This is a genomic window from Streptomyces sp. CA-111067 (assembly GCF_050956065.1).
Taxonomy (GTDB): Bacteria; Actinomycetota; Actinomycetes; order Streptomycetales; family Streptomycetaceae; genus Actinacidiphila.
Window position 1 is genome coordinate 1,850,998 of record NZ_CP192103.1, and the last position, 459,777, is coordinate 2,310,774.

The window sequence follows — 459,777 nt, forward strand, 5'->3', positions numbered from 1 at the left end:
GTCCGCCCCTTGGACACCCCCGGCCGGAGGTCAGCCGGAGCGGAGGGCGGCGGACAGGGCGGCGGCCGCTGACGCGGGGTCGGGGGACTCGGTGAGGGCGCGGACCACCACCACGCGGGTGGCGCCCGCGGCGAGGACCTCGGGGAGGTTCGCCGCGTCGATCCCGCCGATCGCGAACCACGGCCGCTCGGCGCCGAGCCCGGCGGTGTGACGCACCAGGTCGAGGCCCGGCGCCGGGCGTCCCGGCTTGGTGGGGGTCGGCCACACCGGCCCGGTGCAGAAGTAGTCCACGCCGGGCTCGGCCGCCGCCGCGGCGGCCTCCGCCTCCGCGTGGCAGGACCGTCCGATGAGCACCCGCTCCCCCAGCAGCGCCCGCGCCGCGGGCACCGGCAGATCCCCCTGCCCGAGGTGCAGCACGTCAGCGCCCGCCGCGTGCGCCACATCGGCCCGGTCGTTGACCGCGAGCAGCGCCCCGTGCCGCCGGCACGCGTCCGCCAGCACAGCCAGTGCCGCGAGCTCCTCGCGGGCCTCGATGCCCTTCTGCCGGAGCTGGATCACGTCGACCCCGCCGCCGAGCACGGCGTCCGCGAACTCCGCGAGATCACCGCGCTGCGCCCTGGCGTCGGTGCACAGGTAGAGCCGGGCGTCGGCGAGCCGCTCACGAACGGTGCTGGTCATACGGTCGGCTCCCCTGGGGCGTCGCGCCGCGCGCACCGGACCGGCGCGCGCGGCGGAATCGTACGGGCTACACGGCGAGCGCCTGCGCGCGGCGCTTCACCTCGGTCCCGCGATTCTCGCGCAGCGCCTGGGCGGGCGTGCCGGGGAGGGTGGAGTCGGCGGTGAACAGCCACTCCAGCGCCTCCTCGTCGGAGAAGCCGTCGTCCTTCAGGACGGTCAGCGTGCCGGCCAGGCCCTTGGTGATCGCGCCGTCGCCGACGAAGTCCGCCGGGACCATCAGCACCTTGTTCTCCCCGCGGCGGACCGCGAGCAGGCTGCCCTCCTTGATGAGCGGCCGGATCCGGGTGATGTCGAGTCCGAGCCGCTCGGCGACCTCGGGCAGCGTGAGCCACGAGGGGACGAGAGCGTCAATCTTTGCGTCAACAGACGAGAAAACAGTCACAGGAACAGCGTGCCACTCCGCACCGACAACCGCTGCCGCCAGTGGCGCGAATCGCGATCCCCGCGGGTCAGCGCGGCGCGGACTTCAGCGCGGACTTCAGCGGCACCGAGGGGTCCGCGGCGAGCGCGGGGTCGAGGACGGCCGACCGGGTGATGAGCTTGCGCGCCTGGGCCAGGTCGCGCGGCCGGCCGACGGCCAGCAGCGCCACCAGCACGCCGTCCCGCAGCCAGCACACCGACCAGGCCGGGCCGGCCGGGTCGCCGCGCGGCAGCATCGTGTCGGCGTCGCCGTGGTGCCCGGCGTACTGCACGAACCGGCCGAACTGCTCGGACCAGAAGTACGGCACCGGGTCGTACACCTGGTCGTCGCCGGCCAGGTTCGCCGCGGCGGTGCGCGGGCCCTGCATCGCGTTGTCCCAGTGGTGGACCAGCAGCCGCACCCCGTAGCGGGCCGACGGGAAGGACGCGCAGTCGCCGACCGCGAGGACGCCGGGGGCGGTGGTCCGCAGCCGGCCGTCGGCGCGCACGGCGCCGTCCGGGTCGAGCGCGACGGTGGAGCCGGCCAGCCAGCCGGTCGCGGGCCGCACCCCGATGCCGACGACGGTCGCGTCGGCGGGCAGCCTGCTGCCGTCGGCGAGGACCACCGCGCCCGGTTCGAGGGCGGCGACCGCGCTGCCGGTGCGCAGCTCGACGCCGGCCTCGGCGTACCAGGTCCGCATGTGCGCGGTGACGGAGGCGGGCAGCACTCCGGCCAGCGGCCGGTCGGCGGCCTCGACGACGGTGACTGCGCAGCCCGCCTGCCGCGCGGCCGTCGCGAACTCCGCGCCGATCCAGCCCGCGCCGACCACCACGATCCGCTGCCGGGCCGCCAGCACGGGACGCAGCGCGGCGGCGTCGTCCAGGGTGCGCAGCAGGTGGACGCCGGGGAGGCCGGCGCTGCCCGGGAGCGCGACCGGGTGGGCGCCGGTGGCCAGTACGAGCTCGTCGTACGGCAGCGGGCCGGCGTCGGTGATCAGCTCCCGTCCCTCCGCGCGCAGCGCCTCGGCCCGGACGCCGAGCCGCAGGTCGACGCCGAGCGCGTCGAAGTCGACGTCGAAGCGGACGTCGAGGGGTTCGCTGCCCAGGGCGCCGAGCAGGACGGCCTTGGACAGCGGCGGGCGGTCGTACGGCGGGTGCGGCTCGTCGCCGAGCAGCGTGACCGATCCGCGCCACCCCTGCTCGCGCAGCGCGACCGCCGTCTGCACCCCGGCCATCCCGGCCCCGACGATGACCACAGCGCTCCGCTCGCTCATCCGCTCACGGTAACCCGCCCCCCAGGCGAACCCGCCCAGGTGGGGCGCGCCGCCGCTTTCTGTCGTCACACCGGCAGGCGAACGGGGGCGTGGCCCCGGCGGACGGCGGCAGGGATAGAGTGGCCGGCGCAAGCGAACACTCGCGGGAGCCCGGCGGACCGGGCTGAGAGGGCGGCTGAGCGGGCCGCCGACCGTAGGAACCTGATCCGGGTCATGCCGGCGAAGGGAGGAGCCGCAGTTCCATGCACACCCGAAATTTCGACGCCCTCATCATCGGCGGCGGCATCATCGGTCTGGTCACCGCCTGGCGCGCCGCCCAACGCGGAGTGCGCACAGCCCTCGCCGACCCCGAACCCGGCGGCGGAGCCGCCCGGGTGGCGGCGGGCATGCTGGCCGCGGTCACCGAGTTGCAGTACGGCGAGCAGACCCTGCTGGAGCTGAACTCCGCGTCGGCCGCCCGCTATCCCGACTTCGTCGCCGAACTCACCGACCTCACCGGTCTCGACACCGGTTACCGCCCCTGCGGCACCCTCACCGTCGCCCTGGACGCCGACGACCGCGCGCACCTGCGCGATCTGCACGCGTTCCAGACGTCGTTGGGCCTGCGCACCCAGTGGCTCAGCGGCCGCGAGTGCCGCCGCCTCGAACCGCTGCTCGCGCCCGGCGTCCGCGGCGGCCTGCGGGTGGACGGCGACCACCAGGTGGACCCGCGGCGGCTGGCCGGCGCGCTGCTGCGGGCAGCCGAGCTGGCCGGGGTGGTCTTCCTGCGGTCCGCCGTGGCCCGGGTCACCGTCACCGCCGGCCGGGCCACCGGAGCGCTGCTCGCGGACGGCCGCGAGATCGCCGCCGCCTCGACGGTACTGGCCGCCGGCAGCGAGAGCGGCCGGATCGCGGGCGTTCCGGAGGACGTGGCTCCGCCGGTCCGCCCGGTGAAGGGCCAGATCCTGCGGCTGCGGATCCCGCCCACGCACGCGCCGTTCCTGTCCCGTACGGTCCGCGCGGTGGTCCGCGGCAGCCACGTCTACCTGGTGCCGCGGGAGAACGGCGAGCTGGTGCTCGGCGCCACCAGCGAGGAGTTCGGCTGGGACACCACGGTCACCGCCGGCGGGGTCTACGAACTGCTCAGGGACGCGCACGAGTTGGTGCCCGGCATCACCGAACTCCCGCTCACCGAGATGCTCGCCGGGCTGCGCCCCGGCTCCCCCGACAACGCCCCGCTGCTCGGACCGACCGCGCTGGACGGCCTGTTGCTGGCCACCGGCCACCACCGCAACGGCGTGCTGCTCACCCCCGTGACCGGTGACGTGATGGCCGAGGTGCTGACCTCCGGCGAACTCCCTGACTACGCGCGGCCGTTCGCCGCGAGCCGGTTCGACCGTCCGGCCGCAGCCGCCCGATTGGAGCAGACCGTATGAGCGCCGCCGAGGGGTCGATGACGGTTCTCGTCAACGGTGAACGACGCTCCCTGGAACCGCCGTTGGCGCTGGACGCGCTGGTGGCGACGCTCACCTCGGCGCCGTCCGGGGTGGCCGTCGCGCTCAACGACACGGTGGTGCCCCGGACGCGTTGGGGCGGCACCGCGCTCGCCGACGGCGACCGGGTGGAGATCCTGACCGCGGTACAGGGGGGTTGACGTGCCGGACACCGAACACGTGGACACCGGCGTGGCCGCCGACCCGCTGCGGATCGCCGGCACCGACTTCACGTCCCGGCTCATCATGGGCACCGGAGGCGCGCCCAGCCTGGAGGTCCTGGAGCAGGCGCTGGTCGCCTCCGGCACCGAGCTGACCACCGTGGCGATGCGGCGGCTGGACCCCGCCGCGAAGGGGTCGGTGCTCTCGGTGCTGCGGCGGCACGGGATCCGGGTGCTGCCCAACACCGCGGGCTGCTTCACCGCGGGCGAGGCGGTGCTCACCGCGCGGCTGGCCCGCGAGGCGCTCGGCACGGACTGGGTGAAGCTCGAAGTCATCGCCGACGAGCGGACGCTGCTGCCCGACGCCGTCGAACTGCTCGACGCGGCCGAGACGTTGGTGGACGACGGCTTCACGGTGCTGCCGTACACCAATGACGATCCGGTGCTCGCGCGCAGGCTGGAGGACGTCGGGTGTGCGGCGATCATGCCGCTCGGGTCGCCGATCGGCTCGGGGCTCGGGATTCGCAACCCGCACAACTTCCAGCTGATCACCGAGCGGGCGCGGGTGCCGGTGATCCTGGACGCGGGCGCCGGGACGGCGTCCGACGCGGCCCAGGCGATGGAGCTCGGCTGCGCCGCCGTGATGCTGGCCTCCGCGGTGACCCGCGCCCAGCACCCGCCGACGATGGCCCTGGCGATGCGGCACGCGGTGGCCGCCGGCCGGCTGGCCCACCAGGCCGGCCGCATCCCCCGCCGCCACTACGCCCTGGCCTCCTCCCCCATCTGACCGGCTCCGCCGTTGTGAATTCAAAAACCCCGGGTTCTTATGGAACCGGAATTAAAGAATCCACAACCGGGCAGTTCGGAAACTGCCTGAGATTTCCCTCTTCGTCCTCTAGGTATTCGGCCCCGGGAATGTGAGGATTGGCTTGCCCCGGGCCGGACAGGACCGCCTGTGTATACGGAGCAGCGGGCAAGATGAATTCGACGTGAACGAAAAGTAAATCAGCTTCGGACATCGCAGACTGATCCCAGTGAGGAACCCATGGCAATGCCCCCTGCCCGGAAAACGCTCCTCGGCGGCCTGGTCGTCGCCTCACTCGCCACCGGAGCGCTCACCGCCCTGCCCGTCCAGGCGGTCACCGGCCCGGAGACCGCCGACCAGTCGCTCGCGTTCACCGCGCGCCTGGAGATCGGTGACGGCGAACGGGCCTGCTCCGGCGTGCTGGTCGAGTCGCAGTGGCTGCTCACCTCCGCCGCCTGCATCTCTCCGGACGGGCCCCCCGCGGCGGGCGCGCCAGCCGAGGCGATCCAGGCCACCATCGGCCGTACCGACCTCACCACCACCGCCGGGGCGGTGCGCGATGTCGTGCAGCTGGTGCCGTACGCCGGCCGGGACGTGGTCCTGGCGCGCCTGGACCAGGCCGTCCACGGCATCGCGCCGGCCGCCATCGCCGCGCAGCCGCCGGCGACCGGCAGCACCGTCACCGTGGCCGGCTACGGCCGCACCACGAGCGAGTGGGTTCCGCTGAAGCTGCACACGGGGACCTTCACGGCCGGTTCCCCGAGCGGCGCCGACCTGCCGCTGAGCGGCCAGAACGGCGCCACCATATGCGCCGGCGACGCCGGCGGCCCAGCGCTGGCCACCACCGGCGGGAAGACCGAACTCGTCGGCATCGGCTCCCGCTCCTGGCAGGGCGGCTGCTTCGGTACCGACCCGGCCCAGACGAACACCGACGCTCTCGACAGCCGGGTGGACGACCTGGCCGGCTGGGTGTCCGCCCATGTGGCCCGCTGGGGGCTCAAGTCGGAGGCCAACGGCAAGTACGTGTCCGCGGAGTTCGGCTACACCGGCGGCACGCAGGGGGAGTTGCGGGCCCGCACGGACGCGCCCGCGGGTTCGTGGGAGCAGTTCAGCCTGGTCTCCGGCGGCAGCGACGGGTCGGTGAGCCTGCGCTCGCAGAACGACGATCTGTACGTGAGCGTGGAGACCGAGGAGGACAGCACCCACCTGGGGATGCTGCGGGCCCGGTCCGCCACCGCGTACGGCTGGGAGAAGTTCCTCCTCCAGCGCCAGAGCAACGGCAACTACGCGCTGAAGTCCGTGCACAACGGCGAGTACGTGTCCACCGAGCTCAACTACACGGGCGTGGACGCGGACCTGCTGCGGGCCCGCAGCGACAAGGTCAGCGGCAGCTGGGAGCGGTTCACGTTCACCCGCACCGACGACTTCCCGACCGCCGCCCGCGACACCGTCCAACCGGGCCCCCTCCCCACGTCCTAGCCGCCGGACAGCGGTCACGGTTTGGCTTCGGAACGCCACAGCCCCGCCACAGTCCGGCCGCGTTCCACCGGATGGCTCAGCAACGGATCGTAGAATCGGCCATCGTGGACACCACCGTGCAGGACCCGCTCGTCGGGCAGACGCTCGACGGCCGCTACCGGGTCGAGGGGCGAATCGCGGTCGGCGGGATGGCCACGGTCTACCGGGCCGTGGACACCCGCCTCGACCGCGTGCTCGCGCTGAAGGTGATGCACCCGGGTCTGGCCGCCGACACCGGCTTCGTCGAGCGCTTCATCCGCGAGGCCAAGGCCGTCGCGCGGCTGTCGCACACCAACGTGGTCGGCGTCTTCGACCAGGGCGCCGACGGCCGTTACGTCTACCTGGCCATGGAGTACGTGGCCGGCTGCACCCTGCGTGACGTGCTCCGCGAGCGCGGCGCGCTGCAGCCCCGTGCGGCGCTGGACATCCTGGAGCCGGTGCTCGCCGCGCTCGGCGCCGCCCACCGCGCGGGCCTGATCCACCGCGACATGAAGCCGGAGAACGTGCTGATCGGCGACGACGGCCGGGTCAAGGTCGCCGACTTCGGCCTGGTCAGGGCCGTGGACACGCAGACCAGCGCCACGACGCCGGGCGCCCTGCTCGGCACCGTCTCGTACCTCGCGCCCGAGCAGATCGGCAACGGCCCGGTCGATCAGCGGACGGACGTCTACGCGTGCGGCGTCGTGCTCTACGAGATGCTGACCGGCCGCAAGCCGCATGCGGGCGACACCCCGATGAAGGTGATGTTCCAGCTGGTGAACGAGGACGTGCCGGCGCCGTCCGCGGCCGTCCCGGGGCTGCCGCCGCAGCTGGACGCGCTGGTGGCGCGGGCCACTGCCCGCGACCCGCACGGCCGCCCGGCCGACGCCGTGGAGCTGCTCGCCGAGGTGCGCACGTCACGGGCGACGCTCACCCCTGAGCAGCTGGACGGCCGGACGCCGGCGGACGCCGTGCCGCCGAGCGCTGACGACGGCCCCGTACCTGACTTCGCGCCCGACCTGGTGGGCCCGGTGAGCCCGATCGGCTCCGAGGAGCCGACCAGCGTCGTACCCGTGCCCGTGTCCGTGTCCGTACCTGTGCCGCCCGCCTCCGCGCCGGACGAGCTGAACCGCACGTCCCGGCTGATGCTCCCGCCGCCGGTGCCCGACGAGCCGCCCGCAGGCCCGCCCGGGCCGCGGCGCCGCAGGGGCCGGGACGGTCGCGGTCGGCGCGGCCCGCTGGCCGTCCTGGTGGCGCTGCTGCTGGTCCTCGGGGTCGGCGCGGGCGTCTGGTACATCAGCGACGGCCAGTTCACCCACGTCCCCGGCGTGCTCGCGCTCTCCCAGTCGGAAGCGCAGAAGAAGCTGACGTCGGCCGGGCTCGACAGCAAGGTCAGGCAGAGCTTCTCGCTGAACGTGCCGCGCGGCCGGGTGATCTCCACCGACCCGGCGCCCGGCAAACGCGTCCGCAACAACGGCTCGGTCACCCTGAACGTGTCCAAGGGCCCGCAGGTGGTGCACGTACCGGACGTGAAGGGCCGCACGGAGGCCGCCGCCCGCCAGGCCCTCAAGGCCGCGGGCCTCACCGCGGGCCCGGTACGCCAGGTCTTCAGCGACGACGTGCCCCGCGGCCAGGTGGTCTCCACCGACCCGGCGCCCGGCACGCAGCGCTCCCCCGACTCCCCCGTCACGATCACCGTCTCGCGCGGCGCCCCGGTGGACGTGCCCGACGTGATCGGCAAGTCGGTCACCGACGCCCAGCAGGAACTGGAGGACGCCGGCCTCAAGGTCGTCCTCGCCCCCGACAAGGTCTTCTCCGACGAGGCCGACGCCGACACCGTGGCCCTGGAATCCCCCGCCAAGGACTCCCAGGCCGCCGCGGGCGACACGGTCACGATCACCGTCTCCAAGGGCCAGCAGAAGTTCCCCGTCCCCGACGTGACCGGAAAACACAAGGACGAGGCCAAGCAAACCCTGGAGGACGCGGGCTTCGACGTCCGCGTGATCAGCGTCTTCTTCGGCGACACGGTATTCAGCCAGTCCCCCGGCGCCAACAGCCAGGCCCCCAAGGGCGCCACCATCACCATCTGGGTCCGCTGACCCCGCGAAACGCGGAAGACCCGGGACCGCGAACCGGGACCGGAGGGCTTCGCGGTCAGAGTTCGGGGCCGTCGCCGGGGGATTCCTGGTAGGAGTAGCGCTGTTCTGACCAGGGGTCGCCGAGGTTGTGGTAGCCGCGTTCTTCCCAGAAGCCGCGGCGGTCGGCGGTCATGTACTCGATGCCGCGGACCCACTTGGGGCCCTTCCAGGCGTAGAGGGTGGGGACGATCATCCGGACCGGGAAGCCGTGCTCGGCGGTGAGGGGTTCGGCGCCGCGGTGGGTGGCGAATATCGACTGGGGGTCGAGGAAATCGTCGAGCCGGAGATTCGAGCTGAATCCGTATTCGGCCCACACCATCACGTGCGTGACGTCGTCCGCGGGCGGCGCCAGTTTCAGTACGGTCTCGGTGGCGACCCCGCCCCATTCCATGCCGAGCATGGAGAACTTCGTCACGCAGTGGAAGTCCGCGACCACCGTCGTATACGGCAGCGCGGAGAACTCCTGGTGGTTCCAGCAGGTCTTGCCGCCGTCCGCGGTGGCGCCGAAGACCCGGAACTCCCAGCGGTCGGACTTGAACCGCGGCACCGGCCCGTAGTGCGTGACGGGCCAGCCGCGCTGGACTCGCTGCCCCGGCGGCAGCTCCCCCTCGCGACGCCCGGACTCACCCATACCTCCATGGTGACAGACCGGGCGCGATACCTCCGACCGGGGCTGATCCGGCCCGGGGGCGCGGGCCCGGCTTAGCCCGCACTTACTGGATCAGATCAGCGCGCGGTGCGAGGATGCGGCAACCAGTCGTACCGAACGGGAAGGACGGCGTTGCCATGCAGGGCGACCCCGAGGTCATCGAGTTCCTCAACGAACAGCTGACCGCCGAGCTCACCGCGATCAACCAATACTTCCTGCACGCGAAAATGCAGGAGAACTTCGGCTGGACGAAGCTCGCGAAGTACACGCGCTCCGAGTCGTTCGACGAGATGAAGCACGCGGAGATTCTGACCGACCGCATCCTGTTCCTGGACGGCCTGCCGAACTACCAGCGGCTGTTCCACGTCAGGGTCGGGCAGACGGTCACCGAGATGTTCCAGGTGGACCGGCAGGTGGAGGTCGAGGCGATCGACCGGCTGCGGCGCGGGATCGAGGTCATGCGGGCCAAGGCGGACATCACCTCGGCCAAGATCTTCGAGGACATCCTCGCCGACGAGGAGCACCACATCGACTACCTGGACACGCAGCTGGCCCTGGTCGAGAAGCTGGGCGAGCCGCTCTACATCGCGCAGCTCATCGAGCAGCCCGACTCGTAGCCGGAGGCTCCGGGGGGCTCAGGCCGCTTCGGCCGCGGGCGGCACAACGACCGCCGGGAGGGCCGACGGCACCACCGCGGGAGGCACCACCGCGGGAGGCACCACCTCCGGCACCAGCCTCGGCGCCGCGCCCCGCCCCAGCAAGCTCTGGATCCGCTTCACGCACGACCCGCAGTCCGTGCCGGCCTTGCAGGCCGACGCGATCTGCCGGGGCGTGCAGCGGCCGTCGTCGGCGTGCTGCTTGACCTGCTGCTCGGTGATGCCGAAGCAGGAGCAGACGTACACGCGGTCACCGCCAGTTCGGGGCTCGGCCAAGTGGCTCGACGACTAGATCAGGTAATCCTTACCTTACCCAACCGGATCCCCGGAATAAAGTGGCGAAGGGCGCGGATCAGTGTGATCCGCGCCCCTCTCACGTCCGGAGCCACGTCCGGAGCCGCGCCAGGCGCCGAAGCGCCCGCCCCGCCCCCGCCGCTACCGCCGGTACATCTCCGCCACCAGAAACGCCAGGTCCAGCGACTGGCTCCGGTTCAGCCGCGGATCGCACGCCGTCTCGTACCGCTGGTGCAGGTCGTCCACGAAGATCTCGTCGCCGCCCCCGACGCACTCGGTCACGTCGTCGCCGGTCAGCTCCACGTGGATGCCGCCGGGGTGGGTGCCGAGCGCGTGGTGCACCTCGAAGAAGCCCTTGACCTCGTCGAGCACGTCGTCGAAGCGCCGGGTCTTGTGGCCGGAGGCCGCCTCGAAGGTGTTGCCGTGCATCGGGTCGGAGACCCAGGCGACCTGCGCGCCGGACGCGGTGACCTTCTCCACCAGGGTCGGCAGCTTGTCCCGCACCTTGTCCGCGCCCATCCGTACGATGAACGTCAGCCGGCCCGGCTCCCGCTTCGGGTCGAGCCGCTCGATGTACGCGAGCGCCTCCTCCGGGGTGGTGCCGGGGCCGAGCTTCACGCCGATCGGGTTGCGGATCCGGGACGCGAACTCGATGTGCGCCCCGTCCATCTGCCGGGTGCGCTCGCCGATCCACACCATGTGGCCCGACACGTCGTACAGGTCGCCGGTACGGGAGTCGGTACGGGTCAGCGCGGTCTCGTAGTCGAGCAGCAGCGCCTCGTGCGAGGAGAACAGCTCGACGGTGCGGAACTCGGCCGGGTCGATGCCGCAGGCCGCCATGAAGTTCAGCGCGTTGTCGATCTCCCGGGCCAGCGCCTCGTAGCGCTGGCCGGACGGCGAGGACTTCACGAAGTCCTGGTTCCAGGCGTGCACCTGGCGCAGGTCGGCGTAGCCGCCGGTGGTGAAGGCCCGCACCAGGTTCAGGGTGGACGCCGACGCGTGGTACATCCGCCGCAGCCGGTCCGGGTCGGGGATCCGGGCCTCGGGGGTGAACTCGAAGCCGTTGACCGAGTCGCCGCGGTAGGTCGGCAGCGTGACGCCGCCGCGGGTCTCGGTCGGCTTGGAGCGCGGCTTGCTGTACTGCCCGGCGATCCGGCCGATCTTGACCACCGGCACCGAGGCCGCGTACGTCAGCACCGCTCCCATCTGGAGCAGCGTCTTGAGCTTGTTGCGGATCTGGTCGGCGCCGACCGCGTCGAACGCCTCGGCGCAGTCACCGCCCTGGAGCACGAACGCCTCGCCCTTGGCCACCGCGGCCAGCTGGGAACGCAGCTGGTCGCACTCTCCGGCGAACACGAGCGGCGGATACGAGGCGAGGTCGGCGATCACATCGCGCAGAGCCTCGGAGTCGGGCCACTCGGGCTGCTGCGCCGCGGGAAGAGAGTGCCAGGTGTTGTCACCGGCGTGGATATCTGCGTTCACGGTCACGCGCCCAACATTACGGGGTCGTGTCGGCTCGCTTTCACCTCTCTCATTGGATGAGACTGCTCGTGTGCGCGCACGGATCCGGCGCGCCCGAGACACGGGGGGCAGAAGGTTGACAGCAAGGCATCGCAGGAGGCGGTCGACGATCGGCTGGACCGCGGCGGCCGCCGTTCTGGCCACCGTCGCCACGTACGGCACGATCGCCCTCGCCTCCCCGCCCCGGGCCGCCGCGCAGCAGGCCGGACCGCACGCGCTCCAGGACGACTTCGCCTCCGCCGCGCGGGAGTTCGACGTCCCGCAGAGCGTGCTGATGGCGGTCTCGTACCGGCAGACCCTGTGGGATTCGCACGGCGGCCTGCCGAGCACCACCGGCAGCTACAACGTGATGGGTCTCACCCAGGTCGACCCGGGTGATCTGGCCGGCAACTCCGACCCGGCCGGCCCGGCCGCCGACGGGCTGAACCAGAGCGGCGACCCGGCCCGCATGAAGAGCTTTGCCCCGGACAAGAGCCTGCTGACGAGCGCCGGCTCGGTCAACACCGCCGATCCGCGGCTGCACACCCTCGACCAGGCCGCCAAGCTGATCCACCAGCCCGCGGCGGCGCTGCGCACCGACCGGGCGCAGAGCGTGCGGGGCGCGGCGGCGCTGCTGGCCGGCTACGAGAAGGCCGCGGCCGGCTCGCTGCCTGCCGACGCCGGCCGCTGGTACGCGGCCGTCGCCCGCTACAGCCAGTCGCCGGACACCGGCGGCGCCCAGCAGTTCGCCGACCGGGTCTACGAGTCGATCAGCAGCGGCGAGAGCCGCACCACCGACGACGGCCAGCAGGTCGTCCTGCCGGCCTCCCCCGGCGTGCACCCGGTCAAGACCGCGAAGACCCCGCTGGCCGCCGGCTCGGCCGGCACCCGCGCGGCCACCCCGGCCGCGACCCCGAAACCGGAGTGCCCGACCTCGCTGCGCTGCAACTTCGTGCCGGCCGCGCACAAGCAGAACAGCTCGGACAAGGCCGACTACGGCAACTACGACATCACCAACCGCCCGCTGCCCGGCCAGACCGGCGACGGCCAGAAGATCACCTCGATCGTCATCCACGACACCGAGGGCGACTACGGCAGCGCGCTGACCACCTTCCAGAACCCCAAGGCCGAGGCCAGCACCAACTACCTGATCAGGGCGTCGGACGGGCTGGTCACCCAGGTCGTGCAGGACAAGGACACCGCCTGGCACGCGGGCAACAAGTCGGTCAACATGCACTCGATCGGCATCGAGCACGAGGGCTACGCGATCAAGTCGGGCCACTGGTACACCGAGCCGCAGTACGAGTCCTCGGCGCTGCTGGTCCGCTATCTGACGGCGCTGTACGGCATCCCGCGGGACCGCGAGCACATCTTCGGCCACGACGAGGTGCCCGGACCGCTGAACTCCTACGTGGCGGGCATGCACTGGGACCCGGGCCCGTTCTGGGACTGGAACCGCTACATGGCGCTGCTGAACGCCTCCACGGGCTGGGGCGGCGCGGGCGCGCCGCTGCGCTCCGGCCAGGTGATCAGGATCGTGCCGCCGTTCACCTCCGCCAACCAGCCGGCCGTCACCTACGGCGGCAAGCCGGTGGCCGCGCAGCCCGCCGACTTCGTCTACCTCTACACGCAGCCGTCCACCAGTTCGGCCAGGCTCGGCGACCCGTATCTGCACGGCGGCTCGGCCGGTACGTCCGACGGCCCCGACTGGGGCGACAAGGCGGTGGCGGGCACCCGTTACGTGGTGGCGCAGCAGTCGGGCGACTGGACGGCGATCTGGTACGGCGGCAAGAAGGGCTGGTTCTACGATCCGGGCGGCCGGATGGCGGCGGCGGTGGACACCACGGGGCAGAACGTGGTGACCCCGGTGGCCGGCCGCGGCACGATCGCGGTCTTCGGCCGGGCCTACCCGGAGACGGCGGCCTACGCGGGCACGAAGGTGCCGGTGCAGGCCGACAACGACAAGGCGCTGACCAGCTACACCATCTCGGCCGGCCAGAAGTACGTACCGGCCGGGCCCGCGGTGGCCGGCGACTACTTCTACGCGCAGAACATCGACAACAGCGCGCCCGGCGACCACACGCTGGTCACCGGCAGCGTGAAGTTCTACCCGATCCGCTTCAACCACCGGATGGCCTGGGTCAGGTCCACCGACGTGCAGCTGACCCCGTCCACCGCGCGGCTGCCGGCGACCAGCCGCTACAACGTGATCGGCCGGGACTCGTCGGGCACGGCCTGGCAGTACCAGGGCACCACCAACCCGTCGGCGCCGTTCCTGAGCCGGTTCAAGATCGACACCGGCTGGCAGGCGTACAACACGGCCACCCCGACGAGCGTGCTGCGGGCCGACGGCACCGGTGACGTGCTGGCCAGGGACACCAAGGGCTCGCTCTGGTACTACCAGGGCAGCGGCAACCCGGTGAAGCCGTTCAAGGCGCGGGTGAAGGTCAGCACCGACGACGGCGCCTGGGGCAAGTACACCTGGCTGGCCGGGGTCGGGGACGTCAACGGCGACGGGCACGCCGACCTGATCGCCCGGGACAGCAAGGGCAACCTGTGGCTGTACAAGGGCACCGGCACCCACACGGTGCTGGCGTTCCGGGCGTCCATCGGCACCGGCTGGAACATGCACACCGCGCTGGCCGGCGTCGGCGACATCACCGGGGACGGCAAGCCGGACCTGGTCGCCCGGGACACCACCGGCAAGCTGTGGCTGTACCAGGGCACCGGCTCCGGCACCGCGCCGTGGGCGTCCCGGGTGCAGATCGGCACCGGCTGGAACGCCTACAACTCGCTGGTCGGCGTCGGCGACATCAGCGGCGACGGCCGCCCCGACCTGCTCGCCCGGACCAGCGCGGGCAGCCTCTACCTCTACAAGGGCACCGGCTCGGCCACCGCCCCCTGGTCGGCCAAGGCCCAGGTCGGCAGCGGCTGGAGCATGTACGGGCTGCTGCTGTGAGCGGCACCCGTCGCGGTGGCGGGACCGCTGGCAGCAACCGGACAGCGGACCGCGGCGACCACGTGAACGCGCGGCAGCATTGCGGTAGGGTCGGCGGCATGAACGCGCCGCAGAACCAGCCGACGAACCGGAACTGGTGGTGGACCGCTCCTCCGGCGGCCCACTGATCGCGCGTATCAGATCTCGCGAAGGCCGCCCCTGGGGGCGGCCTTCGGCGTTCACCGGCCGGCCGCCCCTTCCCCAGCCCCTCAGCTCCGGAAGGACCACCGCCGTGACCCTGACCCCAGCTCCAGCGCAGCCGGCCGCCGCCCAGCTCGTCGAGCGGCTGCTCGACCCGCAGTGCCCGCCGTTCGCCCTGCTGCACCGCCGCACGCCCGGCCACCCCGAGGGGCTGGTGGAGGTGCTGGTCGGCCCGGTCGGGCCCGCCGACCTGCTCACCGACATCCCGCTGCCGACCGGGGCGCCGGCCGGCGGCCGGCCGGTCACCGACGCGCTGGCCCTGGTCCCGTTCCGGCAGATCCGCGAGCGCGGCTTCGACGTACGCGACGACGGCACCCCGCTGGCCGTGCTGCGGCCCGACGAGTCGTACGAACTCCCGCTGGCCGAGCTGCTGGACGCGCTGCCCGACCGCGAGGTGCGGGTCGAGGGCGGCGCGTTCGACGTGGACGACGACCGCTACGCGGGCATCGTCGAGCGGGTCATCGAGGACGAGATCGGCCGCGGCGAGGGCGCCAACTTCGTGATCCGCCGCACCTTCCGCGGCTCGGTGCCCGACTACGGGCCGGACGCCGGACTCGCGCTCTTCGGGCGGCTGCTGCGCGGCGAGCGCGGCGCCTACTGGACGTATGTGGTGCACACCCCGGAGCGGACGCTGGTCGGCGCGAGCCCGGAGGTGCATGTGCGGATGTCCGGGGGCACGGTGGTGATGAACCCGATCAGCGGCACGTACCGCTACCCGCCGCAGGGGCCGTCGGCGGACGGCCTGCTGGAGTTCCTGCACGACTCGAAGGAGGTCGAGGAGCTGACGATGGTGGTGGACGAGGAACTGAAGATGATGTGCACGGTCGGCGGCCTCGGCGGGGTGGTGGTCGGCCCGCGGCTGAAGGAGATGGCGCACCTGGCGCACACCGAGTACGAGCTGCGCGGGCGCTCGGCGATGGACGTGCGGGACGTGCTGCGGGAGACGATGTTCGCCGCCACGGTGACCGGGTCGCCGGTGCAGAACGCCTGCCGGGTGATCGAGCGGTACGAGCCCGGCGGGCGCGGCTACTACGCGGGCGCGCTGGCGCTGATCGGCCGGGACTCGGGCGGGGCGCAGACACTGGACTCGCCGATCCTGATCCGCACCGCGGACATCGCGCCCGACGGCGAGCTGAAGGTGCCGGTCGGGGCGACGCTGGTGCGGCACTCCGAGCCGCGCGCGGAGGTCGCCGAGACGCACGCGAAGGCGGCCGGGGTGCTCACCGCGCTCGGGGTGCTGCCGGCCCGGGCGCGTGCCTCCGCGGAGCCCCGGCCGCGGCTGGCCGACGACATCAGGGTGCGGGCCGCGCTGGACGCCCGGCGGGCGAACCTGGCGCCGTTCTGGCTGCGGATGCAGACCGAGCACCCGCGGCCGACCGGGCACGCGCTGGTGGTCGACGGGGAGGACACGTTCACCGCGATGCTGGCGCACGTGCTGCGGTCGGCCGCGCTGGAGGTGACGGTGCGGCGCTACGACGATCCCGGGCTGCGGGAGGCCGCGCTCGGCCACCGGGGCCCCGTGGTGCTCGGCCCCGGCCCCGGCAACCCGGCGGACGCGGCGGACCCCAAGATGCGGTTCCTGCGCGGGCTGGCCGCCGAGCTGGTCGCCGGGCACCGGCACGGGCTGCTCGGGGTGTGCCTCGGCCATGAGCTGCTGGCCGCGGAGCTGGGCCTGGACCTGGTGCGCAAGGCGAATCCGGCGCAGGGCGCGCAGGAGCGGATCGACTTCTTCGGCCGGCCGGAGACGGTGGGCTTCTACAACACGTTCACCGCGCGCTGCGATGCCGCTGCCGCGGAGGAACTGGCCATGCACCAGGTCGAGTTGAGCCGCGACCCGGCGACCGGCGACGTCTTCGCCCTGCGCGGCCCCGGCTTCGCCGGCGTGCAGTTCCACCCGGAGTCCGTCCTGACCCTGAACGGCCCGGCGCTGGTGGCGGAGGCGCTCTCCGCGGTCGTGAAGTCCGCCTGACGCGCGTCCCGGTGTTCGGCGCCCGACCTGTGACGTCTGGCGCCGAAAACCGGGGTGGCCGGGGGCCGTTCGGCCGGTCAGCCGAAGAAGACGCTGACCTCCTCGTAGAGGGTGGGGTCGACCGTCTTGATGCGGGCGGTCGCGTCCTCGATCGGGACGCGGACGATGTCGGTGGAGCGGAGGGCGACCATCTTGCCGTAGTCGTGGTCGCGGACCGCCTCGATCGCGTGCAGGCCGAACCGGGTGGCCAGCCAGCGGTCGTACGCGCTGGGCGTGCCGCCGCGCTGGACATGGCCGAGAACCGTCGTCCTCGCCTCCTTGCCCGTGCGCTTCTCGATCTGCTTCGCCAGCCACTCCCCGATCCCGGACAGCCGGACGTGCCCGAACGAGTCGAGCGTGCCGTCCTTGAGCACCATGTCGCCGTCCTTGGGCATCGCCCCCTCGGCGACCACCACTATCGGCGCGTAGCGGACCTTGAAGCGGCTCTCCACCCAGGCGCACACCTGGTCCAGGTCGAAGCGCTGCTCGGGTATCAGGATCACGTTGGCCCCGCCGGCCAGCCCGGAGTGGAGCGCGATCCAGCCCGCGTGCCGGCCCATCACCTCCACCACCAGGACCCGCATATGGGACTCGGCCGTGGTGTGCAGCCGGTCGATCGCCTCGGTGGCGATGTTGACCGCCGTGTCGAAGCCGAAGGTGTAGTCGGTCGCTGACAGGTCGTTGTCGATGGTCTTGGGTACGCCGATGACGTTGACGCCGTGCTCTTGGTAAAGGGTGGAGGCCACCCCGAGGGTGTCCTCGCCGCCGATGACGATGAGCGCGTCCACGCCCTCCGCCGCCAGGTTCTCCTGGACCCTGCGCGCGCCGCCCTCGACCTTGAGCGGATTGGTGCGCGAGGAGCCGAGTATGGTGCCGCCGCGCGGCAGGATGCCGCGGACGGCCGGAATGTCGAGCGGTACGGTGTCCCCTTCCAGGGGACCTCGCCAACCGTCCCTGAAGCCGGTGAAGTCGAACCCGTACTCCTGGACGCCCTTACGAACGATGCCGCGAATGACTGCGTTGAGACCGGGGCAGTCCCCGCCGCCGGTCAGAACTCCAACCCGCATGGACTCTTCCCTTCGTCGCACCAGCTGTGCCGGATGTGACAAACACCGGCCAAGCTAGCGTGACTTGAGTCACATGTCGCCGTCCAGATCGCTGTCAAGGCCACGTTCGATCGCGTACCGGACAAGCTCGACGCGATTGTGCAGCTGGAGTTTGCCGAGCGTGTTCTGCACGTGGTTCTGCACGGTCCGGTGCGAGATCACCAGCCGCTGGGCGATCTGCTTGTAGCTCAGCCCCTTGGCGACCAGCCGCAGCACCTCGGTCTCCCGCTCGGTGAGCTGGGGCGCGGCGGGCTCCCCCGCGGCGGCCTGCGGCGGGACGGTCGCCAGCCTGCGGTACTCGCCGAGCACCAGGCCGGCCAGGCCCGGGGTGAAGACCGGGTCGCCGCCGGCGGTCCTGCGGACCGCGTCCACCAGTTCGTCCCGGCCGGCCGACTTCAGCAGGTAGCCGGTGGCACCGGACTTCACCGCCTCCAGCACGTCGGCGTGCTCACCGCTCGCGGACAGCACCAGGACCCGGACCGCCGGGTCGCCGGCCACCACGTCCTTGCAGACCTGGACCCCGGACGCGCCGGGCAGGTTGAGATCGAGGACCAGCACCTGCGGGCGGGCGGCGCGGGCCCGGCGGATCGCCTCGGGTCCGTCGCCGGCGGTGGCCACCACCTTGAAGCCCGCCTCGGCCAGGTCGCGGGCGACGGCCTCCCGCCACATCGGGTGGTCGTCCACGACCATCACGGATACGGGCGCGTCGGCGGCGCCGGAGTCTTCGGCCGTGCCCACGGTCATCGGGAGCTCCCTGTGTTCGTCGCGTCGGTGAGTTCGTCGGTGCGGGCGTCGGCTCGCGGGGCCGTCATCAGAGGTTCGGAGGCGGGTTCGGCCTGCGCGGGGTGTACGGGGGCGGCTTCGTCCGCCGCGGCCCCCCTGGGCAGCCGGAGCTCGACCTCGGTGCCCTGCCCCGGCACCGACACCAGTTCCGCGCCGCCGCCCAGATCGCGCAGCCGGCCCCGGATCGACTGGGCCACCCCGAGCCGCCCCTCGGTCTCCGCCGCGGCCAGCCGCCCGGCCGCGATCCCCGGCCCGTCGTCCCGCACGGTGACCAGCACGGTGTCCGGCTCGTCCTCCACCAGGATCCAGGCGTGCGCCTGCTCGCCGGCGTGGTTGCGTACGTTGTCCAGGGCCGCGCCGACCGCCGCCGTCAGCTCCGCGGCCTGGTGCGGGTCGAGCAGTACCGGGGTGCCGGGCGCGGACAGTGTCACGCCCGCGCCGGAGAACGGGGCCAGCAGCACCCGCAGGTCGTGCGGGCCCGCCGCGTGCGGGTCGTCGGCGGCGCGCGGCTCGGGCAGCGGGCCGCCGGTGATCAGGGTGCGCAGCGCGGCCTCCTGCTCGCCGGCCATCCTGCCCAGTTCCGCGGCCTCGCCGCCGGCCTGGTTGCCGCGCCGCTGCACCATGGCGAGCACCTGGAGCACCCCGTCGTGGATGTCCCGGGCCAGCCGTTCGCGCTCCCGGGTGGCGGCCTCGATCTGGAGGGCGCGGGCGAGGGTGCGCTCACTGGCCCGGGCGACCTCGACGACGTAGCCGATGGCGATGCTGGCGATCCACACCAGCACCAGGTTGTGCAGGGTGTCCCGGCTGGGGGTGCCGCGCTCGACGATGTCGGTGACCGCCACCAGCGAGGACGCCAGCGCCGCCCAGCGCCAGCCGCCCTTGACGGCGAAGGCCAGCACCGAGCCCGCGGTCCATATCGACGGCAGGGTGAAGGCACCGGCCTGGATCCGGGACGCCTCGTCCACGAAGCGGGTCAGCAGGACCCCGGTGAGCGCCACGGTGAGGTCGACCGCGAGGAACGCCTTCGTGCAGCGTTCGGCGTTCCTGACCCGGCCGACGGTGGCCAGGGTCCACACCGCGAGCACCGCCATATAGGCCCCGCCGGGCAGCGGATGGCGCAGGTGGCCGTAGGCGTGGAAGTACAGCGCGATGGCGTAACCGCAGGTCAGCACCCGGTAGGCGACCAGGGCCCGCCACAATGGCTGCTCCACCGACAGCATCCTGACGGCCATGGGTCCCGCCCCCCTTTGTCCCGCTGCGCCGCCCGGCCCGGTCAGGTGCCGGAGGGCTGCTCCCGTTTCCGCTGCTGATTCTGCCCGTCCTCGGGGCCGTCCGACCCGTCCTGGGCCTTGTCCTGCGGTCCGTCCGGCTCTTCCGCGGGTTCGCCGGCCGCCGGATCAGCCGCCGGATCAGCCGGCGGCTCGCCCGCGCGCTTGGCGGCCTCGGCGATCTGCCGCTTGGCCGCGGTGGCGTAGATGTCGACGTACTCCTGGCCGGACAGCTTCATGATCTCGTACATCACCTCGTCGGTGATCGAGCGCAGGATGAAGCGGTCGCCCTCCATGCCGTGGTACCGCTCGAAGTCCAGCGGCCGGCCGATCCGGATGCCGGGGCGGATCGACAGCTTCGGCATCACCTTGCCGACCGGCTGCACCTTCTCGGTGTCGATCATCGCCACCGGGATCACCGGCGCCCCGCTGGCCAGCGCCACCCGGGCCAGGCCGCCGGGCTTGCCCCGGTAGAGCCGGCCGTCGGGCGAGCGGGTGCCCTCGGGGTAGATGCCGAACAGCTCACCGCGGGCCAGCACCGCCACCCCGCTGTTGACCGCCGCCGCACCGGCCCCGCGGGCGCCCGAGCGGTCCACCGGGAGCTGGCCGACGCCCTTGAAGAAGGCCGCCGTCAGCTTTCCCTTGACTCCGGGCGAGGTGAAATATTCCTCCTTCGCGATGAAGGTGACCTTCCGGTCGAGCACCGCGGGCAGGAAGAACGAGTCGGAGAACGAGAGGTGGTTGCTCGCCAGGATCGCCGGGCCGTCGTCCGGGATGTTCTCCAGGCCCTCCACCCAGGGGCGGAAGGCGGCCTTGAGCGGCGAGCCAATGGCGATCTTCATCGCGCCGTAGAACAACCTCGGACCTCCTGCTAGCCGTCGGACCGACCTTAACGCCCCCGGGGGCGTGTCTCTCCCCTCGCGCGCCGTCCCGGTCCCGCCCGGACTGGGCCGGATGGGGCTTACCGCTTGGTATCGGGTCCGCGTACGCTGAACACCCGACCTCCGTGTACCCCGTGTACCCGCGTACGCGCCCTCGAACAGGAGAACCACGGTGCCGCTCATGCCCGGAGCCGAGCCGTACCGCCATGACGGCGGCGAGATCGGCGTACTGCTCTGCCACGGATTCACCGGCACGCCCCAGTCGCTGCGCCCCTGGGCCGAGTACCTGGCCGACCGCGGGCTGACCGTGTCGCTGCCGCTGCTGCCCGGGCACGGCACCCGCTGGCAGGACATGCAGGCGACCGGCTGGCAGGACTGGTACGCCACGGTGGACCGGGAGCTGAGAGAGCTCTCCGAGCACTGTTCGCAGGTCTTCGTCTGCGGCCTGTCGATGGGCGGCACGCTGGCACTGTGGCTGGCGGCGAAGCACGGCTCCGCGATCAGCGGGCTCGTGCTGGTCAACCCGTCGGTCAAGGCCGACAGCCTGCAACTGAAGGCGGTGCCGGTGCTGCGGCACCTGGTGCCGTCGGTGGCGGGCATCGCCAGCGACATCGCGCTGGAGGGCGGCAAGGAGGTCGGCTACGACCGCACCCCGCTGAACGCCGTCCACTCGTACAGCAAGTTCTGGCCCATGGTGCGGGCCGGGCTGCCCCGGGTCACCCAGCCGCTGCTGCTGCTGCACAGCCGGGTCGACCACGTGGTGCACCCGTCGAACTCGGCGATCGTGCTGGCCAAGGTGTCGTCCACCGACGTCACCGAGCGGGTCCTCGAGCGCAGCTACCACGTGGCCACGCTCGACCACGACGCCGAGCGGATCTTCACGGAGTCGTACGACTTCATCCAGCGGCTGTCCGCCCCGGCGGCGGAGCCCGCGGTCGGGGAGGGGACGGCAGGTGGCTGACCGGGAGGACGAGGACGCCGCGCCGCAGGACGAGGAGCCGGCCCGCCCGCCGCTCGACGAGGAGGCCGCCTGGGCGGCGCTCGTCGCCGGCTACGACGACGACCCGGAGCCCGGCACCGGCCTGTGGCCCGAGGCGGAGGACATCACCCCCAAGCCCGCGGGCGCCGACCGGGCGAAGGACCCGGCCGACCTGCCCGAGGGCGAGGACCGCGGCCCGGTGAACACCACACTGCTCCCGGCCAACCGCAGCATCGTGATCCACCCGGTGATCAAGGGTCCGCGCGACTACCAGCCGCCGGACGACGAGGACGACGACCACTTCGTCCCGCCGGAGCCGCCGCCGCTGCCTGAGGCTGACGTGACGACGAAGTTCGCGTGGATCGCGGTGCTCGGGGGGCCGCTGCTGCTGCTGTGCTTCGTGCTTTTTCAGCTGGAGATGACGTGGTGGGCGCTTCTTGTCGGCGTCGGCGGCTTCCTTGGCGGCTTCGCCACTCTGGTTGCGCGTATGCGCCCGGACGAAGACGACGAGGACCGCCCCGGCGGCGGCGCGGTGGTGTAGGTCGTCCTCAATCGCCGGACGGGCTGGTTGTGTCCTCAAGCGCCGGACGGGCTGAATTTTTCAGCCCGTCCGGCGTTTGAGGACAAAAGGGCGGGCGGGTGGGAGAAGTCAGCGCGCGGGGACGCGCAAGGCCGCCAGCACCGGTAGGTGGTCGCTCGCCGCGCGGAGGTCGGCGCCCGTGACGCCGGGGAGAGCGAGAGGGACGCCGCACCCCAGCACCTCGACACCTGCGGTGGCAAACACCGCGTCGATCCGCTGCCGCGGACTCCGCGCCTCGGACGTGAACTCCCCGCCCCACGGCTTGACGGCCCAGCCGTCCTGAAGCGCTCCGGCCAGGCGGCCGAACGACGGCCCCTCCGGCCGCTCGTTCAGATCCGCCCCGGCCACCCCGTACGGCTCCCCCATCGCGTCGACCCGCTCAAGCAGCAACCCGGCCTGCTGCGACCGCTCCCGGCCGGACAGACTGAGGTGCGCGCTGAGCACCGAGAGCCGCGCGCCGCCGACCCGTACCACCGCCGTGGCGAACCCCCGCTGGTGCAACCCGGGGGTGTGCGGCAGCAGTACGTCCTCCGTGCGCTCCACATGGACCCGCAGCGACGACATGATCATCGGTCCCGCGGCGGTCGCCCCGCCGGTGACGTGCACGAGTTCGGTCGCGCGGGCCAGCCGGGCGACGGCCTTGCGCCAGCGGAAGAACCGCGGCGCCTCCTGGACCAGGACGAGATCGGGGGCGCAGGCACGGATCACCCGGGCCAGCGCCGCCGTATCGTCCCGCATCGAGCGGATGTTGTAGCTGAGCACGCGGATGACCGCCGAGCCAGGCTCGGTGGCGGAGCTCGGCAGATCGTCCACTGTCATGGTGTCAGCCCTGTCGTGCCAGGTCGGCGGCTCCCACCAGCCCTGCCTTGCCGCCGAGTCGGGCGGCGAGCACCTGGGCGTGCGGCCGCCACTCCCCGCCGATCAGCCAGCGCCGGAAGGACTTGCGGATCGGGTCGAGGACCAACTCGCCCTCGTCCGCCACTCCGCCGCCGACGATGAACGCGGACGGGTCGAAGAGCGACGCCAGGTCGGCGAGGCCCGCACCGGCCCAGCGGGCCAGTTCGCGGAAGGAGTCCACGGCGACCGGGTCGCCCTGCCGGGCCGCGGCGCTGATGTGCCGGCCCTCGACGCCTTCCACCGTCCCGTCGCCGAGCGCGAGCAGAGCCTCCGCGTTCTCCGGGGTGGCGTTGGCCCGCTGCTTGGCGTAGCGGACCAGGGCCCGGCCGGAGGCGTACTGCTCCCAGCAGCCCTGGCTGCCGCAGCCGCACAGCAGCCCGTCGGGCACCACCCGGATGTGCCCGAACTCCGCGGCCACGCCGAACCGGCCGCGGCGCAGCTTGTTCCCGATGATGATGCCGCCGCCGAGTCCGGTGCCGAGCGTGATGCAGATCACATCGGAATGACCCTGTCCGGCACCGAAGCGGTACTCGCCCCAGGCCGCCGCGTTGGCATCGTTCTCCACCACGACGGGCAGTCCTACGCGCTGTTCGACCTTGTCCTTGAGCGCCTCGTGCCGCCAGTTGATGTTGGGCGCGAAGAGCACGGTGGCACGCTTGTCGTCGACGTAGCCGGCGGCGCCGATGCCGACGGCCTCGATCGTGTGACCTGTGCTGACCTGCCGCACCGCCTCCACGATCGCGTCCACGATGCCTTCGGGAGTCGGCGGCGTCGGCACCTTGACGGTCTCAAGGATCGAGCCTTCCTCGTCGACCACCCCGGCCGCGATTTTGGTGCCGCCGATGTCGACGCCGATGGTGAGTCCCATGTGTCCCTCAGTTTTCGGTCGATCCCCGCCGCTAAGAGAACCGTACCGGAGGAGGGGTCAATCGAGGTCGATGTGTTCAGCGGTTGAACGCGGGGGCTCCTCGCCGGGGCGGCGGCCGGAGGTCCAGCGGGCCTCCTGGCCGGCCACCGCGGACCGATATGCCGCCAGGAGTTCGGCTCCGGCCGCCGACAGGTGGTCGAACAGGTCGGGATTGCGGTCCTTGATGGGTTCGACAACAGAACGCACCTGGGAGATGACGCCCTGGGCCGCCAGTTGCACCGCGGGATTGTTCAGCCCGGCCAGCCGGTCGCCCACGGCCTCGGCGAGCCTGCGCAGCTCGTCGGTCGCGCTGCCCGCGCCCTGGCCCGTCTGGGCCCGCCTGCGGGCGTGCTCGGCCGCGATGTCCTCAGCGCTGGCCTTCGCCCACGCGTCGGCGTCGGGACGGTCGGTGGCTTCGCTCATGATCGGCTCCAAATGGGGCGCTCCGGGCTGAATGCGTCGGCTTCCCTCGACGGTACCTGAACGCCCGGCGGCGCGGACCGGTCAGCGCGGCCACAGATCGGGGTCCGGGGTGAACCGCACCCGCAGCACCCCGTCACGCAGCGCGGCGCCGGAGACCGTGCAGCGGCGCAGGGCCGACGGCAGCGGCACGATCCGGCGGAACCCGCCCGCGTCCACGACGAGTTCGTCGCCGCGGCGCACCAGATCGAGGCCGTCCCGGCCGGCTCCCGGCAGCGGCAGCGACCACTCGAACCAGCCCTCGTCGCGCAGCAGGTCCCGTACGACCCAGGGGTCGGGCCGGGTCGAACCTGCGACACCGGGTTGAGGAGAGCCGTGCTCTGTCCCCACCGCGAGCGCGGCCAGTTCGGCCGGTTCCTGCGGCGGCCGGCCGAGGTGCGGCAGTTCGCGCAGCGGTACGCCGTCGGCGGCGCACTGGTCGGCGAGCGCTTTCAGCTGCTCCTGCTGCCGGCCGGAGAGCCCGGCGAGGAACGGGTCGGCGGAGCCGGTGGGCAGCAGTCGGTTGGCGGCGACCCCGGCCAGCCGGTGGCCGAACAGCGCGAGGCCGGCGCGCGCGGTGCGCAGCGTCGCCTGGGCCTGCTCGCCCGGTTCCAGTACGACGGCCACCGACGTGCCGGCGTCCTCGATCACGGCCTGCGCGGCGGCCAGCCGCTGGTCGGCGCGGGCCGCGGCCTCGTAGGCCCACTCGGCGGGCATCGGCACCCCGGCGAGCTGGGCGAGCACCGGGCGCAGCGCGCGGGCGGCCTGCCGGTCGGCGGGCAGCAACCGGCGCAGGTAGCGGCGCAGTTGCTCGGGCAGCGCGAGCAGCGTGAGGGCGTCGCGGACCGGCGGCAGATCGACGACGACCAGGTCCCACGGCGGCGGGTTGCCGTCGCCGCCCTCGTCCTCGCCGTACGCCTGGCGGACCGAGCCCAGCAGCGCGAGGGCGTCGGCGCCGGGCAGGACGGTCAGCTCCTCGGGGTCCATCGGTGCGGCGCCGAGGAAGGCCAGCAGCCCGCCGATCCGGCCCTGGAACTCCAGCGCGCCGCCCTGGAAGGTCTCGGCGGGGTCGATGCCGCCGATCCACAGCCCGGGCTCGACCTGGACGGAGCCGGAGCCGGGACCCGCGGGCTCGTCGGGGCCGGCCGGGGCGCGCACCAGCGCCGTCGCGGCGGCCCGGTCGCGGGTCAGCAGCAGCGTCGGGGTGCCGTCACGTGCCGCGCGGGCCGCCGTGGCGGTCGCGACGGTGGTGCGGCCCGCGCCGGCGGCGCCGGTGACCAGCAGGGTGCGGACGGCGCCGGCGGCGGGCACTCAGGCCAGCTCGTCGGGCTCGGCGACGTGCTCGGCCGCGCCCTTGGCGGGCGCCTGCCCGGCGGGGGCCTGCGCCGGTGCGGCCTCGACCCGCTTCTTCAGGCCGGCCAGCGCCCGGTCGATGATGACCTTCTCGGCCTTGCGCTTGATCATGCCGAGCATCGGGATCTTCACGTCCACCGTGAGCTGGTACGTGACCTCGGTACGGGCGCCGCCGTCGAGCGGGGCGAGCGCGTAGGAGCCGTCCAGGGTGCGCAGCATCTGCGACTTGACCAGCGACCACTGCACCTCGTTGGCGCTGATCCAGGTGTACGCCAGGGTGTGGTCGTCCTTGATCGCGCCGGCGTCGAGCAGCAGCCGCACCTGCTCGGCGCGGCCGGCCTCGTCACGGGCCAGCACCTCGGCCTCCTTGACCTCTCCGGTCCACTCCGGGTAGCGGTCGAAGTCGGCGATGACGCCCATGACGGCGGCTGGGGCCGCCTCGATCGTGATGCTGGACCTCGTGTGTTCCGACATCGCCGTGGTCCTCCGGGGCTGCTCGGTGAGGGCTCTACTGGGGGTGGAAAGGGGTGGGTGTGCTGTTGGCGCGGGGCGCTGCTGAAGGCTATCGCGCCGGGCGGTGCCGACGATCACCACTCCAGCGCCCACGGCGTGCGGGTGTGGTTGAAGTGGCCGACGTTGACGCACTCGGTGCGGCCGATCCTGGTCCTGGCCACCAGCGGCTGGTGGACGTGCCCGAAGAGCGAGTATTTCGGCTGTACGGCGCGGATCGCTTCGAGCAGCGCCTCGCTGCCGCGCTCGAAGCGCCGGGCCTTGGTGTCGTAGCAGAGCTCGGGGATCGCCGGCGGGATGTGCGAGCAGAGCACGTCGACCGGGCCGAGCGCGGCGACCTTCTCCGCGTACGCCTGGTCGTCCACCTCGTACGGGGTGCGCATCTGGGTGCGCAGGCCGCCGCCGACGAAGCCGAAGACCCGGCCGCCGATCTCGGCGGTGCCGCCGTCCAGCACGGTGGTGCCGGGCCCGGCGTACTCCGCCCACAGCGCGGGCACGTCCACGTTGCCGTAGGTGGCGTAGGTCGGGGTCGGGAAGGCGGCGAAGAGCTCCGTGTACTGCTTGCGCACCGCGGTCTCGATCGCGTCGCGGCGGTCGATGCCGGCCCACAGCTCGCGGTCGAGCGCGCGGGCCTCGTCGAAGCGGCGGGCGGTGCGCAGCTCGACCATCCGGTCGGCGCTCTCGGTGCCGAACAGGTCGGGGAAGATGCCGCGGGAGTGGTCCGCGTAGTCCAGGAACAGCACCAGGTCGCCGAGGCAGACCAGCGCGTCCGCGCCGTCTCCCGCCCTGGCCAGCGCGTCGGCCGCGCCGTGGACATCGCTCACCACATGCACCCGCATGTCGCGATTTTATCGCCCGCCACCTTGTAGCGGGTTACCTGCGCGCCGCGCACCCGCTGGTCTACTGTTCCCGGCAGCGGTCAACCTGATCCACCCGGTGTGTGATGCTGAAAACATCTGTACTGCCCCCCTATCGCCGGAGCTTTACTGATGGGTAACGTCCAGGCCGTCCATCACTTTTCCCTCCGGGTGCGCCGTGGCACCGATGAGGAGTAGCTGCCTTGCGTGAGTTCAGCCTGCCGGCTCTGTACGAGGTCCCCGCAGACGGCAATCTGACGGACCTGATCCGCCGTAACGCCACCGCGCACGCGGAGACTCCGGTCATCGCCCGCAAGGATTCCGCCGGCCGCTGGGTCGACCTGACGGCGGTGGAGTTCTACGCCGAGGTTCGCGCCGCGGCCAAGGGCCTGATCGCCTCGGGCGTGCAGCCCGGCGACCGGGTGGCGCTGATGTCCAGGACCCGCTACGAGTGGACGCTGCTGGACTTCGCGGTCTGGAGCGCGGGCGCGGTCACCGTGCCGGTGTACGAGACCTCGTCGGCCTCCCAGGTGGAGTGGATCCTCGGCGACTCCGGCGCGGTGGCCGTGGTGGTGGAGTCGGCCGGCCACGAGGACACGGTGGAGTCGGTACGCGAACGCCTGCCGCAGCTCAAGCACGTCTGGCGGATCGACACCGGCGCGGTGGACGCGCTGCGGGCGGCCGGCACCGACGTCTCGGACGCGGCGGCCGAGGAGCGCGCGGGCAGCGCCGGCGCCGACTCGCCGGCCACCATCGTCTACACCTCGGGGACCACCGGCCGGCCCAAGGGCTGCGTGCTCAGCCACCGCAGCTTCTTCGCCGAGTGCGGCAACGTGGTGGCGCGGCTGCGGCCGATGTTCCGCACCGGCGACTCCTCGGTGCTGCTCTTCCTGCCGCTCGCGCACGTCTTCGGCCGGCTGGTCGAGGTGGCCGCGGTGATGGCGCCGATCCGGCTCGGCCACGTGCCGGACGTCAAGCACCTCACCGACGACCTGCAGTCGTTCCGGCCGACGATGGTGCTCGGGGTGCCGCGGGTCTTCGAGAAGGTCTACAACTCGGCGCGGGCCACCGCGCAGGCGGGCGGCAAGGGCAAGGTCTTCGACCGGGCCGCGGACACCGCGATCGCGTACAGCCGGGCACTTGACACTCCGTCGGGCCCCTCGGTGAAACTGCGCTTCACCCACAAGGTGTTCGACCGGCTGGTCTACAGCAAGCTGCGCGCGGTGCTCGGCGGCCGGGCCACCCACGCGATCTCCGGCGGCGCGCCGCTGGGCGAGCGGCTCGGCCACTTCTACCGGGGCATCGGCTTCACGGTGCTGGAGGGCTACGGCCTGACCGAGTCGTGCGCGGCCACCGCGTTCAACCCGTGGGACCGGGCCAAGATCGGCAGCGTCGGGCAGCCGCTGCCCGGCTCCACGGTACGGATCGCCGACGACGGCGAGGTGCTGCTGCACGGCGAGCACCTGTTCACCGGGTACTGGCACAACGAGCGGGCCGGCGAGGAGGCCGTCACCGACGGCTGGTTCCACACGGGTGATCTCGGGGCGCTCGACGAGGAGGGCTATCTGTCGATCACCGGCCGCAAGAAGGAGATCATCGTGACCGCGGGCGGCAAGAACGTCGCTCCCGCGGTGATCGAGGACCGGATCCGGGCGGACGCGCTGATCGCGGAGTGCATGGTGGTCGGCGAGGGGCGCCCGTTCGTGGCGGCGCTCATCACGCTCGACGAGGAGTTCCTCCCCCTGTGGGCGGAACGCACCGGCCGCGCCGGCCGCTCGGTGGCCGATCTCGCCGCCGACCCCGAGCTGCTTGCCGCCGTCCAGGCGGCGGTGGACGAGGGCAACGCGGCGGTCTCCCAGGCGGAGTCGGTCCGCAAGTTCCGCATCCTCCCGGGCCAGTTCACGGAGGAGAGCGGCCACTTGACGCCGTCGCTCAAGCTCAAGCGGGGTGTCGTTCTGACGGATTACGCGACCGAGATCGAAGCGCTCTACGCTCGCTGACCGGAACCCCCACCGCCGTCGGGGCTGGGCACTATCCCGGCCCGCCGGCCCGGTGGCGGCTTGTCGCGCCCACGCGGCGCCGGCCGCAAATGACACAGCCTCGCGCCCTGAGGGGCTGCCCCTTGCCGCGCGCTTCTCTCTGCAGGTGCATCGTGGCTGTTCGCGCAGTTCCCCGCGCCCCTTCGGGGCGCGTCCCAGCCGGGAGCTCGCGGCGAGCCGGTTGTGTTTAGGGGCGCGGGGAACTGCGCCACCAGCCGGGAGGGCGGCGCGCTCGGCCGCCGGGGCGAGTGGGTGGTTGGAGTCGGGTCCGGCCACCGGCCGGTGGGAGTTGCCGTGCCCGCCTAAGCCTCGGCCGCAGGCCGGTAGGTGGAGACCTGCGTGCCCGTCGGGCTCGTTGTCGTGGACACGAGAGTCAGCGCGCGGCGGGCGCCGTCCGACGGGAAGATCGTCTTGCCGCCGCCGAGCAGCACCGGCATCGAGATCAGCCGCAGCTCGTCCACCAGCCCCTCACTGATCAGCATCCGCGCCACCGTGGGGCTGCCCATCACCAGGAGGTCGCCGCCGCCCGCGGCGTGGAGTTCGCGGATCCGGGGCAGCGCCTCGGCCCCGGGGATCCGGGTGGTGTTCGTCCAGCCGAGCTGGTCCTCGGCGAGCGTGCCGGTCACCACGTATTTGGTGATCGCGTTCATCCGGTCGGCGAACGGGTCGCCGGCCCGCTCCGGCCAGGCCGCGGCCATGCCCTGCCAGGTGCGGCGGCCGAAGAGCAGCGCGTCCGCCGTGGCCAGCGCGTCGCTGAAGGCGCCGCCGACCACCTCGGGGTCGAAGAACGGGTGCGACCAGCCGCCGTGCGCGAAGCCGCCGTCGGTGTCCTCCTCGGCGCCGCCGGGCGCCTGCACGACGCCGTCGAGGCTGATGAACTCGCTGATGACGATCCGCATGGGACTCACTCCTGTTGCTCGCTCGGGCCCGCCCCCGCGGGCTCCGCGGTGGTTACGCGAGGGAAGACGCCCGGGCGGCCCGGAACTCATCGGTCACCGTCAGAGCAGGTCGCGCAGCCGCTCGGCGAGCAGGTCCCAGCGCCAGGACTCCTCGACCCAGCGGCGGCCGCGCTCACCCATCCGGCGGCGCAGTTCGGGGTCGCGGAGCAGCGTCAGGACCCGGTCGGCGGCCTGGTCGGGCGAGCCGCCGGGCACCACCCAGCCGGTCTCGCCGTCCAGCACGGCGTCGGGCGCGCCGCCGGAGTCGCCGGCCACCACCGGCAGCCCGGTCGCGGACGCCTCCAGGTAGACGATGCCGAGGCCCTCGACGTCGAGCCCGCCGCGCCGGGTCCTGCACGGCATGGCGAAGACGTCGCCGGCCCCGAAGTGCGCGGGCAGCTCCTCCCACGGCACCGCCCCGGTGAACTGGACGGCCGCGGCCACCCCGGTCCGTACGGCGAGCTTCTCCAGCTCGCCGCGGTACGGCCCGCCGCCGACGATCAGCAGCACCGCGTCCGGCATCTCGCGCAGGATCCTCGGCATGGCCTGGATCAGCGTGTCCTGCCCCTTGCGCGGCACCAGCCGGGACACGCAGACCACCACCGGGCGGTCGGTCAGGCCGAGCCTGGCCCGTACCACCGCGCCGCCCGAGGACGGGTGGAAGGTCTTCTCGTCCACGCCGGGCGGCAGTTGGACCATCCGGCCGGCGGCGCGGTCGGTCAGCGCGGCGGCGATCCTGGTCCTGGTGTATTCACCCAGAAAGGTGAGCGTGTCGGTGCCCTCGCCGATCCTGCGCAGCAGTTGGCGGCTGCCGGGCAGCTGCGCCCAGGCGGCCTCGTGGCCGTGCGTGGTGCCCACCAGCCGCCGGGCGCCGGCCTTGCGCAGCGCGGGGGCCATCAGGCCGAGCGGGGCGGCGGCCCCGAACCACACCGAGGAGCAGCCGTGTTCGCGCAGCAGCCGCTGGGCGGTGCGGGTCACCCGCGGGGTCGGCAGCAGCATCGTCGTACGGTCGCGCACGACGATGAACGGCTGCTCGGCGTCGAAGCGGGCGACCGCGGCGGTGTCCTTCCAGGTGGAGGTGAAGACCACCACCTGCCCCGGGTCGAACCGCAGCGCCATGCTGTGCACGAAGGACTGGATGCCGCCCGGCCGGGGCGGGAAGTCGTTGGTGACGATCAGCGTCTTGTCCATCGCGGCAGACAGTACCCGTTCCCGGGCCACGGCCCTGAGCCGGCTTTCACCCGGCTGGCGCGTCCCTTCCGGCCGCCGGCGGCCGGGCGCCGCAAGATGAACTATGTGACATATGCCGACATCAGTGGACGAAACCGGCTGATCGCCGCCTGGGTCGCCACCCGGGGCGCGCTGCTGCTGTTCGCGTTCGGGGTGCTGCGCTTCCCCGGGCAGAACGCCGTGCATGACGTCTCCGCCGTCTACCAGGTCTGGTATCCGGTGCTGCGGTCGGGCGCGTTCCCGCTGAACGACGTGACGTGGCAGTACCCGCCGGGAGCCGCGGCGGTGCTGCTCGCGCCGGGCCTGCTGCCGTTCCTCGGCTATGCCGCCGCCTTCTTCTGCCTGGCCTTCCTGGCCGACGCGCTGGTCTTCTGCGTGCTGCTGTACGACGCGGAGGCGCATGGCGGGGGCCGGCTGACCGGGGTGTGGGTGTGGGTCGCCGGGGTGGCGGTGCTCGGGCCGATCGTCTACGGCCGGTACGACGTGATGGTGACCGCGGTAGGTGTGGCCGCGCTGCTGCTGCTCCGCCGGCGGCCGGCGACCGCGGGGGTGCTCGCCGGAGTGGGCACGCTGCTGAAGGTGTGGCCGCTGCTGCTGCTGATCGGCGCGCCCCGGGGCCGTTCCGCGCGGCGCGCCTGGCTGACGGCGGCCGGTACCTGCGTGGCGCTGTCGGCGCTGTTCTGGGCCACCATGCCGGGGGCGTTCTCCTTCCTGACCTACCAGCGCGACCGCGGCACCGAGGTCGAGTCGCTGGGCGCGATGGTCTTCCACGTCGGGCGGCACCTGGGCTGGCACGGGCGGGCCGACACGCACTACGGCTCGGTGGAGTTCCTGGGCCGGCACGTGCACCTGGTCAGCGCGGCGGCGCTGGCCCTGAGCGTGCTCGCGTTCGGCTGGCTGCTGCTGTGGCGGCTGCGGGCCCGTACGTTCACCGTCGCGACGCCGTACGACGCGGCGTTCACCGCGCTGCTGGTGTTCACCACCACCAGCCGGGTGATCAGCCCGCAGTACATGGTGTGGCTGATCGGGATCGGCGCGGTGTGCATGAGCCTGCGCGGCAGCACGCAGCGGCTGCCGGTGGCGCTGACGCTGGCGGCCACGTTCTTCACCACGCTGGAGTTCCCGGTGTTCTTCCCGCACGTGGTGGCCAGCGACAAGTGGGGGGTCGCGCTGCTGCTCGCCCGGAACGGGCTGCTGGTGGCGGCCTCGCTGATCGCCTGCCGGCGGCTGTGGCTGACCGCGGTGCCGGCCCGTTCCGCCCGGGCGGCGCTGCCGGATCCGGACGAGGACCCGGTGCTGGTGTCCCGCTGACGGCTCGCTCCCGCCGGCGGCTCAGGTCCGCGCGGGCGCGGGTTGCCAGGCGTGGGCCGCGGCGATCCGCTCGGCCGGGGTCGGGTGGGTGCCGAACAGCAGGTGCAGGGCGCGCGGCGGGTCCGGCTCGCCGACGTTGGCGACCGTCAGCCGGTGCTGCATCGCGACGAACTGGGCCGGGTCGGCGGTGAGGTCGAGCGCGTGCCGGTCGGCCCGGCGCTCGACGCGGCGGCTGACCGCGCAGCCCAGCGGGCCCGCCACCGCGCCGCCCACGGACGCGACGGCCGCCAGCAGCCAGGCCGACCGCGGATCGGCGAAGCGGTCGGCTCCCGCAAGGTCGAGCAGCGGCTGCCAGTTGACGACGGCGGCCAGTACGCAGACGCCGGCGGCGGCTCCCAGCGCGCCCAGCGCGGTGCCGCGGGGCACGTCACGGTGCACGACGTGGCCGAGCTCGTGGGCCACGACGAGCTCCACCTCGCGGGGTTCCGCGGTGGTCAGGAGGGTGTCGTAGACGACGATCCTGCGGGTGCGGCCGAAGCCGGAGACGTACGCGTTGAGCGCGGTGGTGCGGCGGGAGGCGTCGGCGACCAGCACGTCGCGGACGGCGACGCCGGCCTGGGCGGCGAGCGCGAGCAGCGCGTCGCGCCGCGGGCCGGGAGGCATGGGGGTGAAGCGGTTGAAGACCGGTTCGAAGAGGAGGGGCGCCGCCCAGGAGAGCACGACGGTCACGGCTGCCGCGCCGAGGGCGGCCCAGGCCCACCAGCGGGTGGTGGCGCCGGCGAGGGCGTAGAGGGCGAACAGGGCGCCGAGGATCAGCGGGACGGAGATCAGCAGGCCGCGCAGGAGGTCGGCGGCCCAGCCCGCCCAGCCCTGGGTGACGAGGCCGAACTCCCGCTTGACGACTCGGGCGCGGGCGGCGAAGGGGAGGGTGGCGATTTGCGGCAGCACGACGAGGCTCACCCCGGCGGCGACCACCCGCCCGGCCCAGCTCCCGCCGGCGCCCCCGACGAGCCCGCTCCCCGCGGAGGTGAGCCCGAGCGCGAGCACCACCCCCAACGAGACGCCCCGCCCGGCGAGCGAGACCCAGACGGTCCGCCGCCGCAGCTCCCGCCCCCGCTCGATCTCTTCCGCCGTGAACAAGCTCTCCCGGCTCACGCGTCCACTCCGATCCCCGGCCGTCGGCCGGACCACTCCCGCACTGCCCCGCCGGTCCCGGCGGTGACGCGCGCCACCGCCGTGGCTGGCCGCGCAGTTCCCCGTGCCCCTGAAAAACCCGGCCCAGCCGGGGCAATGGGGCTGCGCCCCGGCTGGACGTGCCCCGAAGGGGCGCGGGGAACTGCGCGGCCAGCCACGACGGGGCCGCACTTCGCCACCGGCCCGAGGGGGCAGTTGAGGGCGCATCCGGACCACCGGACGGTGGTGGGCTGGTCGCGCAGTTCCCCGCGCCCCTGGGGTGGCCGGGGGTCACGAGAGCTCGCTCTCGACGTACGCGCGCCAGCGGGTGGTGAACGTGGGGAGGGACACGCCCAGGGTCGCGCGGAGTGTTGCGTCGAGCGACGTCGATTTCGCCACCGCGCGGTAGAACGCCGTGAGTTTCTCGGGGCTCCACTGGTCCGCGATCATCCGGCACGCCAGCCAGCCGCCCTCGTACGCCTGCGCCAGCGTCGGCGATGTCGGGGTGAAGGACGTCTTCGTCGGGAGGGCGGTCGGGGGGTGGCCCGAGGTCACGTCCTTCGTCAGCTCCGGGGCGATCTCCGGGGCCGTGCGGCCGGAGTCGCGGTAGGCGACCCAGTCGGCGATGCCCTCCGAGAGCCACAGCGGGGTGTTCGCCGTGGTCGCCGTGCGGGTCGCCACGTGGGTGGTCTCGTGGGTCAGCACCACCTGCCTGCCGAACGCGGACAGCCCGCTGAAAGCGGCCGGGTTGATGATCACCCGGTCGGCGGGCGCGTTCCGCGCGCCGCCCAGCTCGCCGGTGGTGACCGCGGCGATGTTCCGGTACGCGGCGGGCGCGGCGCCGAGCAGCGCGGCCATCTGGTCCAGTGACTGCGGCGCCTCGACCACCACCGTGCCGGGCCAGCCGCTCCCCCAGGCGTGCCGCACCTGCGGCACCGCCACGTCCGCGTCGGAGGCGTACCCCCGCAGCACCGCCTGCGAGCCGAGCCCGAGCACCAGGCTGTGCGTCCCGCGCACGACCTTCACCGGGCCCTGGTCCCACAGCTGTACAGCGCTGGGGTGACCGCTCACCGCGCCGTCGTCGTCCGCGGCCACGTACCAGTGCCCGGAGCGCCGGGAAAGCGTCAGATAGGCCGTGGAGACGACCGGCTCGGTGTCGTACCCGGCCAGCCGGTAGCTCAGCCGCACCTCCGCCGCGGTGCGCGGCGAACCGTCGGCGGCCGGCGGCAGCGGGAAGGCGCCGGTGCGCACCAGCCGGTAGGACCAGGCGGCCAGCGGCACCTGCGCCAGGTTGCCGAACACCGCCTTCTGCGCGGCGGCGAACCGGGTCGCCCGCGGGTCGACCCCGGCGAGGAACGCGGCCTGGTCGTGGTGCAGTACGGCCGCCGCGCGCTGGTCGAGCAGCGCCCGCACGCCCGCGTCGGTCGCGGTGCCGGCCGCCGCGGGCTGGTGGTGCGGCGACCCGCCGCAGCCGGCCAGTGCGGCCGTCAGCACGCCGAACGCGAGCAGCAGGGCCGCCGCCCGGCGGCGGGCGGCGCCCCTGAAGCGTCCAGCGCACCCCACGGCCATGCGCCGATCGTACGGCCAGCGGGGCGCGACCCGGGGCGGGCCCCGAGCCGGGACCTACGGGCGGGTCACCGCCGTGATCGGCATCATGCCGACCGGGTCGTAGCGGACCCGGGCGCCCGGGTAGGGCGCGTGCACCACCTGGCCGCCGCCCACGTACATGCCGACGTGGCTGGCGTCACTGCGGTAGATCACCAGGTCGCCGGGGCGGGCCTGGTCGAGCGGCACCCGGGTGCCGGCGTTCATCTGCTCCTGGGAGGTGCGCGGCAGCGAGATCCCGGCCTTCGCGTAGGCGTACTGCATCAGCCCGGAGCAGTCGAAGGCGTTGGGGCCGGCCGCGCCCCACACATAGGGCGCGCCGATCATCTGCCGGACGGCGGCGACGGCGAGCGAGGCCCGCCCCGAGGCCGCCGGCAGGTCGGCCGCGCCGGCCGGGACCTCGGCGGCGCCGCGGTCCCGGGAGGCCCGCTCGGTCATACCGGGCCGGTAGCCGGCCCGCTGGGCCGCCGGCATCGCGTCGAGCAGCCGCCGCGCCTGGCCGAGCGACTGCTGCACGGTGGTCTTGCGCTGCTTGAGTACGGTCCTGGCGTGGTCGAGTTCGGCGAGCTTGCCGGCCGCCTCGGTGCGCTGCTGCACCAGGACGCGTTCGGCGTCCTGGAGTACGTGCAGCTGCGCGGTCTGCCGGCCGCCGAGCCGCTGCGCGGTCGAGGCGCGGTCGAGATAGCTGCCGGGGTCGTCGGACAGCAGCAGCGCCAGCGACGGGTCGATGCCGCCGTCGCGGTACTGCTGGGAGGCCAGCGCGCCGAGCTCGTCGCGCAGCCGGTTGACCTTCTGCTGGCCCTGGGCGGCCCGGTCCTGAAGGGTGCTCAGGTCGTCGCGCAGCTGCTTGGCGTGCTCCTGGGCCGCGTCGTACTTCTCGGTGGCCTGCTCCGCCTGCGTGTAGAGCCCGTCGAGCCGGGTGGCGGCGTCCGGGCCGCCCGAAGGGTCGGCCGCGGCGATCTGGGCGGTGCCGGACAGCGCCGCGGTGGCCGCCGCCGCTGACAGCACGGTGACCCGGGTGGTGCGGGCGGCGAGGCCCGGCAGCGAGGAGCGTCGATGGGTTGGCACGGGAGCTGACAGTAGTCAGCGCGGCACAGGCAGTTCAAAGAAGCCGCGGCCCGTACGCCTGAACGGACCGCCTGCGCCGCAGGTCACGCGCTCGGCGCGGGATCCTCGGGAACCTGTTCATCACCCGAACGCCGTATGCGGCGCCCCCGGGTTGCCGAACGCGCGGCCGGACTCGCGGGCCCGGGCCTCGGGCCGCAAACCTCGGGCCGCGGACCTCGGAGCAGGGGTCAGATCCGGACGCCGAACTCGAACGTCATGTCCGACATCGCCTCGTACCGCACCGACGCACCGGGCTTCGGCGCGTGCAGCACCATGCCGTTGCCGGCGTAGAAGCCGACGTGGTGGTAGTCGCCGTAGAAGATGATCAGGTCGCCGACCCGCAGCTGCGACTGGGAGTAGATCCGGGTGCCCGCGTTCGCCTGCTCCTGCGAGGTGCGCGGTATCGAGACACCGGCCTGGTTGTACGCCCACTGGGTCAGGCCCGAGCAGTCGAACGAGCCGGGGCCGGTGGCGCCGTAGACGTACGGCATGCCGACCCGGGTCTGCGCGGCGGAGAAGGCCGCCTTGGCGCGCGCGCTGGCGGCCGGGGTGTCGCCGAGGTCGGGGCGGCTGGTGGAGCGGTTGGCGCGGGCCTCGTCCTGGGCGACCTGCGCGCGCTGCTGCGCGGTCAGCGAGTTGAGGATCTGCCGGGCCTGGGCGAGCTTGTCCTTGGCCTCGTTCTTGCGCTTGGACAGCTCGGTGCGGGTGCTCTGCAGCTCGGTGAGCTTGCTGGTGGCCTCGGAGCGCTGCTGGTCCAGGGTGCGCTTGGCGTCCTGGAGCTGCGTCAGCGAGTTCATCTGCATCGCGCTGAGCTGGTCCATGGAGCTTGCCTGGTCCAGGTAGTTGTCCGGGTTGGACGAGAAGAAGAGCTGCAGCGACGGGTCGATTCCACCGCTGCGGTACTGGGACGCGGCGATCGTGCCGAGGTTGTCCCGGAGTTCGTTCAGGTGCTGCTGGGACCTGGCCACCTGGTCCTGAAGGGTGCCGGTCTCCTTCTGAAGATCCTTGAGCTTCTCGTTGGCCCCGTCGTACTTCTCGGTGGCCTGCTCCGCCTGCGTGTAGAGCGAGTCGACCTTGGCCTTGGCGTCCTTGACCGTCTGGGCGGGGGCCGCGTGCGCGGCCTGCGACGAGAGGGCGACGGCAGCGGCGGCGGTGGCGGTCAGCACGGTGACACGTGTGCGGTTTGCCGGCTTGGAACGACGGTGGGACGCCACGAAGGCGAGCTCCTTCTTCCTTGAGCCGCCTACCGGTTGGCCGGCCGGCGGCCCCCGACGCGCCATCCGGGTTGGATGATCGACTGCGCGGAGGTTCGACGCCTGACCATAGTGACCCATCTGTGATCGGTTCAAATCCTTGTAGGCAAAATCTCGACCGCTTCGCACATTCTTTACGAGCCTTGTACGCGCGGTGATGATCGACCACGCAGAGTTGATGTTGGTGAGCAAGCCGACAAGCGTCTGACCTGGACGTGAACTCCCGGCGGTGATATTGACGTTGGGCCGGGAAGGCCGCCCCGCGCAGGACGGGTCAGCCCCGGGCGGGAGGGGTCAGCCGCGGGCGAGGCGGCGCAGCAGCAGCGTGGACGCGACCGGGCGGGCGCCGACCTTCGCGACGCCGTCGGCGATCTCCCGGTCGGCCGACACGACCACGATCTGCCGGCCCGGCGGCTCGGCCCGCACCAGCCGGCGGATCAACTCGTCCGCGGTCTCACCGGCCTTGCTGAACAGCACCCGCACCCCGCGCGGTGGCGCGAGCAGGACCGGCATGTCGAGGTCGGCGCCGTCGAAGACGCAGGTGATCTCGGCGCCGCTCTGCGCGGCGAGCACCGCGAGGCCGCCGAGCAGCCGCAGCCGCTGCTTCTCCAGCGGGAGCGAGGGGTAGCCGGTCTTGGTGACGTTGTAGCCGTCCACCACCAAGTGCGCCTGGGGCAGGGCGAGTAGCTGGTCGAGCAGGGCGGGGTCGGACGCGGACAGCGCCCGGGTGGCGATGTCGTGCGCGCTCAGCGCGCCGGGCGCCACCGCGTCCACGGTGTCGGCCGGCCGTACCGCCATGGTGTCCCGCGGCGGCAGCGCCAGTTCGCGGCGCAGCCCCGAGGCGGCGTCGAGCACGGTGTCCAGCAGCAGCCGCAGCCGTACGTCCTCCACGCTGCGTCCCTCGCGGACCGCGCGGCGGCCGGCCTCGACCACCGCCTCGGACTCCGCGAGCCTGGTACGCAGCCGGCGCGCCTCGCTCTCCACGGCGGCCTTCTCGTGCGCGGCGGCCGAGCGCACCTCGTCCAGCTCCGCCTGCGACTTGCGCTGGGCGGCCTCGGCGCGCTTGACGTCGCTGAGCGCGCTGCGGAGCTTGCGGTGCAGGCCGTCGCTCTCCTTGCGCACCGCGTCCAGCTCGCCGCGGGCCCTGGCGGCCTCGCTGCGCAGCTGAGCATGCAGCGCGTCGACCTCGGCGCGCAGCCGGGACAGCTCGCGCAGGGTGTCCTCGTCGGCCCGTTCGGCGTCGGCGCGCTGCGCCTCCTCGCCGGCCGTGGCCACCAGCTTGGCCCAGCCGGCCGGCCGCAGCAGATAGGCGGCGGCGGCCACGTCCAGCGGGTCGGCGGCGGGCGGCGGGGTGCCGCCCTCCAGCGCGCCGGCCAGCTCCGGCTGCGCCTCGCGCAGCCGGCCGGCCACCTTGTGCCGGAATCCGGAGTCACCTTCGAGCGCGGCGGCCAGCGCGGTGGCCGCGTACTTCACCCGGCGGGAGGGGGTGAAGCGGGCGTAGGGGCGCAGCGACACCGGCAGCTCGGCGAAGGTGAAGCCGCCGAACGCGTCGGCCGCGATGGCCACCACCCGGTGGCGTACGCCTTCGGGCAGCGGCCGGTCCAGTACGGGTTCCTCGCCGGACGGGGCGGCGTCGGCGTCGGTCTCCTGCGCTGCCTGCGGCGGACCGGCGTCGGCCTCGGGCTCCCGCGCTGCCTGCGGCGGGCCGGGTTCTGCGGGTGCCTGCGGCGGGGTCGGCGCGGCGGGCGGGGCAGGTGGTGCGGGAGGTGGAGGCGGTGCGGACGGTTCTTCGGAGTCGGGCGGCGCGGATGGCTGATCCTGGCCGGAGGCCACCTCATCCGCCTCGGCACGCGGAACGCCGCCGATACCGTCCACCAGTCACTCCCGTCCGGTTCCTCGGCGCCCTCCCGGCCCCCTTCGATCCCTCCGGCCGCCGCCTGCTGCTTCCATTGTCCCCTCCGGCGGGGCCAACTCTGCGCGGAACCGTTCGGCTGCGTCCCGGCTTGTGTCCCGGTCACCCTACGGCCTCGGAGGTACGGCGCGCTGCGGCGAGGCGACCTTTGTCCGTTACGACTGCTACGTCATCATCGGTCCATGGTCATCCCGGTGTACGACAAGAACCCCGTCCGCCGCGCACCGGTCGTCACCTACACGCTGATCGGACTGTGCACCGCCGTCTTCATGCTCGGCCCGCTGGCCGGCTTCGCCGGCACCTACGGCTCGGGGCAGCGGCTGGCGTGCGAGCAGGCGGTCTACTTCGACCACTGGGGTGTGATCCCGGCCGAGCTCTTCCACGGGCAGCTGCCGCTGGACCGGCTCGGCCTGCCGGCCGGCTGCACCCCGCACCCCTACGGCAAGGTGCCGGTGCTCTCCGTCTTCACCGCGATGTTCCTGCACGCGAGCTGGCTGCACCTGATCGGCAACATGCTCTTCCTCTACGTGTTCGGCGACAACGTGGAGAACCGGATGGGAAGGGTCAGGTTCGCGCTCTTCTACCTGGTGGCCGGATTCCTCGCCACGTACGGCTTCGCGTTCGCCAACCCGGACGACACGCAGAGCCTGGTGGGGGCGTCGGGGGCGATCTCCGGGGCGCTCGGGGCGTACCTCTACCTCTATCCCAGGGCGCGGGTGACCAGCCTGTTCCCGTTCCTGTTCTTCATCCCGCTGCGGTTTCCCGCCTGGGTGGTGCTGGGGTTCTGGTTCGTGCTCCAGTGGCTCGCGGCGCAGACCGCGCAGAACGGCCCCGGGGTGGCCTACCTGGCGCACGTGGTCGGGTTCGCCTTCGGGTTCCTGTGCGCATGGGTGTGCTACCGGCCGCGTCGTAAGCTGAGCCTGGCAGTCAGGTCAGCCCAAGGGACCCAAGGAGACATCCAGCCGTGATCACCGCGATCGTGCTCATCAAGACCTCTGTCGACAGGATTCCGGAGATCGCGGAGTCGATCGCCGCGCTGGAGCACGTCAGCGAGGTGTACTCGGTGACCGGGACGTACGACCTGGTGGCGATGGTGCGGGTCGCTCGTCACGACGACCTCGCGGATGTGATCCCCGGCCGGATCAGCAAGATCCCCGGCGTCGAGGTGACCGACACGCACGTCGCCTTCCGTACGTACTCCCAACACGACCTGGAAGCCGCGTTCGCGATCGGCCTCGACGCCTGACCCCAAACGGCCTGACGCCGAACGCCGGGCAGGCTGAGTTTTTCTACGCGGCCGGGACGCAGCGGCCGTTCTCGGTGCGGTAGGTCCAGGCGGCGCCGTCGCGGATGAGGGTGCGCGCTGCCGACAGGAAGCGGTCGATGTGCTCGTCGGGGGTGCCCGCTCCGAAGCTCACCCGGATCGCGTTCAGGGAGCGCTCGCCGGGGGCGGCCTCGGGAGCGCCGCACTCGCCCGGCTCGTCGTCCTCCGCGCCGAGCAGCGTCCGCACCAGCGGGTGCGCGCAGAACAGGCCGTCGCGGACGCCGATCCCGTACTCGGCGGAGAGCGCCGCCGCGAAGTGCGAGCTGTTCCAGCCCTGCACGACGAAGGACAGCACGCCCACCTGGGGCGCGTCCGCGCCGAACAGCGACAGCACGTGCACCTCGGGCAGTTCGGCCAGGCCCGCCCGCAGCCGGGCCAGCAACTGCTGCTCGCGGGCGACCAGCTGGTCGAACCCGGTCTCGGTGAGCGCCTTGCAGGCCGCCGCGATGGCGTACCCGCCGATGACGTTGGGCGAACCGGCCTCGTGCCGGGCCTCGGTGCTGTGCCACTCGACGTCCAGCCCGCCGTCGGCGCGCCGGGCGACCTTCCGGCTGGCGCCGCCGCCCGCGAGGTAGGGCTCGGCGTCCCGCAGCCAGTCGGCGCGGCCGGCCAGCACGCCGGAGCCGAAGGGCGCGTAGAGCTTGTGGCCGGAGAACGCGACCCAGTCCACGTCGAGCGCGGTGACGTCCACCGGGTGGTGCGGGGCGAGCTGGGCGGCGTCCAGGACGATCCGGGCGCCGTGCCGGTGCGCGGCGGCGGCCAGTTCGCGTACCGGCCAGATCTCGCCGGTGACGTTGGACGCGCCGGTGACGCACACCAGCTTGGGTCCCTTGGGGGCGCCGTGCAGGGCCACGTCCAGGGCGGCGACCGCCTGTTCGGGGGTGCGCGGCGCCGGCAGACAGGTCACGACGGCGTCCTGCGCGCGGTCCCAGGGCAGCAGCGAGGCGTGGTGCTCGGTCTCGAAGACGAACACGTGGGTGCCGGCCGGGATGACGGCGGCCAGCAGGTTCAGCGAGTCGGTGGTGGACCGGGTGAAGATCAGCTGGTCCTCGGGGCGGCAGCCGAGGAACTCCGCCACCGTGGCCCGGCTCTGCTCGAACAGGTCGGTGGACAGCTGCGAGAGGTAGCCGGCGCCGCGGTGCACGCTGCCGTAGTAGGGGGCGTACGCGGCCACGTCGTCCCAGACCCGCTGGAGGGCGGGGGCGCTGGCGGCGTAGTCGAGGGCGGCGTAGGTCACCTCGCCGCCGGTGACCAGCGGCACCAGCACGTCCCTGCCGAGGACCGGCAGAACAGGCGAAGGGGTACAAATCTCACGATCGACGGCAGAGGTGGTCACAGTCACGGCGAACTCCCGGGGGAAAGCAGGCGTCAGCGCACTCGGACCGGACCGCAGGGGGCTGCGGAGCCGGGCGGCGCTTGGTACATCGGGCGGAATTGCAGATACGGAACGCAGAACCGGGGCCGACAGGCCCTATCGCATTCGCTTGCGCATGAGAGAACTCCCCAAGTCCGGCTTGCTATGAGCCTCGCTGCTCACAGCCTGGTCATCACCCGGGGCACCCCGCCTCGGACGGAGGGTTGCCGGACAGCGAGCCGGGGCCTTTGCGCTGTCACTCGTGACCTGAAAAGCATTCTGCCATATGCCGGAACGCGCACAAGATGCTGTCCGGACATTGGGACGGCATCTTGTGCGCGCGGCACGGATCGTCAGGCGTTGGTGGCGGCCACCCAGCGGTCGAGCACGGCCGCCGCGGCGCCCGAGTCGATCGACTCCGCGGCCGTCACCATGCCCGCCGCGATCTGCTCCTCCAGCGATCCGCCGGCCGGGTTGAGCGCGACCAGGGCGGCCGCGGAGTTCAGCAGCACCGCGTCCCTGACCGGCCCGGTCTCGCCGGCCAGCACCCGGCGGGCGACCTTTGCGTTGTAGGCCGGGTCGGCGCCGCGCAGCGCCTCAACCGGCACGATCGGCAGGCCGACGTCCCGCGGGTCGAAGGACACCTGCTCGACCTTGCCGCCACCGACCACCCACACCTGCGAGGTGGCCGTCGTGGTCAGCTCGTCCAGGCCGTCGTCACCGCGGAAGACCAGCGCGGACGAGCCGCGCTCGGCCAGCACGCCGGCCATGATCGGCGCGGCCCGCAGGTTGGCGACCCCGGTGGCCTGGGCGCGTACCCGGGCCGGGTTGGTCAGCGGGCCGAGGAAGTTGAACGTGGTCGCCACGCCCAGCTCCCTGCGGGCCGCCGCCACATGGCGCAGGGCCGGGTGGAACCTGGCGGCGAAGCAGAACGTGATGCCCGCTTCCGCCGCGACCTCCACGACCCGCTCCGGGGTCAGCTCCAGGTTGACGCCGAGGAGTCCGAGGACGTCGGAGGCGCCGCTCGCGGAGGACGCGGCGCGGTTGCCGTGCTTGACGACCTTCGTGCCGGTGCCGGCCACCACTATGGCGGACATCGTGGAGATGTTGACGGTCCTGGCGCGGTCGCCGCCGGTGCCGACGATGTCCACGGACGGGCCGGGGACCTCGATGGTGATGGCGTGCGCGTACATGGCCCTGACCATGCCGGCGACTTCCTGCACGGTCTCGCCCTTGGCGCGCAGGGCGACCGCGAACCCGGCGATCTGCACGTCGGTGGCTTCGCCGTTCATGATGGCGTTCATCGCCCAGTCGGTGTCGTCCTCGGCGAGGTCCTGGCGGGCGATCAGGGTGGTCAGTATGTCGGGCCAGGAACGCGGAGCCGTGCGGTCGCCTCCGGCGGGGTTCACAACGCTCATGGTCACGCTCCTGAAAAGGGGCCTCTGCTGGGCCCGCCCAGCCTATCCACGCAAGGCGCAGGGCAAGCCTTACCGCCCGCACTGCGGACACCCCCGCCCGAGGTTCACCTTCGACTGCGGCACCGTCGTGGCTCGTCGCGCAGTTCCCCGCGCCCCTGGTGATGCCGGGGCACAACGCACCGGGCCGGTGGCCGCCCCCGGCTGGGGCGGGCCACCGGCCCGGTTGAAGCGTCGAGCTAAGCGGAACGGCTAGTGATGGCCGTGGCCGCTGGTGATCTCCTCGTATTCCTCCACCGTCGGCTTCGGAATCTGGCTCTGCTCGCCGTAGAAACCGCGGGAGAGCTTCGCGCGCACCTTGTCGATCGGGTTGACCTTGCGGTGCACCCCGTTCTCGTCGACCTCGGGGCCGAGCTCGAACGGCTGCGGCTGGACGTGGGCGGTGAGGATGTGCCGCTGCTCCTGCGAGAGCGGCTCGTGCACCTCGATGAACTCGCCGTGCGGCAGCCGCTTGATGATGCCGCTCTCCCGGCCGTGCAGCACCTTGTCGCGGTCCCGTCGCTGGAGCCCCATGCAGATCCTTCTGGTCGCGAAGAACGCCAGCGCCGGCAGGACGAAGAAGCTCACCCTGACGAACCAGGTGATCGCGTTGATCGACAGATGGAAGTGCGTCGCCCAGATGTCGTTGCCGCCACCGATCAGCAGCACGAAGTAGAGCACCAGCCAGGCCACACCGAGTCCCGTCCGCACCGGACGGTTCCGCGGCCGGTCCAGCAGGTGGTGCTCCCGTTTGTCGCCGGTCACCCACGACTCGATGAACGGGTACACCGCGATCGAGATCAGCACCAGCGGGAAGATCATCAGTGGCACGAACACGCCGAGCGCCAGGGTGTGGCCCCAGCCTCTGATCTCCCAGCCCGGCATCACACGGATCAGGCCCTCGGAGAAGCCCATGTACCAGTCGGGCTGCGCGCCGGTGGACACCTGGTCCGGCCGGTAGGGGCCCATCTCCCAGATCGGGTTGATGGTGGCGATCGCGGCGATGGCGGCGATGATGCCGAAGACCAGGAAGAAGAAGCCGCCCGCCTTGGCCGTGTAGATCGGCAGCAGCGGCGCGCCGACGACGTTCTTCTCGGTCTTGCCGGCACCCGGGAACTGGGTGTGCTTGTGGTAGAAGATCAGGATCAGGTGCGCGGTCAGCAGGCCGGCCATGATCCCTGGGAACAGCAGGATGTGCACCGAGTAGAACAGCGACACGAAGCTGTGGCCCGGGAACTCGCCGCCGAACATGAACATCGACAGATACGTGCCGACCACCGGCGTGGAGAGCACCGCGCCCTCGGTGAACCTGACGCCCGTACCGGACAGCAGGTCGTCGGGCAGCGAGTAGCCGGTGAAGCCCTCGAACATGCCGATGAACAGCAGCGTCCAGCCGAACAGCCAGTTGAGCTCACGCGGCTTGCGGAACCCGCCGGTGAAGAACACCCGCATCATGTGGGTGATCATGCCGGCGATGAAGATCAGTGCCGACCAGTGGTGGATCTGCCGGATCAGCAGACCGCCGCGCACCTCGAAGCTGATGTGCAGCGTGGACGAGTACGCCTCGGACATCCGCACGCCGTTGAGCGGCGTGTAGGCGCCGTGGTAGACGACCTCGTTCATGCTCGGGTGGAAGAACAGCGTCAGGTACACACCCGTGAGGATGAGGATCGTGAAGCTGTAGAGGCAGATCTCCCCGAGCATGAACGACCAGTGGTCGGGGAAGATCTTGCGCATGTTGGACTTGCTGAGCTTGTAGAGCCCGACCCGGGGGTCCACCCACTCCGCGGCGCGCTGGCCCATGGAGGCCTTGCCGCGACGGGGCTGGTCCTCGGTGGTCTCGGTCGTCTCGGTCGTAGTACTCATCAGCGCTCCCAGAATGCCGGGCCGACGGGCACCGAGAAGTCGCCGAGGGCGACGAGGTTGCCCTCACCGTTGACGCTGATCCGAAGTTGGGGCAGCGGGTGCCCCGCCGGGCCGAAGATCACCCGGGCGCCGTCGGACAGGTCGAAGGTGGACTGGTGACACGGGCACAGGACGTGGTGCGTCTGCTGCTCGTAAAGACTGATCGGACAGCCGACGTGGGTGCAGATCTTGGAGAAGGCCACGATGCCCTGGTGTCCCCAGTCGGCCTCGCGCTTGTCCTTGATGTCCTCCGGCTTCAGCCGGACGATCATCAGGGCGGCCTTGGCGATCTGCTCCTGGAAGTCCTCGTCCGACTCCTCAAGGCCGTCGGGCGAGGCGAAGGTCAGCGAGCCGACCTCCACGTCCTCGGGCCGCAACGGCTTCATGGTGTTCATGTTGATCAGCTGCTTGCCCTTGGCCCAGGCGGTGTGCTGGAGCTTGTCCTCCGGCAGCGGGCCCAGGTCGCGCAGGATGACCACGGCCGAGAGCGGCACCAGGGTCAGCGCGCCGTACAGGGTGTTGCGGACCAGCTTGCGGCGGCCGAAGCCGCTCTCCTTGACGCCCTGGATCCACTGCGCCTCGATGTTGGCGCGCAGTTCGGCGTCGGCGTCCGCCCGGTGCCGCTCGTCGGTGATCTCCTCGTCGGACATCAGGGTGCGGGCCCAGTGGACCGCGCCCGCGCCGATGCCGAGCAGTGCCACCGACAGCGAGATGCCGAGCGAGAAGTTCAGCGCGCTGACGTGGCCGATCGGGAAGATGTAGACGATCCGGTTGACCGGGAAGATCACGAAGCACGTGATGAACGAGATGGTGCCGAGCATCGACAGCGTGAACAGCCCGGCCACGACACGCTCGGAGTGCTTCGCGGCACGCTCGTCGATGTCCTGGCGTCGGTACTCGTGGGGGTGCAGCCCGGGGTTGGCGAACGGGTCCTGTGGGACCGTTACGTCAGTGCCGTGCTCTCCGGCCTCGGCCGGCAGGTTCTCTGACACGTCGTTGTGGGATCCAGTCTCGCTCATGACTTCTTGGCCTTGGTCGTGCGGGCCGCGATCCAGACGGCGACGCCGAGCAGCGTGCCGAGGCCGAAGACCCAGGCGAACAGGCCCTCGGACACCGGGCCGATGGCACCGAGGGTGAATCCCCCGGGGTTGTCGCTGTTGGCGCTGTCCACCTCGTTGAGGTAGGCGATGATGTCGGCCTTGTTCTCCTGCGGCATGGTGCTGTCAGGGAAGGACGGCATGTTCTGCGGGCCGGTCAGCATGGCCTCGTAGATGTGCTTGGGGTCCACGCCCTTCAGAGTGGGCGCCGACTTGCCCTCCGTCAGCGCGCCGCCCTTGCCGATGAAGTTGTGGCACTGGGAGCAGTTGGTGCGGAACAGCTCGCCGCCGCGGCCGATGTCCGCGCCGCTCGGGCTGTACTGGTCCTTGGTCGGAGCCGCGGGGCCCGGGCCGAGGGAGGCGATGAACGCGGCGAGCTGGTTGATCTCGCCCTGCGTGTAGATCACCTTGTGCTTGGGGACCTGGGCGCCGGGCTGCTGGGCGGGCATCCGGCCGGTGCCGACCTGGAAGTCCACGGCGGCGGAGCCGACGCCGACCAGGCTCGGACCGTCGGAGCTGCCCTGCCCGGACATGCCGTGGCAGCTGGCGCAGCCGACCGAGAACAGCTTCTTGCCCTCGTTGATCTGCAGCGACTGGTTGGAGTCGTCGGCCTGCGCCTTCGGTGCCGGCGCGAGCGCGGCGTACAGCCCCCCGGTGGCCGTGAGCGCGAGGAGTAGGACGACAAGCGCTGCCAGCGGATGGCGCCGTCGTGCGGAGAGCTTTTTCACGGATTACCCCGGTGTCAGGATCTCTTGCGTCGATGCTTCTGGAATGTGGTGTGGTGCGCGACCGGCTACTTGATCAGGTAGATCGTGGCGAAGAGGCCGATCCACACGACATCGACGAAGTGCCAGTAGTAGGACACGACGATGGCGGCGGTGGCCTGCTGGTGGGTGAACCGCTTGGCCGCGTACGTTCGGCCGAGGACCAGCAGGAACGCGATCAGGCCCGCTGTCACGTGCAGTCCGTGGAATCCGGTCGTCAGGTAGAACACCGAACCGTAGGGGTCCGAACTGAGCGAGATCCCGTCCTTCTTGACCAGGTTCGTGTACTCGAAGATCTGCCCGCCGACGAAGATCGCGCCCATCACGAAGGTCACGATGAACCATGAGCGCAGCTTCTTGACATCGCCACGCTCGGCGGCGAAGACGCCCATCTGGCAGGTGAACGAGGAGAGCACCAGGATCGTGGTGTTCGTCGCCGAAAACGGGACGTTCAGCGCATCGGCATGTTCCTTCCAGAAGTCCGCACCCGTGACCGACCGGAGCGTGAAGTACATCGCGAAGAGGGCCGCGAAGAACATCAGCTCGGAACTCAGCCAGATGATGGTTCCGACGCTGGTGAGGTTCGGCCGGTTGACCGACGGGTGCGCGTGCCCGGTTTCTACTGCTGTTGCTGTCGCCACGTCCGACATTATGTCGGTCGCTTATCTGGCGCTCACTCCGGGGGGTCCCCTTCGGTGTGTCAAGGCCCCAGTGGGACCCGCACGGCCTAGTCCGGGCGTCCCCCGAACGAGGGATGACGGTCCGTCGGAGCGCTCCGGGAGGGTCGGCGGCGGCGGGCCCGGATGATCTCGCGGGCCCGGAACCCTCCTCGGAAAGCGGCTGGCGGGAGTAGCATCCGACGCACTTGAGAACGCCTTCACGAGGAGGAGCCACGATGCAGGCGATCGCCACGGTGCTGGTCTACAGCGACGACGCGAACACCCGGGAGCAGGTCCGGCTCGCGGCCGGCCGCCGGCCGGCCGCGGACCTGCCGACGGTGGAGTACGTGGAGTGCGCGACGCTGCCCGCGGTCATCACCGAGCTGGAGAAGGGCGGCATCGACGTCTGCGTACTGGACGGCGAGGCGGCGCCGGCCGGCGGGATGGGCGTGTGCCGGCAGATCAAGGACGAGATCTACCACTGCCCGCCGGTGCTGGTGCTGATCGGCCGCCCCCAGGACGCCTGGCTGGCGACCTGGAGCCGGGCCGACGCGGCGGTCACCAACCCCGTCGACCCGGTGGCGCTCAGCGACACCCTGGCGGTCCTGCTGCGCCGCACGGTGACCCCGGCGGGCACGGCGGTCGCCGGCCGCTGACGGGCCCGCTCACGCGGCCTCCGGGTCAGGCGGCCTCGGGGCGCAGCCTGGCCGGGTCCGACGGGTGGGCGGCGTTCGCCGAGGAGCCGGCGGAGGCGTTGGCCGCGGCGGCCTGGCCGGCCTCGGCGCCCAGGGCGCTGCCCTTCTTCCACTGGCTCCAGCTGAGGTTCCAGTCGCCGAAGCCGTTGTCGAACGGCGTCATCGTGTCGCCGAGGCTGTGGGTGACCGTGACGATGTCGCCCTGCCGCACGTGCTCGAAGAACCACTGCGCGTTCTCCATGCTCATGCCGGTGCAGCCGTGGCTGACGTTGGCGTACCCCTGCGAGCCCTCGGACCACGGGGCGGCGTGCACGTATTCGCCACTCCATGTCACCCGGGTGGCCCAGTAGACCGGCAGGTCGTACGAGTCGGAGCTGCCGGCCGCGATGCCGATGCTCCCGCTCGTCATCCGGACGTACTGCTCCTTGCCCAGCACCACCTTGATGCCGTTGCGGGTGGAGAAGCCCGGCTTGCCGGTGGTGACCGGCATGGTGCGGACCACCTTGCCGTTGTCCTTGAAGGTCATCTCGTGGGTGCCGGCGTCGGTCAGCGCCTCGATCCGGTCGCCGGTGTGCAGCGTCAGCGGCTTGTCGGTGCCGCCGTACAGGCCGTCCTTGACCCGGACGCCGTTCAGGGTGCTGCGCACGTCGATCCTGGCGTCGGCCGGCCAGTAGGTGCTCGGCCGGTAGTGCAGGGTGCGGTCGTCGACCCAGTACCAGGAGCCGGCCGCGGCGGCCGGGGTGGCCGTCACATGCAGGTTGGACTCCACGATCGCCCGGCCGGCCGCGTCCTTGACCGGCACGCTCAGCTCTGCGGTGACCGGCTGGCCGACGCCGTAGGTGCCGGCGTCCGGGCCGAAGGCGACCCGCAGGCCCGCGTCGGCCGGGGTGGTGTCGAAGCCGAGGGTCTTGCGGCCGGGGTGGCCGTCGGAGTCCTCGGTGCTGACCCGGACCGTGTAGTGCGCCCCTGCGGACAGCGGAGCGGTGGAGTGCCAGCTAAGCCCGTCGGCGCTGAGTTCGCCCCTCACGAAGCGTCCTGCGGCGTCGGTGGCGGTGACATCCGTGATCCGGGTCCCGTCGTGTTTGACGGTGACGGACAGCGGCTTGGACGGATCGGCCTTGCCGCCGCCCGCCACCCCGTAGGCGACCTTGGCCGCGGCGTCGTAGGGCGTGGCGGCGAGCGGGTTGCCACCGCCGCCGCAGGCGGTGAGCCCCACCGCGAGGGGCGCCACGACAAGTGCGCAGCACAGCGCCGTACGGCGACGGCGACGAGATATCTGGCTCATGTCGTTCACGCTATGAACCCGGGCCGCATTCCGCTCGGTGGGTGCGTGCAAACGGGCAACGGCCCAGCGTGCGGGGGCCCGCGAGCACGGCGAAGGCCGGCCGGGACGCCTTCTCGGCGTCCCGGCCGGCCCGGGGTACTGCGGTTGCCGGCGGTCTTGCTCCGCCGACGGCCTTACTGCGTGCGGTTCTCACCGCGGTAGTACTCGAACACCCAGCCGTACACGCCGAACAGGATCACCGGCAGCGAGAAGAACATCAGCCACCAGCCGAAGATGATCCCGAGGAACCCCAGCGAGGCGCCGACGCCGAGCATCAGCGGCTGCCAGCTGTGCGGGCTGAAGAAGCCCAGCTCGCCCGCGTCGTCGGAGACCTCGGCGTCCTCGTTGTCCTGCGCTCCGGTGTCGGCCCTGCGGGCGGTGAACGCCAGGTAGAAGCCGATCATCAGGGCCAGGCCGAACGCCACGAACAGCGCCGTGGTGCCGGTGGGCTCCTTGGACCAGTAGCCGTAGACGATGGCCGAGGCCAGGATGAAGACGGCCAGGCCGATGAACATCTTGCCTTGGACTCTCACTGGCCAAGCCCCTTGCTCTCATCGCCCGACAGGTCGCCGCTGACGCCGGACAGCGCCTGGTCGGGGGCCTTGTTGACGAGTGCGTCGATCGCCGAGATCTCCGGGTGGTGCAGGTCGAACGCCGGGGATTCGGAGCGGATCCGCGGCAGCGAGGTGAAGTTGTGCCGCGGCGGCGGGCAGGAGGTCGCCCACTCCAGCGAACGGCCGTAGCCCCACGGGTCGTCGACCTCGACCTTCTCCCCGTACTTGGCCGTCTTCCAGACGTTGTAGAGGAACGGCAGGATCGACAGGCCGAGCAGGAACGAACTGATGGTGGAGACCGTGTTCAAGGTGGTGAACCCGTCCGCCGCCAGGTAGTCCGCGTAGCGGCGCGGCATGCCCTCGGCGCCCAGCCAGTGCTGGACGAGGAAGGTGCCGTGGAAGCCGAAGAACAGCGTCCAGAAGGTGATCTTGCCGAGCCGCTCGTCCAGCATCTTGCCGGTCATCTTGGGCCACCAGAAGTGGAAGCCCGCGAACATCGCGAACACCACCGTGCCGAAGACGACGTAGTGGAAGTGCGCGACCACGAAGTACGAGTCCGAGACGTGGAAGTCCAGCGGTGGCGCGGCCAGGATGACACCGGTCAGACCGCCGAAGGCGAAGGTGATCAGGAAGCCGATGGACCACAGCATCGGGGTCTCGAAACTCAGTGACCCCTTCCACATCGTGCCGATCCAGTTGAAGAACTTCACACCGGTGGGCACCGCGATCAGGAACGTCATGAACGAGAAGAACGGCAGCAGCACACCGCCGGTGACGTACATGTGGTGCGCCCACACCGTCACCGAGAGGCCGGCGATGGAGATCGTCGCGGCGACCAGGCCGATGTAGCCGAACATCGGCTTGCGGCTGAAGACCGGGATGACCTCGGAGATGATGCCGAAGAACGGCAGCGCGATGATGTACACCTCTGGATGGCCGAAGAACCAGAAGAGGTGCTGCCACAGCAGAGCGCCGCCGTTGGCCGCGTCGAAGACGTGCGCCCCGAACTTCCGGTCGGCTTCCAGTGCGAGCAGCGCGGCGGCCAGCACCGGGAAGGCGAGCAGTACCAGAACGGCGGTCAGCAGCACGTTCCAGCAGAAGATCGGCATCCGGAACATCGTCATGCCGGGCGCGCGCATGCAGATGATCGTGGTGATGAAGTTGACCGCGCCGAGGATCGTGCCGAAGCCGGACAGCGCCAGACCCATGATCCACATGTCGGCGCCGACGCCCGGCGAGTGCACCGCGTCGGACAGCGGGGAGTACGCGAACCAGCCGAAGTCGGCCGCGCCCTGCGGGGTGACGAAGCCGCCCACCGCGATCAGCGAGCCGAACAGGTAGAGCCAGTAGGCGAACATGTTCAGCCGCGGGAACGCCACGTCGGGCGCGCCGATCTGCAGCGGCATGATCCAGTTCGTGAAGCCGGCGAACAGCGGCGTCGCGAACATCAGCAGCATCACGGTGCCGTGCATCGTGAACGCCTGGTTGAACTGCTCGTTGGACAGGTACTGGTTGCCCGGCCTGGCGAGCTCGGCGCGCATCATCAGCGCCAGCACGCCACCGATCAGGAAGAACGCGAACGACGTGATCAGGTACATCGACCCGATCGTCTTGTGGTCGGTCGTGCTCATCCACTGGACGACCGCGGAGCCGGGGCTCTTCTTGCGGCCTGCCGGGGTGGGGGCCGCATACGAGTCGCCGGCCGGAGCCGCGCCCTGCGGTTCGTTGAGAATGCTCATGTGGTCTTGGGCTCCGAGTTCTTCGCGTTGCCCGTGGTGGCGATGCCGGCCGGGATGTACCCCGTCTGGCCCTCGGCCGCCAGGTCCTTAAGGTGCTGCTGGTACTGCTCGGGCGAGACGATCTTCACGTTGAAGAGCATCCGTGAGTGGTCGGCGCCGCACAGTTCGGCGCACTTGCCCCTGAAGGTGCCCTCCTTGGTGGGGGTCACCTCGAAGACGTTGGTGTGGCCGGGGATGACGTCCATCTTCTCCAGGAACGGGATGACCCAGAAGGAGTGGATGACGTCACGCGAGGTGAGCACGAAGCGCACGGTCTCGCCCTTGGGGAGCCACAGCGTCGGGCCGGGGTTGCCGGTGTCCGGGTTCTTGCTCGCCGGGGTGCCGACGTCGTAGACACCTTCCGCGCCCTTGGGGTACAGCAGCTTGTTCGCCGGGATCTCGGAGAGCTGCGACGGCACGCCCGTGGGCGTGCTCGGATCGCCGTCCACGTCCTCGACGTAGTTGAAGCCCCAGCTCCACTGGAAGCCCACCACGTTGATCACATGCTGGGGGTGCTTGCTGGTGTCGAGGAGCTTCGACTCGTCCCTGGCCGTGAAGTAGAACAGCACGGCGATGATGATGATCGGGACGAACGTGTAGAGCGCCTCGATGGGCATGTTGTAACGCGTCTGCGGCGGAACCTCGACCTTCGTCCGGCTGCGCCGGTGGAAGATCACGCTCCACAGGATCAGGCCCCATACAAGAGCACCGGTCGCCAGCGCGGCGGCCCACGAGCCCTGCCAGAGGGAGAGGATCCGCGGGCCTTGCTCGGTGACCGGGCTCGGCATGCCGAGCCGCGGGTAGTCCTTGTAGGAACAACCCGTGGCCGTAGCCAGGACCAGGCCCGCCGCGAGCACCCGCGGCAGCCATCGCCGCACCTGGCGCCGCGACGAGGGGGTACCTCCCACGCCTTGGGGGCTGTGGGGGAGGTCGGAGCCGTTGGGACTCACGTAGCGCCTTCCCGAGAGTCTTTGCCCGCGCTGTCGAGTGTTCCGTCCGTCTGCCGGTCGGTCCGGCCCGTGCGCAGGCTCAATAGGTGTGGATGTTTATGCGGACCAAACCCTACTGGACGCTATTTGGGGTCGCGCGGGGAGGGGGTCCAACGCGCCGGGGCTCACCCCGAAGGGGTGGAATCCCGCCCTCTGGCGGGCATCTGACACTGCGCCTGACGCCCGCTGTAGCGTGGCCGGCGTGTCCTATTTCGATACGGCCTCGGCCGCTCCGCTGCACCCGGTGGCCCGTGAGGCGCTGATCGCGGCGCTCGACGAGGGCTGGGCCGACCCCGCCAGGCTCTACCGCGAGGGGCGGCGGGCCCGGCTGCTGCTCGACGCGGCCAGGGAGGCCGCCGCGGAGGCGGTCGGCTGCCGCCCGGACGAGCTGGTGTTCACCCCATCGGGTACCCGCGCGCTGCACGCGGGGGTGGCCGGGGCGATGGCCGGGCGGCGCAGGACCGGCCGGCACGTGGTGCTCTCGGCGGTGGAGCATTCGGCGGTACTGCACGCGGCGGCGGCCCACGACCCGACCGAGGTCGGCGTCGACCGCGCCGGGCGGGTCGCCGCCGCGGACTTCACCTCGGCGCTGCGCGCGGACACCGCGCTGGCCTGCCTGCAGTCGGCCAACCACGAGGTGGGTACGGTGCAGCCGGTCGCCGAAGTGGCGGCGGCCTGCCGGGCGGCGGGGGTGCCGCTGCTGGTGGACGCGGCGCAGTCGCTGCCGTGGGGGCCGGTGGCCGGCGACTGGTCGCTGCTGGCGGGCAGCGCGCACAAGTGGGGCGGGCCGGCCGGGGTGGGGCTGCTGGTGGTCCGCAAGGGCACGCGGTTCGCGCCGCAGGGACCGGCCGACGAACGGGAGTCGGGCCGCGCGCCGGGCTTCGAGAACCTGCCGGGGATCGTCGCGGCGGCGGCCTCGCTGCGCGCGGTGCACACGGAGGCGGCGGCGCGGGCGGCGCGCTCGTCCGAACTGGTGGAGCGGATCAGGGCGCGGGTGCCGCTGCTGGTGCCGGACACCGAGGTGGTCGGCCACCCGGAGCTGCGGCTGCCGCACCTGGTGACGTTCTCCTGCCTGTACGTGGACGGCGAGGCGCTGCTGACCGGTCTCGACCGGGCCGGCTTCTCGGTGTCGTCCGGTTCCTCCTGCACGTCGAGCACTCTGACGCCGAGCCATGTGCTCAAGGCGATGGGGGTGCTGTCGGAGGGCAACGTCCGGGTGTCGCTGTCGGCGGACACCACGCCGCAGGACGTGGACCGCTTCCTCGACGTGCTCCCGCGGGTGGTGGCGGAGGTCCGCGAGACCCTGGGCGCGCCCAGCGGGCCTGCCGCGTCCGGGAGTTCGGCGGCGGACGACGGCCTGGTGGTGGACTCGCTGGGCAAGCGGTGCCCGATCCCGGTGATCGAGCTGGCGAAGGTGATCGGAAGCGTGCCGGTGGGCGGGCTGGTCACCGTGCTGTCCGACGACGAGGCCGCCCGCCTGGACATCCCGGCCTGGTGCGCGATGCGCGAACAGGACTACGAGGGCGAGCGCCCCTCCCCCGCCGGCGGCACGGCCTACATGGTCCGCCGCCGGACGTGACCGCGCCCCCGCACGGGGCGCGGCCGGCCGGGGCTCGCCGCTAGGCGGGGAGGTGGTGGCGGACTTCCTCAGCGGCGGCGTCGCCGTACGCCTTGCTGAAGCGCTGCATGAAGTTGCCGCGGCGCAGCTCGTACTCCTGGGTGCCGACCGTCTCGATGACCAGGGTCGCCAGCATGCAGCCGACCTGCGCCGCCCGCTCCAGGCTCACGCCCCAGGCCAGGCCGGACAGGAAGCCGGCCCGGAAGCCGTCGCCGACGCCCGTGGGGTCGGCCTTGCGCTGCTCCTCGGCGCAGCCGACCACGATCGGCTCCTCGCCCTTGCGGTCGATCCGCACACCGTGCGCGCCGAGCGTGGTGACCCGGGTGCCGACGCGGTCCAGGATCTCGCTCTCGGTCCAGCCGGTCTTCGCCTCGATGAGGCCCTTCTCGTACTCGTTGTTGAAGAGGTAGGCCGCGCCGTCGACCAGCACCCGGATGTCGTCGCCCTCCATCCGGGCGATCTGCTGCGAGAAGTCCGCGGCGAACGGGATGCCGCGGGTCCTGCACTCCTCGGTGTGCCGGATCATCGCCTCGGGGTCGTCCGCGCCGATCGACACCAGGTCCAGGCCGCCGACCCGCTCGGCCACCGCCTGGAGCTCGATCAGCCGGGCATCGCTCATGGCCCCGGTGTAGAACGAGCCGATCTGGTTGTGGTCGGCGTCGGTGGTGCAGATGAAGCGCGCGGTGTGCAGCACCTCGGAGATCAGCACCGATGACGTGTCCACGCCGTGCCGGTCCAGCCAGGCGCGGTACTCCGCGAAGTCGCTGCCCGCGGCGCCGACCAGGATCGGCCGGGTGCCGAGCTGCCCCATGCCGAAGCAGATGTTCGCGCCGACCCCGCCGCGCCGCACGTCGAGCGCGTCCACGAGGAAGGACAGCGACACCGTGTGCAGCTGGTCGGCGACCAGCTGGTCGGAGAAGCGGCCGGGGAAGGTCATCAGGTGGTCGGTGGCGATGGATCCGGTGACGGCGATACGCACGGCGGCGGGCTCCTGTGAACGGGACGGCGGGAAGGGCGGGCGTCCGGCTGGGTACGGTGAGCAGCCGCCTACGCTACCGCGCGGGCGACGACGGCGGGACACGCCGAAACTACCCGATAGTAGGTCTTACCCCTCCGGCGACCTGTGCCTAGGGTCGGAGTATGAGGCCAACGACGTCCCCAGCTCTTCACCCGTCCCCGTCCGCCGAGCCGGAATCGCTCGAGCAGCTGATCGGCGACTGCCGGCAGATGGCCGCGCACTGGAAGACCCCGCCGGGCAAGGCGCAGGCCGGCCCCGCTCCGGCGGCCCCGGCCGGCCCCGGCGGCATCAGCGTGCCGGCCGCGTCCGCCCATGTGGTGGCGGGTATGGCGGAGTTCGGCGACTGACTCCCCGCCGGCGGTTCCGCCGGAGATTCCCCCGGACGGCGGAACCGGCCGGCGGTCCGCCGCGTCACATCTGCACCTGACGGTCAACAGCCGAAGGAGCACGTGGTGACCAGCGAGCGGCACGAAGACGACGACCATGACGACGTCCGGTACGACCTGGGCCGGACGGCGGACGATCCCGGCCCGCGGCGGCCGGCCCGCAGGCCGCGGGCAGCGGTGCTGGCGGTGGCCGCCGCGGTGCTGCTGGCCGGTGGCGGCGGCGCCTACTGGGCGGTGTCGTCGGGCGGCGACGGCGGGCACCACACGGCCGCGCCGCTGAAGCTGGAGGGCTCGTACGTCCCGGCGGACAGCGCGGGCCGGCTGCCGGGGAGCAACGACTCCGGCAGCAGTTCGAGCAGCTCGGCGACGCCCGGTGACCCGGTCGTGCCGGGCGGCGACTACGTGCTGACCGGCACCCTGCCGAAGGACGGCCCGGACTCCTCGGCGGTCTACCGGCCGAAGAGCGCCCCCGGCAAGGCGGATGTGGAGCACCTGGCGAAGCTGCTCGGGGTGACCGGCGAGGTCACCTCGGCCGACGGCTGGTGGCGGATCGGCGACCGCGGACCGAGTCTGATGGTCAACCAGAAACTGCCCGGCGCCTGGTCGTACAGCAGGGGCGGCCCGCAGACCTTCGCCCCCGACCAGAGCAAGCCGGTCACCGAGCAGCGGGCGAAGTCCGCGGCGGCGCCGCTGCTCGACGGGCTCGGCCTGTCCGGGGCCAGGACGGACGCGGCGCAGACCATCGGCGCGATGCGGCTGGTGCTGGCGAACCCGGTGGTGGGCGGGCTGCCCACGACGGGCTGGAGCACGTCGCTGGAGGTCGGCCCCGACGGCTCGGTCTCGGTGGCGCACGGCCAGCTCGCGACGCTCGACAAGGGTGACACCTACCCGGTGGTGAGCGCGGCCCAGGCGTTCAAGGAGCTGGACTCGACGGGCCGTGTGATGCACCCCGGCGACAGCACGGGTGTCTGCGTACGGCCGCTTCCGGTGCCGGCGCCCGCGCCCTCCAACCGTGCGCAGCCGCAGGCCAAGCCCGGTGCGACGAACGAGCCCGGCCCGCAGAGCACCCCGAACCCCGGCACCACCGGGTCCGCCGCCGGCAGCGGCGGGGTCAAGGACGGGGTCAACGGCGGGGTCAACGGCGGGGTCGTCCCGCCGACGCCCGCGCAGCCGCCGTCGAGCACCCCGCCCGCCCCGCCCCAGCAGGGCACGACGCTGCCGCGGCCGATCCCGTGCCTGCCGGGCGACCAGCACCCCATGCAGGTGCGCGGCGCCGAGTTCGGGCTGTCGGCGCAGTTCACCGAGGGCGGGCAGACGCTGGTCCCGGCCTGGCTGTTCCAGGTGGCGCAGCCCGGCGCCGCGGCGACCAGGACCGTCGCCGAGCCGGCCGTCGAGCCGTCGTTCATCGAGCAGCCCACGCCGGCCCCGACGGTCACGCCGACCCCGGTGGACCCGGGCGGCCCGCAGCAGCCGGGCGCGCCCAAGAGCACCGGCTACGAGAAGCTGACCGCCTACCGGGCCGGCGGCGGCAACACGCTGACCCTCACCTACTACGGCGGGGTGTGCAGTACGTACAAGGCCTCCGCGCAGGAGACCGGCGCCGAGGTGGAGGTGGGGGTCGTCGGCACGGTGAAGAACCCGGGCGCGATGTGCCCCGACCTGGCCAGGAGCTACAGCACCACCGTGCACCTGAAGGCGCCGCTGGGTGACCGCGAGGTGGTGGACGTGTCGGACGGCCGGCCGCTGAAGCAGGCCGGCTGACCCGCTCCCCCGGGCCGACGCGAAGGCCGTCGCGAACGCGTCGCCAAGGCCGGACCAGCACGAAGCGGCGGCACCCGCACCGGGTGCCGCCGCTCACGCGTGTGTCGCGGGACTCAGTGGAAGGAGTCGCCGCAGGCGCAGGAGCCGGTCGCGTTCGGGTTGTCGATCGTGAAGCCCTGCTTCTCGATGGTGTCGACGAAGTCGATGGAGGCGCCGCCCAGGTACGGGGCGCTCATCCGGTCGGTGACGACCTTGACGCCGCCGAAGTCCTTGAGCACGTCGCCGTCGAGCGAGCGCTCGTCGAAGAAGAGCTGGTAGCGCAGGCCCGAGCAGCCGCCGGGCTGGACCGCGACCCGCAGTGCCAGGTCCTCGCGGCCCTCCTGCTCCAGCAGGCTCTTCACCTTGCCGGCGGCAGCCTCGGACAGGAGGATGCCGTCCGTGGTGGTGCTGCTCTCGTCCTGAACCGTCATGTGCTTGTCTCCCGGGTTGTACGGACTGCTGGCTATCGACTGCTAACGGGCGCCCTCTCGGATTCATTCCGGGTTCCGCTGCGGCTGTGCCCCCGTCCATGCTCGCACACCGCCGCCCGAAGGCGAATGCGTCACATTGACGAAACTGGTGTCGTCAATCTGACGCGAACGGGCTATGATCGATAGCGTCAAGTAGACGAAAAGCCCGCGCTGCACATGCACCTGCGCCGCAAAGAAAGGGCTACGGGCCCGTGACCACCACAGAAACGCTGGACGTACAGCCGACCCCGCTCGCACTGCTGCTGCTGGGCCGCGAGTCCGACCCGCGCAGCGAACGCGGTGTGGACTGCCCCGGAGACCTGCCGGCGCCCTCCGACCCCGGCCTGGTGGAGCGCGCCCGCGCCGCCAAGGCCAGGCTCGGCAGCAAGGTCTTCATCCTCGGCCACCACTACCAGCGCGACGAGGTGATCGAGTTCGCCGACGTGACCGGCGACTCCTTCAAGCTGGCGCGGGACGCGGCGGACCGCCCGGAGGCGGAGTACATCGTCTTCTGCGGCGTGCACTTCATGGCCGAGTCCGCCGACATCCTCACCTCGGAGCGGCAGCAGGTGATCCTGCCCGACCTGGCGGCCGGCTGCTCGATGGCGGACATGGCCAGCGCCGAGCAGGTCGCCGAGTGCTGGGACGTACTGGCCGACGCGGGCGTGGCCGACAGCACCGTCCCCGTGTCGTACATGAACTCCTCGGCGGACATCAAGGCGTTCACCGGCCGGCACGGCGGCACGATCTGCACCTCGTCCAACGCGCGGCGGGCGCTGGAGTGGGCGTTCGGCCAGGGCGAGAAGGTGCTCTTCCTCCCCGACCAGCACCTGGGCCGCAACACCGCCGTGCTCGAACTCGGCATACCGCTGGAGGAGTGCGTCGTCTACAACCCGCACAAGCCGAACGGCGGCCTCACCGCCGAGCAGCTGCGGGCCGCGAAGATGATCCTTTGGCGCGGGCACTGCTCGGTGCACGGCCGCTTCTCGCTGGACTCGGTGCAGGACGTGCGGGAGCGCATCCCCGGCGTCAACGTGCTGGTGCACCCCGAGTGCAAGCACGAGGTCGTCACGGCCGCCGACCACGTCGGCTCGACCGAGTACATCATCAAGAAGCTGGAGTCGGCCCCGGCCGGTTCGGCGTGGGCGATCGGCACCGAACTGAACCTGGTGCGGCGGCTCGCCAAGGCGCACCCGGACAAGCAGATCGTCTTCCTCGACAAGACCGTCTGCTTCTGCTCGACGATGAACCGGATCGACATGCCGCACCTGGTGTGGACCCTGGAGTCGCTGGCCGACGGCAAGCTCGTCAACCGCATCCAGGTGGACGCCGAGACCGAGCACTTCGCGAAGCTGGCACTTGAGCAGATGCTCGCGCTGCCGTAACGGGCGGCCCGGCGGCGTCGGATGATGGAACGGTGATACTGCGACCAGTACGTGACGACGAGGAGGACGCCGACGTCGTACGGGCCATCGCGACCGCCGCTTTCGGCGCACCGCGCAGTCTGTACGGCGGGACGGGCGGCGCCGACGGGACCGGCTCTCCGGAGGCCGAGGGCCGGCGTGCGGACGAGGACCGGTTTGCGGACGGGGAACGGCCCGGTCAGGCGGCCAGGCGGCGCGGGCGGATCCGGCATCTGGCCAGGACCGACCCCGGCGGCTGCTGGCTGATCGAGGACGAGACGGCGGGCCCGGTCGGCGCGGTGCTCTCGTCCCGGCGGGAGGGCACCTGGGGCCTGTCGCTGCTCGCGGTGACCCCGGACGCGCAGGGCAAGGAGGTCGGAAAGGCGCTGCTGGCAAGGGCGTTGGTGCACGGCAGGGCCTGCCTGCGCGGGATCGTCTGCGCGCCCCGGCACCCCGTCGCCGTCCGCACGCTGCGCAGAGCGGGCTTCACGCTGCACCCCGCGATGCGGCTCACCGGTGTGGCCGACCCGGCGCGGCTGCCCGCACTCGACGGCGCGGTGCACGAGGGCACCGAGCGGCACCGGGACCTGATGGACTCGGTGGACCGCCGCACCCGGGGCGGCGCGCACGGCGCCGACCACGAGGAACTGCTGCGCCACCACACCCTGTTCGTGGTGGACGACCTGGCCGGCAGCGGCTACTGCTACGCCCGGGCCGGCCGGGTGGAGGCGCTCGCCGCCACCTCCCGCAGGCTGGCCGGCCGGCTGCTGACCGCCGCGCTGGCCGCGACACCGGCGGGCGAGCAGGTCACCGTCAACCACCTGACGGCGTCCGCCGAGTGGGCGGTGGACGTCGGCATCACGGCGGGGCTGCAGATCGGCAACGACGGCTTCGTGTGCCTGCGCGGGATGCGGCCGCCCGAACTGTGGCTGCCGTCCACGTCGTTGCTCTGACGGCGGGGTGGCCGCTCCCCCGGCCCGGTTCAGCGCTGCGGTCTGACGAGCCCCGACTCGTAGGCGGCGACGACGAGTTGGGCGCGGTCGCGGGTCGCGAGCTTGGCCATCATGTGGTTGATGTGCGTCTTGACGGTGAGCGGGCTGACGCCGAGGCGCTGCGCGATGGCGTCGTTGGACAGCCCGCCGGCCACCTCGACCAGCACCTGCCGCTCCCGGACGGTCAGCGTGTCAAGACCGGCGACCGTACGCGGCCCCGACCCGTCGCCGCCCTCGGCCTGCTGCTGCGCGACGAACCGGGCGATCAGGCTCTTGGTCGCCGCAGGCGAGAGCAGCGCGTCCCCGGCGGCCACCGTCCTGATGGCGCCCAGCAGTTCGTCCGGCTCCGCGCCCTTGCCGAGGAACCCGGCGGCCCCGGCGAGGATGGCCTGCGCCACGTACTCGTCGGCCTCGAAGGTGGTCAGCACGAGGACGGCGACGCCGGTCAGCGCGGGATCGGCGGTGATCTCCCGGGTGGCCGAGATCCCGTCGGTACCCGGCATCCGGATATCCATCAGCACGACATCCGGCCGCGCCACCCGAGCGAGCGCGACAGCCTCAGCCCCGTCCTTGGCCTCTCCGACAACAGCCATCCCGCCCTCGGACTCGACGAGAACGCGCAACGCGCCGCGCATGAGCGCCTGATCATCGGCGAGCAGCACCCGGACGGCTGCGCCTGGCTCAACGGCGGAATCAACGGCAACCTGACTCGGCGCGCCCGCGGCCCCGGCGGCGGACCGGCCCGGCAATCCGGCCGGGCCGGCGGCCCAGTCAGCGGAGGGCCGCCCCGCCGAGGCCGCGGACCCGGCAGCCGAACGGCCCGGCGAAGCAGCCGGGCCCCCGGCACGGCCGGCCGCCGGCCGGCCGTGCGAGGTGGTCGCCCCGGTCGCCGGCCGGTCGTGCGCTGCCGGAGCTCCTGTCGGTCCCGGCGGGGTCATCCGGCGGCCTCGTCCAGGTGGGCGGGCGCAGTGCTGGTGGCGGGCTGGGTCGGGAGGGGGAGGCGGACCCAGACGCGGTAGCCGCCGCCGGGGCGGGCGCCGGTGCGGCAGACGCCGCCCAGGGCTGCGGCGCGCTCGTGCATGCCGAGCAGGCCGTGGCCGCCGGCCGGGCGGGCGGGGCGGCGGGGTTCCGGCCCGGCACGGTCCTGCGCGGGCAGCAGGACCTCCTCCACGTCCGTGGACGGGTCAGAGACGCCGTCGTCGTCCACCACGACCTCCAGCGCGCCCGGATCCCGCCGGATCCGTACCGCCGCCCCCGCGCCGGGCCCCGCGTGCTTCTGCACGTTGGTCAGCGACTCCTGGATCACCCGGTACGCGGTCAGGTCCACGCTCGCGGGCAGCGGCGCGGCCGGCCCGGTCCACTCCCGGTCCTGCTCCCCCGCGCCGCCGCGCGCCTCGACGGTGACCCGCAGCCCGGCCCGGCGGAAGTCGTCGACCAACTGGTCGAGCACGCCGAGCCCCGGCGCCGGCTCCATCGGCGCCGCCGGCTCGCCCGACTGGCGCAGCAGGCCGACCGTGGCCCGCAGCTCGTCGAGCGCGGACCTGCTCGCCTCCCGGACGTGCGCCAGCGCCTGTTTCGCCTGGTCGGGCCGGTTGTCCATGACGTGCGCCGCGACCCCGGCCTGCACATTGACCAGGGCTATGTGGTGGGCGACGACATCGTGCAGCTCGCGGGCGATCCGCATCCGCTCCTCCGCGACCCGCCGCCGGGCCTCCTGCTCACGATTCTGCTCGGCCCGCGCCGCGCGCTCCTCGATGGCGGCGACATACGCGCGTCCGCTGCGGGCGGCGTCACCGGCGGCGGCGGCCATCCCGGTCCAGGCGAAGACGGCGAAGTTGGCCTGCCGGTACCAGTGCCCGGGGCCGGTGGCCATGGCGATCGCGGTCAGCCCGACGCAGGCGAGCAGCCCGATCACCCACGTGGTGGCCCGGTCGGTGCGGGCCGCCACCGTACAGAGCGCGACGGCCGCGGCCAGGATCACCGGCATCCGCTCGTCCACCGGGCGCAGCGCGATGAACGTCGCGGACAGCGCGTAGGTGAACGCGAGCACCGCCCAGGGCGCCCGCCGCCGCCAGATCAGCGACCCGCAGGCGAGCGCCGCGAACGCCGTGTCCGCGGCCCCCAGCCGGTAGGTGTGCGCCCCGGCGACGGTCCCCAGCAGGATCAGCCCGAGCGCCCCGACCGCCACCCCGGCGTCCGCGGTCCCCTGGTGCGTCCGCAGCCACCGCGAGGGACCGCTGAGCACGTTGGCAGCGGGGAGCAGCACCTGACCTCCCCTTTTCAGGGCTCGTTCGACGGCCGGGCCCCCACCAAGGCCAGTGGCCGCCCGCGGGGCGGCATACCGGGGGACGTGGGGACGTGGCTTGCGCGCCGCGGGCGGCTAGCCCGGGATCAGGCCATCGTCGCGGAGCATCGCCTTCACCTCGGCGAGCGTGGCGTCCTCGGACGGCAGGATCAGCTCGGACGGCTCCAGGGAGTCGTCGGGGAGCGGGGTGCCGAGCGAGCGGACCGCGGCGAGCAGGGCGCCCAGCGTGTGCCGGAAGCCCTCCTCGTCGCCCGCCTCGATCGCGATGAGCAACCGGTCGTCCAGCTTGTTGAGCTCGGTGAAGTGGACGTCGTCCAGGTTCACCTGGCCCTCGCCCATGATCCGCGCGATCATGCCGGCCTCCTACTGCTTGTCGAACCGCGGAGTGTCCTGCGGCGGCGCGGACTGCCCGCTGCCCTGCTGGCCGCCCTCGATGGCCGGCGTGGAGCTGCCGCCCGCAAGTTCCGCCTTCATCCGCTGGAGCTCCAGCTCCACGTCACTGCCGCCGGACAGCCGGTCGAGCTCGGCCTGCAGGTCGTCCTTGGCCAGACCGCTCGGGTCGTCGAGCGCACCGGACGCCATCAGCTCGTCCAGCGCGCCGGCCCGGGCGCGCAGCTGCTCGGTCTTGTCCTCCGCGCGCTGGATCGCCATGCCGACGTCGCCCATCTCCTCGGAGATGCCGGAGAAGGCCTCGCCGATCTGGGTCTGCGCCTGGGCGGCGGTGTACGTGGCCTTGATGGTCTCCTTCTTCGTACGGAAGGCGTCCACCTTGGCCTGCAGCCGCTGGGAGGCGAGCGTGAGCTTCTCCTCCTCGCCCTGGAGCTGGGTGTGCTGCGTCTCCAGGTCCACGACCTGCTGCTGGAGGGCGGCCCTGCGGGACAGCGCCTCGCGGGCCAGATCCTCCCGGCCGAGCGCGAGCGCCTTGCGGCCCTGGTCCTCGTAAGTGGTCGACTTCTTCTGCAATTCCGTGAGCTGTAGCTCAAGGCGCTTGCGGGAGGTGGCGACGTCGGCCACACCCCGTCGTACCTTCTGCAGCAGCTCCAGCTGCTTCTGGTACGAGTAGTCCAGCGTCTCGCGCGGGTCCTCGGCCCTGTCCAGGGCCTTGTTGGCCTTCGCGCGGAAGATCAATCCCATCCGCTTCATGACACCGCTCATGGGCCTCGCGCGCCCCCTTCTCCGGCAACTGCTCCAGCATGCCTCAGCACCTCTACAGACCCCAGCCTACGGGCCCTGGTTCCATTACCGCACTGTTCGGGCGCGGATACGGTCATCCCCAAGGACGATCACGGTTCGGTGTCCTCCGGCACAGGGAGTAGGTGAGGGACTGGGGGACGGGCCGATAACCACGTAACCTGGAGTCGTGTTCCGACGTCGTTCCCAAGATGAGCAGGTCTCGACCACCTCTTCGGTGCTCGAAGACGACCAGCAGCGCGACCCGCAGGCTCCCAAGGGTCGCCCCACCCCCAAGCGCAGCGAGGCGCAGCAGCAGCGCCGCAAGGCGGTGACCGCGCCGACCGACCGCAAGGCGGCCACCCGCCAGGCCCGCGGCGCCCGCCGGGTCGACCTCGCCAAGCAGCGCGAGGCGCTCGCGGGGGGTGACGAGCGCTACCTGCCCGCTCGCGACCGGGGACCGGTGCGCAAGTACACCCGCGACTACGTGGACTCCCGGTACCGGGTGGCGGAGTTCTTCCTGCCGCTCGCGGTACTGATCCTGGTGGCCAGCCTGGTGGCGAGCCTGCAGGACCTGTCGCTGCTGCTCTGGCTGATCGTGATCGTGCTGATCGTGGTCGACTCGGTGATCACCGGTATCTCGCTGAAGCGGCAGCTCGCCAGCCGCTTCGCCGGTGAGAACACCAAGGGCGCGATGGCCTACGGCCTGATGCGTACTCTGCAGATGCGCCGGCTGCGGCTGCCCAAGCCGCAGGTCAAGCGCGGCAGCAAGCTCTGAACGGCGGTTACCCGGGCGATCACCCGGCCCCGCCCGGCAGCGGGTACCCGCCGGCGGGCGGCTACCCGGTGCAGCCGGGCTACCAGCCGGGAACCGACTACCACCAGCACCCGCTGTCCGGCGCCCCACTCGGCGCGCAGCAGCCCGGTGCCATGCCGCCCGGTGCCGTGCCGCCCGGCTCCGGCGGTTTCAGCGGCGGCGCCGAGAGCTGGCTCGACAAGCTGGGCGGACTGCGGAACACCGTCCGGCAGGAGCTGGTCGCCCGGCAGCTGGACGAGCAGATCGGCGCGCACTTCCCGCAGCCGGCCGGGGCGCACGCCCGCCGCCGGCTCCGGGTGCTGGACATCGGCGCCGGCCAGGGCACCCAGGCGCTGCGGCTGGCCAGGGCGGGCCACCTGGTCACCGGCCTTGAGGCCGACCCCGCGATGCTCAGCACGCTGCGCGCCGCCGTCACCGCCGAGCCGGCCGAGGTGCGCGAGCGGTTCGTCGTGCTGCGCGGCGACGGCCGGGAGACCGGCCGGCACTTCGGGCCCGCCTGCTTCGACGTCGTGCTGTGCCACGGCGTGCTGATGTACGTCCCCGACCCCGAGCCGATGCTCGCCGCCCTGGCCCGGGTGCTGACGCCGGGCGGCCTGCTGTCGCTGCTGGTGCGCAACGGTGACGCGCTCGCGCTGCGTCCCGCGCTGCTCGGCGACTGGCCGGCGGCGCTGGCCGCGTTCGGCTCCGACTCGTACACCAACCGGCTGGGCCTGAACACCCGCGCGGACCGGCGCGGGGCGCTCACCGCGATCCTGGCGGGCATCGGGGTGCCGCTGCACGACTGGTACGGGGTGCGGGTCTTCACCGACACCGCCTCCGACACCGCGCGGGCCCCGCGCGACCCCCGGGAGCTGGAGCAGCTGCTCCAGGCGGAGGACCTGGCCGGCCGGACGGACCCGTACCGGGCGGTGGCGGCGCTGCTGCACCTGTGCGGCGTGCGCAAGTAGTTCCGGCTCTCGCGCCCGTGCGGTGTGTGCGGGTGGCCGTGCCCCCCATCTGGCCCCTCGGGCCGGGCCCGGGACGGTCGCAAAAGCGACAATCAGCCCATGAGTGCATCGCGTAACCCCACGCTTCGTACCAGCCGTACCAGCCGTACCAGTCCCGCGCGGGGCGGCCGGCCCGTCCGCCGTACCGGCAGGCTGCTGCTCCCGTGTGCCGCCGCCTGCGTGACGGCGCTGGTCGCGTCCGGTTGCAGCTCCGGCTCCTCGACGGCCTCCCCCGGCAGCGCGCCGGCCGCGAGCGCCGCGGCGGCGGCCGCCACCTCCGGGGGCAGCAACGATCTGCAGACCGACTACCAGAACACCGTCAAGGCGGTGCTCCCGTCGGTCGTGCAGATCAACACCAAGCAGGATCTGGGCTCCGGCGTCGTCTACGACGACAAGGGCGACATCGTCACCAACGCGCACGTCGTCGGCAGCGAGAAGAACTTCCAGGTGTCGCTCGCCACCGGCGGCAAGACGCTCGCGGCGACCCTGGTGGCCGCCTACCCGGCCGGCGACCTCGCGGTGATCCGGCTGACCTCGCCGCCGGACGGCCTGAAGCCGGCCGCGTTCGGCGACTCGGGGAAGGTGTCGGTCGGCCAGATCGTGCTGGCGATGGGCAACCCGCTGGGGCTCTCCAGCAGCGTCACGCAGGGCATCGTCTCGGCGACCGGCCGCACGGTCAGCGAGGGCGACTCGCAGAGCGGCGGCCCCGGCGCGACCATCGCCGACATGGTGCAGACGTCGGCCGCGATCAACCCCGGCAACAGCGGCGGCGCGCTGGTGAACCTCGACGACGAGGTGATCGGCATCCCGACGCTCGCCGCCACCGACCCGCAGCTGGGCAGCGGCGCGGCGCCCGGCATCGGCTTCGCGATCCCCGCCTCGACGGTGAAGCGGATCGCCGACCAGATCATCAAGGACGGCAAGGTCACCAACTCCGGCAGGGCCGGGCTCGGCGTCACCGTCCGCGAGGTGGTCGACCTGCAGAACCAGCCGGCCGGCGTGGCGATCGTCGCCGTGACGGCGGGCGGCCCGGCGGCCAAGGCGGGGCTCAAGGCGGGCGACGTGATCACGAAGGTCGGCTCGACGCCGATCACGAACGTGCAGTCGCTGACGGAGGCGCTGGCGGCGGACAAGCCGGGGCAGAAGGTGCCGGTGGGGTACCTGCGGGACGGTACGCAGAAGACGGCTCAGGTCACGCTCGGGTCGATCTAGGCGGCCCGCCGGGCCCGCCGCCGTGCAGGGACGAACGGGCCGGCGGGCCGGGGTGTGCGGCCGGGGTCAGTCCTGTGCGGCGTCGGCGTCGGCCGGGGTGTCCTTCGCGGCCGGGGTGTCCTTGGCGTCCTTGGTGTCCTGGCTGGCGTCCTGGCCGTCCTGCTGGTCGGCGTGCAGGCTCATCGGGCCGTAGATCCTGGTGTCACCGTCGGACAGCACGACCTGGTCGGCGCCGCCCTCCAGCAGTTCCTTCCAGACCTCGCCGATCCAGGACTCGGCGTCGCCCTGGGTGGTGAACTCCTCCGGCTGCACCGCGGGCGACACCTCGGTGCCGTCGGCCTTCTCGAACCGCCACGTCCACGCCATGTATGTCTCCTCGGTCCAGTCGGATCAGTCAGTGCGATCAAAGTGCGATCAGTGTGATCGGAACGGTCGGTACGGCCGTGCGGGGGAACCCTGACCGGCAGCGTATCGGCGTACCCGGCTCGCGGCACACACCGCATGGCGGCCCCGGCGCGCCCGGCCGGGCCGGACGCGAGACGATCGTGGCGTGGAACTGACTCTGCTCGGCACCGGCGGCCCCGAGGGTCTGCCGGTGCCCGACTGCCCCTGCGCGGCGTGCGCGCTCGCCGTGGGCGCGGGCGCCCGCGCCGCGACCTCCGTCCTGGTGGACGGGCTGATGCTGATCGATCTGACGCCCGGGGTGGCGCTCGCGGCGGCGCGGGCCGGGCACACGCTGGGCGGGCTGCGGCTGGTCGTGCTGTCGCACCCGCACGACGGTCCCGCGGTGGAGATCCCGGCCGGGCTGCCGGCCCCGGCGCGGCTGCCCGAGGGCCAGCGGCTCTCGCTGATGACCGGGCACCGGGTGCGGGCGGTGGCCACGGACGCGCCGGGCACGGGGTACGCGGTCGAGTCGCCCAACGGGTTGCGGCTGCTGTACCTGCCGCCCGGGTGCGCGGCGGCGGGCCTGCCCGAGAACGGGGAGGCGCCGTACCACCTGGTGCTGCTCGACGTGGTCGGCCGGCCCGACGCGCTGGCCCGGCTGCGGGCGGCGGGCCTGGTCACCGGAACGACGGACGTGGTCGCGGTGCACCTGGACCACGGCGCCCCGCCGCCGCCCGAGGTGCACCGGCGGCTCGCCGCGCTCGGCGCGCGGGCGGTGCCCGACGGCACGACGCTGACCGTCGGCGACTACCACGAGGTGCCGGACGTGCCGCGGCGGACGCTCGTGCTCGGCGGGGCGCGGTCGGGCAAGTCCGTGGAGGCCGAGCGACGGCTCGCCGCGTTCCCCGAGGTGGTCTACGTGGCGACCGGCGGCACCCGGGCCGGCGACCCGGAGTGGGCGGAACGAGTCACCCGCCACCGGGAGCGGCGCCCGGCGGGCTGGCGCACGGAGGAGACGTGCGACCTGGTCCCGCTGCTCGCCGACGCGGCGGGCCCGCCGCTGCTGATCGACTGCCTCGCGCTGTGGCTCACCGACGTGATGGACAAGGCGGGCGCGTGGACGGCGGAGGACTGGCCGGGGGCCGCCCGCGCGGAAGTCCGCGCCCGCGCCGACGAGTTGACCGCGGCCTGGCGCGCGACCCGCCGCACAGCGGTGGCGGTCTCGAACGAGGTCGGCTCCGGGGTGGTCCCCGCGACCCCCTCGGGCCGCCGCTTCCGCGACGAACTGGGCCGCTTGAACGCTGCGCTGGCAGCAGAGTCCGAACAGGTCCTCCTGACAGTGGCCGGCCTCCCCCACCCCCTCCGCCCCACATAGCCCGCGCCGTTCCGCCCAGTTCCCCCGCCCCTGACGGGGCCCGACCGGACGAGTACGGCACTCCCCCGCTGGGGCCGGCGGTGACGTGCAGCCACATCGCGGCTTGTCGCGCACTTCCCCGCGCCCCCTCAAAGCCGTGCCCGGCCGGGGCCAATCGCCCAGCCGAGCCCCAAAGGGGCGCGGGGAACTGCGCCACCAGCCACCCACCGGCCGGTGGCCCGGGAACAACCGCACTGCCCCGCTGGGGCCGGCGGTGACGTGCAGGCACATCGTGGCTTCTCGCGCAGTTCCCCGCGCCCCCTGAAAAGCCGTGCCGGGCCGGGGCCAATCGCCCAGGCGACCCCCGAAGGGGCGCGGGGAACTGCGCCACCAGCCACCCACCGGCCGGTGGCCCGGGAAGGACGGGCGCGGTGGTGGCGGGGCAGGGGGTACCGGGAGGGCGCCCGGGGGCGGGGGTTGGGGCGGTGAACCTCAGCGGGAGCGGGGCGGTACTGTTCGGCACGTGAGCGCCATCGAACTCGACGACTTCGGCTCCCTCGTGGAGCGCCCCGACGCCGGGATCCGGCGGGACTCGCAGGACCGGTGGGCCCGGGTGATCGCACCCACAGGCGCGCTCGGGAAGCCCGCCGAGCTGGCCGACTGGCTGGCCGCCGTGCAGGGCGTGGTCCCGGCCCGCCCGATCACCCGCCCCCGCGTCCTCGTCTTCGCCGGCGACCACGGTGTCGCCTCCCTCGACGTCTCGGCCCGCCCCGCCGGCACCGCCGCCGATCTGGTCCGCGCCGTCATCGACGGCACCGCCCCGCTCAGCGTCCTCGCCCGCAGCTACGACACCCACGTCCGCCTCATCGACATGTCGCTCGACTGCGACCCGTCCGACCTCCCCGCGAACGTCACCGCGCACCGCGTGCGCCGCGGCTCCGGCCGGATCGACATCGAGGACGCGCTGACGGCCGAGGAAGCGCAGCAGGCGTTCCGTACCGGCATGACCCTCGCCGACGAGGAGGCCGACTCCGGTACGGACCTCGTCCTGCTCGGCGACCTGAGCGTCGGCGGTACGACCCCGGCCGCCGTCCTCATCGCGGCCCTGTGCGGCACCGACGCCTCCGTCGTCACCGGGCGCGGCTCGGGCATCGACGACCTGGGCTGGATGCGGAAGTGCGCGGCGATCCGGGACTCGCTCCGGCGGGCCCGTCCGGTGCTCGGCGACCAGCTCGAACTGCTCGCCACGGTCGGCGGCGCCGACTTCGCCGCGATCACCGGGTTCCTGCTCCAGGCGTCGGTGCGCAAGCTTCCGGTCGTCCTGGACGGGGTGGTCAGCGCGGCCTGCGCGCTGGTCGCGCAGCGGGTGGCGTTCCGCGCGCCGGACTGGTGGCTGGCGGGGCACGCGAGCGGGGAGCCTGGGCAGTCCAAGGCGTTGGAGCGGATCTCGCTCGACCCGCTGCTCGATCATGGCGTGCACCTCGGCGGCGGCATGGGGTCACTGCTCGCTCTCCCTCTGCTGCGGGCGGCGGCGTCCTTCGCGGCGGAGCTCCCGGAGCTCCCCTCCCCGGCCGAGAAGCCCGAGCCCGAGCCCGAGGCCGCTGCCGCGGCCGAAACCCCGGAGCCTGCGGGCGACCCGCAGCCGTAGCCCCGGCCCAGCCCCGGTTTTCAAGGGGCGCGGGGAACTGCACGGCCAGCCCCCACCCACCGGTGGCGGCTGGCCGCCCATCATCCCTCACCGGCAGGTGGTTTCGTCCTAGTATCTGCCGCTATGGGAACGTCCAGCGCGGGTACCAGGGGCCACGACCCAGCCCTCGCCCCGGGCAGCGGACAAAGCACCGGGCCCACCGGGTCCAACCCGCCGACCCGGGCCGCCGCGTTCACCGTCTGGTATCTGCGGGCCGTCGCGTTCCTGAACTTCCTCGGGGCCGTCTGGGTCTCCTTCGGGCAGGACATCCGGCGGCACAACGCGCAGGACTACTTCACCCCGTACCTGCTCACCGCCGGCTTCACGTCCGGCGCCATCGCCCTCTTCCTCGCGATCACCATGCGGCGCCGCAAACGCGCCGCCTGGATCCTCAACCTCGTCCTGTGCGGGCTGTTCTTCGCCGCGCTCGCGCTCAGCATGGTGTGGCCGGACATCCACCGGCACGCGCAGAACTGGGTCTCGCTCGCGCTGACCACCCTCTTCCTGGCCGCGCTGCTGATCGGCCGCCGGGAGTTCCGGGCCAAGGGCGACCGCACCAACCCGTGGCACGCGGCCCTCACCGCCGCCGTCGGCCTCGTACTGGCCGCACTGATCGGCACCGCCCTGGTCACCGTCACCAACTCCGAGCACGGCGCGGGCTTCGGCGACAGCTTCGGCTACGCGCTGATGCGGCTGATCTCCCTCGTGCCGAACGACAGCGCGTTCATGACGATCTCCACGCCGGGCTGGGTGGACGTCATCATCAACGTGATGAGCACGCTGCTCTTCCTGCTCGTGCTGTTCGTGGCGTTCCGGTCGCCGCGCGGGCAGACGCTGCTGAGCCCGGAGGACGAGGCGCGGCTGCGCGTGCTGCTCGACAAGTTCGGCGACCGCGACTCGCTCGGCTACTTCGCGCTGCGCCGCGACAAGAGCGTCATCTGGTCGCCGAGCGGCAAGTCCGCGGTCGCCTACCGGGTGCTCGGCGGGGTGTCGCTGGCCTCCGGCGACCCGATCGGCGACCCGGAGGCGTGGCCCGGCGCCATCGACGCCTGGCTGGACGAGGCCACCGCGCACGCCTGGGTGCCGGCCGTGATGGGCGCGAGCGAGGAAGCCGGCACGGTCTACGCCCGGCACGGCCTGGACGCGCTGGAACTCGGTGACGAGGCGATCGTCGAGACCGACGACTTCACACTGGACGGCCGCGCGATGCGGACCGTCCGGCAGGCGTACAACCGGGTGAAACGCTCCGGCTGCACGGTACGGATCCGGCGGCACGCCGACATCCCGGCCGACGAACTGGACGCCCTGCTCGAACAGGCCGACGACTGGCGGGACGGCGGCACCGAGCGCGGCTTCTCGATGGCGCTCGGCCGGCTCGGCGACCCGGCGGACGGCCAGTGCGTGATGGTGGAGTGCGCGGACGGCGAAGGGCAGCCGCGGGCGCTGCTCAGCTTCGTGCCGTGGGGGCGCGGCGGCCTGTCGCTGGACCTGATGCGGCGGGACCGCGGCGCGGACAACGGGCTGATCGAGTTCATGGTGATCGAGCTGATCCAGCGCGCGCAGGAGGTGGGGGTCGAGCAGATCTCGCTGAACTTCGCGATGTTCAGGTCGGTCTTCGAGCGCGGCTCGCGGCTCGGCGCCGGGCCCGTGCTGCGGCTGTGGCACTCGCTGCTCACGTTCTTCTCCCGGTGGTGGCAGATCGAGTCGCTGTACCGGGCGAACGCGAAGTTCCGGCCGATCTGGGAGCCGCGGTACGTGCTCTTCGGCAAGTCGGGCGAGCTGCCGAGGATCGGCATCGCCGCCGCCCGCGCCGAGGGCTTCCTCGGGGTGCCGCGGCTGCCGTCCCCGCTGCGCCGCAGGGCGCGGTGAGCGCGCTGGACGGGCGGCCGGCCCGGTCCCGGTGGTGGTCGGGCGGCGCCCGCGCGCTGTGGGGCCCGGTACGGGACTTCGGGCGGGCCGAACTGGGCGCGCCGGTCGGCGAGGTGTGGCGGCGGCTGCGGACCGGCGGGGTGCTCGCCGTCCCGCTGACCCTCACCGCGTGCGTGGGCATCGTGGCGCTACAGGTCCTCCAGCACTTGCGGGGCGCGAGCGACTGGGTGGACCGGCTCGGCGGGGTCTACGCGACGCTGCCGTGGTGGCAGGCGCTGCTGCGGACGCCGCTCTCGCTGTTCGTGCCCGATCCGTCGCTGCCGATCTGGGGGCTGATGCTCCAGGTCGTGGTGGTGTTCGGCATCGCCGAGACGACGCTTGGCGCCCGCCGCACGCTGGGCGTCGCCCTGCTGGCCACCCTCGCGGGCACGGCGTTCGCCCGCTACTCGCTGTGGACGGGCCCGGGCGGATTCCTCGGCCTGCCGACGTCCGACTTGCTGGTCCGGGACACGGGCCCGTCGGCGGCGGTGGTCGCGCTCGGCCTGTACGTGGCATGCCGGTACCGGGCCTGGTGGACGGCGGCGGCGATCGTCGCCGCGATGGTCATCGAGGTCGTGACGATCACGAACCTGGCAGGCTTCGAGCACCTGGCGGGCGCGGCCGCGATCCTCCTCCTGACAGCCTTCGAGACGTGGACCGGCCTCGCCCCGCCGACCCCGGCCCGCCCGGGGGCCGATACCCTCACGCGATGACCGAGGCGGGTGAGGAGACGCGGGAGAACAAGCACGTGACGCCCGAGGCCCCGGCGCCCCCAGCCGAACCCCTGGCGACTCCTGCCCCCGAGGCCACGGCTGCCACCGATACGCCCGAGGCCGCGGCGGACGCCGGCGAAACGGCGCCGGTTCGGGGCGAAGCCGCCCCCGACGCCACGGACGCGCCCGAAGCCCCGGCCGGCGTGGGCGAAGCCGTCCCGGCCTCCGCTCCCGGCGAGGGTCCCGCCGTCTTCGACGGGCTGCGCTTCGCCTTCGGCACGCTCACCGTCATCCCCGTGACCGTGCGCCGGTGGGACCGGGCCGCCGCCGCTGCCGGGATGGCCGCCGCCCCGCTCGTCGGGCTGGTCGTCGGGGGCGGCGCGGCGGCCGGGGGCGGTCTGCTCACCTCGCTCGGGGCGAGTCCGCTGCTCGCGGCGATCGGCGCCGTCGCCGTGCCCGCCGTCCTCACTCGCGGGCTGCACCTCGACGGGCTGGCCGACACCGCCGACGGGCTCGGCAGTGGCAAACCCGCCGACGAGGCGCTGCGGATCATGAAGCAGTCGGACATCGGGCCGTTCGGCGTCCTCACCCTGATCCTGGTCCTCCTCGCGCAGACCGCCGCGCTCGCCGCCTGCTACGCCGACAGCTGGACCTACGGCTGCGTGGCGGCCGTGCTGGCCGCGTTCACCGGCCGTACCGCCATGACCCTGGCCTGCCGCCCCGCCGTCCCCGCGGCCCGTCCCGGCGGCCTGGGCGCGGCCGTCGCGGGCTCAGTCCGCACCGGCACCGCGTGCGCGCTCGCCGTCCTCGCGGTGGCCGCCGGCTGCGCCGCGGGCCTGCCTTTCGGCGGCCTGACCGCCGGCCGCGGCGCCGCCGCGGCCTGCCTGGCGCTGCTCTGCGCCGAGGCGCTGCTGCGCCACTGCGTACGCCGTTTCCGCGGTACAACGGGTGACGTCTTCGGCGCGCTCTGTGAAACGGCGACGACCGCGACACTGGTCGTGCTTTCCCTGCGCTGAGCAGACGGCTCAACGGACAGCCGATCAGACCGCCGATCGGACGGCGAATCCGGAAGATGTCCGTCAATATAGCGTATCCGATTAAACTCCACCGACGGCCGAGCGCCCGCCCGACCCACTGTCCGGAATGCGGAAATCCGGAGCTGCTGTGCGGGTGCCACTTTTGCCCCGCATACCCGCGCACCGGCCGGCGGCCCGGCCCGGGATAATGTGGTAAGCGGCGGCGCCGACCCGGATATCGGACCTGAATGTCCGGCATTTCACTTCAGGTGCCCGGATGGCCGGTGATGTCCCAAGTGCGCTGCCCCGCGCGGGCGTCCACCCCGCCGGCCACCCCGGACCCCGCCCCCTTCGACGCGATCCCGCCACTTCGCCGAAATGGCCCGCTATCCCCGGATAACGATATACCAGTGGTCCGTATGCTGGATTTCCTGAGCCGCTCACTTCCGCGCCGGTAGCCAACTTGTTCGACCCGCTGCCGCTGGCTAGAGTCGGGCGCCATGACCGCAGATATTGCATTGATACGCAGCAGTTTCAAGGCCGTCGAGCCGCACGGTTCGCAGGTGACCGGGTATTTCTACGACCACCTGTTCACCAATCACCCCGGTGTCCGCCCGCTGTTCGCCCCGCACATCGACGAGCAGCGCGACCGGCTGTGGGCCGCGCTGGGCGCGCTGGTCGCCAACATCGAGAACACCGAGACGCTGACGACCATGCTGCAGAACCTCGGCCGGCGGCACGTGGGCTACGGCGCCCTGGCCGAGCACTACCCGGCCGTCGGCGCCAGCCTGATCGCCACCCTCAAGCACTACGCGGGCAACGACTGGACGCCCGAGGTCGAGGAGTCCTGGGTCGCGGTCTACGGCGTGATCAGCGAGACCATGATCGCGGCCGGCGAGACGGCCTCCCGCTGACGCGACCGCAGCCGACAGCGGCTCGTCGCGACGAGCCGCCGCCCGGTTCCCAACTGTCCGGAGGTCACCCCTGATGTCAACCGCCGGTGGGTCGTCGTGAGCGACACCCAGGCGTTGCGAGACTCCTTCGCCCTGGTCGGCAAGTCCGGGGACGAGGTGCCGCGGTACTTCTACTCGTATCTGTTCCTGATCGCGCCGCAGGTCCGGCCGATGTTCCCGGTGTCCATGGGGACACAGCGGGACCGGCTGGTCGCGGCGCTCGGCCGGATCGTCGCGGACGCCGACGACCCGGAGCGGCTCGTCCCCTACGTGCAGCAACTGGGCCGCGACCACCGCAAGTTCCAGGTGGTGGCGCAGCACTACGAGGCGGTCGGGCAGGCGCTGCTCGCCACGCTCGGCTACTTCCTGGGCGAGGCGTGGACGCCGGAGCTGCAGCGCGGCTGGACCGAGGCGTACGGGCTGGTCTCGCAGACCATGTTCCAGGCGGCCGAGGCCGACAGCACGGTCAACCCGGCGTGGTGGAACGCCGAGGTGGTGCGGCACGAGCAGCGCTCGTTCGACCTCGCGGTCGTCACGCTGCGGCTGGAGCAGCCGATGGCGTACGCCGCCGGGCAGTCGGTGATGGTGGAGACGCCGATGCTGCCGAGCACCTGGCGGTCGTTCACCCCGGCCAACGCGGTGCGCGGCGACGGCACGATCGAGCTGCACGTGCGGTCGCTCGACGGGGGCCTGGTCAGCTCGGCCATGGTCTACCGGCTGCGGCGCGGCGACGTGCTGCGGCTGGCGGCGCCGGTCGGCAACCGGCTGACGCTGCGGCGCTCGCAGGGCCGGGACCTGGTACTGGTCGCCGGGGGCACCGGGCTGGCACCGCTGCGCGCGCTGGTCGAGGAGATCGCCTGGCACGGTCCGCCACGCAGGGTGGACCTGATCTTCGGCGCCCGCGACTCGTACGGGCTGTACGACATGCCCGCGCTGAACCAACTGGCCCAGGCCAACCCGTGGTTCCACGTCACGCCCGTGGTCGGGGCGGACGCCGGCACCTTCGAGAACCGGAGTCTGGCCGGGCCCGTCCTGCGCACCGCCGTGTGGCGCGGACGCTCCGTGTACGTCTGCGGCTCGCCGGCGATGGTCTCCGCGACGGTCCGCGACCTGGCGGCCGGAGGCATCCCCCACGACCTGCTGCACTTCGAAGACGCTCGGTGATCGGAGACACGTGAACGAGACACGAGCACCCCGCCCCGAGGAGCGCCGGGTGACGCCCGAGACGCTGCGGTCGATGCGGTTCCCGCGGGCGCCGCTGACCCGGCGCGGCTACCTCGAGGAGCCGGTGGACGACGTGCTGCGCCGCTGCGCGGCGGCGCTGACGGTACTGGCCGAGGAGAACGACCGGCTGCGCACGGACATGCAGCGGCACCGGGACTGGATCCGGGCGAACAACATCGGCGACGGCAGCAGCCCGACCGGCGTGCCGACGGTTGACGCGGTGCTCCAGCAGGCCCGCGCGCAGCAGTCCGCCGAGCAGACGGTCTTCGCGGCCCGCGAGCAGGCCCGCACGCTGCTCCAGGCGGCGAGGGAGCAGGCCGAGGCGGTCCTGCAGCAGATCCGCGCCCACGACGGCTCCACCCCGAGCAGCGACCAGGAGGAGACCGAGCGCCTGATCTCCTACCTCCGCCAACTGGCCCAGTCACTGACCGTGACAGCCGACCAGTACGCCACCAAACGCCCGGAGCCCACGGGAACCCCGCACGGGCGCTGATCCCCTTCTTTTTGGCTCCCTCGCCTTCGGGGCGCTTCAGTCCCTTGGGGGTCCCCCCGGACGGAGTCTGGGGGAGGTCGATCATGCTCCCCCCTTCAGGACCTCCGCGTTCCCCCAGACTCCGTCCGGGGGGACCCCCACCTTTCGGCAGGGCCCGCCCCTTCGACTCGGGAGCCGTCCTCGGTTCACCGTCAGGCGCATCGCTCGCCCATGGGTGATTGCGCCTCAAGTAGCTCATCAGGCTCTCGGGCGTAGGCTCTTGGCCGGGGCGGATGCCCCTGGTCCGCCCCGTTGATGTGGCGGATTACGATGCGTGGGGCCCCGCCGGGCCATCCACCGGCCCGTACACAGGACCTCGACCGAATAGGACCTCTGCCACCGTGACTGCAGTGACACTCAGTACCTCCTCCGCCGCAACGTTGCGCGCGGACGCAATCGTCGTGGGGGTGACCAAGGGGGCCAAGGGTCCCCGGGTCGCCCCGGGGGCGGAATCGGTTGACTCGGCGTTCGACGGCAAGCTCGCCGCCACGCTGGAGACGGTTGGCGCCTCGGGTGCCGAGGGCGAGGTGACGAAGCTGCCGGCCGCCGCCGGGCTGAAGGCTCCCCTGGTGGTCGCGGTGGGTCTGGGTGACGCTCCCGAGGAGGGCGACAGCTTCGACCCGGAGGCGCTGCGCAGGGCCGCCGGAGTGGCCGCCCGCTCGCTGGCCGGGGTGAAGAAGGCGTCGTTCGCGCTGCCCGCGCAGGGCGCCGCCGAGGTCGAGGCGATCGCCACCGGCGCGCTGCTGGGCGCGTACGCGTTCACCACGTACCAGGCGCAGGCCGACGGCGCCAAGGGCTCGCTCGCCGAGGCCGCGCTGACCGGTGCGAAGCCGCGCGACAAGGCGCACAAGGCCGCGGTGGAGCGCGCGGTCGCGGTGGCCGCGGAGGTCAACCGGGCCCGCGACCTGATCAACACCCCGCCCAACGACCTGAACCCGAAGGCGTTCGCGGCCACCGTGCAGGCCGCCGCCAAGGAGTTCGGCCTGAAGGTCGAGGTGCTCGACGAGAAGGCGCTGCTCAAGGGCGGCTACGGCGGCATCATGGGCGTCGGCCAGGGCTCGGCGACGCCGCCGCGGCTGGTCCGGGTGGCGTACACGCACGCCAAGGCGACCCGCACGCTGGCCTTCGTCGGCAAGGGCATCACCTACGACTCGGGCGGCATCTCGCTGAAGCCGCCGGGGCACAACGAGACGATGAAGTGCGACATGAGCGGCGCCGCCGCGGTGTTCGGCGCGGTCGTCGCCTCCGCGAAGCTCGGCCTGCCGGTCAACGTGACCGGCTGGCTCGCGCTGGCCGAGAACATGCCGGGCGGCGGCGCGACCCGCCCCGGCGACGTGCTGAAGATGTACAGCGGCACCACCGTCGAGGTGCTGAACACCGACGCCGAGGGCCGGCTGGTGCTGGCCGACGCGATCGCCCGCGCCTCGGAGGAGTCGCCGGACGCGATCGTGGACGTGGCGACGCTGACCGGTGCGATGGTGCTGGCGCTGGGCTCCGAGCGGTTCGGGATCATGTCGAACAACGACGAGTTCCGCGGCCGGGTGCACGCCGCCGCGCTGGCCGAGGGCGAGGACTCCTGGCCGATGCCGCTGCCCGAGCAGCTGCGCAAGACGTTCGACTCGCCGACCGCCGACATCGCCAACATGGGCAGCCGCCCCGGCGGCGGCCTGGTGGCCGGCCTGTTCCTGCGCGAGTTCGTCGGCGAGGGCATCACCTGGGCGCACCTGGACATCGCGGGCCCCGCGTTCCACGAGGGCGCCCCCTTCGGCTACACCCCGAAGGGCGGCACCGGCTCCGCGGTCCGCACCCTGGTCGCCCTGGCCCGCCGCACCGCGGAGGGCGAGCTCTTCTGATCGGGTGAGATGTGTCACGTGCGGTCCCGGGCGATGCGCCCGGGGCCGTACTCGTGTGATCGGCGGCCGGGGCCGATGGCCCGTCGGGCGCCAACAAGTGCGAAGATGTGGAACGGCACGACAGGGCCCCGTTTAAGACAAAGCGGCCGAACCTAAGCCGCCGACCGGTCATCGTGGACCGGCTCCGGCGTACCCATGCATGGAGGACGTGACGTGGCGAACGACGCCAGCACTGTTTTCGACCTAGTGATCCTCGGCGGTGGCAGTGGCGGTTACGCTGCCGCTCTGCGTGCCGCGCAGCTTGGACTTGACGTCGCCCTGATCGAGAAGAACAAGCTCGGGGGCACCTGTCTGCACAACGGTTGCATCCCCACCAAGGCGCTGCTGCACGCCGGGGAGATCGCCGACCAGGCTCGCGAGAGCGAGCAGTTCGGTGTGCGCACCACTTTCGAGGGCATCGACATCGCGGCCGTCCACAAGTACAAGGACGACGTGATCTCCGGCCTCTACAAGGGCCTCCAGGGCCTGGTGGCCTCCCGGAAGGTGACCTACATCGAGGGCGAGGGCCGGCTGTCGTCGCCCACCTCGGTGGATGTGAACGGCCAGCGGATCCAGGGGCGGCACATCCTGCTCGCGACCGGCTCCGTACCGCGTTCGCTGCCGGGCCTGGACATCGACGGCAACCGGATCATCTCCTCCGACCACGCGCTGACCCTGGACCGGGTGCCGGCCTCGGCGATCGTGCTGGGCGGCGGCGTGATCGGCGTGGAGTTCGCCTCGGTGTGGAAGTCCTTCGGCACCGACGTGACCATCGTCGAGGGCCTGCCGCACCTGGTGCCGGTGGAGGACGAGAACAGCTCCAAGCTGCTGGAGCGGGCCTTCCGCAAGCGCGGCATCAAGTTCAACGTCGGCACCTTCTTCCAGAGCGCCGAGTACACCGACAGCGGCGTGAAGGTCACCCTGGCCGACGGCAAGACCTTCGAGGCCGAGCTGCTGCTGGTCGCGATCGGCCGCGGCCCGGTCTCGCAGAACCTGGGGTACGAGGAGCAGGGCGTCGCGATGGACCGCGGCTTCGTCCTGGTCGACGAGTACATGCGCACCAACGTGCCGACCATCTCCGCCGTCGGCGACCTGGTGCCGACCCTCCAGCTGGCGCACGTCGGCTTCGCCGAGGGCATCCTCGTCGCGGAGCGGCTGGCCGGCCTGAAGGCCGTGCCGGTGGACTACGACGGTGTGCCGCGGGTGACGTACTGCCACCCCGAGGTCGCCTCCGTGGGCATCACCGAGGCCAAGGCCAAGGAGGTCTACGGTGCCGACAAGGTCGTCACGCTGAAGTACAACCTGGCCGGCAACGGCAAGAGCAAGATCCTCAAGACCGCCGGCGAGGTCAAGCTGGTCCAGGTCCGCGACGGGGCCGTGGTGGGCGTCCACATGGTCGGCGACCGGATGGGCGAGCAGGTCGGCGAGGCCCAGCTCATCTACAACTGGGAGGCGCTGCCCGCCGAGGTGGCGCAGCTCATCCACGCGCACCCGACGCAGAGCGAGGCGCTCGGCGAGGCCCACCTCGCGCTCGCGGGCAAGCCGCTGCACTCGCACGACTGACCCTCCACGCCACCCCATCCGCACAGATCGTTAGGAGTAACCGCAACCATGGCGGTTTCCGTAACCCTGCCGGCGCTCGGCGAGAGCGTGACCGAGGGCACCGTCACCCGCTGGCTGAAGGCCGAGGGTGAGCACGTCGAGGCCGACGAGCCGCTGCTCGAGGTCTCGACGGACAAGGTCGACACCGAGATCCCCTCCCCCGCGTCCGGCACCCTCGCGTCGATCAAGGTCGCCGAGGACGAGACGGTCGAGGTCGGTGCCGAGCTGGCCGTCATCGACGACGGCAGCGGCGGCGCGCCCGCCGCAGAGCAGAGCCAGGCCCCCGCCCCGGCGCAGGAGCAGGCGCCGGCGCAGCCCGAGCAGCCGGCCGCCGCGACCCCGTCCACCGAGGCGCAGGCCCCGGCTCCGGCGCCGACCGCGCAGGCCGCCGAGGGCGGCAGCAGCGCCGAGGGCACCGATGTGGTGCTGCCCGCGCTCGGTGAGAGCGTCACCGAGGGCACCGTCACCCGCTGGCTGAAGTCGGTCGGCGACAGCATCGAGGCCGACGAGCCGCTGCTTGAGGTGTCCACCGACAAGGTCGACACCGAGATCCCGTCGCCGGTGTCCGGCACCGTGCTGGAGATCCTGGTCCAGGAGGACGAGACGGCGGAGGTCGGCGCGAAGCTGGCCGTCGTCGGCGCGGCGGGCGCGGCCCCGGCGCAGCAGCAGGCACCGGCCGCCCCGGCTCCGGCGCAGGAGTCCGCTCCGGCCCCGGCTGCTCCGCAGCAGCAGGCGCCGGCACCGCAGGCGCCGACCGCTCCGGCCCCGCAGACGCAGGAGACCCCGGCGCCCGCGCCGGTCCCGTCGGCTCCCGCGCCCGCTCCCACCCCGGCGCCCGCGCCCGCCCCGCAGCAGGCCCCGGCCGCCCCGGCCGCGGCCTCCTCCGGTGACGACGGCGCCTACGTCACCCCGCTGGTCCGCAAGCTCGCCGCCGAGAGCGGCGTGGACCTCGGCTCGGTGCGCGGCACCGGCGTCGGCGGCCGGATCCGCAAGCAGGACGTGATCACCGCCGCGGAGGCCGCCAAGGCCGCCGCCGCTTCGGCCGCCGCCAAGCCCGCGGCGGCACCGAAGGCCGCAGCGCAGGCGTCCCCGCTGCGCGGCCAGACCGTCAAGATGACCCGGATGCGCAAGGTCATCGGCGACAACATGATGAAGGCGCTGCACTCGCAGGCGCAGCTCACCACCGTGCTCGAGGTGGACGTCACCCGGCTCATGCGGCTGCGCGCGCAGGCCAAGGAGTCCTTCCTGGCCCGCGAGGGCGTGAAGCTGTCGCCGATGCCGTTCTACGTCAAGGCCGCCGCCCAGGCGCTCAAGGCGAACCCGGTGGTCAACGCGCGGATCAACGAGGACGAGGGCACGATCACCTACTTCGACTCCGAGAACATCGGGATCGCGGTGGACTCCGAGAAGGGTCTGATGACCCCGGTCATCAAGGGTGCGGGCGACCTGAACATCGCCGGTATCGCCAAGAAGACCGCGGAGCTGGCGGGCAACGTCCGGGCCAGCAAGATCACCCCGGACGACCTGGCCGGCGCGACCTTCACGATCAGCAACACCGGCTCGCGCGGCGCGCTGTTCGACACGGTCATCGTGCCGCCGAACCAGGCGGCCATCCTGGGCATCGGCGCCACCGTCAAGCGCCCGGTGGTCGTGGAGACCCCCGACGGGACGGTCATCGGGGTCCGCGACATGACGTACCTGTCGCTGTCGTACGACCACCGGCTGGTGGACGGCGCCGACGCGGCGCGCTACCTGGTGGCGGTCAAGGAGATCCTGGAGGCGGGCGAGTTCGAGGTCGAACTCGGCCTGTAGAACCGCCTGCGGCTGCCTGTACGGCACAGACGGCGCCCCCGTTCGGTACGACGAACGGGGGCGCCGTCGTATCGTCTATGTCACGCAATCTGTGAAGGAGTGCCCCATGGCCCCTCCCGGCCGGCAACTGGTCGTCCACAGCCTGCGTGAGCAGATCCGCGAGCACATCCTCGAAGGCATCGTCAGCGGCCGGTGGAAGCCCGGTGAGCGGATCGTGGAGCGCCGGATCGCGGTGGAGCTCCAGGTCAGCCAGACGCCGGTACGCGAGGCGCTGCGCGAGCTGGAGACGCTGCGGCTGATCGAGTCGGCGCCGAACAAGGGCGTACGGGTGCGGGGGCTGACCGCGGCCGACCTCAAGGAGAGCTACCCGGTGCGGGCCGGCCTGGAGCAGGTGGCCGCCGAGCTGGCGGCCGAGCGGCTGGCGGTGGACGCGTCGGCGCTCGACCGCGAGGTGGCGGCGTTGCGGGAGGCGGACGCGGAGCTGGACGGCGAGGCCCAGGTGCGGCACACGGTGGCGTTCCACCACGAGCTGGTGCGGGCGGCGGGCAACGCGGTGCTGCTGCACGCGTGGGAGTCGCTGGGGATCGAGGTCTGGACCACCCTCTCGATCCGCTGGCTCTCCCCCGCCCCGCGCGCGTACGCCGCCGAGCACCAGGACCTGATCGACGCGTTCACCCGCCGCGACCCGCAGATCTGCACGCTGATCAAGTCCCACGTCCTGAGCTGCGCCCCCCAGGTCTGACGCCCCGGCCGGGGTTTTGAAGGCGGGGCGCGGGCGGCACCGCGTGCCCTCAAGGCTGGCACCCCGTGCCGACTTTGAATTACGGGTCCGCGACCCGTTGATCGATCATCGATCGACGGCGTATCGTCGAACCGGCGAGTGCCCCTGTCGTGCCACCCCGCACTCCCACCCCTCCCTCCGTTCGGAAGGCGGCACCCATGCCCGACGACGACGTACGCCGACCCCGGCCGAGTCAGCTCGATCAGATCCCGGACCGCGACCCGGAGGAGACCGCCGAATGGCGGGCCTCCCTCGCGGCCGTCACCGAAGCGGCCGGGCCACACCGCGCCGCGTATCTGATGCGCCGCACCCTGGAGGGTGCCGGCGACGCCGTCGCGCTGCCCTCCCTGCTCGAGACCGAGTACATCAACACCATCCCGACCGCCGCCGAGCCCGCCTACCCGGGCGACGAGGCCATGGAGCGCCGGATCACCGCCTGGAACCGCTGGAACGCGGCGGCCATGGTGACCCGCGGCTCCCGGCAGGGCCTCGGCGGCCACATCGCCACCTTCGCCTCGGCGGCCTGGCTCTACGAGACCGGCTTCCAGCACTTCTTCCGCGGCAAGGAGGGCCCGGGCAGCGGCGACCAGCTCTACCTGCAGGGCCACGCCTCGCCCGGCATCTACGCCCGCGCGTTCCTGGACGGGCGGCTGAACGAGGGCCAGCTCGACCGCTTCCGCCAGGAGGCGAACGGCGACGGCCTGCCCTCGTACCCGCACCCGCGCCGGCTGCCCTGGCTGTGGGAGTTCCCCACCGTCTCGATGGGCCTCGGCCCGCTCTCGGCGATCTACCAGGCGCGGTTCAACCGCTACCTGGAGCACCGCGGCATCAAGGACACCTCCGACTCCCGGGTGTGGGCGTTCCTCGGTGACGGCGAGATGGACGAGCCCGAGTCCACCGCCGCCCTGGCGCTGGCCGGCCGCGAGGGCCTGGACAACCTGACCTTCGTCATCAACTGCAACCTGCAGCGGCTGGACGGCCCGGTCCGCCCCAACTTCAAGATCGTGCAGGAGCTGGAGGCGCAGTTCCGCGCCGCCGGCTGGAACGTGGTCAAGTCGCTGTGGGGCGCGGCCTGGGACGAGGTGCTGGCCAAGGACTTCGACGGCGCGCTGCTCAAGCGGCTGCGCGAGGTCCCGGACGCCCAGTTCCAGACCTACGCCACCCGCGACGCCGGCTACGTGCGCGAGCACTTCTTCGGCGCGGACCCGGCGCTGCGCACGATCGGCGCCGGCCTGTCCGACGCCAAGCTGACCGAGCTCTTCCAGTCCTCCCGGGCCGGGCACGAGCCGCGCAAGGTGTACGCGGCCTACCGCGCCGCGGTGGAGCACAAGGGCGCGCCGACGGTGATCCTGGCGCAGACGGTCAAGGGCTACACGCTCGGCGCCGGCTTCGAGTCCCGCAACGCCAACCACCAGATGAAGAAGCTGACCGGCGAGCAGTTCCGCACCATGCGCGACCTGCTGGAGCTGCCGATCCCGGACAGCGCGCTGGACGGCGGCCTGGTCCCGTACTGGCACCCGGGCGAGGACTCCCCCGAGCTCCGCTACCTGCGCGAGCGCCGCGCGGCCCTCGGCGGCCCCGCCCCGGCCCGCAAGGTCGCGGTCAAGCCGCTGCCGCTGCCCCCGGACAAGGCGTACAAACCGCTGGAGCAGGGCTCGGGCACCCAGGAGATCGCCACCACCATGGCGTTCGTCCGGCTGGTCAAGGACCTGATGCGGGAGAAGGAGACCGGCCGCCGCTGGGTGCCGGTCGTCCCCGACGAGGCCCGCACGTTCGGCATGGAGTCGCTGTTCCCGTCGGCCGGGCTGTACTCGCCCAAGGGCCAGACGTACGACCCGGTGGACCGCGACCAGCTGCTGTACTACAAGGAGGCGAAGAACGGCCAGATCCTCAACGAGGGGATCACCGAGGCCGGTTCGCTCGCCGACTTCACGGCCGCGGCCACGTCGTACGCCACGCACGGCGAGCCGATGATCCCGTTCTACATCTTCTACTCGATGTTCGGCTGGCAGCGCACCGCCGACCAGTTCTGGGCGCTGGCCGACCAGCTCGGCCGCGGCTTCGTGATCGGCGCCACCGCGGGCAAGACCACGATGACCGGCGAGGGCCTGCAGCACGCCGACGGCCACTCGCACCTGATCGCCTCCACCAACCCGGCGGCCGTCTCCTACGACCCGGCGTTCGCGTACGAGGTCGCGGTGATCGTCCGCGAGGGCCTGCGGCGGATGTACGGCCCCGAGGCCGAGGACGTCTTCTACTACCTGACGGTCTACAACGAGCCGAAGGTGCAGCCCGCCATGCCGGAAGGCGTGGAGGAGGGCATCCTCAAGGGCCTGTACCGCTACCAGCGGGCGGCCGACCCGGTGCCCGGCGCCCCGCAGCTCCAGCTGCTGGCCTCCGGCACCGCGATCCACTGGGCGCTGGACGCCCAGCGGCTGCTGGCGGACGACTGGGGGGTGGCGGCCGACGTCTGGTCCGCGCCGTCCTGGACCGAGCTGCGCCGGGAGGCGCTGGAGTGCGACGCGGCGCTGCTGCGCGGCGAGGAGCGGGTGCCGTACGTGACCCGCGCGCTGGAGGGCGCGGCCGGCCCGGTGGTCGCGGTCAGCGACTGGATGCGGGCGGTGCCCGACCAGATAGCCCAGTGGGTCGAGCAGGACTGGACGTCGGTGGGCACGGACGGCTTCGGCCTGTCCGACACGCGTGACGCGGCCCGCCGGCACTTCGGGGTGGACCCGCAGTCGCTGGTCGTCGCGGCGCTGGCCGCGCTCGCGAAGCGGGGCGAGATCGAGCCGCGCGTCGTCAAGGAGGCGGCGGGGCGGTACGGGCTGTAGGTCGCGCGGCGGGCTGCGGGTCCGGGCGGCGGCGGTACGGGCCGTAGGGCCCGGCGGCAGCCGTACGGCGCTGCGGCCCGCGCGGCCGGAGTACGGGCGGGGGCCCGGTGGTGGGGCGGTCAGGCGCCCCGCCGCCGGGCCCCCGCCGCGCTGGGCGGCGAACCGGAGCGGGACCTTCCGGCGGGGGCGTCCCGCTCCCGGTGGACGGGGTCCGGGCCCGCTCCCGGCCGCCGGTGCGGTCGCGCTCCCACCGCAAGCACAAGAATCGGCCACGCGTGCGGCACCAGATGTCCCGGAAGGGATTGCGGGCATGTACAGGCACCGGTTACGTTCCCCCGGATGCCTGCCAACCCCAGCCCGCTCACGGCTCCCACCGCCGACGACTTCCGTGCCTGGCACCAGGTGCAGTCGGCCGCTCTCGCGCACGACAGGCCCGGCGAGCCGGTGCCGTCGCTGTCGGCGGTGCGGGCCAGGCTGAGCACGTACACCGACGGCAGCCGGCTGGTGCTGTGGCTGGTACGCGGCCAGGCCGGCGACCCGGTGGCCACGGCGCTGCTGCGGTTATTCGACGACCCGGCCCGCGCCGCCGAGCTCGTCCTGACCGTCCACCCGGCGCACCGCCGGATGGGCACCGGTTCGCGCCTGCTGGCCACGGCCGTCGAGGCCGCGACCGCAGCGGGCTGCGGCACCGTCGCCACCGAGGTCACGGCCGGCACGTCCGGCGAGGGCTTCGTCCGCACCCGGGACTTCGCCCCGGCGCTGCGGCTCACCTGGCAGCGGCTGGTCCTCGACGACATCCCCGAGCATGTCCGCAAGCTGCCCCAAGTCCCGCACCCCGGCTACCGGCTGACGGCCTGGGAGGGCGTGGCGCCCGACCCGTTCGCCCAGTCGCTGGCCACGGCCAGGTCCGGCATGGACGACACGCCGCGCGGCGACCTGGCCGTACGCGGCACGACCTGGGACGTGGCCAGGGTCCGCGAGATCGCCGAGCTGGCGGCCGGGCGCGGCGAGGGCGAGCAGCTGCTGACGGTGGCGGCGATCGACGACACGGACGGCACGGTGGCCGGCTACACCAAGCTGGTGCTGCCGGGGCCCGGCGGGACGGGCCAGGGCGCCCGGGTGGCCCAGCAGTACGACACCGCCGTGCTGCCCGCGCACCGCGGCCACGGCCTCGGGCTGTGGATGAAGGCGGAGATGCTGCGCCTGGTGCTGGCCGGCCACCCCGGGCTGGCCGAGATCCACACCGACATCGCCGACGACAACCGGCACATGCTCGCCGTCAACACCGCGCTCGGCTTCCGTCCGCTGCGCCGGTCCATCGCCTACCAACTGCGGCTGACCGCGCGCTGAGCGGCCCACCGGGCGCCGCCGCGGCGGATAACCGGACGTGGGCCCGGTGGGCTCGTCGGGGAGGCCGTCTCGGGCCGCCGCGCGAGCGGAACCGGCCTCTGTGCGCCGCGCCCCGGCCCGGCGTACGCGAGCCGGTCCCGAACGTCGTACGCTGACCACCCCTCTCGCCGTACTCCGGCGCGACGGGCCGACGGCCGTGACGACACGGACCCGCCGGGGGTACTCCGCGTGCGGGCGGGCGCGGCAACCGGGAAGCTGGACGGGTGATGGACGAGACGGAGTTCTGGGAGATCGTCGACAGTACGCGCACTGCCGCGGACGGCGACCCGGACGAGCATGCCGACCTGCTGGTCGAACGGCTGGCCACGCTGGACCCGGACTCCGTACTGGACTTCGCCCGGCACTTCGAGACCCGCTTCATCCGGGCCTTCCGCTGGGACCTGTGGGCGGCCGCGGACATCATGCTGGGCGGCGCGGACGACGAGTCGTTCGACTACTTCCGCTGCTGGCTGATCGGCCAGGGCAGGCACGTCTTCGAGGGCGCCCTGCACTCGCCCGACGACCTGGCGTTCCTGGTGACCGACTTCGACCCGGAGGCCGACGGCGAGGCCGAGGACCTGGGCTACGCGGCGGACGAGGCATACGAGCAGCTGACCGCCGTCCGCCTCCCGGACCTGGCCCTCCCGCAGCCCGACCAGCCCGAGGGCGAGCCCCTGGACCTGGACGACGAACGCGCGATGGCGGAACGCTTTCCCCAGTTGTGGTCGAGGTTCGGCTGACGGCCGGGGCCGCCGGTCCCACGGCGGCCAGTGGCCCGCGCCCGGCGCGGGCGGCGACGTACATGCGGGCCGCCGGGGCAAGATGAGCCCATGCGGATTGCTGTCAGCGGCGCCTCAGGACTCATCGGCTCGGCCCTCGTCGAGTCGCTCGGCAAGGACGGCCACGAGACCGTACGGCTGGTGCGCCGGGCGCCCGCCTCCGCCGAGGAGGTCCGGTGGGACCCGGTGCGCGGCACCGTGGACGTCCAGGGCCTGGCCGGCTGCGAGGCCGTCGTCCACCTCGCCGGGGCCGGAATCGCCGACCGCCGCTGGACCGACGCCCGGAAGCGCGAGCTGCGCGACAGCCGCGTCCTCGGCACCTCGGCCATCGCCCGCGCCGCCGCCGCGATGGACACCCCGCCCCGGGTCCTGCTGTGCGGCTCGGCGATCGGCTACTACGGCGACACCGGCGACTCGTGGGTCGACGAGGACAGCCCGCTGGGCGACGGCTTCCTCGCCGAGCTCTGCCGGGACTGGGAGGCCGCGGCCGACCCCGCGCGGGAGGCCGGCATCCGTACCGTCCACGCCCGTACCGGCCTGGTGGTCTCCGGCGAGGGCGGCGCGTGGGGGCGGCTGTTCCCGATCTTCAAGGCCGGCCTCGGCGGCCGGATCGGCAGCGGCCGCCAGTTCTGGAGCTTCATCGCGCTGCACGACGAGCTCGCCGCGATGCGGCACATCCTGACGACGGACTCGCTGTCCGGCCCGGTCAACCTGACCGCGCCCGACCCGCTCACCAACCGCGAGGTGACCGCCGCGATGGGCCGGGTGCTGCACCGTCCGACGGTGGCGGCCGTACCGGCGTTCGCGCTGCGCGCGGCGCTCGGGGAGTTCGCCGGAGATGTGCTGGGCAGTCAGCGGGTGCGCCCGAAGCGGCTGTTGGAGTCGGGCTTCGCGTACGCGTTCCCGGAGATCGACCAGGCGATCGGGGCGGCGCTGCGTACGCGGTGAGGCGGGGCGGCGAGGGCGTTGACGGGGGGCCGCGAGCGCGGGCGCGTTGACGGGAGCGGGGCCGGGGGCGGGCGGGACGCGGACCGGGGTGGCCCGGAAACGGCCGGAACAGGGCGGTTGGCCCGGCATCAGTTGCCTTTGATGAGGGCATGACCTTTACCAGCGTTCAGCGCCGTGCACGGGAGTGTGGCGCCGGCGCCAGCGGGGAACGGACCCGACCCCGGGGAGGGGCATCGTGCTCTCACCAGCCCGCCGGACAGACATGGCCGCGACCAGCCGGGAGGCGGCGCGAGCCGTCCCCGTCGCCGATGTGATCGTCATAGGAGCCGGGCTCTCCGGCCTGGCGGCGGCCCGGCAACTCCTCGCCGGGGGCCTGTCGGTCACCGTGCTGGAGGGCGCGGACCGGGTGGGCGGCGGGATGGTCACCGACGTGGTGGACGGGTTCCGGCTCGACCACGGGCCGCAGTTGCTCAACACGTCGTATCCGGAACTGCACCGCACGCCCGGGCTGCGCGGGGTGCCGCTGGCCCCGTTGGCGCCGGGTGCGCTGGTGCGGATCGGCGGCCGGGGCTACCGGGTCGGCGATCCGCGCGGCGCGCGGGCCGCGTTCAGCCCGGCGCGCACCCCGATCGGCTCCGCGCTCGACCGGGCCCGGCTCGGCACGACGCTCAACCGCCTCGCCGGAACGTCCACTTCGCGGCTGACGGCCCGCCCGGAGAGCACGGCGGCGCAGGCGCTCAGCGGTCGCGGTTTCGCGCCGCGCACGGTGGAGGGGTTCCTGCGGCCGCTGCTGGCCGCTCTGCTCTGCGACCCCGAGCTCCAGACGTCCAGCCGGGTCGCGGACCTGGTGCTGCGCGGGTTCGCCACCGGCCGCACCTGCCTGCCGTCCGGCGGCGCCTCGACGTTGCCCGAGCGGCTGGCGGCGGCGCTGCCGCCCGGCGCGATACGGCTCGGCACCCGGGCGGTGCGGGTCGCGGTCAACTCGGTGCTCACCGCCGACGGCGCCGAACTCCCCTGCCGGGCGGTGCTGGTGGCCACCGGCGCGCGGGAGGCGGGCCGGCTGCTGCCCGGCCTGCGGGTGCCGGGCTTCCACCAGGTGACGGTGTTCCACCACGCGGCCCCCGCGCCCCCGTTGCGCGACCCGGTCCTGGTGCTGGACGCCGACCGCCTGGGCCCGGTCTCGCACAGCTTCCCCGCGAGCACGATCGACCCCGGCCGCGCGCCGACCGGCCGCACACTGATCACCTCGGTCGTCCTGGGCCCACCCCCCGACGGCGAGGCCCCCGGCGACAAGAGCGTCCGCGCCCACCTGGCCGAGCTGTACGAGACGTCCACCGACGCCTGGCACCTCCTGGCCACCCACACCGACCCCGAAGCCGTCCCGACCATGCCCGCCCCCCACGACCTCCGCCGCCCCGTCCGCGTCCTGAACGGCCTCTACGTCTGCGGCGCCCACCGCGACACCAGCACCCCCCAAGGCGCCCTCCTCTCCGCCCGCCGCGCCGCCCAGAGCATCCTCCGCGACGCGGCGCTGCGGCCCCCGAGGGCAGCGGCGTAGGGCCTCCGGCCGGGGGCGTACGTGAGGCGCAGTGGGCGGCGGGGCAGCACCGCAACGGGCCGGGTGGCCGGGAGGCGTTGCGGGAGCGTGGGTGAGATGGGCGGGACCAGCCGTGCGCGTCAACCACCGGAGTCAGCGTCCGGCGAAGGTGCACCCCGCGCCCCCTTTTTTGGGCTCCCTCGCCTTCGGGGCGCTTCAGCCCCTTGGGGGTCCCCCCGGACGGAGTCTGGGGGAGGTCGATCGTGCTCGATTCCTTCGTTCCTCAGGAACCTCCGCGCGTTCTCCCTTTCGGCAGCGTCCGCCCCTTCGACTCGGGAGCCGTCCTCGGTTCACCGTCCAGCGCATCGCTCGCCCAAACCGGCTCGCGCACAGCGTGAAGCTCGCGCAGCACGCTCGCGCCCGGCGCCAAGCTCGCGCCCCGCCTGCGTCGCCGCGCCGCCCCCGCCGCATCATGGAGCGCATGAACGGGTACTGGGACCCGCTGCCCACCGCGCGGCGGGTGGTCGAGGGGCTTGGCGAGTCGGGCGGGCGGATCTTCGCCGGGGTGTGGGAGGAGCGGAACTGGCGGAACGTTCCGGGGCCGTTCTATGCCGGGGAGACCGACAGCCTCGCCGTGGGGCGGCTCGGTGCGCCGGGGCACATCTCGTATGACGACGGGCACGGCGGCGGGTTCGGCGCCGAGTTCATCTACCGGCAACCGGTGAACGCGCACGAGACCGAAGCGGTGGTCGAGGGCTGCCGGATCGAGACGTACTCGGGCTACAACTGGGACGGCGACGACCACTGGACGCCGGCTGCCGTCCGCGACTGGTGGCGGGGCCGGGCCCGGGTCCGGGAGTGGGCCGTCGCGACGGCCGCCGACTGGGGCGGGAGCAGCCACCCCGAGTGGGGCGAGAACGGCCACCCGCGCCACCTCCCGCACTACCACGACGCCGCGCAAGGCCAGCGCGACTTCGTCGCGTACATCGACGACGGCCTGGAGTCCTACCTGCGCGGCTACCTCTTCTGGCTCGACCAGCGGCGCGAGCCGGCGCCCGGCGAGGCGCTTCCCCGCCTCTAGGCGGCCGGGGGACGCTCCTCGGGGGCGCGCCCGCCCCATGTGCCCCGCTCAGAAGGGCAGTTCGCGGTCCGCATAAGCGTGCATCGGCTCGTCGTCCGACGGCTTCGTCCGCAGGCCGTAGTCGTGCAGGCCGAGCCGTTCGGCAACCGCCCTGGACCCGGCGTTGTGCGCGTGGATCCAGGCGACCACGGGGATCTCGGGGTCGTGCTCCCCGGCGACGCGCATGGCGGCACGGGACAGCTCGGTGGCGTAACCGCTCCCCCAATGCGCCCGCACCAACCGGTAGTACAGGTTCCAGAACCCGGGGGCATGCCGCTGCGCGCCGCCGACGCCGATCAGCTCGCCGGTCTCCCGGTCCCGGGCCATCCAGTAGCTGACGCCGCCCAACTCCCAGTGCCTGGTGCACCGGTCGATCCACGCCTGGGTGATCCCCGGCCGGCTGTGCCGCCCCTCGGGCAGGTGATGCCAGACCTCGGGATCAGCGTTGAGCGTGTACAACGCGTCCAGATCCTGCGCCCCGACCCCCCGCAGCTCCAACCGCTCGGTCACCACCAGATACGGCTCACGATCGTCACCCATCCCGCGATCGTATCGACCACCGAACAGCGGGGGCGGCCGGGGGCCGAGGTGAAGCGTGGCGGGCAGCCGGGAGCGCCGGTGCGCGTCAACTGCCGGGGTCAGCGTCCGGCGAAAACGCACCCCGCGCCCCCTCCGGGAAGCACCCGGGCCAGCACCCCGCCGGGGCACCCGGCCGGCCCGGGGCAACGCCGACAGCGGCCCCCTCAAAGCCCCAGCGCCGACGCCCTGTCGAAGAAGGAACGGGCTGCCGGGGCATCCCGGTAAGGCTCCAGGCGGCGGCCGAAATCGCGGACGTATTCCGCCGCGCGCAGCGAGCGCATTTCGGAGGCCTGGTGGAGCACCTCCACCCCCAGCGCGCAGGCCGCGTCGATGTCGCCCAGGCCCAGGCGGGCGGTTGCCAGGACCGTGCGGCAGAAGAGGCGGCTGCGGGCGTAGCCGGGGGCGCGGAGTTGGAGGGAGCGTTCGGCGTGCTGGGCGGCGGTGCGGTATTGCTGGAGGTCGCGGTGGCAGTGCGCGAACTCGTCGGCGAGCTGGGCCTCGTCGAAGAACCGCGCCCAGTGCGGGACCTCGTCGCCGGATCGGGCGGCCGCGAGCGAGCGTTCGGCCCGGGCCAGGGCCGCCGTGCACGCGCGGGTCTCGCTGAGCACGCCGTGGCCGCGCGCCTCGGCCGCGTGCAGCAGGGCCTGGACGGTGGCGGGCGCGCCGGTGCCGACGCCCTGCTGGGCCACCCGGGCCAGTTGGACGGCCTCGCGGCCGTGGCCGAGGTAGACCGCCTGGCGGCTCATCGTCACCAGGACGTACCCGCCGTAGACCCGGTCCCCCGCCGCCTGCGCGAGCCGCAGCGCCTGGACGAAGTAGCGCTGCGCGAGCCCGTGAGCGCCGATGTCGTACGAGGTCCACCCCGCCAGCAGCGTCAGGTCGGCGACGGCGCCGAACAGCCGCCGCCCCTGCGCCTCCCCGAAGCTGCCGCGCAGCATGGGCTCGGCCTCGTGCTCCAGGTAGCGGACCAGGGCGAGCCGGGCGTGGCCGCCGCCGTACGCGTTGTCGAGGGTGCGGAACAGGTCGCCGACCGCCCGCAGCGCCGCGATGTCCCCGGCCACGACCCGGTGCCGACCGGGCCCCGACCGTACCGACGGCATCGCCGGGAGGGCCGGCAGCACCGGCGGCCGGGCGGGCGTCCCCGCCCTGCCCCGGGTCTGCGCGGGCACCCGCGCCCGCTCCCCCTCCACCACCTCCTCGACGGCGCCGCCGCCGCTCACCACCGTGTCGTCCGCCCGCCCGATCAGCCAGTCCCGGCTGGGCACGACGAGCCCCGCCGGCGTGAAGGCGATCTTGCGCAGCTCCGGCTGGTTGCCGGTGTCCTTGCGCCACAGGCCGCTGACGATCTCCACCGCCTCGGCCGGCGAGGCGGCGTACTCCAGGCCCGCGTAGACCGGCGCGCACGCGTCAAGGCCGAGGTCCGTCGCGGACAGCCGGCGGCCGAGCCGCTGGGTGAACACCTCGGCGATCAGCGCGGGCGTGGTGCCGCGCGGCTGCTGGCCGCGCAGCCAGCGGGTCACGGACGTCTTGTCGTACCGCAGGTCGAGGCCGTGCTCGGTGCCGAGCTGGTCGACCCGGCGGGCGAGCCCCGCGTTGGAGAAGCCGGCCTCGGCGATCAGCGCGGCGAGCCGGCCGTTGGGGTTGCCCGGCCGCTCGGACGGGGCCGGCGAACCCGGCTCCGCCGGTGGGACGGGTGACGTGGGCAGGCCGGCGGCCCCGGCGTCATCCGGGGCGTCGGTCCCCCGCGGGGTGTCGGTCCCCAGTGGGACGTCGCGCTCCTCCGGGGTGTCGCCCTCCCGGCCCTCCGCCTCCAGGCGCGGTGGCGGCTCGGGGTGGGTCGTCGGACGCGTCGGCTGGGTCGGAAGGTTCGGGCTGCGCTGCGTGGAACGGTCCGTCATCGGCTGTGCGGTCCACTTCCTCTGGAGATCTCCGGATCGGCGCCGAATGTAACGGTCCGTCGTCGGCCGATGACCGTAAGACCCGGATATTCGCCCAGATGGACGACATAGCTCCTCAATTACCGGCAAAATATCCGGGTGCACCCGGGTCGACGTGCTATGGCCGCGCACCCAGCACCGGCACCGGGCCGCCCCGGCCCCCACCGGGCCCCGCCCAGGCCCCCCACCACCGCGCCCGCCGTCCCGCACCGCCCCCGCCGTACAGTTGCAGGTGCCGTACACGAAGCGCGCCGGCGAAGCACGTCGGCGGGCACCTTGGAGGAGTCGTCGTGAGTGACGTCGGGAGCGAGCTGCACTTCGTTCACCTGGGGTTCGGGGCCGAGGCCGTCGAGTACCACGAGGCGTGGCAGGAGCAGCGCGCGGTGCACGCGGCGCGGTTCGCGGACGAGGTCGGCGACACCTGCCTGCTGCTCGAACATCCGCCGGTCTACACCGCGGGCCGCCGCACCGAGGACAGCGAGCGCCCGCTCGACGGCACCCCCGTGGTGGACGTGGACCGCGGCGGCAAGATCACCTGGCACGGCCCCGGCCAGCTGGTCGGCTACCCGATCGTCAAGCTGCCGCGGCCGGTGGACGTGGTCGCCCACGTGCGCCGGCTGGAGGAGGCGCTGATCCGGGTCTGCGCGGAGTTCGGCCTGGAGACCAGCCGGGTGGAGGGCCGCAGCGGGGTGTGGGTGCTCGGCGACCCCGTCGAGCGGCGTGCGAACGGTCTGACGCTGGACTTCGACCCGCGGCTGAGCGGCGGCGCGGCGCAGGACGACGAGTTCGACCCGCGGATGAACGGCCCGGAATACGCCCCCTCCAACGCCGGCCAGCGCGGCGAGGACCGGAAGATCGCGGCGATCGGCATCCGGGTCGCCAAGGGCGTGACCATGCACGGCTTCGCGCTGAACTGCAACCCGGACAACACCTGGTTCGACCGGATCGTGCCGTGCGGCATCCGCGACGCGGGCGTCGCCTCGCTGTCCGGCGAGCTCGGGCGCGAGGTCACCGTCGCCGAGGTACTGCCGGTGGTCGAGAAGCACCTGGCGGACGTGCTCGGCGCCGCCGTGCCGCTCCCCCGCGCGGTCTGAGGGCCGGAACCCGCCGGCCCGCGGAGGAGCACAAGGGGCAGGCCGGCGGGAATACGGGAATGCTCCCCCCAGGCCGTTGGTTGCTTGGATGCGGGACCGTATGAATCACGGGCGTACGCTGGTGTTCGCCGAAGAATCGAAGCTTTAGGGAGCCGGTCGTGTCCGCAGTCGCACCCGACGGACGCAAGATGCTGCGCCTGGAAGTCCGCAACAGCCAGACCCCCATCGAGCGCAAGCCCGACTGGATCAAGACGCGGGCGAAGATGGGCCCCGAGTACACCCAGATGCAGAAACTCGTGAAGAGCGAGGGACTGCACACGGTGTGCCAGGAGGCCGGCTGTCCCAACATCTACGAGTGCTGGGAGGACCGCGAGGCGACCTTCCTCATCGGCGGCGACCAGTGCACCCGGCGCTGCGACTTCTGCCAGATCGACACCGGCAGGCCGCAGCCGCTCGACCGCGACGAGCCGCGCCGGGTCGGCGAGTCCGTGGTCACCATGGACCTCAACTACGCCACCATCACCGGCGTCGCCCGCGACGACCTGGAGGACGGCGGCGCCTGGCTGTACGCCGAGACCGTCCGGCAGATCCACGCGATGACCGCGGACCGCGCCGGCGGCGCCACCAAGGTCGAGCTGCTGATCCCGGACTTCAACGCCGAGCCCGCCCAGCTCGCCGAGGTCTTCGGCTCCCGTCCCGAGGTGCTCGCGCACAACGTCGAGACCGTGCCGCGGATCTTCAAGCGGATCCGGCCCGGCTTCCGTTACGAGCGCTCCCTCGACGTGATCACCAGGGCCCGCGAGGCGGGCCTGGTCACCAAGTCCAACCTGATCCTCGGCATGGGCGAGGAGCGCGCGGAGATCAGCCAGGCGCTGCACGACCTGCACGACGCGGGCTGCGAGCTGATCACCATCACGCAGTACCTGCGGCCGTCCGTGCGGCACCACCCGGTGGAGCGCTGGGTGAAGCCGGCGGAGTTCGTGGAGCTGAAGGAGGAGGCCGAGGAGATCGGCTACGCGGGCGTGATGTCCGGACCGCTGGTGCGTTCGTCGTACCGGGCCGGGCGGCTCTTCCAGCAGGCGGTCGACCGGCGGCTGCGGCAGGACGGCGAGGTCCCGGCGGCCGGCTGACGCCGCCGTCCCGGGTCCGGGCGGCTGTGGCGCGGTGCCCGCCGGGTCCGGCCGCCCCCGTCCGGCCGGGTGTGGCGCCGCGCGCTGTCGTGGCTTTCATGCGAGATTGACCGAGTCGTCACCGGCTGGTAACACATTGTGGCGAAGCTGGTTCCGATTCTGCTCGCGCACGTTCCCCGCACGTCCGCTCATCCCCGCACGCCCCCGCTCTGCACGCCCCGCTTCTCCCCCGCGTTCGTCAGTCGCTCCGAGAGGGACGCCATGCCGTCCGAGTCCGTACGTCTGCGTATCCGTCCGATCGCCGCTTCCGCCGCCCGCCCCGCCTCCTCGCGCCCCGCCCAGGTGGCCGGCGCGCTGCGGGCCGTCGAGTCGTTCCTGCTGCGCGGCGGCCAGCAGACCGCCCGCAGGAACGCCTGGGCCGCCGTGGTGGCCGACCGGCAGCGCGCCAGGGACCGCAGGGAGGCGGAGCGCGTGGTGGCCGCGCTGACCAGCGGCACCGGACGCGCCGGCGCGGACGCCGTACGGGACTGAGCGCGGCACCGTACGGCACCGGCCCCGGCACCGCACGGGGCTGAGCCCGTCTCCCCGCCCCGGGCATCGTCCCGGCACCGGGCCCGGCGGTGACGGGGGCCGTACCAGCCACGTATCCTTTGCCATATGGCGAGGAAGGAAACACCTGAGAACCCTGGGCGACTGAAGCAGATCGCTCAGACCTACAAGATGACCAGGCAGGCCGACTCCACGATCGGGCTTGTCATCGCGGCTGTGGGAATCGTCACCTTCGGTGTCATCCTCGCCCTCGGCTTCTTGATCGGTCACCCCATCTACGCGGGCATCCTGGGCGCCCTGCTCGCCTTCCTGGCGATGGCGGTCGTCTTCGGCCGGCGCGCCGAGCGCGCCGCGTTCTCGCAGTTGGAGGGCAAGCCGGGCGCGGCGGCGGCGGTACTGCAGAACGTCGGGCGCGGCTGGACGGTCACCCCGGCCGTCGCGATGAACAAGAACCAGGACGTCGTGCACCGCGCGATCGGCAAGGCCGGCGTCGTACTGGTCGGCGAGGGCAACCCGAACCGGGTCAAGGGCCTGCTGGCGTCCGAGAAGCGCAAGGTCTCCCGGGTGGTCTACGACGTGCCGGTGCACACGTACATCGTCGGCGACGGCCCGGACGAGCTGCCGATCAAGAAGGTGCGCGCCACCCTGCTGAAGCTGCCGCGGGTGCTGGCCGGGCCCAAGACCACCGAGGTCAACGACCGCCTCAAGGCGCTCGGCGACCTGATGAGCAACATGCCGATCCCGAAGGGGCCGATGCCCAAGGGGATGCGGATGCCGCGGGGCCGCTAGGCGCCCGGCGAATATACGGGAACGAGGAGGGGCCCGGGGACATCGTCCCCGGGCCCCTCCTTCCGCGTGCGGCTAGATCCGGACCTGTACGGCGTTGGCGGCCTTGTCGTGCAGGCCGCGGGTGTCGCGGTCCCAGACGACGGCGGGGATGACGATCAGCAGCAGCACCGTACGGATCAGCACCGCGAGCGGGCTCAGCCGTCCCCCGTCCAGCCGTACGACCCGCAGCCGCATCAGCCGCTTGCCCGGGGTGCTGCCGACCAGTGAGATGGTCAGCAGGCTGACCACGCCGAAGACGGCCAGTGCCCACGTATTGGACGAGTTGTAGTCACGGTGCGCGATCAGGCCGTATGCGATCAGCACGCACAGAATCCAGTCGATGAAAATCGCGATCACCCGGCGTCCCACCGGGGCGACCGATCCCGGCCCCTCTTCCGGCAGGCCGAGGCGCTCACCGCGGTAGCCGAGTTCGCCGCCCATCTGCTCCACGGCGGCGCGGGGGCCCGACAGCCACGATCCGATTGCGTCCCTGTTGTCCACCCGTCCACGGTAACCCCCCGTGCGGAGCAGTCGTACAGTGCGGTGGCCGCCCTCCCGGCGTCGCGGTTAACGTCTGCGAAACAAATGGGTCATGCTGAAGAAATCCCCGATCCCTATGGTCGGGGCAGTGTGCGCCACCGCACTGGCCGCACCCCGGATTGCCAACCCGTCCCCCGACCTCCGGGGCCGGGCCTAGGAGGAGTTGGATGTTCCAGAACGCCGACGACGTCAACAGGTTCATCGCCGATGAGGACGTCAAGTTCGTCGATGTCCGGTTCTGCGACCTGCCCGGCGTGATGCAGCACTTCACGGTCCCGGTCTCGACGTTCGACCCGACCGAGGAGCTGGCCTTCGACGGCTCGTCCATCCGCGGCTTCCAGGCCATCCACGAGTCGGACATGGCGCTCCGCGCGGACCTGTCCACGGCCCGGGTGGACCCGTTCCGCAAGGACAAGACGCTCAACATCAACTTCTTCATCCACGACCCGATCACCGGCGAGCAGTACAGCCGCGACCCGCGGAACGTGGCCAAGAAGGCCGAGGCGTACCTGGCCTCCACCGGCATCGCCGACACCGCGTACTTCGGCCCGGAGGCGGAGTTCTACGTCTTCGACAGCGTGCGCTTCCAGACCTCGGCGAACGAGTCCTTCTACCACATCGACTCCGAGGCCGCCGCGTGGAACACCGGCTCCCTGGAGGACAACCGCGGCTACAAGGTCCGCTACAAGGGCGGCTACTTCCCGGCCCCGCCCGTCGACCACTTCGCCGACCTGCGCGCCGAGATCTCGCTCCAGCTCGAAGCGTCCGGCCTGACCGTCGAGCGGCAGCACCACGAGGTCGGCACGGCCGGCCAGGCGGAGATCAACTACCGCTTCAACACGCTGCTCGCCGCCGCCGACGACCTGATGCTCTTCAAGTACATCGTGAAGAACGTCGCCTGGCGGAACAACAAGACCGCGACCTTCATGCCCAAGCCGATCTTCGGTGACAACGGCTCCGGCATGCACGTCCACCAGTCGCTGTGGCAGGGCGGCACCCCGCTGTTCTACGACGAGCAGGGCTACGCGGGCCTGTCCGACACCGCCCGCTACTACATCGGCGGCATCCTCAAGCACGCCCCGTCGCTGCTGGCGTTCACCAACCCGACGGTGAACTCCTACCACCGGCTGGTCCCCGGCTTCGAGGCCCCGGTCAACCTGGTGTACTCGCAGCGCAACCGCTCGGCGGCGATGCGCATCCCGATCACCGGCTCCAACCCGAAGGCCAAGCGCGTCGAGTTCCGCGCCCCGGACCCGTCCTCCAACCCGTACCTGGCCTTCTCGGCCCTGCTGATGGCCGGCCTGGACGGCGTGAAGAACAAGATCGAGCCCGCCGAGCCGATCGACAAGGACCTCTACGAGCTGGCCCCGGAGGAGCACGCGAGCGTCCCCCAGGTCCCCACCTCCCTCCCGGCGGTCCTCAGCGCCCTGGAGGCCGACAACGAGTACCTCCAGTCCGGCGGCGTCTTCACCTCCGACCTGATCGAGACGTGGATCGACTACAAGCGGACGAACGAGATCGCCCCGATCCAACTCCGCCCGCACCCGCACGAGTTCGAGCTGTACTTCGACATCTAGACCGGGGCCGCCGCCGGCGTGCGGCGATCACCGCTGGATGCCCGTTGAGCCACGAAGAGCCCCGTCACTCCTCTCACGGAGAGTGACGGGGCTCTCGTGTGCGGCGCGGTAGGATCGGCTGATCATGGAACCAGGGGCGCGGGTCGGGATGGTGTCGGTTCCGTCGGGGCGGGTGGCGCTGTCGGACCGGCGGACGCGGCGGAGCTGGGCGGTCGATCTCGCGCCCTACGAGCTTGCCGCGCTTCCGGTGACCCAGGCGCTGTACGCGCAGGTCACCGGCCGGCAGCCGAGTACGGCGCGGGGGGATCGGCTGCCCGTCGAGAGCGTGTCGTGGTGGGAAGCGGTCCGGTTCTGCAACGCCCTGTCCCTGCTCGACGGGTGCACGCCCGCCTACCGCCTGGGTGCCGACGGCGAGGAGATCGAGTGGGACGCCGGCGCCGACGGGTACCGGCTGCCGACCGAGGCCGAGTGGGAGCACGCCTGCCGGGCCGGTACGGAGGGCCCGCGCTACGGGCCGCTGGACGAGGTCGCGTGGTATCGCGGCAACTCCGATGAGCGCCTCCGCGAGGTGGGCGGCAAGCGCCCCAACGCGTGGGGCCTGTACGACATGATCGGCAACGTCTGGGACTGGTGCTGGGACGTCTACGACGCCGAGGTCTACGACACGTACCGGGTGCTGCGCGGCGGCGGCTGGTTCGACGAGCACTGGAGCTGCCGGGCGTCGGCGCGCCGCCGCAGCCATCCGACCTTCCAGGTCGACGACGTCGGCTTCCGGGTGGCGCGTTCCGTCACGCGCGGTTGACGGGTCCGCCGCGGGCGCCGGCCGGGTGGACTGAGGGGCCACCGGGGGCCGGTTCCGGAGCTGCCACGGGGAATTCGGGTGCGATCTCCCGGCAGCGGTCGGTACCGTGCCGGCCATGGACGTGACGTTCACGAAGGGGTCCGGGCGCCGCTATCTGCTGACCGTCGTCCGGGAGCACGGTCCGGAGCTGGCCCCGCGGCAGGGGCCGGGCTACGACGACTACCTGCCGCATGACGCCGTGCACTTCCTGGTCGAGGCCGAAGCGGGCCTGTCCGGCGGTGTGTTCGGCCGGATCGCGGCCGGACAGAGCAACCTCTTCTGGGCGGCCGACCCCGCGATCAGGAAGCGGCAGGCCCGCCGGGAGGCGAGGCGGCGGCCGACCGCGGCGGAGCACGCCGACATGGCCCGATCCGAGCAACTGGCGTCCCTGTGCGAGCCGTTGTGGCAGCTGCGAGCGGGCCACCGCTCGGGCCTCCCCGACTGGTTCGGCGCATTGGACCCGGGCATCACCGAATCGCCCCTGGTCGAGCGCATCCTGACCCGCCTGGACGACTTCGCCACCCACTGGCACCCCCTCCCGGAGAGCGCCGGCATCAAGTTGCCCTGGCCGTCGCCCACGCGTTCCCCACTCCCGGCGTAGTACGACGGGCCGGGTGGTGTGGTCCTTTCGGATGAAGGCCGGCCGCGACGCCCGCGGGTTCACTTACTTGAACGGGCCAGGGTCTCCGTACGCCCTCGGGAGCGTCGGCCAGCCCCGCACCGCGGGGTTGACCCTGAAGACCGGCCCGACCTAGCCTCACCCGTAGCCCGGGTTCACGTCGCAGACCATCGTTCACGTACGTAACCAACAATACCCAGGTCCCCCACACGGCGCGGCGGCACCTGTCCGTCCGCTCCGCCCTCCTTCCAGCAACGGGAAGGCACCCCCCATGAACGAGCTCCCCAGCCGCCGCCAGCTGCTCGGCACCGCGGCCGGCGCCGCCCTCGCCACGTTCGCCGTCGGCGGCACCGCCTCCGCCGGCACGCCGGCCGCCGGCAGCGACGCCGCAGCGGCGACGTACACCCCGCCCGCCCTCCGCACCTGGCTCAGCCTCAACTCCGGCTGGCGCTTCCACAAGGGCGACGTCACCAACGCGCAGGCGCCCGCCTTCGACGACAGCTCGTGGACCGCGCTCAGCGTGCCGCACACCTGGAACGCGGCCGACGGCGCGGACGGCGGCGGCAACTACTACCGGGGCGTCGGCTGGTACCGCAGGCGCATCACCGTCCCGGCGGAGCTGGCCGGGAAGATGCTCTTCCTCCAGTTCGCCGGCGCCAACCAGGTCGCCGACGTGTGGATCGACGGCACCCACCTCGGCCAGCACCAAGGCGGCTACTCCCGCTTCCGGTTCGGCGCCACGGCCAACCTCAGGCCGGGCCGGGAGAGCGTCCTCGCGGTCAAGGTGACCAACGCCGACAACCCCGACATCGCACCGCTGAGCGCCGACTACACCTTCCAGGGCGGCATTTACCGCAACGTCAGCCTGTACGCGGTCGACAAGCTCGCCGTGCGGCTGCTCGACTACGCAGGACCGGGCGTCTACCTGCGCCAGCGCAGCGTCACCGCGGCGTCCGCCACCGTGGACGTCCGGGCGACGGTCTTCAACAACAACGCCACCAGCCGCTCCCTGGTGGTGCGGGCCGTCGTCACCGGCGCCGACGGCACGATCGTGGCCGACCGCAGCAGCGCGCCGCAGACCATCGGGGCCAACGCGGGCCTGGACGTCGTGCAGACGCTCACCATCGCCAACCCCCGCCGCTGGAACGGCCTGACCGACCCCTACCAGTACAGCGCCACCGTCGAGATCAGGGACGCCGCCGCCGGCACGGTCACCGACGTGGTCACCGAACCGCTGGGATTGCGCAGTTTCAGCCTCGACCCCGCCACCGGGTTCTCGCTCAACGGCAGCCACCTGGGCCTGCACGGCGTCAACCTGCACCAGGACCGCGCCGTCGAGGGCTGGGCGGTCAGCGACGCCGACCACACCCAGGACTTCGCGCTCATCAAGGAAGTCGGCGCCACCACCGTCCGGATGGCCCACTACCAGCACGACCAGAAGGACTACAACCTCGCGGACGCCCTCGGCGTGGTGGTGTGGGCCGAGATCCCCCTGGTCAACGGCACGACGAACTCGGCGGCGTTCACCGCCAGTACGCAGAACCAACTGCGCGAGCTCATCCGGCAGAACTACAACCACCCCTCGATCGCGTTCTGGAGCATCGGCAACGAGCAGGGCAAGGACGACACCCCCACCAACACCCTGCTGGCGAGCCTCGCCGCGCTGGTCGCGAGCGAGGACCCGGACCGGATCAGCACGTACGCCAACAACCTCGGCAACGACGCCACGGTGGCGAGCCACGCGGACACCACCGCGTACAACAAGTACTTCGGCTGGTACGGGGGTTCGTACAACGACCTGGGCCCGTGGGCCGACAGCCTGCACAAGGCCGAGCCGCAACGCACCTTCGCCGTCTCGGAGTACGGCGCCGGCGCGAACCCGGCGCAGCACGCGCTGAACCCGTCGCAGCCGAGCACCGGCGGCAGCTTCCACCCCGAGGAGTACCAGTCGCTCCTGCACGAGGCGTCCTGGAAGCAGCTCGCCGCGCGGCCGTTCGTGTGGGGCAGTTTCGTCTGGAACATGTTCGACTTCGCCTCCGACGGGCGCAACGAGGGCGGCCAGCCCGGTATCAATGACAAGGGCCTGGTCACCCGCGACCGCGCGACCCGCAAGGACTCCTTCTACTGGTACAAGGCCAACTGGTCGGCTGAGCCGACCCTCTACCTCACCAGCCGGCGCTGGACCGCGCGCACCGACGCGGCGACCGAGGTGAAGGTGTACTCCAACGCGGCGCAGGTCACGGCGACGCTGAACGGCACGTCGCTCGGCGCGAAGAGCAGTTCCGACCACATCTTCAAGTGGACCGGCGTGACCCTCCGCAAGGGAGCGAACACCGTCACCGTCACGGCCTCCATCGGTGGCACCACCCACACGGACACGGTCACGTGGACGCTCGCATAGGCGGCTTGGCGGTGCGGTAGGCGCGGGCCCACGGGGCGGAGCGGGGCGGGGCGGTCAGATCGTTGCGTCCGGCCGTCCCGCTCTTCGGGTTAACCCCCGGGACGTCTACCGGCCTGCCGGATGGGCGTGGGGGCGCCGGGCGACGAGAGTGCAGGGGAAGCCGCAACCGCGGATCGAACCGATCGAACGGTCCGTACCGGCCGCACCGGCCGTACCCGTGCGGAACACCCCGTACGGACCGCATCCCGCACCGACCAGGGAGTCGCCTTGCCCAGCCGCCGTGCCGTCCTGCTGTCCACCGCCACCGCCGCCGGCGCCCTGCTGGCCCTCCCCGGGCGCGCCGGGGCCGCCGCGCCCACGCCGGCCGGGACGGGCAGCCCGCCCGCCAAGGGCAAGGGCAAGGGCAAGGACAAGGTGACGCTCCGGCTGCCGCCGCCGAGCGGGCCGTACGAGGTCGGCACCGTATCGCTGCGGCTGGTGGACGGCTCCCGGCCCGACCCGTGGGTGGACCGGCCCTACCGCGAGCTCATGGTCAGCGTCCGCTACCCGGCCCGGGCCGCCGCCCGCTACCCGCGCGCCCCGCACATGCTGCCGGGAGAGGCCGCCGCCTTCGACGGCCTGAACAGCTTCGGCGGGGTGCCGGCCGGCGCCGTCGACTGGGCCGCGACCCGTACTCACGCGCACGAGGGCGCGCCGGCGGTCGGCGGACCGCACCCGGTGGTGCTGTACTCGCCGGGCGCCGGCGATCCCCGGGCGCTGGGCAGCACGCTGTGCGACGACCTCGCCTCGCGCGGGTACGCGGTGGTGACGGTGGACCACACGTACGACGCGGGCGCCGTCGAGTTCCCCGGCGGGCGGGTCGAAACCACCGTGCTGCCCGCCGAGTTGGCCAAGGTAGACCCTGACCCCGAGCACCCGGATACGGCGAAAATCGCGGCGCTGCTGGAGAAGGTCCTCACCGTCCGGGTCGCCGATGTCCGCTTCGTACTCGACCGGTTGCCGGATGCGCTGCCGTATGCGCTGCGGGGCGCGCTCGACTTCGGCCGGACCGGCATGTTCGGCCAGTCCGCGGGCGGCTTCACGGCGCTGGCGGCGATGTACGACGACCCGCGCGTCCTGGCCGGGGCCGACCTCGACGGCGTGACGGCGTACGTCCAGAACGACCCCGACCGCGGTTATCTGTCGCCGGTGGCCGCCAACGGCCTTGACCGGCCGTTCCTGTTGATCGGTGAGGAGGGCAACACCCGGCGTACGGTGCCCTCGTGGGACGCGCTGTGGCGACACAGCCGCGGCCCCCGGTTCGGCCTGTCGCTATGCGGCGCCGCCCACGCCACGTACACGGACGCGGAGGTGCTGATGCCCCAACTCGCCCGCGAGCTGGGCCTGTCGGCCGACGCCGTCGCCGGTCTCATCGGCACGATCGCCCCCGCCGACGCGATCACCACCACCCGCGGGGTCCTGACCGCCTTCTTCGACCGCACTCTGCGCGGGCGCGACGACCACGGGTTGCTGCGGCACCCGGGCTTCCGCTACCCGAAGGCGGTGGCCTTCAACTGACCACCGCTGCCCCGCCGTTCGCTAGCCGAGCGCGAGCATCGCCTCCGCGACCTCGCCGGTCGCCGCCTCGGGGATCGCGTTGGCTGCCTGTTCCAGGACGAGCAGTCGGGCGCCGGGGATCTCGCGGGCGACTGCCTCGCCGTTGCCTACTGGGAAGAAGCGGTCGCGGCGGCCGTGGACGACCAGCGTGGGGACGTTGATCTCGGGCAGTCGCTCGCGCCAGCGGGGCGTGCAGTCGAGCTTGGAGAACACCAGGCCCAGCTGGTTGGCCAGTTGGACCGGGGCCGCGGTGCCGGGCGTGCGGTCCCAGATGCGCGCGGCGACCGCGCGCGCCGCGACGGGGTCGTCGCCGCGGATCTCCGCGCCCGCCGCGGCGAACTCCGCCACCGCCTCCTGGTCGGCCCAATCGGGCATCGGACGCGCGAACAGCCGGCCCATCGTCGCCTGGTCGTGGTCGGGGAGGTCGTCGTCGGGCGGGCCGGGGGCGACCGCGCGGGTGCCGACCAGGGTGAGCGCCGAGAACGCGGCCGGATGGTCGAGCGCGGCGACCTGGGCGACCATCCCGCCGACGCCGATCCCGGCGAGGTGCGCGGGCCCCGCGCCGAGCGCGCCCGCGAGGGCCGCCGCGTCGGCGGCGAGGTCGCGCAGGGTGTAGGCGGGCGCCTCCGGGTCCCCCGCCGTCGACTCCCCGCTGTCGCGCAGGTCGTACCGCACCACGCGGCGCCCTCCGGCAGCGATCCGCTGGCACAGCGCGTCGGACCAGGAGAGCATGGTCGTCCCGCCCGCGAGCAGGACGAGCGGCGCGCCCTCGGCGCCGAACGACTCGATGCCCAACGCGATCCCGTTGACGTTGACGGTGGTCATCGGACCACCCGAAGCCGTCGCGCGGCGCGGCGGCCGTGGCGGCCGTCGGACTTGTGCGGGGCGTCCCCGCCCGGGCCGGGGCCGGTGACGAGGCCGTCGAGCGCGACGGAGAGGCCAGCAATGAGTCGAGTCATGCCAGGGAAGACCTGATCCGCCCCCCGAACTCATCGCTCGCCGCAAGCCCGGTCAGAAACCCGTCAGCGAAGGCCGGCGCGCCAAGGAACACGAGCCCAAGCCCTGCCTGTCGTGCGGCCGCGCACGAGGCGCCCCCCGGGCCCGGCCGACGACGTCGGCGCTCGGCCCCGGCGCGGCAGCGGCGCCAAGGAGAATCGGCGTCGCGAGCAGCCCCGACCAGCCTCGGCGAGCCAACCGTCGGCCTCCCGGTCGACCACCCCGCCCGCGCACGTGCCGCCCCCACCGGCTCACCGAGTCCGGCTGACGTAGCCGGGGCGCGAACCCGGAGTCGTCGCAGCGGCCACGAAGACCGGCATCGCCGGTAACCCCCCGGCCAGTCTCAACACGCACCTGCTGCCCGCCAGCCGACCATCAACCTCCCGGCGGCCCACCGCACCGCCCCCACCGGCCCCGGTGGGGTGGCCCGGCCGGTTCCCGGCCCGCGGGCCCGGTGGGGGCTGGTGGCGCAGTTCCCCGCGCCCCTTTGGGGCTCGCCCGGCCGATTGTCCCCGGCCAGGCACGGCTTTCAGGGGCGCGAGGAGCTGCGCGACCAGCCTGATGCCCGCGCTCTGGTCCCGCGCGCCCCGGCCGGGTGCTGCGCGAACCCGCGGCAAGCGGCCGCCGAAGGGCGCATCACCGCGGACAACCGCAGGCGCTCTTGCCAGCGGCTGCGACACCGCCTCTAATGTGAGATGGACATGACAGCGTAACTCTCACGCCGGCCCACCCCCCGCCCCCGCCGGGCCGCGGACAGGATCCGCCGGGTGGGCCACGCCCCTGGAGGGAGACCCCGGTGCGCAGAACCGCTAGGTGGTGCGTCCTGCTCGTGCTCGTCACGACGCTGACCGCCGGGGCCGCCGGGGCCACCGCCTCAGCCGCGCCCCCGTCACCCCACGCCGCCCGCCCCGCCGCCGCCACCCCCGTCTGCGCCCTCTCCTGCGACACCCTCGACCCCTCCCGCGCCGGCGCGGAGACCTTCCCGGTGCCGACCGTCACCGTCAACGGCCGCCAGCTCCAATTGCACGTCGACGACATCGACGGGATGGCCTGGGCCAGCGTCGACAACGCTGTCGTGAACGACTCCGTCTGGCTCGACCGCTCCTGGGACGGCGGCGCCACCTGGGACGGGCTGCTCGGCAAGGCCGCCGTCCCGGCCTCGTGGACCGGCACCCGCACCCTGATGTACAACCTCTACGACCCGGCCGGCCACCGCCGCGGACTGCTGCGGGCCTGCGCCGACGCGCAGGGCGTGGCCTGCACCTCCTGGGCCAGGACGGCCGTCTGCGCGACCGCCTGCGACGGTGCGGGGACGGCCGCGGGCGACTCCCAGCCGGTGCCGCCGGCCACGCTGAACGGGCGCACCTTCGCGCTGCACACCGACAGTTCGGGAATGGCCTGGGCGACGGCGGCCGGCGGCACCGCGGGCGACGAGGTGTGGCTCGACCGGTCCTGGAACGGCGGGGCGAGCTGGCCGGACGGCTCATCGCTCGGCCGCACCAGCGTGCCGTCCGGCGCGACCGGCACCCGCACCGCCCGGTTCAACACCTCTGATCCGCTGGGCAAGTTGTACGGCGGCGCGGTCCGCGCGTGCGGCCGGGCGGTGGAGGGCGCGAACGGCAGCTGTACGGCCTGGGCCCGGCCGGCCACCAGCAGGGCCGCCGCGGCGGCCGACGCGCTGATGTACTCCTACGACCCGAACACCGCCTACTGGCCGTCGAGTTGGTGGAACTCGGCGGTGGCGCTGAGCACCGTCGTGGACTACATGCGCGAGACCGGCGACACCCGCTACGCCTGGGTCGTCGGCCGCACCTTCCAGGTGGACAAGGCCGCTTTCCCGGCCGGCGCGCGCAGTTCGGACCCGATCGACGGCGACTTCATCAGCCGGGCCACCGACGACTCCGAGTGGTGGGCACTGGCCTGGATCGACGCGTACGACCTCACCCACGACGCCACGTACCTCAACGAGGCGGTGACGATCGCGAGTTACGTCAACGGCTTGTGGGACACCGGCACGTGCGGTGGCGGCGTGTGGTGGGACCGGGAGCGTACCTACAAGAACGCGGTGACCAACGCCCTCTGGGTGCGGCTCACGGCGGCGCTGCACAACCGGATCGCCGGCGACACCCAGTGGCTCGGCCGGGCGACCACGGCGTGGACCTGGTTCCAGCACAGCGGCCTGATCAACGCCTCCGGGCTCGTGAACGACGGCCTGACCGGCTCGTGCGCCAACAACGGCCAGACGGTGTGGAGTTACAACCAGGGACTGACGATCGGCGCGGCCGTCGAGGTCTGGCGGGCCACCGGCGACAGCGCCGCGCTCAGCACCGCCCGGCGGCTGGCCGACGCCGCCACGGTCTCGCCCGCGCTGGTGTCCGGCGGGGTGCTGACCGAGTCCTGCGACACCGTGGACGCGAGCTGCGACGACAACGCCAAGCAGTTCAAGGGCGTCTTCATGCGCTACCTCGATGATCTCAACTCCGCGACCGGCGGCGCCTATGCCGCCTTCGCCCGCACCCAGGCCGACAGCGTCTGGAACGCCGACCGGGACAGCCTCGTACGGCTCGGCGAGCGGTGGGCGGGCGCCGATCCGGCCGCGCATCCCAACGTCCGGGACTGGCGCACCCAGGCGTCGGCGCTCAGCGCGCTGCTGGCGGCACCGTGACGGGGCCGGCACCCGCGCTCACCTCCCCATTGGTCCAGACCTATTGACATCGCGGCGCCGCGTCTGCCTTCATATCTGGTGGTACAGCCAGCACACAGTCTGTCCGGCCGCCTACCGGCCACTCCGGGCGGACGACACCCCCCACCACCTGTCGCATGGCTCCAGCCTCCTCCCCCTTCGCGGTGAGAGCCCGGGTACGGCCCGTTATGGGAGCGCTCTCACAGGCTCTCCGCGAGCTCTCGCGGGCTCGCACGGCCACGGAGGCGGGCTGCCAACCGAAAGGAACCCGTTCATGACGCGCCGACCGCACCACAACCGGAAACGTTCTCGGGCCCGCGCCGCGAGGGCCGTCTCGACCCTCGGCGGCGTCCTCGCCGCCGTCGCTCTCGCCCTCGTCCCCGGCCTCACCGCGCAGGCCACGGCCGCGCCGGCGAGCCCCGCCGCCGTCACCAACTGCCAGCCGCAGGGCTCGGTCAGCCTGGCCGGCGGCGAGTACACCCTGCAGAACAACGAGTGGAACTCCAGCGCGCCGCAGTGCGTCACCGCCACCACCGGCACCGCGTGGTCGGTGAGCACCGCGAACTTCAACCTCAGCGGCGGCGCCCCCGCCACGTACCCGTCGATCTACAAGGGCTGCCACTGGGGCGCGTGCACCACGAACAGCAATCTGCCGATCCAGGTCAGCAAGCTCGCGAGCGCCACCTCGTCCTGGTCCACCGTGCAGCCGGCCAGCGGCGCGTACGACGTGGCCTACGACCTGTGGACCAACTCCGCGCCGACCACCGGCGGGCAGCCGAACGACAGCGAGATCATGATCTGGCTCAACAGCCGTGGCGGGGTTGCCCCGTTCGGCTCCAAGACGGCCACCGCGACCATCGCGGGCCTGAGTTGGGACGTGTACACCGGCCGGCAGGCGGCCTGGAACATCGTCTCCTATGTGCTGCGCGGCGGCGGCACCTCGGTCAGCAACCTCGACGTCAAGGCGATGATCAACGACTCCGTCAGCCGCGGCACGACGGGCGCGAACGCGTATCTCATCGACGCCGAGGCGGGCTTCGAGATCTGGCAGGGCGGCCAGGGCCTGGCCACCAACTCCTTCTCGTTCAACGCCACTGCGGGCACCGGCACCGGCACCGGGACCGGCCACACCGGCCAGATCACCGGCTTCGGCGGCAAGTGCGTGGACGTGCAAGCGGCCGGCACCGCGAACGGCACCGCGATCCAGCTCTACGACTGCAACGGCACCGGCGCCCAGCAGTGGACCGTCGGCACCGGCGGCACCCTGCAAGCCCTCGGCAAGTGCATGGACGTCACCGGCGCCGGCACCGCCGACGGAACGCCGGTCCAGCTCTACGACTGCAACGGCTCGGGCGCCCAGCAGTGGGTCGCCGGCGCGAACAACTCGCTGCGCAACCCGGCTTCGGGGCGCTGCCTGGACGCGTCGGGCAACAGCTCCGCCAACGGCACCCGGCTGCAGCTCTGGGACTGCGCGGGAAGCGCCAACCAGTCCTGGACGCTGCCTGCTTGAGGGCCGCCCGTCCGACCGCACCACCCCCCACAAGTAGCACAACCGCACGATCTCACACCCCCCCACAAACAGGAGATTGCTGTGCGATCAACCCTGCTCAAGGTCCCACGTACCGCGGCGGCGCTGCTCCTGGTGACCGCCGCGACCGTGGCCGGCCTCCAGGTCCATCCGGCGCACGCGGCCGGCGAGCCCTACCGCGACCCCACCCTGCCGGTGGCGACCCGGGTGAACGACCTGCTCTCGCGGATGACGCTGGACGAGAAGATCGGCCAGATGACCCAGGGCGAACGGGCCTCGGTCAGCAACGCCGACCTCACCAGTTACAGCCTCGGCTCCGTCCTGTCCGGCGGCGGCTCGGCACCCTCGCCCAACAACGCCACGTCCTGGGCGAACATGTACGACGGCTTCCAGCAGGCCGCGCTGCAGAACCGGCTCGGCATCCCGATGATCTACGGCGTGGACGCGGTGCACGGCGACAACAACGTGTACGGCGCGACGATCTTCCCGCACAACATCGGCCTGGGCGCCACCCGCGACCCGGCGCTGGTGCAGCAGATCGGCCGGGCCACCGCGGAGGAGGTCTCGGGCACCGGCGTGGACTGGGACTTCTCGCCGTGCCTGTGCGTGGCGCGCAACGACCGGTGGGGCCGCACGTACGAGTCCTTCGGTGAGAAGCCCGAGGTGCCGACCTCGATGGCCACCTACATCACCGGCCTGCAGGGCAGCACCCTCGACGCGCCCGGCTCGATCCTGGCCACCGCCAAGCACTACATCGCCGACGGCGGCACCGACAACGGCGTGAACACCGGCAACGCCACGCTCAGCGAGGCCGATCTGCGGGCGATCCACCTGCCGCCGTTCCAGGAGGCCGTCCGCCGCGGCGTCGGCTCGGTGATGATCTCCTACAACAGCTGGAACGGGGTCAGGGACCACGGCAACCACTACCTGATCACCGACCTGCTCAAGGGCGAACTCGGCTTCTCCGGCTTCGTCGTCTCCGACTGGAACGGCATCGACGACATCGACGGCCAGCCCGGGTTCTCCGCGACCGACGTCAGTACGGCGGTCAACGCCGGGATCGACATGGTCATGGTGCCGACCGACTGGAAGCAGTTCATCAGCACCCTGCGCGGCGAGGTGAACAACGGCCACGTGCCGATGTCGCGGATCGACGACGCCAACCGGCGGATCCTCACCAAGAAGTTCGAACTCGGCCTGTTCGAGAAGCCGTTGACCGACCGCAGCTTCACCCCGACGGTCGGCAGCGCCGCGCACCGGGCCATCGCCCGGCAGGCGGTGCGCGAGTCGCAGGTGCTGCTGAAGAACAGCGGGAACGTCCTGCCGCTGGCCAAGACCGGCAACAAGATCTTCGTGGCCGGCAAGAGCGCCGACAACATCGGCTACCAGTCCGGCGGTTGGACGATCTCCTGGCAGGGCGGCAGCGGCAACACCACTCCGGGTACGACGATCCTGCAGGGCATCAGGTCCGAGGCAGGCTCCGGCAGCACCGTCACGTACAACGCCAACGGCTCCGGCATCGACAGCTCCTACAAGGCGGCCGTCGCGGTGATCGGCGAGACACCGTACGCCGAGGGCTCCGGCGACCGGCCGGGCTCGATGGGCCTGGACAGCACCGACCTGGCGACCCTGAACACCCTCAAGGCGTCCGGGGTGCCCGTGGTCGTCGTGCTCGTCTCCGGGCGCCCGCTGGACATCGCGGCCCAACTGCCCGGCTGGAGCGCGCTGCTGGAGTCCTGGCTGCCGGGCACCGAGGGCAACGGCGTGTCCGATGTGCTCTTCGGCGACTACGCGCCGACCGGCAAGCTGCCCAGCACCTGGATGCAGTCGGCCGGCCAGCAGCCGATCAACGACGGGGACGGCAAGACGCCCCTGTTCCCGTTCGGCTACGGGCTCACCTACGGCTCGTCGCCCGGCACCAACGCCTACGCGGTGACGCAGGCGGAGGCATACACCTCGCAGTCGGGCACGCAGACCGAGGCCACCACGGACACCGGCGGCGGTCAGGACGTCGGCTACATCGCGCCCGGTGACTGGCTGGCCTACGGGAACGTGGACTTCGGCTCGCCCGGCGCGGTCTCGGTGACCACCCGGCTGGCCTCCGCCGCCACCGGGACCGGCACCGTCCAGTACCGGCTGGACAGCACCACGGGGCCGGTCATCGCCGCCGTTCCCGTGTCCGGCACCGGCGGCTGGCAGAACTGGACCAGTACCACGACCAGTCTGACCGGGACGGCGACGGGCAAGCACACGCTCTACGCCACCTTCACCGCGAACGGCGGCGCGGACTTCGTCAACCTCAACTGGCTCCAGTTCAACCGGTAGCCGCCCACCGCGCCGACCGGTAGCAGCGCCACCGCTCCGGGCGGTGGCCGCCAACTGCCGCGTGCGGCCCCGGTGTCCCGCCCCCACGGCCGGGGCACCGGGGCCGAACGCGCCGACCCGGACCGGGTCACACCGTCCGGTACTCGGCGTGCACCAGCTCCAGAAGTTCGCTGACCGAGGTGTCCTTCGACGCGCGGTCGAAGGTGATCTCGCCGTGCTGGAGCAGGTTCACCCGGTCGCAGATGTCCACGACCTGGGCGTAGTTGTGGGCGATCAGGATGATCGCGATGTCACCGCGCTCCTTGAGCCGGCTCAGCAGCCGGAGGATCTGGCCGCCCTCCTTGGCGCCCATGGCGGCCAGCGGCTCGTCCAGCAGCAGGAGTCTGGTGGTCTCCGAGTACACCGACCTGGCCACCGCGATCGCCTGCCGCTGCCCGCCGGAGAGCCGGCCGACCTCGGTGTCGACCGAGGGGATGGTGATGCCGATGGAGTCCAGCGCCTCGCGGGCGCGGCGGCGCATCTCCGCCCGCTTGAGGAACGGCAGCGGGCGGTGGGTCAGTTCGCGGTTGAGGAAGAGGTTGAGGTACACGGGCAGGTCGTTGATCATCGCCAGGTCCTGGAAGACGGTCTCGACGCCCAGCGACCTGGCGTGGACGACCGACCGCAGCACCGTCCGCTGCCCCTCGAACAGCAGCACGCCCTCGTCGGGCCGGTGGAAACCGGTCAGCGTCTTGATGAGGGTGGACTTTCCGGCCCCGTTGTCGCCGATCAGCCCGAGGATCTCGCCGCGCCGCACGTGCAGGTTGATGTCGGTGAGCGCCTGCACCGCGCCGAACCTCTTGCTGATGTGCTCGACCCGGATCACGTCGGGCGCGGAGTCGAGCGGGTCGGCTCCGGCAGCGGCGGGGGCGCCCTTTCCGTGCGTGGTCATCGGCCGACCCTTCCGCGCAGCTTGCCGAGATAGACGTTCAGCAGCATGGCGGCGATGATCGCGATGCCGAGCACGACGTCGAAGGCGTTGGCGTTGACGCCGGTGAGGTTGAACCCGTCGTAGACGATGCCGAGCAGCAGGGCGCCGAGCAGCGCGCCCAGGATGGTGCCCGACCCGCCGAGCAGCGCGGTTCCGCCGATCACCGCCGAGGCGACGGCCAGGAACATCGTCTCGTTGCCGCCGTTGGTCGGGTCGAACGAGCCGACCCTGATGCCGTCCAGGATGCCGCCGAGCCCGGCCAGGCCGCTGCACAGCGCGAAGTTCACGATCTTGATCCGGTTGATCCGGATGCCCGACTCGGCCGAGCCGGTCGGATTGCTGCCCACCGCCTGGGTGTTGACACCGAACCTGGTGGTGGTCAGCAGCGCCTGCATCACCGCCACGATCACCAGCGCCCAGATCAGCTCCGACCAGCGGGACAGCCCGAACGCGTGCGCCACCCAGCCGCTGGCGGGCGCCGCCTCCGGCTGGGCGTCCGACGCGATCAGCGACATGCCTTCGAGGAAGAAGGCCATGCCGAGGGTGACGATGAACGAGGCCAGGTTGAACACCGTGTGGATGAGCCCGTTGACCACCCCGACCAGCGAACTGACCAGCACCGCGCAGATGATGGCGAGCAGCAGCGGCATCCCGTCGTCGGTGAACGAGGTCAGGATGAACGGCGTCAGGGTGAACACGAATCCGGCCGACAGGTCGATCTGGCCGCAGATCAGCAGCATCACCTCGCCGGCGCCGATGATGATCCACGGCGCCACGAACTGGGCGATGGTGTGGTAGTTCTCGGTGCTGGTGAAGCCGGAGCCGGTGGCCGCGAAGTAGATCCCGGCGGCGACGCACACCACCAGGATGCTCAGCTCCCTGCGGCGTATCAGCCCGCGGCCGACGACGGCCGCGAGGTCCTTTCCTGGCATGTCCGTCCTCACAGGGTGACGGCCGTGGCCGGCGGCAACGGGATGGCGGAGGGCATCGTGATCAGCTTCTTGCTCTTCCCGCCTTCGAAGCGGCTGTCGGCGGTGGCGTAGAGCCCGGCGTTGGCCTTGGTGACGAAGGTGAGCCCGGTGTCGGTGCTCGGCGGCACCACGAGCGTGCCGGACAGCCGGTACAGGTAGAGGTAGAGCACCGGCAGGAAGCCCTGGAGGTAGGCCGACTGGTCGATGGTGAAGTCCAGGGCGCCGGACTTCACCCCGTTGACGGTGTCGGTGAGGGTGTCGTAGCCGCCGGCGTGCACCTTGCCCGTCAGCCCGCGGCGGGTGATCAGCTGGGCGATGCCCGCGGTGCTGCCCGCGTCCACCGCGTACAGGCCCTTGGCGCCGCTGTGCCCGCTGTACGCGGCGGTCATCGCGTTCAGCTCGCCGGCCTGCGCGGCACCGGTGTTGACCGAGGTCACCTGCACCGAGGGCGCGGACTCCTTGAGTGCGGCCTTGAGGCCGTCGAGCCTGGGCTGCACGTTGTTGCCGCCCGGCTGGGAGATGCCGACCAGGATCTGGCCGGAGGTCACGTCCTGCGCGATGCGCTTCCCCATCTGGTAGCCGGACTGGTAGAGGTCCTGGCCGACGTAGGTGAGCGGGTAGTTGCCGGGGGCGGTGGCGTTGTAGGCGACCACCGGGATGCCCTTGGCGAGCGCGCGCTTGGTCGGTGCGACGAAGGCGTTGTTGTCGGTCAGCGCGATGGCGATGCCGGCGGCGCCGCCGTTGATGGCGGTGTCCATGGCGCTGACCATCTGGGAGACGCCGCCGGTCTCGGAGCCCGTCCACTGCGGGGTGGGCAGTCCGAGCGCGGCGGCGGCGTCGGCCAGGCCGTAACGGGTCGGGGTGAAGAAGGAGTTGGTGGTGACGTGGTTGACGAAGACGAACTTCCACTTCGGGGTGGCGGGGAAGTCGCCGACGCTGCCGCCGGCCGACTTCGTTCCGGAGTCATTGCTCTTGGTGCAGGCCGACAGCAGCGCGCTGGCCGCGACCAGCCCGCCTCCGGCACCGGCCCAGCTCAGAGCCCTGCGTCTGGACATCCCTTCGTCCGGTGCGGCCGGCTCACCGGCCGGCCCTGCCGCGGTGCCGTCGTGGAGAGCGCTCATGGTGTGGCTCCGTATCTCTCGCGCTATGTGGTTGCCGGGGGCTGTCGAGTGGTGAGTGTTAGCGCTAACAGCACGTTCCCGACGGCGCATTTCTGCCTGCCGGCGGGCACTCGGCTCTGCTGTTAGCGCTAACGCCGCAGCCGCGAACAGCACCCGTCCCGGCCGTGGAGGTATGGCCAGATCCTCCCCGCGCCCCGGGGTCGCGTCAAGGGATCTGTCCGAGACGGCGAGGATTCGGCCGGGGCCGACAGGTCGCGATAGCGCTCACAGGAAATCGGCCGGCCGTCTTGACAGTGCCTCAGACGGCCTCCACTGTGTGACTGCTCCCGGCGGGGTCACGTGCAACTCCTGTGACGACATCGCCTCTTTGGGAGCCGCGCTCAGTGTTAGCGCTCACTTTCCCAGGAGGTCCGCAGATGAGAGAGCCTGTCTTCTACCATCGGCGCCGGCATGCCCGGGTGCTGACGAGCCTGATCGTGGTGGCGACGGCGGTGCTGTTCGGTGCCGCGTCGGCCTCGCAGGCCGCACTGGCATCGTCAGCCCCGGCATCGGCACCGCAGGCACCAGCTCCGGCATCGGCATCGGCATCGGCCCCGGCTTCGCCGCGGGCGGCGCAGGCCGTGGGTGCCGCGCCCACCGACGGCTACGCGGTGGCCGATGACGGCGCGCTGAGCACCGTCGACCTGTCCGGGGCGTGGTCGTTCACGCCGGTGTCGCCGGCCGCTCCGGCCACCTCGATCCAGGTGCCGGGCGGCGGCTGGGTGAAGCAGGGCTTCACCTCCACCACCGAGGCCGTCTACGCGCGGTCGATCACGATCCCGGCGTCCGCGGCGGGCAACGCGGTGATCCTCGCGCTCGGCGCGGTGAACTTCCAGGCGACGCTGAAGATCGGCTCCACGACGGTCGGCACCACCACGACCTCGTTCAAGCCGACGAGTTTCGATCTGACGCCGTACGTCTCGGCGGGCAACACCTACACGATCTCGCTCGACATCAAGGGCCGGGACGCGCTGAAGGGCAGCAACGGCCTGTATCTGGTGCCGGAGGCGGCGAGTTGGACGAAGGACATCCCGGAGGGCATCTACCGCTCGGTGTACCTGCGGGTGTATCCGAGCGCGTACGTCAGCAACACGTTCGTACAGACCTCGGTCGCCGACAGCACGGTGACCTACCAGGTGACGGTGAAGAACGTCAGCGGGGCCTCCCGGACGGTGGCGCTGAACGGCGGCTTCTCCTCCTGGAACGGTTCCTCGTTCCCCTACCCGGGCGTGCCGGCGAAGTCGGTGACGGTGGCGGCGCACTCGTCCTCGACGGTGACGATCGGCCCGCTGCCGTGGACGGCGGGGCCGGCCTCGTACTGGTGGCCCAACGTGCCGTACTCGCCGGGCTACAAGGCGCGCCTGCACATCCTGACGGTGACGGCGAGCAGCGGATCGCAGACGCAGTCCGTCAACACCCTTTTCGGGTTCCGGCAGTTCACCCAGCCGGCGAACCAGACCCACTACTACCTCAACGGCGTACCCATCAACCTGCGGGGTGACGACCTCCAGGGCGCGGACTACGACGGGATCGACAACGGCGGAGTCGGCGACGCGTACGACACGCTGCCCGGCTTCCTGCCCCCGGCGAACGGCAACGGCGGCTGGCCGGCGGCGGTCGACAACTACCAGCACCTGAACTACAACGTGGTCCGCCTGCACCAGGAGACCGCGTCGCCGTACATGCTCGACGTGCTGGACGAGATGGGCATGATGGTGATCGACGAGTCCGCGATCCGCGGGTCCAACGGTGCCGAGGACTTCGTCAACGGCAGGGCGAACATGGTCGGCGAGGTGCAGAACCTGGCCATGCGGGACCGCAACCACGCGTCGGTGATCGAGTGGAGCCAGTCCAACGAGGGGGTCATCTCCAGCACGGATTCACAGCAGTTCGAAGAGGACCTGTTCCACGCGATCCGCGCGATCGACCCGACCCGGCCGATCATCGTGGACGGCGAGAACCCCTCGCAGTACCCGGACATGACGCCGGCCAACGGCTACACCCAGTTCGACGGCATCCCGCACTACCTCGACGGGTTCAGCACCTACGGCACCAACCTCCCGTCCAGCACGGCGTATCCGAACGGTGAGGGCGAGTACGTCTGGCCGGCCGGCAGCACCCGCAAGGGCTTCACCTACTTCGCCACCTCGACGGTCGGCAAGCGCGGGAAGGGCGGGGCCGACCTGCGCCCGTACACGCTGCTGTCGGGCTGGGCGGGCTTCGTGCCGGGCGTGTCCACCACGGACTTCACCACCGAGGAGGGCCGGGCCCCGCTCTACGGCGCGAACAACCTGCCGAGCCCGTGGACGAACCCGCAGATCACCCTGATCCAGGCGGCGTTCAACCCGCTGCTCGCGGCCGACCTGCCCTACTGGAACGCGAACGGCGCCTCGGACGACGCCGGCGACTACCCGGTGCCGGGCGGTGGCGTCTCGCTGCAGTACGGGCAGGCGGTGTCCCGGACGGTCACCGTCTTCAACGACATGCTCTCTGGCACGTCGGTGCAGTTCTCGTGGTCGGCGCACACCGGCTCGCCGACCGGACCGGTCATCGGCTCCGGCAGCTCGACGCTCGACGTGCCGCTGGCCGGGCGCACCTCGACCACGGTGTCGTTCACCGCGCCGACCAGCGGCTCCGCGGTGTACCTCACGCTTCAGACCGCGAAGAACGGCACGACCCTCTTCTCCGACGCCCGCGAGATGTTCTCGCTCGGTTCGAGCAAGACCGTCGTCGGGGTCGGCTCGGGCCGCTGCATGGACGTCTACGGCGGCGGCACGGTGAACGGCTCCCCCGTCGACATCTGGGACTGCAACGGGCAGGCCAACCAGCAGTGGTCGGTGAAGTCCGACGGCACGATCGTCGGCGTGCAGTCCGGGCTCTGCCTGGACGCGTACGGGCAGGGCACCACCAACGGGACGGTGGTGACCATGTGGTCGTGCAACGGCCAGGCCAACCAGAAATGGACGCCGAAGCCCGACGGCACCATCGTCGGCGTGCAGTCCGGGCTGTGCCTGGACGTGAGCGGCGCCGCGACCGCCAACGGCACGGCCGTGCAGCTCTACTCCTGCAACGGAGGCAGCAACCAGGAGTGGACGTAGGGACGTCCGCGCCACTGCGTGGTCTTCTTGCGGTGGTCCTTGACGCGCTTGTCTGTGAGCGCTAACAATATGGGCGTCGAGGATGGAGGACCATGTCGCAGACCGCACAGAGCGCCGAGCCGCGCCGGGCGCCCACCATGGCGGACGTCGCGCAGCGTGCCGGGGTGTCGCACCAGACCGTTTCGCGGGTGCTGAGCAACCACCCCCACGTCAGGGACTCCACGCGTACCGACGTGCTGCGAGCCATCGACGAGCTGGGCTACCGGCGCAACTCCTCGGCCAGGGCGCTGGTGACCCGGCGGACCCTCACGCTCGGCGTGGTGGCCTGCAACCCGACGCTGTTCGGGCCGGCCAGCACGCTGTTCGGCCTGGAGGAGGCGGCCCGCGACGAGGGCTACATGGTGTCCGCCGTGACGCTGCGGCGCTACTCGGCCACCGCGCTGAAGGAGGCCATCGACCACCTCAGCGACTGGGGGGTGGAGGGCATCGTGGTGATAGTCCCGCACCGCGCCGCGGTGGCCGCGCTGGCCGAACTGCGGCTGCCGTTCCCGGTGGTCACGGTCGAGGGCGGGCACTCGCTGCCGCTGCCGAGCGTGTCCGTGGACCAGGATCTGGGCGCGCGGCTGGCGACCGGCCACCTGCTGGGCGCCGGCCACCGCACGGTCTGGCACGTGGCCGGGCCGCAGGACTGGCTGGAGGCCGAGGCGCGGGTGGCCGGCTGGCGGGCGACGCTGGAGGAGGCCGGCGCGGAGGTGCCGCCGCCGCTGGTGGGCGACTGGACCCCGCTGTCGGGATACCGGGCCGGGCAGGAGCTGGCCGGGCGGGTCGCGGCGGGCGGGGCCCGGCGCGGGCGGCCTGATGTCAGCGCGGTGTTCGTGGCCAACGACCAGATGGCGCTGGGCGTGCTGCGGGCCTTCCGGGAGGCCGGCCTCTCGGTGCCCGGGCAGGTCGCGATCGCCGGGTTCGACGACATTCCCGAGGCCGAGTTCTTCGCGCCGCCGCTGACCACGGTCCGGCAGGACTTCGCCGCGGTCGGGCAGGCGAGCATCCGGCTGCTGGTCAGCCGGCTGGAGTCCGGGACGGACGCCGAGCCCGAACGCGTCGTCGTGGAACCGCGGTTGATCGTGCGCGGCAGCACGACACCGTCCTGAGCACGCTGCCGTCCCGGATGGCCGCGACACCGCAGAACGCCACCGCCGCCCGTGCTTCGCGGCCGGTGCCTTCCCCTCTGGAGACGACCATGACGACGACGGGACGACGATGACGACCGGTCTGCCCGCTGTGACGGTGGGCATCGACTTCGGGACCCTCTCCGGCCGCGCACTGGTCGTATCGGTGGCGGACGGCGCCGAGTTGGGCGGCGCCGTGCACGAGTACGAGCACGGCGTCGTCGAGCACGCGCTGCCCGGTGGTCGGACGCTGCCGCCGGACTGGGCGCTGCAGATCCCGCAGGACTGGCGGGACGTTCTGCGGTTCGCGGTGCCGCGGGCGCTGGCGGCGGCGGGAGTTCGGGCCGAGCAGGTGGTCGGTGTCGCGACCGACTTCACCGCGTGCACGGTGCTGCCCACGACGTGGGACGGCACGCCGCTGAGCGAGCTCGCCGCCTACGGCGACCGGCCGCACGCGTATCCGAAGCTGTGGCGGCACCACGCGGCGCAGCCGGAGGCGGATCTGATCGTGGCCCGGGCTCGGGAGTCGGGGCAGCCGTGGCTGTCCCGGTACGGGGGGCGGATCTCCAGCGAGTGGCAGTACGCGAAGGCGTTGCAGGTGCTGCGCGAGGACCCGGAGGTCTACGCGGCCGCCGACCGCTGGATCGAGGCGGCGGACTGGATCGTCTGGCAGCTGACCGGTGCCGAGAGCCGCAATCCGTGCACGGCGGGCTACAAGGGCATGCTCCAGGACGGGAGTTACCCCGACCGGGACTATCTCGCCTCGCTGCACCCCGACTTCGCCGACCTCACCGCGAAGACCGGTCACCCGCTGTCCCAACTGGGCACTGCAGCAGGCACGTTGACGGCCGCGGCGGCGGAGCTGACCGGGCTGCGGGCGGGCACTCCGGTGGCCGTCGGCAACGTGGACGCGCATGTCACCAGCGCCGCCGCGCGGGCGCTGGACCCCGGGCACATGCTGGCGATCATGGGCACGTCCACCTGCCACATCATGAACTCCGACGTGCCGGCCGAGGTGCCGGGCATGTGCGGGGTGGTGCGCGACGGCGTCGTGCCCGGCCTGTGGGGTTACGAGGCCGGGCAGTCGGGCGTCGGCGACATCTTCGCGTGGGCGGTGCGTACCGCCCTGCCGCACGAGTACGCCGCCGAGGCCCGCCGCCGCGGGATCTCCCCGCACCAGCTGCTGACCGAGAAGGCGGCCGGCCAACCGGTGGGCGGCCACGGCCTGGTGGCGCTCGACTGGCACAGCGGCAACCGCTCGGTGCTCGTGGACCACCACCTGTCAGGCGCGATCGTCGGCCTGACCCTGGACACCCGGCCGGAGGACGTCTACCGCGCCCTGATCGAGGCGACCGCCTTCGGCACCCGCACGATCATCGAGGCATTCGAGCAGGCCGGGGTGCCGGTCGCGGAGTTCACCGCGGCCGGCGGGCTGCTGAAGAACGCCTTCCTGATGCAGACCTACAGCGACGTGCTGAACCGGCCGGTGAACGTGCTGGCCTCCGAGCAGGGGCCCGCGCTGGGCGCGGCGATCCACGCGGCGGTGGCGGCCGGCGCGTACCCCGACATCCGTACCGCCTCGGCGGCGATGGGCCGGCTGCGGCGCGCCGCCTACTCCCCCGATCCCGCCAGGGCCGCCGCCTACGACGCCCTGTATGCCGAATACCGCACCCTGCACGACTACTTCGGGCGCGGTGCGAACGAGGTCATGCACCGGCTGCGCGCTCTGCGAGCGCCGGGGGCCGCGGCGTCGCTCGAAGCCCCGGGAACCCCGGGCGGCGGCTCATGACCTGAGTGCCCGGCCCCGTTTTGTTAGCGCTCACCTATCGGATCGAGGTATCCCTGCCATGAGCAGCAACTCCGTGCCCTGGACGGCCGCCGGCGCGGTCGCCTCGCTGCGGTACCAGGTGGCCGACCTCCACCAGGAGCTGGTCCGCTACGGCCTGGTGGTGTGGACCGCCGGGAACGTCTCCGGGCGGGTGCCGGGCCACGACCTGTTCGTGATCAAGCCCAGCGGCGTCGAGTACGAGCGGCTGTCGGCCGGCAGCATGATCGTCTGCGACCTGGACGGCACGGTGGTGGACGGCGACCTCGCGCCGTCGTCGGACACCGCGGCGCACGCGTACGTGTACCGGCACATGCCGGAGGTCGGGGGCGTGGTGCACACCCACTCGACGTACGCCTGCGCGTGGGCGGCCCGCGGCGAGCCGGTGCCGTGCGTGCTGACGGCGATGGCGGACGAGTTCGGCGCGGAGATCCCGGTGGGGCCGTTCGCGCTGATCGGGGACGACTCGATCGGGCGCGGCATCGTCGACACCCTCAAGGGGCACCGGTCACCGGCGGTGCTGATGAGGAGCCACGGGGCCTTCACGATCGGGAAGGATCCGCGGGCGGCGGTCAAGGCGGCCGTGATGTGCGAGGACGTCGCCCGTACCGTGCACATCTCGCGCCAGCTCGGGACGCCGCTGCCCATCGGGCGGGCGGACGTCGACCGGCTCTACGGCCGCTACCAGAACGTGTACGGCCAGCGGTCCTCGGACCGGCAGCCGTCCGCCCCCTCCACTTCTTCCACGCCGCCCGCGCCGTCAGCACCGTCCGCCGAAGGAGCCTGAAAACCATGACATCGTCGGGGACGTCGCCGGCCGGGCGCGAAGTGTGGTTCCTCACCGGCAGCCAGGGGCTCTACGGCGAGGAGACGCTCGCCCAGGTGGCCGAGCAGTCCCGGGTGATCGCCGAACGGCTGGCCGCCGCGCCCGGTTCGCCGGTGCGGGTGGTGTGGAAGCCGGTGCTGACGGACGCGGGCGCGATCACGCGGGCCGTGCTCGACGCGAACTCCTCGGCGTCCTGCGTGGGGCTGATCGCGTGGATGCACACGTTCTCGCCGGCGAAGATGTGGATCGCGGGTCTCGACCTGCTGCGCCGGCCGCTGCTGCACCTGCACACGCAGGCGCACGTCCAACTGCCGTGGTCGACCATCGACATGGACTTCATGAACCTCAACCAGGCCGCGCACGGCGACCGGGAGTTCGGCTACATCCAGTCCCGGATCGGGGTGGCCCGCAAGACGGTTGCCGGCCACGTCTCCGACCCGGCGGTCATCTCCCGCGTCCACGACTGGATGCGGGCCGCGCTCGGCTTCCACGCCCTGCGCACTCTGAAGGTGGCCAGGTTCGGGGACAACATGCGCGATGTCGCCGTCACCGAGGGGGACAAGGTCGAGGCGCAGCTGCGCTTCGGGGTGTCGGTGAACACGTACGGCGTCAACGACCTGGTGGCGGTGGTGGATTCGGCCCCCGACGCGGCCGTCACCGAACTGGTCAAGGAGTACGCCGGCGCGTACCGGCTGGCACCGGAGCTGGCCGCCGGCGGCGAGCGGCACGAGTCGCTGCGCTACGCGGCCCGCATCGAGATGGGCCTGCGCACGTTCCTCGCCGAGGGCGGGTTCGCCGCGTTCACCACCAACTTCGAAGACCTGGGCGGTTTGCGGCAGTTGCCGGGTCTTGCGGTGCAGCGGCTGATGTCCGACGGCTACGGCTTCGGCGGCGAGGGCGACTGGAAGACGTCGGCGCTCGTGCGCGCGCTCAAGGTGATGGGCGACGGCCGGCCGGGCGGAACGTCCTTCATGGAGGACTACACGTACCACCTGCAACCGGGCAGCGAACTCATCCTGGGCGCCCACATGTTGGAGGTCTGCCCCTCGATCGCGTCCGGCCGCCCCTCCTGCGAGATCCACCCACTGGGCATCGGCGGCCGCGAGGACCCGGTCCGGCTGGTCTTCGACGCGAACCTCGGCCCCGCGGTGGTGGTCGGCCTCGCCGACCTCGGCGACCGCTTCCGGCTGGTCGCCAACGAGATCGACGTCGTCCCCCCGCTCGAACCGCTGCCCCGGCTCCCGGTGGCCCGCGCGGTCTGGAGACCGGTCCCGAACCTGCGCACCTCCACCGAAGCCTGGCTGACAGCCGGCGGCCCCCACCACACGGCGCTGACGTCAGCGGTCGGCACCGAGGAACTCACCGACCTCGCCGAGATGCTCGGCACGGAACTCCTGACGATCGACACGGACACCACGGTCCGCCGCCTGACCCAGGAGATCCGCTGGAACCAGGCCTACTACCGCCTGGCCCGCGGCCTGTAGCCGACCCTGGAGCCGGTGCGCTGGTGGCGAACTCGGTGGGCGGGTGAGGGGCGGGGTGGTTGGGTGGGGTGATGGAGATCTTGGTACTGGGCGGGACGGCTTGGCTGGGGCGGGAAGTGTCGCGGCAGGCGATCGAGCGCGGGCATGAGGTGACGTGCCTGGCGCGCGGGGAGAGCGGTGGTGTCGCCGAGGGGGCGCGGCTGGTCGGGGCGGATCGGGGGGAGGCCGGGGCGTACGGGGGGCTGCTCGACCGCGAGTGGGACGCCGTCGTCGAGGTGTCGTGGCAGCCGGGCTTCGTGCGGGAGGCGCTCGACGCCCTGGGTGACCGGGCGCGGCACTGGATCTACGTCTCCTCCGTCAGCGCGTACGCGACGCATGTCGTGCCGGGCGCGGACGAGTCCACGGCGCTGCTGCCGCCGGCCGAGGAGAGCACGGTCGACGCCTCGGCGTACGGCGAGGCGAAGGTCGCCTGCGAGCAGGCATCGACGGCCGCGGTCGGCGACCGCCTGCTCATCGCGCGCGCCGGCCTGATCGGCGGACCCGGGGACAGCAGCGGACGGGCCGGCTACTGGGTGGCCCGGGCCGCCCGCGAGCCGGAGGCGCCGATGCTGGTCCCCGCCGTGTCGGCCGCGCCGACCCAGGTCATCGACGTACGGGACCTCGCCGGCTGGCTGCTGGACGCGGCGGAGGCGGGGCGCACCGGGATCTTCGACGCGGTCGGGCCGGTCGTGACGTTCGGCGAGTGGATCGAGATGTCGCGCTCCGCCGGCGGCCACACCGGCCCGGTGGTCGAGGCGGACGCGGCGTGGCTGCTCGAGAACGGTGTCGCCGAGTGGGCGGGGCCCGAGTCGCTGCCGATGTGGGTGAACGGGGCGGACTGGGCCGGCCACTCGGCCAGGCCCGGCGCGGCGGCACTCGCGGCGGGGCTGCGGCACCGGTCCCGACAGGACTTCCTGGCGGACACGCTCCGCTGGGAGCGCGCCGAGGGACTGGCCCGGCCGCGCCGGGCCGGGCTCAGCGCGGAACGTGAGCGGGAGTTGCTCGCGGCGCTGGGCTGAGGTTGACGCTGACGCTGAGGCGGGGCGCTCGGGACGAGCGGGCACCCGCGGGTGCGGGCCGGCGCGGGCGGGTCATCGCCGGCGCCGGCCCGCTTGCGTGCTAATCCCGACGGGGGCGGATCATCGCCGGCGCCGGCCCGCTTGCGTGCTCATCGCCGTCGCCGGTCCGCATTAGTGCTACTCGCGATCGCCGGTCCGCATTCATGCCGGCCGGCCTCCGGTAACAGGCCGATCCCGTAAAACCCCGTGCTTCTCCGGACCCCCGGCATCCCCGGTCGAACTCCCCTTTTCCTGCGGTCGGAAAAGAAAGCCGACGAGAAAAGCCGCGGGCCTGGCGAACGCCCGTACGAATGGCCGGTCCACCTCCTGGGGATTCTTCTGCCGCTGCTCATTCGTCGCCGCCCACCGCACGGATTGGTGCGGATTCTCTTCGTATCCCGCGGCGCGCACAATCCACTCCGGTGGCGGACACGAACCGTCCTGAACTGCGAGAACGCGCGAAGCAGCGGAACCAGCGGTCGAGGTGACGACCCCTCAGCCGCGCGTGGGCCCTTGACTGCGGACCGTGATAAGACTTCACTCCGACCGGGCCGCGATTTCCCCTCTGCCGCAGATCGCCGCCGACCGGAGTGGTTTTTCCCCGTTCCGGAGATCGATCGCACCGGCCTGCCCGGGCGGACAATCCGCAGGGAAATCCGACCGGCCCCCACTCGAATGAGCGTAGGAGTGATCATGCCTGCACAGAACCCCGAGGCCGCGTCAGAGTCCGGCATGGACCGCCGCGGGCTGATGAAGGGCGCCGCCCAGCTCGGTGCCGCCGGAATCGCCGGCGGACTCGTGCTGAACGCCACCAGTGCCTCGGCCGCCGCGCCGGCCCAGGCCGCCCCGGCTCAGGCCGCCGCGAGGACCGGGGAGGCCGCCCGGCTGCCGCACGAGCCGCTGGTCGTCCGGGTGACCGACGCCGCCACCGGCGAGATGGACGTCTTCCACGGCGACCAGCACCGCCAGGTCACCGACCGCGAGCTCGCGGCGGCGCTGCTGCGCCACGCCCGGTGACATCAGCCGGCAACACCCCGGCCCGAGCCGCCACCCCGCGCCCGGCCCGAACCACCACCCCGGCCCCGGCCCGCACCCCGGTCCGCGCCACAGCCCCCGCAGGGGCACCCGCACCCTCCCCCCACCCCAGAACCAGTGAGGCCCGCTGAATGTCCTCCCACCGCGAAGCACCGGAGATCTCCAAGGACCCGGTCGCCGACAGCACGGACGTCTACGCGTTCGTCAGCCCGGACAAGGCCGGCACCGTCACCCTGATCGCCAACTACATCCCGCTGCAGAACCCGGCGGGCGGCCCGAACTTCTACGAGTTCGGCGACGACGTCCTCTACGAGATCCACGTCGACAACACCGGCGACGGCTGCGCCGACGTCACCTACCAGTTCCGCTTCACCACCCGGATGCGGACGCCGAACAGCTTCCTCTACAACACCGGGCCGATCCTCACGCTCGACTCGCCCAACTGGAACCGCTACCAGACCTACACCCTGACCCGGGTGGACGCCCGCGGCCGCAGTACGGTGCTGGGCCGCGACCTGGCCTGCCCGCCGTGCAACATCGGCCCGCTGTCCACCCCGGACTACGCCAAGCTCGCGCAGCAGGCGGTGCACCCGATCGGCAAGAGCGGCAGCGGCGGCAAGGTCTTCGCCGGCCAGCGCGCCGAGGGCTTCTACGTGGACCTGGGGTCGATCTTCGACCTCGGCAACCTGCGGCCGTTCCAGAACCTGCACAACCAGTTCGGCATGAGCGTGTTCAGCCAGCCCGCGGACGGCGTGAACACCACCAAGGAGCTGAACGTCCACACGCTGGCCGTCCAGGTGCCGGTGTCCGACCTGACCAGCCACGGCTGGCACGGCAAGGACGTCACCGACCCGCGTGCCACCATCGGCGTGTGGACGACGGCCAGCCGCCGGCAGGCCAAGGTGATCGAGAAGGGCCGCGGCGAGGACCTGGAGACCGGCCCGTTCGTGCAGGTGTCCCGGCTGGGGAACCCGCTGTTCAACGAGGTGCTGGTGCCGCTGGGCGCCAAGGACAAGTGGAACGCGCTGCCGCCCAGCGGCGACAAGAACTTCGCCGACAAGGTGGCGCACCCGGAGCTGGCGAAGCTGCTGCCGACGCTCTACCCGGGGGTGTTCCCGAAGCTGGACGCGTACAACAAGTCGGGCAAGCCGCGCGCGGACCTGCTGGCGATCCTGCTCACCGGCATCCCCAAGGGGGTGGTGCCGGGCTTCCAGAACAACATCGGCACCACCCAGGCCGACATGCTGCGGCTGAACACCGCGGTGCCGCCGGCGGACAAGCCGAACATCCTCGGCCTGATCGGCGGCGACCCGGCCGGCTTCCCCAACGGCCGCCGGGTGTTCGACGACGTCGTCACCGTCGAGCTGCGCGCCATCGCCGGTGCCACGCTGCCGCTGGTGGACAAGACGTACACCCCGGACGGCGCGGCCTCGCTCGTCACCGACGGGCTGACCCCGGCCGACGTGACCAACCCGTACCTGGACCACTTCCCCTACCTGGGCGTGCCGTACGACGGCTACCACCACCCGGCGTCCTGACCCGTCCCGGCCCGTCCTGATCCACCCCGACCGGCTGACCGCCGGCGGCGGCGCCCCCGCGCCGCCGCCGGCTCCGCGAGCCAAGGGAGCAAAGGGAGCCACGCCATGCAAGCCCACGACCACAGCCAGGGCAACGTCCCCCACCACCACCACACCGAAGCGCCCTCCCTCGAAGGCAGCGTCGTCCTCGACATCGGCGCGAGCACCGGCGCCGTCGTCATCCACACCGCCGCCGAGCACGAGGGCCGGGAGATCGAGGTCAGCCCGACCGCCGACCCGGGCCGCCGCACCCACGCCGCGGTCCGCCCCCGCCATCTGACCGACCGCACCATCCACTGCCTGGTCATCGCCCCGCTGGAGGCGGCCGAGTACACCGTCTGGCGGGACGCGGACACCCCGCACGGCACGGTGACGGTCACCGGCGGCGCGGTCAGCGAGTACCACTGGTCCTGAGCCCGTCTGGTCCTGAGCCCGGCCTGGGGCCGGGGCGCGGCGGCCGCCGGGCTCGCCCGATCGGCCGGGGCCGGGGCAGACTGGTGGCATGCCTGAACTGCCGGAGGTCGAGTCGCTGACCCGGTTCCTGGGCGACCACCTGGTCGGCAGGACCGTGGAGCGGGTGTATCCCGTGGCGGTGCACGCCCTCAAGACGTACGACCCGCCGGTCACCGCGCTGGAGGGGCGGGCGTTCGACGAGGTCGGGCGGCACGGGAAGTTCCTCGACCTGCGGGCCGGGGACGTCCATCTGGTGATCCACCTGGCCAGGGCCGGGTGGGTGCGGTGGAGCGAGAAGCTGCCCGACGTGCCGCCGCGGCCGGGCAAGGGGCCGCTGGCGCTGCGGGTGCGGCTGGCCGAACCGGCCGGCACCGGGTTCGACGTGACCGAGGCCGGCACGCAGAAGCACCTGGCCGTGTACGTCGTCCGGGACCCGCAGGACGTGCCGGGGGTCGCCCGCCTCGGGCCCGATCCGCTCGGCGGCACGGTCACGCTCGACGACTTCGCCGGGCTGCTGGCCGCCGAGCGCCGGCAGATCAAGGGCGTGCTGCGCGACCAGACCGTGCTGGCCGGGATCGGCAACGCGTACTCCGACGAGATCCTGCACGCCGCGAAGATGTCCCCGTTCAAGATGGCCGCCAAGCTGTCCGCGGACGAGGTGGCCCGGCTGTACGAGGCGATGGGGACGACCCTGGAGGACGCGGTGCAGCGCTCGCTGGGGCTGCCGCTGCGCGACCTGAAGGCCGAGAAGAAGAGCGGGCTGCGGGTGCACGGCCGCAAGGGCGAGCCGTGCCCGGTCTGCGGCGACACGATCCGCGAGGTCTCGTATCGCGACTCCTCGCTCCAGTACTGCCCCACCTGCCAGACCGGCGGCAAGCCGCTCGCCGACCGCCGGATGTCCCGGCTGCTCAAGTAGCCCCGCCGGCCGGTCGCCGGCCGATGTGCGGCCGGCCCGCGGAGCCCTTACCTCATCACGCTGGCCCGCGCCCACTGTGCTGATTCCGTTCAGCCGTACGGGGGACTTTCGGCGTTCAACCCCGTCAGCGGCCAATCCGGAACACCTCCAGCCCCGAACCTGTCGCGGGAGTGTCCGCGACAGATGTGGACACCGTGAGAGATGGGGCGTGATGGGCGTAGAGCGCATCGACACCCGGCTGCTGGAAGAACTGACCGAGCAGTCACAGGATCTGAACAGCGACGCCGTACGGATCACCAACGAGGCGCTGGGCGACTTCACCGAGGTCACCCGGGAGCAGCAGGCGCGGCAGACCCGCCGCTGGTGGCAGCGTGGCAGCACGGTGGCGGGGGCGGCGGGCGCAGCGGCGCTGCTGACCCAGCTCCGGGCCACCGCGGCCACATCGAGCGACGACATCATGGCGCTGCAGACCGCCGCCTCGATCGAGAACCTGGCGGTGAGCGTCTACCAGACCGCCGCCGGCCTGCCGTTCATCAAGGACGGCAACAAGACGATCGCGGCGTTCATCGCCAAGACCACCACCCAGCACCAGGCGCACGCCAAGGCGTTCAACGGTGCGGCCACCCAGGCCGGCGGCAAGGCGCAGACCGCGCCCGACCCGAAGTACGCGGCCGTGGTGAAGACCACGCTGCCGACGATCAAGACCCCGGCCGACGTCGTCAAGCTGGCGATCACGCTCGAGGACGTCGCCGCGCAGACGTACACCAAGAACGTCGGCCAGGTCAGCAGCGCGGAGCTGCGCAAGCTGTTCGCGTCCGTCGCCCCCGTCGAGGCCCAGCACCGCGCCACGCTGCTGGCCGTGCAGGCGCTGCTCGCCAACAACCTCGGCGACCTGATCGCCATCCCGACGGATGTGGCCAAGCTGCCCGCCGCCGCCGGCAGCGTCGGCTTCCCCGACGCCTTCTACCCGACCAAGAACGCGTCGCCGATCTCTGAGGGGGCCGTGAAGTGACCACCTCACACGACGCCTGGGAACTGCCGATCAGCGAGCAGCAGCTCGCCCGTCTGACCCGGGACATGGACGAGGCCCACCGCGAGACGCTGCCGGCGATGCGGGCCAGCGCGGTGGACCTGGGCGACGACCTCAGGGCCAAGGGGCGGCGTGCCGCCAAGGACGAGGCGCCCGACCCGACCCGGCGCCGGCTGCTGCTCGGCGCCGGCGGACTGGCCGCCGCGCTCGCGCTCGCCGCCTGCTCCAAGGACGACAAGAACACTTCGGCGTCCTCGTCGACCGGCGCGCCCGGCAGCTCGCCGACCGCCTCCTCCTCCGGTTCGAGCAAGTACACCGGCGACCTGCAGGTCGTCGCGCTCGCCACCGCGCTGGAGAACCAGGCCGTCGGCGCCTACCAGGCGACGCTGGACGCGGCGACCGCCGGCAAGCTCGGTACGGTGCCGCCGGCCGTGGCCACCTTCGTCAAGACGGCGATGGCCCAGCACGCCGACCACGCCAAGGCGTGGAACGCGGTGCTGACCGGCGCCGGCAAGCCGGCCATCACCGATGTGCCGCTGTCGAACCAGCCCGCCACCCTCAAGGCGCTCGGCGCCGCGAAGGACGTCGGTGCCGTCGCCAAGCTCGCCCTCCAGCTGGAGGACCAGGCCGCGCAGACGTACCTGTTCGCCACGTACAACGTGAAGAGCCCGGCCGGTATCGAGACCGCCGCCACCATCGCGCCGGTCGAGGCGATGCACGCGGCGATCCTCAACTTCGTGCTGGGCCAGTACCCGGTCCCGGACGACTTCCTGCCGGTCGACAAGGCGGCCAGCCCCAGCCTGCTCACGGTCTGAGACCCGGCGCGGCGACCTCCGGCCGGACGGCCGGGCAGTCGGGCAGTCGGAACAGAGTCGGAACAGGGGCGGCCGCCCGCGCGCGGACCGGTCGCCCCTTCCCGTACCAGGCTCCCGTCGGCCCCTCCCGTACCGGGCCCTGTCGGCCCTTCCCGTACCGGGCGCCGGCCGCCCGTATCCCCCTATCCACCGCTACAGAAAAGAATGGACCCGTTGTGATCGCCACTCGCGTATCGGGGCACCGCCGTCCCCGCCTGGCCCGTACCCGACTGGCCGCGGCCGCGGGTTCCTGCGCCGTGCTCGCCCTGGCCGGCTGCTCGTCGAACTCCGACTCCGGTGGTTCCGGAGGAAGTTCGAGCACCCCGGCGAGCACCACTTCCGCGTCGGGCGCCGCCGGCGGCGCCACGACGATCGTGATCAAGAACTTCAAGTTCAGCCCGGCCTCGCTGACCGTGGCCCCCGGCACGGTCGTGAAGGTGATGAACCAGGACTCGACCGCGCACACCGCCACCGCGAGCAGCGACAAGGCGTTCGACACCGGCACGATCGCGCCCGGCAAGTCGGCGACCTTCACCGCGCCCTCGAAGTCCGGCAGCTACCCCTACATCTGCACCATCCACCAGTTCATGAAGGGCACCCTCACCGTCAGTTGACCGAGGGACGTCAGTCGAGGCGCCGTACGAGAGGAGTCCGCCAGCATGCCGAGAGCCGATTTCCGGCCGATCAGCGGCCGGGTACCACGAGCGGTGGCCCGGGTCGTCGCCGCGGCCGCGCTGGCGGTGGACGCCTACGTCCATGCCAAGCTCGCCGACCAGTACGACCCGATCACCTCGCACATCAGCCAGGGCGACCTGTTCCGGGTCGAGGCGGGCCTCGCCTCGCTGGCCGCGCTGCTCGTCCTGGTCTGGCGCCGCCCGCTCGGTGACGCCTTCGCCTGGCTGGTCGCGGCCGGCGGCCTGTTCGCGCTGATGCTCTACCGGTACGTGGACGTCGGGAAGTTCGGGCCGCTGCCCAACATGTACGAGCCGATCTGGTCCAACGACAAGAAGCTCACCGCGGGCGCGCAGATCGTCGCCATCGTCGCGTTGAGCCTGCTGCTGCTCACCCGGTCACGGCCCAGACGCCGTACCGACGAGCCGGCTCACGAGCACGGCAAGGGCGACGGTCCGCGGGTCGTCTGACGCCGCTGGGGCCGTTGGAGCCGTTGGGGTCGCTGGGGTCGAGCGCCGCTGCTCAGGCGCGGTCGATGTGCACGTTCGTGGACTTCACCCGGGCGGTGGCCTGGTCGCCGACCTCAAGGCCCAGTTCCTCCACGGCCTCGCGGGTGACCAGGGACACCAGCCGGTGCGGCCCCGCCTGGATCTCCACCTGCGCGGCCACGTCACCGAGCTTGACCGCCGTCACGATGCCGGGGAACGCGTTGCGCACCGAGGTGTGCGGCGGCTCGTCCTCGGCGCCGGCCGTGCCGTTCTGCGCGAGCTCCACCGAGAACGCGGCCAGGTCCCGGCCGTCGATCAGCCGGTGCCCCGCGTCGTCGCGGTGGGTGGCGACCCGTCCGCCGTCCGCCCAGCGCCGGGCGGTGTCGGGGCTTACGCCAAGCAGGCGGGCGGCCTGTCCGATCGTGTACGACTGCATGCGGCCACGATAGGCCCCGGCGGGCGCGGCTCGGCGGCGGCACGGCCGTTCCGCGCGCGTGGGCGGTTGCACGGGGCCGGTCGCCGCCGGTCACCATCAGTACACATCGCGCACGTAGCGCCGCTCGGCGGTCAGTTGCTTGACGTACGCCGCCGCCGCGTCCCGGTCGAGGCCGCCGTGCGCCGAGACGACGTCCCGCAGCGCGCGGTCCACATCCTTGGCCATCCGGGAGGCGTCACCGCAGACGTAGAAGTGGGCGCCGTCCTGGAGCCAGGACCACAACTGGGCGCCGTGCTCGCGCATCCGGTCCTGGACGTAGACCTTGGCGCGCTGGTCGCGGGAGAAGGCGGTGTCGAGGCGGGTGAGGGTGCCGGCGGCGAGCAGCGCGGTCAGTTCGTCCTCGTAGTAGAAGTCGGTGGCGCGGTGCTGCTCGCCGAAGAACAGCCAGTTGCGGGCGCGGTGGCCGCGGGCGGCGCGGTCCTCCAGGAAGCCGACGAAGGGCGCGACGCCGGTGCCGGGGCCGACCATGATCATGGGGGTGGCGGGGTCGGCGGGCGGCCGGAAGTGCGGGGCGGGCTGGACGTAGACGGGGATGTGCGGGGCGGTGGTCGGCGCGTCCGCCAGGAACGGGGAGCAGACGCCGCCGCGCGAGCGGCCCCGCGGGCTGTCGTAGCGGACGACCGAGACCGTCAGCGATATGCGGTGCGGATCGGAGAGCGGGCTCGACGAGATCGAGTACAGCCGGGGCCCCAGCCGCCTGAGCACCTCGGCCCACTCCTCGGGCGCGGCCCGCACCGGGTACTCCTCGATCACGTCCACCGCCTGCCGGCCCCACGACCAGCGCGCCAACTCGTCCTTGTTGTCCGGGCGCAGCAGCTTGCGCAGCAGCCGGTCGCCGGTCCGGTCGGCGACGAAGCGCAGCAGGGCCGGGGTGATCCGGGTGATGTCCAGGTGGCGGAGCAGGGCCTCGTGGAACGGGAGTTCGCCGACACCGGTGACGGTGAAGGGAGTTGCCGGGGCCAGGCCGGTGACCGCGAGCCATTCGGTCACCAGGGCGGCGGAGTTGACCGGATGCACGCCGAGCGCGTCGCCCGCCTGGTAGAGCAGCGGGACGGGGCTGTCCCGGGTGTCGAAGGTGAACCGCCGTACCTCCTTGGCCGCGCCGGGCTTGCCCAGCAGCCGGTTGCCGGCGAGCCGGGCGGGAACGGGAGCGTCGGCCTTGCGTGCGGCGGGCACGGCGACGGCCGGCGGAGAGGCGGTCGGCGCGACGGCGACCGGGGCCGCGACCACCGGGGCGGCCGGCACGCCGTGCGCGAAGGCGGCCGGGGCCGCGGCCCCCGCATCGGACGTCTCGCGCGACAGCGCACCGAGCACCTGGTCGAGCCACGCATGCGCCGAATCCCCGTAGTCCGGCTCGCAGTCGGTGCGCGGCGCCAGCCGTACGGCGCCGAGCTCGTCGAGCCGCTCGTCCAGCCGGCGGCCGTGGCCGCAGAAGTCGTCGTAGGAGGAGTCGCCGAGGGCGAGTACGGCGTACCGGACGCCGTCGAGCCGGGGCGCGCCGGGGGCGGTGAGGTCGTCCCAGAAGCCGGAGCCGTTGTCGGGGGCGTCGCCGTCGCCGAACGTGCTGGTGATCAGCAGCAGGTCGGCGGTGGCCGGCAGGGCGGCGGGGGCGGTGTCGGCCATGCCGAGGAGGGTGGCGGCGTGCCCGTCGGCGGTCAGTGCCTTGGCGGCGGAGGCCGCGAACTCCTCGGCGTTGCCGGTCTGCGAGGCCCACAGCACGACCACCTCACGGGCCGGCGCCCCGACCGGACCCATATCAACAGGGCCGCCGGGCACGGCAGTTGGGGCGGACCGCGAATACATGCCGGCGAGCACACCGTTCACCCACAGCGCGTGCTCCGGGCTGAAAGGCGCGCCGGCCGGCAGCACCGGGACGCCGGGGGCGCCGGACTCCAGACCGGCCAGGAAGCCGACCAGGTAACGGCGTTCGGTCTCGGCGAGCACGGGCGGCGGCCCGGGATCGAGTCCGAAGACGGCGGCGGAGGCGAGCGCGGGCACGGGGCTGGGCAGGGGGACGAGTGCGGGGCTGATCGCGGGCGCGGGCCCGGCCGCGGGTGCTGGCCCGGGCGCGGGTTCCCCCGCGGGCCCGACTGCCGGTCCCGGCGCGGTCACGGGCACGGCGTCCGCCGACTCCGCGCCCCGCTCCCCCGTCCGGTCCGGCCCGGCCGCCCGCCCCGCCACCTTCGCCAGCGCGACCGCGCACATCTTGAACTCTGGCTGGAACGACACCGGGTCCACCGCGTCGCTGGTCACGGCGTTGACGCTGAGGTACTCGCCGAAGAGGTCGTTCCAGTGGAACGGCGCGAAGCAGCAGCCGGGCAGCACCCGTTCGGTGAGCACCGCGGGCAGCACCGCGCGCCCGCGCCGTGAGGCGACCTCCACCGAGTCGCCCTCCGCGATGCCCAACTCCCTTGCGTCGCGCGGGTGCAGCTCCACGAACGGGCCCGGGTTGAGCTTGTTGAGCTTGCCGACCCGGCCGGTCTTGGTCAGCGTGTGCCACTGGTGCTGCAAACGGCCGGTGTTGAGGACGAACGGGTAGTCGTCGTCGGGGAGTTCGGCGGCCGGGACGTGCGGCCTCGGGTAGAACACCGCCCGGCCGCCGGGCGTCGGAAAGCGCGGCCCGGCGCTCTCGTCCGCCGGGTCGAGGTAGCGGATCGGGTTGCGGTCGGGACCGTCGGCCCGCGCCGCCGGCCACTGCACGGGCGTGGCGCGCAGCCGTTCGTAGCTCACGCCCCGCAGGTCGTAGCCGGTGGCCGGGTTCCACGCGCCCTTGATCTCCTCGAAGATCTCCTCTGCGCTGTTGTAGGTGAAGCCCTCCTCGTAGCCCATCGCGCGGGCCACGTCGGCGATCAGCCGCCAGTCGGGCAGCGCCTCGCCGGGCGGATCGACGGCGCCCGCGGCCAGGGTGAGGTTGCGCTCGCTGTTGATGAGCACGCCCTCGCTCTCGGTCCACAGCGCGCCGGGCAGCACGACGTCGGCGTACGCGTTGGTCTCGGTGTCGGCGAACGCGTCCTGGGTGACGACGAATTCGGCCGCCTCCAGGCCCTCGATGACCGTCCTGCGGTTGGCGACCGAGGCGACCGGGTTGGTGCAGATGATCCAGCAGGCCTTGATCCTGCCGTCCGCCAGCTCCTGGAACATCTCCACGGTGCCGCGGCCGACGCCGTCCGCGCGGACGCTGCCGGCCGGCAGCGACCACAACTCCTCGATGAACGCCCGGTCTTGTGCCACCAGCACCGATCGCTGGCCGGGCAGCCCCGGGCCCATGTAGCCCATCTCCCGGCCGCCCATGGCGTTGGGCTGGCCGGTCAGCGAGAACGGGCCGCTGCCCGGGCGGCAGATGGCGCCGGTGGCGAGGTGCAGGTTGATCAGGGCGTTGGTGTTCCAGGTGCCGTGGGTGGACTGGTTGAGGCCCATCGTCCAGCAGCTCGTCCACTCCGCCGCCTCGCCGATCAGCCGCGCCGCCGCGCGGATGTCCGCCTCGGGGATGCCGGTGGTCTCCGCGACGGCCTGCGGCGGGTAGTCGGCGAGGAACTCCGGCATCGCCTCCCAGCCCTCGGTGTGCCGGGCGATGAAGCCGGGGTCGGTGCGGCCGTCGGCGTGCAGCAGGTGCAACAGGCCGTTGAGCAGGGCCAGATCGGTACCCGGCTTGATCTGGAGGAAGAGGTCGGCCTTGTCGGCGGTGGCGGTGCGCCGCGGGTCGACGACGATCAGTCTGGCGCCGGCCTTGACCCGGTTCATCAGCCGCAGGAAGAGGATCGGGTGGCAGTCGGCCATGTTGGAGCCGATGACCAGGAAGACGTCGGCGAGGTCCAGGTCCTGGTAGGAGCCGGGCGGGCCGTCGGCGCCGAGCGAGAGCTTGTAGCCGCTGCCGGCACTGGCCATGCACAGCCGGGAGTTGGACTCGATCTGGTTGGTGCGGATGAAGCCCTTGGCCAGCTTGTTGGCCAGGTACTGGGCTTCCAGGCCGAGTTGGCCCGAGACGTAGAGGGCGACGGCGTCCGGCCCGTGCTCGTCCACGATCGCCCGCAGCCGCCGTCCGGTCTCGGCGACGGCCTCGGCCACCGGCGCGGGTTCGGCCTGCGCACCGCGCTCGGACCTGACCAGCGCCCGGTCCAGCCGGCCTGGCGCGGCGAGCATGTCGGCGGTGGTGGCGCCCTTGGTGCACAGCCGCCCGAAGTTCGCCGGGTGCGCCTTGTCGCCCGACGCCTTCAGCACCGTCCGCCGCCCGTCGGGCCCCGCGCCGATGTCCAGCACCATGCCGCAGCCCACGCCGCAGTACGAACACACCGTTCGCACCCGAGTGGTGGCCGCGGCCGGGTCGGTCGTGGTCAACGGGCGGCCCTCCACTTGATCGGCGGCTGTCGCCTGACCGTACGGAGTGGCCGTTACGCGACCGTCACGCCGACCGCGCGATGCGGGTTACGCCCTGTGCACAGCGCTCCCGGCCGGGCTGTGAGCGCCAGGAAACCCCGCTCCCGCGCAGGTCAGCCCCGCCGGCGCCATCTGACCTCGCCGTCCTGCACCTCGCTGGTCGGCTCAAGGCCGGCCGCCGCGGCGACGGCGGCGGAGGCGTGGTGATCGGGATGCACATGCGCGACCAGCTCGGTCACCCCCTGCTCCCTGAGCCAGCCGGCCAGCTCCCGGGCGGCCTCGGTGGCGATCCCGCGCCCCTGCCACGGCTTCCCGACCACCCACGCGATCTCGGCGACCGCCCCCGGCCCGACAGTGGCCTGCACGGTCCCGGCCAACCGCCCCTCGTCCCGCACCCGGATCACCCAGTTGCACCAGCTCACCCCCGGCTCGGGCGCCCCCGCGACCATCCGCGCATACCGCGCCCGCAACTCCCCCACCCCGAGAGGCCCCCCACCGATAAAGGAGTACAGCCCCGGATCCCCCAACACCCCGGCCATCTCCTCGGCATGCCCGACCCCCAAAGGCTCAAGCACCACCCGCAACCCCTCGACCACCCCGGCCACCACCGGCCCCCCACCCTCATCACCCATCCGCGCAGCGTACGCGGCCGTGCACACATTTCGATCACAATCCCGGCGATGTGCGGAGAAGCACCGCTTTGCAGCGAAGTACGCGGCTAGTCTCAGCCGCCGTGACCACCGTGCACATACCCGAGGACCCGACCGCCGCACCGCAGCCGCCCGGCCCGGGGCCGCGAGGTACGGCCGCCCCACTCATCGCGCGCGCCCTGGCCGCCGTCGCCGGTCTCGCGGCGGTGGGGGCGATGTGCTGGAGCGGGCTCAACCACGATGTGCGGTACGAGCTGGGCGGCATGCGGGCCGCCGGCCGGGGCGGCATTCCGTCCTCGGGGACGTTCGTACACCGGCCGTTGGCCTACCGGTGGCTGCTGTCCGGCGTCGACCACCTCACCTGGGGGTCGGTCGGGCTGCGGGAGGCGCTGATCCGGCTGGTGGTGATCGTCGTGACCGTCGCCGTGGCCTGGTGGCTGCGGGCCGGCCTCGCCCGTCATCTGCCGCGCCGGGAGGCGAACGCGGTCGCCGCCACCACCGGGCTCGCGCTGCTCTTCGCACCGGCCTGGGACTTCCTCCAGCCGGAGTGGGTCGCGGTGCTGCTCGCGGTGGCCGCGCTCGCGGCCGGGCTCGCGCCCCGCAGGTCCCGGTACGCGATTCCCGCGAGCGGTGTCCTGCTGGCGCTCGTGGTGCTGGTGAAGTACACCACCGCGCCCACCGCGCTGCTGCCGCTCGGCGCCCTGGTGGTGCTCGACCGGCGACGCGGCTGGTGGACCGCGGCGGCGGGCGCCGTCGCCACGATGGCCGGGTTCGGGCTGGCGATCCTGGTCCAGCCGCGCGAGTGGCGCTGGTTCAACGAGCTGTCGGCGCTCAACCCCGACACTCCCGTGCAGAACGGCCTGCACGCCGCCGATCTGCATCTGCTGGTCAGCACCGTCGGCAGCGAGGCGCTGATGAACCCGGTGGTGGCGCTGCTGCCGGCGGCCGTGGTGCTGCTCGCCCGGGGCAGCGCCACCCGCCGGGCCCGCTGGGCGTGGCCGGTGCTGACCGGTGTCGGTGTCCTCGGGGTGCTGGCCGCGCTGGTGGTGCAGGGGCAGTGGTTCGAATACCACCTGGCCGCGCTGCCGGTGCTCGGCGCCTCGCTGTGGGGGCTGGCGCTGGCCCGGCACCCCAGCAGGGCGATGATCGGCGTGTCAGCGCTGCTCGGGATCGCCGTGCCGCTGATCGCCGGCCGTTCGCTCGCCTGGCGCACGGCGCACGAGGGCGCCGCCTACACGCTGCTGGCGGTGATGACGGTGGCCGCTCTGGCCGCCGCCGCGTTCTTCGCCGTGGGCCGGCCCGCCGGCCGGTCGGCGCCACTGCGGTACGCCACCGCGATCGCCGCCGTCCTGACACTGTGGATCCCGGCCTGGCCGACGACGCCGTACTCCTATGACACCCGGCACGCCGGATTCACCGCGCGGGAACGGCACGACACCCGGCACGACCTGACCCGCTGGATCAACGGAGTCGAGCGCCGGATCGGCCCCGACACCCCCGTGGCTTACCTCGCGTTCGGGGACGTCGGCTACCTGATGGGCAACCCGACGCACTGCCGCTACCCGACCCCGGACTTCCTCCAGCGCACCCTGTACGACCGGTCGGTCACCGGCCTGGCCAGCTACCGGGAGAACCTGCGCTGCCTCGACGACCCGACCGCGCGGTACGCCGTGCTCGACACCTCCTGGTTCCCGCTGGACAAGGTCGCGCCCCAGGTGTCGGCGGCGGTGCGTGAACGGTTCGACTGCGCACGGCCGATCGCCTCGTACCCGGCGCTCCACCTGGAGATCTGCGCCCGCCGCCGCTGAGCCGGTTCGGCCGTCCGCGCGGTGCGTTGCCGGGGCGGGCGGGGCTGGGCCGGGCGGGGGTTATCCCCAGGTGGCAGGTGGGTGGCAGCGTCATTCAGGGTTTCGGTCGTGGCAGGTTGACTTGGCGGTGTCCAGGGAGCTGCGAGGCCACGGGGAGTCATGATGCGGGTGTCGATGTCGGGGAAGCGGGCGGTCGGGGTCGCCTGGGCGGTGGGGCTCGCCGCTTCCGCGCTGGCCGTTGTGCCGGCCGGGGCGCGGGGGGCGGACGGCGGGGGTTACGGGGAGGGCGAGCTGCGGCACGATCTGGGGGTGGTGCGGGCCGCCGGGGGTGGGGACGTCAACGTGGTGGCGCGGGTGGAGGGGCCCGGTGGGGTGCTGCGGGCCAGGTTCGGGACGGCGGGGCGGGGGTCGGTGGCGCCGGTGCCGTGGGATCCGGAGTTCCGCACGGCGAGCACCAGCAAGACGTTCACCGCCGTGGTGGTGCTGCAACTGGTCGCCGAGCACCGGCTCTCGCTGGACGACACCGTCGAGCACTGGCTGCCCGGCACGGTCAGCGGCCACGGCAACGACGGCGCGAAGATCACCGTCCGCGACCTGCTCCAGCAGACCAGCGGCGTCTTCGACTACATCACCGACCCCGCCATCCAGGACCAGTTGCTGAACCACTTCGACGAGAACCGCTACAACGCCACGCCGGCAAAGGAGTTGGTGGCGGTCGCCATGTCGCACCCGCCGCTGTTCACGCCCGGTCCGGCGGGCGCGCCCCGGCGTTGGGCGTACTCCAACACCAACTACCTGCTGGCGGCGATGATCGCGGAGAAGGCGGCCGGCACCGGGGAGACCTGGCGGGACCTCGTCGAGCACCGGGTGATCGCGCCGCTCGGGCTGCGGAGCACCTACATCCCGGGTGAGAACCCGTACTTGATCGGCCCGCACGAGCGGGTCACGATCGACGGCCCCGGCGGCGCCCCGGTCGACCTCACCGAGCAGAGCTTCCAGCACACCGCCGACTCCGGTGTCGTCAGCACCCCGTCCGACCTGAACACGTTCTTCCGCGCGCTGGCCGCCGGGAAGCTGCTGCCGGCCGCCCAGTGGCGGGAGATGCGGCAGACCGTGCCGTACGACGACCTGCCGGTGCCGCCGTCCGGGCACCAGGGCGGTTACGGACTCGGCCTGCGCGCCGTCCCGTTGACCTGCGGCGGCGTCTACTACATGCACGAGGGCGACGGGCTCGGCGTCTACAGCCGGCCCGCGGTGTCCGCCGACGGCCGGCGCGCGGTGACGGTGTCGATCACCAGCACCACGTCGCTGGTCGACCAGGAAGACCTGGACCCGGCGGTGCAGTTGCTCACCGATCACGCGCTGTGCGACAGATAGATGGCGTGGGTCGCACAGCGCGTGGTCGGGCGGCCGGCCGCCCGGGGAAGGGTCTGGAGCCGGCACGTGCGGATCAGGCGCTGAAGACCTGGAACTCCGAGAGCTGGCCGGCCGGCCAGCCGTTGTTGGCGGTGAAGTTCAGCCGTACGTAACGGGTGTTGACCGAGGCGGGCAGGGTGATCGTCGCGGCGTTCCCGGAGGCCGGGTTGAAGGTGTACGAGGCCGCGGCCAGCAGCGTGCTGAAGGTGCCGCCGTCGGTGCTGCCCTGGACGGCGATGGTCTGGCTGCGGGTGCTCCAGGCGGTGGCCGGCGGCAGGTTGAGCACCAGCCGGCGCACGCCCGTGGACGAGCCCAGGTCGACCTGGATCCACTGCGGGAAGGCGTTGTTGTTGCTCTCCCAGTAGCTGTTCGGGTCGCCGTCGACGGCGTTGCCCGAGCCGTAGACCTGGGTGTGACTGCTCTCCGAAGTCGGCCTGTGCAGCGCCAGGTTGGTGCCCGGCTGGCTGCTGCCGGCGTCGGTGGTCGCGCTGACCTGGTTGGACGGCCCGGAGATGTCGCCGGCCGCGTCGAGTGCCTGGACGAGGAAGGTGTAGGCCGTGGACGGGGTGAGGCCGGTGACGTTGAACGTGGTCACGTTGCCGGCCGTCGAGCCGACCTGGGTGGTGGTCGAGCCGCTGACCCGCATGATCCGGTAGCCGGTGACACCGACGTTGTCGGTCGACGCCGTCCAGGCCAGCGCGATGCTGTTCGCGGTGTGCCCGGTGACGTGCAGCGAGCCGGGGGCGGTCGGCGGTACGGTGTCGCCCCCGCCGCCGACGACGGGCTGGGTCGGGCGGGTCGCGGTCAGCGCGATCTGGCCCTTGAGCATCCGGCCGCCGTCGCCCGTCAGCCGCAGGTAGTAGTCCGAGGAGCAGGCGGTGCCGTCCTCGTCGAGCGCCAGCATGTTGGAGTCCGTCGGCAGCCAGGCGGCCGATTCCGCGGTCTTGGCGATCTGGTTGCCCTCGTTGAACTCGTCGAACATCGAGATGTAGATGCCCTGCACCCCGGCCCGCTTCATGTTGTAGAACTGCCGCCACATGAAGTCGCCGTGCGCGCGCTGCCGCAGCGTCACCGCGCCGGGCAGCACGCAGGGCAGGTAGTCGATGCCGTGCGCGGCGCAGTCGGCGAGGTCCGGGACCGTCGCCACGTTGTAGAAGTTGTCCGCGTCCGAGACGTTGCCGATCCGGCCGACCATCCACGGCGAGAGCGCGTGGAAGGCGTGGTAGACGTCGATGAACCCGGCGCGGGAGTCGCGGTCGCCGGTGCGCCACCAGGTCGGCACGCCGCCGATCACGTACACGCCCTGTGACTTGAACCAGTTGACGACATCCAGGCACGGGCCCGGCGCGAACGGCCGGCCGTCGTCGGCGAAGCCGAAGCCCCATATGCAGACCACCGGCATGCCGTTCTGCTGGGCGTACATCGGCGAGGCCGTGTGCGCCTTCATCTTGTTGGTCCAGTCGGTCTTGATCTCCGACTGCATGTTGGTCCAGTCGGTGACGTCGTACATGATGTAGAACTTGCGGCTGTGCGCTTCGGCGGCGGCGCGTACCTTGATCGCCATCGCGTCGCGGGTGGGGCCCTCGCCGCCGACCGGGTTGAAGCGCTGGAGCGCGGCGGTGTCGATGTTGTTCTGCTGCATCCAGGCGAAGTGCGTGTCCACGGTCTGCTGGTCGTACGACGAGAACAGGTTGGCGGGCTGGCCGTTGCCGAGGTTCGCGTACAGCGAGTGATACGTGTGCGTGAACTCGCGCACGTCCGGCCAGGCCACGATCGTGGTGTTCGACGGCGAGGGGTTGCCGCCGTTGGCGCCGTAGTGCCACCACGAGTTGATCGGCGCCCCGTCGCCGACGCAGGCGAACCAGCCCTGGTAGCCGACGGACACCTTCCCGACCACGTCACCCGGCCCGCTGGCAGCGGACGCGCTCTGAGCGGTGGCGGCTTCCGTCGTCCCTATCGCTCCCACCGCGGTCGCCGCGACAGCGGCTTGCAGCAGGGTCCGGCGTGTGACACCCATCTGGAACTCCTCCGATCGGCTGCCCAACTCCCGCACCTGCGCGGCTGATTGCCATCGGCGGCGGACCGGAAGTCTGGTGCGGGGGATCGTAATGAAGTGGTTACACTTTCGCAATAGGAGAAACAGAAGCCGCAAGAATGAACACGAGGCGCGCAAGAAACACCCAGTTGCCTCCGGCGGGGTGGGGTGGCCGGGGCCGGGCGCGGCCGGGACGCAGGCCCGGCGGGGCCTTGCCGCGCGGCGGCGCGTCGGGGTTCATCGGATCGATACACGTATCTCAGCGGAATCCAAGAATCAGTTCGTACAGTCGGTCCGCATGGAGAACGATCGGCGCGAGCCGGATGACGCCGACGGCGACATAGCCCCTACCGGGGCGGGCGAGGACGATGCGCGGGCCGCCGGCCCCGGCGCGGACGAGCGCTCCGCTGACGCGAGCGGCGACGCAGGCGAGGCGACCGAGGCAGCCTCGGCCCGGCCGGACCGGGCGGCTCCGGACGCTCCGGCGAACGTGCGCGGCACGCTGTCTGCGCCAGCCGCAGCCGAGGCTGCGAGAGACTCATGCGGCAGCGCGGGAGGCCACCCGGTGGATGGCGGCTCCGACGCGACCGACGTCAGCGGGGCAGACCCCGTCCGGCCGGGCCCGGCCGAGGCGGACTCGGCAGACCAAGCGGCTCCCACCGCTCCGGACGTCCCCACCACTCCGGGCGTTCCGGGGAACGTGCCGGTCGGCGGCGCGGTTGTGTTGGGGCAGCTGCGGGGGCCCGAGGACTTGGCGGGGGTGCAGGGGGAGCCCGTCAAGCGGTGGTGGACGAGGTCGCTGGTGGTTTCCAGTGCTGCTGTGGCCGCAATCGCCGCGCTCACCTTGGCCACCATCGTGCACTCTCCCGCTGCCTCTACCGCCCGCGTCAGCGTCGGGGACGCCAAGCCCACCTCCCGACCACCTGCTCCCGCTACGCCTGCTCCCACTACGCCGGTTCCCAGTACGGCAGCTCCTACCACTCCGCCGGCCACCACCACTCCACCCCCTCCCTCGCTCCCCAAAATCATCGACGCGCTCGCCGGGAGCCACACCGGCAGCCTCTCCGTCGCCGTCGCCGAGCTCGACGGCAGTCGCAGTGACGCCTACGCGCGGGGGGACAACGACGACGGGACGTTCGACACCGCGAGCATCGTCAAGGTGGACATACTCGCCGCGCTCCTGCTGCGCGCGCAGCGCGAGGGGACGTCGCTCAGCGGGCGGGAGCGGGATCTCGCCACCGACATGATCGAGGCGAGCGACAACGACGCCGCCCTCGCGCTGTGGGAGGACATCGGCGGGGCCGCCGGGCTGCACACCGCGAACAAGAAGCTCGGGCTGCGGCACACCACCGGCGGCCCCGGCGACCTCTGGGGGCTCACCCAGACCACCGCCCCCGACCAGATCGCCCTGCTCCGCGCCGTGTTCACCACGCACTCCGCACTGACCGCGGCCTCCCGCTCGTACCTGACCGGCCTGATGAAGTCGGTCGAATCAGGCCAGCGGTGGGGCGTGTCGGCGGCCGACTCCGACGGCTCCGGCTACGCGATAAAGAACGGCTGGCTCCAGCGGTCGGCGACCGGGCTGTGGGACATCAACAGCATCGGCGAGGTCCGCTACCAGGGGCATACGCTGCTGATCTCGGTGCTCTCCGAAGGGCAGTATTCCGAGCAGGGCGCGATCGACCTGGTGCAGCGGGTGGCACTCGCCGCGGCCAAGACGCTCGTCGCCGAACCGGCGAAGTGACGGCGGCCGCAGCCGTCGCGATCCGGCCATGAACCGTTCGCGACGGCCCGCGGCCGTCCCACCCCCACACACCTGAGCCCACGCGCGCCCAAGCCCCCCACCCGCCTACGCCACGTCGACCAGCACCTTTCCGACCGCCCCCTTCTCGACCGCCTCGTGCGCCTCCGCGGTCCGCTCCAGCGGGAAGCGGTGCAGCGGCAGGCCGGCCTCCGGGCCGACCCGGATCGCGTCGGCGGCCAGCGCCTCGGTCACCGCGGCGATCGCGTGCGCCTTGGCCTCGGCCGGCAGGGTGTACAGCAGCAGGCCCTGCCAGCGGATGTTGCCGGCCATCGAGGGGCGGACCGGGATCGGGGCGTCGTCCTTGTCGTTGGCGTAGAACGCGACGACCGCGCCGTTGGCGGTCACGTCCACGTCGAGCGCGGCGTTCGCGCCCGGTGCGACCTCCACCACGATGTGGACGCCGTCGGGCGCGATCCGGCGGATCTCGGCGGCGGCGTCCCCGGCCTTGTAGTCCACGACGTACTCCGCGCCCGCGGCCCGCGCCAGGTTGCCCTTCGCGGAGCTGCTGACCGTACTGATCACGGTGGCCCCGGCCCAGCGGGCCAGCTGGATCGCCGCGTTGCCGACGGCGCCCGCGCCGCCCGCGACCAGCACCACGCGGCCGTCGAGCGCGCCGGGGGCCAGCCGCTGCGGGCCGCCCTCGGCGACGGTCAGGGCGCGGTGCGCGGTGATCGCGGGGACGCCGAGGCTCGCGCCGAGCTCGAACGAGGCGTGGTCGGGCAGCGACACCGCCTGCCGCTCGGGCAGTGCGACGTACTCCTGGGCGGTGCCGTCGGGACGCTGGTGGGCGGCTTCGTAGAGCCAGACGCGTTCGCCGACGCGGGTCTCCGGGACGCCGGGGCCGACGGCGTCGATGACGCCGGAGCCGTCGTGGTTCGGGACCTGGGTCGGGGCCTGGGTGCCGGCGCGCCGCGACTTCCAGTCGGTCGGGTTGACGCCCGACACCCTGATCCGGACGCGGACTTCGCCCTGGGCCGGCTCTGGGACCGGCCGCTCGGTGAGGGTGAGGACTTCCGGGCCGCCCGGGGTGCTGTACGTGATCGCTCTCATACCGCTTACAAGTACCCCGGCCACCCGGTTCTTCCCGCCCCGGACCGGCTCCCGGTCCCCCGGTCGGCCCCACCTGGGGCACGGACCGCAGTCCGGGCCGGGACTACCGGGCCGGTTCCGGCAGGGCCACCCGGTCCGCGGGCGGCGGGATCCGGGGGACGCTCAGGACGTAGCCGCCGGACGTGCCGCCGTGGCCGCGGTGGACCAGGAGGCCGTTCAGCGGGTCGGGGACGGCGTCCAGGGCGGCCTGGGTGCCGGGGAGGGAGCGCCAGTTCAGCCAGGTGCGCTCCTCCCGGAAGGCGACCTCGAGGATCACGCCCCAGCTGTGCTCGAACCACTCCCAGAGCACCGCGCCGTTGGTCACCAGTGACTCGCCGAGCGTCTGCGCGTAAGCGTCACGCCACGCCGCGGCCGAGGTCTCCGCATGCTCGGAGTCCGCTATCTCGATCGCCCACCAGTCAGCAGCCGTCATGTTTCGACGATAGACACCGCGCCGAAGCCCCGGAAGGGGTAAGAGCGGCCTCCCGTGTGATCCTTTGGCCCCTACCGCAGCAGGCCCTCCGCGGTCGCCAGGATCTCCGTCACCCGCAGTGCGAAACCGGCGTCGCAGGGGTGCGGCGGGCCGCCGCCGGCCGCTGCCAGCAGGGCGTCGACGGCGCGCGCGTAGGAGTCGGTGGCCGGGCCCGAGATGTCCTCGGGGTAGGCGACGACGCCGTGTTCACCGCGCAGTTCGATCGCGATGCCCGCGGCGGCCGGCGGCGCGGCCAGCGTCAGCAGCGCCGTACTCGAAGCGCCGCTGTCATGACGCAGCGTCAGGTGGACGGTGTCACGCGGGCCGGCCACCGCGGCGATCTCCATGACGTCGCCGAGCACCGGCAGCAGGACGGACAGCGCGTGCGGGCCGACGTCCCACAGGCCGCCCTTCTCCTTGCGCCAGGGCGAGTCGGCGAACGGTACCGGGTCGCCGCCGCCGAACAGCGAGCCGTACCAGTCGGCGCGGCCGGTGTACCAGTCCCCCACCGCGGCCTGCCGTTCGATCCACTCCGCGGGGCCGGGGTCGAACCTCGTCGTGAAGAACACCACGGAGGCGACACCCGCCTCCCGTACGGCGTCGGCCACCTCGCGGGCCTCCGGCACGGTGGCGGCCAGCGGCTTGTCGAGCAGCAGGTGCCGGCCGGCCCGGGCGGCCCGCGCGGCCAGCGGGGCCTGGACGGCGGGCGGCAGGGCGACGGCCACCGCGTCGACGTCGGCGATCAGCGCGTCGGCGTCCGCGTAGGGGCGGGCGTCGAACATCGCCGCCACCTCGGCGGCGGCCTCCGGCCTGCGGCCCCACACCCCGACGAGTTCGACGCCGGGGTGCGCGGCGAGCGCGGGCCCGTGCGCGGCGCGCGCCCAGGGGCCGGTGCCGAACAGTCCGACCCGGGTCGTCATGACGCCTCCGTACGTAGTTCCTCGTGCCGCTCGTAGCTCTCGGTGTCCAGATCGCGGACGTCCACCGAGAACTGCACCTCGAACCGCGGCGCGGGCGCGGTGTGCCGGCGCAGCAGCGCCAGCGCCTGCCCGCTCAGCTCGCGCTTGGTCTGCGCGCTGCGTCCTGCCAGCAGTGCGATCTCGGCGTGGATCATCGTGTAGTGCGGCGACCCGTCGGCGATGTACGTGTCGTCCAGCCGGACGAAGCGGCTCTTGCAGCCGGCCGCCCGCCCGCCGGCCACCTCGACGATCGTCGCGTGCACGTCCTTGGCGAACCCGGCGCGATCGAACGCGTCCGCGAGTTCCGCCGAATACTCGACCTTGATGTGCGGCATACCCGCAGCCTATCCGCCCTCCCGCCGGGGCCGGCGGGCCGCCGGGAGCCCGGTCCCCGCCCTGGCCCGTTACACCCGGTTAACCGGTGGGCAACACCCGGGCAACGGCCTCTTGTCACACTGCCCTCGACCCGATCAGCGCAGCTCGGACCGCACCCGCGAACACGTACGGCAAGTGGCAAGTAGTCGGTAAGGATGGCGTCGCGTGACCTACAAGGCTGAGTACATCTGGATAGACGGAACCGTGCCGACCGCCAAGCTGCGCTCCAAGACGAGGATCCTCGCCGACGGGGCCGAGCTGCCGGTCTGGGGCTTCGACGGATCGAGCACCAACCAGGCCGAGGGGCACGCCTCGGACCGGGTGCTCAAGCCGGTCGCCTCGTTCCCCGACCCGATCCGCGGCGGCGCCGACGTCCTCGTGATGTGCGAGGTCTTCGACATCGACGGCACCCCGCACGAGTCGAACACCCGGGCCGCGCTGCGCGAGGTCGCGGAGAAGTTCGCCGACCAGGAGTCGCTGTTCGGCATCGAGCAGGAGTACACCTTCTTCCAGGGCTCCCGCCCGCTGGGCTTCCCCGAGGGCGGCTTCCCGGCCCCGCAGGGCGGCTACTACTGCGGTGTCGGCGCCGACGAGATCTTCGGCCGGCCGATCGTGGAGAAGCACCTGGAGAACTGCCTGGCGGCCGGCATCGGCATCGCCGGCATCAACGCCGAGGTGATGCCCGGCCAGTGGGAGTTCCAGGTCGGTCCGCTGAGCCCGCTGGAGGTCTCCGACCACCTGTGGATGGCCCGCTGGCTGCTCTACCGCACCGCCGAGGACTTCGGGGTGTCCGCCACGCTGGACGCCAAGCCCGCCAAGGGCGACTGGAACGGCGCGGGCGCACACACCAACTTCTCCACCAAGAAGATGCGCGAGAGCTACGAGGCGATCATCGAGGCCGCCGAGTCGCTGGGCCGCGACGACAAGCCGCTCGAGCACATCAAGAACTACGGCGCGGGCGTCGAGACCCGGCTGACCGGCGCGCACGAGACGGCACCGTGGAACGAGTACACCTACGGCGTCTCCGACCGCGGCGCCTCGGTGCGCATCCCGTGGCAGGTCGAGGTGGACCAGAAGGGCTACATCGAGGACCGCCGGCCGAACGCGAACGTGGACCCGTACGTGGTGACCCGGCTGATCGTGGACACCTGCGGCACCGCGCTGGAGAAGGCCGGACTGGTCTGATCCCGGCCCGGACCGACCGGTTCCAGCCAGTTCCGCGGGGCCGGGGCAGCCGGCCGGGCAGGAGGGGCGTCCGTCACCGGGACGGGCGCCCTTCGCACTGTCGTGCCAGTCACCCACCCGGCCGGTTCTCGTGACCATCGCATGATGGACTCGTTTGACGAAGCGTGGACACGCACCGGTCAAACAGCCCCGATCCGGCAGCCGACCAGCCGCGCACCGCGGCCTCCACCGCGACCACGGTCGCGGTCGCCGAGGCGGAGGCGGCGCTCGTCGAGCACTATCCACGCCTGGTGCGGCTGGCGTATCTGACCCTGCCGGCCGCGATGAGCCGGCACCGCAGAGTGCTGGTCGCGCACCGGCTGGTGCAGCGGGCGCTGCCCAAGTCCCGTACCAGCACCAAGGCGAACGGCGGGGCGTACGGGCTGCTGCGGCAGGAGGTGCTGCGGGCCGCGCTCGCGTACGGGCAGGCCGGCCGGGTCAAGACCGCGCTCGCCGGGCTCGGGCTGCCGCAGATCATGGGCCTGCGGCTGCATCCGCGGGCCGGCGGCAGCGAGGAGTTGGCGCTCGACCGGGCGCTGGCGAAGCTGCCGCCCGAGGCGCGGGCGGCCTTCGCGCTGTGCGGCGCCGAGGAGTTGAGCCCGCGGGCGGCGCGCGGTGTGCTGGAGACGGCCGGCGCCGCCGACGCGCGCGGCGCGCTGCGGGCGGCGGCGGCCGTCGAGGGCGACCAACGGCTGCTGGCGGAGGGCGAGTTCGACCCGAGCACGCTCCAGACCAGGCCCACCGACCTGCTGCGCCGCCGGCACCGCGGCCGTACCGGTCTGATCGCCGCCGGGACCGTCGCGCTAGCGGCGCTGCTGGTGCCGCTGGCCACCGACGACGGCTCCAGCCCACCGTCCTACGCGGCCTCAGGGCCGCCCGGCTCCGGCGACGCCAAGGCGCAGACGCAGGCGCTCGATCCGGCCGCGCTGCTCAGCCCGAAGGCGGACGAGTGGGCCTCCACCGCGCGGATGGACTTCACCGCCTGGCCGGCCCGCGGCGACGCCGTCTCGGACTCCGCGCTGCTGCGCCGGGCGCTCGCGGTGTGGGCGAACCCGGGCAGCGCCGTGCAGGTCGACGCCACCCCCGGCACCCCGCGCACCGGCCCGTCACAGCCGCCGCAACTGCTCTTCGCCGGCCAGGTGGACAACGCCCGGGTGGTGGTCTTCTACGACGGGCAGCGGCTGGTGCGCTACGCCGAGCCGCGCAGCGGGCACGCCGCCGCCGCGCTGGACTTCGCGCGGGCCGACGACTCCGACATCACCACGGCCGCCGCGGTCGTCCTCGACCGGGTCAACGGCAGCACCCGCTTCCTGACCGCCCCGTGGATCGCCGACGCGCAGACCCGCGACCTGCTGCGGCCCGACCGGCTCGGCACCGAACTGCACCGCACGGCGGCCGGGGTGACCGACCCGGTCAGGATGCCGGGCACCGGCGCCGCCGCCGGGACCTGCGGCACGTCCTGGCCGGTGCTCCAACTGCGGTCGTCCGCGCGGATCGTGGAGCAGCACACCTTTCTGCTGACCGACCTCGGCGACCTGACGCCGGTCCATCTCACGTACACCCCGCCGCCCGGCCCCGGCGCCCCGGCCAGGCAGCCGCGGGAGGCCACCGGCAGCCCGGCGCTGGTCAGCTGGGCGCACAGCGCGTGCCGGCTCGGCGAGCTGCGCGGGCAGGGGGTGAAGGCGGTGAACGACTGGGAGTTCGCCCGTTCCGCGCTGCCGGACGGCGGCGGGGAGGCGTCCTGGACCTGCGACCGGGCCGACACCTGGCGCGGGCCCGGCCACGTCACCGTGCAGTTCGTGCCGCCGGACGCGGGGCCGACCGCGCTCGGCACGGTGGCCGGCGAGCAGACCGACGGGAACGCCTGCAGCCGGTTCGGCCAGCATGTGATGGCCGGGGTGATGTGGAAGTCGCCGACCGGGAACTGGTATCTGGTGGCGGCGGGCAGCCGGGACGTGTCGGCGATCGACGCGACCGCCGGGGTGCGGGCCTCCTCGCACGGCCCCTTCCTCGCGGTACGGGCGGCACGCGGCACCCGGGCGACGCTCAGCGGGAAGCTCAGCACGGGCGGCACGATCGCCCCGCTGGGGCAGTAGGCCCCCGGCCTCTCGAACGCCCCGGGCCGGCCGCGGCGCCCGCCAAGGCCGCCCGCCATCAGCTCAGGCGGCGGCCTGCACCCGCAGCAGCATCGTCACATGGTCCTCGCTGCGCCCGTCCTCCTGCCAGCCCTGGCTGACGTAGAAGGCCCGGGCCCTGGCGTTGGGTGCGAACACCTCAAGGCGGGCAGTGCCCAGTTTGGCGGCCTGCCAGACGGCCACGCACGCCCGGTGCAGGGCCGTGCCCGTACCGGTGCGCCACACCTCGGGGTCGATGTGGAAGTGGAAGAGCTTGTCCCCGTCGAATCGGGCGCCGAGCACCGCGAAGCCCACCACGTGGTCGCCGCGCACCGCGCACAGCACGGTGTGCTCCCGCGAGGTGATCGCCTCCCGGGTGCCGGTCCGCTGCCGCTCCAGCTCGCCGGGGCCGCTGTACGCCTCGCGCGGCAGGTGCCCCTCGTAGTACGTCGCTCGCGCCCGGGCGTGGACGTCACATATGGCGTCCAGGTCCTCGATGACGGCATGCCGGATCGTCGCGTGCGGTGTGCTCATGGGGTAATGGACGCGCGAACGAACAGAATGGTTCCTTCACCGGCATCCCCGGCCATCGGCCGGCCGATGACCGGACGGCCCGCGAATGACCGAATAGGCCGCCCCCCGGCCTGCGCGCTGACAACGATCTGGCAGACTGGTGTCCTATGGGGGAACCGAATGCGAAGACGATGAACGGCCGTCCTGCGGCTCCTCCGCGCTCCACCGGTTCCACAGCACCCGATGGAGCGTCTTCAGAGGAGCGGACGGACTTCTGGCACGCGCTGCTGCGGCGGATGCGTACCCCCCACCGACCACGGTTCTGGTTCGAACTGATCCTGATCGCGGTCAGCTACAAGACCTACTCGCTGATCAGGGCCGCGGTGCCGGACCAGGCCGATGTGGCGCTCGGCCACGCGGACTCGGTCTGGTCGTTCGAGCACCACCTCCACCTCGCCGTGGAGCACGGCGTGAACCACGCGGTGAACTCCGTGACGTGGCTGATCGTGGGGATGAACTACTACTACGCCACCCTTCACTTCATCATCACCATCGGCGTACTGGTCTGGCTCTACTTCGCGCATCCCGGCCGCTACGGCCCGGCCCGGCTGGTGCTGTTCTGCACCACGTGGCTGGCGCTGATCGGCTTCTGGGCGTTCCCGCTGGCCCCGCCGCGGCTGATGGTCGGCGGCAACTTCATCGACACCGTCCGGGTGCACAACACCTGGGGCTCGATGTCCCAGGGCAGCCTGTCGAAGGTCTCCAACCAGTACGCGGCCATGCCGTCGATGCACATCGGCTGGTCGCTGTGGTGCGGGCTGACGGTGGCGATGCTGGCCAAGCCGCTGTGGGTGCGGATCATCGGCGCGCTGTACCCGCTGTTCACGCTGTCGGTGATCATCTCCACCGGCAACCACTTCTGGCTCGACGCGGTGGGCGGCGTGGTCTGCCTGGCGATCGGCTACAGCATCGTCTACGTGATCTACGGCAAGTGGGTCTACCGGCTGCCGAGGTATCCGGAGAACTCCGTGAGCGCGTGGAGACTCTTCAGACTGCCGTCCCGTGACAAGACGGCGGTCGACCAGCCGCGCAAGCCGTAAGCACAAGCCGTAAGCACAAGCCGTAAGAGCGGGCTCAGCCCTCGTAGAACAGGCGTTCCACCACCGCGCGGGCCCGCCGGGTGCGCCGCCGGTAGTCCTCCAGCATGTCGCCGACGTGGCCCGGCGGGTAGCCGAGGTAGCGGCCCACCGAGGCCAGCTCGCGGCCGTCGCCGGGGAAGGTGTCGCCGGGCCGGCCGCGTACCAGCATCACCGCGTTCCGCACCCGGGTGGCCAGCACCCACGCGTCGTCGAGCACGGCCGCGTCGAACGGGTCGATCAGCCCGGCGTCCCGCAGCGCGGCCAGCGCGGGCCGGGTGCCGGTGGTGCGCAGCGCGGGCAGCTCGGCCGCGTGCTGGAGCTGGAGCAGCTGGACGGTCCACTCGATATCGGACAACCCGCCTCGGCCCAGCTTGGCGTGCGTGGTGCTGTCGGCGCCGCGCGGCATCCGCTCGGACTCCATCCGGGCCTTGAGCCGGCGGATCTCGCGGACGGCCTCGTCGTCGAGCCCGCCCTCGGGGTAGCGCAGCGGGTCGATCAGCGCCGTGAAGTGCTCGCCGAGTTCCTGGTCGCCGGCGACCGGCATGGCCCGCAGCAGCGCCTGGCTCTCCCAGGTCAGCGACCAGCGCCGGTAGTAGGCGGCGTACGAGGCCAGGGTGCGTACCAGCGGGCCGCTCTTGCCCTCCGGGCGCAGGTCGGCGTCGATCAGCAGCGGCGGGTCGGCGGTGGGGATCTGCAGCAGCCGGCGCAGCTCGTCGGCCACCGCGCCGGCCGCCCGGCTGGCCTCGGTGCCGTCGGCGCCCTCGCACGGCTCGTGGACGAACATCACGTCGGCGTCCGAGCCGTAGGCCAGCTCCCGGCCGCCGAAGCGGCCCATGCCGATGACGGCGAACCTGGTGGGCAGCGGGTGGGCGTCGTTGCCGGTCACGGCGTTGACCGCGGCGCGCAGGGCGCCCGCCAGGGTCGCGGCGGTCAGCTCGTACACGCACCGGCCGACCCGGTCGGCCAGCTCCGCGGAGTCCACCGGGCCGTCGGACGGTGCGGTGTCGTCACCGTAGGCGTCGAGCAGGTCGGCGGCGGCGGTACGGAACAGCTCGCGGCGGCGTACCCCGCGGACCGCGGCGATGGCCTGCTCGGGGGTGTCGGCGCGGCCGACGGCGGCCAGCACCTCCTGTTCGAGCGCCGGGTACTCGCGGGGCAGCAGCCCGTCGGGGGCACCGAGGATCGCGACCGCCTCCGGCGCCCGCAGCAGCAGGTCGGGGGCCAGCCGGCCGGAGGACAGCACCCGGGCGAGCCGCTGCGCCGCCGCGCCCTCGTCGCGCAGCAGCCGCAGGTACCAGGGGGTGGTGCCGAGCGCGTCGGAGACCTTGCGGAAGCCGAGCAGCCCCGCGTCGGGGTCGGCGGAGTCGGCGAACCAGGCGAGCAGCGGCGGCAGCAGGGTGCGCTGGATCGCCGCCTTGCGGCTGACGCCGCTGGCCAGCGCCTCCAGGTGCCGCATGGCGTCGGCCGGGTCGGCGTAGCCGAGCGCCTGGAGCCGCTGCCGGGCGGCGTCGGTGCTGAGCCTGGTGTCCTCGCTGCCGAGCTGGGCGACCGCGTCGAGCAGCGGGCGGTAGAACAGCTTCTCGTGCAGCCGCCGCACCTCCATGGCGTGCCGCTTCCACTCCCGGTTCAGCGCGGCGACCGGGTCGGTTCTGAAGCCGAGCGAACGGGCCAGCCGGCGCAGGTCGGCCTCGGAGTCCGGCACCAGGTGGGTGCGGCGCATCTTGTGCAGCTGGATGCGGTGCTCCATGAGCCGCAGGAAGCGGTAGGCGTCGTCGAGCGCGGCGGCGTCGGCGCGGCCCACGTAGCCGCCGGCGGCCAGCTCGGCCAGCGCGGTCAGGGTGGTGGGGCTGCGAAGTGAGGAGTCCGTACGCCCGTGCACGAGCTGGAGCAGCTGGACGGCGAACTCCACGTCCCGCAGCCCGCCGGGGCCGAGCTTGAGCTCCCGGTCCACCTGGGCGGCCGGGATGGTCTCCACCACCCGGCGGCGCATCTGCTGGACGTCGGTGACGAAGTTCTCCCGCTCGGCGGCCTGCCAGACCATCGGCCGGATCGCGTCCACGTACTCCTCGCCGAGCGCCTTGTCGCCGGCCACCGGCCGGGCCTTCAGCAGCGCCTGGAACTCCCAGGTCTTGGCCCACCGCCGGTAGTACGCCAGATGGCTGGACAGGGTGCGCACCAGCGGCCCGTTCTTGCCCTCGGGCCGCAGGTTGGGGTCGACCGGCCAGATGGTGCCCTCGGCGGTGGTGTCGGAGCAGACGCCCATCATCCGCACCGCGAGCCGGGTGGCGGCCTGCACCGCGCGGCTCTCGGCGCCCTCGGTGCCGGCCACCTCCTCGGACGGCTCGCCGACGAAGATGACGTCGACGTCGGAGACGTAGTTCAGCTCGTGGCCGCCGCACTTGCCCATCGCGATCACGGAGAGCCGGCAGGCGGCGGCGTCCCGCGGGTTCTCGGCGGCGGCGACGGAGAGCGCGGCGCGCAGGGTGGCGGTGGCCAGGTCGGCGAGTTCGGCGGCGGTGCGCACCAGGTCGCTGGTGCCGCAGACGTCCCTGGCCGCGATCCCGAGCAGGCACCTGCGGTAGGCGGCGCGCAGCTTGTCGGGGGTGTCGGCGGCGGCCAGGCCCCGTTCGAACTCGGCCACCCCCGGGTGCAGGTCGGCGGCCTCGTAGGTGACCAGCGCGTGCCAGTCGGCGGGATGCCTGGCCAGGTGGTCGCCGAGCGCCTCGGAGGCGCCGAGGACGCCGAGCAGCCGGTCGCGCAGCGGTTTGGCGGTGGTCACGGTGTCCAGCAGGGCCTGCTGCTCGGGCTGGTCGAGCGACTCCACCAGCCGGACCAGGCCGAGCAGCGCCTGGTCGGGGTCGGCGGCGGCGCTGAGCGCCTCCAGCAGGACGGGGTCGGATCTGACGGCCGAGAGCGCGGGCGAGTCGAGCAGGCGTTCGGCGGCGCCCGGATCGGTGAAGCCGTGCCGCAGCAGTCGCGAGAACGTACTGCTCCTGCGTCCCTGCGGCACTGTCATCTGCGCTCCGCTCTGCGGGTGGTGCCGGGCCGGTCCGGGCCGGTCCCGAGCTGATCAACTGCCCTTCGCAGCGTAACGGCAAGGGCCCGAGGCTGACACACCGTGGAAGGCCGGGGCGGCGCCGGCCGGCCGCGATACGGGGGCGCCGACCCCGGTCGTTTCCCGGCTCTTCACCGGGTGCTCCCGTCTCTTCACCCTGCATGCGCTGCCCCGGTGGCGGACCGGCCAGTACGGTGCTGCTGCCTTGTTTTGGCATGCACACAGCTCTTCCGCCGCTCCCCCACCCCCGGAGGCAAGCCGTGTACGAACCGAGTTCGCTCCGCCGCGCCCTGTCCCGCCCGCTGCCCGGGCTCCGGCCCCGGCGCCGGCGGACCGCCCTGCTGTCCGCCGCCGCCCTGGCCGCCGCCTCGGCCGGCGTGTGGGCCGCGGTGAGCGGCGACGCGCAGGCGGCCGGCGCGGTCCCGACCCCCGACCACACCATCGTGGTGGTCATGGAGAACCACGCCTACAGCCAGGTGATCGGCAGCTCCAGCGCCCCGTACATCAACTCGCTGAAGACCGGCGGCGCGAACCTCACCCAGTCGCACGCGATCACCCACCCCAGCCAGCCGAACTACTACGCGCTGTTCTCCGGCTCGACCCAGGGCGTCACCTCCGACGCCTGCGTGACGCCCGGTTTCAGCAAGGCCGCCAACCTCGGCTCGGAGGTGGTCGCCGCCGGCAAGACCTGGGGCAGCTACAACGAGACGCTGCCCAGCCAGGGTTCGACGACCTGCAAGAGCGGCGACTACGCGCAGAAGCACAACCCCTGGTTCGGCTTCAGCAACGTGCCGACGTCGTCGGCGAAGACCTTCGCGCAGTTCCCCACCGACTACTCGACGCTGCCGGCGATGTCGTTCGTGGTGCCGAACCTGTGCAGCGACATGCACGACTGCTCGGTGTCCACCGGTGACACCTGGATCAAGAACAACCTCGGCGCGTACGCCACCTGGGCCAAGACCCACCACAGCCTGCTCGTCATCACCTTCGACGAGGACAACTCGCTGAGCGGCAACCGGATCCCGACCGTGCTCTACGGGCAGGTGGTCGCCGCGGGCAGCAGCAACGGCACCACGTACAACCACTACAACCTGCTGCGCACGCTGGAGGACCTGGCCGGGACCAGTACGCACGCGGGGCAGGCCGCCTCCGCCGCGGACATCTCCGGCATCTGGACCAGCTGACCGATGTACGTCAGCGACAGCCGCGGCAGTACGCCCGCGGTGGCCGCCGCGCCGAGCGTCCGGGCAGCTGCCTCCGGGCGTTCGGCCGCGGTCACCTCCACGGTGCTCGCCCTCGGCGCGGTCAGCCTGATCACGGACATCTCCTCGGAGATGGTCACCGCGGTGCTGCCGCTCTACCTGGTCACCGGGCTCGGCCTCTCGCCGCTCGGCTTCGGCCTGCTCGACGGCGTCTACAACGGCTTCAGCGCGCTGGTCCGGCTGGTCGGCGGCCACCTCGCCGACCGCGGCGGCCGGCACAAGTGGGTGGCCGCGTTCGGCTACGGCCTGTCCGCGCTGTGCAAGCCGCTGCTGCTGATCGCGCACACCTTGCCGCTGATCGGCGCGGTGCTGGCGGTGGACCGCACCGGGAAGGGGCTGCGGACGGCGCCGCGGGACGCGATGATCTCGCTGTCGTCCTCGCCGGAGACGCGGGGGCGGGCCTTCGGGGTGCACCGCGCGATGGACACGACGGGCGCGCTGCTCGGGCCGCTGGCCGCGTTTCTGATCCTGCGGCAGGCGGCGGAGGGGTATGACGCGGTGTTCACGGTGAGTTTCTGCGTGGCGGCGGTGGGGGTGGTGGTGCTGCTGCTTTTCGTTCCGGGGCACTCCGCGCTGGGTGGGACGAGGGTGGCGGCTGCCGGGCCTTCGGGAACGGGCCGGGCGGTTTCCGGGCCTTCGGGAACGGGCCGGGCGGTTTCCGGGCCTTCGGGAACGGGCCGGGCCGACGTTCCGGCTGGTGGCGGGGCCGGCGAGCGGCCGTCGCGGGGGGACGGGGTCGGCGGAAGCGGCGAGCGGCCGTCGCCGGAGGCCGGGGCCGGCGGAAGCGGCGAGCGGCCGTCGCTGCGGGCCGCGGTCGGGCTGCTCGGGCGGCGGGAGCTGCGCGGGCTGGCGCTGTGCGCGGTGGCGCTCGGGCTGGCCACGGTCAGCGACTCGTTCGTCTACCTGATGCTGCAACGGCGGCTGGGCGTGCCCGACCGCTGGTTCGCGCTGATGCCGCTGGGCACGGCGGCGGCGTTCCTGCTGCTCGCGGTGCCGCTCGGCCGGTGGGCCGACCGGGTCGGACGCTGGCGGGTCTTCGTCGGCGGACATGGCGCGCTGCTGCTGGCGTACGGACTGCTGCTCAGCCGGCTGCACTCCGGCGGTGTCCTGCCCTACGCCGTACTGGCGCTGCACGGCACCTTCTACGCGGCCACCGACGGCGTGCTGATGGCCGCGGCGGCCGGTTCCGTACCGGCGGCGCTGCGTTCCAGCGGCCTGGCGCTGATCCAGACCGGACAGGCCGCGGCCCGTTTCGTCTGCTCCATCGCCTTCGGCGCGGCCTGGACGCTGTGGGGCGACCACACTGCGCTGGCCGGGGCGGCGGTGGCGCTGCTGGCGAGCGTCGTCCTCTCCACCCGGTTCGGGGCGGCGCACCGGGCGGAGCTCGCGTGAGCGCGCCGGGTGCCGCCGAGGTGGTGGCGGGGATGAGCGCGCGGCGCAAGGTGCTCGTGCTGGTGGTCAGCGTGCTGGTGCTCGCGTGCGTCGGCGGGGTGGCCGTCTGGCGGGCGGACGCGCGGGCCGCGCGCAAGGACCAGGTGCAGGCGGGCGGGCCCGAGGTCCGGCCCGGGCCGGTGTCGCTGGCCGCGGGCGGGCCGCCGCGGATCGTGTTCAGGTCGATGGCCTGGGGGCCGCACCGGGACGAGCTGACCAGCGTGCCCGCGAGCGCGCCGAACGGGCCGCGGGCCGCGTCCGGCGTGAAGTGCCTGCGGTTCGCCGCGGGCGGCGGCACCGGGATCTGCCTCCAGGCCGAGCGCGGCCCGGTCAACGACACCTACCGGGCCGTCGTACTCGACTCGGCGCTGCACGAGACCCGGCACGTGGACCTGGCCGGCATCCCCACCCGGGCCCGCGTCTCACCCAGCGGGCGGATGGTGGCGTGGACGGTCTTCGTCGGCGGCGACTCGTACGCGGGCACGAACTTCTCCACCCGCACATCGATCCTCGACACCCGCACGGGCGTCCTCCAGCCCACCCTGGAGGACTACACCGTCACCCGGGACGGCAAGCGGCTGCGGGCCGCCGACGTCAACTTCTGGGGCGTCACCTTCGCCGACGACACTCACTTCTACGCCACGCTCGCCACCGGCGGCCACACGTACCTGATCCACGGCGACACGGCCACCAGGACCGCGGTCACCCTCCGCACCAACGTGGAGTGCCCGTCACTCTCCCCCGACGGCACCCGGATCGCCTTCAAGAAGCGCGTCCCGGGCCTGTCCCCCGACGCCCCCTGGCGCCTCTACGTCCTTGACCTGTCCACCCTCAAGGACCACCCCCTGGCCGAACCCCGCAACGTCGACGACCAGCCCACCTGGACCGACAACGCCACCCTGTCCTACTCCCTCCCCGGCAACTACGGCTCCGACCTCTACACCGTCCCCGCAAACGGCACCGGCACCCCCCACCTCCTCACCCCCTCCGCCCTCTCCCCCACCTGGCTCGGGGGGAGCCACCAGGGCTAGAGGACCGGGAGGTTCTTCACCAGTTCGAAGGGGGTGACCTGGGAGCGGTATTCCTCCCATTCCTGCTTTTTGTTGCGGAGGAAGAAGTCGAAGACGTGCTCGCCCAGGGTTTCGGCTACCAGTTCGCTGCGCTGCATCAGGTCGATCGCCTCGCCCAGGTTCTGCGGGAGGGGTTCGATGCCCAGGGCGCGGCGTTCGGCGTCGGTCAGGGCCCAGACGTCGTCGTCGGCGCCGGCGGGGAGTTCGTAGCCCTCTTGGATGCCCTTCATGCCGGCTGCCAGGAGGACGGCGTAGGAGAGGTAGGGGTTGGCGCCGGAGTCGAGGGAGCGGACCTCGACGCGGGTGGAGCCGGTCTTGCCGGGCTTGTACATCGGGACCCGGATCAGGGCGGAGCGGTTGTTGTGGCCCCAGCAGATGTACGAGGGGGCCTCGCCGCCGGCGCCCGCGGTGCGCTGCGAGCCGCCCCAGATCCGCTTGTAGGAGTTCACCCACTGGTTGGTCACCGCGGAGATCTCGCCGGCGTGCCGGAGCAGCCCGGCGATGAAGGACCGGCCGACCTTGGAGAGCTGCACCTCCGCGCCGGACTCGTAGAACGCGTTGCGGTCGCCCTCGAAGAGGGACAGGTGGGAGTGCATCCCCGAGCCGGGGAACTCCGAGAACGGCTTGGGCATGAAGGTGGCGTGCACACCCTGCTCGAGCGCGACCTGCTTCATCACCAGCCGGAACGTCATGATGTTGTCCGCGGTGGACAGCGCGTCCGCGTACCGCAGGTCGATCTCCTGCTGGCCGGGCGCGCCCTCGTGGTGCGAGAACTCCACCGAGATGCCCATCGACTCCAGCATCGTGATGGCCTGCCGGCGGAAGTCCATGCCGACGTTCTGCGGGGTGTGGTCGAAGTACCCGGAGTTGTCGGCCGGGGTCGGCCGGGTGCCGTCCAGCGGCTTGTCCTTGAGCAGGTAGAACTCGATCTCGGGGTGGGTGTAGAAGGTGAAGCCGAGGTCGGAGGTCTTGGCGAGCGCGCGCTTGAGCACGTAGCGCGGGTCGGCGTAGGACGGCGAGCCGTCCGGCATCAGGATGTCGCAGAACATCCGGGCGGTGCCCGGCGACTCCGCGCGCCACGGCAGGATCTGGAACGTTCCCGGGTCCGGCTTGGCGATCATGTCGGACTCGTACACCCGGGCGAAGCCCTCGATCGCCGAGCCGTCGAAGCCGAGGCCCTCGTCGAACGCCTGTTCAAGCTCGGCGGGAGCGACCGCCACCGACTTCAGATAGCCGAGCACATCGGTGAACCACAGCCGTACGAAGCGGATGTCCCGTTCCTCCAGGGTACGGAGCACGAACTCCTGCTGCTTATCCATATCCACCCATCCTTGCCGGTCAGGACACCTGCTCCCCGCCGCGTGGCCACATCGGGGATCATGAGCATCGCATCCGACCGTTTCCGGACCGTTGCGGGCGCGCTCAACCCCATAGTGCCTCAGGCTCAGCCGAAGGTGTCGATCGAGGCGATCTTCCAGCCGCCGCCCTGCCGCACCGCGTCCACCGCGAACATCGCCGCCGCGTACGTGGTGGCCGCGGTCTTGCCGGTGCTCGTGTTGCGCTGGTCGGCGAAGACCAGGACCCGGGCCCGGTCGCCGTCGATCAGCTCCACGCCGGTGTCGGTGACGGTGGTGGTCAGGACGAGCCTCTGGGTGGGGGCCTGGGCGCGGACCTGGGCGAGCATGCCCGCGTACTGCTGGACGGCCTTGCCGGTCAGTACGCGCTTGGCGGCGGAGTCGGTACGGGCGGTGTCGGCGTAGTCGTAGGAGAAGACGGCGTTGACGTCCTGCGCGATGGTGCCCTTGAGCTCGCTGGTGCGCACGTTGTCGGTGAGCGCGGTGTTGCCGGTGGCGACGGAGTCGTGCAGGCCGGACGCCTTGTTCGCGGCCCACGCGGCGAAGCCGCCGAGCAGCACGGTGAGGACGGCGAGCAGCGCGACCAGCGTGCCGAGCCGGCTCGGGGGCGGCAGCCGGCGGCCGCCGGCGGTTTCCGCGGCCGGGCCCGGACGGGACGGCGGTCCGGACGCTTCGGGGGTACGGGGGCGGGGCCGGTCGGCGGTACGCGGCCTGGGCCTGGTGGCGACGGAAGCGGAACGGGTCGCGGTGGCGCCCGCGCCCGTCGCCGCTTTCGCGGTGGGCTTGGCGGCCGGTTTGATGGCCGGTTTGGCGGCCGGTTTGGCGGCCGGTTTGGCGGCCGGTTTGACGGTCGTGCCCGGGTGCGGCGAATTGGCCAGTCTGCGCTGCCGGTTGATCAGATGACGGGTCGTGGACATGGGTGCGGCGGTCCTCTCGCGTACGGCTACCGGCCGGCGGACGGCTGGGACGACGACGGCTCGGGCGGCGACGAGGGGGTCGACGGCGTCGAAGGGGACGTGGTCGGCTGGGACGGCTCGGCGGCACTGTCCCCCATCGGCGCCTGGCCGAGCGCGCTGAGCTTCCAGCCGGCCTTGGTACGGGTCAGCTCGCCGAGCAGCCGGCTCTCCTTCACCGCGGGCTTGCTCTTCGGCGCGGTGACGGTGATCCGCAGGGCGACCATCACGCTCGCCTTGCCGGTCCTGGTGTCCAGTTCGGTGACCGCGCCGGACAGCACCCTCGCGGTGCTCACGGTCTGCGCCTGCCGTACCTGCTTCTCGAAGTCCGCCCGGCCCTGGACGAGTTGGGTGTGCAGGTCGCCGGTGGTCGAGCCCTCCCAGATGTCCAGGCCGTGGTCGATGTCGCCGTGGTCGAGGGTGTTCATGTTCTGCACGGCCTGCTCGCCCGCGGCCAGCGCGGTGTCCCGGGCGCGGGCGAACGAGGCGTCGCCGTCGTGCGCGGCGCCGTACCAGGACCACCCGGCCAGCCCGGCCGCGACCGCCGCGGCGACGGCGAGGGCGATGGCCGCGCCCAACACCTGCCGCATGCCTGACCGTTCGGCGGGCTTCGGCTTCGCCGTCGGCTCCTGCTGTTCCGCCGGGCCGGGGTCAGGGCGTGCCGACTCGTCCAGCGGGCTGCTGCCGCGCCCGAAAGGTATGCGCATGCGGGACATCTGGGCTTCTCCTAGCGGGCCTTGAGGTCGGTGATACGCCAGTGGCCCCGGGTCAGGTGTGCGGTGACCGAGAGCTGGGCGGCGGCGCTGGTGGCGGGGTCGCCGGCGCGCTGGGCGGTCTGGTCGAGGAAGACCAGCAGCCGGGCCTGGCTGCCGGTGAGGGACACCACCCCGGCCCGCACCACCCGTGTGGTGAGGGTGAGTTGCTGGTCGGCGACCCGCTGCCGGATCTGGCCGAACAGCGCCTGGTACTGGGTGGCGGCCGAGCCGTCGAGCAGGTCGCGGGCGGCCTGCGCGGTAGCCTGCGTGCTGTCGGGGGTGTACGCGAAGATCTTGCCGAGCGCGTTGCTCACGTCGCCGGTCACCTGGCTGGTGGCCTCGGTGTCGGTCAGCGCGTGGTTGGCGGTGGCGCCCGGGTCCCGCAACTGCTGCCCGGCGTAGAGGAATCCGCCGCCCGCGAGGAGCAGCACGAGGACGACGGCGCCCGCCACCCACTGCCGCACCGGCAGCCGCCGCAGTGCGGCGGGCAGCCGGACCGACCGCCCCAGCGCCGACGGCCACCGGCGCCAACTCCCGTGTTCCGGGGGTTCGTTGTCCGGTTCCGCGCCCTCCGCCCCGGAGCCCTCCGCGCCGGCGCCCTCCGCCGAACCGTCCTCAAGCGAGCCGGCGGACTCCGAACCGGCAGGCTCCGCACCGTCCTCCGCCGAGCCGCGCGCCGGCGCCGGAACCGTCACCTCGGGCTCCTCCGTCGTGGTCACGTATCCGTCCCCCTTCGCTAACTCGCGCCGACCGGCACCGCGGTGAGCGCCGTGAGTTTCCAGCCGTCCCCGGTACGGGACAGCCCCGCCTCGAAACGCTTGCGGTCGGTGGTGGCCGCGCCGCCGCCCGGTGTGACCCGCACCTGCACGGTCGCGATCACCTTCGCCGTGCCCGCCCGGGTGTCCAGTTCGGTGACGGCGGCGTCGGTGACCGTGCCGCGGGTGGACGTGCCCGACGCCTTCAGCGAGGACTCGTCCGCCTTGTGGGTGCGCGACATCTGGTCGTGCAGCGGGCCGGTGGTCACGTCGAGCCACTGCCCGAGGTCGCGGTCGAGATGGCCGGTGTCCACGGTGTTGAGCTGGGCGATGTCCCGCTGCCCGGCGGCCAGGACGGCGTCCCTGGCCTTGGCGTAGCGCAGCCCGCCGTCGCCGCGGGTGTCGGCGTACGACCAGCCGGACAGCCCGCAGAACACGGCGGCGACGACCACGACGGCCACCCACAGGACGGTGCCCCGGCGGGCCTTCACCGGGTGCCCCCGCTCAGCAGCCCGGCGAGCGTCGTCGGCCCGCCGGACGGCAGCGCGGGCAGCCCGAGCGCGCCGGGCAGCGACGTCGTGGCGCCGTACGTGGACTGCCCGTCGATGGTCGGCCCCGAACCGGACACGGACGCGGACGTGGACGTGGAGGTCGGCAGGACGGACCCCGGCTGCGCGGGCACCGGCACCCCGCCCCCGCCCGGCGCGTTCGCCGAACCGCGGACGTCGATACCGCTGGACGCCGGCGCCGTACAACTGGCCGCCGTGTTCAGCCCGTTGGCGGGCGCGCTGGTGTCAAAGCCGTTGCGGTACGCCGTCCCGCCGTATCCGGAGGTGCAGGGCAGCGGTGCGAAGAAGGTCACGGCCATCCCGAAGTGCAGCTTCCCGTTGTCCACCACGGTCGAGCCGGCCGCGGCCACCGCGGGCACCTTGACCAGGAACTCCTGGATGCCGCGCTGCCGGGTGACGGCCAGGTCGGAGGTGGTGAGCAGGTTGGCGACCACGACGCTGAGCTGCGGGCCGACGTCCCGCAGCAGGGCGCTGACCTGGCTGGCCGCGTCGGGCGCGGCCACGATCAGCCGGCGCAGGTCGGTGTCCGACGCGTCGAGTTGGGCGGCGAGCTGGTTGGCGCTGTCCGCGAAGGACTTGATCGCGTCGCCCTCGTCGGCCTGGGTACGCAGCACGGTCCGCCCGTCGACCAAGAGCTTGGTGTCGGTCGGCAGGTTCTTGTCGGCCGCGGTGAGGAACTGGCTGCTGGTGTCGAGCAGCGACTTGAGGTTGTCGCCCTGCCCGGCGAACGCCTGCCCGAACTCGTCGACCACGGTCCGCAGCGAGTTCAGCGGCACCGAGCCGGCCAGGCTGTTCACACTGGTGAGCAGGTTGGTGACCGGCGCCGGGGTCTGCGTGTCGGTCCGCGCGATCAGCGAACCGTCCCGCAGGTAGGGGCCGTTGTCGGTGGTCGGCCGCAGGTCGATGTACTCCTCGCCGACCGCCGACAGGTTGGCGACGACGGCTTTGAGGTGGGCGGGGATGTGCGGCGCGGAGTCGTTGATCCGCAGCTTCGCCTGCACGCCGTCGTCGGTGAGCGTGACGGCGCCGACCCGGCCGACCGAGACGCCCCGGTAGGTGACGTCGGAGTGCGGGAACAGGCCCCCGGCCTCCGGGAGTTCGACCTTGACGGTGTAGTAGCCGCGCAGGCCGACGAACCGGCCGAGGTCGGCGTAGCGCACCCCCAGGTAGCCGAGGACGAGGACGGCGACCATCAGGAACGCGATGTTCTTGATCATCGTGGTGCGGGTCAGCATCAGCGGCCCCCTGAGCCGGAAGAGCCGGTGGATGCGGTGGATGCGGTGGATGCGGCGGGCCCCGACGAGCCCGTGGGCCCCGACGAGCCGGCGGACCCCGTGACCGACGGCAGCGGCAGCGGGATGCCGGGCACCTCAGGCGCCTTGCCCGACGTCTTGTGCGACTGGGCATCGGGCGCGGCCGTCGGCGGCGGATAGACGTTCTCCGAGGCCGGCATCGGCGGGATGATCTTCGTCCCGGGCACCGCCGTCAGGTCCAGGTAGACGTTCAGGTAGTCGCCCTTCACCCCGTTGAGCACCTCGTCGGTGAACGGATAGGTGACCAGCACCTGAAGCGAGTCGGGCAGCGACGTGCCCGCGTCGGCGAGCCGTTGCAGGGTCGGCGCGAGCGAGCGCAGGTCGGCGACCATGTCGTCCTTGCTCCGGTTGATGGTGTCCACCGCGACGCCGGACAGCGTGTCGAGCGAGCTGAGCATCGTCACCAGCGAACCGCGCTGCTGCTCCAGCACCTTCAGGCCGGGGCTCAGCGAGGTCAGTACGGTGCCGATCTTCTGGTCCCGGGTGGCGAGCGTGGCGGACAGCTCGTTGACGCCGTCCAGCGCGTCGGTGATGTCCTGCTTGTGGGTGTTGAGGTTCGCCACCAGCGTGTCCACCTGGCTGAGCATTCCGCGCACCTGCGGCTCGTTGCCGGCCAGCGCCTTGTTCAGCTGCACGGTGATGGTCTTGAGCTGGTCGATGCCGCCGCCGTTGAGCAGCAGCGACAGGGCCCCGAACACCTCCTCGACCTCGGGGTTGCGGTTGGTGTGCGAGACGGGGATGGCGGCGGCGCCGCGCAGCGTGCCGGTGGCCGGCTCGCCCTTCGGCGGCGCGGAGAGCTCGATGTACTTCTCGCCGAGCAGGCTCGACTGCTCCAGGTGCGCGTAGGCGTTGGCGGGCAGCTCGACCTTGCCGTTGACCTTCATGGTGACCATCGCCGACCAGCCGTCCGGGCCGAGCGCGATCTTGCTGACCCGGCCCACGGCCACGTCGTTCACCCGGACCGACGCCTGCGGCACCAGGTCGAGTACGTCGGCGAACCGCGCCCGTACGGTGTAGGGGTTGCCGCCGAGGTCCGCGCCGCCGGGCAGCGTGATGTCCTGGACGCCGCCGAACGAGCAGCCGGTCAGGGCCAGTCCGAGCGCCGTGGACAGGGCTCCGGTGGCGATCGCGGTGCGCCGGGTACGCCGCTTCACCGGGCACCTCCCTGCGCGCTGTAGCCGGTGCCGACCGTCGGGAACGGCAGCGGCAGGTCCTTCGCGGCGGTGGGGGCCTTCGCGCCGGCCGGAGTCTTGCCGGCCGTCGGGGTCTGGCCGGCCGCGCTCGTGCCCGCCGACGTCTTGCCGGCCGTGCTCGTGGCGGCCGCGCTAGTGCCCGAACTGGCCCCCGGCGCCAGCTCGTTGATGTTCGTGCGGCCGTCGAGCGTCCCGTGCTGCTGGTCGAAGGCGTTCAGCAGGTTGTCCGCGGCGAGCGGCGCGGTGTCCAGGAGTTCGGCCAGCGAGGCGCGCTGGTCCACCAGCGACTGCGTGATCGGCGTGAGCTGGGTGATGCTGGTCTTGAGCCGGCCGCGGTTGTCCTCGATGAAGGTCTTCACCTGGCCGAGCGCGGTGGACAGTTGGTGCAGCGCGCCGCCCAGGTCCTCCTTGTCGTCGGCCAGGAACCCGGTGACGGTGGACAGTTGGTCGGCGGCGGCCTTCACCTTGCCGTCGTTGTTCTTCAGCATCGTGGTGAAGGACTGGAGGTAGGCCAGGGTGGAGAACAGGTCGCCGCTGTGGCCGTTGAGTGTCTTGCTGGCCTGGCCGAGCTGGTCGATGCTGTCGCCGATCAGCTTGCCGTTGCCGTCCAGGTTCTTCGCCCCGGTGTCGAGCAGGTCGGACAGCGCGCCGGTGGCGTTGGCGCCGTTCGGGCCGAGCGCGTCGCTGAGCTGGGTGACGCTGTCGTAGAGCTGGTCGATCTCGACCGGGGTGGCGGTCCTGGTGGCCGGGATGACGGCGTGGTCGGCGATCCGCGGCCCCCCGGTGTAGGCCGGGGTGAGCTGGATGTAGCGGTCGGCGACGACGCTGGGCGCGACCACCACGGCCCCGGCGCCGGCCGGCACCTTCACCCCGTGGTCCAGGGCGAGCGAGACCTTGACCTGCTTGCCCTGCGGGGTCACGGACTTGACGGTGCCGACCTTGACGCCGAGCACCCGCAGGTCGGACCCGGGGTACACGCCCACCGTGCGGTCGAAGTACGCGGTGATCCGGGTGCTGTCGCCGCCGCCGAACGCGAGCAGCCCGGCGGTGACGGCCCCGGCGACCACCACCGCGAGCACCGTCACCAGCACGACCGCCCGCCGGCCCGGCAGCGGAATCCTCGGCATCCCCGATATTCCCGGTATCCCCGGTGTCCGCCGGGACTTCAGGCCCTTCATGAGGTCGCTCCCGTCGCCTTGGGCGGCTGGCAGCCGCTGGTCGGCCCGCTGCCCGGCGGCAGGTAGCTGGTGGGGACCAGCCCGCACAGGTAGCTGTCGAACCAGCGCCCGCTGCCCAGCGTGTTGCCGACCAGCCGGTAGTAGGGGCCGGCCAGCGCGAGCGCCTGGTCCAGGCTCGACTGGTTGGTGAGCAGTACCGAGGTGACCCGGTCCAACGCGTCGAGCGTCGGGGCGAGTTGCCGGGTGTTGTCGGCGACGAGCCCGCTCAACTGGGTGCTGAGGTCCTGGGTTCCGGTGAGCAGCGAGTGGATGGCGTCCCGCCGTTTCTGGATCTCGCCGAGCAGCAGGTCGCCGTCCGAGATCAGCGTCTGGAAGCGGCCGTTCTGGTCCGACAGGGTCTTGGTCAGCTGCTTGCTGCCGCTGAGCAGGTCGGCGAGCTGCGCGTCCCGGCTGGAGATCGTCTGGGACAGCGAGGACAGCCCGGTGGCGGCGCTGCGCACCGACGCCGGGGTGTCCTTGAACGTGTCGGAGATGGTCTGGAAGCTGGCCGCGAGCTGCTTGGTGTCGAGCGAACCGAGCGTGTGGCCGAGGCCGTTGAACGCCTGGGTGACGTCGTACGGCGAGGTGGTGCGGCTCTTGGGGATCCGGGTGCCGGGATCCTGCTTGCGGCTGCCGAGCGGATCGACGGCGAGGTACTTCTCGCCGAGCAGCGTCTTGATGCCGATGGCGGCGGTGCTGGCGTCGCCGATCCAGGTGTGCCTGACCCGGAAGCTGACCTTGACCTGGGCGCCGTCCAGCGACACCCCGGTCACCTTGCCGACCTTGACGCCGGCCACCCTGACCTCGTTGCCGGGCCGCAGCCCGGCGGCCTCGGTGAAGTTCGCGCTGTACGTGGTGCCGCCGCCGACCAGCGGCAGCGCGTCCGCGTTGTACGCGACCAGGCCGACCAGCGCGAGCACCAGCAGGCCGACGGCGCCGACCAGCACCTGGTTGCGCTCGCGCAGCGGCCGGAACAGCGGCCTGCCGCGCCGGGCCCGGTCCCGGAACCGCCAGTGGCGGACCCGCGGCCCGGGCTGCTGCCTGGGGCGGCGGCGCGGGACGGCACCCCTCGCACGGCTCACGACGCTGCTCACGACGCGGTTCACGACCGGCACCTCGATTCGGTGATCGCTATGCCGGTCGGCGCCTTGCTGCCGTCCGAGGTGGTCACGCCGGCCACGGTGGCCTGGCACAGGTAGAGGTTCAGCCAGGAGCCGTAGGAGCTCAGCCGGCCGATGGCGGTGAACTTCTGCGGGGTCTCGCGCAGGAAGTCCTGCAACTGCGGTGAGCTGTCTGCCAGGTTGGTGGACACCCGGCCGAGCTGGGCGATCGAGTTCTTCAGCGGCTGCCGCCCGTCGTCGAGCAGCCCGGCGGTGCTGGTGGTCAGGTGGGAGAGCGCGGTGATCGACTGGCCGATCGGCTCGCGGTCCGAGGAGAAGCCGCTGACCAGCTGCTGGAGCGCGGTGACCAGGTCGTTGAAGCCGGCCTCGCGGGTGTTGACGGTGGTGAGCACCGAGTTGAGGTTGTCGATGACCTGGCCGATCACCTGGTCCTTGGCGGCCAGCGTGGTGGTCAGCGAGCCGACGTTGCTGATCAGGCTGTCCACCGTGCCGCCCTCGCCCTGCAGCACCTGGATGATCTCGCCGGCCAGCTGGTTGACGTCCTTGGGCGACAGGCCCTGGAAGAGCGGCTGGAAGCCGTCGAAGAGCTGGGTGAGGTCGAGGGCCGGGGTGGTGCGGGACAGCGGGATGGTCTGTCCGGGGCGCAGCACCCCGCCGACCGGCCCGGCGCCCTGCTCCAGGTCGATGTAGCGCTGGCCGACCATGTTGAGGTACTTGATGGTGGCGGTCGCCGTGCCGGGCAGCCGGCGTCCGCGCTGCACCGAGAAGTGCACCTGCGCGACCCGGTGGTCGACCACCTTGATCGAGTCCACCTGGCCGACCTTGACCCCGGCGATCCGTACGGTGTCGCCGGACGCGAGCCCGGTGGTGTCGGTGAACCTGGCGTTGTAGCCGGAGGTGTCGCCGACACCGCTGCCGGCGATGCTGATCGCCAGCACGGTGGTGGCGAGCGCGGTGACCAGGATGAAGACCAGCGACTTGACGATCGGGCCGGCCAGGCTGCGGCGCTTCACTTCACCGTCACCTCCGCCCCGCGGAAGACCGGCCCGGTGAGCAGGCTCGACCAGTCGGGCAGCGACTGCGGGGACTTGGCCATGCCGGGCGCCAGCAGCTCGTTCAACAGCTCGTTCTCCTGCGGGGAGTTGGCGAGCGGCGTGTCGGCCGGGGTGCTGCCGTGCCCGGTGTAGGGCACCGGGTAGCACTGCGGGCCGCCGCCCGCGTCGTACACCGGCGTGTCCTTGCCCGGCAGGTACTTGCCGCGGGACGGCACGGAGGTGAGGTCGACGTGCAGCCCGGGCTCGTTGCTGCCCTTGCCGAGCGCCTTGTCCATGGCGGGCACGAAGCCGGCCAGGGTGCGCAGGGTGCAGGGGAAGGACGGGGCGTACTTCGCGAGCAGCCCGAGGGTGCCGCGGGAGTCGGCGGACAGCCGGATCAGGTTGTCCTTGTTCTGCCGCAGGTAGGTGGTCAGGTCCTGCGAGGTGGCGGTCGCGCTGCCGTACAGGGTGCTGAGGTTCGCCTGCTGCTGGGCGATGGTCTGGCTGGTCCTGGTGAACTCGGTCAGCGCCTGCACGATGTCGGGCGCGGCCGCGTTGTAGACGTGGCTGACGGTGACGAGCTGCTTGATGTCGTCGTTGAGCACCGGGAGTTGGGGGTTGAGCCGGGTCAGGTAGTGGTCGAGCTCGACCAGGGTGCTGCCGAGTTCGGTGCCGCGGCCGTCCAGCGCGGTGGCCACCGCGTTCAGGGTGGCGGCGAGCTTCTGCGGCTGTACGGCGGTGAGCAGCGGCAGCACGTTGTCCAGCACCTGCTGGAGCTCGATCGCGTTGCTCGACCGGTCCTGCGGGATGGTGGTGTGCGCGGCGAGCGTCGGCCCGCCGGCCGGGGTGCCGGGCGGCGGTACGAGGGCCACGAAGCGTTCGCCGAACAGCGTGGTGGGCAGCATCTGCGCGGTGACCCCGGCCGGGATACGCCGCAGCGCCCCCGGGTCGATGGCCAGCGTGAGCCGGGCCCCGTCGCCGTCGGCGCCGATGGACTTCACCCGGCCGACGACCACCCCGCGCACCTTCACGTCGGCGCCGAGGTGCATCTCGTTGCCGGTGCTGCCGGTCTCCACCACGACGGTCGCGGAGTGCGTGAACGACTTGTCGTAGACGGCGACCGCGAGCCACGCGAGCAGCGCGGGCACCAGCAGGAAGACGATGCCGGCGGTCCTGCGCCGGGCGGTGGCGGCGAGCCGGGGGCGGGGCGGCGCGGGCGCGGCGGGCCGGGTCTGGGTGCTGGTCATCCCGCCACCCGGACGGTGGTGGTGGCGCCCCAGATCGCCAGGCTCAGGAAGAAGTCGGTGATCGAGATGATCACGATGGCGTTGCGCACCGAGCGGCCGACCGCGATGCCGACCCCGGCCGGGCCGCCCTTGGCGGTGTAGCCGTAGTAGCAGTGCGCGAGGATCACGATGACGCTGAAGATCAGCACCTTCAGGGTGGACAGCAGCACGTCGGCGGGCGACAGGAACAGGTTGAAGTAGTGGTCGTAGGTGCCCTGCGACTGGCCGTTGACCCATACGGTGACCAGCCGGGAGGCCGCGTAGCTGCTGAGCAGGCCGATGCCGTACAGCGGGATGATGGCCACCACGCCGGCGATGATCCGGGTGCTGACGAGGTAGGGCATGCTGCGGATGCCCATGCCTTCGAGCGCGTCCACCTCCTCGTTGATCCGCATCGCGCCGAGCTGCGCGGTGAAGCCGGCGCCGACGGTGGCCGACAGCGCGAGGCCGGCGATCAGCGGGGCGATCTCGCGGGTGTTGAAGTAGGCGGAGATGAAGCCGGTGAACGCGGTGGTGCCGAGCTGGTTCATCGCCGCGTAGCCCTGCATGCCGACCACCGTCCCGGTGGCCAGCGTCATCCCGATCATCACCCCGACGGTGCCGCCGATCACGCCCAGCCCGCCGCTGCCGAAGGCGACTTCGGCCAGCAGCCGCTGCACCTCCTTGAGGTAGCGGCGCAGGGTGCGCGGGATCCACAGGACCGCGGTGATGTGGAAGATCAGATGGTCGCCGGTCTCGTCGAGCCAGCGCAGCCAGCGGCTGGGGCCGGCTCTTCCGGGCGGCGGGGGCGGTGGCGGCTCGGCCTGCGGGGTGTCCTTGTCGAGGAGTGCCATCGCTCAGGCTCCCTTCGGCGGGACGAGCTGGAGGTAGATGCCGGTGATCACCACGTTGACGAAGAACAGCAGCAGGAAGGTGATCACCACCGACTGGTTGACCGCGTCCCCGACGCCCTTGGGGCCGCCCTTGGGGTGCAGCCCGCGGTAGGCGGCGACGATGCCGGCGATGAAGCCGAAGATCACCGCCTTGATCTCGCTGACGTACAGGTCGGGCAGCTGGGCCAGGGCGGAGAAGCTGGACAGGTAGGCGCCCGGGGTGCCGTGCTGGAGCACGACGTTGAAGAAGTAGCCGCCGAGCGTGCCGACCACCGACACCAGGCCGTTGAGCAGCACCGCGACCAGCATGGTGGCCAGTACCCGCGGCACGATCAGCCGCTGCACCGGCGAGACGCCCATCACCTCCATGGCGTCCAGCTCCTCGCGGATCTTGCGCGAGCCGAGGTCGGCGCAGATCGCGCTGCCGCCGGCGCCGGCGATCAGCAGCGCCACGATCAGCGGGCTCGCCTGCTGGATGACGGCCAGCACGCTGGCCCCGCCGGTGAACGACTGGGCGCCCAACTGCTGCGTGAGCGAGCCCACTTGGAGAGCGATCACGGCGCCGAACGGGATCGACACCAGGGCGGCCGGGAGGATCGTCACGCTGGCCACGAACCAGAACTGCTCGATCAACTCCCGTACCTGGAACGGCCGCCGGAAGGTGTCGCGCACGGCGGTGGCGGCCAGCGTCATCAACTGGCCGGTCTGCCGGAGCACTCCGCTGCCGGGGACCGGGCGGCGCGGCGCGGGGAGCCGTACCGGTGCCGTCATGCCGTCTCCCCCCGCACCGGGGCGAGGCCGGCCTGTACCGCCTGCCGGGCAGCGGGCGGCAGGTCGTCCCACATCGCCAGCACCCGCGCCCGGTGCCGCTGCACCGCCTCGCGCGGCGGCAGCCCGGGGCTCGGCTCCAGCTGCGGCACGATCCTGGGCGGCGCCACCGGTCCGGCGTCGGTGCCGTGCAGCTGCTCGCGGTCGATGGTCGCCTGGTCCTTCTCCTCCGACATCCCGATCGGCCCCGACCTGCGGCCGCTCAGGAACTGCTGGACGACCGGCTCGTCGCTGGTCAGCAGCAGCTCGCGGGGGCCGAAGGCGACCAGTTGGCGGTTGAAGAGCATGCCCATGTTGTCGGGCACGCTCGCGGCGATGTCGAGGTTGTGGGTGACGATCAGCATCGTGGCGTCGATCTGCGCGTTGAGGTCGATCAGCAGCTGCGAGATGTACGAGGTGCGGACCGGGTCCAGGCCCGAGTCCGGCTCGTCGCACAGGATGATCTGCGGGTCGAGCACCAGGGCGCGGGCCAGCCCGGCGCGTTTGCGCATGCCGCCGGAGATCTCGCCGGGCAGCTTGCCCTCGGCGCCGAGCAGGCCGACCATGTCCATCCGCTCCATCACGACGCGGCGGATCTCGGACTCCTTCTTGCGGGTGTGCTCGCGCAGCGGGAAGGCGATGTTGTCGAACAGGTTCATCGAGCCGAACAGGGCGCCGTCCTGGAACATCAGCCCGAAGAGCCTGCGCACCTGGTAGATGTCGCGCTCGGGACTGTTGACCATGTCGACGCCGTCGACCATGACCCGGCCCTGCTCCGGTTTCAGCAGCCCGATGACGGATTTCAGGAACACCGTCTTCCCGGTGCCGGACGGCCCGAGCATCACGCTTACCTCGCCGGGCGGCAGAGTGAGCGTCACATCCTGCCAGACGGTCTGTTTGCCAAAGGACTTCGTCAGACCCTCGACGATCACTTCGATTCCCATTGCACCTCCCGGGGCGGGTCGTAGCGGCTGTTGCGGAAATTCAGTGGTGCGGGAGTTCTGGAAGGTCGATCTCCACCGGCGCGGCCGGATCGGCGTTGCAGCCGATCTGCGCGGCGGGGTAGCACAGCAGGCCCTGGATGAGGTTGAGCGAGTTGCCCGGGCCGGAGACGGACGAGGTGAACAGCGAGCTGACGTCCTCGCCCTGCGCGGTGACGCAGCCGCCGAACGGCGGGATGGTCAGGTCGTCCTGGGAGAGCGGGCCGCCGGTGTCGAGCTTGTAGTCCGGCTTGCCGTCGCCGCCGCCCGGCATGAACGCGTCGGCGACCCCGGTGAGCCGCAGCTGCATCGGCCGGACGGTCTTGCAGCTGCTGCCGACGTCGAGCGGCACGCCGTTGACCTTCACGTCGCGCAGCTCGACGGTCAGCTTCCCGGTCAGCGTCGTCACCGTCGGCTGGGAGGCCGGGCCGGAGTCGCCGGTGTCGCCGTAGCCGACCGCCACGACGGTCAGCGCGGTCGTCGGCACCAGGTACATCCGGGCCGAGGTCGGCATGAAGCCGAAGGTCAGGAAGGTGGCGTCGGACGGCGGCAGGTCCATCCAGCCGCGCGAGTCGATCTCCAGGTACAGGCCGGTGTTGTCCGGGTCGGCCGGCCGGAAGCCGGACCGCACGGTCTGCACGGTGGTCAACCCGGGCTTGCCGTGCGGGTCGTTGACGACGGTGGCGCCCTTGAGCTTGAGCACGTTGGTGAAGCCGACGGCGTAGGTGCAGGTGGGGTCGTCGGGGATCGGCGGGTCGCCGGCGACCGGGTAGAAGGTGGTGCCGGCCGGTGCCTTCGGCAGCACGCTCTGGTCGATCTCGCCGGGCACGTGGGTGCGCTTGCAGCCGTAGACGTGGGAGTGCAGCGGCGGCGCCACCTCGATGGTGTTGCGGGTGCCGGCGTGCCGGTCCGCGCCGCCCGGCGGGTCCGTGCCCGTCGGCGTGGCGGTGCCGGACGGGGATCCGCCGGCGGACGGCGGCAGGCCGGAGGTGGCGGGGGCCGAGGCGGAACCGGAGCCGGAGGGCGGGGCGGAGCCGGACGGCCCGGACGGCGGCTGCCCGGTGGCCGCGCCGGTGACGGGGACGGTGCCGAGGACCGCGTCCTGGCCGGCGGCCGGCGTGCAGGTGCCGGTGATGTCGGGGAGCGGGGCGGCGGTGGGCGTGGCCGTGCTCGTCGTGTCGGCCGAGGTGGCGGTCTTCGCGGTGCCGGTGCCGTCCGTCCCGGTGCCGCCGCCGTCCGTACCCTCGGCCGGCGGGGTGGCCGGGTCCGACGGCGGGGGCGTCTGCGGGTCGCCGGCGGCCGGCCGGAGCGTCAGGGACAGGTCGCCGGCCGAGAACACCACCGGGCCCGGCGCGGTGACCTTCAGCGCCGGGACCTCGCCGGTGAAGCCGAGGTCCAGGTCGCCGGTGCCGGCCACCGGCACCGAAGTCGCCTTCAGGTCGGGCCAGTTCGCCAGCGCCTTGGAGCCGCCGTGGGTGATGTGCGCGCCGAGCGAGGCGGTGCCGCCCAGCGCGGTGGCGCCGGACGGCAGCATCGCGGTGAGGCCGGCCCGCGGGATGGTGAGGGTGACCTCGGGGTCGCCGGGCTGGATGGCCGCACCGACCACCGCGTCTGTGGGGAACGTCTGCTGGACGCCGACGGTGACGTCCTGGGTGCCGGAGGCGAACTGGCAGGTGTAGGCGAGCGACAGCGTCCCCGTCCCCTCCCGCGCGTCCGAGTCCGTGCCCGGCAGCAGCCCCGCCATGAGCGCGGCCGCCGCGACGGCCGCGAACCGCACCGTCCGAGGCGGTCTCACGGCACCCCTCATCTCTGAACTCCTCAAGCCGACTGGCGACGCTGGACATTACGTGCGGGTAATAAGGCGGGACAAGTGATCGAACAGACGAACATTCGGCGATCCGCGCGGCGGCTGTTTTCTTGTCACGGAATGACAAATCAAAAGCGGAGCTTTGTACTCCGGTGCGTATTCCGCCATCGCCACGGACCCCGGCCCAGGGGGCTGCGGGCCGGGGTCCTGCGTACGTCCTGAGTGCGTGCGATGCCGGGTGGCGTACTGCTCCCGCTACTCCCGGATCACGGGGAGGTGATCTTGAGGGTGGACGGGGAGACCACGTAGGCGGCGGTGAACGAGGCCAGGTCGTTGTTGTTGATCAGGCCGAGGCAGATGCCCGAGACGCTGTACGCCTTGAGCGCCGACGCGCCGCTGATCGACAGCGTGTGGGTGGCGTTGTTGTAACTGCCGGTCAGCGTGGCGCCGTTGTTGACGCCCGACGGGGCCGCGAAGGTGGCGTTGCACAGGCCGGTGAGCTTGGCCCGCACCCCGGTCAGGGTGCCGGTGGTGACGCCGCCGGAGTAGGAGACGGCGTTGAGGTGCCACGGCAGGCTCTGCGAGGCGACGGTGAAGCTGATGCCGGCCGGCCCCGTGCAGGTCGCGAAGGTGACCGTGTTGATCGCGGCGATGTTCGTCCCCGACAGGCCGGTGCCGTTGGGCGCCGTGCCGGTCGCGGCCGAGGAGGCACAGGTGAGGGTGGTGCCGGTGTTGGCGTCCTTCAGCACCGGCTTGGTGGCGCTCGCGGTGAACGCGCCGCCGGAGCCGGTGCTTCCCGACACCGTCCACGTACCGGCCGCGCTGGCCGGGCTCGCCGCCAGTCCGACGGCGGCGGCGATCCCGGCAGCCGTCATGATGCCAGTCTTGGCGACACTGGAAAGCTTGCGCATGGGCTGATCCTTCCTGGAGTTTGACGTACCTGATAAACCGCACTCCGCCCTGCTGGGACGGGAATTGGGCTGCGACTCACTACCTGGAACGTGCGGCAACGATTCCGCTTCGGTTGCCCTTGCGGGGCAGGACGCTACGCACGGGTAACCGGGGGCGCAACAATCGCGGCCAAGATTCTCCGGCGGACCTTACTGCCGGGTATTTTTCTGTCACCCGGGCAACAGCGGCCGAGGGGTTCTTGTAAAAGAGTGAGCATCCGGCGCGATGCCCCGGGACGGTGCTGCCGCGCCGGGCCGGCCCCGGCGCCCGCGCCCGGCGCCGGTGTCCGAGAAGCGCCCCGGGGCGTCCGGATGTCACGTTTCCGTGTACGGGGTGCTGCGCTCAGTGCACGTTTGGTCTATCTTGCAGCGAGGTCACCATCGCAACGCTGCGAGGGAGAGGCGGCATGGCCGTGATGCGGACGACTCCGGAGCAGGCGGAATCCTTCGGTCCGATTCCGCGGGAGTTCGCCGCCGTCATGCGGCCTGAACTACCCAGTCTATTAAAAGAGATGGCTGCTGAAATCGTCACCGCGATCCCCGAATACGGGCACCTGCTTGAAGGCCCCAACGCCCGGGTGATCAAAATCGGGATCGAGCAGAGCATCGCCACTTTCGTGGACCGGGTGGCCGCGCCCACCGCGTCCGCCGCGCTGCGCGACGACCTGTGCCGGCAGTTCGGCCGGTTCGAGGCGTACGAGGGCCGCAGCCTGGACAGCCTGCAGAGCGCGTACCGGATCGGCTGCCAGGTGGCGCTGCGCCGGGTGCGCAGCGTGGGCCGCCGCTACAACCTCTCGGCGTCCTTCATCCTCAGCTTCGCCGACGCGCTGTTCGCGTACATGGGCGACCTGGCCGAGCTGTCCTTGGAGGGCTACACGCAGGCGCTCGCCGAACTGGGCGAGGAGCCGGACAACCGGCGGCGCCGGCTGCTGCGCCGGATCCTGGGCGGCACGTCGGTGGCGCGCAGCGCGCTGGCCGAGCTCGCCGAGCACTCCGGGTGGCCGCTGCCCGAGGAGGTCACGCTCGTCGCGGTGGCCGCCGAGACCCGGCCGGCCAAGACCGCGCTGGACAAGGACGTACTGGCCGACTTCGGCGACCCGGAGCCGCATCTGCTGGTGCCGGGGCCGCTGACCGAGCAGCGGCGGGCGTCGCTGTCGGCCGCGCTGACCGGCTGCCGGGCGGCGATCGGGCTGACCACCTCGCTGAGCGAGGCCGCGGACTCGCTGCGCTGGGCCCGGCACACCCTGGCGCTCGCCGACGCCGGCATCATCGGCGACGAGCCGGTGGCGATGAGCGAGGACCACCTGCTGCCGTTATGGCTGCTGGGCGACCCGGCGCTGGTGGACCAGATCGCCAAGAAGTACCTCGGGCCGCTGGTCGGGCTGACCGCGACCCAGCGGTCCCGGCTGATCGAGACGCTGCGGATCTGGCTCACCACCCGGGGCACCGCCGGCCAGGTGGCCGAGCAGCTGGGGGTGCACCCGCAGACCGTGCGCTACCGGATCAGGCTGCTCGACCGGGCGTTCGGCGACCAACTGGCCCACCCCGACGACCGGTTCGCCACCGAGATCGCGCTGCGCGCGCTGCACCTGCGCGAACACGGCGAGACGCCGGCCGGCGGCCCCCACGCGGAGGACCGCCGGCCGGCGGGTGCCGACGCCCGTCAGGAGGCGTAGGTCTCGAACTCGGAGATCTGGCCGGCCGGCCAGCCGTTGTTCGCGGTGATGTTCAGCCGGACGTAGCGGACGCTCGCCGCGGTGAAGGTGAGCGTCGCGGTGTTGCCGGAGGAGGGGTTGAAGGTGACTCCGCCGGACGCCTTGAGCGTGCTCCAGTTGTTGTTGTCGGTGGACCCCAGGACGGACAGGGTCTCGGTACGGGTCGCCCACGCCGTCGCCGGCGGCAGCTTGAGGGTGACCTTGCCGACCTGCTTCGCGGCGCCGAGGTCGACGGTCAGGCTCTGCGGGAAGGCGTTGCTCGCGCTCTCCCAGTAGGTGTCGGCGTTGCCGTCCACCGCGTTGGCCGCGGTGTAGACCTGGACGGTGGACGAGGCGGTGGCCGGCCGGCCCTGCGACAGGTTGCCGCTGGCCGGCGGGGTGGTCGAACCGCCGGTGCTGCCACCGGTGGTGCCGCCGGTCGCGCCGGCGCCGGGCTGCGGCCAGGTCGAGCAGTCGTTCCAGTTGCCGTCCCAACCGCTGTTGCCCGAGCCCTTGTTGATGGTGAAGGCGGGCAGGTTGGCCGGGTACGAGCAGTTGTAGGTACCGGTGGCTCCGGTGCCGGTGGCGGTCACGTTGCTGAAGGACGCCGACCCGGGGGTCTCGGCCTGGACCACGACGGTGCCGGTGCCGGACGCGGTCGCGCCGCTGATCGTCACGCCGTTGACCGTGTAGCCGTGGCCGCCGCCCGAGACGAACTCGAAGTCGCTGTACGGGCTGTCGATGAACTTGGTGTTGCTGATCTGGATGTTGTTGTTGATCGCGTAGTCATAGCTGTCCACCCGCAGCGCGCCCATCGGGTGGCCCCAGTTGGGGTTGAGGGCGCCGGTGCGGATCAGCGTGTTGCCGGAGACCGTCACGGTGCCGGACAGCGGGTTGAACGGCTGGAGGAACGCCTGGTTGGAGATGGCGATGCCGCCGCCGAGTGCGTTGGTGTCGGCGATCACGTTGTTGCTGACGGTGTTGTTGCTGCCGCCGTAGATCGCGACGCCGTTGGCCAGGTTGGGCTGCACGATGGTGTTGTTGCTGAAGGTGTTGCCGGTGTCGGGCGTGCCCAGCGACCACATCGCCAGCGAGTCGTCGCCCTGGTTGCGCAGGAAGTTGTTCTTCACCTGCACGCCGCTGGCGCTGCCGTCCAGGTTGAGGCCGTCGGCGGTGGTGCCGATGATCCGGTTGTTCTGCACCAGCAGGTTGTTGTTGTTGCCGGTGAGCCACAGCCCGCACTTCTCGCGCTGGATCCACATGCCCTGGACCACGGAGTTCGGGCCGAGGCTGCCGGTGACGAAGCTGTCCGGCGAGTTGTCGTTGCGGACGCTGACCTCGCCGATCACCGCGAAGTCGTACAGCTTGGTGTTGCCCGAGGCGCTGGTCTGGTCGATGAAGTGCGAACTGTGCACCACCGAGTACCAGTTGCCCGCTCCGCGCAGGGTGACGCCGTCCACCGGCAGGTTGGAGGTGATCTTGAAGTTGCCGGTCGGGATCCAGACCTCCTTGCCCTGCGCCTTGGCGTCGGAGATGGCCTGCCGGAACGCCTGGGTGGAGTCGCCGCCGCCGGACGCGTCCGCGCCGTCGGTGACCACCGAGATCGAGTTGGCGGGCGCCGACGCGGCGGCGGCGACCTGCTCGAAGTCCGCGACGTCGATGGTGGCCGAGCCGGTGTCGCCGGAGTCCAGCTGGAGCTTGACCTTGCCGCCCGCGGCCACGTTCTGGCCGAGCTGTATGCGGGAGTCGTCGAAGTAGTGGTGCGTCTTCGACCCGGCGATCCAGCCGGTGTCCACGTACGAGTACTGCGCGGTGACCGCCAGTTTCTGGCTGATCTTGGTGCCGTTGACGTAGACCGACACCGTGCCGGACGCGCCACGCGGGAGATTGTACGCGACGTCGACGGCGTTGGCCGCCTTGGTCAGCGTGAACTCCACATATTTGCCCTGGCCGTTGAGGGTGACCGCACGGCGTCCCGATGCCTCGGAGGCCACCGTGGACTGGGTGTAGTCAGGGCCGACGGCCGAGCCGTTGGTGGCCGCGGACTCGGCCTCGTACTCGGTGAACGGCACGGTCGCGCCGCCGCTCACGTCGAACGGCGAGACGCTCGACGCCGCGGGAGGCGCGGCGCCGGCGGGCTGGGCGGTCATGGTGAGGGCGAGGCCGCCGGCGGCCAGCGCTGCCGCGGTGGCCGTGGCGAGCCATGCCGTCGAGTGACGTCTGGTGTCCATGGGGTGGGGGGTGTCCCTTCTGGCTGAAGTCACAAACGTGACGCACACCATAGGGATGTCGTACAGGAGACAGCAAGATGTCGATCAGATTTCGCAAAATTTGGATGACTTGCAGAGATCTCGCAAATAGACCGCAAGAAACTTGCGCCACCTGTACTAGAATCCACCCCATGACACGACGACTTGCCGAGGTGGCAAAGAAGGTCGGGGTGAGCGAGGCCACCGTCAGCCGGGTGCTGAACGGAAAGCCCGGCGTCTCCGACGCGACCCGGGCCGCGGTCCTCACCGCCCTTGACGTGCTCGGATACGAACGGCCCACCCAGCTGCGCGGTGAACGCGCCCGGCTGGTCGGCATGGTCATGCCCGAGTTGCAGAATCCCATCTTCCCCGCTTTCGCGGAGGTTGTCGGCGGTGCGCTGGCCCAGCAGGGGTTCACTCCCGTGCTGTGCACGCAGACCGCGGGCGGCGTCTCCGAGGCCGACTACGTCGAACTGCTGCTCCAGCAGCACGTGTCCGGCGTGGTCTTCTTCGGCGGCCTGTACGCCCAGGCCGAGTCGCCGCACGACCACTACGCGCGGCTGGCCGAACGCAACCTGCCCACCGTGCTGATGAACGCGGCCATCGACCATCTGGACTTCCCGCGGGTGAGTTGCGACGACGCGGTCGCCGTCGAGCAGGCGATGAACCACCTGATCTCGCTCGGCCACCAGCGGATCGCGCTCGTCCTCGGGCCGCCCGACCACGTACCGTCCCGCCGCAAGCTCGCCGCCGCCCGCCGGGTCGATCCCACGGTCACCGTCGAGCACGCACTGTTCACCCTCGAAGGCGGCCAGGCGGCCGCAAGCCGGCTGCTCGCCCGCGGCATCACCGCGTTCATCTGCGCCAGCGACCTGCTGGCGCTCGGCACCATCAGGGCGGCCCGCAGGCGGCGGCTGACGGTACCGGACGACGTCTCGGTAATCGGTTACGACGACTCGTCGCTGATGAACTGCACCGAGCCGCCGCTGACCACCGTCCGGCAGCCGATCGAGGCGATGGGCCGGGCCGCGGTGGACCTGCTCGCCGGAGAGATCAGCGGTGCCTCGGTCGATCACGACGAGCTGTTCTTCGAGCCCGAACTCGTAGTACGCGGTTCCACCGGACCCGCACCGCACGCCTCACGCCTCCCGCACCCGGAGGCGCGCGCCAACGTCTGATCACGACCACCTCGACGTCTGAACCGTTCCACGCGGGCGTCTGAGGGCTGCCACACCGCCGGCCCACCGAGCCGGGGCGGGAGAGCCACTCCCCTGCCCCGGCTCTGCCGTTTTTCCAGCCGTTCTCCAGCGTGACCAAGTCGTGTCTTTGCGAAATTCACGCGACATCTTGCGGACATCTATCGGGTTAAGTACGTTGAGCCAACCCGGACGGCGGCGCGCACCTGCGCCGGACATCATGCGCAGCATGTGCCCACGGGGGTCCCAGATCGCAGTCCAACGACGCGCAGTGGTTCAGGGGAAGGGTTTTGAACATGAGCGGAATCCGCTACCGCAGACTGGTGGCAGTCGCACTGGTCGCGGGCATCGGGCTGACCGGTGCCGCTTGCTCCAGCAGCAACGACAACAACAACAAGCCGGGCGACAAGAGCAGCAGCAGTGCTGCCGGCTCCAGCGCCTCGACGCCGCTGGACAAGAACGCCAAGGTCACCATCAGCGTGGACTGCGAGCCGCCGACCACCAAGAAGGCCGAGCGCAAGCAGTGGATCGACGACGTCGCTGAGTTCAACAAGACGTACCCGAACGTGACGATCAAGAGCAAGGACACCTACCCCTGCGAGGACGCGGACAAGTTCACCGCGCAGATGCAGGCCGGCAGCGAGACCGACACGTTCTACAGCTACGTCACCGACCTGCAGCAGGTTCTGGACGCCGGCCAGGCGGCCGACATCACCGACTACGTCAACGACAAGACGGTGCCGAACCTCAAGGACATCGACCCGAACATGCTCGCCATCCTCAAGGACGGCGGCAAGCTGTACGGTCTGCCCACCACGAACTACTCGATGGGCCTGATCTACAACCGGAAGCTGTTCTCCGAGGCGGGCCTCGACCCGAACAAGCCGCCGACGACCTGGGCCGAGATCCGCACGGACGCCAAGGTCATCCAGGACAAGCTGGGCAGCAAGGGCATCCACGGCTTCTTCGAGTACGGCGGCGGCAACCAGGGCGGCTGGCACCTGACCTCCGCGCTGTACGGCGCGGGCAACGACGTCGTCTCCTCGGACGGCACCAAGGCCGACTTCAACGGCCCCGAGGCCAAGCAGATCCTGCAGACCCTGCACGACATGCGCTGGACCGACCACTCCACGCCGGACAGCCCCGGCAAGGAGTGGAGCGAGAGCCAGAAGGCGATGGGCGCCGGCCAGATCGGCATGTACCTCGGTGCTCCTGACGACATCCAGCTGATGGTCCAGGAGTACGGCGCCAAGTTCACCGACATCGGCATGGCGCCGATCCCCGAGGGCAAGACCTCGCTGATGGGCGGCAACGACTACTTCTTCAAGAAGAGCGACTCGCCCGACCAGATCAAGGCCGGCATCGCCTGGATCAACTTCAAGTTCCTGACCCTGGAGAAGGGCCAGTTCAACTACGCCAGGAACAAGGCGGACGGCATCCCGGTGGGTCTGCCGCAGCCGTTCTTCTTCACCGGCGCGTCCAAGGACAAGGACACCGCGGACAAGACCCAGTACGCCACCGTCCCGGTCGTCAACTTCAAGACGTACGTCGACGCCCAGGTCCCCGGCAAGGGTGAGCCGCCGAACGCGCAGAAGCTCTACGCGGTCCTGGACACGGTGATGTCCGGTGTGCTGACCAACAAGAACGCGAACATCGACAAGCTGCTCTCCACCGCCGAGACGCAGGCCAACCAGCTGCTGGCCGCCAGCCAGTAGCAGCACCCCCGCGGGGGCCGGTCACCCGACCGGCCCCCGCGCCGCGGTATCGGCACCGGCCCGACGCACCAGCCCAAGTCGAGGAGTACCCATGGCGGCGACGACCGTCCCTCAGAAAACGACGAAACGCCGAGCCGGGCGTCCCACCGGTGTTCCCGAGCAGAAGCGCTCCGGGCTGCGTCGCAAGCTCGGATCGAACGTCCAGGCCTATGGATTCCTGATCGGCGCGGTCCTCTGCTTCGGGTTCTTCTCGTGGTATCCGATGGTCCGCGAGTTCATCATGAGCTTCCAGCAGACCAGGCGCGGTGTCACGTCCTGGGTCGGCATGAAGAACCTGAAGACCGTCTACCACGACCCGTATTTCTGGACGGCGTGGAAGAACACCGCGGAGTTCTCGCTCTACGCGCTGGTCATCGGTTTCGCGGTGCCGTTCCTCGTGGCGATCATGCTCAACGAGCTGCGGCACGCGCGCGGTTACCTGCGGATGGTCGTCTATCTGCCGGTGATGCTGCCGCCGGTGGCCGGCGCCCTGCTGTTCAAGTACTTCTACAACCCGGAGTACGGGCTCTTCAACACCATTCTCCGCAAGGTCCACCTGCCCACCTCGCAGTGGCTGGACTCGTCGCACACCGCGCTGATCTCGGTGGTGATCGCGGCCACCTGGATGAGCATGGGCAGCGCGACCCTGATCTACCTGGCCGCCCTGCAGAACATCCCCGGCGAGCTGTACGAGGCCGCCGACCTGGACGGCGCGGGGCTGCTGAGCAAGATCTGGCACGTCACGATCCCGCAGACCCGCATGGTGCTCTCGCTGATGTTCCTGCTGCAGATCGTCGCGACCATGCAGGAGTTCACCAACGTCTATCTGATGGACGGCGGGAACGGTCCTGAGAACTCCACGATGACCGTGGTGTACATGGTCTACCAGTACGGATTCCACTACAACAACTTCGGCGGCGCGGCTGCCCTCGGTCTCATGCTCATGCTGGTACTCGCCGTGTTCTCCGGCGTGTACACACGGCTCAGCCGGAACAGCGACTAGGACGGATCACGGACATGGCAGCGTTTACTCCGCAGAATCGGACCCTGATATCGTCCGCGGCGCTGAGCCGGCGCAAGGGAAAGGTCGTCTACTGGACGGTCCTCACCCTGGTGCTGGTCGTCTTCACCGTGGTCTTCATCGGCCCGCTGTACTGGATGGTGACCGGCGGTCTGAAGTCGGTGCACGAGGTGGTCTCGAATCCGCCGTCGTTCTATCCGAAGCACGCGAAGCCCGGCAACTACAAGACGGCCTGGACCCAGTTGAAGCTGGCCCGGCTGCTGTTCAACACGTTCTACTACGCGTTCGGCGCGCTGTTCTTCCAGCTGGTGTTCGACGTGGCCGCCGCCTACGCGCTGTCGAAGCTGCGTCCGGTGCTCGGCAACATCGTGCTCGGCGCGATGCTCGCCACCCTGATGATCCCGGCGACGGTGCTGATCGTGCCGCAGTACATGACGGTCCTGGACCTGCCGCTGCTGCACATCAACCTGATCAACCAGCCGTGGGCGATCTGGCTGCCGACGGTGGCCAACGGCTTCAACATCTTCCTGCTGAAGCGTTTCTTCGACTCGATCCCGCAGGACCTGATGTCCGCGGCGTCGATCGACGGGGCCGGGCCGCTGCGCACGCTGTGGTCGATCGTGCTGCCGATGTCCCGACCGATCATCGGCGTGGTGTCGATCTTCGCGATCGTGAACGTCTGGAAGGACTTCCTCTGGCCGATGCTGGTGGAGCCCGACCCGACCAAGCAGCCGATCAACATCGGCATCAACTCGCTCTCCCAGGGCGTCCCGGAGAACGTGCTGATCGCCGCGCTGGCGATCTCCTCGGTCCCCACCCTGCTGATCTTCCTGGTGTTCCAGCGCAACATCATGTCCGGCCTGACCGCGGGCAGCCTCAAGGGCTGACCGAGGGTCCGGTGCACAGATCCAAGTGAAGCCTCCGTACGCACCACCCCACAGCACTCCGCCGCCGGCCCCGAATGCCCACATCCCCGCCTTGCGGGGCCGGCGGCGGGGTCCCACCTGCCCGAAAGGACGTTGACGTGGCAGACACCCCTCAGCCCGAGGCCGACGAGAACTGGTGGCGCGGCGCGGTCATCTACCAGGTCTATCCGCGTAGCTTCGCCGACAGCAACGGCGACGGAACCGGTGACCTCGCCGGGGTGCGGTCCCGGCTGCCTTATCTGGCCGAGTTGGGCGTCGACGCCCTGTGGTTCAGCCCCTGGTACCCGTCGCCGATGGCCGACGGCGGCTACGACGTGGCCGACTACCGGGACGTGGAGCCGGTGTTCGGCTCGCTGGCCGAGGCGGAGAAGCTGATCTCCGAGGCCGTCGCACTGGGCATCAGGACCATCATCGACATCGTGCCGAACCACATATCGGCCGTGCACCCGTGGTTCAAGGAGGCGCTGGCGGCCGGGCCCGGCTCGCCCGCGCGGGAGCGGTTCTGGTTCCGCGCGGGACGCGGTGAGCACGGCGAGCTGCCGCCGAACAACTGGCCCTCGCAGTTCGGCGGCCCGGCCTGGACCAGGACCACCAACCCCGACGGCACCCCAGGCGACTGGTTCCTGAACCTCTTCGACTCCGAGCAGCCCGACCTGAACTGGAACCACCCGGATGTCCTCGCCGAGCACGAGGACATCCTGCGGTTCTGGTTCGACCGCGGCGCCGGCGGGGTGCGCATCGACTCCGCGGCGATGGTCTCCAAGGACCCGGAGCTGCCCGACCTGCCCGACCCGTCCGCGGGCGCCGACGCGGTGCTGCCCGCGCACCCGTACGTCGACCGGGACGACCTGCACGACATCTACCGGGACTGGCGGCGGATCGCCGACTCCTACCCCGGCAACCGGATCCTGGTCGGCGAGGTGTGGCTGCCCGACACCGAGCGGTTCGCCCGCTACCTGCGGCCGGACGAGATGCACACCGCGTTCAACTTCGACTTCCTGGCCTGCCCCTGGGAGCCGGCCAGGCTGCGCACCTCGATCGACTCCACGCTGGCCGCGCACGCGCCGGTGAGCGCGCCCGCCACCTGGGTGCTGTGCAACCACGACGTGACCCGGACGGTGACCCGCTACGGCCGCGAGGACACCGGCTTCGACTTCGCCACCAAGGCGTTCGGGGTGCCGACCGACCTGGAGCGCGGCACCCGCCGGGCCCGGGCGGCGGCGCTGCTGACGCTGGCGCTGCCCGGCTCGGTCTACCTCTACCAGGGCGAGGAGCTGGGGCTGCCCGAGGTCGAGGACATCCCGACCGACAAGCTGCAGGACCCGATGTACCTGCGCTCCGCCGACACCAACCCGGGCCGCGACGGCTGCCGGGTGCCGCTGCCGTGGTCCGGGGACGCGTCCCCGTTCGGCTTCAGCCCGGTGGACTCCGCCGAGCCGTGGCTTCCGCAGCCGGCGGACTGGGCGGGGCGGACGGTGGAGATCCAGGCGGCCGATCCGACGTCGATGCTGTCGCTGTACCGGACGGCGCTCCGGCTGCGGCGCGGCGAGGGCGGACTCGGGGACGGCCCGCTGAGCTGGCTCGGCTCCGAGCAGCAGACCCTGACGTTCCGCCGCGGCGGTGACTTCATCTGCCTGGTGAACCTGGCCGACACCCCGGCCGAGCTCCCCCCGCACGAGGACATCCTGCTGACCAGCGGCCCGCTCTCCGACGACGGCCGAGTCCCGGCCGACACGGCGGTCTGGCTCCGGGGCTAGGAACGAAGATCCCGGTCAGCGCCCCGCCAGGGGCGCGACCGGGAGCGTGACGGGAGCGACAGCGACATTGTGTCGGGGTGACGATTAGACTGCGGGTGTGCCTCAACTACGACTCGCTCTCAGTCAGGTCGACTCCCGCGTCGGCGACATCGACGGCAACGCCGCGTCGGTGCTGCGGTGGACCCGCCACGCCGCCGAGCAGGGGGCGCACCTCGTCGCGTTCCCGGAGATGATGCTCACCGGCTACCCCGTCGAGGACCTCGCGCTGCGGTCCTCCTTCGTCGAGGCCAGCCGGCACGCGCTGGTGGAGCTGGCCGGGCGGCTGGCCGCCGAGGGGCTCGGGGAGCTGCCGGTGGTCGTCGGCTACCTGGGGCGCAGCGAGGACGCCAGGCCGCGGTTCGGGCAGCCGGCCGGCGCCCCGCAGAACTGCGCGGCGGTGCTGCACCGCGGCAAGGTCGCGCTGCGCTTCGCCAAGCACCACCTGCCCAACTACGGCGTCTTCGACGAGTTCCGCTACTTCGTGCCGGGCGACACCATGCCGGTGATCCGGGTGCGCGGCGTCGACATCGCCCTGGCGATCTGCGAGGACCTCTGGCAGGACGGCGGCCGGGTGCCCGCCGCGCGGTCGGCCGGCGCCGGCCTGCTGCTGTCGGTCAACGCCTCCCCGTACGAGCGGGACAAGGACGACACCCGCCTGGAACTCGTCCGCAAGCGCGCCCAGGAGGCCGGCTGCACGCTGGCGTACCTGGCCATGGTCGGCGGCCAGGACGAGCTGGTCTTCGACGGCGACAGCATCGTCGTCTCCGAGCGCGGCGACGTGATCGCCCGGGCCCCGCAGTTCGCCGAGGAGTGCGTCCTGCTCGACCTGGAGCTGCCGGCCGCCGCACCGGCCGCCCCGTCCGGCCGGGTGGACGACGGCCTGGAGATCCGCCATGTGACGCTGTCGGAGGACCCGGTCGCCGGGTACCAGCCGGAGTTCACCGGCACCGTCGCCCCGCCGCTCGACCGTTCCGCGGAGATCTACGGAGCCCTGGTCACCGGCCTGCGCGCGTACGCCGTCAAGAACGGCTTCCGCTCGGTGCTGATCGGACTGTCGGGCGGCATCGACTCCGCCCTGGTCGCGGCCATCGCCTGTGACGCGCTCGGCGCGGGACACGTCTACGGCGTCTCGATGCCCTCCGCGTACTCCTCCGACCACTCCAAGGGCGACGCGGCCGAACTCGCCCGCCGCACCGGGCTGAACCTCCGCACGGTGTCGATCGCCCCGATGTTCGACGCCTACATGGAGCCGCTGGCGCTGACCGGCCTGGCCGAGGAGAACCTGCAGTCCCGGCTGCGCGGGGTGACGCTGATGGCGATCTCCAACCAGGAGGGCCACATCGTGCTGGCCCCGGGCAACAAGAGCGAGCTCGCGGTCGGCTACTCCACCCTCTACGGCGACTCGGTCGGCGCGTACGGCCCGATCAAGGACGTCTACAAGTCCACCGTCTTCCAGCTGGCCCGCTGGCGCAACGCCGACGCCGAGGCGCGCGGCGAGCAGCCGCCGATCCCGGAGAACTCGATCAGCAAGCCGCCGAGCGCCGAACTGCGCCCCGGCCAGGTCGACACCGACTCGCTGCCCGACTACGACGTGCTCGACCGGGTGCTGGAGCTGTACGTGGACCGCGACCAGGGCCGCGAGGCGATCATCGCGGCGGGCTTCGACCAGGAGCTGGTGACCCGGATCCTGAAGCTGACCGACACCGCGGAGTACAAGCGGCGGCAGTACCCGCCGGGTACCAAGATCTCCGCGAAGGGCTTCGGCAAGGACCGCAGGCTGCCGATCACCAACGCGTGGCGCGAGGGGTCGTAACGGGCGTTCAGCTGGTGGGCAGTTGGAGGCGGGCGGCGATCGGCAGGTGATCGCTGCCGGTCTTCGGCAGCGTCCAGGAGGCCATCGGCTTGATCCCCTTGACCATGATCTGGTCGATCCTGGCCATCGGGAACGAGGCCGGCCAGCTGAAGCCGAAGCCGTTGCCCGCGGCGCCCTGGGTGGAGCGCATCTGGGAGGTGACGGAGGCCAGCGCGCGGTCGTTCATGGTGCCGTTGAGGTCGCCGAGCAGTACCACGCTGTCCAACTTCTCGGCGGCGATGGCCTGTCCGAGCGCGTCGGCGGCGCTGTCCCGCTGCCCGGCGGTGAACCCGGCGTGCAACTTCACCCGGACCGACGGCAGATGGGCCACGTAGACCGCCACCCGGCCGTCCGGGGTGGCCACCGTGGCCCGCATGGCCCGCACCCAGCCCATCTTGATGTCCACCGAACGCACGTCGCTCATCGGGTACTTGCTCCACAGCCCGACCGTGCCCTGCACCGAGTGGTACGGGTACGCGGCCGCGAGATCGCCGCCGTAGCGGGGGACCTGGCCGGCCGGCAGCTCTTCGAGCGCGATGAGGTCGGCGCCGGCCTTCGTCAGGTCCTTGGCGGTGCCGTCGGGGTCGGCGTTCTCGGCGTTGACGTTGTGGGTGACGACGGTCAGGTCGCCGCCCGACGAGGACCGGTCGAGCAGCAGGCCGCCGAACAGGTTCAGCCACACCGCGGCCGGCAGCACGACGGCGATCAGCGCGGTGGTGGAGCGGCGCAGCACGGCCAGCACGAGCAGGATCGGCACGGCGAGGCCGAGCCAGGGCAGGAACGTCTCCAGCAGGCTGCCGAGGTTGCCGATCCGGTTGGGCACGTCGGAGTGGAAGACCAGCAGCAGCATCAGCAGCAGCGAGAGCGCGGCGAGGACGATGCCGCGCCGCCACATGCCGGCCGGGCGCCACCAGTGCGTGAAGCGGTGCAGAGCGTCGGAGGCGGGCGATCGGCGACCGGGGTGGTCGCCGTCCGTGGTCGCGTCCGTGCTGCTCTGCGCCTGAGTCATGGATACCTCGCCGTCTTGCTCCGTTCGTGCCGCTTGGGCGGCCGCACTGCCGACCTTAGGGGATGCGCCCCCCAGAAACGACGGCCCGCCGCCCTCCCCGGGTTCCCCGCTCCCCGGGCTGTGACAAGACGAGCACATGCGGCACTACGAACGAGGGGCGAGTCCCGTCAGGAGCATGTCCACCACGCGTTCCGCGAGCTCCTCGTCGAGCGGGGCGTCCGGGCGCATCGTGGTGCGGGCAAGTACGGGGCCGGTGACGACGTCGAGCAGCAGGTCCATGTCGGCGCCCAGCGAAGCCCTGATCTCGCCGGACTGGATCCCGCGGTCCAGGATCCGCGCCAGCGCCCGCCGCCGGCTGGCGATCACCGTGTCCTTGTACCGCCGCCACAGCTCCGGGTTGCTCTCCACGTGCATCAGCACGTTCCGCAGCACGCCCGACTCGCGCTTGGCGACGCCCCGGCGCCGGAGCAGCTCGATCGCGATGATCAGGTCCTCGCGCACCGAGTTGCCCGGCGGCAGCGACGGCACCGGCGTGTCCACCGCCGCGAGCACGTCGAGCAGCAGCGCGTCCTTGCCCGGCCAGCGCCGGTACACCGTCGCCTTGCCGACGCCCGCCTCGCGGGCGATGCCCTCCATCGACAGCTCGCCGAAGGAGGCGCCGTCACCGAGCAGCCGCAGCACGGTCTCGATGACGGCATGGCCCACGGCCGCACTGCGCGGGCGTCCGCGCCGTGCGGCCGACGGACCAGAGGTGTTCACTGGTCGGCACCCACCATCTCGCGCTCCGGCGAGCCGCCGGGCTTGACGGCGACCGCTTCCTTCGCGGGCAGGAACAGCATCACGATCACCGCGCCGACCAGCGCGACGGCGCCGGAGGCGACCGCCGTGATGTGCATGGCGTGGATGAACGCGTCGTTGGCGGGCTGCACCAGCGCCTGCCCCTTGGGGCCGAGCCGGTCCGCGACGCCGAGGGTCGCCTCGATGGACTCGCCGGCCGCGTGCCGGGCCGGGGCGGGCACGGCGCCGAGGTGGTCCTTGATGCCGTCGCGGTAGACGGTGGACATCAGCGAGCCGAGGATGGCCACTCCCAGCGCGCCGCCGACCTGCCTGAAGGTGTTGTTGACCGCGGACCCGGAGCCCGCCTTCTCACGCGGCAGCGCCGACATGATCATGACGGTCGCGGGCGGCATCACGTGCGCCATCGCCGTACCCATCAGGAAGAACAGTACCTCCAGCACCCAGATCGGGGTGGTCTCGCCGAGCAGCAGGAAGCCGATGAACGACAGCCCGGTCAGCGCCATGCCGCCCGCGCAGACCGCGCGCGGGCCGAACCTGTCCACCAGCAGCCGGGCGCGCGGCGCGAAGACCATCTGCGCGGCGGCCAGCGGGAGCAGCAGCAGGCCGGACTGGAGGGCGGAGTAGCCGCGTACCGACTGGGTGTAGAAGACCACGAAGAAGGTGACGCCCATCAGCGCGAAGAACACCAGGCCGATGGCGGCGACGGACGCGGAGAACTGCCGGTTCTTGAAGTACGCCACGTCCAGGGCGGGGTGGCTGCTGCGCGACTCGTAGACGACGAAGCCGACCAGGATCGCCAGGCCGCCGAGCGCGGTGGCCCAGACCTCGGGCCGGGTGAAGTCGCCGTACTGGCCGCCCTTGATGATGCCGTAGATCAGCAGCACCAGGCCGGCGATCGACAGCAGCACGCCGACCGGGTCGAGCTTGCCGGGCCTGGGGTCCTTGGAGTCCGGCACCAGGATGAACATCGCGATCAGGCCCGCGATCACGATGGGCACGTTCACCAGGAAGACCGAGCCCCACCAGAAGTGCTTGAGCAGCAGCCCGCCGGTGATCGGCCCGATGGCGATGGCGAGCCCGACGACGCCGGCCCAGATGCCGATCGCCTTCGGCTGCTCCTCGCGCTCGAAGACGTTCATGATGATGGCGAGGGTGGCGGGCATGATGAACGCGCCGCCGAGGCCCATCACCCCGCGGAAGGCGATCAGTTCACCGGCGGAGCCGGAGAACGCGGAGAGCGCGGATCCGGCGCCGAAGACCAGCATGCCGAACAGCAGCACTTTCTTGCGGCCGATGCGGTCGCCGAGGAGTCCCGCGGTGAACAGCAGCCCGGCGAAGACCAGGGTGTACGAGTTGATCGCCCACTCCAGCTCGCTCTGCGAGGCGCCGAGACCTTTCGGGGAGGGCTGGGCGATGGTCTTCATCGCCACGTTCAGAATCGAGTTGTCCAGCACCACGACGAGCAGACTGAACAGCAGCACGGTGAGGATCGCCCAGCGGCGGCGGTGAATCGCCTCCGGCACGGCGTCGGTTATCGCATTGTCGGCCATAGCTACAGCGTAGGAGCGATTTACGATACGGTCCCGTCTCGTATCGTAAAGTTCCGGCAAAACCGGGCCCCGGCCAGTCGCGGCACGGGTCGAAGGGTCGCGGCGCGGTCATCCGGCGGGGGCGGTCACCGGGAGGCATTCGGCGAGCAGGGCGAGGACGTCGTTCCAGGCGCGCTTCGCCTGGCGCTCGTGGTAGCCGACGCCGGGGAGCAGCTTCTGGCCGGTCGTGAGCCCCGACGGCGGGTGGTGGAAGGCGTGCTGAGCGCCGCCGTAGACCATCAGGCGCCAGTCGACGCCCGCGGCCTGCATCTCGGCGGCGAACGCGTCCCGTTGCGCCTGCGGCATGATCGGGTCCTCCGAACCGACCCCGGCCCACACCGGGCACCGGATGCGCGCGGCCTCCCCCGGCCGGCCGGTGGTCACCGCGTTGACCGTGCCGATCGCCCGCAGGTCGACGCCCTCGCGGCCGAGTTCCAGCAGCACCGCGCCCCCGGTGCCGTAGCCGATGCCGGCGATCTGCCCGGGATCGGTCCGCGGCTCGGCCAGCAGCACGTCGAGCGCGGCGTGCCCGATGCCCCGCATCCGTTCGGGATCACCCAGGAGCGGCATGCACCGGTCCAGCATCTCCTGGGGGTCGGCGAGCCAGCGCCCGCCGTGGATGTCGAAGGCGAGCGCGACATACCCCAGTTCCGCCAGAGCGTCGGCCCGCCGCCGCTCCACATCACTGAGCCCCGTCCCCTCGGGCCCGACCAGCACGGCGCCCCGCCGCCCGCTCCCGCCGGGCACCGCGAGATGCCCGACCATCGTCAGCCCGTCCGCCGGATACTCGACCGTGCGCGTGGTAATCGTCGTCATGCCATCGGACTGTATTGATCCCCGAGCCCACCCGGACCGATGTTCACCCCGGGCACAACCCCCACCCGCAGGCCGCGGTATCAGTACTCGCGGTGGTCGGGTGCGTCGGGATATCGACGATGCGCAGTCGCGGCCGCCGCTGACCTGGTGGACACCTGGGTACCCGTACTCATGACCGCCCCGCGGCGCCGCGGCACGATGCTTCACATGACAGAGCGACAGGCTTTCCGCGGACGGCGCCGGGCCGTCTGTTCCGTGTCGGCGGCCGGGTTGGCCCTGGTCGCGACGGCGTTCGCCTTCTGGTTCGAGCAGCAGTGGAAGGGCCGGCCCTACCCCGTCGCGAACCCCGCCGCCACCGCCCGCCGGCTGGACGACCACACACAGACGATCTACGACGCGCTCGGTCTGCCGGACGCCGAACTCGCCACCGACTGGCCGGGCGCGGGCCTGACGACCGACCCCTACACCTGCCCGCGCCCCGGACTGCGCCACCTCTCCGACGGCCTGATGGACTCCCCGCCGAGCGAGCCGCGCACCGTCAAGGTGAACGACGACTGGGCCCTGAAGGACGTCACCCGCGCCCAGGCGGTCCCCGCGCTCCAGCGCGCACGGACCGAACTGACACGTGCGGGCTGGAGACTGACCTCCTACGAGGACTCCACCGACCGCCTCCAGCTCAGCCTGCGCCCCCCGAACGCCAAGGACACCGTCTCGGTCGAGGCATACCCCGGCGACCGGCTCCAGATCACCGCGTCCACCGGCTGCGCCCGCTACCCGGCGGGCACCCCGATGCGCTACTCCGACGATCCCGAACTCCCACCCCAGCAGGCCCCGGCCCAACTCCGCTGACCCGGCGGCCGGGAGCCGCCGACGGACCCGGGAGGGAACGGTCCGGGGCGCCGTGCCCGGAAGCGAACCGGCGCCGCCCACCGGGGGCGGAAAACCCCGCGACACCTGCGCGGACGCGCTGTTAGCGTCGGAATATGGACCCGCTCGCCGACCCGGAAATCCGCGCCTCCTTCGTCAACTGCTCCAAAGGCGAGGCCAAACGCATCACCCTCCCCCGGGACCTCCCCGCGCTCCCCTGGGCGGACCTCGACTTCCTGGGCTGGCGCGACCCGGGCGCCCCGGACCGCGCGTATCTGGTCCGGCCCGCCGGGGACCAAGGCGCCGGCCGAGACCCCGGCGAGGACGCCCGCCCCGTCGGCATCACGATGCGGATCGCCCCCGGGGCCCGGCGCAACCTGCTGCGGAGCAGCCTCTGCTCGCTGTGCCTCACCGGCCACTCCGGCGGCGGTGTCGACCTGCTCGCCGCCCCGCTGGCCGGCGCGCCCGGCCGCCAGGGCAACACCGTGGCCCTCTACATGTGCGCCGACCTGGCGTGCTCGCTGTACGTGCGCGGCAAGAAGACCTCCGCGACGGTCAAGCGGCTGGACGAGACGCTGACCCTGGACGAGCAGGTCGCCCGCACGCTGCGCAATCTCGACGGGTTCCTCACGAAGGTGGTCGGGGCATCCGGCTGACCCGGCCCGACGAATTTCCGGCCTCACGGTGGTCTAACTACCGAGGACGAACCACCGGAGAGATGAGGAACCCATGGCTGTTGACCCGACGGACCTGAAGGCCCAGGCCGAGACGCTGCGCGAACTGCACACCGGGGAGATGCTCGTCCTGCCCAACGTGTGGGACGCGGCCAGTGCGCGGGTGGTGGCGGAGGCGGGGTTCCCCGCGGTCGCGACGGCGAGCGCTGCCGTGTCGGCGATGCTCGGGTATCCCGACGGGGAGGGGGCGCCGTGGCAGGAGATGTTCGCCGCGGCGGCGCGGGTCGCACGGGTGGTGACGGTCCCGGTGACGGTGGACGCGGAGGCCGGGTACGGCCTGGGGCCGCGCGAGCTGGTGGACCGGCTGCTGGAGGCCGGGGCGGTCGGCTGCAACCTGGAGGACACGGATCACCGGGGCGGTGCGGGCCTGGTCGACGCGGGGGTGCACGCGCAGTGGCTGGCGAACGTGCGGGCCGCGGCGGAGGACGCGGGGGTGCCGCTCGTGATCAACGCGCGTGTTGACGTCTTCCTGCCCGTGGCGGGCGTGCCCGAGGGCGAGCGGGTGGCGGAGGCGGTCCGCCGGGGCCGACTCTACCGGGCGGCCGGGGCGGACTGCGTCTACCCGATCGGCGTACGGGACCGCGCGGATCTCGCGGCCCTGGTCGCCGGACTCCCCGGCCCGCTGAACGGCAACGCGGGCCCCGGCCTTGACCTGGCCGCGCTGCGCGAGCTCGGGGTCGCCCGGGTGTCGTACGGCCCCCGCTTCTACCGCTCCGCTCTGGCAGAGCTGAAGACCGCGGTGACAGCCCTCCGGGCCGGTTGAGCGCCTGACGCGCGGGCGCGACGTGCCCCGGCATCACCAGGGGCGCGGGGAACTGCGCGAGCAACCACCCACCGGCCGGTGGGTGGGAAACAACAGGACCAGCCCCTTCGGGCCAGTGGTAGGGCGCGCCACGGCCGTGGCTTGTCACGCAGTTCCCCGCGCCCCTACGGGGGCGTCTCCCGCCGGGACCGGCTGAGACCCGGGTCTCAAGCACTCCTCTTTCCCCGCAGAGGCGATCGTGCCAGCATGGAGGTGATCCGGGGACGCCGTCAGGGCGCCTCGAGATGACTAGAAGGAGCCGTCATCATGACGCAAACTCCGGCTGCCCGCGCGACCTCCGACGGCGCGAACACGCTGTACGGCGGAACCGGCACCCGAAGCGCTCGAAGGGTCACCGTCCGTGACATCGGCGCCGCCAAGGAGCGCGGCGAGAAGTGGCCGATGCTCACCGCGTACGACGCGATGACCGCGTCCGTCTTCGACGAGGCCGGCATCCCCGTGCTGCTCGTCGGGGACTCGATGGGCAACTGCCACCTGGGCTTCGACACCACCGTGCCGGTGACCATGGACCACATGACGATGCTCGCGGCAGCCGTGGTGCGCGGCACCAGCCGGGCGCTGATCGTCGGCGACCTGACGTTCGGGTCGTACCAGGAAGGGCCGGTCCAGGCCCTGCGCAGCGCCACCCGGCTGGTCAAGGAGGCCGGGGTCGGCGCCGTCAAGCTGGAGGGCGGCGAGCGGTCGCTGCGGCAGACCGAGGCCATCGTGCAGGCCGGGATCCCGGTCATGGCGCACCTGGGGCTGACCCCGCAGTCCGTCAACACGATGGGCTACCGGGTGCAGGGCCGAGGCGACGAGGCCGCGCACCGGCTGGTCAGCGACGCCAAGGCCGCGCAGGACGCCGGCGCGTTCGCCGTCGTGCTGGAACTGGTGCCGGCCGAGCTGGCCGCCGAGGTCACCCGCTCGCTGGAGATCCCGACGATCGGCATCGGCGCCGGCCCCGACACCGACGCGCAGGTGCTGGTGTGGACCGACATGGCCGGGCTGACCGGCGGCAAGGTGCCGCGCTTCACCAAGCAGTACGCGAGCCTGCGGCAGACCCTGGGCGACGCGGCGAAGGCGTTCGCCGACGACGTGGCCGGTGCCGCGTTCCCGGCCCCGGAGCACACCTTCCACTGAGCCCGGAGCACTCCTCCGGTGGGGCCCGGTACGCACCGGGCCCCACCCCCTTAGGACCGTTCCGAACGAAGATTTCCGGTTTGCCGGGGGATCTTTTGAGACAACCGGCCACGCCACCCGTATAGGACGATGAGCGCCGCCCCGGCGGCGAACCTCGCACCTTTCGGGAAGCCTCATGACCGTCTCCACGCACGGCCGGCTGGCCGCCGCCGCACTGACCGCCTCGCTCGCCTTCGCCCTGGCCGCCTGCGGCTCGGGTTCCGGCTCCGGATCAGGTTCCGGATCAGGTTCCGGATCAGGTTCCGGATCGCCGGCCGCCTCCTCGTCGGCCGCCCCCGCCGCGACCGGCGCCGTGCACGTCGCCGACGACCCGACCCTCGGCAGCATCATCGTCGACGCGAAGGGCCTGACCCTCTACCGCTTCGACATGGACACCGCCAAGCCGTCCGTCTCGAACTGCTCCGGCGAGTGCGCCGCCGCCTGGCCGCCCTCGGTCGCGCCGGCCGCGAGCAGCGCCGTCAAGGGGATCGACAGCAAGCTCGTCGGCAGCATCACCCGCGCCGACGGCAGCAAGCAGCTCACCGTCGCCGGCTGGCCGCTCTACACGTACTCGTCCGACTCCAAGCCGGGTGACGTCAACGGTCAGGGCGTGCAGGGCACCTGGTTCGCGGTGACGCCGGCCGGCGGGAAGGCGGCGGCCGCGGGCTCCGCGCCGGCGACCACCGATTCCGGTTCCGGTGGCTCGAACGGCTACTGATGGCCCGGTCCTCACCACCCCAGCTCGACCCGCGGCGGCGGGTACGGCAGGATGCCGCCGTGGACGGACCACCCCCCGGGGTTCCGGAACCGGCGGGCTCGGTCCCGGAAGAAGAGCTCATGCGGGCGCTGTACCGCGAGCACGCGGGCGCGCTCTTCGCCTACGTGCTCCGGCTCGTCGCGGGCGATCGCCATCTCGCCGAGGACGTCGTGCAGGAGACGCTGCTGCGTGCCTGGAAGAGCGCGTCCCGGCTGGATCCGGCGGCCAGGTCGCTGCGGCCGTGGCTGGTGACGGTCGCCCGGCGGATCGTGATCGACGGCCACCGCAGCCGCAGCTCGCGCCCGCCGGAGACCTCGCCGGCCGGCCTCGAGCAGGTGCCGGCGCAGGACGAGCTGGAACGGTCGCTGCGGCTGATGACCATCTCCGACGCGTTGCAGGATCTGTCGGCCGCGCACCGCGAGGTGCTGGTCGAGACGTACTTCCGTGGCCGTACCGTCAACGAGGCGGCACAGGAGCTGGGGCTGCCGGCCGGCACCGTACGGTCCCGGGTGTTCTACGCGCTGCGCGCTCTGCGGAACGCACTGGAGGAGAGAGGGGTGACCACCTCATGACATCGCCGCATGTGGACGTGGGCGCCTACCTGCTCGGGGCGCTGGACGACGACGAGATGGCCCGGTTCGAGGAGCACCTGGCCGGCTGCGACAGCTGCGGCCGGGAGCTGGACGAGCTGAGCGGTCTGCTGCCGGTGCTGGACGAGCTGAACGGCGACGGCGCCGCCGGCGGCGGTTACGTGCCGCCGCCCGGTGACGCGCTGCTGGACCGGCTGCTGGACCAGGTGGCGGGTGAGCGCCGGGCGCGCAAGCGGCGCCGGCTGGTGGCGGTGGCCGCGGCGGCGGTCCTGGTGGTCGGCGGCCCGGCGATCGCGGTCCTGGCCACCCATGACGGCGGCGGCAGGCCCACGGCGACGTCCTCCTTCGCCTCCGACCGGCGGACGGCCACCAACCCGGCCACCGGCGCGGCGGCGGTGGTCGGGCTGACGGACCGGGGCTGGGGCACCGCCGTGGACCTGCGGATGACCGGTGTACGCGGCCCGCTGGCGTGCAGCCTGATCGCGGTCGGCGCGAACGGCGGCAAGGAGACGGTCGCCTCCTGGTCGGTGCCGCCGGCCGGCTACGGCACCGACGAGCAGCCCAGGCCGCTGACCGTGCACGGCGCCACCGGCATGCACGAGAGCGCCATCAGCCACTTCGAGGTACGGACCACCGACGGCACGCTGCTGGTCAGCGTGCCCACCTAGAGCGCCGGTGCGGGCGGTCTGCACCCCGGCCCGCACCGGCTTCCACCGTTTCCAGCGCTGTTCGCCCGGATCGCGGGGAGCTTCCGCCAGGGCCGCCGACAGCCCGCTGACGCCGTACCGACAACCGGCCGCCCGCCGGCTGTCGGCGATATATCGGCGCGATGTCAGCGGGCCGCGTCATGGTGGTGCACATGACGACGCGACTGACTGACATCGGTGGGGGATCCGCCGTCGAAGTGCGCGGTCTGGTCAAGCACTACGGTGCCACCAAGGCCCTCGACGGTGTGGATCTCGACGTACGCCAGGGCACTGTGCTCGGCGTCCTCGGCCCTAACGGGGCCGGCAAGACCACGCTGGTAAGAGTCCTGTCCACCCTGATCCAGCCCGACGCGGGCACCGCACGGGTGGCGGGCTACGACGTACTCAAGCAGCCCCGGCAGCTGCGCCGGGTGATCGGCCTGACCGGGCAGTACGCCTCGGTGGACGAGAAGCTGTCCGGCCGGGAGAACCTGTACATGATCGGCCGGCTGCTGGACCTGTCCCGCAAGGACGCCAGGGCGCGGGCCGACGCGCTGCTGGAGCGGTTCTCGCTGACCGAGGCCGCCAAGCGGCCCGCGATGAACTACTCCGGCGGTATGCGCCGCCGGCTCGACCTGGCGGCCAGCATGATCGGCCGGCCCTCGGTGCTCTACCTGGACGAGCCGACCACCGGCCTGGACCCCCGTACCCGCAACGAGGTGTGGGAGGAGGTGCAGCGGATGGTCGCCGAGGGCGCCACCGTCCTGCTCACCACCCAGTACATGGAGGAGGCCGAGAAGCTCGCCCACGAGCTGACGGTGATCGACCGCGGCCGGGTGGTCGCGGGCGGCAGGGTGGACGAGCTGAAGGCGAAGATCGGCGGGCGCACCCTGCAGATCCGGCCGACCGAGCCCGCGCAGGTGGCCCCGATGGCCGCCGCGATCACCGAGGCCGGGCTCGACGGGGTGGCCGGCGCGGTCGCCGACCTGGAGGACGGCGTGGTGAACGTGCCGATCCTCAGCGACGACCAGCTCACCGCCGTGATCGGCCTGGTGGGCGCCCGGGGCTTCGGCATCGCCCACATCGGCACCCACCTGCCCAGCCTGGACGAGGTCTTCCTGTCGATCACCGGCCAGAAGACCGACCAGGGGTCCGACGAGGGCACCGGCCCCGGCGACCCGAACGACCCGGCGTCGTCAGATGCGGCGTCCGGCACGACATCCGGCACGTCCGGCACGTCCGGCACGAAGAAAGAGGAGGTCTCGGTATGAGCGCCGCCACGGCGACCAGGCCCGTCGCCCCCGCCAAGACCGCCGCGGCCGCGGAGGGCCGGATCGGCCTGCGGGCCAACCTGCGGCACATCGGCGCCCTGGCCCGGCGCAACATGCTCCAGATCAAGCAGGACCCGGAGTCGATGTTCGACGCCGTGCTGATGCCGATCATCTTCACGCTGCTGTTCGTGTACGTCTTCGGCGGCGCGGTCTCCGGCAAGGGCAACCAGCACGCCTACGTGAACTACGTGATCCCCGGCCTGATGGCGATGATGGGCATGAACATCGCCATGGCGGTCGGGACCGGCGTCAACGACGACTTCAGCAAGGGGGTCATGGACCGGTTCCGTACGATGCCGATCGCACGGTCCTCGGTGCTGATCGCCAAGATCGTGGTCGAGATCGGCCGGATGATGATCGCCACGGCGATCCTGCTGGGCATGGGCTTCGCGCTCGGCCTGACCATTCACACTGACGTGCTGCACCTGCTGGCGGCGGTCGCGCTGTCCACGGTCTTCGGTGCCTCACTGATGTGGATCTTCATCCTGCTGGGCCTCACCATGAAGACGGCCCAGTCCGTGCAAGGGGTGGCGATGCTGGTGCTGATGCCGTTGCAGTTCGGGAGTTCGATCTTCGCCAAGCCGACCACGATGCCGGGCTGGCTCGAAGGCTTCACCAAGGTGAATCCGCTGTCCAACCTGGCCGACGCCTCCCGCGCGCTGATCAACGGCGGCGCGGTGGCGCACTCGGTGTGGATGACGCTGGCCTGGGCGGCGGGCATCACGGTGGTCACGGCGCCGCTCGCGGTGGCCCGGTTCCGCAAGAAGACCTGACGGCGCCGCCGCCGGGCAGCCCCCGCCGGACCGTTCAGTCCACGTCGCGCATCAGGGCGACGGCCTCTTCGAGCGAGAGGCCGTCGCCTTCGGCGTACCCGGTCTCGTACGCCTGGTCACCGAACCGGGACCGCAGGGTGGCCACGCAGGCGTCCAGGTCCTCGCGTACGACTGGCGGCATCACGTTGGGGCGCAGCCGGTCGTGTGCCGCGACCAGGGCGGCGGCCCGGTGGGCGCGGCGCGCGGCCCGCGGATCGCCGGGCGGTGCGTCGGCGGCCAGGGCGGTGAGCAGTTCGACGGCGCCCGGCGACAGCAGCAGGGCCAGCCGCGGGGTGATGACGCTGGCCAGCGGATGCCCGGACAGCACCCCGACGCCGTCGACGATCATCCGCAGGCCGGTCTCCGGGTCGCCGGCCTTTCCGACCAGGAAGCCCTTGACCCCGCGCATCATGCCGGCCACGAAGTCGGGCACCGTGCCGTCGCCCGGCGTGCCGATCAGGATCGTCTCGTCGATGAGGGCCATCGCCGCGTCGAGGTCCCGGCGGCTGAGCACCGCCACGAGCAGCATCCGGCCGAAGAAGCCGGCGCCCTCGGCGGCCGAGCCGAACCGCTCGGAGTCCTTGATGCCCTCGCGCAGCATGCGCTCGCCCTCCTCCACCTCCCCCGCGCTGACCAGGGCGTCGCCCAGCCGGACGGTGAGCACCGGGACGTGCTGGTGCGAGCCGAGCTTCCTGGCCAGCGCGATGCCCTCACGGCAGCAGACGATCGCCCGCGCCCAGTCGCCGCCGTTGCCCGCGGCCTCGGCCTCCCCCGACAGGGTCTCGGCCATCCCCCACTCGTCGCCCAGCCGCTCGAACAGGCTGCGGCTCTCGGCGATGTCGCGCAGCGAGTTGGCCATCTCCTCGGAGATGTCGTTGTTGACCTTCGCCCGCAGTTGCAGCGCGTAGGCCAGTTCCCACACCCGGTTGTGGGTACGGCACGCCTCCACCGTCTCGTCGATCAGCCGGCGCAGCTCGATGAAGTCGCCGGAGAAGAAGGCGCCGAAGGCGCGCAGCAGCCCGGGGAAGCGGGCCGACTGCGGCAGATGCGGCGGGTAGCTGGCGATCATCGCCTTGCCGACGTTGATCGCCTCCGGGTCGGTCCACCACTCGTGCTCGCCCTCGGCCGCCGTGAGGCTCACCACCCGCGCCCAGCGGCGGGCCTCGGCCAGCCGCTCGCCGTCGAGCGGCGGCGGGTCCTCCAGCGGACCGCGCTCGACCGGCACCAGGGCCGGCGGCTGCTGGAACGGGTCGAGCCCCATCGCCGCCACCGCGGCCGGCCAGTAGCGGCGCTCGGAGCTGTAGTTGCGCACCTCCCAGAACCACGCGCAGCCGAGCACCAGTACCAGCGCCTCCTGCTCGTCGCCGGCCGCCACCGCCCGGCGCATCGCGGCCCGCAGGTTCTCGTGCTCGCTCTCCAGCCGCTCGAACCACAGGAGTTGGCCGGCGCCGCGCAGCCGGGAGTCGGCGAGCCTGGCGAACTCGCGGAAGTAGCGCATGTGCCGGCGCTCGACGGCCGGCCGCTCGCCGGACTCGTCGAGCCGGCCGGCGGCGTACTCCGAGATGGTCTCCAGCATCCGGCAGCGGGTGCCGTCGGTGGTCTGCTCGGCGAGGACGAGGGACTTGTCCACCAGGGAGGCGAGCAGGGCGGCGACGTCGGGGGCGGCGATGCGGTCGGCGCCGGTGCCGGTGCCGGTGCTGGTGCCGGGGTTCTGCGCGCCGGGGTCCGGTGCTTCCCGGTCGGGTGCTTCCGGGTCGGACGCTTCCAGATCGGCGCAGATCGCCTCGACGGCCTCAAGGGTCCAGCCGCCGCGGAACACCGCGAGCCGGCGCAGCAGCACCCGTTCGGCCGGCTCCAGCAGGTCCCAGCTCCAGTCCACCACGGCCCGCAGGGTCTGCTGGCGGGGCAGCAGGGTGCGGGCGCCGCCGGTGAGCAGCCGGAACCGGTCGTCGAGCCGGTCGGCGAGCTGGCGCGGGGACAGGCTGCGCAGCCGGGCGGCGGCCAGCTCGATGGCCAGCGGCAGCCCGTCGAGCCTGCGGCACAGCTCGGCGCAGGCCACCGGGTCCTCCTCGGTGGAGAACCCGGGGCGGGCGGACGCGCCCCGGTCGGCGAGCAGCCGCATCGCGGTGGGGTCGGGCAGCGGGTCGAGCGGGCGGACCAACTCCCCCGGCACGCCCAGCGGTTCACGGCTGGTGGCGAGTATCGACAGGTCGGGGCAGTCGGCGAGCAGCTGCTCGGCCAGGGTCGCGGCGGCGGCGATCACATGCTCGCAGTTGTCGAACACCAGCAGCAGTCTGCGGTTGGCGCAGTAGTCGGCGAGCTGCCTGGCCGGGTCGCGCTGCTGTTTCTCCGCGCTGAGCGCGGCCTCGGCGGCGCTGCCGCCGTGCAGCAGGGTCTCGCGCAGGCCGAGCGAGCTGATCACGGCCTCGGGCAGGGTGCGCGGGTCGCTGACCGGGGCCAGTTCCACGTACCAGACGCCGTCGGGCCAGCGGGCGGAGACCCGGTCGCCGGTCTCCTGCGAGAGCCGGGTCTTGCCGGTGCCGCCGGGGCCGGTGATGGTGACCAGCCGGGCGCGCGCCAAGTCGGCCTGGACCGCGTTCAGTTCGACCTCGCGGCCGACGAAGCTGGTCAGCCGGGCGCGGGCGTTGCCGGCCGGGCGCTCCGGCCGTCCGGCACGTTCGGCTGCCCGGTCCCGGTGGTCGCCGCCGTTCTGCCGCGGCGCGCTCGGCAGCGGGCCGGGGTTGAGCAACTCCGCGTACAGCGACTGGAGTTCGGGGCTCGGGTCGGCGCCCAGGCCGTCGGCGAGCGCGCGGCGGACGGCGTCGTAGGCGGTCAGCGCGTCCGCGGTGCGTCCGGCGGCGCGCAGGGCGCGGATGTGCAGGGCGTGCAGCGGCTCGTCCAGCGGGTGGGCGGCGGCCAGTTCGGCGAGCTCGGGCAGGATGTGCGCGGCCCGGCCGAGGTCGAGTTCGGCGGTCAGCCGCATCCGGCGGACGTCGAGCCGCAGCGCCTCGCTGCGCAGCGCGGCCGTGCCGCGGTCCGGCAGGTCGGCCAGCGCCGGGCCGCGCCACAGCGCCAGCGCGTCGCCCAGCAGCCCGACCGCCTTGACCGGGTCGCCGTCGGCCAGCGCGCGGGAGCCCTCGTCGGCCAGCCGCTCGAACCGGTAGAGGTCGACGTCGTCCTGGCCGGCGGCCAGCCGGTAGCCGCCCTCGACCGAGTCGACCGCGTCATGGCCGATCGCCCGCCGCAGCCGTCCGACCAGTGCCTGCAGCGCGCCGGTGGCGCCGGCCGGCGGATCGCCGTCCCACACGTCGTCGATCAGCGCGTCCGCGGTGAGCACCCGGCCCGGCCGCAGCGCGAGCGCGGTGAGCAGCGCGCGCAGCCGGCCGCCCGCCAGCGTCGCGGGCGTACCGTCGTCGCGCAGGGCCTGGGTGGTACCGAGGATCGTGTATCGCACGGCCCCATTGTTACGGAGTGGCGCCGGTCGCGGCGCCACGCCGGCCGGCACGGTCCGTCGGGCGGCGGATCCGGGTGCGCGCGGGGCGGTGGCAGCCGGCGCGGGGACGGCGGACGGGGCGCACGGGGGCGGCGGATCCGGGCGCGCGGGAGCGATGGAACGGGATGCGGGGGCGGCGGAACCTGTTGCCGTTCCCGCACGTTTTGTCGGCATGGCGTGTGCCGTCACCCCGCTGATGGCATGATCGGCGACCGGACCCCGCCACCGTCCAGCCCGTTGATGCCAGGAGCCCGCCGATGACCGTCACCCAGATCCGCCGCCCGGCCGGGCGCCGCGGCGACTGCGGCATCAGCCCGATCTTCCTCGGCATCGTGGCGGTCGCCGCGGTGTCCGGCTGGGCGGTGTGGGACGGCTTCGCCGACCGCCGGGGCCTGGCCGTGTTCCTGTTCGTGGTGGCCACCTGGGTGGTGACGCTGTGCCTGCACGAATACGCGCACGCCCGGGTCGCGCACCACAGCGGTGACATCACCATCGGCGAGAAGGGCTATCTGACCCTCAACCCGCTGAAGTACACGCACGCGCTGCTGTCGATCGTGCTGCCGGTGGTCTTCGTGATCATGGGCGGGATCGGGCTGCCCGGCGGGGCGGTCTTCATCGAGCGCGGCCGGATCCGCGGGCGCTGGCGGCACAGCCTGATCTCGGCGGCGGGGCCGCTGGTCAACGTGGCCTGCGCGATCCTGCTGATGCTGCCGTTCATGCTGGGCGTGGCCGACAAGTGGCCGTACGACTTCCAGTACGCGCTGGCGTTCCTGGCGATGTTGCAGATCACCGCGTCGATCCTGAACCTGCTGCCGGTGCCGGGCCTTGACGGCTACGGGATAGTCGAGCCGTGGCTGTCGTACGAGACGCGGCGGCAGGTGGAGCCGTTCGCGCAGTTCGGGCTGCTGGCGGTGTTCGGGGTGCTGTGGATCCCGTCGGTGAACGTGAAGTTCTTCGACTTCATCGACACGGTGACGGAGTGGTTCCAGGTGCCGAACGGGTATGTGGACGCCGGCTACACGCTGTTCAGGTTCTGGAACAACTGAGGCCCCGGAGCGAGTGGGTCGGGGCCGGCCGGCGGGTCAGGCGGGCTGGCCGGTGCGGGCCCGCTGCTCCTTGGCGCGCCGCCGGTAGAACCACCACATGTTGCTGCACACGCCCGCGAGCAGGATCCAGACGACGCCGAGCCAGCTGCCGTTCACGAAGGACACCACCGCGGCGGCGAGGGACAGCACGCACACGATGAGGGCGTAGAGGGCGAGGCGGGGCATGGGTGGCGGGCTCCTGTCATGACCGTGAACCTGGCCGCGTTCGTGGTCGCGGCCCTGGTCGTCGTGCGCCCATTGTCCCCCATGCCCCGCCGGCGCCTCACACGTCGGTGAGGCGCAGGCCCGCGTGGGCCTTGTAGCGGCGGTTCACCGAGATCAGGTTGGCCACCAGGGACTCCACCTGGTGGGCGTTGCGCAGCCGGCCGGCGAAGACACCGCGCATGCCGGGGATCCGGCCGGCCAGCGCCTGGACGAGGTCGGTGTCGGCGCGGGACTCGCCGAGCACCATCACGTCGGTGTCGATCTCCGGGATCTCCGGGTTCTGCAGCAGGACGGCGGACAGGTGGTGGAAGGCGGCGGTCACCCGGGAGTCGGGCAGCAGGGCGGCGGCCTGCTGGGCGGCGCTGCCCTCCTCGGGAGTCAGCGCGTAGGCGCCCTGCTTGTCGAAGCCGAGCGGGTTGACGCAGTCCACGACGAGCTTGCCCGCCAGGTCCACCCGGAGCGATTCGAGGGTCTTGGCGTGCCCGTCCCACGGCACGGCGACGATCACGATGTCGCTGCGCCGGGCGCACTCGCTGTTGTCGGCGCCCTCCACGTCGAGCCCGAGCTCACCGGCCGCGGCCTGGGCCCGTTCCGCGCTCCGCGACCCGATGATCACCTTCTGCCCGGCCCGCGCCAGCCGGTACGCCAGCCCGCGCCCCTGGTCACCCGTCCCGCCGAGCACACCCACCGTGAGACCGGACACATCCGGCAGCTCCCAGGGGTCCTTGGCGGGGGCTTTGGCCCCTTCCGGGGAGGTCTTGCCATCGTCAGGGTTAGTCATACCGGTGATCCTCCCATTTCGCGGGGCGCTGCGAGGAAGGGGGCGAGGAGTGCGAACAGCGTGTCGGGGCGGTCGAGCGGGATGATGTGGCCGCTGTCCTGAAGGTGGTGTCCGACCAGGTCATCGGCGAGGGGACGGAGCTGGCGCTCGAGCCCGGTGCCGACGGGGTGCGAGCCGACGGCCATGGTGGGCATGGTCAGCCGGGCCGTGCCGGCGGCGTCCTCGATCTGCCGCGCGCTGGTGGGCAGCGCCCGGTAGTAGGAGAACGCGCAGCGCAGCGCCTCACGCCCGGTGTACGCGTGGACGAAGGCCGCCCGGATGTCGTCCGGCACTCCCCGTCCCCGCGTCCCCGCGTCGAGGAACCAGTCGATGTACGGGGCCTCGTTGCCGGCCAGGACGGTCTCGGCGAGGCCGGGGACGGCGTGGAAGCCGAACCACCACGGGACACCGCCCGGGAGGACGGCCTCGGCGCCGGGCAGGCCGCCGAGCAGTGCCTCCATCGCGACCAGCCGCCGGACGAGGCCGGGCCGGCGCAGCGCGAGCAGCACGGCGGGGGCGGTGCCCGCGTCGATGCCGACCACCGCTGCCGAGGACTCGCCGAGCGCGTCGAGCAGCCCTCCGGCGTCGGCGGCGAGCGTGCCCGCGTCGTAGCCGTCGGCGGCACGCTCGCTGGCGCCGAGGCCCCGCAGGTCCGGGGCGATGACCCGGTACTGCCCGGCCAGCCGGTCGATGAGGCCGCTCCAGAGCCGCCAGGTGTGCGGGAAGCCGTGCAGCAGGAGGACCGCCGGTCCCTCGCCGGCGATCGCGACGTTGAGCTCGACGCCGTTCGTCGTGACGCGGTGCAGGCGGGGCGCGGTGGTGCTCGGCATGACGGCTCCTCGGGGCTTTGCTGGTTACCATTGGTGACCACAAAACGATAGGTAACCGCCCCGCCGCCTGCCAGACGGCACTTTCAGGAAAGGTGGTGAGCCACAGGTGACCACCTCAGGAACCCGGGCCCCCGGCCGCGGGGAGCGCGGCGACCTGTTCGACCCCTTGTGCCCGACGCGGCAGCTGCTCGACCGCATCGGCACGAAGTGGACGTCCATGGCGGTCAAGACGCTCGCCGACGCCGCACCGGACGAGGTGCGCTTCGCGGAGCTGAGACGGCGGATGCCGGGCGTCTCGCAGAAGATGCTGTCCGTGACGCTGCGGAGCCTGACCGCCGACGGGCTGGTGTCGCGCCGGGTCGAACCGACCGTGCCGCCGGGGGTCTTCTACCGGCTCACCGGGCTCGGGCTGTCCCTGGAGGTCGTGCTCGCGGGGCTGCGGGACTGGGCGGAGGAGCACATGGGTGAGATCGATCGTGGTAGGCGGGCCGCCGGGCAGGAGGAGGTGGGTGCGGGGTAGGGGGCCGGTTCGGGGGCCGGTTCGCGCTCGGGGGGCTGCCGGGCGCGGCGCGGGGAGCGCTGCCGGGCGGGGAAAATGCGTTGCCGCCGCTCCGGGCGGCGGGGACAGTGCGGGGGTGTCCGAGGCCGAGCCCCCTTCTTCCGGCGCGCGCGGGAAGCGCGAAGCGCGGTCGTTGCTGCCCGACCTGACTCCCTGGCGGGGGTCGCGGGACTTCCGGCTGATGTGGATGGCGGGCGCCGTCACCAGCCTCGGCAGCTTCGTGACCATGGTCGCGCTGCCCGTGCAGATCAAGGAGCTCACCGGCTCCGCGGTCGCCGTCGGCGCGGTGGGGGCGGTCGAGCTGGTGCCGCTGATCGTGTTCGGGCTCTACGGCGGGGCGCTCGCCGACGCGGTGGACCGCAAGCTGCTGATCGTGGGCAGTGAGGCCGCGCAGGGACTGCTGGTGGCGTTCCTGCTGGTCAACGCGATGCTGCCGCATCCGGCGCTGTGGCCGCTCTACGCCGCCGCCGTGGTCTCCAGCGCGCTGACCGGGCTGCAACGGCCGGCGCTCGACGCGATCGTGCCGCGGATCGTGCCGCGCGACCAGCTGGCCGCGGCAGCCGCGCTCAACGCTTTGCGCTGGCAGGTCGGCGCGATCGCCGGGCCGGCGATGGCGGGGCTGGTGATCGCGTATGCCGGGCTGCCGTACGCGTACGCGATCGACGCGGGGACGTTCGCGGTCTCCACCTGCCTGGGCCTCGGCATCCGCCGCTCCCCCGCCGCGCACGACGCGCAGCCGCCGTCGCTGCGCGGCATCGCGGAGGGCGCGCGGTACGCCTGGGGGCGCAAGGAGCTGCTCGGCACGTACGCGATCGACCTCGCCGCGATGTTCTTCGCCTACCCGGTGGCGATCTTCCCGTTCCTGGCGGACGACCTGCACGCGATGTGGGCGCTCGGCCTGATGTACGCGGCGGATTCGGTCGGGTCGCTGCTCGTGAGCGTGACCAGCGGGTGGACGTCACGGGTGCACCGGCACGGCCGGATGGTGGTGGTCGCGGCGGCCGGGTGGGGGCTGGCGATGGCCGCGGCGGGGTGGGCGGGCGAGATCTGGCTCGTCCTGCTGTGCCTGGGGGCGGCCGGGGGATGCGACATGATCAGCGGGATCGGGCGGGCCACGATGTGGAACCAGACGATTCCCGACGAGCTGCGGGGCCGGCTGGCCGGCATCGAGCTGCTCTCGTACTCGGCAGGCCCCCAGCTCGGCCAGCTCCGCTCCGGCAGCGTGGCCGCGCTCACGACCGCGCGGGTCGCCGTCTGGTCCGGCGGCCTGGCCTGCGCGGCCGCGGTGGCCATGCTGGCAGCAACGCTTCCCGGTCTGACGTCCTATGACTCCCGCAACCCACTTCCGGCGCGGCCCCCATCCCCCCACGAAGCCGGCGCCCCGACCCCCACCGCAATGGGCTGAGCCCCCTACCCGCCTCCAGGCGCACTGTGCCTCGTCGCGCAGTTCCCCGCGCCCCTGACGGGGCACGTCAGACGCGACCGAGCCCCGGCCAGCGCCCAAGGGGCGCGGGGCTGTATCCGATCTGCGGCTGGCGCCGCGTGGGCGCGACTTACCCCGGCATCACCAGGGGCGCGGGGAACTGCGCGACAAGCCCACCACCGGGCGGGGGCCGGCTACTGCCGGGACGGGCTGGGCGGGCGGGTCCGGCTGAGCCCCCGGGTGGGGGGAGGCTAGGGCCTGTCGTTCCAGTGGGGGTCCGTGTCCCATTCGAGATTGCGGTCCGCCGCCGTCTGCATCGCGTGTTCCGCCTCCGCGCGGCTCGCGTACGGGCCGAAGCGGTCCTTGGACGCGCACTGCGGACCCTCCTCCGCCGTCTTGTGCTGGAGGCAGTAGAACCACTCACCGGGCTTGCCCGCCGGCTTCTTCACCCTGAACAGCGCCATCGTCGCTCTCCCGTCCTCGTACTGCTCCCTGCCCGCCATGGTGCCCGACATGCCGCGGATACACTCGTCGGCATGTCTGGTCAGTCGCTGCTCGTCCCCGGCAAGCTCTCCCCCACCCGGCAGGTGCCTGCCTCGATTCCGCGCCCCGAGTACGTGGGGAAGCCGGGGCCCGCGCCGTACACCGGGTCCGAGGTGCAGGACGCGGAGACCGTCGAGAAGATGCGGATCGCGTCCCGGATCGCCGCGCGGGCGATGGACGAGGCCGCGAAGGCCGTCGCGCCCGGTGTGACCACCGACGAGCTCGACCGGATCGCGCACGAGTACATGGTCGACCACCAGGCGTATCCGTCCGACCTCGGCTACCGCGGCTTCCCGAAGTCGCTGTGCACCTCCGTCAACGAGGTGATCTGCCACGGCATCCCGGACTCCACCGAGCTGCGGGACGGCGACATCGTCAACCTCGACGTGACCGCGTTCATCCACGGCGTGCACGGCGACTGCAACGCCACCTACCTCGTCGGCGACGTGGACGAGGAGTCCCGGCTGCTGGTCGAGCGCACCCGGGAGTCGCTGGCCCGGGCGATCAAGGTGGTCAGGCCGGGCCGGCAGATCAATGTCATCGGCCGGGTCATCGAGTCGTACGCCAAGCGCTTCGGCTACGGGGTGGTGCGCGACTTCACCGGCCACGGCATCAACACCTCGTTCCACTCCGGCCTGATCATCCCGCACTACGACGACCCGCGGGCGACGACGTTGATGCGACCTGGCATGACGTTCACCATCGAGCCGATGCTGACCCTGGGCACGCACACCTGGGACCAGTGGGACGACGGCTGGACCGTGGTGACCAAGGACCGCAAGCGCACCGCGCAGTTCGAGCACACCCTCGTGGTCACCGCGGACGGCGCCGAGGTCCTCACCCTCCCGTGACCCGCGCGCTCCGGTGACCGGCGCGCGGCACTGACGGTCGCGCCCCCGGCGCAGGCGGCTGCCGATAGGGTGGCGGCGGCGTTTCCCCCCGCCGCCACAACCGAACGCCGCCTCAGCCACCAAGCCGCCGCACCCTTGCCGCCGGCACGCACCGCCTCGGGTACGAAGGAGCCAACGCGCCATGAACCGCCGCAGGTTGTGCCTTGGGGCCGCCACCGTCGCGCTGAGCCTGCCGCTGGCCGGCTGCATGACGGTGCACGGCGAGCGGGCGGTCATCCCCTCGGTGCGGGCGGCCGACGCGGCCACGGTCCTGGCGCACTTCGCCGACGTGAACAACGCGGCGAGCAAGGCCTACGACGCCCGGTTGATCGGCGGCGTGGAGACGGGCGCGCTGGCCGCGACGGACGCGGCGGGGCTGCGCGCCCAGCACGCCAACCACCCGGCGGGCAACCCGGCGTTCTCGCCGCTGAAGTTCTCCGACGCGAAGTACGTGATACCCGAGCAGCGCGGCTGGCCGAAGTTCTTCGTCGCCGACACGGCCACCAACCGCAGTTCCACGGCCCGTTGGCTGATGGTCTTCCGCCGCGACACGGCCGCCGCCACCTGGAAGGCGGCCTTCGTGGCCGCGGTGCCGACCGCGCAGATACCGAAGTTCGCCACCGGCAAGGACGGCTACGCCGAGCCGCTGCCGCTGGCCGGCACCGATCTGGCGGTGCAGCCGGGGCAGGTGGCGTCCGAGTACACCGACTACCTCCAGAAGGGCCTGACCGGCCGGCAGGTCTTCGCCGCCGGTCCCACGACCTCCGGGGTACGCGACAGCCGCAAGACCACCGCGCACACCGCCAACTCCGTGACGCAGTACGCCGACCAGCCCGCCGAGGGCCCGGACTACACCCCGATCGCGCTGCGCACCGACGACGGCGGGGCACTGGTCTTCTTCGCCTCGCACCACCAGTCGCGGGCGACCTACCGGGCGGGCTTCAAGCTCAACATCGACCCGAACACCAAGGCGCTGATGACCGGCACCCCGAAGACCTCGGTGACCCTCTCGCACGTGGCCCAGCAGGCGGTGACGGTGCCGCCGGCCGACGCGAAGCCGGCGCAGGTGGTCTTCCTCAGCCGGGTGGTCGGCCTGGTCTCCGCGAAGGGCGCCTAACCGCCGCGTCCCGGCCCCGAACCGAACGGGGCCCAGGGCTCAGCGGGCCCAGGCGGCCTGGTCGGCCTCCGGCTCGTAACCGAAGTGCGCGCAGGCGTCGGAGAGGATGTCGAGCACCATCAGCGGGTCGGGCAGCGGCAGTTCGGGACCGCGGCCGGGCAGCCACTGCACCGTCTGGCCGTCGGGCAGCCGGGAGGGCGGGAGCAGGACGTAGCTGCCGCGGCAGTGCCAGCGGATGCCCGGGTGCTCGTCGGCGGTCTCGGGGTGGCAGTCGAGCTCGCACGGCCACCACTCCTCCTCCTCGGCGGGGGTGCCGCGGCTGGCGGTGAAGAACAGCATCCGGTCCTCGCCGAGTGCCGCGACCGGGCCGAGGGTGGCGGAGTCGGGGCTGAGCCGTTCCAGCGCGAGCCGGCCGGCCTCGGCGGGCACGTCGAGCACGTCGTGGCCCACGCCGGTGGCGGTGACGAAGTTGGCGAGCGGCTGGCCGCGCAGCCACTGCTCGACCCGCTCGGGGTCGCAGGTGGCCTGGGTCTGCCAGGCGAGCGAGACGGGGTGCAGGGCCGGGATCGGACAGCCGATCCGGTCGCAGGAGCAGCCGAAGCCCTCGGGGTGGGCGGCGGGCGCGACGGGGAAGGCGGCGGCAGCGGCGGCCTTGATCAGCTCGTCCCTGCGCAGGTCGAGGGCGGCGGCGCGGGCGGAGGCCCGGGTGGTCCGGGGCGGCTTCGCGGTCCGGTCGGCCCCCTGGCCGCCTTCCGTACGGCGGCGCAGCCAGCCGGGCAACCTGCTCTTGCCTGCCATCGAGCTCCTTCCCTCGCCCCAGCCGTCCATGGGCGGCTGATGATTCAACCGTACGCGGGCGGTGGAGAACATCCTCCCTGTTGGCCGGATTGAACACCCACCGGGGGTGGAACTGTTCCTGTGTACGTTTCCGACACGTTGTCGGTAAGTTCTCGGCGAACCATTGACTTAGGTATACCTAACTTGCCAGGATCGACGCCGGTGGCACCCCCGTCCACCGACCCCGACGCCGGAGGTCCCCGTGACGCCCCAGCCGCCGCCGCCCTTCTCCAAGGTGCTCCGTGCCGCCAGCCTCGCCGAGCACGACGAGGCGTCGGGCGCCTCCTTCATGACCGACCTGCTGGGCGGAGCGCTCGGCGTCGAGGCGTACGCCCGCTACACCGAGCAGCTCTGGTTCGTCTACCGGGCACTGGAGGAGAGCGCCGGGCCGCTGGCCGCCGATCCGCTGGCGGGCCCGTTCATCCGGCCGGAGCTGCCCCGGGTCGCCGCGCTGGAGCACGACCTCGATCTGCTGCTCGGGGCCGGCTGGCGGCAGCGGGCCGTCGCACTGCCGGCCACCGCCCGCTACGCCGAACGCGTCGCCCAGGTCGCCCGCGAGTGGCCGGCCGGCTACGTCGCCCACCACTACACCCGCTACCTCGGTGACCTGTCGGGCGGCCAGCTGATCCGCGACATGGCGGAGCGGACGTGGGGCTTCCAGCACAAGGGCGACGGGGTGCGGTTCTACGTCTACGAGGCGATCGGCAACCCGGCCGCGTTCAAGCGCGACTACCGCGAGCGGCTGAACGAACTTGGCGCCGCGGTAGACGAGTTGGAGCGGCAGCGGGTGGTGGCCGAGTGCCGGAACGCATACTCGCTGAACACGGCCGTGTTCCGGGCGCTCGGCGAGGTGTTCACACTGACCGCGTAGCGGACACCGGTCAGGACCGGGTCGGTACCGACCGGTACGGTCTGGTGCGAGTGATGCGGGAGTGCAACGGGGTGCCGCGCGCGGGTTGAACACCCAATGTGCCTGGTGACGGCGGCGCCCTTCCTCACTAGATGAGTTATTCTGGCTTGAGGTGAAAAGCAGCCATGCACCGGGGAGAACAGCACTATGGATCCGTCTGACTGTAGAGACGACAGAGATGTTCAGCCCGCGGTGACGACCGGAGCCGCCGGGGCCGGCGGCACCGGCACCCGCAGGGGGAGCCGGGACTACATCCTGGACGCCGCCAGGAAGCTGTTCGCCGAGAAGGGCTTCCAGGGCGTCAGCGTGCGCGCCATCGCGAAGGAGGCCGAGGTCGATCCCGCCCTCGTGCACTACTTCTACTCGACCAAGGGCGACGTCTTCACCGCCGCGGTCGGCGACCTGTGCGATGTCGAGGGCCTGCTGGAACGGGTCCGCTCGGCTCCCGAGGAGCAGGTGGCGGAGCGGCTGGTGACCGTCTTCCTGCAACTGTGGGAGTCGCCGGGCGTCCGCGAGCCGCTGCTCGCCGTGGCCCGCTCGGCGGTCGACAACGAAGAGGCCAACGAGGCGCTCACCGACTTCCTCGACTCCGGCCTCGTCACCCAGGTGGTGGCCGCGACCGGCGCGAGCGACCCCGACCGGCGGGCGGCGCTGGTGACCGCGCAGCTGATGGGCGCGGTCATGATGCGCTATGTGATGCGGGTCGAGCCGCTCGCCGGCCTCGACCACGACACTCTGGTGGCCCAACTGACGGTCGCCGTCGAGCAGTTGCTCGCGCTCGACCTGACCATGCGGCCGCGCCCCGCCGGCCGCCCGCAGACCAGGAGTCTGGCCGTGGGCGGCCTGTAGGGGCCCGCAGGCCGGAGCTTCGCGGCCTCACCGCCGCGCGGCGGTCCTGACCACCACCCGGCCCGGCGCCTTGATGGCGACCGCGCCGATCACGGCGCCGTCCGACGGCAGATCGACCACGGACCACCCGTCCGGTCCGCCGCAGCCGTCCGGCAGTTGGAGCAGCGCGCCGCCCGCGTCCGTGACCACCGAGGCGAGACCGCCGGACAGCCCGGTGCCGAGCGCCTTGAGCACCGCCTCCTTGCGGGTCCACAGCCGCAGGAACATCCGGTGCCGCTCCACCCCCTCCAGTTGGGCCAGGGCGTGCCGTTCCACGGCCGCGAAGACCGTCTCCGCGAGCTCGTCCACGTCCTGGACCGGCCGCATCGGCTCGACGTCGATCCCGACCGGCCCGCTGACCGAGGCCGCCGCCGCGGCGACACCGCCGCCCTCCGCCGCCACCGTGCCGTGGCTCATGCTGACGTGCACGCCCGCCGGATGGCCGAGCAGCGGGCGGCCCCGCGCGCCGCGCTGCCACCGCTGCCGGGACGGCGGGCAGCCGAAGTGCTCCGCGACGAGCTGACGCGCCGCCGACCTCGCCGCCCGCCGGGCCAGCTCGTGGTCCGTGCGGCACGCGCCGAGCACCGATCCGCCGGCGACTCCTCCGGCCGGTCCGAAGATCGGCCCGGCCACCGGTATGGGCACCATCCGCACGACCACCTCCGCACGTCGGGGTGACGACATGTGACACCTGCCCCCTTGACAGCCGACCTCATGAACACCGTAGAGTTCATCTTATACAGAACTCATCGAATGAGGAAGTCATCCATTCATGATTCGAGCTGCGAGTTCAGGGAGTCTGGCTGTGAACACAGAGGGTCCTGATGACTGACCCGCGGCCCGCGGCCGTCCCGCTGGCCGTCGTCGGCGTCGGCTGCCGCTTTCCGGGCGGGGTCCGCGATCTCGACGGGCTCGGCGCCCTGCTGTCCTCGGGCGGCGACGCGATCGGCGCCGTCCCGCCGGACCGCTGGTCCGCCGACTTCCACGACCCCACCCTTGACCGGCCCGGCACCACGTCGAGCCATGTCGGCTCCTTCCTGGCCGACATCGACCGGTTCGACGCCGGCTACTTCGGCGTCTCGCCCCGCGAGTCGCGGTCGCTCGACCCGCAGCAGCGACTGCTGCTGGAGGTCGCGGCCGAGGCGATGAGCGACACCGGACGGCCGCGCGCGGACTGGCGGGGCAGCCGTACGGCCGTGTACGTCGGCATGCTCGCCTCCGACTACACGGTGCTGCACGCCAAGACCCTCGGCCCGGCCGGGATCGGGCCGCACTACGCCAGCGGCGTCGAGTTCAGCTTCGCGGCCGGCCGGCTCGCGTACACCTTCGACTTCCACGGCCCGGTCGCCACCCTCAACTCCGCCTGCTCGTCGTCGCTGCTCGCGGTGCACCTGGCCGCCCAGAGCCTGCGCAGCGGCGAGTGCGACACCGCGCTGGCCGGCGGCGTCAACCTGCTCATGGTGCCCGAGTTGAGCGTCTTCATGAGCCGGATCGGCGCGGTCTCGCCGACCGGGCGGTGCCGCCCGTTCGACACCGCGGCCGACGGGGTCGTACGCGGCGAGGGCTGCGGCCTGGTGGTGCTCAAGCGGCTGGCCGACGCGCTCGCCGACGGCGACCGGATCTACGCGACCGTCGACGGATCCGCGGTCAACCACGACGGTTTCAGCATGGGCCTGACGGTGCCCAACGGGGCCGCGCAGATCGACCTGCTGCAACGGGCCCTGGCCAGCGGCTCGTTGGAGCCCGCGGACGTGGACTACGTGGAGGCGCACGGCACCGGCACGCCGCTCGGCGACCAGATCGAACTGTCCGTGCTGGCCGACGTGTTCGGCACCGGTCGGGCCGCCGACCGGCCGCTGCTGGTCGGCTCGCACAAGGCCGTGTTCGGACACACCGACGCCGCCGCCGGGATCGCCGGGCTGCTCAAGGCCGTCTGGATCGTCAACTCCGGGCAGGCGCCGCCGCAGCCGCACCTCGACTCCCCCATCGGCGCGATCGACTGGACGAGGGCGGGGGTCGCCGTGCCCACGGCGGCGACCGCGATCGAGGCCGCGGGGCGGCCGGTGCGGGCCGGGGTCAGCGCGTTCGGGCTCAGCGGCACCAACGCGCACATCATCGTCAGCGGGCCGCCCGCGCCGGCCGCCGCGGAGCCGGACGCCGCTTTCACGGACGGCCCGTACGTGCTGCTGGTCTCCTCGCACCACGAGGCCGGTCTCGCCGAGCAGGCCGTGGGGATGCGGGCCCGGGTGGTCGAGGCTGAAGAGACCTACCGGTTAACGGAGTTGGTGCGGTCGGCCGCGACCAGGCGGACTCACGAGAGCCACCGCTTCGCGGTCGTCGCCGGTGAACGGGACGGGCTGCTCGACGGGTTGGCCGGGTTTTCCGACGGCTCCCCGTCCGCCGGGGCCGGCTCCGCCGGGTCCACGTTCGCGGGCGTCGCCGATCCCGACACCCCGCTCAAGACCGCCTTCGTGTTCTCCGGGCAGGGCAGCCAGTGGCCGGGGATGGCCGCGGACCTGTACGACAGCGAACCCGTGGTCCGCGAGGCGCTGGAGGAGTGCGACGCGCTGATCAGGCGCGAGGCGTCCTGGTCGCTGGTGGACGAGTTGCGGCGACCGCGCGGCAGCAGGCTCGCCGACACCGACATCGCGCAGCCGGCGGTCTTCGCCGTACAGGTCGCGCTGAGCCGCTGGTTCGGCCACGCCGGGCTGACCCCCGACGCCGTGCTCGGGCACAGCGTCGGCGAGGTCGCGGCCGCGCACGTTGCCGGCCGGCTGGCACTGGAGGACGCGGTGACGCTGGTGGTCAGGCGCGGCCGGATCCTGCACGAGACCACCGGGACCGGCCGGATGATCGCGGTCAACGGGCCGGCGGAGACGGTGGCGGCGGTGCTCGCCGACCTCGGTCCCGGTGTGGTGGTCGCGACCGTCAACGGCCCGGAGTCGGTGGTGATCGCCGGCGAGCCCGAGCCGACGCTGCGGGCCGCCCGGGTGCTGGCGGAACGCGGTCTCACCTGCCTGCCGCTGCCCGTCGACTACGCCTTCCACAGCCCCGTCGTGGCGCACTGCGGACCGCGGTTGCGCGCGGCGCTCGGCGATCTCGCTCCGGCCGGTACGGGCCGGATCCGGCTGCTGTCGAGCGTCCGCCCGCAGGAGGATCTGACGGCGCCGGACGCCGACTACTGGGAGCACAACCTGACCGACCCCGTGCTGCTGTGGCCCGCCGTGGACCGGCTGCTCGCCGAGGACGACTACACCCTCGTCGAGATCGGCGCGCACCCGGTGCTGGCCCGTCCGCTCGCGGACGCGGTGCGCGACCGGGGCGGGCACGGCCGGGTGATCAGCACGCTGCGCCGCGCCGAGCCGGGCCCCCTGTCCCTCCGCAAGGCGGCGGCCGGTCTGCACGTGGCGGGCGCGGAGCTCAACTGGTCCGCGGCCGTCGGACGGCCCGGGCGCTACCAGCGGCTGCCCGTGCCGACGTGGGGTGGTGACCGGTACTGGCTGACGGGGGTAGAGCGCGGGGTGCAGTCCGGGGTGGGCGGCGCGGGCGCGCCGGCGAGCGTGGGCACGGCGGCCGACGCTGGCGCGGCGGTTGCGGGGGTGGGCGCAGGCGGGACGGTCGGCGCGGGCGCGGCGGGCAGCGTAGGCGCGGCGGGCACGGCGGGCAGCTTAGGCGCGGCGGTCGGCGCAGGCGCGGCGGTCGGCGCAGGCGCTGGCGCGGCGGTCACGGCGGGCACGGCGGGCACGGCGGGCAGCGCCGGTGCGGCGGTCGGCGCCGGCACGGCGGTCGGCGCAGGCGCTGGCGCGGCGGTCGGCGCGGGCGCGGCGGGCGCGGCGGTCGGCGCCGGTGCGGCGGTCGGCGCAGGCGGGGCGGTCGGCGCGGGCACGGCGGGCACGGCGGGCACGGCGGGCACGGCGGGCAGCGTCGGCACGGCGGTCGGCGCAGGCGGGGCGGTCGGCGGCGGCAGCGCGGGCACGTTGGTCGCGGCGGTCGGCGCGCGGATCAGTCTGCTCGGGGCGGACGGGTCGGTGGTCGGGGAGCTTTTCGCGAGCACGGCGGAGGGGGCGGCGGGCCCGGTGCTCCCGATGCTCGCGGTACAGGGCATGGCGGGGCAGGCGCTCGCGTCTCCAGGAGCGGGCGGGACGGCGGCCCCGACGGACTCGGTCCTCCTGGCCGACTCCGTTGCTGCTCGGGCGACTTGGGCTGCCGGCTCCCACCCGGCCGCCCCGACCGCTGGTCCGGTCCCGGCCACCGCGGCCGACTCCGTTGCTGCTCAGGCCACTTGGACTGCCGGCTCCCACCCGGCCCCCGCGACTGTTGTTCCGGTCCCGGCCACCCCAGCCGACTCGGCTGCCGCTTCGGCTGCTCGGGCTGTCGGCCAAGGACAGGCGGGCGCGGCTCCGGCCGCCGCCGGGAGGGCTGTCACCCAGGGCGGGACGGCTCCGGCCGGCCTGGTCGCCGGCCCGGGCCGGGCTGTGTGGCCGGCGCCGGGCGGCTCGGCCGCCGCCGGGGCGGCTGTCACCCCGGCCGGAACGGTCGCCGGCCCGGGCCGGGCTGCGCCGCCCGCGCCAAGCGGCGCGGGTCCCGCACCTGTCGCACCCGGGCCGGGCCCCGCGGCGGTCCTCACCGTCGTGGACCGGGCCGTACGCCGGGTGCTCGGGCTGGCCGACGGCGCCGTACTGCCGCGCAGGCGCGCCCTGTTCGAGCTCGGCCTCGACTCGCTCACCGCCGTGGAGCTGCGCAAGGCGCTGAGCGCGCAGCTGGGCGTCGAGCTGCCCTCCACCGTCGTCTTCGAGTACCCCACCGTCGAGGCGCTCGCCGGCCACCTCGGCGAGATCGCCCCACCGGCGCCCGTCACCGCAGCCCCGGCCGGTACCGGCCCGGCGGCGGAAGAACCGGGCGCGACAAAGCCCCCCGTCCGCGGTACCACGACTGACGCGGCGGGCGCCGCGGACGGGGATCCAACCGAGGCTGAGGACGACCGGGCGGTGGCCGTGGTGGGCGTGGCCTGCCGGCTGCCCGGGGCCGGCTCGGTCGAGGAGTTCTGGGAGCTGCTGCTCGACGGCGGGCAGCGGACCGGTGAGCTGCCCGCGGAGCGGCGTGCCGACCCGAGTTGGGGCGAGATCGGCCCCAACGTGCCCACCAGGGGCGGCTACTTGGACGACGTCGCCGGATTCGACGCGGCGTTCTTCAGGATCGCGCCGCGCGAGGCGCAGTTCCTCGATCCGCAGCAGCGGCTGTTGCTGGAGGTCGCCTGGGAGTCGCTGGAGGACGCCGGGCTCGCCCAACAGGAGCTCGCCGACCGGCCGGTGGGCGTCTACGTCGGTCTCAACACCGCCGACTACCAGCAGTTGCTCACCCGCGACATGCGGGACGTGGACCTCTACTACGGCACCGGCACGTCGTTCGCCGCGACCGCGGGACGGCTGTCGTACGCGCTGGGGCTGCGCGGCCCCAGCCTGGCCGTCGACACCGCGTGCTCGTCCTCGCTGACGGCGGTCCACCTGGCCTGCCAGGCGCTGCGCGAAGGCGACTGCGAGGTCGCTCTCGTCGGCGGCGCCAATGTGATCGTGGCGCCGACGGTGGCCGTCGCGATGTCGGCGGGCGGCGCGCTCTCCGCCGACGGCCGGTGCAAGACCTTCGACGAGGCGGCGGACGGCTACGGGCGCGGCGAGGGCGCCGCGGTGTTCGTCCTCAAGCCGCTCGCGGCGGCGCGCCGGGACGGCGACCGGGTCTACGCGCTGATCGCGGGCAGCGCCGTCAACCAGGACGGGGCGAGCGGCGGCATGACGGTGCCGAGCGCGTCCGCGCAGACCGCCGTGATCCAGCAGGCGCTGCGGCGGGCGCGGTGGCAGCCCGCCGACGTGGACTACGTGGAGGCGCACGGTACGGGGACGCCGCTCGGCGATCCCATCGAGGTGACGGCGCTGGCCGACGCGCTCGGCGCGGGGCGCGATCCCGAGCAGAAGGTGCTCGTCGGCTCGGTGAAGGCCAACATCGGCCACTTGGAGGCTGCGGCGGGCGCGGCGGGGCTGCTCAAGGTGATCCTCGGCGTGCACCACGGGGAGATTCCCCGGCATCTGGTGACGACGCCGTCCTCGCGGATCGACTGGGCCCGGCTGCCGGTCGCGCTGGCGAGCCGCCGGCAGGACTGGCCGGCGACCGGCCGGCCGCGGCGGGCCGGGGTCAGCGCTTTCGGTTTCAGTGGCAGCAACGCGCACGTCCTGGTCCAGCAGGCCCCCGAGCCCCCGACGCCCCCGGCCCCCGCCCCGCCGGAGTCCGGCGGGCCCTACGTACTCCCGGTGACCGCCGCGACCCCTTCCGCGCTGCGCACGGCTGCGGGCCTTCTCGCAACCCGCCTCCGCACCACCGCGCCCGGCGAACTGGCCGCCGTGGTCCGGACGTCGACCCGCAGGCGCTCCCGGCTCGACCACCGCTTGGCGGTGATAGGTACGGACGCGACCCAACTCGCCGCAAGCTTGGCCGAGTTCGCGGCAGGCGGCACACCGGACGCGACCCGCCAGGGCCACACCCCGGGCGGAGACACGACCACGGTCGGCTTCTGGTACGACGACATCCTGCCGACGACGTACCCCGCAGACCTCCGCGAACCCACGGGCCCGTACGCCCAAGTGCTGGCTGCGTGCGCCGAGACCCTGGGCCAACTGACCGGCGCACCACCGGACCTGTGGTCACCACCGCCGACGCGGGAGCAGCGCCCGGCCCACGTCTTCAGCCACCAGGTGGCAGCAACCCGCCTGTGGTCGACCTTCGGTGTGTCCCCGGACGGGGTGGCGGGCAGGGGCACGGGAGTCATCACCGCCGCCTGGGCGGCCGGCCGCCTGTCGCTGCGGGCGGCGCTGGCGCTACTGACCGGCGCGGAGGTCGGCGACCCGCTGCAACCGGCACGAATCCCGGTGCTGACGCCCGGAGATGAGACGTCGGCCAACGACCTGGCAGCGCTCCTGCGCGCGGCAGCGCTGCCGCGACCCAGCGCGGAACAGCCCGGCGACGGCGACCCGTTGCGGGAGGCCGCGACTCCACCGGTCACCGTCCGAGACAACGCGCACGGCGCCATCCCGGCCGGGCCGGCGAGTGCTGACGTCACACAACCGGATGCCCGACCGAACGGCATCGACCCGGCCGAGCGGCGACGGGCCGGCGCTGAACAGCCGCGCGCCGGCGACCCGTTACCGACCACTCGTACGCTGCCCACCGCCGGCCACGCGGCAGCCGCCAGCTCGGCCGCGCCACAGCGCGCAATCACCGCACGGGCAGACGCTGCGCCGAACGCCGACAACCCGGCCGCGCCGCCCCGCGCCGACGCGGAACAGCCCGGCGGCGGCGGCCCGTTGCCCTCTGCCCATGCGCTGCTCACGGGCTGGGCGCCGGCCGCATCCCTCGCCGCCGGCGCCCAGCCCGCCCCCAACGACCCTCTGCTCAGCGCCTTCGATGCGCGGATCGATGTCCTCGCGCCGCTTCTCGATGCGCGCGACACGCCCGTTGTTGCTGTCGCCCTCGCTGCCGCTCAGCTGTTCGTCAGCGGGCATCAACCCGTCTGGGATGCCGCCGTGCCGGCCGGGGCGCCGGTCAGGTTGCCTTCCTATCCCTGGGAGCGGCGGCGGTTCTGGTATCGGGAGCTTCCTGCTGTCCGCGAGGCGGATTCCGCTGCCGATCTGCTCTTCGACATCGCCTGGGAGCAGGTCGAGGAACCGCAGGTCAGCGAGGACGAAGTCGGGACCTGGGCCGTTGTCGGGGGTGGTGAGGCCGATGAACTGGCCGACGCGCTCGGGCGGCAGGGACATCAGGTCGTTCGGCTTGCGGCTGGTGGGGACTGGCGGGGGCGGCTGGGGGAACTGGGGGCCGCGCATCCGGGCTGCCAGGGGGTGGCCGTTGTCGCCGATGGCGGCGTGCTGGACGCGCTCGCTGTCGGGCGGGCGGTGGCCGGGCTGGCCCGGCCGGTGGGGCGGTTGTGGTTCGTCACCCGGAACGTGCCGGGGGCCGCGGCCGACGAGGCTGCCGTCTGGGAGCTCGGCCGGGTGCTCGCGCTGGAGATGCCCGGGCGTTGGGGCGGGCTGGTGGACTACCGCCCGGGCGCCGCGGACGCGGCGGTGCGCGCGCTCGGGGCGCAGCGGTCCGGGCGCGGGGACGATCAGCTGCGGGTGGGGCCTGGCGGTCCGCGGGCCGCGCGGCTGGTCAGGGCCGCCGCCACCGAGAGGTGGCGCGAGACCGTCGAGGCGGACCGCTGCCACCTGGTGATCGGCGGCGAGGCCGCCGCACCCGCGGTCGAGGCGCTGGCCGCACAGGGCGCCCGCCGCATCGTGTGGGCCGGCGGCGGCAAGGTCCCCGACCTGCCCGCCGACGTGTCGGTGGAACTCTGCACGGTGCCCGAACTGGCCGCCGCCCTCGGCGAGTTCGACCGGCTCGGCGACGTGATCGCCGTCGCGACACCCGCGGCCACCACCGCGCTGGCCGACGTCACCCCCGGCACCGTCACCGGGCATCTCGCGCAGGCCCGCGAACTGGCCGCCGCCTGCGAGCTCGCGGCCGGCCGCGGACCGCAGCGGATCACGGTGGTGATCAGCGCGGGCCCGAGCTGGGGCTCGGTGAGCACCGCCGCCGGCGCGGCGGCGGCCGGCTACCTGGCCGGCTGGGCGGACAGCGGCCGCACCAAAGTCCCGGTCGGCGTGCTCGGCCTGATGCCGCGAGCGGACAGCGGCGAGCTGTCGGCCGAGCATCTGGCGCTGTTCGAGCAGAGCGGCCTCCGGCTGCTGTCGCGGGACGAGGTCGGGGCCGTACTCGGCAAGGTGCTGCTGGCCGCGCCCGGCCGGCACAGCGTGGCGGCCGTCGACCTGGACCGCTACGTGCGGCTCTGCCAGGAACTCGCCCCGCGAACGTTCCTCAGCGCCTTCGCCGCCGCACCGAAAGCACCGCGGCAGGACTGGGTGACGGGGCTGCCGCCCGCCGCCCGGCTCGACCGGCTGGTCGGGCACACCACCGAGACGGTGGCCTCGGTGCTCGGCCTGCGGACCGGCGAACTCGACCCGGAGGCCGGCTTCTTCGACATCGGCATGGACTCGGTGATGGCGCTCGGCGTCCGCAGCCGGCTGGAGGAGGACCTCGGCGTCGAACTGCCGAGCACCCTCACCTTCGAGTATCCGACAGCCGTCCAACTGGCCTCTTACCTCGCCGAGTTGCTGGACAACAGCACCACGTCCGACGGCCCGGAAGACGCCCCCGACGACCCGAGCGCGCCACCCGCACCAGCCACCGACGACGACCTGCTGCTCGCGCTCGAACGCCAGATGGCAGCGGCGGAAGACCAGCTCGACACCCGGACGAGAGAGACGTGATGGACGCCCTTGAGTTGTACCGGAGCAAGCTGATCGACGCGACGGCCACCATCGAGCGGCTGCGCAACCGCCTGGGCGACGCCCGGCAGCACGCCACCGACCCCATCGCCGTCGTCGGAATGGGCCTGCGGATGCCGGGCGGGGCCGAGACGCCCGAGGCGTTCTGGACGGTGCTGCGCGACGGCGTGGACACCACGCGGGAGTTCCCGCAGGCCCGCGCCGACGCGAACGCGCTCTACGACCCCGACCCCGACCACCCCGGCACCGCCTACGTGGTCCGCGGCGGCTTCCTCGACGCGGTCGACGGCTTCGACCCCGCCGTCTTCGGGATCTCGCCGCGCGAGGCCGTCGGCATGGACCCGCAGCAGCGGATCATGCTGGAGCTGACCTGGGAGGCGCTGGAGCGCGCCGGGTACGCGCCGACCGGCCTGACCGGCAGCCGCACCGGGGTCTACTTCGGGGTCAGCACGACCGACTACGTGCGGATGCGGCAGCAGGTCGGCGACATCGCCGACGTCGACGCCTACCAGCTCACCGGCGAGCCCAGCTTCATCGCGGGCCGGGTCTCGTACTCCTTCGGGCTGCGCGGGCCGAGTTCGGTGATCGACACCACCTGCTCGTCGTCGCTGGTGGCCGTGCACGAGGCGAGCCACGCGCTGCGCGGCAGGGAGTGCGACATGGCGGTGGCCGGCGGCGTCAACCTGATGCTGTCGCCGTACGGCTTCGTGCTGATGAGCAAGTTCCGCGCGCTGGCCGCCGACGGCCGGTGCAAGACGTTCGACGCCGCCGCCGACGGGTACGCCCGCGGCGAGGGCGCCGGGGTGCTGATCCTGAAGCGGCTGTCGGACGCGGTCGCCGACGGCGACACGGTGCTCGCGGTCGTCCGCGGCTCCGCGGTGAACCACGACGGCCGCAGCAGCGGCCTGACGGTGCCCAACCCGCAGGCGCAGCAGGACGTGATCCAGCGCGCGCTCGACCAGGGCGGTGTGCCGCCGGACCAGGTGGACTACGTCGAGGCGCACGGCACCGGCACCTCGCTCGGCGACCCGATCGAACTGCGGGCGCTGGACGCGGTGTTGCGCAAGGGACGTGACACGCCGCTGCTGGTCGGCTCGGTCAAGACCAACATCGGGCACCTGGAGCCGGCCGCCGGCATCGCGGGGCTGATCAAGGTGATCCTGTCGCTCCAGCACGCCGAGATCCCGCCGCACCTGCACCTGGTGACGCCCAACCCGAAGATCCCGTGGAGCCGGCTGGCCCTTGAGGTGCCGACCTCGCTGCGCCGCTGGCCCGGCACCCGCAGCCCGCGGACGGCCGGGGTGAGCAGCTTCGGGGCCAGCGGCACCAACGCCCACATCGTCCTCAGCTCCCCCAGCGAGGCGGTCGGCCAGCCCAAGGCCGTCGAACCCGCGGAAGCCGCCTCTTCCGACGACGGCCGCAGCGAGCTGCTCCTGCTCTCGGCCCGTACGCCCACCGCCCTGCGCACCCTGGCCGGCCGCTACGCCGAGTACGTCGCCGGGTCCCGGCACCGGCTCGCCGACCTGTGCTTCACCAGCCAGGTCGGCCGGGCCAGGCTCGCGCACGGCGCCGCGGTGGCCGGCAGCCGCGCCGAGATCGCCGACCGGCTCGCGCAGTACGCCCGCGGCGCCGGCCAGGGCCAGGTGATCGAGGCCGAACAGGCCCCGTACCAGGCGCGAAAGCTCGCGTTCCTGTTCACCGGGCAGGGCGCGCAGTACCGGGGCATGGCCGCGGGGCTGCGCGAGGACCCGGTGTTCGCCGCCGCGTTCGCCGAGTGCGACGAGTTGATCTCGCCGCTGCTGCCCCGGCCGCTGGCCGAGGTGCTGTGGGGCGACGAGCCGGCCGCCGGTGCCAGCCTCGATGACACCCGCTACACCCAACCCGCGCTGTTCGCCGTCGAATACGCGCTGGGCCGGACGCTGCTGGCCGCCGGGGTGCGGCCGGCCGCGCTGCTCGGGCACAGCGTCGGCGAGATCACCGCGGCCTGCCTGGCCGGCGCGATCGAACTCCCGGACGCGGCACGGCTGGTGGCCCACCGCGGCCGGCTGATGTCCGCGCTGCCGGCCGGCGGCGCGATGACGGCGGTCGGCTGCGACGAGGAGATCGCGCGGGAGGCGATCGACGCGGCGGCCGGCGGCCGGGTGTCGGTCGCGGCCGTCAACGGCCCCGAGGACGTGGTGCTTTCGGGGGCCGCGGACCAGGTGGAGAAGGTGGTGGCGCGGCTGGCGGCGGCCGGACACCGGGGCCGGCCGCTGAACGTCTCGCACGCGTTCCACTCCGCGCTGCTCGACCCGATGATCGAGGAGTTCAGGCAACTGCTGGCGACGATCACCTTCAAGCAGCCGGAGATCCCGCTCGTGTCCAACCTGACCGGCGGCTACTGGACGCCCGAGGAGCTGAGCCCCGACTACTGGGTGCGGCACGCCTCCGGCACGGTCAGGTACCTGGACGGGCTGCGGACGCTGTACGACGACGGCATCCGCACCTTCGTCGAGGTCGGCCCGCAGCCGGTGCTGACCGGCATGGGCCGCAAGGCACTTGACGATCCCGGGTGCGGCTGGACCGTCCCGCTGCGCAAGGGCCAGGACGACCGCACCTCGTTCCTTGAGGCGCTGGGCGCGCTGCACCTGCGCGGCTGCCCGGTGGACTGGGCGGCCCCGCACGACGGCCGGCGCCCGCGCCGGGTGCCGGGGCCCACCTACCCGTGGGAGCGCGAACGCTTCTGGTTCCGCACGGCGCTGCCCGGCGCGAACGGCGGTTCCGGCAGCGCCGATCGCCCGCTGCCCGGCGTCGGCAGCCGGGTGCGCTCCCCGATGCCGGTGTTCGAGGAACTGCTCCCCGAGGGCACGCCCGCCCCCACCGCGGCGGACGTGCTGGGCGGGCTCGTCGAGCGCGCGGTTCGGGCAGCGGCGGCGGGCCACGGCGGCCGATGGCGCGCGCTGTCCGAGGTACGGGCCGAGCCTTCGCTGCTGCACGAGGCAGCCGGTCCGTGGCTGATCCAGTCCTCGGTCCGCCCCGGAACGGCCACGGAGATGGTGGTCGACGTCTCCGGAATCAGCCCGGAGGCCTCGCGGGCAGAGGCGGGCTGGCTGCCCCACGGCACCGCGACCGTGCACAGGACGCCTTCGGCGATCGGCGGGGATGCCGGGCCGCAGTGGCCGGACGGACCGGCGGCGCGGTCTACCGCCGGCCTCCAGCCGGCTGACGCCAACTCCCGCCAGCAGTCCGTCAGTCCGCAACCAGACCAACCCGGAGCGCAGCTCCTGCCCACCGTCGACGTGCCCGACACGAGCGGCGACGAGGCCGCCGCCTGGGGTGCGTTGGTGCGGGCTGCCGTGCAGGCGGTCGGCTCGGTCTTCGCAGCGGGCGGTGGGGCCGCCGGGTGGGTGCGGTCGCTGGCCGGGGCGTCGTGCCGGGCGCCCGCGCTCGTCACGCGGGTGCGGGTGAGCCGCGCCGGGGAGGACGGGACCGCCGACGTCACCCTGCACGCGGCGGACGGCGAACTGCTCGGCGGCATAGAGGCGTTGGCCTGGGAGCCGGTGCCCGCACCTCCCGCCGCCCGGTGGTATCCCGAAGGCGAGGTGCTGAAGACCCTGGAGTGGACGCCGGCCCCGCCGCGTCCCACCGGGGCCGTCGGTGCCCAGCGCGTGCTGCTGGTCGGCGGCGATCCGCTGACCGGGCGGATCCAGCGGGTACTTGACGGCCGCGGGGTGCCGACCAGCCGGTTCGAGCCGGGAGTTGACGAGGCCGGCACGCTCGACGCCCTGCTCGCTGACGGCCCGACCCGGGTCGTGGTCAGCGGGCTCGCGCTCAGCGTCCCGGAGATCTCCGCCGATCTGCTCGCCGGCCAACTCTTCGCGACCGAGCAGCTGATCGTGGACCTGGTCAAGCGGATGGCGAAGAGCGCGCGGACCCCGGGCGCCGCCAAGCTCGTCCTCCTCACCAGCGGAGCCGTGCGCACCGGGCCCGACCAGCGCACGCACCACCCGCTGCCGAGCACCCTGTGGGGCCTCGGCCGGGTGGTCGCCCTCGAACACCCCGACCTGTGGGGCGCTCTCCTCGACCTCGACCCTGACCCGGCCACCGGCACAGCCACCGACACCGACACCGAGGCAGCCCCCGACACCACCGCGGCCATCGCCGCCGACGCCCTACTCGACCTGACACCCGACGAGGACCAGTACGCCTTCCGCGGCACCGACCGGCTGGTCGCCCGGCTGCGCCCCACCCCGCCGGAGTCGCTGCCGGCCCCCGCCTCCGCCCGCCCGCACCGCCCCGGCACCGTCCTGGTCACCGGCGGGCTCGGCGGCATCGGGCTCGCCGTCGCCGAGTGGCTGGCGCGGACCGGCACCGAGCGGCTGGTGCTGGCCGCCAGGACCCCGCTGCCGCCCGAGTCCAGCTGGCAGGACCCGGCGCTGCCGGCCGGCACCCGGGCCAGGATCGAGGCCGTCGAGCGGCTCCGCGAGCTGGGCGCCGAGGTCGAGCCGGCCGTGCTCGACGTGACCGACGCCGATGCCGTCGCCGAGCTGATCGGACGGCTGGCGGGCGGCCCGCTCCCGTTGCGCGGTGTCATCCACGCGGCCGGCGTCTCCGGGCCGCAGGACCTCGCCGACGTGGAGGCCGCCGCCTACCGCAAGGTGTGGGCGCCGAAGACGGTCGGGAGCTGGCTGCTGCACGAGCACACCCGCGATCTCGACCTGGACCTGTTCGTCGGCTTCTCCTCGATCGCGGCGACCTGGGGCTCCCAGCACCTGGCCTCCTACGCGGCCGGCAACAGCTTCCTGGACGCGCTGGCCGTCCACCGGCGCGGCCTGGGCCTGCCGGCCCTGTCCGTGGCCTGGGGCCCGTGGGGCCAGCACTCGCACCTGTTCGAGAACGACGTCATGGAGTTCCTTGAGTCGGTCGGCCTGCGCCAGCTCGCCCCGGCGCAGTGCCTGTCGCTGCTGGCCCGGATGCTGCGGGCCGAGCCGGCCCAGCAGGTGGTCTGCGCGGCCGACTGGGACCGCTACAAGTCGATCATGGAGAGCCGGTCGGAGCGGCCGGTCTTCGCCGAGCTGAAGGCGTCGGAGGACACCGCCGGCGGCGGCAACCGCGACCTGCTCGACCGGCTCGCCTCGCACGACGCGCGGACGGCGGACGGCCTGGCCGCCCGGCACGCGCTGCTCGCGGACTTCCTGCGTGCGGCGGTCGCCGACGTCCTGGCCACCGGCACCGACGCGGTCACCGCCGGCACCGACCTGTTCGCACTCGGCCTGGACTCCCTCATGGTGATGGAGATCATGACGCGCTGCCGCCGCGACCTGGGCATCGCGCTGCGCCCCAAGGACCTCTTCGCCCGGTCCGCGCTCGCGGACTGGACGCGGCATCTGGAGGCGGTGCTGCGCGGCGCCGCCACCGAGACCGTCGGCGGCCGGCCGGAGGAGGCGCATGACGAGCCGGCCGATGATCCGGAGGCGGACCCGTACGACCTGCCCGCCGCCATCGCCCCGCGGGCCCGACTCGCCGACGACATCAGGCCGTTGAGCCGGTTCGAGGTGACCGGTCCGCCGCAGCGGGTGCTGCTGACCGGCGCCACCGGCTTCGTCGGCGCGTACCTGCTCGACGAGCTGCTCGGCAGCACCGACGCCGAGATCGAGTGCCTGGTGCGCTGCGTGGACGCCGAGGACGGCATGCGGCGGATCCGGCAGACCGTGGAGAGCTACCTGCCCTGGCGGCAGGAGGCGGAGCGCCGGGTGAAGGTGCTGCCCGGCGACCTGGCCGCGCCCGAACTCGGCCTGGGCGCGGCCGGGTTCGCCGCCCTCGCGGACCGGGTGGACGCGATCCACCACTCCGGCGCGTGGGTCGACTTCGTGCACACCTTCGACCAGCTGGCCGGTGCCAACATCGGCGGCACCGAGCAACTGCTGCGGCTGACCGGCACCGGGCGGCCCAAGCACCTCAACCACGTCTCCACGTACGGCATCTGGGGCCTTCCGCTGCCCGGCCGCAGCCGGATCAGGGAGGACGAGGACATCGACACCGCGGGCCGGCTGGTCACCGGCTACGTGCAGACCAAGTGGGGCGCCGAGCACCTGGTCAGGCAGGCCATCGAACGGGGCATGCCGGTACGGAACTTCCGGCTCGGCCGGGTGCTCGGCGACTCCCGCTCCGGCGCGTGCCTGACCACCCACTTCACCTGCCGGGTGATCAAGGGCTGCATCCAACTGGGCCTGGCGCCCGACCTGGACGACCTGGAGGTCGAGATGACCCCGGTGGACTACGTGGCGAAGGCCATGACCCGGCTGTCGGCCGGTGACACGCCCAGCGGCGTCTACCACCTGATCAACCCCCACCGGATGCCGTTCCTCGACCTGGTGCGGTACATCGGCGAACGCGGCTGGCCGGTCAAGGTGATCGACCGGCAGGAGTGGTGGGCCGCGCTGCGGCGCTCGTACGACGCCGGGACCAACGCGCTGCACCCGGTGATGGACATCGTGCGGGAGTTCGTGGTCGGCGGCGAGGACGCGATCGACTACGACGTCACCGGCACCGCCAAGGAGCTCGACGGCACCGGGATCGACTGCCCGCCGCTGGACGACCGGCTGCTGGAGACCTACTTCGACTACTTCACCAAGAGCGGCTACCTCGCGCCGGCGACGGCGCCGCGGCCACGGAGGGCCACCACATGAAGCGCTATGACGTCGTGATCCTGGGCAGCCACCTGTCCACCGGCCTGCTCGCCGCGATCCTGGGACGGCACGGCGTCCGGGTCGCGGTGGTGCCGACGGCCGCCGACCGCGAGCTGCCCTCGGGCGAGACCACCGTCCCGTACACCGCCGAGCTGTTCTACCTGCTCGGCAGCAGGTTCGGCATTCCGGAGATCTCCGCGATGGGGATGTTCCGCGACCTGCCGGCCGAGATCCGCGCCACCAGCGGCGTCAAGCGCAACCTCGGCTTCCTCTACCACCGGCCGGGCAAGGACCACGACCCGGCGGAGGCACTGCAGTTCAGGGTGCCGGGCGAGCACGTCGAGTGGCATCTGCACCGACCCGACGTGGACGACTACGCCGTCCGGCTCGCGGTGCGGCACGGCGCCACGCTCTTCGACTCACAGGCCGCCCCGCACGGGGTCGACCCGGCCCTGCACGGCGTCACGGTGACGCTGGCCGACGGCCGGCTGGTGGAGGCCGAGTACCTGGTGGACGGCAGCGGCGCCGGCGGACTGCTGCCGCCCGCGCTGCCGGTGCCGCGGCCGGCCGGCGCCGCGCACCGGGCGCGGCTGCTGCACGCGCACTTCAAGGGGGTGCGGCCGTTCGAGGCGGTGGTGCCGCCGGCCGACCACGGGCGGCCCGACCCGTGGTCGGAGGGCACCCTCCAGCACGCCTTCCCCGGCGGCTGGATCCAGGTGGTGCCGTTCGGCAACCACCCGGAGGGCGGCGCCGACCTGTGCGGCGTGACGGTGAGCCTGGACCCCGACCACTTCCCGCCGGGGCGGCTGGCGCCCGACGAGGAGTTCTTCCGGATCGCCGGCCGCTTCCCGGCGCTGGCCGCGCAGTTCGCGGACGCCGCCCCGGTGGGTCCGTGGCGGCAGCACGAGGCGTGGCCGGCGGCGGTGGACCGCTGCGCGGGGCCGCGCTGGTTCCTCTTCGACCGGTCCGCGGGCCGGCAGGACCTGCTGCTGTCCCGGGACGTCACGCTGAGCCTGGAGCTCGTGCACGCCACGGCCGCCGGGCTGCTGGAGATGGCCCGGGAGCGGGACTGGGCCGGCGACGTGATGGACCGGGCCGCGGAGTACCAGCTGCGGCTGTTCGCGTTCCACGACCGGCTGATCGCGGCCGGCCGGGCCGCGGCGGAGAGCTTCCCGACCTGGAACGCCTATCTGCGGGTGTGGCTGCTGTGGACGATCCTGTCGGCGATGTCGCTGAAGCGGGCCCGGCTGGACGGCGAGGGCCGCACCGGAGGCGAACGCTGGTCGCCGGTCGAGGAGTTCGAGGGCGCCGAGTTCTGGTACCAGGTGCCGGCCGGGCTGCCCGAGCTGCTGTCGGAGTCGCTCGACGACCTGCTGGCGATTCCGGCCGGCCTCGATCCCGGCACCGCCGCGGAACGGATCTACCAGCGGCTGCGCAGTGCCCCGTTCATACCGCCGCTTTTCAAATTCGCCGACCCGAACGCCCGTTATTACCGTTTCACCATCGGGCGCCGGCTCCGGATGCTGTGGTGGGTGAAGACCACGGCGCCCGACGACTTCCGGCGGCTGCTCACCATTGACAACGTGACAGCGATTCCCGAATCGCATGCCGTGCGCGAGAGTGCGTGACCCTCATAAGTCCACGTCCCGCAGGTCGAGGGGTTCGCTGAAGACCACGGTGACCCGCCAGGCAATGTCGCTTCCCTCATCCTGGCCGGAGAACTCGTTATGCAGGCCCAGGAAATGCGGCGGACGGCCCGGCATCAGCTCGAGTTGCTCGATGTACCGGGCCGCCTCGGCCAGGGGCTGGGACAACGCGGCGCCATAGAAGTGCACTGATCGGTAGATGGTTCTGTCCATACGGCCGGATCCCGACGGACGCGGGACTTCCGGCCGGATGTGGCGTGTGAAGGTCGGTGCGAGGTTCCCTGCCACTTGCTCGTACCGCGTCAATCTAGACACCCCGAATCAGCTGGCAACCACGTTGATCATTTAACGCATGCTGGTCCGAATGCTTGGAAACTTACGACAGTGGGGCCATGAACGGCAAGCCCTGTCTTCAGGCCAGCGGAGGCAGGTCCGGCATTGTGATTGCCGGATGTGGATACGTGTCACCATCAAGAAATTTCTGGAAGTACAGACCCAGCGTCTTCGCCAACACTTCCGTGTTGGCGGAGGCCAGCGGCTCGGCCCTGACCACATACCGCATCAATGCGACACCGACCAGTTGGGAGCTCAGCAGCGTGGTGCACAGCGGCCCGTCGCCGGCCCCCGACTCGGCGACGACCGGCGCGACCAGCTGTACCGCGACGATGTCGCCGAGCAGCCGCGCGGCCTCGTCGTAGGAGAGCGCGGAACTGAAGATCGCCCGCAGTGACTCGGCGGCCTCGGAATCGTCCTCCCAGAGCCGCAGGAACTCCCGCACCAGCAGCTCTCCGGCGAGTTCCGGCGGTCCGTCGATCGTCTGGACGTCCCGGAAGACATCCTGGACGGTTGCAATAAACACCTTGTTCTTGGAGGCGAAGAAATGGTGGATCAAAGCCGCGTCCACGCCCGCCTCGAAGGCGATGGTCCGCATCGTGGTGCCGTTGTAACCGTTCTCGGCGAACAGTTTCCTGGCCGCCCGGATGATGTCGCCGCGGGTCTCGGTCGGGCCGGCCCGCCGGCCGGTGCGACCGGACCTGCGGCCCGGGCCGCGCGGCTCGTCGGCCGGGCGGCCCGTGCCCTCGTGCGTCACATCCATGCTCGCGGTCCCTCCTGTGCCTTCATCACGATCGCAGGATACTTACTCCTTGATGAGTTGTCCGGTCCCCCGCGGCGGCGCCAGGCAGCAGCGGCGAGCCGGCCTCGTCCTCGGACTGCAGCCGCCGGTCGTACAGGCCGCGGAAGATCGGGCTGGCGATCACCGTGGTCACCACCGCCATCACGATCATCGCCGAGGCGAGCCGGGAGTCCAGCACGCCGAGCGAGAGCCCCACTTGGAGCACCACCAGCTCGGTCAGCCCCCGGCTGTTCATGAGCACGCCGGTGGCGGCGGATCTGCGCGCGTCCATGCCGCAGGCCCTGGCCGCCAGCGCGGCACCGGCGAACTTGCCGGCGCAGGCCACCAGCAGGACGAAGAGCACCTCCAGGTAGCCGCGCCCGCCGAGCGCGGAGATGTCGGTCGACAACCCGGTGGTGATGAAGAAGACCGGCACCAGCAGCTGGCTGGTCTGCTCGATCAGGATCGGCGTCTCCGCGGCCACCTCGTCCACCGCGTCCCGCGGGGTGATCGCGCCGAACAGGAAGGCACCGAAGATCGGATGGAAGCCCAGCCGCGCGGTCACCCACGACGACAGCAGCAGCCCGACCACCAGGATCAGCAGCGGCGCGCTCCCGTCGTGCCTGCGCACCGCGGGCAGCCGCAGCACCCACCGCAGCAGCGGGCGCACCCCGATCGTCAGGGCGGCGCCGAACAGCACCATCCCGCCCAGCTTGCCGGCCATCCGGGTCCAGCCGCCGTCGCCGACCAGTGCCACCACGACGGCCAGCAGCGCCCAGGCGATGACGTCGGCGAGGGCGGCGCAGGCCATCACGAAGGCGCCGAGCCCGGACCCGTGCAGCTTCAGCCCGGTCAGGATCCTGGCCAGTACCGGGAAGGCCGTGATGGACATGGCCACCCCGAGGAAGAGCGCGAAGGGCAGCACGCCCACCGAGTGCTTGAGGTCGCCCTTGTGCCAGGGGTAGACCAGCACGCCCAGGCCGGCGCCGAGCACCAGCGGCAGCAGGATCGAGCCCGCCGACACCGACACCGCCGGTCTGGCGATCTGCCGGAAGTTGCGCAGGTCGAGCTCGAAGCCCACACCGAACATGAAGAGCACCAGGCCGACGTTGGCCAGCACGGACAGGAACGGCCGGGCGTCGAGCGGGAAGAGCACCTCGGTCGGGTTGCCGGGGAACAGGCCGAGCAGGGTCGGGCCCAGCAGGATGCCGGCGATGATCTCACCGATCACGGCCGGCTGCCGCCAGCGGACCGCGACCCCCGCGAGGAGGCCGCCCACGGCGGTCATCGTCGCGAACCCGAGGATGACCGATGCAGTAATCGCGTCAGCGTTCGCCATCGAGAGCCACCTCGGATTAGTCATCAAGTAATGAAGTCATCTTTTGATGATACGAGGCCCGGGCGTACCCTGGCAACCAGGGCCCATTCAGTTGACAAAAGCAAGACGACCGGTCACATTCAGTTCTGCGACGAGTGCGAGGAGATCGACCCCGATGCCCAGAGTCAGCGTGCGACAGCAGATCCTGGACGCCGCCATGGACCAGTTCCACGAGCGCGGCTTCAACGGTTGCGCGGTCAAGGACATCACCAACGCCGCCGAGGTGCCCAAGGGGTCGTTCTACAACCACTTCGACAGCAAGGAGTCGCTGGCGATCGAGGTGCTGCGGCGCTACGAGGCCGACTGCGCCATGCAGTCGCTCGACGACCCGACGGTCGAACCGGTGCTGCGGCTGCGTACGTTCTTCGAGTCGCTGCGCCAGGCGCTGGAGAGGTTCGAGTACACCCGCGGCTGCCTGTTCGGCAACTTCGGCACCGAGATGGCCGACCACAGCCACGCGATGCGCGAGCAGGTGGAGAGCGGTCTGAACCGGTGGTCGGCCGCGGTGGCGATCCCGCTGCGCGAGGCGCGCAAGAACGGGTCGATCGGCTCCGCCGGCTCGGACCCCGACCTGCTGGCCCGGTTCATCGTGGACGCCTGGCAGGGCGCGGTCATCCGCTCGAAGGTGGCGCAGGACCGGGCCCCGCTCGACGACTTCTTCACCATCGTGTTCGGCACCCTGCTGGCCTGACCTGATGCCGGTCCGCCCCGTTCCTGCACCGTCACGACCAGCTCAAGATGACCGGTCATTTTCACACCTTTTCCCGGCCCTACTCATGAAAGGTTCGCGTGATGAGCGAGACACTCGCATCGGACGGGGACGTCACCGCCGTCAAGATCGGCGCCGATCCACGGCGATGGTGGGCGTTGACCGTCATCTCCCTGGCCACGGTGATGGTCGTCCTCGACGCCACCATCGTCAACGTGGCCCTCCCCCAGGCCCAGGCGGCGCTGCACATCTCCGACGCCAACCGCCAGTGGATCGTCACCGCCTACACCCTCCCGTTCGGCGGACTGCTGCTGCTCGGCGGCCGGATCGCCGACTTCGGCGGCCGCCGGCGGGCCTTCCTGATCGGCCTCGTCGGCTTCGCACTGGCCTCCGGGCTCGGCGGCGCGGCCAACACCCAGGGCCTGCTGTTCACCGCCCGCGCCCTCCAGGGCGTGTTCGCGGCGCTGCTGGCCCCGGCGGCGCTGTCGCTGCTGAACGTCACCTTCACCGACAAGCGCGAGCGGGCCACCGCGTTCGGCGTGTACGGGGCGGTGCTCGGCGGCGGCTCGGCGCTCGGCCTGCTGGCCGGCGGTCTGCTGACCAACTACCTCGACTGGCGCTGGTGCCTGTACGTCAACATCGCCATCGCCGCGGTCGCCTTCGTCGGCGCGATCCCGCTGATCGCCGAGAGCCGGACCGACGGCGAGACCAAGTACGACATCCCCGGCGCGGTGCTGGTCACCGCCGGTCTCGGACTGCTGGTCTACGGCTTCGCCAAGGCCGTGGACGACGGATGGGGCTCGGCGACCACCCTCGGGCTGCTGATCGGCGGCGCGCTGCTGGTCGTGGTGTTCGTCGCCGTACAGGCCAGGACCCGCAACCCGCTGCTGCCGCTGCGGATCGCCGTCGACCGCAACCGCGGCGGGGCCTACCTCGCCTCGCTGCTGGTGTTCCTGGCCATGATGGGCATGTTCTTCTTCCTCACCTACTACCTCCAGGGCGTGCGCGGCTACTCGGCGCTGAAGACCGGCATGGCGATCCTGCCGCTGACGCTGGTGGTCATCGTCGGCTCCGGCATCGTGACCGGCCTGATGCGGGTGGTGCCGCCGCGGATCATCATCTCGGCATCGTTCCTGCTCTGCGCCGTCGCACTGGTCTGGTTCAGCCGGATCGGCCTGCACTCCTCCTACGCCGGGCAGCTGCTCGGCCCGGAGATCGTGGTCGGCATCGGCATGGCCGGCGTGCTGGTCCCGGTGACCAACCTGGCGCTGCTCGGCATCGGCGGTCAGGACTCCGGCGTCGCCAGCGGCCTGGTCAGCGCCTCCCAGCAGGTCGGCGGCTCGATCGGCACGGCGCTGCTGAACACCATCGCGGCCACCACGACCACCCACTACCTCACCCACCACCACAGCTCCAACGCCGCTCTCGACATGGCCAAGGGCGCCATCCACGGGTACTCGGTGGGCTTCCTGGTGGCGGCGGCCGTCTTCGCGCTCGGCGCCGTGGCCAGCCTGTGGCTGATCAACGCGACCAAGAGCGAGACGGCCGGCGCGGGAATGGCGGCGGCATCATGACCGATCGCGACTGGAACGCACAGAACCGCATGGTGGTCGCCGAGTTCCGGCGCTCGCAGGGCAGGGTCGGCGGCTACTTCGCCGACAAGCCGCTGCTGCTGCTCACCACCACCGGCGCCAGGTCGGGCAAGCAGCGGATCAACCCGCTGGGCTACCTGGCCGACGGCGACCGCTACGTGGTCTTCGCCTCGCTGGTGGGCGGGCCCACCAACCCCGACTGGTACCACAACCTGGTCGCCAACCCCGATGTGGTGGTGGAGGTCGGCACCAGGACCTTCGAGGCCACCGCGGTGGTCACCGAGGGCGAGGAGCGGGACACCCTGTTCAAGCGGCAGGCGGCGCTGCACCCGCAGTGGGCGTCCTACCAGACCTTCACCACCCGGGAGATCCCGGTCATCGCCCTGACCCCGAAGACCTGACCCGAACACCTGACGACCTGATCCACGGACCGTCTTCCCCCGGTCCAGGACAGCACTGAGGGCCTCCTCGAACGTCGAGGAGGCCCTCAGCTTCGGCACGGCTCCGGCGAGCGGGGGTCAGGCCGGCTTGCCGTGCAGGTACAGGGGCAGCTTGGCCAGGTTGCGGGTGAAGGACTTCAGCTCCCACTCCAACTGGTCGTCCGGGACGGCCAGTTCGAGGTCCGGGTAGCGGCTGAGCAGCGAGCCGATCGCCACCACGCACTCCATCGTGGCCAGCCGCGCCCCGACGCAGTAGTGGATGCCGAAGCCGAACGCCATGTGTGCGATGTCGGGACGGTGGATGTCGAGCCGGTCGGGCTCGGGGAAGCGCTCCGGGTCCCGGTTGGCGGCGCTCACCGACAGCAGCACCAGCGAGTTCGCCGGGATGGTGGTGTCACCGACCTCGATGTCCTCCGTCGCGTACCGCAGCACACCGGGCACCGGCGGCGAGTCGAAGCGCAGCAGCTCCTCGACGGCCCCCGGCAGCAGGCCGGGGTCGCGCCGGATGTCGGCCAGCTGCTCGGGGTGCTTGAGCAGCCAGTAGACGCCGACGCCGATCGCGTAGACGGTGGTCAGATAGCCGGCGAAGAGCATCTGGACGGCGGAGGCGACGAGTTCGCGGTCGTTGAGCCGCCCCTCCTCCTCGGAGGCCGCGATCATCCCGCTCAGTACGTCGTCACCGAGGTCGGCCCGCTTGAGCTTGACCTGCTCGGCCATGTAGCCGGTCAGCGCCTTGGCCGGGCCGATCTTCTCCTGCGCGTTGCCGGCACCCATCAGCAGGTCCATCTGGGTGTTGAAGAACGGCCGGTCCGCGACCGGCACGCCGAGCATCTCGCAGCTCACCGCGACCGGGATCGGGGTGGCCAGCGCCTCGACCAGGTCCACCGGCTCGGTGGAGTCCATCTTCTCCAGCAGCTCGTCGGTGAGCTGCTGGATGCGCGGCCGCATCCCGTCCACCCGGCGGGCGCTGAAGGCCCGCACCACGGTCTTGCGGATCCTGGTGTGCCCGGGCGGGTCCTGGTTGGTCATCGCGTTCTGCAGCGTCTCGTCGATCCTGAAGCGCTTCTGGCCGTCGGCGTGGTCGGGCTTGAGCACCTTGGTCATGGCGCTGCTCATCCGCGGGTCGACCAGCAGCCGGCGGACGTCCTCGTAGCGGGTGACGATCCACTGCACGACACCGTCGTGGCCGAGCACCGGCTGGACGGGGCCGCTCTCCCTCAGTTCGGCGTACTGCGGATAGGGGTCGTGGACGAAGTCCCTCCCGAGATGGGGCAGATCCGTGCTCTCGATGGTTTCCGACATGACTCACCTCTTCTGTTCTAGCGCGGGGCGGGGACCCGCAGCGGGCGGCCGATCACGGGGAGCGGCGCCAGGGTGTGCTTGATCTCGTCGAGGAGCGCGAACTCCTTGAGGGACAGGCGCTTCTTGAGGAACAAGGTGATGCCCTCGAAGGCCAGTTCGCCGATCTCCGGCGGCGCGTCCTTCTTGGCCCAGCGGAGCATCTCCAGCACCTTGGGGCCAGTGACGTGGATGCACCGGTTGTCGGGGTCGCCGAGGCCGAGGGCCGGCGGGATGAAGTCGGCGTTCTGGAGCAGCGACATCACGTTGGCCGCGGCCACCTTGCTGTCCTTGCGGCCCTCGGCCACATCGCGCAGTTCCTGGTTGGCCTGGGCGAACATCGCCACGGCGGGCGGGTATTCGGGGCACACCCCGTTGACCGCGAGCCGTTCCAGCCGCTTGACGCTCTCCACGTCCTTGTCGCCGAGGAACCTGGCGTAGGCTCGGTTGATCTCGAAGATGGCAAGGCGCTGGCTGATCGACCAGACCCGGAACCAGGCGTTCCACAGGTCGTAGTCCTGGAAGGACGCGTACGCGTTGGCCACCAGGTCGTCGTTGAAGTCCAGCAGGCCCTGCTCCAGGGTCTGCACGAACTCGAACCGCTCGACGGCGAAGTCGTCGTCGCGCAGCGCGTCGAGCAGCCGCCAGCCCAGCGCGTTGACGATCTCGAAGGTGTTGCTCAGGCCGCGGGAGAACAGCGCGTCGATGAAGCCGGCCGCGTGCGAGGTCAGGCACCAGCGGTAGCCCACGGTCTGCTTGGACGAGTACTGCAGCCGGCCGGTCGAGACCCACTCGCGCACCGAGCGGGCGTGGGTGAACTGCTTCTCGATGTCCGGGTAGTCGGCGATGAACTTGCGGAACTCCTCCTCGGGGGTGAGTCCCTCGACCGGCGGGTGGATCCGCGGGTCCAGGCTCAGGCCCACGCTCACCAGCGGGTTGGTGGCCCGTACGTGGTTGTTGAACGGGATCACCCAGATCCAGCCGCCCTCGAACAGGTGGTGCAGGGTGCCCTCGTTCCAGCGCTGGTGGTTGCCGTGCGCCCCGCGCGGCCGGACCAGGTCGTCGTAGGGGGTGACGTCCACCATGTGCGTGAACAGCGAGCGGGAGTGGTGCCGCAGCCGGCTGGGCTGCTCGCGCAGGTCGAACTGCTGGGCCAGCGGCGAGCGGAAGCCGCTGGCGTCCACCACGAACTTGGCCCGGATCACGTCGCCGTCCTCGGCGATGACGTCCACGCCGTCCTCGTCGAACGCGAAGTTGGAGATCTTCTTGTTGGCCACCAGTCGCGCGCCGTACTTGAGCGCGACGGTGACCATCCAGGCGTCCACCTCCTGCCGGAAGAAGTGGTTCTCGGTGTTGGTGATCTTCGGAATGGGCAGCTCGTTGGCCTCGGTGACGTCGTGCTTCTCGCCCTTGCGGTGGTAGAGGAAGCCGAAGTTCCGCTTCACCCCGCTGTTGGTGCTGACCTTGGACTGGACGGCCTCGAAGGTGGCCAGCCACTTGATCTCCGGCACGTTGTACCGCTCGGCCACCAGCCGCATCAGCATCGACGTGTAGGGGATGGTCGACTCGCCGATCGCGAACCGCGGGTGGCTGCCGGCGTCGATCACCAGGACGTCGGCCCCGTTGCGTGCGAGCACGCTGGCGAGGACGGTGCCGGCCAGCCCCGAGCCCAGGATGACGATGTCAGCGCTGTGCGCCGGCTTGGGTCGCTTGGTCTCCACTGCTCCTCCGATCATTGGTTGGCGTGCGCGGGGTGCGGGCGAGGGGTGCTGCGGCCCTCACCGGTCGAGTCCGGCCATCACCCGGGTCACCCGCTGGTTCAGTGCCGGGATCCTGGCGACCGGGAAGAGCGCGTCGCGCAGCGCTCCCTTCCAGCGGTTCGGCTCGGTGGCGATCTGGTTCATCTGCCGGGTCAGGTCGACCACTTCACGGCCGGCCGGCCGCCGCTCGTTCTCGTAGGAGTCGAGGACGTCCTCGCCGGTGTTCAGCACGGTGCCGAGCGCCGTGCCGAGCGCGGCGCCGTCCTGCATGCCGAGGTTGATCGCCTGGCCGCCGATCGGGCTGTGCGAGTGCGCCGCGTCGCCGGCCAGGAAGATCCGGCCGATCCGGTAGCGCTCGGCGACCCGGTGCGAGGCGGGGTGGTGGGTGGTCTCCAGCACTTCGGTGATCTTCACCTGGTAGCCGTCCGGCGCGCGTTCGTCGATCAGCGCCTGCAACTGGTGCGGCTTGAGGGTGCTGAACGCGGCCGGCGGCCGGTCCAGCGACAGGGCGATCCTGACCACGCCCGCCGGGTCCCACGGGATGTGCGCGAAGGTCACCGCGCCGAGCCGGGAGCAGAACATGTGCACCTCGTCGCGCGGCGGACCGCCGGTCAGGAACACGTCGTTCTGGAGGTAGGACTGCCGGAACAGCTCGCCGGGGAAGCCCACATGGGTCAGCTCCCGCACGGTGGAGTGCACCCCGTCGGTGCCGGCCGCGTACTTGGCGCGTACGGTCCGCTCGCCGTCCGGGCCCAGCACGGTCGCGGTCACGCCGGTGTCGTCCTGCGCCAGCGAGAGCAGCTTGTACGGCCGGTAGACCGTGCTCTCGACGCCCGACCTGGTGCCGGCGGCGAGCTCGCCGAGCCGGTCGGTGAGGGCCTTCTCGGTGTACTGCTGCGGGATGAACAGCAGGTAGGGGAACCGGGTGGAGAGCTTGTCGAAGCGCAGCGCGACGACCTCCCGGTTGCGGTCACCGGAGAAGAACCTGGCCGCCCCGGCCCGGTTCCCGATCCCGGTCAGCCGCTCGGTGACGCCCAGCGGCTCCAGCAGTTCGAGCGTCTGCGGGGTGAGCGCGATCCCGCCGGCGAACCTCCTGGGCTCCGCCAGCGCGTCGATGACGACGAAGCTGACGCCCCGGGCGGCGAGTGTCGCGGCCAGCGCCAGCCCGGTCGCCCCGGCGCCGACGATCAGTACGTCGGTGCTCGTCGGTAATTCCGTCAACATGTGCACCCTCACTGTCCGTGGTTCGATCGGGTGGGCCGGACTACCGGAACGGGCGGCCGAGGATGGGCCGTTCGGCCAGGGTGTGCTTGAGCTCGCCGCGCAGGTCGAACTCGTCGGGCGACAGCCGCTTGCGCAGGAAGAGGGTCAGCCCCTCGTAGACCAGGTCGCCGATCTCCGGCGGGGCCTCCTTCTTGGCCCAGCGCAGCGTCCTGGCGACGTTCGGCGCCGTCGCGTTGTACCAGCGGTTGTCGCGGTCCTTCAGGCCGAAGGCGGGCGGTGAGAAGTCCGCCTCGCCGAGCAGCTTGAAGATGTGCTCCGCGGCGGTGGCCGCGTCCAGCTGGCCGTTCTGCACCTGCTGGACGGTGCTGCTGACCGACCTGAACAGCTCCCTGGCCGGCGGGTACTCCGGCACGCTGCCGTGCGGTTCGAGCTTGGCCAGGTGCTCGATCGCCGCCATGTCGCGGCTGTCGAGGTACTTGGCGTAGGTCCGGTTGATCTCGAAGGTGGCCAGGATCTGCGCCAGCGACCAGACCCGGAACCAGGCGTCCCACAGGTTCCAGTCCTGGAACGAGGTGTAGGCATTGGCCACCAGGTCGTCGTTGAAGTCCAGCAGGCCCTGCTCCAGGTGCTGCACGTACTCGAACCGCTCGACGGAGAAGTCGTCGTCGCGTACCGCGTCGATCACCCGGCAGACCAGGCTGTTGACGATCTCCATGGTGTTCTCCAGGCCGCGGGAGAACAGCGCGTCGATGAAGCCGGCCGCGTGCGAGGTCAGGCACCAGCGGTAGCCCACGGTCTGCTTGGACGAGTACTGAAGCCGGCCGGTGGACACCCAGTCGCGGGCCGGCTTGGCCCGGCTGAACTGCTTGCGGATGTCGGGGTAGTCGGCGAGGAACGCGTCGAACTCCTGCTGGGCGGTGCCCTCCGGCTTGGGGTGGATCCGCGGGTCCAGGCTCAGGCCCACGCTCACCAGCGGGTTGGTGGCCCTGGCGTGGTTGTTGAACGGGATCACCCACATCCAGCCGCCGGTGAACAGGTGGTGCAGGGTGCCCTGGCTCCACGGGCTGGGGTTGCGGTGCACGCCCTGCGGGATGACGGTGTCCTCGAACGGCCGCACGTCCGTCATGTGCGTGAACAGCGAGCGGGAGTGCGCGCGCAGCCGGGTCGGGGTCTCGCGCAGCTGGAACTTCTCGGCCAGCGGCGAGCGGAAGCCGCTCGCGTCGATCACGTACTTGGCCCGGATCAGCGCGCCCTGCTCGGGGGTGAGGGTGACCCCGGCGTCGTCCACGTCGACATCGACGATCTTGGTGTGCTGCCGGGACTCGGCGCCGTAGCTGATGGCGACCTTCAGCATCCAGTGGTCGACGTCCTGGCGGAAGAAGTGGTTCTCGGTGTGGGTGATCTTGGGGATCGGGAACTCGTTGGTCTGCCGCGGGTCGTGCGCCTCGCCGGCCTCGTGGTAGATGAAGCCGAAGTTGCGCTTCACACCGCAGTTGGTGCTGATCTTGGACTGGACGGCCTCGAAGGTCGTCAGGTACTTCAGCTCCGGCACCCCGTACCGCTCGCTGACCAGGCGCATCATCATCGAGGTGTACGGGATGGTGGACTCGCCGATGGCGAACCTGGGGTGCTGGCCGGCGTCGACGATGAGCACGCTCACCCCGTTGCGGGCCAGGCATGCCGCGGTGATCGAGCCGGCCAGACCCGAACCGAGGACGACGACGTCATGGCTGGGCGGCTCCGGCTTGGCGGCGGACTTGACGCTGCTGGCCTTGCCTGTGTTCTTCACGTCGGTTTCCCTTCCTGATGGCGGCCGGCCGGCGGCCCCGCACGGCTCGGACCTGACGGGGTCTCAGAAGATCCGGCGACCGCGGACCTTGTGCCGCACCGCCTCGCCGAAGCTGTTCACCATGAGCTGCCTGACCACCGGGTCGGCCTCCTTGCGGGCCCAACGCACCGTCTTGAACAGCGTCTTGGGCGTCGGGTTGAGGAACCGCTGGTCGCGCTCGGCGAATCCGAAGTGCTTGGGCACGAAGTCGGCCTCGCGCAGCGAGTCGTAGAGGTCGTCGGCGGCCTGGCCGGCCGAGATCTGGCCGGCCTCGTAGGCGTCGGTCTTGGCGACCATCTCGTCGAAGAGCTTGCGGTAGCCGGCGTGGTCGGGCCAGTAGAAGCCCAGGTTGGAGGCCTCCTCCAGATCGAGGAAGTGGTCCTCCCGGCCGTCCTTGAGGAACCGGGTCAGCGCCTCCTGCAATCGGAAGGTGCCGGCGTTGGAGCCCCAGGCCCAGATCCGGAAGACCGCGCTCCACAGGTCGTAGTCCTCGAAGGAGATGTAGGCGGCGTTGACCAGCTCGTCGTTGTAGTCGAGCAGGCCCTGCTGCAGCCGGTCCACGAAGTCGAACCGCTCGGCGGAGAAGTCGTCGTCCTTGAACGCCCGCAGCAGCCGCCAGGCCAGCGCGTTGATCGCCTCCGCGGTGTTGGACAGGCCGCGGGAGAACAGCGGGTCGATGAAGCCGGCCGCGTGCGACAGCAGGCACCATCGGTCGCCGACCGTGCGCTTGGACGAGTACTGCAGCCGCTCGGTGGACGTCCAGCCGCGGGCCGGTACCGCGCCGGCGTACTGCCTGGCGATGTCGGGGTAGCGCTCGGCGATGGCCGCGAACTCCTCGGCCGGGGTGAGCGAGCGGTCCTTGGGGTACTTGCGCTCGTCCAGCGTGAGGCCCACGCTGCACAGCGGGTTGCGGGAGCTGGGGTGGTTGTCGAACCCGATGGTCCAGAACCAGCCGCGCGGGATCATGTGGTGCACGGTGCCCTCGTACCAGGGCACCGGCGGGACGTCGGCCTTGGCGCGGCCCTTGAACAGGTCGTCGGTGGGCGTCACCCCGGTCATGTGGGTCCACAGCGAGCGGGAGTGGTGCTTGAACCTGCTGGGCTCCTCGCGGAGGTCGAACTTGGCGGCCAGCGGCGACCGGAAGCCGCTGGCGTCCACCACGTAACGGGCCCGGTACTCCTCGCCGTTGGTGCCGGTCAGGGTGGCGCCGGCGTCGTCGAAGTCGACGTCGGCGACCCGGAAGTTCTGCCGCGCGTCGCATCCGTAGTGGACGGCCGCGTGGAAGAGGTAGGCGTCGGTGTCCTGCCGGTAGAGGTGGCTCGCCTCGTGCAGCAGGCCGGGGGTGCTGAACTGGTTGGTCTCCTTGGGGTCCTGGCCGCGGCCCTCGTGGTGGAGCATGAACGCGAAGTGCTTCTTGACCCCGAACGAGGGTCCGATGATCTTCGAGCAGTTGGTGAACGTGGCCAGGGTCTTGATCTCCGGCACGTTGTAGCGCTCGGCGATCGTGCGCAGGGTGACCAGGGTGTACGGGATGGTCGACTCGCCGATCGCGAACTTCGGGTGCGAGTCGGCGTCGATGAGGAGTACGGAGGCGCCGCCCTGGGCGAGGATCGCGCCCAGCATCGAGCCGGCGATACCGCTTCCGAGGATGGCGACGTCATAGGTCGGACGGTTCTGTTGCGGCATCGGACCTCCAGACGGAGAATTCACTATTGATTGAATTCTACAGACGATGATTTCATCACGTCAAGACTTCTGGATGGCGGCGACCGGGCGCCGGCCGAGGCCGGAGAGCTGGTAGGCCACCCTGCGATTGAGCACCGAGAGGTTCGCCAGCGGGAACAGCCGGTCGCGCAGGCCGCCGGTCACCGGCCCCGCCTCGGTGGAGATCTGGTGCATCCGGCGGGTCATACCGATCGCCTCCTTGGCGATCGGACGGCGCCGGCGCTCGTAGTCGTCCAGCAGGTCGCGGCCGGTGGCCAGCGAGGTGGCGAGCAGGTCGCCGAGGATGATGCCGTCCTGGATCCCCAGGTTCATGCCCTGGCCGCTGACCGGGCTGTTGGAGTGCGCCGCGTCGCCGGCCAGGAACACCCGGCCCACCCGGAAGCGGTCCGCGAGCCGGTGGTGCACCCGGCTGCGCCCGCTGTGCAGCACCTCCAGGACCTCGGGGCGGTAGTGCGCGGGGGCCCGCTCGTCGATCAGCGCCTGCACCTGGGCCACCGTCGGGCCCTGCGGCGAGGCCGGCGGGTCGTCGACGGAGATGGTGGCGCGGACGATGCCCGGCGGGATCGCGCCCATGGTCACCGCGCCGAGCCGGGAGCAGAACATCTGGATCTCGTCGTTCGGCGGCCCGTCCTTCAGCCGCAGGTCGTGCAGCATGAAGGTCTGCCGGCAGGTGTCGCCGGGGAAGCGCACCGCGAGCAGCTCCCGCACGGTGCTGCGGGCGCCGTCCGCGCCGACGACGTAGTCCGCGCGGATCGTGCGGGTCTCCCCCTCGCCGGGGCCGGCGCCGGTGACCGTGGCGACGACGCCCTTGCCGTCCTGCTCGATGCCGGCCAGCACGTAAGGGCGGTGCACCTCGGCGCCGTTGAGCTCGCGCAGCCGGGTCTCCAGGACGGTCTCGGTGAAGTGCTGCGGCATCAGCAGCACGTACGGGAAGCGGGTGGAGAGCCGGTCGAAGCGGACCTTGACGAACTCGCGGTCCCGGTCGCCGGAGTAGAACCGGGCGAGCCTGGCCCGGTTGCCCATCCCGGCCAGCTGCTCGGCGACGCCGAGCGGCTGGAGCATCTCCAGGGTCAGCGGGATGGTGCCGATCGCGCGGGAGAAGTTGCTGCGCTCGGGGAGCTTGTCGATGATCGCGAAGCTGCGGCCCCTGGCGGCCAGCGTCGCGGCGAGCGCCAGGCCGGTGGCCCCCGCGCCGACGATCAGGATCTCGGTGCTCTCGGGGAGTTCAGGCGGTGCTGCCATCACTTCCTCCTTCCTGGGATGACTGCTGCTGGGACGGCTGCTGCTCGAACGACTCTTGCTGGGACGGCTGCTGAGCCGCCGTCAGGTCGATCGGGCCGGTGAGGTAGCGGTCGATCGTGGGGCCGACGGCGCACACGACGACGTCGGGGTGTGCCGAGGCCAGCGGCTCGACCTTGATCACGTAACGCGCGATGGCCAGGCCGAACAGCTGGCCGCCGACGAGGGTCCCGCGCAGGTCGGGATGGGACATGTCGATCGCGGTGGCCAGCCGGCGCACCACCCGGGAGCTGATGAACTCGGCCAGCAGCCGGGCGGCGTCGCCGTAGGACAGCGCCGACCGCATCACCGCGAGCATCGGGTCCCGGCTGGCCGGCGTGTTCCACAGGTCCAGATAGCCGCGGACCAGCCGCTCGCCGAGGCCGGCGACCCCCGGCTCCAGTACGGTGTCGATGAGTTCGGTCAGCAGGAAGCCGTCCTCGATCGCCGCCGCGAACACCACCTCCTTGGAGGTGAAGAAGTAGTGGATGAGCGCGGCATCGACGTTGGCCTCCTGGGCGATGGCCCGCATGCTCGCCCCGTGGTAGCCCTTCTCGGCGAACAGCTTCTGCGCGGCCCTGATGATGTCGCTGCGGGTGTCGTTGACGCCGGGCCGGCGGCCGGCCCTGCGGCCGTTGCCGGCGCCGACGGCCTCCCGCGGATCAGCTCCGTTGGATGGCACCGCTGCGGCCCCTCGTCGTCAGCGGGCCCGTCACTCGCCGGCGGCGACCGACAGGCCCTGCACCAGCGCCGCGATGCTCTTGACGCTCTTGAAGTTCTGGCCGTTGATCTGGATCGGCGGGACCGTGATGCCGAGGTCGTCGCGTAGGAAGTTCAACAGCAGCGCGGTGTTCATCGAGTTGAGGACCCCCCACTCCAGCAGCGGGGTGGACTCGTCCAGTTCGTTCTTGGGGTCGCCGCCGAGGAACTTGTCGCGGATGAAGCCCAACAGCCGGGCGGTGACGTCGTCTTGGGACATGTCAGCTCCTTCGCGTACCGGTGGAACCGGGCGCTTGCGGGATGGACTCGGAAACCTGCTGCCGGGCGCGCGCGGTGGCGCGCGGCTGCTTGCTGCTGCGGGCCGGCAAGGCGACGGGCGCGGCTGCGGCTGCCGCGTCGGCCGAAGGGGCGGACGCGGCGGCGGACTTGGCCGTGCCGGCCGGAGCCGGGGCCGGCGCCTCGGTGGCCCGCTTCGGAGCCGGGGTCGGGGCCGGCGCAGGCGCCTCGGTGGCCGGCTTCGGGGCCGGAGCCGGGGCCACAGCCTCGGGCGCGGGCTCGGGGGCCGGCTTCGGGGCGGGCTGCTGCGGGCGGGGCTCGCCGCGCCAGGTGAGCAGCGCCGCGCGCAGCGTCTGGCTGTCGGAACGGCCGCCGGCCCAGGCGCAGTAGCCGTCGGGGCGGACCAGGATGCCCTGGTAGTCCGACATCGGCGAGCGGCCGGAGAGCTGCGCCTGCACCCGGACGACGCTGTCGCCCCAGGGCGCGGCGACCTCGCTGAACCGTCCGCCGGACAGGTCGACCAGCACGAACCTGCCCGGGTTGAGCAGCTCGGCCAGGTGCCGGGTGGCCCCGTCGGCCAGCCGCAGCACGGTGTCGGGGACGCGCCTGCCGACCAGTTGCGCGTGCGGGCCCTCGCCGGCCGGCGGGTAGTGCCAGGCGAGCCCGGAGACATAGCCGGCCAGGGTCTGGTGGCCGCGGCCGGTCTTGAGGATGTTCGGGATCACCAGCCGGCGCGCGGTCCTGACCGGGAGCTTCTGCGACATCATCACCTGGATCGCGTTGTCCGTCGCGGTCAGCACCCGGGTGGCGACCGGCCGCCGCTCGCGCTCGAAGCTGTCGAGCACCTCGCCGGGGGCCTCCCCCTTGATGACGGCGGCGAGCTTCCAGCCGAGGTTCATCGCGTCCTGCATGCTCATGTTCAGGCCCTGCGCGCCCAGCGGCGCGTGCACGTGGGCGGCGTCGCCGAGCAGCAGCGCCCGGCCCTGCCGGTAGGTGGTGGCCTGCCGCATCTGGAACTTGAACCGGGTCATCCACAGCGGGTCGTGGACGCCGAGGTCGTAGCCGAAGATGGTGGTCAGCGCCTCCTCCAGCTCCTGCGGGGTGGCGGGTTCGCTGTTCTCCTTGGGCCGGCTCCAGTCCACGACGCCCATCCGCCACCAGCCGTTGCCGAAGTCGATGGCGACCACCAGGCCGGTCTTGCCGACCTCGATGAGCATGCCGTCCTTGGGCGGCTTGGCCAGCCGGACGTCGCCGACCACGATGTTGTACGGGTAGGTCTTGCCGGGGAACCCGATGCCGAGCGCCTCGCGCACCGCGCTGTGCGAGCCGTCGGAGCCGACCACCCAGGCCGCGTGCTCCTCCCAGGTGCGGTCGGAGCCCTCGGCGGCCACGCTCAGCGTCACCCCGTCCCGGTCCTGCCTGACCCCGACGACCTTGGCGCCGCGCTCGATCGTGGCGCCGAGCTCGACCGCGCGCTGTTCGAGCAGCTCCTCGGTCTGGCTCTGCGGCAGGATGTTGAGCTGCTGGAACGGCGAGTCGAGCCGGCGCAGGTCGATCCTGGACGACCCGACGGTGACCCTGAAGTGGTCCAGCGGGTTGCCGCGGCTGGTGAACCGCTGGGCGATGCCCCGGAGTTGGAGCAGCTCCAGGGTGCGCGCCTGGAGGCCGAGCGCGCGGGACTCGGCGGACCGGCCGGCCCGCCGTTCAAGGACGGTGACCGGTACGCCCGCGAGGGCGAGTTCGCCGGCGAGCAGCAGACCGCCGGGACCTGCTCCGACCACGACGACACGATCATCACTGGTGATCATGGGGATTCCTTCCTCATGAGGGAACTCGAACGGCCCTGGACGGGCGTCCGTCAGCCGTCGCGCCGGGACTCGCCGTCCCGCCAGGGGCAAGGCGCGCGGAACTGCCGTGTACGGGACCCGGAGGAACCTCCCAGGTCAGCGGTGTCAGCCGGGTTCAGCCGGCGCCGCGTCTTCTTCAGGCGTTGAATTCTTCCCTGATACTATGCATGATGACTTCATCAGGTCAAGAATTCCTGAGGGACGCGATGGGACAGCCGCCGGCAGGTCGGGGTCGGCCGGCAGTGGGTAGGGATGGGCGTGCGTCGGCGCAGACGCCCGGCATTCTGAGACGGGGGATAAGATTTGGCCAGGACCGGACAGAACGTGAGCGATCCGACCTCGGCATTCCGGTTACCGCTGCCACCCGGAACGGGGCATTCGGATCTCATCACTTATCGATCGGTGCACTTCTTCGGCGAGAACCTCTCCAATCCACTCGGCGAGGCGGCCCGCTATGTCAGGCAGCTGGAGCAGATACGCGAACGGTCACCGCACATCCTGTGCGTGCACCCGGAGTTCTCGGCCGAGGACGAAGGGAGTGATCTCGCCTGGCGGGTGACCGTGATCTTCAGCGAACTGCCGACCGACCTCAGCGAGTGAACAGCGAAAGGTCACAGGTGAGCAGCAGATCCACCGCGAAGGCCAGTTGAGTGACCAGCACCTCGCGGTCCACGGCGGCCAGCAGTTTGAAGCCCAAAACGTCCCGCATCATGATCACGCCCATCAGCTGGGCGACGATCAGCTCCGCCCGCAGCTCGGGCTCCGACGCTCCGGAGGCCACCGCCACGTCGCGGACGAAGCCGGTGGTGGTGAATCGGTACAGCACCCGGTATGCCTCGTCATGGTTGACCGCGGACCGCAGGATGGCAAGCAGCGGTTCGCGGTACCGGGGCAGCTCCCACAAGTCCAGGAAGGCCCGGACCAGTTCGGTGGCCAGCCCGTCGCGCTCGCCGCGCAGCACCCGGTCGGTGAGCCCCTGCAGGTCGCAGATCTTCGCGATCATCGCGACGAAGAGCTCGTCCTTCGTGGAGTGGAAGTAGTGCACCAGGGCCGGATCGACCTCGGCTTCCCTGGCAATGGCCCGAACGCTGACGCCCTGATAGCCCTTCTCGGCGAACAGCCGCCGCGCGGCGGCGTTAATCGCCTCCCGATTGCCACCGGTGGGAACCACTCGATCGTCAGGCCCGCCGGGAACCAGAACGAAGACCGGGTGGGGGCGATCGACTCGCCCGTCGCCAGAGGAATCCATGGCCATTCTCTCAGAGAGTAGTCGCCCCCAACTTTCGTGAGAGTGTAGCCCATCCGGCCCTGTCTGCCGCTATGCGTACAGACTGTTTCACCATCCATACAGTACCGCCGGCATAGCGCCGGGCATGTTTAGCATCGATTCACCGACCGGCACCTGCGTATAAGGCCGTGGCCGGATTGCGCAGGAACCGGACCGGTGGATCGAGGGGCGGATCGGGGCCGGCCCGGCGGCGGCCGGCTCAGAACGCCGGTGCCGCCGAGGGCGCGCGCAGCGTGCCCAGGTAGGGATGCCACAGGTGGGTGTCGTCCTGCTCGACAGCGGTGACGATCTCCCGCATCGCCTGCAGCGCCTTGGGCTCCTCGTCGTCGTAGACGTCGCCCTGCAGCAGCTTCAGGACGTCCAGCCGGTAGCGCGGGTCCTGTACGAACGCGGTGAACAGGATGTTCAGCCGGTAGTAGATGGAGATGAACTCGTACCAGTTGCGGACACCGGCCCGCAGCCTGCCCTCGTAGCCGGCGAACCTGGCGTGCGAGAAGTCGCCGGCCTCCGCGGCGGCGACGATGTCGGCGGCGGCGATCCTGGCGCTGTTGAGCGCGACGCTGACTCCGCTGGAGAAGATCGGGTCGACGAACCGGGCCGCGTCGCCGATCATCACGAACCGATCGCCGCAGATCTCGGTCATCGAGTAGCTGTAGTCCCCCTCCTGACGGAACGGCTGCACCCGCTCGGCCTTGCGCAGCGACTCCTCCAGGTCGGGCCGGGTGCCCACCACGTCCCAGAAGAACTTCTCCCGGTCCGGGCCCGCCTCGGTGAAGCGCTTCTTCTGGGTGACCACGCCCACGCTGGTGACCGTGTCGGTGATCGGGATCTGCCATACCCAGGTGTCCTTGATGGGCATGAAGTGGATGAAGATGTAGTCGCACTGGTCGGGGTTGACCGCGAGCGCCTTGCGGTCGAGGCCCTCGAACCAGGTGTGGATGGCGTACTGGTTGAACACCGGGTCGGGTGTCTTCACCTTGAGCTTGCGGCCGAGGAAGGTGTTGCGGCCGGAGGCGTCCACCACCATCTTCGCGGTGAACTCGGTCTCCCGCGGGCCGAACCTGACCCGCAGCGCGACCGCCTCCGGGTCGTCGAAGTCCACGTCGAGCACCCGGGCCTTCTGGTACACGTCCGCGCCCAGCTCCTCGGCGTGCTTGAGCAGGATCAGGTCGAACTTGCCGCGGTCCACGTGGAAGGTGTAGTCCCGGTCGACGCCCGCCTGGTCGCGCTCGCTGAACAGGATCTCGGCGGCCCTGAAGTCGTGGGTCAGGCCGGAGAAGCCGTTGTGCGGGACGGCCCGCGACTCCGCGGAGGTCCAGGCCGCGCCGAACTTCTTGGGGAAGCCGGCCTCCTCGACCTTGGGCATCGCGCCGGTCTCCAGCAGCACCGGCGTGGTGGCCGGCACCAGGGACTCGCCCACGTGCGGCCGGGGGAACATCTCCCCTTCGAACACCGCGACCTTCAGCCCGGCCTTGGCCAGGTAGGCCGCGGCGGTCGAGCCGGCCGGCCCGCCGCCGATGATCGCTATGTCGTAGTCGGTGGTCATCGGACCTCATCCAGAGTCGCGGCCGGGGAACCTGTGGCGGGTGAGTGGGTGCCGTACCTCGCATGAGGCGAACGGGACATTCCTAACTCCTTCCGGGAAGTTCGTCTTCGACTGACAGGGATGGAGCCCAACGCCCGTAGCTGCGGGCGTAGTACACGAGAGGCCCGCTGTCGGGGGTACGGCCGCCGGCGCCCGAGGAGCGCACGGTGCCGATCAGGATCGCGTGCGAACCGGCCACGATCTCGGCCTGCAGCCGGCAGTCCACGAACGCCAGGGAGTCGTCGTGCAGGTGCGGCAGGCCCGAGATCGGGCTCGGCTGCCACTCGGCGTCGGCGAACTTCTGCGGCGACGCGGAGGCGAACACGTCGGAGACGTGCTGCCGGTCGTCGCACAGCAGGTTGATCACGAAGCCGCCGCTGTGCCGGATCGCGTCCAGGCTGCCGTTCCTGCGGTTGACGCAGACCAGCATCGACGGCGGGTCCATCGACACGCTGCACACCGCGCTGCACGTCAGGCCGCGCGGTACGCCGTCCGAGTCGAGCGCGGTGACCACGGCGACCGGGGTCGGAAAGGACCCCATCGTCTGCCGGAAGTCCTGCGCGTCGGCCACCGGACCCATCAGCGGGATCTCCGAGGTCATGGTCGCCATCGGAATGTGCCCGTCCACAGTCATGACACCCTCCTCCCTCCAGGAACCGGAGTGCGGGCTTCCAGCGCCGCCCGGTCCACCTTGCCGTTGGCCGTTCTGGGCAGTTCAGGCACGATGTGCACCTGATCGGCGATCATGTAGCGGGGCAGCCGCTGCGCGCTGTGCTGCTTGAGGGCGAGGACGCCCACCGAGGCGCCGGCCGCGGCGACCACGAAGGCCTCCAGCCGGGAGTCCATGCCGGCCCCGGTGACGATCACCGCGGCCTCCTCGACGTGCGGGTGGGCGGCCAGCACGGCCTCCACCTCGCCCAGTTCGATCCGGTGGCCGCGGACCTTGACCATGTGGTCGCGGCGGCCGACGTAGTCGTACGACCCGTCGGGGAGCATCCGCACGATGTCGCCGGTGCGGTAGACGCCGCGGTGCGGGGACGCGCCCCAGTAGCCGAGCATCACCGTCGGCCCGGCGACCACCAGTTCGCCCTCGTCGCCGGGCTCGGCCACCCGCCCGTCGGCCCGTTCGGCCCAGACGGCGTCGCCGCAGCTCTCGGTGCCGATCGGGACCGGGCGGTCGCGGCCGAGGTCGGCGGCCGCCACCTCGTGGAAGGTGCAGACGTTGGTCTCGGTCGGCCCGTAGAGGTTGAGCAGCCTGGCCCCGGTCCAGCCGGCCAGCTGCCGCACCCCGGAGATCGGGAACGGCTCGCCGGCGAACAGCAGCACCCGCAGGCTCGCCGGGGCCGGCCGGGCCAGCAGGCCGCCGTCGCGCATCATCAAGGTGAGCGCCGAGGGCACCGAGTACCAGACGCTGATCCACTCCCGGTGCAGGAACTCCACCAACTGGTCAGGGGCGTAGGCGAGTTCCGACGGGATCAGGTGCACCGACGCGCCGACGCTGAAGGCCGCGTAGAGGTCGAGCACCGACAGGTCGAAGGTGAAGGGGGCGTGGCTGGAGAACCGGTCGTCCGGCCGGGCCTCGCTGATCTCCACCGCCCAGTCGATGAAGGCCCGGGCGTTGCCGTGGCTGATGCACACGCCCTTGGGGGTGCCGGTGGAGCCCGAGGTGTAGAGGATGTAGGCCAGATCGCCCGCGGCCACCGGTTCGTCGACGGCTCTGGCCGGTGCGGTGGACGCGCCCGCGGTGTCGAGGTCGAGCAGGCAGATCCCCAGTTCGGCGGCCTGGTCGATCCGGTCGGAGGGCGTGCAGACCACCCGGGCCTCGCAGTCGGCGGCGATCGTGGCCGCGCGGTGCAGCGGGCTCGAACCGTCCACCGGTACGTAGGCCGCGCCCAGCCGGAGCACCGCCTGCATGGTGGCCACCGCCTCGGCGGACTTCGGCGACCACACCACCACCCGGTCGCCGCGCCGCACCCCGCGGGCCCGCAGGCCGTGCGCGATCCGGTCGGCCGCCAGGTCGAGTTCGCGATAGGTCAGCGAGCCGGTGGGGCCCGCGACGGCGAGCCGGTCCGGATACTGTGCGGCGGCCGCGATGACCAGCCCGTGCACGCTCACAGTCCCAGCTCCCTCGCGACGAGTTCGCGCTGCACCTCTGAGGTGCCGGAGAAGATCGTGCTCGGTATCGAGTCGCGCAGGTGCTGCTCGATGCCGGTCTCGGTGCGGAAGCCGCTGCCGCCGAAGATCTGGACGGCGTCCAGGCTGTTGGCGACCGCGGCCTCGGAGGCCGCCACCTTGGCGAGCGCCACCGCCAGGGTGTGGTCGCGCTGCTGGTCCAGCAGCCAGCAGGCCCGGTAGAGCAGCAGCCGGGCGGCCTCAAGTCGCTGCTTCATGGCGGCGATCCGGTGCGAGACCGCCTGGAAGCCGCCGAGGTGGCGGCCGAACTGCCGCCGCTGCCTTGCGTGTTCGACGCAGGCGTCCAACTGCCGGTCCATCAGGCCGAGATAGCCCGCGAACAGGCAGGCGCGCTCCCAGCCCATCGAGTGCTGGAAGACCGCGGCGCCGGTGCCCTCGGCGCCGAGCAGGTGCGAGGACGGTATGCGGTAGCCGGTGAAGGTGACCCGGCCGGCCTGGCAGCCGTGCAGGCCCATCTTGTCGAACGGTTCGCCGACCGTCACTCCCGGCCGGCCGGTGCGGCCGGCGAAGGCGGTGAGGCCGAGGTAGCCGGCCTTGGGGTCGGTGGTGGCATAGGTGACGAGGACGTCGGCGACCGGGGCGTTGCTGGCGAAGGACTTCTCGCCGTCGAGCACGTAGTCGTCGCCGTCGCGGACGGCGACCGTGGCGAGGGTGCCGACGTCGGAGCCGGCCTCGTCCTCGGTCATCGCGTTGGCGGCGATCAGCTCGCCGGAGGCGAGGCCGCCGAGCAGGTCGGCGCGCACCTGCTCGCCGGCGAAGTCCCGGATCGGGACGGCGCAGGCGAGCAGGTGCGCCGAGACCGCGAACACCAGCCCGGTGTCCGGGCAGCCGCGGCCGAACGCTTCCAGCGACAGCGCGGTGTCGAGCGCGCCGAGCCCGCCGCCGCCGTACTCCCCCGGTATGCACAGCCCCACCAGCCCGAGCCGCGCGGCTTCCTTCCACCGGTCCCGGGTGAACCCGCCGGCCCCGGCGCCGGGGCCGGACGGCGCGCCCAGACTCTCCCGGACGCCGTCGAAGACCTCGTCGTAACGTTTCCGTTGATCATCCGTCAGATCGAAGTTCATCCCGATTCCTCACCGGAGGTAGGCGGTTCATCATGCGATGACTTCTACGATCGATGAAATTATCGGGGCCGGGTTTGTTTGTCAAGCGAAGATATCATCAACTGATGAACCCCAACCGGGCGCCGAGGACTACCCGGAAGCGGCCACGCAGTGGGACATTCAGCCGTACGCTCCACGTCCGCTCCCGGGCCGATCGCCCGGTCAGGTGGACGATCCGTGCAAGGCAACGGCACTCAACCACCCTCCGAGGAGCCCCCATTGCGCATGGCCACACCCCGCCGGTACCTGATGTGCCCACCGGCCCACTTCCGCGTCAGCTACACCATCAACCCGTGGATGGATCCGTCCAAGCCGGTGGACCCGGTGCTCGCCCTGTTCCAGTGGGAGGAACTGCGCGACCGCTACCGCGCGCTCGGGCACACCGTGGAGATCCTGGACCCGCTCGCCGGGCTGCCCGACATGGTCTTCGCCGCCAACGGGGCGACCGTGGTGGACGGCCGGGTACTCGGCGCCCGGTTCGCCAACCCCGAGCGGTCCGGCGAGGCGCCGGCCCACCTCGCCTGGTTCAGGGCCAACGGCTTCGCCGAGGTCCGCGACCCCGTGCACATCAACGAGGCCGAGGGCGACTTCGCCGTCACCGCCTCCTGGATCCTGGCCGGGCAGGGCTTCCGCAGCAGCCCGCTCTCGCACGGCGAGGCGCAGGAGTTCTTCGGCCGGCCGGTGATCGGCCTGGAACTGGTCGACCCGCACTACTACCACCTGGACACCGCGCTCGCGGTGCTCGACGGGGCCCGCGACGAGGTCATGTACTACCCGGGCGCCTTCTCCCCCGGCAGCCGCGCCGTGCTGGCCCGGCTGTTCCCTGACGCGCTGCTGGCCACCGCCGAGGACGCCGCCGTCCTCGGCCTGAACGCGGTCAGCGACGGCCGCAACGTCCTGCTGCCGCACAACGCCGCCGGACTGCGGGCGGCGCTGGCGGAGCGCGGCTTCGATCCGGTGCCGGTCGACCTGTCGGAGCTGCACAAGGCGGGCGGCAGCGTGAAGTGCTGCACGATGGAGCTGCGCGCGGGGTAGCGCCCTCATAGGGTGCGGCCATGCACGCTTCCTCCCACGACGCGCCCGACACCCGAGCCGCCGCCCCCGACACCGGCGGCGGCTACGACGCCGTGATCGTCGGCGGCGGCCACAACGGACTGGTCGCCGCCGCCTACCTGGCCAGGGCCGGCCGCCGGGTGCTGCTCCTGGAGCGGCTGCCGGCGACCGGCGGCGCCGCCGTGTCCACCCGGGCCTTCGCCGGGGTGGACGCGCGGCTGTCCCGCTACTCGTACCTGGTCAGCCTGCTGCCGGCGAAGATCGTCGACGAGCTGGGGCTGCGCTTCGCCGTCCGCAGGCGGCGGATCTCCTCGTACACCCCGCAGGGTGACGGGGGCCTGCTGGTGGACGCCGGCGACCAGGGCCGCACCCGGGAGCAGTTCGCCCGGCTGACCGGCTCCGACCGGGAGTACGACGCCTGGCGGCGGTTCTACGGCATGACCGGGCAGGTCGCCGAGCGGGTCTTCCCCACCCTGACCGAGCCGCTGCCCACCCGCGCCGAGCTGCGGGACCGGATCGGCGACCCGGCCGCCTGGGCGGTGCTGTTCGAACGGCCGCTGGGCGAGACCGTGGAGGCCGAGTTCGCCGACGACCTGGTGCGCGGTGTGGTGCTCACCGACGCCCTGATCGGCACGTTCAGCCACGCCCACGACCCGTCGCTGCGGCAGAACCGCTGCTTCCTCTACCACGTGATCGGCGGCGGCACCGGAGACTGGGACGTGCCGATCGGCGGGATGGGCGCCTTCACCGACGCGCTCGCCGACGCGGCCCGCGCGGCCGGCGCCCGGATCGTCACCGGCGCCGAGGTCACCGCGATCGCCGCGGACGGCAGGACGGCGGAGGTGACGTACGAGACCGGGGCCGGCACCCGTACGGTCGGCGCCCGCGACGTGCTGGTCAACGCGGCCCCGTACACGCTGGCCCGGCTGCTGGGCGGGGAACCGGCGGCCGGGGCCGGCAAGCCGGAGGGCGCCCAGCTCAAGGTCAACATGCTGCTGCGGCGGCTGCCGAGGCTGCGCGACACGGCCGTCGATCCGCGGGAGGCGTTCGCCGGCACCTTCCACGTCGCCGAGTCCTACCGGCAGCTGGAGAGCGCCTACCAGCAGGCCGCCGCGGGCCGGCTGCCGGACGCGCCGCCGTCGGAGATCTACTGCCACAGCCTGACCGACCCGTCGATCCTGTCCCCCGAACTGGCCGCGCGGGGCGTGCACACGCTGACCCTGTTCGGACTGCACGCGCCGGCCCGGCTGTTCGAGCAGGACCCGGGTGCGGCGAAGGACGCGCTGCTCGCGGCCACCCTGGCGGAGCTGGACGCGGTGCTGGCCGAGCCGATCGCGGACTGCCTGGCGCTGGACGCGGACGGCCGGCCGTGCCTTGAGGCGAAGTCGCCGGCCGACCTGGAGCGCGAGGTGGGACTGCCCGGCGGGCACATCTTCCACCGGGACCTGTCCTGGCCGTACCGGGACGAGGACGGGGCAGGCGACGTGACGCAGGCCACCGGGCGGTGGGGAGTCGGCACCGGATGTGCGAACGTCTATCTCTGCGGCGCGGGCGCGGTCCGCGGCGGCGGGGTCAGCGGCGTCCCCGGGCACAACGCGGCGATGGCGGTACTGGAGAGACCGGTGAACCGGTGACGGCGGCGAAGGCAGCGAGAACAGTGGAAGCACGATGAGTCACAGGCCCACGATGATCCACCGCAGGCCCCGCGGCGAGCGGTCCGGCACCGGCCGCACCTGGCGGCGCGGCGGCCGATGGCACACCCTGGCCGAGGACGGCGGGCTGCCCGAGCAGCGCCGCTGCACCGCCGATGTGATCGTCGACTGCGCGGTGTACGAGGACGGCCACCGGGTGGCGTCGCTGCCGCCGGCCGAGGCGCACGCGGAGGCCGCGAAGCGCAAGGGCGGCTTCGTGTGGATCGGGCTGCACGAGCCGGAGGCCGAGCACCTGACCGAGATCGCCGAGACGTTCGGACTGCACCCGCTGGCGGTGGAGGACGCGGTGCAGGCGCATCAGCGGCCCAAGCTGGAGCGGTACGGCGAGACGCTGTTCATGGTGCTGAAGACGATCGTCTTCGTGGAGCACGAGAAGCTGACCGCGACCAGCGAGGTGGTCGACACCGGCGAGCTGATGATCTTCCTGGGCGCGGACTTCGTGGTGGTGGTCAGGCACGGCAGCGCGCCCGGCCTGTCCCGGGTGCGGCGCACCCTCGAAGGCCGTCCCGAGATGCTCGCGCAGGGCCCGGCCGCGGTGCTGCACGCGATCGCCGACCAGGTGGTGGACGACTACCTCGATGTCGCCGACGCCGTGGAACTGGACGTGGAGGAGCTGGAGTCCGATGTCTTCTCCGCCTCGCACGGCGACGACGCCGAGCGGATCTACCAGCTCAAGCGGGAGCTGATCGAGTTCAAGCGGGCGGTGAACCCGATGGCCAGGCCGCTGCAACGGCTCAGCGAGGAGACCGATCCGCTGATCGGCCCGGAGATCTGCCGCTATCTGCGCGATGTCGCCGACCATCTGACCCAGGTCCGGGAGCGGCTGACGAGTTACGGGGAACTGGTGGACGGCCTGCTGTCGGCCAATCTCAGCCAACTCGCCGTCCAGCAGAACGTCGATATGCGGAGAATCAGTGCCGCCGCGGCAATCCTGGCCATCCCCACGATGATCGCAGGTTTCTACGGGATGAACTTCAAGCATATGCCGGAACTACGCTGGACGTTCGGATACCCGCTGATGCTCGGAGTGACTGCGACGCTGTCGTTTCTGTGCTATCGGGCCTTCCGCCGCTACGGCTGGCTCTGATCGGCCTCCGGGGGCTCGGCTTCCGGGGGCTCGGCCTCCGGCGGCCACGGGTCGCCCCAGTCGGTGTCCCTGGCCGCCCGGTAGAGCTCCCCCTGCCGCTTGGTGACGTTGCTGCGCACCAGCCCGCCGTCCCTGGTGCACAGGTCGAGCATCACCAGCCCCTTGCGGATCTGCGGGTGCCGGACGACCCGGCTCCGCGCCGGCCGCGCCGGGAAGCGGGCGGCGGCCAGGTAGCTGAACTTCTCGTCCTCGTAGGGCAGTGAACCGCCCTTGACCTGCCGGTGCAGCGAGGTGCGCTGCACGCGGGCGGCGAAGTGGCACCAGTCCCTGCCGGTGACCGGGCAGGGCCCGTCGTGCGGGCAGGGCGCCAGGATCCGGAAGCCGGCCGCGATCAGCAGGTCGCGGGCGGCGATGATCCGGGCGTAGCCGTCGGGAGTGCCCGGCTCGGCGATCAGCACGGCGCCGCGGGCGGCCTCGGCGGTGGCGGCGAGCAGCGCCTCGCGGTCGGCGGGGGCGAGTTCGCCGAGTACGTAGGAGACGGTGACGAGGTCGGCTTCCGGCAGCCGCGGTGTGCCGCCGAGCGGCGCGAGCGTCCAGCGGGCGTCCCGGACGGCGGGTTCGCGGGCGTCCCGGGCCAGTTCGGCGCCGAGCGCCAGGGCGGCCCGCGACCAGTCAAGTACCGTGCTGACGTGCGGCGACGCCGTCCCGCCCGCGGCCTCACCGGACGGCCAGGCGTCGGCCACCGCCCAGGTCGCCGCACCGGTGCCGCCGCCGAGGTCGAGATGAACTCCAGGCGTCCATTCCGGGGCCTGGTCGCGCAAAGAATGGAGCGCGGTCCTTACGGCGGCGTAGGTGGCAGGCATACGGTAGGCGGCGTAGGCGGCGACGTCATCGGCGTCACGCAACACGGGCGCGGTCGTGGGGGTCTGGCCGCGGTAGTTCTCGATAAGCCGCTCGACCTGCGCGGATGCCCGCTTGGGCGCCGTAGAGTGCAACCGGGTGGCCAGAGCGGCGCGCAGATCATCGGGGAGTGGGACTGTGGACACAAGCCACAACTGTAAGGGCCGGTTACTCCTGTAACCGAACCCTTACACTGGGTGCCCGCTCGGGCGCCATAGGCGTGTTAACTCGGTCATAACAACGGCTCGATTATGCGTAAACCGCAGCGGACGGGCCGTATGTTGGCCTAGCGTTCGCTGTTATCACCGCGCACCGTCACTTGGGGAAGTGATAGGGCGCAGTCGGTCGCGAGGTACCAGGGGGGTCCATGCGGCGTGTCGATGCACAGTCGGCTGTATCTGCGATGCCCGTCGAAAGGGAGCCGAGATCCGCGCACAACGTGCGCAACGGGTCTCCGCACGCTTTCAACGCGTTGACGACAACCGGTGCCACCGGTGTCTTCGGCGTACCCGCGTCCGGCGTTCCGTACTCCGTCACGGAGCAGCGGCAGCGCCGGGCGAGGCATGGAGTGAACAGTGCGGTCCGGAGCGCGCGCGGCGCCTTCGGTGACAAGGCCGGGTGGTACCTGCCGGCCGCCCTGGCAACCGACGCACTGGGTATAGCGATACCCATGGAGCTGGTGCTGCGGGCCGGCGGGCGGGCTCATCCGCTGGCCGGGGCGCTGCTCTCGGCGGTGGCCTGGCTCGGCATCCGGGCCGTCCGGCGGCGGTACGCCACGGTCAACCTCGGCGAGGCGCGCGGCTCCACACCCGTCATAGGCGACTGGCTGGCACTGCTCGGCGTGCTCGCGGTCCTGCTGACGGCGATCGGCAGCACCGCCGAGCCGGCCGGGCCGCTGCTCGGCCTGCTGGTCGGGCTGCTGCTGACGGTGACCTGCCGGAAGGTCACCCACTGGCATCTGGCCGCCGCCCGGCGCGAGGCGCACGCGGTGCGCAGGGTGCTGGTGATCGGCGAACCGAGCGCGGCCGACCACGTGGTGGGCCATCTCGCGGCCAGGACCGACCACGCCTACGTGGTGGTCGGGGTGGTGCCGGTGGGCAGCGCCAAGCTGGAGTGCGGGGCGCCGGTCACCGCGCGGCTCGGCTCGCTCGACCCGGACAGCCCGCGCGGCGACGCCACCGCCGTACTGCGCGCGGCCCGCGAACACGGCGCCGACCTGGTGCTGGTGGCGCCGGGCCCGCGGCTGTCGGCGGAGCGGCTGCGCCGGCTGTCCTGGGCGCTGTACGACGAGCGGCTGCCGCTGGCGCTGCTGCCCGGCCTGGTGGACGTGGACGCGCACCGGATCCATCTGGACGCGCCGGCGGGCCTGGCCATGCTGCACATCGCCCCGCCGGTCAGGCGGGGCGTGCAGGTCAGCCTGAAGTCCGCCGTGGACCGGACCGGCGCGGGCCTCGGACTGCTGCTGCTCGCGCCGCTGTTCGGCGTGATCGCCGCCGCGATCCGGCTCACCTCGGCCGGTCCGGCCTTCCACCGGCAGATCCGGCACGGGCAGGGCAACACCCCGTTCACCATGTGGAAGTTCCGCACGATGGTGCGGGACGCGGAGTCCCGCAAGGCGGAGCTGGAGTACAGCGGCGCCAACGAGAACGACGGCCTGATGTTCAAGATGCGCCGCGACCCGCGGGTCACCGGGGTCGGCCGGCTGCTGCGCCGCTGGTCGCTGGACGAGCTGCCGCAGCTGTTCAACGTGCTGCGCGGCGACATGTCGCTGGTCGGGCCGCGCCCGCCGCTGGCCGACGAGGTGGCACGCTACGACGAGGTGGCGCTGCGCCGGCTGTCGGTGAAGCCCGGCCTCACCGGGCTGTGGCAGGTCAGCGGGCGCAGCGAGCTGTCCTGGGACGAGACGCTGGCCCTCGACCTGCGGTACGTGGACAACTGGACGCTGTCCGGCGACATGGACGTGATGGCCCGCACCATGCGGGCCGTGGTGGACGGGCGCGGGGCCTACTAGTGCGCCACAGACCCGGCGGCCTCCCGCCACTGCTCGTACACCGACGCGATCCCGTCCCGCAGCGGGATCCGCGGCTGCCAGCCGAGCGCCCGCAGCCGGGAGACGTCGAGCAGCTTGCGCGGGGTGCCGTCGGGCTTGCCGGTGTCCCAGGCGATGGCGCCCTGGTAGCCGACCACCTCGCTGACGGTCTCGGCGAGTTCGCGGATCTCCAGGTCCTCGCCGCAGCCGACGTTGACCGGCTCGTCACCGTCGTAGACCCGCAGCAGCAGCTCGCAGGCCGCGGCGAGGTCGTCCACGTGCAGGAACTCCCGGCGCGGTGTGCCGCTGCCCCACAGGGTCAGCTCCGGCGCGCCGGCCACCCGGGCCTCGTGGAAGCGGCGGATCAGCGCCGGCAGCACGTGCGAGGTGGCCAGGTCGAAGTTGTCGCCGGGCCCGTAGAGGTTGGTGGGCATCGCGGAGACGAACGAGGCGCCGTACTGCTTCCGGTAGGACTGCACCTGGACGATGCCGGCGATCTTGGCCAGCGCGTACGCCTCGTTGGTCGGCTCCAGCGGGCCGGTCAGCAGCGCGTCCTCGCGGATCGGCTGCGCGGCGAGCTTGGGGTAGATGCACGAGGAGCCGAGGAACAGCAGCCGGCCCACGCCCGCCGCGTGCGCGCCGGCGATCACGCTGAGCTGGATCTTCAGGTTGTCCTCGAGGAACTGCACGGGATAGGTCGAGTTGGCCATGATCCCCCCGACCCGGGCGGCGGCGAGCACCACCGCGTCCGGCCGGGACTCGTCGAGGTACGCGGCGGTCGCCGCCGCGTCCCGCAGGTCGAGTTCGGTACGGGTACGGGTCAGCACCCGGTAGCCGTCGGCGGTGAGCCGGCGGGTCACCGCGGAGCCGACGAGGCCCCGGTGCCCGGCGACGAAGATCCGGGCACCGGCAGGCAGTAGGTCAGTCATAACCCGTATTGTGCCAGCACACTTCACCCGAACGGGTGACTATCCCGCATTCCATGAAAAACACGACCAGAACACGACCAGAACACGGCCGGCAGCCCGGCCGCGACAGACGGCCGCGGCGAACGCCGCACTTTTGGGGGGAAACCGCGTGAGCAAGACCGCACTCATCACCGGCGTGACCGGACAGGACGGCTCGTATCTCTCCGAGCTGCTGCTGTCCAAGGGCTACACCGTGCACGGCATCGTGCGCCGGTCCTCGACGTTCAACACCGAGCGGATCGACCACATCTACCAGGACCCGCAGGAGCAGAACCGTTCCTTCGTACTGCACCACGCCGACCTGACCGACGGCGTGGCGCTGGTGAACCTGCTGCACGACCTGCGTCCCGACGAGATCTACAACCTCGGCGCCCAGTCGCACGTCCGAGTGTCCTTCGACGCGCCGCTCTACACCGGCGACGTGACCGGCCTGTCCACCCTGCGGCTGCTCGAGGCGGTCCGGGCCAGCGGCACCGAGGCGCGGATCTACCAGGCGTCGTCCTCGGAGATGTTCGGCGCAGCGCCGCCGCCGCAGAACGAGCACACCCCGTTCCACCCGCGCAGCCCGTACGGCTGCGCGAAGGTCTTCAGCTACTGGTCGACGGTGAACTACCGCGAGGCGTACGGGATGTACGCGGTCAACGGCATCCTGTTCAACCACGAGTCGCCGCGCCGCGGTGAGACCTTCGTGACCCGCAAGATCACCCGCGCGGTGGCCAGGATCAAGGCCGGCCTCCAGGACCGGCTGTACCTGGGCAACCTGGACGCGGTCCGGGACTGGGGCTACGCGCCGGAGTACGTCGAGGCGATGTGGCGGATGCTGCAGCGCGACGACCCGGAGGACTACGTGGTGGCCACCGGCGAGGCCGCGACCGTGCGGCAGTTCGTGGAGCTGGCCTTCGCGCACGCCGACCTCGACTGGGCGCAGTACGTCCGCTTCGACCCCAAGTACCAGCGGCCGAGCGAGGTGGACGCGCTGATCGGCGACCCGAGCAAGGCGCGCGATCTGCTGGACTGGGAGGCCAAGGTCAAAGTCGCGGATCTGGCCCGGATCATGGTGGAAGCGGACATCCGGCAGGTCGCCGACCAGCTGGCCGGAGCCACCGTTCGCATCGACAGATGACCTGATCAACGGATAGTCGTAGATTTCGGCAAAAGGGCAGACCTCGCTAAGCGGAACCCCCTACTGTGCCGACCACGGCGGCTGGCTCAGCCGCTGCACATCAGGGGCCTTGGGGGGCAACTCATGCGAAAATGGCCGGTGTTCTCGGCTGCCATAGCGCTGGCAGCCGCGTCACTCGGAGCCTTGTCGTCACCATCGGCGACCGCGCTCCAACCACCGATCGGCCTCACCGCCGACAACCTCAGCACATACCAGACGAACGGGGTCGTCTGGGCGATGGCGCAGGCGAACGGCATCGTCTACACCGCCGGCACCTTCTCCGCCATCCGCCCGGCCGGCTCCGCGGCCGGCAGCAACGAGACGCCGGTCGCGAACTTCGCGGCCTTCGACGCGGCCACCGGCCAGCCGGCCGGCTGCCAGCTCAGCTTCACCGTCAGCTCGAACAACGCGACCGTCCGCTCGCTGGCCGTCTCGCCGGACGGCAGCACGCTCTACGCGGGCGGCTTCTTCGGCCAGGTCAACGGGGTCGGGGTGAGCAGCCTCGCGGCGATCGACCTGGCCACCTGCACGGTGAGCAGCACCTTCCACCCGTCGGTGGCCGGCACCGTGCGGACCGTCGAGGCCACCGCCGACACGGTCTTCTTCGGCGGCGACGTGACCTCGGTCGGCGGCCAGAGCCGCGGCCGCTACGCGGCGGTGGACACCTCCGGCGCGCTGCTGCCGTGGGCGCCGGCGGCCGACAACCCGGGCCGCACCCTCGCGGTGACCCCGGACGGCCAGGACGTCATACTCGGCGGCGACTTCAACCAGGTGGACGGGACGAACTCGCACTCGCTCGCCGTGGTGGACTCCACCACCGGCGGCCTGGTCAAGTCGTATCCGAACGGCTTCATCGACGCCACGTCGGTGACCAAGGACATCATCGTCGACCCGGCCAGCAACAGCTTCTACACCGCCAACGAGGGCACCGGCGGCGGAGTCTTCGACGGCCGGATCCGGTTCAGCCTGACCGACTTCAACCAGGTCTGGCGGGACAACTGCCTGGGCGCCACCCAGGCGCTGCAGGTCTACCAGACCGTGCTGTACAGCGGCAGCCACGCGCATGACTGCTCCAGCATGGGCGAGTACCCGGACTCGGTGCGCAAGCACCTGCTGGCCGAGTCGGTCGACGACCCGCACCTGCTGTCCTGGTTCCCCGACACCAACGACGGGATCGGCGAGAAGATCGGCCCGCGGGTGATGGCACTGGCCTCCTCCGGCGGCACCGACTACCTGTGGGTGGGCGGCGAGTTCACCACCGTCAACGGCGCGGCGCAGCAGGGTCTGACCCGGTTCGCCTCCGGCCCCGACACCGGCGCGCCCACGCTGCCCGCGACCTCGGTGAGCAGCGTCGACCCCGGTTCGGTCAAGGTCAGCTGGCAGTCCAGCACCGACAACGACGACGGCGTGCTGACCTACCGGGTCTACCGCAACGGCGGTACCACCCCGGTCTACACGACCACCGGCGCCTCGCTGCCCTGGGTGCGCCCGCAGATCACCTACACCGACACCAACGTGGTGCCCGGCGTGAAGTACACCTACCGGGTCTCGGCCAGCGACGGCACCAACACCAGCGCGCTGTCGCCCAACGCGTCGGCGACCGTGCCGGCCACCGCGGAGCCGTACGCCGGCCAGGTGCTGGCCGACGGCGCCAGCCTGTACTGGCGGTACGACGCGGCGGCCGGCTCCTACACCGCCGACTCCTCGTCCTCCGACGACAGCGGGATCTCGGTCGGCGGCCCGGTGCACGCGGTGGCGCCCGGCGCGGTGCCCGGCTCCAAGGCGTACACCTTCAACGGCTCCACCCAGTGGACGTACAGCGACAAGAAGCACTCCACGCCCTCGCAGTACAGCATCGAGGCGTGGTTCAAGACCACCACGACCACCGGTGGCAAGATCATGGGCTTCGGCAACCTGCCGACCGAGACCAGCGGCAACTACGACAAGCACATCTACATGACCAACAGCGGCCAGCTGATCTTCGGCGTCTACACCGGCAGCACCCGCATCATCTCCACACCCGGCGGCGGCTACAACGACGGCACCTGGCACCAGGTCGTCGCCACGCAGGGGCCCGGCGGGATGCGGCTGTACGTGGACGGCGTGCTCAAGGCGGTCGACTTCACCGTCACCACCAGCCAGAACTTCGACGGCTACTGGCGGGTCGGCGGCGACAACCTGAACAGCTGGCCGTCGCAGCCCAGCAGCCAGTTCTTCGCCGGCTCCATCGACGAGGCCGCGGTCTTCCCGACGGTCCTGTCCGGGAGCCAGGTCGCCAACCAGTACACGCTGGGGACCACTCCGTGAGCCGGATCACCCGGTCAAGCGCCGCCGCCGCCGTCCTCGTGACGGCGGCGGCGGTGCTGCTCGGCGCCTGCAGCTCCGACGTCCAGCCGGGCGGACCCGACATGGGGAAGCACCCGGTGACGACGACGCCGGCGGGGTCCGCCGCGCCCGGCTCCACGGCGGCGGCGCCGTCGGCGGCACCGGGCGGCACCGGCGGCAGCACCGCGCCCGACGGCGAGGCGCCGGGCTCGGCCGCCGACCAGCCCAAGGTGCCCGACCCGCAGCTCACCCCGCCCGGCGGCGGCACCTTCACCAAGCAGCAGAAGAGCTATCTGTCCGGCCGGGTGCCCAAGGGCACCGACCCTGTCGCGGTGCTCGAAGGCGGCCAGGAGATCTGCGACCGGCTGACCCTTACCGTGGCCGTCGACCCGGACGCGGCGGCCACCGCCATCCTGACCGGCGACATCAGCCGGTCCGGCGCGACCGCCGCGGTGCGCAGCCTGTGCCCGCAGCGGCAGCCGGTGATCGACGCGGCCGACCACGGCTTCGGCGACGGCACCTTCACCGTGTCGGCCAAGGCCGTGCCCGGCACGTCGGTCGCGCCGGGCGGCTACCGCGCTCCGCACCCGTCGGCCGTCTGCAACTGGCGGGTGACCGGCGCCGGCGGCACCGTACTGGCATCGGGGCCCGGCACCGGCAGCAAGCCGGGCCCGGCCACGATGACCGTCCCCGCCGCCGCGCGCGGCATCACTTCCAGCGGGTGCTACGCCTGGCTGGCCTCCGGAGGGAACCGATGAGCAAGCTCCCCGTCGTGGTGGCGATACCGACCAAGAACGAGGCGGAGAACATCGCCCGTACGGTGTCGTCGGTGATCGACCACGTCCAGGCCGTCGTCGTGGTGGACTCCGACAGCACGGACGACACCCGTGCCATCGCGGTCAGCCACGGGGCCGAGGTCGTCGACTACGTCTGGGACGGCAAGTACCCCAAGAAGAAGCAGTGGTGCCTGGACCACGTGCGGCCGGAGATCCCCTGGCTGCTCTTCCTCGACGGCGACGAGACCCCGAGCCCGGAGCTGCTGGCCGAGCTCAAGGCCGCGTTCGCCGCCGGGCCGCCGTCGGTGGCCGCGTTCGACATCCCGCTGGGCTACTGGTTCGCCGGGCGGCGGCTGCGGCACGGCTACACGATCGTCAAGCGGGCCCTGATGGACCGCACCCGCTGCCACTTCCCCGAGGTCGGGGACCTGGACGCGCCGGGGATGGGCGAGCAGGAGGGCCACTACCAGCCGGTCGCGGAATCCGCGGCGCGGCTGCGGTCGCCGATCGAGCACGAGGACCTGGACCCGGTGCGGACCTGGTTCGAGCGGCACAACCGCTACTCGGACTGGGAGGCGTGGCTGGAGCTCAACCCGCAGGTGAAGGAGGAGATCCGGCAGGTCAAGACCCGGCAGGGCCAGCTCTTCCACAAGGCGCCGTTCAAGCCGCTGGTGTCGTTCACCTACGCCTACCTGTTCAAGCGCGGCTTCCTGGACGGCCGGGCGGGCTTCGACTACGCGCTGGCGATGAGCTTCTACCGGTGGCAGATCGGGCTCAAGACGCGCGAGGGCAACGGACCGTCCTGAGCCCGTTACACCGTCCGTCCTGAGCCCGTGCCGCCGGTCGGTCAGGCGGTGGTGCGGGCGACGCTCTCGTAGACGCCGAGCAGGTCGTCCACCACCGCGCCGATGGAGAACCGGTCGTGGATCAGCTGCCAGGCGGCCTGCGATGCCTCGGCGTTGGCGGCCGGGTCGAGTAGCTCCAAGATCGCCTGGCCGACCAGCGGGCCGTTGTCCGCGTCCGGGTCGCTGTCGGTGATCCGGCCGGCGCCGGCCGCCTCGACGTCCGGCGACAGCCCGCCGGTCTTCGTCACCACCACCGGCAGCCCGACCGACATCGCCTCCAGGATGGACACCGCGAACGGCTCGACGACGGACGGCAGGACGTACACGTCCGAGCCGCGCAGCCGCTCCAGGACCTGCTGGTGGCCGAGCGCGCCCACGCACTCCAGGGAGTCCGCGACGCCCAGCTCCGCGGCCAGCTCCCGCATCGGCCCGGTCAGGTCGCCGGTGTCAGGGCCGGCCAGCACGAAGCGCGCGTCGGGGTACTTGGCGAGCACGGTGGGCATCGCCGAGACGAAGTCCTCGGGCCGCTTGCGCTTCTGCACCCGGGCCAGATAGAGCACGGTCGGCGGCCGGCCCTCCTCCCGGTCCGGCCTGCGGTCCTGCAGCGTCACGCCGTTGACCAGCCGGTGGAAGGTGTCGAGCGGGGTGTCGGGCACCACGGCCTGCACGCCGTCCCGCTCCATCGCCGTCAGGTGCAGGATGGCGTCCGCGCGGCGCAGGACGCGCTTCATGCCGAGGACGTCGACCGCGCGGGCGAACAGCTTCTCCGTCGGGTCGATCATGCCGTGCGTCTGCACCACCAGCGGCACCCCGGCCTCCAGCGCGATCAGCGCGAACGGCAGCGTGATCAGGTCGCGCATCAGGTGGACGTGCACCACGTCGGCGCCCTTGACCATCCGGCGCGCCTTGGCCAGCAGCCCCGGCGAGGTGATACCGCTCACCTCGAACGCGGGCAGCACGTGCCGCGCCTGGTGGACGAAGGCCGGTACGCCCTCCACCTCGGTCGGCAGCGGCCCGTCGAACTTGTCGCCGAGCGTGGCGATCCGGGCGTCCACCCCCTTGTCCCGCAGCCCCCTGGACAGATTGAGCGCCACCCTCGTCGGCCCGCCGAAGTCGTTCGTCGGCGTGTGCAGGGTGACCACATGCAGCACCTTCATGACCCGCAACCCTCCCCTGGCGGTGCCCCCCAGGCACCGTCGGCACAGCCTATCCGTGCCCAGGGCGGCCTTACGGTGACTTCCCGGACAATCCCCGGTGGTCCGCCGGTGTCCACCGGCCGCGCGGGGTTGTCCACAGGCCGCGGTCTCCTCGGAACGGCCGGGCGCCCGAACCCCTACAATCACGGCAGGGGAAGGGGGCGGTGCGATGGCGCTCGACGTGCCGGAGGACATCCGCGGGGACGATCCGCCGTATCCGCCGCAGGCTGCTGCCCTGCAGGGGGAGTCGGCCGGGCAGAGCGTGCCGCGGGCCGCGCTGTCCCGCGCGCTCGCCGTGCCGCTGGTGGTCGGCCTGGTGGGCTTCCTGCCCGGCTACGTGCTGGCGCAGCCCGGCACCGGCGTCCAGGACACCGCCTACTGGCTGCAGCTGACCCTGACCGTCTACGGCGGCGGCCGGCTGTGCGCGATGGTGCTCTCCCGCCGCCGGCGGCTGCTCCAGGGCTCGTTCTGGCTGTTCGTGTACGTGGCGATGGGCGTGGCGCCGCTCGCCCAGGCGGTGATCGGGCAGGTGCCGACCCCGGTGGTCGGCCCCAGGTCGGACACCACGGCCGCGATCACGCTGGTGCTGGTGGGCTGTGTCGCCTTCGACGTCGGGGCGCTGCTGGCCAGGCACCGGCCGCCGGCCCGGGTGCGCAAGGCCCGCCCGGCCGCCTCGGTGTCCCGGCGCAGGCTGTGGCTGCTGGTGGCGTTCGCCTACCTCGGCAGCGCCTACTGCGTGCTGAAGCTCGGCGGCCCCTCGGTGTTCTTCACCAGCCGGCAGGCGATCAGCGAGTCCGTGCAGTCCAACGGCCTGGCCGGGGCCGCCGGCAACGACCATGTCGGCTCGGCCTTCACCCGCGGCTTCGGCACCGTACCCGCGCTGCTGGCGCTGCTGTTCATGATCCGCTGGATGATCACCTCACGGGTGGCCCGGCGCACCCCGCTGGCCATCGCCGCGCTCGCCGGCCTCGTGGTGATCAACGCGATCGTCAACAACCCGATATCCAATCCGCGGTACTGGTTCCTGACCGTGGTGTTCTCGATCCTGTTCACCGCCTTCCCGCGCAGCACCGTGATGTACCGCACGGCGCTGGTGACGGGGGTGATCGCCGCGCTGGTGCTGTTCCCGTTCCTTGACCGCTTCCGGTACGACTCCGGCGGCTACCACCCGGTGCAGTCCACCTCCGTGCTGGAACCGCTGACCCTGAAGGACTACGACCAGGTGGGGATGTTCGCCAACACCCTGACCTTCGTGGACTCCGGCGCCGGCCACTCCGACGGGCGGCAGCTGGCCGCCGACGTGTTCTTCTTCGTACCGCGCTCGATCTGGCACTCCAAGCCGCTCGACTCCGGGGTGCAGGTCGGCACCTGGATGGGCATGAGCAACACCAACCTGTCCTCGCCGCTTTGGGCCGAACTGTGGCTGGACTTCGGCCCGCTGGGCATGGCCGGCGGCTTCCTCGCCCTGGGCTACGTCTGCGCCCGCGGCGACCGCCGATACGCCCAGCGGACCACCGAGGACGGCAGACCGGGCACCGTGGCGGCCGTGGTGATCCCGCTGATCGCCGGCTACTCCTTCATCCTGCTGCGCGGACCGCTGCTCCAGGCGTCAGGCCGGATCGGGATCGCGGCGGTGTGCCTGGTAATGGTCACCACCTTCAGCGAGAACCGGCGCAAGATCCTGCGCTGAGGCGGCCGCGGCGGCGGCCTGGCCGCGCCGCAGGCCCATGATCCGCAGCCACAGCGCCACTGCCTTGAGCGCCGACCCGAGGCCGAGGCCCCAGGCCGCGCCCAGCACCCCGTTCATCTGGTAGCCGGCCAGCATGAAGAGCACCGACGCCAGCGAGAACACCACCTGGATCGGCAGCGTGGCCCGCGGCCTGAGCACCCGCAGCGTCAGCAGGGCGCTGGTGCCGAGCGCTATGCAGGCGTACTGCGCCCCGGAGGCCGGCAGCAGCCCCGCCGACGCCGCCCAGGTGTCGCCGAGCAGCCGGCGGCCCTGCCGGTCGGGCAGCAGCATCAGCACCGTCGTCCAGGCCACCGCGACCCCGGACAGGGCCACGGCCAGTACGGCGGTGGTGCGTACCTTGCCCTCGATGCCGCGCACCCGGTTCAGCAGCGGCGGCCCGAAGGCGGTGGCGGAGTTGAAGAGCACGTTCATCGGGCCGAACAGCGTGGTGGCGCCGCGCAGCGCGCCCACCGCGAGCGGCGCGGCGAACAGGCCGAGGCCGACCACCGCGAGCTGGCTGGTGGCGTTGCCGACGCCGAACTCGATGACGAACCGCTGCCCGAGGTGCCCGCGGCGGACGAACTTGCGCAGGTCCACCGGTGCGCCCTTGACCCGCGGCCACAGCAGCCCGGCGCCCACCAGCAGCGCGGGCAGCGCGGACACCCCCCAGACCACGATCAGCCGCTCGGGTCCTGCCCCGTGCGGCTGCGCGGCCAGCGCGGGCACGGCCACCGCCAGCCGTACGGTGTCGGCGATCAGCGCGTGGTGCGGCAGCCGCAGGGTGGAGAAGCAGTACCGCATGCCGTCCTGGGTCAGCACGATCGGCAGCACCAGGCCGAGCGCCGCCAGGCCGTGCGCGGTCGAGCCGTCGACGAAGGACAGGCCGCCGGCCATGCCGAGGCCGATCACGGTGGAGGCGACGGCGGTGAAGGTGACCGCGGAGCGGCAGGCGGTCCGCACCCGGTCGGTGCCGCGTTCCAGCACCAGCGCCTGGCCGACGTAGGACACGCCGACGCCGAGCAGCACCGTGAACACCATGTAGACCATGGAGAACACCGAGAACCCGGCGGCGGTCGACAGCCGGGCGGCGACCACCAGCACGATGATGTTGGTCAGCGCGGCCACACCCTGGTCGGCGACCGAGCTGATGATGGCGGCCTTGGCGCCGATCCCGTCCCGGCCGCCGCCCTTCCCGTCGGGGAGGTCGGCCAGGTCGCCGGAACCGTCAGCCTCGTAGCCGCCGTCCCGGCCGCCGCCGGCGCCGCCGGCGACCGCCTGGAGGTCGTCGGGCAGCAGGATCGGCAGCTCGAGCGTCGGCATGTCCTCGAACTCGTACGAGCCGGCCCCGCGGTCCGCGGCGGGCAGTGTCACGCGCCGCGGGGCGGGGCCCCTCAAGGGACCGGGTGCCGCTCCGGGGCCGTGCTGTTCTGGGCGGTGCCGCTGGGGGCCGCGGGCAGGTCGTCCCGGTGTTCGGCCGGGCCCGAGGGGCCGGACGGCCCGCGGCCGGAGCCGGCCGCCGGGCGGCGGCCGAACCTGCTCAGGAGGCCGCCGCGCTGGCCGGGCTCGGGCGCGTGCAGCACCACGCCGAGTACGGCGCCGCCGGCGCCGTTGACCAGTTCGCGGACCCGGGCCAGGTCGGCCCGGTGCACCTCGCGCGGGTCGCAGACCACGACCACGCCGTCCACCCGGTCGGCGAGCGCGAGGGCGTCGGCGTAGGCCAGCACCGCGGGGGCCAGGACGACGACCGCGGAGCCGGGCTCGTCGGCCTCGGCGAACAGCCGGGTGGCGGGCGCCGAGGTCAGCGCGCGGGCCACGTTGCGCACCCGGCGCCCGGGCACCAGGTCGAAGGAGCCCGACTCGCCCGCGTCGATCGGCATCTGCAGCCCGGCCGGCCAGCCGCCCTCGCCGAGACCCGGCGAGCGGGCCCAGCCGGGACGGGAGCCGTCGGCGGCGCGCAGCCTGGCCGACAGGGACGGGGTGCGCAGGTCGGCCTCGACGAGCAGCACCTCCATGCCCATCTCGGCGAAGGACGCGGACAGGTTGACGGCCACGGCCGCCGGGGTGTCGCCGGTGCCGCGCGGCGCGACCACCAGCAGCCGGCGCCGCTCGGAGAAGCGCTTGTCGTGGATCAGCCGGAAGGCCACCGCGCGGTACTCCTCGGCCAGCCGGCCGCCGCTCTGGCTCTCGGCGAGCAGCGCGGTGGCGGTGGCGCCCCTGCGCCGGATCCGCGGCAGGGTGCCCAGCACCGGCGCGCCCAGCGCCCGGGTGACCTCGCCCTCGGAGCGCACGGCCGGGTCGAAGACCAGCCGGACCCAGGCGGCCAGCAGGCCGAGCGCGATGCCGACACCGCCGCCGAGGCCGAGCATCATGCCCAGGCCAGGACCGGACGGCGCGTCCGGCTCGATGCCGGGCTTGATCACGTTGCCGGGGGTGGTGTCGAGCGCCCGGAGCTGGCTGATCTGGTCGTTGAGCTGGTTGATCCGGGTCAGCTGGTTGGTCTGGGTGGAGGTCAGCGTGCTGATCAGCGCCTGGTCGTTGGTCATCGCTATCTGGTCGAGCACGTGCTGGCGCTGCTTGGCCAGCGGGTTCACCTGCGCCTGGTAGCCGGCCACCATGTGGTTGACGGTGTTGGTGACCTGCGCCTTGCGGTTGGCCAGGTACGCCGCCGTGATGTCGTTGACCCAGTCCGCCGCGGCCTTCGGGGTGCTCGCGTCGCAGGTGAAGCGCAGCACCAGGGTGTTGGGCGGGTTGGTGACCTGGAGGCACTTCTCCAGCTTCTTCACCGGCACGCCGGCCTTCGCCGCCGCGGCGCCGGCGACGGTGCTGCTCATCGCCGTCTGCCGCTCGGTGCCGATGTCGATGCCGGCGTTGGCGCTCGCGCCGGCGGCGAACGGGTCGGCGGTGGCCGCGACGACCTTGACCTCGCTGGTGGAGGTGTACGTGTCGGAGCCGGAGAACGCGAGGTACGCGCCGCCGAGCAGGCCGACCAGCAGGCCGGCGACGATCAGCGCCCGGTAGCGGATCAGCTGCCGGAACTGGTCCCGCAGCAGGTCCGGTTCGTCCTGCGTCTCCGCGGTGTGCGTCAATTCGGTCACTTGCCCACGGCCCCCTCTGTCTCCCCCAGCGCCTCGTCCGGCGCTCCGGCCGGCTCGGGCGTTGCCGCCGTCTCCGGCTCGTCCGGCACTTCCGCCGTTTCCGGCTCCCCCGCCGATTCTGCTGTCTCTGCGGTCTCTGCTGCTTCTGCGGTCTCTGGTGCTTCCGCGGCCTCTGGTGCTTCTGGTGCTTCTGCCGTCTCCGCCGGCTGGTCCGGCACTTCAGGCGGCGCCTGCGGGACCGGCGGTGCCGCCGGCACCGGCGGAGCCTGGGGCAGCGGCGGAGCTTGAGGTACCGGCGGTGCCTGCGGCAGCGGCGGTGCCTGCGGCTCGCCCAGTGCCTCGGCGAGCAGTGCGTCGATCCGGGCCAGGCCGGCCGCCCGGCTCAGACGTGCGTCGACGTACTCAGGTCCGCGCGCCCCCAACGCGTCGGCCCTGTCAGGATCATCTGCCAGCGCGCGCACCGCGTCCAGCAGCGCGCGCGGATCCTCCGGCGGCACCAGCACGCCGGCCCCCGACCGTTCGACTTCCTGGGCGGTGCCGCCCTCGGCCGCGACCGAGGCGACCACCGGGCGTCCGGCGGCGAGGTAGGAGGTGAGCTTGGACGGGATGCTCATGTCCAGCACCGAGGCCCGCTGGGTCACCACCAGCACGTCGGCGGCGGCCAGCACGTCGGGGAAGTCGTCGTCTTCGGCGGGCGGCAGGAAGTCCAGGTTCGGCAGGTTGCCGGCCAGCGAGCGCAGCGCCTCGCGCTGGTTGCCCTCGCCCATCAGCACCACCCGGACCTCGGGGTCGGTCCTGGCCGCCTCGACCAGCACCTCAAGACCCTGCTTGAGCCCCATGTTGCCGGAGTGCAGCAGCACGACCTGCCCCGGGCGCCAGCCGAGCCGGGCGCGCATCTCGGCGCGCGGCCGGGACGGGCGGCTGACGTGCGACCAGTTGGGCACCAGCCGTATTCGCTCCTCGGGCACGCCCATCGCGGCGACCTTGGCCACGAACGTCTCATGGATGACGCCGACCAGGGTGGCCCGCTTCAGTGCGTACGCCTCCGCCGCGCCGGCCACCGCCGCCGCCCGGCCGCCGCCGCGGATCCCGCTCTGCGCCGCCGCCGCGCCCATCAGGTCCTGCACCACCGGGACGTAGGGCACCTGGTGCTTGGCCGCGAGCCGGGCGCCGAGAATGCCGCCGGCCAGGCTGGGCATCTGGGCGACCACCGCGTCGGGCCGGTCCATCGCCGGCGGGGCGACCGTGCCGTAGCCGAGCAGCGACGCCTCGAACAGCGCGCGCCTGACCGCGGTCTGCCGGGGCGGCACCAGATGCCTGCGCCGGTGCACCCGCACTCCGCCGCGCTCCTCCTCGGTCCGCCACACCCCGGCGTAGGCCGGGTCGAGCCGCCACGCCGGGTAGTGCGGCATGCCGGCCAGTACGTGCACCTCGGCGCCGCCGGCCGCCCAGTGCTCGGCGATCTGCGTCGCGTAAGGGCCTATTCCGGCGTGCTCGGGCGCGTAGTTGGTGGAGACGAGCAGCAGTCGGCGGCGTGTGCCGGAAACGGCCACGGAGTGTTCCTTCCCCCCTGAGACGAACAGGTTGCCCACCCTAACCGTTTACCGGAAGGGCACGTCCCGGCTTGCCAAGCGTTGGACTTTCGCAAATCGTCACTTGACCGGCATGATAGGCCGCTATCGTCTATGACTCTGCGGCGCTGGGGAGCGTTGTACGAGTGGGGGGTCGAAATCATGCCACAACGGGTGGGTTACGCGCCGGGGGTCTACGACCTCTTCCACGTGGGACATCTCAACATCCTGCGGCACGCCCGCAGCCACTGCGACTACCTGGTGGCCGGCGTCGTCTCGGACGAGATGGCCGAACTGGCCAAGGGCAGACGGCCGGTGGTGCCGCTGGTGGAAAGGCTGGAAATCGTCCGCAGCGTCCGCTTCGTGGACGCGGCCTTCGTCGAGACGGTGCCGGACAAGCTGGAGACCTGGCAGCAGGTGCGGTTCGACGTGCTCTTCAAGGGGGACGACTGGCGCGGCACGGAGAAGGGGCTGCGGCTGGAGCGGGACTTCGCCACGGTGGGCGTGGAGATCGTCTACTTCCCGTACACCGTGCACACGTCGAGCACCCAGTTGCGCAAGGTGCTCGACGTGCTGGCCGAGCCGGCGGCGGAGCCGGTCAGGCCGTCCGGAGCTCTCTGAACCACTTGGTGAGGAAGGCCGCGAGGAACAGGGCGTAGACCGCGAAGAGCGCGAGGTAGCCGTAGCGGAAGGCGCGTTCGCTGCCGAGCAGCAGGAAGACGGCGCAGAAGACGCCGTAGTCCACGGGGAGCAGCGCGACCGCGCGCAGCGGGGACGGGCCGGGCGCTCCCGGGGCCGGCTTCTGCTTGGGCTTCAGCTTGTCGGTGAGCAGGCCGCCGAAGAAGATCATGACGGCGGCGAGCTGGAAGCCCAGCGGGAGCAGCAGCCAGGTGTCGCCCGGCAGGTCGAAGTGCCGGTAGAAGGTGATCAGCACGGCCGCGTGCACGGCGGTGATCTTGGCGCAGTCGACGACGTGGTCGAGCCACTCCCCCGCCGGGCTGCCGGCCCCCAGCAGCCGCGCGAGCTGCCCGTCGGCGGAGTCGAAGGCGAAGCCGACGACGAGCCCCACGTAGACCGCGACGGCCAGCGGCCACGAGGGCCGCGCCAGCGCGAGCGCGGCGATGGCGGCGCCGCTGAAGGCGCCACTGACGAGCGTGACCTGGTTGGGACTCAGCCGCGCCTTGTACGCGCCCGCGGCCAGCACCCGCCCGGCGGGCCGGTTGACATACCGCGAGTAGAGCGAGACGCCTTTGGCCGTCTTCTGCGCGGAGCGCAGCTGCCGCAGCGCGGCACGGAACCCGGCGGGGCGCGGCGGGGCCGCGGCCGGTGCGGTTCCAGGGGCTGCCGTCGCCGGCGCGGGCGTCGTTCCCGGTGCGGTCTCCGCCACCGCGCCTGATGCCGTCTCCGCCGCATCGGCCGGTATTCCGGATGGCGTCTCCGCCGTCGTCTCTGCCACGCAGCCCCCCACGCAGTCCCTCGCGAACGCCGTACGGCCGCCCGTCGGCCCCCATGATGTCAGCCCCGGCCCCTCGGCAGCGAACGCCCGACCTCCGGCTTCGCCCGGTCCTTCAGGGGGCTCGGGTCGGCCGGGTGGGGTATCTGGGCGACGCGAGGGCCAAGTGGGGTCGGAAATGACACGTTACGCCCTAATATGACGCCCGATGTCGATCTCTCGTCGCAATCTTCTTCAGGTGACCGCCGCCTCCAGCGCGCTGCTGGCCGGGTGTGCGGACGGGCGGCCGTCTGCCGCGGCCAACTCCGGGGCGCTCGCGCCGACCCGGGCGCCCGCTTCCGGCACTGCGGCGGCTGCTTCCGGCACGGCGGCGCCCGCCGCGTCGGGGGTGCCGGCGTTGCCTTCCGGGCTGCCGGAGCAGATCGAGCACGGGCCGCGGGGCCGGCCGCAGGTCGCGCTCACGTTTCACGGGCAGGGGGAACCCGCCGGGGCCGTCGCGCTGCTGACCGCCGCGGCGCGGGTCGACGCTCGGGTCACCGTGCTCGCGGTCGGCAGCTGGCTCGACACGCATCCGCAGATGGCCCGGCGGATCCTGGACGGCGGGCACGAGCTGGGCAACCACACCCAGAACCACGCCGACATCGGGGCGATGGACGCCGCCGCCGCGACCGCCGAGATCGAGGACTGCGCGGCCCGGCTGCACGAGCTCACCGGCTCGCGCGGCCGCTGGTTCCGCCCGTCGCAGGCCCGGCTGACCACCCCGCTGGTGGTCGCGCTGGCCCGCAAGGCGGGCTACCCGCACCTGCTGTCGTACGACGTCGATCCGCTGGACTACACCGACCCGGGGGCCGACCAGGTCAGGGCCGCGGTCGCCGCGCAGGCCACCGCGGGCTCCGTGGTCTCCCTGCACTTCGGGCACGACGGCACCGTGGCCGCACTGCCCGGGATCCTCGACGACCTGCACCGCCGGGGCCTCCGCGCGGTCACGACCTCGGAGCTGCTGACCTGATGAGCCGCCCCTCCCGCGCGAGCGCCGCTGCCACGTCCCCCACGTCCCCCGCGAGCGCCCCCAGGCGCGCCGCGCTGCTGCTCACCGGCGCCACCGCCGCCGTCCTGCTCGTCACCGGCTGCGGCACCCTCGGTTCCAGGACGCCGGAACCGGAGCACGCCGCTGCCGCCGCCGCGCCCAAGGCCCCCGTGCGGCGCCCGCCGGCCAAGCCCGCGGCCCCGCCCGGGCTGCCGGGCATGCCGCCGCCGCTCGACCCCAAGGACGTCTACGCCGCCGACCGCCCGAACGCGCTCTCCCCGGTGGTGCGGAACTTCCCGTCCCGGGTCTACGTGCCGAACACCGAGTCCAACACCGTCAGCGTCATCGACCCGAAGACGTACAAGGTCATCGAGACCATCCCGGTGGGCGAGCAGCCGCAGCACGTCGTGCCGTCCTGGGACCTGAAGACCCTGTGGGTGAACAACGACGTCGGCAACACCCTCACCCCGATCGACCCGGCCACCGGCAAGCCGGGCCCGACGATCGACGTCCACGACCCGTACAACCTGTACTTCACGCCGGACGGCAGGTACGCGATCGTGATGGCCTCCCTGGACCAGCAGCTGGTGTTCAGGGACGCGCACACCATGGCGGTCAAGAAGACCGTCCCGGTCTCGTGCTACGGCGTCAACCACGCCGACTTCTCCGCCGACGGCCGGTACTTCATCGTCTCCTGCGAGTTCTCCGGCGAGCTGCTGAAGGTCGACACCGCGCAGATGAAGGTGATCGGCCAGCAGAAGCTGCCGTTCGACGGGGCGATGCCGCAGGACGTGAAGATGGCCCCTGACGGCAGCGCCTGGTACATCGCCGACATGATGGCCGACGGCGTGTGGGTGATGAACGGCGACACGTTCTCCAAGCCGGTGCTGATGCCGACCGGCAAGGGCGCGCACGGGCTCTACGTCTCCCGCGACTCCAAGTCGATGTACATCTCCAACCGCGGCGAGGGCTCGGTCTCGGTGTTCGACTTCGGCACCCGCAAGGTGCTGAAGAAGTGGCACATCGACGGCGGCGGCAGCCCGGACATGGGCGGGGTGTCGGCGGACGGCAAGGTGCTGTGGCTGTCGGGGCGCTACGACTCCGAGGTCTACGCGCTGGACACCGCCACCGGCCGCACCCTGGCCAAGATCCCGGTCGGCGCCGGCCCGCACGGGCTGGCGGTCTATCCGCAGCCGGGCCGGTACTCGCTCGGCCACACCGGCATCTTCCGCTGAGCCCGCGCCCGGCCGTCCCGCGCCGGGCGGCGGCTCACGCCGTGTCCGCCGCCGCCTTCCGGATCGCGCGGGCCAGCGCGGTGCCGGCGGCGGCGCGCGGCGCGCTGCCCTCCCGCCAGGTCCTGGACGGGTGCACCGAGTTGGTGAGCAGCACCAGGAAGCTGCCGCTCGCCGGGTCGACCACCAGGCTCGTACCGGTGAACCCGGTGTGCCCGACGGCGCCGCCGCCGGCCAGCTCGCCCATGAACGACGGCTGGTCCTTCTCGAAGCCGTTCCAGGGGCCGCCGCGGTCGAGCAGCGCCCGGCAGAAGAGCGCCAGGTCCCAGGCGGTGGAGAACAGCCCGGCGTGCCCGCTGACGCCGCCCATCGCGTAGGCGTTCTCGTCGTGCACCACGCCGTGCACCATCCCGCGGTGCAGCCGTCCCCACGGCCGCCGCTGGTCCTCCATGGCGGCGATCCGCGGCAGCAGCTTGCGTGACGGGTTGAAACGGGTGTCGGTCATGCCGTACGGGACGGTGATCTCGTCCCTGATCAGCCGGTCCAGCGGCCGTCCCGTGACGGCCTCCAGGGCGTACTGCACGGTGATCAGGTTGAGGTCGGAGTAGACCCGCCTGCTGCCGGGCGGGTGGACCGGGGCCTCGCGCCAGAGCAGCTCGGCCCGCTCCTCGGCCGTCGGCTGGTCGTAGAACGGCAGCTCGGGCCGGAAGCCGGAGGTGTGGTCGAGCAGCTGCCGTACGGTGACCGCCTCCTTGCCGGCCGCGGCGAACGGCGGCAGGTAGCCGGCGACGGGCGCGTCCGGGTCCAGGTGGGCGGCGGCCAGGGTCGCGGTGAACAGCTTGGTCAGCGAGGCCAGGTCGAAGAGGGTGTCCGGGCGCATCGGCACCCGCCAGCCGCGCGGCAGCTCCACCCCGCGGTCGGCGGCCTCGTCGTAGCCGCTGTAGCGGACCGCCCAGCCCATCGCCTCGTGCAGCGCCACGGTCTCGCCGCGTCCGGCGAGGACGACGGCGCCCGCGCACCACGGGTGCACGGGCGACGGGCGGAGGTACCCGGCCAGCGCGGGGACGATCCGGTTCAGCTCGTCGGCGTCGAGGCCCGCCTCAGGGCAGGTACCTCTCGACAGCGGCGGCGCCATGTTCCTCCAGTGCCTTGCGGGCCTTCTCGATACGTTCCGGGGTGGGTTCCCGGCCGGACAGCATCACCAGGTCCACGGGGTCCACCCCGCTCTCGGACCCGGTGTGCAGCGCGCTGTCGGCGCTCTTGAACGCCCAGGTGCGCTCGTCCTCGCGCCGGTGCTCGTCCGCGGGATCGGCCATGGATCCGGCCATGGGTACCTCCTGACGGCCTACAGTCCCTCCACGGTACGACGCCAGGGGCGACAGAGCCCGACGAAGCATGTCACGGACACGGACACGCAGGTCAGCTGCACCACGGCCATCGGGACCGCGGTGTCGTCGCCGGCGATGCCGGCCAGCGGCGAGGCGAGCGCGCCGATCAGGAACGACGAGGTGCCGATCAGCGCGGAGGCAGAGCCCGCCGACCGCTTGACCCGCAGCAGCGCCTGGGTCTGCGCGGTGGGCAGCGTCAGGCCCATCGACGACATCAGGACGAACAGCGCGGTGGCGATGGCGGCCAGCCCGACCGTGCCGAAGACCCCGGTGGCCATCAGCACCAGCGACACAGCCGACAGCGTCACCAGGGACAGGCCCACGGTCAGCACCTTGTCCATCGGCACCCGGCCGACCAGCACCTTGCCGTTGAGCTGGCCGAAGCCGACGATGCCGACCGAGTTCAGGCCGAACAGCAGGCCGAAGGTCTGCGGCGAGGCGCCGTAGACGTCCTGGATGACGAACGGCGACGCCGAGACGTACGTGAACAGCGCCGCGAAGGCGAAGCTGCCGGTCAGCACGTAGCCGGTGAAGACCCGGTCGGCCAGCAGCCGGCGCATCGCGGTGAAGGTCTCGGACAGCTCGCCGGAGTGCCGGCGCTCGGGCGGCAGCGGCTCGGGCAGCCGGCGCCACACCAGCAGGGTGAGCAGGGTGCCGATCACCGTCAGCAGGACGAAGACGCCGCGCCAGTCGGTGAGCCGCAGGATCTGGCCGCCGATGGTGGGCGCGATGATCGGGGCGACGCCGGAGATCAGCATCAGGTTGGAGTAGAAGCGGGCCATCGGCACGCCGTCGTAGAGGTCGCGGACCATGGCCCGGGAGATCACGATGCCGGCCGCGCCGGCCAGGCCCTGGACCAGTCGGAAGCCGATCAGCACCAGCGCGGAGGTGGCGAACGCGCAGGCCACGGTGGCCAGTACGTAGATCACCATGCCGGCGAGCAGCGGCCGGCGGCGGCCCCAGCGGTCGCTGAGCGGACCGACCACCAGCTGGCCGAGCGCCATTCCGGCCAGGCAGGCGGTGAGGGTGAGCTGTACGGTCGCGGCCGGGCTGTGCAGCGCGTCGGTGACCTGCGGCAGAGCGGGCAGGTACATGTCCATGGACAGCGGCGGCAGCGCGGTGAGGGCGCCCAGTACGAAGGTGACGAGCAGACCGGCCTTGCGCTGCGGGCCGGTGGAGACGGGGGTGGCGGTCGGGGTGGCGGGGGTCTTGGCGGTGTGCGCAGGGGGTATCGGCCCGGCGTCCTGCACGGAACTCTCCATCGGAAGTAGTGGAACCGTTCCCTATCCTTTCAGTGATCGCGCACCACCGAGACCGGATTAGAGGCTGACCGACCGATGAGTGACGGCACGCACACCGCCGCAGACGGCACCCGGCAGGCGGGCGAGGGCCCGCGCAGGATCCGCTGGGGCATCCTGGCCACCGGCGGCATAGCCGCCACCTTCACCGAAGCGCTGCGGACGCTGCCGGACGCGGAGGTCGTCGCGGTCGGCTCGCGCAGCCTGGACAGCGCCAAGGAGTTCGCCGGCCGGTACGGCATCGAGCGGGCGTACGGCTCCTGGGCGGAGCTGGCCGCCGACGACGAGGTGGACGTGGTCTACGTGGCCACCCCGCACTCCGCGCACCGGGAGGCGACCGGGATCTGCCTGGAGGCCGGCCGGGCGGTGCTGTGCGAGAAGGCGTTCACGCTGAACTCCCGGGAGGCGCAGGAGCTGGTGGACCTCGCCAGGGACCGCGGGCTGTTCCTGATGGAGGGCATGTGGACGTACTGCAACCCGCTGATCCGGCACCTGATCACGCTGGTCGCGGAGGGCGCGATCGGCGAACCGCGCCAGGTGTCGGCGCACTTCGGCTTCTCCGGGGACTTCCCGGTCACCCACCGGCTGCGTGATCCCGCGCAGGGCGGCGGCGCGCTGCTCGACCTCGGGGTCTACCCGGTGTCCTTCGCGCAGCTCATCCTGGGCGAGCCCGACACCGTCAAGGCGTGGGCGCATCTGACCCCGGAGCGGGTGGACGACAACACCGGGATCGTGCTGGGCTGGAACGACGGCGCGGTGGCCACGCTGAGCTGCTCGATCACCGCGGACACCGGCGCGCCCGCGACGATCACCGGCACCACCGGGCGGATCGAGATCCCCGAGGGCTTCTTCAACCCCGAGCGCTTCACGCTGCACCGCCGCGACGAGGAGCCGCTGACGGTGCTGCTGTCCGACGTGAGCGAGGACCGGCACCGCGGCACGATGCGGCACGAGGCGGAGGAGGTCATGCGCTGCCTGCGCGAGGGCCTGACCGAGTCGCCGCTGGTGCCGCTGGCCGGCACGCTGTCGATCATGCGGACGCTGGACGCGATCCGCGCGGACCTCGGGGTCAGCTACCCGGGCGCGGACTAGGGCCGGTCCGCTAGTCGGCCGCCAGCGGGGCCGCGCCGTGGCCGGGGGCGATCGCCGCGATCCGGGCGGCGAGGTCGAAGTCCTTGGCGGTCAGCCGGGAGCCGGCCGCGTGCGTGGTGATCGAGACGGACAGCGTGTCGTAGCCCAGGGTCAGGTCGGAGTGGTGGTTCAGCTCCTCCTGGATGCTCGCGATGTGCACCGCGAAGATCGCCGCCGGTACGTGCGCGAGGCGGTACTTCGCGGCCAGCTGCGTCGCGCCGGCCGCCAGCGACCAGCCGGGGAGGCCGGCCAGCAGGCGTTCGATCTCCTGTGGCGACAGCGGCTCGGCGTAGGGCATGGTGGGCCTCCATGGGGGGACGGCGGGGGTGTCGGTCCGTCAGTCGGGCGGTCTTGTCGGCCGAGGCTGTCGGCCGGGTGTCGGCGGGCCCTCCCATCGTCGCACCGCCCGCGCCCCGCGGGCAGGAAGCGCGACGCGCGGGTCGCCGCCCGGCGGCCCGCGGGGAATACCTTTCCGAGCAGCACCGGTTGGAGCGGACATGACGAACAGCACCAGCGGCGGGCCCACGATCCTGCGCTACACCGCCTTCTCGGGCGACCCGGCCGGCGGCAACCCCGCCGGGATCGTGCTGGACGCGGGCGGGCTCGACGCCGCGCAGATGCTCGCGATCGCCGCGGACGTCGGCTACTCGGAGAGCGCGTTCGTCACCGGGATCGACGAACGCACCCTGACCGTGCGGTACTTCAGCGCCAAGGCCGAGGTCACGTTCTGCGGCCACGCCACGCTGGCGACCGCGGTGGCCTTCGCCGAGCGGCAGGGCGCCGGCGAACTGCTCTTCCGCACCCCGGCGGGCGAGGTGCCGGTGACCGTGGCAGCGGGCCCCGACGGCGTGCTGCGGGCCACCATGACCAGCGTCGAGCCGAGCAGCGAGGACGTGCCGGCCGCCACCGTCACCGAGGCGCTCGCCGCCCTGCACTGGGCGGAGTCAGACCTCGACCCCGCCTTCCCGCCGCGGATCTCCTACGCCGGCGCCCGGCACCTGGTGCTGGCCGCGGGCACCCGGAGCCGGCTGGCCGACCTGGACTACGACTTCACCCGGCTCGGCGCGTTCATGACCTCGCTGGACCTGACCACCGTCCAACTGGTGTGGCGGGAGAGCGACACCGTCTACTACGTGCGCGACCCGTTCCCGGTCGGCGGCGTGGTCGAGGACCCGGCCACCGGCGCCGCGGCCCTCGCCTTCGGCGCCTACCTGCGGGAGTTGGGCGTGGTGACCGCGCCCGCGACGATCACCCTGCACCAGGGCGACGACCTGGGCCGGCCGGGCGTGCTCACGCTGGAGCTGGTGCCGGGCGACCCGCGGGTGCGGGTCAGCGGCGAGGCCACCGCCATCGCCTGACCGCACCCGGCCGCCTGGTCACCTGGTCGCCGCTTCCGGCGCCGGGGACTACTCCTCGGCGCCCTTGCCCCCCGCGCCGGCCGGCGCGGCGGCCAACGGCGTGAACCGCACCGGCAGATGGGTCAGCGCCCGGTGGAACGGCCCCGGGCGCCACAGCAGTTCGGCGGTCGGCAGCGCCAGCTCCATGTCGCAGAGCTGGCTGGTCAGCTGCTCCACGGCGGTGATCGCGATCAGCAGCGCGGGCTGCCTGGCCGGGCAGCCGTGCGGCCCCGCCCCCCACGCCAGGTGCGCGTTCTGCCCGGAGCCGGCCGGGCCGGCCGCGGCCTCGGGCGCGGCGTCGCTGTTGGCGGCGGCGTAGGAGACCAGCACCAACTGCCCCTCGCGCAGCCGCACTCCGTGGAACTCGGTGTCGTAGCGCGCGTAGTGCGCCGACAGGTTCGCCAACGGGGGGTCCTGCCACAGCACTTCGTTGATCGCCTCGTGCGCGGTCATCGCGCCGCCGTACACCGAGCCGGCGTACCGCGGGTCGGTGAGGATGCGCAGCAGCGAGTTGGCGATCAGGTTGGTGGTCGGCTCGTGCCCGGTGACCATGGTGTGGGCGATCTGCCGGACCGTCTCGTCGTTGTTCAGCCGCGCCGGGTGGGCCAGGAAGTACGAGGTCAGGTCGCGGCGCGGGTGCGCCCGCCGGTCGGCGACCAGCGCGCTGACCACGTCCACCAGGTCGTCGTAGGCGGCGACCGCGTTGCCGGTGGAGGTCATCGTCCCGGTGATGCCGGCCACCAGCCGGTCGCTGTCGGCCGCGGCCACCCCGAACCAGGTGTTGAAGACGTGCAGCGGCAGCATCTGCGCGTAGCTCGCGACCAGGTCGGCGGTGCCGGCCCCGGCGAACTCCCGCAGCAGCCGCTCGGAGACCGCGGCGACCTGCGCCTGGAGGACGTGCGGCTCGATCATCGCCAGCGTGTCGTTGATCGCCTGCCGGTAGCGCTCGTGCACCTCGCCGTCGCTGAACATCGCGGTCGGCCGGTAGCCGAGCATCGGCAGCACGGGCGAGTCGTCGGGGACGCCGGCCTGCCAGTCCCGCGGGTCCTTGGAGAAGGTGTGCGTGTCGCGCAGCAGGTCCAGCGCGGCCTGGTAGTCGGTGACGAGCAACGCGGCCACGCCCGGGGCGAGTTCGACCGGGGCCATCGTGCCGTGCAGCCGCAGCCGGTCGTAGTGGCCGTGCGGGTCGGCGGCGAACGCGGGACCGTAGAGCGCCAGCGGCGCGGCCGTCGTCACGCCGGGTCCGCGGTCACGGCGGTCGTGGCGGGCGCGGACGTGGCGGGCACGGTGGGCACGGTGGGCACGGTCATGGCCGGCTCCTGGGGCAGTCGGGTCAGTACGTGCTCGGCGAGCGCGATCAGCGTGCCGATGCTGCCGTGCCGGTCGCGGGCGTCGCACTGCACCAGCGGGGTGTCGGGGTGCAGGTCCAGGTGCCTGCGCAGCACCTCGTCGTCGTGGTCGGGCGCGCCCGGGAAGCGGTTGACGGCCACCGCGTACGGCAGGCCCTGCTCCTCGACCATGTCCATCACCGCGAACGACTCCGCGAGCCTGCGGGTGTCGGCCAGCACCAGGGCGCCGAGCGCGCCGCGGGCGATGTCCTGCCACAGCGGGAAGAACCGCTCCTGCCCCGGCGTGCCGAACAGGTAGAGCACCAGGTCGCCGGGCACGGTGAGCCGGCCGAAGTCCACCGCGACGGTGGTGGTGCCCTTGTCCGGCAGCCCCGGCAGGCGGTCGACGCCGGCCGACGCCTGCGTCATCACCTCCTCGGTGTGCAGGGTGGGGATCTCGGACAGGGTGCGGATCAAGGTGGTCTTGCCCACACCGAAGGGGCCGGTGACGACGAGCTTCATCAACGTCTGTCCGGCGGGGGGCAGATAGCCGATTCCGGCGGTGCCCGCGGCGGCCTTGCGACCGCTGTCAGTGGAGCGAGCGGAGTCCAACGAGGAGCCTCTCGATGAGCGAACGGTCGATCTCTTCGGCTTCGGGGACGGCCGACCTGGCCAGCAGGTGGCCGCCGTCCACCAGGTCGGCGGCCAGGAACACGGTGGCGCTGACCGGCAGTCCGAGGTGGGCGGCGCACTCCACGAGGGTGAGCGCGCCGGGTCCGAGCAGCTCCCACAGCCGCAGGTGTTCGGGGCCGCACTCCCCCGCGGCGGGCGCGGCCGGGCCCTGGACCAGCAGCGTCATGCGGTCGAAGTCCCGGCCGCCGGCGGGCCGTTCCCTGCCCCCGGTGGCCAGATAGGCGGGGATCAGTCGGCGCCTGGGGTTCATGGCAGGTCGGCTGCGTCCGGTTCGCGGGCGGGAGCGTTCATCACCCGGGCGAGCGCCGCCACCTGGACCTGCATCTGGTAGGCGATGTTGCCCAACTGGGTGTCGGGGGAGGCGAACAGCGCCAGCGAGGTGTTCTGCCCGGCCGGCACGACGACCGCGAAACCCTCGGCCGACTCCACCACGGTCTGCGCCAGTTGCGGCCGTTCGTCGTTGGTGAAGGCGGTGGTGAACGCGCGGGCCGCCGCGTGCAGGGTGGCGGTCATGGCGGCCACCCGCTCCGCCGAGGCCCGGTCGAGGCCCGGTGAGGCGCCCTCCACCAGGCCGTCGCCGGTGGCGATCAACGCGTGCTGGACGCCTGCGAGTTCCAGCAGCGGAGCCAGCACCCAGGACAGGTCCTCTGCCGTGGGTCGGGAGGTGCTCACGAGCGGTGTTCTCCTTGGTCGTCTGAGGTGGCCTTGACGGCGGCCCGACCGGCACCGGCGCCGGCACTGTCACCGGCGCTGTCTCCGGCTTCGGCGGGCGCCGGCCGGGCCGCGTCCCTGCCGCCGCGGGTGCCGTCCTGGAGCGCGCCCCACAGCGCGCCCGACTGCTCGGGGCTTCGTACAGGGACGGCGGCGGGTGCCTGAGCGACGGCGGCCGGGCGGCCGGCGGCGGGGTTCTCCCGCGGGGCCCGGCGGCGGCGGGAGGGCAGCGAGGCGACGGCGGGGAACCGCGTGGTGTCGGCGCCCGGCCCGTCCTCCGCCCGTCCGCCGCCCGAGCCGGCGACCGGCCCCGGCACCAGGACGGACAGCGTGTGCTCGTCGTCGATCACGGTCAGCAGGTTCGCCGGGATCCGCAGCATCGCGCGCACCCCGCCGTACGGGGACGACTCGACGTGGCAGCTGAAGCCGTACTGCCGCACCAGCCGTCCGACCACCGCGAAACCGGCCTGCGGCGGGTTGCCCAGCTCGGTCAGCAGCACGCCCTCGGGGCCGGCCAGCAGCCGGCGGGCCCGGGTCAGGTCGTCCTGCTCCATGCCGATGCCGCCGTCGTCGATGACCACCAGCGCGCCCCGGCCGCCGCTCTGCTGGACGGTGACCGGTACCTCGGTGTCGGGGTGCGAGTACGCGGTGGCGTTGGCCAGCAGCTCGGCCACCGCGATGGCCAGCGGCTCCACCGCCCGGGCGACCACCGCGAGCCGCTGCTCGCGCAGGTGGTTGGCGACCTTGATCCGGGAATAGCCGGGCACCCGGGACTGCGCGCCGAGCACGATCTCGGCGAGCTGCGAGTCGCCGCGGGCCAGCCCCGGCCATGCCTCGCACAGCACGGCGGTGGCCTGGATGCGGCGCAGCGCCAGCTCGTTGCGGAAGTCGAGTTCGAGCAGCCGGGGGTCGTCGTTCTCGTGCTGGAGGTCCTGGAGCAGGCTCTGGATCTGGTAGAGCAGCGACTGCACCTTGGCGGTGGCGCCGCGCATCGCGGACCTGGCCGCCGCGTCCACCCGGTCGCGTTCGCCGGCCACGGCCTCGGTGGCCGATTCCAGTACCTTGCGCAGCGCGCGGGCGACCCCGGCGTCGGACTCCCTCGGCGTCAGCAGGCCCACGATCGGCGCGTGCGGGTGGTTCAGCGCCAGCACGGCCGCCGGTATCCGCTCGTCGGCCAGGTGCCGTATCTCGCCGATGGCGGCCTGGAGTTGGTCCTCCGCGTTCTTGGCCCTGACCTCAGAGGTCGTCGCCCGGGTCTCGGCCGCCTTCAGCAGGGCGGTGTCCCGCCGGTGCTGGTCGGCCGCCCAGATGCCGACTCCCGCGGCGAGAACGAAGACGACGATCACGACAACGATCACAATGCGCCGTCCAAATCCCTGACCCCGTTCACGATGGTCACCATGCCGAGGCCCCCGCCCCTGCTCGTCATGGCCTGATTATTGCGTCACAGGTCGGGTCATTGGAAAGGGAAACGGCACATTGGACGGCAGAAACCGTTATTGGTGACGGGCCGTCGCCGCGGCGTGATGGACCGTGATCGGCAGTGCCTGCGGAGGGGGTTGAGCGGCAGACGAGTCGAGCTCTACGCCGGATTCTGTCGCCGGTCGACCTCGCGGTCGGCCGGGAGACGGCCATCCATCTAGGGCTGCCGTTGCCGACAGCCTCATGCGGTCTACCCGCGGACTCGGGCGGGCAGCCCTCGGACGTCCGCGCGGGTGCCGTATTCCTACGGCGCCCTCTTGACCTTGCTCCGGGTGGGGTTTACCTAGCTGCCCAGGTCACCCTGGGCACTGGTGGTCTCTTACACCACCGTTTCACCCTTACCGGGGACCTGGGTCCCCGGCGGTCTGTTTTCTGTGGCACTTTCCCGCGGGTCACCCCGGGTGGCCGTTAGCCACCACCCTGCCCTGTGGAGTCCGGACGTTCCTCGGCGGGACCCGGAGGCCCCGACGCGGCCGCCCGCTCGGCTCGTCTGCCGTACCGCCATCGTAGCCGCTCCGGGAGGGGTCGCCTGTCGCGGACTCTAAGCTGGTGGCGGGCCGCGTCGGGCCCTCCGGACAGGAAGTCGGGCCCTGCGGGCAGGAAGAGGAGCAGCCGTGCTGGTACTGGTGCCGCCGTCGGAGGGGAAGGCCGCCGGAGCGCGGCGGGGGGCGCCGGTCGACCTCGGCCGGCTGTCACTGCCCGGGCTGAACGGGGCGCGGTCGGCGGTGCTCGACGAGCTGGTGGAGCTGTGCGCGGCCGACGAGGACAAGGCCGTGGACGTCCTCGGCCTCACCCCCGGCCTGCGCGGCGAGATCGCCAAGAACGCGGCGCTGCGGACGGCGCCCGCGCTTCCCGCCGCGCGGCTCTACACGGGGGTGCTCTACGACGCGCTCGGGCTGGCCACCCTCGACCGCGCGGCCCGGCGCCGCGCCGACCGCTCGCTGCTCGTGTTCTCCGGCCTGTGGGGCGCGCTCCGGCTCACCGACCGGGTGCCGGCGTACCGGTGCTCGATGTCCGTCCGCCTCCCGGCGGCGGGGGGCCTGGCGGCGTACTGGCGCCCGTTCATGGACGAGGTGCTCCCGGAAGCGGCCGGGAGCGGCCTGGTCCTCGACCTCCGGTCGTCGGCGTACGCGGCGGCGTGGAAGCCGCGCGGCCCGCTGGCGGGGCGGACGGCGACCGTCCGGGTCCTCCAGGTGACGGTGGTCGACGGCGTCGAGAAGCGGATGGTGGTGAGCCACTTCAACAAGGCGACGAAGGGCCGCCTGCTGCGAACCCTCCTGGAGTCAGGCGCACGCCCGAAGACCCCCGGGGCACTGGCGGGTGTGCTGCGCGAGCTCGGCTTCACGGTGGAGGAAGCGCCCGGCGGCCGCTTGGACGTCCTGGTACGCGAACTCCATTAGCGCTTCCCGCAGGCGCACTGTGGCTTGTCGCGCAGTTCCCCGCCCCTGGCGGGCGCATACCTCCTGGGAGCGGGGATTGCGGAGGGTGCAACGGGCGTTGCGGGGGGTGGAACGGGCGGGGAGGATTCGGGGATGGACTCCGTGCTTGGTCTCGCTCCCGTCATTCCCGTCGTCGTTCTCGGCGACGTCGAGGATGCCGTGCCGCTCGCCAGGGCGCTGGTGGACGGGGGGCTCGTCGCGATCGAGATCACGTTGCGTACTCCTGGCGCGCTGGACGCCATCCAGGCCATCGCCCACGAAGTGCCCGACGCGATCGTCGGCGCCGGGACCGTCCTCACCGGGGATCAGGTGGCGGCCGCCGCAGGCGCGGGAGCGCGGTTCCTCGTCAGCCCGGGGTGGACGGACCGCCTGCTGGACGCCATGCGCGGCTCGGGCCTGCCGTTCCTGCCCGGCGTCTCCACCGCCGGCGAAGCCCTGGGGCTGCTGGAACGCGGCGTCACCGACATGAAGTTCTTCCCGGCCGAACCGGCGGGCGGCACCGCCTACCTGCGCTCGCTGGCCTCGCCGCTCCCCCAGGCCCGTTTCTGCCCGACCGGCGGCATCGACGCGGCCCGCGCCCCGCAGTACCTGGCGCTGCCGAACGTCTCCTGCGTCGGCGGCACCTGGATGCTCCCGCCGCAGGCGGTCCGCGCCCGCGCCTGGGACGAGATCCGCACCCTGGCCCGCGAGGCCGCCGCACTGGGCGCGCGGTAACCCCGCGAGCTCACCGCAGGTGCCCCGTGTCGTTGAGCAGCCGCACCGACGCGTTCCCGTCCGGGTAGTACGCCACCGCCGACAGTGACGCCGGGGCCAGCTCCATCCGGTACACCGCCTCGGGCGGCGCCCCCAGCGCGAGCCTGACCAGCGACTTCGCCGGGGTGACATGCGTGACGAGCAGCACCGTACGGCCGGGGTACCGGGCCAGCACGTCGTCCCGGACGGCGGCCACCCGCGCGGCGACCTCGTCGAAGCTCTCGCCGCCCGGCGGCGGCACGGCGGTGGACGCCAGCCACGCGTCCAGCTCGGCGGGCTGCCGGGCCCGCGCCTCGGCGAACGTCAGCCCCTCCCAGGCGCCGAACGCGGTCTCCCGCAGCCCGTCCTCGACCCGTACGTCCACGTCCCCGAGCCGCGCCGCGACCACCTCGGCGGTCTGCCGGCACCGGGCAAGGGGGGAGGTCAGGACGACGGGCACGGACCCGCCGCCACCGATCGGCGCCGACCCCGTACCGGCCGAACCCCAACTGCCGCCCGCGCGCAGCGCCGCCCCGGCCCGTTCCGCCTGCCGGCGCCCGTACGGCGAGAGGCCCGGGTCCGAGGCCGTGGCGCCGCTACCGGAGAAACGCTTCTGCTCGGTGAGCGCCGTCTCCCCGTGCCGCAGCAGTACGAACGTGGTGCCGCCGTCCACCCGGGAACCGCCGTAACCCGCTACCAGCCCCTACCGTCCCTACAGCCCGGAATCGGCCGTCCGGACCAGGATCCGGCGGCAGTTCTCGCAGCGCACCACCTCGTTGGCGGGCGCGGCGCGGACCTCGTTCAGCTCGGTGATGTTGAGCTCCAGGCGGCAGCCCTCGCAGCGCTTCTGGAACAGCCGCGCCGCCCCGACCCCGCCCTGCTGCCCGCGCAACTTGTCGTACAGCTTGACCAGGTCGGCCGGCAGGTCGGCGGCCAGCACCTCGCGCTCCTTGGCGACGCTGAAGCCCTCCGCGTCGATCGCCTGCAGCGCCTCCGCCTTCCGGGCCTCCGTCTCCGCCGTCCTGGCCTGGGCGGTCTCCACCCGGCCGGTCAGCTCGGCGGCACGCCCCTGCGCGTTCTCCCGGCGCTCCATGACCTCCAGGACGACGTCCTCCAGGTCGGACTGCCGCTTGGCGAGCGAGGCGATCTCGCGCTGCAGGTTCTCCAGGTCCCTGGGTGACGTGGCCGCGCCGGAGTCGAGGCGCTGCTGGTCGCGGGCGGCGCGCTGGCGGACCTGGTCCACGTCCTGCTCCGCCTTGGTCTGCTCGCGGGCGGTGTCGCTGTCCTCGGTCTGCGCGGCGACCAGCAGGTCGCGCAACTGGGCGAGGTCGGCGCCCAGCGCGTCGAGCTCCGCGTGCTCGGGCAGGTTCTTCCGCCGGTGGTCGAGCTGCGCGATACGCGCGTCGAGGGCCTGGACTTCCAGGAGGCGGATCTGGTCGGCGGGCTCGGCGTTCAGCGTGGGGCTCCTGAGCTGCTTGAAGGGACGGGAAGAGAGGTGTGGGCGGTCCACGGGTCGGTGACCGCGTCCGAGACGTGGGTACGCAGCGCCCAGCCGTGCCGGTCGGAGATCGCGTCGAGCTGCGCGGCGGCCTGCTCGCACCAGGGCCACTCGGTGGCCCAGTGTGCGGCGTCGATCAGCGCGGGGCCGCCCGCGAGGCGGGCCTCGGAGGCCGGGTGGTGCCGCAGGTCGGCGGTCAGGAAGACGTCCACGCCGGCCGCCCTGACCTCGGCGAACAGGCTGTCGCCGGAGCCGCCGCAGACCGCGACCGTACGGACGGTGGCCTGCGGGTCGCCCGCGACGCGCAGCGGCACGGCGGTCTCCGGCAGGCCGCGGGCGGCGAGGTCGGCGAACTCGGCGAGGGTGAGCGGGACGTCCAGCTCGCCGATCCGGCCGAGGCCGCGGCGGCCGGCCGGATCGTCCGGATCGGGCACCAGCGGGCCGGTGATCCGCAGGCCGACGGCGGCGGCGAGGGCGTCCGAGACGCCCGGGTCGGCGCGGTCGGCGTTGGTGTGCGCGACGTGCAGGGCGACGCCGGCGCGGATCAGGTCGTGCACGACCCTGCCTTTGAAGGCGGCGGGGCCTTCGGGAGCGACGGTGGTGGTGCCGCGCAGGTAGAGCGGGTGGTGGGTGACCAGGAGGTCGGCGCCGATCCTGACGGCCTCGTCGACGACGGGCTGGACGGGGTCGACGGCGAACAGCACGCGCCGCACGGTTGCGGCCGGGTCGCCGCAGACCAGCCCGACGGCGTCCCACGCCTCGGCCCGCTCGCGCGGCCAGAGCGCGTCGAGGGCGGAGATCACGTCGGCGAGGACGGGGGTGGAGGCCACGCGGCAAAGGTTACCCGCCCGCCCCTACGCCCCGCGGGCCAGCCACCCGCCCACCTCCCGGTAAGGAACCGCGACCCGAGCCCCGGCGCACCTTCCAGAGCCTGAGGCCGCGTCGTCGGGTGCGGGCCCACTGTGGCTGAGCGCGCAGTTCCCCGCGCCCCCGAGGGGCTGCCACTTGAGGCTGCGTGGTCGGCTGCCAGGTCCGCCGTGGCTGGTGGCGCAGTTCCCCGCGCCCCTACGGGGCCCGACCCACCGCGGTCAGGCGCGGGTCCGTCGTGGCTGATCGCGCAGTTCCCCGCGCCCCCAAGGGGTTGCCACCGGAGGCTGCGTTGTCGAGTGCGGGCCCGCTGTGGCTTGTCGCGCAGTTCCCCGCGCCCCTACGGGGCCCGGGCAGCGCCAGCTTTTAAGGGGCGCGGGGAACTGCGCTGCCAGCCACGACGAACCCGCAGACGACGACGGCGAGCCGGGGCCGGGCCCCAAAGGGGCGCGGGGAACTGCGCGACCAGCCTGGGGGCACCCCCGGCCGAAGGTTGGGGGAGGGCCCGCACACGCCCGCGGCGGCCCCGGGGGCTCGGGGAGATCGGCGCCTGCAGGCGGCGGATTGGAGCATGGATGCTCCCCCACCACCTCCCGAACCCCGAAACCCACACCCTTACGTGTGAACCACCCCCTCTCACGTTGATCGCGTAGAAATACGAAAAGTACGGTCCTGTCCCGGAGGTGGACTTCTCATATGACCGTCAGTGCCATGGACATTCCGCCGACCGCTCGCGTCACGCGCCGGTCGGGCTTCACGATCACCGCGGACGGTTCGTACGCCGCCTGCCTCGCCGAAGTCGCCGCGCCCGGCGAGGACGGCGACGCGGACGGGGGCTGGTTCGCCGAGCGGTGGACGCTGTCGGGGCCGGAGCCGTACGCCGTGCCGTTGCCCGCGGAGCGGCCCGAGGATCCCGCCGCGCAGGTGGTGCCGCTGCCCGACGGCCGCGTGCTGATCAGCCGGCGGGCCGGCGAGGCCCACGAGCTGGCGCTCCTCTACCCGACCGGCCCGGACACCGGCGAGCTGCCGCTCGGCACCCTGACGGGCACGGCGGTCAAGCTGCTCCCGCCGTCGCCCCAGCCGGGTACGGCCTTCGCTCTGGTCTACGAGGACGGGAGCACGGCGGTGGTGCAGGTGCACGGCGTCCCGGACGGCGTCCCGCGCCCGGTCGTGACCGTGCCCGGCCGGTGCACCGGGGGCGTCTGGCTCGACCGCACCGGCGCGCTGCTCGCGCTCGACCGCGAACTGGACGGCAGGACCAAGGCCGTCGCCGTGGACCTGCGCACCGGGGAGACCAGCCCGCTGCTCCAGATCACCGAGGACAGCGACGACCGGCTGCTGCTCGCCGAACCCGACAGCGGTCTGCTGCTGCTGCGCAGCGACGCGACCGGGGAGGCCAGGCTCGGCTGGGGCGTGCTCGGCAGCCGGCGGCCGGTCCGGTTCCCCGACGCGCTGCGGGTGGACGGCGCGCTGCTCACGCCGGTGGCCGCGCAGCCCGGCCAGATCCTGATGCCGGAGGCGTCGGTGGTGGCGCTGCGCGCGGAGGTGCCGGGCGGGGCGGAGTCGCTCGCGCTGTGGCGCCCCGGGGAACGCCGGCTGTACTGGCGGGCGTCGCCGCACGGGTGGCTCGGGGCGACGGGGTTGTGGCTGCCCGGGGGCGAGTTGCGGCTGCCGTACGCGGCGCCGGAGTGGCCGTGCGGGCTGGCGGCGTACGATCCGCCGCCGGTCCTTCCCGAGCAGGGGGACGAGGATCAGGCGCGCTGGGCGACGCCACGGAGAGTGGGGGCCGCCGCGCGCCCCGCGGCCCGCCGGCGGTGGTCCGTACTGCCCCTGCAACAGGCCCCGTTGGCCGCGGCGAAGGCGGGGTGACCCCGTTGATCGGCACGCCGACGCCATCGGTATTATCACCCGACATCGCGCACGCGGGTACCCAGCGTGACCGCCGCCGGCCCGCGCGGGTGGCGCACGGAAGCACTCTGTTCGCGCGGTTCCGGCGGAAGCCGGTGAGGCAGGGTACGGGGAAGAGTACGACCAGGGGGAGCACGGAAATGCCCAGTACGACACAGGGGCCTGATCGGGGCGCGTCTGACGAGGCGCCCGGCCGCCACCGCGGCGAGGCGGCTGCGCCGGCAGAAGAGGAGTCCCAGCTCCCGCAGCCCCAGGGCCGGCACCGGGGGCCGTCCGGCGACTGACCCTTAACGCCCCCGGGGCCCGTCGTGACTCGTCGCGCAGTTCCCCGCGCCCCTGATGGGGCACGCGATGGGTCCCGGCCAGCTCCGGCTTTTAAGGGGCGCGGGAACTGCGCCACCAACCAGAGCGGACCCGCGGACGACGACGGCGATACGGGGCCGGGCCCTGAAGGGGCGCGGGGAACTGCGCCACCAGCCCACAGCGGACCCGCGCCTGACCGCGCCGGGGCCCCGGGGGCCGGGACATTTGTACCGGGGAACCGGGGATTTTCGCCTCTCAACGGGGCGAGGTGGCGCGCCTAGCGTCCTAGGTATGGGAAAAGACACCTCACCCGCCGTCCAACTCCGCCGCGTCCGCAAAGACTTCGGCCCCGTCCGCGCCCTCCGCGGAATCAATTGGGAGATCCGCCGGGGCGAATCCCTCGCCCTGCTCGGGCGGAACGGAGCCGGGAAGTCCACCGCCATCTCGCTGCTCCTCGGGCTCGATCAGCCGGATGCCGGGGAGGTCAGGCTGTTCGGGGGCGCGCCCGGCGCAGCCGTCAGAAGTGGGCGGGTGGGGGCGATGTTGCAGGCGGGGCAGCCGATTCCGCGGGCCACCGTGCGGGAGCTCGTCGGGTTCGTCGGGTCGACGTATCCGCGGCCCATGGCCACCGCCGAGGCCCTCGCGCTCGCCGGGATCACCGAACTCGCCGCCCGCCGGGTGGACCGGCTGTCCGGCGGCCAGGCCCAGCGGCTCCGCTTCGCCCTCGCCGTCGCCGGCAACCCCGAGCTGATCGTGCTGGACGAGCCGACCGCCGCCCTGGACGTCGAGGCCCGGCGCGCGTTCTGGCAGTCCATGCGCGCGTACGCCGCCCGCGGCAACACCGTGCTGTTCTCCACGCACTACCTGGAGGAAGCCGACGAGAACGCCGACCGCGTCCTGGTCATCGACCGGGGCCGTACCGTCGCCGACGGCACCGGCGAGTCGATCAAGCAGGCGGTCGGCGGCACGCTGGTGTCCTTCGACCTGGCCGGGGCCGGCACGCAGGGGCTGCGCGCGCTGCCCGGCGTCACCGCCGTCGAGGTGCGCGGCGATCGGGCCCTGCTGCGTACCGCCGACTCCGACGCCACCGTCCTCGCCCTCGCCGCCGCCGGCCGGATCCGCCGGCTCGAAGTGGCGCCCGCCAGCCTGGAGGACGCGTTCCTCTCGCTGACCGCCGACGCTCCCGCCGAACCGACCGGCCACCGCGCCGCAACGCTTGAGGAGTCCGTACGATGACCGCCCCCGTCGCCCCCGTCCCGTACCTGCGCCCGCTGCTCGACTACGCGCGGCTGGAGGTCCGCAGGACCCTGCGCGACCCGGGCTACGTCATCACCTCCGTGGCGATGCCGCTCGCGATGTACCTGCTCTTCACCAACCTCGGCGCGTCCGACACCGCCGCCGACAAGGCCGACTACGCCCGCTACTCGATGATCGGCATGGCCACGTACGGCGCGCTGAACGCGGCGCTGGGCATCGGCCCCGGGGTCGCGGACGACAAGGGGCGGGGCTGGCTGCGGCAGTTGCGGGTCACGCCGATGAGCCCGTTGCAGGTGGTGTTCGGCCGCGCGCTGACCGCCTCGGTGACCGTCCTGCCCGCGCTGGTGACCGTCCTGGCGGCGGGCGCGCTGGTCGACGGCGTACGGCTGGACGCCTGGCAGTGGCCGGCCGTCGGGGTGCTGCTGTGGCTCGGCACCGTACCGTTCACGCTGCTCGGCCTCGGCAACGGCTACGGGCTGACGCCGCGGACCACCGGTGTGGTGAGCATGGCGTCGATGATGACGCTGTCGGTGGTCGGCGGGCTGTGGTTCCCGGTCTCGCTCTTCCCCGGCTGGCTGGCCGCGATCTCCCGCTGGACGCCGACCCGGCGGTTCGGCGACCTCGGCTGGCGGGTGCTGGCCCACCGGGCGCCGGGGGTCGGGACGGTGACCGTGCTGGCCGGATGGCTGCTGATCTTCGCTGGTTACGCTGTGTTCGCGTACCGGCGGGGGGCGCGCACCGCGTGACCGCCGTACCGTACGAGGAGGTGCGTACCGGACGGGGACGGGGACGGGGAACGATGGCTGAGACGGGTGAGTCGGCTGAGACGGCTGCGACGAGCGCGGGGACAGAGCGTGGCGGAACGTTCCGCCGGATACTGACCACGGGACGCTGCGGCGCCCGCCGGAAGACCTTCGACGAGGAGATCGAGCACCTCAAGGGCCCCGACGGCAACGCGCTGATCCCGTGGGGCCTGATGGTGATCGGCCCGGCCACCGATGTGATCACCGGCCAGGTCGCGCTCCCGTGGCTGGCCGGCGGCGGGCTCGCGGTCTTCTGCGTGCTCTACGTGACCACCGTCCGCGCCGCGTTCAGCGCGCGCTGGAAGTCCGGCCGGGCCCCGTTGCGGCTGCTGCTCGCGCTCGTCTGCACCACCGCCGCGCTCGCCATCGGCTACGGCGGCAACTTCCTGCTGCTGTTCGTGCTGGTCTCGCTGTGCATCGGCAGCGTGGCGAGCAGCCGGCAGCAGCTCGGCACGATGCTGATGCCGACCAGCGCGGCGGCCGGGACCATCGCCGGCCTGCGGCACGAGGGGTTCTGGAGCACGGCGAGTCTGGCGTACGGGACATTCCTGTCCGGGCTGGTGGTCTCGGTGATCCTCACGCTCTTCTACGCGGTGACGCAGCTGAAGGAGACCCGGCAGGAGCTGGCGCGCAGCGCGGTCGCCGAGGAGCGGATGCGGTTCTCCCGCGACCTGCACGACCTGCTCGGGCACACGCTGTCGGTGATCGTCGTCAAGTCGGAGGCGGCGCGGCGGCTCGCGCCGCGCAACCTGGAGGCGGCGCTCACGCAGGTCGCCGACATCGAGGCGGTCGGGCGGCAGGCGCTCACCGAGATCCGCGAGGCGGTCACCGGCTACCGGGAGGGCAGCCTGTCCACGGAGCTGGACCGGGCGCGGTCCGCGCTGACGGCGTCCGACATCGAGGTCGTCGTCCAGGAGTCGGGGCCGCCGCTGCCGCCGCAGACGGAGGCGCTGCTCGGGTGGGTGGTGCGGGAGGGCGTCACGAACGTCGTCCGGCACAGCGGTGCTTCGAGCACGCGGATCGAGCTGCGGACGGGTGGGGGGTGCGCGGAGTTGACGATCACGGACAACGGGTGCGGGCCGTGCGTCCCGCCTTCGGCGGCGGGCGCGGGGACGGGCACGGGCGCGGGGAGGGGGACGGGCGCGGGGACGGGCACCGAGACTCTGGCCCGGACCGGGACCGGGCTGCGCGGGCTGACCGAACGGCTCGCGGCGGCCGGCGGGTCGCTGACCTCGGGCCCGGCACAGGGGGGCGGGTTCCGCGTGACGGCGACGCTTCCGGTGGAGGAGGAGGCCCGGTAGGCGGGCCGGCGCTCACCGGGGTCAACCGGCCGGGCGGGACGGCCTCTTGAGCGGCGGCCGGGCTCACCGGGCTCTGCTGGGCGGCCCGTTGGGCGGTGACCGGGGCAGCGGGCCGAGCGTCCGCCGGGGTCAACTCGCCGCTACCGGCGGGACGTTCTCGTGCAGGAAGCCGATCAGCAGGTCGTTGACCTCCGACGGCCGTTCCATGCTGGGCAGATGGCCGGCCCACGGCAGCTCGACGTGCCGGGCGTCCGGCAGCAGGCCGGGCAACTCCGCGGCGACCTCCCGGAAGTCCCTCATGTCGTGCCGCCCCGACACCGCCAGGCAGCGCGCCTCGACCCGCCCGAGGTCGACTTCGGCCCTGACGGGTTCGAACTCCTCGGCGGGCAGCTGCAGTTCGTACGCGAGCCGCTGCATCTCCCGTACCGAATCCCGTACTTTGGCGTCCCCTTCCGGGCCCACCCACGTGTCGACCATCAGCTGCGCGGCGGCGTCGAGGTCGCCGGCCTCCAGCAGTTCGTCCTCACGGCGGCCGATCGCCCGCAGCTCCTCGCTGGCCTGGTGCCCGGGGCGTCCGGCGCAGAGCAGCGCCAGCGCGTTGACCCGGTCCGGCCACCGCGCGGCGATCTCAAGGGCGATCTTGCCGCCGTACGAGGAAGCCACCAGGGCCGCCTGCTCGATGCCGAGCGCGTCGAGGAGTCCGAGTACGTCGTCGGCGTCGTTGTACGGGCGGTCCGCCGCGGGTGTCCGGCCGAAGCCCTGGAAGTCGCAGCGGATCAGCCGGTAGCCGGCGGCGGTCAGGGCCGACCACTGCGCGTCCCACATGCGGCGGTCGCAGACGGCGGAGTGCAGCAGGACGACGGCCGGGCCCGCACCGTCCACATCATGGGAAAGTGTCATCCGTCCGACCCTACGCAACGGTGCCGGGCCTCGCCTCGCAATATCGCCGTGGCCGGCCCCCCGTGGCTGTGGCGGTAACTGCGTCAGGGCAGGTGCTTGGCGTCCGGCGGCGGGGTGTCCGCGCGGAGCCGGGCGGCGTCCTGGCCGGGCGGGGCGCCGAACAGGCGGCGGTACTCGCGGCTGAACTGCGGCGGGCTGTCGTACCCGACGAGGTGACCGACACCGGCGACGTCGCCGGGCCGCGCCACCAGCAGCGTGCGGGCCTGCTGCAACCGGATGCGCTTCTGGAACTGGAGCGGGCTCATGGCCGTGATCGCCCGGAAGTGGCGGTGGAACGCGGACGGGCTCATGCCGGTCAGCCGCGCGAGGTCGGCGATCCGCAGCGGTTCCGCGTAGTGCTCGCGGATCCACCGGATCGCCCGGCTGACGTGCGACAGGCCGCTGTCGGCCAGGCCGATCTGCCGGATCACGCCGCCGTGCGGGCCGGTGAGCAGCCGCCACAGGATCTCCCGTTCGACCAGCGGGGCGAGGACGGGGGCGTCGGAGGGGTGGTCGAGCAGCCGGAGCAGGCGGGCGGCGGCGTCGAGCAGGTCGGGGCCGACGTCACCGGTCGCCATCGCGGGCGGTCCGGCGGCGGTTGCCGTACGGGCCCGGCGGCCGTCGGGAAGCTCCAGGAGGAGGGGGGCGATGGCGGCGGGGCGGAGCACCAGGCCCATGGCGAGGGAGGGGGCGGGGGGTCCGGGGCGCGGGCCGGGTCCGGCGCGCGGGTCGGGGCCGGGGCGCGGGCCGGGTCCGGCCTGAAGGTGTCCCGCGTCGGCTTCGACTTCTTCGGCGTCGAGGTAGTGGCCGGTGACCGGAAGCTCGGCGGTGACCAGCAGGCACTGGCCGGCCCGGTACTCGTACACCTGGTCGCCGAGCAGCAGGCGTTTGCCGCCCTGGGCCATGACGACGAACAGCGGGTCGGTCAGCGCGTACTCCGGCGGCCCGTTCGTGGCGACCTTCGACACCAGCAGGCCGGGGATCGGCGTCCCCATGTCCGGCCGGGCGTGGGTCGCGATGAGGCGGCGGATCTCGTCGAGGGTGGCGGGCACACCCTCAGCGAAGCATCCCAGGCGCCGTGAGACAAGCCCGATCGGGGCAATGGTGAGCGGATCGTGCAAGAGGGCGGGCGGATCGGTCTACCGCCGGCGGGGCGGTCGCGCTTCGATGGAGGGGTGCCGTTCCGACCGTTCGGCAGCACTCGCGGGCCGGTCCCGCGGACCGCTCCGAACCCTCCAGAGGAGCCTGATCATGTCGCTCGACCAGTACGTCACCCTCGGCCGCTCCGGGCTGCGGGTCAGCCCGTTCGCTCTCGGCGCGATGACATTCGGGGAGGATCCCGGGGGCGCCGGATGCAGCGTCGAGGAGTCGGAGAAGATCCTCGACACGTACCTTGACCAGGGTGGGAACTTCATCGACACCGCGAACTTCTACACCAACACCCACTCCGAGCGGATCCTCGGCGACTTCTTCGCGGCTCGCCCGGGACGGCGCGATCACGTGGTGCTCGCGTCGAAGTTCTTCACCAACCTCTTCCCCGGCGACCCCAACGGCGGCGGCGCCGGCCGCTCGTCGATCATCGCCCAGCTGGACGCGACGCTGCGCCGGATGCGGACCGACCACCTCGACCTGTACTGGTTGCACAATTGGGACCGGAACACCCCGATCGAGGAGACCCTGCGCGCGCTGGACGACCTGGTCACGGCGGGCAAGATCCGCTACGTCGGCTTCTCCAACACCCCGGCCTGGCTCACCGCGCAGGCCCAGACGACGGCGCTGCTCAAGGGCTGGACCCCGCTGATCGCGCTCCAGGTCGAGTACTCGCTGCTGGCGCGCACGGTCGAGGGCGAACTCGCGCCGTTCGCCCGCGACCAGGGCATGGCGCTGGTGCCGTGGAGCCCGCTGAAGAACGGCTTCCTGTCCGGCAAGTACCGGCGCGGCACCGAGATCACCGACTCGGCCCGCACGGCGTACGTCGGCGGTCCGAGCGAGGAGGACTACCGGGTGATCGACGCGGTGGCGGCGATCGCCGACGAGCTGGGAACGACGTCGGCGGCGGTCGCCCTGGCGTGGCTGCGGGCCCGCGAGGGCACGGTGATCCCCATCCTCGGCGCCCGCCGCGTGGACCACCTCCACGCGAACCTCGCCGCCCTGGACGTCCCCCTCACCCCCGCCCACCTCCACACCCTGGACGAGGTCTCCGCCCCGACCCTCGACTACCCCGCCCCGCTGCACGGCCCCCTGCGCGCGATGCTCCAGTTCGCCGGCACGACGGTGGACGGCGAGCCCTCCGAGGTCTACCCGCCACTGCTGGCGAGCGACGTCCGCTACTGACCGCCGCCGGCCGCCCGCCGTTCGATACGTTCCCGGGTGCGCGCGGCGCGCGGGTCGTCGTAGGGCTCCAGCAGCCGCAGCGCGTGCGCCCAGTGCGGGCGGGCCGCGGCCGGGTCGTCGACGGACAGGGCGGCGCCCAGGCATTCGAGCTCCAGCGCCTGGTTCCAGGCGTCCGCCAACTCCTCGTGCACGGCGGCTGCTTGACGGTGGAAGGACACCGCTTCGTCGGCCCGGTCGAGCCGCTGGTACGTCTCCCCCACTCCGCGCCAGGCCAGCGCCTCCCTGCTGCGGTCCGCCAGCCGGCGGTGCAGGGTCGCGGAGCGCTGGTAGGAGGTGAGGGCGTCGGCGAAGTGGGTGGCGGATTGCTGGGCGTTGGCGAGGGTGAGGAGCCAGTAGCCTTCCAGGCGGTGGCCGCGGAGACCCAGTGCGATGTCGAGTGCCTCCTGCGCCGAGCGGAGCGCCTCCTCGATCTGCCCTTGCTCGCGGCGCAGTTCGGCGCACAGCCGCAGGATGTTGCCCACACCGCGTTCGTTGCCCAGCGCACGGTGGGCGGCAAGCGCCTCTTCGACGGTGGCGTCGGCTTCCGCCAGCCGGCCGGCGTTGAAGTGGGTGGTGGCGAGGTTGGACAGGGTCGTGGCCGCCAGGTAGGCGTTGCCCTCCTCACGGAACACGGCCATCGCCTGCTCGAAGTGCCTTGTGGCGACGGTGAGTTCCCGTCTGTTCAGATGGACGAGACCGATGAGGTTGAGCGAGTCGGCCGCTCCGAGCCGGTCGCCTGAGGCACGGCAGACCTCCAGGGCCTGCTGGTGGCACCTCAGGCTCTCGTCAAGGCGGTTGACCGCCCGGCACGCCATGCCGAGGCTGGTGAGCAGCCGGACCTGTGCGGCCGGATCATCCGACCGCTCGGCGGCCGCAAGGCCGATCCGCCCCAGCTCGAGCCAGTCGGCGACTGAGGATGTCGGCGCCAGGGCGTGCCACAGAGCCTCGGTCAACTGCCAGGTGAGCTGGTCGAAACCGGCTGAGACGGCGGCTCTGACCATGGGCAGAAGGTTGATGTGCTCGCGCTCCGACCAGTCCACGGCGGCGTTGTAGTCGGCGAAGACCGGGGTTGGCGGAGCTCCGGGCTCGGGCTCACCGAGCGGCACCCGGAGCTCGGTCGGCTTGATCCAGCCCTGGGCGGCGTCGGCGGCGCGCAGGTACCAGTCGAGCACCCGGCGCAGCGCCGCCTTCCGTTCCTCCGCCGGCTCCTCCAACTGCGCCTGGTCCACGGCGTAGGCGCGCAGCAGGTCGTGGAACTGGTAGCGGTCCGGAGCGATCTGCTCCACCAGGTGGGCGCCGACCAGGTCGTCAAGGAGCTGCCGGGCCCGGTTGGTGGTGAGCTGGGCGAGTGCGGCTGCCGCCTGGAGGCCGAACTCCGGCCCGGGGTGCAGCCCGAGCAGCCGGAAGAGCCGGGCGGCCGGCTGCGACAGCGCGCGGTAGGACCAGGCGAAGACCGTACGGACGGCGTCGTCCTCCTCGTGGTCGCCGGTGCTCAGCGCGTCCCAGAGCGCGGACTCGTCACGGAGATCGGCGATCAGATCGTCAAGCCGCATGTGGGGGTGGCTGGCGGCGCGTTCCGCGGCGATCCGCAGCGCGAGCGGCAACCGGGCGCACAGCCGGGCCAGTTCGGCGAGCTTGGCCGGGTCGTCGTCCGGGCGGTAGCCGCTGGTGACGGCACGCAGCAGGGCGATGGCCTCCGCCTCGGGCAGGGTGCCGAGGGTGAGCCGGCGGGCCCCGTCGCGCACGGCGAGGCCGGACAGCCGGCTGCGGCTGGTGACCACGACCAGGCTGTTGCCGCCCCCGGGCAGCAGCGGGCGGACCTGGCCGACGGTGGCCGCGTTGTCGAGCAGGAGCAGCATGCGGCGGTCCGCGAGCTGCGACCGGTAGAGCGCGGCGGCGGCATCGACGTCATCGGGCACTTCGCGGGCGGGCACGCCGAGGGCGGGCAGGAAGCGGTGCAGTGCCTCCCGGGCGGTGACGGGGGCGCCCGGGTCGTAGCCGCGCAAGTTCACGTAGAGCTGGCCGTCGGGGAAGCGGTCCTTGATCTGGTGTGCCCAGTGCAGCACCAGCGAGGTCTTTCCCGCGCCCGCGGTGCCGGCCACCACGTAGACGGAGATGACGAGTTGATCGCCGTCGGCGCCCGGGAGGACCGCGTTCAGCTCGCTCAGCTGGTCGGTGCGGTTGACGAAGGACCTTATGTCGGCCGGCAGTTGGCGCGGCGTCGGGCGCGCCGGGTCGGCCCGGCCGGGCTCGGGGCCGCGGTGGAAGTGGATGTCCCCGCTGACGTTTCCGGCCTGGACGACATCGCGCGACGACCCCGAGAGGTCGTTGCGGCTGTCGCCCCTGTCGTTGCCGGCCGGTGGGCTCGGGTTGCCGGCTGGATCGCTGATCGCCTACTCCGGTGCGATCGTCGGAGGCGGCAGGGTGGCCACCACGCGGTCGAAGTAGGAGGCCAGATCCTCTCCGGCGGCGTACAGCTGTGTGATGTAGGCCAGCCAACCGCTGACGACGTCGGAGCCGGCGTAGCGAATCGCGGCATACGACGCGCCATCGGCGCCGTACAGGACCTGGAAGAGGGTATGGCCGTCCAGCAGCGTCACCTCAGGCAGCAGGCCATCGGTCTCGGCCGCCGCGATCACGGACGCGGGCAGGACGCGGATCTGCTCGCCGTACTCCGCACGCAGTCTGAGGGTGTGCAACTCCCATTGCAGATAGGGCGACAACGGCTCTTCGACGACGCGTAAGCGGTGGAAGACGTTGCCGCGGCGCTCGTCGTCCTGGCCGACGGCACGTACCTTGTCGCGGCCCGCTTCCAGAAGGCGGAGGGCTTCCTGCCAGTCGCCTCGCGCCAACGCGTCCCGGCTTGCGTTGCCGTGCTCCAGGAAGTGCTGCCGCCGTTCGAGCTTCCACGAGTGGCCGTTGCGGATCTTCGCGTCGACCGCCCAGAACTCGCGCTTGTACGCCTCGTGGGTGAGCCGTTCCCCCGACTCCGTCGGGAGCGCGGGGACGCGGAGGTCAAGCATCGGGGATGTCCGCCTTTGCCGCGCTGAGCATGTCGCCGGGGATGACGACCAGCCGCTCGTCGGCACGGAGCGTGACGCCTTCCGGCAGGTGGGCGTCGTAGTGCGCGGTGAGGTCGCGGCCGATCACCGCGATGTCGCCGTTGTCGAGCTGCCAGATGTCCGGGCAGTCATCCCTGTCCCCGGTGTGGTTCAGCTCTTTCGCCGACTTCCCCAACCGCCGCTCGAATAACGCCGACGGATCGGCCTCCCAGACACGTGTCATTCGCCTGCCCCCCACTCGTCCCGACGACTACGCTACGTGACGTCGATAGTACGCGTAGTGCCGCGTGGCGGCAAAGGTCTCCGCCCCGCGCCGGGGGCTTTCAGCCAGAGGCCCGGCGTAGGGCGGATGCAGCGAGGGGGATGCCGGGTCGGCGACTACTCCTCGTCGCGGAGGACGTCCTCAAGGCGGTCGGCGGCGAGGGCGCGGTCGAACCAGAGGTCCAGGATGCCCAGGTCCGTGCAGCGCATGATGCGCGCGCGAGGGATGTTGCCGACCTCGATGCTCCGGAACTCGAGAATGCGCAGAATGTCCCGCGCCTTGCCTTCCGCGCGGCCCTCGTCGCGGAGTTTTTCGGCGGTTTCGGAGCGGAAGAAGGACGTCGGGATGGCCATCAGGTTCCTCCAGGTCTTTGCTGCGGGGCTCTTGCCCAGACCGAGTTCGGTGAGTTCCTTGAAAAGGTCGGCGGTGTCCTCGTCGGCGGTCTTCAAGGCGGTAGCCAGCGCCCTGAGAATCATATCCGCTTCGGGTTGCTTACAGTGAGTCATCGCGGAGAACGCGGCCATGGGGATGTCGTCGGCTGCGGCCGCCGGGTCGGTGATGGCGGGGACGTTGTGGGGGCCCAGGACCAGGGGGCGGACGGTCAAGGTCTGCCAGTACGGCTCGCCCAGGTGGTAGGGGCGTGCGGCCCATCGGGCGGTGGAGTCGTCCTGGCAGACGACCAGGAGCAGCGGGGGCTTGGCGTACTTCGCGTGCAGGTACGCCATGTAGTACGCCCAACTGCCGTGCTTGTCCGCGTCCTTCTTGCCCTGCGCCTCGATCGCCAGCAGAAAGCTCTCGCCGTCCGCCATATCGAACCTGAACAACGAGTCCAGCCGGCGTTCCAGCGGCTGGATCTCGGTGACGTCGCCGGACAGCAGAACCGTCGAGACGGGATGGGGGATGGCGGGGATCGTGGAGTTGGTGATGTTGAGGCGGGCGAAGGTGCGGGTGAAGATGCCGGGGTCTTCGCGGAAAATCTGATGCATCGCCTCATGTGGTGAACTGACCATAGGCACAGAACGTAGGCGATCAACTACGTGCAGAAACGGTCAGTCGGTCGCAGATTCACTCGTTAGAGGTCGTTTGGCGACATCGGGCACCGGGAGGGACAGGTCGGCGAGGACTGCTGCGTGGTCGGAGGGCCAGACGTTGGCTACCGGCTTGTCGGCGGCGCGGCGGATGGACTGGACGTGGCCCAGGCCGGCCGGGCCCGGTGGGGCTACGTGGATGTAGTCCGCGCGCATCGTGGGCGCGAAGTGGTGGGCCGCGTAGGGGTTTGCCGCGTCCCAGGTCGCTGAGGGTTGGGAGGGGGCCGCGTACTCCCAGGCGTCGAAGAGGGTCAGGCCCGGGACCGGCGGGGCCGTTTTGTAGCCGCCAAGGAGGCGGATCTCGTCGGAGTCCGGCCACGCGTTGAAATCACCCGTCACCACCGCCGGGAACGCCGTGCCCTCCCGGTGGGCGGCGACGAAACGTGCCAACTCCCTTACCTGCGCGCAGCGCAGCGCCGACGCGGTCAGCGCGGACGACAAGTGGGTCGTGAAGAACGGCACTTGGTGTCCGGGGGCGTCGAGACGGGCGTACAGGGCGAGACGGCCGTCGTCCGGGCCCCCGTCCGCCGTGGGGAGTTGGGCCACCGCCTGGTCCACGATGGGCCACCGGCTCAGGATCGCGTTGCCGACGTCGTACGCCGGTTCGCCGGTCCTGCGCCGCCACCCCTCCGGCGCGCGGGACGGCGCCCACGCGCAGTGCATCCCCAGGTCGTCCGCCAGCCACCCCGCCAGGTTCTCGCCCCGCCCGGCCCACACCTCCTGGAGCCCGACGACGTCCGGCCGCACCTCCCGCAGCACCGCCCGTATCGCCTCGCGCCGCTCCTCCCACGGCCCGAACCGCCACCACACGTTCCACGTCAGCACGCGCACGGTCCGCTCCGCTCAGGCTGTGGGGAATTCGCCCCGGCGGGCGGCCGACGCGAAGGCGCGCCACGCTTCTGGCGGGAAGGTCAGGGCCGGGCCCTGGGGGTCCTTGGAATCGCGGACGGCCATCGAATCGTCGGTGAGGCGCGCAGCCTCGATGCAGTTGCCACCCTGATCGTTGCTGTAGCTCGACGTGAACCATTCCGCGCCGCTGAGATCGTGCATCGTCAACGCTCCCTTGTCGTCCGGGTGTTGGGACGAGTCTGCGCGGGCGCGGGGGCGGTCGCCAGAGCGCCTCGGCCCCGCCGGCCCGGGTGGGGCGGCGGGGCCGAGAGGTCGGAACGGGGGTCAGGCCGTGGGGAACTCGCCCTCGCGGGTGGCTGCGGCGAACGCGGTCCAGGCGTCCGCCGGGAAGATCAGGGCGGGGCCCTGCGGGTCCTTCGAGTCACGCACGGCCATCGAACCGTCCGCAAGGCGGGCACCCTCGACGCACTCGCCGCCTTGGTTGTCGCTGTAGCTGGATTTGAACCAGTCGGCGCCGCTGAGAGTGTCTGCCCTGGTGGTCATCTGTATCAATGCTCCTTGATCGCTTCCTTGATCATGCTCAGGGACTCCTGCGGGCCCAGAGCAATGGCTTGCAGTTCGGAGAAGGCGTCCGAGTAGCGCTCAACATCCTTGGTGCTGCGCTTGACCACCGCGTCCGCCAGGTTCTCCATGTAGACCATGGGCTTCAGTCCGAGCCGGTCAGGAAACTGGAGGACGACGAAGGACCCGCCCATTCCGGGGTGTGCTCCGGCGCGGAACGGCACGACCTGCACTCGGACGTTAAGGCGGCTCTCCATCACCTCAATGATGTGAGCGAGTTGGTCGCGCATGACCGACGACTCTCCTACGTGACGGCGTAGCACCGACTCGTTGATGATCGCTGTGAACTTTAGCGGCGACTCCGGACGGATGAGCACTTCCTGCCGCGTCGCCCGGATTGCCGCCATGCGCTCGACGTCCTCCGTTCGCAGTTCTGCGTCTGCCCACTGGTAGATCGCGTGGACGTACGCCTCGGTCTGCAACAAACCGGGGACGAACTCGGCCTGGTAGGTCTGGACCGTCGCGGCCGTGGCCTCCAGGTCCAGGTACGCCTTGAAACCCGGCCGGATCGCCGGGCGGTACTCCGGCGTCAGCCACCAGTCTTTGCGGGTCTTCGTGACGCCCGCGTACCCCTGGAGGCGATTGCGCGTCTCCGCGTCGGCGCCGTAGATCTCGCAGAGCGCCATCACGTCGGCGGTCTCCACGGAGGAGTTCTCGCCGGTTTCGAGCCGGGTCAGCTTCGACGGGCTCCAGATCAGCACCTTCACCACCTGGGCGCCCTTCAGCCCGGCGGCCAGGCGCAGTTGGCGCAGCTCGCTCCCTAACTGGAGGCGGCAGAGAGCGGGGGTTGCCGCCTCTACGTCCGTGATCATCTGCTTCTCCTCCGCGCAGTGTTCCAGTGTGTCGGTGAAGGTTCCGCACGTGCAAGGAACCTTCTGCGTTACAGCGAGAGCTGCTGACAAAGGGCGTGAACACACCGATAAAGCGCGGGACTTCACGCCGGAATTTGACGAGCAGAATTCCACTGAGGCTCTGCCACCGTACCGCCAAAAGTGCCACGCTTGAAGCCGGTTCCTCACCCACCGCATCAGCCCTCTCTCTGAGAGTGAGTAAAAGGCATGCCTCAGACACCCACCCGGCCCGCGCGGCCGACGACCCCGTTGCGGCTCTGGCCCGCGACCCCGCACAGCGTTCACACCGCGCGGCACGCGCTCGTCGCCGAGTTGGCGGGGTGGGGGCTGGGCGAACTCGCCGACGCGGGCGGGCTCGTGCTGTCGGAGCTGTTCACCAACGCCGTGCAGCACGGCGCGGGGGCGCCGGGGCGGCAGGTCGGGACCCGGTTCCTGCGGGCGGACGACCGCACGGTGCGGATCGAAGTACACGACGGAGGGCGGGAGTTGCTGACGCGGCGCCGTCCGCGCGGCGCCGGTGGGGGCGGGCTCTGGGACGAACGCGGGCGCGGGCTCGGGCTGGTGGAGGCGGTGACCGGCGGGCGGTGGGGGGTCGCCGCGCGGGACGGGCTCGGCGGCGGCGTCGGCACGTGCGTGTGGGCCGAGCTCGGCACGGGCGTGCGGATCGAAGACGGAACATCGGAAAGGGAGTTCAGGTGAGCGGGGAAGTGATCGGGCGGCCCGACGTCGTGCCGTACATCGCCAAGTGGAGCGGCGAGAAGACCGGGCCGGGGAAGATCGTGCAGCGGAAGAAGCGGGAGGGGATCGCGTACGAGAAGGAGCGGTCGTTCGACCGGGACGAGCACGGCGTCCTGTGGACCCGGGCGCCCTCCGAACCGGGCAAGGGGCGGGCCGAGTTCGGGAAGGTGCACAGCCTGCGGCAGCGGGTGGCCATGGGCGCGCTGCTCTGCCAGGTCTGCGGCAACCGGGCCGACCGCAACGAGGACGGGGTGCTGTGGCTGATCGACGCGCACCCCGACGATCCGATCCTGCGGGCCGGCGTGCCCGAGCGGACCACGCACCCGCCGGTGTGCGAGCCGTGCGCGGAGATGTCGCTGCGGGCGTGTCCGCACTTGCGGAAGGAGTGCGTGGTGCTGCGGGTGCGGGAGTTCGAGGTGTACGGGGTGAACGGGGCGCTCTACCGTCCCGGGGTGCCGGTTCCGGTGCCCCGGCGGGCGGCGGAGTTGGCGTTGGGGGATTTTCGGATGCCTTGGATGTTGGGGAGTCAGGTGGTCCTCGCGCTCACCGCTTTCAGCGTGGTGTGACCGGGGGTTCCGGGAACCGGAGTCGCCAGGGCCGCAGTCTGATTTACTCACCGGCGTGAGTGACACCCCACCCGTTCCTGTCGAGGGAACTCCGCTGCCCGCCTACCCGTACGGCGCCGCCGCCGATGCCCAGGGCAGCCCCGCAGGCATGCCACCGCTTGCCAACTGGGGCTGGCGCGCGTTGTCGGGGCTGATCGACGCCGTGATCATCTTTGTGCCGAACACGGTCGTCTACAGGACCATGCATCCGTACGCGGCCGCCATGACCGAGATGCTGATCGCGCTGGCCATCACCGTCGTCTACGCCTGGATGGAGGGCCGCACCGGCCAGACGCCCGGCAAAATGGTCGTGGGCACCCGGACCCTGCGGCAGGCCGACGGCGGTCTGCTGGGCTTCGGTCGGGCACTGGGCCGCAGGCTGCTGCACATTCTGGACCTGGTGCCGTGCTATCTCGGATTGCTCTGGCCGGCCTGGGACGCGAAGAGGCAGACGTTCGCTGACAAGCTCGTGTCTTCCGTCGTCATCAAGCCCTGAACCCGTCGGCGGCACCGGACCGTTCCGGGACCGGTCCGCGCCGGGGGTGCGCGGGCACCTTTACGCTGGGGTGATGACGGGGAAGAGCACGCGGGTTCTGCTTGCTGAGGACCAGGGGATGATGCGGGGGGCGCTCGCGCTGCTGCTTGACCTTGAGGACGACATCGAGGTCGTCGCGCAGGTGGGTGCCGGGGACCGGATCGTCGAAGAAGCGCTCGCCGCGCGGCCGGACGTCGCTCTGCTCGACATCGAACTGCCCGGGCGCAGCGGGCTGGACGCGGCGGCGGAGCTGCGGAAGCTGTTGCCGACGTGTCAGGTGCTCATCCTCACTACGTTCGGGAGGCCCGGGTACCTGCGGCGGGCGATGGAGGCCGGGGCGGCGGGGTTTCTCGTCAAGGACGGGCCCGTGGAGGAGCTGGCGGAGGCGATTCGGCGGGTGTTGCGGGGGGAACGGGTGATTGATCCCGCTCTCGCGGCGGCGGCTCTCAGTGCGGGGGCGAGTCCGTTGACGCCTCGGGAGCGGGATGTTCTCAACGCTGCGGCGGATGGGGCGACGGTGGCGGACATCGCGGCGAAGGTTTTCCTGTCGGAGTCAACGGTGCGGAATTATTTGTCGGCGGCTATTGGGAAGACGGGGACGCGGAACCGCATCGAGGCGGTGCGCGCTGCGCGCAGGCAGGGGTGGTTGTAGCTCGGCCCGCACGGACAGGTGCGGCACGTCGTGGCTTGTCGCGCCCACGCGGCGGAGCCGCACAACGACAACAGCCCCGCGCCCCTGAAAAGCCTGGGCCGGCCGGGGGCTAGACCTCGCGCGGCGTTGGCTTTGGGAGCAAGGCGATCAGGCAGGTGCCCACTGTCAGGATTGCCGCTCCTACCAGGAAGGCTCGGGCGTAGCCGGAGGCCAGGGCCGCGTCGTGGGTCATTCCGCCGGCCTTTGCCGCCGTCACGCGGCTGGCTGCCGCTGTGGCCAGGATCGTCAGGCCGAGGGCTCCGCCCAGTTGGCGGGAGGTGTTGAGGAGGCCGGAGACGAGGCCCTGTTCGCCGGGGGCCGCGCCCGTTGTGGCGGCGGCGGCGATCGGGGTCATCAGGAGGCCCGCGCCGAGCATGGTCAGGATGCCGGGGCCGAGGATCGTGCCGAGGAACGTGCCGTTCGCGTCCAGGGTGCTCTGCCAGGCCAGGCCGGCCGCTGACATCAGGCCGCCGGTCGCGCCGACCAGGCGGGGGTCGAAGTAGCTCATCAGGCGCGGGGCCAGTTTGGAGCCGATGATGATGCAGATCGTGTGCGGGAGGAAGGACAGGCCCGCGCGGACCGGCGTGTAGTGGAGCACGTTCTGCATGTAGAGGGACAGGAAGTACCAGGTCGCGAACGTGGCGGCGCCGCAGGCGAGGAGCACCGTGTTGGCCGCCGACACCGAGCGGATGCGGAACAGCCGCAGCGGCATCAGCGGGCGCGCGGTGCGCGCCTCCACCAGCAGGAACAGACCGATCAGCACCGCCCCGCCGATCAGCGACAGGCCGGACACCGCCGACGTCCAGCCGTGCGTCTCGCTCTCCGCGATGCCGTACGCGAGGGCGGCGACACCACCGGTGACCAGCACCGCACCGGGTATGTCGAGCCTGCGGTCGGCGGCGCCGCGGCTCTCGGTGAGCCACAGGGCGGCGCCGACGATCACCAGCAGGCCGATCGGCACGTTCACCAGCAGCACCCAGCGCCACGACAGGTAGTCGGTGAGCACGCCGCCGACCAGGCCGCCCGCCGCGCCGCCGCCCGCGCCGACGGCGGTCCAGGTGCCGATCGCGCGGGTGCGCAGCGGGCCCTCCGGGAACGACGTGGTGAGGATCGCGAGCGTGGTCGGCGCGAGGATGGCCGAGCCCAGGCCCTGTACGGTACGGGCGCCGATCAGCATCCCGCCGCTCTGGGCGAGGCCGCCGGCGAGGCTGGCGATGGTGAACAGCGCCAGGCCGGTCATGAACGTCCGCTTGCGGCCGAAGAGGTCCGCGGCCCGGCCGCCGAGCAGCAGGAAGCCGGCGAACGTGAGGGCGTAGGCGTTGATCACCCACTGCTGCCCGGTGTCGCTGAGCGAGAGCGCGGTGTGCATCGACGGCAGCGCCACGTTCACCACGGACACGTCGAGGACGACGAGGAACTGCCCGGCACAGACCGCCAGCAGCACCGCCCAAGCGGGGGGCGCCGGGCGCCCCAGACCTTCACCGGTGGGCTTCCGCTGTCCCAGGAGTTCACTCATACGTTCATCCTGACGCGTGCGGTGTCACGGAAGCATCGGGATTTCGGCCTACGTCTCCCTACATCCCCGGCGCCGGTCCCCCGGTGCCCGCTCGTAGGGTGTGGACATGACGGACGTGGTCGCGGCCTTCCAGGCCGCCAAGGGGTTCATGCCGCTCGACGAGGGCCTGGCGCTGCACGCCGCCGCCAAGGACGCGGCGACGCTCGGGCTGCCCCTGCTGGAGATCGGCACGTACTGCGGCCGGTCCACGATCCTGCTGGCCGACGCGGCCGCGAGCGCGGGCACGGTCGTGGTGACCGTCGACCACCACCGGGGCAGCGAGGAGCAGCAGCGGGGCTGGGAGTACCACGACACCGACCTGGAGGCGGACACCGACACGGGTCTGATGGACACCCTGCCGGAGTTCCGCCGCACCCTGCGCGCCGCCGGGCTGGAGGAGCACGTGATCGCCATCGTCGGACGGTCCCCGCAGGTGGCGGCGCTGTGGCGGCAGCCGCTCGGGCTGGTATTCGTCGACGGCGGCCACACCGACGCGCACGCGACCGCCGACTACGAGGGCTGGGCGCCGCTGGTGGCCGAGAACGGGCTGCTGGTGATCCACGACGTCTTCGCCGACCCGGCGGACGGCGGCCAGGCCCCGTACCGCATCTATCGGCGCGCGCTCGACTCCGGCTGCTTCACCGAATTGCCGGCGACGGGCTCGCTGCACATCCTGCGCCGGGGCCCGGCCGCTTTCCCTCGGCCGGGGGCAGCCGGATAGAGTCCTTGACGTGTTCAGGAACGAGTCAGGCGGGGGCGCTCGGAGCGGTCTGCTGGTTGTCGGGGTGGTCGCGGCTGCCGCGGCGCTCCTCGCGGGCTGCGCGGGCGACGGTGCCGGCTCCGGAGACGACGCGGGGAAGGACGCGGCCGCGCAGGCCGGGCTCACCCCGGAAGCGACGTCCAGCCCGTCCACGGCGGACGGAAAGCCGGTGGACGGGAAGCCGGCCGACGGGAAGGGCGCCGACCCGCTCGCGACCGTCACCAGGTCCGCCGCCAAGCCGCTGGCCGGCAAGGTCGTCGTCCTCGATCCCGGCCACAACATCGGCAACGCCGCGCACACCGCCGAGATCAACCGGCTGGTGGACGTCGGCAACGCCCACAAGGAGTGCGACACCACCGGGACCGAGACCAACGCCGGCTACCCAGAGGCGAAGTACACCCTTGACATGTCGCACCGGGTGCGTGACCTGCTGGTCGCCCGCGGTGCGACGGTGAAGCTGACGTACGACGGCGACCGCCCGTACGGCCCGTGTGTGGACGAGCGCGCCAGGATCGGCAACGAGGCGCACGCCGACGCGGCACTGTCGATCCACGCGGACGGCGCTCCGGCGGCCGATCGCGGCTTCCACGTCATCGCGCCCAAGTCGATGCACGTAGGCAAGGCCGACACCCGCAAGATCGCCGGACCGTCGTACACCCTGGCCACGACGCTGCGCGCGCACTTCAAGGCGGCCACCGGCGAGCCGTTCGCCGACTACCTCGGCGGCGGAAAGGGGATGACCGTCCGGGACGACCTGGGCGGGCTCAACCTCTCCCTCGTCTCGAAGGTCTTCATCGAGTGCGGGAACATGCGCAACGCGCAGGATGCCGAGGAGTTGACGGACCCGGCGTGGCGGCAGCACGCTGCCCTGGGGATCGCCGACGGCCTGACCGCCTTCCTGGAAGGGAAGAGGTGACAGGGCTGTAGCAGTCACGTATGAATCGTGCACCAATGATTCCATCGGGCTGCCCGCCGAAGATCACACCCGTACGATGGGGCACCGTTTCCGTACCCCCGGCGGATTTCCCCCAGCGACCGAACCGAACCACTGAACCACCGATTCACCAAACTGGTAAAGGACAGGACCTGACGTGAACATCCGCTCCCTGACCCGAGGAGACGGCGCGGTGATCGGTGCAGCGGTGCTGCTGCTGATCGCTTCGTTCATGCCCTTCTTCTCCCTCAAGACCGTGGGCGGCGACAAGTCGGCCAGCTCATGGAGCCCGGCTCTGTTCCCGCTGCTGCCGACGGTGACGCTCGCCGCGCTGGTCTCCGCAGGGCTCTTCGTCTTCGCCCGCTCGCAGCCGGCCGGCCGGCTGCTGGTCGGCCTCACCCTCGAGCAGTGGGCCACCGCGCTCGGTGTCTTCGTGGGCTGGGCCGCGCTGTGGTCCACCTTCTCGACCATCGCGCCGTCCTCGCTCGGCAGCGGCGCCAACGACGGCATCAGCAAGGGTGTCGGCGCGTGGCTGACGCTGCTGTTCGGCCTGGCGTTCGCCGCCGCCGCGGTGCTCTCCAACCGGCTGCCCGCGCTCAAGGCGCCGCTGATGGGCGCGCCGAGCCAGCCGCAGCAGTACGGCGTCGGCCCCGGCGCGCAGGGCCTCGGCGGCGCGCAGCCGTACGCGGCCGGTCCGCCGCAGGCCGGTTACGGCTACCCCGGTGGGGCGCAGTCGGTCGACCCGGCGTACGGGCAGCCGCAGCCGGCCCAGCAGCAGCAGCCGTACGGTGTCCAGGCGCAGGCGCCGCAGCAGGCCGCCGCTCCGGCGCAGTCCGGTGGGGACTTCACCGCCTTCTGGTTCGCGGTGCCGGTGCCGCGGCCGCTGTACTCGGAGGACGGGTCCGGCGGGCAGATCGCCGAACTGGCCCCGGGTACCTGGTACCTGGCCGTCGACCAGCGCGGGCCCGCGCTGATCGCGCAGACGCAGGACGGGCGGCGCGGGCTGCTCCAGGACAGCAGCGGGATTCAGCGCGGCTGATCAACTCCGCACGCGCGGACGGCCGGTGCCTCCTTCGGGGGGCGCCGGCCGTTCGGCGTACCGGGACGGGTCTTGGGGGCTTTCGCTTGGCGCGGTCAGCCGCCGATGGAGGAGAGGGACGGGACCTTCTCCGTGACGTCGGCGCCGGCGCTCTTGCCCGCGTCCTTGACCTGGTTGATCACGTCGTCGAAGCTGCCGGCCGCCGAACCGTCGCCCTTGCGGAGCTTGCTCGGCAGGTCCTTGAGGGTGGCGATGCTCGCGGTCACCGGGGCCATGTACTTGCTGAGCGTCGGATCGCCCTTGGCGTTGTCCGAGGCGGCCTTGAGGCGGTTGTAGGCGAAGGTGCCCGCGAGGCCGGCCTTGATGAGGGTGAACGTGCGCCCGTCGGCGCCCTTCTTGAACTTGCCCGCGCGGTACGGCTTCACGATCCACTGGTACGCGGCGCCGGCGGCGGCACCCGCGTTGGCGACGAAGCGGGTCTTGGCGAGCTTCTGCTGCTGCGCGGTGCTCGTCGCGCTCGCGGTGGCGGTGGAGCCGGACGAGTCGTCGTCCGAGTTGCCACAGGCCGGCAGGGTGAGGAGCGCGGCGGCGAGCAGCACGGCGAGGAGGGCGCGGCGCAGGGGGATGCGGCGCGGTCGGGTGCCGGTCGTCTGCACGGGGACCTCCGGTGGCGTGCGAGGGTGACGGGGCGGGTGGACGCCTCTCGGCAGCATCACCCGGCGGGCTGAGCCCCGCGACCCGGCTTACGCCATCCGGACTGCCCGGGGTGGTTTCGAACACCCCATCGGGGCAAGACGGGGGTCATGGCCAGACGGTATGGCGGTAATCCCGCCGCGGTGATCATCCTCATCGCCGCAGACATCGCAGCACTGATCCTCGTCTTGTGGATCCTGTTCTTCGTCTTCGAAGCCAACCGTGCGAACGACCTGGTGGACTGGGTCCACCACTCCGCGAACTGGCTGGCGGGTTGGTCCAAGGACCTGTTCACGGTGCACAACCTCAAGTGGCGCACCGTGCTCAACTACGGCCTGCCCGCGGCCGTTTACCTGCTGATCGCGCATGCGATAGCCGGCCGGGTCAACCGCGCCTGACACCGTTCAGCAGCTGACAACCTTTCAGCAGCAGCCGGGTGCGAGTCCCACCGGCAGCCGCTCCGCCCCGAATACTGCGGTGGTCGCCTCGTCCCCCCCGAGCGCGGCCACCGCCAGGAGCATGGCCCCGGCAGTCCACGCCGTGCGCTCCTCGGGCCAGACCGCGTCGTCGGCGAAGACGTAGCCGGTCCAGTACAGGCCGTCGTCCGCGCGCAGGTGCTGCATGTCGGCCAGGATCCGTACCGCCTTGTCCGACTCCCCCACCGCCCAGAGCGCCAGCGCCAGTTCGGCGCTCTCGCCGCCGGTCACCCACGGGTTGGGCAGCACGCAGCGGACGCCGAGTCCGGGCACGACGAAGCGCGACCAGCCGTCCTCGATCCGGGACTTGGCGCCCGGGCCGCGCAACGCGCCGGTGAGCACCGGGTAGTACCAGTCCATCGAGTAGTGGGACTTGTCCAGGAAGCGTTCGGGGTGCCGGCGGATCGCGTGGCCGAGTGCCCCGGTGGCCAACTCCCAGTCCGGCTGCGGCTCCTCGTGGTGCTCGGCGATGGCCAGCGCGCAGCGCAGCGCCTGGTGGATCGACGAACTCCCGGTCAGCAGCGCGTCGTTGACGGCCGCGCCGGCCTCGCCCGGGCGCTCCGGCTGCTCGCGCTTCCAGCCGATCTGGCCGCCGGGCTGCTGGAGTGCGAGGACGAACTCGACGGCCGCGCGGACCACCGGCCAGATCCGCTCGATGAACGCGTCGTCGCCGGTGGACAGGTAGTGGTGCCAGGCGCCGACGGCCACGTACGCGCAGAAGTTGCTCTCCCGGCCGCGGTCGGTGGGGCGGGCCGGGTCGCCGTCCTGGTAGGCCGCGTACCAGCTGCCGTCCGGGTTCTGGTGCGCGGCCAGCCAGCCGTATGCGGCCTCGGCGGCCTGGTGCTCGCCCGCCGCGTCCAGCGCCATCGCCGCTTCGATGTGGTCCCACGGGTCGAGGTGGTGGCCGCGGAACCACGGGATGCCGCCGTCGGGGCGCTGCACGGCGAGGATGCCGGCCACGGTGGCGGCGGCCTGCCCCGCGGTGAGCACGCCGGGCAGCGTCAGCCGCTCGGTACGGCCGCGGCCGGCGCTGGGGTACGCCGTCACGTCGCGAGGTCCTCGGACGCTTCCGCCGCCGCCTCGTAGGGCAGCCGGGGCTTGGTGGCGTAGGCCACGAAGCTCTTGCCGACCAGCGGGTTCAGCGCCTGCTCGGCGAGCCGGGTGGCCAGCGGTTTCTTCATGATGTCCCACACCAGGAGGCGGTGGTACAGCTTCACCGGGAGCGCCTGGTCGTTGTCGACGCCGACCGCGCACTTCAGCCACCAGTACGGGGCGTGCAGGCCGTGCGCGTGGTGGCTGCCGTACGGGCGCAGGCCCGCCTCGCGCATCTTGCCGAGCAGCTCGTCGGCCTTGTAGATGCGGATGTGGCCGCCTTCGACCTCGTGGTACGCGTCGGACAGGGCCCAGCAGATCCGCTCCGGGCCGTAGCGGGGCACGGTCACGGCGATCCGGCCGCCGGGGCGCAGGACGCGGACCATCTCGGCGAGGACGCCCTTGTCGTCGGGGATGTGCTCCATGACCTCGGAGATGATGACGACGTCGAAGCTCTCGTCGGGGAACGGGAGTTGGAGCGCGTCGCCCTCCATGGCGACAGCGGAGGAGCCGGGCGGGGCCTCGCCCTCCTGCTTCATGGCGGCGAACCAGCGGGCGACCTCGCGGATCTCTTCGCCGTTGCGGTCGAGGGCGATGACGCGGGCGCCGCGGCGGTACGCCTCGAAGGCGTGGCGGCCGGCGCCGCAGCCGAGGTCGAGAACGCGGTCGCCTGCGGCGAGCGGGAAGCGGGCGAAGTCGACGGTCAGCATGTGGTCCCCACATTCCCGGCTGCGCCGGATGCTTGCACGTCCCCGGTGTCCCGGGTGCCCCGGGGGGCCGGCCCGGAGGGGCGGTTGCTCTCGTTCCCGGACCATCCGGTGATCGGTGGCTTGTCGCGCTCACGCGGCGCCAGCCGCACATCAGCAGCAGCCCCGCGCCCCTTTGGGGCGCCCCCGGCCGGGGCGAGTTCTTCAGGGGCGCGGGGAACTGCGCGACCAGCCGAGACGGCGGGGTGCTCGGCCACCGGCCGGGAGGGGCTGTCGCTGTCGTTTCCGGACCACCGGCCGTCGATGGCCGCGTAATACAAGGAGGCGGTCGCCTCCGCCGCGCGGGTCCAGGTGAAGTGGGTGAGGACGCGGGTGCGGCCGGCGGCGGCGAGGCGGTGGCGGAGGTCGGGGTCGGCGAGTGCGCGGTCCAACGCGGCGGTCAGGGCCGGGGCGTCGCCCGGGGGGACCGCGAGGCACGTCTCGCCGTCGGGGCCCGCGACCTCGGGGATCGCGCCGCCCGTCGTCGCCACCAGCGCCGTGCCCGTGGCCATCGCCTCCGCCGCCGGGAGGGAGAAACCCTCGTACAGCGACGGCACGCACGCCACCTGCGCGCTGCGGATCAGATCGACCAGCTCCGCGTCGCTTATGCCCTTCACGAACTCCACCGCCCCCTCAAGTCCGAAAGCGGTGATCGCGTCCGCAACCGCCCCCTTCTCCGGGCGCTTGCCGACCACGACCAGATGCGCGTCCGGCCGCCTGGCCCGCAGCTTCGCGAGCGCCTCGACCAGGAACACCAGGCCCTTGAGCGGGACGTCCGCGCTCGACGTGGTGACGATCCGGCCCGGCACCTCGGCGACGGCCGGGTCGGGCGAGAACAGCCGGGTGTCCGCGCCGATCGGCACCGTGTGGATCCGCTCGGCGGGCACCCCGAGGTCGGCGGTGATCTCGTCGCGGGACGAGCCGGAGACGGTCAGCACCGACGGCAGCCGCCGGGCGACCCGCTTCTGCATCCGGGTGAAGCCGTACCAGCGGCGCACCGACAGCCGCCGCTTCCAGTCCTCGGCGGCGGCCAGGTCGAGCCGGCGGTCCACCGTGATCGGGTGGTGGATCGTGGTGACCAGCGGCAGCCCGAGGCCGTACAGCAGCCCGTACCCGAGCGTCTGGTTGTCGTGGACGACGTCGAACTCGCCGCGCCGGGCGGCCAGATGGCGCCGGGCGCGCAGGCTGAACGTGAGCGGTTCGGGGAAGCCGCCGGTCCACATGGTGGCGACTTCGAGCGCGTCCACCCAGTCCCGGTACTCGCCGCGGCGCGGGGTGCGGAACGGGTCGGGCTGCCGGTAGAGGTCCAGGCTCGGCAGCTCGGTGAGGGTGACGCCCTCGCCGAGCGAGTCGAGTACGGGGTAGGGCTGCGCGCCGAGCACCTCGACGCTGTGGCCGAGCGCGGCCAGCTCGCGGGACAGGTGCCTGACGTAGACGCCCTGACCGCCGCAGAAGGGGTTGCCCTTGTAACTGAGCAGCGCGATCCTTAGCGGCCTGGCCTGCGAGGTCACTCCCGGCCTCCTTCTGCCTGCGATTGAGCCGGAGCGTAACCGGTCGCGCTAATCTAGAACAAGTTTCAGACCTGATGGTACAGAAGGTGAATCTACCGGCAGCGGGACGGTCCGGTGGAGCCGGGACGCTCCCGTAGCAGCCGGGGCCGCCGCCGCGCCCGGCTGCCATCATGCACACAGCGCCACCGATGCCGCGCGTTATGGATGGAAGCACGCAATGGGACACATCACCGCAGACCCCCGGCCGCCGTCCCCGCCACTGACCGTACGGCAGGAGGCCAGGCGCCGCCGGATCCTGGACGCGAGCACGCTGCTGGCCTGCGGCGGCGGGTTCGACGCGGTGCAGATGCGGGCGGTGGCGGAGACGTCGGGGGTGGCGCTCGGGACGCTCTACCGGTACTTCCCGTCCAAGATCCATCTGCTGGTGGCGACGATGCAGGACCAGCTCGGGCAGCTGCACGACACGCTGCGTGACCGGCCGCCGAGCGCGGCGGAGCCCGGGGAGCGGGTGGCGGTGACGCTGCTGCGGGCCTTCCGCGCGCTGCAACGCGAGCCGCTGCTCGCGGAGGCGATGGTGCGGGCGCTGATCTTCGCGGACCGGTCGGTGAGCGCGGAGGTGGACACGGTGTCCGTGCTGACCAGGGCGATCATCGTGGACGCGATGCGGCTCGGTGCTCCGCCCGGGGAGGCGGTGGTCTCCGCCGTTCGGGTGGTGGAGCACACGTGGCACGCTGCGCTCGTGAGCTGGCTCTCGGGCCGCGCGACGGTCCCCGAGGTCCAGGGCGACATACGCACGGCGTGCCGCCTGATCCCGCTGCCCGGAGCGTGAACGATCCCCGGTGCGGCACCGTCGCGGCGTGCCGGCGGGGGCGGGGAAGGGGTGGGCGTGCGGGGGTGGAGAGTGCGCCCCCCAGCGCATCAGGTGGGGGCGTGGGCGCTTCCGCGTGGCCGAAAGCGGGGTCCTGCCCAGCCCCACCCCGGGGTAGGAATGGAGCGCACTCGCGGGGGTGAGTGCAGAGCGGGCCGCAGGCCAATTTCTCGGGGATCGGCGCGACAACGCGAGGGGGAATCGAGTGATTCGGGTACTGGTCGCCCACGACACAAGCCTGGTGCGCTCCGCACTGGCCGCACTCCTGGGCAAAGAGCCCGACTTCCAGGTGGCCGACACGGAATGGCAGCGGCTGCTGGAGTCGGGCCGTTCGTTAGGGCCCCACGTCTGCGTCGCCGACGCGGACTGTCCCGGCTGGCGCCGGCACACCGACGAGCTGACCGGGAGCGACTACCCGGACAGAGAGCACTGCGGCCTCGTCGTCCTCACCGGCGGCGGCAAACCGGGCAACCTGCGCCGCGCCTACGAGGCGAAGGCGCTGGGCTTCGTCAACAAGGACAGATCCGCCGACCGGCTGCCCGCAGCGGTGCGCCAGGTCGCCCAGGGGAAACGGTTCGTCGACGAGTCGCTGGCCGTCGAGTTCCTGCACGCGGCCGACATGCCGCTGACGCCGAGGGAGTTGAGCGTGCTCTCACTGAGCGCCGAGGGTGCCTCGGTCACCGAGATCGCCCGCAGCCTGCACCTGTGCAACGGCACCGTGCGCAACTACCTCGCCGCGATCACCCGGAAGACCGGGGCCCGCAACCGGGTGGACGCCATACGGATCTCCCAGGTCGCGGGCTGGGTCTGAGCCGTCTGCCGGCTCCATCGGGTCGCCCCAGCCGCCGACCAGGTCGCGGTAGAGCGGCGAGGCGGCGAGGAGTTCGCCGTGCGTGCCGCACACCGCGTGCGCCCCGTCCATCACCAGGATCCGGTCGGCCCTGCGGGCCGAGCTGATCCGGTGCGCGATCACCACGAGGGTGCTGCCGGGGCGGGCGGCGAAGGCCCGTTCCGCGCGGGCCTCGGCGGGCGGGTCCAGGTGGCAGGTGGCCTCGTCGAGCAGGACGAGGGCGGCGGGTGACAGGTAGGTACGGGCCAGCGCCAGCAGTTGGCGCTCGCCGGCTGACAGCGCGGCCGGGTCGACCTGGCCGTCCAGCCCGCCCAGCGTCTCGACCAGCCGGTCGGCCCCGACGGCTTCCGCCGCTGCCAACACCCGTGCGTCGGGTACGGAGTTCGCGCCCTCCGCCTCCTCGCCGGGGCACAGGTACCGGAGGTTCTCCCCCACCGTTCCGCGGAACACGTACGCCTCCTGCGGCACCAGCGCCGGGCGGCCGCTCACCGCGACCTCGCCCGAGGCCGGCGTCAACAGGCCCGCTGCCAGGCCCGCCAGGGTGGATTTGCCGATGCCGCTCGGGCCCACGACGACGAGGTGTTCGCCGTCGGGGACGGACAAGTCCAGGTCGCGGACGACGGGTTCGGCGGCCGGGCCGTACGCGAAGGTCACGGCGTGCAGTTCAAGTGCCGTGCCCGGGGCGGGAGTCAGCGGTGGCGGGGGCGCGGCCGGGGGCTGCGGCGGGGGGCCGGAGATGCGGCGGAGTACGACGCCCAGGCGGGTGCCGGCCGCGCTCAGGGTGTGGACGAGGTTCTGGAGCGCGGGTTGGAGCGACTGGGTGAGGTAGGTGAACGCGCCGAGCAGGTCGCCCGGGGTGACGCGGTGCGTGTCGAGCAGCCACGGGGTGCCCACCAGCAGCAGGACCAGGGGGAGTTGGCCGCCGACGGCCAGTGCGGCGGTGCGCAGCACGCCCCACCGGGCCAGCGAGCGGGCCGCCGCCAGGGCCGTCTGCACGCGGTCGTCGGCGCGCGCCGCCATCGGGGCTTCCGCGCCGCACGCGGTGATGTCGCGCAGGCCCCCGGCGAGCGCGCCGAACTCCTCGGCGACGGCCTCGTCCGCCGCGAGGAACCGGTGCTGGCGCTTGGCCAGCGGGCGCAGCGCGAGGGCGAACAGCGCGATGCCGGCGGCCAGCGGCGGCAGCACGACGAGCAGCAGCACCGGGGCGAGGGCGAGCAGGCCGGCCAGCGCGCCGGCCACGGTGAAGACGAAGGAGCGCAGCACCATGACGATGCCGCCGAACGCGTCGCGGGCGATCTCCACTTGGTGGGTGAGCCGGGAGACGACGGCCGAGTCCGGGGCTCGTCCGGCGCCGCCGACCGCCTCGCGCAGGCCGCGCCCGACCACCCGGCGCACGAGCAGATCGCGCAGCGGTTCGACGAGCGCGGCGACCGTACGGAACACCCGGGCGGTGCCGTACGCGCCGACCGGCACGGCGACGGCGGCGAGCGCCAGCCAGGCGAGCCCGATGCCCGGGCGGTCCCGCAGGAACCCGCGGTCCATCGCCCGCGCGAGCGAGAACCCCAGCAGGAACGTCTGCCCGGCTTCGAGCAGCGACCAGACCACGAGCACGGCGATCACGGGCGCCCGCCCGCGCAGGTAGCCGCGCATCCCCACCGGGGCCGTCCCCGTCATCGGGCCCCCTCCGCGTCCGCCGCGAACAGCGCCCGGTAGTCCGGGAGCGGCCACAGCTCGGCGTGCGGGGCGAGCGCCCGGATCCGGCCGTCCGCCAGCCAGGCGACCAGGTCCGCGCGGGCGGCGGTCGAGGCGCGGTGGGTGGTGAGCAGGCGGGTGCGGTGCGGGTGGTCGTTGAACAGGGCCCGGGCGACGCGGAGTTCGGTGACCGTGTCGAGGCTCGACGTCGCGTCGTCCAGGATGAGCAGCCGGCCGGGGTGGGCGAACGCTCTTGCCAGGCCGAGGCGTTGGACCTCGCCGCCGGAGAGCGGCGCGCGGTCGCGGGGGGTGGCGTAGCCGTCGGGCAGCAGCCGGATGAAGCTGTCGGCCTCGGCGGCGCGGGCGGCGGCGGTGACGGTTGCCGCGGGCAGCAGGTGCGGCCCGAAGGCGATGGCGTCGCCGATCGTGTCGCCGAGGAGGGTGGGGCGTTCGAAGGCGTAGGTGATCGCGGCGCGGAGCGCTTCGCGGGACAGGTCGGGGAGGGGGCGTCCGTCGAGGAGGACGAGGCCGTCGTCCGGGTCGGTGAGGCGGCCGGCGAGGGAGGCGAGGACGGATTTGCCGGCGCCGGATTTTCCGACGACGGCGAGGGAGGTGCCGGCCGGCACGGTGAGGTTGAGATCGGCGAGCACGGGTTCGCCTGCGCGGCGGGCGGTGAGGGAGCGGAGTTCGAGCGTTCCACGCTCCGCTGAGGTAACCGGGGCACGTCGTCGGCTGCCCGCCGGTGGGGGCTCGTCGCGCAGTTCCCCGCGCCCCTCCGGGGCCCGATGCCCGCTTCCATCTGCGGCGCCGCTGTGGCTTGTCGCGCAGTTCCCCGCGCCCCTGGGGGGTGCCCCCTGAGGTGGCGTCGTCGGCTGCCCGCCGGTGGGGGCTCGTCGCGCAGTTCCCCGCGCCCCTGGGGTAACCGGGACGACATCCTCGCGGGCCTGCCCCGACCGGGGCTCAACAACCGCTTCCAACTGCGCCCCGGTGGGGCCTTGTCGCGCAGTTCCCCGCGCCCCTGGGGTAACCGGGGCACCGAGCGGAGGCGTCGTGTCCCCCGGTGTGGGAGGAGCCCCGGCATCACCAGGGGCGCGGGGCTGCATCTGATCTGCGGCTGGCGCCGCGTGGGCGCCACCAGCCACCACGGTGGCGCGGTCCGGCAGCGGCATCAGGGGGCTGCCCCTACCGTCCCCCGGGGCAGGGAGAGCCCCGGCATCACCAGGGGCGCGGGGAACTGCGCCACCAGCCACCACGGCGCCGCAGTCCGGCAACGACACCAGGGGGCTGCCACTACCGTCCCCCGGGGCGGGGTAGGTGGGCGCGGCGGGGCCGTAGGGCGGGGCGGGGATCGCGAGGACTGTGGCGATGCGTGTCGCTGACGTGCGGGCGCGGATCAGGGCTGCCAACTGGCCCACTACCGAGCCGATTCCCGTTGCAAGGGTCACGTAGCGCGACGCTGCCAGGAGTTCGCCCAAGGTGAGAGCGCCGGCGCTCAGGCGGAGGCCCGCCACGGAGAGGACGGTGATCTGGAGGAGGGGGACCAGGATCGCCGCCTGGGCCGTGGCGCGGCCCTGGACGTGCCACATGCGGTGGCCCTGCGCGCTCAGTTCGGGAAGCGGGGTCAGGATCCGGGCGTTCTCGCGCGCCTCCGTGCCGGCCGCCGCGATCGTCCGGGCGCCGCCGAGTGCCTCGACCAGGCGGGTGGCGATGCGGCCCTGGGCGTCCTGGTAGCGGGCGATGCTGTCGGAGGAGGCGCGGGCGAAGCGCCGGACCAGGAGCGTCAGGGAGGGCGCGCCGGCCAGGAAGGCGACGGCGAGCCAGGGGTCGGTCAGGCCGAGGGCGACGATGCCGCCGACGGGTCCCGCCAGCGACGCGGGGAACGCCACCGCGGCGATCGGCCCCGCGCCGGCGTCGGATGCGTTCCCGACCAGCCGGGTCACGAGGTCGCCGGTGCCGGAGACGGCCGTGCGCGGGCCCGCGTCGAGCATGTGCCGTACCGCGCGCCGCCGGATCCGCGCGGTGGCCCGTGCGGTGGTGACCGCGCCGAGCAGGTCGCCGGCCGCCCCCGCGGCCACCTGGCCGGCGACGAGCAGCGCGCACACCGTCACCCAGCCGGTGGCCGTGCCGCCCCGCAGCAGGAGGTCGAGCGCGTGCCCGAGCGCGAACGGCAGCGCCAGGCCGAGGCCGGCCGAGGCCAGCCCCAACAGCCCGACGGCCGCGGTCCGCCAGGCGCTGTCACGTCCGGCGTCGAGCAGAATCCGGTCCGCAGCACGCCGGTCGGCGGCCCGCCGTTCGGTGGTGAGCGCCTCGGCCCCGTCCGGAGCGTCGGCAGTCTGGACCGGCCGCCGTTCGATCGTGGGCGCCTCGGCCCCCTTTGGGCCGCCGCCCCCCTGGACCGCCCGCCGTTCGATCGTGAACGCCTCGGCCCCGTCCGGGCCGCCGCCCCCGTGGACCGCTCGCCGTTCGCTCGCGGGCACTTCGGCCCCCTCCGGGCCGTCGGCAGCCTGGACCGCTCGCCGTTCGTCCGGGGCGCCGGCAGCCTCCCCCGCCCGCCGTTCCTTCGGGAGCGCTGCGGCCCCCTCCGGGCCACCGGCAGCCTGGGCCATTGCTACTCCCCTGGAGAGCGGATACGGGCAGGGCCCCGGGCGCCCCCTGGGAGGGGTGTCCGGGGCCCGCGGTCACCGTCGCGGGTGACGTCGGCTACGGCCGTGACCTGCGTCGCGGTTCGAGCCTGAGGCCGGGGCCGGCCGGTTTCGGCAGAAGGCCGGCCGGCTCCGGGTCAGTGGTGCGGTGCGCCGGGGCGCCCGCGCCCCTGGCCTCCGCCGGAGGCTTCCTGTCTGCGGTGAGCCGGGAGGACCGGACTCAGAGACAAATGAGGAAGCTGACGGTGCTGACGCAGCCGATGAGGCTGAGCGAGCTGGCCGGCTCGCCGCCACCGCCGCCGTGACCGTTTTCGACGGGCTCCAGGTTCTGCAGGTCGAGAAGTGCCATGTCAGTTGTCCTTTCGCTGGGAACGGGTGGTGCACGACTGCCGGCCGAGTGGCCGGAGCCGGTTCATGAGCCGCCCGGTACGAGGGCGGCGGTGCGCAGCGGCGGCAGGAAGGGCAGCTCGGCGGTCCGCTCCCCCAGGGCCGCGCCGAGCGCGAGCAGGCAGCCGGCGGTGCCGGTGCCGAGGTCCATGGACAGCCGCATCAGCTGGTTGCCGGGGAAGGCGAGGCCGCCGCCGTACGTCATGCCGTACCAGCCGAGCGCGTCGATCTGCTCGGCGAGCGCGCCGTCGGGCAGCGCGGGGGCGGTGGTCCGCGCCAGGTGCAGCACCATGCCGGCCCGGCCGGCGAACAGCCCGGGCTGGGCGTAGAGCCGGAACGTGGCGGCCCGGACGATGTCGGCGCGGGCCTGCTCGAACCTGGCCTCGGTGTCGGCGGCGGTGTCGGCAGCGGTATCGGCAACAGGTGCGCCGGCGCGCCCGCTCGCCGCGAGGTAGTCGTCGAGGACCATGCCGATGCCCGCGCTGCCGTCGCCGAGGTAAGGCATCGTGCGCCAGCCCTCGTTGACGTCGAGGCCGCCGGCCGCGTTGTGCACGCAGGCGTCCAGGTCCAGGTGCAGGGCGCGGGCGGCGTGGGTGAGCAACGCCGGCGCGGGGTGGTGCTCGTACAGCCGCAGGAAGAGCAGTGCGGGGCCGGTGGCGCCGCGCATCAGTCCGGCGCGGCGGGTCTTGGTCGCGGGGTCGCCGGGGCCCGCCGGGAGCGCCGCGAGCCGGCCGGCGACGATGCCCGCCGCCTCCAACGCCCGTTCGCCCAGGTCGCGTTCGCCGGAGCTGCGGGCCAAGTGGTCGAGCACCAGGCCGACTCCGGCGAGGCCGCCCGACAGGTCGGAGGCGAGCCGCTGCCAGTTCTCGGAGAGCAGCGCGCGGATCAGTTCCAGGGCCCGTTCGGTGTGGCCGAGCCGGTCGAGGGCGTACGCGACGCCGGCGATCCCGTCGTACAGGCCGAACGGGGTGCCGCCCGGCACCGGCGCGGTGCGGTCGAGCAGCCAGCGCTCGCCGGCCTCGTACCGCGGCAGCCCGGTCTCGGCGAAGGCGAGCAGCACGCCGGCCGCGCCGTACGCGATGCCGAGGCCGCCGCCGTCGGAGAACGTGCTGATGTCGCCGGGGAACAGCCGGTCGTCTCGGTCGGGGGTGGCCGAGGCGAGGATCGCCGCCGCCATCGAGTCGCGGGCGGCCGGCCAGTCGGCGGGCCGCGCGGGCAGTCCGGCGGCGCCGCGGACGGGTGCCGGGCGCAGGTCGCGGGTGATCTCGGCGACGGCCTCGTCGAGGAAGGCGCGCGGTACGGGGAACTGCTCGGCGATGACGTCGGCGAGGTGCGCGGCCTTGGCCCGGTCCACCGCGAACAGCGTGGTGACCGGCAGGAACAGCGCGAGCCGCAGGCAGGCGAGCGCGTAGTTGTCGACGTCGTAGCCGCGCCGGTCGGGCGGCGCCACGAAACCGGGATGGGCCACGGACTGCCGGACGTTGTCGGCGCCCTGCGCGGCGGCCTCGAAGTCGAGCAGCGAGACGGTCTCGTCGTCCGGGCCGATCATGATGTTGAACATGTGCAGGTCGTTGAAGACGATCCCTCGGCTGTGCACGGCGTCCACCGCGTGCTGCACCCCGGCGTGGATCCGCAGCGCCCAGGCGGTGTAGTCGGCGACCGCCTCGGGGTCGGGATCGGGGGTGAGCAGCGGGTGCCGCAGCCCGAAGTAGGAGTTCAGCGGGCGGCCCTCGACGAAGTCCATCACCAGGAAGCGGTGGTCGCCGACGGTGAACCAGTCGCGCACCTCGGGGGCGATGCCGAGGCCGGACAGCCGCCGCAGCGCGTCCCGTTCGCGTTCCAGCCGGGTGACGGCGTCGGCGCCGTCGGAGGCGAGGCCGGCGTGCGGGCGGCCCTCCTTGAGCACCACCTTCTCGCCGGTCCTGGTGTCGGTGCCGGTGTAGACGCCGCCGCCGTTGGAGAAGTGCAGCGCCTTCTCGATGCGGTACGGCAGGTCGGAGACCGTGGTGGCGTTGCGGGCGGCCAGGTGCGGGGCCAGGAACTCCGGCAGCGTCACCCACGGGGGTATGTGGAAGGCGGGCGTCCTGGTGTCGGGCACCAGGACGCCGTCGCCGTTCTCGACGGCCGGCACGAGCGTGCCGCGCTCCCCCACGCAGAACCGCTTCGCGAAGGCGCCGTAGCGCACGTAGAGCGGCCCTTCCCGCCAGCGCAGGTCGGTGAGGATGTACGGGCCCTGCTCGCCGTCCAGCAGTTCGCCGAGTTCTTCGAGAACGGTACGGAGCCGCTCCTCGTCCGACGGATATATCGTCACGAATTTTCCGCTGCTGTCCCGGCCGGCGTATTTCGAATTACGCAGGTGGAGCAGTTGCGGGCCCGGAACGAATTTAAACGGAATGTTCCGCGGGACGCAGTAGTCCCAGACCTTGGCGGCCACCTTGTCGGCGTTGGCGAGGCCCGCCGAGATGTGCACCTTCCAGCCCTGGAGCGGCGCGTTGTCCCGGCCGGGCCCGGCCGGCGGGTCGAGGTGCAGCCAGTCGCCGGTCCGGACGGTGTGCCAGCCCTCCGGCGTCGGCCGCTGCGCGCTCTCGAAGAGCGGGCCGCCGGAAGATCCGGCGAGACCGGAAACGGAATCGGTCGAAGGGGTGGCAGGGGCGGAAGGAAGCCGGTCAAGGCTCTCGTAGAAGTATCTGTCCGCCAGACAGAAAACCTCGTACCGATTGTCCATCAATCCCCCTATTAGCGGCGACGGACAAAGATTTGCATACCGCCGCCAGGGGGGAGAAGTAGCGACTGTCACCTTCCTTGCATGCAGAGTTCACGGGTTCGGCGGGCGGTTTGAACAAGGCGCAGGCGGGGGGCTCGGGCCGCGATCGGCCGCGCGCCCGGTCCGGGCGCCCCGGCGCCCGGTGTCAGCGGGCCGGGTCGACGGCGAACGAGGCGGGGCCGAGCTTGAGCGCGCCGAGCAGCGCGCGGTCCCGCACACCGGTGGGCAGCCGGCGGGCCACCCGCACCATCCGGGCGTCCGGGCCGACCAGGTAGCGGGTGCCGGGGCGGCGCGCGGTGAGCGCGTGGTGCACCGCCTTGACCGCCTGGTCCACCGGGCGCAGCTTGGTGGCGGCCACCGAGGCGGCGGCCGACTCCAGGGCGCGGGCGTAGGTCCGTTCCACCTCGGGGCCGCCGGCCAGTCCGTCGGCCTGCGCGGAGCGGGCGGCGCGGTCGAAGATCTCGGTCTCCATCGCGCCCGGCTCGACCAGGGCCACCTTGACGCCCTGGTGGTGCAACTCGATCCGCAGCGAGTCCGTCATCGAGGCGAGCGCGGCCTTGGACGCGGCGATCGGGCCGAAGAACGGCAGCGCGACCAGCGAGCTGAGCGCGCCGATGTTCACCACCCGGCCGTGGGCGGCCCGCAGCGCGGGCAGGAAGGCGCGGGTCACCGACATCAGGCCGATCACGTTCACCTCGAACTGCCGGCGCAGCGAGTCGTCCGGCACCTGCTCCCAGAAGCCCTGGACGATCAGGCCGGCGCTGTTGACCAGCCCGTCGAGTCGGCCGCCGACCTCCTGGGCGGCCTGCCGTACGCTCTCCTCGTCGGTGACGTCGAGCAGCACCGGGCGTACGTCGCCGGGCAGTGCGGCGAGCCGCTGGGCGTCGGGGGTCGTGCGGACCGCCGCGTGGACCGTCCAGCCCTCGGCGGCGAGCCGGCTGGCGACGGCGTTGCCGAGGCCGCCGGTCGCGCCGGTGACGAGAACGGATTTGGCCGCGGGGGTGGGAGTGTGCGCCACGGAACGTGCCCTTCGAGCGAGGCGCCCGCAGGGGGCGCGCTTCGGAAGTGATCTCCTTCCACCCTCCGGCCGCGCGTGGCGGGAGTGAAGAGTGCCCGTTTTACTGGTGCTGGTGACACCAGCATCGGGGCGGGCCGGCCCTGGCACGGCCCGCACGGGTGTGCCGCCCGCACTCGGCACGGCGCGGCGGCCCGCAGCGGGGCGCCGCGGCGGCCGGCCCGTGGACCCTTGACCGTAGTGACCCACCAGAAACCGCCAACTACCGCCGGTTAGGGTTGGTTATCGGCACAGAAGCGCACCAGGAGGCTCCAGCTGAGCGAGCACAGCCGCAGGGAACTCGGCACCTTCCTCCGTTCCCGCCGCGAGCGCGCCGACCCGTCCGCGGTGGCGGCCGGGCTGCCGCCGGGCGGGCGGCGGCGGACGCCGGGGCTGCGCCGCGAGGAGGTCTCGCTGCTCTCCGGGGTCAGCGTCACCTGGTACACCTGGCTGGAGCAGGGCCGGGACATCAACGTCTCGCCGCAGATCCTGCTGGCGCTGGCCCGGGCGCTGGCGCTGGACGACACCGAGCGCGCCCATTTGTTCCGGCTCGCCGCGGCGGAGCCGCCGCCGCCCGCGCGCACGCCCGGCAGCGCGCCGGTCAGTCCGCTGCTGCGGGCGTTCCTGGACGCCCAACTGCCCAACCCCGCCTTCGTGATCGACCGCTGCTTCGACATCCTGGCCTGGAACGACGCCGAGCGGGCACTCACCGAGGGCGTGAACCTGGACCGGCCGCGCGCCGAACTGAACGTGCTGTGGCTGATGTTCACCGAACCGCTGGTGAAGACGCTGTTCGACGACTGGGACGGCGAGGCGCGCTGGCTGGTGGCGATGCTGCGCGGGCAGGCCGCCTACGAGCTGGACAACCCGCGGTTCGGCGAGCTCACCGAGGCGCTGCACAGGGCGAGTCCGCTGTTCCGCGAGCTGTGGGCGGCACACGACGTGGAGGCGTTCCGGTCATCCACCCGGCGCTTCCACCACCCGGTGGTCGGCACGCTCGACCTGAACTACGTGCGGCTGGCGGTGGACGACGACCCCGGGCGCAGCGTCGTCGTGCACTTCCCCGAGGCGGGTTCGGTGACCGAGGAGCGGCTCCGGCGGCTGTGTCCGGCGGCCCGTCCGGCCCGGTAGGACCCGGTCGGCCGGCGGCCGGACGGCCTGTACCGCCTACCCGATCAACAGCCCTCCCAGCCAAGGGAGTTGACTGTCCGGTAGCAGACCTGACCACGACGTTATGGGGCAATACTGCCCCTCTGCAACCTTGTCTCCGAAATTTCCAGAAACGATCTGGACCCCGCGTGAGCGGAACGGCAGACTCTGAACCATCATCAAGAAGGGACACCATGCCGCTCAGAAGCACCGCAACCGCCCGCCAGGAGCGCCTCGGTGCGGAGCTACGGAAACTGCGGGAGGCCGCCGGCATCACCGCCCGCGACACGGCACGGCTGCTGGGCACCGACCCGGCGAAGGTGAGCCACATCGAGGCGGGGCGGCTCGGCGTCAGCGAGGAGCGTTTACGGCGGCTCGCGGCGTTCTACGACTGCGGGGACGCCGTCCTGATCGACGCACTGGTCACCATGGCCAACGGCCAGGGCCGCAAAGGCTGGTGGGAGACCTACCGGGGAGTGGTGCCCGGGCCGCTGCTCGACGTGGCGGAGCTGGAGCACCACGCGGCGGGGCTGCGGACCATCCAGATCACCCACATCCCGGGGGTGTTCCAGACCCAGGACTACACCCGCACGGTGTTCGGCTACGCGATACCGCCGCTGCCCGACAACGAGTTGGAGGCCCGGGTCGCCCACCGGATGGAGCGCTCAGGGGTGCTGTACCGGGACGCGCCGCCGCCGTACCACGTGCTCATCCACGAGGCGGCGCTGCGCATGCAGTTCGGCGGGCCCAAGGTGACCAGGCCGCAGCTGGAGCACCTGCAGGAGCTGAGCCACCTGCCGCACATAAGCGTCCGGGTGGTGCCGTTCGCGGCGGACGGGCACATCGGCTCCGGGCACGCGATGCTCTACGCCAGCGGGCCGGTCCGCGCGCTCGACACCGTGCAGATCGACTCCGCGCACGGGGTCACCTTCCTGCACGCCGCGCCGCACCTGGCCAAGTACCGCATCGTGTACGACAACCTCGCCGTGGTGGCACTCGACGAGTCGCGGTCCAGGGATTTCATCCACGGCGTCGCGCAAGCCCTCTGAGACCTCGAAAACCCGGAAGGGCCTCCCCCATGACCGCGCCCCAGAGCTGGCAGAAGTCCACGTACTCGCAGGAAGGGGGCGAGTGCGTGGAACTGGCCGCCACGGACCGGGGCGCGGTCCTGATCAGGGAGAGTGACGAGCCGGGGATCGTGCTGATCACGACGCCCCGGGCGCTGGCGCGGTTTCTCGAGGCGATCAAGGAGAGTTGAACGGGGCCTCGGGCGGCCGGTGTTCGGGGTCGCGGCGGTGGGCGGCGTTCGCGGGCGGGCCTTCGCAGTTCGCGGTTCGCGGACAGACGGACGTGGCGGGCGGCGTGATCCGCCACCCGCCACGTACGGCCGGTGCCATGGGCGTCAGATGTTCAGCAACTGCCGGGCCATGTCCCGGTAGTGGGTGAGCGCGACGCGCAACTCCTCGGTGTCACCGGTGGAGTTGTCGGCGGCGCTGTCGCCGTGCCAGCTCTTGCGCAGCGCGCTGCGGCGCTCTTCGAGCAGCCGGGTCAGCCGGGTGGCGGTCTCCTCCAGTACGGCGTCCGCCTCGCGGACCGCGCGCTTGGGGTCGTCCACGAAGCCGCCGACGGCGGTGTCCATCCGGCGGGTGAGCCGGTCCACCTCCTGGCTGTCGCCGGCGCCGAGGCCGCCGGTCTTGTCGGCGGCGGGGGTGGAGCCGGAGGTGCTACCGGCCGGCCTGGTGGCGAACGGTGAGGCGCCGCCGGAGGAGGCCGGCTTGTCCACCAGGGTCGTCGTCGGGTCGCTGCGGTCGCCCTCACGGGTGGAGCGGTCCGTGCGGTCGCTGCGGTCCGGGCCGGGGGCGGAGCGGTCCGGCGTGGTCACCGACCGGTCGGTGCGATCGCTGTGGTCCTTGCGGTCCTTGCGGGCCTCGCGGTCGGACTCGGACGTGACGGCCGAGGCGTCGGCCGCCGGACGGGCGGCGGTGCGGTCCGTGCCGGTGCTTCCGCTCCCGGTTCCGGTGCCGCTGCTTGCGCTGCCGGCCGTACCGGCCTTGTTCCCGCTGCTCGCGGCCGGGTCGGGGAACACATTCCGGGAGTCCGGCGTGACGGCCGGGTCGCTCGTGGGGGCCGTGACCCGGTCCCGGTCCGTTGCCCGGTCCCGGTCCGGGGTCGCCGGGGTGCCGGTGTCCCGGTCGCTGCCGGTCTTGGCGTCGGTCTTGCTGCTGCCGCGGGCCTCGCGAGCCTCGTCGGTTCGGCTGTCGCTGCGTTCCATCGTCATCATCTCCTGGCGCGCTGTGCGCGCTTCACGTTCGCGGGACGGCGTCTGCGCCTGCTGCCACCTGATCGTCGTGCGACCTGCACCTGCCGGCGGCTCAACGGTCCTCGTCGGGGTGGTGGTTGCGGCGGCTGCCGGTCAGTCCGGCCAGCCGGTCGCCGAGCGGACGGTGCCGCTCGCTGCCGGACGCGTCGCGCCCGTCGGACGCCGCGGGCTCGACCGGCTCGTCGGGATCGTCGGACTCGGCCGCGTCCGGAGCCCTGACCGGCCTGGCCGGAGCGGCGGGCTCGTCGGCCTGGGCCGGCACCCGGCCGGTGGCCTTCTCGTCCTCGGCGTCCCGCTCGTTGTCGGCCGACTCCTGCGGGGTGACCGGGCGGGTGGTCAACTCCTTGTCGCCCTGCGGGGATTCGTCCGCGCCGCCGCCGTTCTCGATCAGCTCGGTGAACAGGCTGCGGGCGGAAAGCATCGCCTGCCGCAGGTCCTCGGTCGCGTGCACACCGGTGCCCGTGCTGCCGCCGTGCTCCGCCAGTGCGTGCGTCTGCCGGTAGCCCTGTACCTGGTGGGGGTGGTGGACGGACAGCGCGTCGAAGTGCTCGGGCGAGTCGGAACCGGGGAAGCCGCGTTCGGCCGCGAGATCGGCCAGCAGCCGGTCCGCGCCGGACACCGCGCGCCCGGGCTCGTCGACGAATCGCGCCTGGAGTTCGGCCCAGCGGTTGTTGTACCGCTCGCGGCCCTGGCCGGAGACCGGCCGCAGTTCGAGGTCGCCGTACCGCTTCACCCGCTCGCCCAGCTCGTGCCGGGTGGCCTTCTCGTCCCCGTCGTGCCGCTGCAACGTGCGGTCGTACTCGGGCCCGAACCGCCGCTTGAGGCGCATTCCGGATCCCATGCCCGCCGCGCCACCGCCGCGCCGCATCACCAGGGCCGCGACGACCGCGATCACCACCAGCACTACGACGATCACGACGACTGTCGCTGTTGTGGACATGACTTGCCTCCCGTTCTCTACGGGTCCTCTACGAGTTGGTCAGGGCCGAAGGACTCTCTGACCGCTCGGCTTGCCACGGAACGGCAGCCCAAACACCCGCCGGGGCGCGGCGGGTGACAACGGCCGAAGACGGACGGGGGCGACGGGCTCACGACGCCCCCGCGTCAACGGGCTTGGCAGGGGTTCGGTGCGGGGCCGGTTCTGGTTTGGTCGAGACCGGTTCGACACCGGGGCGATGGCGGTTCCCGGGCCGGGTCCTCGGGCCGGCATCCCGGGCCGGGTGCTCGGGCGCGGTTCCCGGGCCGGGGTGCTCAGTCGGCGATCTGAGCCCGCACCGAGCCGGTACGCGGACGGTGTTCTGGCCGGTCGCTGTCGCCGCCGCACAACTCGCCGCTCAACTTCGACACCAGCGCGGCCAGTTCGGCGTGCTTGGCCGGGTCCCAGTCGCCGAGCAGCTCGGCCAGCACCCCGCGCCGGGCCTCGGCGAGCCGGCCGGCCAGCGCGTGCCCGGACTCGGTCAGCACCAGCGGGATGCCGTCGCGTACGGCGTAACCGCGGGTCTCCGACTCGACGGCCGCCTCCTCGATCACCTCGGACGGCACCGTGGTCTTCCGGGCCAGCTCCACCGGGTCGACCGCGCCCTGGTGGGACATCCGCAGCAGCAGCCAGCTGGTGCCCGGGTGGATGTCGAGGCCGGCCAGCGCGGTGATCCGCACGTAGAGGTCGCGACGGGCCTCGCGACTGCCGAGCAGCGACAGGCAGCGGGCGATCTCGTCGAGCGAGGACCGCTCCACGGGGTTGGTGGCGACGGTCTCGGCGGCGTCCGGCACGGTGACCGAGCCGCGCAGCGGCTGCTCCTTGAGGAACCAGGCCAGCACGAAGGCGACCAGCGCGATCGGCACCGCCCACAGGAAGACGGAGGTGATCGACGTCGAGTAGGCGTGTCTGACCAGGTCCCGCACGGCGGCCGGGAGGTTGCCGACGGCCTTGGGGTCGGACTGGAAGGCCGCGGGATTCAGGCCGGCCGGCAGCGACTTGCCGGCGAAGGCCGAACTCAGCTTGTCGGAGAGCTGGTTGGCGAAGATCGTGCCGAAGATGGAGACGCCGAAGGAGGCGCCGATCGAGCGGAAGAAGGTGGCGCCCGAAGTTGCCACGCCCAGGTCCTCGTAGCCGACCGAGTTCTGCACGGCGAGCACCAGGACCTGCATCACCAGGCCGAGGCCGAGGCCGAAGACCAGGAAGTACAGGCTCATCACCCAGGTGCTGGTGGACTCGTCGAGCTGGTGCAGCAGCACCAGGCCGACGGTGATGACGGCGGTGCCGAGGATCGGGAAGACCTTGTAGCGGCCGGTACGGCTGACGATCTGGCCGGATCCGGTCGACGACAGCAGCATGCCGATGACCATCGGGATCATGTGCACGCCGGACAGGGTCGGCGAGTAGCCGTGCACGACCTGGAGGAAGGTCGGCAGGTAGGTCATGGTGCCGAACATCGCGAAGCCGATGATGAACGAGATCATCGAGCAGAGCAGGAACGTGCGGTTGCGGAACAGCCGCAGCGGCAGCACCGGTTCCTGCGCCCGGCGCTCGATCCCGATGAAGGCGGCGATCAGCAGCACGCCGGCGACCGCGAGGCCGATGATGCCGGGCGAGGACCACGGCCAGGTGACGCCGCCGAGCGAGGTGACCAGCACCAGGCAGGTCGCGGCGGCGGCGATCGCCGCCATGCCGAGGTAGTCGATCCGGTGCGCGGTGCGGCGGACCGGGATGTGCAGCACGGCGGCGATCACGACCAGCGCGATCAGGCCGATCGGCAGGTTGATGTAGAACACCCAGCGCCAGGAGAGCTGTTCGGTGAACACCCCGCCGAGCAGCGGGCCGAGCACGCTGCTGGCGCCGAACACCCCGCCGAACACGCCCTGGTAGCGGCCCCGGTCGCGGGGCGGCACGATGTCGCCGACGATCGCCATCGACAGCACGATCAACCCGCCGCCGCCCAGGCCCTGGAGTGCCCGGAAGGCGATCAACTCGCCCATGTTCTGGGCGATTCCGCACAGCGCGGAGCCGACCAGGAACAGCACGATGACCGACTGGTACAGCCGTTTGCGGCCGTACATGTCGCCGAGTTTGCCCCACAGCGGGGTGGCGGCGGTGGAGGCCAGCAGGTAGGCGGTCACCACCCAGGACAGGTGGTCGATGCCGCCGAGTTCGCTGACGATCGTGGGCAGCGCGGTGGAGACGATGGTCTGGTCGAGGGCGGCGAGCAGCATGCCGAGGGCGAGCGCGCCGATCGCGATCCGGACCTGTCGGCGGTCCTGGTGCGCGCCGGGCTCCGCCGCCGCCGGACCTGCCGCGGTGCTGGTGTCCTGCGCCATGGCATCGGCTCCTCGCGTCGGCACCCGGACGATCAGTTCCTCATATTCTCATCATTTGTCCGTTATGACCCGCGAAGATCGGCCACCAGTGCACGGCAGTGGCTGTGCGGGGCGCCTCCGGCTCGGCATAATCGCTGGGACGTCGCTGCGAACGCGTGAGCGACGCCGGGGAGGGGAACCCAGTGGCACCGCAGCAGCCGATACGGCCTGTCCGGCCGTCCGGACCAGCACCGTATGAGGCCGACGGCACGGGTGTGCCTGGTGAGGTGCATGGGGCGACCGAGACGGAACCGGGCACCGGGGTCCGGGCCTGGGCGACTGCCATGGACGCGAACGAGGCGGGTGAGGTCCGGGCCGCCGAGCGGGCCGCGCACCGGGCCGCCGCGGTGGCCGCGGCCGAGGGCTTCCACCCGCTGCGGGTGCGGCCGTACGTGGCCGAGCCCGACGAGGAGGCGGCGGCCGGCGCCGCGGACGGCGGCGACGATCCGGCGACCGCCGATCTCGGGCTCTTCCCGGCGCTGTACTCGGCGGTGGAGTACGCGCCCGACGAGGCGCCCGCGCCGGCCGGGCCCACCGAGCACGTGGCCCGCGGGCGGCACCGGCGGCGCAGGCGCAGGATCGTGGTGGCGGCGACGGCGGTCGCGGCGTCGGCGCTGGCCGCGAGCGCGGTGGCGGTCAGCGGGCACATGGGGAGCGACGAGCAGACCGGGGTGGACGTGGCGCTGCCCGACCAGGCCGCGTCGATGCCCGAGGTGACGCTGCCGGCGGACGCGACGCAGGGCACGGGTTCGCATGGCGCGGCCCTCACGCACGACGCCGACCGGTCGTCCCCGGTCCGCCACACGTCGGGCCCGACCCGGCCGGTGACGACCTCGACGCCGACCTCCACTCCCCCGTCGGCTCCCGTGACGCCGGCGCCGCCCGCGGCAGGCCCGACCGCCCCGGCCGCCCCGGCCGCCACCCCGCCGCCGGCGACGGCCACGGCGCCCACACCGACGGAGACCGCCACGGCGACGACGGACGCGGGCACGCCGACGTACACGCCGTCCGACGCGGCCGCCTCCCCGGCGCAGGTCCTGAGCCTGGGCGACCGGGGCGCGGCGGTGGCCGACCTCCAGCAGCGCCTGACCCATGTGTGGGTCTACCACGGGCGCGCGGACGGGGATTTCGACCACCAGGTGCAGGAGGCGGTGGCCATGTTCCAGGTCTGGTACGGCGTCTCCGGCGACCCGATGGGCGTCTACGGCCCCCACACCCGCGCAGCTCTGGACCGCGCGGCGCACTAACGACCCCGCGAGCCCCGCCCCCGGCCTCGCTTCGGCTGAGCGCGCCCACGCGGCGCCAGCCGCGAATCGGAAACACCCCCGCGCCCCTTCGGGGTACGTCCCGGGCCGCGCCCATGCTTTTAGGGGCGCGGGGAACTGCGCCACCAGCCACAGCGGGCCCGCACCTGACTACGGCGAACGGGGACCCGGGCCCCGGAGGGGCGCGGGGAACTGCGCGACAAGCCCCCACCGGCCCGCGGGCCGGGGACGACGGCAACCGTCCTCCGGGGCCGTCAGCGCGTAGCGGCATCGTAGGGTTGGGCGGGTGGAACGGGAGAGATTCGGGGTCGGGGAGTTTCAGCTCGTCTTGCTGCGCCGGATGGCGGACCATCATCCCGAGCTCGTCGACGACGCCCTGCGCGCTCTCGGCGCCACGCATACGGAGATGCGCGAAGCCAACCGCCGGTGGCAGGCCCGGGTGCGGTCGCGGAGCTTTCCCGGGGGCGTCAGGCGGTATCTGATCACGCTCGGGGCGCCCGAGGCGGAGCGGGAGCAGCGGGTCGGGGACCAGCTCTTCCGCGCGCTGCTGTGGGCCGTCCCGCTCTGGCCGGATCTCCGGTTCGAAGTGCTGTGCGCCCCGGGCGGCGGCTCCGTCTGGAACGAGTGGCTGGTCCGCGCCCCCGGCGCGCCCGCCCCCGTGCTGCGTACCACCGCCGACCTCACGCCCTGGTCCTGCACCGTGGACGACGCCGCCCGCGCGTTCCCGCCGGCCCGGCCGCTGCCCGCCGACGCCCCGACCCGTTCCCGGCTCGCGCTGACCGGTCCCGACGGCGAGCGGATCATCGCGCGGTTCACCTGGGGCCTGTTGCAGGACGTCCTCCCTGAGGCGTAGTGCGACGCCCGCGCACGGGCCCTGCGGCCGATGCCCACCGCCGCCGCACCGTCCGACAATGGCCGCGCACGTCACGCGCACCGTTCGACGGGGAGTGAGATGGCCAACCGAATCACCCGGCAGCCCCGGGTCCTGCTACTTCTGCTGATCCTGCCGCTGGCAGCCCTGCTGCGGCTGTTCCGCCGCCGCAAAGCGGCCGGCGGCGGACCCTCCGGCGGCCCGCCGTCCGCCGGTGTCCGCGAGCCGCGCCGTCCGCGCCCCGGCCCGCCGGCCGCCGCGATGGCCGCCGCCGAGCCCGGCTCACCGGAAGACACCGACCGAACCACCTGAAAGTCCGGAAATCCGGCAAAGCTCGCAAAGTGAACAAAGGGAAACGTCAGGTGAACCCTGGACGACCAGGCTGGCGTCCAGCCTCCCCGTTTTGTATCGTGTGGGAACAAAGTGGCTCCGCCCGCTTCCCTGACCGGCGGGCGGAGCCACTGGCTTAATCCACCCGACGTTTCCAGGGAGCCGCACTGATGCCGTCCGAGTTCACCGCCCGCGCCCTGCTGCTGGACATGGACGGCACGCTCGTCAACTCCGACGCCGTCGTCGAACGCGTCTGGCGCCGCTGGGCGATACGGCAGGGCCTGGACTCCGACGAGGTGCTGCGCGTCGTACACGGGCGGCAGGGGCACGCCACGATGGCAGCGCTGCTGCCCGACCGCCCGATGGCGCAGAACTACGCGGAGAACGCGGTGATGCTCGCCGAGGAGACCGCGGACATCGACGGGATCGTGCCGGTGGCCGGCGCCCCGGCGTTCCTGGCCGCGCTGGACGGGCGCCCGCACGCGCTGGTGACGTCGGCGAGCGAGGGCCTGGCGGTGGCCAGGATGGCCGCGGCCGGGCTGCCGCTGCCGCGGGTGCGGGTCACCGCGGAGCGGGTCAGCGCGAGCAAGCCGGATCCCGAGGGGTTCTTGAAGGGTGCGGCGGAGTTGGGCTTCGCTCCTGAGGACTGCGTGGTGTTCGAGGACGCGGAGGTGGGGATCGCGGCGGGGCGCTCCGCGGGGATGCGGGTGGTCGGGGTCGGGGCGCGGGCTGCGGCGCACGCGCCTACCGTTCATGTGGAGTCGCTTGAGCACGTGCGCGTGCGGGTCGCCGAGGACGGCGGGTTCCTGATCAGCGTCAACTGAGCGGCGGCGCCCCGCCGCCCGGGCCCCGGCCCTCTCAGCCCGCCAGCGCCTCGTACAGGCTGAAGCCTGCCAGCACCACCATCACCGCCGCCGCGATCTTCGTGATCAGGGAGAGCGGGACCCGCTTCATCAGCATGCGGCCGCCGAAGATGCCCAGCGCGCCGACCGCCCACAGGCCGAGCACCGCGCCGATGCCGACCGAGACCGGGTTGTCGTAGCGGGCCGCGAGGTTGGCGGTCATGATCTGGGTGAGGTCGCCGAACTCGGCGACCAGGATGAGCATGAAGCCGGTGCCCGCCACCTTCCAGAAGCTCTGGTCGGCCGGTTCGCGCACCTCTTCGTCGTCATCGCCCTTGGACAGCAGCAGCATCACCGCGCCGGCCAGGAACAGCACGCCCACCACGCCCTGCACCCAGCGGTGCGGCAGCAGGGTGAGCAGGCTGCCGGCCGCGATGGCGAGCGCCACATGGACGACGAAGGCGGCGGCCACCCCGCAGAAGACGTACGAGGCGCGGTAGCGGGTGCCGAGCATCAGCCCGGCGAGGGCGGTCTTGTCGGGAAGTTCGGCCAGGAAGATCACGCCGAAGACGACGGCGATGACGGTCAGGCTGAGCACGGATCGGATCCTCAATCGGTCGGGCACGCCGTACCGGTGGATCCGCGGGGAGCGGGGTCGCTTCGGCACGGCAGCGTCGGAACACTGCGGCCGAAGGTCTCGCTGGCGGGTCGCGTGCTGTGTGAGCCACGCCGTACCCGCCTCCGGGCGCCGGCCGGGATCCCGCGTGTCGCGTGCGGTCCCAGCGGTATGTCGGCGTTCCGGCGAAGAGCTACTCCCCTTCTGCTGCCGACCAGCCTACCCGAGACCCGCGTCGACCAGCCAGGACGCCCCTGGACCGGGCGGTCGGCGGACGGTGGCGGGGCCGGTGCCAGGGTCACGATTGGGCGCACGGCGTTACCCTGGGGTCTGAGGGCGGCGACCCCGCCCTGACATGCGCAAACGCGGCGGAACCGGTGTCCGTCGATCTATTCCCGTCGTGATGATGCCGTGATTGTCTGGTACGTCACGCGCCCTGACCGGGACCGGCCGCGCCCCCTGGCGTACGCTGTACGGCTGACGGCCGATGAAGATCAGCGGCCGTCGGAGCCGGATCATCCACAGGCCGTTCACCGGCCCGAAACAGCACTTGGCAGCACGTAGAACCAGCACGGCACGGGTAGGAATCAGTCGAGGCAGGACGAGGAGGCGCGGTGCTGCAAGGGCTCGGCTCCCTCTTCGAGTGGCCGTGGATCTACCTGCTGGTGGCGCTTTCCGTGCTGCTCGACGTGTTCCTGCCGGTGCTGCCCAGCGGGGTGCTGGTGATCAGCGCCGCCACCGCGGGTTCCAGCGGCGCCGGCGACAGCATGCTCGACGTGTTCGCGCTGCTGGTCTGCGCGGCCGTCGCCTCGTGCGTCGGCGACATACTGGCCTACCGGCTGGCCTGGCGCGGCGGCGAGTGGTTCGACCGCCGGATCTCGTCCTCGCGCCGGATGTCCGGCGCGCACGAACGGCTCGGCCAGGTGCTCAGCAGCGGCGGCGGCGCCCTGGTGGTGCTGGCCCGGTTCGCGCCGGCCGGCCGCAGCGTGGTCAGCCTCGGCGCGGGCGCGGCCCGCCGCCGGCCGCGGGAGTTCGTGCCGTGGTCCGCACTGGCCGGGGTGTGCTGGGCGACCTACAGCGTGGGCCTGGGCTGGGTCGGCGGGAAGTGGCTGGGCGCGAGCTGGCTCGGCACCCTGATGTCGTTCATCGCCCTGCTGGGCGCGGGCGCCTTCGCCGCGTACGTCTTCCGCCGCGAGCGCAGGATCGCGATCGAGGCCGCGTACGCGGCGATGCCGCTGACGATTCCGCCGCAGGGCACCCAGCCCGACCGCGGCACGGTCGTCGAGGCCCTGTAGCGCTGCTAAGCCGTCACGCTGTCACCCGGGCCGGACTCACCGGCGGCGACGGCGCGGTCTCGACGGCGACCAGCCGGAGCCGACGCCGGCCATGTGCAGGGCCACGAAGAACAGGCCGGCCACCATCAGGCTGAACGGCGTGAAGGCCGCATCCGTGCTGGTGTTCGTGACGTTGATCAGATACGCGATGGCGAAGATGATGGCGCCCACAGCGGCAAGCATGTGAACCTCCCTGACTGCGCGGCCCCACAGGGCCCCGGTGCCGGAACAGGGCGCCGACCGGCGCCCTCGGTCACCGGTTGCCCCCGAACTCGCCGATGACGCACATGGGTTCGAAGCGCGGGCCGGCACGCGGCCCCTTGCGGCGCCGACGTGCCAATTACCGTAAATCCGGAAAGTATTCTCACTCGATCCGGCAATAGTCAGTACCGACCGTCACCGAGAGAATGGGCGCGTATCACCCCCTTACGGGAAGGACAGCCCATGTCGGTTGATGCCGGCCAGGACGCGGCACTCGGCAATCCGCAGAACGACGAGGCTCATACGAGTCTCGACACGGCCGCCGCCAGGAACCTGGCGACCACCACCAAGTCCGCGCCGCAGATGCAGGGCATTTCGTCCCGCTGGCTGCTGCGCGTCCTGCCGTGGGTGCAGGTCAACGCCGGTACGTACCGGGTGAACCGCCGGCTGAGCTATGCGGTCGGCGACGGCCGGGTCACCTTCGTCAAGACGGGCTCGGACGTCCGGGTCATCCCGCAGGAGCTCGGCGAGCTGGCCGCGCTGCGGTCGTTCGACGACGCCGGGGCGCTGTCCGCGCTGGCGGACCGGTTCGTGCAGCGCGAGTACGAACCCGGTCAACTGCTGGTGGAGACCGGGCAGTCGGCCGACACGGTGTTCCTGATCGCGCACGGCAAGGTCGAGCAGCTCGGCGAGGGCGACTACGGGGAGCAGACCCGGCTCGGAGTGCTCGCCGACGGCGCGCACTTCGGCGAGCAGGCGCTGATCAGCGACGAGGCGCGGTGGGAGTTCACCGCGCGGGCCGCCACCGCCACCACCGTACTGGCCCTCCCCCGGCAGGCACTTGAGCAGCTGCTCGGCCAGACCGCCGCGCTGCGCGAGCACCTGGCGGCGTACAGCGCGATCCCGCACCAGCGGACGAACAAGCGCGGTGAGGCCGCGATCGAGCTGGCCTCGGGCCACCACGGGGAGGCGGCGCTGCCGGCCACCTATGTGGACTACGAGGTCAAGCCGCGCGAATACGAACTCAGCGTCGCGCAGACCGTGCTGCGGGTCCACAGCCGGGTCGCCGACCTCTACAACGAGCCGATGAACCAGACCGAGCAGCAGCTCAAGCTCACCGTGGAGGCACTGCGGGAGCGGCAGGAGCACGAGCTGATCAACAACCCGGAGTTCGGGCTGCTGAACAACGCCGACTACGACCAGCGGATCCAGCCGCACGCCGGACCGCCGCTGCCCGACGACCTGGACGAGCTGATCAGCCGCCGCCGCGGCACCCGCTACCTGCTCGCCCACCCCAAGGCCATCGCCGCCTTCGGCCGCGAGTGCACCCGGGCCGGCCTCTACCCGGACCCGGTGGAGGTCAACGGCCACACCGTGCCCGGCTGGCGGGGCGTGCCGATCCTCAGTTGCAACAAGATCCCGGTCAGCACCGCCCGGACCAGCTCGATCATCGCCATCCGTACCGGCGAGGACAACCAGGGCGTCATCGGCCTCAACCAGACCGGCCTGCCGGACGAGTACGAGCCCGGGCTCAACGTCCGCTTCATGGGCATCGACGAGAAGGCGATCATCAGCTACCTGGTGAGTACGTACTTCTCGGCGGCCGTCCTGGTGCCGGACGCGCTGGGCGTGCTGGAGAACGTGAACGTGTCCAACTGGCACTGAGCGGACCGCCGTCGGGCCGCTGAGCCCGCCGGCGCCATGACGCTATGACAACGAGCGGCTCCCCTGCCCGTCCCACCGGGCAGGGGAGCCGCTTCTCGTCGTGCGGCGGGCCCGGCAGCGCCGGGCCCGCCGGCGAGGTCAGTGCCGCAGCACCAGATCGCGGAAGACGTCGGCGGAGACGGCGAGTCCGCTGCCGAACGGGTCGTCGAGGTCCCAGATCAGGAACAGCAGGAAGGCGACCAGCGCGCTGAACAGCCCTGCCAGCAGCAGTTCTTTGGGCGACCTGCGGATCTGCAGGGTGAAGATCAGCCCGACCGTGACGACCGCGCCGGTGATCAGGCCGAACCACACCACCCCGGGCATCGTCGAGCCGGCGCTCTGCCCGCGCGAGGCACGGGCCTGGTCGACCGCGGCGACCTCGTCCACCAGCGGCTGGTACGCCTGCGCCTCCAGATCCGACTTCGGCGCGTACTGCGTCACGTCGGTGCGGAGCTTGTCAAGCAGCGCGGTGCCCTTCGGTGACAGGTCGCCGTGGTCGCTCATGTACGGCCACTCCTTGTCGGCCACGAAGGCCGCGTAGGCGTCCGCGTCGGCGCGGATCTCGTCCCGGACGCCGGCCGGATAGACCTGCACCCGGGCCTTCACCTCGTGCAGCGCCTGCGCCTCGGACAGGACGTCGGCCTGGGCGCCGCCGCGGCCCTCCCAGACACCCGCGATGGCCAGGCCGAGCACGATCGCGTAGATCACCCCGATCATCATCGTCATGTACTCGATGACGTCCGGGGTCTGCGAGGGGTCGTCGTCATCGGAGATCCTGCGCTGCCTGACCACGACCACCGTGATGACCACCGCGCACACCGCGACCATGGCGATGAGCAGCGCCAACCACTGGGACATACCGAACTCCCCCTTGCTTGTTGCGTGTTACTTGTTGCGTGTTGCCTGTGACGTGTGACTGCCGGGCCGGCCGGCGCGGCGGCCTCAGCGGTTGCTCCTGCGTGACGAGCCGGAGCCGGGCTTGAGCACGGCGGCGGCCAGGAGTCCCGGCACGGTGGTGAGCAGCATCGTGGTCATCACCGAGCGGTGGTGCGGCTCCGGCGCGGCGACGGCCATCGGCGGCCGGGCCGGGAAGTGCACGGCCTTCGGCGGAGCCGGCGGCGCGGGCGCGGGTTCGGGTACCGGCGGGGGGCTCGGCCTCGGCACGGGCGGTGGCGGCGGCGCGGACGTCGGCGGGGCCGGTACGACGACGGGCGTGACGACGGGCGCGGCCACCGGGGCTGGGGCCGGTACGGGCTTGGGACTGGGTTTCGGTGCGGGCGTGGGTGTGGGCTCGGGCGGCACGACGACCGGCGGGGGCGTGGGAGTCGGGGTCGGGGTGGGAGTAGGCGTCGGAGTCGGCGTGGGGGTCGGTGTCGGCGTGGGTGTGGGTGTCGGGCAGGGCTTCGGCGGATGGTGGTGCCGGCACACCCAGACCCAGGGCCAGTGCGCGGGCCGGTGCTCACACCACGGCGGCCAGTGCGCCGGCCAGTCGACGATCGGCCAAGGAGCGGGCCGGTGCGGGGGCTTGGGCGGCGGACGGTGTACGGGCCGGTGCGAGGGCGCGGGCGGTGCGGGCCGGTGGTGCCTGCCGGGCGCGGGCGCGTGGACGACGGGTGCGGGTTTGGGCGTATGGGTGTGCGCGGGCTCGCGCGGATGGACGGGTGCGGGATCGGGCGCATGGACGGGTGCGGGCCTGGACGTGTGGACGGGTGCCGGCTTGGACGTGTGGACGGGTGCCGGCTTGGGCGCAGGGGTGTGCGCGGGCGTCGGCGCGGGTCTGCGGGAAGGCGCGTGCGTCGGTGACGGCGTTGGCGTCGGGGCCGCTGCCGTCGGCGAAGGCTCCGCTTGCGCGGGCTCCGTCGCCGTCGGCGCCGGCGACGCCTGCTCACGCCCCGGACCGCCCCTCCCGTGGCCGGGATGGCCGTCCGGGCAGCGCACCGCCCGGTGCGATCCCTCGACGGCAGGGCAGCGGGCCCGCGGTTCGGCGGCGGCGACCCCGCCGATTCCCCACGAACCCGCCGCCGTCACCACCACGACCAGCGCCGTCCATACGCGGACGCGTCTCCCCCAAGAAGTGCTCACGACATCATGGTCAGCAAGCTCTCGGGTGGCCGCGCCGGCTTTGATCTCCTATACGCCTAAAGGAGTTACTTATACGGTAAACCTACGACTTTACGTGCGAAAGGATCCAGCCGCCGGGGCGGCCACTTCCAGGCACGCGTAGTTCATCAGGCCGGTCCGCACGGTGTGCAGCGTCAGCACGTGCCGCCCGACCGGCAGCGCCGGGAACGGCACCTCCAGCGTGGCCCAGTGGTGCGCGTGCCGCCAGGGCACCTCGTCCGCCGGATCGGCGGCCACCGGCACCTCCACCACCTCGCCGACCGGGTCGTCGCCGACCGTCAGCGCGATGGCGCCGCCGCGCGGCGCGGTGTGCAGCAGCGTGGCGGTGAACGGGCCGGGCTCGGTGACCTCGACGGTGTACCGCAGCCAGTTGCCCGGTGCGGTCCAGCCGACGTAGAGCAGGCCCTGCTCCGGCTGCACCTGGTTGAACCGGTGGTCGTCGATGCCGCCGCCCTTGGTGTAGCTGATCCCGACGGCCTCCTCCGCGCGGAACTCGTTGAGGTGGCTGCCGTCGAGCGGGTTGAGTACGCCGCTGCCGTGGTTGTGGTCGGCGGCGTCGTGGAAGGCGACACCCTCGCCGCCCCGGTCGTAGCAGGCGAACATCAGCCGCCCGGGCAGCCGTTGCGGGTACACCCCGAACGGACGGCCCCGGTAGCCGGCCGGAGCACCGGCGGAGACGGCCCGCACGGCTACAGCTCCGTTCCGGCGGACTTGTCCAGCAGGGCGTCGATACGGGCGAGTTCGTCGTCTCCGAAGGGAGCCGCGGTGAGCGCGGCCAGGCTCTCGTCGAACTGCCCGGTGCTGCTGGCGCCGACGATCAGCGAGGTGACCCGGCGGTCGCGCAGCGCCCAGGCCAGCGCGGTCTGGGCGAGGGTGGCGCCGCGCTCGCCGGCCAGCGCGTCGAGCCCGCGCAGGGTCTCCAGCAGGTCGCCGTTCAGGACGTCGGGCCGAAGCGTCTCGCCGCGGGCCATCCGGGAGCCGGCCGGGGTGCCGTTGAGGTAGCGGCTGGTCAACAGGCCCTGTGCGAGCGGCGAGTAGGCCACGCAGCCGACGCCGTTGCGGCCGAGCAGGTCCAGCAGGCCCTGCTCGGGCGCGCGGTCGAGCATCGAGTAGCGCGGCTGGTGGGCGGCCAGCGGCACCCGCAGTTCGCGCAGCAACTCGATGGCCCTGGCGGTCTGTTCGGGGTCGTAGTTGGACACCCCCACGTACAGCGCCTTGCCGCGGGCCACCAGGTCGGCCAGCGCGGTGACGGTCTCCTCCAGCGGGGTGCCGGGGTCGGGCCGGTGCGAGTAGAAGATGTCCACGTAGTCGACGCCGAGCCGCCGCAGCGACTGGTCGAGGCTGGCCGTCAGGTACTTGCGGGAGCCCCATTCGCCGTACGGGCCGGGCCACATGAGGTAGCCGGCCTTGGAGGAGATCACCAACTCGTCGCGGTGCGGGGCCAGATCGCGGCGCAGGATCTCACCGAACGTCGACTCGGCCGAACCGGCGGGTATGCCGTAGTTGTTGGCCAGGTCGAAGTGGGTGACCCCGCGGTCGAAGGCGTGGGTGACGATCGACCGGTGCCGGTCCATCGGGCCGTCCTCGCCGAAGTTCTGCCACAGCCCGAGCGAGATCCCGGGCAGGAGCAGCCCGGTGGTGCCGAGCCTGCGGTAGTCCATGGTGTCGTACCGGGACTCGGCGGCGGTGAAGGTGCTGCTTGACTGCACTGGTCGGTGACCCTTCTCTGTCTTTCTGGTCTTGTTCTGAACTAGGAGGCGAGCGGCGCTATTTGACGCCCACCGACGCGATGCTCTGAGTGAAGTACCGCTGCAGGAAGACGAACACGAGCACGATCGGCGCGATGACGAGCACCGAGCCGGCCAGCAGCAGCCCGTACTGGGTGGCGATCTGGCCGGTGGAGTACAGCGACAGCGCGACCGGCAGGGTGTACATGTCCTGGCTCTGCGCGGCGACCAGCGGCCACAGGAAGTTGTTCCAGCTGCCGAGGAAGGTGAGGATGCCCAGGGTGGCCAGCGGCGGCCCGCACAGCGGCATCACGATCCGCGCCCAGATCCGCAGCTCGCCGGCACCGTCGATCCTGGCCGCCTCCAGCAGGGTGTCCGGGATCTGCGAGATGAACTGCCGCATCATGAACACCCCGAGCGGCGAGGTCAGGAACGGCAGGATCAGCGCCGCGTAGGTGTTGGTCAGGCCGAGCTTGGTGACCGTCACGAACAGCGGGACGAAGGTCACCACGCCCGGCACCATCAGGGTGATCATCACCAGTGTGAACACCAGCCGCTTGCCCGCGAAGTCGAACTTGGCCAGCGCGTAGCCGACCATCGAGCAGAACAGCAGGTTGCCGGCCACGGTGACCACCGCGACGATCACGCTGTTGAGGAAGAACCGGCCGAGGTCCAGCTTGTCGAACCAGGTGCCGTAGTTGCCGGTGGTCGGGTGCTGCGGAAGGAAGCCGGAGGGGTCGCGGAGTATCTCGCCCTGGGTCTTGAACGAGCCGAGCAGCATCCACAGGAACGGCATCAGGGTGATCAGCACCGCGACGAGCAGCGCGAGATAGGTGAGCAGCCGGCGCCGGGCGACCACCCGGTCCCACAGCGCGGGGCGTTCGATCGTCGTCATCGGTATCAGTCCTTGTTCCGCAGTGCCCGGAACATCACCATGCTCAGCAGGGCGATGGCCACGAAGAGCACGTAGCTGGCCGCCGAGGCGTAGGCGTAGTTGCCGAAGCCGAACTGGTTGAACGCGAAGTAGCTGACCGACAGCGTCGCGTCCAGCGGTCCGCCCTGGGTCATCACGAACGGCTCCTCGAAGAACTGCAGGTACCAGACCGACAGCAGGACGGAGCCGAACAGCAGCGTCGGCCGCATCAGCGGGATGGTGATCCGGGTGAACCGGCGGACCGGCCCGGCCCCGTCGATCAGTGCGGCCTCGGTGACCTCGGCGGGGATGGTCTGCAGCCCGGCGAGGAAGATCACCATGAGCGTGCCCATGTTGCGCCAGACACCCATCGCGATCATCGAAGGCATCGCCCAGGTGGTGCTGTTGAGCCAGTCGGGCCCGGAGATGCCGAACCAGCCCAGTACCGCGTTGAGCGGCCCGTCCGGCTGCAGGATGAACCGCCACACCACGGCCACGGCGACCACGCTGGTCACCACGGGGGTGTAGAAGCCCACCCGGAACGCGGTCCTGAACCGGGTGATGCCGCTGTTCAGCGCCACCGCGAGGATCAGCGCGATGCCCATGGTGAGCGGGATGCCGACCACCACGAAGTACGCGGTGTTGCGCAGCGAGTGCAGGAACTGCTCGTCGTGGAACAGCTTGGTGTACTGGTCGGTGCCGACGAAGTTCACCGCGAACGGCGTCTGCACGTCGGCGCTCTTGAAGTCGGTGAACGACATCACGAAGGACGACAGCAGCGGGATCAGCGTGAACGAGGCGAAGAGCAGCACGAAGGGCAGTGCGAACGCCCACGCGATGACGGTCTGCCGGCGCCGCAGGTGGCGCGGCGCACGGTTGCGGGCGGCCGGCTCCGCCCGGGCGCCGCGAGCGGCGAGCCGGGCGGAGCCGCCTGACATCAGAGCCATGCCGTCAGCCGCCGGTTCCGATGCTGTCGGCCGCGGACTGCGCGTCCTTCATGGCCTGCGCCGGATCCTTGCCGTTCTTCACCATCTGGTCGAGCTGCCGGCCGACGGCGTCCGCGACCTGGAGCCATGTGGCGTTCGCGGGCGGCGCGTTGGTGTCCTTGAGCTGCTCGCCGAAGACCGACAGCCGCTTGTCGTCGGCGATCGCCGGCTCCTGCCAGGCGCTCTGCACGGCCGGCAGCGCGCCGTCGATCTGGTACCACTGGGCCTGCACGTCGGGCTTGGACAGCCACTGGATGAGCTTCCACGCGGCGGCGCTGTTCTTGCTCTTCTTGAACACCACCAGGTCCGAGCCGCCGGCGAAGGACGTGCCGGACTTCTCCTTGGGCATGGTGGCGAGCGCGTACTTGTCCTTGAAGCCGGCCCCGCCGGCCTGGTCGAGCAGCTCCTGCTCGCCGGCGCCGGCCACCAGGATGCCCAACTTGCCGCTGACGAAGGCCGATTCGGCGGCCCCGGCGCCGGCTGACGGGTTCGGGTCTGCGATCTTCTCCTGGTAGAAGCTCTGGAAGTAGCGGTACGCGGCGACCGTCTCGGGGGTGTCGAAGGTCCACTTGGAGCCGTCGGGGCTGATGATCTGGGCGCCGTTGGACCAGGGGAAGATGAACGAGTTCTGCAGGTTCTGGTCCGGCGTGGTGGCCATCCGGATGCCGTACTTCGCGCCGCCCTTGGTCTGCATGCCCTTGGCGAGCTTCTTCAGGTCGTCCCAGGTCTTCGGCGGCCCGTCGAAGCCGGCCTCCTTGGCCAGGTCGGTGCGGTAGAACAGCACCCGGGTGTCGACCGCCCACGGGACGCCGACGGTCTTGCCGTCCACCTGGGCCGACTTGAGCGGGCCGGGGAAGTAGACGCCGGTGTCGGTACCGGACGGCACGGTCTCGAAGCCGTCGGTGATGCCGCCCATCAGGGTGGTGCCGACCTGGGCGATGTCGGGTGTGACGCCGCCGGCCTCGGCGGTGCGGAACTTGGCCGCCGCGTCCTGCCAGGGGATCGACGTGACGTCCACGGTGTAGCCGGGGTTCTCGGTCTCGAACTTCTTCAGCAGCTTGGGCAGGTTGTCGCCGTCGCTGCCCATCGCCCACATGGTGAGCTTCGCCTTGGCCGGGGCGGTGGCGTTCTGCCCGGTCGTCTGCGCTGTTCCGCCGCCGTCGTCACTCGACCGCCCGCACGCTGCCAGCAACGTGAAGGACAGAAGAGCTACGACGATCTTCACCTTCGGGTGTCTCACGGTGGTCCTTTGGTCGTGGCTGATCTGCACGTGAACGTGTCGGCGGACACCCTCTGTCCACAGTGCCCACACGTTACGAAGGGGTATTTATTAAAGGGTTTTCGATACCGTAGCCACGAGGACATCGCACGTCAACAGGTGATGCGGTGCGGGAGTTGTACGGGTGTTGTGACGCGCGGAGGGCGCCGGCCGGGGTCCGCGGAGGGGGTCAGCCGGCGTCGGCGGAGCGGGCGGCCGCGGGCCAGCGGTCGCTGTGCGAGGAGCCGAACAGCCGGCCCTCGACCTCGTTCAGCGCGCGCCGCACCCCGCCGAGCACGGTGGCCCGGTCGCCGAGCGCGGCGACCACCAACCGCGGTGCGGGGGCGGCCAGTTGACGGCGGAACAGCTCCACCGTCTGCTCTTCGAGGATCGGCATCAGCCGCTGCGCGGTGTGCACGGACAGCCCGCAGACGACGACGAGTTCGGGGTCGAGCAGGGTGGCCAGCATGGCCACCGGACGGGCCACGATCGCGCCGAGCCGGTCCACGATCTGCCGGGCCGCCGGGTCGCCTTCGTCGAACGCGGCGAAGACCATCTCGGCCGTCACCCGGTCGGGGTCTCCCCCGGCGAGCTCGGCGAGCCGGCCACCGGCACCCGCCGTGGCCGCCGTGCCCGCCGTGCCCGCGTCCTCAGCGTTCTCGCCGTCCGGGCCGGCCGCGAGGGCCTGCCCACCGGAACTCGCGGCCCTGACCGCCGGCTCACCGGCGCCCGCCGCCCTGACCGCCTCCGCGCCGAGCCGGGCCGCCTTGCCCGGGACGCCGCCCACCGGGCCCATGCCCGACAGCAGGTCGACCGCGGTCATCTCGCCCGCGATGCCGTTGCTGCCCCGTACCAGCCGGCCGTTGACGATCAGCCCGGCGCCGAAGCCGTTCTCGCACACGTCGAGCAGTACCGCGTCCTCCAGGCCCTGGGCGGCGCCCTGCCAGTGCTCGGCCATCATCGCGAGATTCGCGTCGTTCTCCGCGACCACCGGCCACGGCAGCGTCTCGGCCAGCTCCGCGACCACCCCGCGGGTGCCCGCCCGGTACTGGGCCGCGGTGGCCGGGGCGTAGCTCTGCGAGCGCACCGGGGCGGGGATGCTCACGCAGACCTGCCACACCGCCGACGGCTCGATCCCGGCCAGCGCGATCACGTCCTGCGCGAGCGCCGGGCCGTGCTCGGCCGCCTGCGAGCGCAGGCTCGGGTCGTTGTCCACCGGACGGGTCAACTCGCCGCAGACCCGGCCGGTCAGATCGGCCACCGCCGCCGTGACATGGCTTTCGCGCAGCTCAAGCGCCACCACGAAGCCGGCCCTGGGGTCGGTGCGGTAGCGGCGGGCGGGGCGGCCCGGCTGCGCGTCCTGCGCCGGGTCGCTCGACAGCTCCACCACCAGACCCTGGGCGATCAGCCAGTCGCAGGTGGTGTGGATGGTGGGCCGGGACAGCCCGGTCAGCGCCATCAGGTCGCCGGCCGTGCTGGACTCGCGGGCGCGCATGGCCTCGTACACCACGGCCGCGTTCATCCAGCGGATCTGCGCCGCCGAGGGAGTGCTCGCGCGTCTGGACACGTGGAGCCCTCCTGATTCCGGCATGCCCGGGCGGCCATGACTGCGGGACCGGGCCGGAACGGATCCGGCCCGGGCCGTCGGGCATCGCGCGAGGGGTGGGCGTGGACGGTTTCGAACCGCCGACATCCGCCTTGTAAGGGCGGCGCTCTACCACTGAGCTACACGCCCGGGTCACTACGACGACAAAGGTTACCCCGGTGGGGGGGCTGGTCGGCAATCACCACCGGGCGATCGGGGCGCGGGTGCACCGCGGAGCGTGTGTTCGGACCGGACCGTGTGTTCGGGGCGGCCGGGTGGGAGGATGGAGCGGACGGTGGTGGGCGGCGAATCAGCGGGAGAGAGTCACTGTGACGACGGCACGCTCGTGGTGGCGGCGCGGCGACAATCTGCGTGCGGACGCGCAGGCCGCGAAGGACGCGGCGGCGGAGGCCTTCTACGAGCTCGACACCGCGCAGCGCGACCTGGAGATCTCGATAGAGACGATCGCGGCGGTCGACGACTCCCCCGAGGCCCGCAGGGCGCTCGCCGGCTTCCGGGCGCTGGGCGAGCGGATCGACCAGGTCAGCGGCGCTTACATCGCCACCGTCGACGCGCACGACCTGGACCGGGACGAGCTGGACGCCACGGCGGCGGCCCGGGCCCGTACCGAGCTCACCAAGGCGAAGGACGAGCTGGACAAGGCGCGCGCCGAGCTGGAGCGGTTCGCCTCCGGCCTCGGGCCGCTGCTCGGCAAGGCCGAGACGCAGCTCGCCCGGCTGGCGCCCGCGGTGGAGCGGGCCAAGCAGTCGCTGCTCGCGGCCAGCAACGCGCTGGACGGGGTACGGGCGGCGGGCCTGAAGGCGGACGACCTGGCGGCCCGGCTGGCCGCGCTGGGCCCTGAGCTCACCAAGCTCAACGAGGGCGCCGCCAAGCACGGCGTCAAGGAGACCGTCCAGCGGGCCGACGAGGCGCGCCGCAAGGCGGAGGCGGTCAGGGCAGAGGCGGAGCGGCTGCCGCAGCAGGCGCAGGAGATCGACAAGCGGCTGGTGTCGCTGCGCACCCGGGTCCAGGCGCTCGGCAACCGGGCGGAAGGGGTGGCGCCGGTGCTCAGCGAGCTGCGCCGCGGCTTCTCGCTGGCCTGCTGGCAGGACCTCCAGCAGGTGCCCGAGCAGGCCGCGGAGGCGGTACGGCACGCCGAGGCCGAGCTCGCGGAGGCCCGCAGGGCGCGGGCCGACCAGCGGTGGGCGGACGCGACGGCGCGGCTGGCCGCGGTCCGGCAGGTGATGGACGACGTGGACGGCGCGGTGGGCGCCGCCGGGGAGCGGCTGCGGCGGCTCAACGAGGTGCGCAAGGATCCGCACGGCGAGGTGGAGAAGACCCGGTTCGTGATCCGGGACGCGCAGCGGCTGGCCATGCAGGGCCGGGCCACGCCGGAGCCGCGGCACGCCAGGCCGCTGGACGAGGCGGTCGCCCGGCTGGACCGGGCGCTCGCCGGGCTTGAGGGACGCCACCCCGACTACTGGGCTTTTCTGACCGAGACGGCGGCGGTTCGCGAGACGGCGAACCGGGTCGTGGCGAACATCCGGGAGGACCGGGCGGCGGGGCGCTAGGCGCTTCGCCCTCGCCGCGCGGGCGTTTCCGCGGTCAGCTGCAGCAGCCGCCACCGCAGCAGCTGCCGCCGCCACCGTCTGCGGCGGGGGCCTGGCCGGACGGGGCGACGCCGGCCGAGGTCGCCACGGAGACGGTGGAGAGCAGCTTCACGGTGTCGCCGTGGCCCTGGGGGCAGGGCGCCGGGGCGTTGGCCTGCGCCATCGGGCGGCGCATCTCGAAGGTGGAGCCACAGGTCTTGCAGCGGTACTCGTAACGAGGCATGGCCTCAGCGTAGCGGCCCGGCGGGCCGGACATGCCGGGTGCCACGGGGACACCCGGCGCCCGGCGCCGTGGGCTACTTCTTGCGGGCCAGGGTCAGGCCGTCGGCCACGGTCAGGAGGACGTCGTCCACGCGGTCGTCGGCGCGGGCCATGTCGTTGAAGGCGCGGATCGCCGCCGCGCTGCCGGTCGCGTCGGGGTCGGTGACCTTGCCGTGGAAGAGGGTGTTGTCCACCACCAGCAGGCCGCCGGGGGTCATCCGGGGCACCAGCTCGTTCCAGTAGTCGATGTACGGCTTCTTGTCGGCGTCGATGAAGGCCAGGTCCACCCATTCGCCGCCGGGCAGCGCCCGCAGCGTGTCGAGCGCCGGGGCGATCCGCAGGTCGATCCGGTCGGCGACGCCCGCCTCCGCCCAGGCCGCGCGGCCGATCGACGTCCACTCCTCGGAGACGTCACAGGCGATCAGCCGGCCGCCCTCCGGCAGCGCCTGCGCCATCGACAGCGTCGAGAACCCGGTGAACGTGCCGACCTCCACGATCTGCCGCGCACCGGTCAGCCGGACCAGGAAGGCCAGCAGCGGCCCCTGCTCCTCGGCCGTCTGCATCCCCGCGTCCTCGCCGAGCTTGGCGTGCGTGGTGTCCACCAGGCCGCGCTGCACGCTGTCCAGCGGCGGGTTGTGGTCCAGGACATACGCGTACAGCTCGGGCGTGAGATCGAGGTTCTTCGTCTCGTACAAGAGTCTTCTCCCTGACGTAGCACTTAGGGTGACGGGATGCTCGTGGATGACGCGGTCGCGCTGGTGCCCAGCATTCCTGGCCGCAGGGCCCTGCTCGGCCTCACGGGCGCGCCGGCCGCGGGGAAGTCCACGCTGGCCCGCCGCCTGGTCAACTCGGTCAACGAGCGGGTCGGCCCGGACAGTGCGGCCTACGTGCCGATGGACGGGTTCCATCTGTCCAACGCCCAATTGGAACGGCTGGGTCTGCGGGACCGCAAGGGCGCACCTGACACCTTCGACGTGGACGGCTACGTCCACTTGCTGCGACGCCTGCGGGCCGAGCGGGAACGAGCGGTCTACGCCCCTGACTTCGACCGGCGCCTTGAGGAACCGGTCGCCGCCGGCCTGGTCGTGCCGGCCGGCGTCCGGCTGGTGGTGACCGAGGGCAACTACCTTGCCGACGACGGCCCCGGCTGGGACCAGGTGCGCGACCTGCTCGACGAGCTCTGGTACGTGGAGGTGCCCCGGCAGATCCGCGAACGCCGGCTGCTGCGGCGGCACTTGCGCGGCGGCCGGACCGAACGCGAGGCGCGCGCCTTCATCGCGGCCAGCGAACGCCCCAACGCCCGGCGGATCGAGCGCGGCCGGGCGCACTGCACGCGGGTGATCGTGACCGGCCGCGACCGCTGAGGCGGCCCTCCGCGGTAGTCAGTCCGAGGCGCGGACCAGCATCCGGCGCAGGATCTCCTCGCCGGCCGCCACCCCGACCGTGGCCAGCGCGGTGACGTGCGGCGCCGTCCAGCCGGCGTCGGCGAGTTCGCCGTGGCCGGGAGTCCAGCCGATGTCGGCGGCGAGCAGCAGGTCCGCGTCGAGCAGCGAGTCGCCGGCCGCGAGCACATGGCCGGCGCCGGTCCTGCGGACCACCTCGGCCAGTGCGGCGCTCTTGGTGAGCGGCCCGGGCACCACGTAGATCTTGCGGCCCTGCAGCGACACCGTCCAGCCCAGCGGCTCGGCCCAGGCGGCGAGGTCCTTCACCCAGTTCAGCGGCAGCCGCTCGCGGTCGACGACCAGGTAGGCGAACAGGTCCTCGGCGATCCGCTCCTTGCGCAGCCACTCCGGGTCGGCGGTGGCCGCCAGGTGCGCGCGGATCTCGGCGAGCGGCGCGGAGCCGTCGGCGAGCCGTCGGCGCATCTCGGCGGCCCAGTCGTGGTCGGTGCGGCCGTCCACCAGCAGGTGGCCGCCGTTGGCGCAGATCGCGTACTGCGGCTCGCCGACCGGCAGGCTGATCCGGCGGTACTGCTTGCGGGTCCTGGTGGTGGTGGGCACGAACCGTACGGTGTCGGCGAGTTCGCGCAGCAGCCGGCCGGCGGTCTCGGTCAGGTACGACAGCGGCCTGGACTCGTGCACCTCGACGCACAGCAGCCGGGGGGCGTGCTCGTCGGGCATGGCCAGCGCCAGCGCGGCGGCGGAGTAGATCAGGGTGCGGTCGAGGTCGCTGGCGACCAGGACCCGGTTGGCACCGGTCACTTGGCGTCCACCGCCAGGCCGTCGGTGCCGGTGGCGCCCCGGGTGTAGCGGGGGTGGATCAGGCCCACGCACGAGTACGGCAGCCCGTCCACCTCCTCGACCGGCACCCCGCGCTGCTCGGCGAGCAGCCGTACGTGGTCCAGGTCGGCGCCGGCGCCGCGGCCGGCGAGGATCTTCCACGGCACCCGGCGCAGCAGCACCCGGGTGGTCTCGCCGACCCCGGGCTTGACCAGGTTCACATCGTTGATGCCGTACTCCTCGCTGATCCGCTCGACGGCCGCCCAGCCCGCCCAGGTCGGTGAACGGTCCTCCGCCAGCAGCGACTTGACGTCCCCGGCGACGACGTCGGCGACGGTGCCGAAGGCGCGGGTGACGGTGTCCAGGAACAGCCCGGAGACGTCGGAGCCGGCCAGGTCGCGGTAGAACTTCGCACCGTGGAAGTCGGCGGGGCCGGTCAGGTCGGCGCGCAGCACCGTACGGGAGACCAGGCCGGAGACGGTGGAGTTGAGGCACGCGGAGGGGATCAGGAAGTCATCGCGGGTGCCGTAGGTGGACACGCAGCCGCCGGGGTCGGCGAGCACCGCGATCCGCGGGTCGAAGACCCCGGGCCCCTCGAACTGAGCGACGGCGTCGGCCAGTTCGCGGGTGATGGCGCCCTTGCCCGTCCAGCCGTCCACGAACACCACGTCGGCGGCGGGGTGGTGGGCGGCCAGCCAGCGCAGCGCGTTGGCGTCGATGCCGCGGCCGCGCACGATCGACACGGCGTAGTGCGGCAGTTCGAGGCCGTGCGCGTGCCGGGCCCAGCGGCGCATCAGCACGCCGACCGGGGTGCCGGCCCTGGCCAGCGACACCAGGACGGCGTCCGGGCCGCGTTCGGCGATCACCAGCTCGGTGACCGCGCCGACCGCACGGGCGATCCGCTCCGCGGAGGCGGCCAGCGCGGACCTGAACAGCTCCTGGTAGGCCGGGCTCGGCTGGTACTCCACCGGCAGCGACTCGGCGTAGTGCGCGCCGCCGCTCTGGATCGCCTCCTCGCGCTCCTCGGTCGGCGCCTCCAGCTCCACCGCCGACAGGTCCTTGAGCAGCCAGCCCACCTCGTCGGCGGCGTACGAGCCGAAGTCGGGGCCGCGCAGCGGCTCGGGCAGCGGACGGGGGGTGTCGCTCATGGCGGCGGTGGATCCGTTCGGGTGGGAGGCGGTCGGGCGGGACGGGGCAGTGGACTCGGCAGCGGGGGCGGCGGACCTGGCGGCCATCCGGGACCGCAGCCTGGCCCGCAGCCGCGGCTGCGGGCGGTAGGCGGGGACGACGGCGAGCAGCACGTCCGGGGTGTGCGCGGCGAGCTGCGCGAGCAGCCCGTCGGGCGCGTACAGCTCGGCGGTCTCCCCCGCGGAGTCGACCACGCACACCACCGCGTCGAACCCGCCGCCGGCCACGTTGTACGCGTACCGCTCCGGCGAGCCGCCGTCGGTGGGCTCGTCATGCGCCGGGAAGACGATCCGGCTGCGGATCGCGTACCCGGGATCGTCCACGGCGAGGACGGGCGAGCGGGTGGTGGTCGAGAACAGCACGATCGCCCCGGGCCGGGGGCCGGGGGCGGATCGACCGCTCCCGAGCGGGGCGCCGGCCGGCCGGAAGGCAGCGGCCTCGGCGCCGGCAGGACCGGACGGGCCGCCGGGCGCCGCCCCGGGCACCGCCAGGGTGTCCTGGAGGGCCGCCGCCAGGCGGAGTGGGGTGTACATCAGTTCCTCGGTGCCGAGGACCAGGATGCGGCGGGCGGTGGGGGGCAGGGCGGCGGCGATCCTGGCGGACATCGCGGGGAGCGCGGCCTCCAGGGTGGTTCGGTGCTCGGGGGTGAAGCCGTGCCGGCCGCCGTCGGGCAGGCCCTGCGGCCAGCCGAGGTCGAGGTGGGTCACGTCGTAGGGCGCGGCGGGCGCGGGCGGCGGGGTCTCGTGGGCGGCGACCAGCTGCCGGCCGCGCTCCAGGACGCCCGCCGGGAGCGACACGGTGCCGCCCGCGAGCGCCAGCACGTCGACCCGGGCGCCGAGGCCGGCGGCGAAGTCGGCCAGCCCGTCCCGGTCGGCGGCCGAGCGCATGTCGGTGAGGGCGACTATCACGTAGTGCTCGCGCGGGTGCCGGGCGTGCAGGTCGCGGATGGTGTTCAGCACCGTACGGCCGGTGGAGAACTCGTCGTCGACCAGCACCAGCGGCCCGCTGCCGGCCAGCAGCCCGGGGTCCTCGGGCAGCAGCAGGTGCCCGCTGGCGTGGCTGTGCTCCTCCTCGAAGCCGCCGCCGGCCGCCACCCCGGGCACTTCGCGCCGGGTGGAGTGCAGGTATGGCACGACGCCGATCCCGTCGGCCACCGCGTGCCCGAGGCCGGTCGCGGTCTCGGCGTAACCGAGCGCCACCGCCCGCTCCGCGTCGGGGCCGAGCAGGTCGCGGACCCGCTCGCCGAGCACGAGGCCGTGGCCGTAGATCTCGGCGGGCGCGCACGGCACGTGCTTGCCCAGGACGTGCGACACCAGCAGGTGTGCCCGTCTGGGGTTGCTGCGCAGCGCGAGGCCGAGGAGGCCGCGCAGATCGTCGTCGGTGCGGCCATCGCCGGCCAGCAGGCCGATGCCCAGCCGGTCGGCGACCCACTGACCGGTCCAGGGCGTCTTCGTAGCCATGCGGTGGTGCACTTCCGTTCTTCTCCGGGTGGTACCGGCCTTACGGGCGGTACCGGGGCCTCGGGGTGGGTCCCGAGCCGCCCCGCGGCCGTCGTCCGGGCCGCCGGGCGGGGGTCAGGACTGCGGCAGGCTGGCCGTGAGCAGTTCCACGAAGCCGATGTCCTCGCGGGCGACGCCGAACGCGTCGGCGCGCCGCATGGTGCGCTCGGCCCAGGCGCGGTGCGGCTTCACCTCGTTCATCTTGTTGGTGTAGGCCGAGCGGAGCACGCCGCCGCCGCTGCGGTCCTCCCGCAGCAGGTCGGCCGCGTCGCTGTACTCCTCGTGGGTGACCACGCTGAGAGCGTGCACCACGGGCACGTGGGTGGGGTGGATGCAGGTCTTGCCCTGGAGGCCGTTGGCCCGGTCGAGCTCGATCTCCCGGAGCAGGCCGTCCATGTCCCGTTCCAGCAGCGAGTCGCGCAGGTACTCCGCCTCGGGGGTGAACGGGCTGCGGCGCAGCTGCGGCTTGAACATCCGCTCACTGTGCGGGAAGTACTCCCAGACCGGCCCCGACACGGTGAAGCCGCTGCCGTCGGCGCGGCCGAGCACGTTGACCACGTCGCCGATCACCGAGGCGACGATCTGCACGTCGTAGGCGGTCATCGCGGGGGCCCTGCGCAGCCCGTAGGAGGAGCAGAAGTCGGTGACGCCGAGCCGCAGCGCGAGCACCCGGTCGCGGTACTTGTCGACCGTGCGGGAGATGCCGTGCAGCGTCTCGACCCGGGTCTCCAGATGCATCAGCTGCGGCGACTCCAGTACCGGCATCGCGAACAGCCGGCGGCCGGCCGCGGCCTCCGCTCTGGTCAGCGCCTCCAGGAAGGGGACGCCGGTCTCCTCGGTGAACTTCGGCAGCACGAATCCGGAGAGCAGCGACACGTGCTCACCCAACCGGGTGACCAGGTCGGTGATCTGGCCGGGTGTGCGGACCCGGATGAACAGCAGCGGAACGGCCGTGCCGGCCGGCCGGGCCGCGAGGTCGGCGAACTGCCGGACGAGGTTGGCCTCGCCCGCGGCCACGTCGCGGTCGTCTATGGAGTCCTCGAGGCACAGCACCGTGGAGACCAGCCCGCGTCCGGCCTGCTTCAGGACGTCGTCCGCCAGGTGCGGGCGGGTGGCCGGGCTGTAGAGGGTCGCGCCGAGGGCGGTCGCGAGCATGCGTGCGGGCGAGTCGGCGGAGAACTCCTGCGGCTCGCGGTGGAACAGTTCACCTCGGACGTCCGACGCGAGGTGGCCGAAATGTCGCATGCGCCCCCTTTCAGGTACGGGTTCGGAAACGAGTCCAGGTACGGGTTCTGCTACCGACCTGAGGACATCTGGCCGATTATCGTACGTGTGAGCATGGGTGAGAGGTTCCCTTCGTACGTGAAAAACAGGTAACCGGGGCGGGTCAGCGGGGTGACCGTCCGAACCGGCGTTGTGGCCGGGGCCGCCGGGAGGACAAAATGACGGCATGACCCACGTGATGGTGAAGGGCATGAACGTCCCGGTGGAGGCCCCGGGCATCCGGGCGGTACTCCGCTGGAACCCGGCCTCCGGCACGCCCGACGTGGACGCCTCCGTGGTGCTGCTCGGGGAGAACGACCGGGTTCGTAACGACGAGGACTTCGTCTTCTACAACGAGCCCCGGCACCCGTCCGGGCTGGCCCGGCACCTGCCCAAGGCCTGGCGGCCCGACGGCCTGACCGACACCGTCGAGGCCGACCTCGCCGCGCTCGGCCCGGACGTGCACCGGGTGGTGATCGCCGCCTCCTGCGACGGCGGCACGTTCCGCCAGGTGCGGGGCCTGTGCCTGATGCTCTACGACACCTCGGGGCCGCAGTCCGAGCCGGTGGTCACCTTCGAGGTGCGCCCCGACACCGGCAGCGAGACCGCGCTGATCTGCGGCGAGCTGTACCGCAAGGGCGGCGGCTGGAAGTTCCGCGCGCTGGGGCTCGGCTACGACACCGGGCTGGTCGGCCTGGCCACCGCGTTCGGCATCACGGTGGACGACGAGGAGGTCGAGGCGGCCCCCGCACCGGCCCCCGCCGCTCCCCCGGAGCCGGAGCCGACCGCGCCGATGGCGCAGGGCGCGATGGAGACGATGGCGCCGGCCGCCGATCCGGGGCCGACCAGCGCCTACGGCTATCCGCTGCAGGCGCCCTCGGCCGCGCATGTGCCGGCCCAGCCCGCGTACGGCTACCCGCAGCCGGTCGCGGCCTCCGTCCCGCCGCCGCCGACCGCGCCGCCCAGCGTGGCGCCGCCGGTCCACCAGCAGCCGCAGCAGGGCTTCCCGGCGTACGGCTACCCGCAGCCGGTGGCCGCGGCGGCCGGGAACGGGGCCGGGGCGGACGGGGCTTTCACGCTGCCGCCGCAGGGCCCGCAGTTCCAGCCGGGGCACTGAGGCCAGAGCCGGCCCGGCCCCGGCCAGGGCGGGCCGGGCCGGGGCGCGCTGCCGCCGGGGCCGCTACGGCCGCAGCACCTGCTGGAACGTGTACTTCTCGTCCGGGGTCAGCTCCACCAGCGACATCGGCTTGTTCTGCGGATCGCCGTTCGGGCCGAACTGGATCGGGCCGCCGGCTCCCTCCACCGAGGAGAGGCTGACCAGCGCGTTCATCGTGCTGCCCGCGGTGACCGGTGCGCCGTCCGGGCCGGCCGCGTTCCTGATCGCCAGGCCCAGCGTCCACACCGCGTCATGGCCGAGGATCGCCTGGCCGTCCTGGAACTCCGCGTCCCCGGTGCCGCCGAACCGGCTGTGGTACTGCTCCAGCAGGTCCTGGTAGAACCGGTCGCCGGGCGGCGGGAGCTTGGCCGGCAGCGCGGGGTGGGCGAGCGCGCTGTAGAGCACCCTCACCCCGCTGACCTTCCAGTCGCTCGCGAACCGGGTGCGCACGGTCTGCGAGGTGGACTGGTCGTAGTAGACGCCGACCGCGTCGTCGCCGGTCAGCAGCGTGACCGGGCAGCGCCGGTCGGGCGCCGACATCGCCGTGATGAAACCGCGCAGGTTCTCGCCGCGGCCGGCGAAGAACACCGCGTCCGGCTTCTTGCCGCACACCTGGTCGGCCACCGAGGAGAAGGCGTTGCTGACCCCGTCGGAGCCGGACAGGTACTGCGCCTCGCTGCTCAGCACCGACAGCTTCTGGGTCCGGGCCGAGGACAGGAAGTCCTGGTAGAGCGAGGTGTTGTAGATGTCGCCGTTGCTGCGGTCCCTTATCACCATGACCTGGTAGCCGGCTTCGCTCTTCTGCTTGCCCTTGAGGTACTTCACCATCGCGCCGACCTGGTCGGAGTTGGGCACCGCGCTGCGGAAGAAGCCGACCTTGTCCTTCGAGGCGAGCTCGTCGGCGGTCACCGTGGCGCCCATCATCGGCACCGGGACCTTGGCGTCCCGCAGCGCGTCGACCAGGCTCAGGGTGCCCTCCCTGCTCTGCCCGAAGCCGGCCACCGCGACCAGGTGGCTGCCGTCCTTGGTCATCGAGATCAGCTTGTCGGCGACCGGCTTCCACTGCTGGGACTTCAGCCCGACGTTGGCCACCACCAGCCGGATCTGCGGGTTGTCGCCGTGCCCGCCGAGTGCCGCGTCGTTCAGCTGCCGCTGGGCCAGGTAGGCGCCCTCCAGCTCCTCGCGGATGTCGTACTTGAACGCGACCTCGGTCGGGTCGTCGGTGATCGGCTCCACGTAGGCGACGGTCACCGACTTCTTGCCGCTCTTGGCCACCGCCTTGTTCTCGTCGGAGATCTGCCGCATGACGGTCTTCAGCGACGAGTCGAACGCCTTGGAGCCGCTGACGCCGATGCACTCGTCGTGCGGGCCGGTCTTCTTCAGGCCGCTGCCGCACGAGACGAACACGTGTCGGTACAGGGAGATGCCGCCGAACACCAGGCCCGCGACGACCGCCAGCACGACCACGATCCACGGCCACCGGCGGCGCGGGGCGGGCGGCAGCTCGAACGTACCTGTGCTCACCAGGGCTTCCTCTCGTACTGCCTGACCTTGTGGTCGAACACGTCCCGATCCGCCTCGCCGCCCCGGGTCAGCCGCCGCAGCGTCCTGAACTCCTCGGCGATGTAGTAGTACAGCTCCGCGTACGGGTCGCCGAGCGGGTCCTCGTAGACCCCGGAGTGCGGGTCGGTGCGCGGGTGCGCGGTGACCCAGCCGGCCGCGAGCAGCCGGGTGATCGCCTGCCGGCCCTCGTCGCCGGTGGGGGTGCCCACCAGCCGCACGTAGCGGTCCCTGGCCGGTTCCGGCAGCCCTCCCGCCCAGCGGGCCGGGGCGCGCTGGATGAGGGACAGCTCGTCGCACCAGCGGGTGGCGGGCATCGCGTGGAACCGGGCGTGCAGGTAGTCCACCGCCGCGTCCAGCCGGCCGCGGGCCAGCTCGTGGTAGGCCACCAGGGCGCCGTCGGCCCCGGCCGCGGCGGCCAGCGCGCTGTGCGCGCCGTCCCAGGTGCCCGCGCCCTCGACGCCGGCGGTGGCGTCGAGCCGGCGCAGCAGCAGGAAGCGGACCGCCGGGTGGTAGACGACCTGGCCGTCGTCCTCGAACCGGCGGCGCAGCGCGGGCGGCACGTGCCGCCACAGCTCGGGGGCGGCCTCGGCCTGGCCCTGGCTGAGGGCCGCCGCCGCCCGGGGCAGCAGGGTGCGCAGGCCCGAGTCGCAGTCGGTCAGCAGCAGGTCGAGGGTGGCGTCGGCGACGGTCGCCGCGCCCCGGTCGCGGCCGGCCGGATCGGCGGCCACCGGCAGCAGCGGCCACTCGCGGATCCGCTCGTCCCACGGCTTGGCGGCCGGGAACCTGGACACCGCGTCCAGTACGGCGGCGGTGGCGGCCGGCTGGCCGCGGGTGACGCCGTGCACGACCCAGCCCAGCCAGTACGAGGCGGTGTCGGCGGCAGGCTGCTCGGCGCCCTCGGGGAGCGCGGCGAGCACCGCGCCGGCGTGCTCCTCGACCTCGTCGCGGTTCAGGTCGCGCAGCAGCCCGACGTGCAGCCGCCCCACCGGGACCGGGGTGAACTTCTCCGCGTCGCCGCTCCAGCTCCTGTCGTAGTCGGGCAGCACCGCGAGCCTGCGCTCCTCGCGGATCAGCGACTCCGGCTGGTGGCGGGCGGCGGAGACGATCAGCAGCGGGTCGGTGCGGGCCGGCTTGAACTGGGTGCCGCGGCGGACGTCCAGCAGCAACTGGAGGAAGGACTCGCCGAGGTCGCTGTCGACGTTGTCGAGCAGCAGCAGGCAGTGCGCGGTGCGCCGCTGGTGGCCCGACCGGTGCAGGTAGGCGTCCCGCAGGTCGGCGAGGAACGCGTCGAGCAGCAGCCGCTGCGCCTCCTTCTGCTGCTCGGGGTAGCCCCGGAACAGCCGGTTGACGCCGACCAGGAAGTCCGCGCCGGCCCGCGGCCCGCCGACGTCCCTCGCGGCCCTGGCGACCCGGCGGTTGATCCTGGTCCTGGCCTGGAGGCGCTGGGTGCTGCGGATCAGCGGCACGATCTGGGTGACCCAGCCGGGCAGCATCCCGCCGGCCACCCCGGCGACGCTCTCCAGCAGCGGCTGCAACGACTCGTAGGAGTAGTCCTGGGTGGCGGTGCCCTGGAGCAGGGTGCGCATCTGGTTGACGGCCGCACCGCGGTCGCGGGTGTTGACGGCCGCCGCGGCGGCCAGCAGCAGCACGGTGAAGGACGGGAAGCCCAGCTGCGGGAAGCCGTCCTTCCTGGCCTGTAACTGGTAGGCGAGGTCGGCCAGCGCGTCGAACAGGGTCTTGTCGCCCTGCTCCATGGCCGCCAGGTCCAGGGTGGCCAGCGGCGCCGCCTGGCCCCAGGCGCCGAGGTGGCCCAGCAGGCTGGTCTTGCCGCTGCCGCGCGGGCCGAGCAGCAGCAGTGCGGGCAGGTCGGTGAGCGGACCGGGCGAGCGCACCAGGTGCGTGCCGGCGTAGCTCTCTATCGCCCGGTCCCTCAAGGACCGCCCGGGCCATTCGGGCAAAGGACTCCCCCAGCCGCCGCAGTCGAATGTCGTGGGTTACCAAGAGTGCCCGAATTACCGTGTGCGGTAAGGGAGTTCAGCCAAAGCCGTGATCACTTCGTGGCAACCGGGCGGCAGAAGCGCGGGGTTCAGACCTTGTGTCAGACCTTGTGTCAGACCTTGTTGGTGCTCTTGTATCCGCGGCCCCATTGCAGGCCCCAGCCGTAGAGCCGGTCGATCTCGGCCTGGAATCCGTACACGTACTTCACCTCGCGGCGCACCACCAACTCGCCCTTGCGGTTCTCGATCAGCACCACCGCGCAGGACCTGGCCTGCGGTTCGCGCTCGCTCAGCGGGATCTCGATCCGCGGTCCCGAGCCGGGGAAGATCTCCACCTTGGCGTGGGTGCGGTCGAAGGCGGGCGTGCCGTCGTAGATGTAGACGAAGACCAGCAGCCGCTTGAACTCGTCGCGCTTGTCGAAGTTGATGTAGAGGGTCTCGCCGGAGCCGCTGCCGAACCGGTCGTCGCCGCTCATCTGGATGTACGGCGGCGCGTCGAGGTCGCCGAGGAAGTTGCCGAGCGGCTGGACCACGCCCTTGGAGCCGTCGGCCAGTTCGTACATGCAGGCCAGGTCCAGGTCCACATTGACCATCGCGGGACCGGCGGCCTGCACGACCTGCGGCCGGAACACGTCGAACTGGCGGCGCAGGAAGCCGCGCTGGTCGTTGCTCCAGCCGCCGGTGTCCGAGGTGCGCATCTCCCAGGACAGGTTGACCCGCATGTTGCCGACCGCGGCGCCCTGCTTGGTCAGCGACACCAGCGGGTGCCGCTTGGTGAGCTCCACGGTGTGCGCGTTCGCCACGTCGAACCGCTCGGCCCCGCTGGGCCGCAGAAAACTCCACCACGCCATCGCTTCACCCTCCCCTGTGAGCAGCGCTGCCCCCGCCGGACGGCGGGGGCAGCGCTGTTGGTGCGGCGGGCGGGTCAGACCCCGCTCGTCACTTCCGTCTTGTCGTCGTCCGACTCCTGGGATCCTTCCCCGAGCCGGCGGTTGCGTACCACCGACGACCAGTAGGACGCCGCGATCAGGACAACGCCGACGAGGCCGGTGATGACCTCGCTGACGTCGTACTTGATGGTGACCAGCAGGATGATCGACAGGGCGCCGATCGCGTAGTGCGCGCCGTGCTCCAGGTACACGTAGTCGTCCAGGGTGCCCCGGCGGACCAGGAAGACGGTGAGCGACCTGATGTACATGGCGCCGATGCCCAGACCGAGGGCGATCTCGAAGATGTCGTTGCTGACCGCGAAGGCGCCGATCACGCCGTCGAAGGAGAAGGACGCGTCGATGAGCTCCAGGTACAGGAACATGAAGAACGCGGCCTTGCCGGCCATGCCGACGGTCCGCGCCCGGCTGCTGCCGGTCTTCTTGGCGGCCACCGGGGCGACCTCGCCGGCCGGCTCGGCGGGCTCGGCGCCCTCCGTGTCCCCTTCGCCGTCCTCGTCCTCTTCCTCGTCGTCCTCCAGGCGTTCCTCGAAGTAGCCGGAGACGCCGCCCACCACGAGATACGCCAGCAGGCCGGAGACACCGGACAGCAGCACCGTCTCGGCCTTGTCGATGGTGCCGTGGCCGCCGCCGTGCACCGGGACCCCGGTGGCGACGGTGGTGGCCGCGATGATCAGGGCGACCATCGCGACGCACACCGAGAGCATGTCCAGCTTGCCGAGCTTGGCGAGCGGCTTCTCCAGCCAGGACAGCCAGGTGATGTCCCGGTCCTCGAAGATGAAGTCGAGGAAGATCATCAGCAGGAACATGCCGCCGAAGGCGGCGATCGCCGGGTGGGCGTTGGTGACCAGCAGCTCGTACCGGTCGTGGTCGTTGATCGCGACCTTGACCGCCTCGTACGGGCTGAGCTTGGCCGTCACCGACACGATCAGGATCGGGAAGACCAGCCGCATGCCGAACACCGCGATCAGCACGCCGATGGTCAGGAAGATCTTCTGCCAGAAGGCGTTCAGCTTCCTGACGATGCCGGCGTTGATGACCGCGTTGTCGAACGAGAGCGAGATCTCGAGGACGGACAGGATCGCCACGATCGCGAGCCCCTTGCCTCCCCAGAGGATGAAAGCCAAGACCAGGCCGGCGACGGTGATACCCATCGACCAGCCGAATGTTCTGAGGAGCACGTGCTACCCACCCAATCCCTCTGGATCCCCGTCAGACGGAGGATGCCCCCGCGGCGTGCGCGGCTTTACGAAACGTTGACCCCGAAGTCTAGGGCGATACCCCGCAGTCCCGATGCGTACCCCTGGCCAACAGCACGGAACTTCCACTCGCCGCCGTAGCGGTAGAGCTCGCCGAAGATCATCGCCGTCTCGGTGGAGGCGTCCTCCGTGAGGTCGTAGCGGGCCAGCTCCGCGCCGTCGGCCTGGTTGAGCACCCGGATGTACGCGTCGCTGACCTGCCCGAACGTCTGGGAACGGGCGTCGGCGTCATAGATCGAGACCGGGAAGACGATCTTGTCCACCCGCTCGGGGACGGTGGAGAGATCGACCAGGATCGTCTCGTCGTCACCGCCGGTGCCGCCCACCAGTTCGTCACCGGTGTGCTCGACGGAGCCCTCCGGGCTCTTCAGGTTGTTGTAGAAGACGAAGTACTCGTCCCCCAGGACCCGGCCGTTGCCGCAGAGCAGCGCGCTGGCGTCCAGGTCGAAGTCGGCTCCGGTGGTCGAGCGGTTCCTCCAGCCGAGCCCGATCTGCACCTTGGTGAGATTCGGAGCGGCCTTGGAGAGGGAGACATTGCCTCCCTTGGCGAGCGTGACGCCCATTGTGGTTCGTTCCTCCCCGTGTGTTTTCAGACGTTGACGCCGAAGTCCTGTGCGATGCCGCGCAGGCCCGAGGCGTACCCCTGTCCGATGGCCCGGAACTTCCACTCCGCGCCGTGCCGGTACAGCTCGCCGAAGACCATCGCGGTCTCGGTGGAGGCGTCCTCCGTGAGGTCGTAGCGGGCCAGCTCGCGCTGGTCGGCGGCGTTGAGCACCCGGATGTAGGCGTTGCGCACCTGGCCGAAGCTCTGCTGGCGGCCCTCGGCCTCGTAGATCGAGACCGGGAAGACGATCTTGGAGACATCGGCCGGCACGCCGGCCAGGTTCACGTTGATGACCTCGTCGTCGCCCTCGCCCTCACCGGTGAGGTTGTCACCGGTGTGCACCACGGAACCGTCCGGGCTGGTGAGGTTGTTGAAGAACACGAAGTGCGCGTCCGACAGCACCTTGCCGGTGTCGTTGGTCAGCAGCGCGCTCGCGTCGAGGTCGAAGTCGTTGCCGGTGGTGGTACGGGCGTCCCAGCCCAGACCGACGACGACCGCCGTGAGATTGGGCGCCTCCTTGGTCAGCGAGACGTTGCCACCCTTGCTGAGGCTGACTCCCACGAGTCCTCCCGTCGGTTCGTTACTCATTTTTACGGATATGTAGTGCTCTATGCCGTGAAGTGCCGCCGAAAGCGCGCGGCACTGGATCAACGTGCAGAGCTTAGTGACCCGTTCCCGTGACCGGCAGGTCTTCGAGCGCCTTTGCGTACTCGTGCAGGTCCCGGGCGTCCGGCAGACCGTTGACCACCGTCCAGCGGATGACGCCCTGCTTGTCGATGACGAAGGTGCCGCGCAGCGCGCAGCCCTTGTCCTCGGCGAAGACCCCGTAGGCCCGGGCGGCCTCGCCGTGCGGCCAGAAGTCCGACAGCAGCGGGTAGTCGAGGCCCTCCTGGTCGGCGAAGACCCGCAGGCTGTGCATGGAGTCGCAGGAGACCGCGAGCAGCTGCACGTCCTCGTTCTGGAACGCCGGCAGCTCGTCGCGCAGCGCGCACAGCTCGCCGGTGCAGACCCCGGTGAAGGCGAACGGGTAGAAGAGCAGCACCACGTTCTTGGCGCCGCGGAAGTCCGCGAGCCGAACGGTGCGGCCGTGCTGGTCCTTCAGCGTGAAGTCCGGCGCGATGTCGCCGGTGGAGAGCGTCATGGACCAGTTCTCTCACACGTAAGCCCCTTGGTGCGGCTTTCGGCCGCATCAAGGGGCACCGGAGGGACGGAAGGGCTACCGCTTGCCCGCCCTGGCCGCCTTCGGGGTGACAAGCCGGCTGCCGGTCCAGTCCTTGGCAGCGTTGACGCTGCTGGTCTGGGCCAGGCCCGCGGTCTGCGCCGCCTCGCCGATCTCGCTGGGTTCGACGTGGCCGTCACGCCCCGTCTTCGGGGTCATCAGCCAGATCGGGGCACCGGGATCGACGGTAGAGGTGGCGTCCACCAGTGCGTCGGTGAGGTCGCCGTCGTCCTCCCGGAACCACAGCAGGACGGCGTCGGGCACGTCGTCGTACTCCTCATCGGCGAGCTCTTCGCCCGTGAGCTCCTCGATACTCTCGCGAAGCTCCTGGTCGCAATCCTCGTCGTACCCGAGCTCCTGGACCACCTGTCCGGGCTCGAAACCAAGCCGGCTTGCCGGGTTGGTCCGCTCCTCCGCGTGGTCCGCGGTCGCGCTCACGCTTTGCCTCCTGTCATGGGGACTGCCATTGCGTCGGTCATGGAGTATGTGTTCCCGCGCCGGTGCGGGTTATTGGCGGTAGTCCACACGGGCGCGGCGGATCGCGCAAGTACCCGGCGTACGAGACCACCGAAACAGTGATGATTCGACCGTGTCACCGCAACCCGTACTGCCAATGGTGACGCAGATCACGACGGTTTGCCGGTGTTGCGCACGATTGGCGTCGCGAGTCGGTCGTACGTCCGACTGGGCGTAGAGTTCAGATTTGGCCTCACCCGGCCTCCGGCCGGGGGACTCACAGGCCGCGTAGCGCCGCCGTCTCAATGACCAGCGGTTACCGCTCGGTAGAGATGACGTTTCGAACGGCGCGGTACACGATGGATGCGGCGAGACCCCAGCAGAGCACCACCGAGCAGCGAAGGAACAGCGTGGCTTCCGGATCCGATCGCAACCCGATCATCATTGGCGGCCTTCCCAGCCAGGTCCCGGATTTCGATCCCGAGGAGACGGCGGAATGGCTCGACTCGCTCGACGCGGCCATCGACGAGCGCGGCCGCCAGCGTGCCCGCTATCTGATGCTCCGCCTCATCGAGCGCGCGCGCGAGAAGCGCGTGGCCGTGCCCGAGATGCGCAGCACGGACTACGTGAACACCATCGCCACCAAGGACGAGCCGTTCTTCCCCGGTAACGAGGAGATCGAACGCAAGATCCTCAACGCCACCCGGTGGAACGCGGCAGTGATGGTCTCCCGCGCGCAGCGCCCCGGCATCGGGGTCGGCGGCCACATCGCCACCTTCGCCTCCTCCGCCTCGCTCTACGACGTGGGCTTCAACCACTTCTTCCGCGGCAAGGACGACGGCCTCGGCGGCGACCAGATCTTCTTCCAGGGCCACGCCTCCCCCGGCATCTACGCCCGCGCGTTCCTGCTCGACCGGCTCTCCGAGGCCCAGCTCGACGGCTTCCGGCAGGAGAAGTCGAAGGCCCCCAACGGGCTGTCCAGCTACCCGCACCCGCGGCTGATGCCGGACTTCTGGGAGTTCCCGACCGTCTCGATGGGCCTCGGCCCGCTCGGCGCGATCTACCAGGCCAGGATGAACCGCTACATGGAGGCGCGCGGCATCGCCGACACCTCCAAGTCGCACGTGTGGGCGTTCCTCGGCGACGGCGAGATGGACGAGCCGGAGTCGCTCGGCCAGCTGTCCATCGCCGCCCGCGAGGGCCTGGACAACCTGACCTTCGTGGTCAACTGCAACCTCCAGCGGCTGGACGGCCCGGTCCGCGGCAACGGCAAGATCATCCAGGAGCTGGAGTCGCAGTTCCGCGGCGCCGGCTGGAACGTGATCAAGCTGGTCTGGGACCGCACCTGGGACCCGCTGCTGGCCCAGGACCGGGACGGCCTGCTGGTCAACAAGATGAACATCACCCCGGACGGCCAGTTCCAGACGTACGCCACCGAGACCGGCGCGTACATCCGCGAGCACTTCTTCGGCGACGACCAGCGGCTGCGCAGCATGGTCGAGGACCTCACCGACGAGCAGATCCTGCACCTCGGGCGCGGCGGCCACGACCACCGCAAGATCTTCGCCGCCTACACCGCGGCCAAGGAGCACCAGGGCCAGCCCACCGTGATCCTCGCCCAGACGATCAAGGGCTGGACGCTCGGACCGAACTTCGAGGGCCGCAACGCCACCCACCAGATGAAGAAGCTGACGGTGGACGACCTCAAGCGGTTCCGGGACCGGCTGCACCTGCCGATCACCGACCAGCGGCTCGACGAGGGCTACCCGCCGTACTACCACCCCGGCCGGGACTCCGAAGAGATCCAGTACATGCACGACCACCGCAAGGGCAACGGCGGCTATGTGCCGACCCGCGTGGTGCGCGCCAAGCCGCTGCCGCAGCCGGCCGACAAGACGTACGCCGCCGCCCGCAAGGGCTCGGGCCAGCAGTCGATCGCCACCACCATGGCGTTCGTGCGGGTGCTCAAGGACCTCATGCGGGACAAGGAGATCGGCAAGCGCTTCGTGCTGATCGCCCCCGACGAGTACCGCACCTTCGGCATGGACGCGTTCTTCCCGAGCGCGAAGATCTACAACCCGCTGGGCCAGCAGTACGAGTCGGTGGACCGCGAGCTGCTGCTCGCCTACAAGGAGTCGCCGACCGGCCAGATGCTGCACGACGGCATCTCCGAGGCCGGCTGCACCGCCTCGCTGATCGCGGCCGGCTCCGCCTACGCCACCCACGGCGAGCCGCTGATCCCGGTCTACGTCTTCTACTCGATGTTCGGGTTCCAGCGCACCGGCGACCAGTTCTGGCAGATGGCCGACCAGCTCTCCCGCGGCTTCGTGCTCGGCGCGACCGCCGGCCGCACCACCCTCACGGGTGAAGGGCTCCAGCACGCCGACGGCCACTCGCACCTGCTGGCGTCCACCAACCCGGCCTGCGTGGCGTACGACCCCGCGTACAGCTTCGAGATCGCGCACATCGTCAAGGACGGCCTGCGCCGGATGTACGGCGAGACCGCGGACGGCCGCCCCGGCGAGGACGTCTTCTACTACCTGACGGTCTACAACGAGCCGATCCAGCACCCGGCCGAGCCCGCCGACGTCGATGTCGAGGGCATCCTCAAGGGCGTCCACCGCTTCAAGGCGGGCGAGGCGGGCAGCGTGCCGGCCCAGATCATGGCGTCCGGCGTGGCCGTGCCGTGGGCGGTCGAGGCGCAGCGGATCCTCGCCGAGGACTGGGACGTACGCGCCGACGTATGGTCGGCCACCTCCTGGAACGAGCTGCGGCGCGAGGCCGTCGACGTGGAGCGGCACAACCTGCTGCACCCGGAGGAGGAGCAGCGCGTGCCCTACGTGACGCGCAAGCTCTCGTCGGCGCAGGGGCCGTTCGTGGCGGTCTCGGACTGGATGCGCTCGGTGCCCGACCAGATCGCCCGCTGGGTGCCCGGCCGCTACACCTCGCTCGGCGCCGACGGCTTCGGCTTCGCCGACACGCGCGGGGCCGCACGGCGTTTCTTCCACATCGACGCGCAGTCGATCGTGCTCGCGGTGCTGACCGAGCTGGCGCAGGACGGGAAGATCGACCGCTCGGCGCTGAAGCAGGCGATCGACCGCTACCAGCTGCTTGACGTGGCCGCGGCCGACCCGGGGGCGGCGGGCGGCGACGCCTGAGCCCTGACCTGAGCCCTGAGCGGGCGTCAGACAGCGAAGCAGCGGGGCCCTTGACGGGGGCTCCGCTGCTTTTCTCGTGTTCGCTGCTTTTCTGGTGTTCGGGGGGCTGGTCGCTGCCCGGGCCGGCGCTACTGGGCCAGGTAGAGCAGGGCGATCACGAGGTCCAGCGCGCCCAGGATGGTCGCGATCAGCCCGAGCACCGGCTTGCGGCCCCGCCAGGTGCGGCCCATCACCAGCCAGCCGCACACCAGGGCGACCGGGCCGAGCACGATGCCCAGTACGAAGAAACCGGCGACCGCACAGATCACGCCGACCAGGCCCAGCGTTGACACGCTGCCGCCGGCCGTGGTGTCGCCGGCACCGCGGAAGCCGCCGCGGCTCGCGTACGTCCGTCGAGTCATCTTCTTCCCTCCTCGGGAGTCTCATGGGTCGGTTGCCCCGGACCGCGGCTGTCATGCCGTGGTCGCGGAGCGTCGCCGACCGCGCCGCCGACCGCCGGGTCGGCTGAGCAGCGCCCGGCAGGCCCTAGGGTGGGCCCGTGGAGCCGCCGGTCACCGAGGGCGGCTTCCCCCGTGACCGGGCCGCACCGCGTGATCCCGGACCTGACACCGGAACTGAATCCGCGAGGCTTCCGCGAGTGACCCTTCTCGACGCGCGCATGAACCCCACATCCGTCCGCGCACTGCTGTCGCTGGTGGTGGTCTTCGTCATGCTGGCCACCACCGGCTGGACGGCCCTCCGGCCCGGCGGCGGCTCGGATCCGCGGTCGGTGGCGGTGTCGGCGTGGAAGCGCGGCACGATCGGGGTCCGCAAGCTGCCCGCCCTGGACAGCGCGCCCGGCACCATCGCGCGGTTCTTCGCCTCGCTGACCGGAGCGCAGCGGCGGCGGCTCGCCGACCGCTACGCGCTGGTGGTCGGCAACCTCAACGGCGCCCCGATCGCGCTGCGCTACCGGGCCAACGCGCACGCGCTGCGGGCCGCCCGCGCCGCCGCCCGGGCCCGCGCGCACAGCGACACGATGACGGCGGCCGGCCGCAGGGACGCCGCCCGGCGGGCCGCCCGCTACACCTCGCTGCTCGGCGGCCACCGGCAGATCCTGGCCTTCGACCCGACCGGCAACGGGCTGGCGGCCGAGGTCTTCGGCGACCTGGCAGGCGCCAAGCGGGTCGCGGTGGTGGTGCCGGGCGTGGACACCAACGTGCTCACGTTCGAACGCACCGACAGGTCGTACGCGGCCCCGGTCGGCATGGCCGAGGCGCTGCACGACGAGGAGCTGGCCGTCGCACCCCGCTCCCGTACGGCGGTCATCGCCTGGGCCGACTACACCACGCCCACCGGCGTCGGCCTGGACGCTTCCACCGCGGCGCTGGCCGAGCGCGGCGCGACCCGCCTCGAAGGGCTGCTGTCGGCGCTGCCGCAGCGGCACGACGTGGCGCTCTTCTGCCACTCGTACGGGTCGGTGCTGTGCGGGGTGGCCGCGCCCGACCTGGTCGAGGGCCAGGTCTCGGACATCACCGTGTTCGGCAGCCCCGGCATGCGGGCCCGCGACGTCGGCCAGCTGCACACCGGCGCGCACATCTGGGCGGCGCGTGACAGCGGCGACTGGATCAGCGACGTGCCGCACCTGGAGTTCGCCGGCCTCGGCCACGGGGCCGACCCGGTCTCGGCCTCGTTCGGCGCGCGGGTGATCAGCGCGGCGGGCGCGCAGGGGCATCCGGGGTACTTCGCGCCCGACACCGCGAGCCTGGCCAACTTCACCGAGATCGCGCTCGGGGACTACGCGCAGGTCGCCTGCGACGGGGTCGCGTCGTCCTGCACGGCGGGGCTGGCCTGAGCGGGCTGTCGGACCCCCGGCCTAGGGTGGTTCCCATGGCGACATTCGAGGAGTTCGCGGCCCTGGCGCTCGCGCTGCCCGGGGCCTACGAGGAGATCACCTGGGGCACCCGGCACACCTTCCGGGTGCGCGGGAAGATCTTCGCCATGGGCGCGCCCGAGGACGAGCACGTGGCGGTGAAGGCCGCCAAGGAGGACCAGGCCGAGCTGCTGGCGGCCGACCCGGAGACGTTCTCCTTCGCGCCCTACGTCGGCCGGTTCGGCTGGGTGCAGATAGCCCTGCCGAAGATCGGCGCCGCCGAGCTGGGCGAACTGGTCACCGACGGCTGGCGGCGTACGGCAGCGCGCGCCGAGGTGCGCGCATTTGACGCGCGTAGCGCCTGACAGGGGACGCGGCAGCGGCTCGGCCATAAGCTGCTACATATGGGCGACGTGCTGGCCGGAAACAATGCCGTATGGGAGTTCGAGTCCGACGCGCTCGTGATCCGGTACAACCGGAGCGTGCGCGGCTCGCGACTGCTCCAGGCACTCGGCGAGCGGCGCGTCCCGCACACCGCCCTGTCCGGCGTCGAACTCACCGAGGGGCGGCGCGGCACCGCCGTGCTGCGCGCGGTGCCGCGGGCCGGGGCCGATCCGCTGATCGAGGCGGCCGGCGGGCAGTTGAAGGAGACCGCCGACCCTTACCGGCTGGTGCTGCCGGAGCAGTCCCGCGCGCTCGCCGAGTCCTGCCGCGACCAGTTGGCCGCCGCCGTCGCCGTCGACGGCGGGCCGTCCGACGAGCCGCCGGGCCGCTTCCTGGTGGCCGCACCCGACGTGCCGCGGGCGTTCAAGGCGTACGACGGCAAGGCGTTCTTCGACGGCCGGACGGTCGGCTTCCGCTGGTTCTGGACCGGCGCGTCCTCGGCGAAGTGGAAGGCCGGCGACCAGAGCTTTCCGGTGGACGAGCTGACCGGCGTCGACTGGCGCTCCCCCGAGCGGCTGCACGGCCATCTGCGGCTGCTGCGCCGCGATTCCGACCAGCCGGGCGGCCCGCCGGCACCGCCCGGCGAGCCCGACCAGGACCCGGCGGCCGTGGTCTTCGGCCTCGGCTACGGCCCGGTGCACGAGTCGCTGCCGTTCGCCGCGGCGGTGCTGGCCGCGATCCGGGCGGTCCGCGTCAAACCGTGAACCGCCTGAACCGCCCCCTTCGATCGCGCGCTACTCGCGCCCGGCCGAGGTGTTCTTCATGTCGGTGTGCCGGTCGCCGGCGACCTGTGCTGCGATCGTTTCGAGCCACTCCAGCTCGAGGTCGTCCAGGGTGATCCGGGTGGCCGCGGTGTTCTCCAGCACCCGGGAGGACTTGCGGGTGCCGGGGATCGGCACCACCGGCAGCCCGTGGACGTCGGCCCGCTGCTGCACCCAGGCCAGCGCGATCTGCCCCAGCGTGGCGTCGTGCGCCTTGGCCGCCTTGCGGACCGGGTCGAGCAGCAGGGCGTTGTGCCGGGCGTTCTCGCCGGAGTAGCGCGGCTGGCTGTAGCGGAAGTCGCCCGGCGTCAGCTCGGTCACCGCGTCCTGGAACGAGCCGGTCAGGAAGCCCCGGCCGAGCGGCGAGTACGGCACGAACGCCACCCCGAGGTCGGCCGCCGCGCCCACCACGGACCGCTCCACGTCCCGGCTGAACAGCGACCACTCCGACTGGACCGCGGTGATCGGATGCACCGCGTGCGCCTCGCGCAGTTCGGCCGCGGTCACCTCCGACAGCCCCAGGTGGCGCACCTTGCCCTGCTCGACCAGCTCGGCCATCGCGCCGACCGACTCGCTCAGCGGCACCGCGGGGTCGCGGCGGTGCATGTAGTAGAGGTCGATGACGTCGGTGCCGAGCCGCCGCAGGCTCGCCTCGACGGCCTGCCTGATGTAGGCGGGGTCGTTGCTGATCGTGCGGTAGGTCGGGTGCTCCCGCTTGCGGACGATCGCGAACTTGGTGGCCAGCGTGATCTCGTCGCGGTGCGCCCGGACGAACGGGGCGAGGAACTCCTCGTTGTCGCCGTGCCCGTACATGTCAGCGGTGTCGAAGAGCGTCACGCCGGCGCCGAGCGCGGTCTCCAGCGTCTCGCGCGCGGCGGGCTCGTCGGTCTCGCCGTAGAACTCGCTGATCCCCATGCAGCCGAAGCCCTGGACACCGACCAGCGGCCCGTCCTTGCCGAGCCGCTCCCGCGGGATGGGGGTACCGGTCGTCGCCTCGGTCATCAGGAGCCTGTCCTCTCGGGCGCCGCGTGGGCGCACGCATACGTGGAGATCTTGTGGTCGAGCACGGTGAGGGTGTCCCGCAGCTCGTCGATCCGTTGCAGCACGTCCAGCCGGGTGGCCTCGAGCAGCGCCTGCCGCTCGCCGAACGTGGCGTCGCCGGCCCGCACCATCTCGGCGTACGCGACCATGTCGGCGACCGGCATCCCGGTCAGCCGCAGCTTGCCGACGAAGGCGAGCCAGTCCAGATCGCGGTTGGTGAACCGGCGCTGCCCGGTGTGCGAGCGGTCCACATGCGGCATCAGCCCGATCCGCTCGTACCAGCGGAGGGTGTGCGCGCTGAGGCCGGTGTGCTCGGCCACCTCGCTGATCGTGTACTGATCCTGCCCGTCGGGCCGCAGATGCCCTTCGTCGTCGGCGCAGCTCGTCGTATTACCTGGTTTGCTCTTCGCCACCTGCACGACCGTCATGCCTTCTACGCTAATTCCTTAGAGCCCACTCCAAGCAAGCGGCTTGCTTTTGAAATGGGTGCCGGACGGGGCCGGAGGGGGCCCGGGGCGGCGAGGCGAGCCCCGCCCCCGGCGTTACGCTCAGGCGTATGGAGAGCTTGCGGCTGATCGACGAGTGGCCCGTACCGACGGCAGCGGCGGCGGTGATCCGCCAGGACGGCACGGTGGCCGGCACCCACGGCCCCGCCGACCACCCCTTCCCCCTCGCGTCAGTCACCAAGCCCCTGACCGCCTACGCCCTCCTGATCGCCTACGAAGAAGGCGCCTTCGAACTCGACGACCCGGCAGGCCCCGAAGGCTCCACCATCCGCCACCTGCTGGCCCACGCCTCCGGCCTCGCCTTCGACGAGCACCGCGTGATGGCCGCCCCCGGCACCCGCCGCCTGTACTCCAACGCCGGATTCGAGGTGCTCGGCGAGCACCTGGCGAAGGCGGCGGGCATACCGTTCGCCGACTACCTGCGGCAGGCCGTCCTCGAACCGCTCGGCATGACCGGCACGTCGCTGACCGGTTCCCCGGCGGCGGGCGCTGTGTCCACGGTGGCGGACCTGACCCGTTTCGCCGCCGAGCTCCAGGCACCGCAGCTGCTGCACCCGTCCACGGTGGCGACGGCCACGTCCGTCGTCTTCCCCGGCCTGAAGGGCGTGCTGCCCGGCTACGGCCACCAGAACCCCAACGACTGGGGCCTCGGCTTCGAGATCCGCGCGGCGAAGTCCCCGCACTGGACGGGGGCGCGGTCGTCGCCGGCGACGTTCGGCCACTTCGGCCAGTCCGGCACGTTCCTGTGGGTGGACCCGGTGGCGGGAGCGGCCGGCGTGGCCCTGACGGACCGGGCCTTCGGGGAGTGGGCGCTGCCGCTGTGGCCCCGGTTCACCGACGCGGTGCTCGCGGAGCTGGCGTAGGCGCGTCGCTCTCAGCCGTACGCGGGTACGGCGTGCATCTCCCACACGAGGTATTCGGCGGCCCCGTCGGTCTCGGCCGTGACGCCGCCGGCCTCGTCGCTGATCCGGGCGGCGTCGCCCGGGCCGAGGCGCACGCTGTTCAGCCGGACGGTGCCGTGGACGACGTGCACGTAGAGGTAGGGGGCGGCGGGCAGTTCCGTACGGTCCGCCTGCGGCGGGCGGCCGACGTACAGGGTCGCCTCGGGCTGGCGGAACGGGGAGGCGAGGCGGCGCAGACCGGTGCTCACCGGGGCGGGCTCGTCGGTGGCCTCGTACCGCGGCTCGCCGCCGAAGGTGGCCGGGTGCAGCCACATCTGCAGGAACCGGAGCGGTTCGCTCTCGCTGTCGTTGCGCTCGACGTGGCGGACGCCGGAACCGGCGGTGAGCCTTTGCAGGCGGCCGGGGCCGAGGGTGTGGGTGCCTCCGGAGGCGTCCTGGTGGGTGAGGTGCCCTTCGATCACCCAGGTGACGATCTCCACGTCGCGATGCGCGTGCGCCTCGAAGCCGGCGCGCGGGTCAAGCCGCTCCTCATTGCACGCGGTGAGCACCCCGAAGCTCAGGTTCTCGACGTCATAATCCCCCCCGAACGAAAACGCCCGCCACGTCTCAACCCCGGGCCCGCCCCCGCTTTTCCGCGCTCCACTCCGCTGCACGCCGATCACCCGGTCCACGCTACCCACCCGCCTGGGCGGCGGAGGCGACAGCTCGCGGGTGGGTGGGGAGGTGGTGGCTCGCGGGTGGGTGGGGGAGGCGGTGGATGTACCCCGGTGGGTGGAGCCGTTTCGTTTCCGGCGCGGCGCCGTCGCCTCCGGTTTCGCCCCGGTGGGCGGCGCTGTCCCGTTTCCGGGCTTCGCCCGTGCCCCGGCCGCCGGGTGGGTGGGGGAGGCGGTGGTCGGCCTCCGGTGAGCGGTGCGGTTGCGTTTCCGGCTCGGCGCCGTCGCCTCCGGTTTCGCCCCGGTGGGCGGTGCGGTTTCGTTTTCCGGCCGGGCGCCGTGGCCTACCGGTGTTTCCCACCCGCCCACCCGTGCAGGTGCGTCCTTAGGTGCGGGTTTTCTGGTGGGTGGGGTCGGGGCCGGCCCGGGGCACCTCCTCGGGCTGATCACGGAACCGGGGTAGATCGTGAAGCCCCATGTCGTTCACAGCCCTGCGGGGGCACCCCGGACCGTCCCCTCCCAGGCCGGACGGCGGCTTTGAGGCCGCGAGGAGTGATCGGTGGGGGTGGGCGTTCGTTGTCGGGTGGAGGTCACTGATGGGGTATTGCGCCCCCTGCCCGTCCCCCGCTGGGGCTGGTTGGCGGCTCACGGTCGCAGAGAGGTGGTCGGTGGGCGGTGGGGGTCGTTGTCGGGTGCGGGTTACTGATGGAGCATCGGCCGAATGGCGGTTTGCGGGGTGTTCGGGGAAATGGGGGCGACGGGCCGTCGGTGGCGTTCAGGTGACTACGAACAGCCACCCCCACCGATCACCCCCCGCGGCCTCAAAGCCGCCGACGGACCCGGGAGGGGACGGGCCGGGGTGCCCCCGCAGGATTTCCGACAAACCGGGGTGCAGACACAGACGAAACCCGCACGGAGGGAATCCGAGGAGGTGCCCCGGACCGGCACCGACCCCACCCACCAGAAGACCCGCACCCAAGGACGCACCTGCACGGGTGGGGCGGTGGGAAAAACCGGCAGGCACGGCGCCCAGCCGTGGAAACGAACCGCACCACCCACCGGGCGCGGACCCCCGCCTCCCCCACCCGGTGGCAACCGGGAGCCGAGCTCCCGGCTCCCCCACCCTGGCCGGGACCGGCGGAGCCGTAAGGTGGCAGGGTGGTCGAACCCTCGCAATCATCTCGTGACGACGCCGCCGGCGCAGGCAGCCGTATGGACCCGGGCGCCCGCGCAGCGACCCTGCGCAGGCTGGAGAAGTCCGCCGGGCGGCTCGCCGCGAACGCCATCGCGCGGATGGACGAGCAGCTGCCGTGGTACCGGGCCATGCCCCCGGAGAACCGGTCGTGGATCGGCCTCGTCGCCCAGGCCGGCATCGCCGCGTTCACCGAGTGGTTCCGGCACCCGGAGACCCCGCAGGCGATCAGCACCGACGTGTTCGGCACCGCGCCCCGCGAGCTGACCCGGGCGATCTCGCTGCGCCAGACCGTCGAGATGGTGCGGACCACCATCGAGGTGATGGAGGCCGCGATCGACGACGTCGCCGCCCCCGGCGACGAGGGCGTGCTGCGGGAAGCCCTGCTGGTGTACGCGCGGGAGATCGCGTTCGCCACCGCGCAGGTGTACGCGCAGGCCGCCGAGGCCCGCGGCGCGTGGGACGCGCGGCTGGAGTCGCTGGTGGTCAACGCCGTGCTGTCGGGCGAGGCCGACGAGGGCGTGCTGTCCAGGGCCGCCGCGCTCGGCTGGAACTCGCCGGACAAGATCGTGGTGCTGCTCGGCACCGCGCCGAACGGGGACAGCGAGCTGACCGTCGAGGCGATCAGGCGCGCCTCCCGGCACGCGAAGCTCCAGGTGCTGACCGGCGTGTTCGGCGAGCGCCTGGTGGTGATCGCCGGGAATGACGACGACCCGATCCGGGTGGCGAAGGCGCTGATCGGACCGTTCGCGTCCGGTCCCGTGGTGGCGGGCCCGGTGGTCGGCGATCTGCTGTCGGCGACCCGTTCCGCGCAGGCCGCCGCGGCCGGACTGAGGGCGTGCGCGGCCTGGCCGGACGCGCCGCGGCCGGTGCTGTCGGACGATCTTCTGCCGGAGCGCGCGATGGCCGGAGATCGTTACGCACGCGAGCAGTTGGTGGAGGAGATCTACAGGCCGCTGGAGGAAGCGGGCTCGGCGCTGCTGGAGACGCTGAGTGTCTACCTGGAGCAGGCGTCGTCACTCGAAGGTGCGGCCCGCATGCTGTTCGTCCACCCCAATACCGTACGCTACCGGCTCCGACGTGTGACCGACGTCACCGGTTGGTCACCCTCTGATGTGCGCTCGGCGTTCACCCTGCGCATCGCGCTCATCCTGGGGCGTCTCTCCGGATCGGAGCGCTCGGCGTAGCCCTTTTGTTGGACACTCACAAATCGCCTGACAGTTCTTGGTCCCTGTCCCCACCGGCGGTGGGACCCGCCGTCGCGAGAGAGTGTGAGGGTGCTCGTACTCGTCGCTCCCGGCCAAGGCGCTCAGTCGCCCGGCTTCCTGGCTCCCTGGCTCGAACTTCCCGGTGCCGCCGACCGTCTCGCGGGACTGTCCGGTGCGGCCGGACTCGATCTTGCCCACTTCGGCACGAAGGCGGACGCGGACGAGATCCGCGACACCAAGGTGGCGCAGCCGCTGCTGGTGGCCGCCGGCCTGCTGTCCGCCGCAGAACTGACCGGCACGCCCGACACCGGCGCGTCCGAGATCAACGCTGCCGCCGTCGCCGGCCACAGCGTCGGCGAGATCACCGCCGCCGTCTGGGCCGGGGTGCTCTCCGAGCCGGACGCGATGGCGTTCGTCGCGGCCCGCGGCCAGGCGATGGCCGACGCCGCCGCCGTGACCGAGACCGGCATGTCCGCGGTGCTCGGCGGCGACCCGGACGAGGTGGTGGCCCATCTGGCCGCACTCGGCCTGACCGCGGCCAACATCAACGGCGCCGGCCAGATCGTCGCGGCCGGCACCGTCGCGCAGCTGGCGGCCCTGGCCGAGGACAAGCCCGCCAAGGCCCGGGTGATCCCGCTGAAGGTGGCCGGCGCGTTCCACACCGCGCACATGGCCCCGGCGGTGGCCACCCTGGAGGAGCGGGCGGCCGCACTGGCCGTCCGTGACCCGAAACTGCCGTATGTCTCCAATGCGGACGGGCAGACGGTGAGTGACGGCAGCAGTGTCGTCCGCCGGCTGGTCGCCCAGGTGTCGAACCCGGTCCGCTGGGATCTTTGCATGGAGACCTTCAAGGATCGCGGTGTCACCGCCATCATCGAGGTGTCCCCCGGCGGCACACTGGTAGGACTGGCCAAGCGCGCGCTGCCCGGGGTGCGGACCCTCGCGCTGAAGACCCCTGACGACCTGGACGCGGCCCGCGCCCTGATCGCCGAGCACGGGGATCCTGCCGTAGCAGCCGCAGCCGAATAGGAGCCGTGCAGAGATGACAGCGAAGATCAGCCCGAGCAAGGGCGCCCCGTACGCGCGCATCCTCGGGGTCGGCGGCTACCGTCCGACCCGGGTGGTGCCCAACGAGGTGATCCTTGAGCACATCGATTCCAGCGACGAGTGGATCAGGTCCCGGTCCGGCATCGCCAGCCGGCACTGGGCCGGCCCGGACGAGACCGTGGCCGAGATGTCCCTCGCGGCCGGCGGCAAGGCCGTCGCGGACGCCGGGATCAGCCCCTCGGACATCGACGCGGTGATCGTCGCGACCGTCTCGCACTTCAAGCAGACCCCCGCCATCGCCACCGACATCGCGCACCGGATCGGCGCGGGCAAGCCGGCCGCGTTCGACATCTCGGCGGGCTGCGCGGGCTTCACCTACGGCCTCACGCTCGCCAAGAGCATGATCACCGACGGCACCGCGGGGCATGTCCTGGTGATCGGCGTGGAGCGGCTGAGCGACCTGACGGACAAGGAGGACCGCGCGACGGCCTTCCTGTTCGGCGACGGCGCCGGCGCGGTCATCGTCGGACCGTCCGAGGTGCCCGCCATAGGTCCCACGGTGTGGGGCTCGGAGGGCGACAAGTCCGAGACGATCAAGCAGACCGTCTCGTGGGAGGTGTACCGCGACACGCCCGCGGGGGAGGTCAGGTTCCCGTCGATCACGCAGGAGGGCCAGGCGGTCTTCCGGTGGGCGGTGTTCGAGATGGCGAAGGTGGCCCAGGAGGCGCTGGACGCCGCCGGGATCACCGTCGAGGATCTGGACGCGTTCATTCCGCACCAGGCCAACATGCGCATCATCGACTCGATGATCAAGGCGCTGAAGCTGCCCGAGCACGTCGCGGTGGCCCGTGACGTGGAGACCACCGGCAACACCTCGGCCGCCTCGATCCCGCTCGCGATGGAACGGCTGCTCGCCACCGGAGAGGCCAGGAGCGGGGACACCGCGCTGGTCATCGGCTTCGGGGCGGGTCTGGTCTACGCGGCAACTGTGGTTACTCTCCCCTAGGCACCACCCCTCTTCGCGGCGCCGCAGTCCCGCACGCCGCACGACAGCAACACATCAAGGAGCGCCGTAAAAAATGGCCACCAAGGAAGAGATCGTCGCCGGTCTCGCCGACATCGTGAACGAGATCGCCGGTATCCCCACTGAGGACGTCCAGCTGGACAAGTCCTTCACCGACGACCTGGACGTCGACTCTCTGTCCATGGTCGAGGTCGTCGTGGCGGCCGAGGAGCAGTTCAGCGTGAAGATCCCGGACGACGACGTGAAGAACCTCAAGACGGTCGGCGACGCGGTCGACTACATCGTGAAGGCCCAGGGCTGACCCAGCCCCCGGCCGGACCGATCCTCAAGGATCACCCCGGATCCGATCCGGATCCCCCCGGGACGACGCGCCTGTCGCCCGCCCTTCTAGACGTGGAGAGACATTCCTGTGAGTCCGACCAATCGCACCGTGGTCGTCACCGGTATCGGAGCAACCACACCACTGGGTGGCGACAGCGCGTCAACCTGGGAGGCGCTGCTCGCCGGCCGTTCCGGCGTGCGGACCCTCGAGCAGGACTGGGCGGCCGACCTGCCGGTAAGGATCGCCGCGCAGATCGCCGTGGAGCCCGGTGAGGTGCTGCCGCGCCCGCTGGCCCGCAAGCTGGACCGCAGCGCGCAGTTCGCGCTGATCGCGGCCCGCGAGGCGTGGGCCGACGCCGGTTTCACCGCCAAGGCGGGCGACGACCCGGCGATCGACCCCGACCGGCTCGGCGCGGTCGTCGCCTCCGGCATCGGCGGCGTCACCACGCTGCTCGGGCAGTACGACGTGCTCAAGGAGCAGGGCGTCCGCAAGGTCTCCCCGCACACCGTTCCGATGCTGATGCCCAACAGCCCGTCGGCGAACGTCGGCATCGACGTCAACGCGCGGGCCGGTACGCACACCCCGGTCAGCGCCTGCGCCTCGGGCGCGGAGGCCATCGGCTACGGGATCGAGATGATCCGCACCGGCCGGGCCGACGTGGTGATCGCCGGCGGCACCGAGGCGGCCATCCACCCGCTGCCCATCGTCGCCTTCGGCAACATGATGGCGATGTCCAAGAACAACGAGGACCCGCAGGGCGCCTCCCGCCCCTACGACTCGGCGCGCAACGGCTTCGTGCTCGGTGAGGGCGCGGGCGTGATCGTCCTGGAGTCGGCCGAGCACGCCGCCGCGCGCGGCGCGAAGGTCTACTGCGAGGCGGTCGGCCAGGGCATCTCGTCCGACGCGCACCACATCACCCAGCCGGAGCCGACCGGGCGGGGCATCGCCGCGGCGCTGACCCACCTGATGGAGGGCTCCGACCTCAAGCCGGCCGAGATCGTGCACGTCAACGCGCACGCCACCTCGACCCCGCAGGGCGACATCGCGGAGATCAAGGCGCTGCGCGCGGTGTTCGGCGACGACGTGGACCACATGGCGGTGTCCGCCACCAAGTCGATGACCGGCCACCTGCTGGGCGGCGCCGGCGGCATCGAGACGGTGATGACGGCGCTGGCGCTGCACCACCGGGTCGCCCCGCCGACGATCAACCTGACCGACCAGGACCCGGAGGCCGACGCGGACATCGTCGGCGACAAGCCCCGCCCGCTGCCCGAGGGCACGATCGCGGCGCTGAACAACTCCTTCGGCTTCGGCGGCCACAACGTGGTGCTCGCCTTCCGGAGCACCGGAGTCTGATCGCCTTTCCAGCCAGCGGTAGGAGGGGCCCGACGTCGCCGTCGGGCCCCTCCTTCGTGCTCTAGGCGTCCGCGGGGTCGCTGAAGCCGGCGAAGTAGTTCGCGGCCATGTCCTGTTCCCCGTGGCCGAGGGCGGAGGCGCGGGCCAGGCGTTCGGCGCCGGCCGCCGCCACGTCCAGCCGCAGGCCCGCGCCCTCGCCGGCCGCCACGACCAGCCGGGCGTCCTTCAGGGCGGCGTCCACGGTGAAGCTGGCCGCGTAGTCGGCGTCGCGGATGGCCTGCGCCTTGAGGTGCAGATACGGCAGGTCGAGCGCGCCGCCTTCGAGCGCCGCGAAGACCTGGTCGGGATCGACGGCCAGGCCCTTGGCGAGCGCCATCACCTCGCCGGTGGCGTTGGTGACCGCCAGCACCCAGCTGTTGACCACCAGCTTGAGCGCGCTGGCCGGCCCGCCGACGCCGTCCTCGCCCACCCAGACGGTACGGCGGCCGACCGCGTCGAACACCCGGTCCGCGACGGGCCTGGCGGCGGTGGGCCCGGCGGCCAGGACGATCAACTGCCCGGACTCGGCGGGCTGCTTGGTGCCGACCACGGGCGCGTCCAGGAAGAGCAGGCCGTGCCGGGCGGCGAAGGCGGCCAGCTCGCCCTGGGCCTGCGGGCCCACGGTGCTGCACTGGGCCCACACCGCGCCTTCCCGCAGCGCGGGCGCGACGGCGTTCATCACATCGAGGACGGCGGGCCCGTCGAGCAGCATGGTCAGGACGACGTCGGCGTCCCGTACCGCCTCGGCGGAGTCGGCGACGACGCGGACGCCGTGCTCGGCCAGCGGCTCGGCGCGGGCGATCGTACGGTTCCAGGCGCGGACGTCGTGGCCGGCGGCGGCGAGGTTGCGGGCCATTCCGGCACCCATGATGCCGGTGCCGAGGACTGCGACGGTGAGAGTTTCGGACATGCCGTCAGGTTAGGCCGGGACGCGGCTGGGTGGTCACACCACCTGGTGCAGCCAGCGCACCGGCGCGCCCTCGCCGGCGTAGCGGAACGGCTCCAGCTCGTCGTCCCACGGCTTGCCCAGCAGCCGGGACAGCTCGCCCTCCAGGTCGGCCTCGCCCTTGCGGGCCCGCAGCATCGCCGCGCGCAGCCGGTCCTCGGGGATCAGGATGTCGCCGTGCATGCCGATCACCGCGTGGAAGATGCCCAGTTCCGGCGTGGCGCTGTAGCGCTCGCCCTCGGCGGTGGCGCACGGCTCCGCGGTCACCTCGAAGCGCAGCTTCTGCCAGCCGCGCAGCGCGGAGGCGAGCTTGGAGGCGGTGCCGACTTCGCCCTGCCAGGAGAACTCCGCTCTCCAGGTGCCGGGCGCGGCCGGCTGCCTGATCCAGTCCAGGCTCACGCGCACGCCTAGGACGCCCGCGACCGCCCACTCGACATGCGGGCAGAGCGCGCGCGGCGCGGCGTGCACGTACAGAACACCACGTGTCGTCACCGGTACCTCCAGTGTGGGACGAGGTTCGCCTTCCCCAGCGGCCTCAACACCCGAACTGGCTCCTCCCGGGGCAACATCCGACATTCTGCACTACTCATAACAAACGGAACAACAACTGACGATCAGCTCCTGGCTGGTTTCTGCCTCCTCTCAGTTCAACCACGTGTCAGGGAAAAAGCTACCGTGCGGCGTCATAGAGGGAGTGACGTACCGTCGGGCTCGTACCAGATGTCACCCACTCGTCGGAGGGAACCGCCGAATGCGACCGCTGTGGCGACCACTGCTGCGACGCACCCTGGCACTGGCCGCGGGGGCCGCTCTCCTGGGCGGATGCACCGCCGGCGCGACCCCGTCGCTCGGCGGGGCGCACTCCTCGGGCAGCTCCGCGAGTGCCCCGCCGGGGTCCTCCCCCGCACACACCTCGCATTCCGCGCCCAAGCCCCCGCCGGACCCGTGGAACCCCCGTCCGCCCTCGGTCGCCGCGCTCGGCGACTCCATCACCCGGGGCTTCGACGCCTGCAAGCCGCTCTCGGACTGCCCCGAGGTGTCCTGGGCGACCGGCACCCGTACGAAGGTCGACAGCGTCACGCAGCGGCTCACCGCGACCGGCCACAGCTGGAACCTGGCGGTCTCCGGCGCGCTGGTCTCCGACCTGCCGGACCAGGCGCGGGCCGCCGCCGTCCACAAACCGGCCCTGGTCACCGTGCTGATCGGCGCGAACGACGCCTGCACCACCGACGTGGACTCCATGACCTCCACGGCGGACTTCCGCACCGACTTCGCCGACACCCTGTCGTATCTGCACCGCACCCTGCCGCACACCCAGATCCTGGTCTCCAGCATCCCCGACCTGCGCCGGCTGTGGTCGGTGGGCCGCAAGAACCCGCTGGGCAAGCAGATATGGAAGCTCGGCCTGTGCCCGTCGATGCTGGCCGACGCGGACTCGCAGAGCGCCGCCGCCAACTCCCGGCGCACGGCGGTGCGCGACCGGGTGATGGCGTACAACTCGGCGATGGGGCAGGTCTGCGGGCAGTACACGCTGTGCCGTTACGACGGCGGGGCGGTCTTCGACTACCGCTTCGATTCGGACGATCTCTCCACGTGGGACTGGTTTCACCCGAACGAGAGCGGTGAGGCCGCGCTCGCGAGGATACTCTCCGAGGTGGTGAGGCGGCCGACGCCGGTGGCGGATCGCAGCTGAGCGGCCGCCGCGGGCCGCTGAGGGGGTGTCACCAGCCGGTGTGGGGGCCGGGCGGGGCCTCGCGGGGGGCGTTCTCGGGCGATGCGTCGGCGCCCTCGGTCGTGTCCTCGGGCGGCAGGAGTTCCTTGACGAGCAGGGTGGCGCCGGCCACCGCGCCCGGCATCAGGAAGACCGCCACGAACGGCACCAGGAACGCGACCACCAGCGGCACGCCGAACCCCAGCACCAGCGGCAGCCGGCCGCGCATCAGCGCGATCCTGGTGCGCATCGGCACCTCGCGGCGTTGCAGCGCCACCGCGGCCAGTTCCAGCGCCAGGAAGAACCCCGACACGCAGAACCCGGCCACCGGCACCACGGTCTGCCCGAACACCGGCACGAAGCCGAGGACGAACAGCACGATCCCGAAGGCGGCGACGCGGAGCAGGACGCGGATGCTGTCCCGGGTGGACTCGACGATCTCGCGCCACAGCGAGCGCTCGGCCGGTTCCGGGCCGCCGGACTCGGCGCGGTCGACGCGCTCGGCGATCGTCTCGTAGAACGGCTGGCCGACCAGCAGGGTCACCGCGGTGAACGAGATCACCGCGAGGAGGAGGCCGCCGCCGAACAGGGTGACCGTGAGCAGGCCCCGGAAGGCGTCCTGCCACGCGTGCGACCAGTGGTCGGCGAACGGGGTCGCCCACGCGACGAGGTCGTCCGCCCAGATGGCGAGGGCGGTGAGGGCGGCGGCGTAGCCGAGGAGGGTGAGGAGGGCGGGGATCAGGCCCAGGCGGGTCTCCCGGGGGTGCCGGACGGCCCAGCGCTGGCCTTCGACGAGGAGGCGTATGCCTTTGGCTAGATCGCGCATGAGGGGGATCCTAGGGGCACTTCTCCGCTTCCGGCGGCCGAGCGATGAGTTCTCGGGCCGGCGGGAGTCTGCCCTCATGACCGGACCATGCGCGGCGCCGTGGGGCGCCGCCCGGTGAGAGCTCGGAGGACATCATGGCGAACACCTCGAACGGCAAGCCGCCGGTCGTGGACATCGAGACCTGGCAGGCCGAGCGGGACGAGCTGCTGGTGCGGGAGAAAGCGCATACGCACGAAGGGGACGCGATCGCCGCGGCGCGGCGGCGGCTGCCGATGGTGGAGTTCGACGGGACGGTCGAGGTGGTCGGGCCGGACGGTCCCGTGCCGTTCATCGACCTGTTCCAGGGCCGCGAGGAGCTGCTGACCTACCGGCACATGTGGTGGGACGGGGCACCGCACCAGGGGCAGTGCGAGGGGTGTACCAACGCGGCCTGGCATCTGAAGGACACCGAGTACCTCAACGCGTGCGGGGTGTCGTTCGCCGTCGTGACCGGCGGGGCGTGGGACGAGGTGGAGCCCTTCGTCGCGTTCATGGGCTACACCCAGCCCTGGTACTCGGTGCGCGGCGTGGAGGGGCCGGCCGGCTCGACGATGGGCCACCTCACCAGCTACCTGCGGGACGGCGACCGGGTGTTCATGACGTACTCCACGACCGGCCGCGGCAACGAGGCGTTCAGCGGCACGTTCGCCCTGCTGGACATGACGCCCTACGGGCGGCGCGAGGCGTGGCAGGACGTCCCCGAGGGCTGGCCCGAGGGAAACCACGCCTGCTGGTACTGGCGCACCGACGCCGAAGGCAACCCCACCTGGGGCCCGGCCGGCCGCCCCGCCCCCCAGTGGACCCGCCCCACCGCCACCCCCGAGACGACCCTCGGCCGCAACGGCGAGATGAACTAGCCCGCGGCGACCGTGAGTGGCGCACCCAGCGGGAGGGAGGCGGCCGGGCCTCCGGTGTGGAGGGTGTAGGTGCCCGGGATCGTGTGCCACTCGCCCGCGCCGTTCGGGTACGGGTTCCAGACCTGGAACGTGCGGGGGCTCAGTGGCAGCGTGACCTGGACCGACGTGCCGGGGGCGGCCTCCACCGAGGCGAAGGCGGCGAGCCACCGGGGCGGTCGGGCCACACCGTCGTCGGGGGGTGACACGTAGAGCTGGACGACCTCCCGGCCGGGGCGGGGGCCGGTGTTGCGCAGACGGACGACTGCCGACGTCGCGGTCGCGGACAGCTCCTCGTACTCCCACTGGGTGTAGCCGAGTCCGTGGCCGAAGGGGTAGGCCGGGCCGGCCGAGCACCGGTCCCAGCCGCGGTAGCCGACGAACAGGCCCTCGTCGTAGGCGAGGACCCCGTCGGCCGAAGGCGAGACAGCGCTGACCGGCGCGTCGGACAGGACCGCCGGCCATGTCGTCGGCAGCCGGCCGCCCGGCTCCGCGCGGCCGAGCAGGACGTCCGCGAGCGCCGCGCCGCCCTCCTGGCCGGGGAACCACGCGAGGAGCACCGCCGCGACCTCGTCCCGCCACGGAAGCTCCACCGGCGCACCGGAGTTGACCACGACCACGGTCCGCGGGTTGGCCGCGGCGACCCGGGTCACGAGGTCGTCCTGGCGGCCGGGCAGCCGCAGGTCGGTGCGGTCGAAGCCCTCGGACTCGACCCGGTCCGTGGTCCCGACGACCACGATCGCGGTGTCCGCCGTGCGGGCCGCCTCGACCGCCTCTGCGATCAACTCCTCCGGGTCCCGCTCGGGTTCACCGTGCAGCAGGGCGAAGGAGACGGCCTGGATGGGGAGTTGGAGTTCCTTGGGCACGGTGTGCACGAGGGAGACCTCGACCGGTTCGCCGGCGGCCAGCCGTACCGTGCCGTGCTCGGACGGCAGTCCGAAGAACGCCTCGAAGGGGTCGGCCTTCTCGTCGGGGGGCGAGAACCGGCCGGCGCCGTCGAACAGGACCCGGCCGGCGACGGTGAGCCGCAGACCGCCGACCCCGCGCGTGCCGAAGCGGTGTTCGCCGCCGACCCGCGGTACGAACGTGCCGTGCGTCTCGACGGTGTGCAGCTCGTCGAAGCCGACCCCGTCGGGCAGGTCGCCGAGCCACTGGAGCTGCCCGCCGGGCAGGCGTTCGCCGCCGAGTTCGCGGCCGGCCGCGTCCCGGGCGGTGGCCCGCAGGGCGAATCCGGCCCCGGCGGCGCCCAGTTCCTCGCCGGGGTCGGCGCCGAGCGCGTACCGCAGGGTCCCGGCGGGCAGCGCGGCCCGCAGCCCGTCGAGCGGCGAGACCACGTGGTCGGGGAAGACCTGCGCGGAGCCGCCGCCGAGGATCCGGGCGTCCCGCGCGGCGGCGCCGATCAGGGCGACGGTGCCGGGGGCGTCGAGCGGCAGCACCGGGGCCGCGCCCCGCACCTCGTTGCGCAGCAGCACGAAGCTCCGGCGGGCGATCTCCCGGGCCAGCGCCGGGCCGTCCACCGGCGCCGGACGGTCCGCGGCGGCGACGGCCGGCGGCGCGCCGGCCAGCAGCCCGACGCGGGCGGCGAGCCGCAGCACCCGGCGCGCGGCGGCGTCCACCAGGCTCTCGTCCACCTCGCCGGCCCGGACCGCCGCGGCCAGCGCCTCGCCGTAGACGGTCAGCGGGCCCGGCATGGCCAGGTCGAGGCCGCCGCGGATGCCGCCCACGGTGGAGCGGGCGGCCAGCCAGTCGGAGACGAGGACGCCGTCGAAGCCCCATTCGCCGCGCAGCACGCCCTCGTTGAGTGCGGTGTTCTCGGTCATCGTGGTGCCGTTGACGGAGTTGTACGCGGCCATCACGCCCCACGGCCCGGCGTCCTTGACGATCGCCTCGAACGGGGCGAGGTACAGCTCGCGCAGCGGCCGGGGCGCGATCCGGTTGTCGACGGTGAAGCGCTCGGTCTCGGCGTCGTTGGCGGTGAAGTGCTTGACGGTGACGCCGACGCCGCCGTCCTGCACACCGCGTACGTATCCGGTGCCGATCGCGCCGGTGAGCAGCGGGTCCTCGCTGTACGCCTCGAAGTGCCGGCCGCCGAGCGGCGACCTGTGCAGGTTGACGGTGGGCGCGAGCAGGACGTGGACGCCCTTGCGGTGCGCCTCCTGGGCCAGCAGCCGGCCGGCCCTGCGGGCGAGTTCCGGGTCCCAGCTCGCGGCGAGCGCGGTGGGGCTGGGCAGGGCGATGGACGGGTCGTCGGCGGTCCAGCGCCGGCCGCGGACGCCGATCGGGCCGTCGGACATCACCAGCGAGGCCAGGCCGATCGCCGGCAGCGCGGGCAGCGACCACAGGTCCTGGCCGGCCAGCAGCCGGGCCTTGTCGTCCAGGCCGAGGGCGCCGAGCGCCGCCTCGACGGCCTGCTCGCGGGCCGCGTCCCCGTCAGCAGCGTTCCCGGAAGTGGCGTCCCCGTCAGCAGCGTTCCCGTCCGTCGCGTCACCCTCGGTGGCATCGGGCAGCATCATCGGTCCCCGTCCGTCGGCGTTCTCGTCATCCTGGCATCCGCCGCCGGGAACGCGTAAGGACCGCGCTCCTTTGAGCACGGTCCTTACCCAGCACCCTTGCGGCGGGTCGCCGGACGGTCAGACGACCGTCAGGTCCACCGTGATGTTGCCGCGGGTGGCGTTGGAGTACGGGCACACCTGGTGCGCCTTCTCGATCAGGTCCTGCGCCGTCGGCTCGTCCACGTTCGGGATCGAGACGGCCAGCTCGACCGTCAGGCCGAACCCGCCGGACGGGAGCTTGCCGATGCCGACCTTGGCGGTGACCCGGGAGCCGGAGATGTCGGCCTTGGCCTGCCGGGCGACGACGCCGAGCGCGCTCTGGAAACAGGCGCTGTAGCCGGCCGCGAACAGCTGCTCGGGGTTGGTCCCGGCGCCGCTGCCGCCCATCTCCTTCGGCGGGTTGACGACGACGTCGAGCTTGCCGTCGTCGCTGGCGACCCGGCCGTCCCGGCCGTTCTCGGCGGTGGCCACCGCGGTGTAGAGCACGTCCACGGGCTGAATGGTCATGAAGTGGTCCTCCTGTTGGCAGATCGTCGCGCCTGCAACATCTTGTTGAAAAACCGGCCGCCTGTCACTCCCCGAGTGCCACGACCATCTTTCCGGTGTTGTCGCCGCGCAGCATTCCGAGGAACGCCTCGACGCCGTTCTCGATTCCCGTCACCACCGTCTCGTCGTGCCGCAGCCGCCCCTCGCTGAGCCAGCCGCCGACCTCGCGGACGAACTCCGGGCGCAGGTCGAAGTGGTCGGTGACGATCATGCCGCGCAGGGTGAGCCGCTTGCCGATCGCCAGGCCGAGGTTGCGCGGCCCGGCCGGCGGCTCGGTCGAGTTGTACTGCGCGATGGCGCCGCACAGCACGGCCCGGCCGCCCCGGCGCAGCGCGCCGATCGCCGCCTCCAGGTGCTCGCCGCCGACGTTGTCGAAGTAGAGGTCGATGCCCTCGGGCGCGGCGGCCCTCAGCTGCTCGGCCACCGGGCCGTTCTTGTAGTTGAACGCGGCGTCGAAGCCGTACTCGCCGGTCAGCAGGGCCACCTTCTCGTCGGAGCCGGCGCTGCCGATCACCCGGGAGGCGCCCAGCAGCCGGGCGATCTGGCCGGCCTGGCTGCCGACCGCGCCCGCCGCGCCGGACACGAAGACGGTGTCGCCGGCCGCCAGCTCGCCGATCCGCAGCAGCCCGGCGTAGGCGGTGAGCCCGGTCGAGCCCAGGACGCCGAGGTACGCGGGCAGGTCCGCCTGCGCGGGGTCCACGACGACGGCCTGCCTGGCGTCCAGCTCCGCGTACTCCCGCCAGCCCAGGCCGTGCAGGACGTGGTCGCCGACCGCGACGCCCTCCGCGCCGGAGGCGACCACCCGGCCGACCGCGGCACCGTCCATCGGGCGGTTCAGCTCGTAGGGCGGGACGTAGGACTTCACGTCGTTCATCCGGCCGCGCATGTACGGGTCGACCGACAGGTACAGGTTGCGCACCAGGATCCGGCCGGGGCCCGGCTCGGCGGCCGGCTCGGTCTCGACCAGGGCGAAGTCGTCGGGCACCGGCCAGCCCTCGGGACGGGCGACCAGATGCCACTCGCGGCTCTTCGGCATCGGCTTCTTCTCCTTCACCATGGCAAATATTGAGGTTGTCAATTAACCATGAACCGCAATGTTTCATGTTGTCAAGCAACCACGGGTAGCCTGACCCGTATGACCCGACGACGACTCGATCCGCTGACCGCCGAGGTGGTCGATCTGTTCGGCTCGGTGGTCGCGCGCTTCCACCAGGAGTACGACGCGGCTGCCGCCGGCTTCGGGCTGACCGGCGCGCAGGCCCGGGTGCTCGCGCTGCTGAACCACGGGCCGATGCCGATGCGGCAGATCGCCCAGCGGCTGAAGTGCGAGCCGTCCAACGTCACCGGGATCGTGGACCGGCTGGAGGCGCAGGGCCTGGCCGAACGGCAGGCCGACCCCGCCGACCGGCGGATCAAGCTCGCGGCCGCCACGGCGGCCGGCCACGACGCGGCCGACCGGCTGCGCGACGCGCTGGACTTCGCCGGCGAACCGCTGGCCGGGCTGTCGGAGCAGGAGCGGACGCTGCTGCGGGATCTGCTGCGGCGGATGCTGGGGCCGGACGCGGGCTGACGAGGGCCCGGGCTGGACGTCAGCCGAGGCAGGAGTGCGGCTCAGCCAGCCGCGCGGCCACCCGCCCGTACCGCTACTGGCACCACCACAGCACCGGCTTGCACGTTCCGCTCGGTGTCGGGGACGGGCTGCTGCTCGGCGGCTTCGAGGTCGGCGGGCTGCTGTGCGGCGGGGCACCGGTGGTCGTACGGGTCGAGGTCGGCCCGGCGGCGGTGGTGGTCGGCGCCGGGTGCGACCCCGTGGGTCCGCCCGACGCGGGCGGCGCGGCGGTGTGCCGCGAGGGTGTCGCGGACGGCGAGCCGGAGCCACTGTCCGACGGTGACGCGCTGCCGGTGTGCCGCGGCCCGGGGGCGGGGGCGCCGGTGGAGCTCATGTCGAGCGAGGTCGGGGTGCCGGTGGGCGCGGGCGGCAGTTCCGCTATGCCGGGTGGCTGCGCCGGGGCGTCGGAGCCGCCGGAGAAGGCGGCCATCGTGAACAGCACGGCCGCGCCCGCCAGCGCCGTCCCGCCGATCCCGAGCACCAGCGCCCGCTGCTGCCGGGCCCGCCGGGAGCGTTTACGGCGCGGCTCGTGCGCCGAGAACGCCAGCGGATCGCCGTCGGCCGCCCCGTGCGACGCCCGCCGCGAAGACCGCGGCGACGCCTCGAAGTCGTCCGGCCGGGCCTCGACCAGCGGCAGTTGCTCGGTGACGGCCTCCCCAGGAGGCGTGGACCGGTCCGCAACCGTGCCGCAGTCCGGGCACGAGTAGGCGCCGTTGAGCGGGCGCCGGCAGGCGAGGCAGAAGTCCATGGCGGTTGGACCCTACGGGACGTCCGCGCGGTGGCGCACCCCGCCGGCCGGCCGGTGCCGGCAACCGCCACGAAAAAGTAAAGAGATAGTCAAGTCCCGGCGATTTATCTCCCCTTGGCGCCCCTTTCGCCCCCGTATGCGGGATGCGGGCGGCTTGACGTGGGACCGGGGCGGAACGTTCTAATTAGGCTGACCTAACCAAGGGCAGGCTTAGCTAATGGCCGTCCCGCGGCCCACGACAGCCCCGACGGCCCACCCGGCCCCGACAACAGCGCTCCGGCAGCACTCCGGCAGGCAGAGGACCCTCATGCTCCCCACGTTCGTCATCGGACTCCGAGAAGGGCTGGAGGCGGCGCTCATCGTGGGCATCATCGCGTCCTTCCTCGCCCAGCAGGGACGCCGCGACGCACTGCGCAAGGTGTGGATCGGCGTCGGGATCGCGGTGGCGATCTGCGTGGCCGTCGCCGTCGCGCTGCAGATCCTGTCGAGCGACCTGCCGCAGAAGCAGCAGGAGCAGCTGGAGACGGTGGTCGGCGCGATCGCCGTGGTGATGGTCAGCTACATGGTGCTGTGGATGCGCCGGCACTCGCGCGACCTGCGCAAGGACCTGGAGGGCGCGGCCGGCCGCGCCCTGGCCGCCGGTTCCGCCTCGGCGCTGGTCGTGATGGCGTTCCTGTCCGTGCTGCGCGAGGGCTTCGAGACGTCGGTCTTCCTGCTCGCCACCTTCAACGCCAGCGACAACGCCTGGCTCGGCGGCACCGGCGCGGCGCTGGGCGTCGTGCTCGCCGCCGGCATCGGCTACGGCATCTTCAAGGGCGGCCTGCGGATCAACCTCTCCCGGTTCTTCCGGATCACCGGCCTGGTGCTGATCCTGGTCGCGGCCGGCCTGGTGTCCACCGCGCTGATGACCGCGTACGAGGGCGGCTGGCTCGACCAGGGCTCGCAGGCGTTCGACCTGTCCTGGCTGGTGCGGCCCGGCACCCCGCTGTCCTCGGTGGTCACCGGCGTGCTCGGCATCCAGCCGTACCCGAACTGGGCGATGGTCATCGGCTGGCTCGTCTACGCCGTCCCGATGATGGCCGTCGTGCTGTGGCCGGCCCGCCGCAAGGCGCCGGCGGCCAAGCCCCGTACCGCCCCCGAACCCGCGCGGACCGCGGAAGCCGGCTGACCGGCCCCCGTACCCGTACCGTCCCCGCGCCCCAGCCCCGCCCCGCCCCGTTCCCCGTACGACCCGTCTTCCGCCGCGCCCGCGCGCGGGAAAGCCCTAGGAGTCCCCGTGAAGTCCCCTGCCACCAACCGCCGCGTCCTGGCCTGCGCCGCGACCGTGATCTCCGCGGGCCTGCTGCTGACCGCCTGCGGCGGTGACAAGAGCGACTCCAAGGGATCCGGCGCCGCGGACGCGAAGAACGCCGGCAGCAAGACGACGGACGTGTCGGTCACCGTCAGCAACAAGGACTGCGCCCCCACCCCGGCCACGGCCCCGGCGGGACCGGTGAAGTTCACCGTCAAGAACAAGAACTCGGCGAAGGTCACCGAGGCCGAGGTGCTCGACGGCGGCAAGATGCTCGGCGAGAAGGAGAACCTGACGCCGGGCCTGTCCGGCGACTTCACCCTCACCCTGGACGCGGGCAGCTACGAGGTCTACTGCCCCGGCGCCGACACCGACAAGACCAAGTTCACCGTCACCGGCGCGGCCAAGAAGAGCTGGAAGGACGACCCGGCGCTGGTCACCGCGACCCAGAGCTACGCGACCTGGATCACCGGCGAGGTCAAGGAACTGGTGTCCAGCACCGCCGAGTTCACCGCCGCGGTCAAGAGCGGCGACATGGACAAGGCGCGGACGCTGTACGGCAAGGCGCGGATCCACTACGAGCGGGTCGAGCCCACCGCGGAGATCTGGGGCGACATCGACGGCCGGATCGACGGCCGCGCCGACGACGCCGCCACCCCGGCCGACTTCACCGGCTTCCACCGGATCGAGCAGGCCATCTGGGAGAAGAAGTCGCTCACCGGCATGGACAAGCTGGCCGACCAGCTCAACACCGACGTGGCCGACCTCTACAGCAAGGTGCAGACGGTCGAGTACCAGCCCGCGGAGATCGCCAACGGCGCCACCGACCTGGTCAACGAGATCCAGTCGTCCAAGATCACCGGCGAGGAGGAGCGGTACTCGCACATCGACCTGCTCGACTTCGACGGCAACCTGGCCGGCGCCAACGAGGCCGTCAGCGTGCTGCTGCCGGTGCTGAAGACCAAGGACGCGGCGCTGGTGAGCACGCTGGCCACCCGCTACCAGCAGACCGCGGACGCGCTGAAGAAGTACGAGGCCACGCCCGGCTACGAGAGCACCGGCTACGTGGACTACAGCAAGGTGGGCAAGGACGCGCGGCGTACGCTGTCGCAGTCCGTCGACGCCTACGCCGAGGCCGTCTCCAAGATCGCCGGAAAGATCGCCTGACCATCGTGAACGACACTCCCGACATCACCCCAGAACAGCCCGAGCCGGCCCGGCGCGGGGACGGACCACCGGCCCCCGTCAGCAGGCGGCGGCTGCTCGGCGTGGTCGGTGCCGGGGCGGCCGTGGCCGGCGCCGCAATCGGGGCGGGTGGCGCCGTGCTGGCCGGCAGCGACGACCGGAAGTCCGGCTCCGAGGGTTCGGGTACCGACACCGGCTCGGTCGCCGCGTCCACCGTGGCGTTCCACGACGACCACCAGGCCGGCATCGCCACGCCGTCCCAGGACCGGCTGTGCTTCGCCACGTTCGACGTGACGTCCACCGCGAGCCGGGCCGACCTGGCCGACCTGCTGAAGACCTGGACGGCGGCGGCCGAGGCGATGACGCTCGGCAAGCCGGTGCCCGGCGACGTCGGCGACCTCAACACCCCGCCGGACGACACCGGGGAGGCGGTCGGGCTGACCCCCGGCCGGCTGACCGTCACCATCGGCTACGGGCCCTCGCTGTTCGACGGCCGGTTCGGGCTGGCCGGTCGCCGGCCGTCGGCGCTGAAGAAGCTCCCCGAGCTGCCCGGTGAGAACCTCGACCCGGACAACTCCGACGGCGACCTGTGCGTCCAGGCGTGCGCGGACGACCCGCAGGTGGCCTTCCACGCGATACGCAACCTGCGCCGGCTCGGCTTCGGCACGGTGGTGCCGCGCTGGATGGAGCTGGGCTTCGGCCGCACCTCGTCCACCACCCCGCAGCAGGCCACCCCGCGCAACCTGATGGGCTTCAAGGACGGCACCCGCAACATCGACTCGACCGACGCCGGGCTGATGGGGCAGCACGTCTGGATCGGCGAGGAGGAGCCGCAGCGCTGGGCGCGCGGCGGCTCGTACCTGGTCAGCCGCAAGATCAAGATGCGGATGGAGCAGTGGGACCGGGACCGGCTCGGCGACCAGCAGAACGTCTTCGGCCGCTACAAGGGCAGCGGCGCCCCGCTGACCGGCCACCAGGAGAAGGACGCGCCGGACTTCGCGGCCAAGGACGGCTCGGAGTACGTGATCCCGGCCGACTCGCACATCCGGCTGGCCGCGCACGAGAACAACAACGGGCTGCGGATCCTGCGCCGCGGCTTCTCGTACACCGACGGGATCGACCCGGAGACCGGGGACCTGCTGGGCGGGCTGTTCTTCATCGCGTTCATGAAGCGGCCCGACCAGTTCATCACCTTGCAGCGGTCGCTGGGCGCGCACGACGCGCTCAACGAGTACATCCAGCACATCGGGAGCGGGGTGTTCGTGTCGCCGCCGGGGCTCGCGGCGGGGCAGGACTGGGGGAAGCAGCTCTTCGGCTGAGGCGGGGGCTCCCGGGTGCCAGAGGGGGATCGGCGATCCCTGGTTGAGGTGGGCCTTCATCCGGTGCGGCGGCGCGCGCAGGCTGGTGGGTGCCAGGGGATCCGCCCCTGGCACGTGAACCGCCAGGAGCCGTCAGATGACCGACCGGACCGACACCGCGAACGCCACCGCCTCCCCCCGTCCCGGCACCGGCCGGATCGCCCTGGTCACCGGGGCCAACCGGGGCCTGGGCCGCAGCACCGCGCTGCGGCTCGCCGAGGACGGCGTGGACCTGCTGATCACCTACCGCTCGCACGCCGACGAGGCCCGGGCCGTGGTGGACGCGGCCGCGGCGCTCGGCCGCACCGCGCACGCCTTCCAGCTCGACACCGGACGGGTCGAGGACTTCGCGCCCTTCGCCGAAGAGCTGCGCGCGGTGCTCAAGGACAGCTGGGACCGGGAGGACTTCGACTTCCTGGTCAACAACGCGGGCGGCGGCCTGTCGCGCCCCTTCACCGAGACGACGGTGGAGAGCTTCGACGAGCTGATGAACGTCCATGTGCGCGGGGTGTACTTCCTCACCCAGACGCTGGCCCCGCTGATCGCCGACGGCGGCCGGATCATCAACCTGTCGAGCGGGCTCGCCCGCTTCACCACCCCCGGCTTCTCGGCGTACGCGGCCATGAAGGGCGCGGTCGAGGTGCTGACCCGGTACCTGGCCAAGGAGCTCGGCGGGCGCGGGATCACCGCGAACATCGTGGCGCCGGGTCCGGTGGCCACCGACTTCGGCGGCGGCGCCGTCCGCGACAACGCGCAGATGCGCGGCTTCCTGGAGAGCCAGACCGCGCTCGGCCGGGTCGGCGAGGCGGCGGACATCGGCGGGGTGATCTCCGCGCTGCTGTCGGAGCGGACCGGCTGGATCAACGGGCAGCGGATCGAGGCGTCGGGCGGGATGCTGCTCTGACGCCCCGGGCTGACCGGTGCCGGGGGCCGGCCGGCGGCGTGATCTGCGAGCGGGACCCGGCGAGGGAGACTGGAGCCATGGACCGAGCACAACTGGCCGACTTCCTGCGCACCCGGCGGGAGGCCCTGCAACCCGAGGACGTCGGGCTGCCGCGCGGCCCGCGGCGGCGGACCCGGGGTCTGCGCCGCGAGGAGATCGCCGCGCTGAGCGGGATGTCGAGCGACTACTACACCCGGATCGAGCAGTCCCGCGGCCCGCAGCCGTCCGAGCCGATGCTCGCCGCCATCGCGCAGGGCCTGCATCTGAGCCTGGACGAGCGGGACCACCTCTTCCGGCTGGCCGGCCACAGCACCCCGCGGCGCAGCCCGCGCACCGACCACGTCAGTCCGGGCCTGATGCGGATCCTGGACCGGCTGGCCGACACCCCGGCGCAGGTGATCAACGGCCTCGCGGAGGCGCTGATGCAGACCGGCCCGGCGACGGCGCTGCTCGGCAAGGACACCGAGCGGACCGGCCCGGACCGCAGCTTCATCTACCGCTGGTTCACCGATCCCGACGCGCGGCTGCTCTACCCCGAGGAGGACCACCGCCTGCACAGCCGGCTGTTCGCCTCGGACCTGCGCACCGCCAACTCCCGGCAGGGCCCCGACTCCCCCGCGGCGCGGATGGCCGCCACGCTGACGGAGCTGAGCCCGGAGTTCGCCGAGCTGTGGAGCGCCCACGAGGTGGGCCTGCACCGGGACGGCACCAAGCGGATCAGGCACCCGCAGCTGGGCATCCTGGAGCTGCACTGCCAGTCGCTCTACGACATGGACCAAGCCCAGGCGCTGCTCGTCTTCACCGCGACCCCGGGCACGGAGTCGTACGAGAAGCTCCAGCTGCTGCCGGCGGTGGGCGAGCGCGCCCCCGGCACCTGACCAGCGGCGCCCCGTCAGGACCGCAGGCCGGGTCTCAGGCCCACACGTCGGGGCCGGCGACCCGCCACTCGACCAGGTCGGGGCGGGCCAGATCGGCCTCGGTGACGTCGTCGAGGCCGGCCCGGCGCAGGAACTCGATCACGTCGGCGGCCGACCGGGCCAGCCCGGCGTCCTGGCCGCGGATCGTGACGCGGCGCCCGCCGGGGCCTGGCGGGTGCACGATCACCGATGCGTCCATGCCACCCAGCCTGCGCCGTTTCCGCCGCCGGCGCACACCGAACGCGCGCACTGGCCGGCCGGACGCGCCGGGTAGGACTCGAACTCATTTCGGTTTGCCGTGACCGCAGCGGCCTCACCCGGACGGCTGGCACGCTGGCGCGGTATATGGCCGCAGCAGAGGGCGCATGATCGGCAACCAGGAGTGATCGGCATGACTCGCACCATGTACGACGGAGTCACCCCGTCGAGCATCCCCACGTCCGCGACGATGGTCGCCGGCTACGTGGACGGGCACTACGCCAATCTCACCGCCCTGCGCAAGCGATTCCCCGAGGCGACGCTCGTCCAGATCGCCGTGTCCTGGAAGACCCGCGGCCACGTCCTGGACGTCGAGAAGGGTGACGCGACGCCGGCCGAGGCGGTGAAGTGGTGCACCCACACGATGGCCGACAAGGCCAACGGCGAGCTGACCGTGTACTGCAACACCTCGGCATGGCCGCAGGTGAAGGCCGCCTTCACGTCCGCCGGCGTCACCCAGCCCCAGTACTGGATCGCGCACTGGGACGGCAGCCCGGAGATCCCGGCCGGCGCGGTCGCCAAGCAGTACCGCAACACCCCCGGCTACGACGTCTCCGCGGTGGCCGCCCACTGGCCGGGCGTGGACTCCACGTCCCCGCCCAAACCGCCCGCTTACGAGCCGTTCCCTGGCGCCGCCTGGTTCACCGTGGGCCGCAAGTCCCCGATCGTCGCGGCGATGCACACCCGCCTGGTCGCGGAGGGCTGCAACCACTACCAGTCCACGGCGAACAAGGACGTGATCGGCAGCGGCGACATCGCCTCCTACGAGGCCTGGCAGCGCAAGTGCGGCTACACGGGCGCGGCGGCGAAGTGGCCCCCCGGCAAGTCCAGCTGGGACAAACTCCACGTCCCCAACGTCTGACCGCCGCTGTCGGCGGGCCGCCACCCCGGCAGCGGACCCTCTCGGCTGCTCAGATGAAGCCGCCGGCCGCATGGATGGTCTGCGCGGTGATCCAGCGGGCCTCGTCCGAGGCCAGGAAGGCGGCGATGTCCGCGATGTCGGCGGGCTCGCCGAGCCGGCCGAGCGGCGTACCGGCCTCGGCCTCGGCGACCACCTGCGGCGGCACGCTGCTGAGGACGTCCGTCCTGGTCAGCCCGGGCAGGATGCTGTTCACCGTGACCGACCTCGGGCCCAGCTCCCAGGCCAGGGTGCGGGCGAGCTGATCGCCCGCCGCCTTGGCCGCGGCGAGCAGCGCCCTGCCGGGCAGCGGCGCGACGGTCAGGGCGGAGGAGATCACGATGATCCGTCCGTGGTCGCGGATGCGGCGCGCGGATTCGCGCAGGGCGGCGAAGGTGCTGCGTACGTTGGCGGCGAAGTGCAGTTCGAAGTCCTCGTCGGTGGCCCCGGCGAGCGGCCCGCCGGTGGCCGTGCCGGCGTTGTTCACCCACACGTCGACCCGGCCGTAGCGCTCCTCGGCGGCGTCGAACAGCTCCTTGGCGGCGGTGGCCCGGGTGATGTCGGTGGGCACGGCGGTGGCCTGCCCGCCCGCCTTCGCTATCCGCGCGACGACCTGGGCCGCGGCCTCCTCCCCGCGTGAGCCGATGACGACCCGCATCCCGGCCCCGGCGAGGCGTTCGCTGATCGCCCGCCCGATTCCGCGCGAACCCCCGGTGACGACCGCGACCCGTTCCTCTGCGTGCATGACGACTCCCCCTTGGGACATTGGCAGATCCTGTGGATGGTCCACAACATCTACTATTTAGTCGAGGGTGTCAACTGTCCAGATGGTAGGTTGTCCCCATGGCGACCGCACCCGACGACGAACTCGCCGAGAGCCTGGTCCACCTCTTCCGCGAGATGGACGGCCTGTTCAGCACGGTGAGCCGGGAAGCGGGCCTGACCCCGCAGCAGGCCCAACTGCTGTGCCACGCCCAGCACACCCGGCCGTCCTTCACCGAGCTCGCGGCCCTGCTGCACTGCGACAAGACCAACATCACCGGCCTGGTGGACCGCCTCCAGCGACGCGACCTGCTGACCCGCCGACCCGATCCGCACGATCGCCGCATCACCCGCGTCCACCTCACCCCCGAGGGTGAGACCCTCACGACCGCCTTCCAGCAGTCCGTGAACGCGGCGGTCGCGACCCGCTTCACCGCCTGGCCCGCGGCCCGCCGCGCCACCCTGACCCAGGCGCTGACCGGCGCCACGTCGGCCCTGCGCGGCGACTGACCGGGCAGGCCGGGGCGCGAGCGGTAGCCCTACCCCGGCAGGGTGAGGCGCGGGGGCGGGTGGGTGCGCATACTCGGGGGCATGGACGAGCACGGGCAACTCGCGGATTTTCTGCTGGCGCGGCGGAGTCAGCTGCGGCCGGAGGACGTCGGGCTGCGGACCTACGGGGAGCGGCGGCGGGTACCGGGGCTGCGGCGGGAGGAGCTCGCCATGCTCGCGGGGATCAGCGCGCCCTACTACACGCGGCTTGAGCAGGGGCAGTCGCGGAACGCCTCGCCGGAGGTGCTGGACGCGCTGGCCGGGGCGCTGCGGCTGGACGAGTCCGAGCGGGCGCATCTGCACGCTCTGGCCCACGCGCCGAGGAAGGCCCGGGGCGCGGCGCGGCCGCGGCCCGAGCGGGTCGGTGCGGCGACCCGCGCGCTGCTCGCGGCCATCGACGGCACTCCCGCCATCGTCATCGGGCGGCGCAGCGACGTGCTGGCCTGGAACGGGCAGGGGCACGCGCTGTTCGCCGGGCATCTGGACCCGGCGGGGCCGGACGATCCGGGGCGGCGGCCGAACATGGCCCGGCTGGTGTTCCTCGACGCGCACACCCGTGACCTGTACGCGGACTGGCCCGCGAAGGCCAAGGCCGTCGTGGGCAACCTGCGGCTGACCGCCGGACGGCACCCCGGCGATCCTCTGCTGGCCGCACTGATCGGCGAACTGACCATGCGCAGCCCGGAGTTCGCCACCATGTGGGCCGACCACCGGATCGTGGCCTGCGACACCGCCGACTACGAGATGCGGCACCCGCTGGTCGGCACCCTGACCGTCACCCAGCAGACGCTGCAGAGCCCGCAGGGCGACGGCCCGGCCATCGTGGTGGCCACCGCTGAGCCCGGCTCGCCCTCCGCGGCCGCCCTGGCGCTGCTCGCCCACGCCACCACGGCCGGTGAGCCGCAGCCCCGCGGCGCCGACAGCCCCACCGTCTGACCCACCCGCCCGAACCACCCGCCCGAACTCCGGCGCGCGCCCGACCGAAGGCGCCGCGCCGCGGCCCCGGCATGCCCGGAGAACCCCCGAACACCCCCGAACACAAGACGAGTTGAAGGACCACCATGTCCAAGCGAAGCCTCACGATCACCCTGTCCGCCGTCCTGGTGGCCGCCGCCGCCCTCACGGCCGCCGCGCCGGCCGGCGCGCGGACCCCGGTCCGGCCGCTGACCGACGTACGGATCGCCGCCCACTTCGACGTCCTCGCCGGCCGGCAGCCGGAGAACGTCGCCCTGCTGCCCGACGGCAGCGCGGACGTCACCTTCGCCGGCAGCCGCCAGATCGCCCGGATCACCCCGCGCGGCACCACCCACGTCCTGGCCACGCTGCCCGCGCCGGCCGACGGCGGCGGCAACACCCCCGCCCTCGGCTTCCCGCTGACCACCGGCATCGTCCGCACCCCGGACGGCACCCTGTACGTCCTCTACGCGACCGGCACCTCCGACCTGACGGGGCTGTGGCGGCTGCGCCCCGGCGGCACCCCGCAGCGCATCGCGGCGCTGCCCGCGAACGGCCTGCCCAACGGGCTGGCCCTGGACGACAGCGGCCGGCGGCTGTACATCACGGACTCCGTGCTCGGCACCGTGTGGACCGTGCCGACCGCCGGCGGCAGGCCCACCGCCTGGTCCACCGCCCCCGAACTCGCCGCGACCGGCTTCCTCGGCGCCAACGGCGCGAAGGTGCACGACGGCTCCCTCTGGGTGACCAACCTCGACCAGGGCACGCTGCTGCGCATCCCGATCCGCCCCGGCAACCGCGCGGGAGCGCCGCGGGTCGAGGCGTCCGGGCTGGCCGGCATCGACGACTTCACCTTCACCGGCCGCGGTGACGACGTGCTCGCCGCGCTCAACGGCCCCAGCCAGGTCGTCCGGATCACGTCCGACGGCAGCCACACCACCCTGCTGGACACCGCCGACGGACTCCAGAACCCCACCTCCGTCGCGCTGCGCGGCAGCGAGGTCTACGTGCTGAGCGCCGCCTACACCACCCGCACCGACCCCAACCTGCTGCGGGCGCGGCTGGGCGGCCACCGCTGACCCTCGCGGTGCGGCGGTCGGTTCCGGCCACCAACGGGACGCCGAACTTTTGGTTCATGCCGACGAGGCGTGCGGACGGCGCAGGCTTCAGCCTGAGTGCACGCTTCGCACCCACCGCACGCACCGCCGGACCCGGCTCGACCTCGGCGGCCAGATCCAAGGGGCCAGCTCATGAATCGCACAGTCCGCGCCGTGATGGGGTCCGGCCTCGGGATCGGCATCGCCCTTGTGGCGACCACCGGCTGCTCGGGCGGTGGTGCCGCGGCGCAGCAGGTGGTGAGCGGCGGCACGCTCACCATGGCGGTGCAGTTCGACCCCGGTGACCTGGACCCGCAGGGCTCGGGCTCGGCCGAGAACGTGGCGGTGTCGCGGCTGGCCTACGACACCCCGGTCACCGTCGACGGCGCGGGCAAGCTGCTGCCGGGCATCGTGTCCTCCTGGAAGGAGCTGGGGAGCACCAGCCGCTGGTCGCTGACCGTCCGCGGCGGCGTCACCTGCGCGGACGGCAGCGCGATGGACGCCGCGACGGTGGCCGCGAACATCAACTACGTCGCCGACCCGAAGAGCGCCTCGCCCTTCACCGGCGTCGCCGTCCCGACCGGTGCCAAGGCCACCGCCGACGCGGCGACGCACACCCTGACCGTCGACTCGCCGTCGCCGGCGCCGTTCTTCGTCGAGAACCTCCAACTGCTGTCCCTGGTCTGCCACAAGGGGCTGGCCGACCGGAAGTCGCTGGCAGCGGCCAGTGACGGAACCGGCCCGTATGTGATCTCGCAGGCCGTCCCCGGCGACCACGTCACCTACACGCTGCGCAAGGGCTACACCTGGGGGCCGGCCGGCGACACCAGCACCGGCGTGCCGGGGATACCGGCCAAGGTGACCGTCCAGACCGTCGCGAGCTCCACCACGACGGCGAACCTGCTGCTCAGCGGCCGGCTCAACGCGGCGCAGGTGCCGGGCACCGACCAGAACCGGCTGAAGGCGGCCCGGCTCTACTCCTCCGGCGGCTCGGAGATGAACGACAGCCTGCTGTTCAACCAGGCGGACGGCAACCCGACCGCGGACGTGGCCGTGCGCCGCGCGCTGATGACGGCGCTGGACCTGAACCAGCTGGCGGCCGTGGACGGCGGCGGGGTCGGCGGGAAGGCGACCGGCCTGCTGGCCCCGCCGAAGATCTGCCCCGGCGACACCCTGGCCGGGAACCTCCCGTCGTACGACCTGGACCAGGCCAAGTCGCTGCTCGACCAGGCCGGATGGACCGCCGGATCCGGCGGCACCCGCGCCAAGGACGGCAAGAAGCTGTCGCTGATCCTGCTGTACGGGAGCAACCTGCCGCCGACGAAGGCGACCGCGGAGTTCATCTCGGTGCAGTGGCGCAAGCTCGGGGTCGACGTGTCGCTCGTGCAGAAGCCGTCGGACCAGCTGGTCAGCGGCCTGTTCGGCGGCACCGCGGAGTTCGGGGCGGTGCTGCAGCCGATCCAGGTCTCCACCCCGGCGCAGTTCGTGCCGCTCATGTCGGGCCCGGCGGCGCCGAAGGGCGGGAACGCCGCGGACATCAAGAACGCGCGGTACGCCGAGCTGGTGGCCAAGGCGTCGAAGAACCCGGCCACCGCCTCGGGCTGCTCCGACTGGAACGCCGCCGAGGCCGCGCTCTTCAAGGACGCGGACATCGCCCCGCTCGCGACCGTCTCCAACGCCTGGTGGGGCAAGAACGCCCGGTTCTCCGTCGACCAGGGCGGCGTGATCACCCCGACGAGCATGCGCCTCCTGCGCTGACCGCCGGCCCGGACCGACAGATTCGTAGGAGAGCAGATGGCGACCACCACGTTGACCGCAGGACAGCCGCCGCGGCTCGCGACCGCCCGGGGCGGCGGGCCCCACCCGTGGCGGGCGTTCCTGCTGCGCAGGTTCGGGCAGTTCCTCCTCTCGGCGTTCATCCTGCTGACCGCGGTCTTCGCGCTGGCGCACGCCATGCCGGGTGATCCGGTGCGCGCGGCGCTCGGCAGCAAGGCCCCGCCGGAGGTGGTGACGGCCGACCGGCACCGGCTGGGCCTCGACAAGTCCCTGTGGGAGCAGTACGGGCACTACCTGCACGGCCTGGTGACCGGGAACCTCGGCGACTCGCTGATCACGGGCCTGCCGGTGCGCACCCTGATGACCCGCGTGATGCCCGCGACCATCGAGCTGGCGGTAGCGGCGTTCGTCCTGGCGGTGCTGGTCGCGATACCGGTGGGCATGCTCACCGGCATCGCCACCCGGGACGGCCGGGCGCGGCCGGCGCATGTCGCCTTCGCGGCGGTCACCGGCATCCTGTCGTCGATCCCGGAGTTCCTGCTCGCGGCCGGGCTGGTGTTCGTCTTCGCCGTCTCGTTCAAGGCGCTGCCGGTGGCGGGCCGCACCGACCTCTCCTCGTACATCCTGCCGGTGATCTCGCTGGCCGCCGGTCCTGCCGCGCTGCTGGCCCGGATCGTGCGGGTGGAGACGCAGCGGGTGCTCGGCGAGGAGTACATGCGGACGGCCAGGTCCAAGCGGCTGCCGGGCCGGCTGCTCTACACCCGCCACGCGCTGCCCAACCTGCTGACCGCGGCCCTGACGGTGAGCGGCCTCGCGCTGTCCTCGCTGCTGGCCGGCACCGTGCTGGTCGAGACCGTCTTCGCCTGGCCGGGGGCCGGCAGCCAGCTGGTGCAGTCGGTGCTCGCGAAGGACTTCCCGGTGGTGCAGGCGATGGGGCTGTTCTTCGGCTGCGCCGTGCTGCTGGTCAACCTGGCGGTGGACGTCGTGATCGCCGTCGTCGATCCTCGCTCCGTCATCAAGGAGAGCTGATGGCACGAGAGGGAAACCCGATGGCCAGGGCGCGTATCGCGGCGGCGGGCGCCGTCCGGTCGCCGCTGGGTCTGACCGTGGCGGTGCTGCTCGCCGGCATCGTCGCGGTGGTGGTGGTCGCGCCGCTGGTGCTGCGGTCGCGCGCGGACGGCATCGACGCCGCCGCCATGCAGCAGGGGATGTCGTCCAGGCACCTGTTCGGCACCGACCAGCTCGGCCGGGACGTCCTGGAACGGACCCTGGTCGCGGGGCGGTTGTCGGTGCTGCTCGCGCTGGCCACGACGGCCTGCGCGACGGTGTTCGGCGTCGTTCTCGGGGCGCTGCCGGTGGTGCTGGGGCGCCGGGCCGGCCGGCTGGTCGTCGCGGGCATCAACTTGTTCGTGGCGTTCCCCGGGCTGCTCATCGCGCTGTTCCTGTCGATGATCTTCGGTGTCGGGGCGCGCGGCGCCGTGCCGGCGATGGCGCTCGCGCTGACGCCCGGCTTCGCCCGGCTGACCCACACCACGGCGAGCGCGGTCGCCGGCGCGGACTACGTCTCGGCGGCGCGGCTGCTGGGCGTGTCCAGGACCCGGATCGTGCTCCGCCACGTACTGCCCAACATCGCCGAGCCGCTGGTGGTGGCCGCCACCACCGTCGTGGGCACCGCGCTGCTGGCCCTCTCGGCGCTGTCCTACCTGGGCTTCGGGGTGCAGGCGCCCTCGTACGACTGGGGGCAGATGCTCAGCGACGGCCTGGACAACATCTACTCCACCCCGGCGGCGGCGCTGCTGCCCGGCGCCGCCATCGTGATCACCGGAGCCGCGTTCATCCTGGCCGGAGAGGTCATCGCGCAGGCCGCCGCCGGTCAGGGCGCCGGCTCGCGGGGCGGACGGTCGCGGGGCGGACGGTCGCGGGCCCTCGCGCGGCAGGCCCCGGTGGTCGCCGACGCCCCGGCCGCCGCCGATGCGGGGGACGCCGTCGTACGGCTGGACAACCTGACGGTGACCTTCCCGGGCGCCCGCCCGGTGCGCGATGTCTCCTTCTCGATCGGGGCCGGCGAGATCGTCGGGATCGTCGGCGAGTCGGGCTCCGGCAAGAGCCTGACGGCGTCGGCGCTCGGCTGGCTGGTGCCGCACCCCGGCAAGGCCGCCGCCGGCCGGATGGAACTGCGCGGCCGCGACCTGCGGAAGCTGGAACGGGCCGAACGGGACCGGCTGCTGGGCGGTTCGCTCGCCACCGTGTTCCAGAACCCGATGTCGGCGCTGAACCCCGCGGTCCGGGTCGGCCGGCAACTCGCCGAGGTGTCGCAGGTCCACCAGGGGATGCAGCGCGGGCAGGCGATGGCCAGGGCCGTCGACCACCTCGACGCGGTCGGCATCAGCGCGCCCGGGCAGCGGGCGAGGCTCTACCCCGGCGAGTTCTCCGGCGGGATGCGGCAGCGGGCGATGATCGCCATGAGCCTGATGGCCGAGCCCGACCTGATCATCGCGGACGAGCCGACCACCGCGCTCGACGCGAACGTCCAGCAGGAGATCCTGGCGCTGCTGCGGGACGCCGCCGACGAGCGGAACTCGGCGGTGCTGTTCATCAGCCATGACATCGCGGTGGTCGCGCAGATCGCCTCGCGGGTGCTGGTGATGTACGCGGGCCAGGTCGTCGAGGAGCTGCCGGTCGGCCTGCTGGCGGGACAGGGCGCGCACCCGTACACCCGGGCCCTGGTGGCGAGCATCCCCGACATGGCCACCGACCGCACCCGGCCGCTCGCCACCATCGAGGGACGGCCGCCAGGGCCGGACGCGTGGCCGAACGGGTGCTCGTTCGCCGACCGGTGCCCGCTGGCCGACGAGCGCTGCCGGGAGCAGCAGCCGCCGCTGGCCGTCGTGGGCGAGGGACGGCGGGTGGCCTGCTGGAAGCCGCAGACCGGACGGATCGGGGACGAGCGATGAGTGTTCTGGAGATACGCGACCTGGTCGTACGGTTCGGCACCGGCCCGCGCGCGGTGACCGCCGTCGACCACCTGGACCTGAGCGTCGGCGCCGGCTCGATCGTCGGCCTGGTCGGCGAGTCCGGTTCCGGCAAGTCGACGCTCGCCCGGGCCGTGGTGGGGCTGGTGCCGCTGGCCGCCGGCGAGATCCTGCTGGACGGCGAACCGATCAGGACCGCCGCCGGCAGGCCCCGGCGGGAGCTGCGGGAGCGCGGCCGGCTGATCCAGATGGTCTTCCAGGACCCGTACGCCTCGCTGAACCCGCGGATGAGCATCGGCGAGTCGGTCGCCGAGGGGATCGCGGCGGGGCGGCGGGCGGACCGGTCCGCGCGGCAGCCCGACGTGAGGGAGCTGCTTGAACGGGTCAGGCTCAATCCGGACGACGCCCACGTCCTGCCGCGCCAACTGTCCGGCGGGCAGCGGCAGCGGGTCGCGCTGGCCCGCGCGCTCGCCGCGCGCCCGGAGATCCTGATCGCGGACGAGATCTCCTCGGCACTCGACGTCTCCGTGCAGGGCGCGGTGCTCAACCTGCTGCGCGAGATCCACCGCGAGACGGGCATCGGCGTGCTGTTCATCTCGCACAACCTGGCGGTGGTGCGCTACCTGTCGGACCGGATGGCGGTGATGTCCGGGGGGAGGATCGTGGAGACCGGCCCGACCGAGCAGGTCACCGAGCATCCGCGGGCGCCGTACACGAAGGCGCTGATCTCGGCGGTCCCCGGCATCGCGGCGGGCGCGGGCGGGATCAGCCGTCGGCCAGCAGGCGCAGCTGGAGCATGAGGGAGAACCGGGTGCCGGAGTCGCCGAGGTCGATGCCGGCGACCTCGGTGAGCCGGCGCAGCCGGTAGCGGAAGGTGTTGTGGTGCACGCACACCGCCTTGGCCGCCGCGTTGACTTCGCCGAACGCGTCCAGCCAGGCCCGCAGCGTGTCGATCAGGCACATCCGGTGCTTGGCGTCGTAGGCGAGCAGCAGCGCCACCGGCCCGGTCACCGTGTCGCCGCGGGCCGCCGCCAGGTCGGCGACCTCGATCAGCAGCGCGTCGATGCCCACCTCGGCGATGGACGCGACCCGCCGGGTGGCGCGGGGCGAGCGCAGCACGCGGACGGCCCGCATGGCGCCCTCCCGCGAGGCGGGCAGTCCCCGGGCGCTGGCGCTCGCCCGTCCGATGCCGATGACCGCGCCGGTGCTCGAACCGGTGCGCTCGAGGAAGTCCGACGCGAGGCGCGCCGCGCGGTGCTCGGTGTCGGACAGCGGGCCGATGATCGGCACGATGCCGTAGACGATGTCGCCGATGAGCGCCACCGCGGAACCGTGGTGGGTCGCCGTCAGATACATCGTCAGCGCGTCCGCGATGCGCTGCCGTTCCGCGACCCGGTCGGCCCGGGTCGCCGAGGTGCCGGGGCCGTCGTTGGGCAGCGCGAGGGCGAGCACGGTGACGGCGTGGTTGCCGATGCCGAGCTGGCTGGCGGCGTTCAGGGCGCCGGGGCCGCCTTCGAGCGCGGTGCCGACCAGGTCGGCGCGCAGCCTGCGCTCCACGTCCTCGCCGGCCCGCTGCCGCAGCAGGTGCAGGGCGACGAGCCGGCCGACGTCGCGGAAGGTCTGTGCCCGCTCGTCGGTCAGCGGCCCGCGCACCGCGGCCCAGATCGAGCCGAGGATCTCGTCCCCGGCCCGTACCGCGAGGGCGACGCGCGGCACCGTGAAGTCGCCGGGGTCGTCCTCGTGCGGCTCGATGAACAGCGGCTCGTCGGTGCGGTAGAGCCGGCTGAAGACGCCGCGCTCCTTGAGGTAGCGGGTCCTGGACGCGGTGACCTGCCGGCCGAGGATCGTCTCCACCCGTGACGGGTCGGCCTCGTCCTGCCGGCCGGAGAAGGCGAGGACGCGCGAGTTGCGGTCCTCGATCGTGATCGGGGCGTCCAGCAGCGCGGCGATGGCGTTGGCCAGCGAGAACAGGTCGCCGGACGGGATGCCGCCGAGCGTCGGGTCGCCGGCCTCGACGACGTCGTCCTGTGCCAGCAGCGAGCGCAGCATCGCGGCGAGCTGCACCCACGAGGCCCCCTGGGTGAAGCCGAACACGGCCACCCCGGCCTTCCGCGCGGTGGCGGCGATGTCCGGGGCGGCGGGTACGGGCGCGCGCAGCACCAGCCCGGCGCTGCCCCGGCGGCCGCACTCCTCCAGCAGCCGGGTGATGTCCTCGGGCGCGGAGACCCCGATGCCGAGCACCAGGGACCCGGGCGGCCAGCGCGGCTCGTCCAACGGGTCGTGGATCACCACGCCGTTGATCTCCGAGTCGGCTCCCGCGTCGCCGTGGACGAGTTCGAGCAGCGTGCTTCCCAGGTCCTCCAGGACACGCGCCAGGCTCGTCCGCGGGTTGTCAGTCACTGAGGCCAGCATGGGCCGAAGGTAGTCGGCCCTGCCGCACCCGAGTTCGTATCATCGACCGAATATACGTCCGGCGTTCGGTGGGGTCACCCTCGTGCGGCGGCGGACCGGGCTCGCAGACTGTTCGCGGACGCCCGGCGCCTCCGGGCTCCGTGCCCCGTGCCCCGACAACCGGGGTGTCAGAACCCGCGCGCCTCACCCCGTCTCCGGGAGCCCCGTATGCAGGTCTACCTGTCGATCGACATGGAAGGGATCGCGGGCGTCGCCACCCGCGACCAGGTCGTACGCGGCGGCCACGGCTACCGGCTCGCGCAGTCGCTGATGACGGCGGAGGCCAACGCGGCGATCGAGGGCGCCTTCGCGGCGGGCGCGACCAGCGTGCTCGTCAACGACAGCCACGGCACGATGGACAACCTGCTGCAGGAGCAGCTCGACCCCAGGGCGCGCCTCGTCCTCGGCTCGCCGAAGCTCGACTGCATGGCCGAGGGCATCACCGCCGCGCACGACGTGGCCTTCTTCCTCGGCTACCACGCCGCGGCCGGCTCGCCCGGCGTGCTGGCGCACACCTTCTCCTCCCATCTGACCGAGGTCAGGCTCGGCGGCTCACCGGTCTCGGAGGCGGAGGTGAACGCGTTGCAGGCGGCGGCGGTCGGCGTGCCGGTGGGGCTGCTGACCGGTGACGACGTCATCTGCCGGCTGGCCCGTGACGTGCTTCCCGGGGTGACCGCGGTGGAGGTCAAGCAGGCGCGGGGCGTGCACGCGGCGATCAGCCTGTCGCCGTCCGAGGCCCGGGAGCTGATCAGGGAGGCCGCGGCGGAGTCGGTCGCGAACCTGGCCGCGCTGCGGCCGGTCGCCGTGCCCGACGCGCTCGACGTGGAGGTGGACATGCCGCTGGTCGCCGCCGCCGAGAACGGCTCGATGATGCCGGGCGTCGAGCGGGTCGCGGACCGCACGCTGCGGGCGGTCTGCGCCCGGCCGCGTGACGTCGTGGGCTTCGTGACGGTGTGCGCCCAGCTCGCCGAGAGCGCGCTGCGCGCCCGTTCGCTCAGCGGCTGAGCGGTCCTGGGCTGAGCGGTCCTGGGCTGGGCGGTCCTCGGCTGGGCGTCCTCGGCGGCCGAGCCGCAACGGCCGGCGGCGGGCCTACCGGCCGCGGCGCAGCGCCCGGCCGGCGAGCGCGCCGGTCGGCACGCCCTCCTCGAACGCGGTCACCCCGTTGATCACCACGTGCCGCATCCCGGTCGCGTAGACGTGCGGATCCGGGTAGGTCGCCAGGTCCCGCACCTGCTCCGGCTCGAAGACCACCAGGTCGGCGAACGCTCCCGGCGTGACCTGCCCCCGGTCGGTGAGCCGGAGGTTGGCGGCCGGCAGGCTCGTCATCCGGCGCACCGCCTCCTCCAGCGACAGCACGCCCTCCCTGACGTGGTGCCCGAGGACCCGGGCGAACGAGCCGTAGGTGCGCGGATGGGTGGGCGAGTCGGTGAACGGGGGCTCCGCGGACGGCGCGTCGGCGTCGGAGCACACCGAGACCCACGGCTGCGCGAGCGCCAGCGCCACGTTCTCCTCCGCCACGCCGAAGTAGCCGGCCAGCAGCGACGGGTCGGCGGCGACGAGGGCGAGGAGGGTGTCGACCGGATCGGCGTCACCGCGCCGCGCGGACACGTCGGCCAGGCTGCGCCCCGCGTGGTCGGTGCCGGGCGGGCCGAGTACCAGCACGCCCTGCGCGCCGCCCGCGTCGAGGTAGAGGTTCTGCCAGTCCGTGGCGGGTGCGGCGATGGCCGCCGCGATCTCGGCCCGGGCGGCGGGGTCGGCGAGCCGGTCGAGCAGCGCCTGCTGGCCGCCGGCGTGGAAGCTGGGCGGTACGCAGGCGGCCAGCCGGGTGCATCCGGCCTGGTAGGGGTAGACGTCCGCGGTCACCGCCAGGCCGTCGGCCCGCGCCCGCTGAACCATGTCGATCGCCGTCGCCATCGCGGGCCAGTTGCGCCGCCCGGATGCCTTGAGGTGGTAGATCTCGGCGCGGGCGGCGGACCGCCGGGCGATCTCCAGCAGTTCGGCGATCGCCTGGAGCAGCCGGTCGGCCTCGTCGCGGATGTGCGAGATGTACAGCGCGTCGTGCGCGGCCAGCACCTCGGCGTACGCGACGAGCTCGTCGGTGGAGGCGTAGTTGCCGGGCGAGTAGATCAGCGCGGACCCCAGGCCGAGGGCTCCGTCGGCGAGTTCGGCGTCCAGCAGTTCGCAGGCGGCCGACAGCTCGTCCGCCGTCAGCGCCCGGTCGTCGGCTCCCGCGTGGATCATCCGCAGGTTGCCGGCGCCGACGAAGCTGGCGACGTTCGGCCCCACCCCCGCCGACTCCAGGTGGGCCAGGAAGTCGCGCAGCCGCGGCCAGCCCATCCGCACCCCGGGCGGCGCCGGCTCGGAGTCGATGATCGCGGACAGCCGTCCGGTGACCGGGCCGAGCGAGTACCCCTCGCCGAACACCTCGGTGGTGACGCCCTGGTAGAGGTCGGAGAGGCCGCGCGGGTCCTGTTGCAGGCTCGCGTAGGCATGGCTGAGCACGTTGATGAATCCGGGCGCGACCACGCAGCCGTCCGCGCGCAGCTCCGGGCAGCCGGTGGCGGGAACCTCGCCGACCACCGCGATCCGCTCGCCCTCGATCGCGATGTCCGCGGGGAACAGCGGTGCGCCGGTGCCGTCCGCCACCAGGCCCGCACGGATCACCAGACTGAACGACATGTGCTCTCCTGCTCTCCTGACGAGGCCGGCCGGCGGTCGCGGCTCCTGATGGCCGGATCACGCCCAGGTGCCGACGTCGGCCGTCCGGCTCCCGGCACTCCATCATCACCGGTCACGCCGCCGGCGGGTTGATCGGTCCGACCCAATTCCGGCCCCCCTTTCGTTCCTCCACACCAGCCGCTCGGCGGCCCCGCGCCGCACACTGGCGCCGTCGGAGCCGACGCCCGCCGGGCGGCCGGCGGGCAAGGGATCGGGAGGACGTGCCGCGATGTCGATATCCAGTGCGAGCGGACCGGGCGACGCGGTGGTCCCGGACCGCTACCGCGCCGAACGCGGCCGGGTGTACCTGTCGGGGTTGCAGGCCCTGGTGCGGCTGCCGATCGAGCAGCGCCGCCGCGACCGCGCGCAGGGGCTCCGTACGGCGGCCTTCATCTCCGGCTACGAGGGCTCGCCGCTCGCGGGCTACGACCTCGAACTCGGCCGCCGCCAGGCGCTGCTGGACGAGTACGGCATCGTCTTCAGGCCAGGTCTGAACGAGGAGCTGGCCGTCGGCGCGGTGCAGGGCACGCAGCTGGCCGTGCTACGGGACGACCGCAGGTACGACGGGATCACCGGCTACTGGTACGGCAAGGCGCCCGGCCTCGACCGGGCCACCGACGCGCTGCGGCACGCCAATCTGGGCGGCACCAGCCCGTCCGGCGGCGCCGTCGCGATCGTCGGCGACGACGCGACCGCGAAGTCCTCGACGGTGCCGAGCGCGTCGGAACCGGCCCTGGCGGCGCTCGCTATCCCCACCCTCGTACCGGCCGACCCGCAGGACGTCCTGGACCTCGGCCTGCACGCGGTGGCGATGTCCCGGTACTGCGGGCTGTGGGTCGGCCTGAAGATCGCCACCAGCGTCGCGGACGGCTCCGCGTCCGCCGAGGTCTCCCCCGACCGGGTCGGGACCGTCACACCGAAGGCCGCCGGCGGGCAGCCTTACGTCCACCAGGTCTCGGCCGCGTTCGTCCAGCCGAAGCTGGCGGCGCTGGAGCGCAGCATGGTGGGCGAACGGCTCGAACTGGCCAGGCGGTACGCGGCGGCGAACGGCCTCAACGCGATCGACGGCGGCGGGGCCGGCGACCGGGTGGGCGTGGTGGCGGCGGGCAGCACCTACCTGGAGGTGCGCCAGGCGCTGCACCGGCTCGGCCTCACCCCGGTCGCCGCCCGCGAGCGCGGCATCCGGCTGCTCAGGCTCGGCATGGTGTTCCCGCTCGACCCGGCGATCGTCACGGAGTTCGCCGACGCCTGGACGAGATCGTCGTGGTCGAGGACAAGCGCTCGTTCATCGAGGCCGGGATCAAGGACGTGCTCTACGGGCGGCCGGGCGCGCCCGCCGTGCACGGCAAGTACGACGCCGCCGGGAAGGTGCTGCTGCCCGCGGACGGCGATCTCGGCGCCGACGTCATCGCGACCGCCCTGGTGGCGCGGCTCTCTGACCGCGAGGGCTTCGCCGACCTGGCCGAGCGGTTGACGCCCCGGTCCCCCGCCGCGCCGGTCCGGCGGTTCCTGCCGCTCGCCCCGCGCACCCCGTTCTTCTGCTCGGGCTGCCCGCACAACCGCTCCACGGAAGTGCCGGCCGGGTCCCTGACCGGGGCCGGCATCGGCTGCCACGGGATGGCGATGCTGCTTCCCGGCGAGCGGGTCGGCGACGTGATCGGGCTGACCCAGATGGGCGGCGAGGGCTCCGCGTGGATCGGCATGGAGCCGTTCGTGGACACCGGGCACATGTTCCAGAACCTGGGCGACGGCACGTTCCACCACTCCGGCAGCCTCGCCGTGCGCGCGGCCGTCGCCGCGGGATCGAACGTGACGTTCAAGCTGCTCTACAACTCCGCGGTCGCGATGACCGGCGGGCAGTCCGCCGGGACCCTGGGCGTCCCCGACATCACCCGGCTGCTCGCGGCCGAGGGCGTCCGGCAGACCGTGGTGACCACCGAGGACACCGGCCGCTACCGCCGGGTGCGGCTGGGGCCGCGCGCCACCGTCGTCCACCGCGACGAGCTGCCGCGGGTGCAGGAGCGGCTGGCCCGGGTCCCGGGCGTGACCGTGCTCATCCACGACCAGGAGTGCGCCGCCGAGCTGCGGCGCAAGCGCAAGCGCGGGCTGGCCGCCGATCCGGCGCGGCGGGCGTTCATCAACGAGCGGGTGTGCGAGGGCTGCGGCGACTGCGGCGCGAAGTCCAACTGCCTGTCGGTGCGGCCGGTCGAGACCGAGTACGGCCGGAAGACGGAGATCCACCAGGACTCCTGCAACAAGGACTTCTCCTGCCTGGACGGCGACTGCCCGTCGTTCCTGAGCGTCGTGCCCGGCGACCTGAGGGCCCGTGCGCGCACGGCGCCGCCGTTGCCGGCCGACAGCTCGGCCGAGCCGCAGGCCGGCGGGGCCGACGGGGCCGACGGGGCCGACGGGTTCACCCTGCGGATCACCGGGATCGGCGGCACCGGCGTGGTCACCGTCGCGCAGATCGTCGCCACGGCCGCCGCGCTGTCGGGCCGCCATGTGCGCTCCCTGGACCAGACCGGTCTGGCCCAGAAGGGCGGCGCGGTGGTCTCCGACCTGCGGATCAGCGACTCCCCCAGCGAGCTGTCCAACCGGCTGGCGAGCGGCGAGTGCGACCTCTACCTGGGCTGCGACGTCCTGGTGGCGGCGTCCGCCACGTACCTGGGGGTCGCCGACCCGGCGCGGACCACGGCCGTCGTGGCCACCGGCGAGGTGCCGACCGGCGCCATGGTCATCGACACGGCGGCGCGATTCCCGGCGTCCGCGCGGACCCTCGGCCAGATCGCCGCGCACACCCGGCCGGCGGCCGGCCGGTTCGTGGACGCGCAGCAGGCCACCGCGACGCTGTTCGGCAGCAGCCAGGGCGCCAACGTGTTCCTGCTGGGCGTCGCCCACCAGCTCGGCGCCCTGCCGATCGCGGCCGGGTTCGTGGAGCGGGCGATCGAGCTCAACGGGGTGGCCGTGGAGGCCAACCGGCAGGCGTTCCGCCGCGGGCGCCAACTGGTCGGCGCGCCCGGCGACTTCGACGCGGCCCTCCGCGCCGCCGACGGCCGGCTGCCCGATCCGGAACCGTCACCCGCGGCGCCCGAGCCGCTGGCGGACCTGGTGCGGCGGCGGGCGGCGGAGCTGGCGGACTACCAGAACGCCGGCTACGCCCGCGAGTACACCGACTTCGTCGGGCGGGTGGGCGCGCTGGAGGCCGAGCGGGTGGCCGGCTCGACCGCGGTGAGCAGGGCGGTCGCCGAGCAGTTGTTCAAACTCATGGCGTACAAGGACGAGTACGAGGTCGCCAGGCTCTCGGTCGACCCGCGGCTGGCCGACGAGGTCGAGCGGCAGTTCGGGGCCGGGGCGACCTTCTCCTACCGGCTGCACCCGCCGGTGCTGCGGGCGCTGGGCATGAAGCGCAAGGTCAGCCTGGGGCGCTGGTTCCGCCCGGTGTTCGCGGCGCTGTACCGGCTGCGGTGGTTGCGCGGCACGCCCTTCGACCCGTTCGGCTACACAGAGGTGCGCCGCACGGAACGGGCGCTCGTCGGGGAGTACCGGGAGCTGGTCGGCCGGAGTCTGGAACGGCTCGGGGCCGGGAACGTGGAGCAGGTCGCCGAGATCGCCGGGCTGCCGGACATGATCCGCGGCTACGAGCACGTCAAGCTCGGCAACGTGGCCGGGTACCGGGCCGCGGCGGACCGGCTGTCGGCGGCGCTCGAACTCCACCAGCCGGTGGCCTAGCCGGGCGGCCGCGGGGCCCGCGCGTCGGGGGCCCGCGCGCTCAGGGTCTGCGGGCTCAGGGTCTGGGCGCTCAGGGCTTGCGCGAGCGCGTCCAGGGTCACGGACACGATGGCCGCGAGCTGCGCCGGGGTCGCCCCGGCCCTGCTCATGACGGCGAGCGACTGGTTCACCGCGGCCACGTGGACGGCGAACCGGTCGGCTTCGCCGTCGTCCAGCCGGCCGGCCTTGAGCGCGGCGCGCAGGCGGGTGTGCTGGAGCCCGAGGGCTTCCTTCGCGTGCGCCGCGACCCCCGGGCTCAGTACGGGGACGGCCATGGCCGACTGGGCGATCAGGCAGCCGTCGGGAAGGTCGGGATCGGCGATGCGGGCGAGCGTGACGTCGAAGAACCGGCGGACGGCGGCGAGGGGGCCGTCGTCGGTGTCGGAATCCGCGTCCGCCTCCGGGGCCGACAGGGCGGTGTCGTATCTGGCGCCGTAGCGGGCGGCGTACCGGTCGAGGCAGCGCAGGAAGAGCGCGTCCTTGTCGCCGAGCGAGGCGTAGATGGAGCTGCGGTTCAGGCCGGTGGCCCGGGACAGGTCGTCGAGCGAGGTGTCGGCGTAGCCGTCCCGCCAGAACTGGACCATGGCGGCGTCCAGGGCCGTGTCCATGTCGAACTGCTTCTTGCCTGCCATGTGGCACTTCCTCGCCGGTACGTCGGTCTCCCCGCGCCGCGGGTGTGCCGCCATCCTATCTTGAACTGATCAGTCCAAGACGTGTTAGCGTTCGGGCCCTGACACCGTTGGAGGATTCCCGTGACCGACACCGCGACCAGCGCCCGGGGCAGCTCCGAGCCGAATTCCGAGCCCGGGTCCGAACCCGGGTCCGAACCCGGTACCGAGCCCGGCTCCGCGCTCCATCCCGTCCGCGGCCTGCCGCTGCACGACCTGCCCGGGTTCGCCCACCGCTGGGTCGACGCGGACGGCGTCCGGCTGCATGCCGTCGAAGGCGGGCGGCGGGGCGGCCCGGCCGTCGTCCTGCTCGCCGGCTTCCCGCAGACCTGGTGGGCCTGGCGGAAGGTGATGCCCGTCCTGGCCGGCCGCTGCCACGTCATCGCGATCGACCTGCCGGGCCAGGGCCACTCCGAGCGTCCGGAGCGCGGCTACGACACGCAGACCGTCGCCGCCCGCGTGCACGCCGCCGTCCGGGCGCTCGGCGTGCCGTCCTACTGGCTGGCCGGCCACGACATCGGCGCCTGGGTCGCGTTCTCGCTGGCCCTCGACTTCGAGCGCGACCTGCGCGGGGTCGCGCTGCTCGACGCCGGGATCCCCGGCGTCACCCTCCCCGACGCGATCCCCACCGACCCGGAACGGGCCTGGAAGACCTGGCACTTCGCCTTCCACCTGGTGCCCGAGCTGCCCGAGACGCTGCTCGCCGGACGCGAACGGGACTACGTCGGCTGGTTCCTGAAGGTGAAGGCGCTGTCCCCCGACACGTTCGACGAGGCCGAGATCGAGCACTACGCGGCGGCCGTCGCCGCGGACGGCGGTCTCCGGGCGTCCCTCGCCTACTACCGGGACGCCGCCGAGTCGGCGCGCGGGAACCACGAGGCGCTCGCGCGGCGGCACTTGACGCTGCCCGTCCTCGGGATCTCCAGCAGCCACGGCTCCGTTCCCGACATGGCGGCGTCCCTGCGCCCGTGGGCGGACGACACCACCGGAGTCGTGGTGCCGGGCGCCGGCCACTTCATCCCGGACGAGCAGCCGGAAGCCGTCGCCGCCGCGCTGGCCGGGTTCGTCACTGCCGGCAACTGACCTGCCGGCGAAGGCTGTTCAGCCGAGCCGCGCCAAGTGCAGCCGCCAGGACGCCACTTCGGTGATGTCGGCCACCTCGGCATCGTCCGCCCGGCCCGCCCGCACCACCATCCCGAAGGTCAGCCGCCCGTCCGAGAGCGCGACGACGGAGAGTTCGAGCTGCTCCGGCTCCGAGCCCAGCAGCCGGCGCAGCTTGGCCATCGGCACGTCGTACAGCTCGCCGAGCACCCGCGTGCCGCCCTCGTCGACCGGCAGCAGACCGGGGAACCCGCTGCCGAAGGCGAGGAAGCGGTAGTCCGGCGCGGTCCGGATCTCGCCCAGGAACGCGGAGCCGGCGATGTGCTCGTGCGCGCTTCCGCCGCGCATGCCTTCGCCGTTCAGGAACATCAGTGCCATGTCGTCTCGTCTCTCGTCCACGGATGGGGCCCGGCCACGCGGGGGCGCGCGATCACGACCTGGGGCGCGCGATCACGGCCTGACGCCTCGCGAGGTGATCGTGCCAAGGACGGGGCCGCCGCCGTTGGTCCCCCGCACCCATTTCCGGGCCCCTGGTTCATTCCGCGACACGATGTACGCCCCCGGGACGCGGTGACAGATTCGACCTCGGCCGGCGGACACGTCCGCACCCGCCCAGCCGCCGGGTGTGCCCCGCACACAGGCGCAGACAAAGGGGATGACCACGTCGTGCGCGATGCCACCGAACCTGCCGAGTTCGACGTTCCGATCGGAGCGCGCCACCTGCGGGTGACCCGTTGCGGGAACGGCCCGGTCAATGTCGTCTTCGAGGCGGGCGGCGGCTGTTCCGGCGCCGACTGGCTGCCCGTGCAGCGGCTGCTGCCGCAGGTGACCAGCTGGAGCTACGACCGCGCGGGCGAGGGCGCCAGCCCGGGCAACGGGGACTGGAGCCTCGACGCGAGCGTGCGCGATCTCCGCGGCTGGCTGGCGGCGGTGGACGTCACCGGGCCCGTCGTCCTCGTCGGCCACTCGCTCGGCTGCCACATCGTCCGGGCCCTGGCGGCGGAGGACCCGGCCGCGGCATCGGCGATGCTGCTGGTGGACGCCCGGCCGCCGGGCTTCGAGCGGACCGTCCTCGACGCCGGGATCGCGATACCGATGCCGCCACCGGGGTCCAGCATCTTCAAGGAGTTCACGCTCGCCGACGACCTGGTCAGCGGCCTTCCCGCCCCGGCGGGCGTGGCCGCCGCCGCGATCTGCTGCGAGCGGTTCGACGGGGCGCCGGGCCAGCTCAGCAGCACCGATACCGACGTGGTCGCCGGGCTGTGGCGGGAGGCCCAGGCCGGCGTCGCGCGGGCGATCGGGCAGCCGTCCGTGCTGGTCGCCCCCGGCACCGGCCACCGGGTGCCCGCCGAGGCGCCGGACTTCGTCGCCTCGGCGATCCGCGACCTGCTCGACGGGCGGCCCGTGACCGGCTCCCGGGAGGAGCGGGCATGAGGCCGTACGACGTGGTGGTGGTCGGCGGCGGGATCGCGGGCGCCTCGATCGGGTACGAGCTGGCCGCCGACCGCTCGGTGTGCCTGCTGGAGCGGGAGTCGACGCTCGCGCTGCACACCACCGGGCGCTCGGCGGCGACCTTCATCGAGAGCCTCGGCGGCAGTCAGATCCGCGGGCTGACGAAGTCGAGCCGGCCCTTCTACGAGGACCCGCCGGAGACGTTCACGGGACCGCTGCTCACCCCGCTGCCGCTGCTGCTGACCGCCCCGGCGGGCCGCGCGGACGCGGTACGGGAGATGCACGGGCAGATCAGCGCGCTGACCCCGGACGTCCGGCTGGTCGGCGAGGCCGAGGCGCGCCGGCTCAACCCCCTGCTGCGGCCCGGCTATCCGCAGCTCGCGCTGCTCGAACCCGGCGCGATGGAGATCGACGTCCACGCCGTCCACCAGGGCTACGTGCGCGGGATCCGGCAGCGCGACGGGGCCGTGCACAAGTCGGCGGGGGTGGTCTCCGCGACCCGCGCCGGCGCGGTGTGGAGCGTCACCGACGCGGCCGGCGAGACGTACCAGGCACCGGTCGTGGTCAACGCGGCCGGCGCCTGGGTCGACGAAGTCGCGCGGGCGGCGGGCGCGCGGCCGATCGGCATCCGGCCGCTGCTGCGCACGATCTTCATGGTGGCCGCGCCCAGCGGCATGGACCTGGCCGGGCTCCCCCTGACGGCGGATGTCGACGAGACCTTCTACTTCAAGCCGGAGGGCGCGCAGTTGCTCTGCTCGCCGGCCGAGGAGACGCTGACGCCGCCGAGCGACGCGAAGCCGGACGAGACGAGCATCGCCCGGGCGCTGGACGCCATCAACGAGGTGACGATGCTCAACGCCCGCCATGTGCGCGGTTCTTGGGCCGGGCTGCGCAGCTTCGCGCCCGACCGGAACCCGGTGGTCGGGTTCGACGCGGAGGCCGAGGGCTTCTTCTGGTTCGCGGGGCAGGGCGGGTTCGGGATACAGACAGCGCCCGCCCTGGCGCGGCTCGGTGCGGCGCTGCTGCGGCGGTCGGACGGCACGGCGGGCTTCGCGGCGGACGTCACGGAGGGCGTCGCCACGGAGATCGCCGGGGACATGGCGGCCAACGGCGTTTCGGTCGGGCAACTCGCGGCAACGCGTTTCAGCACGGCCAACTGAAGGCCGCGCCCTCCCTGTTGCGGGGGGACGTGGCGCACCGGACCGGCGGGCGCCGGGTGCGGATAAGGGTGCGGAGGCGGGATGAACGCGGACAGGGTCGCCGATCTGCCGACACCGGCACTCGTCGTCGACAGGGCGGCACTCGACCACAACATCGAGGTGATGGCCGCCGCCCTGCCGGGCGACCGGCTGCGACCGCACGTCAAGGCGCACAAGTGCACCGGCCTGGCCCGGCGGCAGGCGGCGGCCGGGCACCGCGGATTCACCTGCGCCACCATCCGCGAGTGCGAGGGCATGGCCGCGGCGGGCCTGGGCGCCGACCTGCTGCTGGCCAACGAGGTGCTGGACGCCGGCCGGATCGGCGCCCTGGTCCGCGCGGGTGCCCGGGTGACGCTGGCCGTCGACTCCGCCGAGACGATCGAGGCGGCGGTTCGCGGCGGGGTGCGGGAGGTGGTCGTGGACGTCAACGTCGGCCTGCCGCGCTGCGGTTGCCGGCCCGCCGACGCCGGCTCGCTCGCCGAACTGGCCCGGGCCCGCGGTCTGTCGGTCCGCGGCGTGATGGGCTACGAGGGCCACGTCATGGCCCTCGGCGACGCGGCCGAGCGGGCCCGCAGGTGCCGGCTGTCGATGGAACTGCTGCTCGCCGCGGCGGCCGACGTCGGGGGCGAGCTGATCTCGGCCGGCGGCACCGGCACCCACGACTGCAACACCTGGGCGACGGAGATCCAGGCCGGCTCGTACGCGCTGATGGACGCGCAGTACAACCGGCAGGGGCTCCCGTTCCGGCAGGCGGCGCACGTGCTGGCGACGGTGGTGTCGAGCGCCGCGCGGTGGTCGGTCGCAGACGCCGGGCTGAAGGCGTTCGGCATGGACCACGGCGACCCCGAACTCCCGGGCGCGCGGGTCCGGCTCTGCTCCGACGAGCACACGACGTTCGCCCCGCCGAGGCGGGTCGGCGAGCGGGTGCGGCTGGTGCCGGCGCACATCGACCCGACGGTGGCCTACCACGAGCGGATCTACCTGTGCGACGGCGACAAGGTCGTCGACTGCTGGCCGGTGGATCTGCGCGGGTGGTAGGGCCCTGGCCGGGAGCGCGGGTGTCCGCCGGCGGCTGGGGCACCGTCCGGCGGCTCGGGCGTCCGCCGGCGGCGCGGCGGTCGGACGGGCGGGTCCGCCGGCGGCATGGGGCGCCGGCGGACTTCGCCGTGCCGTCAGCTGACGGCCTTCACCATGGCCTCGACCTGGGCCTCGACCAGTCCGGGCGCGTCCAGCGGGACGTCGTGCGAGGTGTGCGCGGCCGTGACGAGGTGCCGGTTCGGCGCCTCCTTGGTGAACGTGGCCTCGGCGTCACGCCACGCCTGGGCGTCGGGCGCGGAGGTCGGGAACGGGGTCTGGGCGGAGGCGATGACGGTGGCCGGGACGCCGGTCGGCCAGGCCGCCTTGTGGTACGCCTTGTGCTCCGGCACGTAGTCGGCGGCGACAGCCAGCAGCTGACGCTCCGGCTTCGTGGTGGCATGCCCTTTCAGCGCGCTGACCTGGGCCTGGTTGGCCGCCGCGACCCGGGCGATCTCGGCGTCGGCGTAGAACGGCGGCAGGCTGGCGTCCACCAGGACCGCGCCGCTGAGCTGCCCCGGGTACTGGCGGGCGAAGTAGGTGGCGATCTCCCCCGCCTCGGAGTGCGACACCAGCACCACGTGGTGCGCGCCGAGCGCGGTGAGCCCGGTCTCCAGGTCGGAGACGGCGTTCTGGACCTTCCACGGGCCGGGGACCTCGTCGCTCGCGCCCATCCCCTCGCGGTCGTAGGTGATGACCTCGGAGCCGGTGCTCTTGGCCAGGGCCGGGGCGATGTCCTTCCAGTAGGTGGAGTCGGCGCCGCCGCCCGCGTCCAGCACGATCGCGGGGAGGCTGCCGGGGATGACGTGGAAAGCCACCTTGTGGCCGTGGTCGGTGATCATGTGGGTGCCGGCGCTGGGGCTCCCCGTCGGGCTCCCGGTGGTGCTCCTGCCGGCGGCCGGGTCGGCTTTCGCCGCGGCGGAGCTGGTCGTGGCGGGGTGGGAGGACGCGCTGCGGGTGCTGCCCGAGTGGCCGCAGCCGGCGAGGACGCCGGTCAGGGCGGCCGCCGCGGCCACGGTGATCGCGGTACGCCGGAGCTTGGCTGAGGCCGGGGTCTTTGCGGTCATGACGGATCTCCCGTGTGTTGCCGTCGGGGCGCGGGCGGCCCGGGACGGAGTGTCGCCGGGGTCGTCCCCGACGAGTTCAACCCTGCTCGCGCGGGCCCGCCCGGGCACGGGGGCTGAATCCCCGGGTGGGGTAGACAAAACCCCACTGTGCGGAGGGGGGCGGCCCGGTCAGGGTGGGGGCATGACCCTGATCCCCGCGATGCGCCGGCCGCTGCCAGGGCGCTCCGCTGCCCGGTGCCGGCGCCCTGCACGGGGCCGTCCTCCTGCGCGGGACGGACGGGCGCCGGGCCGACCTGGACCGGGCCCGCGTGGACGCAACCGGCGCCTGCCGGGCCGACCTGGACCCGGCCCGCGTGGACGCGATCGGCGCCTGCCGGGCCGACGTGTGAGGATGTGCCCGTCATGACCGGACCCGATCCGCAGCCCGCACCAGACCCGCGCCCCGCCCCGCCGTACCCGCGCCCGGGCCCCGGCCGTGGTGTGCGGGCGGCCCTCGTGCCGCGGCTTGAACTGCTCGGCTGGTCACTCGTCCTGCTGCTGGCCTCCGCCGCGGCCTTCACGCTGCTGATGGTGTGGACCGCGGCCACCGCTCTCGTCCTGATCGGCGTCGGCCTGCCGCTGGCGCTGCTGTCGACGGTGCTGGTGCGCTGGTTCGCCGACCGGCACCGGGTGTGGGCGGGGCGGCTGCTGGGCGAGCCGATCGCCCGCCCCTACCTGCCGGTCCCGGCGGGGCGCCGGCCGCGCCGGCTGGCGGTGATCCTGAAGGACCCGGCGACCTGGCGGGACCTGGCCTGGCTGGCGGTGGACTCGGTGGCGGGGTGGTTCACCGGCGGCGGCTCGTTCCTGCTCTTCGCCGGCGGGCTGTTCTACCTGGTCTATCCGGTGGTGTTCGCGCTGACCCCGCCGGAGGTGTTCAGGACGCCGCTCGGCCCGCGCTTCCACCTGCACTCCGTCGCGGAATCGGTCGCGATGGTGCCGCTCGGCCTGCTCCTGCTCGCGCTCTGGTACGCGAGCGCGGTGCCGCTCGCGCGGCTGAACGCGCTGGTGATCCGCTCGTTGCTGGCGCCGACCGAGCAGGCCCGACTGCGGGCGCGGGTGCAGCAGTTGGCGGCCTCGCGGGCGGAGACCGTGGACACCCAGGCCGGCGAACTACGCCGGATCGAACGGGACCTGCACGACGGCGCCCAGGCCCGGCTGGCGTCGCTCGGCATGAGCCTGGGCCTGGCCGAGCAGCTGCTCGCGCACGACCCGCAGGCGGCGGCCCGGCTGCTTGCCGAGGCGCGGGAGTCCACCTCCACCGCACTGGTCGAACTGCGCGATCTCGTACGGGGCATCCATCCGCCGGTGCTGGCCGACCGGGGCCTGGACGGCGCTATCCAGGCGCTGGCGCTGGTCAACCCGGTGCCGACCGAGGTCGTCATCGACCTCCCCGGGCGGCTGCCGGCCCCGGTGGAGTCGGCGGCGTACTTCGCGGTCGCCGAGGCACTGGCCAACGCGGTCAAGCACGCCCGGGCGCGGCACATCTCGATCCGGCTCCGGTACACCGGCGAGGGCGGCGGCCTGCTCGATGCCGTCGTCAGGGACGACGGCATCGGTGGCGCCTCGTTCGCGGGCGGCACCGGACTGCGGGGCATCGAGCGGCGGTTGAGCGCGTTCGACGGCACCGTGAGCGTGGACAGCCCGGCCGGCGGACCCACCGAAGTGAGGATGACGCTGCCATGCGTGTTGTCGTAGCCGAGGATCTGGCCCTGCTGCGCGAGGGGTTGATCCGCATCCTGCACGCCTACGAGTTCGAGGTCGTCGAGGCGGTGGACAACGGCCCTTCCCTGGTACGGGCGTTGGACCGGCACCGCCCCGACGTGGCGGTGGTCGACGTCCGGCTGCCCCCGACGTTCACCGACGAGGGGCTGCGCGCCGCGATCGACGTCCGCAGCCGCGTCCCGGGCCTGCCGGTGCTGATGCTCTCGCAGTACGTGGAGCAGCTCTACGCCCGCGAGTTGATGTCGGACCGCGCGGGCGCGGTCGGCTACCTGCTCAAGGACCGGGTCTCGAACGTCGCCCAGTTCATCGACTCGGTCCGCCGGGTAGCCGCCGGCGCGACGGTGATGGACCCGGACGTCGTCGCCTCGCTGCTGGCCCGCCACGAGACCGACGAACCGCTCAAGACCCTCACCCCCCGGGAGCGCGAGGTGCTCTCACTGATGGCCGAGGGCCGCTCCAACGCGGCGATCGCCGCCCGGATGTTCGTGACCGAGAAGGCCGTGAGCAAGCACAGCTACAACATCTTCGCCAAGCTCGGCCTCCAGCAGTCCGACGAGGACAACCGCCGCGTCCTGGCCGTCCTGGCCTACCTCCAGGCCTGACGGCCCGGCTTCGACCTGAGCGCGGGCAGTGTCAGTGACGGATGTCGCGCTGTTGTACGTCCTTGAGGATGCCGGCCACGGTGGCGAAGTCGTTGTCGACGTGGAGCACGGTGTGGCCGTGGTGAACCGCGGTCGCGCAGACCAGTAGGTCGATCGGGCCCGCGGAGCGGTGCAGGCTGCGCTGGGTGAGTTTGTACTGGGCGGTGTCCACCCAACGCCACGCGTTCTTCGGTACAGCGGACAGCGGGCACAACACGTCGAGTTCCGCGGCCAGTTCGTCCCGATGGCTCGGGCTGGAGGCCGAGAACAGGAACTCGGTTCTGGTGGGTTCGCAGACCCGGAACACCCCGGCGGCGATGTGCCCCTCCCACGGCCGCAGCGCCCCCGGGGTACGGAACAGATGCCACAACGCCGAGGTGTCGAGGAGATAGGAGATCACTCGAAGGCTGCCCGCCGCGCCTGCTTGCCCGCGTCATACGCGGCAGCGGCCTGCTCGAACTCGCCCTCCGCCCCGCGGGCAGCCAGCTTCTCAGCGGCCTCCAGTCGCTTGATCCGGTCCACGTAGTCCCGCAGGGCGACGTTGACCGTCTCCTTCTTCGTCGTCACCCCCATCAACCGCATGGCCTCGGCCAGCGCCTCATCGTCGAGATCGATCTGAGTGACCGACACAGCGACCGCCTCCTTGATGGCAATGTATGCAACCACGATACATCACCAACATCGCGTGGCAGGAAGAGACAACAAGAAGGGAGTTTGTGCCGGCGGCGACATAAAACCACCAGCCCAGAGTGGGGCGGGTGGGACTCGAACCCACGACCGACGGATTATGAGTCCGCTGCTCTAACCGGCTGAGCTACCGCCCCGTACGGCGCGCCTTGCGCGCCGTCTGCCGCAGCATAGCTGCTCATACGATCTGTCGCCCTCGCGGGTCACGCACGCGTCACCGGGTGGACTTCTCCGGGTGGGCGGGCGGCTGCGCGGGGTATGAAAAAGGACCCCCGCGGGGTCCTGATCCTGGCGCTCCCCCGACTGGACTCGAACCAGTAACCTGCCGGTTAACAGCCGGCTGCTCTGCCAATTGAGCTACAGGGGACCGAGCTCCCCCGACTGGACTCGAACCAGTAACCTGCCGGTTAACAGCCGGCTGCTCTGCCAATTGAGCTACAGGGGATCGCTCTGCGTGCACCGAATGCACCCGCCAGAAGCTTCCTGGTGAGCGCGTGCCCGGTGCGACACATACATTAGCGCAAGTGGGGGGGTGCTTCGCCAACCCATAGTCGCGGGGTTGCCTTCCGGCTCCGGAGGGTAGGCGCCGGACACAGAGCTGAGAAGGGTGGAGCCATGCGCTACCGGCTGACGTTCATCTTCGGTGCCGCCTTCGGTTACGTGCTCGGCGCGCGGGCCGGGCGGGAGCGCTACGAGCAGTTGCGCAAGAGCGCGCAGCGGCTCGCCCAGAACCCGGCGGTGCGCAACGCCGCGGAGAGCGCGGCTCAGCAGGGCCGGACGGTGGCGGTGAAGGCGGCCGACAGCGCCCAGACGAAGTTCGGCGACCGGCTGCCTGACTCGCTGTCGGACAAGGTCGCCGACAAGGTGCGGACGCTGCGCGAGCGCAGCAACAGCAACGGCCACGGCGCCGCCGCCCAGGACGACTGGGGCGGCTCCCCCAACTGACCCCCCCGGCTGGCCGGCGAGAACCGGTCGGCCCGGCCCTCGGTCCCGGCGAGAATCGGTCGGCCCGCCCCCGGCCCCGGCCCGGGCCCGGCGAAAACCCGCCTCCCCGGTCACGGCCGTACTAATCGGAACATCACGTTCCGTACCGGCCGTCCCGTTCCGCGCCCCGGTGCGGCATCATCTCCGTCCATGGGGAAAGTCGCGGGTATCGACAGCTCGACCACCGGCACCACCGTCGTCGTGTGCGACGGCGACACCGGGGAGGTCCTGCGGCACGGGCACGCGCCGCACCCGCTGGGCGACGGGGAGAAGCCGACCGAGCTCGACCCGCAGGCGTGGCTGCTGTCGCTCGGCGAGGCGGCCAAGGGCGGCGTGCTGGAGGGCGTGCAGGCGATCGGGATCTCCGGGCAGCAGCACGGGCTGCTCGCGCTGGACGCCGGCGGGGTGGCCGTACGGGCCGCGCTGCTGCGCGGCGACAAGCGGGCGCAGTCGCAGGCCGCCGATCTGACCGAGGAGCTGGGCGGGGCGGCCGGCTGGGCGGAGGCGGTCGGCGCGGTGCCGCAGGCCGCGTACCCGGTGGCGAAGCTGCGCTGGCTGGCGCAGCACGAGCCGGCCGCGGCCAAGCGGATCGCCCACGTCCTGCTGCCGCACGACTGGCTGGTGTGGCAGCTGCTGGGCCAGCCGGCCCGGCGGACCACCGACCGCGGTGACGCGTCCGGCACCGGCTACTGGTCGGCGGCCACCGGCGAGTACCGCACCGACCTGGTCGAGCTGGCGCTCGGCCACCAGGTGGCGCTGCCCGACGTGCTGGCCCCGGCCGAGCCGGCCGGCCAGACCCCCGAGGGGCTGCTGATCTCGGCCGGCACCGGCGACAACATGGCCGCCGCGCTGGGCCTGGGCCTCGGGCCGGGTGACGCGGTGGTCTCGCTGGGCGCGGCCGGCACGGTCTTCGCGGTGCACCACGAGGCGCTGACCGACCCCACGGGCACGATCACCTCGTTCGCCGACGCGACCGGCCGCCACCTCCCGGTGGTCTCGGTGCGCAACGCCGTACGGACCCTGCGCGGCACCGCCGACCTGCTCGGCACCGACCTGGCCGGGCTCTCCGAGCTGGCGCTGGCCTCCACGCCGGGCTCGTACGGCCTGGTGATGCTGCCGTACCTGGAGGGCGAGCGGACCCCGGACCTGCCGCACACCGCGGGCACCCTGTCCGGGCTGCGCCGCGACTCGATGAAGCCGGAGCACCTGGCGCGGGCCGCGTTCGAGGGCATGCTGTGCGGGCTCACCGACGCGCTGGACGTGCTGCGCAACAAGGGCGTGGAGGTGCGCCGGGTGTTCCTGCTCGGCGCCGCCGGCGAGCTGCCCGCGGTGCAGGCCATCGCGCCCGCGCTGTTCGGCGCGCTGGTGATCGTGCCGCCCGCGGCGGAGTACGCGGCGCTGGGCGCGGCCCGGCAGGCCGCCTGGTCACTGGGCGCGGTGCTGGGCTCGCAGTCGCAGTCCGAGCCGCCGCACTGGGCGCAGACCGGCGCCGTCCTGCTCGACCCGGGCGAGGACGCGGCCGTCGGCTCGGCGGTGCGCCAGCAGTACATCGCTGTGCGCGAACACACGCACCCCGGGGCCTTTGCCTCGCTTTAACCACATGCGGCTCGGGCATGTCAGAAGATAGTGTTGCCCGCCGATCACGTCGAGCCGCCCGCCGGTCTCCGGTCCACCGCTCAGCCGGTGCGCCGACCCGCGGTCTCGACGAATTTGTGCGTTGTGCGCCACGCACCTCGCGCAACATGACACGTCACGCACCGGCGCTCCCCCGGCACGGCCCCACGTGCCCCGGGTCCCGCACGGGGTGTGGCAGGTCATGCCGACATCGCCGACACCGAGGTATTCAGTGTGCTGATCCGACTCCTGCGATCCCATCTGGGGCCGTACAAGCGCCCCATCGGCCTTCTGGTGCTGCTGCAGCTCGTGCAGACCATAGCCGCACTCTTCCTGCCCACCCTCAATGCGGACATCATCGACAACGGTGTCGTGAAGGGTGATACCGGATACATCCTCGGCATGGGCGCGACCATGATCGGAGTGACCGTCGTCCAGGTCGTCTGCGCCGTCGGGGCGGTGTTCTTCGGCGCGAGGACCGCGATGGCCGTCGGCCGGGACCTGCGGACCTCGGTCTTCGACCGGGTGCAGAGCTTCTCGGCCCGCGAGGTCGGCCAGTTCGGCGCCCCCTCGCTGATCACCCGCACCACCAACGACGTCCAGCAGGTGCAGATGCTGGTGCTGATGACCTTCACGCTGATGGTCGCGGCGCCGATCATGTGCGTCGGCGGCATCATCATGGCGCTCGGCCAGGACGTGCCGCTGTCCTCGCTGCTGCTGGCCGTGGTGCCGGTGCTCGGCATCTCGGTCAGTCTGATCATCCGCAAGATGCGCCCGCTGTTCCGCACCATGCAGACCCGGGTGGACACCGTGAACCGGGTGCTGCGCGAGCAGATCACCGGGATCCGGGTGATCCGCGCCTTCGTCAAGGACGACTACGAGCAGAAGCGCTTCGCCGAGGCCAACGAGGACCTGACCTCGGTGTCGCTGGCCACCGGCCGGCTGATGGCACTGATGTTCCCGGTGGTGATGGCGGTGGTGAACGTCTCCAGCGTCGCGGTGCTGTGGTTCGGCGCGCACCGGATCGACAGCGGCGGCATGCAGATCGGCGCGCTGACGGCGTTCCTGAGCTATCTGATGCAGATCCTGATGTCGGTCATGATGGCCACCTTCATGTTCATGATGGTGCCGCGCGCCGAGGTGTGCGCCGAGCGCATCCAGGAGGTGCTGGGCACCGACTCCAGCGTCGTACCGCCGGCCAAGCCGGTCACATCGCTGCGGCGGCGCGGTGAACTGGAGCTGTTCAGCGTGGAGTTCGCCTACCCCGGCGCGGAGGCGGCGGTGCTGCGCGGAGTGGACCTGATCGCCAGGCCGGGCGAGACCACCGCGGTGATCGGCTCCACCGGCAGCGGCAAGTCCACGCTGCTCGGGCTGATCCCGCGGCTGTACGACGCGACCGGCGGCCGGGTGCTGGTGGACGGCGAGGACGTGGCCGATCTGGATCCGGCGCTGCTGGCCGAGACGGTGGGCCTGGTGCCGCAGAAGCCGTACCTGTTCTCCGGCACGGTGGCGACCAACCTGCGGTACGGCAAACCGGACGCGACCGACGAGGAGTTGTGGCGGGCGCTGGAGACGGCGCAGGCCAAGAAGTTCGTGGAGGGCCTGGAGGGCGGCCTCGACGCACCGATCGCGCAGGGCGGCAGCAACGTCTCCGGCGGTCAGCGGCAGCGGCTGGCGATCGCCCGGGTGCTGGTACGGCGCCCGGAGATCTACCTGTTCGACGACTCCTTCTCGGCGCTCGACTACGCCACCGACGCGGCGCTGCGCCGGGCGCTGGCCAAGGAGACCTCGCAGTCCACGGTGGTGATCGTCGCCCAGCGGGTGTCCACCATCAGGGACGCCGACCGGATCGTGGTGCTCGACGAGGGCGCGGTCGTCGGCACCGGCACCCACCAGGAACTGATGGCCGGCAACGACACCTACCGGGAGATCGTGTTGTCGCAGCTCACCGAGCAGGAGGCGGCGGCGTGAGCGACAGCGACAACGGCAAGGCCGCACAGCGGCCGCCGCGTCCGATGGGCGGCCCTGCGCGCTTCATGAGCGGCGGGCCGGTCGAGCGGTCGATGGACTTCAGCGGCTCGCTGAAGCGGCTGCTGCGGATGATGCGGCCCGACCGCGTCCTGCTCATGACGGTGCTGGCGTTCGGCACGATGAGCGTCGCGCTCGCCGTCACCGGGCCCAAGATCCTCGGCCGGGCCACCGACCTGATCTTCGCCGGGGTGATCGGCGGCCAGATCCACGGCGTCAGCAAGCAGCAGGCGCTGGACAACCTGCGCGAGCACGGCAAGGGCGGCGTCGCCGACATGCTGGGCGGCATCCACTTCACGCCCGGCCAGGGCATGGACTTCCACGCGATCGGGATGGTGCTGCTGCTGGCGCTGGGGGTCTACCTGGGCTCCGCGCTGCTGAGCCTGGTGCAGAGTCGCACCGCCATCAAGGTGATCAACCGGTCGGTGTACCGGCTGCGTTCCGACGTGGAGGACAAGCTGTCCCGGCTGCCGCTGTCGTACTTCGACCAGCAGCCGCGCGGCGAGGTGCTCAGCCGGGCGACCAACGACATCGACAACATCGGCCAGACCATGCAGCAGACCATGGGCCAGCTGATCAACTCGCTGCTGACCATCGTCGGCGTGATCGCGATGATGTTCTGGATCTCCTGGCTGCTGGCGCTGGTCGCGCTGGTAACGGTGCCGCTGACGCTGCTGGTGGCGACCCGGGTCGGCAAGCGGGCGCAGCCGCAGTTCGTGCAGCAGTGGAAGACCACCGGCAAGCTGAATGGGCACATCGAGGAGATGTACACCGGGCACTCGCTGGTGAAGGTCTTCGGCCGGGCCAAGGAGTCCGCGGAGACCTTCGCGGAGGAGAACGAGGCGCTGTACCAGTCCGGTTTCAAGGCGCAGTTCATCTCCGGCACCATCCAGCCGCTGATGATGTTCATCGGCAACCTCAACTACGTCCTGGTGGCGGTGGTCGGCGGCCTGCGGGTCGCGTCGGGCGCGCTGTCCATCGGTGACGTGCAGGCGTTCGTGCAGTACTCGCGGCAGTTCAGCCAGCCGCTGACGCAGGTCGCGAGCATGGCGAACCTGATCCAGTCAGGGGTCGCGTCGGCCGAGCGGGTCTTCGAACTCCTCGACGCCGAGGAGCAGTCGGAGGAGCCGAAGGCGCCGGCCAGGCCGGAGCGGCTGCACGGCCGGGTGTCGCTGGAGGACGTGTCCTTCCGCTACGTCCCTGACAAGCCGCTGATCGACAACCTGTCGCTGAAGGTCGAACCGGGCCACACGGTGGCGATCGTCGGTCCGACCGGCGCGGGCAAGACCACCCTGGTCAACCTGCTGATGCGGTTCTACGAGGTGTCCGGCGGCCGGATCACCCTGGACGGCACCGACGTGTCGGCCATGTCCCGCGAGGAGTTGCGCTCCTCGATCGGCATGGTGCTCCAGGACACCTGGCTGTTCGGCGGTTCGATCGCGGACAACATCGGCTACGGCAGCGAGAAGGCCACCCGCGAGGACATCGAGGCGGCGGCCAGGGCGGCGCACGCCGACCGCTTCATCCGCACCCTGCCCGACGGCTACGACACGGTGATCGACGACGAGGGCACCGGCGTCAGCGCGGGTGAGAAGCAACTCATCACCATCGCACGGGCGTTCCTGTCCGACCCGGTGATCCTGGTGCTCGACGAGGCGACCAGCTCGGTCGACACCCGTACCGAGGTGCTGATCCAGCGGGCGATGGCCAAGCTCAGCCACGGCAGGACCAGCTTCGTCATCGCCCACCGGCTGTCCACGATCCGCGACGCGGACGTGATCCTGGTGATGGAGTCCGGGTCGATAGTCGAACAGGGCACGCACGACGAGCTGTTGGCCGCGGAGGGTGCCTACGCGCGGCTGTACGCGGCGCAGTTCGCGCAGGCGGTCGCCGAGGTGGACTGACCGCGGCGCGTTCAACACGGCGGCGGGGTACGGGTGTCGGCCCGTACCCCGCCGCCGTGCACCACGCGGGGCGGCCGGACTATTCGAGGTAGCCGCGGAGCTGGTCGGCGAAGGCGTGGTCACGCAGCTTGCCCAGGGTTTTGGACTCGATCTGCCGGATCCGCTCGCGGGTGACGCCGAAGATCCCGCCGATCTCCTCCAGGGTGCGCGGGCGGCCGTCGGCCAGTCCGTAGCGCAACTGGACGACCTTGCGCTCGCGTTCGCCCAGCGTGCCGAGCACCGCGTCCAGGTGCTGGCGCAGCAACAGGAAGGCCGCGGACTCCACCGGCGAGGTGGCGTCGCCGTCCTCGATCAGGTCGCCGAGCGCGACATCGTCCTCCTCGCCGACCGGGGCGTGCAGCGAGACCGGCTCCTGGGCCAGCCGCAGCACCTCGCTGATCCTGGCCTCCGGCAGGTCCAGCTGGCGGCCGACGTCCTCGGCGCTCGGCTCGTAGCCGCGCTCCTGGAGCAGCCGGCGCTGCACCCGCACCACCCGGTTGATCAGCTCCACCACGTGCACCGGGACCCGGATCGTCCGGGCCTGGTCGGCCAGTGCCCGGGACATCGCCTGCCGGATCCACCAGGTGGCGTAGGTGGAGAACTTGTAGCCGCGGGCGTAGTCGAACTTCTCCACCGCGCGGATCAGCCCGAGGTTGCCCTCCTGGACCAGGTCGAGCATGGTCAGGCCGCGGCCGACGTAACGCTTCGCGACCGAGACCACCAGCCGCAGGTTCGCCTCGATCAGCCGCCGCTTGGCCATCCGGCCGAGCACCACGATCCGGTCCAGGTCGACGGCCAACTGCGAGTCCAGGTCCGGGAAGTTGACCAGCTTCTCCTCGGCGAACAGGCCCGCCTCGACCCGCCGGGCGAGCTCCACCTCGTCCTCGGCGCTGAGCAGCGGTATCCGGCCGATCTCGCGCAGGTACTGCCGGAACAGGTCGGCCGACGGGCCGGCCGGCTCCTCCCGCGGCGGCGGCCCGTCGTCGGGCGGCTCGTCCCGTCCCGGCGGCGGGTCGTCAGGGGGTTCGTCCCGGCGCTGGAGCGGCACTCTGGGCGCCGGGAGGTCCCCCGGCGGCTCCGCCGGGGACTCCGCCCCGGCTTCGTCGGCCACGGTCAGCGGTGCTGGGTGCGCTTGCGGTGCGGGCTGTTCCTGGATCTTGGACTGAACCGGGATCTGGGTGTGGGTCTGGGTCTGCACGGAAGCGACCTCCGCTGTGAGCGCGACGTTGTGCTCGGAGAGGCTCAGGCGCCGTCACCCAGTGTGGCCCAGGTCGCCCCGCGCCACGAGGGTCGTGCGGTTGCTTTTTCACGCCACGTCACCAATCGCCCGCGCGCGGTCACTCATCGGAGATGACGCGTACATATGCCCGTCCCGGGCGCGGTGGCGAGGTCCCGGCGGGGGCGGGACGGCGGGGCGGGACGGCCGGGGGCCCGGGCGGCCGGGGGCCCGGGCGGCCCGGCGGGCTCAGAGGCCGGCCGCGCCGCTCTGCCGGAGCCGCTGCGCGTACTGCTCCAGTGCCCACGACTCACCGAGCGAGGCGACCATCTCGGCGGCGTCATGGCGAACGCCCTGGGCGGCGAGCCTGGCCTGCTTGCCGTGCACCTCGGCGAGGCGGCGCTTGACGGCGTTCAGCCGGACGCTGACCAGGACCTCGCCCGCGTAGAACTCGGGGGCCTTGTGCATGACCGGCTCGACGGCCAGTTCGGTGACCATGCTGCGGACCGTGTCGTCGGGGGCCGCGTCGCGGACCCGGGTGAGGTAGTCGGCGTCGGCCGCCTCGACGCCGCCGGCCTCGGCGATCAGCCGCCGCACGGCGGCGTACGGCGGGCCGGTGAACTCGTCCTCGCCGTAGGCGTCGAAGGCCGGGGAGACCAGTTTCGGCTGCTGGAGGGCCAGCTTCAGCAGCTCACGCTCCACGCGGTGGGCCGGGCTGCGCAGGTCGAGCCGGGGACCGCGCGGCGAGTTCTGCATGGGGGGGCCGGCCGGCTGCCGGTCGGGGCCGCCCGCGTACGGGCCGCCCCGGCCGCCTCCCTCACGCCCGTACTGCGGGCGGTTGCCCGTACTGCCGCTGCCCGCCGCGCGGGCCCTGGACATCGCACGGACCCGGCGGATGATCGACTGCTCCTCGGCCTGGGTGCCGATCCCGGCCATGCCGATCAGCCGGATCGCGTAACGGTCGCGCAGCGCCTGGTTCTTGATCGCGGCGACCACCGGCACGGCCGCGTCCACCGCCGCCACCCGGCCCTCGTCGGTGTCCAGGTTGTAGCGGGCCACCATCGAGCGCAGCGCGAACGCGAACAGCGGGGTGCGCTCGTCCATCAGTCGCTGCACCGCCGCGTCGCCCTCGGCGAGCCGCAGTTCGCACGGGTCCATGCCGCCGGGGGTGATCGCGATGGAGGTCTCGGCGGCGAACTTCTGGTCGTCCTCGAACGCCCGCAGCGCGGCCTTCTGGCCGGCCTCGTCGCCGTCGAAGGTGAAGACCACCTCGGCGGTGGAGTTGTCCATCAGCAGCCGGCGCAGGATCTTGATGTGGTCGCCGCCGAACGCGGTGCCGCAAGTGGCGATCGCGGTGGTGACCCCGGCCAGGTGGCAGGCCATGACGTCGGTGTAGCCCTCGACGACGACCGCGCGGCCGGTCCTGGCGATCTCCTTCTTGGCCAGGTCGATCCCGTACAGCACCTGGGACTTCTTGTAGAGCGGGGTCTCGGGGGTGTTGAGGTACTTCGGCCCCTGGTCGTCCTCGCGCAGCTTGCGGGCGCCGAAGCCGATCACCTCGCCGGTGATGTCCCTGATCGGCCAGATCAGCCGGCCCCTGAACCGGTCGATGGCGCCGCCGCGGCGGCTCTCCGAGGCCAGCCCCGAGGTGATCAACTCCCGGTCGGTGAAGCCCTTCCCGCGCAGGAAGCGGACCAGGTGGTCCCAGCCGGCCGGGGCGTAGCCGACCCCGAAGTGCTCGGCGGCGGCCTGGTCGAAGCCGCGGGCGGCCAGGAAGGCACGGCCGATCTCCGCCTCGGCGCCGCCCAGTTGCTCGACGTAGAACAGCGCGGCGGCGCGGTGCGCCTCGACCAGCCTGATCCGCTCGCCCTGCTGGCGGCCGGTGTTGGCGTAGCCGCCGTCCTCGTACCGCAGGGTGATGCCGGCCTGGGCGGCCAGCCGCTCGACGGCCTCGGTGAAGGAGAGGTGGTCGAGCTTCATCACGAAGGCGAGGGTGTCGCCGCCCTCGCCGCAGCCGAAGCAGTGGTAGAGCCCCTTGGACGGGCTCACCTGGAAGCTCGGCGACTTCTCGTCGTGGAACGGGCACAGGCCCTTGAGGTTGCCGCCGCCGGCGTTCTTGAGCTGGAGGTACTCGGAGACGACGGCGTCGATCGGGACCGCGTCCCGTACCGCCTTCACGTCTTCGTCCTTGATCCTGCCGGCCATTCCCGCAGTCTACGGCGCTGCCAGGACACCGGCGGCCGGGACCGGGAGCCGCGCCATGCCTTACCGGCCGAGGCTTTACCGGTCGAGGTCCTACCGGTCGAGGTCCTTCGTCACGAACACGTAGTGCGGGCCGCTGGGCTCCAGGACGAACTGCTCGCCGATCGCGGTGAAGCCGAAGTGCTCGTAGAAGCCGGTGGCCGAGGTGCGGCCGTTGCACCAGGACAGGGTGGCGCCGCGGGCCGCCGACTCGCGCAGGCCCGCGTTCAGCGCGGCGGCGCCGAAGCCCTGGCCGCGCACGGACGGGTCGCTGCCCATGCCGCGGAAGCGGTACGCGAGCGCGGTCTCACCGGGCAGGGGGTCCGGGAAGAACGTCACGCAGCCGCGCACCTCGCCGTGCTCGTCGTAGGCGGCTATGTGGAACGTGTCCGCGCGGGAATCCTCCGGGTACACGGCGGCCTCGCGCGGCAGGCCGGTGCGGAGCACCGACCAGCGCAGCGCGAAGATCTCCTCGACGGGTACGACGGCGGTTCGCGTGACAGGCATTGCGGGTGTCCTTCCTGGTCAGTCCAGGCAAAAGGGTAGCCGCACCCGCTGACACCGGTCTCAGACGAGGCTGCCGAGCGGCACCTTCGGGTCCGACAGCGCCTCCGGATCCACCGGTTGACCCGACCTGATCAGGTGCTGGATCGCCTCCGTGACATCCCACACATTGACGTTCATTCCGGCGAGCACCCGGCCGTCCTTCAGCCAGAACGCGATGAACTGGCGCTTGCCGACGTCGCCGCGGCACACCACCTGGTCGTACGAGCCCGGCGCGGCGTTCCCGGAGAACTCCATGCCCAGGTCGTACTGGTCGGAGAAGAAGTACGGCACCCGGTCGTAGCTGACCTCGTGGCCGAGCATCGCGCGGGCCGCGGCGGGCCCGCCGTTCAGCGCGTTCGCCCAGTGCTCGACCCGCAGCGTGCCCCCGAGCAGCGGGTGCTCGGCGTTGGCGACGTCGCCGGCCGCGAAGATGTCCGGGTCGGAGGTGCGCAGGCCGGTGTCCACCGCGATGCCGCCGCCGGCCGCGGGACCGGCCAGCGCGAGGCCGGCCGCCTCGGCGAGCGCGATCCGCGGGGCCGCGCCGATCGCGGCGAGCACGTCGTGCGCGGGGTGCTCCTCGCCGTCGTCGGTGAGCGCGGCGAGCACCATTCCGTCCTGGCCGGTGATCTCGGTGAGCCGGGCGCCGAAGTGGAAGCGCACCCCGTGCTCGGTGTGCAGGTCGGTGAAGACCGAGCCGAGCTCCGGGCCGAGCACCGTGTGCAGCGGGGTCGGCGCGGACTCCACGACGGTGACCTCGGCGCCGTAGCCGCGGGCCGCCGCGGCGACCTCCAGGCCGATCCAGCCGGCGCCGGCGATCACCAGGTGGCCGTTCTCCCGGCCGAGGCTGGTCAGTACGTGCTTGAGCCGCTCGGCGTGCGCGAGCCGCCGCAGGTGGTGCACCCCGGCCAGGTCGGTGCCGGGGATGTCCAGGCGGCGCGGCTCGGAGCCGGTGGCCAGCAGCAGTTTGTCGTAGATCAGCGCGGTGCCGTCGCCGAGCCTGACGGTGCGGGCGGCCCGGTCGAGGTGCACGACGGGCTGGCCGAGGTGCAGCTCGATGTCGTGGTCGGCGTACCAGTGCGGCTGCTGGACGAAGACCGAGTCGCGGTCGGCGCTGCCGGTCAGAAAGCCTTTGGACAGTGGTGGACGTTCATAGGGGTGGTCGAGCTCGTCGCCGATCAGTATCACCCGGCCGGTGAATCCCTCGGCGCGGAGCGTCTCGGCGGCCTTGGCCCCCGCTAGCCCCGCGCCGATGATCACGAAGGTCTGGTGTGCGTCCACCACTGTGCGCCTCCCCTGCCGGTCGTTCGTTGTCGCGAGCGCGGCTCTGTGCGTGCGCGGCCCTGTGCGTGGACTGCTGTCCGCGACCTGTTGTCCGCGATCCGTTGTCCCTGACCGAACCTGCTGTACGCGTGCTCGTCATACGCGAGCGTCCCGCACGTCAGGGCCGTCGGGAAGAGTGCCGCGCCGGTCCGTTGCCGCGCCGTTCATATGCCGGGCGGGTATCCACCGGTTCGGGGCGGTGCTCCCCGGGGGCAGCGGCGGCTGGGCCGGCGACGTGGCGGTCATCTTCAGAGGGTACGGGGCACGGCTCTCACCGGGGCTGCCGGTCGCGGGCCGCGCGGCGGGTTCCGGCCGTCAGCCGGGCGTGCAGGGCGGTCGCGGCGGCGTCGGTCAGCGAGGCGATCTGGTCCACGACCGCCCGGCGGCGGGCCCGGTCGTCGCCGGCGGCGGTGAAGATGCCGCGGAACTGCGGGTCGAGGCCGTCGGGCGCGCGGCTGAGCAGGACGTCGGCCAGCTCCGTGATCAGCAGCCACTGCTCGGCCCTGCGGCGGGCCTGGGCGGCGCGCTGCATGACGTAGCGGTCGGCGACGGCCTTCAACACGGCGCATTCCAGCCGCTGTTCGCGGGGAACGACCAGCTCGGCGCGGTACCGGGTCAGCCGTCCGGTGCCGTACCGCTCGCGGGTGGCGGCCTCGGCGGCCAGGCAGAAGCGGCCGATCAGCTGGGAGGCGGCGTCCTTCAACCTGGCCTGGTCCAGGGCCGATCCGTCGTAGCGGGCGGGCCACCACGGCTGGTCGAGCAACCGGTCGAGCGCGGCGGCCAGTTCGGCCGGTTCGGTGCCGGGCGGGGCGTAGCGGCCGAGCGCGCAGCCGAACACCTCGGCGCGTTCGGGGGCGGCGAGCAGGGCGCGCGGGTCGATGTGGCCGGCCTGGAGGCCGTCCTCCAGGTCGTGCACGGAGTAGGCGACGTCGTCGGACCAGTCCATCACCTGCGCCTCGAAGCACTGGCGGCCCTCGGGGGCGCCCCGGCGCAGCCACTCGAAGACCGGCAGGTCGTCCTCGTACGCCCCGAACTTGGGGCTGCCGGGGGTGGTGGGGTGGCCGCCGCGCGGCCACGGGTACTTGGTGGCGGCGTCCAGGGCGGCCCGGGTGAGGTTCAGGCCGACGCTCACCAGGTCGTCGGCGTCGCCGCCCTCGGGGCCGCGCGGCGCGGCGGCCGGGTAGGTGGCCGTGCGCGACGGCGAGACGAACCGCTTCGGTTCGATCCGGGTCAGCAGCCGCAGGCTCTGCGCGTTGCCCTCGAACCCGCCGCACTGGGCGGCGAACTCGGCGAGCACCACTTCGCCGTTGTGGCCGAACGGGGGGTGGCCGAGGTCGTGCGCGAGGCAGGCGGTCTCGACCAGGTCGGGATCGCAGCCGAGGGCCGCCCCCAGCTCCCGGCCGACCTGGGCGCACTCCAGCGAGTGCGTCAGCCGGGTACGCGGGCTGGTGTCCGTGGCGGTCGCCCCGCCCACCCCGGGATCGACGACCTGCGTCTTCCCGGCGAGCCTGCGCAGCGCGGCGGAGTGCAGCACCCGCGCCCGATCCCGCTGAAACGCGGTCCGCCCGGCCCGCTTGTCCGGCTCGCCCACATACCGGGCCAGATCCCCCACGCCATAGGCCCCGTACCGCTCATACGTCCCACCCGCGACCCGCGGCGCCCGATCATTCCCGTCCATCCCCCGACGTTAACCCGGCCGGACGGCAGGGCGGGGGTCAGTGGGGGCGCGGCGGCAGCTTGGTCGAAGGGGCGCGGGCGGCCGGGCCGGCGGGGGTCGGACGGCGAGGGCGGCGGCGGACCGGTCGAAGGGGCGCGGCCGGGCGGCCTGCCAGGCGTCAGACCACGAGCACGGCGGCGGCCCGCACGGGCAGGTCCCCGAGGGTCAGACCGCGAGTGCGGCCGGGTGGCGGAGGGCGGTGGCGGACTGGGTGTAGCGGTGGAGGATCAGCTCGGCCATGGCGGGATGTGCGCCGAGGGGGGCGGCGGACGCGGTGGGGGACACGGCGGCGGACTGGGTGGCGAAGCGGCCGGGGGCGGTGAAGTAGGAGGCGACGGCGATCAGTTCGGCCCGATGGCCGGCCGCGACGAGCTCGCGGAACGCGTCGCCGACGGTTGGCGCGGCGGCGGAGGCGTACCCCGGTACGACCGGGATGCCACCGAGCCGGCGGCTGAGCAGCGCGGCGGTGCGGCGGGTGTCGACGGCGGATTCCGTGTCCCGCGAGCCGGCGGCGGCGAGCACGACGGCGCTGGGCACGCGGGCGTCCTCCCGGCGGGTTTGCGGCTCCCCGCTCCCGCCCCAGGACGTGCCACCGGCCCGCCGGGCCCACAGCCCCGACGCGTCGAGCCACGGCACACCGGCCCGCACCCCGGCCGCGTCGCGCCACGGCACACCGGCACCCGAACGTCGGAACTCCGGTCCCTCGACGGGCAGGCCAACGCGCCGGGGGCCGACGGCAGACGGCTGATCTAGCCCCGGTCCCCCGGCCGGCAGGCCGCCGCGCCCTGCTTCACCAAGCTGCGGGCTGCCCGGCCCGCGACCGTCGAGCTCCCGGGCACCGGGCCCCGGGCCCCGGGCCGGCAGATCGCCGTGATCAGCGGCACCCCCCGGCTCCGGCTCCCGGCCGGCAAACCGGAAGTCCCCGGGGCTCGCGGCACGCGGCCTCGTGCCGTCGAGCGGCAGCTCGCGGACCGGGTTCGGCTGCCAGCCGGCCTCCTCCAGGCGGGCCTGGAGCGCCTCGGCCAGCAGGGGGTGCGGGCCCAACGGCGGGGCGATCGTGCCGCGCAGGTGCACCGCTCGGGTCAGGGCCGCCGGCAGGTCGGACTTCACGTGGTGGCCGCGCCCCAGCAGCAGCGGGACGAGGACGGCCTCGCCGCGGACGGCCGCGAGCGTGTCGTCGAGCAGCGGCTCGTTCAGCTCGATGTGGCCGAGTCGGACGTCGAGCCCGGGGCGGCGGGCGGCGACCCGGGCCAGCAGGGCCCGTACGGTCTCCAGCGCCCGCGGGTCCCTGCTGCCGTGCGCCACGGCGACCAGCACGGGGCGGGGCGGGCGGCCGGGGCTGTCCGGGGAGTGCGGCTCGGTCATGGGACCGATCCTGCCCGGCCGGCGTTGCCCGCCCGTTGCGTACGACCGCCGCGCTGTTTTCCGCGACATCACAGCGGCCGGCCCGCCGCCGTGAGCGGCAACCGCGGACCGGCGCCCGCGCGTCGGTCAGGTCAGGGCAACAGGGGAACGGGGCCGCGGCCCCGGGGGGACTCAGGAGGACGACGGCATGCGCATGCCCAGTTGGCGGAACGTGAGGCGGCTGTGGCCACGGACCCGCACCGGCCGGCGCCGGCTCGTCCAGGCGACCGCCGCGGTCTGCACGCTCGCCGTGCTGCCCGCCGTGTGGGTGCAGGTGTCGGCCGGCGGGCGGGTGCGGACGGTGGCGGACGTGCCCGCCGAACCGGTCGCCGTGGTGTTCGGCGCCGGGCTGTGGGACGGCAGCCCGTCCCCGTACCTGGCGCACCGGCTGGACGCGGCCGTCGGGCTCTACCGGGCGGGCAAGATCAAGGTCGTCCTGGTGACCGGCGACAACAGCCGCACCTCGTACGACGAGCCGGCCGCGATGCGGACGTATCTCGCCGCGCACGGCGTGCCCGCCGCGAAGGTCGTCGTGGACGACGCCGGGTTCGACACGTGGGACTCGTGCAGCCGGGCGAAACGGATCTTCGGCGTTCAGCGGGCCATCCTGGTCAGCCAGGGGTACCACGTCCGGCGGGCCCTGGCGCTGTGCGCGGCGGCGGGCATCGACGCGTACGGGGTGGGCGTGGACGAGCCGCACGACGCGACCTGGTGGGCGGGCGGCGCGCGGGAGTTCCTCGCGGCGGGCAAGGCGGCGGTGGACGCGGTGGTGCGGCCGGATCCCCGCTTTCTGGGGCGGCACGAGGAGGGGGTGGCCAGGGCGCTGGCGGCGGACGGGGGGTGAGCCCCGTGCGGCCGGGGCGGGGCCGATCCGGATAATCGATCACGACTGCGCACGACAGCGCACTCCAGCGTCCGGCCCGCCGTCGGGCCGCCTACGGAAGGGATCCCGCGCCATGCCGTCGCCCAAGCTGCACGCGTACGAGGCTCAGGTCGTCTGGACCGGCAATCTCGGGGCGGGCACGAGCACGTACCGGGCGTACGAGCGTTCCGCCGACCTCGCCGCCGGAGCGGCGCCGGTGATCCCCGGTTCGTCGGACCCGGCTTTTCGGGGGGACCCGGGGCGCTGGAACCCCGAGCAGTTGCTGCTCGCGTCGATCGCGCAGTGCCACATGCTCTGGTACTTGCACCTGTGCGCGATCGGGGGTGTCACGGTGACCGCCTACGCGGACCGGGCCACCGCGACGATGACCGAAACCCCGGATGGCGGGGGCCACTTCACCGAGGCGGTGCTCCACCCGGCGGTGGAGGTGGCGGCGCCCGAGATGCGGCAGAAGGCGCTCGCGCTGCACGGGGAGGCGCACGGTTTGTGTTTCATCGCGAACTCGGTGAATTTCCCCATCCGCCACGACCCGAGCGTGACGGTCTCCCCGGCTTCCTAAGGCCACAAGGGCCCGCACCGACCCGACCGCCCAGCCCCTCCCGGCAGCAGCCGGACCACCCGCCGGTGGCTGGCTGGTGGCGCAGTTCCCCGCGCCCCTATTGAAGCCGGGACTCATCGCCCCCGCACACGACCCGACCGCCCAGCCACTCCCGGCAGTAGCCGGACCACCCGCCGGTGGCTGGCTGGTGGCGCAGTTCCCCGCGCCCCTGATGATGCCGGGATAAGCCGCGCCCACGCGGCGCCAGCCGCACATCAGAAACAGCCCCGCACCCCTGGTGAAGCCGGGATAAGCCGCGCCCACGCGGCGCCAGCCGCACACCAGAAACAGCCCCGCACCCCTGCTGAAGCCGGGGCAGATCGCATGCGGCCACCGCAAGCTCCCGGCCAGGATGTGCCCCGACAGGGGCGCGGGGAACTGCGCGACCAGCCACGACGGGCCCGCACACGACCCGACCATCAAGCCACCCGCGGCAGTCGCCGGACCACCGGCCCACGCACCAGCGGCCCACCCGGGCGCCAGCCGGGGCAATCCCACCCGGCCAGGATGCGCCCCGACAGGGGCGCGGGGAACTGCGCGAGCAGCCACGACGGGCCCGCGCTTGACCCGAGTGGCACGCCGCTCCCGGCGCATGCCGGGCCCCCGGGCCGCCGGGCCGGGGGGTTACCCGGGGGCTGGCCGGGGATCGGGGTGGGCGGGGCCGCGCCGGAGGCGGCGGAGCATTCGCGGGTCCTGGAAGCCGACCGCGTGGGCCGCCGCCTCCATCGTCGCGCCGTGGGCGATCATGTGCTCGGCGCGTTCGAGGCGCAGCTCCTGCTGGTAGCGCAGCGGGGTCCGGCCCGTCGACGCGGTGAAGCGCCGGGTCAGCGTCCGCGCGCTCAGTCCTGCCCCCGCCGCCAGCTCAGAGAGCGCGAGCCGGTCGGCGAACCGCGCGTCGATCACGTCCTGCGTGCGGTGCACCGCGTCGCTCAAGTGCGCCCGGTGCCGCAGCATCGCGCTGGCCTGCTGCTCGTCCCCGTTGCGCCGGGCGTAGACGACCATCTGCCGGGCGGCCCGCGCCGCCTCCCCCGGTCCGTGCCTGACGGCGACCAGATGAAGCGCGAGATCGATCCCGCTGGCGATGCCCGCCGACGTGATCACCCGCCCGTCCACCACATAAAGCACGTCACGGATCACCGCGGCCCGCGGGTACCGGCGGGCGAGTTCGTCCTGCACGTCGTGGTGCGTGGTGCACCTGCGGCCGTCCAGCAGCCCGGCCCTCCCCAGCGCGTCAGCGCCCGCGCACACGCTGGCCACCGTGCCGCCGCCCTCGTGGTGGCCGCGCAGCCACGCCAGCGTGGCCGGCCGCAGCGCCCCGTTGTCCCGCAGCGTGCGCGACCGCCAGCCCGGTACGACGATCAGGTCGTCGGGCCCGAGTGGCGGCAGCTCGGTGGCCGCCCGCAGCGCCACGCCCTGCGCGGTGGGCACGTCCTCCTGCTCGGCCACGTACTCAAGCGTGTAGTCGAGGCCCTGGTCGGCCGCTGTGGAGAACACCTGCGCCGGCCCCGCGAGGTCGAGCAGGTGCAGCCACGGCACGAGCAGGAAGACCACACGGGTCACGATCCGGTCAGCTCCTTGACGGTGGTGACGGTGGCGAAGCGGCCCGCGAGAGCGTACTCGGTCCTGGCGATGATGTCGGCGGGCAGCAGCGTGCGCGGGTCGGCGAGCACCTCGGCGAGCGGGCGGCCGGCGGGCGCGTCGCGGTGCGGGATCGGCTCGGTGGCGGTGGCGTCGGAGACGAAGGTGACGTCGTAGCCGAGGTCGGAGCCGAGCCGGGTGGTGGTCTCCACGCACTGCTCGGTGCGGATGCCGCAGGTGATCAGCGAGCGGATGCCGTGCTCGGTCAGGATCTGCTGGAGGTTGGTGGTGGTGAACGCGTTGTGCGAGGTCTTGGCGAGCTGCGGCTCGCCGGCCGCGGGGGCCAGGCCGTCGATGTAGCGGACGTGCCCGAGGGCGGGGTCGAAGACGCCGTTGCTGCCGGGTTCGGTGTGCAGCACCCAGACCACCAGGTGGCCGGCCGACCTGGCGTACTCGACCAGCCGGGCCACCTGGACGGCGACCTCGGGGTCGGACGCGGCCTGCCAGCTCTCCCGCTGCCGGAAGGACTCCTGGACGTCGATGACGAGAAGCGCGGTCCGGTTGTCCGCCCCGGCCCCCGCCTGAGCAACGGCCTGCGTACTGGTCCGCGTGTCGGCCTGCGTATCGGCCTGCGTGGCATTCTGCGTCGCGTTCTGCTGCGTGGTCATGACCCGATCCTGACTCCTCCGGGGCCGCCCCGCCCAGGCATGATCGCGCCCCGGTGCGGAACGATCCGGTCACGGCACCCGCTCCGGGCACGGAACGATCAGGTCACGCCGCCGGCTCCGTCTCCCGGCCGGAATCCGCCCTGCTCACACTCCCGCCCGGCCCGCGATGAGCTGACCGTTGCCCCCGGGTAATGGCGGGGATGCGGGCGGGTAACAGCTCCCCCGCAGGCTTCCTGGCATGGACTTCGTGGACGCGGAATCGACGATCGTGCTGGTCGGCCACGGGATGGTCGGCCAGCGGTTCCTTGAGGCGCTGGCCGAGGGCGGCGTGACCGGGCGGGCCCGGGTGGTGGTGCTCTGCGAGGAGCCGCGCCCGGCCTACGACCGGGTGCACCTGACCTCGTACTTCTCCGAGAACGCCAGCCCGGACCAGCTGTCCATGGTGGAGGACGGCTTCCTGGCCGCGCACGGCATCGAGCTGCACCTCGGCGATCCCGCGGTGTCGGTGGACCGCGCCGCCCGTACGGTGACCGCCCGCTCGGGCCTGACCGTCCGCTACGACACGCTGGTGCTGGCCACCGGCTCGTACCCGTTCGTACCGCCGGTGCCGGGCAAGGACGCGGAGGGCTGCTTCGTCTACCGCACGATCGAGGACCTGCTCGCGATCGAGTCGTACGCCCGCGGGGCGACCTCCGGCGCGGTGGTCGGCGGCGGGCTGCTGGGACTTGAGGCGGCCGGCGCGCTGACCGGGCTCGGACTCGCCACGCACGTGGTGGAGTTCGCGCCCCGGCTGATGCCGGTCCAGGTGGACGACGGCGGCGGGGCGGCGCTGCGGCGCAAGGTGGAGGCGCTCGGCGTGAGCGTGCACACGGGGGTGGGCACGCAGGAGATCATCACCGGCGGCGACGGCCGGGTGGCCGGGATGGCGCTGTCCGACGGCTCCGCGCTGGCCGCCGACCTGGTGGTCTTCTCCGCCGGGGTCAGGCCGCGGGACGACCTGGCCCGGGCCTGCGGCCTGCCGGTCGGCGAGCGCGGCGGCATCGTGGTGGACGAGCGGTGCCGTACGGCGGACCCGGCGGTCTACGCGATCGGCGAGTGCGCGCTGACCGCGGACGGCCGGGTCTACGGCCTGGTCGCGCCGGGCAACGAGATGGCCGAGACGGTGGCGGCCGGCCTCGCGGTGGCGTACGGCTCCGCGGTGGACGCCGGGCCCGGCTTCACCGGCGCCGACCTGTCGACCAAGCTGAAACTGCTGGGCGTTGACGTGGCGAGCTTCGGTGACGCGCACGGCACCGCCGACGGCTGCCTGGACCTGCTGTACTCCGACCCGAGGGCCGGGATCTACCGCAAGCTCGTGGTCGCCGAGGACGGCACGCTGCTCGGCGGGGTGCTGGTCGGCGACACCGAGTCGTACGGGGTGCTGCGCCCGCTGACCGGTACGGTGCCGCCGGTCGCGGCCGAGCTGCTGGTGCTGCCGGCCGGCGCCGCCGGGGCCCCGGTCGCGCTCGGTCCGTCCGCGCTGCCGGACGAGGCGGTGATCTGCAGCTGCCACCGGGTCAGCAAGGGCGCGGTGCGGGCGGCGGTCGGCGAGCAGTCCTGCCGCTCGGTCGCGGAGGTCAAGAAGTGCACCAAGGCCGGTACCGGCTGCGGCAGTTGCGTGAGCGTGCTGGGCCGGCTGGTGGACGCCGAACTGGAGGCGAACGGCGTCGAGGTGGACCGCGGCCTGTGCCCGTGCTTCGCGCACAGCCGCACCAAGCTGTACGAGATCGTGCTGACGCTGAGGCTGACGTCGTACCGCGAACTGCTCGACGGGCACGGCCGGGAGGGCGCGCGCGGCGGTGAGGGCTGCGAGGTCTGCAAGCCGGCCGTCGCCTCGATCCTGGCGTCGCTGGCGCCGGTGATCGGCGCGCCGGTGCACGTACTGGACGGCGAGCAGGCCGCGTTGCAGGAGACCAACGACCACTTCCTCGCCAACCTGCAGAAGAACGGCTCCTATTCGATCGTGCCGCGCATCCCCGGCGGCGAGATCACCCCGGAGAAGCTGATCGTGATCGGCGAGCTGGCCAGGGACTTCGGCCTCTACACGAAGATCACCGGCGGCCAGCGGATCGACCTGTTCGGCGCCCGGGTGGAGCAACTGCCGCTGATCTGGACCCGGTTGGTGGACGCCGGCTTCGAGTCCGGCCACGCCTACGGCAAGGCGCTGCGGACGGTGAAGTCCTGTGTGGGGCAGACCTGGTGCCGGTTCGGCGTGCAGGACAGCGTGCGGATGGCGATCGGCCTGGAGCTGCGCTACCGGGGGCTGCGGGCGCCGCACAAGCTCAAGTCGGCGGTGTCGGGCTGCGCCCGGGAGTGCGCGGAGGCGCAGAGCAAGGACTTCGGGGTGATCGCCACCGCGAACGGCTGGAACCTGTACGTCGGCGGCAACGGCGGCGCCACGCCCCGGCACGCCGACCTGCTCGCCGAGGACCTCTCGGACGCCGAACTGGTGCGGCTGATCGACCGGTTCCTGATGTTCTACATCCGCACCGCCGACCGCCTTGAGCGGACCAGCGTCTGGCTGGAGCGGATCCCCGGCGGCCTGGAGCACGTACGCGATGTGGTGGTGCATGACGCGCTGGGCGTCTGCGCGGAGTTGGAGGCACTGATGGCAGCGCATGTGGCCGGTTACCGCGACGAGTGGGCCGACACCGTGGGCGACCCCGAGCGGCTGCGGCGGTTCGTGTCGTTCGTCAACGCGCCCGACACCCCGGATCCGACGGTGCGGTTCACCGCCGAGCGCGACCAGATCAAGCCCGACCCGACGCCGCTGGTGCTGTCCGCGACGGTGACGGCATGAGCACGGCGACCGGGACGAACGCGACCGGCGTGGCGACCGTCCAGCTGCTGTCCGGCAACGGCTGGACCACGGCGTGTCCCCTGGACCTGCTGGAGAGCGGCCGCGGGGTGGCGGTGCTGCTGCCCGGCGGCGCGCAGGCGGCGCTGTTCAGGGACCGGGCCGGGCGGCTGTACGCGATCGGCAACGTGGACCCGTTCACCGGCGCCGCGGTGCTCGCCCACGGACTGCTCGGCGCGGTGGACGGCCGGACGTATGTGGCCTCGCCCCTCCTCAAGCAGCGCTTCGACCTGGCGACCGGCAGGTGCCTGGACGACGACACGGTGGCGGTGGCCGGATATCCGGTACGGGTGGCTCAACTTCCGCCGATGTGAGGCGGGTTGACCGGTGCCGGGCCTGATGTCGGATCTGATGTCGGGACCGATGGCGGGTCATGACATGGCAACGCGCGGGTAGCCGAGCCCGTGGGAGGTGTCATTGCCATGGTGACGCAGAGTGCAGCGGGCCGGATGCCCTGGTGGGCCAGAGCCGTCGTCGGAGTGGTCGTACTGGGACTGCTCTTCTTCCTGCTCGGCCGCGCGGATCTGCTGCCCGGCCTGCCGAATCCGTTCGCCGAGAAGGACAAGGACCGCAGCGGTCCGGTACTGCTCAAGTCGATCCAGAACATGAGCCGTTACGAGGGCGCGAGCGGCAACTTCGAGGTGGTGGTGGACCTGGAGAAGGACGCCAAGTTCCTGCCGTCGTCGGTGCGCGGCAAGCGCACCCTGTACGTCGGGGCGGGCAGCGTGAACGCCTACGTCGACTTCGGCTCGATCGGCTCCGACGCCGTGACCGTGTCGGACGACCGCAAGACCGCGTCGATCCGGCTGCCGCACGCGGGACTTGAGCGGACCTCGCTCGACCCCAAGCACTCCTACGTCGTCTCGCAGCAGCGCGGCTTCTTCGACCGGATCGGCGACTTCTTCGGCAACAACCCCGGCAACACCCAGCAGTTGAACGAGCTGGCCGCGCAGAAGATCCAGGACGCGGCCAAGACCACCGAGCTGGGCGCCCGCGCCGAGACCAACACCAAGTCCATGCTCCAGCGGCTGCTGACGTCGCTGGGCTACACCACCGTCTCGGTCACGTTCGGGACGCCGCCCAAGGCGACCCCGTCGCCCTCCACTTCGGGCTCGCCGTCGTCCTCACCTTCGTCCTCGGCGTCGCCGTCGGCTAAGGCGTCCTGAGCGCGGGGAGCAGGTGCTCCTCCTCGTAGGTGAAGTGCCGCTCGGCCTCCGCCGAGAGCGCTTCGAGCCGGCCGGCGACGCCGCTGTCGCCGGCCGCGATCATGGCCCGCAGCTGCTCCAGGCCGCGGGCCACTTCGCGGTGTTCGCGGTGCAGCCTGGCCAGCACCGGGGCGAGATGCGGGAACGCGGAGTCGAAGGCGGGCAGCACCACCTCCTCGGTGGCGTGGTGCGCGCCCAGCGACTCGCAGAACGACAGGCAGTGCAGGGCGAGTTCGGCCGCCGGAGTGGGGCCGCCCGTGCGCAGCGCGGCGATCCGCGCCCGCAGGTCGGCGTGCACATCGGTCAACTGCCGGGCGATGGCGGCGTTCCGGGCCGCGTCGGGCACGGTCAGGTCCAGCGGGTGCAGGACGACCACCGGGATGATCCGGCGGGTCATCGTCTCGTACGTGCCGTAGGCGGGGACCCGGGCGGCCTGCCGCGCGTAGAGCCGGTCACGCTCCGGGCCCTCGGCGAGCGCTTGGGCGCGCGCGGCCAGCGAACGGATGCCGCCGTCGCCGTCCGGCAGCTCGACCTCGGCGCGCGGGGTCGCGAGCAGGTTGCGGTACCAGTCGGGGTGCCGGTCGCCGCCGGCGTTGGAGGCGTGGACGACGAGCCGGTCGGCGTCGCGGCCGTAGCCGAGCGGCGTGGTCCGCAGCTCGCCGCTGCGGGCGCCGACGGTGGTGAGCAGCAGCAGGTCGGCGCCCGCGAACATGCCGCCGACCCGGCCGCCGGCGGCCCGGAACTCCTTGATGATCTGCGCGTTCATGTCGGCCATGGGGCCTCTCCGATAGGCTGAGGGCAGATGACAACTTTGCTTTGCAAGCAAAGTATCTTTGAGACCAAAGCTATGGAGGGGCGGGCATGGTGTCAACCTCGGACGGTGGCGGGCCGGGCGGCTCGGCCGGGCCCGGCGAAGTGGCCGGGCCCGACGAGAGGGCCGACGGGCTCAGCGTCGACGACGGGATCCGGACGCTGCTGCGGCTGATGCCGCGGATGGTCGGCCGGGCCAAGCGGATCAAGATCCCGGCGGAGCTGGACGCCTTCTCGCTCGCGCCCCGCCACCTGTCGCTGTTCTCCTACCTGCTCTTCGACGGACCACTGTCGGTCAACGACCTCGCCGCCCGGCTGGAGGTCGCGCCCGCCACCGTCAGCCTGATGGTCAGCGACCTCGGCCGGCAGGGCATCCTGGACCGCACCCCCGACCCCGCGGACCGCCGCCGCACGATCGTCACGATCTCCCCCGCCCACCGCCCGGCGATCGACGCCTGGCTCTCCCGCGGCGCCACCGCCTGGCGGCGCGCCCTGGCCCCGCTCACCCCGGCGGAACGCCGGCTGTTCGTCGCGACCCTGACGACGTACGAGGAATGCCTGTCGGACGGCGAGGACGGCTGACCGCGGGCGCCCGGGACCGGCGGCGGCCGGCGACCAGCCGACCGGGGAACAGGCAGCCGGGATCAGGCAGCCGGGGGTACGGCGACCAGCGGATCAAGCGGCCGGGGATCAGGCGGCCAGCACCGCCGGCTTGAGCACCTCCTCGCACCACTGCCGGAAGGTGGTCGGCGCGTTGTCCCGCGGCGCGTTCAACTCGCCCGCGTAGGCCCCCCGTTCGACCGCGGCCGACATGCCGACCAGGCCGCGCGCCCAGGCGTCGGTCATCCCGTGCCGCACCATGTCGGCCCGGTACGCCTCGGCGGGCACCTGCTGGTAGCGGACCGGCCGGCCGAGCACCTCGGAAATGATCCGGGCCTGGTCGTTCGGCGACAGGTCCTCAGGGCCCAGCACCGGGACGCTCTCCTGCCCGGTCCAGGAGCCGTCGAGCAGCAGCCCGGCCGCGACCGCGGCGATGTCACGGGTGGCGCAGGTGGGGGTGGCGAAGTCGCCGGGCAGCGTCGCGAAGAACGTGCCGTGGTGCCTGATCGGCTGCGCCTGCCAGAGCATGTTGTCCATGAACCCCGGCATGCACAGCGACCGGTAGTGCACGCCGGTACTCTCCACCAGGTCGTCCAGCGCGAAGATCGCCGAGATCTGCCCGGCGTCCCTGGCCCTGCCGCGCCCCAGGCTGGACACGCCGACCACCCGCTCGACGCCCTGGCCGGCGACGGCCTCGACCAGCGGCCGGACGAAGTCCAGCGTGTGCCCCGCGATGCTCGCGGCCCGCGGGTTCGGCGGCACCACCCAGAACACGCTGCCGGCGCCGTCGAGCGCCTTCCCGACCGTCCCCATGTCGGTCATCGACCCCTGGACGACGTCGACGCGCTCGCGCACGTCACCGGGAAGCCTGGACGGATCGCGGACGATCACCCGGACCTGCTCGCCGCCGCCGGCGACCCCGGCGACCCCGTCGAGGACATGGGCGAGCACCTGGTGGCCGATACTGCCTGTGGGTGTGGTGATGACGATCATCTGTTTCTCCTTGTCAGGGCGGAACAGAAGTAAACTCTACCGTACCGTTTACTTTTTGCAAGGAGAGGACGAGGCATGGCCAGGCGCGGTGCGGAACTGCGGAAGCACATCCTGCTGACGGCGAAGGACGTCTTCCTGGAGATGGGCTTCGAGCGGGCTTCGATGGACGTGCTGGCCGCGCGGGCGGAGACGTCCAAGCGGACGCTCTACGCGCACTTCGAGAGCAAGGACAAGCTCTTCCTGGCCGTGGTGGACCTCGTCCGCGAGCTGTATCTCGACAAGCTGAAGACGCCCGCGCACTACGGGGACGACCCCGCGCAGGCGGTCACCCTGTTCTGCGGGCGCTTCCTGCAGATGCTCGTGTGGGGGCCCTCGCTGCGCACCTGCCGGCTGGGCATCGCCGAGGCCGACCGCCTCCCGGAGGCCGCGGGCCGGTACTACGAGGCGATCTTCGACACCGCCGAAGAGCGGCTGGCGACGTTCCTCGGCGACCGGTACGGCCTGCCGGCCCCGGACGCCCGCTCCACCGCCCGCGACCTCCTGGGCCGCACCCTCTACCCGCGCTTCGTGCGCGCCCTGTTCGGTGTGGACGAACTCCGCGACGACTGGCCGGAGGAGTCGTCGATCCCCACGGACATCGACCTGGCCCCGATCCGCACGGCGGTCACCACCCTGCTCCCGGCGGCCCCAGCCGCGCCGAGTGGGCGCCGCTGAGGTTCTGCCGCCTCACCTCACCAGGCGTTCAGAGTGGTCCGCAGGGCCTCGGCCGGGCTGGTGCCGTACAGCAGGGCACGGACCGCACGGTGCAGCAGTGCCGCCACGAGCCTGAACGACAGCTCGGACGAATACAGTTCGTCGAAAGCCGCCCGGTCCACGCGCAGTACGCCCGACGGCAGGGGCGCGTCCGCGGCGTTCTCCGTCAGCCCGTCGAGTACGGCGTCGGCGAAGTCGACCGGCAGCCCGGCGACCAGGGGCCCGCCGAGTCGGCTCGCGCACGCCGCCGCGCTGCCGAGCTCCAGTGCGGTGCCCGAGCGGACCTCGTAGATGGTCGCTGAGCCGGCGGGGCGGGGCGAGAAAGCGGCGCCCAGCAGCGCCCGCGCCATCGTGCCGCCGAACGGCCGTAGGATCTCCACGACCGCCCGCAGCTCACCGTCGGGCCCGTGCGTGGCTGAGCCGGGGCTGACGCGGTGGGCGACGTGCGCACCGGTGAACACCGCCGTGGGCTCGTCCGTGCGGAACGCCGCGCGTCTGCCGTTCACTTCGACGATCACCGCGGTCGCATTCCCCACGCGCGGCGCCAGTTGTCGTTGAACAGCTCCGGGAACCGGTCGATCACCTCAGGCGTGTAGTGCCTGGCCGGCGGGTGGGTGAGCAGAGCCGCCCCATGCGCGTCCGGGTAGCCGGTTCCGCCGTTCATCAGCCGCGCCTCGGTGAGCTGGTGCAGCATGAAGTTCCTCTCGCCCTCGGAGAGCGGTCGTCCGGCGGCCATGCTACGGCCGATCCCGTCGACCATGGCCTCGTTCGCCGGGAAGCGGTCGAGGCCGGGGCGGCCGAGATGGCCCAGGACCAGTGTCAGGTCCTGCGGGGTACAGACCGCGGCGGCGGGCCGGGCATCCGCTGCCGGCGCGGGGTCAGCCTCCGGGCGTGCCGCGTCCGGGCGCAGGCCGAGACTGCGGTACAGCGCTCGACGCTCGCGTGCCACACCGAAGGCGGTGCGCGGTGTACGGGCAGCAGGCGGTGTACGGGCAGCAGGCGGGGCGGCGGGAAGCGACTGCCTGCGGCGCTTGACGATCAGGAACCCGAGGAGGATGACGGCCAGCAGGACCAGCAGGCGCAGCGCCAGGCGCACGGCCCCCGGCCACGCGGTCGCGCCGGAGTCCCTGGCCGCCTCCCGGGGGGTCGGCGCACCGAGCAGGATCATGCCGTCCCGGACATCTGCCGACGGACTGGCCAACGACTGGTCCACGCTCCTGGCCAGCGTGGCGTGCTGTGCGGTGAACTGCTCCTTCGTCACCTTCTGGAAGGGCACCTGGCTCAGGTCGACTCCGCCATAGGTGTAGACGCGGGTGCTGACGGTGTCACCGTGGGTGGACTTGCGGGTGACGTTGAACTCACCGTTGGTGTAGGAGTCGACGTAGGCGTGGAAGGTGTCGGTCGGCTTCCAGCCGGTCTTCGTCGTCCAGTCACCGATGTCACCGTGGTCGACGAGTCCGGCATAAGCGGTGTGCTTGGTAGTGCTCAGCGTCCGGTACCACTGCGCTGCGACCCGGGCGAGATAGACGCGGCGCAGCTCGGCGTACTCGGGAGCGGTGTTGATCGCGTGCTTCAGCTCGGGAAGGATCAGGCTGCGGAACACCTGCTCGTTGTGCGACTCGGTGGCCTTGCCCTGCTTCGGGCAGGAGGGAAAGGCCCCTTTGGCCTGGGAACTCAGGTAGTCGGTTTCCATCCTCACGTTCAGCGGGGCGTCCAGGATGTAGAGCTTGTCGCCGTCCTGATAGACCTTGGCGGGCTCCGGCACGATCCAGGTACGGGAGGACATGCAGTCGCCCGCCAGCTCGCCCCAGTACTTCTTGCCGAGCGCGGTGTCGGGGTGGATGAGCGTGCCGACGCTCTTCTTCATCTGCAGATCGGCCTGGAGCATGATGCGGCCGGCGTCGGTCTGTCCCAGCTTGGAGTCGACGACGCGGTCGGGTTCGGTGGGATTGAGGTTGACCCAGAAGGCGGAGGGGTTCAGCTCCAGCCACACGAAGAACGCGTCGGACGTCTGCTGGGCGGCGGTCAGGCCCGTCAGGGCACGGTTGTCGCCGGTGGCCGACACCGGGGCCTGGAAGGAGTACCGCACACCGCTGCCATCGCCGGGATCGGCGAGATACCGCAGCTCCAGCGACGAGAAGTCGATGCCGCCGGGGGCCGCGTCCGGTCCGCTCAGCTCATCAGCGAGAGAGCTGTCGGAACCCTTGCCCGTGCGGAAGACTCTCTGCGCCTTGTCCTTGATCGGCTTGGATTTCTGCTTCGCCGCCTTGAGGAGGGCCTTGTACGCCAGGACGACCTTGTAGAACTCCTCGGCGGACACGGGATACGGGGACGCATAGTCGAACTTGCCAGCGAAGCGTGCGCACTTGTCACAGGGCTGCTTGTTCGAGACGCCGCTGATGACGCGGTCGCTGGAGGTGTCGGCAGCGCTCTGGAAGTCCTTTTTCCTGTCCATGTCCGCGTCGATCTCAGCGGTCGTCCTCCCCCGACGCAGCTCATCGCTCATGAACTCGGCTTCTGACACTGCGAGGAGCATGAGGTTCTCGGTATGCCTCGCAATGGTGTTCTTCTGCATGCTGGGCGACTGTTTTCCCACCACTTCGAGGACCTGGTCATCGGGTGTCAGGCCGTCTTGCACAAGCTCGGCGTAGAGCGCGGGGTCCTCCTCGGCGATGCTCTTCGCTGTGCGCACGGTCCACGTGGTGTAGGGCCTGGAGAACTTCTTGTCCTGTGCCCGCCACATGTTCTGCAGCTTCGTCGAGCTGAGCCGCTTGACCGTCATGGGGTCGAGGTCGTTGATCCGCATCCACACCGCGCCGTAGTTCGCGCCCGCGCCACCCTTGTTCGTCTTCTTGTCAGCGACCATGCGCTGCCAGACCTTCGCGCCACGCGCTGTTTCCCACAGGTGGGGCCCCAGGTCGTGCCGGCCGCG

Annotated in this window: 387 protein-coding genes, 4 tRNA genes, 1 other RNA gene, 7 pseudogenes and 2 riboswitches (1 of these 401 only partly in view); of the genes and pseudogenes, 194 read left to right on the forward strand and 205 right to left on the reverse strand. The window is 72.4% G+C overall.

Annotation, left to right across the window (positions count from 1 at the left end):
- Positions 1–30 precede the first annotated feature (30 nt).
- The 3 genes from thiE to ACQPW6_RS08090 all read right to left on the reverse strand — a co-directional run bounded on the left by thiE (position 31) and on the right by ACQPW6_RS08090 (position 2,411).
- Complete coding sequence (thiE, locus tag ACQPW6_RS08080) at positions 31–678, reverse strand: thiamine phosphate synthase (RefSeq protein WP_433888858.1); 648 nt, start codon at positions 676–678, stop codon at positions 31–33.
- Between the two features lie 67 nt (positions 679–745).
- Positions 746–1,120, reverse strand: coding sequence for an Rv2175c family DNA-binding protein (locus ACQPW6_RS08085; RefSeq protein WP_433888859.1), 375 nt, complete (start codon positions 1,118–1,120; stop codon positions 746–748).
- 67 nt (positions 1,121–1,187) lie between these two features.
- Positions 1,188–2,411, reverse strand: coding sequence for an NAD(P)/FAD-dependent oxidoreductase (locus ACQPW6_RS08090; RefSeq protein WP_433888860.1), 1,224 nt, complete (start codon positions 2,409–2,411; stop codon positions 1,188–1,190).
- Positions 2,412–2,543: 132 nt separating this feature from the next.
- Positions 2,544–2,657, forward strand: a riboswitch (TPP riboswitch).
- Here ACQPW6_RS08090 and thiO point away from each other — a divergent pair.
- The 5 genes from thiO (at position 2,654) to pknB (ending at position 8,445) form a co-directional block, all read left to right on the forward strand.
- Entirely contained in the window at positions 2,654–3,826 is a 1,173-nt protein-coding gene (gene thiO / locus ACQPW6_RS08095; RefSeq protein WP_433888861.1) for a glycine oxidase ThiO, read from the forward strand. Its footprint overlaps the riboswitch before it by 4 nt.
- Positions 3,827–3,843: 17 nt before the next feature.
- Positions 3,844–4,044: a sulfur carrier protein ThiS gene (gene thiS, locus ACQPW6_RS08100; protein ID WP_433894463.1), complete on the forward strand. Its 201-nt coding sequence runs from the start codon at positions 3,844–3,846 to the stop codon at positions 4,042–4,044.
- 31 nt (positions 4,045–4,075) lie between these two features.
- Complete coding sequence (locus ACQPW6_RS08105; protein WP_433894464.1) at positions 4,076–4,831, forward strand: thiazole synthase; 756 nt, start codon at positions 4,076–4,078, stop codon at positions 4,829–4,831.
- A 258-nt stretch (positions 4,832–5,089) separates the two neighbouring features.
- Positions 5,090–6,328: a trypsin-like serine protease gene (locus ACQPW6_RS08110; RefSeq protein WP_433888862.1), complete on the forward strand. Its 1,239-nt coding sequence runs from the start codon at positions 5,090–5,092 to the stop codon at positions 6,326–6,328.
- Between the two features lie 104 nt (positions 6,329–6,432).
- Positions 6,433–8,445 carry a Stk1 family PASTA domain-containing Ser/Thr kinase gene (pknB, locus tag ACQPW6_RS08115; RefSeq protein WP_433888863.1) on the forward strand — a complete coding sequence of 671 codons (2,013 nt, stop codon included), beginning with the start codon at positions 6,433–6,435 and terminating at the stop codon, positions 8,443–8,445.
- Positions 8,446–8,500: 55 nt separating this feature from the next.
- Here pknB and ACQPW6_RS08120 read toward each other — a convergent pair whose 3' ends face one another.
- Positions 8,501–9,115, reverse strand: coding sequence for a sulfite oxidase-like oxidoreductase (locus ACQPW6_RS08120; protein WP_433888864.1), 615 nt, complete (start codon positions 9,113–9,115; stop codon positions 8,501–8,503).
- A gap of 155 nt (positions 9,116–9,270) precedes the next feature.
- Here ACQPW6_RS08120 and bfr point away from each other — a divergent pair, with 155 nt between their 5' ends.
- Positions 9,271–9,750, forward strand: a complete 480-nt coding sequence (gene bfr / locus ACQPW6_RS08125) for a bacterioferritin (RefSeq protein WP_433888865.1) — start codon at positions 9,271–9,273, stop codon at positions 9,748–9,750.
- An 18-nt stretch (positions 9,751–9,768) separates the two neighbouring features.
- Here bfr and ACQPW6_RS08130 read toward each other — a convergent pair whose 3' ends face one another.
- Positions 9,769–10,035 carry a (2Fe-2S)-binding protein gene (locus tag ACQPW6_RS08130; protein ID WP_433888866.1) on the reverse strand — a complete coding sequence of 89 codons (267 nt, stop codon included), beginning with the start codon at positions 10,033–10,035 and terminating at the stop codon, positions 9,769–9,771.
- Positions 10,036–10,224: 189 nt separating this feature from the next.
- Positions 10,225–11,571 (reverse strand): class II 3-deoxy-7-phosphoheptulonate synthase, encoded by a 1,347-nt coding sequence (locus ACQPW6_RS08135; protein WP_433888867.1) that lies wholly within the window; start codon positions 11,569–11,571, stop codon positions 10,225–10,227.
- Between the two features lie 109 nt (positions 11,572–11,680).
- Between ACQPW6_RS08135 and ACQPW6_RS08140 the strand changes: the two genes are divergently transcribed.
- Both ACQPW6_RS08140 and ACQPW6_RS08145 read left to right on the forward strand, forming a co-directional pair.
- A complete protein-coding gene (locus ACQPW6_RS08140; RefSeq protein WP_433888868.1) occupies positions 11,681–14,542 on the forward strand; it encodes an N-acetylmuramoyl-L-alanine amidase in 2,862 nt (953 codons plus the stop codon).
- 271 nt (positions 14,543–14,813) lie between these two features.
- On the forward strand, positions 14,814–16,751 hold the full coding sequence (locus ACQPW6_RS08145) for an anthranilate synthase family protein (protein ID WP_433888869.1): 1,938 nt from the start codon (positions 14,814–14,816) through the stop codon (positions 16,749–16,751).
- A 77-nt stretch (positions 16,752–16,828) separates the two neighbouring features.
- Here ACQPW6_RS08145 and ACQPW6_RS08150 read toward each other — a convergent pair whose 3' ends face one another.
- From ACQPW6_RS08150 to ACQPW6_RS08165, 4 genes are all read right to left on the reverse strand, one after another.
- Entirely contained in the window at positions 16,829–17,857 is a 1,029-nt protein-coding gene (locus ACQPW6_RS08150) for a 6-phosphofructokinase (RefSeq protein WP_433888870.1), read from the reverse strand.
- 69 nt (positions 17,858–17,926) lie between these two features.
- Positions 17,927–18,640, reverse strand: a complete 714-nt coding sequence (locus ACQPW6_RS08155; RefSeq protein WP_433888871.1) for a response regulator — start codon at positions 18,638–18,640, stop codon at positions 17,927–17,929.
- A complete protein-coding gene (macS, locus tag ACQPW6_RS08160; RefSeq protein WP_433888872.1) occupies positions 18,637–19,911 on the reverse strand; it encodes a MacS family sensor histidine kinase in 1,275 nt (424 codons plus the stop codon). The genes ACQPW6_RS08155 and macS overlap by 4 nt, the downstream gene beginning before the upstream one ends.
- A gap of 41 nt (positions 19,912–19,952) precedes the next feature.
- A complete protein-coding gene (locus ACQPW6_RS08165; RefSeq protein WP_433888873.1) occupies positions 19,953–20,804 on the reverse strand; it encodes a lysophospholipid acyltransferase family protein in 852 nt (283 codons plus the stop codon).
- A gap of 196 nt (positions 20,805–21,000) precedes the next feature.
- On the opposite strand from ACQPW6_RS08165, the gene ACQPW6_RS08170 reads away from it, so the two are divergent.
- Positions 21,001–21,789, forward strand: coding sequence for an alpha/beta hydrolase (locus tag ACQPW6_RS08170; protein WP_433888874.1), 789 nt, complete (start codon positions 21,001–21,003; stop codon positions 21,787–21,789).
- On the forward strand, positions 21,782–22,348 hold the full coding sequence (locus tag ACQPW6_RS08175; RefSeq protein ID WP_433888875.1) for a hypothetical protein: 567 nt from the start codon (positions 21,782–21,784) through the stop codon (positions 22,346–22,348). Before ACQPW6_RS08170 ends, ACQPW6_RS08175 begins: the two co-directional genes overlap by 8 nt.
- A gap of 108 nt (positions 22,349–22,456) precedes the next feature.
- On the opposite strand, the gene ACQPW6_RS08180 is transcribed toward ACQPW6_RS08175, so the two are convergent.
- The 6 genes from ACQPW6_RS08180 to ACQPW6_RS08205 all read right to left on the reverse strand — a co-directional run bounded on the left by ACQPW6_RS08180 (position 22,457) and on the right by ACQPW6_RS08205 (position 27,352).
- Positions 22,457–23,206, reverse strand: coding sequence for an endonuclease/exonuclease/phosphatase family protein (locus ACQPW6_RS08180; protein WP_433888876.1), 750 nt, complete (start codon positions 23,204–23,206; stop codon positions 22,457–22,459).
- Positions 23,207–23,210: 4 nt separating this feature from the next.
- Positions 23,211–24,152, reverse strand: a complete 942-nt coding sequence (locus ACQPW6_RS08185; RefSeq protein ID WP_433888877.1) for an ROK family glucokinase — start codon at positions 24,150–24,152, stop codon at positions 23,211–23,213.
- Between the two features lie 57 nt (positions 24,153–24,209).
- Positions 24,210–24,614 carry a DUF5304 family protein gene (locus tag ACQPW6_RS08190; protein WP_433888878.1) on the reverse strand — a complete coding sequence of 135 codons (405 nt, stop codon included), beginning with the start codon at positions 24,612–24,614 and terminating at the stop codon, positions 24,210–24,212.
- A gap of 81 nt (positions 24,615–24,695) precedes the next feature.
- The gene (locus tag ACQPW6_RS08195) at positions 24,696–25,961 is read right to left on the reverse strand and encodes an ArsA family ATPase (RefSeq protein ID WP_433888879.1); all 1,266 of its coding nucleotides are present in this window, start codon (positions 25,959–25,961) and stop codon (positions 24,696–24,698) included.
- Positions 25,962–26,477, reverse strand: a complete 516-nt coding sequence (locus ACQPW6_RS08200; RefSeq protein ID WP_433888880.1) for an SRPBCC family protein — start codon at positions 26,475–26,477, stop codon at positions 25,962–25,964.
- Between the two features lie 113 nt (positions 26,478–26,590).
- Positions 26,591–27,352: a metallophosphoesterase family protein gene (locus tag ACQPW6_RS08205; RefSeq protein WP_433888881.1), complete on the reverse strand. Its 762-nt coding sequence runs from the start codon at positions 27,350–27,352 to the stop codon at positions 26,591–26,593.
- 221 nt (positions 27,353–27,573) lie between these two features.
- On the opposite strand from ACQPW6_RS08205, the gene ACQPW6_RS08210 reads away from it, so the two are divergent.
- Complete coding sequence (locus ACQPW6_RS08210) at positions 27,574–29,370, forward strand: AMP-dependent synthetase/ligase (protein ID WP_433888882.1); 1,797 nt, start codon at positions 27,574–27,576, stop codon at positions 29,368–29,370.
- A gap of 341 nt (positions 29,371–29,711) precedes the next feature.
- Here the strand turns inward: ACQPW6_RS08210 and ACQPW6_RS08215 are convergent, their stop codons facing one another.
- The gene (locus ACQPW6_RS08215; protein ID WP_433888883.1) at positions 29,712–30,308 is read right to left on the reverse strand and encodes a dihydrofolate reductase family protein; all 597 of its coding nucleotides are present in this window, start codon (positions 30,306–30,308) and stop codon (positions 29,712–29,714) included.
- Positions 30,309–30,407: 99 nt separating this feature from the next.
- Positions 30,408–31,538 carry a glycosyltransferase family 4 protein gene (locus ACQPW6_RS08220; RefSeq protein ID WP_433888884.1) on the reverse strand — a complete coding sequence of 377 codons (1,131 nt, stop codon included), beginning with the start codon at positions 31,536–31,538 and terminating at the stop codon, positions 30,408–30,410.
- A 105-nt stretch (positions 31,539–31,643) separates the two neighbouring features.
- On the opposite strand from ACQPW6_RS08220, the gene ACQPW6_RS08225 reads away from it, so the two are divergent.
- The gene (locus ACQPW6_RS08225; RefSeq protein WP_433888885.1) at positions 31,644–32,888 is read left to right on the forward strand and encodes a glycosyltransferase 87 family protein; all 1,245 of its coding nucleotides are present in this window, start codon (positions 31,644–31,646) and stop codon (positions 32,886–32,888) included.
- A gap of 21 nt (positions 32,889–32,909) precedes the next feature.
- Here the strand turns inward: ACQPW6_RS08225 and ACQPW6_RS08230 are convergent, their stop codons facing one another.
- The 5 genes from ACQPW6_RS08230 to ACQPW6_RS08250 form a co-directional block, all read right to left on the reverse strand.
- Entirely contained in the window at positions 32,910–34,043 is a 1,134-nt protein-coding gene (locus ACQPW6_RS08230) for a M48 family metalloprotease (RefSeq protein ID WP_433888886.1), read from the reverse strand.
- A 309-nt stretch (positions 34,044–34,352) separates the two neighbouring features.
- Complete coding sequence (locus ACQPW6_RS08235) at positions 34,353–35,630, reverse strand: hypothetical protein (protein WP_433888887.1); 1,278 nt, start codon at positions 35,628–35,630, stop codon at positions 34,353–34,355.
- Between the two features lie 54 nt (positions 35,631–35,684).
- Positions 35,685–36,734: an NlpC/P60 family protein gene (locus tag ACQPW6_RS08240; RefSeq protein WP_433888888.1), complete on the reverse strand. Its 1,050-nt coding sequence runs from the start codon at positions 36,732–36,734 to the stop codon at positions 35,685–35,687.
- A gap of 227 nt (positions 36,735–36,961) precedes the next feature.
- A complete protein-coding gene (locus ACQPW6_RS08245) occupies positions 36,962–37,987 on the reverse strand; it encodes an NlpC/P60 family protein (protein ID WP_433888889.1) in 1,026 nt (341 codons plus the stop codon).
- 333 nt (positions 37,988–38,320) lie between these two features.
- Complete coding sequence (locus ACQPW6_RS08250; protein ID WP_433894465.1) at positions 38,321–39,631, reverse strand: NYN domain-containing protein; 1,311 nt, start codon at positions 39,629–39,631, stop codon at positions 38,321–38,323.
- 489 nt (positions 39,632–40,120) lie between these two features.
- On the opposite strand from ACQPW6_RS08250, the gene ACQPW6_RS08255 reads away from it, so the two are divergent.
- Together ACQPW6_RS08255 and ACQPW6_RS08260 are read left to right on the forward strand one after the other, a co-directional pair.
- Entirely contained in the window at positions 40,121–40,906 is a 786-nt protein-coding gene (locus ACQPW6_RS08255) for a rhomboid family intramembrane serine protease (protein ID WP_433888890.1), read from the forward strand.
- Positions 40,903–41,184, forward strand: coding sequence for an Lrp/AsnC family transcriptional regulator (locus tag ACQPW6_RS08260; protein WP_433888891.1), 282 nt, complete (start codon positions 40,903–40,905; stop codon positions 41,182–41,184). Before ACQPW6_RS08255 ends, ACQPW6_RS08260 begins: the two co-directional genes overlap by 4 nt.
- 43 nt (positions 41,185–41,227) lie before the next feature.
- Here the strand turns inward: ACQPW6_RS08260 and ACQPW6_RS08265 are convergent, their stop codons facing one another.
- The 6 genes from ACQPW6_RS08265 to ctaE form a co-directional block, all read right to left on the reverse strand.
- Positions 41,228–42,604: an aminotransferase class V-fold PLP-dependent enzyme gene (locus ACQPW6_RS08265; RefSeq protein WP_433888892.1), complete on the reverse strand. Its 1,377-nt coding sequence runs from the start codon at positions 42,602–42,604 to the stop codon at positions 41,228–41,230.
- 163 nt (positions 42,605–42,767) lie between these two features.
- A riboswitch (SAM riboswitch) is annotated at positions 42,768–42,884 on the reverse strand.
- Between the two features lie 85 nt (positions 42,885–42,969).
- Positions 42,970–44,034 (reverse strand): anthranilate phosphoribosyltransferase, encoded by a 1,065-nt coding sequence (gene trpD, locus ACQPW6_RS08270; protein WP_433888893.1) that lies wholly within the window; start codon positions 44,032–44,034, stop codon positions 42,970–42,972.
- A gap of 249 nt (positions 44,035–44,283) precedes the next feature.
- Positions 44,284–45,936 carry a cytochrome bc1 complex cytochrome b subunit gene (gene qcrB / locus ACQPW6_RS08275; RefSeq protein WP_433888894.1) on the reverse strand — a complete coding sequence of 551 codons (1,653 nt, stop codon included), beginning with the start codon at positions 45,934–45,936 and terminating at the stop codon, positions 44,284–44,286.
- Positions 45,936–46,994 (reverse strand): cytochrome bc1 complex Rieske iron-sulfur subunit, encoded by a 1,059-nt coding sequence (gene qcrA, locus ACQPW6_RS08280; protein WP_433888895.1) that lies wholly within the window; start codon positions 46,992–46,994, stop codon positions 45,936–45,938. Before qcrA ends, qcrB begins: the two co-directional genes overlap by 1 nt.
- Complete coding sequence (gene qcrC, locus ACQPW6_RS08285; RefSeq protein WP_433888896.1) at positions 46,991–47,800, reverse strand: cytochrome bc1 complex diheme cytochrome c subunit; 810 nt, start codon at positions 47,798–47,800, stop codon at positions 46,991–46,993. Before qcrC ends, qcrA begins: the two co-directional genes overlap by 4 nt.
- Positions 47,801–47,865: 65 nt before the next feature.
- Positions 47,866–48,486: an aa3-type cytochrome oxidase subunit III gene (gene ctaE / locus ACQPW6_RS08290; RefSeq protein ID WP_433888897.1), complete on the reverse strand. Its 621-nt coding sequence runs from the start codon at positions 48,484–48,486 to the stop codon at positions 47,866–47,868.
- A gap of 245 nt (positions 48,487–48,731) precedes the next feature.
- Here ctaE and ACQPW6_RS08295 point away from each other — a divergent pair, with 245 nt between their 5' ends.
- Positions 48,732–49,151 (forward strand): hypothetical protein, encoded by a 420-nt coding sequence (locus tag ACQPW6_RS08295; RefSeq protein ID WP_433888898.1) that lies wholly within the window; start codon positions 48,732–48,734, stop codon positions 49,149–49,151.
- Positions 49,152–49,176: 25 nt separating this feature from the next.
- Here the strand turns inward: ACQPW6_RS08295 and ACQPW6_RS08300 are convergent, their stop codons facing one another.
- The 4 genes from ACQPW6_RS08300 to ctaC all read right to left on the reverse strand — a co-directional run bounded on the left by ACQPW6_RS08300 (position 49,177) and on the right by ctaC (position 53,796).
- Positions 49,177–50,475, reverse strand: coding sequence for an Ig-like domain-containing protein (locus ACQPW6_RS08300; protein WP_433888899.1), 1,299 nt, complete (start codon positions 50,473–50,475; stop codon positions 49,177–49,179).
- Between the two features lie 173 nt (positions 50,476–50,648).
- Positions 50,649–51,047 (reverse strand): cytochrome c oxidase subunit 4, encoded by a 399-nt coding sequence (locus ACQPW6_RS08305; protein ID WP_433888900.1) that lies wholly within the window; start codon positions 51,045–51,047, stop codon positions 50,649–50,651.
- Positions 51,044–52,807, reverse strand: a complete 1,764-nt coding sequence (gene ctaD / locus ACQPW6_RS08310; RefSeq protein ID WP_433888901.1) for an aa3-type cytochrome oxidase subunit I — start codon at positions 52,805–52,807, stop codon at positions 51,044–51,046. Before ctaD ends, ACQPW6_RS08305 begins: the two co-directional genes overlap by 4 nt.
- Positions 52,804–53,796 (reverse strand): aa3-type cytochrome oxidase subunit II, encoded by a 993-nt coding sequence (ctaC, locus tag ACQPW6_RS08315; protein WP_433888902.1) that lies wholly within the window; start codon positions 53,794–53,796, stop codon positions 52,804–52,806. The genes ctaD and ctaC overlap by 4 nt, the downstream gene beginning before the upstream one ends.
- Before the next feature lie 241 nt (positions 53,797–54,037).
- Between ctaC and ACQPW6_RS08320 the strand changes: the two genes are divergently transcribed.
- Positions 54,038–55,414, forward strand: coding sequence for a cysteine desulfurase/sulfurtransferase TusA family protein (locus tag ACQPW6_RS08320; protein ID WP_433888903.1), 1,377 nt, complete (start codon positions 54,038–54,040; stop codon positions 55,412–55,414).
- A 40-nt stretch (positions 55,415–55,454) separates the two neighbouring features.
- Here the strand turns inward: ACQPW6_RS08320 and ACQPW6_RS08325 are convergent, their stop codons facing one another.
- Positions 55,455–56,432, reverse strand: coding sequence for a carbohydrate kinase family protein (locus ACQPW6_RS08325; RefSeq protein WP_433888904.1), 978 nt, complete (start codon positions 56,430–56,432; stop codon positions 55,455–55,457).
- A 161-nt stretch (positions 56,433–56,593) separates the two neighbouring features.
- Here ACQPW6_RS08325 and ACQPW6_RS08330 point away from each other — a divergent pair, with 161 nt between their 5' ends.
- Both ACQPW6_RS08330 and ACQPW6_RS08335 read left to right on the forward strand, forming a co-directional pair.
- Positions 56,594–56,818: a hypothetical protein gene (locus ACQPW6_RS08330; RefSeq protein WP_433888905.1), complete on the forward strand. Its 225-nt coding sequence runs from the start codon at positions 56,594–56,596 to the stop codon at positions 56,816–56,818.
- A 105-nt stretch (positions 56,819–56,923) separates the two neighbouring features.
- Complete coding sequence (locus ACQPW6_RS08335; RefSeq protein ID WP_433888906.1) at positions 56,924–58,618, forward strand: hypothetical protein; 1,695 nt, start codon at positions 56,924–56,926, stop codon at positions 58,616–58,618.
- A gap of 113 nt (positions 58,619–58,731) precedes the next feature.
- Here ACQPW6_RS08335 and ACQPW6_RS08340 read toward each other — a convergent pair whose 3' ends face one another.
- The gene (locus ACQPW6_RS08340; RefSeq protein ID WP_433888907.1) at positions 58,732–59,088 is read right to left on the reverse strand and encodes a HesB/IscA family protein; all 357 of its coding nucleotides are present in this window, start codon (positions 59,086–59,088) and stop codon (positions 58,732–58,734) included.
- Positions 59,089–59,339: 251 nt separating this feature from the next.
- On the opposite strand from ACQPW6_RS08340, the gene nadA reads away from it, so the two are divergent.
- Positions 59,340–60,512, forward strand: coding sequence for a quinolinate synthase NadA (nadA, locus tag ACQPW6_RS08345; RefSeq protein WP_433888908.1), 1,173 nt, complete (start codon positions 59,340–59,342; stop codon positions 60,510–60,512).
- A 32-nt stretch (positions 60,513–60,544) separates the two neighbouring features.
- Positions 60,545–61,483: a GNAT family N-acetyltransferase gene (locus tag ACQPW6_RS08350; protein ID WP_433888909.1), complete on the forward strand. Its 939-nt coding sequence runs from the start codon at positions 60,545–60,547 to the stop codon at positions 61,481–61,483.
- Positions 61,484–61,512: 29 nt separating this feature from the next.
- Here the strand turns inward: ACQPW6_RS08350 and ACQPW6_RS08355 are convergent, their stop codons facing one another.
- The 4 genes from ACQPW6_RS08355 to ACQPW6_RS08370 all read right to left on the reverse strand — a co-directional run bounded on the left by ACQPW6_RS08355 (position 61,513) and on the right by ACQPW6_RS08370 (position 64,982).
- Positions 61,513–62,184, reverse strand: a complete 672-nt coding sequence (locus ACQPW6_RS08355) for a response regulator transcription factor (RefSeq protein WP_433888910.1) — start codon at positions 62,182–62,184, stop codon at positions 61,513–61,515.
- A gap of 272 nt (positions 62,185–62,456) precedes the next feature.
- The gene (locus tag ACQPW6_RS08360; RefSeq protein ID WP_433888911.1) at positions 62,457–63,788 is read right to left on the reverse strand and encodes a sensor histidine kinase; all 1,332 of its coding nucleotides are present in this window, start codon (positions 63,786–63,788) and stop codon (positions 62,457–62,459) included.
- 114 nt (positions 63,789–63,902) lie between these two features.
- Positions 63,903–64,181, reverse strand: a complete 279-nt coding sequence (gene pspAA, locus ACQPW6_RS08365; RefSeq protein ID WP_433888912.1) for a PspA-associated protein PspAA — start codon at positions 64,179–64,181, stop codon at positions 63,903–63,905.
- A 9-nt stretch (positions 64,182–64,190) separates the two neighbouring features.
- A complete protein-coding gene (locus ACQPW6_RS08370; protein ID WP_433888913.1) occupies positions 64,191–64,982 on the reverse strand; it encodes a PspA/IM30 family protein in 792 nt (263 codons plus the stop codon).
- Positions 64,983–65,187: 205 nt separating this feature from the next.
- Here ACQPW6_RS08370 and ACQPW6_RS08375 point away from each other — a divergent pair, with 205 nt between their 5' ends.
- The 3 genes from ACQPW6_RS08375 (at position 65,188) to ACQPW6_RS08385 (ending at position 68,012) form a co-directional block, all read left to right on the forward strand.
- Complete coding sequence (locus tag ACQPW6_RS08375; protein ID WP_433888914.1) at positions 65,188–65,775, forward strand: DUF3043 domain-containing protein; 588 nt, start codon at positions 65,188–65,190, stop codon at positions 65,773–65,775.
- A 152-nt stretch (positions 65,776–65,927) separates the two neighbouring features.
- The gene (locus ACQPW6_RS08380; protein WP_433894466.1) at positions 65,928–66,761 is read left to right on the forward strand and encodes a class I SAM-dependent methyltransferase; all 834 of its coding nucleotides are present in this window, start codon (positions 65,928–65,930) and stop codon (positions 66,759–66,761) included.
- 99 nt (positions 66,762–66,860) lie between these two features.
- Positions 66,861–68,012 carry a S1C family serine protease gene (locus tag ACQPW6_RS08385; RefSeq protein ID WP_433888915.1) on the forward strand — a complete coding sequence of 384 codons (1,152 nt, stop codon included), beginning with the start codon at positions 66,861–66,863 and terminating at the stop codon, positions 68,010–68,012.
- Positions 68,013–68,174: 162 nt separating this feature from the next.
- Here the strand turns inward: ACQPW6_RS08385 and ACQPW6_RS08390 are convergent.
- Positions 68,175–68,378: pseudogene (locus ACQPW6_RS08390) on the reverse strand (hypothetical protein); the annotation flags it as partial.
- 184 nt (positions 68,379–68,562) lie between these two features.
- Between ACQPW6_RS08390 and ACQPW6_RS08395 the strand changes: the two are divergent.
- The 18 genes from ACQPW6_RS08395 to ACQPW6_RS08480 all read left to right on the forward strand — a co-directional run bounded on the left by ACQPW6_RS08395 (position 68,563) and on the right by ACQPW6_RS08480 (position 92,435).
- Positions 68,563–69,771 carry a bifunctional adenosylcobinamide kinase/adenosylcobinamide-phosphate guanylyltransferase gene (locus tag ACQPW6_RS08395; RefSeq protein WP_433888916.1) on the forward strand — a complete coding sequence of 403 codons (1,209 nt, stop codon included), beginning with the start codon at positions 68,563–68,565 and terminating at the stop codon, positions 69,769–69,771.
- Between the two features lie 502 nt (positions 69,772–70,273).
- Complete coding sequence (gene cobT, locus ACQPW6_RS08400) at positions 70,274–71,398, forward strand: nicotinate-nucleotide--dimethylbenzimidazole phosphoribosyltransferase (protein WP_433888917.1); 1,125 nt, start codon at positions 70,274–70,276, stop codon at positions 71,396–71,398.
- Between the two features lie 123 nt (positions 71,399–71,521).
- Complete coding sequence (locus ACQPW6_RS08405) at positions 71,522–73,306, forward strand: phosphatidylglycerol lysyltransferase domain-containing protein (RefSeq protein WP_433888918.1); 1,785 nt, start codon at positions 71,522–71,524, stop codon at positions 73,304–73,306.
- Positions 73,303–74,058, forward strand: coding sequence for a hypothetical protein (locus tag ACQPW6_RS08410; RefSeq protein WP_433888919.1), 756 nt, complete (start codon positions 73,303–73,305; stop codon positions 74,056–74,058). The genes ACQPW6_RS08405 and ACQPW6_RS08410 overlap by 4 nt, the downstream gene beginning before the upstream one ends.
- On the forward strand, positions 74,055–75,074 hold the full coding sequence (locus ACQPW6_RS08415) for an adenosylcobinamide-GDP ribazoletransferase (RefSeq protein WP_433888920.1): 1,020 nt from the start codon (positions 74,055–74,057) through the stop codon (positions 75,072–75,074). Before ACQPW6_RS08410 ends, ACQPW6_RS08415 begins: the two co-directional genes overlap by 4 nt.
- A gap of 500 nt (positions 75,075–75,574) precedes the next feature.
- Positions 75,575–75,988, forward strand: coding sequence for a globin family protein (locus ACQPW6_RS08420; RefSeq protein WP_433888921.1), 414 nt, complete (start codon positions 75,575–75,577; stop codon positions 75,986–75,988).
- Between the two features lie 96 nt (positions 75,989–76,084).
- Positions 76,085–77,191 (forward strand): globin domain-containing protein, encoded by a 1,107-nt coding sequence (locus tag ACQPW6_RS08425; protein WP_433888922.1) that lies wholly within the window; start codon positions 76,085–76,087, stop codon positions 77,189–77,191.
- A 10-nt stretch (positions 77,192–77,201) separates the two neighbouring features.
- Positions 77,202–77,744, forward strand: coding sequence for a DivIVA domain-containing protein (locus ACQPW6_RS08430; protein ID WP_433888923.1), 543 nt, complete (start codon positions 77,202–77,204; stop codon positions 77,742–77,744).
- A gap of 380 nt (positions 77,745–78,124) precedes the next feature.
- Positions 78,125–79,636 (forward strand): leucyl aminopeptidase, encoded by a 1,512-nt coding sequence (locus ACQPW6_RS08435; protein ID WP_433888924.1) that lies wholly within the window; start codon positions 78,125–78,127, stop codon positions 79,634–79,636.
- 213 nt (positions 79,637–79,849) lie between these two features.
- Positions 79,850–81,238 carry a dihydrolipoyl dehydrogenase gene (gene lpdA / locus ACQPW6_RS08440; protein ID WP_433888925.1) on the forward strand — a complete coding sequence of 463 codons (1,389 nt, stop codon included), beginning with the start codon at positions 79,850–79,852 and terminating at the stop codon, positions 81,236–81,238.
- A gap of 48 nt (positions 81,239–81,286) precedes the next feature.
- Entirely contained in the window at positions 81,287–83,089 is a 1,803-nt protein-coding gene (gene sucB, locus ACQPW6_RS08445) for a 2-oxoglutarate dehydrogenase, E2 component, dihydrolipoamide succinyltransferase (protein WP_433888926.1), read from the forward strand.
- A gap of 106 nt (positions 83,090–83,195) precedes the next feature.
- Entirely contained in the window at positions 83,196–83,831 is a 636-nt protein-coding gene (locus ACQPW6_RS08450) for a GntR family transcriptional regulator (protein ID WP_433888927.1), read from the forward strand.
- A gap of 197 nt (positions 83,832–84,028) precedes the next feature.
- Complete coding sequence (gene aceE, locus ACQPW6_RS08455) at positions 84,029–86,701, forward strand: pyruvate dehydrogenase (acetyl-transferring), homodimeric type (protein WP_433888928.1); 2,673 nt, start codon at positions 84,029–84,031, stop codon at positions 86,699–86,701.
- Positions 86,702–87,040: 339 nt separating this feature from the next.
- On the forward strand, positions 87,041–88,051 hold the full coding sequence (locus ACQPW6_RS08460) for a GNAT family N-acetyltransferase (RefSeq protein WP_433888929.1): 1,011 nt from the start codon (positions 87,041–87,043) through the stop codon (positions 88,049–88,051).
- Positions 88,052–88,317: 266 nt separating this feature from the next.
- Positions 88,318–88,830: a DUF4240 domain-containing protein gene (locus ACQPW6_RS08465; protein ID WP_433888930.1), complete on the forward strand. Its 513-nt coding sequence runs from the start codon at positions 88,318–88,320 to the stop codon at positions 88,828–88,830.
- A 90-nt stretch (positions 88,831–88,920) separates the two neighbouring features.
- Positions 88,921–89,817 carry a TIGR01777 family oxidoreductase gene (locus ACQPW6_RS08470; RefSeq protein WP_433888931.1) on the forward strand — a complete coding sequence of 299 codons (897 nt, stop codon included), beginning with the start codon at positions 88,921–88,923 and terminating at the stop codon, positions 89,815–89,817.
- A 262-nt stretch (positions 89,818–90,079) separates the two neighbouring features.
- A complete protein-coding gene (locus tag ACQPW6_RS08475; protein ID WP_433888932.1) occupies positions 90,080–91,375 on the forward strand; it encodes an NAD(P)/FAD-dependent oxidoreductase in 1,296 nt (431 codons plus the stop codon).
- Positions 91,376–91,835: 460 nt separating this feature from the next.
- Positions 91,836–92,435 carry a hypothetical protein gene (locus ACQPW6_RS08480; RefSeq protein WP_433888933.1) on the forward strand — a complete coding sequence of 200 codons (600 nt, stop codon included), beginning with the start codon at positions 91,836–91,838 and terminating at the stop codon, positions 92,433–92,435.
- 48 nt (positions 92,436–92,483) lie between these two features.
- Here the strand turns inward: ACQPW6_RS08480 and ACQPW6_RS08485 are convergent, their stop codons facing one another.
- Entirely contained in the window at positions 92,484–93,014 is a 531-nt protein-coding gene (locus tag ACQPW6_RS08485) for a GNAT family N-acetyltransferase (RefSeq protein ID WP_433888934.1), read from the reverse strand.
- A gap of 203 nt (positions 93,015–93,217) precedes the next feature.
- Entirely contained in the window at positions 93,218–94,951 is a 1,734-nt protein-coding gene (locus ACQPW6_RS08490; protein WP_433888935.1) for a regulator, read from the reverse strand.
- Between the two features lie 329 nt (positions 94,952–95,280).
- On the opposite strand from ACQPW6_RS08490, the gene lipB reads away from it, so the two are divergent.
- From lipB to ACQPW6_RS08510, 4 genes are all read left to right on the forward strand, one after another.
- Complete coding sequence (lipB, locus tag ACQPW6_RS08495) at positions 95,281–96,084, forward strand: lipoyl(octanoyl) transferase LipB (protein WP_433888936.1); 804 nt, start codon at positions 95,281–95,283, stop codon at positions 96,082–96,084.
- 158 nt (positions 96,085–96,242) lie between these two features.
- Positions 96,243–97,214, forward strand: coding sequence for a lipoyl synthase (lipA, locus tag ACQPW6_RS08500; RefSeq protein WP_433888937.1), 972 nt, complete (start codon positions 96,243–96,245; stop codon positions 97,212–97,214).
- Positions 97,215–97,475: 261 nt separating this feature from the next.
- Positions 97,476–97,745, forward strand: a complete 270-nt coding sequence (locus ACQPW6_RS08505) for a hypothetical protein (protein ID WP_433888938.1) — start codon at positions 97,476–97,478, stop codon at positions 97,743–97,745.
- A gap of 126 nt (positions 97,746–97,871) precedes the next feature.
- Positions 97,872–98,552: a DUF4191 domain-containing protein gene (locus tag ACQPW6_RS08510; RefSeq protein ID WP_433888939.1), complete on the forward strand. Its 681-nt coding sequence runs from the start codon at positions 97,872–97,874 to the stop codon at positions 98,550–98,552.
- A gap of 72 nt (positions 98,553–98,624) precedes the next feature.
- Here the strand turns inward: ACQPW6_RS08510 and ACQPW6_RS08515 are convergent, their stop codons facing one another.
- Positions 98,625–99,092 carry an RDD family protein gene (locus ACQPW6_RS08515; protein WP_433888940.1) on the reverse strand — a complete coding sequence of 156 codons (468 nt, stop codon included), beginning with the start codon at positions 99,090–99,092 and terminating at the stop codon, positions 98,625–98,627.
- A 206-nt stretch (positions 99,093–99,298) separates the two neighbouring features.
- Here ACQPW6_RS08515 and glnA (ACQPW6_RS08520) point away from each other — a divergent pair, with 206 nt between their 5' ends.
- The 5 genes from glnA (ACQPW6_RS08520) to ACQPW6_RS08540 all read left to right on the forward strand — a co-directional run bounded on the left by glnA (ACQPW6_RS08520) (position 99,299) and on the right by ACQPW6_RS08540 (position 106,126).
- Positions 99,299–100,708 (forward strand): type I glutamate--ammonia ligase, encoded by a 1,410-nt coding sequence (gene glnA, locus ACQPW6_RS08520; protein WP_433888941.1) that lies wholly within the window; start codon positions 99,299–99,301, stop codon positions 100,706–100,708.
- Between the two features lie 124 nt (positions 100,709–100,832).
- Entirely contained in the window at positions 100,833–101,510 is a 678-nt protein-coding gene (locus ACQPW6_RS08525) for a formylglycine-generating enzyme family protein (protein WP_433888942.1), read from the forward strand.
- A 115-nt stretch (positions 101,511–101,625) separates the two neighbouring features.
- Positions 101,626–102,150, forward strand: coding sequence for a hypothetical protein (locus tag ACQPW6_RS08530; RefSeq protein ID WP_433888943.1), 525 nt, complete (start codon positions 101,626–101,628; stop codon positions 102,148–102,150).
- 289 nt (positions 102,151–102,439) lie between these two features.
- Positions 102,440–104,569 carry a glycoside hydrolase family 2 TIM barrel-domain containing protein gene (locus ACQPW6_RS08535; RefSeq protein ID WP_433888944.1) on the forward strand — a complete coding sequence of 710 codons (2,130 nt, stop codon included), beginning with the start codon at positions 102,440–102,442 and terminating at the stop codon, positions 104,567–104,569.
- Between the two features lie 267 nt (positions 104,570–104,836).
- Positions 104,837–106,126 (forward strand): alpha/beta hydrolase family protein, encoded by a 1,290-nt coding sequence (locus ACQPW6_RS08540; protein ID WP_433888945.1) that lies wholly within the window; start codon positions 104,837–104,839, stop codon positions 106,124–106,126.
- Positions 106,127–106,147: 21 nt separating this feature from the next.
- Here ACQPW6_RS08540 and ACQPW6_RS08545 read toward each other — a convergent pair whose 3' ends face one another.
- The gene (locus ACQPW6_RS08545) at positions 106,148–106,990 is read right to left on the reverse strand and encodes an alpha/beta fold hydrolase (RefSeq protein WP_433888946.1); all 843 of its coding nucleotides are present in this window, start codon (positions 106,988–106,990) and stop codon (positions 106,148–106,150) included.
- A gap of 967 nt (positions 106,991–107,957) precedes the next feature.
- Here ACQPW6_RS08545 and ACQPW6_RS08550 point away from each other — a divergent pair.
- From ACQPW6_RS08550 to ACQPW6_RS08560, 3 genes are all read left to right on the forward strand, one after another.
- The gene (locus tag ACQPW6_RS08550) at positions 107,958–109,826 is read left to right on the forward strand and encodes a glycoside hydrolase family 76 protein (RefSeq protein WP_433888947.1); all 1,869 of its coding nucleotides are present in this window, start codon (positions 107,958–107,960) and stop codon (positions 109,824–109,826) included.
- 292 nt (positions 109,827–110,118) lie between these two features.
- Entirely contained in the window at positions 110,119–111,354 is a 1,236-nt protein-coding gene (locus tag ACQPW6_RS08555) for a GH12 family glycosyl hydrolase domain-containing protein (protein WP_433888948.1), read from the forward strand.
- Between the two features lie 81 nt (positions 111,355–111,435).
- The gene (locus tag ACQPW6_RS08560) at positions 111,436–113,697 is read left to right on the forward strand and encodes a glycoside hydrolase family 3 N-terminal domain-containing protein (RefSeq protein ID WP_433888949.1); all 2,262 of its coding nucleotides are present in this window, start codon (positions 111,436–111,438) and stop codon (positions 113,695–113,697) included.
- Positions 113,698–113,824: 127 nt separating this feature from the next.
- On the opposite strand, the gene ACQPW6_RS08565 is transcribed toward ACQPW6_RS08560, so the two are convergent.
- The 3 genes from ACQPW6_RS08565 to ACQPW6_RS08575 are packed head-to-tail and all read right to left on the reverse strand — an operon-like array spanning position 113,825 to position 116,759.
- A complete protein-coding gene (locus tag ACQPW6_RS08565; protein WP_433888950.1) occupies positions 113,825–114,628 on the reverse strand; it encodes an ATP-binding cassette domain-containing protein in 804 nt (267 codons plus the stop codon).
- Entirely contained in the window at positions 114,625–115,599 is a 975-nt protein-coding gene (locus ACQPW6_RS08570) for an ABC transporter permease (protein ID WP_433888951.1), read from the reverse strand. The genes ACQPW6_RS08565 and ACQPW6_RS08570 overlap by 4 nt, the downstream gene beginning before the upstream one ends.
- Positions 115,600–115,607: 8 nt before the next feature.
- Complete coding sequence (locus tag ACQPW6_RS08575; protein WP_433888952.1) at positions 115,608–116,759, reverse strand: substrate-binding domain-containing protein; 1,152 nt, start codon at positions 116,757–116,759, stop codon at positions 115,608–115,610.
- Positions 116,760–117,175: 416 nt separating this feature from the next.
- On the opposite strand from ACQPW6_RS08575, the gene ACQPW6_RS08580 reads away from it, so the two are divergent.
- From ACQPW6_RS08580 to ACQPW6_RS08645, 14 genes are all read left to right on the forward strand, one after another.
- Positions 117,176–119,896, forward strand: coding sequence for an RICIN domain-containing protein (locus ACQPW6_RS08580; RefSeq protein ID WP_433888953.1), 2,721 nt, complete (start codon positions 117,176–117,178; stop codon positions 119,894–119,896).
- A 92-nt stretch (positions 119,897–119,988) separates the two neighbouring features.
- A complete protein-coding gene (locus ACQPW6_RS08585) occupies positions 119,989–121,047 on the forward strand; it encodes a LacI family DNA-binding transcriptional regulator (RefSeq protein WP_433888954.1) in 1,059 nt (352 codons plus the stop codon).
- Positions 121,048–121,156: 109 nt separating this feature from the next.
- Positions 121,157–122,854: a ribulokinase gene (araB, locus tag ACQPW6_RS08590; protein WP_433888955.1), complete on the forward strand. Its 1,698-nt coding sequence runs from the start codon at positions 121,157–121,159 to the stop codon at positions 122,852–122,854.
- A gap of 58 nt (positions 122,855–122,912) precedes the next feature.
- Positions 122,913–123,677, forward strand: a complete 765-nt coding sequence (locus tag ACQPW6_RS08595; protein WP_433888956.1) for an L-ribulose-5-phosphate 4-epimerase — start codon at positions 122,913–122,915, stop codon at positions 123,675–123,677.
- A gap of 5 nt (positions 123,678–123,682) precedes the next feature.
- On the forward strand, positions 123,683–125,200 hold the full coding sequence (gene araA / locus ACQPW6_RS08600) for an L-arabinose isomerase (protein ID WP_433888957.1): 1,518 nt from the start codon (positions 123,683–123,685) through the stop codon (positions 125,198–125,200).
- A 71-nt stretch (positions 125,201–125,271) separates the two neighbouring features.
- Complete coding sequence (locus ACQPW6_RS08605; protein WP_433888958.1) at positions 125,272–126,258, forward strand: NAD-dependent epimerase/dehydratase family protein; 987 nt, start codon at positions 125,272–125,274, stop codon at positions 126,256–126,258.
- 732 nt (positions 126,259–126,990) lie between these two features.
- A complete protein-coding gene (locus tag ACQPW6_RS08610) occupies positions 126,991–127,314 on the forward strand; it encodes a hypothetical protein (protein WP_433888959.1) in 324 nt (107 codons plus the stop codon).
- A 149-nt stretch (positions 127,315–127,463) separates the two neighbouring features.
- The gene (locus ACQPW6_RS08615; protein ID WP_433888960.1) at positions 127,464–128,870 is read left to right on the forward strand and encodes a DUF4331 domain-containing protein; all 1,407 of its coding nucleotides are present in this window, start codon (positions 127,464–127,466) and stop codon (positions 128,868–128,870) included.
- Between the two features lie 105 nt (positions 128,871–128,975).
- A complete protein-coding gene (locus tag ACQPW6_RS08620) occupies positions 128,976–129,323 on the forward strand; it encodes a hypothetical protein (protein WP_433888961.1) in 348 nt (115 codons plus the stop codon).
- 88 nt (positions 129,324–129,411) lie between these two features.
- Complete coding sequence (locus ACQPW6_RS08625) at positions 129,412–130,278, forward strand: Fpg/Nei family DNA glycosylase (protein WP_433888962.1); 867 nt, start codon at positions 129,412–129,414, stop codon at positions 130,276–130,278.
- 211 nt (positions 130,279–130,489) lie between these two features.
- Entirely contained in the window at positions 130,490–131,290 is an 801-nt protein-coding gene (locus tag ACQPW6_RS08630) for a ferritin-like domain-containing protein (protein WP_433888963.1), read from the forward strand.
- Positions 131,287–132,123: a ferritin-like domain-containing protein gene (locus ACQPW6_RS08635; RefSeq protein WP_433888964.1), complete on the forward strand. Its 837-nt coding sequence runs from the start codon at positions 131,287–131,289 to the stop codon at positions 132,121–132,123. Before ACQPW6_RS08630 ends, ACQPW6_RS08635 begins: the two co-directional genes overlap by 4 nt.
- A 215-nt stretch (positions 132,124–132,338) precedes the next feature.
- Positions 132,339–132,776 (forward strand): cupredoxin domain-containing protein, encoded by a 438-nt coding sequence (locus ACQPW6_RS08640; protein ID WP_433888965.1) that lies wholly within the window; start codon positions 132,339–132,341, stop codon positions 132,774–132,776.
- A gap of 45 nt (positions 132,777–132,821) precedes the next feature.
- On the forward strand, positions 132,822–133,304 hold the full coding sequence (locus ACQPW6_RS08645; protein WP_433888966.1) for a hypothetical protein: 483 nt from the start codon (positions 132,822–132,824) through the stop codon (positions 133,302–133,304).
- A 52-nt stretch (positions 133,305–133,356) separates the two neighbouring features.
- Here the strand turns inward: ACQPW6_RS08645 and ACQPW6_RS08650 are convergent, their stop codons facing one another.
- The 3 genes from ACQPW6_RS08650 to ACQPW6_RS08660 form a co-directional block, all read right to left on the reverse strand.
- Positions 133,357–133,758 (reverse strand): TOBE domain-containing protein, encoded by a 402-nt coding sequence (locus tag ACQPW6_RS08650; RefSeq protein ID WP_433888967.1) that lies wholly within the window; start codon positions 133,756–133,758, stop codon positions 133,357–133,359.
- A 96-nt stretch (positions 133,759–133,854) separates the two neighbouring features.
- On the reverse strand, positions 133,855–138,078 hold the full coding sequence (locus tag ACQPW6_RS08655; RefSeq protein ID WP_433894467.1) for a molybdopterin-dependent oxidoreductase: 4,224 nt from the start codon (positions 138,076–138,078) through the stop codon (positions 133,855–133,857).
- A gap of 227 nt (positions 138,079–138,305) precedes the next feature.
- Positions 138,306–138,824, reverse strand: a complete 519-nt coding sequence (locus tag ACQPW6_RS08660; RefSeq protein WP_433888968.1) for a GNAT family N-acetyltransferase — start codon at positions 138,822–138,824, stop codon at positions 138,306–138,308.
- A gap of 101 nt (positions 138,825–138,925) precedes the next feature.
- Between ACQPW6_RS08660 and ACQPW6_RS08665 the strand changes: the two genes are divergently transcribed.
- Positions 138,926–140,650, forward strand: a complete 1,725-nt coding sequence (locus ACQPW6_RS08665; protein WP_433888969.1) for a hypothetical protein — start codon at positions 138,926–138,928, stop codon at positions 140,648–140,650.
- Between the two features lie 174 nt (positions 140,651–140,824).
- Positions 140,825–142,027 (forward strand): serine hydrolase domain-containing protein, encoded by a 1,203-nt coding sequence (locus tag ACQPW6_RS08670; protein WP_433888970.1) that lies wholly within the window; start codon positions 140,825–140,827, stop codon positions 142,025–142,027.
- A 73-nt stretch (positions 142,028–142,100) separates the two neighbouring features.
- Here ACQPW6_RS08670 and ACQPW6_RS08675 read toward each other — a convergent pair whose 3' ends face one another.
- Complete coding sequence (locus ACQPW6_RS08675; protein ID WP_433888971.1) at positions 142,101–144,083, reverse strand: discoidin domain-containing protein; 1,983 nt, start codon at positions 144,081–144,083, stop codon at positions 142,101–142,103.
- An 838-nt stretch (positions 144,084–144,921) separates the two neighbouring features.
- Here ACQPW6_RS08675 and ACQPW6_RS08680 point away from each other — a divergent pair.
- Positions 144,922–145,845 carry a serine hydrolase gene (locus ACQPW6_RS08680; protein WP_433888972.1) on the forward strand — a complete coding sequence of 308 codons (924 nt, stop codon included), beginning with the start codon at positions 144,922–144,924 and terminating at the stop codon, positions 145,843–145,845.
- A gap of 105 nt (positions 145,846–145,950) precedes the next feature.
- Here the strand turns inward: ACQPW6_RS08680 and ACQPW6_RS08685 are convergent, their stop codons facing one another.
- The 4 genes from ACQPW6_RS08685 to ACQPW6_RS08700 form a co-directional block, all read right to left on the reverse strand.
- Positions 145,951–146,955: an NADPH:quinone reductase gene (locus ACQPW6_RS08685; RefSeq protein WP_433888973.1), complete on the reverse strand. Its 1,005-nt coding sequence runs from the start codon at positions 146,953–146,955 to the stop codon at positions 145,951–145,953.
- Between the two features lie 103 nt (positions 146,956–147,058).
- On the reverse strand, positions 147,059–147,427 hold the full coding sequence (locus tag ACQPW6_RS08690; RefSeq protein WP_433888974.1) for a hypothetical protein: 369 nt from the start codon (positions 147,425–147,427) through the stop codon (positions 147,059–147,061).
- A gap of 71 nt (positions 147,428–147,498) precedes the next feature.
- Complete coding sequence (locus ACQPW6_RS08695; RefSeq protein WP_433888975.1) at positions 147,499–148,386, reverse strand: Gfo/Idh/MocA family protein; 888 nt, start codon at positions 148,384–148,386, stop codon at positions 147,499–147,501.
- Complete coding sequence (locus ACQPW6_RS08700; RefSeq protein WP_433888976.1) at positions 148,383–148,760, reverse strand: 5-carboxymethyl-2-hydroxymuconate Delta-isomerase; 378 nt, start codon at positions 148,758–148,760, stop codon at positions 148,383–148,385. Before ACQPW6_RS08700 ends, ACQPW6_RS08695 begins: the two co-directional genes overlap by 4 nt.
- Before the next feature lie 205 nt (positions 148,761–148,965).
- Here ACQPW6_RS08700 and glnII point away from each other — a divergent pair, with 205 nt between their 5' ends.
- Together glnII and ACQPW6_RS08710 are read left to right on the forward strand one after the other, a co-directional pair.
- On the forward strand, positions 148,966–149,985 hold the full coding sequence (gene glnII / locus ACQPW6_RS08705; RefSeq protein ID WP_433888977.1) for a glutamine synthetase: 1,020 nt from the start codon (positions 148,966–148,968) through the stop codon (positions 149,983–149,985).
- Positions 149,986–150,149: 164 nt separating this feature from the next.
- On the forward strand, positions 150,150–152,120 hold the full coding sequence (locus ACQPW6_RS08710; RefSeq protein WP_433888978.1) for a hypothetical protein: 1,971 nt from the start codon (positions 150,150–150,152) through the stop codon (positions 152,118–152,120).
- A 63-nt stretch (positions 152,121–152,183) separates the two neighbouring features.
- On the opposite strand, the gene ACQPW6_RS08715 is transcribed toward ACQPW6_RS08710, so the two are convergent.
- Entirely contained in the window at positions 152,184–152,672 is a 489-nt protein-coding gene (locus tag ACQPW6_RS08715) for an N-acetyltransferase family protein (protein ID WP_433888979.1), read from the reverse strand.
- Positions 152,673–152,818: 146 nt separating this feature from the next.
- Between ACQPW6_RS08715 and ACQPW6_RS08720 the strand changes: the two genes are divergently transcribed.
- Positions 152,819–153,751: a phosphatase PAP2 family protein gene (locus tag ACQPW6_RS08720; protein WP_433888980.1), complete on the forward strand. Its 933-nt coding sequence runs from the start codon at positions 152,819–152,821 to the stop codon at positions 153,749–153,751.
- A 34-nt stretch (positions 153,752–153,785) separates the two neighbouring features.
- Here the strand turns inward: ACQPW6_RS08720 and ACQPW6_RS08725 are convergent, their stop codons facing one another.
- Complete coding sequence (locus ACQPW6_RS08725; protein WP_433888981.1) at positions 153,786–156,806, reverse strand: bifunctional [glutamine synthetase] adenylyltransferase/[glutamine synthetase]-adenylyl-L-tyrosine phosphorylase; 3,021 nt, start codon at positions 156,804–156,806, stop codon at positions 153,786–153,788.
- 299 nt (positions 156,807–157,105) lie between these two features.
- On the opposite strand from ACQPW6_RS08725, the gene ACQPW6_RS08730 reads away from it, so the two are divergent.
- From ACQPW6_RS08730 to ACQPW6_RS08740, 3 genes are read left to right on the forward strand one after another with little or no spacing between them, the layout of a single operon-like run.
- On the forward strand, positions 157,106–158,029 hold the full coding sequence (locus ACQPW6_RS08730; protein ID WP_433888982.1) for an alkaline phosphatase family protein: 924 nt from the start codon (positions 157,106–157,108) through the stop codon (positions 158,027–158,029).
- Between the two features lie 3 nt (positions 158,030–158,032).
- Positions 158,033–159,499 carry an MFS transporter gene (locus ACQPW6_RS08735; protein WP_433888983.1) on the forward strand — a complete coding sequence of 489 codons (1,467 nt, stop codon included), beginning with the start codon at positions 158,033–158,035 and terminating at the stop codon, positions 159,497–159,499.
- A 32-nt stretch (positions 159,500–159,531) separates the two neighbouring features.
- On the forward strand, positions 159,532–160,569 hold the full coding sequence (locus ACQPW6_RS08740) for a TolB-like translocation protein (protein ID WP_433894468.1): 1,038 nt from the start codon (positions 159,532–159,534) through the stop codon (positions 160,567–160,569).
- On the opposite strand, the gene glnA (ACQPW6_RS08745) is transcribed toward ACQPW6_RS08740, so the two are convergent.
- The 16 genes and pseudogenes from glnA (ACQPW6_RS08745) to ACQPW6_RS08820 form a co-directional block, all read right to left on the reverse strand.
- A complete protein-coding gene (gene glnA, locus ACQPW6_RS08745; RefSeq protein ID WP_433888984.1) occupies positions 160,566–161,927 on the reverse strand; it encodes a type I glutamate--ammonia ligase in 1,362 nt (453 codons plus the stop codon). The two genes, ACQPW6_RS08740 and glnA (ACQPW6_RS08745), sit on opposite strands and share 4 nt — an antisense overlap.
- Before the next feature lie 125 nt (positions 161,928–162,052).
- Complete coding sequence (locus ACQPW6_RS08750) at positions 162,053–162,880, reverse strand: hypothetical protein (protein WP_433888985.1); 828 nt, start codon at positions 162,878–162,880, stop codon at positions 162,053–162,055.
- A gap of 122 nt (positions 162,881–163,002) precedes the next feature.
- A pseudogene (locus tag ACQPW6_RS08755) lies at positions 163,003–163,494 on the reverse strand (nuclear transport factor 2 family protein); the annotation flags it as partial.
- Between the two features lie 149 nt (positions 163,495–163,643).
- Positions 163,644–164,390 carry a hypothetical protein gene (locus ACQPW6_RS08760; protein WP_433888986.1) on the reverse strand — a complete coding sequence of 249 codons (747 nt, stop codon included), beginning with the start codon at positions 164,388–164,390 and terminating at the stop codon, positions 163,644–163,646.
- A gap of 17 nt (positions 164,391–164,407) precedes the next feature.
- The gene (locus ACQPW6_RS08765; RefSeq protein WP_433888987.1) at positions 164,408–164,917 is read right to left on the reverse strand and encodes a hypothetical protein; all 510 of its coding nucleotides are present in this window, start codon (positions 164,915–164,917) and stop codon (positions 164,408–164,410) included.
- Positions 164,914–166,230: an MCE family protein gene (locus ACQPW6_RS08770; protein ID WP_433888988.1), complete on the reverse strand. Its 1,317-nt coding sequence runs from the start codon at positions 166,228–166,230 to the stop codon at positions 164,914–164,916. Before ACQPW6_RS08770 ends, ACQPW6_RS08765 begins: the two co-directional genes overlap by 4 nt.
- Positions 166,230–167,462, reverse strand: coding sequence for an MCE family protein (locus ACQPW6_RS08775; RefSeq protein WP_433888989.1), 1,233 nt, complete (start codon positions 167,460–167,462; stop codon positions 166,230–166,232). Before ACQPW6_RS08775 ends, ACQPW6_RS08770 begins: the two co-directional genes overlap by 1 nt.
- Positions 167,459–168,628: an MCE family protein gene (locus tag ACQPW6_RS08780; protein WP_433888990.1), complete on the reverse strand. Its 1,170-nt coding sequence runs from the start codon at positions 168,626–168,628 to the stop codon at positions 167,459–167,461. Before ACQPW6_RS08780 ends, ACQPW6_RS08775 begins: the two co-directional genes overlap by 4 nt.
- A gap of 47 nt (positions 168,629–168,675) precedes the next feature.
- A complete protein-coding gene (locus tag ACQPW6_RS08785; RefSeq protein ID WP_433894469.1) occupies positions 168,676–169,695 on the reverse strand; it encodes an MCE family protein in 1,020 nt (339 codons plus the stop codon).
- A 125-nt stretch (positions 169,696–169,820) separates the two neighbouring features.
- Positions 169,821–170,852, reverse strand: a complete 1,032-nt coding sequence (locus tag ACQPW6_RS08790; RefSeq protein ID WP_433888991.1) for an MCE family protein — start codon at positions 170,850–170,852, stop codon at positions 169,821–169,823.
- Positions 170,849–172,120: an MCE family protein gene (locus ACQPW6_RS08795; RefSeq protein WP_433888992.1), complete on the reverse strand. Its 1,272-nt coding sequence runs from the start codon at positions 172,118–172,120 to the stop codon at positions 170,849–170,851. Before ACQPW6_RS08795 ends, ACQPW6_RS08790 begins: the two co-directional genes overlap by 4 nt.
- Positions 172,117–172,992 carry an MlaE family ABC transporter permease gene (locus ACQPW6_RS08800; RefSeq protein WP_433888993.1) on the reverse strand — a complete coding sequence of 292 codons (876 nt, stop codon included), beginning with the start codon at positions 172,990–172,992 and terminating at the stop codon, positions 172,117–172,119. The genes ACQPW6_RS08795 and ACQPW6_RS08800 overlap by 4 nt, the downstream gene beginning before the upstream one ends.
- Positions 172,993–172,995: 3 nt before the next feature.
- Positions 172,996–173,802: an MlaE family ABC transporter permease gene (locus tag ACQPW6_RS08805; protein WP_433888994.1), complete on the reverse strand. Its 807-nt coding sequence runs from the start codon at positions 173,800–173,802 to the stop codon at positions 172,996–172,998.
- The gene (locus tag ACQPW6_RS08810; protein WP_433888995.1) at positions 173,799–174,782 is read right to left on the reverse strand and encodes an ABC transporter ATP-binding protein; all 984 of its coding nucleotides are present in this window, start codon (positions 174,780–174,782) and stop codon (positions 173,799–173,801) included. Before ACQPW6_RS08810 ends, ACQPW6_RS08805 begins: the two co-directional genes overlap by 4 nt.
- A gap of 40 nt (positions 174,783–174,822) precedes the next feature.
- On the reverse strand, positions 174,823–176,613 hold the full coding sequence (locus ACQPW6_RS08815) for a DUF6801 domain-containing protein (protein WP_433888996.1): 1,791 nt from the start codon (positions 176,611–176,613) through the stop codon (positions 174,823–174,825).
- Between the two features lie 278 nt (positions 176,614–176,891).
- On the reverse strand, positions 176,892–177,536 hold the full coding sequence (locus ACQPW6_RS08820) for a hypothetical protein (protein ID WP_433888997.1): 645 nt from the start codon (positions 177,534–177,536) through the stop codon (positions 176,892–176,894).
- Positions 177,537–177,982: 446 nt separating this feature from the next.
- Between ACQPW6_RS08820 and ACQPW6_RS08825 the strand changes: the two genes are divergently transcribed.
- Positions 177,983–179,251, forward strand: a complete 1,269-nt coding sequence (locus ACQPW6_RS08825; RefSeq protein WP_433888998.1) for a helix-turn-helix domain-containing protein — start codon at positions 177,983–177,985, stop codon at positions 179,249–179,251.
- On the opposite strand, the gene ACQPW6_RS08830 is transcribed toward ACQPW6_RS08825, so the two are convergent.
- Complete coding sequence (locus tag ACQPW6_RS08830; protein ID WP_433888999.1) at positions 179,239–181,500, reverse strand: discoidin domain-containing protein; 2,262 nt, start codon at positions 181,498–181,500, stop codon at positions 179,239–179,241. The two genes, ACQPW6_RS08825 and ACQPW6_RS08830, sit on opposite strands and share 13 nt — an antisense overlap.
- 170 nt (positions 181,501–181,670) lie before the next feature.
- Between ACQPW6_RS08830 and ACQPW6_RS08835 the strand changes: the two genes are divergently transcribed.
- The 6 genes from ACQPW6_RS08835 (at position 181,671) to ACQPW6_RS08860 (ending at position 190,024) form a co-directional block, all read left to right on the forward strand.
- Positions 181,671–182,696: a LacI family DNA-binding transcriptional regulator gene (locus ACQPW6_RS08835; RefSeq protein WP_433889000.1), complete on the forward strand. Its 1,026-nt coding sequence runs from the start codon at positions 181,671–181,673 to the stop codon at positions 182,694–182,696.
- Positions 182,697–183,010: 314 nt separating this feature from the next.
- Positions 183,011–184,429 carry an ABC transporter substrate-binding protein gene (locus ACQPW6_RS08840; RefSeq protein ID WP_433889001.1) on the forward strand — a complete coding sequence of 473 codons (1,419 nt, stop codon included), beginning with the start codon at positions 183,011–183,013 and terminating at the stop codon, positions 184,427–184,429.
- Between the two features lie 91 nt (positions 184,430–184,520).
- Positions 184,521–185,471, forward strand: a complete 951-nt coding sequence (locus tag ACQPW6_RS08845) for a carbohydrate ABC transporter permease (protein WP_433889002.1) — start codon at positions 184,521–184,523, stop codon at positions 185,469–185,471.
- Positions 185,472–185,485: 14 nt separating this feature from the next.
- Complete coding sequence (locus ACQPW6_RS08850) at positions 185,486–186,376, forward strand: carbohydrate ABC transporter permease (RefSeq protein ID WP_433889003.1); 891 nt, start codon at positions 185,486–185,488, stop codon at positions 186,374–186,376.
- A gap of 137 nt (positions 186,377–186,513) precedes the next feature.
- Positions 186,514–188,172, forward strand: coding sequence for a glycoside hydrolase family 13 protein (locus tag ACQPW6_RS08855; RefSeq protein WP_433889004.1), 1,659 nt, complete (start codon positions 186,514–186,516; stop codon positions 188,170–188,172).
- A gap of 97 nt (positions 188,173–188,269) precedes the next feature.
- The gene (locus tag ACQPW6_RS08860) at positions 188,270–190,024 is read left to right on the forward strand and encodes an NAD+ synthase (protein ID WP_433889005.1); all 1,755 of its coding nucleotides are present in this window, start codon (positions 188,270–188,272) and stop codon (positions 190,022–190,024) included.
- A 7-nt stretch (positions 190,025–190,031) separates the two neighbouring features.
- On the opposite strand, the gene ACQPW6_RS08865 is transcribed toward ACQPW6_RS08860, so the two are convergent.
- The 4 genes from ACQPW6_RS08865 to ACQPW6_RS08880 form a co-directional block, all read right to left on the reverse strand.
- Positions 190,032–190,958 (reverse strand): endonuclease/exonuclease/phosphatase family protein, encoded by a 927-nt coding sequence (locus tag ACQPW6_RS08865; RefSeq protein WP_433894470.1) that lies wholly within the window; start codon positions 190,956–190,958, stop codon positions 190,032–190,034.
- A 258-nt stretch (positions 190,959–191,216) separates the two neighbouring features.
- Positions 191,217–191,777: a TetR/AcrR family transcriptional regulator gene (locus ACQPW6_RS08870; protein WP_433889006.1), complete on the reverse strand. Its 561-nt coding sequence runs from the start codon at positions 191,775–191,777 to the stop codon at positions 191,217–191,219.
- Between the two features lie 50 nt (positions 191,778–191,827).
- Positions 191,828–193,420, reverse strand: coding sequence for an MFS transporter (locus tag ACQPW6_RS08875; RefSeq protein ID WP_433889007.1), 1,593 nt, complete (start codon positions 193,418–193,420; stop codon positions 191,828–191,830).
- A 108-nt stretch (positions 193,421–193,528) separates the two neighbouring features.
- A complete protein-coding gene (locus ACQPW6_RS08880) occupies positions 193,529–194,275 on the reverse strand; it encodes a dienelactone hydrolase family protein (RefSeq protein WP_433889008.1) in 747 nt (248 codons plus the stop codon).
- A gap of 207 nt (positions 194,276–194,482) precedes the next feature.
- Between ACQPW6_RS08880 and ACQPW6_RS08885 the strand changes: the two genes are divergently transcribed.
- The 9 genes from ACQPW6_RS08885 (at position 194,483) to ACQPW6_RS08925 (ending at position 201,994) form a co-directional block, all read left to right on the forward strand.
- Positions 194,483–195,124: a hypothetical protein gene (locus ACQPW6_RS08885; RefSeq protein ID WP_433889009.1), complete on the forward strand. Its 642-nt coding sequence runs from the start codon at positions 194,483–194,485 to the stop codon at positions 195,122–195,124.
- Positions 195,125–195,258: 134 nt separating this feature from the next.
- Positions 195,259–195,798, forward strand: a complete 540-nt coding sequence (locus ACQPW6_RS08890) for an FBP domain-containing protein (protein WP_433889010.1) — start codon at positions 195,259–195,261, stop codon at positions 195,796–195,798.
- 73 nt (positions 195,799–195,871) lie between these two features.
- On the forward strand, positions 195,872–196,639 hold the full coding sequence (locus ACQPW6_RS08895; protein WP_433889011.1) for an isocitrate lyase/PEP mutase family protein: 768 nt from the start codon (positions 195,872–195,874) through the stop codon (positions 196,637–196,639).
- A gap of 306 nt (positions 196,640–196,945) precedes the next feature.
- Positions 196,946–197,818 carry a 3-methyl-2-oxobutanoate hydroxymethyltransferase gene (panB, locus tag ACQPW6_RS08900; RefSeq protein WP_433889012.1) on the forward strand — a complete coding sequence of 291 codons (873 nt, stop codon included), beginning with the start codon at positions 196,946–196,948 and terminating at the stop codon, positions 197,816–197,818.
- A gap of 175 nt (positions 197,819–197,993) precedes the next feature.
- Complete coding sequence (locus tag ACQPW6_RS08905) at positions 197,994–198,575, forward strand: hypothetical protein (RefSeq protein WP_433889013.1); 582 nt, start codon at positions 197,994–197,996, stop codon at positions 198,573–198,575.
- Entirely contained in the window at positions 198,575–199,186 is a 612-nt protein-coding gene (locus ACQPW6_RS08910; RefSeq protein ID WP_433889014.1) for a sigma-70 family RNA polymerase sigma factor, read from the forward strand. The genes ACQPW6_RS08905 and ACQPW6_RS08910 overlap by 1 nt, the downstream gene beginning before the upstream one ends.
- Positions 199,183–199,872 carry an anti-sigma factor family protein gene (locus tag ACQPW6_RS08915; protein ID WP_433889015.1) on the forward strand — a complete coding sequence of 230 codons (690 nt, stop codon included), beginning with the start codon at positions 199,183–199,185 and terminating at the stop codon, positions 199,870–199,872. The genes ACQPW6_RS08910 and ACQPW6_RS08915 overlap by 4 nt, the downstream gene beginning before the upstream one ends.
- Positions 199,873–200,063: 191 nt before the next feature.
- Complete coding sequence (locus ACQPW6_RS08920; protein ID WP_433889016.1) at positions 200,064–201,161, forward strand: ATP-binding cassette domain-containing protein; 1,098 nt, start codon at positions 200,064–200,066, stop codon at positions 201,159–201,161.
- Positions 201,158–201,994 (forward strand): ABC transporter permease, encoded by an 837-nt coding sequence (locus ACQPW6_RS08925; protein ID WP_433889017.1) that lies wholly within the window; start codon positions 201,158–201,160, stop codon positions 201,992–201,994. The genes ACQPW6_RS08920 and ACQPW6_RS08925 overlap by 4 nt, the downstream gene beginning before the upstream one ends.
- A 34-nt stretch (positions 201,995–202,028) precedes the next feature.
- Here the strand turns inward: ACQPW6_RS08925 and ACQPW6_RS08930 are convergent, their stop codons facing one another.
- A complete protein-coding gene (locus ACQPW6_RS08930; protein ID WP_433889018.1) occupies positions 202,029–205,487 on the reverse strand; it encodes an AfsR/SARP family transcriptional regulator in 3,459 nt (1,152 codons plus the stop codon).
- A 296-nt stretch (positions 205,488–205,783) separates the two neighbouring features.
- Between ACQPW6_RS08930 and ACQPW6_RS08935 the strand changes: the two genes are divergently transcribed.
- A complete protein-coding gene (locus tag ACQPW6_RS08935; protein WP_433889019.1) occupies positions 205,784–206,572 on the forward strand; it encodes a site-2 protease family protein in 789 nt (262 codons plus the stop codon).
- A gap of 36 nt (positions 206,573–206,608) precedes the next feature.
- On the opposite strand, the gene ACQPW6_RS08940 is transcribed toward ACQPW6_RS08935, so the two are convergent.
- The 3 genes from ACQPW6_RS08940 to ACQPW6_RS08950 all read right to left on the reverse strand — a co-directional run bounded on the left by ACQPW6_RS08940 (position 206,609) and on the right by ACQPW6_RS08950 (position 208,486).
- Entirely contained in the window at positions 206,609–206,797 is a 189-nt protein-coding gene (locus ACQPW6_RS08940; RefSeq protein WP_433889020.1) for a hypothetical protein, read from the reverse strand.
- A 97-nt stretch (positions 206,798–206,894) separates the two neighbouring features.
- Positions 206,895–207,617, reverse strand: coding sequence for an NADPH-dependent F420 reductase (npdG, locus tag ACQPW6_RS08945; protein WP_433889021.1), 723 nt, complete (start codon positions 207,615–207,617; stop codon positions 206,895–206,897).
- Positions 207,614–208,486 carry an alpha/beta fold hydrolase gene (locus tag ACQPW6_RS08950; protein ID WP_433889022.1) on the reverse strand — a complete coding sequence of 291 codons (873 nt, stop codon included), beginning with the start codon at positions 208,484–208,486 and terminating at the stop codon, positions 207,614–207,616. Before ACQPW6_RS08950 ends, npdG begins: the two co-directional genes overlap by 4 nt.
- Positions 208,487–208,592: 106 nt before the next feature.
- Here ACQPW6_RS08950 and ACQPW6_RS08955 point away from each other — a divergent pair, with 106 nt between their 5' ends.
- Positions 208,593–209,006, forward strand: a complete 414-nt coding sequence (locus tag ACQPW6_RS08955; RefSeq protein ID WP_433889023.1) for a winged helix-turn-helix transcriptional regulator — start codon at positions 208,593–208,595, stop codon at positions 209,004–209,006.
- Positions 209,007–209,226: 220 nt separating this feature from the next.
- Positions 209,227–210,450, forward strand: a complete 1,224-nt coding sequence (locus tag ACQPW6_RS08960; protein ID WP_433894471.1) for an MFS transporter — start codon at positions 209,227–209,229, stop codon at positions 210,448–210,450.
- A gap of 269 nt (positions 210,451–210,719) precedes the next feature.
- Here ACQPW6_RS08960 and ACQPW6_RS08965 read toward each other — a convergent pair whose 3' ends face one another.
- A complete protein-coding gene (locus ACQPW6_RS08965; protein ID WP_433894472.1) occupies positions 210,720–210,932 on the reverse strand; it encodes a hypothetical protein in 213 nt (70 codons plus the stop codon).
- 72 nt (positions 210,933–211,004) lie between these two features.
- Here ACQPW6_RS08965 and map point away from each other — a divergent pair, with 72 nt between their 5' ends.
- Both map and ACQPW6_RS08975 read left to right on the forward strand, forming a co-directional pair.
- Positions 211,005–211,862, forward strand: a complete 858-nt coding sequence (map, locus tag ACQPW6_RS08970; protein ID WP_433889024.1) for a type I methionyl aminopeptidase — start codon at positions 211,005–211,007, stop codon at positions 211,860–211,862.
- 181 nt (positions 211,863–212,043) lie between these two features.
- Positions 212,044–213,018: a hypothetical protein gene (locus tag ACQPW6_RS08975; protein WP_433889025.1), complete on the forward strand. Its 975-nt coding sequence runs from the start codon at positions 212,044–212,046 to the stop codon at positions 213,016–213,018.
- A gap of 39 nt (positions 213,019–213,057) precedes the next feature.
- On the opposite strand, the gene ACQPW6_RS08980 is transcribed toward ACQPW6_RS08975, so the two are convergent.
- Positions 213,058–213,816, reverse strand: a complete 759-nt coding sequence (locus ACQPW6_RS08980) for a bifunctional DNA primase/polymerase (protein ID WP_433889026.1) — start codon at positions 213,814–213,816, stop codon at positions 213,058–213,060.
- 241 nt (positions 213,817–214,057) lie between these two features.
- On the opposite strand from ACQPW6_RS08980, the gene ACQPW6_RS08985 reads away from it, so the two are divergent.
- Complete coding sequence (locus ACQPW6_RS08985) at positions 214,058–214,726, forward strand: heme oxygenase (biliverdin-producing) (protein ID WP_433889027.1); 669 nt, start codon at positions 214,058–214,060, stop codon at positions 214,724–214,726.
- A gap of 231 nt (positions 214,727–214,957) precedes the next feature.
- Positions 214,958–215,614 carry a TetR family transcriptional regulator gene (locus ACQPW6_RS08990; RefSeq protein ID WP_433889028.1) on the forward strand — a complete coding sequence of 219 codons (657 nt, stop codon included), beginning with the start codon at positions 214,958–214,960 and terminating at the stop codon, positions 215,612–215,614.
- 27 nt (positions 215,615–215,641) lie between these two features.
- Here the strand turns inward: ACQPW6_RS08990 and ACQPW6_RS08995 are convergent, their stop codons facing one another.
- Positions 215,642–216,301, reverse strand: a complete 660-nt coding sequence (locus ACQPW6_RS08995) for a 4'-phosphopantetheinyl transferase family protein (RefSeq protein WP_433889029.1) — start codon at positions 216,299–216,301, stop codon at positions 215,642–215,644.
- Positions 216,302–216,477: 176 nt separating this feature from the next.
- Here ACQPW6_RS08995 and ACQPW6_RS09000 point away from each other — a divergent pair, with 176 nt between their 5' ends.
- From ACQPW6_RS09000 to ACQPW6_RS09010, 3 genes are read left to right on the forward strand one after another with little or no spacing between them, the layout of a single operon-like run.
- Positions 216,478–225,006 carry a type I polyketide synthase gene (locus ACQPW6_RS09000; RefSeq protein WP_433889030.1) on the forward strand — a complete coding sequence of 2,843 codons (8,529 nt, stop codon included), beginning with the start codon at positions 216,478–216,480 and terminating at the stop codon, positions 225,004–225,006.
- Complete coding sequence (locus ACQPW6_RS09005; protein ID WP_433889031.1) at positions 225,006–231,692, forward strand: thioester reductase domain-containing protein; 6,687 nt, start codon at positions 225,006–225,008, stop codon at positions 231,690–231,692. The genes ACQPW6_RS09000 and ACQPW6_RS09005 overlap by 1 nt, the downstream gene beginning before the upstream one ends.
- Complete coding sequence (locus ACQPW6_RS09010) at positions 231,689–233,320, forward strand: NAD(P)/FAD-dependent oxidoreductase (RefSeq protein ID WP_433889032.1); 1,632 nt, start codon at positions 231,689–231,691, stop codon at positions 233,318–233,320. The genes ACQPW6_RS09005 and ACQPW6_RS09010 overlap by 4 nt, the downstream gene beginning before the upstream one ends.
- 3 nt (positions 233,321–233,323) lie before the next feature.
- On the opposite strand, the gene ACQPW6_RS09015 is transcribed toward ACQPW6_RS09010, so the two are convergent.
- The 3 genes from ACQPW6_RS09015 to ACQPW6_RS09025 all read right to left on the reverse strand — a co-directional run bounded on the left by ACQPW6_RS09015 (position 233,324) and on the right by ACQPW6_RS09025 (position 235,791).
- Positions 233,324–233,551, reverse strand: a complete 228-nt coding sequence (locus tag ACQPW6_RS09015) for a hypothetical protein (RefSeq protein ID WP_433889033.1) — start codon at positions 233,549–233,551, stop codon at positions 233,324–233,326.
- A 199-nt stretch (positions 233,552–233,750) separates the two neighbouring features.
- Positions 233,751–234,434, reverse strand: a complete 684-nt coding sequence (locus tag ACQPW6_RS09020) for a TetR family transcriptional regulator (protein ID WP_433889034.1) — start codon at positions 234,432–234,434, stop codon at positions 233,751–233,753.
- A gap of 25 nt (positions 234,435–234,459) precedes the next feature.
- Positions 234,460–235,791, reverse strand: a complete 1,332-nt coding sequence (locus ACQPW6_RS09025; protein WP_433889035.1) for a cation:proton antiporter — start codon at positions 235,789–235,791, stop codon at positions 234,460–234,462.
- A 154-nt stretch (positions 235,792–235,945) separates the two neighbouring features.
- Between ACQPW6_RS09025 and ACQPW6_RS09030 the strand changes: the two genes are divergently transcribed.
- From ACQPW6_RS09030 to ACQPW6_RS09040, 3 genes are all read left to right on the forward strand, one after another.
- Positions 235,946–236,521 (forward strand): TetR family transcriptional regulator C-terminal domain-containing protein, encoded by a 576-nt coding sequence (locus tag ACQPW6_RS09030; protein ID WP_433889036.1) that lies wholly within the window; start codon positions 235,946–235,948, stop codon positions 236,519–236,521.
- Between the two features lie 101 nt (positions 236,522–236,622).
- Complete coding sequence (locus ACQPW6_RS09035; RefSeq protein ID WP_433889037.1) at positions 236,623–238,113, forward strand: MFS transporter; 1,491 nt, start codon at positions 236,623–236,625, stop codon at positions 238,111–238,113.
- A complete protein-coding gene (locus ACQPW6_RS09040) occupies positions 238,110–238,532 on the forward strand; it encodes a nitroreductase family deazaflavin-dependent oxidoreductase (RefSeq protein WP_433889038.1) in 423 nt (140 codons plus the stop codon). Before ACQPW6_RS09035 ends, ACQPW6_RS09040 begins: the two co-directional genes overlap by 4 nt.
- 117 nt (positions 238,533–238,649) lie before the next feature.
- Here ACQPW6_RS09040 and ACQPW6_RS09045 read toward each other — a convergent pair whose 3' ends face one another.
- The 9 genes from ACQPW6_RS09045 to ACQPW6_RS09085 form a co-directional block, all read right to left on the reverse strand.
- Positions 238,650–239,873, reverse strand: a complete 1,224-nt coding sequence (locus ACQPW6_RS09045) for a cytochrome P450 family protein (protein WP_433889039.1) — start codon at positions 239,871–239,873, stop codon at positions 238,650–238,652.
- 17 nt (positions 239,874–239,890) lie between these two features.
- Positions 239,891–241,630, reverse strand: coding sequence for an NAD(P)/FAD-dependent oxidoreductase (locus ACQPW6_RS09050; RefSeq protein WP_433889040.1), 1,740 nt, complete (start codon positions 241,628–241,630; stop codon positions 239,891–239,893).
- 57 nt (positions 241,631–241,687) lie between these two features.
- The gene (locus ACQPW6_RS09055; protein WP_433889041.1) at positions 241,688–242,893 is read right to left on the reverse strand and encodes an FAD-dependent monooxygenase; all 1,206 of its coding nucleotides are present in this window, start codon (positions 242,891–242,893) and stop codon (positions 241,688–241,690) included.
- Between the two features lie 40 nt (positions 242,894–242,933).
- Positions 242,934–244,682 (reverse strand): NAD(P)/FAD-dependent oxidoreductase, encoded by a 1,749-nt coding sequence (locus ACQPW6_RS09060; RefSeq protein ID WP_433889042.1) that lies wholly within the window; start codon positions 244,680–244,682, stop codon positions 242,934–242,936.
- Positions 244,683–244,745: 63 nt separating this feature from the next.
- Positions 244,746–246,407 carry an NAD(P)/FAD-dependent oxidoreductase gene (locus tag ACQPW6_RS09065; RefSeq protein ID WP_433889043.1) on the reverse strand — a complete coding sequence of 554 codons (1,662 nt, stop codon included), beginning with the start codon at positions 246,405–246,407 and terminating at the stop codon, positions 244,746–244,748.
- A 60-nt stretch (positions 246,408–246,467) separates the two neighbouring features.
- Positions 246,468–247,688, reverse strand: coding sequence for an FAD-dependent monooxygenase (locus tag ACQPW6_RS09070; RefSeq protein ID WP_433889044.1), 1,221 nt, complete (start codon positions 247,686–247,688; stop codon positions 246,468–246,470).
- Positions 247,672–248,406: a TetR family transcriptional regulator gene (locus ACQPW6_RS09075; protein WP_433889045.1), complete on the reverse strand. Its 735-nt coding sequence runs from the start codon at positions 248,404–248,406 to the stop codon at positions 247,672–247,674. Before ACQPW6_RS09075 ends, ACQPW6_RS09070 begins: the two co-directional genes overlap by 17 nt.
- Before the next feature lie 30 nt (positions 248,407–248,436).
- A complete protein-coding gene (locus ACQPW6_RS09080; protein WP_433889046.1) occupies positions 248,437–248,703 on the reverse strand; it encodes an acyl carrier protein in 267 nt (88 codons plus the stop codon).
- Between the two features lies 1 nt (position 248,704).
- Entirely contained in the window at positions 248,705–250,528 is a 1,824-nt protein-coding gene (locus ACQPW6_RS09085) for an FAD-dependent monooxygenase (protein WP_433889047.1), read from the reverse strand.
- Between the two features lie 441 nt (positions 250,529–250,969).
- Between ACQPW6_RS09085 and ACQPW6_RS09090 the strand changes: the two genes are divergently transcribed.
- Positions 250,970–251,167 (forward strand): hypothetical protein, encoded by a 198-nt coding sequence (locus tag ACQPW6_RS09090; protein ID WP_433889048.1) that lies wholly within the window; start codon positions 250,970–250,972, stop codon positions 251,165–251,167.
- Here the strand turns inward: ACQPW6_RS09090 and ACQPW6_RS09095 are convergent.
- The 5 genes from ACQPW6_RS09095 to ACQPW6_RS09115 form a co-directional block, all read right to left on the reverse strand.
- Entirely contained in the window at positions 251,157–251,822 is a 666-nt protein-coding gene (locus ACQPW6_RS09095) for a TetR family transcriptional regulator (RefSeq protein ID WP_433889049.1), read from the reverse strand. The two genes, ACQPW6_RS09090 and ACQPW6_RS09095, sit on opposite strands and share 11 nt — an antisense overlap.
- Positions 251,823–252,054: 232 nt before the next feature.
- On the reverse strand, positions 252,055–253,401 hold the full coding sequence (locus ACQPW6_RS09100) for an NAD(P)/FAD-dependent oxidoreductase (protein ID WP_433889050.1): 1,347 nt from the start codon (positions 253,399–253,401) through the stop codon (positions 252,055–252,057).
- 82 nt (positions 253,402–253,483) lie between these two features.
- The gene (locus ACQPW6_RS09105) at positions 253,484–254,074 is read right to left on the reverse strand and encodes a flavin reductase family protein (protein ID WP_433889051.1); all 591 of its coding nucleotides are present in this window, start codon (positions 254,072–254,074) and stop codon (positions 253,484–253,486) included.
- The gene (locus ACQPW6_RS09110; RefSeq protein ID WP_433889052.1) at positions 254,071–255,555 is read right to left on the reverse strand and encodes an amino acid adenylation domain-containing protein; all 1,485 of its coding nucleotides are present in this window, start codon (positions 255,553–255,555) and stop codon (positions 254,071–254,073) included. The genes ACQPW6_RS09105 and ACQPW6_RS09110 overlap by 4 nt, the downstream gene beginning before the upstream one ends.
- Positions 255,552–256,697, reverse strand: a complete 1,146-nt coding sequence (locus ACQPW6_RS09115; protein WP_433889053.1) for an acyl-CoA dehydrogenase family protein — start codon at positions 256,695–256,697, stop codon at positions 255,552–255,554. The genes ACQPW6_RS09110 and ACQPW6_RS09115 overlap by 4 nt, the downstream gene beginning before the upstream one ends.
- 258 nt (positions 256,698–256,955) lie before the next feature.
- On the opposite strand from ACQPW6_RS09115, the gene ddaH reads away from it, so the two are divergent.
- Genes ddaH through corA form a run of 3 tightly spaced genes read left to right on the forward strand, consistent with a single transcriptional unit; the run spans position 256,956 to position 260,588 of the window.
- Positions 256,956–257,771: a dimethylargininase gene (gene ddaH, locus ACQPW6_RS09120; protein ID WP_433889054.1), complete on the forward strand. Its 816-nt coding sequence runs from the start codon at positions 256,956–256,958 to the stop codon at positions 257,769–257,771.
- A gap of 20 nt (positions 257,772–257,791) precedes the next feature.
- Positions 257,792–259,423, forward strand: coding sequence for a phytoene desaturase family protein (locus ACQPW6_RS09125; RefSeq protein WP_433889055.1), 1,632 nt, complete (start codon positions 257,792–257,794; stop codon positions 259,421–259,423).
- 34 nt (positions 259,424–259,457) lie between these two features.
- Positions 259,458–260,588 (forward strand): magnesium/cobalt transporter CorA, encoded by a 1,131-nt coding sequence (gene corA / locus ACQPW6_RS09130; RefSeq protein WP_433889056.1) that lies wholly within the window; start codon positions 259,458–259,460, stop codon positions 260,586–260,588.
- On the opposite strand, the gene ACQPW6_RS09135 is transcribed toward corA, so the two are convergent.
- Positions 260,573–261,634 (reverse strand): small ribosomal subunit Rsm22 family protein, encoded by a 1,062-nt coding sequence (locus ACQPW6_RS09135; RefSeq protein ID WP_433889057.1) that lies wholly within the window; start codon positions 261,632–261,634, stop codon positions 260,573–260,575. The genes corA and ACQPW6_RS09135 overlap by 16 nt on opposite strands.
- A gap of 524 nt (positions 261,635–262,158) precedes the next feature.
- Here ACQPW6_RS09135 and ACQPW6_RS09140 point away from each other — a divergent pair.
- Complete coding sequence (locus ACQPW6_RS09140; protein WP_433889058.1) at positions 262,159–263,499, forward strand: sugar transferase; 1,341 nt, start codon at positions 262,159–262,161, stop codon at positions 263,497–263,499.
- Here the strand turns inward: ACQPW6_RS09140 and ACQPW6_RS09145 are convergent.
- Positions 263,496–264,446, reverse strand: coding sequence for a GDP-L-fucose synthase family protein (locus tag ACQPW6_RS09145; protein ID WP_433889059.1), 951 nt, complete (start codon positions 264,444–264,446; stop codon positions 263,496–263,498). The genes ACQPW6_RS09140 and ACQPW6_RS09145 overlap by 4 nt on opposite strands.
- Positions 264,447–264,594: 148 nt before the next feature.
- Between ACQPW6_RS09145 and gmd the strand changes: the two genes are divergently transcribed.
- The 4 genes from gmd to ACQPW6_RS09165 all read left to right on the forward strand — a co-directional run bounded on the left by gmd (position 264,595) and on the right by ACQPW6_RS09165 (position 269,554).
- Entirely contained in the window at positions 264,595–265,608 is a 1,014-nt protein-coding gene (gmd, locus tag ACQPW6_RS09150) for a GDP-mannose 4,6-dehydratase (RefSeq protein WP_433889060.1), read from the forward strand.
- A 123-nt stretch (positions 265,609–265,731) separates the two neighbouring features.
- Entirely contained in the window at positions 265,732–267,954 is a 2,223-nt protein-coding gene (locus tag ACQPW6_RS09155) for a LamG-like jellyroll fold domain-containing protein (RefSeq protein ID WP_433889061.1), read from the forward strand.
- Positions 267,951–268,730 carry a hypothetical protein gene (locus ACQPW6_RS09160; protein WP_433889062.1) on the forward strand — a complete coding sequence of 260 codons (780 nt, stop codon included), beginning with the start codon at positions 267,951–267,953 and terminating at the stop codon, positions 268,728–268,730. The genes ACQPW6_RS09155 and ACQPW6_RS09160 overlap by 4 nt, the downstream gene beginning before the upstream one ends.
- Positions 268,727–269,554: a glycosyltransferase family 2 protein gene (locus ACQPW6_RS09165; protein WP_433889063.1), complete on the forward strand. Its 828-nt coding sequence runs from the start codon at positions 268,727–268,729 to the stop codon at positions 269,552–269,554. Before ACQPW6_RS09160 ends, ACQPW6_RS09165 begins: the two co-directional genes overlap by 4 nt.
- A gap of 41 nt (positions 269,555–269,595) precedes the next feature.
- Here the strand turns inward: ACQPW6_RS09165 and ACQPW6_RS09170 are convergent, their stop codons facing one another.
- Positions 269,596–270,750, reverse strand: coding sequence for a glycosyltransferase (locus ACQPW6_RS09170; RefSeq protein ID WP_433889064.1), 1,155 nt, complete (start codon positions 270,748–270,750; stop codon positions 269,596–269,598).
- Positions 270,751–270,958: 208 nt separating this feature from the next.
- Here ACQPW6_RS09170 and ACQPW6_RS09175 point away from each other — a divergent pair, with 208 nt between their 5' ends.
- Positions 270,959–272,479: an O-antigen polymerase gene (locus ACQPW6_RS09175; RefSeq protein WP_433889065.1), complete on the forward strand. Its 1,521-nt coding sequence runs from the start codon at positions 270,959–270,961 to the stop codon at positions 272,477–272,479.
- Here the strand turns inward: ACQPW6_RS09175 and ACQPW6_RS09180 are convergent.
- From ACQPW6_RS09180 to ACQPW6_RS09190, 3 genes and pseudogenes are all read right to left on the reverse strand, one after another.
- Positions 272,399–273,688, reverse strand: coding sequence for a hypothetical protein (locus ACQPW6_RS09180; protein WP_433894473.1), 1,290 nt, complete (start codon positions 273,686–273,688; stop codon positions 272,399–272,401). The genes ACQPW6_RS09175 and ACQPW6_RS09180 overlap by 81 nt on opposite strands.
- A gap of 221 nt (positions 273,689–273,909) precedes the next feature.
- Positions 273,910–275,613, reverse strand: a complete 1,704-nt coding sequence (locus ACQPW6_RS09185; RefSeq protein WP_433889066.1) for a lipopolysaccharide biosynthesis protein — start codon at positions 275,611–275,613, stop codon at positions 273,910–273,912.
- Positions 275,614–275,927: 314 nt separating this feature from the next.
- Positions 275,928–277,136, reverse strand: a pseudogene (locus ACQPW6_RS09190) (glycosyltransferase); the annotation flags it as partial.
- 210 nt (positions 277,137–277,346) lie between these two features.
- On the opposite strand from ACQPW6_RS09190, the gene ACQPW6_RS09195 reads away from it, so the two are divergent.
- Positions 277,347–277,805, forward strand: a complete 459-nt coding sequence (locus ACQPW6_RS09195; RefSeq protein ID WP_433889067.1) for an adenylyltransferase/cytidyltransferase family protein — start codon at positions 277,347–277,349, stop codon at positions 277,803–277,805.
- Here the strand turns inward: ACQPW6_RS09195 and ACQPW6_RS09200 are convergent.
- The gene (locus ACQPW6_RS09200) at positions 277,783–278,460 is read right to left on the reverse strand and encodes a CDP-alcohol phosphatidyltransferase family protein (protein WP_433894474.1); all 678 of its coding nucleotides are present in this window, start codon (positions 278,458–278,460) and stop codon (positions 277,783–277,785) included. The genes ACQPW6_RS09195 and ACQPW6_RS09200 overlap by 23 nt on opposite strands.
- Positions 278,461–278,845: 385 nt before the next feature.
- On the opposite strand from ACQPW6_RS09200, the gene ACQPW6_RS09205 reads away from it, so the two are divergent.
- Together ACQPW6_RS09205 and ACQPW6_RS09210 are read left to right on the forward strand one after the other, a co-directional pair.
- Entirely contained in the window at positions 278,846–279,646 is an 801-nt protein-coding gene (locus tag ACQPW6_RS09205; protein WP_433889068.1) for a polysaccharide deacetylase family protein, read from the forward strand.
- Positions 279,646–280,899 (forward strand): hypothetical protein, encoded by a 1,254-nt coding sequence (locus tag ACQPW6_RS09210; protein WP_433889069.1) that lies wholly within the window; start codon positions 279,646–279,648, stop codon positions 280,897–280,899. The genes ACQPW6_RS09205 and ACQPW6_RS09210 overlap by 1 nt, the downstream gene beginning before the upstream one ends.
- Before the next feature lie 34 nt (positions 280,900–280,933).
- Here the strand turns inward: ACQPW6_RS09210 and ACQPW6_RS09215 are convergent, their stop codons facing one another.
- The 3 genes from ACQPW6_RS09215 to ACQPW6_RS09225 are packed head-to-tail and all read right to left on the reverse strand — an operon-like array spanning position 280,934 to position 283,546.
- A complete protein-coding gene (locus ACQPW6_RS09215; protein WP_433889070.1) occupies positions 280,934–282,031 on the reverse strand; it encodes a serine hydrolase domain-containing protein in 1,098 nt (365 codons plus the stop codon).
- On the reverse strand, positions 281,997–282,224 hold the full coding sequence (locus ACQPW6_RS09220) for a hypothetical protein (RefSeq protein ID WP_433889071.1): 228 nt from the start codon (positions 282,222–282,224) through the stop codon (positions 281,997–281,999). The genes ACQPW6_RS09215 and ACQPW6_RS09220 overlap by 35 nt, the downstream gene beginning before the upstream one ends.
- 17 nt (positions 282,225–282,241) lie before the next feature.
- On the reverse strand, positions 282,242–283,546 hold the full coding sequence (locus tag ACQPW6_RS09225) for a multidrug effflux MFS transporter (RefSeq protein WP_433889072.1): 1,305 nt from the start codon (positions 283,544–283,546) through the stop codon (positions 282,242–282,244).
- Between the two features lie 75 nt (positions 283,547–283,621).
- On the opposite strand from ACQPW6_RS09225, the gene ACQPW6_RS09230 reads away from it, so the two are divergent.
- Complete coding sequence (locus tag ACQPW6_RS09230) at positions 283,622–284,674, forward strand: Gfo/Idh/MocA family protein (RefSeq protein ID WP_433889073.1); 1,053 nt, start codon at positions 283,622–283,624, stop codon at positions 284,672–284,674.
- 10 nt (positions 284,675–284,684) lie between these two features.
- On the opposite strand, the gene ACQPW6_RS09235 is transcribed toward ACQPW6_RS09230, so the two are convergent.
- Positions 284,685–285,011, reverse strand: a complete 327-nt coding sequence (locus tag ACQPW6_RS09235; RefSeq protein WP_433889074.1) for a 4a-hydroxytetrahydrobiopterin dehydratase — start codon at positions 285,009–285,011, stop codon at positions 284,685–284,687.
- Between the two features lie 199 nt (positions 285,012–285,210).
- On the opposite strand from ACQPW6_RS09235, the gene ACQPW6_RS09240 reads away from it, so the two are divergent.
- Positions 285,211–286,071 carry a PhzF family phenazine biosynthesis protein gene (locus tag ACQPW6_RS09240; protein ID WP_433889075.1) on the forward strand — a complete coding sequence of 287 codons (861 nt, stop codon included), beginning with the start codon at positions 285,211–285,213 and terminating at the stop codon, positions 286,069–286,071.
- Positions 286,072–286,119: 48 nt separating this feature from the next.
- Here the strand turns inward: ACQPW6_RS09240 and ACQPW6_RS09245 are convergent, their stop codons facing one another.
- The 6 genes from ACQPW6_RS09245 to rnpB all read right to left on the reverse strand — a co-directional run bounded on the left by ACQPW6_RS09245 (position 286,120) and on the right by rnpB (position 290,813).
- Positions 286,120–287,346 carry a cytochrome P450 gene (locus tag ACQPW6_RS09245; protein ID WP_433889076.1) on the reverse strand — a complete coding sequence of 409 codons (1,227 nt, stop codon included), beginning with the start codon at positions 287,344–287,346 and terminating at the stop codon, positions 286,120–286,122.
- On the reverse strand, positions 287,343–288,050 hold the full coding sequence (locus ACQPW6_RS09250; RefSeq protein ID WP_433889077.1) for a GTP-binding protein: 708 nt from the start codon (positions 288,048–288,050) through the stop codon (positions 287,343–287,345). Before ACQPW6_RS09250 ends, ACQPW6_RS09245 begins: the two co-directional genes overlap by 4 nt.
- On the reverse strand, positions 288,028–288,381 hold the full coding sequence (locus ACQPW6_RS09255) for a DUF742 domain-containing protein (protein WP_433889078.1): 354 nt from the start codon (positions 288,379–288,381) through the stop codon (positions 288,028–288,030). Before ACQPW6_RS09255 ends, ACQPW6_RS09250 begins: the two co-directional genes overlap by 23 nt.
- Complete coding sequence (locus tag ACQPW6_RS09260; protein WP_433889079.1) at positions 288,378–288,803, reverse strand: roadblock/LC7 domain-containing protein; 426 nt, start codon at positions 288,801–288,803, stop codon at positions 288,378–288,380. The genes ACQPW6_RS09255 and ACQPW6_RS09260 overlap by 4 nt, the downstream gene beginning before the upstream one ends.
- The gene (locus ACQPW6_RS09265) at positions 288,800–290,200 is read right to left on the reverse strand and encodes an ATP-binding protein (protein WP_433889080.1); all 1,401 of its coding nucleotides are present in this window, start codon (positions 290,198–290,200) and stop codon (positions 288,800–288,802) included. Before ACQPW6_RS09265 ends, ACQPW6_RS09260 begins: the two co-directional genes overlap by 4 nt.
- A 209-nt stretch (positions 290,201–290,409) precedes the next feature.
- Positions 290,410–290,813, reverse strand: an RNA gene (gene rnpB, locus ACQPW6_RS09270) — RNase P RNA component class A.
- A gap of 125 nt (positions 290,814–290,938) precedes the next feature.
- On the opposite strand from rnpB, the gene yaaA reads away from it, so the two are divergent.
- Both yaaA and eda read left to right on the forward strand, forming a co-directional pair.
- Positions 290,939–291,724, forward strand: a complete 786-nt coding sequence (gene yaaA, locus ACQPW6_RS09275) for a peroxide stress protein YaaA (RefSeq protein WP_433889081.1) — start codon at positions 290,939–290,941, stop codon at positions 291,722–291,724.
- Between the two features lie 132 nt (positions 291,725–291,856).
- A complete protein-coding gene (gene eda / locus ACQPW6_RS09280; RefSeq protein WP_433889082.1) occupies positions 291,857–292,477 on the forward strand; it encodes a bifunctional 4-hydroxy-2-oxoglutarate aldolase/2-dehydro-3-deoxy-phosphogluconate aldolase in 621 nt (206 codons plus the stop codon).
- Between the two features lie 10 nt (positions 292,478–292,487).
- On the opposite strand, the pseudogene ACQPW6_RS09285 reads toward eda, so the two are convergent.
- The 3 genes and pseudogenes from ACQPW6_RS09285 to ACQPW6_RS09295 form a co-directional block, all read right to left on the reverse strand.
- Positions 292,488–293,156: pseudogene (locus tag ACQPW6_RS09285) on the reverse strand (histidine phosphatase family protein); the annotation flags it as partial.
- Between the two features lie 51 nt (positions 293,157–293,207).
- Positions 293,208–293,951, reverse strand: coding sequence for a zinc ribbon domain-containing protein (locus tag ACQPW6_RS09290; protein ID WP_433894475.1), 744 nt, complete (start codon positions 293,949–293,951; stop codon positions 293,208–293,210).
- On the reverse strand, positions 293,948–294,823 hold the full coding sequence (locus ACQPW6_RS09295; protein ID WP_433889083.1) for a Nif3-like dinuclear metal center hexameric protein: 876 nt from the start codon (positions 294,821–294,823) through the stop codon (positions 293,948–293,950). Before ACQPW6_RS09295 ends, ACQPW6_RS09290 begins: the two co-directional genes overlap by 4 nt.
- A gap of 733 nt (positions 294,824–295,556) precedes the next feature.
- Between ACQPW6_RS09295 and ACQPW6_RS09300 the strand changes: the two genes are divergently transcribed.
- The 4 genes from ACQPW6_RS09300 to ACQPW6_RS09315 all read left to right on the forward strand — a co-directional run bounded on the left by ACQPW6_RS09300 (position 295,557) and on the right by ACQPW6_RS09315 (position 300,432).
- The gene (locus ACQPW6_RS09300) at positions 295,557–296,729 is read left to right on the forward strand and encodes a hypothetical protein (protein WP_433889084.1); all 1,173 of its coding nucleotides are present in this window, start codon (positions 295,557–295,559) and stop codon (positions 296,727–296,729) included.
- A gap of 633 nt (positions 296,730–297,362) precedes the next feature.
- Positions 297,363–298,307: an ABC transporter ATP-binding protein gene (locus tag ACQPW6_RS09305; protein ID WP_433889085.1), complete on the forward strand. Its 945-nt coding sequence runs from the start codon at positions 297,363–297,365 to the stop codon at positions 298,305–298,307.
- Positions 298,304–299,074, forward strand: coding sequence for an ABC transporter permease (locus ACQPW6_RS09310; RefSeq protein ID WP_433889086.1), 771 nt, complete (start codon positions 298,304–298,306; stop codon positions 299,072–299,074). Before ACQPW6_RS09305 ends, ACQPW6_RS09310 begins: the two co-directional genes overlap by 4 nt.
- Before the next feature lie 53 nt (positions 299,075–299,127).
- Complete coding sequence (locus ACQPW6_RS09315) at positions 299,128–300,432, forward strand: sensor histidine kinase (protein WP_433889087.1); 1,305 nt, start codon at positions 299,128–299,130, stop codon at positions 300,430–300,432.
- A 129-nt stretch (positions 300,433–300,561) separates the two neighbouring features.
- Here the strand turns inward: ACQPW6_RS09315 and ACQPW6_RS09320 are convergent, their stop codons facing one another.
- Together ACQPW6_RS09320 and ACQPW6_RS09325 are read right to left on the reverse strand one after the other, a co-directional pair.
- Positions 300,562–301,332, reverse strand: coding sequence for an alpha/beta fold hydrolase (locus ACQPW6_RS09320; protein ID WP_433889088.1), 771 nt, complete (start codon positions 301,330–301,332; stop codon positions 300,562–300,564).
- A gap of 83 nt (positions 301,333–301,415) precedes the next feature.
- A complete protein-coding gene (locus tag ACQPW6_RS09325; RefSeq protein WP_433889089.1) occupies positions 301,416–302,423 on the reverse strand; it encodes an AraC family transcriptional regulator in 1,008 nt (335 codons plus the stop codon).
- Between the two features lie 199 nt (positions 302,424–302,622).
- Here ACQPW6_RS09325 and ACQPW6_RS09330 point away from each other — a divergent pair, with 199 nt between their 5' ends.
- A complete protein-coding gene (locus ACQPW6_RS09330; RefSeq protein WP_433889090.1) occupies positions 302,623–303,705 on the forward strand; it encodes an aldo/keto reductase in 1,083 nt (360 codons plus the stop codon).
- Here the strand turns inward: ACQPW6_RS09330 and ACQPW6_RS09335 are convergent.
- From ACQPW6_RS09335 to ACQPW6_RS09370, 8 genes are all read right to left on the reverse strand, one after another.
- Positions 303,699–305,603, reverse strand: coding sequence for a tetratricopeptide repeat protein (locus tag ACQPW6_RS09335; RefSeq protein WP_433894476.1), 1,905 nt, complete (start codon positions 305,601–305,603; stop codon positions 303,699–303,701). The genes ACQPW6_RS09330 and ACQPW6_RS09335 overlap by 7 nt on opposite strands.
- Positions 305,604–306,137: 534 nt before the next feature.
- A complete protein-coding gene (locus ACQPW6_RS09340) occupies positions 306,138–306,767 on the reverse strand; it encodes a DUF6879 family protein (RefSeq protein WP_433889091.1) in 630 nt (209 codons plus the stop codon).
- A complete protein-coding gene (locus ACQPW6_RS09345) occupies positions 306,760–307,029 on the reverse strand; it encodes a hypothetical protein (protein ID WP_433889092.1) in 270 nt (89 codons plus the stop codon). The genes ACQPW6_RS09340 and ACQPW6_RS09345 overlap by 8 nt, the downstream gene beginning before the upstream one ends.
- A gap of 155 nt (positions 307,030–307,184) precedes the next feature.
- Positions 307,185–308,054: a hypothetical protein gene (locus tag ACQPW6_RS09350; RefSeq protein ID WP_433889093.1), complete on the reverse strand. Its 870-nt coding sequence runs from the start codon at positions 308,052–308,054 to the stop codon at positions 307,185–307,187.
- Between the two features lie 63 nt (positions 308,055–308,117).
- On the reverse strand, positions 308,118–308,987 hold the full coding sequence (locus ACQPW6_RS09355) for an endonuclease/exonuclease/phosphatase family protein (RefSeq protein ID WP_433889094.1): 870 nt from the start codon (positions 308,985–308,987) through the stop codon (positions 308,118–308,120).
- Positions 308,988–308,999: 12 nt separating this feature from the next.
- Entirely contained in the window at positions 309,000–309,206 is a 207-nt protein-coding gene (locus ACQPW6_RS09360) for a DUF397 domain-containing protein (protein WP_433889095.1), read from the reverse strand.
- 123 nt (positions 309,207–309,329) lie between these two features.
- Complete coding sequence (locus tag ACQPW6_RS09365) at positions 309,330–309,548, reverse strand: DUF397 domain-containing protein (RefSeq protein ID WP_433889096.1); 219 nt, start codon at positions 309,546–309,548, stop codon at positions 309,330–309,332.
- Positions 309,549–309,553: 5 nt separating this feature from the next.
- Complete coding sequence (locus ACQPW6_RS09370; RefSeq protein ID WP_433889097.1) at positions 309,554–310,438, reverse strand: helix-turn-helix domain-containing protein; 885 nt, start codon at positions 310,436–310,438, stop codon at positions 309,554–309,556.
- Between the two features lie 246 nt (positions 310,439–310,684).
- Here ACQPW6_RS09370 and ACQPW6_RS09375 point away from each other — a divergent pair, with 246 nt between their 5' ends.
- The 4 genes from ACQPW6_RS09375 to ACQPW6_RS09390 all read left to right on the forward strand — a co-directional run bounded on the left by ACQPW6_RS09375 (position 310,685) and on the right by ACQPW6_RS09390 (position 313,007).
- Positions 310,685–311,176: an ATP-binding protein gene (locus ACQPW6_RS09375; protein WP_433889098.1), complete on the forward strand. Its 492-nt coding sequence runs from the start codon at positions 310,685–310,687 to the stop codon at positions 311,174–311,176.
- Complete coding sequence (locus tag ACQPW6_RS09380) at positions 311,173–311,781, forward strand: hypothetical protein (RefSeq protein ID WP_433889099.1); 609 nt, start codon at positions 311,173–311,175, stop codon at positions 311,779–311,781. Before ACQPW6_RS09375 ends, ACQPW6_RS09380 begins: the two co-directional genes overlap by 4 nt.
- A 55-nt stretch (positions 311,782–311,836) precedes the next feature.
- Positions 311,837–312,316, forward strand: a complete 480-nt coding sequence (locus ACQPW6_RS09385) for an RDD family protein (RefSeq protein ID WP_433889100.1) — start codon at positions 311,837–311,839, stop codon at positions 312,314–312,316.
- Positions 312,317–312,389: 73 nt separating this feature from the next.
- Entirely contained in the window at positions 312,390–313,007 is a 618-nt protein-coding gene (locus ACQPW6_RS09390) for a response regulator (protein WP_433889101.1), read from the forward strand.
- Positions 313,008–313,116: 109 nt separating this feature from the next.
- Here ACQPW6_RS09390 and ACQPW6_RS09395 read toward each other — a convergent pair whose 3' ends face one another.
- Complete coding sequence (locus ACQPW6_RS09395; protein WP_433889102.1) at positions 313,117–314,562, reverse strand: MFS transporter; 1,446 nt, start codon at positions 314,560–314,562, stop codon at positions 313,117–313,119.
- Between the two features lie 106 nt (positions 314,563–314,668).
- On the opposite strand from ACQPW6_RS09395, the gene ACQPW6_RS09400 reads away from it, so the two are divergent.
- The 3 genes from ACQPW6_RS09400 (at position 314,669) to ACQPW6_RS09410 (ending at position 317,334) form a co-directional block, all read left to right on the forward strand.
- Positions 314,669–315,322 carry a class I SAM-dependent methyltransferase gene (locus ACQPW6_RS09400; RefSeq protein ID WP_433889103.1) on the forward strand — a complete coding sequence of 218 codons (654 nt, stop codon included), beginning with the start codon at positions 314,669–314,671 and terminating at the stop codon, positions 315,320–315,322.
- 10 nt (positions 315,323–315,332) lie between these two features.
- Positions 315,333–316,277, forward strand: a complete 945-nt coding sequence (locus ACQPW6_RS09405; RefSeq protein ID WP_433889104.1) for an N-acetylmuramoyl-L-alanine amidase — start codon at positions 315,333–315,335, stop codon at positions 316,275–316,277.
- Between the two features lie 175 nt (positions 316,278–316,452).
- A complete protein-coding gene (locus ACQPW6_RS09410) occupies positions 316,453–317,334 on the forward strand; it encodes a hypothetical protein (RefSeq protein WP_433889105.1) in 882 nt (293 codons plus the stop codon).
- Between the two features lie 95 nt (positions 317,335–317,429).
- Here the strand turns inward: ACQPW6_RS09410 and ACQPW6_RS09415 are convergent, their stop codons facing one another.
- Complete coding sequence (locus ACQPW6_RS09415; protein ID WP_433889106.1) at positions 317,430–317,990, reverse strand: hypothetical protein; 561 nt, start codon at positions 317,988–317,990, stop codon at positions 317,430–317,432.
- 147 nt (positions 317,991–318,137) lie between these two features.
- On the opposite strand from ACQPW6_RS09415, the gene ACQPW6_RS09420 reads away from it, so the two are divergent.
- The gene (locus ACQPW6_RS09420) at positions 318,138–318,425 is read left to right on the forward strand and encodes a hypothetical protein (protein ID WP_433889107.1); all 288 of its coding nucleotides are present in this window, start codon (positions 318,138–318,140) and stop codon (positions 318,423–318,425) included.
- Positions 318,426–318,449: 24 nt separating this feature from the next.
- Here the strand turns inward: ACQPW6_RS09420 and ACQPW6_RS09425 are convergent, their stop codons facing one another.
- The 3 genes from ACQPW6_RS09425 to ACQPW6_RS09435 are packed head-to-tail and all read right to left on the reverse strand — an operon-like array spanning position 318,450 to position 321,876.
- Positions 318,450–319,550, reverse strand: coding sequence for a prenyltransferase/squalene oxidase repeat-containing protein (locus ACQPW6_RS09425; protein ID WP_433889108.1), 1,101 nt, complete (start codon positions 319,548–319,550; stop codon positions 318,450–318,452).
- Positions 319,547–320,305 carry a class I SAM-dependent methyltransferase gene (locus ACQPW6_RS09430; protein ID WP_433889109.1) on the reverse strand — a complete coding sequence of 253 codons (759 nt, stop codon included), beginning with the start codon at positions 320,303–320,305 and terminating at the stop codon, positions 319,547–319,549. Before ACQPW6_RS09430 ends, ACQPW6_RS09425 begins: the two co-directional genes overlap by 4 nt.
- Complete coding sequence (locus ACQPW6_RS09435; protein WP_433894477.1) at positions 320,299–321,876, reverse strand: glycosyltransferase family 4 protein; 1,578 nt, start codon at positions 321,874–321,876, stop codon at positions 320,299–320,301. Before ACQPW6_RS09435 ends, ACQPW6_RS09430 begins: the two co-directional genes overlap by 7 nt.
- A 193-nt stretch (positions 321,877–322,069) precedes the next feature.
- Between ACQPW6_RS09435 and ACQPW6_RS09440 the strand changes: the two genes are divergently transcribed.
- Together ACQPW6_RS09440 and ACQPW6_RS09445 are read left to right on the forward strand one after the other, a co-directional pair.
- Positions 322,070–322,681, forward strand: coding sequence for a TetR family transcriptional regulator (locus ACQPW6_RS09440; RefSeq protein WP_433889110.1), 612 nt, complete (start codon positions 322,070–322,072; stop codon positions 322,679–322,681).
- 244 nt (positions 322,682–322,925) lie between these two features.
- Complete coding sequence (locus ACQPW6_RS09445) at positions 322,926–323,531, forward strand: LuxR C-terminal-related transcriptional regulator (RefSeq protein ID WP_433889111.1); 606 nt, start codon at positions 322,926–322,928, stop codon at positions 323,529–323,531.
- Between the two features lie 246 nt (positions 323,532–323,777).
- Here the strand turns inward: ACQPW6_RS09445 and ACQPW6_RS09450 are convergent.
- The 6 genes and pseudogenes from ACQPW6_RS09450 to ACQPW6_RS09475 form a co-directional block, all read right to left on the reverse strand.
- Positions 323,778–325,244: pseudogene (locus tag ACQPW6_RS09450) on the reverse strand (ATP-binding cassette domain-containing protein); the annotation flags it as partial.
- Positions 325,241–325,960: pseudogene (locus tag ACQPW6_RS09455) on the reverse strand (ATP-binding cassette domain-containing protein); the annotation flags it as partial. The pseudogenes ACQPW6_RS09450 and ACQPW6_RS09455, both read right to left, overlap by 4 nt.
- Before the next feature lie 753 nt (positions 325,961–326,713).
- Positions 326,714–327,868 (reverse strand): annotated as a pseudogene (locus ACQPW6_RS09460) (ABC transporter transmembrane domain-containing protein); the annotation flags it as partial.
- 256 nt (positions 327,869–328,124) lie between these two features.
- Complete coding sequence (locus ACQPW6_RS09465) at positions 328,125–328,253, reverse strand: SapB/AmfS family lanthipeptide (RefSeq protein ID WP_433889112.1); 129 nt, start codon at positions 328,251–328,253, stop codon at positions 328,125–328,127.
- Positions 328,254–328,316: 63 nt separating this feature from the next.
- Positions 328,317–331,016, reverse strand: coding sequence for a class III lanthionine synthetase LanKC (gene lanKC / locus ACQPW6_RS09470; protein WP_433889113.1), 2,700 nt, complete (start codon positions 331,014–331,016; stop codon positions 328,317–328,319).
- A 184-nt stretch (positions 331,017–331,200) separates the two neighbouring features.
- Positions 331,201–332,073 (reverse strand): SDR family oxidoreductase, encoded by an 873-nt coding sequence (locus ACQPW6_RS09475; protein ID WP_433889114.1) that lies wholly within the window; start codon positions 332,071–332,073, stop codon positions 331,201–331,203.
- Positions 332,074–332,385: 312 nt separating this feature from the next.
- Between ACQPW6_RS09475 and ACQPW6_RS09480 the strand changes: the two genes are divergently transcribed.
- From ACQPW6_RS09480 to ACQPW6_RS09490, 3 genes are all read left to right on the forward strand, one after another.
- Positions 332,386–333,240 carry a helix-turn-helix transcriptional regulator gene (locus ACQPW6_RS09480; RefSeq protein WP_433894478.1) on the forward strand — a complete coding sequence of 285 codons (855 nt, stop codon included), beginning with the start codon at positions 332,386–332,388 and terminating at the stop codon, positions 333,238–333,240.
- A gap of 212 nt (positions 333,241–333,452) precedes the next feature.
- Complete coding sequence (locus tag ACQPW6_RS09485; RefSeq protein ID WP_433889115.1) at positions 333,453–334,307, forward strand: helix-turn-helix domain-containing protein; 855 nt, start codon at positions 333,453–333,455, stop codon at positions 334,305–334,307.
- Between the two features lie 29 nt (positions 334,308–334,336).
- Positions 334,337–334,516, forward strand: coding sequence for a DUF397 domain-containing protein (locus tag ACQPW6_RS09490; RefSeq protein WP_433889116.1), 180 nt, complete (start codon positions 334,337–334,339; stop codon positions 334,514–334,516).
- Between the two features lie 144 nt (positions 334,517–334,660).
- On the opposite strand, the gene ACQPW6_RS09495 is transcribed toward ACQPW6_RS09490, so the two are convergent.
- The 3 genes from ACQPW6_RS09495 to ACQPW6_RS09505 form a co-directional block, all read right to left on the reverse strand.
- Positions 334,661–335,530, reverse strand: a complete 870-nt coding sequence (locus ACQPW6_RS09495; RefSeq protein WP_433889117.1) for a hypothetical protein — start codon at positions 335,528–335,530, stop codon at positions 334,661–334,663.
- A gap of 100 nt (positions 335,531–335,630) precedes the next feature.
- Positions 335,631–336,518: a hypothetical protein gene (locus ACQPW6_RS09500; protein WP_433889118.1), complete on the reverse strand. Its 888-nt coding sequence runs from the start codon at positions 336,516–336,518 to the stop codon at positions 335,631–335,633.
- Positions 336,519–336,829: 311 nt separating this feature from the next.
- On the reverse strand, positions 336,830–338,893 hold the full coding sequence (locus ACQPW6_RS09505) for a DHA2 family efflux MFS transporter permease subunit (RefSeq protein ID WP_433889119.1): 2,064 nt from the start codon (positions 338,891–338,893) through the stop codon (positions 336,830–336,832).
- 323 nt (positions 338,894–339,216) lie between these two features.
- Here ACQPW6_RS09505 and ACQPW6_RS09510 point away from each other — a divergent pair, with 323 nt between their 5' ends.
- The 4 genes from ACQPW6_RS09510 to ACQPW6_RS09525 all read left to right on the forward strand — a co-directional run bounded on the left by ACQPW6_RS09510 (position 339,217) and on the right by ACQPW6_RS09525 (position 342,222).
- Positions 339,217–340,179 carry a peptidoglycan-binding domain-containing protein gene (locus ACQPW6_RS09510; RefSeq protein WP_433889120.1) on the forward strand — a complete coding sequence of 321 codons (963 nt, stop codon included), beginning with the start codon at positions 339,217–339,219 and terminating at the stop codon, positions 340,177–340,179.
- Positions 340,180–340,537: 358 nt separating this feature from the next.
- Positions 340,538–341,050 carry a hypothetical protein gene (locus ACQPW6_RS09515; protein ID WP_433889121.1) on the forward strand — a complete coding sequence of 171 codons (513 nt, stop codon included), beginning with the start codon at positions 340,538–340,540 and terminating at the stop codon, positions 341,048–341,050.
- Positions 341,051–341,149: 99 nt separating this feature from the next.
- Positions 341,150–341,380 (forward strand): hypothetical protein, encoded by a 231-nt coding sequence (locus tag ACQPW6_RS09520; protein WP_433889122.1) that lies wholly within the window; start codon positions 341,150–341,152, stop codon positions 341,378–341,380.
- Positions 341,381–341,568: 188 nt separating this feature from the next.
- Entirely contained in the window at positions 341,569–342,222 is a 654-nt protein-coding gene (locus ACQPW6_RS09525; protein ID WP_433889123.1) for an HAD-IA family hydrolase, read from the forward strand.
- A 34-nt stretch (positions 342,223–342,256) separates the two neighbouring features.
- Here the strand turns inward: ACQPW6_RS09525 and ACQPW6_RS09530 are convergent, their stop codons facing one another.
- The gene (locus ACQPW6_RS09530; RefSeq protein WP_433889124.1) at positions 342,257–342,838 is read right to left on the reverse strand and encodes a TMEM165/GDT1 family protein; all 582 of its coding nucleotides are present in this window, start codon (positions 342,836–342,838) and stop codon (positions 342,257–342,259) included.
- 632 nt (positions 342,839–343,470) lie between these two features.
- Here ACQPW6_RS09530 and ACQPW6_RS09535 point away from each other — a divergent pair.
- On the forward strand, positions 343,471–344,151 hold the full coding sequence (locus ACQPW6_RS09535) for a DedA family protein (protein ID WP_433889125.1): 681 nt from the start codon (positions 343,471–343,473) through the stop codon (positions 344,149–344,151).
- A gap of 36 nt (positions 344,152–344,187) precedes the next feature.
- On the opposite strand, the gene ACQPW6_RS09540 is transcribed toward ACQPW6_RS09535, so the two are convergent.
- Positions 344,188–344,373, reverse strand: a complete 186-nt coding sequence (locus ACQPW6_RS09540) for a hypothetical protein (protein WP_433889126.1) — start codon at positions 344,371–344,373, stop codon at positions 344,188–344,190.
- A 261-nt stretch (positions 344,374–344,634) separates the two neighbouring features.
- Here ACQPW6_RS09540 and ACQPW6_RS09545 point away from each other — a divergent pair, with 261 nt between their 5' ends.
- Positions 344,635–346,056 carry a family 2B encapsulin nanocompartment shell protein gene (locus ACQPW6_RS09545; RefSeq protein WP_433889127.1) on the forward strand — a complete coding sequence of 474 codons (1,422 nt, stop codon included), beginning with the start codon at positions 344,635–344,637 and terminating at the stop codon, positions 346,054–346,056.
- 138 nt (positions 346,057–346,194) lie between these two features.
- On the opposite strand, the gene ACQPW6_RS09550 is transcribed toward ACQPW6_RS09545, so the two are convergent.
- The 9 genes from ACQPW6_RS09550 to ACQPW6_RS09590 form a co-directional block, all read right to left on the reverse strand.
- Positions 346,195–346,953, reverse strand: coding sequence for a DUF4239 domain-containing protein (locus ACQPW6_RS09550; RefSeq protein WP_433889128.1), 759 nt, complete (start codon positions 346,951–346,953; stop codon positions 346,195–346,197).
- 84 nt (positions 346,954–347,037) lie between these two features.
- Positions 347,038–347,193: a hypothetical protein gene (locus tag ACQPW6_RS09555; RefSeq protein ID WP_433889129.1), complete on the reverse strand. Its 156-nt coding sequence runs from the start codon at positions 347,191–347,193 to the stop codon at positions 347,038–347,040.
- A 1,074-nt stretch (positions 347,194–348,267) separates the two neighbouring features.
- Positions 348,268–348,903: a hypothetical protein gene (locus tag ACQPW6_RS09560; protein ID WP_433889130.1), complete on the reverse strand. Its 636-nt coding sequence runs from the start codon at positions 348,901–348,903 to the stop codon at positions 348,268–348,270.
- A gap of 2 nt (positions 348,904–348,905) precedes the next feature.
- Entirely contained in the window at positions 348,906–349,925 is a 1,020-nt protein-coding gene (locus tag ACQPW6_RS09565; RefSeq protein WP_433889131.1) for an aldo/keto reductase, read from the reverse strand.
- Positions 349,926–349,983: 58 nt separating this feature from the next.
- Entirely contained in the window at positions 349,984–350,838 is an 855-nt protein-coding gene (locus ACQPW6_RS09570) for a carbohydrate ABC transporter permease (RefSeq protein ID WP_433889132.1), read from the reverse strand.
- A 5-nt stretch (positions 350,839–350,843) separates the two neighbouring features.
- A complete protein-coding gene (locus tag ACQPW6_RS09575; protein ID WP_433889133.1) occupies positions 350,844–351,803 on the reverse strand; it encodes a carbohydrate ABC transporter permease in 960 nt (319 codons plus the stop codon).
- Positions 351,804–351,807: 4 nt separating this feature from the next.
- The gene (locus ACQPW6_RS09580) at positions 351,808–353,082 is read right to left on the reverse strand and encodes an extracellular solute-binding protein (protein ID WP_433889134.1); all 1,275 of its coding nucleotides are present in this window, start codon (positions 353,080–353,082) and stop codon (positions 351,808–351,810) included.
- Between the two features lie 208 nt (positions 353,083–353,290).
- Positions 353,291–354,667 carry an ROK family protein gene (locus tag ACQPW6_RS09585; RefSeq protein WP_433889135.1) on the reverse strand — a complete coding sequence of 459 codons (1,377 nt, stop codon included), beginning with the start codon at positions 354,665–354,667 and terminating at the stop codon, positions 353,291–353,293.
- A gap of 96 nt (positions 354,668–354,763) precedes the next feature.
- Positions 354,764–354,835 (reverse strand) — tRNA-Val (locus ACQPW6_RS09590).
- 179 nt (positions 354,836–355,014) lie between these two features.
- Here ACQPW6_RS09590 and ACQPW6_RS09595 point away from each other — a divergent pair.
- Positions 355,015–356,256 carry a hypothetical protein gene (locus ACQPW6_RS09595; RefSeq protein WP_433889136.1) on the forward strand — a complete coding sequence of 414 codons (1,242 nt, stop codon included), beginning with the start codon at positions 355,015–355,017 and terminating at the stop codon, positions 356,254–356,256.
- Positions 356,257–356,290: 34 nt separating this feature from the next.
- Here ACQPW6_RS09595 and ACQPW6_RS09600 read toward each other — a convergent pair whose 3' ends face one another.
- Positions 356,291–356,518, reverse strand: a complete 228-nt coding sequence (locus tag ACQPW6_RS09600) for an FmdB family zinc ribbon protein (protein ID WP_433889137.1) — start codon at positions 356,516–356,518, stop codon at positions 356,291–356,293.
- Between the two features lie 73 nt (positions 356,519–356,591).
- Positions 356,592–357,251, reverse strand: coding sequence for an O-methyltransferase (locus ACQPW6_RS09605; protein ID WP_433889138.1), 660 nt, complete (start codon positions 357,249–357,251; stop codon positions 356,592–356,594).
- Between the two features lie 36 nt (positions 357,252–357,287).
- Here ACQPW6_RS09605 and ACQPW6_RS09610 point away from each other — a divergent pair, with 36 nt between their 5' ends.
- Positions 357,288–357,920: a nucleoside/nucleotide kinase family protein gene (locus tag ACQPW6_RS09610; protein ID WP_433889139.1), complete on the forward strand. Its 633-nt coding sequence runs from the start codon at positions 357,288–357,290 to the stop codon at positions 357,918–357,920.
- Positions 357,921–357,938: 18 nt separating this feature from the next.
- Here ACQPW6_RS09610 and ACQPW6_RS09615 read toward each other — a convergent pair whose 3' ends face one another.
- The 3 genes from ACQPW6_RS09615 to ACQPW6_RS09625 all read right to left on the reverse strand — a co-directional run bounded on the left by ACQPW6_RS09615 (position 357,939) and on the right by ACQPW6_RS09625 (position 362,707).
- Entirely contained in the window at positions 357,939–358,757 is an 819-nt protein-coding gene (locus ACQPW6_RS09615; protein WP_433889140.1) for an HAD family hydrolase, read from the reverse strand.
- A complete protein-coding gene (locus tag ACQPW6_RS09620; RefSeq protein ID WP_433889141.1) occupies positions 358,754–361,423 on the reverse strand; it encodes a phosphoribosyltransferase in 2,670 nt (889 codons plus the stop codon). Before ACQPW6_RS09620 ends, ACQPW6_RS09615 begins: the two co-directional genes overlap by 4 nt.
- Before the next feature lie 114 nt (positions 361,424–361,537).
- Positions 361,538–362,707 (reverse strand): HpcH/HpaI aldolase/citrate lyase family protein, encoded by a 1,170-nt coding sequence (locus ACQPW6_RS09625; RefSeq protein WP_433889142.1) that lies wholly within the window; start codon positions 362,705–362,707, stop codon positions 361,538–361,540.
- Between the two features lie 205 nt (positions 362,708–362,912).
- On the opposite strand from ACQPW6_RS09625, the gene ACQPW6_RS09630 reads away from it, so the two are divergent.
- Positions 362,913–363,842 (forward strand): TerD family protein, encoded by a 930-nt coding sequence (locus ACQPW6_RS09630; RefSeq protein WP_433889143.1) that lies wholly within the window; start codon positions 362,913–362,915, stop codon positions 363,840–363,842.
- A gap of 63 nt (positions 363,843–363,905) precedes the next feature.
- On the opposite strand, the gene ACQPW6_RS09635 is transcribed toward ACQPW6_RS09630, so the two are convergent.
- From ACQPW6_RS09635 to ACQPW6_RS09670, 8 genes are all read right to left on the reverse strand, one after another.
- Positions 363,906–365,405: an ABC transporter substrate-binding protein gene (locus ACQPW6_RS09635; protein ID WP_433889144.1), complete on the reverse strand. Its 1,500-nt coding sequence runs from the start codon at positions 365,403–365,405 to the stop codon at positions 363,906–363,908.
- Complete coding sequence (locus tag ACQPW6_RS09640) at positions 365,402–367,402, reverse strand: ATP-binding protein (RefSeq protein WP_433889145.1); 2,001 nt, start codon at positions 367,400–367,402, stop codon at positions 365,402–365,404. The genes ACQPW6_RS09635 and ACQPW6_RS09640 overlap by 4 nt, the downstream gene beginning before the upstream one ends.
- Before the next feature lie 152 nt (positions 367,403–367,554).
- Complete coding sequence (locus ACQPW6_RS09645; protein ID WP_433889146.1) at positions 367,555–368,292, reverse strand: TerD family protein; 738 nt, start codon at positions 368,290–368,292, stop codon at positions 367,555–367,557.
- Between the two features lie 74 nt (positions 368,293–368,366).
- On the reverse strand, positions 368,367–369,569 hold the full coding sequence (locus ACQPW6_RS09650) for a DUF475 domain-containing protein (RefSeq protein ID WP_433889147.1): 1,203 nt from the start codon (positions 369,567–369,569) through the stop codon (positions 368,367–368,369).
- 65 nt (positions 369,570–369,634) lie between these two features.
- On the reverse strand, positions 369,635–370,210 hold the full coding sequence (locus ACQPW6_RS09655; protein ID WP_433889148.1) for a TerD family protein: 576 nt from the start codon (positions 370,208–370,210) through the stop codon (positions 369,635–369,637).
- 26 nt (positions 370,211–370,236) lie between these two features.
- Positions 370,237–370,812, reverse strand: coding sequence for a TerD family protein (locus ACQPW6_RS09660; protein ID WP_433889149.1), 576 nt, complete (start codon positions 370,810–370,812; stop codon positions 370,237–370,239).
- Positions 370,813–370,912: 100 nt separating this feature from the next.
- Positions 370,913–371,392 (reverse strand): peroxiredoxin, encoded by a 480-nt coding sequence (locus ACQPW6_RS09665; protein ID WP_433889150.1) that lies wholly within the window; start codon positions 371,390–371,392, stop codon positions 370,913–370,915.
- A gap of 75 nt (positions 371,393–371,467) precedes the next feature.
- Entirely contained in the window at positions 371,468–371,908 is a 441-nt protein-coding gene (locus ACQPW6_RS09670; protein ID WP_433889151.1) for a DUF3052 domain-containing protein, read from the reverse strand.
- 428 nt (positions 371,909–372,336) lie between these two features.
- On the opposite strand from ACQPW6_RS09670, the gene aceE (ACQPW6_RS09675) reads away from it, so the two are divergent.
- The gene (gene aceE, locus ACQPW6_RS09675; protein WP_433889152.1) at positions 372,337–375,084 is read left to right on the forward strand and encodes a pyruvate dehydrogenase (acetyl-transferring), homodimeric type; all 2,748 of its coding nucleotides are present in this window, start codon (positions 372,337–372,339) and stop codon (positions 375,082–375,084) included.
- A gap of 128 nt (positions 375,085–375,212) precedes the next feature.
- Here the strand turns inward: aceE (ACQPW6_RS09675) and ACQPW6_RS09680 are convergent, their stop codons facing one another.
- Positions 375,213–375,485 (reverse strand): small hydrophobic protein, encoded by a 273-nt coding sequence (locus ACQPW6_RS09680; protein ID WP_433889153.1) that lies wholly within the window; start codon positions 375,483–375,485, stop codon positions 375,213–375,215.
- A 257-nt stretch (positions 375,486–375,742) separates the two neighbouring features.
- Between ACQPW6_RS09680 and ACQPW6_RS09685 the strand changes: the two genes are divergently transcribed.
- The 3 genes from ACQPW6_RS09685 to ACQPW6_RS09695 are packed head-to-tail and all read left to right on the forward strand — an operon-like array spanning position 375,743 to position 378,084.
- The gene (locus ACQPW6_RS09685; RefSeq protein ID WP_433889154.1) at positions 375,743–376,918 is read left to right on the forward strand and encodes an alpha/beta hydrolase; all 1,176 of its coding nucleotides are present in this window, start codon (positions 375,743–375,745) and stop codon (positions 376,916–376,918) included.
- Positions 376,919–376,953: 35 nt separating this feature from the next.
- Positions 376,954–377,301, forward strand: coding sequence for an MmcQ/YjbR family DNA-binding protein (locus tag ACQPW6_RS09690; protein WP_433889155.1), 348 nt, complete (start codon positions 376,954–376,956; stop codon positions 377,299–377,301).
- A 39-nt stretch (positions 377,302–377,340) separates the two neighbouring features.
- Positions 377,341–378,084 (forward strand): DUF4429 domain-containing protein, encoded by a 744-nt coding sequence (locus ACQPW6_RS09695; RefSeq protein WP_433889156.1) that lies wholly within the window; start codon positions 377,341–377,343, stop codon positions 378,082–378,084.
- A gap of 30 nt (positions 378,085–378,114) precedes the next feature.
- On the opposite strand, the gene ACQPW6_RS09700 is transcribed toward ACQPW6_RS09695, so the two are convergent.
- Positions 378,115–379,143 (reverse strand): aldo/keto reductase, encoded by a 1,029-nt coding sequence (locus tag ACQPW6_RS09700; protein ID WP_433889157.1) that lies wholly within the window; start codon positions 379,141–379,143, stop codon positions 378,115–378,117.
- Positions 379,143–379,610, reverse strand: coding sequence for a MerR family transcriptional regulator (locus tag ACQPW6_RS09705; RefSeq protein WP_433889158.1), 468 nt, complete (start codon positions 379,608–379,610; stop codon positions 379,143–379,145). The genes ACQPW6_RS09700 and ACQPW6_RS09705 overlap by 1 nt, the downstream gene beginning before the upstream one ends.
- Before the next feature lie 128 nt (positions 379,611–379,738).
- Here ACQPW6_RS09705 and ACQPW6_RS09710 point away from each other — a divergent pair, with 128 nt between their 5' ends.
- Complete coding sequence (locus tag ACQPW6_RS09710) at positions 379,739–380,551, forward strand: serine hydrolase domain-containing protein (protein WP_433889159.1); 813 nt, start codon at positions 379,739–379,741, stop codon at positions 380,549–380,551.
- Between the two features lie 11 nt (positions 380,552–380,562).
- On the opposite strand, the gene ACQPW6_RS09715 is transcribed toward ACQPW6_RS09710, so the two are convergent.
- On the reverse strand, positions 380,563–381,261 hold the full coding sequence (locus ACQPW6_RS09715; RefSeq protein WP_433889160.1) for a pirin family protein: 699 nt from the start codon (positions 381,259–381,261) through the stop codon (positions 380,563–380,565).
- Between the two features lie 1,194 nt (positions 381,262–382,455).
- Between ACQPW6_RS09715 and ACQPW6_RS09720 the strand changes: the two genes are divergently transcribed.
- From ACQPW6_RS09720 to ACQPW6_RS09740, 5 genes are all read left to right on the forward strand, one after another.
- Positions 382,456–383,622 (forward strand): PucR family transcriptional regulator, encoded by a 1,167-nt coding sequence (locus ACQPW6_RS09720; protein ID WP_433889161.1) that lies wholly within the window; start codon positions 382,456–382,458, stop codon positions 383,620–383,622.
- Positions 383,623–383,712: 90 nt separating this feature from the next.
- Positions 383,713–384,672, forward strand: a complete 960-nt coding sequence (locus ACQPW6_RS09725) for an ACP S-malonyltransferase (RefSeq protein WP_433889162.1) — start codon at positions 383,713–383,715, stop codon at positions 384,670–384,672.
- Between the two features lie 13 nt (positions 384,673–384,685).
- The gene (locus tag ACQPW6_RS09730; RefSeq protein WP_433889163.1) at positions 384,686–385,696 is read left to right on the forward strand and encodes a ketoacyl-ACP synthase III; all 1,011 of its coding nucleotides are present in this window, start codon (positions 384,686–384,688) and stop codon (positions 385,694–385,696) included.
- Between the two features lie 73 nt (positions 385,697–385,769).
- The gene (locus ACQPW6_RS09735) at positions 385,770–386,015 is read left to right on the forward strand and encodes an acyl carrier protein (protein WP_433889164.1); all 246 of its coding nucleotides are present in this window, start codon (positions 385,770–385,772) and stop codon (positions 386,013–386,015) included.
- Positions 386,016–386,123: 108 nt separating this feature from the next.
- The gene (locus ACQPW6_RS09740; protein WP_433889165.1) at positions 386,124–387,392 is read left to right on the forward strand and encodes a beta-ketoacyl-[acyl-carrier-protein] synthase family protein; all 1,269 of its coding nucleotides are present in this window, start codon (positions 386,124–386,126) and stop codon (positions 387,390–387,392) included.
- A gap of 61 nt (positions 387,393–387,453) precedes the next feature.
- Here the strand turns inward: ACQPW6_RS09740 and ACQPW6_RS09745 are convergent, their stop codons facing one another.
- Together ACQPW6_RS09745 and ACQPW6_RS09750 are read right to left on the reverse strand one after the other, a co-directional pair.
- Positions 387,454–388,341: an NAD(P)-dependent oxidoreductase gene (locus ACQPW6_RS09745; protein ID WP_433889166.1), complete on the reverse strand. Its 888-nt coding sequence runs from the start codon at positions 388,339–388,341 to the stop codon at positions 387,454–387,456.
- Between the two features lie 33 nt (positions 388,342–388,374).
- Positions 388,375–388,869 carry a DUF3145 domain-containing protein gene (locus tag ACQPW6_RS09750; protein ID WP_433889167.1) on the reverse strand — a complete coding sequence of 165 codons (495 nt, stop codon included), beginning with the start codon at positions 388,867–388,869 and terminating at the stop codon, positions 388,375–388,377.
- Positions 388,870–389,128: 259 nt separating this feature from the next.
- Between ACQPW6_RS09750 and ACQPW6_RS09755 the strand changes: the two genes are divergently transcribed.
- A complete protein-coding gene (locus ACQPW6_RS09755; RefSeq protein ID WP_433889168.1) occupies positions 389,129–390,070 on the forward strand; it encodes an SGNH/GDSL hydrolase family protein in 942 nt (313 codons plus the stop codon).
- Positions 390,071–390,098: 28 nt separating this feature from the next.
- On the opposite strand, the gene ACQPW6_RS09760 is transcribed toward ACQPW6_RS09755, so the two are convergent.
- Positions 390,099–390,914 carry an EI24 domain-containing protein gene (locus ACQPW6_RS09760; protein WP_433889169.1) on the reverse strand — a complete coding sequence of 272 codons (816 nt, stop codon included), beginning with the start codon at positions 390,912–390,914 and terminating at the stop codon, positions 390,099–390,101.
- A 134-nt stretch (positions 390,915–391,048) separates the two neighbouring features.
- Here ACQPW6_RS09760 and ACQPW6_RS09765 point away from each other — a divergent pair, with 134 nt between their 5' ends.
- The gene (locus ACQPW6_RS09765) at positions 391,049–391,810 is read left to right on the forward strand and encodes a DUF899 family protein (protein ID WP_433889170.1); all 762 of its coding nucleotides are present in this window, start codon (positions 391,049–391,051) and stop codon (positions 391,808–391,810) included.
- On the opposite strand, the gene ACQPW6_RS09770 is transcribed toward ACQPW6_RS09765, so the two are convergent.
- The 3 genes from ACQPW6_RS09770 to ACQPW6_RS09780 all read right to left on the reverse strand — a co-directional run bounded on the left by ACQPW6_RS09770 (position 391,807) and on the right by ACQPW6_RS09780 (position 396,001).
- Positions 391,807–394,359, reverse strand: a complete 2,553-nt coding sequence (locus tag ACQPW6_RS09770) for a beta-glucosidase family protein (protein ID WP_433889171.1) — start codon at positions 394,357–394,359, stop codon at positions 391,807–391,809. The two genes, ACQPW6_RS09765 and ACQPW6_RS09770, sit on opposite strands and share 4 nt — an antisense overlap.
- A gap of 117 nt (positions 394,360–394,476) precedes the next feature.
- The gene (locus tag ACQPW6_RS09775; RefSeq protein ID WP_433889172.1) at positions 394,477–394,905 is read right to left on the reverse strand and encodes an organic hydroperoxide resistance protein; all 429 of its coding nucleotides are present in this window, start codon (positions 394,903–394,905) and stop codon (positions 394,477–394,479) included.
- 64 nt (positions 394,906–394,969) lie between these two features.
- Positions 394,970–396,001, reverse strand: a complete 1,032-nt coding sequence (locus ACQPW6_RS09780; RefSeq protein ID WP_433889173.1) for an NADP-dependent oxidoreductase — start codon at positions 395,999–396,001, stop codon at positions 394,970–394,972.
- Between the two features lie 78 nt (positions 396,002–396,079).
- On the opposite strand from ACQPW6_RS09780, the gene ACQPW6_RS09785 reads away from it, so the two are divergent.
- On the forward strand, positions 396,080–396,514 hold the full coding sequence (locus ACQPW6_RS09785) for a MarR family winged helix-turn-helix transcriptional regulator (RefSeq protein WP_433889174.1): 435 nt from the start codon (positions 396,080–396,082) through the stop codon (positions 396,512–396,514).
- 73 nt (positions 396,515–396,587) lie between these two features.
- Here the strand turns inward: ACQPW6_RS09785 and ACQPW6_RS09790 are convergent, their stop codons facing one another.
- A complete protein-coding gene (locus tag ACQPW6_RS09790; RefSeq protein ID WP_433889175.1) occupies positions 396,588–397,301 on the reverse strand; it encodes an SCO2400 family protein in 714 nt (237 codons plus the stop codon).
- A gap of 307 nt (positions 397,302–397,608) precedes the next feature.
- Between ACQPW6_RS09790 and efeU the strand changes: the two genes are divergently transcribed.
- The 5 genes from efeU to ACQPW6_RS09815 all read left to right on the forward strand — a co-directional run bounded on the left by efeU (position 397,609) and on the right by ACQPW6_RS09815 (position 402,956).
- Positions 397,609–398,469, forward strand: coding sequence for an iron uptake transporter permease EfeU (gene efeU, locus ACQPW6_RS09795; RefSeq protein ID WP_433889176.1), 861 nt, complete (start codon positions 397,609–397,611; stop codon positions 398,467–398,469).
- Between the two features lie 108 nt (positions 398,470–398,577).
- Positions 398,578–399,759 (forward strand): iron uptake system protein EfeO, encoded by a 1,182-nt coding sequence (gene efeO, locus ACQPW6_RS09800; protein ID WP_433889177.1) that lies wholly within the window; start codon positions 398,578–398,580, stop codon positions 399,757–399,759.
- Positions 399,760–399,764: 5 nt separating this feature from the next.
- Positions 399,765–401,096 carry an iron uptake transporter deferrochelatase/peroxidase subunit gene (efeB, locus tag ACQPW6_RS09805; protein ID WP_433889178.1) on the forward strand — a complete coding sequence of 444 codons (1,332 nt, stop codon included), beginning with the start codon at positions 399,765–399,767 and terminating at the stop codon, positions 401,094–401,096.
- Positions 401,097–401,232: 136 nt separating this feature from the next.
- Positions 401,233–402,039: an SDR family NAD(P)-dependent oxidoreductase gene (locus tag ACQPW6_RS09810; protein ID WP_433889179.1), complete on the forward strand. Its 807-nt coding sequence runs from the start codon at positions 401,233–401,235 to the stop codon at positions 402,037–402,039.
- Positions 402,040–402,116: 77 nt separating this feature from the next.
- Positions 402,117–402,956 carry a helix-turn-helix transcriptional regulator gene (locus tag ACQPW6_RS09815; protein WP_433889180.1) on the forward strand — a complete coding sequence of 280 codons (840 nt, stop codon included), beginning with the start codon at positions 402,117–402,119 and terminating at the stop codon, positions 402,954–402,956.
- A gap of 34 nt (positions 402,957–402,990) precedes the next feature.
- Here the strand turns inward: ACQPW6_RS09815 and ACQPW6_RS09820 are convergent, their stop codons facing one another.
- Positions 402,991–403,194, reverse strand: a complete 204-nt coding sequence (locus ACQPW6_RS09820; RefSeq protein ID WP_433889181.1) for a hypothetical protein — start codon at positions 403,192–403,194, stop codon at positions 402,991–402,993.
- A 192-nt stretch (positions 403,195–403,386) separates the two neighbouring features.
- On the opposite strand from ACQPW6_RS09820, the gene ACQPW6_RS09825 reads away from it, so the two are divergent.
- Entirely contained in the window at positions 403,387–404,115 is a 729-nt protein-coding gene (locus ACQPW6_RS09825) for a peptidoglycan-binding protein (protein WP_433889182.1), read from the forward strand.
- 49 nt (positions 404,116–404,164) lie between these two features.
- Here the strand turns inward: ACQPW6_RS09825 and ACQPW6_RS09830 are convergent, their stop codons facing one another.
- Positions 404,165–404,896, reverse strand: coding sequence for an SDR family NAD(P)-dependent oxidoreductase (locus tag ACQPW6_RS09830; protein WP_433889183.1), 732 nt, complete (start codon positions 404,894–404,896; stop codon positions 404,165–404,167).
- A gap of 98 nt (positions 404,897–404,994) precedes the next feature.
- Here ACQPW6_RS09830 and ACQPW6_RS09835 point away from each other — a divergent pair, with 98 nt between their 5' ends.
- From ACQPW6_RS09835 to ACQPW6_RS09865, 7 genes are all read left to right on the forward strand, one after another.
- Positions 404,995–405,423, forward strand: coding sequence for a MarR family winged helix-turn-helix transcriptional regulator (locus ACQPW6_RS09835; protein ID WP_433889184.1), 429 nt, complete (start codon positions 404,995–404,997; stop codon positions 405,421–405,423).
- 81 nt (positions 405,424–405,504) lie between these two features.
- A complete protein-coding gene (locus ACQPW6_RS09840) occupies positions 405,505–406,398 on the forward strand; it encodes a helix-turn-helix domain-containing protein (RefSeq protein ID WP_433889185.1) in 894 nt (297 codons plus the stop codon).
- Positions 406,399–406,523: 125 nt separating this feature from the next.
- Positions 406,524–407,495 carry an SMP-30/gluconolactonase/LRE family protein gene (locus tag ACQPW6_RS09845; RefSeq protein ID WP_433889186.1) on the forward strand — a complete coding sequence of 324 codons (972 nt, stop codon included), beginning with the start codon at positions 406,524–406,526 and terminating at the stop codon, positions 407,493–407,495.
- A gap of 171 nt (positions 407,496–407,666) precedes the next feature.
- The gene (locus ACQPW6_RS09850) at positions 407,667–409,271 is read left to right on the forward strand and encodes an ABC transporter substrate-binding protein (protein ID WP_433889187.1); all 1,605 of its coding nucleotides are present in this window, start codon (positions 407,667–407,669) and stop codon (positions 409,269–409,271) included.
- 36 nt (positions 409,272–409,307) lie between these two features.
- Positions 409,308–410,318, forward strand: a complete 1,011-nt coding sequence (locus tag ACQPW6_RS09855) for an ABC transporter permease (protein WP_433889188.1) — start codon at positions 409,308–409,310, stop codon at positions 410,316–410,318.
- The gene (locus ACQPW6_RS09860; RefSeq protein ID WP_433889189.1) at positions 410,318–412,243 is read left to right on the forward strand and encodes a dipeptide/oligopeptide/nickel ABC transporter permease/ATP-binding protein; all 1,926 of its coding nucleotides are present in this window, start codon (positions 410,318–410,320) and stop codon (positions 412,241–412,243) included. Before ACQPW6_RS09855 ends, ACQPW6_RS09860 begins: the two co-directional genes overlap by 1 nt.
- Entirely contained in the window at positions 412,240–413,061 is an 822-nt protein-coding gene (locus ACQPW6_RS09865; RefSeq protein ID WP_433889190.1) for an ABC transporter ATP-binding protein, read from the forward strand. Before ACQPW6_RS09860 ends, ACQPW6_RS09865 begins: the two co-directional genes overlap by 4 nt.
- Here ACQPW6_RS09865 and ACQPW6_RS09870 read toward each other — a convergent pair.
- Positions 413,027–414,673, reverse strand: a complete 1,647-nt coding sequence (locus tag ACQPW6_RS09870; RefSeq protein ID WP_433889191.1) for a PucR family transcriptional regulator — start codon at positions 414,671–414,673, stop codon at positions 413,027–413,029. The two genes, ACQPW6_RS09865 and ACQPW6_RS09870, sit on opposite strands and share 35 nt — an antisense overlap.
- A 207-nt stretch (positions 414,674–414,880) precedes the next feature.
- Here ACQPW6_RS09870 and ACQPW6_RS09875 point away from each other — a divergent pair, with 207 nt between their 5' ends.
- Complete coding sequence (locus ACQPW6_RS09875) at positions 414,881–415,717, forward strand: M55 family metallopeptidase (RefSeq protein ID WP_433889192.1); 837 nt, start codon at positions 414,881–414,883, stop codon at positions 415,715–415,717.
- Between the two features lie 84 nt (positions 415,718–415,801).
- Here the strand turns inward: ACQPW6_RS09875 and ACQPW6_RS09880 are convergent, their stop codons facing one another.
- Complete coding sequence (locus ACQPW6_RS09880; protein WP_433889193.1) at positions 415,802–417,391, reverse strand: N-acyl-D-amino-acid deacylase family protein; 1,590 nt, start codon at positions 417,389–417,391, stop codon at positions 415,802–415,804.
- Positions 417,392–418,693: 1,302 nt separating this feature from the next.
- Between ACQPW6_RS09880 and ACQPW6_RS09885 the strand changes: the two genes are divergently transcribed.
- Positions 418,694–421,159 (forward strand): indolepyruvate ferredoxin oxidoreductase family protein, encoded by a 2,466-nt coding sequence (locus tag ACQPW6_RS09885; protein ID WP_433889194.1) that lies wholly within the window; start codon positions 418,694–418,696, stop codon positions 421,157–421,159.
- Here ACQPW6_RS09885 and ACQPW6_RS09890 read toward each other — a convergent pair.
- A complete protein-coding gene (locus tag ACQPW6_RS09890) occupies positions 421,156–421,830 on the reverse strand; it encodes a TetR/AcrR family transcriptional regulator (RefSeq protein WP_433889195.1) in 675 nt (224 codons plus the stop codon). The genes ACQPW6_RS09885 and ACQPW6_RS09890 overlap by 4 nt on opposite strands.
- Before the next feature lie 237 nt (positions 421,831–422,067).
- Between ACQPW6_RS09890 and ACQPW6_RS09895 the strand changes: the two genes are divergently transcribed.
- Positions 422,068–422,949: an alpha/beta fold hydrolase gene (locus ACQPW6_RS09895; RefSeq protein ID WP_433894479.1), complete on the forward strand. Its 882-nt coding sequence runs from the start codon at positions 422,068–422,070 to the stop codon at positions 422,947–422,949.
- An 18-nt stretch (positions 422,950–422,967) separates the two neighbouring features.
- On the opposite strand, the gene ACQPW6_RS09900 is transcribed toward ACQPW6_RS09895, so the two are convergent.
- Positions 422,968–423,345, reverse strand: a complete 378-nt coding sequence (locus tag ACQPW6_RS09900) for an allophanate hydrolase-related protein (protein WP_433889196.1) — start codon at positions 423,343–423,345, stop codon at positions 422,968–422,970.
- Positions 423,346–423,633: 288 nt separating this feature from the next.
- On the opposite strand from ACQPW6_RS09900, the gene ACQPW6_RS09905 reads away from it, so the two are divergent.
- From ACQPW6_RS09905 to ACQPW6_RS09915, 3 genes are all read left to right on the forward strand, one after another.
- Positions 423,634–424,401, forward strand: coding sequence for an alpha/beta fold hydrolase (locus tag ACQPW6_RS09905; protein ID WP_433889197.1), 768 nt, complete (start codon positions 423,634–423,636; stop codon positions 424,399–424,401).
- Positions 424,398–425,579, forward strand: coding sequence for an NAD(P)/FAD-dependent oxidoreductase (locus ACQPW6_RS09910; protein WP_433889198.1), 1,182 nt, complete (start codon positions 424,398–424,400; stop codon positions 425,577–425,579). The genes ACQPW6_RS09905 and ACQPW6_RS09910 overlap by 4 nt, the downstream gene beginning before the upstream one ends.
- 81 nt (positions 425,580–425,660) lie before the next feature.
- Complete coding sequence (locus tag ACQPW6_RS09915) at positions 425,661–426,656, forward strand: alanine racemase (RefSeq protein ID WP_433889199.1); 996 nt, start codon at positions 425,661–425,663, stop codon at positions 426,654–426,656.
- 134 nt (positions 426,657–426,790) lie between these two features.
- Here ACQPW6_RS09915 and ACQPW6_RS09920 read toward each other — a convergent pair whose 3' ends face one another.
- Entirely contained in the window at positions 426,791–427,759 is a 969-nt protein-coding gene (locus tag ACQPW6_RS09920; RefSeq protein ID WP_433889200.1) for an alpha/beta fold hydrolase, read from the reverse strand.
- Between the two features lie 402 nt (positions 427,760–428,161).
- On the opposite strand from ACQPW6_RS09920, the gene ACQPW6_RS09925 reads away from it, so the two are divergent.
- Together ACQPW6_RS09925 and ACQPW6_RS09930 are read left to right on the forward strand one after the other, a co-directional pair.
- Positions 428,162–429,493 (forward strand): sensor histidine kinase, encoded by a 1,332-nt coding sequence (locus ACQPW6_RS09925; protein WP_433889201.1) that lies wholly within the window; start codon positions 428,162–428,164, stop codon positions 429,491–429,493.
- Positions 429,478–430,122, forward strand: coding sequence for a LuxR C-terminal-related transcriptional regulator (locus tag ACQPW6_RS09930; protein ID WP_433889202.1), 645 nt, complete (start codon positions 429,478–429,480; stop codon positions 430,120–430,122). The genes ACQPW6_RS09925 and ACQPW6_RS09930 overlap by 16 nt, the downstream gene beginning before the upstream one ends.
- A gap of 31 nt (positions 430,123–430,153) precedes the next feature.
- Here ACQPW6_RS09930 and ACQPW6_RS09935 read toward each other — a convergent pair whose 3' ends face one another.
- From ACQPW6_RS09935 to ACQPW6_RS09955, 5 genes are all read right to left on the reverse strand, one after another.
- Positions 430,154–430,561, reverse strand: a complete 408-nt coding sequence (locus tag ACQPW6_RS09935) for a PIN domain nuclease (protein WP_433889203.1) — start codon at positions 430,559–430,561, stop codon at positions 430,154–430,156.
- Entirely contained in the window at positions 430,558–430,791 is a 234-nt protein-coding gene (locus ACQPW6_RS09940; RefSeq protein WP_433889204.1) for a type II toxin-antitoxin system VapB family antitoxin, read from the reverse strand. The genes ACQPW6_RS09935 and ACQPW6_RS09940 overlap by 4 nt, the downstream gene beginning before the upstream one ends.
- Positions 430,792–430,911: 120 nt before the next feature.
- Positions 430,912–430,985, reverse strand: a tRNA-Ile gene (locus ACQPW6_RS09945).
- Between the two features lie 157 nt (positions 430,986–431,142).
- Positions 431,143–431,215 (reverse strand) — tRNA-Asn (locus ACQPW6_RS09950).
- A 5-nt stretch (positions 431,216–431,220) separates the two neighbouring features.
- Positions 431,221–431,293 (reverse strand) — tRNA-Asn (locus ACQPW6_RS09955).
- A gap of 170 nt (positions 431,294–431,463) precedes the next feature.
- Between ACQPW6_RS09955 and ACQPW6_RS09960 the strand changes: the two genes are divergently transcribed.
- From ACQPW6_RS09960 to ACQPW6_RS09975, 4 genes are all read left to right on the forward strand, one after another.
- Positions 431,464–431,793 (forward strand): YtxH domain-containing protein, encoded by a 330-nt coding sequence (locus tag ACQPW6_RS09960; protein WP_433889205.1) that lies wholly within the window; start codon positions 431,464–431,466, stop codon positions 431,791–431,793.
- A gap of 189 nt (positions 431,794–431,982) precedes the next feature.
- Positions 431,983–433,428: an FGGY family carbohydrate kinase gene (locus ACQPW6_RS09965; RefSeq protein ID WP_433889206.1), complete on the forward strand. Its 1,446-nt coding sequence runs from the start codon at positions 431,983–431,985 to the stop codon at positions 433,426–433,428.
- Positions 433,429–433,680: 252 nt separating this feature from the next.
- Complete coding sequence (locus ACQPW6_RS09970) at positions 433,681–435,417, forward strand: ABC transporter ATP-binding protein (protein WP_433889207.1); 1,737 nt, start codon at positions 433,681–433,683, stop codon at positions 435,415–435,417.
- A gap of 44 nt (positions 435,418–435,461) precedes the next feature.
- The gene (locus ACQPW6_RS09975; RefSeq protein WP_433894480.1) at positions 435,462–437,378 is read left to right on the forward strand and encodes an ABC transporter ATP-binding protein; all 1,917 of its coding nucleotides are present in this window, start codon (positions 435,462–435,464) and stop codon (positions 437,376–437,378) included.
- Positions 437,379–437,457: 79 nt separating this feature from the next.
- Here ACQPW6_RS09975 and ACQPW6_RS09980 read toward each other — a convergent pair whose 3' ends face one another.
- The 6 genes from ACQPW6_RS09980 to ACQPW6_RS10005 form a co-directional block, all read right to left on the reverse strand.
- Positions 437,458–438,615 carry an RNA polymerase sigma factor gene (locus ACQPW6_RS09980; RefSeq protein WP_433889208.1) on the reverse strand — a complete coding sequence of 386 codons (1,158 nt, stop codon included), beginning with the start codon at positions 438,613–438,615 and terminating at the stop codon, positions 437,458–437,460.
- Positions 438,616–438,882: 267 nt separating this feature from the next.
- The gene (dnaG, locus tag ACQPW6_RS09985; RefSeq protein WP_433889209.1) at positions 438,883–440,838 is read right to left on the reverse strand and encodes a DNA primase; all 1,956 of its coding nucleotides are present in this window, start codon (positions 440,836–440,838) and stop codon (positions 438,883–438,885) included.
- 90 nt (positions 440,839–440,928) lie between these two features.
- Positions 440,929–441,381: a GNAT family N-acetyltransferase gene (locus tag ACQPW6_RS09990; RefSeq protein WP_433889210.1), complete on the reverse strand. Its 453-nt coding sequence runs from the start codon at positions 441,379–441,381 to the stop codon at positions 440,929–440,931.
- Between the two features lie 60 nt (positions 441,382–441,441).
- Positions 441,442–442,701, reverse strand: coding sequence for an NAD(P)/FAD-dependent oxidoreductase (locus tag ACQPW6_RS09995; protein ID WP_433889211.1), 1,260 nt, complete (start codon positions 442,699–442,701; stop codon positions 441,442–441,444).
- Positions 442,702–443,011: 310 nt separating this feature from the next.
- On the reverse strand, positions 443,012–444,418 hold the full coding sequence (locus ACQPW6_RS10000; protein WP_433889212.1) for a deoxyguanosinetriphosphate triphosphohydrolase: 1,407 nt from the start codon (positions 444,416–444,418) through the stop codon (positions 443,012–443,014).
- A 204-nt stretch (positions 444,419–444,622) separates the two neighbouring features.
- A complete protein-coding gene (locus tag ACQPW6_RS10005) occupies positions 444,623–445,822 on the reverse strand; it encodes a sirohydrochlorin chelatase (RefSeq protein WP_433889213.1) in 1,200 nt (399 codons plus the stop codon).
- A gap of 187 nt (positions 445,823–446,009) precedes the next feature.
- On the opposite strand from ACQPW6_RS10005, the gene ACQPW6_RS10010 reads away from it, so the two are divergent.
- Entirely contained in the window at positions 446,010–446,705 is a 696-nt protein-coding gene (locus tag ACQPW6_RS10010; RefSeq protein WP_433889214.1) for a SanA/YdcF family protein, read from the forward strand.
- A gap of 112 nt (positions 446,706–446,817) precedes the next feature.
- On the forward strand, positions 446,818–447,303 hold the full coding sequence (locus tag ACQPW6_RS10015) for an OsmC family protein (RefSeq protein ID WP_433889215.1): 486 nt from the start codon (positions 446,818–446,820) through the stop codon (positions 447,301–447,303).
- A gap of 663 nt (positions 447,304–447,966) precedes the next feature.
- Here ACQPW6_RS10015 and ACQPW6_RS10020 read toward each other — a convergent pair.
- Both ACQPW6_RS10020 and ACQPW6_RS10025 read right to left on the reverse strand, forming a co-directional pair.
- The gene (locus tag ACQPW6_RS10020; protein WP_433889216.1) at positions 447,967–448,902 is read right to left on the reverse strand and encodes a GlxA family transcriptional regulator; all 936 of its coding nucleotides are present in this window, start codon (positions 448,900–448,902) and stop codon (positions 447,967–447,969) included.
- Positions 448,899–449,588 carry a cysteine hydrolase family protein gene (locus tag ACQPW6_RS10025; RefSeq protein WP_433889217.1) on the reverse strand — a complete coding sequence of 230 codons (690 nt, stop codon included), beginning with the start codon at positions 449,586–449,588 and terminating at the stop codon, positions 448,899–448,901. Before ACQPW6_RS10025 ends, ACQPW6_RS10020 begins: the two co-directional genes overlap by 4 nt.
- A gap of 238 nt (positions 449,589–449,826) precedes the next feature.
- Between ACQPW6_RS10025 and nirB the strand changes: the two genes are divergently transcribed.
- From nirB to ACQPW6_RS10040, 3 genes are all read left to right on the forward strand, one after another.
- On the forward strand, positions 449,827–452,427 hold the full coding sequence (gene nirB, locus ACQPW6_RS10030) for a nitrite reductase large subunit NirB (RefSeq protein WP_433889218.1): 2,601 nt from the start codon (positions 449,827–449,829) through the stop codon (positions 452,425–452,427).
- A complete protein-coding gene (gene nirD, locus ACQPW6_RS10035) occupies positions 452,424–452,798 on the forward strand; it encodes a nitrite reductase small subunit NirD (RefSeq protein WP_433889219.1) in 375 nt (124 codons plus the stop codon). The genes nirB and nirD overlap by 4 nt, the downstream gene beginning before the upstream one ends.
- 108 nt (positions 452,799–452,906) lie before the next feature.
- Positions 452,907–453,650 carry a DUF4230 domain-containing protein gene (locus ACQPW6_RS10040; RefSeq protein WP_433889220.1) on the forward strand — a complete coding sequence of 248 codons (744 nt, stop codon included), beginning with the start codon at positions 452,907–452,909 and terminating at the stop codon, positions 453,648–453,650.
- Here the strand turns inward: ACQPW6_RS10040 and ACQPW6_RS10045 are convergent.
- On the reverse strand, positions 453,637–454,464 hold the full coding sequence (locus ACQPW6_RS10045) for a nitroreductase/quinone reductase family protein (protein WP_433889221.1): 828 nt from the start codon (positions 454,462–454,464) through the stop codon (positions 453,637–453,639). The genes ACQPW6_RS10040 and ACQPW6_RS10045 overlap by 14 nt on opposite strands.
- An 86-nt stretch (positions 454,465–454,550) precedes the next feature.
- Here ACQPW6_RS10045 and ACQPW6_RS10050 point away from each other — a divergent pair, with 86 nt between their 5' ends.
- A complete protein-coding gene (locus ACQPW6_RS10050; RefSeq protein WP_433889222.1) occupies positions 454,551–455,081 on the forward strand; it encodes a MarR family winged helix-turn-helix transcriptional regulator in 531 nt (176 codons plus the stop codon).
- Between the two features lie 108 nt (positions 455,082–455,189).
- Here the strand turns inward: ACQPW6_RS10050 and ACQPW6_RS10055 are convergent, their stop codons facing one another.
- The gene (locus tag ACQPW6_RS10055; protein ID WP_433889223.1) at positions 455,190–456,092 is read right to left on the reverse strand and encodes an NmrA family NAD(P)-binding protein; all 903 of its coding nucleotides are present in this window, start codon (positions 456,090–456,092) and stop codon (positions 455,190–455,192) included.
- Positions 456,093–456,167: 75 nt separating this feature from the next.
- On the opposite strand from ACQPW6_RS10055, the gene ACQPW6_RS10060 reads away from it, so the two are divergent.
- Positions 456,168–456,806, forward strand: coding sequence for a TetR/AcrR family transcriptional regulator (locus ACQPW6_RS10060; RefSeq protein ID WP_433889224.1), 639 nt, complete (start codon positions 456,168–456,170; stop codon positions 456,804–456,806).
- A 17-nt stretch (positions 456,807–456,823) separates the two neighbouring features.
- On the opposite strand, the gene ACQPW6_RS10065 is transcribed toward ACQPW6_RS10060, so the two are convergent.
- Both ACQPW6_RS10065 and ACQPW6_RS10070 read right to left on the reverse strand, forming a co-directional pair.
- The gene (locus tag ACQPW6_RS10065; RefSeq protein ID WP_433889225.1) at positions 456,824–457,363 is read right to left on the reverse strand and encodes a hypothetical protein; all 540 of its coding nucleotides are present in this window, start codon (positions 457,361–457,363) and stop codon (positions 456,824–456,826) included.
- Positions 457,360–459,777, reverse strand: the 3' portion of a protein-coding gene (locus ACQPW6_RS10070; protein WP_433889226.1) for a hypothetical protein. The gene runs 192 nt beyond the window's last position; only the last 2,418 of its 2,610 coding nucleotides appear in the window; its start codon lies off the right edge, out of view; the stop codon is at positions 457,360–457,362. Before ACQPW6_RS10070 ends, ACQPW6_RS10065 begins: the two co-directional genes overlap by 4 nt.

Bases quoted from the DNA above. Each gene is read 5' to 3' on its own strand.
- ACQPW6_RS08120 (WP_433888864.1), bottom strand. From the start codon at position 9,115: ATGGGTGAGTCCGGGCGTCGCGAGGGGGAGCTGCCGCCGGGGCAGCGA.
- ACQPW6_RS10050 (WP_433889222.1), top strand. From the start codon at position 454,551: ATGGTGTCAACCTCGGACGGTGGCGGGCCGGGCGGCTCGGCCGGGCCC.
- map (WP_433889024.1), top strand. From the start codon at position 211,005: ATGTCTGGTCAGTCGCTGCTCGTCCCCGGCAAGCTCTCCCCCACCCGG.
- ACQPW6_RS09855 (WP_433889188.1), top strand. From the start codon at position 409,308: ATGGCGACCACCACGTTGACCGCAGGACAGCCGCCGCGGCTCGCGACC.
- ACQPW6_RS08835 (WP_433889000.1), top strand. From the start codon at position 181,671: ATGACACGACGACTTGCCGAGGTGGCAAAGAAGGTCGGGGTGAGCGAG.
- ACQPW6_RS08685 (WP_433888973.1), bottom strand. From the start codon at position 146,955: ATGAGAGCGATCACGTACAGCACCCCGGGCGGCCCGGAAGTCCTCACC.
- ACQPW6_RS08750 (WP_433888985.1), bottom strand. From the start codon at position 162,880: ATGTCCACGACCCGTCATCTGATCAACCGGCAGCGCAGACTGGCCAAT.
- ACQPW6_RS09690 (WP_433889155.1), top strand. From the start codon at position 376,954: ATGGCGACATTCGAGGAGTTCGCGGCCCTGGCGCTCGCGCTGCCCGGG.
- ACQPW6_RS10055 (WP_433889223.1), bottom strand. From the start codon at position 456,092: ATGATCGTCATCACCACACCCACAGGCAGTATCGGCCACCAGGTGCTC.
- ACQPW6_RS09345 (WP_433889092.1), bottom strand. From the start codon at position 307,029: ATGACACGTGTCTGGGAGGCCGATCCGTCGGCGTTATTCGAGCGGCGG.
- ACQPW6_RS08340 (WP_433888907.1), bottom strand. From the start codon at position 59,088: ATGACGGTTCAGGACGAGAGCAGCACCACCACGGACGGCATCCTCCTG.
- ACQPW6_RS09865 (WP_433889190.1), top strand. From the start codon at position 412,240: ATGAGTGTTCTGGAGATACGCGACCTGGTCGTACGGTTCGGCACCGGC.
- ACQPW6_RS08770 (WP_433888988.1), bottom strand. From the start codon at position 166,230: ATGCTGACCCGCACCACGATGATCAAGAACATCGCGTTCCTGATGGTC.
- ACQPW6_RS08485 (WP_433888934.1), bottom strand. From the start codon at position 93,014: ATGGGTGACGATCGTGAGCCGTATCTGGTGGTGACCGAGCGGTTGGAG.
- ACQPW6_RS08905 (WP_433889013.1), top strand. From the start codon at position 197,994: ATGACCGTCTCCACGCACGGCCGGCTGGCCGCCGCCGCACTGACCGCC.
- ACQPW6_RS10010 (WP_433889214.1), top strand. From the start codon at position 446,010: ATGCGCATGCCCAGTTGGCGGAACGTGAGGCGGCTGTGGCCACGGACC.
- ACQPW6_RS08965 (WP_433894472.1), bottom strand. From the start codon at position 210,932: ATGGCGCTGTTCAGGGTGAAGAAGCCGGCGGGCAAGCCCGGTGAGTGG.
- ACQPW6_RS08580 (WP_433888953.1), top strand. From the start codon at position 117,176: ATGAGAGAGCCTGTCTTCTACCATCGGCGCCGGCATGCCCGGGTGCTG.
- ACQPW6_RS09010 (WP_433889032.1), top strand. From the start codon at position 231,689: ATGAAGCGCTATGACGTCGTGATCCTGGGCAGCCACCTGTCCACCGGC.
- ACQPW6_RS09155 (WP_433889061.1), top strand. From the start codon at position 265,732: ATGCGAAAATGGCCGGTGTTCTCGGCTGCCATAGCGCTGGCAGCCGCG.
- ACQPW6_RS08415 (WP_433888920.1), top strand. From the start codon at position 74,055: ATGACCGAGGCGGGTGAGGAGACGCGGGAGAACAAGCACGTGACGCCC.
- ACQPW6_RS09065 (WP_433889043.1), bottom strand. From the start codon at position 246,407: ATGCCGCAACAGAACCGTCCGACCTATGACGTCGCCATCCTCGGAAGC.
- ACQPW6_RS08925 (WP_433889017.1), top strand. From the start codon at position 201,158: ATGAGCGCCGCCACGGCGACCAGGCCCGTCGCCCCCGCCAAGACCGCC.
- ACQPW6_RS10025 (WP_433889217.1), bottom strand. From the start codon at position 449,588: ATGACCACGCAGCAGAACGCGACGCAGAATGCCACGCAGGCCGATACG.
- panB (WP_433889012.1), top strand. From the start codon at position 196,946: ATGACGCAAACTCCGGCTGCCCGCGCGACCTCCGACGGCGCGAACACG.
- ACQPW6_RS09365 (WP_433889096.1), bottom strand. From the start codon at position 309,548: ATGACCACCAGGGCAGACACTCTCAGCGGCGCCGACTGGTTCAAATCC.
- ACQPW6_RS09845 (WP_433889186.1), top strand. From the start codon at position 406,524: ATGTCCAAGCGAAGCCTCACGATCACCCTGTCCGCCGTCCTGGTGGCC.
- ACQPW6_RS09140 (WP_433889058.1), top strand. From the start codon at position 262,159: ATGGAGCTGGTGCTGCGGGCCGGCGGGCGGGCTCATCCGCTGGCCGGG.
- ACQPW6_RS09315 (WP_433889087.1), top strand. From the start codon at position 299,128: ATGGCTGAGACGGGTGAGTCGGCTGAGACGGCTGCGACGAGCGCGGGG.
- ACQPW6_RS08470 (WP_433888931.1), top strand. From the start codon at position 88,921: ATGCGGATTGCTGTCAGCGGCGCCTCAGGACTCATCGGCTCGGCCCTC.
- ACQPW6_RS09830 (WP_433889183.1), bottom strand. From the start codon at position 404,896: ATGCACGCAGAGGAACGGGTCGCGGTCGTCACCGGGGGTTCGCGCGGA.
- ACQPW6_RS09220 (WP_433889071.1), bottom strand. From the start codon at position 282,224: ATGGCCGGATCCATGGCCGATCCCGCGGACGAGCACCGGCGCGAGGAC.
- ACQPW6_RS09780 (WP_433889173.1), bottom strand. From the start codon at position 396,001: ATGGTGAAGGAGAAGAAGCCGATGCCGAAGAGCCGCGAGTGGCATCTG.
- ACQPW6_RS08385 (WP_433888915.1), top strand. From the start codon at position 66,861: ATGAGTGCATCGCGTAACCCCACGCTTCGTACCAGCCGTACCAGCCGT.
- ACQPW6_RS09020 (WP_433889034.1), bottom strand. From the start codon at position 234,434: ATGGATGTGACGCACGAGGGCACGGGCCGCCCGGCCGACGAGCCGCGC.
- ACQPW6_RS08505 (WP_433888938.1), top strand. From the start codon at position 97,476: ATGCCGTCCGAGTCCGTACGTCTGCGTATCCGTCCGATCGCCGCTTCC.
- ACQPW6_RS09765 (WP_433889170.1), top strand. From the start codon at position 391,049: ATGGCGAACACCTCGAACGGCAAGCCGCCGGTCGTGGACATCGAGACC.
- ACQPW6_RS09835 (WP_433889184.1), top strand. From the start codon at position 404,995: ATGGCGACCGCACCCGACGACGAACTCGCCGAGAGCCTGGTCCACCTC.
- ACQPW6_RS08405 (WP_433888918.1), top strand. From the start codon at position 71,522: ATGGGAACGTCCAGCGCGGGTACCAGGGGCCACGACCCAGCCCTCGCC.
- ACQPW6_RS09695 (WP_433889156.1), top strand. From the start codon at position 377,341: ATGGGCGACGTGCTGGCCGGAAACAATGCCGTATGGGAGTTCGAGTCC.
- ACQPW6_RS09040 (WP_433889038.1), top strand. From the start codon at position 238,110: ATGACCGATCGCGACTGGAACGCACAGAACCGCATGGTGGTCGCCGAG.
- ACQPW6_RS08795 (WP_433888992.1), bottom strand. From the start codon at position 172,120: ATGACCAGCACCCAGACCCGGCCCGCCGCGCCCGCGCCGCCCCGCCCC.
- ACQPW6_RS09115 (WP_433889053.1), bottom strand. From the start codon at position 256,697: ATGAACTTCGATCTGACGGATGATCAACGGAAACGTTACGACGAGGTC.
- ACQPW6_RS08780 (WP_433888990.1), bottom strand. From the start codon at position 168,628: ATGCCGAGGATTCCGCTGCCGGGCCGGCGGGCGGTCGTGCTGGTGACG.
- ACQPW6_RS09960 (WP_433889205.1), top strand. From the start codon at position 431,464: ATGCGCTACCGGCTGACGTTCATCTTCGGTGCCGCCTTCGGTTACGTG.
- ACQPW6_RS09630 (WP_433889143.1), top strand. From the start codon at position 362,913: ATGACCCACGTGATGGTGAAGGGCATGAACGTCCCGGTGGAGGCCCCG.
- ACQPW6_RS08480 (WP_433888933.1), top strand. From the start codon at position 91,836: ATGAACGGGTACTGGGACCCGCTGCCCACCGCGCGGCGGGTGGTCGAG.
- ACQPW6_RS09965 (WP_433889206.1), top strand. From the start codon at position 431,983: ATGGGGAAAGTCGCGGGTATCGACAGCTCGACCACCGGCACCACCGTC.
- ACQPW6_RS10000 (WP_433889212.1), bottom strand. From the start codon at position 444,418: ATGGACGGGAATGATCGGGCGCCGCGGGTCGCGGGTGGGACGTATGAG.
- ACQPW6_RS09235 (WP_433889074.1), bottom strand. From the start codon at position 285,011: ATGCCCTACGCCGAGCCGCTGTCGCCACAGGAGATCGAACGCCTGCTG.
- ACQPW6_RS09820 (WP_433889181.1), bottom strand. From the start codon at position 403,194: ATGGACGCATCGGTGATCGTGCACCCGCCAGGCCCCGGCGGGCGCCGC.
- ACQPW6_RS09550 (WP_433889128.1), bottom strand. From the start codon at position 346,953: ATGTCCCAGTGGTTGGCGCTGCTCATCGCCATGGTCGCGGTGTGCGCG.
- ACQPW6_RS08810 (WP_433888995.1), bottom strand. From the start codon at position 174,782: ATGGGAATCGAAGTGATCGTCGAGGGTCTGACGAAGTCCTTTGGCAAA.
- ACQPW6_RS09510 (WP_433889120.1), top strand. From the start codon at position 339,217: ATGGACGCGAACGAGGCGGGTGAGGTCCGGGCCGCCGAGCGGGCCGCG.
- ACQPW6_RS08475 (WP_433888932.1), top strand. From the start codon at position 90,080: ATGGCCGCGACCAGCCGGGAGGCGGCGCGAGCCGTCCCCGTCGCCGAT.
- ACQPW6_RS08980 (WP_433889026.1), bottom strand. From the start codon at position 213,816: ATGGCAGGCAAGAGCAGGTTGCCCGGCTGGCTGCGCCGCCGTACGGAA.
- ACQPW6_RS09910 (WP_433889198.1), top strand. From the start codon at position 424,398: ATGAGGCCGTACGACGTGGTGGTGGTCGGCGGCGGGATCGCGGGCGCC.
- ACQPW6_RS09000 (WP_433889030.1), top strand. From the start codon at position 216,478: ATGACTGACCCGCGGCCCGCGGCCGTCCCGCTGGCCGTCGTCGGCGTC.
- efeU (WP_433889176.1), top strand. From the start codon at position 397,609: ATGCTCCCCACGTTCGTCATCGGACTCCGAGAAGGGCTGGAGGCGGCG.
- ACQPW6_RS08605 (WP_433888958.1), top strand. From the start codon at position 125,272: ATGGAGATCTTGGTACTGGGCGGGACGGCTTGGCTGGGGCGGGAAGTG.
- aceE (WP_433888928.1), top strand. From the start codon at position 84,029: ATGCCCGACGACGACGTACGCCGACCCCGGCCGAGTCAGCTCGATCAG.
- ACQPW6_RS08935 (WP_433889019.1), top strand. From the start codon at position 205,784: ATGACCGTCACCCAGATCCGCCGCCCGGCCGGGCGCCGCGGCGACTGC.
- ACQPW6_RS08235 (WP_433888887.1), bottom strand. From the start codon at position 35,630: ATGGCCGTGGGGTGCGCTGGACGCTTCAGGGGCGCCGCCCGCCGCCGG.
- ACQPW6_RS08570 (WP_433888951.1), bottom strand. From the start codon at position 115,599: ATGCCAGGAAAGGACCTCGCGGCCGTCGTCGGCCGCGGGCTGATACGC.
- ACQPW6_RS09680 (WP_433889153.1), bottom strand. From the start codon at position 375,485: ATGACTCGACGGACGTACGCGAGCCGCGGCGGCTTCCGCGGTGCCGGC.
- ACQPW6_RS09600 (WP_433889137.1), bottom strand. From the start codon at position 356,518: ATGCCTCGTTACGAGTACCGCTGCAAGACCTGTGGCTCCACCTTCGAG.
- ACQPW6_RS09300 (WP_433889084.1), top strand. From the start codon at position 295,557: ATGACCGTCAGTGCCATGGACATTCCGCCGACCGCTCGCGTCACGCGC.
- ACQPW6_RS09055 (WP_433889041.1), bottom strand. From the start codon at position 242,893: ATGTTGACGGAATTACCGACGAGCACCGACGTACTGATCGTCGGCGCC.
- ACQPW6_RS08740 (WP_433894468.1), top strand. From the start codon at position 159,532: ATGAGCGCGCGGCGCAAGGTGCTCGTGCTGGTGGTCAGCGTGCTGGTG.
- ACQPW6_RS09330 (WP_433889090.1), top strand. From the start codon at position 302,623: ATGTCGCTCGACCAGTACGTCACCCTCGGCCGCTCCGGGCTGCGGGTC.
- ACQPW6_RS09685 (WP_433889154.1), top strand. From the start codon at position 375,743: ATGAACCCCACATCCGTCCGCGCACTGCTGTCGCTGGTGGTGGTCTTC.
- ACQPW6_RS09015 (WP_433889033.1), bottom strand. From the start codon at position 233,551: ATGGACAGAACCATCTACCGATCAGTGCACTTCTATGGCGCCGCGTTG.
- ACQPW6_RS09770 (WP_433889171.1), bottom strand. From the start codon at position 394,359: ATGATGCTGCCCGATGCCACCGAGGGTGACGCGACGGACGGGAACGCT.
- ACQPW6_RS09030 (WP_433889036.1), top strand. From the start codon at position 235,946: ATGCCCAGAGTCAGCGTGCGACAGCAGATCCTGGACGCCGCCATGGAC.
- ACQPW6_RS09875 (WP_433889192.1), top strand. From the start codon at position 414,881: ATGCAGGTCTACCTGTCGATCGACATGGAAGGGATCGCGGGCGTCGCC.
- nirD (WP_433889219.1), top strand. From the start codon at position 452,424: ATGAGCACGGCGACCGGGACGAACGCGACCGGCGTGGCGACCGTCCAG.
- bfr (WP_433888865.1), top strand. From the start codon at position 9,271: ATGCAGGGCGACCCCGAGGTCATCGAGTTCCTCAACGAACAGCTGACC.
- ACQPW6_RS08880 (WP_433889008.1), bottom strand. From the start codon at position 194,275: ATGACGACGATTACCACGCGCACGGTCGAGTATCCGGCGGACGGGCTG.
- ACQPW6_RS08380 (WP_433894466.1), top strand. From the start codon at position 65,928: ATGCCGCCCGGTGCCGTGCCGCCCGGCTCCGGCGGTTTCAGCGGCGGC.
- ACQPW6_RS09105 (WP_433889051.1), bottom strand. From the start codon at position 254,074: ATGACTGTGGACGGGCACATTCCGATGGCGACCATGACCTCGGAGATC.
- ACQPW6_RS08615 (WP_433888960.1), top strand. From the start codon at position 127,464: ATGTCCTCCCACCGCGAAGCACCGGAGATCTCCAAGGACCCGGTCGCC.
- ACQPW6_RS09920 (WP_433889200.1), bottom strand. From the start codon at position 427,759: ATGACCGCAAAGACCCCGGCCTCAGCCAAGCTCCGGCGTACCGCGATC.
- ACQPW6_RS08975 (WP_433889025.1), top strand. From the start codon at position 212,044: ATGAACCGCCGCAGGTTGTGCCTTGGGGCCGCCACCGTCGCGCTGAGC.
- ACQPW6_RS09850 (WP_433889187.1), top strand. From the start codon at position 407,667: ATGAATCGCACAGTCCGCGCCGTGATGGGGTCCGGCCTCGGGATCGGC.
- ACQPW6_RS08625 (WP_433888962.1), top strand. From the start codon at position 129,412: ATGCCTGAACTGCCGGAGGTCGAGTCGCTGACCCGGTTCCTGGGCGAC.
- npdG (WP_433889021.1), bottom strand. From the start codon at position 207,617: ATGACTAACCCTGACGATGGCAAGACCTCCCCGGAAGGGGCCAAAGCC.
- ACQPW6_RS08650 (WP_433888967.1), bottom strand. From the start codon at position 133,758: ATGCAGTCGTACACGATCGGACAGGCCGCCCGCCTGCTTGGCGTAAGC.
- ACQPW6_RS08490 (WP_433888935.1), bottom strand. From the start codon at position 94,951: ATGACGGACCGTTCCACGCAGCGCAGCCCGAACCTTCCGACCCAGCCG.
- ACQPW6_RS09165 (WP_433889063.1), top strand. From the start codon at position 268,727: ATGAGCAAGCTCCCCGTCGTGGTGGCGATACCGACCAAGAACGAGGCG.
- ACQPW6_RS09775 (WP_433889172.1), bottom strand. From the start codon at position 394,905: ATGACCATTCAGCCCGTGGACGTGCTCTACACCGCGGTGGCCACCGCC.
- ACQPW6_RS09490 (WP_433889116.1), top strand. From the start codon at position 334,337: ATGACCGCGCCCCAGAGCTGGCAGAAGTCCACGTACTCGCAGGAAGGG.
- ACQPW6_RS09900 (WP_433889196.1), bottom strand. From the start codon at position 423,345: ATGGCACTGATGTTCCTGAACGGCGAAGGCATGCGCGGCGGAAGCGCG.
- ACQPW6_RS09610 (WP_433889139.1), top strand. From the start codon at position 357,288: ATGCTCGTGGATGACGCGGTCGCGCTGGTGCCCAGCATTCCTGGCCGC.
- ACQPW6_RS08420 (WP_433888921.1), top strand. From the start codon at position 75,575: ATGACCGCAGATATTGCATTGATACGCAGCAGTTTCAAGGCCGTCGAG.
- ACQPW6_RS09890 (WP_433889195.1), bottom strand. From the start codon at position 421,830: ATGGCAGGCAAGAAGCAGTTCGACATGGACACGGCCCTGGACGCCGCC.
- ACQPW6_RS08610 (WP_433888959.1), top strand. From the start codon at position 126,991: ATGCCTGCACAGAACCCCGAGGCCGCGTCAGAGTCCGGCATGGACCGC.
- ACQPW6_RS09100 (WP_433889050.1), bottom strand. From the start codon at position 253,401: ATGACCACCGACTACGACATAGCGATCATCGGCGGCGGGCCGGCCGGC.
- ACQPW6_RS09880 (WP_433889193.1), bottom strand. From the start codon at position 417,391: ATGTCGTTCAGTCTGGTGATCCGTGCGGGCCTGGTGGCGGACGGCACC.
- ACQPW6_RS08800 (WP_433888993.1), bottom strand. From the start codon at position 172,992: ATGGCACTCCTCGACAAGGACACCCCGCAGGCCGAGCCGCCACCGCCC.
- ACQPW6_RS09840 (WP_433889185.1), top strand. From the start codon at position 405,505: ATGGACGAGCACGGGCAACTCGCGGATTTTCTGCTGGCGCGGCGGAGT.
- ACQPW6_RS08670 (WP_433888970.1), top strand. From the start codon at position 140,825: ATGTCGGGGAAGCGGGCGGTCGGGGTCGCCTGGGCGGTGGGGCTCGCC.
- ACQPW6_RS10015 (WP_433889215.1), top strand. From the start codon at position 446,818: ATGCCGTCGCCCAAGCTGCACGCGTACGAGGCTCAGGTCGTCTGGACC.
- ACQPW6_RS09420 (WP_433889107.1), top strand. From the start codon at position 318,138: ATGGCCAGACGGTATGGCGGTAATCCCGCCGCGGTGATCATCCTCATC.
- ACQPW6_RS09730 (WP_433889163.1), top strand. From the start codon at position 384,686: ATGACAGCGAAGATCAGCCCGAGCAAGGGCGCCCCGTACGCGCGCATC.
- ACQPW6_RS09505 (WP_433889119.1), bottom strand. From the start codon at position 338,893: ATGGCGCAGGACACCAGCACCGCGGCAGGTCCGGCGGCGGCGGAGCCC.
- ACQPW6_RS09230 (WP_433889073.1), top strand. From the start codon at position 283,622: ATGAGTGACGGCACGCACACCGCCGCAGACGGCACCCGGCAGGCGGGC.
- ACQPW6_RS09540 (WP_433889126.1), bottom strand. From the start codon at position 344,373: ATGCTTGCCGCTGTGGGCGCCATCATCTTCGCCATCGCGTATCTGATC.
- ACQPW6_RS09930 (WP_433889202.1), top strand. From the start codon at position 429,478: ATGCGTGTTGTCGTAGCCGAGGATCTGGCCCTGCTGCGCGAGGGGTTG.
- ACQPW6_RS09785 (WP_433889174.1), top strand. From the start codon at position 396,080: ATGACCCGACGACGACTCGATCCGCTGACCGCCGAGGTGGTCGATCTG.
- ACQPW6_RS08460 (WP_433888929.1), top strand. From the start codon at position 87,041: ATGCCTGCCAACCCCAGCCCGCTCACGGCTCCCACCGCCGACGACTTC.
- ACQPW6_RS08695 (WP_433888975.1), bottom strand. From the start codon at position 148,386: ATGACGACCCGGGTCGGACTGTTCGGCACCGGCCCCTGGGCGCGCGCC.
- ACQPW6_RS09545 (WP_433889127.1), top strand. From the start codon at position 344,635: ATGTCGGTTGATGCCGGCCAGGACGCGGCACTCGGCAATCCGCAGAAC.
- ACQPW6_RS09860 (WP_433889189.1), top strand. From the start codon at position 410,318: ATGGCACGAGAGGGAAACCCGATGGCCAGGGCGCGTATCGCGGCGGCG.
- trpD (WP_433888893.1), bottom strand. From the start codon at position 44,034: ATGAGCGTTGTGAACCCCGCCGGAGGCGACCGCACGGCTCCGCGTTCC.
- ACQPW6_RS09990 (WP_433889210.1), bottom strand. From the start codon at position 441,381: ATGCCTGTCACGCGAACCGCCGTCGTACCCGTCGAGGAGATCTTCGCG.
- sucB (WP_433888926.1), top strand. From the start codon at position 81,287: ATGGCGGTTTCCGTAACCCTGCCGGCGCTCGGCGAGAGCGTGACCGAG.
- ACQPW6_RS08190 (WP_433888878.1), bottom strand. From the start codon at position 24,614: ATGAGCGAAGCCACCGACCGTCCCGACGCCGACGCGTGGGCGAAGGCC.
- ACQPW6_RS08575 (WP_433888952.1), bottom strand. From the start codon at position 116,759: ATGAGCGCTCTCCACGACGGCACCGCGGCAGGGCCGGCCGGTGAGCCG.
- ACQPW6_RS08940 (WP_433889020.1), bottom strand. From the start codon at position 206,797: ATGCCCCGCCTCGCCCTCTACGCCCTCATCGTGTGCGTGCTGTCCCTC.
- ACQPW6_RS08700 (WP_433888976.1), bottom strand. From the start codon at position 148,760: ATGCCGCACATCAAGGTCGAGTATTCGGCGGAACTCGCGGACGCGTTC.
- ACQPW6_RS09400 (WP_433889103.1), top strand. From the start codon at position 314,669: ATGACGGACGTGGTCGCGGCCTTCCAGGCCGCCAAGGGGTTCATGCCG.
- qcrA (WP_433888895.1), bottom strand. From the start codon at position 46,994: ATGAGCGAGACTGGATCCCACAACGACGTGTCAGAGAACCTGCCGGCC.
- ACQPW6_RS08595 (WP_433888956.1), top strand. From the start codon at position 122,913: ATGAGCAGCAACTCCGTGCCCTGGACGGCCGCCGGCGCGGTCGCCTCG.
- ACQPW6_RS09335 (WP_433894476.1), bottom strand. From the start codon at position 305,603: ATGCTGCTCCTGCTCGACAACGCGGCCACCGTCGGCCAGGTCCGCCCG.
- ACQPW6_RS08960 (WP_433894471.1), top strand. From the start codon at position 209,227: ATGTGGATGGCGGGCGCCGTCACCAGCCTCGGCAGCTTCGTGACCATG.
- ACQPW6_RS09175 (WP_433889065.1), top strand. From the start codon at position 270,959: ATGGCGCTCGACGTGCCGGAGGACATCCGCGGGGACGATCCGCCGTAT.
- ACQPW6_RS08620 (WP_433888961.1), top strand. From the start codon at position 128,976: ATGCAAGCCCACGACCACAGCCAGGGCAACGTCCCCCACCACCACCAC.
- dnaG (WP_433889209.1), bottom strand. From the start codon at position 440,838: ATGGCCGGCAGGATCAAGGACGAAGACGTGAAGGCGGTACGGGACGCG.
- ACQPW6_RS08715 (WP_433888979.1), bottom strand. From the start codon at position 152,672: ATGAGCACACCGCACGCGACGATCCGGCATGCCGTCATCGAGGACCTG.
- ACQPW6_RS08805 (WP_433888994.1), bottom strand. From the start codon at position 173,802: ATGACGGCACCGGTACGGCTCCCCGCGCCGCGCCGCCCGGTCCCCGGC.
- ACQPW6_RS09240 (WP_433889075.1), top strand. From the start codon at position 285,211: ATGACGAACAGCACCAGCGGCGGGCCCACGATCCTGCGCTACACCGCC.
- ACQPW6_RS09170 (WP_433889064.1), bottom strand. From the start codon at position 270,750: ATGAAGGTGCTGCATGTGGTCACCCTGCACACGCCGACGAACGACTTC.
- ACQPW6_RS08215 (WP_433888883.1), bottom strand. From the start codon at position 30,308: ATGCGGATCGTCATCAGCGAGTTCATCAGCCTCGACGGCGTCGTGCAG.
- ACQPW6_RS08110 (WP_433888862.1), top strand. From the start codon at position 5,090: ATGGCAATGCCCCCTGCCCGGAAAACGCTCCTCGGCGGCCTGGTCGTC.
- ACQPW6_RS09870 (WP_433889191.1), bottom strand. From the start codon at position 414,673: ATGCTGGCCTCAGTGACTGACAACCCGCGGACGAGCCTGGCGCGTGTC.
- ACQPW6_RS08895 (WP_433889011.1), top strand. From the start codon at position 195,872: ATGGCTGTTGACCCGACGGACCTGAAGGCCCAGGCCGAGACGCTGCGC.
- ACQPW6_RS08535 (WP_433888944.1), top strand. From the start codon at position 102,440: ATGAACGAGCTCCCCAGCCGCCGCCAGCTGCTCGGCACCGCGGCCGGC.
- ACQPW6_RS08950 (WP_433889022.1), bottom strand. From the start codon at position 208,486: ATGCCGAGCACCACCGCGCCCCGCCTGCACCGCGTCACGACGAACGGC.
- ACQPW6_RS09465 (WP_433889112.1), bottom strand. From the start codon at position 328,253: ATGGCACTTCTCGACCTGCAGAACCTGGAGCCCGTCGAAAACGGTCAC.
- ACQPW6_RS08830 (WP_433888999.1), bottom strand. From the start codon at position 181,500: ATGGACACCAGACGTCACTCGACGGCATGGCTCGCCACGGCCACCGCG.
- ACQPW6_RS09645 (WP_433889146.1), bottom strand. From the start codon at position 368,292: ATGGCGTGGTGGAGTTTTCTGCGGCCCAGCGGGGCCGAGCGGTTCGAC.
- ACQPW6_RS09025 (WP_433889035.1), bottom strand. From the start codon at position 235,791: ATGGCGAACGCTGACGCGATTACTGCATCGGTCATCCTCGGGTTCGCG.
- ACQPW6_RS09370 (WP_433889097.1), bottom strand. From the start codon at position 310,438: ATGATCACGGACGTAGAGGCGGCAACCCCCGCTCTCTGCCGCCTCCAG.
- ACQPW6_RS08450 (WP_433888927.1), top strand. From the start codon at position 83,196: ATGGCCCCTCCCGGCCGGCAACTGGTCGTCCACAGCCTGCGTGAGCAG.
- ACQPW6_RS09210 (WP_433889069.1), top strand. From the start codon at position 279,646: ATGAGCCGCCCCTCCCGCGCGAGCGCCGCTGCCACGTCCCCCACGTCC.
- ACQPW6_RS09440 (WP_433889110.1), top strand. From the start codon at position 322,070: ATGGGACACATCACCGCAGACCCCCGGCCGCCGTCCCCGCCACTGACC.
- ACQPW6_RS09525 (WP_433889123.1), top strand. From the start codon at position 341,569: ATGCCGTCCGAGTTCACCGCCCGCGCCCTGCTGCTGGACATGGACGGC.
- ACQPW6_RS08910 (WP_433889014.1), top strand. From the start codon at position 198,575: ATGGCCCGGTCCTCACCACCCCAGCTCGACCCGCGGCGGCGGGTACGG.
- ACQPW6_RS08675 (WP_433888971.1), bottom strand. From the start codon at position 144,083: ATGGGTGTCACACGCCGGACCCTGCTGCAAGCCGCTGTCGCGGCGACC.
- ACQPW6_RS08865 (WP_433894470.1), bottom strand. From the start codon at position 190,958: ATGTGGCGGCGCGGCATCGTCCTCGCCGCGCTCTCGCTGCTGCTGATG.
- ACQPW6_RS08890 (WP_433889010.1), top strand. From the start codon at position 195,259: ATGGACCCGCTCGCCGACCCGGAAATCCGCGCCTCCTTCGTCAACTGC.
- ACQPW6_RS09575 (WP_433889133.1), bottom strand. From the start codon at position 351,803: ATGGCTCTGATGTCAGGCGGCTCCGCCCGGCTCGCCGCTCGCGGCGCC.
- ACQPW6_RS09255 (WP_433889078.1), bottom strand. From the start codon at position 288,381: ATGAACCCCAGGCGCCGACTGATCCCCGCCTATCTGGCCACCGGGGGC.
- ACQPW6_RS09205 (WP_433889068.1), top strand. From the start codon at position 278,846: ATGTCGATCTCTCGTCGCAATCTTCTTCAGGTGACCGCCGCCTCCAGC.
- ACQPW6_RS09710 (WP_433889159.1), top strand. From the start codon at position 379,739: ATGGAGAGCTTGCGGCTGATCGACGAGTGGCCCGTACCGACGGCAGCG.
- ACQPW6_RS09395 (WP_433889102.1), bottom strand. From the start codon at position 314,562: ATGAGTGAACTCCTGGGACAGCGGAAGCCCACCGGTGAAGGTCTGGGG.
- ACQPW6_RS08465 (WP_433888930.1), top strand. From the start codon at position 88,318: ATGGACGAGACGGAGTTCTGGGAGATCGTCGACAGTACGCGCACTGCC.
- ACQPW6_RS08255 (WP_433888890.1), top strand. From the start codon at position 40,121: ATGGTCATCCCGGTGTACGACAAGAACCCCGTCCGCCGCGCACCGGTC.
- ACQPW6_RS09085 (WP_433889047.1), bottom strand. From the start codon at position 250,528: ATGATCACCAGTGATGATCGTGTCGTCGTGGTCGGAGCAGGTCCCGGC.
- ACQPW6_RS09080 (WP_433889046.1), bottom strand. From the start codon at position 248,703: ATGTCCCAAGACGACGTCACCGCCCGGCTGTTGGGCTTCATCCGCGAC.
- ACQPW6_RS09430 (WP_433889109.1), bottom strand. From the start codon at position 320,305: ATGCTGACCGTCGACTTCGCCCGCTTCCCGCTCGCCGCAGGCGACCGC.
- ACQPW6_RS08690 (WP_433888974.1), bottom strand. From the start codon at position 147,427: ATGACGGCTGCTGACTGGTGGGCGATCGAGATAGCGGACTCCGAGCAT.
- ACQPW6_RS09810 (WP_433889179.1), top strand. From the start codon at position 401,233: ATGACCGACCGGACCGACACCGCGAACGCCACCGCCTCCCCCCGTCCC.
- ACQPW6_RS08180 (WP_433888876.1), bottom strand. From the start codon at position 23,206: ATGACAGTGGACGATCTGCCGAGCTCCGCCACCGAGCCTGGCTCGGCG.
- ACQPW6_RS09665 (WP_433889150.1), bottom strand. From the start codon at position 371,392: ATGACGCTCTCCACCGGCGACATCGCGCCGGACTTCACGCTGAAGGAC.
- ACQPW6_RS09195 (WP_433889067.1), top strand. From the start codon at position 277,347: ATGCCACAACGGGTGGGTTACGCGCCGGGGGTCTACGACCTCTTCCAC.
- ACQPW6_RS09520 (WP_433889122.1), top strand. From the start codon at position 341,150: ATGGCCAACCGAATCACCCGGCAGCCCCGGGTCCTGCTACTTCTGCTG.
- ACQPW6_RS09915 (WP_433889199.1), top strand. From the start codon at position 425,661: ATGAACGCGGACAGGGTCGCCGATCTGCCGACACCGGCACTCGTCGTC.
- ACQPW6_RS09145 (WP_433889059.1), bottom strand. From the start codon at position 264,446: ATGACTGACCTACTGCCTGCCGGTGCCCGGATCTTCGTCGCCGGGCAC.
- ACQPW6_RS09310 (WP_433889086.1), top strand. From the start codon at position 298,304: ATGACCGCCCCCGTCGCCCCCGTCCCGTACCTGCGCCCGCTGCTCGAC.
- ctaE (WP_433888897.1), bottom strand. From the start codon at position 48,486: ATGTCGGACGTGGCGACAGCAACAGCAGTAGAAACCGGGCACGCGCAC.
- ACQPW6_RS08735 (WP_433888983.1), top strand. From the start codon at position 158,033: ATGTACGTCAGCGACAGCCGCGGCAGTACGCCCGCGGTGGCCGCCGCG.
- ACQPW6_RS09320 (WP_433889088.1), bottom strand. From the start codon at position 301,332: ATGACACTTTCCCATGATGTGGACGGTGCGGGCCCGGCCGTCGTCCTG.
- pspAA (WP_433888912.1), bottom strand. From the start codon at position 64,181: ATGATCGCGCGGATCATGGGCGAGGGCCAGGTGAACCTGGACGACGTC.
- ACQPW6_RS09485 (WP_433889115.1), top strand. From the start codon at position 333,453: ATGCCGCTCAGAAGCACCGCAACCGCCCGCCAGGAGCGCCTCGGTGCG.
- ACQPW6_RS09360 (WP_433889095.1), bottom strand. From the start codon at position 309,206: ATGCACGATCTCAGCGGCGCGGAATGGTTCACGTCGAGCTACAGCAAC.
- ACQPW6_RS08725 (WP_433888981.1), bottom strand. From the start codon at position 156,806: ATGACAGTGCCGCAGGGACGCAGGAGCAGTACGTTCTCGCGACTGCTG.
- ACQPW6_RS09625 (WP_433889142.1), bottom strand. From the start codon at position 362,707: ATGCGACATTTCGGCCACCTCGCGTCGGACGTCCGAGGTGAACTGTTC.
- ACQPW6_RS09515 (WP_433889121.1), top strand. From the start codon at position 340,538: ATGGCGGACCATCATCCCGAGCTCGTCGACGACGCCCTGCGCGCTCTC.
- ACQPW6_RS08185 (WP_433888877.1), bottom strand. From the start codon at position 24,152: ATGGGACTCACCATCGGCGTCGACATCGGCGGCACCAAAATCGCGGCC.
- ACQPW6_RS09655 (WP_433889148.1), bottom strand. From the start codon at position 370,210: ATGGGCGTCACGCTCGCCAAGGGAGGCAATGTCTCCCTCTCCAAGGCC.
- araA (WP_433888957.1), top strand. From the start codon at position 123,683: ATGACATCGTCGGGGACGTCGCCGGCCGGGCGCGAAGTGTGGTTCCTC.
- lanKC (WP_433889113.1), bottom strand. From the start codon at position 331,016: ATGGACAATCGGTACGAGGTTTTCTGTCTGGCGGACAGATACTTCTAC.
- thiS (WP_433894463.1), top strand. From the start codon at position 3,844: ATGACGGTTCTCGTCAACGGTGAACGACGCTCCCTGGAACCGCCGTTG.
- ACQPW6_RS09005 (WP_433889031.1), top strand. From the start codon at position 225,006: ATGGACGCCCTTGAGTTGTACCGGAGCAAGCTGATCGACGCGACGGCC.
- ACQPW6_RS09745 (WP_433889166.1), bottom strand. From the start codon at position 388,341: ATGTCCGAAACTCTCACCGTCGCAGTCCTCGGCACCGGCATCATGGGT.
- ACQPW6_RS08330 (WP_433888905.1), top strand. From the start codon at position 56,594: ATGAGGCCAACGACGTCCCCAGCTCTTCACCCGTCCCCGTCCGCCGAG.
- ACQPW6_RS09570 (WP_433889132.1), bottom strand. From the start codon at position 350,838: ATGACGACGATCGAACGCCCCGCGCTGTGGGACCGGGTGGTCGCCCGG.
- ctaD (WP_433888901.1), bottom strand. From the start codon at position 52,807: ATGAGCATTCTCAACGAACCGCAGGGCGCGGCTCCGGCCGGCGACTCG.
- ACQPW6_RS10040 (WP_433889220.1), top strand. From the start codon at position 452,907: ATGGTGACGCAGAGTGCAGCGGGCCGGATGCCCTGGTGGGCCAGAGCC.
- ACQPW6_RS08995 (WP_433889029.1), bottom strand. From the start codon at position 216,301: ATGGTGCCCATACCGGTGGCCGGGCCGATCTTCGGACCGGCCGGAGGA.
- ACQPW6_RS09350 (WP_433889093.1), bottom strand. From the start codon at position 308,054: ATGCATCAGATTTTCCGCGAAGACCCCGGCATCTTCACCCGCACCTTC.
- ACQPW6_RS09390 (WP_433889101.1), top strand. From the start codon at position 312,390: ATGACGGGGAAGAGCACGCGGGTTCTGCTTGCTGAGGACCAGGGGATG.
- ACQPW6_RS09125 (WP_433889055.1), top strand. From the start codon at position 257,792: ATGCACGCTTCCTCCCACGACGCGCCCGACACCCGAGCCGCCGCCCCC.
- ACQPW6_RS08915 (WP_433889015.1), top strand. From the start codon at position 199,183: ATGACATCGCCGCATGTGGACGTGGGCGCCTACCTGCTCGGGGCGCTG.
- ACQPW6_RS09500 (WP_433889118.1), bottom strand. From the start codon at position 336,518: ATGTCCACAACAGCGACAGTCGTCGTGATCGTCGTAGTGCTGGTGGTG.
- ACQPW6_RS08510 (WP_433888939.1), top strand. From the start codon at position 97,872: ATGGCGAGGAAGGAAACACCTGAGAACCCTGGGCGACTGAAGCAGATC.
- ACQPW6_RS08555 (WP_433888948.1), top strand. From the start codon at position 110,119: ATGACGCGCCGACCGCACCACAACCGGAAACGTTCTCGGGCCCGCGCC.
- ACQPW6_RS09215 (WP_433889070.1), bottom strand. From the start codon at position 282,031: ATGGCGCCGCCGCTGTCGAGAGGTACCTGCCCTGAGGCGGGCCTCGAC.
- eda (WP_433889082.1), top strand. From the start codon at position 291,857: ATGGACTCCGTGCTTGGTCTCGCTCCCGTCATTCCCGTCGTCGTTCTC.
- ACQPW6_RS09925 (WP_433889201.1), top strand. From the start codon at position 428,162: ATGACCGGACCCGATCCGCAGCCCGCACCAGACCCGCGCCCCGCCCCG.
- ACQPW6_RS09375 (WP_433889098.1), top strand. From the start codon at position 310,685: ATGCCTCAGACACCCACCCGGCCCGCGCGGCCGACGACCCCGTTGCGG.
- thiO (WP_433888861.1), top strand. From the start codon at position 2,654: ATGCACACCCGAAATTTCGACGCCCTCATCATCGGCGGCGGCATCATC.
- corA (WP_433889056.1), top strand. From the start codon at position 259,458: ATGAGTCACAGGCCCACGATGATCCACCGCAGGCCCCGCGGCGAGCGG.
- ACQPW6_RS08295 (WP_433888898.1), top strand. From the start codon at position 48,732: ATGCAGGCGATCGCCACGGTGCTGGTCTACAGCGACGACGCGAACACC.
- qcrB (WP_433888894.1), bottom strand. From the start codon at position 45,936: ATGAGTACTACGACCGAGACGACCGAGACCACCGAGGACCAGCCCCGT.
- ACQPW6_RS08155 (WP_433888871.1), bottom strand. From the start codon at position 18,640: ATGACCGTGGGCACGGCCGAAGACTCCGGCGCCGCCGACGCGCCCGTA.
- ACQPW6_RS08825 (WP_433888998.1), top strand. From the start codon at position 177,983: ATGGCCGTGATGCGGACGACTCCGGAGCAGGCGGAATCCTTCGGTCCG.
- ACQPW6_RS08840 (WP_433889001.1), top strand. From the start codon at position 183,011: ATGAGCGGAATCCGCTACCGCAGACTGGTGGCAGTCGCACTGGTCGCG.
- ACQPW6_RS09720 (WP_433889161.1), top strand. From the start codon at position 382,456: ATGGACCCGGGCGCCCGCGCAGCGACCCTGCGCAGGCTGGAGAAGTCC.
- ACQPW6_RS09305 (WP_433889085.1), top strand. From the start codon at position 297,363: ATGGGAAAAGACACCTCACCCGCCGTCCAACTCCGCCGCGTCCGCAAA.
- ACQPW6_RS09735 (WP_433889164.1), top strand. From the start codon at position 385,770: ATGGCCACCAAGGAAGAGATCGTCGCCGGTCTCGCCGACATCGTGAAC.
- ACQPW6_RS08530 (WP_433888943.1), top strand. From the start codon at position 101,626: ATGGACGTGACGTTCACGAAGGGGTCCGGGCGCCGCTATCTGCTGACC.
- ACQPW6_RS08885 (WP_433889009.1), top strand. From the start codon at position 194,483: ATGACAGAGCGACAGGCTTTCCGCGGACGGCGCCGGGCCGTCTGTTCC.
- ACQPW6_RS09790 (WP_433889175.1), bottom strand. From the start codon at position 397,301: ATGGACTTCTGCCTCGCCTGCCGGCGCCCGCTCAACGGCGCCTACTCG.
- nirB (WP_433889218.1), top strand. From the start codon at position 449,827: ATGGACTTCGTGGACGCGGAATCGACGATCGTGCTGGTCGGCCACGGG.
- ACQPW6_RS08545 (WP_433888946.1), bottom strand. From the start codon at position 106,990: ATGACCACCGTCAACGTCAACGGGATCGCGTTGGGCATCGAGTCGTTC.
- ACQPW6_RS09225 (WP_433889072.1), bottom strand. From the start codon at position 283,546: ATGGAGAGTTCCGTGCAGGACGCCGGGCCGATACCCCCTGCGCACACC.
- ACQPW6_RS09700 (WP_433889157.1), bottom strand. From the start codon at position 379,143: ATGACCGAGGCGACGACCGGTACCCCCATCCCGCGGGAGCGGCTCGGC.
- ACQPW6_RS08090 (WP_433888860.1), bottom strand. From the start codon at position 2,411: ATGAGCGAGCGGAGCGCTGTGGTCATCGTCGGGGCCGGGATGGCCGGG.
- thiE (WP_433888858.1), bottom strand. From the start codon at position 678: ATGACCAGCACCGTTCGTGAGCGGCTCGCCGACGCCCGGCTCTACCTG.
- glnA (WP_433888984.1), bottom strand. From the start codon at position 161,927: ATGGATAAGCAGCAGGAGTTCGTGCTCCGTACCCTGGAGGAACGGGAC.
- ACQPW6_RS10060 (WP_433889224.1), top strand. From the start codon at position 456,168: ATGGCCAGGCGCGGTGCGGAACTGCGGAAGCACATCCTGCTGACGGCG.
- macS (WP_433888872.1), bottom strand. From the start codon at position 19,911: ATGGCCGTCAGGATGCTGTCGGTGGAGCAGCCATTGTGGCGGGCCCTG.
- ACQPW6_RS08820 (WP_433888997.1), bottom strand. From the start codon at position 177,536: ATGCGCAAGCTTTCCAGTGTCGCCAAGACTGGCATCATGACGGCTGCC.
- ACQPW6_RS08200 (WP_433888880.1), bottom strand. From the start codon at position 26,477: ATGTCGGAACACACGAGGTCCAGCATCACGATCGAGGCGGCCCCAGCC.
- ACQPW6_RS08370 (WP_433888913.1), bottom strand. From the start codon at position 64,982: ATGAGCGGTGTCATGAAGCGGATGGGATTGATCTTCCGCGCGAAGGCC.
- ACQPW6_RS09825 (WP_433889182.1), top strand. From the start codon at position 403,387: ATGACTCGCACCATGTACGACGGAGTCACCCCGTCGAGCATCCCCACG.
- ACQPW6_RS09760 (WP_433889169.1), bottom strand. From the start codon at position 390,914: ATGCGCGATCTAGCCAAAGGCATACGCCTCCTCGTCGAAGGCCAGCGC.
- ACQPW6_RS08845 (WP_433889002.1), top strand. From the start codon at position 184,521: ATGGCGGCGACGACCGTCCCTCAGAAAACGACGAAACGCCGAGCCGGG.
- ACQPW6_RS08565 (WP_433888950.1), bottom strand. From the start codon at position 114,628: ATGACCACGCACGGAAAGGGCGCCCCCGCCGCTGCCGGAGCCGACCCG.
- ACQPW6_RS08875 (WP_433889007.1), bottom strand. From the start codon at position 193,420: ATGGCCGACAATGCGATAACCGACGCCGTGCCGGAGGCGATTCACCGC.
- ACQPW6_RS09620 (WP_433889141.1), bottom strand. From the start codon at position 361,423: ATGGCTACGAAGACGCCCTGGACCGGTCAGTGGGTCGCCGACCGGCTG.
- ACQPW6_RS09340 (WP_433889091.1), bottom strand. From the start codon at position 306,767: ATGCTTGACCTCCGCGTCCCCGCGCTCCCGACGGAGTCGGGGGAACGG.
- ACQPW6_RS09755 (WP_433889168.1), top strand. From the start codon at position 389,129: ATGCGACCGCTGTGGCGACCACTGCTGCGACGCACCCTGGCACTGGCC.
- ACQPW6_RS08645 (WP_433888966.1), top strand. From the start codon at position 132,822: ATGCCGAGAGCCGATTTCCGGCCGATCAGCGGCCGGGTACCACGAGCG.
- ACQPW6_RS08300 (WP_433888899.1), bottom strand. From the start codon at position 50,475: ATGAGCCAGATATCTCGTCGCCGTCGCCGTACGGCGCTGTGCTGCGCA.
- ACQPW6_RS08205 (WP_433888881.1), bottom strand. From the start codon at position 27,352: ATGCGGGTGCATGTGGTGAGCGATGTCCACGGCGCGGCCGACGCGCTG.
- ACQPW6_RS09045 (WP_433889039.1), bottom strand. From the start codon at position 239,873: ATGTCGGAAACCATCGAGAGCACGGATCTGCCCCATCTCGGGAGGGAC.
- ACQPW6_RS09035 (WP_433889037.1), top strand. From the start codon at position 236,623: ATGAGCGAGACACTCGCATCGGACGGGGACGTCACCGCCGTCAAGATC.
- ACQPW6_RS10005 (WP_433889213.1), bottom strand. From the start codon at position 445,822: ATGACCGAGCCGCACTCCCCGGACAGCCCCGGCCGCCCGCCCCGCCCC.
- glnA (WP_433888941.1), top strand. From the start codon at position 99,299: ATGTTCCAGAACGCCGACGACGTCAACAGGTTCATCGCCGATGAGGAC.
- ACQPW6_RS09705 (WP_433889158.1), bottom strand. From the start codon at position 379,610: ATGACGGTCGTGCAGGTGGCGAAGAGCAAACCAGGTAATACGACGAGC.
- ACQPW6_RS08220 (WP_433888884.1), bottom strand. From the start codon at position 31,538: ATGGACAAGACGCTGATCGTCACCAACGACTTCCCGCCCCGGCCGGGC.
- ACQPW6_RS09070 (WP_433889044.1), bottom strand. From the start codon at position 247,688: ATGGCAGCACCGCCTGAACTCCCCGAGAGCACCGAGATCCTGATCGTC.
- ACQPW6_RS08585 (WP_433888954.1), top strand. From the start codon at position 119,989: ATGTCGCAGACCGCACAGAGCGCCGAGCCGCGCCGGGCGCCCACCATG.
- ACQPW6_RS09095 (WP_433889049.1), bottom strand. From the start codon at position 251,822: ATGGCCATGGATTCCTCTGGCGACGGGCGAGTCGATCGCCCCCACCCG.
- ACQPW6_RS09975 (WP_433894480.1), top strand. From the start codon at position 435,462: ATGGGCGGCCCTGCGCGCTTCATGAGCGGCGGGCCGGTCGAGCGGTCG.
- araB (WP_433888955.1), top strand. From the start codon at position 121,157: ATGACGACCGGTCTGCCCGCTGTGACGGTGGGCATCGACTTCGGGACC.
- ACQPW6_RS08660 (WP_433888968.1), bottom strand. From the start codon at position 138,824: ATGGGTGATGAGGGTGGGGGGCCGGTGGTGGCCGGGGTGGTCGAGGGG.
- ACQPW6_RS08525 (WP_433888942.1), top strand. From the start codon at position 100,833: ATGGAACCAGGGGCGCGGGTCGGGATGGTGTCGGTTCCGTCGGGGCGG.
- ACQPW6_RS08150 (WP_433888870.1), bottom strand. From the start codon at position 17,857: ATGCGGGTTGGAGTTCTGACCGGCGGCGGGGACTGCCCCGGTCTCAAC.
- ACQPW6_RS08720 (WP_433888980.1), top strand. From the start codon at position 152,819: ATGGGGGAACCGAATGCGAAGACGATGAACGGCCGTCCTGCGGCTCCT.
- ACQPW6_RS09815 (WP_433889180.1), top strand. From the start codon at position 402,117: ATGGACCGAGCACAACTGGCCGACTTCCTGCGCACCCGGCGGGAGGCC.
- ACQPW6_RS08630 (WP_433888963.1), top strand. From the start codon at position 130,490: ATGGGCGTAGAGCGCATCGACACCCGGCTGCTGGAAGAACTGACCGAG.
- ACQPW6_RS08850 (WP_433889003.1), top strand. From the start codon at position 185,486: ATGGCAGCGTTTACTCCGCAGAATCGGACCCTGATATCGTCCGCGGCG.
- ACQPW6_RS08920 (WP_433889016.1), top strand. From the start codon at position 200,064: ATGACGACGCGACTGACTGACATCGGTGGGGGATCCGCCGTCGAAGTG.
- ACQPW6_RS10045 (WP_433889221.1), bottom strand. From the start codon at position 454,464: ATGGCCGACATGAACGCGCAGATCATCAAGGAGTTCCGGGCCGCCGGC.
- ACQPW6_RS08655 (WP_433894467.1), bottom strand. From the start codon at position 138,078: ATGGTGCTGGACATCGGCGCGGGGCCCGACGGGCGGCGGACGGTGCTG.
- ACQPW6_RS09495 (WP_433889117.1), bottom strand. From the start codon at position 335,530: ATGGAACGCAGCGACAGCCGAACCGACGAGGCTCGCGAGGCCCGCGGC.